Source organism: Hydrogenophaga sp. IBVHS1, assembly GCF_002127265.1.
GTDB lineage: Bacteria > Pseudomonadota > Gammaproteobacteria > Burkholderiales > Burkholderiaceae_C > Hydrogenophaga.
In genome coordinates this window covers 2,374,736-2,816,524 of record NZ_NFUU01000001.1, presented here as the reverse complement: position 1 = coordinate 2,816,524, position 441,789 = coordinate 2,374,736, and the positions used below count along the sequence as shown (strand labels likewise).

At 64.9% G+C, this 441,789-nt stretch carries 452 protein-coding genes, 1 tRNA gene, 1 other RNA gene, 3 pseudogenes and 2 riboswitches (2 of these 459 only partly in view); of the genes and pseudogenes, 219 read left to right on the top strand and 238 right to left on the bottom strand.

The genetic code is table 11. The annotated features are described in order from the left end of the window. The 4 genes in view from CAP37_RS13620 to CAP37_RS13605 are tightly spaced (at most 10 nt apart) and all read right to left on the bottom strand, a layout consistent with a single transcriptional unit that may run on beyond the window. Positions 1-1,053: the 5' portion of an ArgE/DapE family deacylase gene (locus tag CAP37_RS13620; RefSeq protein ID WP_086124660.1), read on the bottom strand. The gene continues 198 nt to the left of window position 1, outside the view; the window shows 1,053 of its 1,251 coding nt (coding positions 1-1,053); it begins with the start codon at positions 1,051-1,053; its stop codon lies beyond the left edge, outside the window. Further along, complete coding sequence (gene uraD, locus CAP37_RS13615; protein ID WP_086124659.1) at positions 1,050-2,846, bottom strand: 2-oxo-4-hydroxy-4-carboxy-5-ureidoimidazoline decarboxylase; 1,797 nt, start codon at positions 2,844-2,846, stop codon at positions 1,050-1,052. The genes CAP37_RS13620 and uraD overlap by 4 nt, the downstream gene beginning before the upstream one ends. A gap of 10 nt (positions 2,847-2,856) precedes the next feature. After that, positions 2,857-3,807, bottom strand: a complete 951-nt coding sequence (puuE, locus tag CAP37_RS13610) for an allantoinase PuuE (RefSeq protein WP_086124658.1) — start codon at positions 3,805-3,807, stop codon at positions 2,857-2,859. Continuing rightward, the gene (locus tag CAP37_RS13605) at positions 3,804-4,469 is read right to left on the bottom strand and encodes a GntR family transcriptional regulator (RefSeq protein WP_086124657.1); all 666 of its coding nucleotides are present in this window, start codon (positions 4,467-4,469) and stop codon (positions 3,804-3,806) included. Before CAP37_RS13605 ends, puuE begins: the two co-directional genes overlap by 4 nt. Positions 4,470-4,541: 72 nt before the next feature. Between CAP37_RS13605 and uraH the strand changes: the two genes are divergently transcribed. Next, positions 4,542-4,895, top strand: coding sequence for a hydroxyisourate hydrolase (uraH, locus tag CAP37_RS13600; RefSeq protein ID WP_086124656.1), 354 nt, complete (start codon positions 4,542-4,544; stop codon positions 4,893-4,895). Between the two features lie 63 nt (positions 4,896-4,958). Here the strand turns inward: uraH and CAP37_RS13595 are convergent, their stop codons facing one another. Then, positions 4,959-5,519 carry a hypothetical protein gene (locus tag CAP37_RS13595; protein WP_256926967.1) on the bottom strand — a complete coding sequence of 187 codons (561 nt, stop codon included), beginning with the start codon at positions 5,517-5,519 and terminating at the stop codon, positions 4,959-4,961. 176 nt (positions 5,520-5,695) lie between these two features. Here CAP37_RS13595 and xdhC point away from each other — a divergent pair, with 176 nt between their 5' ends. Then, positions 5,696-6,535, top strand: coding sequence for a xanthine dehydrogenase accessory protein XdhC (gene xdhC / locus CAP37_RS13590; RefSeq protein WP_086124655.1), 840 nt, complete (start codon positions 5,696-5,698; stop codon positions 6,533-6,535). Between the two features lie 151 nt (positions 6,536-6,686). Beyond that, complete coding sequence (locus CAP37_RS13585) at positions 6,687-7,883, top strand: urate hydroxylase PuuD (protein WP_086124654.1); 1,197 nt, start codon at positions 6,687-6,689, stop codon at positions 7,881-7,883. A 4-nt stretch (positions 7,884-7,887) separates the two neighbouring features. Here CAP37_RS13585 and CAP37_RS13580 read toward each other — a convergent pair whose 3' ends face one another. After that, positions 7,888-9,564, bottom strand: coding sequence for an FAD-dependent oxidoreductase (locus CAP37_RS13580; protein WP_256926966.1), 1,677 nt, complete (start codon positions 9,562-9,564; stop codon positions 7,888-7,890). A 110-nt stretch (positions 9,565-9,674) separates the two neighbouring features. On the opposite strand from CAP37_RS13580, the gene CAP37_RS13575 reads away from it, so the two are divergent. Genes CAP37_RS13575 through CAP37_RS13550 form a run of 6 tightly spaced genes read left to right on the top strand, consistent with a single transcriptional unit; the run spans position 9,675 to position 14,577 of the window. After that, positions 9,675-10,781, top strand: a complete 1,107-nt coding sequence (locus CAP37_RS13575) for an S-(hydroxymethyl)glutathione dehydrogenase/class III alcohol dehydrogenase (protein WP_086124995.1) — start codon at positions 9,675-9,677, stop codon at positions 10,779-10,781. Between the two features lie 8 nt (positions 10,782-10,789). After that, the gene (locus CAP37_RS13570; RefSeq protein WP_086124652.1) at positions 10,790-11,692 is read left to right on the top strand and encodes an alpha/beta fold hydrolase; all 903 of its coding nucleotides are present in this window, start codon (positions 10,790-10,792) and stop codon (positions 11,690-11,692) included. 9 nt (positions 11,693-11,701) lie between these two features. Further along, positions 11,702-12,544 carry an S-formylglutathione hydrolase gene (gene fghA, locus CAP37_RS13565; protein WP_086124651.1) on the top strand — a complete coding sequence of 281 codons (843 nt, stop codon included), beginning with the start codon at positions 11,702-11,704 and terminating at the stop codon, positions 12,542-12,544. A 4-nt stretch (positions 12,545-12,548) separates the two neighbouring features. After that, entirely contained in the window at positions 12,549-13,208 is a 660-nt protein-coding gene (locus CAP37_RS13560; protein WP_086124650.1) for an HAD family hydrolase, read from the top strand. Between the two features lie 7 nt (positions 13,209-13,215). Further along, positions 13,216-13,593: a Rieske 2Fe-2S domain-containing protein gene (locus tag CAP37_RS13555; protein ID WP_086124649.1), complete on the top strand. Its 378-nt coding sequence runs from the start codon at positions 13,216-13,218 to the stop codon at positions 13,591-13,593. Positions 13,594-13,605: 12 nt separating this feature from the next. Beyond that, a complete protein-coding gene (locus tag CAP37_RS13550) occupies positions 13,606-14,577 on the top strand; it encodes a S49 family peptidase (RefSeq protein ID WP_256926965.1) in 972 nt (323 codons plus the stop codon). 7 nt (positions 14,578-14,584) lie between these two features. Here CAP37_RS13550 and galE read toward each other — a convergent pair whose 3' ends face one another. Then, a complete protein-coding gene (gene galE / locus CAP37_RS13545) occupies positions 14,585-15,616 on the bottom strand; it encodes a UDP-glucose 4-epimerase GalE (protein ID WP_086124648.1) in 1,032 nt (343 codons plus the stop codon). A gap of 3 nt (positions 15,617-15,619) precedes the next feature. Continuing rightward, positions 15,620-17,062 carry a mannose-1-phosphate guanylyltransferase/mannose-6-phosphate isomerase gene (locus CAP37_RS13540; protein ID WP_086124647.1) on the bottom strand — a complete coding sequence of 481 codons (1,443 nt, stop codon included), beginning with the start codon at positions 17,060-17,062 and terminating at the stop codon, positions 15,620-15,622. Positions 17,063-17,218: 156 nt separating this feature from the next. On the opposite strand from CAP37_RS13540, the gene galU reads away from it, so the two are divergent. Continuing rightward, entirely contained in the window at positions 17,219-18,103 is an 885-nt protein-coding gene (galU, locus tag CAP37_RS13535) for a UTP--glucose-1-phosphate uridylyltransferase GalU (RefSeq protein WP_086124646.1), read from the top strand. Positions 18,104-18,106: 3 nt separating this feature from the next. Here the strand turns inward: galU and CAP37_RS13530 are convergent, their stop codons facing one another. After that, positions 18,107-18,844 carry an SAM-dependent methyltransferase gene (locus CAP37_RS13530; RefSeq protein WP_086124993.1) on the bottom strand — a complete coding sequence of 246 codons (738 nt, stop codon included), beginning with the start codon at positions 18,842-18,844 and terminating at the stop codon, positions 18,107-18,109. Positions 18,845-18,903: 59 nt separating this feature from the next. Then, on the bottom strand, positions 18,904-19,503 hold the full coding sequence (locus CAP37_RS13525; RefSeq protein WP_086124645.1) for a Maf family nucleotide pyrophosphatase: 600 nt from the start codon (positions 19,501-19,503) through the stop codon (positions 18,904-18,906). Between the two features lie 37 nt (positions 19,504-19,540). On the opposite strand from CAP37_RS13525, the gene CAP37_RS13520 reads away from it, so the two are divergent. From CAP37_RS13520 to nagZ, 23 genes are all read left to right on the top strand, one after another. Beyond that, the gene (locus CAP37_RS13520; protein WP_086124992.1) at positions 19,541-20,098 is read left to right on the top strand and encodes a DUF177 domain-containing protein; all 558 of its coding nucleotides are present in this window, start codon (positions 19,541-19,543) and stop codon (positions 20,096-20,098) included. 121 nt (positions 20,099-20,219) lie between these two features. Beyond that, positions 20,220-20,402 carry a 50S ribosomal protein L32 gene (gene rpmF / locus CAP37_RS13515; protein WP_019575026.1) on the top strand — a complete coding sequence of 61 codons (183 nt, stop codon included), beginning with the start codon at positions 20,220-20,222 and terminating at the stop codon, positions 20,400-20,402. A 113-nt stretch (positions 20,403-20,515) separates the two neighbouring features. Further along, positions 20,516-21,577 carry a phosphate acyltransferase PlsX gene (gene plsX / locus CAP37_RS13510; protein ID WP_086124644.1) on the top strand — a complete coding sequence of 354 codons (1,062 nt, stop codon included), beginning with the start codon at positions 20,516-20,518 and terminating at the stop codon, positions 21,575-21,577. Positions 21,578-21,596: 19 nt separating this feature from the next. Next, positions 21,597-22,574, top strand: coding sequence for a beta-ketoacyl-ACP synthase III (locus tag CAP37_RS13505; RefSeq protein ID WP_086124643.1), 978 nt, complete (start codon positions 21,597-21,599; stop codon positions 22,572-22,574). A gap of 36 nt (positions 22,575-22,610) precedes the next feature. After that, entirely contained in the window at positions 22,611-23,564 is a 954-nt protein-coding gene (gene fabD, locus CAP37_RS13500) for an ACP S-malonyltransferase (protein ID WP_086124642.1), read from the top strand. Positions 23,565-23,580: 16 nt separating this feature from the next. Next, positions 23,581-24,342 (top strand): 3-oxoacyl-ACP reductase FabG, encoded by a 762-nt coding sequence (gene fabG / locus CAP37_RS13495; protein WP_086124641.1) that lies wholly within the window; start codon positions 23,581-23,583, stop codon positions 24,340-24,342. A 118-nt stretch (positions 24,343-24,460) separates the two neighbouring features. Next, positions 24,461-24,700, top strand: a complete 240-nt coding sequence (gene acpP / locus CAP37_RS13490; RefSeq protein WP_068173947.1) for an acyl carrier protein — start codon at positions 24,461-24,463, stop codon at positions 24,698-24,700. Between the two features lie 93 nt (positions 24,701-24,793). Then, positions 24,794-26,038: a beta-ketoacyl-ACP synthase II gene (fabF, locus tag CAP37_RS13485; protein WP_086124640.1), complete on the top strand. Its 1,245-nt coding sequence runs from the start codon at positions 24,794-24,796 to the stop codon at positions 26,036-26,038. A gap of 33 nt (positions 26,039-26,071) precedes the next feature. Further along, positions 26,072-26,551 carry a hypothetical protein gene (locus CAP37_RS13480; RefSeq protein WP_143435940.1) on the top strand — a complete coding sequence of 160 codons (480 nt, stop codon included), beginning with the start codon at positions 26,072-26,074 and terminating at the stop codon, positions 26,549-26,551. A 55-nt stretch (positions 26,552-26,606) separates the two neighbouring features. Further along, the gene (rpoE, locus tag CAP37_RS13475) at positions 26,607-27,248 is read left to right on the top strand and encodes an RNA polymerase sigma factor RpoE (protein WP_086124991.1); all 642 of its coding nucleotides are present in this window, start codon (positions 26,607-26,609) and stop codon (positions 27,246-27,248) included. Between the two features lie 39 nt (positions 27,249-27,287). Then, positions 27,288-27,956 (top strand): sigma-E factor negative regulatory protein, encoded by a 669-nt coding sequence (locus CAP37_RS13470; protein WP_086124638.1) that lies wholly within the window; start codon positions 27,288-27,290, stop codon positions 27,954-27,956. Positions 27,957-27,962: 6 nt separating this feature from the next. Further along, positions 27,963-29,042: a MucB/RseB C-terminal domain-containing protein gene (locus CAP37_RS13465; RefSeq protein WP_086124637.1), complete on the top strand. Its 1,080-nt coding sequence runs from the start codon at positions 27,963-27,965 to the stop codon at positions 29,040-29,042. Positions 29,043-29,148: 106 nt separating this feature from the next. Next, positions 29,149-30,660, top strand: coding sequence for a DegQ family serine endoprotease (locus CAP37_RS13460; RefSeq protein WP_086124636.1), 1,512 nt, complete (start codon positions 29,149-29,151; stop codon positions 30,658-30,660). A 156-nt stretch (positions 30,661-30,816) separates the two neighbouring features. Further along, the gene (locus CAP37_RS21735; RefSeq protein WP_179190208.1) at positions 30,817-31,104 is read left to right on the top strand and encodes a hypothetical protein; all 288 of its coding nucleotides are present in this window, start codon (positions 30,817-30,819) and stop codon (positions 31,102-31,104) included. A gap of 72 nt (positions 31,105-31,176) precedes the next feature. Next, entirely contained in the window at positions 31,177-32,985 is a 1,809-nt protein-coding gene (lepA, locus tag CAP37_RS13455) for a translation elongation factor 4 (protein ID WP_086124635.1), read from the top strand. A gap of 11 nt (positions 32,986-32,996) precedes the next feature. Continuing rightward, positions 32,997-33,962 carry a signal peptidase I gene (gene lepB, locus CAP37_RS13450; RefSeq protein ID WP_256926964.1) on the top strand — a complete coding sequence of 322 codons (966 nt, stop codon included), beginning with the start codon at positions 32,997-32,999 and terminating at the stop codon, positions 33,960-33,962. Positions 33,963-33,987: 25 nt separating this feature from the next. Beyond that, a complete protein-coding gene (locus tag CAP37_RS13445; RefSeq protein WP_086124633.1) occupies positions 33,988-34,335 on the top strand; it encodes a DUF4845 domain-containing protein in 348 nt (115 codons plus the stop codon). Between the two features lie 43 nt (positions 34,336-34,378). Next, positions 34,379-35,119: a ribonuclease III gene (rnc, locus tag CAP37_RS13440; protein WP_086124632.1), complete on the top strand. Its 741-nt coding sequence runs from the start codon at positions 34,379-34,381 to the stop codon at positions 35,117-35,119. Positions 35,120-35,123: 4 nt separating this feature from the next. Continuing rightward, the gene (gene era, locus CAP37_RS13435; protein WP_086124631.1) at positions 35,124-36,137 is read left to right on the top strand and encodes a GTPase Era; all 1,014 of its coding nucleotides are present in this window, start codon (positions 35,124-35,126) and stop codon (positions 36,135-36,137) included. A gap of 33 nt (positions 36,138-36,170) precedes the next feature. Further along, the gene (recO, locus tag CAP37_RS13430) at positions 36,171-36,989 is read left to right on the top strand and encodes a DNA repair protein RecO (RefSeq protein ID WP_086124630.1); all 819 of its coding nucleotides are present in this window, start codon (positions 36,171-36,173) and stop codon (positions 36,987-36,989) included. Next, a complete protein-coding gene (locus tag CAP37_RS13425) occupies positions 36,986-37,759 on the top strand; it encodes a pyridoxine 5'-phosphate synthase (RefSeq protein WP_086124629.1) in 774 nt (257 codons plus the stop codon). Before recO ends, CAP37_RS13425 begins: the two co-directional genes overlap by 4 nt. Then, positions 37,756-38,148: a holo-ACP synthase gene (acpS, locus tag CAP37_RS13420; RefSeq protein ID WP_086124628.1), complete on the top strand. Its 393-nt coding sequence runs from the start codon at positions 37,756-37,758 to the stop codon at positions 38,146-38,148. The genes CAP37_RS13425 and acpS overlap by 4 nt, the downstream gene beginning before the upstream one ends. 22 nt (positions 38,149-38,170) lie before the next feature. After that, entirely contained in the window at positions 38,171-39,256 is a 1,086-nt protein-coding gene (gene nagZ / locus CAP37_RS13415; RefSeq protein ID WP_086124627.1) for a beta-N-acetylhexosaminidase, read from the top strand. An 18-nt stretch (positions 39,257-39,274) separates the two neighbouring features. Here the strand turns inward: nagZ and CAP37_RS13410 are convergent, their stop codons facing one another. The 20 genes from CAP37_RS13410 to CAP37_RS13315 all read right to left on the bottom strand — a co-directional run bounded on the left by CAP37_RS13410 (position 39,275) and on the right by CAP37_RS13315 (position 59,406). Continuing rightward, entirely contained in the window at positions 39,275-39,955 is a 681-nt protein-coding gene (locus CAP37_RS13410) for an LON peptidase substrate-binding domain-containing protein (RefSeq protein WP_086124626.1), read from the bottom strand. Further along, entirely contained in the window at positions 39,952-40,830 is an 879-nt protein-coding gene (gene accD, locus CAP37_RS13405; RefSeq protein WP_086124625.1) for an acetyl-CoA carboxylase, carboxyltransferase subunit beta, read from the bottom strand. Before accD ends, CAP37_RS13410 begins: the two co-directional genes overlap by 4 nt. Positions 40,831-40,975: 145 nt before the next feature. Further along, positions 40,976-41,785 carry a tryptophan synthase subunit alpha gene (gene trpA, locus CAP37_RS13400; protein WP_086124624.1) on the bottom strand — a complete coding sequence of 270 codons (810 nt, stop codon included), beginning with the start codon at positions 41,783-41,785 and terminating at the stop codon, positions 40,976-40,978. Further along, complete coding sequence (gene trpB, locus CAP37_RS13395; protein ID WP_086124623.1) at positions 41,782-43,050, bottom strand: tryptophan synthase subunit beta; 1,269 nt, start codon at positions 43,048-43,050, stop codon at positions 41,782-41,784. Before trpB ends, trpA begins: the two co-directional genes overlap by 4 nt. 43 nt (positions 43,051-43,093) lie before the next feature. Next, entirely contained in the window at positions 43,094-43,774 is a 681-nt protein-coding gene (locus CAP37_RS13390) for a phosphoribosylanthranilate isomerase (RefSeq protein WP_086124622.1), read from the bottom strand. Continuing rightward, positions 43,771-44,580, bottom strand: a complete 810-nt coding sequence (truA, locus tag CAP37_RS13385; protein WP_086124621.1) for a tRNA pseudouridine(38-40) synthase TruA — start codon at positions 44,578-44,580, stop codon at positions 43,771-43,773. Before truA ends, CAP37_RS13390 begins: the two co-directional genes overlap by 4 nt. A gap of 33 nt (positions 44,581-44,613) precedes the next feature. Continuing rightward, on the bottom strand, positions 44,614-47,352 hold the full coding sequence (locus CAP37_RS13380) for a FimV/HubP family polar landmark protein (RefSeq protein ID WP_086124620.1): 2,739 nt from the start codon (positions 47,350-47,352) through the stop codon (positions 44,614-44,616). 226 nt (positions 47,353-47,578) lie between these two features. Continuing rightward, positions 47,579-48,709, bottom strand: coding sequence for an aspartate-semialdehyde dehydrogenase (asd, locus tag CAP37_RS13375; RefSeq protein WP_086124619.1), 1,131 nt, complete (start codon positions 48,707-48,709; stop codon positions 47,579-47,581). A 210-nt stretch (positions 48,710-48,919) separates the two neighbouring features. Then, a complete protein-coding gene (gene leuB / locus CAP37_RS13370) occupies positions 48,920-49,987 on the bottom strand; it encodes a 3-isopropylmalate dehydrogenase (RefSeq protein WP_086124618.1) in 1,068 nt (355 codons plus the stop codon). A gap of 35 nt (positions 49,988-50,022) precedes the next feature. After that, complete coding sequence (leuD, locus tag CAP37_RS13365) at positions 50,023-50,673, bottom strand: 3-isopropylmalate dehydratase small subunit (protein ID WP_086124617.1); 651 nt, start codon at positions 50,671-50,673, stop codon at positions 50,023-50,025. A 13-nt stretch (positions 50,674-50,686) separates the two neighbouring features. After that, a complete protein-coding gene (locus tag CAP37_RS13360; protein WP_086124616.1) occupies positions 50,687-50,848 on the bottom strand; it encodes an entericidin EcnAB in 162 nt (53 codons plus the stop codon). A 34-nt stretch (positions 50,849-50,882) separates the two neighbouring features. After that, positions 50,883-52,304 (bottom strand): 3-isopropylmalate dehydratase large subunit, encoded by a 1,422-nt coding sequence (leuC, locus tag CAP37_RS13355; RefSeq protein ID WP_086124615.1) that lies wholly within the window; start codon positions 52,302-52,304, stop codon positions 50,883-50,885. A gap of 31 nt (positions 52,305-52,335) precedes the next feature. Further along, positions 52,336-53,262 carry a LysR family transcriptional regulator gene (locus CAP37_RS13350; protein WP_086124614.1) on the bottom strand — a complete coding sequence of 309 codons (927 nt, stop codon included), beginning with the start codon at positions 53,260-53,262 and terminating at the stop codon, positions 52,336-52,338. Between the two features lie 157 nt (positions 53,263-53,419). Continuing rightward, on the bottom strand, positions 53,420-54,730 hold the full coding sequence (locus CAP37_RS13345; RefSeq protein ID WP_086124613.1) for a citrate synthase: 1,311 nt from the start codon (positions 54,728-54,730) through the stop codon (positions 53,420-53,422). 22 nt (positions 54,731-54,752) lie between these two features. After that, the gene (locus tag CAP37_RS13340) at positions 54,753-55,043 is read right to left on the bottom strand and encodes a succinate dehydrogenase assembly factor 2 (protein ID WP_086124612.1); all 291 of its coding nucleotides are present in this window, start codon (positions 55,041-55,043) and stop codon (positions 54,753-54,755) included. A gap of 19 nt (positions 55,044-55,062) precedes the next feature. Continuing rightward, positions 55,063-55,767: a succinate dehydrogenase iron-sulfur subunit gene (locus tag CAP37_RS13335; protein WP_086124611.1), complete on the bottom strand. Its 705-nt coding sequence runs from the start codon at positions 55,765-55,767 to the stop codon at positions 55,063-55,065. A gap of 36 nt (positions 55,768-55,803) precedes the next feature. After that, positions 55,804-57,609 (bottom strand): succinate dehydrogenase flavoprotein subunit, encoded by a 1,806-nt coding sequence (gene sdhA, locus CAP37_RS13330; RefSeq protein WP_086124610.1) that lies wholly within the window; start codon positions 57,607-57,609, stop codon positions 55,804-55,806. Positions 57,610-57,613: 4 nt separating this feature from the next. Then, entirely contained in the window at positions 57,614-57,979 is a 366-nt protein-coding gene (gene sdhD, locus CAP37_RS13325; RefSeq protein WP_086124609.1) for a succinate dehydrogenase, hydrophobic membrane anchor protein, read from the bottom strand. A gap of 22 nt (positions 57,980-58,001) precedes the next feature. Beyond that, positions 58,002-58,433 (bottom strand): succinate dehydrogenase, cytochrome b556 subunit, encoded by a 432-nt coding sequence (sdhC, locus tag CAP37_RS13320; protein ID WP_086124608.1) that lies wholly within the window; start codon positions 58,431-58,433, stop codon positions 58,002-58,004. Positions 58,434-58,611: 178 nt separating this feature from the next. Beyond that, positions 58,612-59,406, bottom strand: a complete 795-nt coding sequence (locus CAP37_RS13315; protein ID WP_086124607.1) for a GntR family transcriptional regulator — start codon at positions 59,404-59,406, stop codon at positions 58,612-58,614. A 144-nt stretch (positions 59,407-59,550) separates the two neighbouring features. Between CAP37_RS13315 and CAP37_RS13310 the strand changes: the two genes are divergently transcribed. From CAP37_RS13310 to map, 5 genes are all read left to right on the top strand, one after another. Continuing rightward, entirely contained in the window at positions 59,551-60,537 is a 987-nt protein-coding gene (locus tag CAP37_RS13310; RefSeq protein ID WP_086124606.1) for a malate dehydrogenase, read from the top strand. 18 nt (positions 60,538-60,555) lie between these two features. Next, the gene (locus CAP37_RS13305; RefSeq protein WP_256926963.1) at positions 60,556-61,554 is read left to right on the top strand and encodes a CoA ester lyase; all 999 of its coding nucleotides are present in this window, start codon (positions 60,556-60,558) and stop codon (positions 61,552-61,554) included. Positions 61,555-61,613: 59 nt separating this feature from the next. Further along, the gene (gene acnB / locus CAP37_RS13300) at positions 61,614-64,217 is read left to right on the top strand and encodes a bifunctional aconitate hydratase 2/2-methylisocitrate dehydratase (protein ID WP_086124604.1); all 2,604 of its coding nucleotides are present in this window, start codon (positions 61,614-61,616) and stop codon (positions 64,215-64,217) included. Between the two features lie 162 nt (positions 64,218-64,379). After that, positions 64,380-64,634, top strand: coding sequence for a ParD-like family protein (locus CAP37_RS13295; RefSeq protein ID WP_086124603.1), 255 nt, complete (start codon positions 64,380-64,382; stop codon positions 64,632-64,634). After that, a complete protein-coding gene (gene map / locus CAP37_RS13290) occupies positions 64,634-65,425 on the top strand; it encodes a type I methionyl aminopeptidase (RefSeq protein WP_086124602.1) in 792 nt (263 codons plus the stop codon). Before CAP37_RS13295 ends, map begins: the two co-directional genes overlap by 1 nt. Before the next feature lie 44 nt (positions 65,426-65,469). Here the strand turns inward: map and CAP37_RS13285 are convergent, their stop codons facing one another. Continuing rightward, the gene (locus tag CAP37_RS13285; protein WP_373271080.1) at positions 65,470-66,297 is read right to left on the bottom strand and encodes a helix-turn-helix domain-containing protein; all 828 of its coding nucleotides are present in this window, start codon (positions 66,295-66,297) and stop codon (positions 65,470-65,472) included. A gap of 114 nt (positions 66,298-66,411) precedes the next feature. On the opposite strand from CAP37_RS13285, the gene CAP37_RS13280 reads away from it, so the two are divergent. Next, on the top strand, positions 66,412-66,825 hold the full coding sequence (locus tag CAP37_RS13280; protein ID WP_086124601.1) for a hypothetical protein: 414 nt from the start codon (positions 66,412-66,414) through the stop codon (positions 66,823-66,825). 63 nt (positions 66,826-66,888) lie between these two features. Here the strand turns inward: CAP37_RS13280 and CAP37_RS13275 are convergent, their stop codons facing one another. Both CAP37_RS13275 and CAP37_RS13270 read right to left on the bottom strand, forming a co-directional pair. After that, on the bottom strand, positions 66,889-68,046 hold the full coding sequence (locus CAP37_RS13275) for an outer membrane beta-barrel protein (RefSeq protein ID WP_086124600.1): 1,158 nt from the start codon (positions 68,044-68,046) through the stop codon (positions 66,889-66,891). 11 nt (positions 68,047-68,057) lie between these two features. After that, positions 68,058-68,999 carry an ice-binding family protein gene (locus CAP37_RS13270; RefSeq protein ID WP_086124599.1) on the bottom strand — a complete coding sequence of 314 codons (942 nt, stop codon included), beginning with the start codon at positions 68,997-68,999 and terminating at the stop codon, positions 68,058-68,060. Between the two features lie 423 nt (positions 69,000-69,422). Between CAP37_RS13270 and CAP37_RS13265 the strand changes: the two genes are divergently transcribed. The 8 genes from CAP37_RS13265 (at position 69,423) to CAP37_RS13230 (ending at position 79,043) form a co-directional block, all read left to right on the top strand. Beyond that, complete coding sequence (locus CAP37_RS13265; RefSeq protein ID WP_086124598.1) at positions 69,423-69,581, top strand: DUF3309 family protein; 159 nt, start codon at positions 69,423-69,425, stop codon at positions 69,579-69,581. A gap of 100 nt (positions 69,582-69,681) precedes the next feature. After that, complete coding sequence (locus CAP37_RS13260) at positions 69,682-72,603, top strand: aconitate hydratase (RefSeq protein WP_086124597.1); 2,922 nt, start codon at positions 69,682-69,684, stop codon at positions 72,601-72,603. 55 nt (positions 72,604-72,658) lie between these two features. Further along, a complete protein-coding gene (locus CAP37_RS13255; RefSeq protein ID WP_086124596.1) occupies positions 72,659-73,573 on the top strand; it encodes a S1C family serine protease in 915 nt (304 codons plus the stop codon). 26 nt (positions 73,574-73,599) lie between these two features. After that, the gene (locus CAP37_RS13250; RefSeq protein WP_086124595.1) at positions 73,600-74,601 is read left to right on the top strand and encodes a MoxR family ATPase; all 1,002 of its coding nucleotides are present in this window, start codon (positions 73,600-73,602) and stop codon (positions 74,599-74,601) included. A gap of 2 nt (positions 74,602-74,603) precedes the next feature. Further along, entirely contained in the window at positions 74,604-75,674 is a 1,071-nt protein-coding gene (locus tag CAP37_RS13245) for a DUF58 domain-containing protein (RefSeq protein ID WP_086124594.1), read from the top strand. Then, positions 75,671-76,738 (top strand): VWA domain-containing protein, encoded by a 1,068-nt coding sequence (locus CAP37_RS13240; RefSeq protein WP_086124593.1) that lies wholly within the window; start codon positions 75,671-75,673, stop codon positions 76,736-76,738. The genes CAP37_RS13245 and CAP37_RS13240 overlap by 4 nt, the downstream gene beginning before the upstream one ends. Before the next feature lie 68 nt (positions 76,739-76,806). Continuing rightward, a complete protein-coding gene (locus tag CAP37_RS13235; protein WP_086124592.1) occupies positions 76,807-78,054 on the top strand; it encodes an FAD-dependent monooxygenase in 1,248 nt (415 codons plus the stop codon). After that, positions 78,051-79,043: a tripartite tricarboxylate transporter substrate binding protein gene (locus CAP37_RS13230; protein WP_086124591.1), complete on the top strand. Its 993-nt coding sequence runs from the start codon at positions 78,051-78,053 to the stop codon at positions 79,041-79,043. The genes CAP37_RS13235 and CAP37_RS13230 overlap by 4 nt, the downstream gene beginning before the upstream one ends. A 28-nt stretch (positions 79,044-79,071) precedes the next feature. Here CAP37_RS13230 and pdeM read toward each other — a convergent pair whose 3' ends face one another. Both pdeM and CAP37_RS13220 read right to left on the bottom strand, forming a co-directional pair. Further along, positions 79,072-79,737, bottom strand: a complete 666-nt coding sequence (pdeM, locus tag CAP37_RS13225; RefSeq protein ID WP_086124590.1) for a ligase-associated DNA damage response endonuclease PdeM — start codon at positions 79,735-79,737, stop codon at positions 79,072-79,074. Beyond that, positions 79,730-82,216 (bottom strand): ligase-associated DNA damage response DEXH box helicase, encoded by a 2,487-nt coding sequence (locus CAP37_RS13220; protein ID WP_086124589.1) that lies wholly within the window; start codon positions 82,214-82,216, stop codon positions 79,730-79,732. The genes pdeM and CAP37_RS13220 overlap by 8 nt, the downstream gene beginning before the upstream one ends. A 24-nt stretch (positions 82,217-82,240) precedes the next feature. On the opposite strand from CAP37_RS13220, the gene CAP37_RS13215 reads away from it, so the two are divergent. After that, positions 82,241-82,753, top strand: coding sequence for a nuclear transport factor 2 family protein (locus tag CAP37_RS13215; RefSeq protein WP_086124588.1), 513 nt, complete (start codon positions 82,241-82,243; stop codon positions 82,751-82,753). A gap of 32 nt (positions 82,754-82,785) precedes the next feature. Here the strand turns inward: CAP37_RS13215 and CAP37_RS13210 are convergent, their stop codons facing one another. Further along, on the bottom strand, positions 82,786-83,697 hold the full coding sequence (locus CAP37_RS13210) for a glutaminase (protein WP_086124989.1): 912 nt from the start codon (positions 83,695-83,697) through the stop codon (positions 82,786-82,788). 170 nt (positions 83,698-83,867) lie between these two features. On the opposite strand from CAP37_RS13210, the gene CAP37_RS13205 reads away from it, so the two are divergent. Then, a complete protein-coding gene (locus CAP37_RS13205) occupies positions 83,868-84,548 on the top strand; it encodes a M23 family metallopeptidase (RefSeq protein WP_179190207.1) in 681 nt (226 codons plus the stop codon). A 106-nt stretch (positions 84,549-84,654) separates the two neighbouring features. Here the strand turns inward: CAP37_RS13205 and CAP37_RS13200 are convergent, their stop codons facing one another. From CAP37_RS13200 to CAP37_RS13185, 4 genes are read right to left on the bottom strand one after another with little or no spacing between them, the layout of a single operon-like run. Continuing rightward, positions 84,655-85,263 (bottom strand): AacA4 family aminoglycoside N(6')-acetyltransferase, encoded by a 609-nt coding sequence (locus CAP37_RS13200; protein ID WP_086124586.1) that lies wholly within the window; start codon positions 85,261-85,263, stop codon positions 84,655-84,657. Beyond that, positions 85,260-85,514, bottom strand: coding sequence for a GNAT family N-acetyltransferase (locus tag CAP37_RS13195; protein ID WP_086124585.1), 255 nt, complete (start codon positions 85,512-85,514; stop codon positions 85,260-85,262). The genes CAP37_RS13200 and CAP37_RS13195 overlap by 4 nt, the downstream gene beginning before the upstream one ends. Beyond that, positions 85,511-86,398: an SDR family oxidoreductase gene (locus tag CAP37_RS13190; RefSeq protein WP_086124584.1), complete on the bottom strand. Its 888-nt coding sequence runs from the start codon at positions 86,396-86,398 to the stop codon at positions 85,511-85,513. Before CAP37_RS13190 ends, CAP37_RS13195 begins: the two co-directional genes overlap by 4 nt. Before the next feature lie 37 nt (positions 86,399-86,435). Next, complete coding sequence (locus CAP37_RS13185; RefSeq protein ID WP_179190206.1) at positions 86,436-87,293, bottom strand: AraC family transcriptional regulator; 858 nt, start codon at positions 87,291-87,293, stop codon at positions 86,436-86,438. A 113-nt stretch (positions 87,294-87,406) separates the two neighbouring features. On the opposite strand from CAP37_RS13185, the gene CAP37_RS13180 reads away from it, so the two are divergent. Beyond that, positions 87,407-90,892 carry an amino acid adenylation domain-containing protein gene (locus CAP37_RS13180; RefSeq protein WP_086124582.1) on the top strand — a complete coding sequence of 1,162 codons (3,486 nt, stop codon included), beginning with the start codon at positions 87,407-87,409 and terminating at the stop codon, positions 90,890-90,892. On the opposite strand, the gene kynA is transcribed toward CAP37_RS13180, so the two are convergent. The 7 genes from kynA to CAP37_RS13145 form a co-directional block, all read right to left on the bottom strand. Further along, positions 90,826-91,683 carry a tryptophan 2,3-dioxygenase gene (kynA, locus tag CAP37_RS13175; protein WP_086124581.1) on the bottom strand — a complete coding sequence of 286 codons (858 nt, stop codon included), beginning with the start codon at positions 91,681-91,683 and terminating at the stop codon, positions 90,826-90,828. The genes CAP37_RS13180 and kynA overlap by 67 nt on opposite strands. 7 nt (positions 91,684-91,690) lie before the next feature. Further along, complete coding sequence (gene kynU, locus CAP37_RS13170; protein ID WP_086124580.1) at positions 91,691-92,971, bottom strand: kynureninase; 1,281 nt, start codon at positions 92,969-92,971, stop codon at positions 91,691-91,693. 5 nt (positions 92,972-92,976) lie between these two features. After that, complete coding sequence (gene kynB / locus CAP37_RS13165) at positions 92,977-93,603, bottom strand: arylformamidase (protein ID WP_086124579.1); 627 nt, start codon at positions 93,601-93,603, stop codon at positions 92,977-92,979. A 67-nt stretch (positions 93,604-93,670) separates the two neighbouring features. Then, on the bottom strand, positions 93,671-93,985 hold the full coding sequence (locus CAP37_RS13160; protein WP_086124578.1) for a YkgJ family cysteine cluster protein: 315 nt from the start codon (positions 93,983-93,985) through the stop codon (positions 93,671-93,673). Next, positions 93,982-94,911 carry a class I SAM-dependent methyltransferase gene (locus tag CAP37_RS13155; protein ID WP_086124577.1) on the bottom strand — a complete coding sequence of 310 codons (930 nt, stop codon included), beginning with the start codon at positions 94,909-94,911 and terminating at the stop codon, positions 93,982-93,984. The genes CAP37_RS13160 and CAP37_RS13155 overlap by 4 nt, the downstream gene beginning before the upstream one ends. Further along, the gene (gene argF / locus CAP37_RS13150; protein WP_086124576.1) at positions 94,911-95,837 is read right to left on the bottom strand and encodes an ornithine carbamoyltransferase; all 927 of its coding nucleotides are present in this window, start codon (positions 95,835-95,837) and stop codon (positions 94,911-94,913) included. Before argF ends, CAP37_RS13155 begins: the two co-directional genes overlap by 1 nt. Before the next feature lie 10 nt (positions 95,838-95,847). Beyond that, positions 95,848-97,047, bottom strand: a complete 1,200-nt coding sequence (locus CAP37_RS13145) for an aspartate aminotransferase family protein (RefSeq protein ID WP_086124575.1) — start codon at positions 97,045-97,047, stop codon at positions 95,848-95,850. A gap of 279 nt (positions 97,048-97,326) precedes the next feature. On the opposite strand from CAP37_RS13145, the gene CAP37_RS13140 reads away from it, so the two are divergent. Then, positions 97,327-97,647, top strand: a complete 321-nt coding sequence (locus CAP37_RS13140) for a DUF3579 domain-containing protein (protein WP_086124574.1) — start codon at positions 97,327-97,329, stop codon at positions 97,645-97,647. A 124-nt stretch (positions 97,648-97,771) separates the two neighbouring features. Here the strand turns inward: CAP37_RS13140 and rpsT are convergent, their stop codons facing one another. After that, positions 97,772-98,074: a 30S ribosomal protein S20 gene (gene rpsT, locus CAP37_RS13135; protein WP_086124573.1), complete on the bottom strand. Its 303-nt coding sequence runs from the start codon at positions 98,072-98,074 to the stop codon at positions 97,772-97,774. Between the two features lie 118 nt (positions 98,075-98,192). Here rpsT and murJ point away from each other — a divergent pair, with 118 nt between their 5' ends. The 7 genes from murJ (at position 98,193) to folK (ending at position 104,959) form a co-directional block, all read left to right on the top strand. Beyond that, positions 98,193-99,752, top strand: coding sequence for a murein biosynthesis integral membrane protein MurJ (gene murJ, locus CAP37_RS13130; RefSeq protein ID WP_086124988.1), 1,560 nt, complete (start codon positions 98,193-98,195; stop codon positions 99,750-99,752). A gap of 32 nt (positions 99,753-99,784) precedes the next feature. After that, positions 99,785-100,642, top strand: a complete 858-nt coding sequence (locus CAP37_RS13125; protein WP_086124572.1) for a SirB1 family protein — start codon at positions 99,785-99,787, stop codon at positions 100,640-100,642. 21 nt (positions 100,643-100,663) lie between these two features. Continuing rightward, on the top strand, positions 100,664-101,296 hold the full coding sequence (locus CAP37_RS13120; protein WP_086124571.1) for an NAD-dependent dehydratase: 633 nt from the start codon (positions 100,664-100,666) through the stop codon (positions 101,294-101,296). Between the two features lie 182 nt (positions 101,297-101,478). Further along, positions 101,479-102,171, top strand: a complete 693-nt coding sequence (hda, locus tag CAP37_RS13115; protein WP_086124570.1) for a DnaA regulatory inactivator Hda — start codon at positions 101,479-101,481, stop codon at positions 102,169-102,171. Next, the gene (locus CAP37_RS13110) at positions 102,168-102,836 is read left to right on the top strand and encodes an HAD family phosphatase (RefSeq protein WP_086124569.1); all 669 of its coding nucleotides are present in this window, start codon (positions 102,168-102,170) and stop codon (positions 102,834-102,836) included. Before hda ends, CAP37_RS13110 begins: the two co-directional genes overlap by 4 nt. Further along, the gene (gene pcnB, locus CAP37_RS13105; RefSeq protein WP_086124568.1) at positions 102,833-104,479 is read left to right on the top strand and encodes a polynucleotide adenylyltransferase PcnB; all 1,647 of its coding nucleotides are present in this window, start codon (positions 102,833-102,835) and stop codon (positions 104,477-104,479) included. Before CAP37_RS13110 ends, pcnB begins: the two co-directional genes overlap by 4 nt. A 9-nt stretch (positions 104,480-104,488) precedes the next feature. Continuing rightward, positions 104,489-104,959: a 2-amino-4-hydroxy-6-hydroxymethyldihydropteridine diphosphokinase gene (gene folK, locus CAP37_RS13100; RefSeq protein ID WP_218776869.1), complete on the top strand. Its 471-nt coding sequence runs from the start codon at positions 104,489-104,491 to the stop codon at positions 104,957-104,959. 6 nt (positions 104,960-104,965) lie between these two features. Here folK and CAP37_RS13095 read toward each other — a convergent pair whose 3' ends face one another. Further along, a complete protein-coding gene (locus CAP37_RS13095; protein WP_086124566.1) occupies positions 104,966-105,364 on the bottom strand; it encodes a 4-oxalocrotonate tautomerase family protein in 399 nt (132 codons plus the stop codon). 119 nt (positions 105,365-105,483) lie between these two features. On the opposite strand from CAP37_RS13095, the gene CAP37_RS13090 reads away from it, so the two are divergent. Continuing rightward, positions 105,484-106,386: a LysR family transcriptional regulator gene (locus CAP37_RS13090; RefSeq protein ID WP_256926962.1), complete on the top strand. Its 903-nt coding sequence runs from the start codon at positions 105,484-105,486 to the stop codon at positions 106,384-106,386. Here the strand turns inward: CAP37_RS13090 and pdxH are convergent. Both pdxH and CAP37_RS13080 read right to left on the bottom strand, forming a co-directional pair. Next, positions 106,383-107,018 carry a pyridoxamine 5'-phosphate oxidase gene (pdxH, locus tag CAP37_RS13085; RefSeq protein WP_086124564.1) on the bottom strand — a complete coding sequence of 212 codons (636 nt, stop codon included), beginning with the start codon at positions 107,016-107,018 and terminating at the stop codon, positions 106,383-106,385. The genes CAP37_RS13090 and pdxH overlap by 4 nt on opposite strands. Further along, positions 107,015-107,659, bottom strand: coding sequence for a gamma-glutamylcyclotransferase (locus tag CAP37_RS13080; RefSeq protein WP_086124563.1), 645 nt, complete (start codon positions 107,657-107,659; stop codon positions 107,015-107,017). Before CAP37_RS13080 ends, pdxH begins: the two co-directional genes overlap by 4 nt. Before the next feature lie 50 nt (positions 107,660-107,709). Between CAP37_RS13080 and CAP37_RS13075 the strand changes: the two genes are divergently transcribed. Further along, the gene (locus CAP37_RS13075) at positions 107,710-108,222 is read left to right on the top strand and encodes an OmpA family protein (protein ID WP_086124562.1); all 513 of its coding nucleotides are present in this window, start codon (positions 107,710-107,712) and stop codon (positions 108,220-108,222) included. A gap of 11 nt (positions 108,223-108,233) precedes the next feature. On the opposite strand, the gene CAP37_RS13070 is transcribed toward CAP37_RS13075, so the two are convergent. Genes CAP37_RS13070 through CAP37_RS13035 form a run of 8 tightly spaced genes read right to left on the bottom strand, consistent with a single transcriptional unit; the run spans position 108,234 to position 115,395 of the window. Further along, the gene (locus CAP37_RS13070; protein ID WP_086124561.1) at positions 108,234-108,638 is read right to left on the bottom strand and encodes a Na+/H+ antiporter subunit G; all 405 of its coding nucleotides are present in this window, start codon (positions 108,636-108,638) and stop codon (positions 108,234-108,236) included. Beyond that, positions 108,635-108,913, bottom strand: a complete 279-nt coding sequence (locus CAP37_RS13065) for a K+/H+ antiporter subunit F (protein WP_086124560.1) — start codon at positions 108,911-108,913, stop codon at positions 108,635-108,637. Before CAP37_RS13065 ends, CAP37_RS13070 begins: the two co-directional genes overlap by 4 nt. Continuing rightward, on the bottom strand, positions 108,910-109,401 hold the full coding sequence (locus tag CAP37_RS13060) for a Na+/H+ antiporter subunit E (protein ID WP_086124559.1): 492 nt from the start codon (positions 109,399-109,401) through the stop codon (positions 108,910-108,912). The genes CAP37_RS13065 and CAP37_RS13060 overlap by 4 nt, the downstream gene beginning before the upstream one ends. Continuing rightward, positions 109,398-111,098, bottom strand: a complete 1,701-nt coding sequence (locus CAP37_RS13055; protein ID WP_086124558.1) for a monovalent cation/H+ antiporter subunit D — start codon at positions 111,096-111,098, stop codon at positions 109,398-109,400. The genes CAP37_RS13060 and CAP37_RS13055 overlap by 4 nt, the downstream gene beginning before the upstream one ends. Beyond that, complete coding sequence (locus tag CAP37_RS13050) at positions 111,095-111,451, bottom strand: Na+/H+ antiporter subunit C (RefSeq protein WP_086124557.1); 357 nt, start codon at positions 111,449-111,451, stop codon at positions 111,095-111,097. The genes CAP37_RS13055 and CAP37_RS13050 overlap by 4 nt, the downstream gene beginning before the upstream one ends. Then, positions 111,451-114,399 carry a monovalent cation/H+ antiporter subunit A gene (locus CAP37_RS13045; protein ID WP_218776868.1) on the bottom strand — a complete coding sequence of 983 codons (2,949 nt, stop codon included), beginning with the start codon at positions 114,397-114,399 and terminating at the stop codon, positions 111,451-111,453. Before CAP37_RS13045 ends, CAP37_RS13050 begins: the two co-directional genes overlap by 1 nt. 37 nt (positions 114,400-114,436) lie before the next feature. Beyond that, positions 114,437-114,847 (bottom strand): lactoylglutathione lyase, encoded by a 411-nt coding sequence (gloA, locus tag CAP37_RS13040; RefSeq protein WP_086124555.1) that lies wholly within the window; start codon positions 114,845-114,847, stop codon positions 114,437-114,439. A 5-nt stretch (positions 114,848-114,852) separates the two neighbouring features. After that, positions 114,853-115,395, bottom strand: coding sequence for a PaaI family thioesterase (locus CAP37_RS13035; RefSeq protein WP_086124554.1), 543 nt, complete (start codon positions 115,393-115,395; stop codon positions 114,853-114,855). Between the two features lie 49 nt (positions 115,396-115,444). On the opposite strand from CAP37_RS13035, the gene CAP37_RS13030 reads away from it, so the two are divergent. Then, positions 115,445-115,909: a MarR family winged helix-turn-helix transcriptional regulator gene (locus CAP37_RS13030; RefSeq protein WP_086124553.1), complete on the top strand. Its 465-nt coding sequence runs from the start codon at positions 115,445-115,447 to the stop codon at positions 115,907-115,909. Beyond that, positions 115,899-117,131 (top strand): MFS transporter, encoded by a 1,233-nt coding sequence (locus CAP37_RS13025; protein WP_086124552.1) that lies wholly within the window; start codon positions 115,899-115,901, stop codon positions 117,129-117,131. Before CAP37_RS13030 ends, CAP37_RS13025 begins: the two co-directional genes overlap by 11 nt. A 7-nt stretch (positions 117,132-117,138) precedes the next feature. Here the strand turns inward: CAP37_RS13025 and CAP37_RS13020 are convergent, their stop codons facing one another. Together CAP37_RS13020 and CAP37_RS13015 are read right to left on the bottom strand one after the other, a co-directional pair. Further along, positions 117,139-117,933, bottom strand: a complete 795-nt coding sequence (locus CAP37_RS13020; protein ID WP_086124551.1) for a hypothetical protein — start codon at positions 117,931-117,933, stop codon at positions 117,139-117,141. A 1-nt stretch (position 117,934) separates the two neighbouring features. Continuing rightward, positions 117,935-118,435 (bottom strand): RNA polymerase sigma factor, encoded by a 501-nt coding sequence (locus tag CAP37_RS13015; protein WP_086124550.1) that lies wholly within the window; start codon positions 118,433-118,435, stop codon positions 117,935-117,937. A gap of 111 nt (positions 118,436-118,546) precedes the next feature. Here CAP37_RS13015 and CAP37_RS13010 point away from each other — a divergent pair, with 111 nt between their 5' ends. Beyond that, complete coding sequence (locus CAP37_RS13010; RefSeq protein WP_086124549.1) at positions 118,547-119,902, top strand: S8 family serine peptidase; 1,356 nt, start codon at positions 118,547-118,549, stop codon at positions 119,900-119,902. 4 nt (positions 119,903-119,906) lie between these two features. On the opposite strand, the gene CAP37_RS13005 is transcribed toward CAP37_RS13010, so the two are convergent. Beyond that, a complete protein-coding gene (locus CAP37_RS13005) occupies positions 119,907-120,659 on the bottom strand; it encodes a hypothetical protein (protein WP_143435939.1) in 753 nt (250 codons plus the stop codon). Continuing rightward, complete coding sequence (locus tag CAP37_RS13000; protein WP_086124547.1) at positions 120,656-121,360, bottom strand: DUF6065 family protein; 705 nt, start codon at positions 121,358-121,360, stop codon at positions 120,656-120,658. Before CAP37_RS13000 ends, CAP37_RS13005 begins: the two co-directional genes overlap by 4 nt. Before the next feature lie 15 nt (positions 121,361-121,375). Between CAP37_RS13000 and CAP37_RS21730 the strand changes: the two genes are divergently transcribed. Beyond that, positions 121,376-121,894, top strand: coding sequence for a hypothetical protein (locus tag CAP37_RS21730; RefSeq protein WP_179190204.1), 519 nt, complete (start codon positions 121,376-121,378; stop codon positions 121,892-121,894). Positions 121,895-122,091: 197 nt separating this feature from the next. Here the strand turns inward: CAP37_RS21730 and CAP37_RS12990 are convergent, their stop codons facing one another. From CAP37_RS12990 to CAP37_RS12970, 5 genes are all read right to left on the bottom strand, one after another. After that, on the bottom strand, positions 122,092-122,877 hold the full coding sequence (locus CAP37_RS12990; protein WP_086124987.1) for an SDR family NAD(P)-dependent oxidoreductase: 786 nt from the start codon (positions 122,875-122,877) through the stop codon (positions 122,092-122,094). 22 nt (positions 122,878-122,899) lie between these two features. Further along, the gene (locus CAP37_RS12985; protein WP_086124546.1) at positions 122,900-123,676 is read right to left on the bottom strand and encodes an ankyrin repeat domain-containing protein; all 777 of its coding nucleotides are present in this window, start codon (positions 123,674-123,676) and stop codon (positions 122,900-122,902) included. After that, complete coding sequence (locus tag CAP37_RS12980; RefSeq protein WP_086124545.1) at positions 123,676-124,239, bottom strand: RNA polymerase sigma factor; 564 nt, start codon at positions 124,237-124,239, stop codon at positions 123,676-123,678. The genes CAP37_RS12985 and CAP37_RS12980 overlap by 1 nt, the downstream gene beginning before the upstream one ends. Positions 124,240-124,266: 27 nt before the next feature. Beyond that, on the bottom strand, positions 124,267-125,058 hold the full coding sequence (locus tag CAP37_RS12975; protein ID WP_086124544.1) for a hypothetical protein: 792 nt from the start codon (positions 125,056-125,058) through the stop codon (positions 124,267-124,269). Positions 125,059-125,159: 101 nt separating this feature from the next. Further along, complete coding sequence (locus CAP37_RS12970) at positions 125,160-126,092, bottom strand: LysR family transcriptional regulator (RefSeq protein WP_086124543.1); 933 nt, start codon at positions 126,090-126,092, stop codon at positions 125,160-125,162. Positions 126,093-126,293: 201 nt separating this feature from the next. Between CAP37_RS12970 and CAP37_RS12965 the strand changes: the two genes are divergently transcribed. Next, positions 126,294-126,725 (top strand): DUF4148 domain-containing protein, encoded by a 432-nt coding sequence (locus tag CAP37_RS12965; protein ID WP_086124542.1) that lies wholly within the window; start codon positions 126,294-126,296, stop codon positions 126,723-126,725. Here the strand turns inward: CAP37_RS12965 and CAP37_RS12960 are convergent. Then, on the bottom strand, positions 126,710-128,053 hold the full coding sequence (locus tag CAP37_RS12960) for an ATP-binding protein (protein ID WP_086124541.1): 1,344 nt from the start codon (positions 128,051-128,053) through the stop codon (positions 126,710-126,712). The two genes, CAP37_RS12965 and CAP37_RS12960, sit on opposite strands and share 16 nt — an antisense overlap. Next, entirely contained in the window at positions 128,050-128,712 is a 663-nt protein-coding gene (locus CAP37_RS12955; protein WP_086124540.1) for a response regulator transcription factor, read from the bottom strand. Before CAP37_RS12955 ends, CAP37_RS12960 begins: the two co-directional genes overlap by 4 nt. Before the next feature lie 73 nt (positions 128,713-128,785). Between CAP37_RS12955 and CAP37_RS12950 the strand changes: the two genes are divergently transcribed. After that, a complete protein-coding gene (locus CAP37_RS12950; RefSeq protein ID WP_086124539.1) occupies positions 128,786-129,169 on the top strand; it encodes a hypothetical protein in 384 nt (127 codons plus the stop codon). Positions 129,170-129,179: 10 nt separating this feature from the next. Here CAP37_RS12950 and CAP37_RS12945 read toward each other — a convergent pair whose 3' ends face one another. Together CAP37_RS12945 and CAP37_RS12940 are read right to left on the bottom strand one after the other, a co-directional pair. Next, positions 129,180-129,662, bottom strand: a complete 483-nt coding sequence (locus CAP37_RS12945; protein ID WP_086124538.1) for a DUF1854 domain-containing protein — start codon at positions 129,660-129,662, stop codon at positions 129,180-129,182. Next, on the bottom strand, positions 129,659-131,938 hold the full coding sequence (locus CAP37_RS12940; protein WP_143435938.1) for an ABC transporter transmembrane domain-containing protein: 2,280 nt from the start codon (positions 131,936-131,938) through the stop codon (positions 129,659-129,661). The genes CAP37_RS12945 and CAP37_RS12940 overlap by 4 nt, the downstream gene beginning before the upstream one ends. A 163-nt stretch (positions 131,939-132,101) precedes the next feature. Here CAP37_RS12940 and cphA (CAP37_RS12935) point away from each other — a divergent pair, with 163 nt between their 5' ends. Both cphA (CAP37_RS12935) and cphA (CAP37_RS12930) read left to right on the top strand, forming a co-directional pair. Beyond that, positions 132,102-134,324 carry a cyanophycin synthetase gene (cphA, locus tag CAP37_RS12935; RefSeq protein ID WP_086124537.1) on the top strand — a complete coding sequence of 741 codons (2,223 nt, stop codon included), beginning with the start codon at positions 132,102-132,104 and terminating at the stop codon, positions 134,322-134,324. A 36-nt stretch (positions 134,325-134,360) separates the two neighbouring features. Beyond that, a complete protein-coding gene (cphA, locus tag CAP37_RS12930) occupies positions 134,361-136,961 on the top strand; it encodes a cyanophycin synthetase (RefSeq protein WP_086124536.1) in 2,601 nt (866 codons plus the stop codon). On the opposite strand, the gene CAP37_RS12925 is transcribed toward cphA (CAP37_RS12930), so the two are convergent. Together CAP37_RS12925 and CAP37_RS12920 are read right to left on the bottom strand one after the other, a co-directional pair. Continuing rightward, entirely contained in the window at positions 136,950-137,954 is a 1,005-nt protein-coding gene (locus CAP37_RS12925) for an endonuclease/exonuclease/phosphatase family protein (RefSeq protein WP_256927008.1), read from the bottom strand. The genes cphA (CAP37_RS12930) and CAP37_RS12925 overlap by 12 nt on opposite strands. A gap of 98 nt (positions 137,955-138,052) precedes the next feature. Continuing rightward, positions 138,053-139,864, bottom strand: a complete 1,812-nt coding sequence (locus tag CAP37_RS12920; protein ID WP_086124534.1) for a DEAD/DEAH box helicase — start codon at positions 139,862-139,864, stop codon at positions 138,053-138,055. A 253-nt stretch (positions 139,865-140,117) separates the two neighbouring features. On the opposite strand from CAP37_RS12920, the gene ettA reads away from it, so the two are divergent. From ettA to CAP37_RS12905, 3 genes are all read left to right on the top strand, one after another. Further along, positions 140,118-141,779: an energy-dependent translational throttle protein EttA gene (gene ettA / locus CAP37_RS12915; RefSeq protein WP_086124533.1), complete on the top strand. Its 1,662-nt coding sequence runs from the start codon at positions 140,118-140,120 to the stop codon at positions 141,777-141,779. Next, complete coding sequence (locus CAP37_RS12910; protein ID WP_086124532.1) at positions 141,779-142,318, top strand: DUF1415 domain-containing protein; 540 nt, start codon at positions 141,779-141,781, stop codon at positions 142,316-142,318. Before ettA ends, CAP37_RS12910 begins: the two co-directional genes overlap by 1 nt. 119 nt (positions 142,319-142,437) lie before the next feature. After that, complete coding sequence (locus CAP37_RS12905; RefSeq protein WP_179190203.1) at positions 142,438-144,564, top strand: DUF1631 family protein; 2,127 nt, start codon at positions 142,438-142,440, stop codon at positions 144,562-144,564. 99 nt (positions 144,565-144,663) lie between these two features. Here the strand turns inward: CAP37_RS12905 and CAP37_RS12900 are convergent, their stop codons facing one another. From CAP37_RS12900 to CAP37_RS12845, 13 genes and pseudogenes are all read right to left on the bottom strand, one after another. Then, on the bottom strand, positions 144,664-145,989 hold the full coding sequence (locus CAP37_RS12900; RefSeq protein WP_086124530.1) for a TAXI family TRAP transporter solute-binding subunit: 1,326 nt from the start codon (positions 145,987-145,989) through the stop codon (positions 144,664-144,666). A gap of 85 nt (positions 145,990-146,074) precedes the next feature. Beyond that, a pseudogene (locus CAP37_RS22175) lies at positions 146,075-146,272 on the bottom strand (copper-binding protein); the annotation flags it as partial. 90 nt (positions 146,273-146,362) lie between these two features. Next, positions 146,363-146,800: pseudogene (locus CAP37_RS22170) on the bottom strand (DUF411 domain-containing protein); the annotation flags it as partial. Positions 146,801-146,823: 23 nt separating this feature from the next. Beyond that, positions 146,824-147,339: a plastocyanin/azurin family copper-binding protein gene (locus CAP37_RS12890; RefSeq protein ID WP_086124985.1), complete on the bottom strand. Its 516-nt coding sequence runs from the start codon at positions 147,337-147,339 to the stop codon at positions 146,824-146,826. Between the two features lie 13 nt (positions 147,340-147,352). Continuing rightward, positions 147,353-148,741 (bottom strand): multicopper oxidase family protein, encoded by a 1,389-nt coding sequence (locus CAP37_RS12885; RefSeq protein WP_086124984.1) that lies wholly within the window; start codon positions 148,739-148,741, stop codon positions 147,353-147,355. Positions 148,742-148,754: 13 nt separating this feature from the next. Then, entirely contained in the window at positions 148,755-150,083 is a 1,329-nt protein-coding gene (locus CAP37_RS12880; RefSeq protein ID WP_179190202.1) for a TolC family protein, read from the bottom strand. A 118-nt stretch (positions 150,084-150,201) separates the two neighbouring features. Next, entirely contained in the window at positions 150,202-150,540 is a 339-nt protein-coding gene (locus tag CAP37_RS12875; RefSeq protein WP_086124527.1) for a hypothetical protein, read from the bottom strand. A gap of 48 nt (positions 150,541-150,588) precedes the next feature. Further along, positions 150,589-151,332 carry a thioredoxin family protein gene (locus tag CAP37_RS12870; RefSeq protein WP_086124526.1) on the bottom strand — a complete coding sequence of 248 codons (744 nt, stop codon included), beginning with the start codon at positions 151,330-151,332 and terminating at the stop codon, positions 150,589-150,591. Positions 151,333-151,391: 59 nt separating this feature from the next. Further along, the gene (locus CAP37_RS12865) at positions 151,392-152,480 is read right to left on the bottom strand and encodes a glycerophosphodiester phosphodiesterase (protein WP_086124525.1); all 1,089 of its coding nucleotides are present in this window, start codon (positions 152,478-152,480) and stop codon (positions 151,392-151,394) included. Between the two features lie 42 nt (positions 152,481-152,522). After that, the gene (locus CAP37_RS12860) at positions 152,523-153,266 is read right to left on the bottom strand and encodes an amino acid ABC transporter ATP-binding protein (protein ID WP_086124524.1); all 744 of its coding nucleotides are present in this window, start codon (positions 153,264-153,266) and stop codon (positions 152,523-152,525) included. 12 nt (positions 153,267-153,278) lie between these two features. Next, positions 153,279-154,385 carry an amino acid ABC transporter permease gene (locus CAP37_RS12855; RefSeq protein WP_086124523.1) on the bottom strand — a complete coding sequence of 369 codons (1,107 nt, stop codon included), beginning with the start codon at positions 154,383-154,385 and terminating at the stop codon, positions 153,279-153,281. Positions 154,386-154,387: 2 nt separating this feature from the next. Beyond that, positions 154,388-155,560, bottom strand: coding sequence for an amino acid ABC transporter permease (locus CAP37_RS12850; protein WP_256926961.1), 1,173 nt, complete (start codon positions 155,558-155,560; stop codon positions 154,388-154,390). A 132-nt stretch (positions 155,561-155,692) separates the two neighbouring features. After that, complete coding sequence (locus CAP37_RS12845) at positions 155,693-156,730, bottom strand: amino acid ABC transporter substrate-binding protein (RefSeq protein ID WP_086124522.1); 1,038 nt, start codon at positions 156,728-156,730, stop codon at positions 155,693-155,695. Between the two features lie 305 nt (positions 156,731-157,035). Between CAP37_RS12845 and CAP37_RS12840 the strand changes: the two genes are divergently transcribed. The 3 genes from CAP37_RS12840 to CAP37_RS12830 are packed head-to-tail and all read left to right on the top strand — an operon-like array spanning position 157,036 to position 160,025. After that, complete coding sequence (locus tag CAP37_RS12840; RefSeq protein ID WP_086124521.1) at positions 157,036-158,778, top strand: long-chain fatty acid--CoA ligase; 1,743 nt, start codon at positions 157,036-157,038, stop codon at positions 158,776-158,778. A 4-nt stretch (positions 158,779-158,782) separates the two neighbouring features. After that, entirely contained in the window at positions 158,783-159,016 is a 234-nt protein-coding gene (locus CAP37_RS12835) for a hypothetical protein (RefSeq protein ID WP_086124520.1), read from the top strand. Positions 159,017-159,026: 10 nt separating this feature from the next. After that, the gene (locus CAP37_RS12830) at positions 159,027-160,025 is read left to right on the top strand and encodes an MDR family oxidoreductase (RefSeq protein ID WP_086124519.1); all 999 of its coding nucleotides are present in this window, start codon (positions 159,027-159,029) and stop codon (positions 160,023-160,025) included. Between the two features lie 3 nt (positions 160,026-160,028). Here the strand turns inward: CAP37_RS12830 and CAP37_RS12825 are convergent, their stop codons facing one another. Continuing rightward, on the bottom strand, positions 160,029-160,817 hold the full coding sequence (locus CAP37_RS12825) for a DUF2189 domain-containing protein (protein ID WP_086124518.1): 789 nt from the start codon (positions 160,815-160,817) through the stop codon (positions 160,029-160,031). 94 nt (positions 160,818-160,911) lie between these two features. Between CAP37_RS12825 and CAP37_RS12820 the strand changes: the two genes are divergently transcribed. Then, positions 160,912-161,652 carry a 2OG-Fe dioxygenase family protein gene (locus CAP37_RS12820; RefSeq protein ID WP_086124517.1) on the top strand — a complete coding sequence of 247 codons (741 nt, stop codon included), beginning with the start codon at positions 160,912-160,914 and terminating at the stop codon, positions 161,650-161,652. On the opposite strand, the gene CAP37_RS12815 is transcribed toward CAP37_RS12820, so the two are convergent. Continuing rightward, positions 161,640-162,617, bottom strand: a complete 978-nt coding sequence (locus tag CAP37_RS12815) for a LysR family transcriptional regulator (RefSeq protein WP_086124516.1) — start codon at positions 162,615-162,617, stop codon at positions 161,640-161,642. The genes CAP37_RS12820 and CAP37_RS12815 overlap by 13 nt on opposite strands. 109 nt (positions 162,618-162,726) lie before the next feature. Here CAP37_RS12815 and CAP37_RS12810 point away from each other — a divergent pair, with 109 nt between their 5' ends. The 5 genes from CAP37_RS12810 to CAP37_RS12790 are packed head-to-tail and all read left to right on the top strand — an operon-like array spanning position 162,727 to position 168,699. Beyond that, positions 162,727-163,938 carry a CaiB/BaiF CoA-transferase family protein gene (locus tag CAP37_RS12810; protein WP_086124515.1) on the top strand — a complete coding sequence of 404 codons (1,212 nt, stop codon included), beginning with the start codon at positions 162,727-162,729 and terminating at the stop codon, positions 163,936-163,938. 2 nt (positions 163,939-163,940) lie between these two features. Beyond that, positions 163,941-165,191: a DUF1254 domain-containing protein gene (locus CAP37_RS12805; protein WP_086124514.1), complete on the top strand. Its 1,251-nt coding sequence runs from the start codon at positions 163,941-163,943 to the stop codon at positions 165,189-165,191. A gap of 40 nt (positions 165,192-165,231) precedes the next feature. Then, the gene (locus CAP37_RS12800; RefSeq protein ID WP_086124513.1) at positions 165,232-166,251 is read left to right on the top strand and encodes a tripartite tricarboxylate transporter substrate binding protein; all 1,020 of its coding nucleotides are present in this window, start codon (positions 165,232-165,234) and stop codon (positions 166,249-166,251) included. Positions 166,252-166,258: 7 nt separating this feature from the next. After that, entirely contained in the window at positions 166,259-168,001 is a 1,743-nt protein-coding gene (locus CAP37_RS12795; RefSeq protein ID WP_086124512.1) for a carboxylesterase/lipase family protein, read from the top strand. A 14-nt stretch (positions 168,002-168,015) separates the two neighbouring features. After that, the gene (locus CAP37_RS12790; RefSeq protein ID WP_143435937.1) at positions 168,016-168,699 is read left to right on the top strand and encodes a Crp/Fnr family transcriptional regulator; all 684 of its coding nucleotides are present in this window, start codon (positions 168,016-168,018) and stop codon (positions 168,697-168,699) included. A 35-nt stretch (positions 168,700-168,734) separates the two neighbouring features. Here the strand turns inward: CAP37_RS12790 and bktB are convergent, their stop codons facing one another. From bktB to CAP37_RS12765, 5 genes are all read right to left on the bottom strand, one after another. Then, on the bottom strand, positions 168,735-169,919 hold the full coding sequence (gene bktB / locus CAP37_RS12785) for a beta-ketothiolase BktB (protein WP_086124510.1): 1,185 nt from the start codon (positions 169,917-169,919) through the stop codon (positions 168,735-168,737). 77 nt (positions 169,920-169,996) lie between these two features. Continuing rightward, positions 169,997-170,572 (bottom strand): histidine phosphatase family protein, encoded by a 576-nt coding sequence (locus CAP37_RS12780; RefSeq protein WP_086124509.1) that lies wholly within the window; start codon positions 170,570-170,572, stop codon positions 169,997-169,999. Positions 170,573-170,585: 13 nt separating this feature from the next. Continuing rightward, positions 170,586-171,365 (bottom strand): SDR family NAD(P)-dependent oxidoreductase, encoded by a 780-nt coding sequence (locus CAP37_RS12775; protein ID WP_086124982.1) that lies wholly within the window; start codon positions 171,363-171,365, stop codon positions 170,586-170,588. Positions 171,366-171,374: 9 nt separating this feature from the next. Then, positions 171,375-172,031, bottom strand: a complete 657-nt coding sequence (locus CAP37_RS12770; protein WP_086124508.1) for an RluA family pseudouridine synthase — start codon at positions 172,029-172,031, stop codon at positions 171,375-171,377. Further along, a complete protein-coding gene (locus CAP37_RS12765) occupies positions 172,028-172,516 on the bottom strand; it encodes a HugZ family protein (RefSeq protein WP_086124507.1) in 489 nt (162 codons plus the stop codon). Before CAP37_RS12765 ends, CAP37_RS12770 begins: the two co-directional genes overlap by 4 nt. A 62-nt stretch (positions 172,517-172,578) precedes the next feature. Here CAP37_RS12765 and CAP37_RS12760 point away from each other — a divergent pair, with 62 nt between their 5' ends. Genes CAP37_RS12760 through CAP37_RS12750 form a run of 3 tightly spaced genes read left to right on the top strand, consistent with a single transcriptional unit; the run spans position 172,579 to position 176,148 of the window. Next, a complete protein-coding gene (locus CAP37_RS12760; protein ID WP_086124506.1) occupies positions 172,579-173,580 on the top strand; it encodes a tRNA-dihydrouridine synthase in 1,002 nt (333 codons plus the stop codon). Positions 173,581-173,613: 33 nt separating this feature from the next. Beyond that, the gene (gshA, locus tag CAP37_RS12755; RefSeq protein WP_086124505.1) at positions 173,614-175,197 is read left to right on the top strand and encodes a glutamate--cysteine ligase; all 1,584 of its coding nucleotides are present in this window, start codon (positions 173,614-173,616) and stop codon (positions 175,195-175,197) included. Positions 175,198-175,251: 54 nt separating this feature from the next. Next, positions 175,252-176,148, top strand: coding sequence for a dienelactone hydrolase family protein (locus CAP37_RS12750; RefSeq protein ID WP_086124504.1), 897 nt, complete (start codon positions 175,252-175,254; stop codon positions 176,146-176,148). A gap of 7 nt (positions 176,149-176,155) precedes the next feature. Here CAP37_RS12750 and CAP37_RS12745 read toward each other — a convergent pair whose 3' ends face one another. After that, positions 176,156-176,626: an SRPBCC family protein gene (locus CAP37_RS12745; protein WP_086124503.1), complete on the bottom strand. Its 471-nt coding sequence runs from the start codon at positions 176,624-176,626 to the stop codon at positions 176,156-176,158. Positions 176,627-176,718: 92 nt separating this feature from the next. On the opposite strand from CAP37_RS12745, the gene ylqF reads away from it, so the two are divergent. Together ylqF and CAP37_RS12735 are read left to right on the top strand one after the other, a co-directional pair. Beyond that, positions 176,719-177,660 carry a ribosome biogenesis GTPase YlqF gene (gene ylqF / locus CAP37_RS12740; protein ID WP_086124502.1) on the top strand — a complete coding sequence of 314 codons (942 nt, stop codon included), beginning with the start codon at positions 176,719-176,721 and terminating at the stop codon, positions 177,658-177,660. A gap of 74 nt (positions 177,661-177,734) precedes the next feature. Beyond that, positions 177,735-178,334, top strand: coding sequence for an NAD(P)H-dependent oxidoreductase (locus CAP37_RS12735; RefSeq protein WP_086124501.1), 600 nt, complete (start codon positions 177,735-177,737; stop codon positions 178,332-178,334). A gap of 19 nt (positions 178,335-178,353) precedes the next feature. Here CAP37_RS12735 and CAP37_RS12730 read toward each other — a convergent pair whose 3' ends face one another. From CAP37_RS12730 to CAP37_RS12715, 5 genes are all read right to left on the bottom strand, one after another. Beyond that, complete coding sequence (locus tag CAP37_RS12730; RefSeq protein ID WP_086124500.1) at positions 178,354-178,635, bottom strand: DUF427 domain-containing protein; 282 nt, start codon at positions 178,633-178,635, stop codon at positions 178,354-178,356. A 10-nt stretch (positions 178,636-178,645) separates the two neighbouring features. Next, positions 178,646-178,786, bottom strand: coding sequence for a hypothetical protein (locus CAP37_RS21725; protein ID WP_179190201.1), 141 nt, complete (start codon positions 178,784-178,786; stop codon positions 178,646-178,648). 86 nt (positions 178,787-178,872) lie between these two features. After that, on the bottom strand, positions 178,873-179,460 hold the full coding sequence (locus CAP37_RS12725; protein WP_086124499.1) for a thioredoxin fold domain-containing protein: 588 nt from the start codon (positions 179,458-179,460) through the stop codon (positions 178,873-178,875). 66 nt (positions 179,461-179,526) lie between these two features. Continuing rightward, on the bottom strand, positions 179,527-179,991 hold the full coding sequence (locus CAP37_RS12720; RefSeq protein ID WP_256926960.1) for an RcnB family protein: 465 nt from the start codon (positions 179,989-179,991) through the stop codon (positions 179,527-179,529). 112 nt (positions 179,992-180,103) lie between these two features. Continuing rightward, positions 180,104-180,595, bottom strand: coding sequence for a TerB family tellurite resistance protein (locus CAP37_RS12715; RefSeq protein ID WP_086124498.1), 492 nt, complete (start codon positions 180,593-180,595; stop codon positions 180,104-180,106). Between the two features lie 86 nt (positions 180,596-180,681). On the opposite strand from CAP37_RS12715, the gene CAP37_RS12710 reads away from it, so the two are divergent. Continuing rightward, positions 180,682-181,359 carry an SOS response-associated peptidase gene (locus CAP37_RS12710; RefSeq protein ID WP_086124497.1) on the top strand — a complete coding sequence of 226 codons (678 nt, stop codon included), beginning with the start codon at positions 180,682-180,684 and terminating at the stop codon, positions 181,357-181,359. Between the two features lie 15 nt (positions 181,360-181,374). Here the strand turns inward: CAP37_RS12710 and CAP37_RS12705 are convergent, their stop codons facing one another. Beyond that, complete coding sequence (locus CAP37_RS12705; RefSeq protein ID WP_086124496.1) at positions 181,375-182,595, bottom strand: diguanylate cyclase; 1,221 nt, start codon at positions 182,593-182,595, stop codon at positions 181,375-181,377. 124 nt (positions 182,596-182,719) lie between these two features. Next, the gene (locus CAP37_RS12700; RefSeq protein ID WP_086124495.1) at positions 182,720-183,136 is read right to left on the bottom strand and encodes a hypothetical protein; all 417 of its coding nucleotides are present in this window, start codon (positions 183,134-183,136) and stop codon (positions 182,720-182,722) included. Between the two features lie 142 nt (positions 183,137-183,278). On the opposite strand from CAP37_RS12700, the gene CAP37_RS12695 reads away from it, so the two are divergent. Beyond that, complete coding sequence (locus tag CAP37_RS12695; RefSeq protein WP_086124494.1) at positions 183,279-184,100, top strand: tRNA-uridine aminocarboxypropyltransferase; 822 nt, start codon at positions 183,279-183,281, stop codon at positions 184,098-184,100. Here CAP37_RS12695 and CAP37_RS12690 read toward each other — a convergent pair. Beyond that, the gene (locus CAP37_RS12690; protein WP_086124493.1) at positions 184,063-184,524 is read right to left on the bottom strand and encodes an SRPBCC family protein; all 462 of its coding nucleotides are present in this window, start codon (positions 184,522-184,524) and stop codon (positions 184,063-184,065) included. The genes CAP37_RS12695 and CAP37_RS12690 overlap by 38 nt on opposite strands. A 157-nt stretch (positions 184,525-184,681) precedes the next feature. Between CAP37_RS12690 and CAP37_RS12685 the strand changes: the two genes are divergently transcribed. From CAP37_RS12685 to CAP37_RS12675, 3 genes are read left to right on the top strand one after another with little or no spacing between them, the layout of a single operon-like run. Beyond that, complete coding sequence (locus CAP37_RS12685) at positions 184,682-185,542, top strand: DUF3014 domain-containing protein (RefSeq protein ID WP_086124492.1); 861 nt, start codon at positions 184,682-184,684, stop codon at positions 185,540-185,542. Between the two features lies 1 nt (position 185,543). Beyond that, positions 185,544-186,194 (top strand): pyroglutamyl-peptidase I, encoded by a 651-nt coding sequence (pcp, locus tag CAP37_RS12680; protein WP_086124491.1) that lies wholly within the window; start codon positions 185,544-185,546, stop codon positions 186,192-186,194. Positions 186,195-186,216: 22 nt separating this feature from the next. Further along, positions 186,217-187,005, top strand: coding sequence for an NYN domain-containing protein (locus tag CAP37_RS12675; RefSeq protein ID WP_086124490.1), 789 nt, complete (start codon positions 186,217-186,219; stop codon positions 187,003-187,005). Positions 187,006-187,014: 9 nt separating this feature from the next. Here the strand turns inward: CAP37_RS12675 and CAP37_RS12670 are convergent, their stop codons facing one another. Further along, positions 187,015-187,341: a hypothetical protein gene (locus tag CAP37_RS12670; RefSeq protein WP_086124980.1), complete on the bottom strand. Its 327-nt coding sequence runs from the start codon at positions 187,339-187,341 to the stop codon at positions 187,015-187,017. A 72-nt stretch (positions 187,342-187,413) separates the two neighbouring features. Between CAP37_RS12670 and CAP37_RS12665 the strand changes: the two genes are divergently transcribed. After that, entirely contained in the window at positions 187,414-188,457 is a 1,044-nt protein-coding gene (locus CAP37_RS12665) for a phosphotransferase enzyme family protein (protein ID WP_086124489.1), read from the top strand. On the opposite strand, the gene CAP37_RS12660 is transcribed toward CAP37_RS12665, so the two are convergent. The 6 genes from CAP37_RS12660 to CAP37_RS12640 are packed head-to-tail and all read right to left on the bottom strand — an operon-like array spanning position 188,449 to position 194,229. Then, the gene (locus CAP37_RS12660) at positions 188,449-189,165 is read right to left on the bottom strand and encodes a nucleotidyl transferase AbiEii/AbiGii toxin family protein (RefSeq protein WP_086124488.1); all 717 of its coding nucleotides are present in this window, start codon (positions 189,163-189,165) and stop codon (positions 188,449-188,451) included. The two genes, CAP37_RS12665 and CAP37_RS12660, sit on opposite strands and share 9 nt — an antisense overlap. Further along, entirely contained in the window at positions 189,155-189,667 is a 513-nt protein-coding gene (locus CAP37_RS12655) for a helix-turn-helix transcriptional regulator (protein ID WP_086124487.1), read from the bottom strand. The genes CAP37_RS12660 and CAP37_RS12655 overlap by 11 nt, the downstream gene beginning before the upstream one ends. A gap of 57 nt (positions 189,668-189,724) precedes the next feature. Then, positions 189,725-190,132, bottom strand: coding sequence for a phage holin family protein (locus CAP37_RS12650; RefSeq protein WP_086124486.1), 408 nt, complete (start codon positions 190,130-190,132; stop codon positions 189,725-189,727). Positions 190,133-190,171: 39 nt separating this feature from the next. Beyond that, complete coding sequence (locus CAP37_RS21550; RefSeq protein ID WP_143435935.1) at positions 190,172-191,188, bottom strand: HEPN domain-containing protein; 1,017 nt, start codon at positions 191,186-191,188, stop codon at positions 190,172-190,174. A gap of 6 nt (positions 191,189-191,194) precedes the next feature. Next, positions 191,195-192,397, bottom strand: coding sequence for a DUF262 domain-containing protein (locus CAP37_RS12645; RefSeq protein ID WP_218776853.1), 1,203 nt, complete (start codon positions 192,395-192,397; stop codon positions 191,195-191,197). Further along, positions 192,394-194,229 (bottom strand): glutamine--tRNA ligase/YqeY domain fusion protein, encoded by a 1,836-nt coding sequence (locus CAP37_RS12640; RefSeq protein WP_086124484.1) that lies wholly within the window; start codon positions 194,227-194,229, stop codon positions 192,394-192,396. The genes CAP37_RS12645 and CAP37_RS12640 overlap by 4 nt, the downstream gene beginning before the upstream one ends. A 74-nt stretch (positions 194,230-194,303) precedes the next feature. Here CAP37_RS12640 and CAP37_RS12635 point away from each other — a divergent pair, with 74 nt between their 5' ends. Further along, on the top strand, positions 194,304-195,536 hold the full coding sequence (locus CAP37_RS12635; protein ID WP_256926959.1) for a DUF2157 domain-containing protein: 1,233 nt from the start codon (positions 194,304-194,306) through the stop codon (positions 195,534-195,536). Between the two features lie 6 nt (positions 195,537-195,542). Here CAP37_RS12635 and CAP37_RS12630 read toward each other — a convergent pair whose 3' ends face one another. After that, positions 195,543-197,402, bottom strand: a complete 1,860-nt coding sequence (locus tag CAP37_RS12630; RefSeq protein ID WP_086124483.1) for a choice-of-anchor I family protein — start codon at positions 197,400-197,402, stop codon at positions 195,543-195,545. A 100-nt stretch (positions 197,403-197,502) separates the two neighbouring features. Then, entirely contained in the window at positions 197,503-198,138 is a 636-nt protein-coding gene (locus tag CAP37_RS12625) for a DUF924 family protein (RefSeq protein ID WP_086124482.1), read from the bottom strand. Positions 198,139-198,281: 143 nt separating this feature from the next. Between CAP37_RS12625 and CAP37_RS12620 the strand changes: the two genes are divergently transcribed. After that, positions 198,282-198,689 (top strand): hypothetical protein, encoded by a 408-nt coding sequence (locus CAP37_RS12620; protein WP_256926958.1) that lies wholly within the window; start codon positions 198,282-198,284, stop codon positions 198,687-198,689. 12 nt (positions 198,690-198,701) lie between these two features. Here CAP37_RS12620 and yjjJ read toward each other — a convergent pair whose 3' ends face one another. The 9 genes from yjjJ to mutS all read right to left on the bottom strand — a co-directional run bounded on the left by yjjJ (position 198,702) and on the right by mutS (position 209,119). Next, on the bottom strand, positions 198,702-200,003 hold the full coding sequence (gene yjjJ, locus CAP37_RS12615; protein WP_086124481.1) for a type II toxin-antitoxin system HipA family toxin YjjJ: 1,302 nt from the start codon (positions 200,001-200,003) through the stop codon (positions 198,702-198,704). An 86-nt stretch (positions 200,004-200,089) separates the two neighbouring features. Then, entirely contained in the window at positions 200,090-200,881 is a 792-nt protein-coding gene (locus CAP37_RS12610; RefSeq protein WP_086124480.1) for a LytTR family DNA-binding domain-containing protein, read from the bottom strand. Position 200,882: 1 nt separating this feature from the next. Next, positions 200,883-201,917: a sensor histidine kinase gene (locus CAP37_RS12605; protein ID WP_086124479.1), complete on the bottom strand. Its 1,035-nt coding sequence runs from the start codon at positions 201,915-201,917 to the stop codon at positions 200,883-200,885. A gap of 32 nt (positions 201,918-201,949) precedes the next feature. Further along, positions 201,950-202,249 (bottom strand): 2TM domain-containing protein, encoded by a 300-nt coding sequence (locus tag CAP37_RS12600; protein ID WP_086124478.1) that lies wholly within the window; start codon positions 202,247-202,249, stop codon positions 201,950-201,952. A gap of 30 nt (positions 202,250-202,279) precedes the next feature. Then, on the bottom strand, positions 202,280-202,696 hold the full coding sequence (locus CAP37_RS12595; protein ID WP_086124477.1) for a DUF2306 domain-containing protein: 417 nt from the start codon (positions 202,694-202,696) through the stop codon (positions 202,280-202,282). Positions 202,697-202,821: 125 nt separating this feature from the next. Continuing rightward, positions 202,822-204,729 carry a PAS domain S-box protein gene (locus CAP37_RS12590; RefSeq protein WP_086124476.1) on the bottom strand — a complete coding sequence of 636 codons (1,908 nt, stop codon included), beginning with the start codon at positions 204,727-204,729 and terminating at the stop codon, positions 202,822-202,824. Between the two features lie 41 nt (positions 204,730-204,770). Next, positions 204,771-205,631: an alpha/beta fold hydrolase gene (locus CAP37_RS12585; RefSeq protein ID WP_086124475.1), complete on the bottom strand. Its 861-nt coding sequence runs from the start codon at positions 205,629-205,631 to the stop codon at positions 204,771-204,773. 9 nt (positions 205,632-205,640) lie between these two features. Next, positions 205,641-206,468, bottom strand: a complete 828-nt coding sequence (locus CAP37_RS12580; protein ID WP_086124474.1) for a proteasome-type protease — start codon at positions 206,466-206,468, stop codon at positions 205,641-205,643. Further along, a complete protein-coding gene (mutS, locus tag CAP37_RS12575) occupies positions 206,465-209,119 on the bottom strand; it encodes a DNA mismatch repair protein MutS (protein WP_086124473.1) in 2,655 nt (884 codons plus the stop codon). Before mutS ends, CAP37_RS12580 begins: the two co-directional genes overlap by 4 nt. Positions 209,120-209,164: 45 nt before the next feature. On the opposite strand from mutS, the gene CAP37_RS12570 reads away from it, so the two are divergent. Then, positions 209,165-209,326: a DUF2256 domain-containing protein gene (locus tag CAP37_RS12570; protein ID WP_086124977.1), complete on the top strand. Its 162-nt coding sequence runs from the start codon at positions 209,165-209,167 to the stop codon at positions 209,324-209,326. After that, positions 209,323-210,849: a cryptochrome/photolyase family protein gene (locus tag CAP37_RS12565; protein ID WP_086124472.1), complete on the top strand. Its 1,527-nt coding sequence runs from the start codon at positions 209,323-209,325 to the stop codon at positions 210,847-210,849. Before CAP37_RS12570 ends, CAP37_RS12565 begins: the two co-directional genes overlap by 4 nt. 5 nt (positions 210,850-210,854) lie before the next feature. On the opposite strand, the gene CAP37_RS12560 is transcribed toward CAP37_RS12565, so the two are convergent. Next, positions 210,855-211,310: a GAF domain-containing protein gene (locus tag CAP37_RS12560; RefSeq protein ID WP_086124471.1), complete on the bottom strand. Its 456-nt coding sequence runs from the start codon at positions 211,308-211,310 to the stop codon at positions 210,855-210,857. Positions 211,311-211,467: 157 nt separating this feature from the next. Between CAP37_RS12560 and CAP37_RS12555 the strand changes: the two genes are divergently transcribed. Further along, positions 211,468-212,343 carry a DMT family transporter gene (locus CAP37_RS12555; RefSeq protein WP_256926957.1) on the top strand — a complete coding sequence of 292 codons (876 nt, stop codon included), beginning with the start codon at positions 211,468-211,470 and terminating at the stop codon, positions 212,341-212,343. A 9-nt stretch (positions 212,344-212,352) separates the two neighbouring features. Here CAP37_RS12555 and CAP37_RS12550 read toward each other — a convergent pair whose 3' ends face one another. After that, positions 212,353-212,889 (bottom strand): DUF4142 domain-containing protein, encoded by a 537-nt coding sequence (locus CAP37_RS12550; protein WP_086124470.1) that lies wholly within the window; start codon positions 212,887-212,889, stop codon positions 212,353-212,355. 287 nt (positions 212,890-213,176) lie between these two features. Continuing rightward, complete coding sequence (locus tag CAP37_RS12545) at positions 213,177-213,518, bottom strand: hypothetical protein (protein ID WP_086124469.1); 342 nt, start codon at positions 213,516-213,518, stop codon at positions 213,177-213,179. Between the two features lie 146 nt (positions 213,519-213,664). On the opposite strand from CAP37_RS12545, the gene CAP37_RS12540 reads away from it, so the two are divergent. The 3 genes from CAP37_RS12540 (at position 213,665) to CAP37_RS12530 (ending at position 215,849) form a co-directional block, all read left to right on the top strand. Further along, a complete protein-coding gene (locus CAP37_RS12540) occupies positions 213,665-213,874 on the top strand; it encodes a hypothetical protein (protein WP_086124468.1) in 210 nt (69 codons plus the stop codon). 126 nt (positions 213,875-214,000) lie between these two features. After that, positions 214,001-215,431, top strand: a complete 1,431-nt coding sequence (locus CAP37_RS12535; RefSeq protein WP_086124467.1) for a sigma-54 dependent transcriptional regulator — start codon at positions 214,001-214,003, stop codon at positions 215,429-215,431. 94 nt (positions 215,432-215,525) lie between these two features. After that, entirely contained in the window at positions 215,526-215,849 is a 324-nt protein-coding gene (locus tag CAP37_RS12530; protein WP_086124466.1) for a hypothetical protein, read from the top strand. Between the two features lie 186 nt (positions 215,850-216,035). Here the strand turns inward: CAP37_RS12530 and CAP37_RS12525 are convergent, their stop codons facing one another. Beyond that, the gene (locus CAP37_RS12525; RefSeq protein ID WP_086124465.1) at positions 216,036-216,491 is read right to left on the bottom strand and encodes a PA2169 family four-helix-bundle protein; all 456 of its coding nucleotides are present in this window, start codon (positions 216,489-216,491) and stop codon (positions 216,036-216,038) included. Positions 216,492-216,777: 286 nt separating this feature from the next. Here CAP37_RS12525 and CAP37_RS12520 point away from each other — a divergent pair, with 286 nt between their 5' ends. The 5 genes from CAP37_RS12520 (at position 216,778) to CAP37_RS12500 (ending at position 220,334) form a co-directional block, all read left to right on the top strand. Then, positions 216,778-217,473 carry an outer membrane beta-barrel protein gene (locus tag CAP37_RS12520; protein ID WP_256926956.1) on the top strand — a complete coding sequence of 232 codons (696 nt, stop codon included), beginning with the start codon at positions 216,778-216,780 and terminating at the stop codon, positions 217,471-217,473. A gap of 131 nt (positions 217,474-217,604) precedes the next feature. Further along, the gene (locus CAP37_RS12515) at positions 217,605-218,033 is read left to right on the top strand and encodes a response regulator (protein WP_179190200.1); all 429 of its coding nucleotides are present in this window, start codon (positions 217,605-217,607) and stop codon (positions 218,031-218,033) included. A gap of 4 nt (positions 218,034-218,037) precedes the next feature. Beyond that, complete coding sequence (locus CAP37_RS12510; RefSeq protein WP_086124463.1) at positions 218,038-218,553, top strand: MgtC/SapB family protein; 516 nt, start codon at positions 218,038-218,040, stop codon at positions 218,551-218,553. A 55-nt stretch (positions 218,554-218,608) separates the two neighbouring features. Further along, positions 218,609-219,892 carry a sensor histidine kinase gene (locus CAP37_RS12505; protein WP_086124462.1) on the top strand — a complete coding sequence of 428 codons (1,284 nt, stop codon included), beginning with the start codon at positions 218,609-218,611 and terminating at the stop codon, positions 219,890-219,892. A 112-nt stretch (positions 219,893-220,004) separates the two neighbouring features. Further along, on the top strand, positions 220,005-220,334 hold the full coding sequence (locus CAP37_RS12500; RefSeq protein WP_086124461.1) for a hypothetical protein: 330 nt from the start codon (positions 220,005-220,007) through the stop codon (positions 220,332-220,334). Positions 220,335-220,376: 42 nt separating this feature from the next. Here CAP37_RS12500 and CAP37_RS12495 read toward each other — a convergent pair whose 3' ends face one another. Further along, the gene (locus CAP37_RS12495) at positions 220,377-220,982 is read right to left on the bottom strand and encodes a L,D-transpeptidase (protein WP_086124460.1); all 606 of its coding nucleotides are present in this window, start codon (positions 220,980-220,982) and stop codon (positions 220,377-220,379) included. Next, the gene (locus CAP37_RS12490; RefSeq protein WP_086124459.1) at positions 220,979-222,136 is read right to left on the bottom strand and encodes a putative zinc-binding metallopeptidase; all 1,158 of its coding nucleotides are present in this window, start codon (positions 222,134-222,136) and stop codon (positions 220,979-220,981) included. The genes CAP37_RS12495 and CAP37_RS12490 overlap by 4 nt, the downstream gene beginning before the upstream one ends. A 173-nt stretch (positions 222,137-222,309) precedes the next feature. On the opposite strand from CAP37_RS12490, the gene CAP37_RS12485 reads away from it, so the two are divergent. The 4 genes from CAP37_RS12485 to rpoN all read left to right on the top strand — a co-directional run bounded on the left by CAP37_RS12485 (position 222,310) and on the right by rpoN (position 225,508). Continuing rightward, positions 222,310-222,582 carry a GlsB/YeaQ/YmgE family stress response membrane protein gene (locus tag CAP37_RS12485; RefSeq protein ID WP_256926955.1) on the top strand — a complete coding sequence of 91 codons (273 nt, stop codon included), beginning with the start codon at positions 222,310-222,312 and terminating at the stop codon, positions 222,580-222,582. Beyond that, positions 222,579-223,034 carry a phage holin family protein gene (locus tag CAP37_RS12480; protein WP_086124458.1) on the top strand — a complete coding sequence of 152 codons (456 nt, stop codon included), beginning with the start codon at positions 222,579-222,581 and terminating at the stop codon, positions 223,032-223,034. Before CAP37_RS12485 ends, CAP37_RS12480 begins: the two co-directional genes overlap by 4 nt. After that, the gene (locus CAP37_RS12475; protein ID WP_179190199.1) at positions 223,012-223,824 is read left to right on the top strand and encodes a lipocalin family protein; all 813 of its coding nucleotides are present in this window, start codon (positions 223,012-223,014) and stop codon (positions 223,822-223,824) included. Before CAP37_RS12480 ends, CAP37_RS12475 begins: the two co-directional genes overlap by 23 nt. 247 nt (positions 223,825-224,071) lie before the next feature. After that, positions 224,072-225,508 (top strand): RNA polymerase factor sigma-54, encoded by a 1,437-nt coding sequence (rpoN, locus tag CAP37_RS12470; protein ID WP_086124456.1) that lies wholly within the window; start codon positions 224,072-224,074, stop codon positions 225,506-225,508. A 6-nt stretch (positions 225,509-225,514) separates the two neighbouring features. Here rpoN and CAP37_RS12465 read toward each other — a convergent pair whose 3' ends face one another. Further along, on the bottom strand, positions 225,515-227,410 hold the full coding sequence (locus CAP37_RS12465) for an ATP-binding protein (RefSeq protein ID WP_086124455.1): 1,896 nt from the start codon (positions 227,408-227,410) through the stop codon (positions 225,515-225,517). A 356-nt stretch (positions 227,411-227,766) separates the two neighbouring features. Between CAP37_RS12465 and CAP37_RS12460 the strand changes: the two genes are divergently transcribed. Continuing rightward, positions 227,767-231,075, top strand: coding sequence for a PAS domain-containing protein (locus tag CAP37_RS12460; protein ID WP_086124454.1), 3,309 nt, complete (start codon positions 227,767-227,769; stop codon positions 231,073-231,075). Here the strand turns inward: CAP37_RS12460 and CAP37_RS12455 are convergent. Beyond that, complete coding sequence (locus CAP37_RS12455; protein WP_086124453.1) at positions 231,066-231,986, bottom strand: inositol monophosphatase family protein; 921 nt, start codon at positions 231,984-231,986, stop codon at positions 231,066-231,068. The two genes, CAP37_RS12460 and CAP37_RS12455, sit on opposite strands and share 10 nt — an antisense overlap. A 118-nt stretch (positions 231,987-232,104) precedes the next feature. On the opposite strand from CAP37_RS12455, the gene CAP37_RS12450 reads away from it, so the two are divergent. Together CAP37_RS12450 and cysE are read left to right on the top strand one after the other, a co-directional pair. Then, on the top strand, positions 232,105-232,839 hold the full coding sequence (locus tag CAP37_RS12450; RefSeq protein WP_086124452.1) for an RNA methyltransferase: 735 nt from the start codon (positions 232,105-232,107) through the stop codon (positions 232,837-232,839). Positions 232,840-232,849: 10 nt separating this feature from the next. Next, on the top strand, positions 232,850-233,614 hold the full coding sequence (gene cysE, locus CAP37_RS12445) for a serine O-acetyltransferase (RefSeq protein WP_086124451.1): 765 nt from the start codon (positions 232,850-232,852) through the stop codon (positions 233,612-233,614). Between the two features lie 6 nt (positions 233,615-233,620). On the opposite strand, the gene CAP37_RS12440 is transcribed toward cysE, so the two are convergent. From CAP37_RS12440 to yjgA, 3 genes are read right to left on the bottom strand one after another with little or no spacing between them, the layout of a single operon-like run. Then, positions 233,621-234,097 carry a peptidylprolyl isomerase gene (locus tag CAP37_RS12440; RefSeq protein ID WP_086124450.1) on the bottom strand — a complete coding sequence of 159 codons (477 nt, stop codon included), beginning with the start codon at positions 234,095-234,097 and terminating at the stop codon, positions 233,621-233,623. Positions 234,098-234,120: 23 nt separating this feature from the next. Beyond that, positions 234,121-234,726 carry a molybdopterin adenylyltransferase gene (gene mog / locus CAP37_RS12435; protein WP_086124449.1) on the bottom strand — a complete coding sequence of 202 codons (606 nt, stop codon included), beginning with the start codon at positions 234,724-234,726 and terminating at the stop codon, positions 234,121-234,123. Beyond that, the gene (yjgA, locus tag CAP37_RS12430; RefSeq protein ID WP_086124448.1) at positions 234,723-235,391 is read right to left on the bottom strand and encodes a ribosome biogenesis factor YjgA; all 669 of its coding nucleotides are present in this window, start codon (positions 235,389-235,391) and stop codon (positions 234,723-234,725) included. The genes mog and yjgA overlap by 4 nt, the downstream gene beginning before the upstream one ends. Positions 235,392-235,463: 72 nt before the next feature. On the opposite strand from yjgA, the gene pmbA reads away from it, so the two are divergent. After that, the gene (pmbA, locus tag CAP37_RS12425) at positions 235,464-236,891 is read left to right on the top strand and encodes a metalloprotease PmbA (RefSeq protein WP_086124447.1); all 1,428 of its coding nucleotides are present in this window, start codon (positions 235,464-235,466) and stop codon (positions 236,889-236,891) included. A gap of 5 nt (positions 236,892-236,896) precedes the next feature. Next, positions 236,897-237,784 (top strand): DMT family transporter, encoded by an 888-nt coding sequence (locus tag CAP37_RS12420; RefSeq protein ID WP_086124446.1) that lies wholly within the window; start codon positions 236,897-236,899, stop codon positions 237,782-237,784. On the opposite strand, the gene CAP37_RS12415 is transcribed toward CAP37_RS12420, so the two are convergent. The 3 genes from CAP37_RS12415 to CAP37_RS12405 form a co-directional block, all read right to left on the bottom strand. Continuing rightward, positions 237,781-238,227: a GatB/YqeY domain-containing protein gene (locus CAP37_RS12415; protein WP_086124445.1), complete on the bottom strand. Its 447-nt coding sequence runs from the start codon at positions 238,225-238,227 to the stop codon at positions 237,781-237,783. The two genes, CAP37_RS12420 and CAP37_RS12415, sit on opposite strands and share 4 nt — an antisense overlap. 99 nt (positions 238,228-238,326) lie before the next feature. After that, entirely contained in the window at positions 238,327-238,539 is a 213-nt protein-coding gene (gene rpsU / locus CAP37_RS12410; protein ID WP_056273869.1) for a 30S ribosomal protein S21, read from the bottom strand. A gap of 172 nt (positions 238,540-238,711) precedes the next feature. Beyond that, entirely contained in the window at positions 238,712-239,629 is a 918-nt protein-coding gene (locus tag CAP37_RS12405; protein WP_086124444.1) for a LysR family transcriptional regulator, read from the bottom strand. Positions 239,630-239,727: 98 nt separating this feature from the next. On the opposite strand from CAP37_RS12405, the gene CAP37_RS12400 reads away from it, so the two are divergent. The 3 genes from CAP37_RS12400 to CAP37_RS12390 are packed head-to-tail and all read left to right on the top strand — an operon-like array spanning position 239,728 to position 243,676. Then, the gene (locus CAP37_RS12400) at positions 239,728-240,696 is read left to right on the top strand and encodes a Bug family tripartite tricarboxylate transporter substrate binding protein (protein WP_179190198.1); all 969 of its coding nucleotides are present in this window, start codon (positions 239,728-239,730) and stop codon (positions 240,694-240,696) included. Beyond that, positions 240,696-242,981, top strand: coding sequence for a N,N-dimethylformamidase beta subunit family domain-containing protein (locus tag CAP37_RS12395; RefSeq protein WP_086124442.1), 2,286 nt, complete (start codon positions 240,696-240,698; stop codon positions 242,979-242,981). The genes CAP37_RS12400 and CAP37_RS12395 overlap by 1 nt, the downstream gene beginning before the upstream one ends. Beyond that, a complete protein-coding gene (locus CAP37_RS12390) occupies positions 242,978-243,676 on the top strand; it encodes an enoyl-CoA hydratase/isomerase family protein (RefSeq protein ID WP_086124441.1) in 699 nt (232 codons plus the stop codon). Before CAP37_RS12395 ends, CAP37_RS12390 begins: the two co-directional genes overlap by 4 nt. On the opposite strand, the gene CAP37_RS12385 is transcribed toward CAP37_RS12390, so the two are convergent. Then, positions 243,659-244,006, bottom strand: a complete 348-nt coding sequence (locus CAP37_RS12385; protein ID WP_086124440.1) for an NIPSNAP family protein — start codon at positions 244,004-244,006, stop codon at positions 243,659-243,661. The two genes, CAP37_RS12390 and CAP37_RS12385, sit on opposite strands and share 18 nt — an antisense overlap. 114 nt (positions 244,007-244,120) lie before the next feature. Here CAP37_RS12385 and CAP37_RS12380 point away from each other — a divergent pair, with 114 nt between their 5' ends. Beyond that, entirely contained in the window at positions 244,121-244,828 is a 708-nt protein-coding gene (locus CAP37_RS12380) for a helix-turn-helix transcriptional regulator (RefSeq protein ID WP_086124439.1), read from the top strand. Here CAP37_RS12380 and CAP37_RS12375 read toward each other — a convergent pair. From CAP37_RS12375 to nirB, 7 genes are all read right to left on the bottom strand, one after another. Continuing rightward, positions 244,825-246,036 carry an NAD(P)/FAD-dependent oxidoreductase gene (locus tag CAP37_RS12375; RefSeq protein ID WP_086124438.1) on the bottom strand — a complete coding sequence of 404 codons (1,212 nt, stop codon included), beginning with the start codon at positions 246,034-246,036 and terminating at the stop codon, positions 244,825-244,827. The two genes, CAP37_RS12380 and CAP37_RS12375, sit on opposite strands and share 4 nt — an antisense overlap. A 3-nt stretch (positions 246,037-246,039) precedes the next feature. After that, positions 246,040-247,167 carry a sterol desaturase family protein gene (locus tag CAP37_RS12370; RefSeq protein WP_086124437.1) on the bottom strand — a complete coding sequence of 376 codons (1,128 nt, stop codon included), beginning with the start codon at positions 247,165-247,167 and terminating at the stop codon, positions 246,040-246,042. A 67-nt stretch (positions 247,168-247,234) separates the two neighbouring features. Then, a complete protein-coding gene (cobA, locus tag CAP37_RS12365; protein WP_086124973.1) occupies positions 247,235-248,020 on the bottom strand; it encodes a uroporphyrinogen-III C-methyltransferase in 786 nt (261 codons plus the stop codon). Continuing rightward, the gene (gene ybiB / locus CAP37_RS12360; protein WP_086124436.1) at positions 248,004-248,933 is read right to left on the bottom strand and encodes a DNA-binding protein YbiB; all 930 of its coding nucleotides are present in this window, start codon (positions 248,931-248,933) and stop codon (positions 248,004-248,006) included. Before ybiB ends, cobA begins: the two co-directional genes overlap by 17 nt. 47 nt (positions 248,934-248,980) lie before the next feature. Next, a complete protein-coding gene (locus CAP37_RS12355) occupies positions 248,981-251,764 on the bottom strand; it encodes a nitrate reductase (protein WP_086124435.1) in 2,784 nt (927 codons plus the stop codon). Beyond that, positions 251,761-252,144 carry a nitrite reductase small subunit NirD gene (nirD, locus tag CAP37_RS12350; protein ID WP_086124434.1) on the bottom strand — a complete coding sequence of 128 codons (384 nt, stop codon included), beginning with the start codon at positions 252,142-252,144 and terminating at the stop codon, positions 251,761-251,763. Before nirD ends, CAP37_RS12355 begins: the two co-directional genes overlap by 4 nt. After that, the gene (gene nirB / locus CAP37_RS12345; RefSeq protein ID WP_086124433.1) at positions 252,141-254,609 is read right to left on the bottom strand and encodes a nitrite reductase large subunit NirB; all 2,469 of its coding nucleotides are present in this window, start codon (positions 254,607-254,609) and stop codon (positions 252,141-252,143) included. Before nirB ends, nirD begins: the two co-directional genes overlap by 4 nt. Positions 254,610-254,839: 230 nt before the next feature. Between nirB and CAP37_RS12340 the strand changes: the two genes are divergently transcribed. Beyond that, positions 254,840-255,421, top strand: a complete 582-nt coding sequence (locus CAP37_RS12340) for a serine O-acetyltransferase (RefSeq protein WP_086124432.1) — start codon at positions 254,840-254,842, stop codon at positions 255,419-255,421. An 18-nt stretch (positions 255,422-255,439) separates the two neighbouring features. On the opposite strand, the gene CAP37_RS12335 is transcribed toward CAP37_RS12340, so the two are convergent. The 4 genes from CAP37_RS12335 to CAP37_RS12320 form a co-directional block, all read right to left on the bottom strand. Continuing rightward, the gene (locus CAP37_RS12335) at positions 255,440-256,267 is read right to left on the bottom strand and encodes an ABC transporter ATP-binding protein (RefSeq protein ID WP_086124431.1); all 828 of its coding nucleotides are present in this window, start codon (positions 256,265-256,267) and stop codon (positions 255,440-255,442) included. Further along, a complete protein-coding gene (gene ntrB, locus CAP37_RS12330) occupies positions 256,264-257,187 on the bottom strand; it encodes a nitrate ABC transporter permease (RefSeq protein WP_086124430.1) in 924 nt (307 codons plus the stop codon). Before ntrB ends, CAP37_RS12335 begins: the two co-directional genes overlap by 4 nt. Positions 257,188-257,212: 25 nt before the next feature. Next, positions 257,213-258,499: a CmpA/NrtA family ABC transporter substrate-binding protein gene (locus CAP37_RS12325; protein WP_086124429.1), complete on the bottom strand. Its 1,287-nt coding sequence runs from the start codon at positions 258,497-258,499 to the stop codon at positions 257,213-257,215. A gap of 352 nt (positions 258,500-258,851) precedes the next feature. Beyond that, positions 258,852-260,114, bottom strand: a complete 1,263-nt coding sequence (locus CAP37_RS12320; protein WP_086124428.1) for a nitrate regulatory protein — start codon at positions 260,112-260,114, stop codon at positions 258,852-258,854. Between the two features lie 73 nt (positions 260,115-260,187). On the opposite strand from CAP37_RS12320, the gene tsaD reads away from it, so the two are divergent. The 26 genes from tsaD to CAP37_RS12190 all read left to right on the top strand — a co-directional run bounded on the left by tsaD (position 260,188) and on the right by CAP37_RS12190 (position 285,251). Further along, a complete protein-coding gene (tsaD, locus tag CAP37_RS12315) occupies positions 260,188-261,288 on the top strand; it encodes a tRNA (adenosine(37)-N6)-threonylcarbamoyltransferase complex transferase subunit TsaD (RefSeq protein WP_086124427.1) in 1,101 nt (366 codons plus the stop codon). Between the two features lie 102 nt (positions 261,289-261,390). Continuing rightward, positions 261,391-262,692: a branched-chain amino acid ABC transporter substrate-binding protein gene (locus tag CAP37_RS12310; protein WP_086124972.1), complete on the top strand. Its 1,302-nt coding sequence runs from the start codon at positions 261,391-261,393 to the stop codon at positions 262,690-262,692. Beyond that, positions 262,692-263,912 (top strand): pyridoxal phosphate-dependent aminotransferase, encoded by a 1,221-nt coding sequence (locus tag CAP37_RS12305; protein ID WP_086124426.1) that lies wholly within the window; start codon positions 262,692-262,694, stop codon positions 263,910-263,912. Before CAP37_RS12310 ends, CAP37_RS12305 begins: the two co-directional genes overlap by 1 nt. Positions 263,913-264,045: 133 nt before the next feature. Next, entirely contained in the window at positions 264,046-264,312 is a 267-nt protein-coding gene (rpsO, locus tag CAP37_RS12300) for a 30S ribosomal protein S15 (protein ID WP_086124425.1), read from the top strand. Positions 264,313-264,572: 260 nt separating this feature from the next. Further along, positions 264,573-266,705 carry a polyribonucleotide nucleotidyltransferase gene (gene pnp / locus CAP37_RS12295; RefSeq protein ID WP_086124424.1) on the top strand — a complete coding sequence of 711 codons (2,133 nt, stop codon included), beginning with the start codon at positions 264,573-264,575 and terminating at the stop codon, positions 266,703-266,705. Between the two features lie 20 nt (positions 266,706-266,725). Beyond that, a complete protein-coding gene (locus tag CAP37_RS12290; RefSeq protein WP_086124971.1) occupies positions 266,726-267,715 on the top strand; it encodes an NAD(P)H-quinone oxidoreductase in 990 nt (329 codons plus the stop codon). Positions 267,716-267,735: 20 nt separating this feature from the next. After that, entirely contained in the window at positions 267,736-268,482 is a 747-nt protein-coding gene (tpiA, locus tag CAP37_RS12285) for a triose-phosphate isomerase (RefSeq protein ID WP_086124423.1), read from the top strand. Positions 268,483-268,532: 50 nt separating this feature from the next. Then, positions 268,533-268,955, top strand: a complete 423-nt coding sequence (gene secG, locus CAP37_RS12280) for a preprotein translocase subunit SecG (protein ID WP_086124422.1) — start codon at positions 268,533-268,535, stop codon at positions 268,953-268,955. A 146-nt stretch (positions 268,956-269,101) separates the two neighbouring features. Further along, positions 269,102-269,186 (top strand) — tRNA-Leu (locus CAP37_RS12275). Positions 269,187-269,232: 46 nt separating this feature from the next. Continuing rightward, positions 269,233-269,592 (top strand): NADH-quinone oxidoreductase subunit A, encoded by a 360-nt coding sequence (locus tag CAP37_RS12270; protein WP_086124421.1) that lies wholly within the window; start codon positions 269,233-269,235, stop codon positions 269,590-269,592. A gap of 36 nt (positions 269,593-269,628) precedes the next feature. Beyond that, on the top strand, positions 269,629-270,108 hold the full coding sequence (locus tag CAP37_RS12265) for an NADH-quinone oxidoreductase subunit B family protein (protein WP_056273769.1): 480 nt from the start codon (positions 269,629-269,631) through the stop codon (positions 270,106-270,108). 49 nt (positions 270,109-270,157) lie between these two features. Next, positions 270,158-270,781: an NADH-quinone oxidoreductase subunit C gene (locus CAP37_RS12260; RefSeq protein ID WP_086124420.1), complete on the top strand. Its 624-nt coding sequence runs from the start codon at positions 270,158-270,160 to the stop codon at positions 270,779-270,781. Positions 270,782-270,789: 8 nt separating this feature from the next. Then, positions 270,790-272,043, top strand: a complete 1,254-nt coding sequence (locus CAP37_RS12255; protein WP_086124419.1) for an NADH-quinone oxidoreductase subunit D — start codon at positions 270,790-270,792, stop codon at positions 272,041-272,043. Beyond that, entirely contained in the window at positions 272,040-272,552 is a 513-nt protein-coding gene (gene nuoE / locus CAP37_RS12250; RefSeq protein ID WP_086124418.1) for an NADH-quinone oxidoreductase subunit NuoE, read from the top strand. The genes CAP37_RS12255 and nuoE overlap by 4 nt, the downstream gene beginning before the upstream one ends. Further along, the gene (gene nuoF, locus CAP37_RS12245) at positions 272,549-273,928 is read left to right on the top strand and encodes an NADH-quinone oxidoreductase subunit NuoF (protein ID WP_086124417.1); all 1,380 of its coding nucleotides are present in this window, start codon (positions 272,549-272,551) and stop codon (positions 273,926-273,928) included. Before nuoE ends, nuoF begins: the two co-directional genes overlap by 4 nt. A gap of 14 nt (positions 273,929-273,942) precedes the next feature. Continuing rightward, on the top strand, positions 273,943-276,075 hold the full coding sequence (gene nuoG / locus CAP37_RS12240) for an NADH-quinone oxidoreductase subunit NuoG (RefSeq protein ID WP_086124416.1): 2,133 nt from the start codon (positions 273,943-273,945) through the stop codon (positions 276,073-276,075). Continuing rightward, on the top strand, positions 276,072-277,154 hold the full coding sequence (gene nuoH / locus CAP37_RS12235) for an NADH-quinone oxidoreductase subunit NuoH (protein ID WP_086124415.1): 1,083 nt from the start codon (positions 276,072-276,074) through the stop codon (positions 277,152-277,154). Before nuoG ends, nuoH begins: the two co-directional genes overlap by 4 nt. A 14-nt stretch (positions 277,155-277,168) precedes the next feature. Further along, on the top strand, positions 277,169-277,705 hold the full coding sequence (nuoI, locus tag CAP37_RS12230) for an NADH-quinone oxidoreductase subunit NuoI (protein WP_086124414.1): 537 nt from the start codon (positions 277,169-277,171) through the stop codon (positions 277,703-277,705). A gap of 39 nt (positions 277,706-277,744) precedes the next feature. Next, complete coding sequence (locus CAP37_RS12225; protein ID WP_086124413.1) at positions 277,745-278,401, top strand: NADH-quinone oxidoreductase subunit J; 657 nt, start codon at positions 277,745-277,747, stop codon at positions 278,399-278,401. Continuing rightward, positions 278,398-278,715, top strand: a complete 318-nt coding sequence (nuoK, locus tag CAP37_RS12220; protein WP_086124412.1) for an NADH-quinone oxidoreductase subunit NuoK — start codon at positions 278,398-278,400, stop codon at positions 278,713-278,715. Before CAP37_RS12225 ends, nuoK begins: the two co-directional genes overlap by 4 nt. Positions 278,716-278,755: 40 nt before the next feature. Beyond that, positions 278,756-280,789 carry an NADH-quinone oxidoreductase subunit L gene (nuoL, locus tag CAP37_RS12215; protein WP_086124411.1) on the top strand — a complete coding sequence of 678 codons (2,034 nt, stop codon included), beginning with the start codon at positions 278,756-278,758 and terminating at the stop codon, positions 280,787-280,789. Between the two features lie 16 nt (positions 280,790-280,805). After that, positions 280,806-282,281 carry an NADH-quinone oxidoreductase subunit M gene (locus CAP37_RS12210; RefSeq protein ID WP_086124410.1) on the top strand — a complete coding sequence of 492 codons (1,476 nt, stop codon included), beginning with the start codon at positions 280,806-280,808 and terminating at the stop codon, positions 282,279-282,281. Between the two features lie 33 nt (positions 282,282-282,314). Next, positions 282,315-283,823: an NADH-quinone oxidoreductase subunit NuoN gene (gene nuoN, locus CAP37_RS12205; RefSeq protein ID WP_086124409.1), complete on the top strand. Its 1,509-nt coding sequence runs from the start codon at positions 282,315-282,317 to the stop codon at positions 283,821-283,823. A 53-nt stretch (positions 283,824-283,876) separates the two neighbouring features. Beyond that, on the top strand, positions 283,877-284,179 hold the full coding sequence (locus CAP37_RS12200) for a DUF2818 family protein (protein ID WP_086124408.1): 303 nt from the start codon (positions 283,877-283,879) through the stop codon (positions 284,177-284,179). Beyond that, positions 284,176-284,787 carry an NUDIX domain-containing protein gene (locus tag CAP37_RS12195; RefSeq protein ID WP_086124407.1) on the top strand — a complete coding sequence of 204 codons (612 nt, stop codon included), beginning with the start codon at positions 284,176-284,178 and terminating at the stop codon, positions 284,785-284,787. The genes CAP37_RS12200 and CAP37_RS12195 overlap by 4 nt, the downstream gene beginning before the upstream one ends. Next, the gene (locus CAP37_RS12190) at positions 284,784-285,251 is read left to right on the top strand and encodes a DUF1178 family protein (protein ID WP_086124406.1); all 468 of its coding nucleotides are present in this window, start codon (positions 284,784-284,786) and stop codon (positions 285,249-285,251) included. Before CAP37_RS12195 ends, CAP37_RS12190 begins: the two co-directional genes overlap by 4 nt. Positions 285,252-285,298: 47 nt before the next feature. On the opposite strand, the gene CAP37_RS12185 is transcribed toward CAP37_RS12190, so the two are convergent. From CAP37_RS12185 to CAP37_RS12175, 3 genes are all read right to left on the bottom strand, one after another. After that, complete coding sequence (locus CAP37_RS12185; RefSeq protein WP_086124970.1) at positions 285,299-286,630, bottom strand: Glu/Leu/Phe/Val dehydrogenase; 1,332 nt, start codon at positions 286,628-286,630, stop codon at positions 285,299-285,301. A 218-nt stretch (positions 286,631-286,848) separates the two neighbouring features. Further along, on the bottom strand, positions 286,849-288,636 hold the full coding sequence (locus tag CAP37_RS12180) for an ABC transporter transmembrane domain-containing protein (RefSeq protein ID WP_086124405.1): 1,788 nt from the start codon (positions 288,634-288,636) through the stop codon (positions 286,849-286,851). Positions 288,637-288,673: 37 nt separating this feature from the next. Continuing rightward, entirely contained in the window at positions 288,674-289,582 is a 909-nt protein-coding gene (locus CAP37_RS12175) for an AEC family transporter (protein WP_086124404.1), read from the bottom strand. A gap of 123 nt (positions 289,583-289,705) precedes the next feature. Here CAP37_RS12175 and CAP37_RS12170 point away from each other — a divergent pair, with 123 nt between their 5' ends. Further along, positions 289,706-290,683 carry a tripartite tricarboxylate transporter substrate binding protein BugE gene (locus tag CAP37_RS12170; RefSeq protein WP_086124403.1) on the top strand — a complete coding sequence of 326 codons (978 nt, stop codon included), beginning with the start codon at positions 289,706-289,708 and terminating at the stop codon, positions 290,681-290,683. Next, complete coding sequence (xerD, locus tag CAP37_RS12165; protein WP_086124402.1) at positions 290,680-291,603, top strand: site-specific tyrosine recombinase XerD; 924 nt, start codon at positions 290,680-290,682, stop codon at positions 291,601-291,603. Before CAP37_RS12170 ends, xerD begins: the two co-directional genes overlap by 4 nt. 4 nt (positions 291,604-291,607) lie before the next feature. Here the strand turns inward: xerD and msrA are convergent, their stop codons facing one another. From msrA to CAP37_RS12135, 6 genes are all read right to left on the bottom strand, one after another. Beyond that, positions 291,608-292,210 carry a peptide-methionine (S)-S-oxide reductase MsrA gene (msrA, locus tag CAP37_RS12160; protein WP_086124401.1) on the bottom strand — a complete coding sequence of 201 codons (603 nt, stop codon included), beginning with the start codon at positions 292,208-292,210 and terminating at the stop codon, positions 291,608-291,610. After that, positions 292,207-292,689: a peptide-methionine (R)-S-oxide reductase MsrB gene (gene msrB, locus CAP37_RS12155; protein ID WP_086124400.1), complete on the bottom strand. Its 483-nt coding sequence runs from the start codon at positions 292,687-292,689 to the stop codon at positions 292,207-292,209. Before msrB ends, msrA begins: the two co-directional genes overlap by 4 nt. A 47-nt stretch (positions 292,690-292,736) precedes the next feature. Then, the gene (locus CAP37_RS12150) at positions 292,737-293,324 is read right to left on the bottom strand and encodes a DUF1439 domain-containing protein (protein WP_086124399.1); all 588 of its coding nucleotides are present in this window, start codon (positions 293,322-293,324) and stop codon (positions 292,737-292,739) included. 47 nt (positions 293,325-293,371) lie between these two features. After that, positions 293,372-293,638 carry a DUF3297 family protein gene (locus CAP37_RS12145; protein WP_086124398.1) on the bottom strand — a complete coding sequence of 89 codons (267 nt, stop codon included), beginning with the start codon at positions 293,636-293,638 and terminating at the stop codon, positions 293,372-293,374. A gap of 31 nt (positions 293,639-293,669) precedes the next feature. Next, a complete protein-coding gene (locus CAP37_RS12140; protein ID WP_086124397.1) occupies positions 293,670-294,383 on the bottom strand; it encodes a YebC/PmpR family DNA-binding transcriptional regulator in 714 nt (237 codons plus the stop codon). A 152-nt stretch (positions 294,384-294,535) separates the two neighbouring features. Continuing rightward, entirely contained in the window at positions 294,536-294,904 is a 369-nt protein-coding gene (locus CAP37_RS12135; protein WP_086124396.1) for a YciI family protein, read from the bottom strand. 183 nt (positions 294,905-295,087) lie between these two features. Here CAP37_RS12135 and CAP37_RS12130 point away from each other — a divergent pair, with 183 nt between their 5' ends. The 3 genes from CAP37_RS12130 to CAP37_RS12120 are packed head-to-tail and all read left to right on the top strand — an operon-like array spanning position 295,088 to position 296,535. After that, positions 295,088-295,456: a DUF1428 domain-containing protein gene (locus tag CAP37_RS12130; RefSeq protein ID WP_086124395.1), complete on the top strand. Its 369-nt coding sequence runs from the start codon at positions 295,088-295,090 to the stop codon at positions 295,454-295,456. 13 nt (positions 295,457-295,469) lie between these two features. Continuing rightward, the gene (locus CAP37_RS12125) at positions 295,470-296,027 is read left to right on the top strand and encodes a dihydrofolate reductase family protein (protein WP_086124394.1); all 558 of its coding nucleotides are present in this window, start codon (positions 295,470-295,472) and stop codon (positions 296,025-296,027) included. Between the two features lie 7 nt (positions 296,028-296,034). Beyond that, on the top strand, positions 296,035-296,535 hold the full coding sequence (locus tag CAP37_RS12120) for a GNAT family N-acetyltransferase (RefSeq protein ID WP_086124393.1): 501 nt from the start codon (positions 296,035-296,037) through the stop codon (positions 296,533-296,535). Here the strand turns inward: CAP37_RS12120 and CAP37_RS12115 are convergent. After that, a complete protein-coding gene (locus tag CAP37_RS12115) occupies positions 296,522-297,460 on the bottom strand; it encodes a LysR family transcriptional regulator (protein WP_086124392.1) in 939 nt (312 codons plus the stop codon). The genes CAP37_RS12120 and CAP37_RS12115 overlap by 14 nt on opposite strands. A gap of 125 nt (positions 297,461-297,585) precedes the next feature. Between CAP37_RS12115 and CAP37_RS12110 the strand changes: the two genes are divergently transcribed. From CAP37_RS12110 to CAP37_RS12090, 5 genes are read left to right on the top strand one after another with little or no spacing between them, the layout of a single operon-like run. Then, entirely contained in the window at positions 297,586-298,140 is a 555-nt protein-coding gene (locus CAP37_RS12110; protein WP_086124391.1) for a flavodoxin family protein, read from the top strand. Positions 298,141-298,152: 12 nt separating this feature from the next. Continuing rightward, a complete protein-coding gene (locus CAP37_RS12105; protein WP_086124390.1) occupies positions 298,153-298,359 on the top strand; it encodes a 4-oxalocrotonate tautomerase family protein in 207 nt (68 codons plus the stop codon). Then, on the top strand, positions 298,356-298,748 hold the full coding sequence (locus CAP37_RS12100) for a nuclear transport factor 2 family protein (RefSeq protein WP_086124389.1): 393 nt from the start codon (positions 298,356-298,358) through the stop codon (positions 298,746-298,748). Before CAP37_RS12105 ends, CAP37_RS12100 begins: the two co-directional genes overlap by 4 nt. Positions 298,749-298,762: 14 nt before the next feature. Then, positions 298,763-299,731, top strand: coding sequence for a nitronate monooxygenase family protein (locus CAP37_RS12095; RefSeq protein ID WP_086124388.1), 969 nt, complete (start codon positions 298,763-298,765; stop codon positions 299,729-299,731). Further along, positions 299,709-300,149: a helix-turn-helix transcriptional regulator gene (locus tag CAP37_RS12090; protein WP_086124387.1), complete on the top strand. Its 441-nt coding sequence runs from the start codon at positions 299,709-299,711 to the stop codon at positions 300,147-300,149. Before CAP37_RS12095 ends, CAP37_RS12090 begins: the two co-directional genes overlap by 23 nt. Here the strand turns inward: CAP37_RS12090 and CAP37_RS12085 are convergent. Next, positions 300,136-301,020: a LysR family transcriptional regulator gene (locus CAP37_RS12085; protein ID WP_086124386.1), complete on the bottom strand. Its 885-nt coding sequence runs from the start codon at positions 301,018-301,020 to the stop codon at positions 300,136-300,138. The genes CAP37_RS12090 and CAP37_RS12085 overlap by 14 nt on opposite strands. A 72-nt stretch (positions 301,021-301,092) precedes the next feature. On the opposite strand from CAP37_RS12085, the gene CAP37_RS12080 reads away from it, so the two are divergent. The 4 genes from CAP37_RS12080 to CAP37_RS12065 all read left to right on the top strand — a co-directional run bounded on the left by CAP37_RS12080 (position 301,093) and on the right by CAP37_RS12065 (position 304,212). Continuing rightward, positions 301,093-301,797 (top strand): class I SAM-dependent methyltransferase, encoded by a 705-nt coding sequence (locus CAP37_RS12080; RefSeq protein ID WP_086124385.1) that lies wholly within the window; start codon positions 301,093-301,095, stop codon positions 301,795-301,797. Continuing rightward, positions 301,794-302,213, top strand: a complete 420-nt coding sequence (locus tag CAP37_RS12075) for a DUF2141 domain-containing protein (protein ID WP_256926954.1) — start codon at positions 301,794-301,796, stop codon at positions 302,211-302,213. Before CAP37_RS12080 ends, CAP37_RS12075 begins: the two co-directional genes overlap by 4 nt. 15 nt (positions 302,214-302,228) lie before the next feature. Beyond that, positions 302,229-303,728, top strand: a complete 1,500-nt coding sequence (locus CAP37_RS12070) for a carotenoid oxygenase family protein (protein ID WP_086124384.1) — start codon at positions 302,229-302,231, stop codon at positions 303,726-303,728. A 94-nt stretch (positions 303,729-303,822) separates the two neighbouring features. After that, positions 303,823-304,212: a cupin domain-containing protein gene (locus CAP37_RS12065; protein ID WP_086124383.1), complete on the top strand. Its 390-nt coding sequence runs from the start codon at positions 303,823-303,825 to the stop codon at positions 304,210-304,212. Between the two features lie 31 nt (positions 304,213-304,243). On the opposite strand, the gene CAP37_RS12060 is transcribed toward CAP37_RS12065, so the two are convergent. Then, complete coding sequence (locus CAP37_RS12060) at positions 304,244-306,058, bottom strand: DEAD/DEAH box helicase (protein WP_086124382.1); 1,815 nt, start codon at positions 306,056-306,058, stop codon at positions 304,244-304,246. Positions 306,059-306,235: 177 nt separating this feature from the next. On the opposite strand from CAP37_RS12060, the gene CAP37_RS12055 reads away from it, so the two are divergent. Continuing rightward, positions 306,236-307,330 (top strand): DUF4238 domain-containing protein, encoded by a 1,095-nt coding sequence (locus tag CAP37_RS12055; protein WP_086124381.1) that lies wholly within the window; start codon positions 306,236-306,238, stop codon positions 307,328-307,330. Between the two features lie 195 nt (positions 307,331-307,525). Here the strand turns inward: CAP37_RS12055 and CAP37_RS12050 are convergent, their stop codons facing one another. Together CAP37_RS12050 and CAP37_RS22130 are read right to left on the bottom strand one after the other, a co-directional pair. After that, on the bottom strand, positions 307,526-308,629 hold the full coding sequence (locus CAP37_RS12050; RefSeq protein ID WP_218776852.1) for a DUF4062 domain-containing protein: 1,104 nt from the start codon (positions 308,627-308,629) through the stop codon (positions 307,526-307,528). A 205-nt stretch (positions 308,630-308,834) separates the two neighbouring features. Beyond that, a complete protein-coding gene (locus CAP37_RS22130) occupies positions 308,835-309,860 on the bottom strand; it encodes an HNH endonuclease signature motif containing protein (RefSeq protein ID WP_086124380.1) in 1,026 nt (341 codons plus the stop codon). A 596-nt stretch (positions 309,861-310,456) separates the two neighbouring features. Here CAP37_RS22130 and CAP37_RS12040 point away from each other — a divergent pair. Then, positions 310,457-310,696, top strand: a pseudogene (locus CAP37_RS12040) (NYN domain-containing protein); the annotation flags it as partial. Between the two features lie 85 nt (positions 310,697-310,781). On the opposite strand, the gene CAP37_RS12035 reads toward CAP37_RS12040, so the two are convergent. Both CAP37_RS12035 and CAP37_RS12030 read right to left on the bottom strand, forming a co-directional pair. Continuing rightward, positions 310,782-311,330, bottom strand: coding sequence for a peroxiredoxin-like family protein (locus CAP37_RS12035; protein ID WP_086124379.1), 549 nt, complete (start codon positions 311,328-311,330; stop codon positions 310,782-310,784). 75 nt (positions 311,331-311,405) lie between these two features. Further along, the gene (locus tag CAP37_RS12030; protein ID WP_143435932.1) at positions 311,406-312,392 is read right to left on the bottom strand and encodes a VCBS repeat-containing protein; all 987 of its coding nucleotides are present in this window, start codon (positions 312,390-312,392) and stop codon (positions 311,406-311,408) included. A gap of 125 nt (positions 312,393-312,517) precedes the next feature. Between CAP37_RS12030 and CAP37_RS12025 the strand changes: the two genes are divergently transcribed. Then, on the top strand, positions 312,518-313,138 hold the full coding sequence (locus CAP37_RS12025) for a class I SAM-dependent methyltransferase (protein WP_086124377.1): 621 nt from the start codon (positions 312,518-312,520) through the stop codon (positions 313,136-313,138). On the opposite strand, the gene CAP37_RS12020 is transcribed toward CAP37_RS12025, so the two are convergent. Continuing rightward, positions 313,104-313,766: a cation transporter gene (locus CAP37_RS12020; RefSeq protein WP_086124376.1), complete on the bottom strand. Its 663-nt coding sequence runs from the start codon at positions 313,764-313,766 to the stop codon at positions 313,104-313,106. The genes CAP37_RS12025 and CAP37_RS12020 overlap by 35 nt on opposite strands. A gap of 78 nt (positions 313,767-313,844) precedes the next feature. After that, entirely contained in the window at positions 313,845-314,312 is a 468-nt protein-coding gene (locus CAP37_RS12015) for a hypothetical protein (RefSeq protein ID WP_086124375.1), read from the bottom strand. Positions 314,313-314,596: 284 nt separating this feature from the next. Between CAP37_RS12015 and CAP37_RS22020 the strand changes: the two genes are divergently transcribed. From CAP37_RS22020 to CAP37_RS12005, 3 genes are all read left to right on the top strand, one after another. Beyond that, positions 314,597-314,728 (top strand): hypothetical protein, encoded by a 132-nt coding sequence (locus tag CAP37_RS22020; protein ID WP_256926953.1) that lies wholly within the window; start codon positions 314,597-314,599, stop codon positions 314,726-314,728. Positions 314,729-314,848: 120 nt separating this feature from the next. Then, positions 314,849-315,250, top strand: a complete 402-nt coding sequence (locus tag CAP37_RS12010) for a GreA/GreB family elongation factor (protein WP_086124374.1) — start codon at positions 314,849-314,851, stop codon at positions 315,248-315,250. Positions 315,251-315,263: 13 nt separating this feature from the next. Then, on the top strand, positions 315,264-316,160 hold the full coding sequence (locus tag CAP37_RS12005) for a universal stress protein (protein ID WP_179190196.1): 897 nt from the start codon (positions 315,264-315,266) through the stop codon (positions 316,158-316,160). On the opposite strand, the gene dbpA is transcribed toward CAP37_RS12005, so the two are convergent. From dbpA to CAP37_RS11990, 3 genes are read right to left on the bottom strand one after another with little or no spacing between them, the layout of a single operon-like run. Next, positions 316,120-317,514, bottom strand: coding sequence for an ATP-dependent RNA helicase DbpA (gene dbpA / locus CAP37_RS12000; RefSeq protein ID WP_086124372.1), 1,395 nt, complete (start codon positions 317,512-317,514; stop codon positions 316,120-316,122). The genes CAP37_RS12005 and dbpA overlap by 41 nt on opposite strands. Then, entirely contained in the window at positions 317,511-319,004 is a 1,494-nt protein-coding gene (locus tag CAP37_RS11995; protein WP_086124371.1) for a hybrid sensor histidine kinase/response regulator, read from the bottom strand. Before CAP37_RS11995 ends, dbpA begins: the two co-directional genes overlap by 4 nt. Further along, positions 319,001-320,029 (bottom strand): sensor histidine kinase, encoded by a 1,029-nt coding sequence (locus tag CAP37_RS11990; protein ID WP_256926952.1) that lies wholly within the window; start codon positions 320,027-320,029, stop codon positions 319,001-319,003. Before CAP37_RS11990 ends, CAP37_RS11995 begins: the two co-directional genes overlap by 4 nt. Positions 320,030-320,184: 155 nt before the next feature. Here CAP37_RS11990 and CAP37_RS11985 point away from each other — a divergent pair, with 155 nt between their 5' ends. From CAP37_RS11985 to CAP37_RS11975, 3 genes are all read left to right on the top strand, one after another. Beyond that, on the top strand, positions 320,185-321,126 hold the full coding sequence (locus tag CAP37_RS11985; protein ID WP_086124369.1) for an NAD-dependent epimerase/dehydratase family protein: 942 nt from the start codon (positions 320,185-320,187) through the stop codon (positions 321,124-321,126). 63 nt (positions 321,127-321,189) lie between these two features. Then, a complete protein-coding gene (locus tag CAP37_RS11980; RefSeq protein ID WP_086124368.1) occupies positions 321,190-321,441 on the top strand; it encodes an AbrB/MazE/SpoVT family DNA-binding domain-containing protein in 252 nt (83 codons plus the stop codon). 53 nt (positions 321,442-321,494) lie between these two features. Next, positions 321,495-321,854, top strand: a complete 360-nt coding sequence (locus tag CAP37_RS11975; protein WP_256926951.1) for a type II toxin-antitoxin system PemK/MazF family toxin — start codon at positions 321,495-321,497, stop codon at positions 321,852-321,854. A gap of 15 nt (positions 321,855-321,869) precedes the next feature. Here CAP37_RS11975 and CAP37_RS11970 read toward each other — a convergent pair whose 3' ends face one another. Then, entirely contained in the window at positions 321,870-322,727 is an 858-nt protein-coding gene (locus CAP37_RS11970) for a ferritin-like domain-containing protein (RefSeq protein ID WP_086124366.1), read from the bottom strand. Between the two features lie 37 nt (positions 322,728-322,764). On the opposite strand from CAP37_RS11970, the gene CAP37_RS11965 reads away from it, so the two are divergent. After that, a complete protein-coding gene (locus CAP37_RS11965; protein ID WP_086124365.1) occupies positions 322,765-323,289 on the top strand; it encodes a gamma carbonic anhydrase family protein in 525 nt (174 codons plus the stop codon). Positions 323,290-323,328: 39 nt separating this feature from the next. Next, positions 323,329-324,306 (top strand): Hsp33 family molecular chaperone HslO, encoded by a 978-nt coding sequence (locus CAP37_RS11960; RefSeq protein ID WP_086124364.1) that lies wholly within the window; start codon positions 323,329-323,331, stop codon positions 324,304-324,306. 20 nt (positions 324,307-324,326) lie between these two features. Here CAP37_RS11960 and CAP37_RS11955 read toward each other — a convergent pair whose 3' ends face one another. Genes CAP37_RS11955 through CAP37_RS11935 form a run of 5 tightly spaced genes read right to left on the bottom strand, consistent with a single transcriptional unit; the run spans position 324,327 to position 328,978 of the window. Continuing rightward, positions 324,327-324,800 (bottom strand): hypothetical protein, encoded by a 474-nt coding sequence (locus CAP37_RS11955; protein WP_086124363.1) that lies wholly within the window; start codon positions 324,798-324,800, stop codon positions 324,327-324,329. Next, complete coding sequence (locus CAP37_RS11950; protein ID WP_086124362.1) at positions 324,800-325,084, bottom strand: septum formation initiator family protein; 285 nt, start codon at positions 325,082-325,084, stop codon at positions 324,800-324,802. The genes CAP37_RS11955 and CAP37_RS11950 overlap by 1 nt, the downstream gene beginning before the upstream one ends. An 11-nt stretch (positions 325,085-325,095) precedes the next feature. After that, a complete protein-coding gene (gene eno / locus CAP37_RS11945) occupies positions 325,096-326,382 on the bottom strand; it encodes a phosphopyruvate hydratase (protein WP_086124361.1) in 1,287 nt (428 codons plus the stop codon). 39 nt (positions 326,383-326,421) lie between these two features. After that, positions 326,422-327,279 carry a 3-deoxy-8-phosphooctulonate synthase gene (kdsA, locus tag CAP37_RS11940; RefSeq protein WP_086124360.1) on the bottom strand — a complete coding sequence of 286 codons (858 nt, stop codon included), beginning with the start codon at positions 327,277-327,279 and terminating at the stop codon, positions 326,422-326,424. A 28-nt stretch (positions 327,280-327,307) separates the two neighbouring features. Next, positions 327,308-328,978: a CTP synthase gene (locus CAP37_RS11935; RefSeq protein ID WP_086124359.1), complete on the bottom strand. Its 1,671-nt coding sequence runs from the start codon at positions 328,976-328,978 to the stop codon at positions 327,308-327,310. 102 nt (positions 328,979-329,080) lie between these two features. Between CAP37_RS11935 and coaBC the strand changes: the two genes are divergently transcribed. Next, complete coding sequence (coaBC, locus tag CAP37_RS11930; protein WP_086124358.1) at positions 329,081-330,319, top strand: bifunctional phosphopantothenoylcysteine decarboxylase/phosphopantothenate--cysteine ligase CoaBC; 1,239 nt, start codon at positions 329,081-329,083, stop codon at positions 330,317-330,319. Here the strand turns inward: coaBC and CAP37_RS11925 are convergent. After that, a complete protein-coding gene (locus CAP37_RS11925; RefSeq protein ID WP_086124357.1) occupies positions 330,296-331,429 on the bottom strand; it encodes a substrate-binding domain-containing protein in 1,134 nt (377 codons plus the stop codon). The genes coaBC and CAP37_RS11925 overlap by 24 nt on opposite strands. A 122-nt stretch (positions 331,430-331,551) precedes the next feature. Between CAP37_RS11925 and CAP37_RS11920 the strand changes: the two genes are divergently transcribed. The 7 genes from CAP37_RS11920 (at position 331,552) to CAP37_RS11890 (ending at position 336,762) form a co-directional block, all read left to right on the top strand. After that, positions 331,552-332,289, top strand: coding sequence for an ABC transporter permease (locus CAP37_RS11920; RefSeq protein ID WP_086124356.1), 738 nt, complete (start codon positions 331,552-331,554; stop codon positions 332,287-332,289). Beyond that, on the top strand, positions 332,286-333,068 hold the full coding sequence (locus tag CAP37_RS11915) for an ATP-binding cassette domain-containing protein (protein ID WP_086124355.1): 783 nt from the start codon (positions 332,286-332,288) through the stop codon (positions 333,066-333,068). The genes CAP37_RS11920 and CAP37_RS11915 overlap by 4 nt, the downstream gene beginning before the upstream one ends. A gap of 2 nt (positions 333,069-333,070) precedes the next feature. Next, the gene (locus CAP37_RS11910) at positions 333,071-333,883 is read left to right on the top strand and encodes an extracellular solute-binding protein (RefSeq protein ID WP_373271091.1); all 813 of its coding nucleotides are present in this window, start codon (positions 333,071-333,073) and stop codon (positions 333,881-333,883) included. Positions 333,884-333,971: 88 nt separating this feature from the next. After that, positions 333,972-335,411 carry a UDP-glucose/GDP-mannose dehydrogenase family protein gene (locus tag CAP37_RS11905; protein WP_086124353.1) on the top strand — a complete coding sequence of 480 codons (1,440 nt, stop codon included), beginning with the start codon at positions 333,972-333,974 and terminating at the stop codon, positions 335,409-335,411. 10 nt (positions 335,412-335,421) lie between these two features. Then, a complete protein-coding gene (locus CAP37_RS11900) occupies positions 335,422-335,829 on the top strand; it encodes a DUF3597 domain-containing protein (protein WP_086124352.1) in 408 nt (135 codons plus the stop codon). Positions 335,830-335,899: 70 nt separating this feature from the next. Beyond that, complete coding sequence (locus CAP37_RS11895) at positions 335,900-336,163, top strand: PsiF family protein (RefSeq protein ID WP_086124351.1); 264 nt, start codon at positions 335,900-335,902, stop codon at positions 336,161-336,163. A 104-nt stretch (positions 336,164-336,267) separates the two neighbouring features. Next, complete coding sequence (locus tag CAP37_RS11890; RefSeq protein WP_086124350.1) at positions 336,268-336,762, top strand: hypothetical protein; 495 nt, start codon at positions 336,268-336,270, stop codon at positions 336,760-336,762. Positions 336,763-336,775: 13 nt separating this feature from the next. Here CAP37_RS11890 and modC read toward each other — a convergent pair whose 3' ends face one another. From modC to modA, 3 genes are read right to left on the bottom strand one after another with little or no spacing between them, the layout of a single operon-like run. Further along, the gene (modC, locus tag CAP37_RS11885) at positions 336,776-337,876 is read right to left on the bottom strand and encodes a molybdenum ABC transporter ATP-binding protein (protein ID WP_086124349.1); all 1,101 of its coding nucleotides are present in this window, start codon (positions 337,874-337,876) and stop codon (positions 336,776-336,778) included. Continuing rightward, on the bottom strand, positions 337,873-338,556 hold the full coding sequence (gene modB / locus CAP37_RS11880) for a molybdate ABC transporter permease subunit (protein ID WP_086124348.1): 684 nt from the start codon (positions 338,554-338,556) through the stop codon (positions 337,873-337,875). The genes modC and modB overlap by 4 nt, the downstream gene beginning before the upstream one ends. A 4-nt stretch (positions 338,557-338,560) precedes the next feature. Continuing rightward, on the bottom strand, positions 338,561-339,319 hold the full coding sequence (gene modA / locus CAP37_RS11875) for a molybdate ABC transporter substrate-binding protein (RefSeq protein WP_179190195.1): 759 nt from the start codon (positions 339,317-339,319) through the stop codon (positions 338,561-338,563). Between the two features lie 76 nt (positions 339,320-339,395). On the opposite strand from modA, the gene CAP37_RS11870 reads away from it, so the two are divergent. Further along, positions 339,396-340,214, top strand: coding sequence for a TOBE domain-containing protein (locus CAP37_RS11870; RefSeq protein WP_086124347.1), 819 nt, complete (start codon positions 339,396-339,398; stop codon positions 340,212-340,214). 69 nt (positions 340,215-340,283) lie between these two features. Here the strand turns inward: CAP37_RS11870 and CAP37_RS11865 are convergent, their stop codons facing one another. From CAP37_RS11865 to CAP37_RS11855, 3 genes are all read right to left on the bottom strand, one after another. Beyond that, on the bottom strand, positions 340,284-342,035 hold the full coding sequence (locus CAP37_RS11865; protein WP_179190194.1) for a patatin-like phospholipase family protein: 1,752 nt from the start codon (positions 342,033-342,035) through the stop codon (positions 340,284-340,286). A 374-nt stretch (positions 342,036-342,409) separates the two neighbouring features. Beyond that, positions 342,410-343,633, bottom strand: coding sequence for a flavin-dependent oxidoreductase (locus CAP37_RS11860; RefSeq protein WP_086124966.1), 1,224 nt, complete (start codon positions 343,631-343,633; stop codon positions 342,410-342,412). Between the two features lie 14 nt (positions 343,634-343,647). Then, complete coding sequence (locus CAP37_RS11855; RefSeq protein WP_086124345.1) at positions 343,648-344,622, bottom strand: tripartite tricarboxylate transporter substrate binding protein; 975 nt, start codon at positions 344,620-344,622, stop codon at positions 343,648-343,650. Between CAP37_RS11855 and CAP37_RS11850 the strand changes: the two genes are divergently transcribed. Further along, positions 344,621-345,220, top strand: a complete 600-nt coding sequence (locus CAP37_RS11850) for a MarR family winged helix-turn-helix transcriptional regulator (RefSeq protein ID WP_256926949.1) — start codon at positions 344,621-344,623, stop codon at positions 345,218-345,220. The genes CAP37_RS11855 and CAP37_RS11850 overlap by 2 nt on opposite strands. 66 nt (positions 345,221-345,286) lie before the next feature. Beyond that, positions 345,287-345,658, top strand: a complete 372-nt coding sequence (locus CAP37_RS11845) for a TOBE domain-containing protein (RefSeq protein ID WP_086124343.1) — start codon at positions 345,287-345,289, stop codon at positions 345,656-345,658. Positions 345,659-345,931: 273 nt separating this feature from the next. Here the strand turns inward: CAP37_RS11845 and CAP37_RS11840 are convergent, their stop codons facing one another. The 4 genes from CAP37_RS11840 to CAP37_RS11825 are packed head-to-tail and all read right to left on the bottom strand — an operon-like array spanning position 345,932 to position 350,330. Next, complete coding sequence (locus tag CAP37_RS11840; protein ID WP_086124342.1) at positions 345,932-346,441, bottom strand: Mov34/MPN/PAD-1 family protein; 510 nt, start codon at positions 346,439-346,441, stop codon at positions 345,932-345,934. A gap of 5 nt (positions 346,442-346,446) precedes the next feature. Then, a complete protein-coding gene (locus CAP37_RS11835) occupies positions 346,447-348,126 on the bottom strand; it encodes a ThiF family adenylyltransferase (protein ID WP_143435931.1) in 1,680 nt (559 codons plus the stop codon). A 22-nt stretch (positions 348,127-348,148) separates the two neighbouring features. Next, positions 348,149-349,213: a cyclic GMP-AMP synthase DncV-like nucleotidyltransferase gene (locus tag CAP37_RS11830; RefSeq protein WP_086124340.1), complete on the bottom strand. Its 1,065-nt coding sequence runs from the start codon at positions 349,211-349,213 to the stop codon at positions 348,149-348,151. Beyond that, on the bottom strand, positions 349,206-350,330 hold the full coding sequence (locus CAP37_RS11825) for a patatin-like phospholipase family protein (RefSeq protein WP_086124339.1): 1,125 nt from the start codon (positions 350,328-350,330) through the stop codon (positions 349,206-349,208). Before CAP37_RS11825 ends, CAP37_RS11830 begins: the two co-directional genes overlap by 8 nt. A gap of 542 nt (positions 350,331-350,872) precedes the next feature. On the opposite strand from CAP37_RS11825, the gene CAP37_RS11820 reads away from it, so the two are divergent. The 5 genes from CAP37_RS11820 to CAP37_RS11800 all read left to right on the top strand — a co-directional run bounded on the left by CAP37_RS11820 (position 350,873) and on the right by CAP37_RS11800 (position 353,779). Next, positions 350,873-351,217, top strand: coding sequence for an NYN domain-containing protein (locus tag CAP37_RS11820; RefSeq protein ID WP_086124338.1), 345 nt, complete (start codon positions 350,873-350,875; stop codon positions 351,215-351,217). A gap of 146 nt (positions 351,218-351,363) precedes the next feature. Continuing rightward, positions 351,364-351,597 (top strand): hypothetical protein, encoded by a 234-nt coding sequence (locus CAP37_RS11815; RefSeq protein WP_086124337.1) that lies wholly within the window; start codon positions 351,364-351,366, stop codon positions 351,595-351,597. A gap of 41 nt (positions 351,598-351,638) precedes the next feature. Continuing rightward, positions 351,639-352,055: a CBS domain-containing protein gene (locus CAP37_RS11810; protein WP_086124965.1), complete on the top strand. Its 417-nt coding sequence runs from the start codon at positions 351,639-351,641 to the stop codon at positions 352,053-352,055. Between the two features lie 73 nt (positions 352,056-352,128). Next, positions 352,129-352,761 (top strand): phosphatidylcholine/phosphatidylserine synthase, encoded by a 633-nt coding sequence (locus CAP37_RS11805; RefSeq protein WP_086124336.1) that lies wholly within the window; start codon positions 352,129-352,131, stop codon positions 352,759-352,761. Between the two features lie 10 nt (positions 352,762-352,771). Beyond that, complete coding sequence (locus CAP37_RS11800; RefSeq protein ID WP_086124335.1) at positions 352,772-353,779, top strand: endonuclease/exonuclease/phosphatase family protein; 1,008 nt, start codon at positions 352,772-352,774, stop codon at positions 353,777-353,779. Here CAP37_RS11800 and CAP37_RS11795 read toward each other — a convergent pair. Next, positions 353,776-354,243: a hypothetical protein gene (locus CAP37_RS11795; RefSeq protein ID WP_086124334.1), complete on the bottom strand. Its 468-nt coding sequence runs from the start codon at positions 354,241-354,243 to the stop codon at positions 353,776-353,778. The genes CAP37_RS11800 and CAP37_RS11795 overlap by 4 nt on opposite strands. A 197-nt stretch (positions 354,244-354,440) precedes the next feature. On the opposite strand from CAP37_RS11795, the gene CAP37_RS11790 reads away from it, so the two are divergent. Then, the gene (locus tag CAP37_RS11790; protein WP_086124333.1) at positions 354,441-355,208 is read left to right on the top strand and encodes a cytochrome c oxidase assembly protein; all 768 of its coding nucleotides are present in this window, start codon (positions 354,441-354,443) and stop codon (positions 355,206-355,208) included. Continuing rightward, the gene (locus CAP37_RS11785) at positions 355,205-355,852 is read left to right on the top strand and encodes a cytochrome b (RefSeq protein WP_086124332.1); all 648 of its coding nucleotides are present in this window, start codon (positions 355,205-355,207) and stop codon (positions 355,850-355,852) included. Before CAP37_RS11790 ends, CAP37_RS11785 begins: the two co-directional genes overlap by 4 nt. Here the strand turns inward: CAP37_RS11785 and CAP37_RS11780 are convergent. Further along, a complete protein-coding gene (locus CAP37_RS11780) occupies positions 355,791-356,477 on the bottom strand; it encodes a c-type cytochrome (RefSeq protein ID WP_179190193.1) in 687 nt (228 codons plus the stop codon). The two genes, CAP37_RS11785 and CAP37_RS11780, sit on opposite strands and share 62 nt — an antisense overlap. On the opposite strand from CAP37_RS11780, the gene CAP37_RS11775 reads away from it, so the two are divergent. From CAP37_RS11775 to CAP37_RS11760, 4 genes are read left to right on the top strand one after another with little or no spacing between them, the layout of a single operon-like run. Further along, entirely contained in the window at positions 356,476-356,895 is a 420-nt protein-coding gene (locus CAP37_RS11775) for a c-type cytochrome (protein WP_256926948.1), read from the top strand. The two genes, CAP37_RS11780 and CAP37_RS11775, sit on opposite strands and share 2 nt — an antisense overlap. Continuing rightward, positions 356,858-357,874 (top strand): cytochrome c oxidase subunit II, encoded by a 1,017-nt coding sequence (locus CAP37_RS11770; protein ID WP_086124329.1) that lies wholly within the window; start codon positions 356,858-356,860, stop codon positions 357,872-357,874. The genes CAP37_RS11775 and CAP37_RS11770 overlap by 38 nt, the downstream gene beginning before the upstream one ends. Further along, complete coding sequence (locus tag CAP37_RS11765; protein WP_256926947.1) at positions 357,871-360,471, top strand: cbb3-type cytochrome c oxidase subunit I; 2,601 nt, start codon at positions 357,871-357,873, stop codon at positions 360,469-360,471. Before CAP37_RS11770 ends, CAP37_RS11765 begins: the two co-directional genes overlap by 4 nt. After that, positions 360,456-360,773, top strand: coding sequence for a hypothetical protein (locus CAP37_RS11760; protein WP_179190192.1), 318 nt, complete (start codon positions 360,456-360,458; stop codon positions 360,771-360,773). Before CAP37_RS11765 ends, CAP37_RS11760 begins: the two co-directional genes overlap by 16 nt. A gap of 8 nt (positions 360,774-360,781) precedes the next feature. On the opposite strand, the gene CAP37_RS11755 is transcribed toward CAP37_RS11760, so the two are convergent. From CAP37_RS11755 to CAP37_RS11695, 13 genes are all read right to left on the bottom strand, one after another. After that, the gene (locus CAP37_RS11755) at positions 360,782-361,900 is read right to left on the bottom strand and encodes a sigma-54-dependent Fis family transcriptional regulator (RefSeq protein WP_256926946.1); all 1,119 of its coding nucleotides are present in this window, start codon (positions 361,898-361,900) and stop codon (positions 360,782-360,784) included. Positions 361,901-361,991: 91 nt separating this feature from the next. After that, entirely contained in the window at positions 361,992-362,630 is a 639-nt protein-coding gene (locus CAP37_RS22015; protein WP_143435929.1) for an NTP transferase domain-containing protein, read from the bottom strand. Beyond that, on the bottom strand, positions 362,627-363,703 hold the full coding sequence (locus CAP37_RS11745; RefSeq protein WP_086124324.1) for an XdhC family protein: 1,077 nt from the start codon (positions 363,701-363,703) through the stop codon (positions 362,627-362,629). Before CAP37_RS11745 ends, CAP37_RS22015 begins: the two co-directional genes overlap by 4 nt. A 10-nt stretch (positions 363,704-363,713) precedes the next feature. After that, on the bottom strand, positions 363,714-364,286 hold the full coding sequence (locus tag CAP37_RS11740; protein ID WP_086124323.1) for a CoxG family protein: 573 nt from the start codon (positions 364,284-364,286) through the stop codon (positions 363,714-363,716). A 46-nt stretch (positions 364,287-364,332) separates the two neighbouring features. Continuing rightward, positions 364,333-365,508: a VWA domain-containing protein gene (locus tag CAP37_RS11735; RefSeq protein ID WP_086124322.1), complete on the bottom strand. Its 1,176-nt coding sequence runs from the start codon at positions 365,506-365,508 to the stop codon at positions 364,333-364,335. A gap of 9 nt (positions 365,509-365,517) precedes the next feature. Continuing rightward, positions 365,518-366,420 (bottom strand): MoxR family ATPase, encoded by a 903-nt coding sequence (locus CAP37_RS11730; RefSeq protein ID WP_086124321.1) that lies wholly within the window; start codon positions 366,418-366,420, stop codon positions 365,518-365,520. Then, positions 366,417-367,208: a xanthine dehydrogenase family protein subunit M gene (locus tag CAP37_RS11725; RefSeq protein ID WP_086124320.1), complete on the bottom strand. Its 792-nt coding sequence runs from the start codon at positions 367,206-367,208 to the stop codon at positions 366,417-366,419. The genes CAP37_RS11730 and CAP37_RS11725 overlap by 4 nt, the downstream gene beginning before the upstream one ends. 10 nt (positions 367,209-367,218) lie before the next feature. Next, on the bottom strand, positions 367,219-369,600 hold the full coding sequence (locus tag CAP37_RS11720) for a xanthine dehydrogenase family protein molybdopterin-binding subunit (RefSeq protein WP_086124319.1): 2,382 nt from the start codon (positions 369,598-369,600) through the stop codon (positions 367,219-367,221). A gap of 13 nt (positions 369,601-369,613) precedes the next feature. Beyond that, on the bottom strand, positions 369,614-370,081 hold the full coding sequence (locus CAP37_RS11715; RefSeq protein WP_086124318.1) for a (2Fe-2S)-binding protein: 468 nt from the start codon (positions 370,079-370,081) through the stop codon (positions 369,614-369,616). A gap of 139 nt (positions 370,082-370,220) precedes the next feature. After that, the gene (locus tag CAP37_RS11710) at positions 370,221-371,291 is read right to left on the bottom strand and encodes a flavodoxin family protein (protein WP_086124317.1); all 1,071 of its coding nucleotides are present in this window, start codon (positions 371,289-371,291) and stop codon (positions 370,221-370,223) included. Between the two features lie 75 nt (positions 371,292-371,366). Further along, complete coding sequence (locus tag CAP37_RS11705; RefSeq protein WP_086124316.1) at positions 371,367-371,843, bottom strand: hypothetical protein; 477 nt, start codon at positions 371,841-371,843, stop codon at positions 371,367-371,369. A 35-nt stretch (positions 371,844-371,878) separates the two neighbouring features. Then, entirely contained in the window at positions 371,879-372,376 is a 498-nt protein-coding gene (locus tag CAP37_RS11700) for a DUF1579 domain-containing protein (RefSeq protein ID WP_086124315.1), read from the bottom strand. A gap of 12 nt (positions 372,377-372,388) precedes the next feature. After that, entirely contained in the window at positions 372,389-373,114 is a 726-nt protein-coding gene (locus CAP37_RS11695; protein ID WP_086124314.1) for an NIPSNAP family protein, read from the bottom strand. A 79-nt stretch (positions 373,115-373,193) separates the two neighbouring features. Between CAP37_RS11695 and CAP37_RS11690 the strand changes: the two genes are divergently transcribed. After that, positions 373,194-374,147, top strand: a complete 954-nt coding sequence (locus tag CAP37_RS11690) for a YafY family protein (protein ID WP_086124313.1) — start codon at positions 373,194-373,196, stop codon at positions 374,145-374,147. Between the two features lie 122 nt (positions 374,148-374,269). Then, positions 374,270-374,662, top strand: a complete 393-nt coding sequence (locus CAP37_RS11685; RefSeq protein WP_086124312.1) for a VOC family protein — start codon at positions 374,270-374,272, stop codon at positions 374,660-374,662. On the opposite strand, the gene crcB is transcribed toward CAP37_RS11685, so the two are convergent. The 5 genes from crcB to CAP37_RS11660 form a co-directional block, all read right to left on the bottom strand. Further along, positions 374,659-375,042, bottom strand: coding sequence for a fluoride efflux transporter CrcB (gene crcB, locus CAP37_RS11680; RefSeq protein ID WP_086124311.1), 384 nt, complete (start codon positions 375,040-375,042; stop codon positions 374,659-374,661). The genes CAP37_RS11685 and crcB overlap by 4 nt on opposite strands. Positions 375,043-375,071: 29 nt before the next feature. After that, positions 375,072-376,067, bottom strand: a complete 996-nt coding sequence (locus CAP37_RS11675; protein WP_086124310.1) for a recombination-associated protein RdgC — start codon at positions 376,065-376,067, stop codon at positions 375,072-375,074. Positions 376,068-376,142: 75 nt separating this feature from the next. After that, positions 376,143-377,438: a TRAP transporter large permease gene (locus CAP37_RS11670; RefSeq protein WP_086124309.1), complete on the bottom strand. Its 1,296-nt coding sequence runs from the start codon at positions 377,436-377,438 to the stop codon at positions 376,143-376,145. Then, positions 377,431-377,934: a TRAP transporter small permease gene (locus tag CAP37_RS11665; RefSeq protein ID WP_086124308.1), complete on the bottom strand. Its 504-nt coding sequence runs from the start codon at positions 377,932-377,934 to the stop codon at positions 377,431-377,433. Before CAP37_RS11665 ends, CAP37_RS11670 begins: the two co-directional genes overlap by 8 nt. Beyond that, a complete protein-coding gene (locus CAP37_RS11660; protein ID WP_086124307.1) occupies positions 377,935-378,909 on the bottom strand; it encodes a TRAP transporter substrate-binding protein in 975 nt (324 codons plus the stop codon). It lies immediately after the preceding gene. Between the two features lie 177 nt (positions 378,910-379,086). Between CAP37_RS11660 and CAP37_RS11655 the strand changes: the two genes are divergently transcribed. Next, a complete protein-coding gene (locus CAP37_RS11655) occupies positions 379,087-379,626 on the top strand; it encodes a winged helix DNA-binding protein (protein WP_086124306.1) in 540 nt (179 codons plus the stop codon). A gap of 5 nt (positions 379,627-379,631) precedes the next feature. Beyond that, a complete protein-coding gene (locus tag CAP37_RS11650) occupies positions 379,632-383,255 on the top strand; it encodes a hydantoinase B/oxoprolinase family protein (RefSeq protein ID WP_086124305.1) in 3,624 nt (1,207 codons plus the stop codon). A gap of 13 nt (positions 383,256-383,268) precedes the next feature. Here CAP37_RS11650 and lapB read toward each other — a convergent pair whose 3' ends face one another. From lapB to gyrA, 9 genes are all read right to left on the bottom strand, one after another. Continuing rightward, positions 383,269-384,414, bottom strand: a complete 1,146-nt coding sequence (gene lapB / locus CAP37_RS11645; RefSeq protein ID WP_086124304.1) for a lipopolysaccharide assembly protein LapB — start codon at positions 384,412-384,414, stop codon at positions 383,269-383,271. Then, positions 384,404-384,712 carry a lipopolysaccharide assembly protein LapA domain-containing protein gene (locus CAP37_RS11640; RefSeq protein WP_086124303.1) on the bottom strand — a complete coding sequence of 103 codons (309 nt, stop codon included), beginning with the start codon at positions 384,710-384,712 and terminating at the stop codon, positions 384,404-384,406. Before CAP37_RS11640 ends, lapB begins: the two co-directional genes overlap by 11 nt. Before the next feature lie 58 nt (positions 384,713-384,770). After that, on the bottom strand, positions 384,771-385,091 hold the full coding sequence (locus CAP37_RS11635; RefSeq protein WP_086124302.1) for an integration host factor subunit beta: 321 nt from the start codon (positions 385,089-385,091) through the stop codon (positions 384,771-384,773). Positions 385,092-385,189: 98 nt separating this feature from the next. Further along, a complete protein-coding gene (gene rpsA, locus CAP37_RS11630) occupies positions 385,190-386,875 on the bottom strand; it encodes a 30S ribosomal protein S1 (protein ID WP_086124301.1) in 1,686 nt (561 codons plus the stop codon). A 198-nt stretch (positions 386,876-387,073) separates the two neighbouring features. Continuing rightward, positions 387,074-389,125 (bottom strand): bifunctional 3-phosphoshikimate 1-carboxyvinyltransferase/cytidylate kinase, encoded by a 2,052-nt coding sequence (locus tag CAP37_RS11625; RefSeq protein ID WP_086124300.1) that lies wholly within the window; start codon positions 389,123-389,125, stop codon positions 387,074-387,076. Between the two features lie 35 nt (positions 389,126-389,160). Continuing rightward, positions 389,161-390,039 (bottom strand): prephenate dehydrogenase/arogenate dehydrogenase family protein, encoded by an 879-nt coding sequence (locus CAP37_RS11620; protein WP_086124299.1) that lies wholly within the window; start codon positions 390,037-390,039, stop codon positions 389,161-389,163. After that, positions 390,039-391,136: a prephenate dehydratase gene (gene pheA, locus CAP37_RS11615; RefSeq protein WP_086124298.1), complete on the bottom strand. Its 1,098-nt coding sequence runs from the start codon at positions 391,134-391,136 to the stop codon at positions 390,039-390,041. The genes CAP37_RS11620 and pheA overlap by 1 nt, the downstream gene beginning before the upstream one ends. Positions 391,137-391,141: 5 nt before the next feature. Continuing rightward, positions 391,142-392,251, bottom strand: a complete 1,110-nt coding sequence (serC, locus tag CAP37_RS11610) for a 3-phosphoserine/phosphohydroxythreonine transaminase (RefSeq protein ID WP_256926945.1) — start codon at positions 392,249-392,251, stop codon at positions 391,142-391,144. After that, the gene (gene gyrA, locus CAP37_RS11605) at positions 392,248-394,905 is read right to left on the bottom strand and encodes a DNA gyrase subunit A (protein ID WP_086124296.1); all 2,658 of its coding nucleotides are present in this window, start codon (positions 394,903-394,905) and stop codon (positions 392,248-392,250) included. The genes serC and gyrA overlap by 4 nt, the downstream gene beginning before the upstream one ends. A gap of 261 nt (positions 394,906-395,166) precedes the next feature. Between gyrA and ompA the strand changes: the two genes are divergently transcribed. The 4 genes from ompA (at position 395,167) to ssrA (ending at position 397,655) form a co-directional block, all read left to right on the top strand. Further along, positions 395,167-395,814, top strand: coding sequence for an outer membrane protein OmpA (ompA, locus tag CAP37_RS11600; RefSeq protein WP_086124295.1), 648 nt, complete (start codon positions 395,167-395,169; stop codon positions 395,812-395,814). Positions 395,815-395,884: 70 nt separating this feature from the next. Then, positions 395,885-396,592, top strand: a complete 708-nt coding sequence (ubiG, locus tag CAP37_RS11595; RefSeq protein WP_086124294.1) for a bifunctional 2-polyprenyl-6-hydroxyphenol methylase/3-demethylubiquinol 3-O-methyltransferase UbiG — start codon at positions 395,885-395,887, stop codon at positions 396,590-396,592. A gap of 8 nt (positions 396,593-396,600) precedes the next feature. Continuing rightward, entirely contained in the window at positions 396,601-397,266 is a 666-nt protein-coding gene (locus tag CAP37_RS11590; protein WP_086124964.1) for an HAD-IA family hydrolase, read from the top strand. A gap of 12 nt (positions 397,267-397,278) precedes the next feature. Beyond that, positions 397,279-397,655: a transfer-messenger RNA gene (gene ssrA, locus CAP37_RS11585) on the top strand. A gap of 46 nt (positions 397,656-397,701) precedes the next feature. Here ssrA and CAP37_RS11580 read toward each other — a convergent pair. Continuing rightward, complete coding sequence (locus CAP37_RS11580; protein ID WP_256926944.1) at positions 397,702-398,295, bottom strand: DUF2062 domain-containing protein; 594 nt, start codon at positions 398,293-398,295, stop codon at positions 397,702-397,704. A 51-nt stretch (positions 398,296-398,346) separates the two neighbouring features. Here CAP37_RS11580 and CAP37_RS11575 point away from each other — a divergent pair, with 51 nt between their 5' ends. Beyond that, positions 398,347-399,090: a 16S rRNA pseudouridine(516) synthase gene (locus tag CAP37_RS11575; RefSeq protein WP_086124962.1), complete on the top strand. Its 744-nt coding sequence runs from the start codon at positions 398,347-398,349 to the stop codon at positions 399,088-399,090. Here the strand turns inward: CAP37_RS11575 and CAP37_RS11570 are convergent. Further along, positions 399,087-399,830, bottom strand: coding sequence for a DUF2726 domain-containing protein (locus CAP37_RS11570; RefSeq protein ID WP_086124293.1), 744 nt, complete (start codon positions 399,828-399,830; stop codon positions 399,087-399,089). The genes CAP37_RS11575 and CAP37_RS11570 overlap by 4 nt on opposite strands. 129 nt (positions 399,831-399,959) lie before the next feature. Continuing rightward, a complete protein-coding gene (locus CAP37_RS11565) occupies positions 399,960-400,784 on the bottom strand; it encodes an alpha/beta fold hydrolase (RefSeq protein ID WP_086124292.1) in 825 nt (274 codons plus the stop codon). 61 nt (positions 400,785-400,845) lie between these two features. On the opposite strand from CAP37_RS11565, the gene CAP37_RS11560 reads away from it, so the two are divergent. From CAP37_RS11560 to ntrC, 6 genes are all read left to right on the top strand, one after another. Further along, positions 400,846-401,739, top strand: coding sequence for an EI24 domain-containing protein (locus tag CAP37_RS11560; RefSeq protein ID WP_086124291.1), 894 nt, complete (start codon positions 400,846-400,848; stop codon positions 401,737-401,739). Continuing rightward, entirely contained in the window at positions 401,736-402,551 is an 816-nt protein-coding gene (locus CAP37_RS11555; RefSeq protein WP_086124290.1) for a molybdopterin-binding protein, read from the top strand. Before CAP37_RS11560 ends, CAP37_RS11555 begins: the two co-directional genes overlap by 4 nt. 256 nt (positions 402,552-402,807) lie before the next feature. After that, the gene (gene glnA, locus CAP37_RS11550; protein ID WP_086124289.1) at positions 402,808-404,223 is read left to right on the top strand and encodes a type I glutamate--ammonia ligase; all 1,416 of its coding nucleotides are present in this window, start codon (positions 402,808-402,810) and stop codon (positions 404,221-404,223) included. Positions 404,224-404,418: 195 nt separating this feature from the next. Beyond that, complete coding sequence (locus CAP37_RS11545) at positions 404,419-404,952, top strand: hypothetical protein (RefSeq protein ID WP_256926943.1); 534 nt, start codon at positions 404,419-404,421, stop codon at positions 404,950-404,952. Next, positions 404,949-406,097, top strand: a complete 1,149-nt coding sequence (gene glnL / locus CAP37_RS11540) for a nitrogen regulation protein NR(II) (protein WP_373271090.1) — start codon at positions 404,949-404,951, stop codon at positions 406,095-406,097. Before CAP37_RS11545 ends, glnL begins: the two co-directional genes overlap by 4 nt. A 58-nt stretch (positions 406,098-406,155) precedes the next feature. Further along, positions 406,156-407,694, top strand: coding sequence for a nitrogen regulation protein NR(I) (gene ntrC / locus CAP37_RS11535; RefSeq protein WP_086124288.1), 1,539 nt, complete (start codon positions 406,156-406,158; stop codon positions 407,692-407,694). Here the strand turns inward: ntrC and xth are convergent. From xth to CAP37_RS11505, 6 genes are read right to left on the bottom strand one after another with little or no spacing between them, the layout of a single operon-like run. After that, on the bottom strand, positions 407,681-408,457 hold the full coding sequence (xth, locus tag CAP37_RS11530; protein WP_086124287.1) for an exodeoxyribonuclease III: 777 nt from the start codon (positions 408,455-408,457) through the stop codon (positions 407,681-407,683). The two genes, ntrC and xth, sit on opposite strands and share 14 nt — an antisense overlap. 3 nt (positions 408,458-408,460) lie before the next feature. Continuing rightward, the gene (locus CAP37_RS11525; protein WP_086124286.1) at positions 408,461-408,961 is read right to left on the bottom strand and encodes a dihydrofolate reductase; all 501 of its coding nucleotides are present in this window, start codon (positions 408,959-408,961) and stop codon (positions 408,461-408,463) included. Then, positions 408,958-409,770, bottom strand: coding sequence for a thymidylate synthase (locus CAP37_RS11520; protein WP_086124285.1), 813 nt, complete (start codon positions 409,768-409,770; stop codon positions 408,958-408,960). The genes CAP37_RS11525 and CAP37_RS11520 overlap by 4 nt, the downstream gene beginning before the upstream one ends. Continuing rightward, positions 409,767-410,696, bottom strand: coding sequence for a lytic transglycosylase domain-containing protein (locus CAP37_RS11515; RefSeq protein ID WP_086124284.1), 930 nt, complete (start codon positions 410,694-410,696; stop codon positions 409,767-409,769). Before CAP37_RS11515 ends, CAP37_RS11520 begins: the two co-directional genes overlap by 4 nt. After that, positions 410,693-412,132 carry an FAD-binding oxidoreductase gene (locus CAP37_RS11510; RefSeq protein ID WP_086124283.1) on the bottom strand — a complete coding sequence of 480 codons (1,440 nt, stop codon included), beginning with the start codon at positions 412,130-412,132 and terminating at the stop codon, positions 410,693-410,695. Before CAP37_RS11510 ends, CAP37_RS11515 begins: the two co-directional genes overlap by 4 nt. After that, entirely contained in the window at positions 412,129-412,590 is a 462-nt protein-coding gene (locus CAP37_RS11505) for a DUF2069 domain-containing protein (RefSeq protein ID WP_256926942.1), read from the bottom strand. Before CAP37_RS11505 ends, CAP37_RS11510 begins: the two co-directional genes overlap by 4 nt. A 74-nt stretch (positions 412,591-412,664) precedes the next feature. On the opposite strand from CAP37_RS11505, the gene CAP37_RS11500 reads away from it, so the two are divergent. Beyond that, the gene (locus tag CAP37_RS11500; protein WP_086124281.1) at positions 412,665-413,894 is read left to right on the top strand and encodes a YihY family inner membrane protein; all 1,230 of its coding nucleotides are present in this window, start codon (positions 412,665-412,667) and stop codon (positions 413,892-413,894) included. On the opposite strand, the gene CAP37_RS11495 is transcribed toward CAP37_RS11500, so the two are convergent. The 3 genes from CAP37_RS11495 to CAP37_RS11485 are packed head-to-tail and all read right to left on the bottom strand — an operon-like array spanning position 413,883 to position 417,326. Next, a complete protein-coding gene (locus CAP37_RS11495) occupies positions 413,883-415,175 on the bottom strand; it encodes a cytochrome P450 (RefSeq protein ID WP_256926941.1) in 1,293 nt (430 codons plus the stop codon). The genes CAP37_RS11500 and CAP37_RS11495 overlap by 12 nt on opposite strands. Positions 415,176-415,194: 19 nt before the next feature. Continuing rightward, on the bottom strand, positions 415,195-416,013 hold the full coding sequence (locus CAP37_RS11490; RefSeq protein ID WP_086124280.1) for an alpha/beta fold hydrolase: 819 nt from the start codon (positions 416,011-416,013) through the stop codon (positions 415,195-415,197). 2 nt (positions 416,014-416,015) lie between these two features. Further along, complete coding sequence (locus CAP37_RS11485) at positions 416,016-417,326, bottom strand: O-acetylhomoserine aminocarboxypropyltransferase (RefSeq protein ID WP_086124279.1); 1,311 nt, start codon at positions 417,324-417,326, stop codon at positions 416,016-416,018. A gap of 138 nt (positions 417,327-417,464) precedes the next feature. Here CAP37_RS11485 and CAP37_RS11480 point away from each other — a divergent pair, with 138 nt between their 5' ends. Beyond that, a complete protein-coding gene (locus CAP37_RS11480) occupies positions 417,465-417,935 on the top strand; it encodes a CBS domain-containing protein (RefSeq protein ID WP_086124278.1) in 471 nt (156 codons plus the stop codon). Between the two features lie 47 nt (positions 417,936-417,982). Here the strand turns inward: CAP37_RS11480 and CAP37_RS11475 are convergent, their stop codons facing one another. After that, positions 417,983-419,194, bottom strand: a complete 1,212-nt coding sequence (locus CAP37_RS11475) for a polyhydroxyalkanoate depolymerase (RefSeq protein WP_086124958.1) — start codon at positions 419,192-419,194, stop codon at positions 417,983-417,985. A 135-nt stretch (positions 419,195-419,329) separates the two neighbouring features. On the opposite strand from CAP37_RS11475, the gene CAP37_RS11470 reads away from it, so the two are divergent. Continuing rightward, the gene (locus CAP37_RS11470; protein ID WP_086124277.1) at positions 419,330-419,986 is read left to right on the top strand and encodes a glutathione S-transferase; all 657 of its coding nucleotides are present in this window, start codon (positions 419,330-419,332) and stop codon (positions 419,984-419,986) included. A gap of 287 nt (positions 419,987-420,273) precedes the next feature. Here the strand turns inward: CAP37_RS11470 and CAP37_RS11465 are convergent, their stop codons facing one another. Beyond that, the gene (locus CAP37_RS11465; protein ID WP_086124276.1) at positions 420,274-420,696 is read right to left on the bottom strand and encodes a cupin domain-containing protein; all 423 of its coding nucleotides are present in this window, start codon (positions 420,694-420,696) and stop codon (positions 420,274-420,276) included. A gap of 165 nt (positions 420,697-420,861) precedes the next feature. Between CAP37_RS11465 and aroC the strand changes: the two genes are divergently transcribed. Further along, positions 420,862-421,965 carry a chorismate synthase gene (gene aroC, locus CAP37_RS11460; RefSeq protein ID WP_086124275.1) on the top strand — a complete coding sequence of 368 codons (1,104 nt, stop codon included), beginning with the start codon at positions 420,862-420,864 and terminating at the stop codon, positions 421,963-421,965. Continuing rightward, entirely contained in the window at positions 421,958-423,124 is a 1,167-nt protein-coding gene (locus CAP37_RS11455; protein ID WP_086124957.1) for an MFS transporter, read from the top strand. The genes aroC and CAP37_RS11455 overlap by 8 nt, the downstream gene beginning before the upstream one ends. On the opposite strand, the gene aroQ is transcribed toward CAP37_RS11455, so the two are convergent. Together aroQ and aroE are read right to left on the bottom strand one after the other, a co-directional pair. After that, complete coding sequence (gene aroQ / locus CAP37_RS11450; RefSeq protein ID WP_086124274.1) at positions 423,096-423,575, bottom strand: type II 3-dehydroquinate dehydratase; 480 nt, start codon at positions 423,573-423,575, stop codon at positions 423,096-423,098. The genes CAP37_RS11455 and aroQ overlap by 29 nt on opposite strands. 26 nt (positions 423,576-423,601) lie before the next feature. Then, a complete protein-coding gene (aroE, locus tag CAP37_RS11445; RefSeq protein WP_086124273.1) occupies positions 423,602-424,423 on the bottom strand; it encodes a shikimate dehydrogenase in 822 nt (273 codons plus the stop codon). Between the two features lie 67 nt (positions 424,424-424,490). Here aroE and CAP37_RS11440 point away from each other — a divergent pair, with 67 nt between their 5' ends. After that, positions 424,491-425,159 carry a DsbA family oxidoreductase gene (locus CAP37_RS11440; RefSeq protein ID WP_086124272.1) on the top strand — a complete coding sequence of 223 codons (669 nt, stop codon included), beginning with the start codon at positions 424,491-424,493 and terminating at the stop codon, positions 425,157-425,159. On the opposite strand, the gene CAP37_RS11435 is transcribed toward CAP37_RS11440, so the two are convergent. Continuing rightward, positions 425,160-427,130 (bottom strand): radical SAM protein, encoded by a 1,971-nt coding sequence (locus CAP37_RS11435; RefSeq protein ID WP_086124271.1) that lies wholly within the window; start codon positions 427,128-427,130, stop codon positions 425,160-425,162. A gap of 130 nt (positions 427,131-427,260) precedes the next feature. On the opposite strand from CAP37_RS11435, the gene CAP37_RS11430 reads away from it, so the two are divergent. Next, entirely contained in the window at positions 427,261-428,106 is an 846-nt protein-coding gene (locus CAP37_RS11430) for an Ivy family c-type lysozyme inhibitor (RefSeq protein WP_179190191.1), read from the top strand. 3 nt (positions 428,107-428,109) lie between these two features. Here the strand turns inward: CAP37_RS11430 and CAP37_RS11425 are convergent, their stop codons facing one another. The 5 genes from CAP37_RS11425 to CAP37_RS11405 form a co-directional block, all read right to left on the bottom strand. Beyond that, complete coding sequence (locus CAP37_RS11425; protein ID WP_086124269.1) at positions 428,110-429,498, bottom strand: L-serine ammonia-lyase; 1,389 nt, start codon at positions 429,496-429,498, stop codon at positions 428,110-428,112. A gap of 16 nt (positions 429,499-429,514) precedes the next feature. Further along, complete coding sequence (gene gcvP, locus CAP37_RS11420; RefSeq protein ID WP_086124268.1) at positions 429,515-432,418, bottom strand: aminomethyl-transferring glycine dehydrogenase; 2,904 nt, start codon at positions 432,416-432,418, stop codon at positions 429,515-429,517. 28 nt (positions 432,419-432,446) lie between these two features. Beyond that, positions 432,447-432,818 carry a glycine cleavage system protein GcvH gene (gene gcvH / locus CAP37_RS11415; RefSeq protein WP_086124267.1) on the bottom strand — a complete coding sequence of 124 codons (372 nt, stop codon included), beginning with the start codon at positions 432,816-432,818 and terminating at the stop codon, positions 432,447-432,449. A gap of 28 nt (positions 432,819-432,846) precedes the next feature. Continuing rightward, complete coding sequence (gcvT, locus tag CAP37_RS11410) at positions 432,847-433,971, bottom strand: glycine cleavage system aminomethyltransferase GcvT (RefSeq protein ID WP_373271079.1); 1,125 nt, start codon at positions 433,969-433,971, stop codon at positions 432,847-432,849. A 56-nt stretch (positions 433,972-434,027) separates the two neighbouring features. Next, a riboswitch (glycine riboswitch) is annotated at positions 434,028-434,131 on the bottom strand. A gap of 11 nt (positions 434,132-434,142) precedes the next feature. Then, positions 434,143-434,244: riboswitch (glycine riboswitch) on the bottom strand. 96 nt (positions 434,245-434,340) lie between these two features. Beyond that, positions 434,341-436,026, bottom strand: a complete 1,686-nt coding sequence (locus tag CAP37_RS11405) for an electron transfer flavoprotein-ubiquinone oxidoreductase (RefSeq protein ID WP_086124265.1) — start codon at positions 436,024-436,026, stop codon at positions 434,341-434,343. Between the two features lie 132 nt (positions 436,027-436,158). On the opposite strand from CAP37_RS11405, the gene CAP37_RS11400 reads away from it, so the two are divergent. The 4 genes from CAP37_RS11400 (at position 436,159) to CAP37_RS11385 (ending at position 439,613) form a co-directional block, all read left to right on the top strand. Further along, a complete protein-coding gene (locus CAP37_RS11400; RefSeq protein ID WP_086124264.1) occupies positions 436,159-436,941 on the top strand; it encodes an SDR family oxidoreductase in 783 nt (260 codons plus the stop codon). Further along, positions 436,942-437,901: a DMT family transporter gene (locus tag CAP37_RS11395; protein ID WP_256926940.1), complete on the top strand. Its 960-nt coding sequence runs from the start codon at positions 436,942-436,944 to the stop codon at positions 437,899-437,901. It begins immediately after the preceding gene. Continuing rightward, positions 437,898-438,317 carry a thioesterase family protein gene (locus tag CAP37_RS11390; protein ID WP_086124263.1) on the top strand — a complete coding sequence of 140 codons (420 nt, stop codon included), beginning with the start codon at positions 437,898-437,900 and terminating at the stop codon, positions 438,315-438,317. The genes CAP37_RS11395 and CAP37_RS11390 overlap by 4 nt, the downstream gene beginning before the upstream one ends. 63 nt (positions 438,318-438,380) lie before the next feature. After that, complete coding sequence (locus tag CAP37_RS11385; RefSeq protein WP_086124262.1) at positions 438,381-439,613, top strand: PQQ-dependent sugar dehydrogenase; 1,233 nt, start codon at positions 438,381-438,383, stop codon at positions 439,611-439,613. A gap of 10 nt (positions 439,614-439,623) precedes the next feature. Here the strand turns inward: CAP37_RS11385 and CAP37_RS11380 are convergent, their stop codons facing one another. Then, a complete protein-coding gene (locus CAP37_RS11380; protein WP_086124261.1) occupies positions 439,624-440,205 on the bottom strand; it encodes a peroxidase-related enzyme in 582 nt (193 codons plus the stop codon). Positions 440,206-440,274: 69 nt separating this feature from the next. Between CAP37_RS11380 and CAP37_RS11375 the strand changes: the two genes are divergently transcribed. Then, positions 440,275-440,664 (top strand): carboxymuconolactone decarboxylase family protein, encoded by a 390-nt coding sequence (locus CAP37_RS11375; RefSeq protein ID WP_086124260.1) that lies wholly within the window; start codon positions 440,275-440,277, stop codon positions 440,662-440,664. A 53-nt stretch (positions 440,665-440,717) separates the two neighbouring features. After that, positions 440,718-441,701, top strand: a complete 984-nt coding sequence (locus tag CAP37_RS11370) for a Bug family tripartite tricarboxylate transporter substrate binding protein (RefSeq protein ID WP_086124259.1) — start codon at positions 440,718-440,720, stop codon at positions 441,699-441,701. A 1-nt stretch (position 441,702) separates the two neighbouring features. On the opposite strand, the gene CAP37_RS11365 is transcribed toward CAP37_RS11370, so the two are convergent. Continuing rightward, positions 441,703-441,789, bottom strand: the 3' portion of a protein-coding gene (locus CAP37_RS11365; RefSeq protein WP_086124258.1) for a LuxR C-terminal-related transcriptional regulator. It continues 468 nt past the right edge of the window; the window shows 87 of its 555 coding nt (coding positions 469-555); the start codon falls outside the window, past its right edge — the gene reads right to left on this strand; it ends in the stop codon at positions 441,703-441,705.

The following is a 441,789-nucleotide window of genomic DNA, read 5'->3' as shown; positions in this document are numbered from 1 at the left end:
AGCGGGAATCTTTTCGCCGAACACGGCAAGGCCATGCTTCTGGATTGCCTGCACCAGCGGCTGGTTGCCGGGCAGCGGTTTCATGGCGCGAGCGAGCAGAATGCGGCGCACGTCGACCTTGAGCTCGCGGCCGCCCCGTGGGGGCTGGAAGCTGGCAGCGGCCTGCTCGATGGTGCGGCGCAACGAGGCTTCCACCTCGGCGGGATCTTCTTCAGGAATCATGCGGCGGTCGATGCGCAGCACGACCTTGCCGGGAATCACGTTGGTATTGGTACCGCCGCTGATCTGGCCCACGTTGAGGTACGGATGGTTGATGCCCTCCACACTGGACGACACCTTCAGGTAGTCGGCGTTGAGCGCGTACAGCGCGTTGAGGATGTGCGTGGCGCCCTGCAGCGCGTCGGTGCCGCTGTCGGGAATGGCGGCGTGTGCCATGTCTCCATGCACCGTCACCTCCAGCTGCAGGCAGCCGTTGTGCGCCACCACCACCTGGTAGCTGAAGCCCGCGGCGATCATCAGGTCGGGCTTGGTGAGACCCTTCTTCAGCAACCAGTCGGGGCCCACTTCACCGCCGTATTCCTCGTCGTAGGTCACGTGCAGTTCCACGCCGCCAGCGAGCTTGGCCCCGAGCGACTCGAGCGCGCGGATGGCAAAGGTGAAGCTGGCAATGTCGCACTTGCTGACCGCGGTGGCGCGGCCGTAGATCTTGCCGTCGGCGATCTCGCCACCGTAAGGATCGTGGGTCCAGCCTTCACCAGGCGGCACCACGTCGCCGTGTGCGTTCAGTGCAATCGTCTTGCCGGGGCCGTAGGGCCTGCGCACGATCAAGTTGGTGATGCTTTGCAGGCCGGCGGCCTGAACCTCGTCAGCCGGCACCGTGTGTTTCTCGGCATTGAGGCCCATGGCCGCGAGCAGATCGGCAGTGCGTTCGGCGTGAGGGGTGTTGTTGCCCGGCGGTGTGTCGGTCGGCACGCGCACGAGCTCCTGCAGGAAGCTCACCTCCTCGTCGAAGTGGGCGTCGATCCAGGCATCCAGTTGTTGTTCGGTGGTCATGAGGCTTTCTGATTGGCGTGTTCGTGGGCGAGTTGATCGAGCAGATGCGAGAAGGCGTTCACGCTCAGCTCGATGTCGTCGCAGGTGCTGGATTCGAGCGGGTTGTGGCTGATGCCGCTGTTGAGACCGCGCACGAACAGCATGGCCTGCGGCATGATTTCGTGCAGCTTCATGGCGTCGTGGCCGGCCCCGCTGGGCATGCGGTGCAGCGGCACACCCAGCGCCTGCACTGCGCGCTCCCAGCGCGCCTGCCATGCAGGGTCGCTCGGTGCGGCGGCGGCGCGCATGGTCTCTTCCACCTTCAGGCCAATGCCGCGCCGCTCGCAGATGGCGCGCAGCTGCGCCAGCACGTCGCGCTCCAGCGCGTCGCGCTGCGCGTCATTCGGGGCGCGCATGTCCAGCGAGAAGAGGCATCGACCCGGCACCACGTTGATCGAACCACCCGGCACCTGCAGCATGCCGATGGTGGCGACCGAGTCGCCGTCCGTCTGCGCGCGCTGCTCCATGTAGATCGCCAGCTCGGCCACGGCACTCGCCGCGTCGCGCCGTCGGTTCATGGGCGTGGTGCCGGCATGGCTGGCCATGCCGAGGGCCTCGCACTGAAAGCGCACACCGGCATTGATGGACGTGACCACGCCCAGGGGAAGGTCCATCTCGTTGAGCACCGGGCCTTGCTCGATGTGGACCTCGACGAATCCCAGGTACTTTGATGGGTCGCGCTTCAGCGCGTGAATGGCCTCCAGCGTGGCGGGCAGTCCGGCGTGTTGCATGGCGGCGCGCAGCGTGATCCCATCGGCGTCCTGCTGGTCGAGCCACGCCGGGTTGAAGTGGCCGGTGAGCGCGCCCGATCCGAGGAACGTGGCCTTGTAGCGCTGGCCTTCTTCTTCGGAAAACGCGACCATCTCGAAGGCGAACGGCAGGCGGCGGCCGGTGGCGTGAAGTTGCTGCACGCAGGCCATGGGCACAAAGATGCCAAGGCGCCCGTCGTACTTGCCGCCGTTGCGCACGGTGTCGTAGTGACTGCCAGTGAGCAGAGCGGGTGCATCGGCTTGCGCGCCGTGATAGCGCCCCACCACATTCCCCACTGCGTCAATGCCCACCTCATCGAACCCGCACTCCCGCATGCGTTCAGCAATATCTGCAGCGCAGGCCCGATGCGCATCGGTGAGGTAGGTCACGGTGAGCTGGCCCTGCTCGGCGAAGCCGGGGTCACTGTGGCGCGAGAGGTCTTCGTGCCAGTCCCATACGCGCTCGCCCACCACCGGCTCGAAGCCGAATTTATCGTTGAGGCGGATCTCCGCGATGCGGTGGATGTGGCGGATGCACTCGGCACTCTCGAAGTCCACCGGGTGGTTCAGGCGCCGTTCGAAGGTGGCGATGATTTCGCGTTTTGGCAACCCCGTGCCGCGTGGGCCGCGGACCGCCAGGATGAAGGGGAAGCCGAATTTCGCGTTGTATTGCGCATTGAGTTGCTGGATGTGGGCGAACTCCTCCGGCGTGCAGTTCGTGAGGCCCGCCTTCGTCTGCTCGTTCGTGGATTCGGCGGTGAGCGCCTGGCTCACCATGGCCTTGCCCGCCAGCTCCGGGTGGGCGCGGATCAATGCGAGCTGCGCGTCGATGCCAGCGTTCGACAGCACAGTCACCATCGCATGCTTGAGCGCGGCCAGCGAAGCGAAGGGGCGTTGCGCCAGCGCCTGCTGGGCGATCCACGGCGAATGTTCGTACAGACCGTCGAGCATCTGCGTGGCCTCGGTCAGCGGGGCTTGGTTCAGTTGTTCCAGTGTGATGGGCATGGTGGCGTGTTCAAGCGAGGGTCAGGGGATGGGTGGCCTTCCAGTGCCGGGCGATGTCCACGCGCCGAGCCACCCAGACCTTGTCGTGCTGCTGAATGTGATCGAGGAAACGCTGCAAAGCGGTGATGCGGCCCGGTCGGCCCAGCAGGCGGCAATGCATGCCGATGCTCATCATCTTCGGACGGTCCAGACCGTTGGGATCGCCCTCGGCGTACAGCGCATCAAACGTGTCCCGCATGTACTGGAAGAAAGGGTCGGCGTGTGAATAGCCCTGGGGCAGGGCGAAGCGCATGTCGTTGCAGTCCAGCGTGTAGGGCACGATGAGCTGGTGTGCGTCGCTGCCATCGGTCTTCCTCACCTTCATCCAGAAGGGCAGGTCGTCGCCGTAGTAGTCGCTGTCGTACTCGAAGCCGCCGAAGTCGGCCACCAGCCGGCGCGTGTTCGGGCTGTCGCGACCGGTGTACCAGCCCAGCGGCCGGCTGCCGGTGAGCTTTTCGATGATCTCCATGGCCTGCGCCATGTGTGCACGTTCAGTGGCTTCGTCCACATTCTGGTAGTGGATCCACTTCAACCCGTGGCATGCGATGTCGTGGCCGAGTTCCTGGAAGGCGGCGGTCACTTCAGGACTTCGCTGCATTGCGCTGGCAATGCCGAACACGGTGAGCGGCAAGCCACGCTGCTCGAACTCGCGCAGCAGCCGCCACACGCCGGCGCGCGAGCCATATTCGTAGATGCCTTCCATGCTGATGTGCCGCGCAGGGTAGGCCGCCGGGTTGAACATCTCGGACAGGAACTGCTCGGAGGCGTCGTCGCCGTGCAGCACGCTGTTCTCGCCACCTTCTTCGTAGTTCAGCACGAACTGCACGGCGATGCGCGCGCCATTGGGCCAGCGGGCATGGGGTGGGTTGCGGCCGTAGCCAGCGAGGTCGCGCGGGTACTCGCGTGTGGAGTCGTAGGTCATGACAAGGCCATGGAAATGTCGTTCGTCGGAACCTTGCGGTCGAAGGTCAGGTTCTCCTCCACATGGCGCAGGTGCTCGTCCATCAGACGCACTGCCAGTTCCTCGTCGCGCGCGGCCAGCGCCTTGACGATGTCGGCGTGCTCGTCGTTGGAGTGCTCGGCGGCCTGGTTGCTCTGGTACATCAGGGTGATCAAGGCGCAGCGCGAGATGAGGTCGCGCAGCAACTCGGCCAGCACCTGGTTGCCCATGAGCTCGGCCATGCGCACGTGAAAGTCGCCCAGCAACTCGGTGCGCCCGGCCACGTCCTCGTTGTTCACGGCCATCTTTTCCTGCGCCACATGTTCGCGCAGGGCCTTGATCTTGGCGGTGGTCACGCTCTTCACGAACGCCCGCGTCATTTCCACTTCGAGCATGCGCCGAACTGCAAAAACCTGCCGCGCTTCCTGCACGGAGGGCGCTGCCACAAAGGCGCCACGCGCGGGCTCCAGGCGAATCAGGCGGTTTTGGGAAAGCTGGAACAGCGCCTGTCGCACCAGCGTGCGCGAGACCCCGAAATGGTCCGCCAGTTTCTGTTCCGCCAGCTTGGTGCCAGGGTGCAACCGGTGCTCCACAATGGCCCGCGTGAGCGACTCGACGATGTGCAAGGTGCTGGAGATTTCCATGCGGGCATCATATCCAGAAAAACAAAAAGTGTATACACTTTCGGTCGACCATATTCACACCAAGGAAGCGCCATGGGAATGAGCACGCACGTTCTGGACACCATGCACGGTTGCCCCGCCGCCGGCATGAAAGTCGAGCTCTACACGACCGAAGGAGAGCGCGCGACGCTGGTGAAGAGCTTTCAACTGAACCAGGACGGCCGAAACCCCGATGGACCGCTCTACGACAACAGCAGCCTCAAGGTCGGCACGTACCGGCTGGTGTTCGATGTGAAAGGCTATTTCGCTGCGCGAGGCGTGCCCTTGCCCGAGCCGAACTTCCTTCACCGCGTAGCGCTCGACTTCGGTGTGGCGCACACGGACCAGCACTACCACGTGCCGTTGCTGGTCAGCCCCTGGAGCTATTCGACGTACCGGGGCAGCTGAACAGGGACGAAAAAAAGCCCGCCGAGTGGCGGGCTGTCTGGTCGGCGCGGTATGCACCGCTGTTCAGCGGTCGCGCTGGCCTTCTGTGAGCGTGTCGAGCTGGAACTGGCCGCTCTCGTGCCAGAGCCAGGTGTCGGTGTAGCTCACGCTGCCCATGCGCACCGGCGCCGGGAAGGGTGCGGCGGCGCGCACTGTGCGTTCGATTTCCACACGGCTGCCGGCATGGCTGGGCGGGCGCAGCCAGTCCAGCCGCCGGATGTTGCCGAGCTCGTCGATGTCCAGGCGCATGACACCCACACCTTGCAGCAGCGGGGGCATCTTGCCTTTGTAGATGCGGTGGCTGTTGCTGCCGTAGATATGGCGCGCACCATCCTTGCGGTAGTCCATCGGCGAGACGGCATGCGACACATGCTGGGGTGTGGGCCGCACACTGACAGGGGGCGGCGGTGCTGGCACAGGCGCCGGAGGTGGCGGGGGAGGCGGTGGTGGAGGAGGCGGCAAAGGCGCGGCGCAGGCGGCCAGCAATGCCGCCGTACCGATGGTGAGCCAGCCTCTGGCGAAACGCGGGCGTTGTCGGTTGTCCACGGGATTGGCGGGACGCGGTGCGGGATCGATGTCTCTCATGTTCACGGGCCTGTAAGTCGGATCGGGCGCCTTGCTCTGGACTTCGGATGGACCATATCGCTGGGCGGATGAAGTGTATGGGGGTTTTCAACAGGGCTTGCGTACAGTACGGCGGATACTGATCGGCCTTGATCGCCATTACGTATCCATACATATTTTTTGACGTCGAAGCCACAATGTCCGTGCCGCTTGAAGCCTTTCTACTGCGTCTGCAACGCGAGCCAGCGGTGCTCGTGACCGTTGAAAAAACGCGCGGTTCGGTGCCGCGTGAAGCGGGTGCATGGATGGCGGTTTTTTCAGCCACGACAGGCGGTGTGATTGGCACGATCGGCGGTGGCAATCTGGAGTGGGATGCGATGCGCCAGGCAAGCGAATCGCTAGCGCAGCCGGGGGCTGCGGGGACGGTGTGGGAGCAATCGATCACGCTCGGTCCGAGCCTCGGGCAGTGTTGCGGCGGTGCCCTGGTGCTGCGCTTCGAGCGGGTAGATGCATCGCACGTAATGGCCCTTCGTCAGCGGTTGACAGAGCACCACCAACCGCTTGCTTTGTTCGGTGGAGGGCATGTCGGTCGTGCCATCGTGCAGGCGCTCGCACCACTGCCATTCGATGTGACCTGGATCGACAGCCGTGACGAGGTGTTTCCCGCCGATATGCCCGCACAGGTGGTGGCCGAGCACTCCGACCCGGTGCACGCCGCCGTGCACGAACTGATGGCGGGCAGCGCTGTGCTGATCATGAGTTTCTCGCACGCGGAAGACCTCGACATCGTGGCCGCCTGCCTGCAACGGGAACGCGAGCACCGCGACCTGGGCTTCATCGGGCTGATCGGCAGTCGCACGAAATGGGCCACGTTCCGCCACCGGCTGGAGCAGCGCGGTTTCAACGCGAACGAGCTCGCTCGCATTACCTGCCCGATCGGACTGCCCGGCATTGGTGGCAAGGAGCCAGCGGTGATCGCGGCCTCGGTTGTGGCGCAGTTGTTGCTAGAACGCGCTGGTCCCCCGGGTGGTGTTTGACCGCTTGAATGTTCTCAAAAACTGTATACACTTTGCCAGTCCGGTCGCAGCGGAGCTGGGTGTGGATGCTTCCACGCCCATGCGCGGCCCTCAGCCGACTCAGAGCGCCCGCGGTGGTGAGTCGCAAGCATTGACCTTGCATTGAGGTGCCATGGAAACTTATCTGCTGGATTGGGCCAACCTGCTGCTGCGCTGGCTGCATGTGATTGTGGCCATCGCCTGGATCGGCTCTTCCTTCTACTTCGTCTTTCTCGACAGCAGCCTCACGCCACCTGAAGACGCGCAGTTGAAGAAGGACGGCGTGAGCGGCGAACTCTGGGCCGTGCACGGCGGCGGCTTCTATCACCCGGTGAAGTTCGCCGTGTCGCCGCCCAAGCTGCCCGAGCACCTGCACTGGTTCTACTGGGAGAGCTATTCCACCTGGCTCTCGGGCTTTGCGCTGTTCCTCATCTCCTACCTCTGGAGTCCGAGCGTCTATCTCATCGACCCAAAGGTGATGGACTGGAGCCCCGCCGCCGCGATTGCCGCGGCGCTGGCTTTCCTGGTGGTGTTCTGGCTGCTGTACGACGCCATCTGCCGCACGCTCGGGCAGAAGGAAAACGGCGACGCCAAGGTGGGTGCGCTGGTGCTGGTGCTGGTGTGTCTGGCGGCCTGGCTGGCCACACAACTTTTCGCCGGTCGCGCGGCTTTTCTGCTGATGGGCGCGATGATCGCCACCGCCATGAGTGCCAACGTGTTCTTCTGGATCATCCCCGGCCAGCGCACGGTGGTGGCAGATATCAAGGCCGGGCGGCCGGTGGACCCGGTCCACGGCCAGCGCGGCAAGCAGCGCAGCGTGCACAACACCTACTTCACGCTGCCGGTGCTGTTCGCCATGCTGAGCAACCACTACAGCTTCACCTACACACACAAGTACAACTGGCTGATCCTGATCGGCATGATGTTCGCCGGTGCGGCGATCCGGCAGTTCTTCGTGATGCGCCACGGCTACAAGCTGGGCCGCAATCCGCACCCCTGGAAATACGCGGCGGCCGGCGTGGTGGCGCTGACTGCATTGATCGTGTGGCTCCGTCCCGCACCCACGGTGGCGGTGGCCGTGCCAGAGAGCGTGAGTTACGCCCAGCTCAGGCCGGTGCTGGAGCAACGCTGCGTGATGTGCCACGGTGAAGCGCTGCAATCGAAGAACGTGCGGCTGGACTCGGCCGACGCGCTGAAAGCACACGCCCAGACGGTCTACCAGCAGGTGGTGGTCACCCGGCTCATGCCCATGAACAACGCCACCGGCATCACCGAAGAAGAACGCGCCATGGTGGCGCAGTGGTTCAAGGGCGGCGCGAAGGTCGACTGACGCTTCAAGGCATGGGTGGCGCCTGACCTCCTGCGCAGAGGCTCAGGATGTGTGATGCATGGCGCGCATCCTCGCCGCGCCAGGCCACGATCTGGTCGGGCCGGATCAACACCAGAGGCGCCTCGTAGAGAGCTCGCAGTGCCGGGTCGGCGTGATGGACCACCTGCAGATCCATGCCTGCTTGTTGCGCTGCGAGCTCGAACGCCTTACTGTCGGGAGCCTCTGGCCCCAGCGCCAGCAACGTCCATTCGAAGTGGAAGGTGTCGTACAGGGACCGCCCATCTGCAAGCCAGGCGTGAGGCGGACGGCCACCGGGGCAGGCTGTGGGCACGTAGTCGTTGGGTTGGTCGTCGGGTGGCGTGGTGCCATCGGGCACGACGATGGGAGACCCGTCGTACCGGCCGCCAAACGTGACACCCGGGATGTTGAATTCCAGCCGCACGTGCGCGTTCAGGTGCACGGCGGCGGCCTGGCGTGCCCGTTCGCCTTCGGGCGTGTCCCGTTCGAGTTCGGGCGTCACCTGAAAAAGGCCCACCGAGTCGGCAAAGCGCTTCGCATAGGCCGTGTTGCGCTCGGCCAGCGGCTTGCGCTCCATTTCATAGCTGGCCAGCAGCGACTCGGGCGCGCGCCCCTGCACGACATGCGCGAGCTTCCAGCCGAGGTTGACCGCGTCCTCCACCGCCGTGTTGTAGCCCAGCCCGCCGGTGGGCGTGAACAGGTGCGCCGCATCGCCGCCCAGAAACACGCGACCGCGCTGGAAATGTTCCGCCACCAGCGCATGGCCAGCCGTCCAGGTGAGCATGGACAAAATCTCGATCGGAGTTTCGCGGCCCATGGCCTGCGAAAAGATGCGTCGGGCGTCGTCCTCGGTCCAGGCGTCGGCGTCTTCGCCCTCGTGAATGGCCGCATGAAAGGCGAATTCGCTCTGGCCATCGACGGACGCCATGAACGCCCTGCGCTCGGCGTTCACCGACACGTACATCCAGGCCTTGTCGTGGGGCAGCGTGGCAAGGAAGGTGGGCGCACGAAGGTAAATGGCGAACATCTTTCCGCCCATGAAGTCGCGCTTGAAGCCGGTGGCGCCGCCGTATTCGATGCCCAGTTGCCGGCGGACGAGGCTGCGCGCACCGTCCACGCCCACCAGGTATTTTGCGGTGACCGACGCGGTCGAAGCGCCATCCACGGATTCGATCTGCGCCAGGACGTCCATTGACCGGTCGTTGAACGCGCGCAGCCGCCAGCCGTGCCGCACTTCAATGCTTGGCCAGGCGCGAGCGTGTTGCAGCAAGGTAGCTTCGACGAACTTCTGGGACACGCGGTGGGGCAGCTCTGCCGCACTCCACGAACCACCCAGGCGCTTGACCGTGGCGGCGGCCTGGCTGGCGGTGGGCAGCCGCAACCGGGCCAGTTCGTGCTGGTAGAACCGTGTGAAGTAGGCAATGTCGGTCGGGTGGTCCGCCGGCAGGCCTTGCGCGCGGATTTCGTCGGCGAAACCCAGACGCCGGAAGTGCTCCATGGTGCGCGCCTGTGTCGCGTTCGCCTGCGGGTTGAAGGCGGTGCCGTTCCTGGGCTCCAGCAGCAGCGTGCGCACGCCACGGCGCCCCAGTTCGTTGGCCAGCATGAGGCCGCAAGGGCCACCGCCTGCGATCAGCACATCCGTCTGCATGAATGCCTGGGGCAAGTTGCCCGGTTGGTTGAGGAGATGGCGTGCATGGTATCCCGCAGCGCCAGGGCGACCTGAGGCATTCTGCGGTAACCTCCCACACGATTTCATCCACCTCCGAAAACACCATGAAAACGCAAGCCGCCGTCGCCTGGAAAGCAGGCCAGCCACTCACCATCGAGACCGTGGACCTGCAGGGCCCGAAACTCGGCGAAGTGCTGGTGGAGATCAAAGCCACTGGCATCTGCCACACCGACTACTACACGCTTTCGGGCGCCGACCCAGAAGGCATTTTCCCGGCCATCCTGGGCCACGAAGGTGCGGGCATCGTGGTGGATGTGGGGCCGGGTGTGACCACGCTGAAAAAGGGTGATCACGTCATACCGCTCTACACGCCCGAGTGCCGACAGTGCAAGTTCTGCCTGAGTCGCAAGACGAACCTGTGCCAGCTCATTCGCGGCACACAGGGCAAAGGCCTGATGCCCGATGCCACCAGCCGCTTCAGCATCGACGGCAAGCCCATCTTTCACTACATGGGCACCAGCACCTTCAGCAACTACACCGTGGCGCCGGAGATTTCGCTGGCCAAGATCCGCGAGGACGCGCCTTTCGACAAGGTCTGCTACATCGGCTGCGGCGTCACCACCGGCATCGGCGCGGTGATCTTCACCGCCAAGGTGGAGGCGGGCGCCAACGTGGTGGTGTTCGGCCTGGGTGGCATTGGCCTGAACGTGATTCAGGGCGCAAAGATGGTGGGCGCCGACAAGATCATCGGAGTGGACATCAACCCCGCCCGGCAGGAGATGGCGCGCAAGTTCGGCATGACGCACTTCATCAATCCGAAGGAAGTGGAGAACGTGGTGGACGCCATCGTGCAGCTCACCGACGGCGGGGCCGACTACAGCTTTGAGTGCATTGGCAACACGCAGGTGATGCGCCAGGCGCTGGAGTGCACGCACAAGGGCTGGGGTCGCAGCATCATCATCGGCGTGGCCGAAGCCGGCGCCGAGATCAGCACACGCCCGTTTCAGCTGGTGACCGGCCGCAAGTGGGAAGGCTCTGCTTTCGGCGGCGCACGCGGCCGCACCGATGTGCCGAAGATCGTCGACTGGTACATGGAAGGCAAGATCAACATCGACGACCTGATCACCCACACCATGCCGCTGGCCGACATCAACAAGGGATTCGATCTGATGAAGCGCGGCGAATCGATCCGCGGCGTCGTGCTGTTCTGATTTCCTTCATGAGCGAGGCACTCACGCTCCATCGCGTCCACGCGGGTGTGCTCGACGTGGCGTTCGTGGAAGCGGGCCCGGCAGATGGTTCGCCCGTGGTGCTGCTCCACGGATTTCCCTACGACATCCACGCCTACGCCGAGGTCTGGCCGCAGCTGGCCGCGCAGGGTTGCCGCGTGGTCGTGCCTTACCTTCGCGGCTACGGCCAGACGCGCTTCCTGAGCTCGGCAACCCCGCGCTCCGGCGAGCAGGCAGCGCTGGGCGCCGATCTGTTGGCCTTGCTCGATGAACTTTCCATTCCCCAGGCTGTGCTGGCGGGTTACGACTGGGGTGGGCGCGCCGCTTGCGTGGTCGCCGCGCTCTGGCCGCAGCGTTGCAAGGGGCTCGTGTCACTGAACAGCTACAACATCCAGAACATCGCGCGCGCGCTGGAGCCCGAGGCGGCCGATCGCGAGCACATGCTCTGGTACCAGTACTTCTTTCACAGCGAGCGCGGGCGCGCCGCGCTCACCCGCGACCGCCGCGATGTTTGCCGCCTTCTCTGGAAGCAATGGTCGCCCACCTGGCGGTTTGACGACGCCACCTTCGAGCGGAGCGCTCAAGCGTTCGATAACCCGGACTTTGTGGACGTGGTGATCCATTCCTACCGGCACCGATTCGGCCTCGTCCCGGGCGACCCGGCTTATGCCGAGATTGAAAAGCGCCTCGCTGCGCAGCCACGCATCGCAGTTCCTTCCATCACTTTCGACGGCATCGATGACGGCGTGCGTCCGCCTGCGGAGGCCAGCGCCCACGCTGCGCAGTTCACCGGCCCGCGCTCGCACCGCCTGGTGCCTGGGGCAGGACACAACCTGCCCCAGGAAGCGCCGCAGACCTTTGCCAACGCGGTGCTGGAACTCGTGCGCCATTGAGTCCATGACATGAACACTGAAATCACGACCTTGTCCACCCATCGCTGTTTTGGCGGCGTTCAGGGCTTCTACCAGCACGCCTCAAGCTCGATTGGCCTGCCGATGAAGTTCGGCGTTTTTGTGCCGCCGCAGGCTGAGAAGGGCCCGGTGCCGGTGCTGTTCTTTCTTGCCGGCCTGACCTGCAACGAGGAAACATTCGCCATCAAAGCCGGTGCCCAGCGTGTAGCGGCCGAACTGGGCTTGATGCTGGTCACGCCCGACACCAGCCCGCGCGACACAGGCATTGACGGCGCGAGCGCCGCCTGGGATTTTGGCCATGGCGCAGGGTTCTATCTCGATGCCACCGAGGCACCCTGGTCCCGGCATTTCCGCATGGAAAGCTGGATCACCCAGGAGCTGCATGCGCTGATACCGAGCCATTTCCCTGCCCATGCAGGCCGGGTCGGCGTGTTGGGCCATTCGATGGGCGGCCACGGCGCGCTCACGCTGGCGCTGCGCCACCCCGGGCTGTACCGCAGCGTCTCGGCACTCGCGCCGATTGCCGCGCCGAGTCGGTGCCCGTGGGGTGAAAAAGCATTCACGGGTTATCTCGGTGCGGACCGCCGCGCCTGGGATGCGCACGACGCCACCGCACTGGTGTCCGCGGGTCACAAGGCACCGCCCCTGCTGATCGACCAGGGCATGGCCGACAAATTCCTCGCCGAGCAATTGCATCCTCATCTTTTCGAGGCCGCCTGCGTGCAGGCCGGGCAACCGCTCACGTTGCGACGCCACGACGGCTACGATCACGGTTACTGGTTCATCGCCAGCTTCATCGAGGACCACCTGCGCCACCACGCGCAGACGCTTTGACACCATGCGCCCCCGCCAATTCGACCTCATTGCCTTCGACTGGGACGGCACCCTGTTCGATTCCACCGCCGTCATCGCGCGCTGCATACAGAGCGCGGTGACCGACCTCGGCTATACACCGCCAACCCAGGAGGCCGCCAGCTACGTCATCGGCATGGGTCTGATGCAGGCGCTGGCCCATGCCGCCCCCGATGTGCCGCGCGAGCAATACGCCCGGCTGGGCGAACGTTTCCGCTTTCACTACATGGCGCATCAGAACGACCTCAGCCTGTTCGCGGGTGTGTTGCCGCTGCTCTCCGAGCTCAAAGGGCGGCAACATTTGCTGGCGGTGGCCACCGGCAAGAATCGCGCGGGGCTGGACGAAGTCTTGCACACGCAGGAACTGCATGGTGTGTTCGATGGTTCACGCACGGCCGACGAGACCGCCGGCAAGCCACATCCACGCATGTTGCACGAGCTCATGCGCGAATTCGGCGTGAAGCCCGAACGCACGCTGATGATCGGTGACACCACGCACGACCTGCAGATGGCGCTGAACGCCGGCTGCGCCAGCCTGGGTGTGAGCTACGGCGCGCACGAGCCCGCCGCCTTTGACGCTTTGAAGCCTTTGCACGTGGCGCATTCCGTGCGCGAGCTGCACGACTGGCTGGGTGCCAACGCCTGAGATCGCCATGGCCGCCGATCAAGATCCGATCCACCCGCTGTGCAACAGCCACGATCTGGTCGAGGGCGGGCGCGCGGTGTCGTTCGACGTGAACTACGCCGGCCAGACGTGCCGAGCGTTTGCCGTGCGTTTTGAAGGCCAGGCCCACGCCTACCTCAACCGGTGTTCGCACGTCGCCATGGAAATGGACTGGCAACCCGACCGGTTTTTCGATGACACCGGCCGCTGGCTGCTGTGCGCCACGCACGGCGCGGTCTACCAGCCCGATACCGGCGAGTGCCAGGGGGGACCCTGCCGCGGAGGCCTGTTCAAGATAGAGCTGGTGGAGCACGATGGCGTGGTCCACTGGCGGTCACAATACCACCTCAAACCCCTTGAATTCTGAGAGCGACCGACCATGAATGAAGACCCCATGAACCAGGGCGCGAGCCGTCCGGCCGGCGGTGGCTGGGAACGCGAGACGATCGAGAAACTCGTGTTGGCCACCATCCGGGAACAACAGGCCACGCGGCGCTGGAAGATATTCTTCCGTCTGCTCTGGCTGGTGTTGTTTGGCGCCGTGGTCTGGATGATCTACAGCGCCAACGCGAGCAGCACTTCGGTGAGCACGCCCCACACCGCCGTGGTGGAGATCAAGGGCGAGATTGGCGCGGGTGCCGAGGCCAGCGCGGAAAACGTGATTCCAGCCCTGCGTTCGGCCTTCGAGGATGAGGGCGCGCAGGCGGTGGTGTTGTTGATCAACTCGCCTGGCGGCAGCCCGGTGCAGGCCGGCATCATCAACGACGAGTTGAACCGCCTGAAGGGTCTGCACAAGAAAAAAGTGTATGCCGTGGTGGAGGAAACCTGTGCCTCGGCCGCTTACTACATTGCCGCCGCCGCCGACGACATCTATGTCGACAAGGCCAGCCTGGTGGGCAGCATTGGCGTGCTCATGGACGGTTTCGGCTTTACGGGTCTCATGGAAAAGCTGGGCGTCGAGCGTCGCCTCATGACCGCCGGCGCCAACAAAGCCCTGCTCGATCCTTTCAGCCCGCAGGACGAGGCGCAACGTGCTTACATCCAGCGCATGCTGGACGAGATCCACGCCCAGTTCATCGAAGTGGTGAAAAAGGGCCGTGGACCCCGCCTGAAGGAAAATGCCAACACCTTCAGCGGCCTCGTGTGGAGCGGCCAGCAGGCGGTGAATGAAGGCCTGGCGGACGGCTTGGGAAGCCTCGACTTCGTGGCGCGCGAGGTCGTCAAGGCCGAAGAAATCGTGGACTACACCCAGCGTGAAAACGTGGGCCTGCGCCTGGCCAAGCGCTTTGGCGCCAGCGTCGGCGAAGGCGTGTTCATGGCCGCGCGCGCAGCCGGTGTCCAGCTGAAGTAAGGTGCTTCTAGATGCGGTAGCCGGTGGGGTTGCCGCTCTGCCAGCGCCAGGTGTCGACGCACATCTCGTCGAGCGTATGTCTGGCACGCCAGCCGAGCAGGCGCAAGGCGAGGCCGGCGTCAGCCCAGCACTGCGCCACATCGCCGGGGCGGCGGGGCGCAATCCGGTAGGGCACGGCGCGTCCGCTGGCTTTCTCGAACGCACGCAACACTTCCAGAACACTGTGCCCGCGCCCGGTACCCAGGTTCACCGTGAAACTCTCGCCGCCTCCCAGCAAGGCCTTGATGGCGGCCACGTGCCCGGCGGCCAGGTCCTGCACATGGATGTAGTCGCGCACGCCGGTGCCATCCGGCGTGGGGTAATCGTTGCCGAACACATTGAGGTGTTCGCGCTGGCCCACCGCCACCTGGGCCACATACGGCATGAGGTTGTTGGGGATGCCGGTCGGGTCTTCGCCGATGAGCCCGCTGGGATGGGCGCCCACGGGGTTGAAGTACCGCAACACCCCCACGCGCCACGAAGGACGCGCCGCGTTCAGGGCGTAAAGCATGTCTTCGATCACGAGTTTGCTGTGACCATAGGGGTTGGTGTGGCCGCGCGGAAAGTCCTCGGTGATGGGCATGCGGGCCGGCTCCCCATACACCGTGGCACTGCTTGAAAACACCAGTGCAGGCGTTGCCTCGGGGTCTTCAGCGCGCACCGCCTCCATCGCGCGCAGCAGACTGACCGCACCGCCGATGTTGTTGTGAAAGTACTTCAGCGGCTGGGCCACGCTTTCGCCCACCGCCTTGTCGCCCGCGAAGTGCACCACACCGGCCGGTTTGTGCCGTTGCAGAACGCCTTGCAGCCAAGGGGTGTCGAGCACATCCCCGCGCTCCAGCGGCACCGTCTGGCCCGCGATGCTAGCCAGCCGATCGAGCACCACCGGGTGGCTGTTGGCGAAGTTGTCCACCACCACGGGTTCGAAGCCCGCTTCGACCAATGCAACTACGGTGTGGCTGCCGATGTACCCGGCGCCACCGGTGAGCAGGATTTTCATGGGTCACTTGTCCGTCTTGGCCGCGTCCGGCTGCCGGCCGTAAATGTCTTCCAGTCGAACGATGTCGTCCTCGCCCAGGTAGCTGCCCGACTGCACCTCGATCATCTCCAGCACCATCTTGCCGGGGTTGTGCAGACGGTGCACCTCGCCAATCGGAATGTAGGTCGACTGGTTTTCGGACAGCAGGTAGACCTCCTGTCCGCGCGTGACCTCTGCCGTGCCTTTGACGATGATCCAGTGCTCGGCCCGGTGGTGGTGCTTCTGCAGGCTGAGCGAGGCACCCGGCTTGACGCCAATCCGCTTGACCTGGAAACGCTCGCCCACGTCCACGCTGTCGTACCAGCCCCACGGCCGGGCAACGCGGCGGTGTGTGGCCGCTTGCGAGATGTTGCGCGCGCTCAGGTGCGCCACCACGTCCTTGACCTGTTCTGCGTGGTCGCGCTGCGCCACCAGCAGGGCATCGGGTGTGTCAATGATGAGCAGGTCCTGCGTGCCCAGCGCCACCACGGTGCGCCCTGGGGCGTGAATGAACGTGTTGCGAGCCTGCAAGGCATGTCCGTGACCCGTGACGCGGTTGCCGTCGCCGTCGGCGGTACTGAGCTCGGCCACCGCATTCCAGCTTCCGACGTCGCTCCACTGGCCCTGAAACGGGACCACCGCCACGTTGTCGTGCGGCTCCATCACAGCGTAGTCGATGCTCTGCGAGCGGCAGCCCAGGAAAGACGCCGCCTCGGGCCGCACAAAACTCACGCGGCCCACCGCTTCGGTGCGGGGTTGGGCCATGGCGTTTTCGCAGGACTGAAGGATGTCCGGGGCGTGCCTTGCCAGCGCTTCGATGAGGACGCTGGCGCGCACCAGAAAGATGCCAGCGTTCCACAGCACATTGCCTTGCAGCAGCAAAGCCTGAGCAGCAGCAGGCGCGGGCTTCTCGATGAATCGCGCCACGCTCCGGCTGCCGTCCGCGCGGTCGTCGCCTTGCTGGATGTAGCCGTATGCGCTGCTGGGGAAACTGGGGACCACGCCAAAGGTGACGATGGCACCGCCCTCGGCCGCTGCCACGCCTTGTTTTATGGTCCTGGCGAAGGCGCTCGCATCGGGAATGTGGTGGTCGGATGGACAGAAAAGCAGCAACGGATCTGCATTGCCCTGCGACCGAGCGAGCAACGCGGCCAGCGCCATGGCAGCGGCGGTGTTGCGGGCGGCGGGTTCCAGCAGCACCTGCCCGGCGGCATGCTGTGAATCCAGTGCATCGGCCACCAGAAAGCGGTGGTCCTCGCTTGCCACGCAGATGGCCGGCGCCGCGCACCAGGCCAGGCGTTCGAGCGTGAGCTGCAGCAGGTTTTTGTCGCCCAGCAGCGGTACAAACTGTTTCGGAAAACTCTGCCGGCTGAGGGGCCACAGGCGGGTGCCTGAGCCCCCGCAAAGAATGACGGGGGTGATGCTCATGGGCGCTGTATGTTGCGGTTGGGTCGAACTCCAGCCTGCCAGGCGGCAGTATTCAACGGTCGACCCGAGTCAGTGTAGTCTGTAGGCTGTGCGCTTAACACACGCCGTTAACATGGTGAGCCAAACTTCACGAACCCGCAGAAAAGGCGAATCTACATGACCATCCGGAAAGCAGTTTTTCCCGTAGGCGGCCTCGGTACCCGCTTCCTGCCCGCCACGAAGGCCATCCCCAAAGAGATGCTGCCGGTGGTGGACAAGCCCCTCATGCAGTACGCGGTGGAAGAGGCCTACGCAGCCGGCATTCGCGAGATGATTTTTGTTACCGGCCGTCACAAACGCGCGATCGAGGATCACTTCGACACCGCCTACGAACTCGAGGTCGAACTTGAGGCCGCTGGCAAGGGTGCCTTGCTGGAGCTGGTGCACTCCATCAAGCCCGCAGACATGGACTGCGTCTACGTGCGCCAGCCCCGCGCGCTCGGCCTGGGTCATGCCGTGTTGTGCGCCGAGAGGCTGGTGGGCAACGAGCCTTTCGCCGTGCTGCTGGCCGACGACCTGATGATGGGCCGCGACCAGGCCAAGGGTGGCCCTACGGTGTTGCAGCAGATGGTGCAGGCCTACGAGTCAAGTCCGGGTACCGTGCTGGCGGTGCAGGACGTGCCGCGGGCCGAGACCAAGCGCTATGGCGTGGTGGACGTGCACGGCAACCAGCAGCAACTGGCCGAGGTGTTCGGCATGGTGGAGAAGCCCGCGCCCGAGGTGGCTCCCTCCACGCTCGCAGTGGCCGGACGCTACATCCTGACCCCCGCGGTTTTCGAAAGCATCCGTCGCCAGCCGCGCGGCGCCGGCGGCGAAATTCAGCTCACCGATGGCATCGCAGCGCTGATCGGCGTTGAGAAGGTTCAGTCGTTCCGCTACGACGGCCAGCGCTACGACTGCGGCAGCAAGGAAGGCTTCCTGGAAGCCACGATCGATCTCGCGCTGGCCAACGCGGAACTCAGTGGTTCGGTGCGTGCGCACCTTCAGCGCATCATGCGCTGAAGCTCATCGGCCCAACAGGAAGACGCACGGCGCCTGCAATGGCAGGCCGCTCTGCAAATCCTTCGATTGCCGCCATTCGCTCACCAGCGCGCTGCGGCTCACCTGTTGATCCAGGGTCAGCGCGCCGCTCACCGCGAGACGCGTGTGTGGGTGCAGCGTCTGAAGCAGCGCCCGCAGCAAGGCGACATTGCGGTACGGCGTTTCGATGAGGATCTGCGTCTGCCCCGTTTTCAGTGCCAGCGCCTCCAGGTCACGTAGGCGCCTGGCGCGCTCGGCGGTTTCCTGGGGGACGTAACCCACAAACGCGAATTGCTGTCCGTTGAGCCCGCTGGCTGCCAGCGCCAGCATGAGTGAAATCGGTCCCGTCAAGGGCAGTACCCGCAGGCCCAGCGCGTGCGCCGCCCGAACAATCGAACTGCCCGGGTCGGCGATGGCCGGCATGCCCGCTTCGCTGACCAGGCCGATGTCGTGCCCTGCGAGTGCGGGCGCCAGCAGATCCCGCGCTGCTGGCTCGCCGTCGGCTTGAGGCGCATGGTCGCCCTTCTTATGCGCTGCGCGGGGCAACTCCGCGATGTGTTGATCCTGCAGCGGCGCGGCCAGGCCAGCAGCCGACTCCACCCGCTTGAGGAAGGCGCGCGTGCTCTTGGCGTTCTCCGTGATCCAGTGTGTCAGCCGGCTGGCGACGGCCAGGGTTTCGACGGGCAGGAAATGGCCGACGGGCGCGGTTTCTTCAAGGCCCATGCCGAAATCCAGCGGCGTAGGCACCAGGTAGAGCGCCCCTTGCTTGTTGAAGTGGGTGCTCACAATATCTTCACGCCTGCTGCCCGGATCATGCGGCAAGTGCGGATCAGGGGGAGTCCGACCAAAGCGGTGGGGTCGTCGTTGTCAATGCGCTCCAGCAGCGCGATGCCCAGTCCCTCGCTCTTCGCACTGCCAGCACAGTCGTAGGGCTGTTCGGTCCTCAAATAGTGTTCGATCTCATCCTCGCCCAGGGTGCGAAAAACCACGCGCACGGGCGCGATGTCAGATTGTTCAAATCCCGTGTCCACACACACCACCGCCAGCGCGGTCTGGAACACCACCGTCTTGCCGCTCATGCGCCTGAGCTGCTCGACCGCCCGTTCGTGTGTCCCGGGCTTGCCCAGAGGTTCACCGTCAAGGTCGGCCACCTGGTCACTGCCGATCACCACAGCCCCTGGATACCGCCGCGCGACGTCGCGTGCCTTGGCGAGTGCCAGGCGCAGTGCCAAGTCGGACGGACTTTCGCCTGGATCAGGGGTTTCGTCGACCTGGGGTGCAATGGCCTCGAACGGCACACCGAGCCGCGACAGGAGTTCGTGACGGTAGCGGGAGGTCGAGCCGAGTACCAGGCTGCGGGCGGTGTGGGGCGAGGATGTCATGGGCGGTATTCTCTCTGCATTCTTTTACACTGCCTCCATGAAGACCCCCCCGAAATCCGCGTGGAATCCAGATCGACTGGATGCACGTGCCTTTGCGCAGGCGCAGGGCCATCTGACGCTCGACACGCCTCTGTCGCGTCTGCCGAGGCTGCGTGACGAGGCAGATGGCGACGCACCCTCCCTGGGCTCGGTGCACTGGGAGACCGACGCTGAAATGAGACCGGGGGCAACCGGCGCTGCGCCGTCGCCCTGGCTGCACCTGACGGCCCGGGCCAGCTTGCCGCTGACCTGCCAGCGCTGCCTGGGTCCCGTGGACACGCCGCTCGAAGTGGACCGCTGGTTCCGTTTCGTGGCCGATGAAGCCACGGCTGAAGCACAGGACGACGATGCCGAAGAAGACCTGCTGGCGCTGGAGCCGCGGCCCAGTCTGTATGAAGTGCTGGAGGACGAGTTGCTCATGGCGCTGCCGCTGGTTCCCTTGCACGGCACGTGTCCGGTGGACCTGGTGCACAAGGCAGGAGATCCCGGTGTGGCCGATGACGATCCGCCTCAGCGAAAGAACCCGTTTGCCGCTCTGGAGCAGCTCAAGAAGTGAGCCTGTAGCATCTGGACGGGCTTCAAGCTATAATGCTTGGCTTTGCGCTGGCATCCAGAGGCACCTGAAGAACTCAGGCTGTGCGGGTGAGGCGCCAACCTACCGAATTCAGGAGCCCACCATGGCCGTCCAGCAAAACAAAAAGTCCCCGTCGAAGCGCGGCATGCACCGCTCGCACAATGCGTTGAACGTGCCCGGCATCGCCGTGGAACCCACCACGGGTGAAATCCACCTGCGTCACCACATCAGCCCCAACGGCTTCTACCGTGGACGCCAGGTGTTGAAAAACAAGTCCGAAGCCTGAATGACGGGCCGCCTCTGGCCTCGCCGCGGCATCGCGATCGGGGACCAGCTGGCGATTGAGGCAAGAGCCCGCATGTCGCATGCGGGCTTTTTTTACGCTTCCAGGATGTCTTCATGATCACCATCGCCGTGGATTGCATGGGAGGGGACGTCGGTCCGGCGGTAACGCTGCCGGCCTGCAGCGCCTTTCTGACCAGCCACCCTCAAGCCCAGTTGCTGCTGGTGGGCAGGGCCGAGGTCTTCCGCGCCTGGCCCCAAGTCCTCAACAACGTGCGCTGCCGCGTGGTGCCCGCCACCGAGGTGGTGAGCATGGATGACCCGGTGGAAGTGGCCCTGCGGCGCAAGAAGGACTCGTCCATGCGCGTTGCCATCAATCAGGTGAAAGAGGGTGCAGCCCAGGCGGCGGTGTCGGCCGGCAACACCGGTGCGCTGATGGCGATCGCTCGTTATGTGCTCAAGACGATGGATGGCATCGACCGTCCGGCCATCGCCACTCAGATGCCCAACGCCCGAGGTGGCGCCACCACCGTGCTGGACCTCGGTGCCAATGTGGACTGTTCGGCGGAGCACCTGCTGCAGTTTGCGGTGATGGGATCGGCCCTGGTGGCTGCCGCCACCGGCCGCAAGGAGCCCAGCGTCGGTTTGCTCAATGTGGGCGAAGAAGTCATAAAAGGCAGCGAAGTCATCAAAAAAGCGGGTGTTCTGCTTCGAAATGCGTCCAACACCGGCGATCTGAACTTTTTCGGCAACATCGAGGGCGATGACATCTTCAAGGGCACGACCGATATTGTCGTGTGCGATGGCTTCGTCGGCAATGTGGCGCTCAAGGCCAGCGAAGGCCTGGCCTCCATGATCAGCGGCTTCATTCGGGAAGAGTTCTCTCGCAACATCTTCCGCAAAATTGCGGCCATCGTTGCTTATCCCGTGCTTATGTCGTTCAAAAGCCGCGTAGATCACCGTCGCTACAACGGCGCCGCGCTGCTGGGGCTTCAAGGCCTGGTCTTCAAAAGCCACGGCTCGGCCGATGCCTTTGCCTTCGAGACGGCGTTGAGCCGGGCTTATGATGCAGCCCACAACCATCTGCTCGACAACGTCCGTGAACGCATTGCCCATGCCAAGCCGTTGATCTCGCCGGAGTCTCTGCCCAGCGAACTCAAGAGCATTCCGACCCTTTGAATTCCTCGATTTTCCCCGCATGACACGTTACGCCCGCATCACCGGTACCGGCAGTTGCCTGCCTCCTCGGCGTTTGAGCAACGCCGACATGGTGACGATGCTGGCTGAGCGCGGCGTCGAAACCAGCGACGACTGGATTGTGGAGCGCACCGGCATTCGCGCGCGTCATTTCGTGGCTGACGGTGTTTACGCCAGTGACATGGCTCTGCACGCGTGCCGTCAGGCGCTGGAGGCCAGCGGCCTTCCAGCCAGCGAGATCGACCTCATCATCGTGGCGACCTCCACGCCCGACATGGTTTTTCCCTCTACCGCGGCGATCCTGCAGCACAAACTGGGTCTGGCCGGATGCCCCGCCTTTGATGTGCAGGCGGTGTGCAGTGGTTTCATTTATGCGTTGACCGTGGCCGATGCCATGATCCGCACGGGTGGCGCCCGCAATGCGCTGGTGGTGGGCTCAGAAGTGTTCAGCCGCCTGCTGGATTTCAGTGACCGCACCACCTGCGTGCTGTTCGGTGACGGTGCGGGGGCTGTGGTGCTGCAGGCCTCCGACACGCCGGGCATTCTGGCCACTGATATCCATGCCGACGGCAAACACACCGGCATCCTTTGTGTGCCGGGCCATGTCTCGGGGGGCCAGATTCTGGGCGACCCGCTGCTGAAGATGGACGGGCAGGCGGTTTTCAAACTGGCGGTCGGCGTTCTTGAGGACACGGCGCGCACCGTGCTGGAAAAAGCAGGCAGAACCACGGCCGACATCGACTGGCTGATTCCCCATCAGGCCAACATCCGCATCATGCAGAGCACGGCGCGCAAGCTCAAGATGTCCATGGACAAGGTGGTGGTGACCGTGGATCAGCATGGCAATACGTCGGCCGCGTCAATTCCGCTGGCGCTGGACCACGCGGTGCGTCTGGGCCAGATCAAGAAGGGCGACACGCTCATGCTCGAAGGTGTGGGCGGTGGCTTCACCTGGGGCTCGGTGCTGCTGGATTTCTGAGCCGGCCCTCCCGTCCTTGTCTGAAGAGAAGATCCCATGAAGAAGAATTTTGCATTTGTGTTTCCCGGGCAGGGTTCCCAGGCCGTGGGCATGCTGGACGCCTGGGGTGATCACCCTGCGGTGCTCGAAACCTTGAAAGAAGCGTCTGACGCCATGGGCGAGGACGTGGGCAAACTCATACATGAAGGTCCGGCAGAGGTTCTGGCGCAAACGGTCAACACCCAACCGGTGATGCTGGTGGCCGGCGTGGCGGCCTGGCGCGTCTGGTGCGCCGAGGGAGGTCAACCGCCGGCTGTCGTGGCGGGGCATTCGCTCGGCGAATACTCGGCCCTCGTGGCCGCTGGCTCTTTGACGCTGGCGCAGGCGGCCCCTCTGGTTCGATTTCGCGCACAGGCTATGCAGGACGCTGTGCCACCGGGTGCCGGTGCCATGGCAGCCGTGTTGGGACTGAGCCCCGCCAGCGTGGAGGCCGGCTGTGCAGAAGCAATGGCCAGCTTCGGCCCTGGCAGCCTCGAGGTGGTGGAGGCGGTGAATTACAACGACCCTGTGCAGACCGTGATCGCAGGCAGCAAGGCCGCGGTGGACAAGGCGTGCGAAGTGCTCAAGGCGCTGGGTGCCAAACGCACGCTGCCCTTGCCGGTGTCTGCGCCCTTCCACTCCAGCCTGATGAAACCTGCAGCCGAGAAGCTGAAGGAAAAGCTCGCCGACACCGTCATCATGTCGCCGCAGATTCCCGTCATCAACAACATCGACGTGGCGGTGCAAACCGATCCTGATCGCATTCGCGACGCTCTGTACCGCCAGGCCTTCGGGCCGGTGCGTTGGGTCGAGTGCGTCCTCGCCATCAAGGCCCTGGGCATCGACACCGTGGTCGAATGTGGCCCCCGCAAGGTGCTGGCTGCCATGGTCAAGCGCGTGGATCCCGAGCTGACCGGTGCGGCCCTTTTCGATCCCGCCACCTTGACTGAGGTCAAGGCCCTGCTGGCCTGACGTCTGGAGATTCCCCATGTCTGACATCAAATTTGCCGGCCAGGTGGCCCTGGTCACTGGCGCTTCTCGTGGCATTGGCGCCGCCATCGCACAGGAACTGGCTTTGCGCGGCCTCACCGTGATTGGTACCGCCACCAGCGATGAGGGTGCCGCCCGCATAGGCGTGGCGCTCACCGCTTTGCCTGGCGCTGCCAGCGGTTGTCGAGGCGCGAAGCTGGACGTCAACGATGCCGTGGCGGCCGACGCGCTGATCGATGAGATCGTCAAGTCCCATGGCGGTTTGCAGGTCCTGGTGAACAACGCCGGTATCACGCGTGACATGCTCGCGATGCGCCTGAAGGATGACGACTGGGATGCGGTGCTCGACACCAACCTCAAGGCGGTGTTCCGCATGAGCCGTGCCGTGATTCGTCCCATGATGAAACAGCGTTACGGCCGCATCATCAGCATCACCAGTGTGGTGGGTGCGTCGGGCAATGCCGGTCAGGCCAACTACGCGGCCGCCAAGGCCGGTGTGGCTGGCATGACGCGAGCGCTGGCGCGCGAACTGGGCAGTCGAAACATCACCGTGAACTGCGTGGCGCCTGGTTTCATCGAGACCGACATGACCGCTGCGCTGCCCGAAGAGCAGCAAAAGGCGTTGCTGGGCCAGATTCCACTCGGACACCTTGGAAAACCCGCCGACATTGCTCACGCGGTCGCTTATCTGGCCAGCCCGCAAGCTTCTTATGTCACCGGCCAGGAGCTGCACGTCAACGGCGGCATGTTCATGGCTTGATGCCACAGGGCAAATTGCATTCCTTCGTCGCGTGAGCCGCCCGGCGGGCCATCTGGGGAGACCTCCCCGGGATGGCTAAAATGGCGGCCTTGTATTTCAACCACCCTCAGAGGGACTTATGAGCGATATCGAAGCACGTGTTAAGAAAATCATTGCCGAGCAGCTCGGCGTGGAAGAGGGGCAGGTCACCAACGAGAAAGCCTTCGTGGCCGACCTGGGTGCCGACTCGCTGGACACGGTTGAACTCGTGATGGCTCTGGAAGACGAATTCGGCATCGAGATCCCTGACGAGGACGCCGAGAAGATCACCACCGTTCAGAACGCCATCGATTACGCGATGGCCCATCAGAAGGCCTGATGGTCAACGCATGACCGCCGGGTTGCCTTGGAGTTTCCAGGCGCTCCGGGGTCGACGCGTTGGACATTCAACGCACCGTCCTGAGGAACAAGAATGAGTCGTCGTCGTGTGGTCGTCACCGGTCTGGGATGCATCAGTCCCGTGGGAAACACCGTGGAAGAAGCCTGGACCAACCTGCTGGCAGGCCAGTCGGGCATCGGCCCCATCACGAGATTTGACGCCACCAACTTCGCGTGCCGCATCGCGGGTGAGGTCAAAAACTTCGATCTGGCTTCGTACATCGGTACGAAAGAAGCGCGATCGATGGACGCCTTCATTCACTTTGGTATTGCCGCTGCCCATCAGGCGGTGATGGATTCAGGCCTGCCAGTGGGCGATGCGCTGGACGACGAGCTGGCCACGCGAATTGGCTGCATCATCGGTTCGGGCATCGGAGGCTTGCCGCAGATCGAGGAAACCCACACCGAGCTCATGAATAGGGGCCCGCGCCGGATCTCGCCGTTCTTCGTGCCTGCCTCCATCATCAACATGATCGCCGGCCATGTTTCCATCCGGTTTGGATTCAAGGGGCCCAACCTCGCCGTGGTCACTGCCTGCACCACCGGCTTGCACTGCATTGGTGAAGCGGCCCGAAAGATCGAGTACGGCGATGCCGATGTGATCGTGGCGGGCGGTTCGGAAGCCACGGTCTCGCCACTGGGTGTGGGTGGCTTCGCCTCCATGCGCGCTCTTTCTACACGCAACGACGACCCAGCCACGGCTTCCCGCCCTTGGGACCGTGACCGCGACGGTTTTGTGCTGGGCGAAGGTGCTGGCGTGATGGTGCTTGAAGAATACGAGCATGCGCGTGCGCGCGGCGCCCGCATTTACGCAGAACTCAGTGGCTATGGCATGAGCGCCGATGCCGGGCACATGACTGCGCCCAACATGGACGGCCCGCGCCGCGCCATGGTCAATGCCTTGCGCAATGCAGGCATTAACGCCGACGAAGTTCACTACCTCAATGCTCACGGCACTTCCACGCCGCTGGGCGATGTGAACGAGAGCAACGCGATCAAGGCGGCGCTGGGCGAGCATGCCCGCAAAGTGGTCGTCAATTCGACCAAGTCCATGACTGGTCATCTGCTGGGTGGCGCAGGCGGCATCGAAAGCGTGTTCACCGTGCTGGCCTTGCACCACCAGAAGAGCCCCCCCACCATCAACATCTTCAACCAGGATCCGGAATGTGACCTGGACTACTGCGCCAACACCGCGCGCGACATGAAGATCGATGTGGCGGTGAAGAACAACTTCGGTTTTGGCGGCACAAATGGCACCCTGGTTTTCCGGCGCGCCTGACCCCAACGATCGCGCCTATCTCCTTCTTCTCGCATGCACAACGCCCCATCGGTGATGTACCCGGTGGGGCGTTGCCGCTTTCTCGCTGCCTTCATGGCATTGCTCGCCCTGGCGGGGCTTGGCATGCTGCTGCTGTGGTGGACGGCGGTGAGACATGCTTCGCTCGCCCAGGCATGGACAGCGTCGGCGGGGGCGGTGCTCTGGTTGGTTTGGGCCACATGGGCAACCTGGGACTGGCGACGATCCCATCGAGGGCGGCTGGAATGGGATTCGCAAGCACCCTCCGTATCCTTGTCGCCGGCAGACGGGCAGGGCGCCTGGCGCTGGCGGGGCGGGGGCTGTGTGGAAGCGACTCGCCTGGACAGTGTCGCGCTCGCCATCGACCTGCAGATACTGGCTTTGCTGCGACTCCGGGGCGCGGGCTGCGATTCCCGCTGGATCTGGGTAGAGCAATGGCGCGAGCCGGCGCGCTGGAACGACCTGAGGCGCGCGCTGCATTCGACCGACGGTTGATGGCATGGCCCGCAAGCCCGGTGGCGCAGAGCGCTTGGGGTATATTTTCGCGCGCATGACACTCGAAGATCACACCGCTCCCCCGCCGCCGGACAGCGATGTCATGCTGGTGCAACGCACGCTTGCCGGCGAGCAGAAGGCGTTTGAAATGCTGGTCATCAAGTACCAGCGCCGCGTTGAGCGTCTGATTGGTCGCATGGTGCGAGACAGCGACCTGGTACAGGACATCGCCCAGGAGACGTTTATTCGGGCTTACCGGGCTCTGGCCCAGTTTCGCGGCGATGCCCAGTTCTATACCTGGCTCTACCGCATCGCGGTCAATACGGCCAAGAAACAACTCATGGAACTCAAGCGTGACCCGCTGGTTTTCCAGTCGCAGATGAAATCGGCGGACGATGATGAAACTTCCGCCCCGGAACGCGAACTAAATTCGGGAGTAGCCGACACCGAGACGCCCGAGGCGGTGCTGGCGAGCAAGGAAATCGCCCAGGCGGTCAACGCCGCCATGGACGCGCTGCCTGAAGAGCTGCGCATGGCGATCACCCTGCGTGAGATCGAGGGCATGAGCTATGAAGAAATCGCCACGGCGCTGGAATGCCCCATCGGAACGGTACGTTCCCGGATATTCAGAGCCCGTGAGGCGATTTCGGGGCGCATCAAGCCGATGCTGGAGCGCCAGTCGGGAAAACGCTGGTAGGGCAACCGCTTCTTGCCTCGAGAAATTGGGATATCCATCATGAATGCCGCAGATATGAATTTGAACCCGTCGCACTCCCAGGAGTCGATGTCCGCTCTCGTCGATGGTGAACTCAGCGCCGCCGCGTTGAGTGGTTTGTTCGCGGAGATCGAAGCGGACCCGCAGAGCCTCGGTCATTGGCATGCCTATCATTTGATTGGCGATGTGCTACGCAGCTCGAACACGGTGGTGAGCAGCCAGGCGCCCGCCGATTTTCTGGCTGGTGTTCGGGAGCGCCTGAAGTCCGAAAGCGCGGTCGATCCCGTTCAGCCTGCGGTAACCCGCGTGGAATCGGTGACCCAGGTGGCCGCGAACGATGCCGTTTTTCGCTGGAAGATGGTGGCTGGTGTGGCCTCTGTGGCGGCGGTGATGGCGGTCACCTGGAGCCTTGTTGGCGTTGCGCCTCAGGGCGCCGGTGGAGCCTCGGGCCCGCAACTGGCCGTCGTGTCCCCTGCGCCGGCCAGCCCATCGAGCGTGGTACCGGTGGCGGGCGTGGCGCCTGTTGCAGCAACCAGCCAAGTGGCGGTGAATACCGGTCAGGGCGTCGTGATCCGCGATGCCAGGCTGGAAGAGTTGCTGGCGGAGCACCGGCAGCATGGTGGCATGTCCGCGCTGCAGATGCCCACTGGCTTCATCCGTGGTGCCACTTACGACGCCACCGACCGCTGAACCGCCATGACGTTTGTCTTGCCCTTGTCCGTGCCTCCACTTGAGTTTTCCTCTTTTCTCGCTCAGCGCGAGCCTTCCTGGCCCTGCCTCCGTCGCTGGGGCGCGGTGGCGCTGCTGGCCCTGACCTCTGGTCTTGCGGTTCCGGCACATGCCCAGGGGGCTACTCCTGCCCAGACGGCAACGCGCAGCGTCAACGAGTGGCTCACACGCATGCACGAGGGATCCCGGCAGCGTGCCTACATCGGTACCCTGGTGGTTTCGGCCGGGTCGTCCATGTCGGCTTCCAAGATCTGGCATGTGTGCGATGGCAACCAGCAGATGGAGCGCATCGACACACTGACCGGCACGCCGCGCACCACCATCCGGCGCAACAACGACGTGATCACCTTCGTGCCCGAGGCCAAGACCGCGCTGGTGGAGAAGCGGGACTCGTTGGGTTTGTTCCCCGAATTGCTGCGCACACCCAACAACCTGATTCCCCAGTACTACCAGGCGCGCGAAGTTGGCGTTCAACGGGTCGCCGGACATCTGGCCGACATGGTCGAGATTCTTCCGCGCGATGAGTTGCGTTTTGGCTACCGCATCTGGTCCGAGCAACAGTCTGGCCTGGTGGTGAAGCTCCAGACGCTGGGGCAGCAGGGTGGGGTGCTTGAGCAGATGGCATTCTCCGAGTTGCAGCTGGATGCGCCAGTCAGCATGGATAAGCTCAAGAAGCTCATGAAGGACACGCGGGGCTACGAAGTGCACAAGCCCGCTCTGAAGAAAACCTCTGCCGAGGCTGAGGGCTGGCGCCTCAAGGAGCCGGTGCCGGGCTTCAGCGCCATGAGCTGCCACACCAGGGACAGCGGCACGGCGCAGGCTCCTGGGATGGCCCCCATGCAGTGGGTTTTTTCAGATGGACTCGCCTCGGTCTCCCTTTTCGTCGAGCCGTTTGATCCTCAACGCCACGTGCAGGAATCGTCTGCGGTGGTGGGTGCGACCCATTCGGTCAGTCGGCGGGTGGGCGAGCACTGGCTCACCGTACTAGGTGAAGTTCCGGAGCAGACCCTGCGCCGCTTTGCTTTGGCACTGGAGCGAACCCGCTGACCGGGCTCCGCGCTCTTGCGGTGCTCACCTGCACCACCAGAGCAGGTCATTCCATGTGTTCCGCCAGCGTTTCATTCATTTTGCGTTTGAGAATCAAAGGATCAACATGACGCGTTTTGCCTCTCACTCCTCGGTGTTGTCGCTGCTGGCCGGCACGGCGCTGGCCTTCGGTGGCGCCACGGCCTTCTTCACGCCCGTGCCTGCACTGGCGCAGTCGGCCGTGGTTCCCACCGTTCCTCCCGCTGGCAGCGTTCGTGGCCTGCCCGACTTTACCGACCTCGTTGACCTCGTGGGGCCCTCGGTGGTCAACATTCGCACCCTGGAGCGCGCCAGTGCCAGCAGCGGTCCCGGCACCGCTCCTGATGAACAGATGCTCGAGTTCTTTCGCCGCTTTGGTATCCCCATTCCTCCCGGGGTGACGCCGCGCGCCCCGCGGCCCGATCGTGGCGGACCCTCCGAGGAAGCGCAGCCGCGCGGCGTGGGTTCGGGCTTCATTCTGAGTCCCGACGGCTTGATCATGACCAATGCGCACGTGGTCGATGGCGCCGACGAACTCATCGTCACGCTGCCTGACAAGCGAGAATTCAAAGCCAAGCTGGTCGGTGCCGACAAGCGCACTGATGTGGCGGTGGTCAAGATCGAAACAACCGGACTGACCGCCGTGAAGATCGGCGACCTGAACCGTCTGCGTGTGGGCGAATGGGTGATGGCCATCGGTTCGCCCTTTGGCCTCGAGAACACCGTGACCGCTGGCATCGTCAGCGCCAAGCAGCGCGACACCGGTGATTTCCTGCCTTTCATCCAGACGGATGTCGCCATCAACCCCGGCAACTCGGGCGGGCCTCTGATCAACATGCGCGGCGAAGTCGTCGGCATCAACAGCCAGATCTACTCGCGTTCTGGCGGATTCCAGGGCATCTCGTTTGCGATCCCTATTGATGAAGCGGTGCGCGTTTCTGACCAGCTCAGGGCCACCGGGCGCGTGACGCGCGGGCGCATCGGGGTTCAGATTGACCAGGTCAGCAAGGAAGTGGCCGAGTCGATTGGCCTGGGTCAGCCCAAGGGGGCACTGGTGCGCGGGGTGGAGCCCAATTCTCCTGCGGCCAAGGCGGGTGTGGAGCCCGGAGACATCATTCTGAAGTTCGACGGCAAGGAGATCGACAAATCGGTGGACCTGCCGCGCCTGGTGGGCAACACCAAGCCGGGCAGCAAAAGCGCCATGACCGTGTTCAGGCGAGGCAGCCAGCGCGAGCTCTCCATCACCGTGGCCGAACTCGAGCCCGAAAAGCCCGAAGTTCGTGCCGCAGCACCCGAGCCGAGCAAGCCGCAGTCGAGCAATGCGCTGCAAGGCCTGGGTTTGAGCCTCGCCGATCTCACCGCGGCCGAGAAGAAAGAGCTCAACCTGAAGGCGGGTGTTCGCATCGCCTCGGCCGAAGGCTCGGCGGCTCGCGCTGGTTTGCGCGAAGGTGATGTGATCGTGGCCATCGCCAACACCGAGACGGCCACGGTGAAAGACCTGGAAGCTGCACTGGCAAAGGTCGACAGGTCCAAACCCATCAATGTGCTGTTCCGCCGCGGCGAGTGGGCCCAGTACGCCGTGATCCGCCCGCCGCGCTGAACGCATCCCTGATCAGGGCGCCAATAACCCCCGGACCCGATTGGGTTTTGGGGGTTTTCTTTGGCGGTGGTCGTTTTGCCACACCGGGTTTTCCTGAGCCGGTGGCGTACCCAGAAACACATAAGTTTGTGATCGCTAACAAACCTGGTTCGGCTCTTGACCGATTTCGATAAAATGGCGCCTGTTCTGAACAGATTCCTGTGTCCATGCGCTTTGCAGATCCACGATGTGGAAGTGTCATGGGAAGCCCCCAGGTCATCCACAGCCGTTGCACAGGAAGCACGCCTTTCGTGTGGATTAGCTGTGTATAAGTTTGATGTTGCTGCGCTGCAACAAGGGTTTCGCGCCGGTTCGGTGGTTTGCTTTCCGGGCTTTTTGCCTACAATGAAACCCCAACTATCGCAGTTGCCATTGATTGTTGGTTACGGGCGCGTCAGCAGCTGACGCGCCCGTTTTTTATGGCCGCTTGTTCCTGCTGGAGCACGCGGTTTATCTCGTGTCCGAGCCGTTTTTCTGATGAATCACATCCGCAATTTTTCGATCATCGCCCACATCGATCATGGCAAGTCGACGCTGGCCGATCGCATCATTTCCCTTTGCGGTGGCCTGTCTGACCGGGAGATGAGCGAGCAAGTGCTCGACTCGATGGACATCGAGAAAGAGCGCGGCATCACCATCAAGGCTCAGACTGCTTCGCTCAAGTACAAAGCGCGTGACGGGCAGGTCTACAACCTCAACCTCATCGACACCCCTGGCCACGTCGACTTCTCATATGAGGTCTCGCGCTCACTCTCGGCGTGCGAAGGTGCGCTGCTGGTGGTGGACGCCAGCCAGGGGGTGGAAGCGCAGACCGTGGCCAACTGCTACACCGCTCTCGAACTCGGTGTGGAGGTGGTCCCAGTGCTCAACAAGATGGATCTGCCCAATGCCGATCCCGAGAACGCCAAGAGCGAGATTGAGGATGTCATCGGCATCGATGCGAGCGAGGCGATCCCGTGTTCGGCCAAGACCGGCATGGGGGTCGAGGACATCCTGGAAGCGGTAGTGGCGCGCATTCCCGCACCCAAGGGCAAGCCTGACGCGCCGCTGCGCGCCATGATCGTCGACAGCTGGTACGACGCTTATGTGGGCGTGGTCATGCTGGTGCGTGTGGTCGACGGACGCCTGCTCAAGGGCGAGCGTTTCAAGATGATGGCCACCAACACCATCTACAACGCCGACAGCCTCGGCGTGTTCACGCCGGCCAACGAACCGCGGGAGCAACTCAACGCCGGCGAGGTGGGTTACATCATCGCCGGCATCAAGGAGCTCCAGGCGGCCAAGGTGGGCGACACCATCACGCTGGAGAAAAAGCTGCCCAACAACGCAGGCCCCGCAACCGAGGCCCTGCCCGGGTTCAAGGAAGTGCAGCCGCAGGTTTTTGCCGGTCTGTATCCCACCGAAGCCAACCAGTACGACGCTCTGCGAGATGCGCTGGAAAAACTCAAGCTCAACGACGCTTCGCTGCACTACGAACCCGAGGTGTCTCAGGCGCTGGGGTTCGGCTTTCGCTGCGGGTTCCTGGGCCTGTTGCACATGGAGATCGTGCAGGAACGCCTGGAGCGTGAGTTCGACCAGGACCTGATTACGACCGCGCCGAGCGTGGTTTACCAGGTGGTCAAGCCGGACGGCGAGGTCATCATGGTCGAGAACCCCTCGAAAATGCCGGACCAGGGCCGGATCGACGAAATCCGCGAGCCCATCGTGACGGTGCATCTGTACATGCCACAGGAATATGTGGGCGCGGTCATGACGCTGGCCAACCAGAAGCGCGGCATGCAGCTGAACATGGCCTACCACGGCAAGCAGGTCATGCTGACCTACGACATGCCCCTCGGCGAGATCGTCCTGGATTTCTTCGACAAGCTGAAGTCGGTCAGCCGCGGCTATGCATCGATGGACTATGAGTTCAAGGAGTACCGGCCGTCCGACGTCGTGAAGGTCGACATCCTGCTCAATGGCGAGAAGGTGGACGCCTTGTCCATCATCGTTCACCGCTCTCAATCCCAGTACCGCGGCCGGGCTGTGGCCGCCAAGATGCGTGAGATCATCAGCCGGCAGATGTTCGATGTGGCGATCCAGGCGGCCATTGGCGGTAACGTGATCGCGCGCGAGACCATCAAGGCGCTGCGCAAGAACGTGCTGGCAAAATGCTACGGCGGCGACATCACGCGAAAACGCAAACTCCTCGAAAAACAGAAAGCAGGCAAGAAGCGCATGAAACAGATCGGCTCGGTGGAAGTGCCCCAGGAAGCATTCCTCGCCATTTTGCAGGTGCAAGACTGATGCAGGCGCTCATGGGAACGGTCACCGCAGTGGTGCTGGCGGCGTTTGCTGCTTACGCGCTGGCCTGGTATTCCGGTGTGGTGGAGGGCAACTTTGCGGTGCTCCTGATGATGGCCACCGTGGTGACGGGTGTGTACTGGATTGCGGAGCGTGCGATCTTCCTGCCGAAGCGCCGCCGTGCGGCGATGCAGCTGATGGCAGAGCACAACACGCGCAAGGAGGCGCTTCTTCAGCAGGGATTCAGCCAGATCGAGGGCGACGTGGAGACCGCGCGTCAAAAGCTGCTGATGCAACCCTGGTGGCTGGACTGGACCGCCGGTTTGTTCCCCGTGATCCTGGCGGTCTTCGTGCTGCGCTCATTCCTGTTCGAGCCCTTCAAGATCCCTTCGGGCTCCATGATTCCGACGCTCCGAGTCGGAGACCTGATCCTGGTGAACAAATTCCACTATGGCGTTCGCCTGCCAGTGTTCAACATCAAGGTGCTCGCCAACAACGACCCCAAGCCGGGCGATGTGATGGTGTTTCGCTACCCGCCGCAGCCCAGCCTGGACTACATCAAGCGAGTCATTGGCGTGCCCGGGGACGAGGTGGCTTACATCAACAAGCAGCTCACGGTGAATGGTCAGGTGGTTCCGCGTGCGGCGCAGCCAGAGTTTTTCGACAGCGACAGCATGCGTTACTCGCGCCAGTTCCGTGAGACGCTGGGCCAGCGCCAGTACAACACGCTGAACGACGACGATCGGGCCGCCTTCATCAACCGGTCCACCGATTTTCCCTTTATGGATCAGTGCCGCTACAGCGTTGAAGGTGTGACCTGCAAGGTGCCGGCAGGCCACTATTTCATGATGGGCGACAATCGGGACAATTCACTCGACTCACGGTATTGGGGGTTTGTGCCCGAAGCGAATATCGTAGGCAAGGCCTTTTTCGTCTGGATGAATTTCGGTGATCTTGGCCGCATCGGGTCGTTCGAGTGACAGCAAGCCTCAGGAGAATGAAGTCATGGCATTGAAACGTCAACAGCAAGGACTGACCTTCGTCGGCCTGATCATCGTGGGTGTTCTGCTGGCCTACACGGGCGTTGTCCTGGCGCAGGTGGCGCCGACCTACATCGAGTACATGGCGGTTCAGAAGGCGGTCGACAAAGCCGCCGCCGGCACCACGGTGGCCGAAGTGCGCAGCACCTTCGACAAGGCTGCCCAGATCGATGACATTCGCACCATCTCGGGCAAGGACCTGACGGTGGGCAAGGAAGGCGATCGTGTGGTGGTGTCTTTCGCTTACCTGCGCGAGATTCACCTTGTGGGTCCGGCACACCTCGTCATGAAGTACGAGGGTCGATCCAAATGACCGTGGCTGCGGACTGGAAGCGTCCTGGCGGGCGCTCCGCTCTTTGAGCCCGGAGCTTGTGGCGCTGCAAAAGCGCCTGCAACACCAGTTTGTCAATCCGCGCCTGCTCGAGCGGGCGCTCACCCACAGAAGCTTTACCGCCGATCACAACGAACGCCTCGAATTCCTGGGCGACTCGGTGCTTAGTCTGGCCGTGTCCGGGCTGCTGTTCGAAAAACTCAACCAGCTGCCCGAAGGCGATCTGTCGCGGGTGCGGGCCAACCTCGTCAAACAGGACACGCTGGCGCAGATCGCTACGGGACTGGGCATTTCGGCCGGGCTTCGTCTTGGCGATGGCGAAAAGCGCTCGGGCGGTCACAAGCGGCCCTCCATCCTGGCCGATGCGCTGGAGGCGGTTATCGGTGCGGTCTACCTTGATGCCGGCTTTGAGGCCGCTGCTGCGGTGGTGCACCGGCTCTACGGCGGCATCGAGCTCAATGCCCAGATGAGCGCCATGGGCAAAGACCCCAAGACCGAATTGCAGGAGTGGCTGCAGGCGCGCAAAATGAAACTGCCGGTCTATCGCGTGGTGGCCACGCTGGGCGAGGCGCACCAACAGACCTTTGACGTGGAATGCACTGTGACCGAAACCGGTCATTGCGAGCGCGGCATCGGGGCATCGCGGCGCGCTGGCGAACAGGCTGCCGCGGCAGCCATGTTGCAACACCTCCTTCCCGCGTCGGCGCAGGCCAGTGCCCCCGCTTCCGAGCCCCCCGTGGTCACCCGCGCTGTCCAGTCTTCCTGAATCCATGTCCGCTGTCCCTGTACCCGTACCACCTCCTTCCAATCCCGAGCTCGATGCCATGCTGGCGCGTGCGCTGGGCAAGGAATCTGCCGCCCCTGCGCCTGTTGCCGAAGAAATGCCGGACCCGATCGATCCGGCCGCCCAGCGCTGCGGTTTTGTGGCCATCGTCGGCAAGCCCAATGTGGGCAAGTCCACCCTGCTCAACGCATTGGTGGGCCAGAAGGTCAGCATCACATCGCGCAAGGCCCAGACGACGCGGCACCGCATCACCGGCATGCGCACCTTGGGCCCCACGCAGTTTGTTTTTGTGGACACACCGGGCTTTCAGACCCGCCATGGCAATGCCCTGAACCGTGCCCTGAACAAGACCGTGATGGGTGCCGTGAGCGACGTGGACCTGATCCTGTTCGTGGTGGAAGCGGGGAGCTTCAACCAGGCCGACGCCAAGGTGCTCTCGTTGTTGCCGGCCAATGTGCCGGTGGTGCTGCTGGCCAACAAGTTCGATCTGGTGCACCGCCGCGCCGATCTGGCGCCTTGGCTGCGCTCCATGCAGGAACGCCACCCCTTCGCTGAATTCGTGCCCATGTCGGCAAAGACCGTAAAGGACATCCAGCGCCTTTTCACCATCTGCGAGAAGTACCTGCCGCTGCAGCCCTGGATGCACGACCCGGACGCGCTGACGGACCGAAGCGAACGCTTCATGGCCAGCGAGATGGTGCGAGAAAAGCTCTTTCGCCTGACGGGCGATGAACTGCCCTACACCTCCACCGTGGTGATCGACAAGTTCGAGGAAGAGGGCGCGCTCAAGCGCATCGCCGCCACCATCGTGGTGGAGCGCGAGGGACACAAGGGCATGGTCATTGGTGAGGGCGGCGAGAAACTCAAACGCATCGGCACCGAAGCCCGCCAGGAGCTGGAGAAGCTCTGGGATTGCAAGGTTTTCCTCGAGCTGTGGGTGAAGGTGCGGTCGGGCTGGGCGGACGACGATGCGCGGGTGCGGTCGTTCGGGTACGAATAAAGCCGGTCCGTTGGACGCACGAGGCCACGCCGCATGGCCCTGAAACGTTTTACCGACGAACCTGCTTTCGTCCTCCACCGCTACGACTGGAGCGAAACCAGTCTGGTGCTTGAAGTTTTCACCCGCCACCATGGCCGCATTGCCCTGGTGGCCAAGGGCGTGAAACGGCCCAGCTCCCAGTTTCGTCCGGTGCTGTTGCCCCTTCAACCGTTGCATGTGTCGTGGACGGGTGACGCCGAGGTTCGCACCCTCAAGGCGGCCCAGTGGCAGGGCGGGCACGTCATGCCCACTGGCGAGGCGCTGGTTTCGGGCAGCTACCTCAATGAGTTGCTCATGCGCCTGCTCGCGCGCGACGATGCCCACGAACGCCTGTTCGACCACTTCACCACCGCGGTGCAGTTGCTGGCCGAGAAAAGCGATGCGCAGCAGCTCATCTTGCGCGCGTTCGAATTGCTGCTGCTGCGGGACGTGGGTCTGTTGCCCGATCTCTCGCAGGATGGCAGCACCCTCGTCGGCCTTGATCCGCAACGCCGCTATGTGTTGTTGCCCGAGAGTGGGCTGAGTGCCGCGCGAGCTGGCGACGAGCAGGCGCTTATGGGCCAGCAGTGGCTGGAGCTGCAGGCGGCCATGGACGAACCCGCGCCGTTCGTGCCCACATTGCGCGCTTGCGCTTCTTGCCTGCAGGCCATCCGCCTGCCTTTGCGAAATTTGCTGCACTACCATTGCGGGGTGCGTGTGTTCAAGACCCGGCAGTTGATGCTCGACGTGCAGGCCATGACGCGGCGTGCCCCAGCGGCTGATCTGGACGCTGACGCCTCTTCCGATCCAACCTCCAGCGTGACCACCCCATGACCGTGGCTCCCCATCTCCCGCCGCACGCCACCGCTTTGTCGGTGAACCTCAACAAGGTGGCCCTGGTGCGCAACACGCGCAACCTGGGCATTCCCTCGGTCACGCGCGCGGCCACGCTGTGCCTGCAGGCGGGCGCGCACGGCATCACGGTGCATCCCCGACCCGATGAGCGCCACATCCGGGCGCACGATGTGCACGATCTGGCCGCTTTGCTCAAGGACTGGCCGGATCGCGAATTCAACATCGAGGGCAACCCCTTTCACAACCTGATGGGTTTCGTGAGCGCGGTGCGCCCCCACCAGGTGACCTTCGTGCCCGACAGCGAAGGCCAGTTCACCAGCGACCATGGCTGGAACTTTCCGGCCGATGCCGAGCGCCTGCGCCCACTCATCGCGGAGGCAAAAGCGCTGGGCGCGCGGGTGAGCCTGTTCATGGACGCCGAGCCGGCTCAGATGGCCGGTGCGAAAGCAGTTGGCGCTGACCGGGTCGAGCTCTACACCGAGCCCTACGCGGCAGCCTGGTCTACTCCACAACGCGCGGAGCAGCTCGAGCGCTTTCGCGCTGCGGCCCAGGCGGCGCTGGATGCCGGCTTGGGCGTCAATGCCGGCCACGACCTGAACCGCGACAACCTCACCGCCTTTCTGCGTGCAGTCCCGGGCGTGAGCGAAGTGTCGATTGGCCATGCGCTGATCGCAGACGCGCTGGAGCTGGGGTACGCCGCCACCATTGCCGACTACAACCGCTGCATTGCAGACGCCCGCGCCAGATGATCTACGGCATCGGCACCGATATTTGCGACATCCGCCGCATCGAGGCGACGCTGGGGCGCCAGGGCGAGCGCTTCGTGCACAAGGTGCTTTCCGAGGCCGAGATTGCGGTGTGGCGTCGGCGCAGCGAGCGCAACGCGCAGCGGGGTGTGCGTTTCCTGGCCACCCGCTTTTCCGCCAAGGAAGCCTTTTCCAAAGCCATCGGCCTGGGCATGCGCATGCCCATGACCTGGCGGAGCTGTGAAATCACCAATCTGCCTTCGGGCAAACCCGTCATCGTGTTGCACGGTGAGCTCAAGGCCTGGTTCGAAGCCCAGGGCTTGCGTGCGCATGTGACGGTGTCCGACGAGACCGACTACGCCGCCAGCTTCGTGGTGGTGGAGCGAGGCTGAGCCTTTCACCCAACAGACACCCATGACCTTTCACGCTCCCCTTGTCATCGACGTCGCAGGCCACAGCCTGACCACGGCCGACCGCCAGCGACTGGCGCACCCGCTGGTGGGCGGCGTCATTCTGTTTGGCCGCAACTGGAAGAGCCGCGCCCAGCTCACCACCTTGTGCCGCCAGATCAAGGCGGTGCGACCAGATCTGCTGATTGCGGTGGACCACGAAGGCGGCCGGGTTCAGCGCTTCCGCACCGATGGCTTCACGCACCTGCCGCCAATGGCCGCATTGGGCGAGCTCTGGATGCGCCCTGGCCCGCGCGAGGGTGCCTCGGCGATGGAGGCCATGAACGCTGGCGCTGCTGCGGGCTACGTGCTCGGTGCCGAATTGCGTGCCTGCGGCGTGGACCTGAGCTTTGCGCCGGTGCTCGATCTGGACTACGGCGAGAGCTCCGTGATCGGCGACCGCTCCTTCGGACGCGATCCGCGCATGGTTTCCTTGCTCGCGCAAAGCCTCATGCACGGGCTGCTGCAAAGCGGCATGGGCCACTGCGGCAAGCATTTCCCCGGTCATGGCTTTGTGCAGGCCGATTCACACCTCGCGATTCCCGTCGACCGCCGCAGTCTGCGCGCCATCCTCGCCGAGGATGCGGCGCCATACGGCTGGCTGTCGGCCAGCCTGCAGGCCGTGATGCCGGCGCATGTGATCTACCCCCGTGTGGACAAGCGCCCGGCGGGCTTTTCGGCGCGCTGGTTGCAGGACGTGCTTCGACGTCGATTGGGCTTTACCGGCGCCATCTTCAGCGACGACCTGAGCATGGCCGCAGCGCGGCAGATCGACGGTGAGGCCGTGAGCTTTACCACCGCAGCCCTGGCCGCGCTGCAGGCGGGTTGTGATCTGGTGTTGTTGTGCAACCAGTCGGTGGTGGACGGTGGCGCGCCGATCGACGAGGCCATCGATTCGTTGTCGCGCGCGGTGCTGGAAGGGCACTGGCAGCCCGATCCCGCGAGCGAGGAGCGCCGCGTGGCACTGCTGCCGATGGCACCGGCGCTGCCCTGGAATGCGCTGATGGTCAGCCCGCGTTACATGCAATCGCTCTCGCTGTTGCCGGCCTGAAGCGCCAGCAAGCCGGCCTCAGTTTTCCAGGCCGAGGCGGTCCAGCAGATCGGACACCAGTTCCAGTCGCAGCATCGGGTTGTCCAGCGCCATCAGGCGTTGCTTGAGTTCGGCCGGCGTGGGCAGCAGCTCGGCCCAGCGGTTGGCCACCCAGCCACTGTCGTCCCAGCGGTACGGCGGACGCAGCGGGAGTTGCTCCAGGCTTCTCGGATCGCGCTCCTGCAGGCTCTGCAGCAGGCGTTGCAGGGCATCTCGCGTGCTGACCAGATGCTCCGGCACTGGCACAGATACTTCTCGCTCATCCAGTTGTACATCGGCCACCCAAAGGCCGTGTGCCAGCTGGCTGCGGCGCGTCACCTGAAAGCGCTGCAGGCCCTGGCACTGAATCACCATCAGCCCCGGCTGGGGCCGCTCCAGGGATTCGATCCGGGCCAGCGTCCCCACAGGGTGGAAGACCTCCCTCGCGAACGCGTCGCCGCTGGGTGGTGCCGTCGGGTCGATGCGCCGCACCTCCGAGCCTTCGCTCAGGCACACCACGCCAAAGGGAGCACCGGCTTTGTGGCAGCGGCCAATCATGTCCAGGTAGCGCACCTCAAAGATGCGCAAGGGCAGCCAGCCGCCCGGAAACAGGACGGTCTGCAGCGGAAACAGGGGAAGCTGCTGGAGCGTCAGAGGCCCGCTGGCGGGCTCGGCACTCAATCGTTGACCACCGCGTCGGCGCTCTGGCGCTGCAGCATCGCCAGCAGGTTGGCGATGTGGGCACGCAGTTCCCGCCGGTCGCTGATGAAATCCACGGCGCCCTTGGTCTGCAGGAACTCGGCGCGCTGGAAGCCTTCAGGCAGCTTCACGCGCACGGTGTTTTCGATCACGCGCGGGCCGGCAAAACCGATCAGCGCCTTGGGCTCGGCAATCACCACGTCGCCCACGAAGGCGAAGCCCGCGCTCACACCGCCCATGGTGGGGTCGGTCAGCACGCTGATGTAGGGCAAGCCCTTCTTGGCCAGGCGCGTGAGCGAAGCGTTGGTCTTGGCCATCTGCATGAGGGAGAGCAACCCTTCCTGCATGCGCGCACCACCGGTGGCGGTGAAGCAAACGAACGGCACCTTCTGGGCGATGGCTTCTTCCACGCCTCGCACGAATCGCTCACCGACCACGGACCCCATGGAGCCGCCCATGAAGTCGAACTCGAAACAGGCGGTGACCAGGCTGATGCCGAGCACCGAGCCGCCCATGACCACCAGCGCATCGGTTTCGCCAGTGGTCTCCAGCGCATCTTTGAGGCGCTCGGGGTACTTTCGGCTGTCCTTGAACTTCAATGCATCCACCGGCAGCACTTCCTGCGCGATCTCGTAGCGGCCTTCGGCATCGAGAAACGCATTGAGGCGCGCGCGCGCACCGATGCGGTGGTGGTGGCTGCAGTGAGGGCAGACGTTCTGGTTCTTTTCCAGATCGTTTTTGTAAAGCACCGCCTCACAGTTGGGGCACTTGATCCACAGCCCCTCGGGCACGCTGCGGCGCTCGGTGGGGTCGGTGGGGGTGATCTTGGGGGGCAGTAGCTTTTCTAGCCAGGACATGTTTTCTCCTTGCGGACTGCAGACGAAGCGGAATTAAACCATGCAAGTGGTCGGAAACGGGCCAGCCGCCGGGCCGCCCCCAAGGCAGGCCCAGCCCCCTTGGGGGGCAGCGACCCGCGCAGCGGCGGAGCGTGGGGGCTTCGGGCTATGAGTCCAGAGCTTTTCGGATGGTGCGAAGAAATTGAGAGGCCACGACGACGACTTTCTCATGTGGCTCGTTCTCGATCAGCTGGATGATCTTGCTGCCGATCACCACCGCATCCGCCGTCTGACCGATGGCGCGGGCGGTCTCGGCGTCGCGAATGCCGAAGCCCACGCCCACCGGAATGTGGACGTGCTGGCGGATGCGCGGCAGCATGGCCTCGACCTGCGCCACATCCAGCGTGCCGGCTCCAGTGACGCCCTTCAGTGAAACGTAGTACACATAGCCGCTGGCCACCCGGGCCACCTGGGCCATGCGTTCGTCGGTGGAGGTGGGCGCCAGCAGGAAGATGAGGTCCATGCTGTGTGCTCGCAGCGAGGCGGCGAAGTCTTCGCACTCCTCGGGCGGGTAGTCCACCACCAGCACACCGTCCACCCCGGCCGCGCCGGCATCGCGCACGAAGGCGCCTGCGCCGTGTTTCTGGTCGTAGCGTTCCACCGGGTTGGCGTAGCCCATGAGCACCACCGGGGTCGTGCTGTTGCGCTCGCGAAAGGTGCGCACCATCGCCAGCACCTGGGTCATGCCGATACCCAGCGCCAGAGCGCGGTCGCCCGCCTTCTGGATCACCGGGCCATCGGCGGCGGGGTCGGAGAACGGCACGCCGAGCTCGATGACATCGGCACCGGCCTCGGCCATGCCGTGCATCAGATCGGGCGTGATGTCCGCGAAGGGAAACCCGGCGGTGACGTAGGGAATCAAGGCCTTCCGGTTTTTGGCCTTGAGCTGCGCGAAGGTCTGTTCGATGCGGCTCATTTTGTCTGGCCTCCCTTGACGGTGAGCCCCCGCATGGAAGGTCGGTCGTAAAAGTCCGCGCCCGAAAGGTCGGCCACCGTCCCGATGTCCTTGTCTCCGCGTCCGGACAGGTTGACCAGAATCGACTGGTCGGGCTTCATGGTCTTTGCCAGCTTCATGGCGTAGGCCACGGCATGGCTGGATTCCAGTGCCGGAATGATGCCCTCGGTGCGGCAAAGGTAGTGAAACGCTTCGAGTGCCTCGGTGTCGGTGATGCCCACGTACTCGGCGCGTCCGATGTCCTTGAGGTAGGCGTGTTCCGGCCCCACGCCCGGGTAGTCCAGGCCAGCGCTCACGCTGTGCGTCTCGGTCACCTGGCCGTTGTCGTCCTGCAGCACATAGGTGCGGTTGCCATGCAGCACGCCAGGGCTGCCTTTCTGCAGCGATGCCGAATGCTTGCCGCTCTCCAGCCCTTCGCCCGCCGCCTCCACGCCGATCAGGCGTGTGTGTGCATGACCGATGTACGGGTGGAAGATGCCCATGGCGTTGCTGCCGCCGCCCACGCAGGCGATCACCGCATCGGGTTGTTCACCTCGGCAACCGGCTGCTTTCAGCATGTCAGGCATCTGCACCAGGCATTCCTCGCCGATCACGCTCTGGAAGTCGCGCACCATCATGGGGTAAGGGTGCGGGCCCGCCACCGTGCCGATGATGTAGAACGTGTTGTCCACGTTGGCCACCCAGTCGCGCATGGCTTCGTTGAGCGCATCCTTCAGCGTCTTGCTGCCCGATTCCACAGGCACCACCGTGGCGCCGAGCAGCTTCATGCGGTACACGTTGGGGCTCTGCCGCTTCACGTCTTCGCTGCCCATGTAGACCACGCATTCCAGACCGTAGCGCGCACAGATGGTGGCGGTGGCCACGCCGTGTTGCCCGGCGCCGGTCTCGGCAATGATGCGCGGCTTGCCCATGCGGCGCGCCAGCATGGCCTGGCCGATGGTGTTGTTGACCTTGTGCGCTCCGGTGTGGTTGAGGTCTTCGCGTTTCAGAAAAATCTGTGCGCCACCGGCCTCCCGGCTCATGCGCGCAGCGTGGTAGACCGGACTGGGTCGGCCCACGAAATGGGCCAGTTCGCTTTTGAACTCGGCGAGGAACTCGGGGTCGTGCTGGTACTTCGCGTACGCGGCCTTGAGTTCGTTGATGGCGTGGGTGAGTGTTTCACTCACGAAGCTGCCGCCGTAAATGCCGAAATGGCCTCGGGCGTCGGGTTGCTGGTAGGTCTGCATGGGGTGTTTCCGGTTCGGCCGCCGCCCGGACCCCATGGGGTCTTCAAGGCAGGCGGGATGTCTGTGCGTCGGCCGCTCGCACGGCGGCCACGAATGCGAGCAATTTGGCGGGATCCTTGATGCCTTTGGACACCTCGACCCCGGAGCTCACGTCAACGGCCCAGGGCCGTACGCGCAAGATGCCATCGGTCACGTTTGCAGGCGTGAGTCCACCAGACAAAACGAGGCGAGAGCTGGCGTTTAGAAGCGGATGTGACCAAGGGAATGCCGTCCAGTCGAAAGATTGACCACCTCCGCCATAGCCCTCGACCAGCGCGTCGAGCAGGATGGCCTGGGCGGCCCGGTGATCTTCGGCATATTTTAGAAGATCGAAGCTGCCCCCGTTCGATCCTGTGGGAATGCGCGCCGCACGCAGATAGGGCCGCCCGGCAGCCTCACATTCAGCGGGCGATTCATCGCCATGGAACTGCAGCAGCGCTTGCGGCACGGCCTGGCAGCCGCGCGCAATGTGCTCCGGGCTGGCGTTGACGAACAGCAGCACCGGCATCACGAAGGGCGGCAGGCACCGCGCCAGCTCGCCAGCGCGTTCGGGCGTGACGTGGCGCGCGCTGCGCTCGTAGAGCACGAAACCCACGGCATCGGCGCCGGCGCGCACTGCAGCGTCCACGTCGGCTTCGCGCGTGAGGCCGCAAATCTTGATGCGCGTGCGGTGGTGGGTCTTCATGGCAACCAGTCGAAGGCGGGCGTGCGATCGGGCAGACCCAGAGCCGCATCGTAGACCGGTCCGAGAAAGTAGAGGCCGTCGGGGGAAAAGGTGGGGGCCGCGGCGTCGCGGCTGCGGGCCAGGAGCACTTCGGTCATCCATTCCGGCGGGCGACTGCCGATGCCGATGGCGATCAGACAGCCCATGATGTTGCGGATCATGTGGTGCAGGAAGGCAGTGGCCTCAAATTCAAAGCGCCAGTAGTTGCCGCGGCGTGAAACGTCGACGCGCAGCAAGTGTTTGACGGGCGAATGGGCCTGGCACTGGGCTGCACGAAACGAGGTGAAATCGTGTTCACCCACCAGTGCGTGCGCCGCCTCCACCATGGGCGCCATCGATAGCGGACGAAACACCCAGCCCACCTGGCCGGTGTCGACGCTGGGCCGCACGGGCGATTCGAGCAGTACGTAAGCGTATCGGCGTGCGCGAGCGTTGGCACGGGCGTGGAAGCTGTCTGGCACATGGCGCGCCCATTGAACGGCGATGTCCTTGGGCAGAAATCTGTTGGTGCCACGCACCCAGGCATTTTCCGGGCGGTTCACGGTCGTGTCGAAATGCACCACCTGCATGAGCCCGTGCACCCCGGCATCGGTGCGGCCAGCGCAAAGGGTCTTGACGGGTTCCTGGGCGGTGAACCGCGTCAGCGCATGTTCCAGATGATCCTGCACCGTGCGGCCATCCGCCTGGCTCTGCCAGCCGTCGTAAGCGCATCCGTTGTAGCTCAGCCCCAGCGCCACGCGCTGGCGCCCTTCAACGGCTGCCGCCACGGGGCTGTGTAAAGGGGGAATCAAGCCAGCGCGTCAGGCCAGGTCGGCGAGGAAAGTGCCGGCCTTGGTCTTGAGCGTGCCCGAGGCCTCGGCGAGCACTTCCTCGGCCAGCGATCGGGCACCTTCGAAGTCGCCAATGGCGCGGAACTCTTCGGCCAGCGAGAGCTTGGTCTCCAGCGGGTTCTCTTCCGTCAGGCGGCCCGAGCTGGTGTTGTCGTCTTGCGGCATTCTGGACGGCGCTGCGTCCAGATCAAGATTAATGTCGTTGAGGTTGAACGACATCATTTCAGGCATGGCGGCGGGCTGGCTGGGTGCCGCCACAGGCGCCGGTACATCGAGGTCCAGCGACATGGGTGCCGGCTGATCGAGCGAGCCCCGCAGCGAGGTGGTCTCGCTCGCGGCCGCTGCATCGCCATTGGGGCCGAGGGGTGCCGGGCCGGAGGGGAAGTCGAGGTCGAAGTCCATCGACATGGAGGGCGAAGCTTCTTTCTCGTCGACGCGCTGGCTCGTCAGGGCCTCTGTGGCATTGAGATCGTCCATGCCGGAAAGTGCGGCGTCGGATGTGGCGGCGCGGCCAGTGCTCGTGGCGCCCAGCGGCGCGGGCGCCGATGGCTCATCCAGCGAGAAGTCCAGATCGAGGTCAAGGTTCGCCAGGTCCGACGGTGTGCCGGCGTTGCCGGTTTCGGCCAGCGTGCTGCTGGCGAACGGCATGGTGTTCATGCCGGCGCCTGCCAGGCCCGCAACAGCGCCCGCCTTCACGGCAGGAACGCCGCCCGGCTGGTACAGGGGGTTGGAGGGATCGAGCTCACGGCCGATCTCGCAGGCATGCTCCCATTCGGGCCCCTGACCCTGCGTCAGGCCGTAAGCCTCGGTGGCCACCACCTCGAAGGCGCGCGCGTCGCGGCGCTTGGCGTAGATTTCCAGCAGTTTGTTGTGAATGGCCACACGCGTTGGCGTGCTGCGCATCGCTTCCTTGAGGATTTCCTCGGCTTGCAGATCGCGACCGTAAGCGAGGTACACGTCGGCTTCGGCCACCGGGTCCACGTCGCCAGCCGCATCGAGCTGACTGGGCGAATACACCATGGACGAACCGGACGCCACCGACTCTGCGGTGTCGATGCGCTGGCCGCCGCTGGATCCGAAGAAGGAATCGGGCTGGAGGCGGCTTTCAAGGAACGAGCTGTCCACGCTTGAACCGTGCTTGCGCTGACGCAGGCGGTAGAAGCCGAAAGCCGCCAGCAAGGCCAGCAGGCCACCGGCCAGAGGCAACACCAGCGGGTTGTCACGCAACTGGTCGATGAAGGAAGGCTCGTCGGGAAGCGGAACCGGCACTGGCCTCGGGGGCGCCACCTGTGCGGGCGTGGTGGAGGGGGCAGAGGCAGCGGGTTCTGCTGGCGCCGCTGCGGGTGGTGCAGCGGCTGGCTCGGACGCAGCCCCCACAGGCGGAGGTGTCGTGGGCAAGGTCACTGCCGGTGCGGCAGGTGGAGGTGCCTCGGCAGCGGGTGCTGTCGCGGGGGGCGTCATTGCAGGCGCTGTGGGTGCTGTGGGTGCTGCTGGTGCGGCAGGCGCAGCAGCAGGCGGCGTGGCGGCTGTGCCCGGCGCAGAGCCGCCGCCCAGCTTGGACAGTTCCTCGATGTTGCGCGAGAGTTCGGCCACCCGATTTGAAGCGTCCTTGGTCTGGCGCTCCTTGGCGATCTGGGCCTCGCGGCTGGCCTGGCTGGCGGCAGCCGCAGCGGCTTCCTTCGACAGCGTGAGCTTGTCGGCGGACGGGGCGGCGGGCTTGGCTTCCTTCACCTCGGTCTGGATCTGACCTGCAGCCTGACGGTCGGCGGCAGCGACGCCGGCATCGGGCACGCTGCCTGCAAGGCGGCGTCGGAACTCGTTGAAGTCGCGGCTCTGGGCGGCGATGGTCTGCCGCGCTTCACCCGGATTGATGGCTGCGGCTTCCTGCTGGGCCGGCAGATCGAGCACCGAACCCGCCTTGATGCGGTTGACATTGCCACCAATGAACGCGTTCGGGTTGGAGCGCAACATGGCGACCAGCATCTGGTCGAGCGAGACGTTGGCAGGGCGGTTCGCCGCTGCAATGCGGCCAGCCGTGTCGCCCGACTGCACGCGCACCTGACCGCCGCCGCCAGATGCAGCCGGTGCGGAGGTGGGGGCAGGGGCAGGGGCAGGACTTGCGACGGGTGCTGGTGCACTGGCCGCCGGGAGCGCGGGCTGAGGTGCGCGGGCGGCTGGTGCCGGCGCCATCGGCGGAATGGGCCTCGGAGCTTGAGTGCTGGAAGGCGCGGGGGCAGAGACGCCCGGTGCCACTGGTACAGGCTGGGGCGCCGGACGAAGGTTGGGTGGATCGAACAGGAGCGTGTAGTCGCGCACGATGCGGCCCGACGACCAGTTGGCTTCGACGATCAGGTCGACGAAGGGCTCGGTCATGGGGCGCGAGCTGGTCAGGCGCAGGAAAGCGCGGCCATCGGCACGTCGCTGCAGGCTGATCTGAACACTGCTCAACGCGGCACCGTAGTCCACGCCGGCGGCCCGGAAGGCGTCCGTTGAAGCCAGACCCACTCGGAGGCTGGAAGCTTCTTCGCTGTTGATGTCGGGCACGTCGATTTCGGCGCGCAGGGGCTCGCCCAGCGCTGACTGGACGACCACCCGGCCCAGCGCGAGCGCGTGGGCATCAGAGGGGTGCAGCAGGCTTGTGCAAAGCAGTGCCGCCGCGGCGACCGCATGCAACCGGGCAAGACCTCGAACTCCTACGCTTTGTTGCAAGGATCGGGTCTGTGGAGATGGGGTTTGGCGGGGGGTGGATGGCACTTGGACCTCGACGTAAAAAACCGAGAATTGACCTTAACATCAACAGATTACGGTGACAAGCTGAGAATCCGCTTGAGTTTCTCAGCCGGTCATCTACTGCGACGAGGCGTAGCGTTTGCGTTGCAGAGGCGCAACGTGATCGCCCGCCACCAGATACAAGGTCCGCTCTTCCCCCGGTGCCTCAGGACTCCAGCAGGATGCGCAGCATCCGCCGCAGCGGTTCGGCCGCGCCCCAGAGCAACTGGTCACCGATGGTGAATGCGCCCACATACTCCGGGCCCATCGCCAGCTTGCGCACGCGTCCCACAGGGATGGTCATGGTGCCGGTCACTGCCACTGGGGTCAGATCCCGAAGCGTGGCTTCCTTGGTGTTCGGCACCACCTTCACCCAGTCGTTGTCGGCGGCGATCATGGCCTCGATATCGGCCACGAGCACGTCCTTCTTGAGCTTGAAAGTGAGCGCCTGGCTGTGGCAGCGCATGGCACCCACGCGAACGCAGAAGCCGTCCACCGGAATGGCCGCCGAATCGAAGCCTTCGCCCATGCCGAGGATCTTGTTGGTCTCGGCCATGCCCTTCCACTCTTCCTTGGACATGCCGTTGCCCAGGTCCTTGTCGATCCAGGGGATCAGAGAGCCACCCAGCGGGACACCGAAATTGGCGGTTTCGGCTTCGCTCAGGGCACGCTGGCGCGCAATGACCTTGCGATCGATCTCCAGGATGGCACTCTTGGGATCGTCCAGAAGAGCCCGCACTTCGGCGTTGAGCGTGCCGTACTGCGTGAGCAACTCGCGCATGTGCTGTGCGCCGCCACCTGAGGCAGCCTGGTAGGTCTGGGTGCTCATCCACTCCACGAGGCCGGCCTTGTAGAGAGCGCCCACCCCCATGAGCATGCAGCTCACGGTGCAGTTGCCCCCGATCCAGTCTTTGCCGCCGTTGGCGAGGGCCTTCTGGATCACGGGCAGGTTGACCGGGTCGAGAATGATGACGGCGTCTTTTTCCATGCGCAGCGCAGACGCGGCGTCGATCCAGTGGCCCTTCCAGCCTGCAGCGCGCAGCTTGGGATAGACCTCGTTGGTGTAGTCGCCGCCTTGGGCGGTGATGACGATGTCGCAGCGCTCCAAGGCTGCAATGTCGTGCGCATCCTGCAGGGTGGTTTCGTTTTTCGCCATGGCCGGGGCCTTGCCGCCGGCATTCGAGGTGGAGAAGAACAGCGGTTCGATCAGGTCGAAATCGTTTTCCGCCGCCATGCGATCCATCAGCACGGAACCGACCATGCCGCGCCAGCCTACGAGGCCTACCAACTTGCTCATTTGAACGCCCTTTCAGTTAAAAACAGTGCAGACCAGACTGTTTGCCCCGGCTCGTCTGGCCAGGGAGGGCGCACGACGATTCCGGAGCTGGATCAGCCCTTAATGGTCGTGGTTTTGGTGGAGATTGCGCGCGCGGCCACACCCACCATGGCGGTGGATGCGAGGTTCAGGTCGAACAGGCGGGCGGCAAACATGGGTGGAGATTCTAGCTCAGAGCGCGCGCAACACGGCGTCACCCATTTCGATGGTGCCCACCTTCGTGGTGCCCTCGCTGTGGATGTCGGGCGTGCGCAGACCCTGGGCCAGCACCTTCTGCACCGCCGCCTCGATGCGCTGCGCGGCGGCTTCCTGGTTCAGGCTGAAGCGCAGCATCATGGCCGCACTCATGATGGTGGCGAGCGGGTTGGCAATGCCCTTGCCCGCGATGTCGGGGGCGCTGCCATGGCTGGGTTCGTAAAGGCCCTGGTTCTTCGTGTTCAGCGAAGCCGAGGGCAGCATGCCGATGGAGCCGGTGAGCATGGAGGCTTCGTCAGAGAGGATGTCGCCAAACATGTTGCCCGTGACGACGACGTCGAACTTCTTGGGTGCGCGCACCAGTTGCATCGCCGCGTTGTCCACATACATGTGATCGAGTTCGACATCCGGGTACTGCTGATGAACCTCGGTGACCACATCCTTCCAGAACTGGAAGGTCTCCAGCACGTTGGCCTTGTCCACGCTGGTGACCTTCTTGCTGCGTTTGCGCGCGGCCTGAAAAGCCACGTGGGCAATGCGCTCGATCTCCGGCTTGCTGTAGCGCATGGTGTCGAACGCCTCTTCGGCACCGGGGAAGTGACCATCGGTGGCGGTGCGCCGGCCGCGCGGCTGGCCGAAATAGATGTCGCCGGTGAGCTCGCGGATGATGAGGATGTCCAGCCCCGCAATGATCTCGGGCTTGAGGCTGGAGGCGCCGACCAGCTCGGGGTAGCAGATGGCGGGGCGGAAGTTGGCGAACAGGCCCATGTGTTTGCGCAAGCCCAATATGGCCTGCTCGGGGCGCAGGGGGCGGTCGAGCTTGTCGTACTTCCAGTCGCCCACGGCGCCAAACAGCACGGCGTCGGCGTCCATGGCCAGCTTCAAGGTGGACTCGGGCAGGGGGTGGCCGTAGGCCTCGTACGCCGCGCCGCCCACCAGTGCGGATTCCATCTCGAAGGGCAGGTCGAGTGCGTTGAGAACCCGGACCGCCTCGGCCACGATTTCGGTGCCGATGCCGTCACCCGGAAGAACTGCGATTTTCATGAATGGTTTTGAGTTGATTGAGCAGATAACGGGTTTCAGGCCGGCATGGTGTGGGCGAGCCACGGCTTGGTGGCCAGGCGCTCCGCTTCGAAGGCGGCGATCTTGTCCTTGTAGCGCAGTGTCAGGCCGATGTCGTCCAGCCCGTTGATCAGGCAGTATTTGCGGAAAGCCTGCACGTCGAACGGAAGTTCTCCCCCTTGTGGCTTGATCACCACCTGGCGTTCCAGGTCGATGGTGAGTTCGTAGCCGGGGAAAGCGAGCACCTCATCGAACAACTGGGCCACTTGGGCTTCGGGCAGCACGATCGGCAGCAGCCCGTTCTTGAAGCAGTTGTTGAAGAAGATGTCGGCGTAGCTGGGTGCGATCAGCGCGCGAAACCCGTACTGATCGATGGCCCAGGGTGCGTGCTCGCGCGACGAGCCGCAGCCGAAATTCTTGCGCGCCAGCAGCACCGAGGCTCCTGCGTAGCGCGGTTGGTTCAGCACGAAGTCCGGGTTGGGCTTTCGACTGGCCGGGTCCTGGCCGGGCTCACCCTTGTCAAGGTAGCGCCATTCGTCAAACAGGTTCTGGCCGAAGCCGGTCTTGCGGATCGACTTCAGGAACTGCTTGGGGATGATCGCGTCGGTGTCGACGTTCTCGCGGTCCATGGGAGCCACGAGACCCTTGTGGAGGGTGAATTTCTGCATGGTGTTGCGCGCGTTATTTCGCGACGTCCTGAATTTTTTCGCCCGCTTTTTCAACCCCTTTGCCAGCAGCCTGGCCGGCCTGTTTGGCGTCTTGTTTGACACCGCTCCAGGTGTTGCAGCCGCCGAGGGACAGCGACAGGATCAGGGCTGCGAAGATGCATGCGATGGTTTTCATGAGGGTCTCCAGTGGTGGGTTGCGGGGTGGGTGATCAGGCAAAGGTGCGAACGTCCACGAAGTGGCCGTGCACGGCGGCCGCGGCGGCCATGGCGGGGGAAACGAGGTGCGTGCGGCCACCGGCGCCCTGGCGGCCTTCAAAGTTGCGGTTGCTGGTGGAGGCGCAGCGCTCACCGGGCTCCAGGCGATCGGCGTTCATGGCCAGGCACATCGAGCAACCGGGCTCGCGCCATTCAAAGCCAGCGGCCTTGAAGATTTCGTGCAGGCCTTCGCGCTCCGCCTGCGCCTTCACCAGGCCCGAGCCAGGCACCACCATGGCGAGCTTGACGTTCCGGGCCACTTTCTGACCAAGCTTCTTGACCACCGCAGCGGCTTCACGCATGTCTTCGATGCGGCTGTTGGTGCAGGATCCGATGAACACCTTGTCGACAAAGATGTCGTTGAGCGCCTTGCCGGGCTGCAGGTCCATGTAGGCGAGCGCGCGTTCGATGGCGCCGCGCTTGCTGGCGTCCTTTTCGCGATCGGGGTCCGGCACGTGACCGTCAATGCCGAGCACCATTTCGGGCGAGGTACCCCAGGTCACCTGCGGCACGATCTTCGCGGCGTCGAGTTCGACCAGCGTATCGAACTTTGCATCGGCGTCGGAGCGCAGCGTCTTCCAGTACGCCACGGCCTGATCCCACTCGACGCCGGTGGGCGAGAGGGGGCGGCCCTTGACATATTCGATGGTTTTTTCGTCCACCGCCACCAGACCGGCGCGCGCGCCCGCCTCGATGGCCATGTTGCACACCGTCATGCGGCCTTCCATGCTGAGGGCGCGGATGGCAGCGCCACCGAATTCGATGGTGTAACCCGTGCCACCGGCGGTGCCGATGCGGCCGATGATGGCGAGCACGATGTCTTTGGCGGTGCAGCCTTTGGCGAGCTGGCCTTCCACACGCACCAGCATGTTCTTCGCCTTTTTGGCCAGCAGGGTCTGCGTGGCCAGCACATGTTCGACTTCGCTGGTGCCGATGCCGTGGGCCAGCGCGCCGAACGCGCCGTGGGTGGAGGTGTGGCTGTCGCCGCAGACCACCGTCATGCCAGGCAGGGTGGCGCCGTTTTCGGGACCGATCACGTGCACGATGCCCTGGCGTTTGGACATGAAGGGGAAGAACGCCGCCGCACCGAATTCGGCGATGTTGCTGTTCAGCGTGGTGATCTGTTCCTTGCTGATCGGGTCGGTGATGCCGTCGTAGCCGAGGTCCCAGCCAGTGGTGGGCGTGTTGTGGTCGGCCGTGGCCACCACCGAGCTTACGCGCCACACCTTGCGGCCAGCCTGGCGCAGGCCCTCGTAGGCCTGCGGGCTGGTGACTTCGTGCACCAGGTGGCGGTCGATATAGAGGACGGACGTGCCGTCTTCCTCGGTGTGGACAACGTGTTCGTCCCAGATCTTGTCGTAGAGCGTGCGTGGCATGGCGTGGGCTTGTCTCGTGGAGGGATGGATTTTAGGCGGCTTGCTGCAGGTCGTCGGCCTGAAGGTGATCCACCAGAAGGCGCGCCGAGGCGGGAAGGCTGGAGAAATCGCGCGCCACCAGCAGCAGCTGGCGCTGCGCCCAGGCGTCGGTCAGTGGCAGGGCCTGCAGCGCGTCGCCTGCGTGCAGCAGCTCGAAGGCGCGCTCGGGCATCACACCCACGCCAAGGCCGTTGGCGATCATGCGACACATCGCGTCGAGACCGGTCACGCGGATGCGCACGCGCACGGTGGCGCCCGCCTGGGTGGCTGCCTGGTGCGTGGCCAGGTGGATGGAGCTGTTGGCGTGCAGGCCCACGTGGTCGAATGGCAGCGAGGCCGCAAAAGACACAGGCCCTGAACTGGCGAGCGCGTGCCCGTGCGGCACCACCAGCACGAGCCGGTCGCGCCGGTAGGGAAGGGTCTGCAGGCCCATGGTGCCCATGGCGCCATTGCAGAGGCCCAGATCGGCAGCGCCTTCCTGCACGGCGCGCAACACCTCGGGGCTCAGGTGCTCTTCCAAGTCGATCTTGACCTCGGGATGCAGGCGGGCAAAGGCGCCCAGGTCTTCCGGCAGAAATTGCACGATGGCCGAAATGCTGGCGTGCACGCGCACGTGGCCACGGACACCGTCCGCGTACTCGGCCAGCTCAGCCTGCATCTTCTCCAACCCGAACAGCACCGCCCGCGCGTGGTGCAGCAGGCCTTCTCCCGCAGGCGTCAGGCGCACGCCGCGCGCATGGCGGTGAAAAAGAGTCGTGCCCAGCGCGGTTTCCAGGTCCGACAGGCGCTTGCTCACCGCCGATGCCGCAATGAATTCGCGCTCGGCTGCTCGACCAATGCTGCCCAGCTCGCACACGGCCACGAAGAGCTGCAGCGAGGTGAGGTCGATCTGGCGAGCGAAGTTGCGTTCGGAGAGCATGGGCTTTTGGCTTCTCGTTATGAGATGCCAGCGAATCATTTTCCTTCATGAATCGGAGGTGTGGCATCTCCAATGGCGATGGTTGCTTTGCTTCTGCGCGAAGGCATGGACGAAAAAAGGCCCGCTCGTTGGCGGGCCTTGTTCGAGGCTGAACGGCTCAGCGGCTGGTGATCGGCTTGATATCGCGTCGCTCCGAGCCGGTGAAGAGCTGGCGCGGGCGGCCGATCTTGTATTCCGGGTCGCTGATCATTTCGTTGAGCTGGGCGATCCAGCCCACCGTGCGGGCCAGCGCGAAGATGCCGGTGAACAGGTTGACCGGGATGCCGATGGCGCGCTGCACGATGCCGGAGTAGAAGTCCACGTTCGGGTACAGCTTGCGCGAGACGAAGTACTCGTCTTCCAGAGCGATCTTCTCCAGCTCCTTGGCCAGCTTGAAGAGGGGATCGTTTTCCAGGCCGAGTTCCTGCAGCACTTCGTTGCAGGTTTCCTGCATGAGCTTGGCGCGGGGGTCGTAGTTCTTGTAGACGCGGTGGCCAAAGCCCATCAGCTTGACGCCGGAGTTCTTGTCCTTGACCTTCTCCATGAATTCGCCGACCTTGGACACGCCGCCCTGGCGCTGGATGTCTTCCAGCATGTTCAGGCAGGCTTCGTTGGCGCCGCCGTGGGCGGGGCCCCAAAGGCAGGCCACGCCCGCTGCGATCGCGGCGAAGGGGTTGGTGCCCGACGAGCCACACAGGCGCACGGTGGAGGTGGAGGCGTTCTGCTCGTGGTCGGCGTGCAGGATGAAGATGCGGTCCAGCGCGCGTTCCAGCACCGGGTTGACCTGGTATTCCTCGCACGGCGTGCCGAACATCATGCGCAGGAAGTTGCCCGAATAGCTCAGGTCGTTCTTCGGGTACATGTAGGGCTGGCCAATGCCGTACTTGTAGGCCATGGCCACCAGCGTGGGCATCTTGGCAATCAGGCGAATGGCAGCGATCTCGCGGTGCTTCGGATTGTTGATGTCCGTGCTGTCGTGGTAGAAGGCCGACAGCCCGCCCACCAGGCCGGTCAGCACCGCCATCGGATGGGCGTCGCGACGGAAGCCGCGCAGGAAAAACTGCATCTGCTCGTTGACCATGGTGTGGTTGATCACGAGTTTGTGGAAGTCGCCACGCTCTTTCTCGTTCGGCAGTTCGCCGTTGAGCAGCAGATAGCAGGTGTCGAGGTAGTCGCACTGGGTGGCCAGCTGCTCGATGGGGTAGCCGCGGTACAGCAGTTCGCCTTTGTCACCGTCGATGTAGGTGATGGCCGACTGGCAGGCGGCAGTGGACAGGAAGCCCGGGTCGTAGGTGAACATGCCGGTCTGCGCGTAGAGCTTGCGGATGTCGATCACGTCCGGCCCGATGCTGCCGGCGTACACCGGCAGATCCACGCTGGGGCTGCCGTTGGAGAACGACAGGGTGGCTTTGTTGTCTACGAGTTTCATGCGGTTTCCTTTTAAGGCTGACTTAAACGGGTTGCCGGGCGGCGCGAAGCATGCCCAGCACTTGCGTGACATCGTCACGGACCAGATCACCCTCTGGAGGCTTGCGGCCCAGCAACAGATCGAGCAGATCGTTGTCGGACAGATCCATCAAGACCCCCAGGGCATCGGCCTGACCCACGGTCAAGCCAGATTCGTGCCTGGCAAAGAAGCGCTCGATGAACAGATCGTTCTCGAGCAGCCCGCGGCGGCACCTCCAGCGCAGTTTGCTCAGAGCGCGTTCGTCGAGCAGGGCTTCGGTGGTGGTGGCGTCCATGGGTGCGGTGGGCGTGTGCTCAGACCGAGCGCATCACCATCATTTCCTTGATCTTGCCGATCGCCTTTGTGGGATTCAGGCCCTTCGGGCAGACATCCACGCAGTTCATGATGGTGTGGCAGCGGAACAGGCGGTAAGGGTCTTCCAGGTTGTCCAGGCGTTCGCTCGTGGCTTCGTCGCGGCTGTCGGCGATGAAGCGGTAGGCCTGGAGCAGGCCGGCAGGGCCAACGAACTTGTCCGGGTTCCACCAGAAGCTCGGGCAGCTCGTGGAGCAGCTGGCGCACAGGATGCATTCGTAGAGGCCGTTGAGCTCGTCGCGCTCTTCAGGGCTTTGCAGGCGTTCCTTCTCGGGCGCTACCGACTCATTGATCAGGTAGGGCTTGATGCTGTTGTACTGCTTGAAGAACAGCGTCATGTCCACGATCAGGTCGCGCACCACGGGCAGACCAGGAAGCGGCTTCAAGGTAATCACGCCAGGCAGCGTGTTCATGTTGGTCAGGCAGGCCAGACCGTTCTTGCCATTGATGTTCATCGCGTCAGAGCCGCACACGCCTTCGCGGCAGGAACGGCGGAAGGAGATGGACGGGTCGACCGCCTTCAGCTTCATCAGCGCGTCCAGCAGCATGCGCTCATGTCCATCGAGCTCCACCTCGATGGTCTGCATGTACGGCTTCGCGTCCTTTTCGGGGTCGTAGCGGTAAATCTTGAATGTGCGTTTGGCCATGGTGTTTTTTCTCCGAGCGTCGTGGGAACGGTGGTGTCAGAAAGTGCGTACCTTGGGGGGCACCGACTCCACGGTCAGGGGCTTCAGGTTGACAGGCTTGTAGGTCAGGCTGTTGTCGGCGCTGTGCCACAGCGTGTGCTTCATCCACTCCGCGTCGTTGCGACCCAGCGGGAACTGCGCATCGTCGGCCGGTCGCTCGTAATCGTTGACGGTGTGGGCGCCGCGGCATTCGTGGCGGGCAGCGGCCGAGGTCATGGTGGCCTGCGCGCACTCGATCAGGTTCTCGACTTCGAGCGCCTCGATGCGCGCGGTGTTGAACACCTTGGACTTGTCCTTGAGTGCAATGGCGGCCACGCGTGCGCGCATCGCGTTGATCTTGACCACGCCTTCGTCCATGCTGGCCTGGGTGCGGAACACGCCGGCGTGCAGCTGCATCGCGGTGCGCAGGTCGTTGGCCACATCCTGCGAATACTCACCGTCGGTGGCGTTGTCCAGCCGAGCCAGGCGGGCCAGCGTCTTGTCGGCAGCGTCGGCCGGGAGCGGCTTCTGGGTCTTGTTCTTGTCGTTGTACTGCACGATGTGGTTGCCGGCCGCGCGGCCAAACACCAGCAGGTCGAGCAGCGAGTTGGTGCCCAGGCGGTTGGCGCCGTGCACGCTTACGCAGGAACATTCACCCACTGCGTACAGACCGTTGACCACCTTCTGGCTGCCCTGCCCATCGGGCGTGACGACCTGGCCATGGATGTTCGTCGGGATGCCACCCATCTGGTAGTGGATGGTCGGCACAACGGGGATCGGATCCTTGGTGATGTCGACGTTGGCAAAGTTGTGCCCGATCTCGTAGACCGAGGGCAGGCGCTTCATGATGTCGTTGACGCCGATGTGCGTCATGTCGAGGTGGATGTAGTCCTTGTTCGGACCACAACCACGCCCTTCCTTGATTTCCTGGTCCATGCAGCGGGAGACGAAGTCGCGGGGCGCCAGGTCTTTCAGCGTGGGCGCGTAGCGCTCCATGAAACGATCGCCATTGGCGTTGCGAAGAATCGCACCTTCACCGCGGCAGCCTTCGGTGAGCAGCACGCCCGCGCCGGCCACGCCGGTGGGGTGAAACTGCCAGAACTCCATGTCCTGCAGCGGGATGCCGGCGCGTGCCGCCATGCCCAGGCCGTCGCCGGTGTTGATGAAGGCGTTGGTGGAAGCCGCGAAGATGCGGCCGGCACCGCCGGTGGCCAGCAGCGTGGTCTTGGCCTCGAGGATGTAGGTTTCGCCGGTTTCCATTTCCAGCGCGGTCACGCCCACCACGTCGCCGCTGGCGTCGCGGATCAGATCGAGCGCCATCCACTCCACGAAGAAGGTGGTGCGCGCCTGCACGTTCTGCTGGTACAGCGTGTGCAGCATGGCATGGCCGGTGCGGTCGGCCGCGGCGCATGCGCGCTGCACCGGCTTTTCACCGTAGTTGGCGGTGTGGCCGCCGAAGGGGCGCTGGTAGATGGTGCCGTCGGGGTTGCGGTCGAACGGCATGCCGAAGTGCTCGAGCTCGTAAACCACCTTGGGTGCTTCACGGCACATGAACTCAATGGCGTCCTGGTCGCCCAGCCAGTCCGAACCCTTGATGGTGTCGTAGAAGTGGTAGTGCCAGTTGTCCTCGTTCATGTTGCCGAGCGAGGCGCCGATGCCGCCTTGCGCAGCCACCGTGTGCGAGCGGGTGGGGAACACTTTGGAAAGCACGGCCACCTTGAGGCCAGCGCGCGCCAGTTGCAGCGAGGCGCGCATGCCGGAGCCGCCGGCACCGACGATGACGACGTCAAACTGACGCTTGGGAAGGGATGCAGATGCGGACATGGCTTCAGAGCCTCCAGAGAACTTGAACAGCCCAGCCCAGGCAGGACAGGAGCCAGACGATGGTGAAGACGTGCAGCGCGAGGCGGATCCCCGCCGGCTTGACGTAGTCCATCCAGATGTCGCGCATGCCCACCCACACGTGGTAGGCCAGGGCCAGGAAGACGGCAAAAGTCAGCGCTTTCATCCACTGGCTGGAGAAGATGGCGGCCCAGCTTTCGTAGCCGATGGGGCCGCGTGTGAACACCACCCGCGCCAGCACGATCAGCGTGAAGATGGCCATGAGGGCGGCCGTGATGCGCTGGGCGAGCCAGTCGCGCAGGCCGTAGTGGGCGCCGGTGACGACGCGCTTGGAACCGTAATTGACAGACATGGTTTTGTTTTCCTGGTCGCGATCAATACAAGCCAAACAACTTGGCGCCCAGCACCACCGTGAGGCCAATGCTCGCCACCAGCGTGACCAGAGCCGAGCTCTTGCCGAATTCCTTGCTCACGGCGTGGAAGGCATCCATGTAGAGGTGGCGCATGCCGGCAATGAGGTGGTGCAGATAGGCCCAGATGAGAGCAAGCACCACCAGCTTGAAAAACCAGCCCGGCACGAAGCCGATGCCGCCGGCAAAGGCCGCGCTGAAGCGTTCGAAGGAAATTTCGGACGACACCGAGGTGTCGAACAGCCAGACAATCAGTGGCAGCAGAAGGAACATCAGGGCGCCGCTGACGCGGTGCAGGATCGACACCCAGGCAGCCGCAGGCATCCGGTAGGTGGTGAGGTCCTTGAATGCGTTGATGTTGCGGTACTCGGGCCGCTTTTTGGTCAACTCGGTCATGGTGGGGCTTTCATCCGGGGAGAGGGGGCGGGAGGAACAGTGGGGGAAAAGAGGCTGTAACTCGTTGGTAACTTCCGTCAACGGTTTTACCAGAGCCCGCAAATTCTATTGCAACGCACCATACCGCAGGCTGACGCGGGGCTGTTGCTGTCTGCGGTAGCCACCACCGGTGCCGCCATCAGCTCAATTCGTTGCGGTAGTGGCGCGCATCGGTGCGGTAGAGGCCGCGCCGAAGCTCCATGGGCTCGTCGTTGTAGGTGAAAGCCAGCCGCTCCACGCTCAGCAGCGGCGTACCCGCAGGCACACCCAGCAGGGGCGCGGACTCTGCGTCGGCACCCACCGCCTTGATTTTTTCCACGGCCCGCACCATGCGCACCCCGAACTGCGTCTCGAACAGGGCATACATCGGACCCTTGTCGTCTGCAAGCGTCTCTGCGGTCAGGCCCTTGAAGGGCACGCCCGGCAGCCAGAGTTCTTCCAGGATGGCCGGTACGCCGTCGAAGGCCAGCACGCGTTTGACCTGCAGCACCGCGTCGCCGGTGCGCAGGGCGAGCTGGCGCGCCACCTCGGCCGGCGCGCGCTGGCGCCTGCATTCGATGATGCGGCGTTCGGCCGGACCCTGGTCCTGCAACGTGCCCGTATCGGGCAGCAGGCGCAGGAAACGGTACTGCGTGTGCTGCTCGGCATGCGTGGCCACGAAGGTGCCCTTGCCTTGCCGGCGCACAAGCAGGTTGTCGGTGGCCAGTTCGTCGATGGCCTTGCGCACCGTGCCCTGGCTGACGCGAAAGCGCGCGGCCAGGTCGAATTCGCTGGGGATCATGTCGCCCGGTTTCCACTCGCCCGCCTGCAGACTGCGCAGGATCAGCGTCTTGATTTGCTGGTACAGCGGGCTGAAAGCCGGCGCGGTGTTGTCCGGCGCTTCGGCAGGCGAAGCGTCGGCAGATGCCGTGGAAATGTGGGACGGAGTGGCCATGCTTTTCAGGCGCCATGGAGGCGCTGGTGAGACGCAATCATATCTTATATAAGACATAAGACAAATTGACGTATCAGGGTTTCCGAGGGTACACTCGCCGGCTGCTTTGATCAATTTCCAACGTCCTTTTCCGGAGTTTTCACCATGAACAAGAAGCCCGTTCGCGTTGCCGTCACTGGCGCCGCTGGCCAGATCGGTTACGCCCTGCTGTTTCGCATCGCCTCCGGCGAAATGCTCGGCAAGGACCAGCCGGTGATCCTGCAACTCCTTGAAATTCCTGACGAAAAGGCCCAGAAGGCGCTCAAGGGCGTGATGATGGAACTCGACGACTGCGCCTTCCCGCTGCTGGTCGGGATGGAAGCCCACAGCGACCCGATGACCGCCTTCAAGGACACCGACTACGCCCTGCTGGTGGGTTCGCGGCCCCGTGGCCCCGGCATGGAGCGTGCCGAGCTGCTGGCCATCAACGGCGCCATCTTCATCGCCCAGGGCAAGGCACTCAATGCGGTGGCTTCGCGCAACGTCAAGGTGCTGGTGGTGGGCAACCCCGCCAACACCAATGCCTACATCGCCATGAAGAGCGCGCCCGATCTGAAGCCGGGCAACTTCACTGCCATGCTGCGCCTGGACCACAACCGCGCTGCCTCGCAGATCGCCACCAAGACCGGCAAGCCGGTGGCCAGCATCAAGAAGCTGGCCGTGTGGGGCAACCACTCGCCCACCATGTACGCCGACTACCGCTTCGCCACCATCGACGGCGCCTCGGTCAAGGACATGATCAACGACCAGGTCTGGAACAAGGACGTGTTCCTGCCCACCGTGGGCAAGCGCGGCGCGGCGATCATCGAGGCGCGTGGCCTGTCTTCCGCCGCCTCGGCCGCCAACGCGGCCATCGACCACATGCGCGACTGGGCGCTGGGCACGAACGGCGAGTGGGTCACCATGGGCATTCCTTCGCAAGGCTGGTATGGCATTCCCAAGGACGTGATGTTCGGTTTCCCCGTCACCTGCGAAAACGGCGAATACAAGGTTGTGGAAGGCCTGACCATCGACGCCTTCTCGCAAGAGTGCATCAACAAGACCCTGGCCGAGCTGCAAGGCGAGCAGGACGGCGTTAAGCACCTGCTGTAACCGGTTGGTAACCGCGAAGTGACCCATCCGCGTTCCATCCTTCTCGGGGCCCAGGCCGGCGCTTTTTCGCTGCCGGTCTGCGACCACTACAGCGGGGTGGAGACGCGAATGCGAAAAAGCCTGGCGCTGCAGGCCGAGATGGCCGAGGAATTTGGCGCCTGCGTGTTCGACGTGACGCTGGATTGCGAGGACGGCGCACCTGTGGGCGGTGAGGCCGAACACGCCCAGCTGGTGATCGAGCTCGCGCTGGCTGCTGCGCCGCAGGCCCGGGTGGCTGTGCGCGTGCACCCTGTGGATCACTCGGCTTTTGACGCCGACGTGGCCACGATAGCTGGCCGCGCGGGGCACCGCCTGTGCCACCTGATGGTGCCCAAGGTGGAATCGGTGGCCGACGTGCAACGCGCGGCGGCGGCGCTTGACGCGGCGGGTGCCACCGCCTTGCCGCTGCACGTGCTCATCGAATCCCCCGCTGCCATCCACCGCGCCTTCGACATTGCGGCCCATCCACGCGTCCAGAGCCTGAGCTTCGGGCTGATGGACTTTGTCTCTGCGCACGGTGGCGCCATTCCTGCGCATGGCATGAGCATCGAAGGCCAGTTTTCGCATCCGCTGGTGCTGCGCGCCAAGCTGGAAATGGCGTCCGCCTGCCATGCGCACGGCAAGGTGCCTGCGCACTGTGTCGTGACCGAGTTCAAGGATCTGGAGGCGCTGGGCGCCGCCGCGCGCAAGGCCGCCGCCGAGCTCGGTTACACCCGCATGTGGAGCATCCACCCCGACCAGATTCGCCCGATCCTGGCGGCGTTCGCTCCGCTGGCGCGCGAGGTGGATACCGCTGCCGCGCTCATCGAACGCGCCATGGCCGCCGACTGGGCGCCCGTGCAGTTCGAGGGCCGCCTGCACGACCGCGCCAGCTACCGCTATTTCTGGCAGGTGCTCGAACGCGCACACCAGACCGGCCTGGCACTGCCCGATGCGGTGCAGCGCCACTTCGCCGAACCCGCTGTGCTCGGGCACTGAGCTTGCTTTCGAGAACTTCATTTTTCTACCCCACGCTTTCCATCCCATCGGAGTACGACATGTCCACCACCTTTCTCACCGACTACCGCGCCCACACCGCCGAGCGCGCTGCGCTGGGTATTCCGCCGCTGCCGCTCGAAGCAAAGCAGGTGGCCGCGCTGATCGAACTGATCAAGTCGCCACCGGCCGGTGAAGAGGCCTTCCTGCTGGACCTGCTCACGCACCGCGTGCCGCCGGGCGTGGATGACGCCGCCAAGGTGAAGGCCAGCTTCCTCGCCGCCGTGGCGCACGGCGACGTGGCGGTAGGCTTGATCTCCAAAACCAAAGCCACCGAGCTGCTCGGCACCATGGTGGGTGGCTACAACGTGCACCCGTTGATCGAATTGCTCGATGACGAGGAAGTGGCGAGCGTGGCGGCCGAAGGCCTGAAGAAGACGCTGCTGATGTTCGACTTCTTCAACGACGTGGCCGAGAAGGCCAAGGCCGGCAACCTGAAGGCGCGCCAGGTCATCCAGAGCTGGGCCGATGCCGAGTGGTTCACCAGCCGCCCGGAAGTGGAAAAAAAGATCACCGTGACCGTGTTCAAGGTGCCCGGCGAAACCAACACCGACGACCTCTCGCCCGCGCCAGATGCCTGGAGCCGCCCGGACATCCCGCTGCACTACCTGGCGATGCTGAAGAACACCCGCGAAGGCGCGGCCTTCAAGCCCGAGGAAGACGGCAAGCGCGGCCCGATGCAGTTCATCGACGACCTGAAGAAGAAGGGTCATCTGGTCGCATACGTGGGCGACGTAGTGGGCACCGGTTCCAGCCGCAAGAGCGCCACCAACAGCGTCATCTGGGCCACCGGCGAGGACATTCCCTTTGTGCCCAACAAGCGCTTCGGCGGCGTCACGCTCGGCGGCAAGATCGCGCCCATCTTCTTCAACACGCAGGAAGACTCCGGCGCGCTGCCGATTGAGGTGGATGTGAGCAAGCTCGAAATGGGCGACGTGATCGACATCCATCCCTACGAAGGCAAGATCACCAAGGACGGCAAGCCGCTGGTCGAGTTCCAGTTGCGCAGCGACGTGCTGTTCGATGAAGTGCGCGCCGGCGGCCGCATCAACCTCATCATCGGCCGCTCGCTCACCGCCAAGGCGCGCGAGTTCCTGGGCCTGGCCGCCAGCACCGCGTTCCGCCTGCCGCAGCCGCCCGCCGCCACCAACGCCGGCTTCACGCTGGCGCAAAAAATGGTGGGGCGCGCCGTGGGCCTGCCCGAAGGTTTCGGCGTGCGCCCAGGCACCTACTGCGAACCCCGCATGACCACCGTGGGCTCGCAGGACACCACTGGCCCCATGACGCGCGACGAGCTGAAGGACCTGGCCTGCCTGGGCTTCAGCGCCGACATGGTGATGCAGTCGTTCTGCCACACGGCGGCGTACCCGAAACCGGTGGACGTGAAGACGCACCGCGAGCTGCCGGCTTTCATCAGCAACCGCGGCGGTGTGGCCCTGCGTCCCGGCGACGGCGTGATCCACTCGTGGCTCAACCGCCTGCTGTTGCCCGACACCGTGGGCACCGGTGGCGATTCGCACACCCGCTTCCCCATCGGCATCAGCTTCCCCGCCGGCTCCGGCCTGGTGGCCTTCGGTGCGGCCACCGGCGTGATGCCGCTGGACATGCCCGAGTCGGTGCTGGTGCGCTTCAAGGGCGAGATGCAGCCGGGCGTGACCCTGCGCGATCTGGTGCACGCGATCCCGCTGTACGCCATCAAGGCCGGCCTGCTGACGGTGGCCAAGGCCGGCAAGATCAACGCTTTCTCCGGCCGCATCCTGGAGATCGAAGGTCTGCCGAACCTCAAGGTTGAACAGGCGTTCGAGCTGAGCGATGCCTCCGCCGAGCGATCGGCCGCAGGCTGCACCATCAAGCTCAACCCCGAGCCGGTCAAGGAGTACCTCACCAGCAACGTGGTGCTGATGAAGAACATGATCGCCAACGGGTACGCCGACAAGCGCTCGCTGGAGCGCCGCATCGAGAAAGTAGAAGCCTGGCTGGCCAACCCGACCCTGCTCGAGGCCGACAAGAACGCCGAGTACGCCCACGTCATCGAGATTGACCTGGCCGACATCAAGGAGCCCATCCTCTGCTGCCCGAACGATCCGGACGATGCCAAGACCCTTTCAGAGGTGGCTGGCACCAAGATCGACGAAGCCTTCATTGGTTCGTGCATGACCAACATTGGCCACTTCCGCGCGGCGGCCAAGCTGCTGGGCGGCCAGCGCGACATCCCGGTCAAGCTGTGGGTGGCACCGCCCACCAAGATGGATGAGAGTGAGCTCATCAAGGAAGGCCACTACTCGGCCTTTGGCACCGCCGGTGCACGCACCGAAATGCCGGGTTGCTCGCTGTGCATGGGCAACCAGGCGCAGGTGCGCGAAGGCGCTACCGTGGTTTCCACATCCACCCGCAATTTCCCGAACCGCCTGGGCAAGAACACCAACGTGTTCCTCGCCTCCGCTGAACTCGCGGCCATCGCGTCCAAGCTGGGTCACCTCCCCACCGTGGCCGAGTACCACGAAGCCATGGGCGTGGTGAACCAGGACGGCGCGGCGATCTACAAGTACCTGAACTTCGACCAGATCGAGGAATATGCGGATGCTGCAAAGGGCGTGACTGCTTGACGGGTTCCCCTGCGCTGCCTTCAGCGTCCTGAGATGAAAAAAGCCGCTGCTTTTGCAGCGGTTTTTTTTTGTGATTCGCCAATGGAGGAGCGCGCCCGCCTGGCGTCAGGGTGGGCATATGAAATGTATATAATTCGCATACATTTCATATAAGGACTTCAGATGGGAATCGTCAAAATTTCGGACCTGATGCACGAGAACCTGCGGTTGGCGGGGACGGCGCTGAGCCGGTCCATCAATGCGCAAGCCGAGCACTGGATGCGCGTCGGCATGCTGACCGAGATGCACCCGGAGCTGGATCACCGCGAAATCTGCCAGCTGATGGTGCGCGCCGAGCTTGCGGGCGGGTTGGACATCGCCCTGGCCGTGGCGCCGCCTGTGGGCAAGCCGCGCACCGTCGCGGCCGGAAAGCACTAGTGGCGCGCAGCATCACCCTCAAATCGGAGGACGACATCCAGATGGCGCGCCAGGCTGGCCGTCTTGCTGCCGAGGTACTCGCGATGGTCGGACCGCATGTCGTGCCGGGAGTGAGCACGCTGGAGCTGGACCGCATCTGCCACGAGCACATCGTGAACGTGCAGGGCGCGATTCCGGCCAACCTGGGCTACCAGGGGTACCCAAAAACCATCCTGACCTCAGTGAACCAGGTGGTGTGCCATGGCATCCCTTCCGCGACCAGGATCCTGAAGAAGGGCGACATCGTCAACATCGATGTCGCCGTCATCCAGGATGGCTGGTTCGGCGACACCAGCCGCATGTACTTTGTGGGCGAGCCGAGCGCCATTGCACGGCGCTTGGTGGAAACCACCTACGAAGCCATGCGGGCGGGCATCCAGCAGGTGCGGCCAGGTGCCACGCTGGGCGACGTCGGCCATGCGATCCAGTCTGTCGCGCATCGCGAACATTTCAGCGTCGTGCGCGAGTACTGCGGGCACGGCATCGGACAGGTCTACCACGACGATCCGAACGTGCTGCACTACGGGCGGCGTGGCGAAGGCCTCAAGCTCGAAGTCGGGATGGTGTTCACCATCGAGCCCATGCTCAACGCCGGCAAGCGAGACATCCGGCAAATGTCCGATGGCTGGACTGTGGTGACGAAAGACCGCTCGCTGTCCGCCCAGTGGGAGCACATGGTGGCCGTCACACCCGCGGGCTACGAGGTGCTGACACCCTGGCCCGACGGCACCGGAACATACGCGCCGGTTTGAAGCCGACGCGGCGCAGGCGCCAGGCTGCCCCCCGCTGGCAGGGCCTACGCCATCGCGCGCAGCATCTCGGCGCTGGCCTCATCCGCCGGAAAGAACGTCTCCAGCGCCAGTTCCTGCAGCGTGATGTCCACCGGTGATCCGAACACCGTGGTGGTGCTCACCAGGTTGAGCACGCCATGGCCGGTGTCGAACTGGAACGGCATGAGCACGCCGTGGTGTTCGCCGGGCAGCGACACGGCTTCGGCGCCGAACGACTCGGGGTAGCCCTTGAGCTCGGCCAGCAGGGCGACAAGCGTCTCGTCGCCCGTGGCGTGGATCTGCTGGCGCAGGCGCTCGAAAAGGTGTTCGCGCCACTGTCGCAGGTTGGCGATGCGCGATGCCAGGCCTTCGGGGTGCAGGCTCAGGCGCAACACGTTGATGGTCCCTTGCAGCAGCGCAGGCGAAGCGCCGGCCATCAGCGGCGGCACCATGCGGTTGGCCATCACCAGGTTCCAGTGCCGGTCCATGGCGAGCGCGGGCCAGGGTTCGTGGCATTCCAGGATGCGCTGGACTGCGGTGCGCGCCGGGGCCATGTCGGGCGCTTCCAATGGCCGCTCGCGGTACATGGGCGCAAAGCCCGCCGCCTCCAGCAGCGCGTTGCGCTCGCGCAGGGGCACTTCGAGCCGGTCCACCAGGCGCAGCACCATGTCGCGGCTGGGGCTGGCGCGGCCGGTTTCCACATAGCTCAGGTGGCGGGTGGACACATCGGCCACATGCGCCAGGTCGAGCTGGCTCAGGCGGCGGCGCTGGCGCCAGTGGCGCAGGCGTTCCCCGAAGGGCGATGGGACGGCTGAAGCGCGGGAGGGGTGGGGCAGAGCGTTCATGGCCGGCATGGTAGGGCACTGCAGCGCAGCTCGGCCATGACCTGTGAGGTCATCGACGCACGGCGCGCCCGGCGTGACGATGGCCACCGGTTTCCCCCGATTTAACCTCTCAAGGAGCACACCATGTCTTTCATCGATTCACTCACCTCCCCAGCCGGTCTCCGCCGCGTGCTTGCGTTCGACGCACTGTCTGGTGCTGCCACCGGCGCCCTTCAACTGGGGTTGACCGCTCTGCTGGCTCAATGGCTGGGCCTGTCCGAAGCCTTGTTGCAAGTTTCGGGCGTGGCCATCTTTGCGTTCGTCGCGCTGGCGGGCTGGCTCGCCCTGCAGGCCGAGCCGCCCCGCGCCGCGCTGGCCGCCATCGTGGTCGGCAATCTGGCCTGGGTTCTGGGTTGCGTGGCGCTGGCCTTTGGCGGTGCGCCCGGTGTCACGGCGCTGGGCGTGGCCTATCTGTTGTTTCAGGCGGTGGTTGTGTTCATCCTCGCGGAACTGCAGTGGATGGGCCTGCGCCGCCAGCGCCTGGCCTTTGCAGCCTGAGGCAAGGCCGCCACAAAAAAAGAAAGCGGCCGAGGCCGCTTTCTTCATGGCCGAAAAGAAGACTCAGCGGGTGCCGGTCACTTCCACGTCGACGCGACGATCCGGCTGCAGGCAGGCCACCAGCGCGGGGGTGCGTTGCGTGCCTTTGCAGTCGCCCGGCCTGGTCACCGGCAGGGTCTCGCCCTTGCCCGCGGCGGAGATCTTTGACGCGTCCAGTCGGCCTGCCGTCACAAGGTAGTTCTTGACCGCCGCGGCGCGCTCTTCAGACAGGTTCTGGTTGTATTCGGCCGTGCCCAGACGGTCGGTGTGGCCCTCGACCGTGATGGTCTGGTACTCAGTGCTGGCCAGATTGCGAGAGAAACCATCGAGTGCGGCACGGCCTTCGGGCCGGATGTCAGAGGCGTCTAAACCAAACAGCGATTCGGCCGACAAGCTCACGCGCCTGGGCTGTACCACCGCTGGAACAACGGGCGAGCTCGGAACGATTTGTGGCGGTGGTGAAGGAGTTGGCACCACAGCGGCTACGGCCACGGGTTCCGGCGCTGCCGCACGGGGTGTCGGGCGAGGTGTCTTTCCGAAGCGATACACCAAGCCGACCGACAGCGTGTCGATATCGCCCTTGTTGCCAATGGCGTCGTTCACCCGGTAGCGCTCGAACTCCAGGCGCATGGAAAGCGCATCGTTGAACGCATAGTTCACGCCGACGCCGAATTTCGCGTTGGATTCGCTTTTGCTGGCGGTCGTGCGGGCCACGTTGACCGCGCCTGTTCCCGCGAATCGGTCATTGACCCGCGCGTGGTTCACACCCACACGGCCGAGCAACGAGAGCCGATCCGTGAGGGGCACCGTACCGACGAGGTCCAGGTTCAGACCCCTGACGCGCATGTCGCCTCTCAGCGAACCGAGCGGTGCGGTGTGGGCGGTGTAGCCGAACTTGCCCAGATCGAAATACCCGCCTTCCACCGCCAGGTGGGGCGTGAGCTGGTAGCCACCGTAGAGTTTGAACGCGGTGTCGCGGTCGCGGTGGTCGATCGACGTGGTGCCCAGGCCCTGCCCCAGCAACCCGCTGGTGATGCGGGGGTCATCGATGTTGGCAGCAGAGCGGCCCACATTGGCGCCTCCATACCAACCCGTGTCTTCGGCCAACGCCTGGGGACTGGCGAGCATCGCCAATGCCAGCAGACTCCACACACTGGCGCTGTAGTTGAGTGTCAGGTTCATAGGGTCTTCCTTCAGGGAGCCGGTACGTTGATCACGGTGTTGACCAGCGTGACCGACGCATCCAGCGACAGCACGCGACCATTGAGCGTCACAGGAGTGACGTTGCCCGTGGTGGAGAACGCGGCTCCGGTGTTGCTGATGATGGTGCCCACCATGGTGCCGCCGCCTCCGGCGTTGATGGTGGCGGCCGTCCCCACTTGCCAGAAAACGTTCTTGGCGAGTGCGCCACCCACCAGCACCACGCTCTGGGGAAACGCCGCGCCCGGACCACCCACTGTGAGGGTTTGCGCCATCTGGAACACCCAGACCGCATTTGCGTTGCCCTGGGCATCGAGGGTGAGATCACCGCCCTGAATCATGAACGTCCCACCTGCGGCGGTGTACACACCGGGCGTGAGCACGAGGTTCGCCAGGTTGCCCGCGCCGTCATCGGGCCCCGCCGGCAGACCCGCGAGCGTGTTGTAGGCCGCCAGAGCGTCGGCGCGCGCGTTGGTGGCGGCGTCAAACGTGGTGGCCGTGCCTTGTGTCGGGCACTGGATGGTGGGTGCCGGTGGCGCCGTGAAGATGGTTCCGGTCACCAGGCCCATGTTGTCGTTGGTCTCGGTGTAGGTGCAGCCCAGGCCGGGACTGTGAAATCCCGTGACCGCCGTCGAAACCGCGGTGGTGCCGATGTCGCCATTGATGACGGTCAGCGTGCCGTCGTTGGTCATACCCGCGCTGCCGCCGAAGGTGCCAAATGTGGATGCCGATCCCAGGACGATGAGCGTGCCGCCAATTTCGGGGACCACCGGTATGACAGGTGGTGGCGTCACGATGCCAGGCGTTGCTCCCCCCGCACCGCCAAAGCCCAGCACCGGATCCCCGCCCCCGCAGCCAGCCATAAAAGCGCTCAGCAGAACGAGAGCGAGCCATTTCCCGATGCGGGGCGTTTTGTTGTGGTTGGGCAGTTGCATGGGTCCTTCTTTTGTGTATGCCTGGAGTCAAGGCTCCGGGTTCATATCTGCCGAAGTCTCCGTGCGCCCAACAGCACCGTCAGTACGCTGGCACGCTTATGTACAAACGGGTGAAACCCATGTTTAAAACGGCGCAGAAGTGCCAGTTCGCGAAGCATTTCCTCTGGCGAAAGAGTGCCTATGTGAGTCATCGCACCGACAGGCTGGTGGTGTCAGCCTAGCCTGCGCTCAGCGTTTCAGATGCACGGTTTGACAGGTCAGGTCGGCTGACGCGATCTCATGCAGCTGCAGATGCTGCGCTTATTGATCTACCTCGGATTCCCATGAAACATTTCATCTCGCCGGCAGTCCCGCTGTCCTCCTCTTCCCTGGCCGCCTGCCTCGGCTCCAGCCAACCTACCTTCAACTGATCAGGAGAACGTCATGACCCTTGGAACCATTCTGTTGATTGTTCTGGTGTTGTTGTTGCTCGGTGTGATTCCGAGCTGGCCGCACAGCAAGTCCTGGGGCTACGGGCCCAGCGGTGTGCTGGGCGTCGTGCTTGTGGTGGTGCTGATCCTCCTCATCATGGGAAGAATCTGACCCTGCGCGCCGGCATGGGGCATTTCGGTGCCCCGTGCCGGCTTGCGCCCACTGCTGACAGAATGAGCCGGTGTTTCACCGTTTCCGTCAGGAGTTGACCATGGCTCAGCCGTCCCCCACCGCATCCCCAGCGAAGTTCACCCACCCCTTCGCCTCCACCGTCAAGACCTTCAAGACCGCCTCGGGCAAATCGGGGCGGTTCTACTCTCTGCCTGCACTGGCCAGAGAGTTCCCCGGCGTATCCCGCCTCCCCGTGTCGCTGCGCATCGTGCTCGAGAGCGTGCTGCGCCATTGCGATGGCGAGCGGGTGTTGCCCGAGCACGTGGCCGAGCTGGCCAACTGGCAACCGCAGGCCGAACGCACGCAAGAGATCCCTTTCACCGTGGCGCGCGTGGTGCTGCAGGATTTCACCGGCGTGCCCTTGCTGGCCGATCTGGCCGCCATGCGCAGCGTGGCCGAGCGGCTGGGCCAGGACCCCAAGAAAATCGAACCGCTGGTGCCGGTGGACCTGGTGGTGGACCACTCGGTGATGGTCGACTACTACGGCACGAAGAATGCGCTCGACCTGAACATGAAGCTGGAATTCCAGCGCAACAACGAGCGCTACCAGTTCATGAAGTGGGGCATGCAGGCCTTCGACACCTTCGGCGTGGTACCTCCCGGTTTCGGCATCGTGCACCAGGTCAATCTGGAATACTTGGCGCGTGGAGTTCACCTGAAGGGCGGCCTTTACTACCCCGACACGCTGGTGGGCACCGACAGCCACACCACCATGATCAACGGCATCGGCGTGGTGGCCTGGGGCGTGGGCGGCATCGAGGCCGAAGCGGCCATGCTGGGCCAGCCGGTGTACTTCCTCACGCCCGACGTGGTGGGCTTTGAGCTCACTGGCCGTCTGCGCGAAGGTTGCACCGCCACCGACCTGGTGCTTACCGTCACTGAAATCCTTCGGCAGCACAAGGTGGTGGGCAAGTTCGTGGAATTCTTTGGCGAAGGCACGGCCTCGCTCTCGCTGCCCGACCGCGCCACCATCGCCAACATGGCGCCCGAGTACGGTGCCACCATGGGCTTCTTTCCTGTTGACGGCAAGACACTGGACTATTTCCAGGGCACTGGCCGCAGCAAGGCGGAGATCGAGGCCTTTGAGGCTTACTTTCGTGCCCAGGGGCTCTTCGGCGTGCCGGGTGCACCGGGTGCATCGCAAAAGGCTGGCGACATCGAGTATTCGCAGGTGGTGCGGCTCGACCTGGGTCAGGTGACACCCAGCCTCGCTGGCCCCAAGCGCCCGCAGGACCGCATCGAACTCGGGCAAGTGGCGCGCCAGTTTGCCGAACTGTTCAGCAAGCCCGGTTCGCAGAACGGTTTCAACCAGCCGGCTGCGCTGCTGCACACCCGGCACCAGCCGGAGATGGGGCAAAGCGCGGAACCGCCCGCTTCCGAAAAGACGCAGGCCACGCCCGTGGGCGCGCCGCGCTTCGTGGCCGAGATGGAGGCCAACAAGCCAGCGCCGGAAATCGCGAAGGTGGATGCCGACCTCTCTCACCACGCCCAGAAGAAGCTCACCATCGGCAACGGCGATGTGCTCATTGCCGCCATCACCAGCTGCACCAACACCAGCAACCCGGGTGTGCTGCTGGCCGCTGGCCTGCTGGCCAAGAAGGCGGTGGAGGCAGGCCTCAAGGTGCAGCCACACATCAAGACCTCGCTGGCGCCCGGCTCGCGCATCGTCACCGAGTACCTCACGCAAACCGGGCTGCTGCCCTACCTGGAGAAGCTCGGCTTCTCGCTTGCCGGCTACGGTTGCACCACCTGCATCGGCAACGCTGGCGATCTCACGCCCGAACTCAACGCCGTGATCACGCAGAACGACCTGGTGTGCGCAGCGGTGCTTTCGGGCAACCGCAACTTCGAGGCCCGCATCCACCCGAACCTCAAGGCCAATTTCCTGGCCAGCCCTCCGCTGGTGGTGGCTTACGCCATTGCGGGCAATGTCATGAAGGACCTCATGACCGAGCCGCTGGGCAAAGGCAAGGGCGGCAAGCCGGTGTACCTGGGCGACGTGTGGCCCACCAGCGAAGAGATCCACAAGCTCATGAAGTTCGCCATGAACGGCAAGGCCTATCGCGAGAACTACGCCCGCGTGGCCAGCGAGCCGGGCAAGCTCTGGGAGCGCATCAAGGGCGTCACGGGCAATGCCTACACCTGGCCCAAGAGCTCCTACATCGCCGAGCCACCGTTTTTCGAGACGTTCGAGCTCGACCTGCCGGCCGCCACCCAGGCCCCGGGGGTGAAGGGCGCGCGCGTGATGGCGCTGTTTGGTGACTCCATCACCACCGACCACATCTCCCCGGCCGGCAACATCGCCGAGAAATCGCCGGCGGGTCAGTGGCTGCTGGCGCAGGGCGTGCTGAAGGCCGACTTCAACAGCTACGGTGCGCGCCGTGGCCACCACGAGGTGATGATGCGCGGCACCTTCGCCAACGTGCGCATCAAGAACCTCATGCTCCCAGCCAAACCCGACGGCTCGCGTGAGGAGGGCGGCTGGACGCTCTACCAGCAGGAAGGCCCACAGAAGGGTCAGAAGCTGAGCATTTTTGATGCCGCCATGCGCTACCAGAGCGCCGGCGTGCCCACTGTGGTGTTTGCCGGCGAGGAATACGGCACCGGTTCCAGCCGCGACTGGGCCGCCAAGGGCACGCAGTTGCTGGGCATCAAGGCCGTGGTGGCGCGCAGCTTCGAGCGCATTCACCGCTCCAACCTGGTCGGCATGGGCGTGCTGCCGCTGCAGTTCAAACCCGGCGATTCCTGGGAGGGCCTTGGCCTGACGGGCGAGGAAACCGTGGACGTGATCCCGCATTCGGAACTGCTGCCCCAGAGCGAGGCGCAGCTCGTGATCACCCGTCCGGATGGCGAGCGGCGCCAGCTGTCGGTGATTCTGCGAATCGACACGCCGGTGGAGGTGAACTATTACCGGGAGGGCGGAATCCTCCCTTACGTGCTCCGACAATTGTTGAGCGCTTGAGCCGGATGCCGCAACGCGGCATGATGTGTCGTCCCCCCTGTCATCAGGAGCCGCCATGCGAAAACCTGCCGTGTACAGCCCTTCCCGCCGAGGCTCGGGGGCGCAGGCGGATGCGCCTGCAGAGGTCAAACCGCCGGCGGTGCCGGCCGCTCCGCCGGGGCGCCTGAGGCGCTGGCGCCAGGGGGCGACGCTTGCGGCCGGTAGCCCGCGCACCCTGTGGGCCGGCATGGCCCTGCTGGCCGCGCTGCTGGCGGCCAGCGTCTGGCAGCAAACCGGGCCCCGGGCGCTGACGCAGAAAGACATCGACGCAGCGGTGCTGCGCACCCTCACCACCCAGAACATCCCCTCGGCCGCCTCGCGCGCGGCCGAAAAGGTCCGCCCCGCCGTGGTGCGCGTCATGTCCTACGGCAAGGACAAGAAGGGCGAAGAGGTCGAGCAGGGCGTGGGCACCGGCGTGGTGATTGTCGACAAGGGCATCATCCTGACCAACCTGCACGTGGTGCAGGGCGCACAGACGGTCAAGCTGGTGTTTGCAGACGGCAGCGAATCCGGCGCCACGGTGACCGGGGTGCAGGCCCACAACGACCTGGCCGTGCTGCAGGCCCACACCATCCCCGACGACCTGATCGCCGCCACCATGCGCTCCACCGGCGATCTCGTGCCGGGCGATCATGTGGTGGCCGTGGGTTTCCCGTTCGGCATCGGGCCTTCCGTCTCGCACGGCGTCATTTCGGGTTTTGGCCGCGCCTTCAAGTCGCCAGAGGGTGAGCAGGAAATCAGCAACCTGATCCAGTTCGACGCGGCCGCCAACCCGGGCAATTCCGGCGGACCTCTGATCACCATGGATGGCGAAGTGGTCGGCATCGTCACCGGTATCCTCAACCCCACCAGCCACCGCACCTTCGTTGGCATCGGTTTTGCTGTACCGATCGAGAGCGCCGCGAGCGCCGCCGGTCTGCCCCCGTTCTAGTCACGTCACCCACACAGGAGCGCTCCATGGATCAAAGCAACGCCCCCGACACCGCCCAGCTCATGGAGCAGATCCTGTACGAGGTGAAAAGGGTGGTGGTGGGGCAGGACCGGTTCCTCGAGCGCGTCATGGTGGCCATGCTCGCGCAGGGCCACCTGCTGGTGGAAGGGGTTCCGGGCCTGGCCAAGACGCTCACTGTCAAGACGCTGGCGAGCGTGGTGCAGGGCCGGTTCAAACGCATCCAGTTCACGCCCGACCTCGTGCCCGCCGACCTGGTGGGCACGCGCATCTACAACCAAAAGACCGGCGACTTCAGCACCTCGCTCGGCCCGGTGTTTGCCAACCTGCTGCTGGCCGACGAAATCAACCGCGCGCCCGCCAAGGTGCAGAGCGCGTTGCTGGAAGTGATGCAGGAACGCCAGGTGACGATTGCCGGCGAAACGCACAAGGTGCCCAACCCCTTCCTGGTGATGGCCACGCAGAACCCGATCGAGACCGAGGGCACCTACCCGCTGCCCGAGGCGCAGGTGGACCGCTTCATGATGAAGGTGATGGTGGACTACCCGACCGATGAAGAAGAGTTCGTCATCGTGGAGCGCGTCACCGGCCCGCAGGTGGACATCAACGCGGTGGCCACCACCGACCAGCTCGCCGTGCTGCAGGCGCAGTGCCGCCAGGTGTATGTCGATCCCTCGCTGGTGCAGTACGCCGTGAAGCTGGTGTCGGCCACCCGCACGCCCGAGAAGCACGGCATCAAGGACATGGCGAACCTCATCACCTTCGGCGCCAGCCCCCGCGCCACCATTGGCCTGGTGGAAGGTGCGCGCGCCCTGGCCATGCTGCGTGGCCGCAATTACGCGTTGCCCGAAGACATGACCGATCTCGTCCCCGACGTGCTGCGCCACCGTGTGGTGCTGTCTTATGAGGGCCTGTCCGAAGGCCTCACCAGCGAGGCGCTGGTGGCGCGCATCATGAAGCACATTCCTCCACCGGCACGCCCGCTGGAGCATGAGAAGAAAGTGGCCTGAACATGCTGGGTCGGCTCTTCGGCAAGAAAGGCGATAGCCAGGCTGCGGCGGTGGCGACCGCCACGCCGGTGGCGCGCCGTGCCGATGCGCTGCTGCGCCGGCTGGAGTGGACTGTGCTCAAGCGGCTCGATGGCTTGCTGCAGGGCGATTTCCGCACCCTCATGCGCGGCTCGGGGCTTGATCTGGCCGACCTGCGCGAATACCAGCACCACGACGACGTGCGCCACATCGACTGGAACGTCACGGCCCGGTTGCAAACGCCGCACGTGCGCGTGTTCACCGAAGACCGCGAGATGGCTGCCTGGTTTCTGCTCGACCTCAGCCCTTCGGTGGACTTCGGCTCGGGCGAACAGCGCAAGAGCCAGGTGCTGCTTGATTTCACCGCCGTGCTCGCGCGCCTGATCGGCCGCCACGGCAACCGCGTGGGTGCGGTGCTGTATGGCTCGCGAGGTCAGCCGGTGGTGGACGCCGTGCTGCCAGCGCGTGGCGGGCGCACGCAGGTGCTTCGCCTCATGCAGATGGTGCTGCAGCCACCGGTGAAGCCTGCGGGCGCCAGCAAGAACGGCGTCACACAACTCTCCGATCTGCTGAAGGCGGCGGTGCACACCGTGCGCCAGCGCGCCACCGTGTTCGTGGTGTCCGATTTCATCAGCGAGCCCGGCTGGGAAAAACCGCTGGGTGAACTCGCGCGCCGGCACGACGTGGTGGCCGTGCGCCTGCTCGACCCGCTTGAACTCGACCTGCCCGACCTCGGCCTGATTCCCATCCGCGACGCCGAGACCGGCCAGCAACTGCTGGTGGACACCCACGACGCCGGCTTTCGCCAGCGCTTCGCCCGCATTGCCGCGCAGCGCGAGGCGCAATTGCGCGAGAGCCTGGGCCGTGCCGGCGTGGACACGCTCGAACTCTCTACCGACGACGACCTCGCCGAGGCCGTGATGCGCTTCATCGAGCTGCGCAAACGCCGCCAGCGCCTGGGCCGGGAAGGCCTGGCTGGCCGCCCTGTGCCCACCCAGTTGCCTGCCCGCACGCGCCACGGTCTGGGTACCAGAACTCAAGGAGTTAGACCATGAACAGCTGGCCCGTCACCTTCATCTGGCCCCAGCTGCTCTGGCTGCTGGTGGCCTTGCCCGTGCTGGTGCTGCTGTATGTGTGGCTGCTGCGCCGGCGCAAGCAGGTCGCTTTGCAGTACGCCAGCCTGTCCATCGTGCGCGAAGCCCTGGGCCGGGGCATCGGCTGGCGCCGGCACGTGCCGCCGATGCTGCTGTTGCTGTCCATCGCCATCATGCTGCTGGCCTCATCGCGCCCCGTGGCCAGCATCGCGCTGCCCTCCACGCAGCAGACCATCATCCTCGCCATGGACGTCTCGGGCAGCATGCGCGCCGAAGACGTGCAGCCCAATCGCCTCGTGGCCTCGCAGAACGCCGCCAAGGCCTTTCTGGCCGAGTTGCCTCGCCATGTGAAGGTCGGCATCGTCGCCTTCGCCGGTTCGGCGCAGGTGGTGCAGCCCGTCACCCTCAGCCGCGAAGACCTGGTGGCCGCCATCGACAAGTTTCAGCTGCAGCGCGCCACCGCCATCGGCAGCGCCATCGTGGTTTCGCTCTCGGAGTTGTTTCCCGAGCAGCGCATCAACCTCGGCGACATGACCTACAGCCGCAACACCGACCCCTTTGCCCCCAAGGGCCGCGCGCTCGACCAGCCCAAGCCCGACGACAAGCCCTTCACGCCGGTGGCACCCGGTTCCTACTCCTCGGCCGCCATCATTCTGCTCACCGACGGCCAGCGCACCACCGGCGTGGACACCGCCGAAGCCGCCAAGATGGCGGCCGAGCGCGGCGTGCGCGTCTACACCGTGGGTGTGGGCACGGTCGATGGCGAGATCATCGGCTTCGAGGGCTGGTCCATGCGCGTGCGCCTGGACGAAGAGAGCCTGAAGGAAGTGGCCCGTGCCACGCAGGCCGAGTACTACTACGCCGGCACCGCAGAGAACCTGAAGAAGGTGTACGAAACATTGAGTTCGCGCCTGACGGTGGAGAAGAAGGAAACCGAGATCTCCGGCCTGCTGGCGCTGGCGGCTTCCATCCTGGCGCTGTTCTCGGCCGCCTTGTCGGTGCTGTGGTTCAACCGGATTCTCTGATCGCGACCGCACCTTTGCGGTGAGCCGGGCGGGCTGAACGCCGATCGCGGCCCCGGCACAATCGCCGCATGACACCCACCACCCTCATCGCCGGCGGCGGCATCGGCGGACTCGCTTGTGCCCTGGCTCTGGCGCGTGCGGGCGTGCGCTCGGTGGTGCTGGAACAGAGCAGCGCCCTGACCGAGGTGGGCGCCGGCTTGCAGCTGGGCCCCAACGCCGTGCGGGTGCTGGCCGACTGGGGCTTGATGGATGCGCTGCTGGCCTGCGCCGCGTTTCCCGAGGCCCTGCGCGTGCGCGATGCGCATGGCGGTCAACAGATCGGGCAGCTGCGTCTGGGTGCCATGGCGCTGGCGCGGCACGGGCAGGTGTATGCCACGCTGCACCGTGCCGATCTGCAGGGCCTGTTGTTGCAAGCGGTGCAGCGGATGCCCGACGAGGTGAGCCTGCGCCTGGGCGCGCGCGTGACCACGTTCGAGGAAACCACCGACGGTGTGCGGGCCACGCTGGAGCAAGGCGAGGCGATGCAGGGCGAGGCCCTCGTCGGCTGCGACGGACTCTGGAGCCGGGTGCGCACCCACTTGTTGGGAGACCACATGCCGCGCGCCACCGGGCACCTGGCCTACCGGGGCATGGTGCGCACGGCCGATCTGCCGCCGGCCTTGAAGGCCAACGTGGTCACGGCCTGGCTCGGCCCACGGCTGCACGTGGTGCACTACCCGGTGAAGCAGGGCGAGTGGATCAATGTGGTGGTGGTGTTGCACGGCACCCTTGAGGCGGGCGACGATCCGCAGGGCTGGACGCATGAAGCCCATGCCGCCGAACTGAAGCGCACGCTGGGCCCCGCGTTCGCCGAACTCCTGGCGATGCTGGAGGCGGTGACCGGGTGGCAGCGCTGGGCCTTGAACGACCGGGTACCCCTGCAGGGGCCGCAAGAGCAGGCGCAGGGCCGTGTGGCGCTGCTGGGCGATGCCGCGCACCCCATGCGGCCCTACCTGGCGCAGGGCGCGGCCATGGCGCTCGAGGACGCGTGGACGCTGGGACGCCTGGCGGCTGCCGAGCGCGGCAAACCCGACTGGCCCGACGTGTTCGCGCAGTACGCCAACCTCCGCTGGGCGCGCAACGCTCAGGTGCAGGCGCGCTCGCAGCGCAACGGCACCATCTTTCATGCCACCGGCCCGTTGCGCTGGGCGCGCAACAGGGCCATGGCGCTCCTGGGCGAGCGCTTGCTGGACAATGCGTGGCTCTACGATGGGCCACCGGAGCCTCCGCCCGCCACGCCCGAAATGCCACCCCCTCGAAAAAGGAAGACAACATGACGAACCCGCAAAAGCCGATCACCCGTCGCCAGGCGCTGGCTGCCGCTGCCTCCCTCACCGCCGCCACCGTGTTGCCCACGGCGCACGCGCAGGCCGCCTGGCCCAGCCGTCCGCTGAAGCTGGTGGTGGGCTTTCCCGGTGGCTCGTCGCCCGACCTCACCGCGCGCCTGCTGGCCGAGCCGCTGGCGCAGGCGCTGGGCCAGCCGGTGGTGGTGGAGAACCGGCCCGGCGCCGGGGGCAACATTGCCGCCGCCCAGGTGGCGCGTGCAGACGACGACCACACCATCGGCCTGATGATCAACGGCAACATGACGATCGCCAAGATCCTCAACCCCGACACCACCTACGACCCCATCAAGGACCTCACCCCTGTCTCGCTCATCGCCACCGCGCCGCTGGTGCTCAGCGTGCCCGCCACCGTGGCCGAGAGCGGCGCGGCCTACCTGGCGGCCGCCAAAGCCGCCGGCGACAAGTGGAACTACGGCACACCCGGCGTGGGCACCGTGGGTCATCTGGGCATGGAGCTGCTGAAGAGCCGCTCCGGCATCGCGCCGGTGCATGTGCCCTATCCTGGCAACCCTCAGGTCATCGCCGCCATCATTGGCGGGCAGATCCAGATGTCGCTGCTGCCACCGGGCCTGGCCATGGCGCAGGTGCGCGGCGGCAAGCTCAAGGCCATCGGCGTCACCTCGCTCGGCCGCAGCAGCCTGGTGCCCGATGTGCCGAGCCTGGCCGACGCGGGTGTGCGCGATTTCCAGCTCGAGATCTGGAATGCGGTGGCTGCCCCCAACAGCATGCCCAAGGCCAACGTGAACAAGCTCGCCGCGCTGCTGACCGAGATCGTGCGCCGTGAAGACATCCGCCAGAAGATCTTCGCCCAGGGCTGGCAAGTGGCCGGCACCGGCCCCGAAGGTCTGGCGCGCCGCATCAAGAGCGACACGGCCGCCATGACCGAGGTGATTCAGCGCAACAACATTCGGCCGGGTTGATCGAAGTCATCGGCCTGTGCGGCCCGCGTCAATGCGCGGTGCCCATGTCCAGCAGGTGCCCGTTCATGCACGCGTAGCGGGCCCGCGCCTCGTGCACCAGCCAGCCTCCGGTGAACAGGGAGAAGGCAGGCAACACGAGATGCTCGTTCGTCAAGGTGAAGGCCGGAAAACGCCCACGAAAGCCGGGCACTCGCACCACCGGGTGCAGGTGGCCGCAGACCACCAGGCGGCCATCGGCATCACTCGCGGGGGGCGGCGCGTGCGCGAACACCAGTCGGCTGCCTTCTTCTTCCACGCGATGGCTGCATTGCTGAATGTCCAGACCCGCGCGCAGGGCCGCGCGGTCGTGGTTGCCTTCCACCAGCCGCATTTCCAGCCCGGCGTGCCGGGCGCGAAACCGGGCCCAGTCGTCGCGCCAGCTCGTGTCCACCAAAGGGCCGTGCAGCAGATCGCCCAGAAACCACAACGACTGCGCACCGCTGCGCTCCACCAAAGCACTCAGGCGGTCCAGATCGTGCCGCGTGCCACCGGCAGGCAGCGCGATGCCGGCAGCGCGGAAGGTGTCGTCCTTGCCCAGGTGCAGGTCGGCCACCAGCAGCCGGCGCTGCGCGGGCCAGTAGAGGGCCCTGTCGGCGTACAGGCGCAGTGTTTCGCCGGCCGCCACCACGTCGATGGAATCCACGCCGTCAGCCATGGCGTTCCTGCAGTTGCTGCGCCGCGCGCCGCACGCGCGTGCTCCAGTCTTCGGTGCTGAGTTCGCCGCGCACGGTTTCTGCCCACAGCGGAAAACTGAGCGGCGTGAGCGTGCGCGGCTGGCGCAGCTCGATGCGGCGCGTGGCACAGCGAGCGAGCGTGTCGGCGAGCGCCTGCACGTCCATCTGTGCCTCGAACACCTCGCGCACGGCCTGCGCCAGCAGCAGGTGGTCGGGGTCGTAGCGCTTCAGCACATCGAACAGCAAGCCGCTGGACGCCTGCAACTGGCGCTGGCTGCGGCGTGCCGCGCCCGGCAGCGAAGGCGTGAGCATCCCGGCCACGCGTGCAATGTCGCGAAACTGGCGGCGCGCCATCTCGGTCAGGTTCAGGCCCTCGTGCAGATCGTCCATCAGCTCCTCGGGCGAGAGGATGCGGGCGATGGTTTGCACATCGACTTCGATGACCTGCTGCGAGTTCAGCACGAAGCCGTAGTCGTTCACCGCAAACACCACGGTGTGCGGTGCCAGTCGCCCCAGCCGCAAGGCAAACAACGCGGCCATGCCCTCGTGCACCGAGCGGCCAGCGAACGGATACACGAACAGCGAACTGCCTCGGCGCAGCTTGACCACTTCCACCAGCACCGTCTCGGGCGTGGGCAGGGCGGACACGCGCGCCTGCAGATCGAGCAAGGGCGAGAGCGCGCGCATTTCGGCGCTGTCCCGGTCGCCGCTGAGGGCGGCTTCCACCGCCGCGCCCAGCTCGGTGGACAGCGGCAGGCGCCCGCCCTGCCAGCGGGGTACAGCGGCGGTGAGGCCGCGGGCGGTTTTCACGTAAGCCGTCATCTGGTCCATCGCCACCAGCTCCAGCGTGCGGCCGGCAAACTGGAAGCGGTCGCGCGGCTTCAGGCGGCTGATGAAACTCTCTTCCACCGAGCCTAGCGAGGCACCACGCAGAAAGCGCACCTGCACCGCGCCATCGGCCGTGATGGTGCCGATGGAGAGCCTGTGGTTCAGCGCCACGCGCCGGTCCGTCACGCGGTACACGCCTTCTTCGTCCCGCACCACGCGGTGGAAATCCGGGTAGTTCTCCAGCGCCTGGCCGCCGCGCTCGATGAAGCGCAGCACGCCCTGCCACTGCACATCGCTCAAGGCAGCAAAGGCGTGCGTGCCGCGCACCTCGGCGAGCAGCGCATCGGCCTGGAAGCCACCACCCAGCGCCAGCGTCACGCAGTGTTGCGAGAGCACGTCCAGCGACAGACGCGGTGGCCGCCGCGATTCAATTTCGCCCGCTTCAATGGCTTTGCGCGCCGCCGCGAATTCGGCCAGCTCCAGCGCATGGGTGGGCACGCAGTGGATCACGCTCGACGCGCCGGGCCGGTGGCTGGCACGCCCCGCGCGCTGCAGCAGCCGCGCGATGCCTTTGGGACTACCCACCTGCAGCACCAGGTCCACGGTGGGAAAGTCCACGCCCAGGTCCAGGCTGGACGTGGCCACCACACAGCGCACGCTGCCGTCGCGCAATCCCTGTTCGGCGGCCGCGCGCAAACCTACATCCAGCGAACCGTGGTGCAGGGCCAGCGCCTCCGGGGGCTCCAGCCAGATGGAGGCGAGGGCGCGGTGCCACAGCTCGGCCTGTGCGCGCGTGTTGGCGAACAGGATCGCGCTGCGCGTGCCGGCGATGAGCTTCATCACGCCTTCCAGCTGCGACAGGCCCAGGTGCCCGGCCCATGCAAAGCGCTCGGGCCTGGCGGGCAGCAGCGTCTTCAGTGTGGTGGTGCGCTTGCGCGCGTGGCGCACCACCGGCGCATCGGGGCAGTGGGGCAGCAGCACGTCGCGCGCCTCGTCCAGGTTGCCCAGCGTCGCCGAGAGGCCCCACGTCACCGCCTGCGGTGCGATGACGCGGATGCGCGCCAGGCACAGCTGCAACAGCACGCCGCGCTTGTTGCCCATCAGCTCATGCCACTCGTCCACGATCACCCCGCGCAGGCCCGACATCAACCCCGCAGTTTCTGGGTAAGAGAGCAGCAGCGCGAGCGACTCTGGCGTGATCACCAGCACCTCGGCCTGGCCCTGGCGCGCCAGGCGCCGGTCGCGCGAGCTGGCATCCCCTGTGCGCTTGGCCACCGTCCAGCCCAGCCCCAGCGCGTCGATGGGCTGCTGCAGCGCGTGCGTGGTGTCGGTGGCCAATGCACGTAACGGGGTGATCCACAAGATGCGCAGGCGGGAAGGCTTCACGCGCGGGTGGGCCGGGTCGATGGGCGCTGCCTCCAGGCCACGCAGGCCCTCCAGCAAGGCGCCGCCGAAAGCGGCCAGCGTCTTGCCACTGCCGGTGGGCGTGACCAGCAGGCCCGACTCGCCGCGCAGCCAGTGGCGCCACACTGCGCGCTGAAACGGCGCAGGCGACCAGCCCCGCTGGGTGAAAAAGGCCAGCAGCGCGGCGTCGGGGTGGGTCCTGGCTGTAGCAGAATATGGTCTGACCATTCCTAATCTTTACCTGTCACTTTCATGATGCCATCCACGCCGCTTGAACGTCTGCTCGCCATCGAAGAACTCGGTCAGTTGAAGTCGCGCTACTGCCGCTTGCTCGACACCAAACGCTGGCAGGAATTCCGTGCACTGTTCGCCGATGACTGCGTGTTCGAGGGCATGGGCAACCTGCCTGTCAGCGCCAGTGTGGACACCTTCGTGAACCACGTGGCCAGACGCCACACCCACACCATCACCGCCCACCATTGCCACATGCCTGAGTTCCGGTTCCTCTCCGACACCGAAGCCCGAGGCATCTGGGCCATGGAAGATTTTGTGGAGTGGCAGGGAGTGGAACATGTGTCGCCCGACTGGACCGGCTACAAGGGCTTTCGCGCGTACGGCCACTACGAAGAGGCCTACCGGCGAGGCGACGACGGCCAGTGGCTTTTTTCTTTCATGAGGCTCACACGTTTGCGCATGGACGGCGTGCCCGCCGATGCGCCGGCGCCCCGGGCGGGCGCCATCAAGGCTTCAGCCGACTGGCTGTGATGCGGATCGCTGCCGCTGAGGGCGCGCCGAAATCAGAACACCGAGAGCCCGGTGCGCGCCGCGAAGATTTCCAGCGCGTGCATGCCGAGCAAGGAGTTGCCCGTGGCATCCAGCGCCGGTGACCACACGCACAGACTCAGACGGTCGGGCACCACCGCCACGATGCCGCCGCCTACGCCGCTCTTGCAGGGCAGGCCGATCCGGAAAGCGAACTCCCCGGCCGCGTCGTAAGTGCCGCAGGTCAACATCAACGAATTGATCCGCCGCGTCTGGCGTTCGGTCAGCAAGGACTCTGCGCTGAATGGGTGCCGACCATCGCGGCAGAGGAAGCCTGTGGCGCGCGCCAGTTGCAGGCAGCTCATGCGCACGGCGCAGTGGTGGAAATACGCGTCCAGCACCGAGTCGACGCTGTTGTCGATCTTGCCGAAGCTCTTCATGAAATTGCCGAGGGCGAAGTTGCGAAAGCCTGTGGCGGCCTCCGATGCAGCCACCTCCTCGTCGAATTGCACCGGCTCGCTGCACAGGCTCGACACCAGATCCAGCATGGCCCCCTTGGCATCGCCCTGGCTGACCAGACGGTCGGTGACGGCGATCGCGCCCGCGTTGATGAAAGGATTGCGTGGTGTGCCTTGCTCGGACTCGAGCTGGACCAGCGAGTTGAACGGGTTGCCGGAGGGTTCGCGTCCAATGCGTTCCCAGAGGCGCTCACCCATCGCCCGCATGCCCATGGTCAGGGCAAAAAGCTTGGAGATGCTCTGAATGGAAAACGGAGTGGTGCTGTCGCCCGCGTGCGCCTCTTCGCCTTCACACGTGCGAAGCGCAATACCGAACTGCGCCGCCGGTACACGCGCCAGCGCAGGGATGTAGTCAGCCACCTGGCCTTGCTCACCCAGCTTGGGCCGCAGGGTGGCAACGATGTCGTCGAGGATGGGTTGGAATTGCATGGCGCGATTGTCTGTCACCAAAACGCCACCGACTCCGCGCTCATGATCACCTGCGAGGGCTCATTCTGAGCGTGTGCAGGCAGGCGGTATCGGCCGTGCTCGTTGACGCCTCAAGATGGATCCGATTAAATTCGCTTCCCACTGAAATCATGTCTCTCAAGGAGGGGAACATGGACTTGGCTTTTGCTGCCACGCCTGATTCACTACAGGCCACGCGTCGATGGAGCAAGCTGCTTGTGCTGGCGGCCGGCGCAACACTTGTTTCGGGATGCGCGCACACCAACAAGACTTTTCCCGTGCTGATCGGTGCATCGTCCAAGTCCGATCTGCGGCCATGCTCTGACTACGGGTCTCCGTTCTCGTACACAGGCTCGCCCTACTATGTGTTCAACCCGGATACCCGGAAGGTTACAACCCGCCACCAAGGCATGGACTTTTGCACCTCGACAGGAACCGAAGTGATCGCCGCAGCCAATGGCAAGGTGGCGAATATCATTCAAAACGATCAATACAGGGGCGGTAGGGTCACAATCCAGACCGCCATCAAGTACAAGAACGCGAACGGGTTGCAGACGCTGTTTGTCGATGCACTGCACATCACGCCGATTGAAAGCCTGAAGTACGGTGATGAGGTCAAGGCAGGCCAGGTCATCGGCGTTACGCAACCACCCGGCAAAGTGGAGATCGGCCCGCGATCTCATGTGCATTTCTCCGTTGGACCAATTTTCCAGACCTGGCTGGAACACACGGATCCGAACCAGTTCTGGCAAAAAGGTGAGGGTATCGTCAGCTGCTACGACCCTAAAAATCCTCCAAACGACTCTCAGCTCGTCGCGCCGGTCCGCTGCTGAGCACCTGTCCTTGGGTCACAGCCTTTCTGTGCGCGCAGTTACCGGGGGTGCCACAAGAATGTCCGTTGCCATGAATCAGCTTCGTCAACCCGCTGCAATTCAGCAGCTAGCTCCTGGCTGAGGGGTCTCGGCAGGCGGCGCGGCGTGCCAGCTCGTAGGCGTCACGGGTCTGAACCATGTACACGGCGGGGCCATCCGGTGTGGTGATGGTGCCCTTCTGAACAAAGCCCGCCTTCTCGTAGCAACGTATCGCGCGGGGATTGTCCGGGGACGGGTCTGTCTGTACCTTGGTGACGGCGGGATCGGAGAACAGATGGCTGACCAGCGCCCGCACAAGTGCAGTCCCGAGCCCTTTGTTCAAGTTCGCGGCGTTTGCGAGAGATTGGTCAATGCCTCTCACACCGGGATCGGTCTCTTCTTCCCACCAACCATCCCCGCTGCCTATGGCGATGTAGGACTGCGCGTAGCCGATCGGTTCTGTGCCGACCATCGCGATGTACGGGGTGACGCCTTCGGCGGCGAGCGCGGTCGGGCGGTAGTGTTGCCGGACTTCCTCAAGATTCGGACGTGCTTCTTCTCCGCCCCACCACTCGACGATATGTGGCCGATTGAGCCACTCGTGGAGCATCCCCAGGTCTGCCTCGGTCATCAAGCGGAGCGTGACTACAGTGCCTGTGGCGCGCGGGGCGAGCCCGTCTTTCTGCGTATCGTTCATCGCTGGCGAGAGTAGAAGAAGACATCGGCCATCCGCGGCATGCCCACCTTCTCGTAGAAGGCCACCGCGTCCGGCATGGATGCCAGCACCAGCGTCACGCTGGGGCCGAGGCCGCCACGCACAGCCTGCAGTAGCTGCTGGCCCACCCCCCGGCCCTGCGCGCTTCTGCAAACCGCCAGTTCGGCCAGATAGGCCACCCATGCCCCGTACAACGGCAAGTCTGGTTCGCGTGCGCAGACAACGGCGCTCACGGCGTCTCCAGTTCGAAGGGCGGAACCACTCGGCCATCGATGTCGGTAAAACCGTAAATCCGCGCCAGATCGCCCACGCGGACCACCTGACCGCTGCGCTCCAGCACCCGGGGATCGCTGGCCAGAGCCACGACCGCACGTCCGATGTAGCGGGGCGACTCCGTCCGGGTCAGCGCCGGCCGCTCGCGCCAGTGTGCCTCGTCGGTCTGGTGGCCCGCCAGAACGAACTCGGTGCGCATCCAGCCGGGGGACAGGGCCACCGAGGTCACCCCATGTGGTCTCAGCTCCTGCGCCATGCCGAAGGCCAGTCGCGTCATCGCGGCCTTGGCGAGGTCGTAAAACAGGTTGCCCTGCATGAAGCGGTCGCGATCCCAGAACGTCGTGGTAACGATCAGTCCGCGGCCCTGGCGCACCAGCATCGGCGCGGCCAGCCTGCTGCAGAGGAGGTGGTTGCGAACGCCGCGATCGAACATCGCATCCCAATGCACCATCGGGCGTTCCCAGAACGGCGCCTGAAACACGCCATCGAAGGACTCGTGTCCGCCCCAGGCATTGTTGACGAGGAGATCCAGGCGCCCATGTTCGCCCTGGACGCGCTTGAAGAGCGCCTCGACCTGCCCTTCATCCGTATGGTCGCAGGCGACGGCAATGCCCCGTCCACCCGCGCGCGTCACTTCTTCGGCCGTCTCGTCGATGCTGCCGGGCACACGATCCAGATTCGACAACGATTTGATCTGCTCATAGCCCGGTGCAGGCTGTTCGCGCCGACTGCGTCCGGTAACGTACACGGTGGCGCCGGCTGCGCCCAGTTCGGTCGCGCATCCACGACCAGCGCCACGGCTGGCGCCCGTTACAACGGCGATGCAATTGGAGAGGCTCTTCATGGTGATCAGTAGACGTGGATTCTGGTGACACTTGACCTTAGGTGATGCCGCCGTGTGTTGTATTGGAAGAATCCGAAACGACGCGCTGAACGAGCTGTTGCGGCGTCAGGCCGGACAAGGCGCGAAACTCGTTGATCAGGTGCGACTGGTCGTAGTACCCGGCGCACAGCGCAATCTCAGCCCATTGGGGCGTCTCGGCCGTTCGCAACAAGCGAAGCGTTCCGTGAAGGCGTTGCAGGCGGCGCCAGACGCTGGGCGCCAGGCCGATGTGTGAGGCGAACAGCTGCTGCACGCGCCGTTCGCTGAGGTTCAGCTCGCCAGCAAGTTCCCGAACCGAAATGCCGCCCATCTTGGCGCCAAGGCGTCTCGCCGCGTGCTCCACCAGCTGCCGAGATGGATCCGGGGGGCGCTGCAATGCCTGCAGCGACTGCAGGACGTGCTGAACGCGAGTGATGTCGTCGGCTGCGGCCGCCAGTTGGTCGGGTACGTCGCGATGCGCCTTGGGAACGATGTCGTCCCATGGCACGGTGAGCGCCGTCAGCTCGTTTGCCGGTACGCCGAACAGTCCCCGTGTGGCCCCGGGGTGGAGCGTGATCGATAACCCGTGCATGTGGCCACTCATCGTGAGCAACACGGGATCGGCCCGTGCCCCTGCGACATGGATGGATGCCGCGCCCCCGTGCAGAACAATGAGGAGACGAGACGCTCCGTCGGGCAGCACACGCTCGACTGTCTCGCGACCGGGCGCGAACCGCTCCTCGTAGGCGGTGACATGGTCCACCGTCGATCGCAGGAGGGCCGGCACTGCGAACTCAGTCAGCGTGCTCGCCGGGACCGTGGTCTCGGGAGCGCATGACGGATCGTCTGGCAGTCGAATGAATAGACGTTCAGGCATCGGCAGCTCAGTCACCGCGCAAAGTATGTCAGATTGCGCGGCTGCCGGATTCGTTGACTCCGGCCTGAGCCACATGAACAGCGTCCGTGCGTTAGCGCACGTTGGGCTCGCAGATGAAAGGTCAACATGCCGCACCTCAGAATCCGAAAATCAAACACCTATCTCTCCAGCAGCACAAGGAGCAACACGATGGCCCGAAAAGCCCTGACATGAAAAGTCAACTGGCCTACTGGAAAAAGCAGCTCGATGGCGTGAGCGAGCTTGATCTGCCGACCGATTCTGTGCGGCCGGCTGTGAGGTCGTGGAGGCTCGATACCGCTTCCACGCTGCTGCCGCGGGAGTTCACGAATCGACTCCAGGCCATCGCCGCACAAAATGGCGCCACGCTCTTCCACCTGCAACTCGCTGCCTGCGCCATCCTGCTGCACCGCTACTCCGGCAGCACCAACGTCGCCGTGTGCACGCCGACAGCCGTGCGCAATTGGGTGATCGTTCGCAACGATCTGTCAGGCAACCCGTCATTCGGCAAATTTCTCGGCCAGGTGCGCGACACGGCTGTGGAAGCGCAGCAAAACCAGGACCTGCCTTTCGAAGTCCTGCTGCGCGAACTGGCACCGGAGCGGGATGCGAGCCGCAACTCGCTGTTCAAGGTCGGCTTCAGCCATCAACCGTCGCTCACACCCATTCCCTCGCATTCGCCGGGGCAGACGTTCGACCTGCATTTCTCCACGGTTGAGGATGCTGAAGGCTGGCGCGCTGCATGCCACTACAGCACCGATCTTTTCTCTCGCGACTCCGCAGACCGCATGCTCGGGCATTTCAAGCGATTGCTGGAAGACATCGCGGAGCATCCTTCTGCGCCCATTGATCAGCTGGAAATTCTCACGGCAGAGGAGCAGTCCAGGCTGCTCGGCGAATGGAAAGGCGTGACCACTGCGTACCCGCAGGAGGCGACCATCGGCGAGCTTTTCCAGGAGACCGCGCGCCTCTACCCGGAACACGTGGCGCTCCGTTGCGGCGACCACTCGCTTACGTATTTCCAGCTTCATGCAGAGGCGAGCCAGCTCGCGCTGCAATTGCTCGAAGCCGGAGTCGCACCCGGGGATTTCATCGCGATCAGCTCGCGGCCTTCGCCGGAAATGATCGTCGGCTTCCTCGGCACCCTGCTGGCCGGAGGCTGCTGCGTGCCGATCGATCCCGACTATCCGGCAGACCGCTTCGCGCTGCAGCTGGAAGATTGTGGTGCGGCCATCGGCCTCGCCACGGCGGGTTGTGAGGGGTGCTACCCGCCGGGCTGGAAGGGAACCCTCATCCCGATCCCCGCAACCTGCCAGGCAACCGCTCTTGCCGAGCTGCCGCAGATATCGGTGACCCCGGAACACCCTGCGCATCTGCTGTTCACTTCGGGTTCCACCGGTCGACCAAAGGGCGTGCTGCTTCGACATCGTGGCGTGGTGCGGCTGGTCAGAAATCAGAACTTCATGGTCATCACGCCAGACGACGTTTTTCTGCAAGCCGCGCCGGCGTCGTTTGACGCGTCGCTGCTCGAGATCTGGGGCCCGCTGCTCAACGGCGGTCGTTTGGTCCTGCCCACCGATGGCCCGGGCATCGGGGCCATTGCCACGGCGGTCCGCGAACACGGCGTCACCACCCTCTGGCTTACTTCCGGCTTGTTCCAGCTCGTGATGGACGAGAGCCCGGCGTCTCTCAAGGGGCTGCGCCATCTTCTGTCGGGAGGCGACGTGCTCTCTCCTCCCCATGTGCGGCGGGCGCTGGAAACGCTGCCCGACACGCGGTTGATCAATGGCTACGGGCCCACCGAAAACACAACCTTCACCACCTGCCACACCATCACCCTGGCGGATCTCGAGAAGCCTTCAATCCCCATTGGCAAACCGATCGCCAACACCACGGTTTATCTGCTGGACGGCCGGCTCAGACCGGTGCCGGTCGGCGTTGCGGGAGAGCTTTTCGCGGGTGGCGACGGCCTCGCCATCGGGTACCACGGGGCACCCGAGCTGACGGCGGAAAAATTCATCCACCACCCCGAGTTCGGCAGGCTCTACCGCACCGGCGATTTCTGCCGCCGCACCGCCGACGGCACCATCGCGTTTCTCGGCCGTGGTGACTACCAGGTCAAGGTGCGCGGCTTCCGGATCGAACTCGGGGAAATCGAAACCCTTCTCGCCAGCCACCCGCAGGTCCGCCAGGCCAAGGTCGCCGTGCGTGGAGAAAGTGCCGAGACCAAGCGCATCCTCGCCTGGGTGATTGCCCACCAGGCCGGCAGCGTTCAAGAGATCGATCTGATCAAATTTCTCGCGGCGCGCTTGCCCGCCTTCATGCGACCCGACGCCATCGCCATCGTCGAATCGTTCCCGCTCAATGCGAACGGCAAGATTCAAGTGGCTGCCCTCCCGGATCCCGTGAGAGGCAGGTTAGAGGCGGCGGCAATGTCTGCGGCACCGCCGCTCGGAGAAACAGAAGAGCAACTGGCCGGGATCTGGCGCGAGTTGCTCGGCATGGCAGAGATCAACCGCCACGACGACTTCTTCGCGCTTGGCGGCAACTCGCTGATGGCGCTGCGGATGTTTTTCCGGATCAACCGCGAGTTCGGCAAATCGCTGCCTCTGGCAACGTTGCTCCAGCACCCCACCATCGAAAGTCTCGCCGGGGTTCTGCGCTCATCGGTCCAGGAAAACGCGGTCGAAGCGCCGCCCATTCCGGGCAAGGGCAATGTCGTCACCCTCAAGCGCGGGGGCCATGACACCCCGCTGTTTTGCATACACGGCGGTGATGGCGGGGTTCTGTATTACCGCAGCCTTGGGGCATTGATGCCGCCGGAAATTCCGCTGCATGCCATCGAGTCGCTGGAGCTTGGCCACAGCGGATCGATCGAATCCTGCAGCATCGAAGAAACGGCGGCGGGCTACATCCGTGGTCTTCGTGCCGTCCAGCCGCACGGGCCTTACCGGCTCGCCGGCTACTCGTTCGGCGGCGTGGTGGCGCTCGAGATGGCCTTCCAGTTGAGCCGGGACGGGCAGGCTGTTGAATTCGTGGGCCTCTTCGATACCCACAACCCGGCCGTGCCGGCGCGGAACTACACCATGGCGGAGCGACTGTTTGTTTTCTGGCAGCAGAACTCGGGCGTGCCCGTGTGGCGCCGGCTGAAGCGGGTGTGTGCCCGGTTGAGCGAAGGGATTCGCACCAACCGCCGGGTGAAGGCCGAGATCAAGGCCGCGCAACGAAGCGGTCCCGCAGAGCCTTACAGCGATCTGCGCCGCGTGCAGGTGCGCCAGGACAACTGGCGAGCCATGCAGGTTTACCAACCCCCGGCGTACCAGGGCCGCATCACCCTCTTCAAGGCCTCGGGCATCAGCGACAAGCTGGAGCGCCCGGCCGACTATGGGTGGTCGGGTCTTGCGAGCGGCGGGCTGGATGTTGTTCTGGTGCCCGGAGAGCACCTCACCCTTTTTGCGCCGGAGAACATTGCCACTCTCGCCCAGGCGCTGACAGACTCCCTTGTCCAGGCCGATCAAAGCTCCGTCCGCAACCGCCAGATCTCCGGAAATAGCACCACATCCAGCATCTTGCGCAGGTAGCTCACACCGCCCGTGCCTCCGGTGCCGCGCTTGAAGCCGATCACGCGTTCCACGGTGGTGACGTGACGGAAGCGCCAGAGGCGGAAGGCGTCTTCGAGGTCGGTGAGTTCTTCGCCCAGCTGGTACAGGTCCCAGTGGTCCTTGGGGTGGCGGTACACCTGCAGCCAGGCCTGTTCCACTTCGTCGCTGGCTTCGTAGGCTTGGGTCCAGTCGCGCTGGGTGTGGCTCTGCGGCACGGCCAGGCCACGGCGGGCGAGCAGGCGCAGCGCTTCGTCGTAGAGGGAAGGCGCTTCATACGCGGCCCGCACCACGGCCAGCCGTTCGGCGTTGTGCTGGTGGGGCTTGAGCATGGCGGCGTTCTTGTTGCCCATGGCGAATTCGATGCAGCGGTACTGGTGGCTCTGGAAGCCGCTGCTCTGCGCCAGGTAGGGTCGGATGGCGCTGTACTCGGGTGGGGTCATGGTGGCGAGCACGTCCCACGCGTGCACCAGCTGCTCCATGATTTTTGATACGCGCGCGAGCATCTTGAAGGCGGGTTGCAGCTCGTCGGCCGCGATGAGGCGGATGGCTGCGTGCAGCTCGTGCAGCATGAGCTTCATCCAGAGTTCGCTGGTCTGGTGCTGCACGATGAACAGCAGCTCGTCGTGCGCGGGCGAGAGCGGCTTCTGCGCGTTGAGGATGGCGTCGAGATTCAAGTAGTCGCCATAGCTCATGTCGCGGCTGAAGTCGAGTTGCGCGCCTTCCTCGTGGACGATGTCTTCGGGCTTGCTGTTGTGGGGGCAGGTGCTCATGGTCAGGTCACGTCACGGCGTGCTTGGTGTTGAACTCGGGGCGCTGCCATTCGCCGCTTTCCAGCACCTGGCGCAGGTGTTCCACGGCGGTCCACACGTCTTCAAAGCCGATGTAGAGCGGCGTGAAGCCGAAGCGCAGGATGTCCTTGTGGCGGGTGCCGTCACCGGCGCGGAAGTCGCCCACCACGCCGCGTGCGATGAGCGCTTGCACGATGGCATACGCACCTTCGTCCCGCGTGAGGCAGACCTGCGAGCCGCGTTGCGCGTGGTTCAGCGGCGTGGCCAGACCCAGGCCATGGCCCTGGCAGCGTTCGTCCACCAGGCCAATGAAGAGATCGGTGAGCGCGAGCGATTTCTTTCGCAGTGCGGCCATGCCGCCGAGTTCTTCCGACGCCAGCAGCGTGTCCACGCCGCATTCAAGTGCGGCCAGGCTGATCATGGGCTGGGTGCCGCACTGGTAGCGCGTGATGCCGGGAGCGGGGCGGTAGTCGGGTGTGAAGTCGAACGGCGTGGCGTGGCCCCACCAGCCGGCGAGCGGCTGCCAGAAGCGTTCCGCGTGGCGCGGGTTCACCCACACGAAGGCGGGCGCGCCGGGGCCGCCGTTCAGGTACTTGTAGCCACAGCCCACGGCGTAGTCGGCGCCGGCACCGGTCAGGTCCACCGGCACGGCACCGGCGCTGTGCGCCAGGTCCCACAACATTAGCGCGCCAGCGGCATGGGCGGCGGCGGTCACGGCGGGCATGTCGTGCATGGCCCCGGTGCGGTAGTTCACGTGGGTGAGCATGAGCACGGCCACATCGGCGGTCAGTGCGGCGCTGATCTCTTCGGGCTCCACCAGCACCAGTTCAAAGCCGCGTTCCTTGCAGAGTGCTTCGGCAATGTAGAGGTCGGTGGGGAAGTTGCTGCGCTCGCTCACGATGCGTTTGCTTTGCGGGCTGTCGGCAGCGGTGAGGCTCATGGCGGCCGAGAGCACCTTGAAGAGGTTCACCGAGGTGCTGTCGGTGGCCACCACGGTGCCAGCGTCGGCACCAATGAGGCGCGCGATCTTGTCGCCCACTTTGCGTGGCTGCATGAACCAGCCGTTTTTGTTCCAGCTCTGGATGAGGTCTGCGCCCCATTCGCGGGTCACTACATCGGCCACGCGGGCGGGCGCGCTGCGTGGCATGGCGCCAAGCGAGTTGCCGTCGAGGTACAGGGTGCCTTCGGGAATCAGGAACAGATCGCGCAGTGGGCGCAAAGGGTCCTGTTCGTCGAGGGCCTGGCAGTCTTGTTGTGTGGTGTTCGTCATTTTTTTCAGAGTTCTCGCAGCACGGCGCGCACGGGGCTGGCGTCGGCGGTGGTGAGTTTCAGGGGCAGGGCGATGAGTTCGTAGTCGCCTTCGGGGATGTCGTCGAGCAGCAGGTTCTCCAGCACGCGCAGTACGCGGCGGCGGATGGTCTGGTGGCTGGGCAGGGCCTTGCTGTCGGCGGGGTCAATGCTGGCGCTGTCGATGCCGATGAGCTGCACGCCGAGGTCGGCGAGTTGCTCCACGGTGTCGGCGGCGAAGGCGGGCAGGGCGTGGTCGAACTGGTCTTGCGGTTGTTGTTGGTAAACGCGCACCAGCACACGCGGTGGCAAATCTTTCAAGGCGTGTGCAAGGTGCTCAGGCTGCACCAGAGGGCCGCAGCCGATGGCGTGGATCACGCGGCAGGGGCCGATGAAAGCATTGAGCGAGACGGCGCCGATGGCCGCGCCGTCGGGGTCGTAGTGCAATGGCGCATCGGCGTGCGCTCCCACGTGGGGCGAGAGCGTGATGGCGCTGACGTTGACCGGACAACCGGGTCCGATGGTGGCGGCCCAGGTTTGCGAGTAGGCCGTGTCACCCGGAAAAACCGGTGCGCCGGCATGCACGGCAGGAGAGATGTCCCAGAGTTTTTTCATGGAGCGGTGAAGGTAGCACCGCGAAAAAAACCGTGGTGTCGGTTAATCCCAACAGGGGGCAAAAACTTCAGAACGCGCTGACCACCGGCGGCATGCCGTGGCGCTGGCGCGCGCGGGTGCAGGCGTCGCTGCCTTCTTCGAACTCGCGGCACGGCGAGGGGCGCCATTCGTAAATGCCGCAGGTGGCCTTTTGTCCCACCTTGCCGCTGAGCGCCGCGCAGCGGGGTGGCGAATGGTCGGTGCCGCGCATCCGCGCGAGGGTGTCGTTCACCTCCACCGCCAGGCCGTCGGGCACGCTGCCCCCCATGGCCTGAGTCTCGTGCACGGAGAAGTCGACGCGAAAGCAGGCGCAGCAGGCGCCGCAGGTGGTGCACGCGCTCATGCTGGTTCCCGGTTCACAGGTGGTGCGCGAAACACCAGCACCTTCAAAGCGCGCTCGGGGGACACGTCTGCAAACACCTCGGGGTTGGGCAGGCGTTGCTCGAAGATGAGTTCCGGTGCGCACTCGCGCATCTGGTCCATCAGGAAGGCCGTGCCCAGCTCCGGCGCGTTCAGGCACAGCAGCAGGCGGCCATCGGGCCGCAGCAACTCGGGCAGACGGCGCATGAGGCGGGCGTAGTCTTTGGTGGCCACAAAGCTGCCCTTCTGGAAGCTCGGCGGGTCGACGATGACAATGCCATACGGCCCACCGCGCGTGATGCGGCCCCAGGTCTTGAAGATGTCGTGGTTCAGAAAACTCGCGCCGGCCGTGAGGCCGTTGAGCGGATGGTTCTGCTGGCCCAGCGCCATGGCGCCACCGCTCATGTCCACGTTCACCACCTGCTTCGCGCCACCCAGCAGCGCCACCACCGAAAACGCGCAGGTGTAGGCAAACAGGTTCAGCACCTTCTGGCCGTCGGCGTGCTCGCGCACCCACTGCCGCCCTTCGGCCATGTCGAGAAACAGGCCGTGGTTCTGGCCCTTCTGCAGGTGCACCAGGTAGCGCGCGCCGCGCTCGGTCACCACATGGGGCTCAGGCACAACGCCTGCCATCAGCCGCGTCGTGGGCTGGCTTTCGTGCCGGCACTGGAACACCCAGTTCAGCGGCTCGCCGGGTGCAATCTGCGCCCATCGCTCGGTCAGCGCGTGGTGAATGGTGGCGAGCGTGTCGTCGGCCACCGGCTGAAAACTGGTGAAAAGCCACACGGGCGGGAACGCGTCGAGCGACCACGCTTCGCAGCCTGGGTGGAGCCCACCCCGGCCGTGAAAGACGCGCCGGGCATCGCTCGACGGTTCGATGCGCGCGATGGCGTCGAGCAGGGCCTGCATCAAGCCAGACGGCCGAGCAGCAGGTATTCCATAAGCGCCTTCTGTGCGTGCATGCGGTTCTCGGCCTCGTCCCACACCACGGATTGCGGCCCGTCGATCACTTCGGCGCTCACCTCTTCGCCACGGTGCGCGGGCAGGCAATGCATGAAGAGCGCGTCAGCCTTGGCCGCACGCATCATGTTCTCGTCCACGCACCACTGGGCAAAGGCCTTGCGACGCGCTTCGTTCTCGGCCTCGAAGCCCATGCTGGTCCACACATCGGTGGTCACCAGGTCGGCGCCAGCGCAGGCTTCGCGCGGGTCCTTGAAGACCTTGTAGCAGCCACGGTCCTTCACGCCGGCGAGCACCGGGTCCACCTCGTAGCCGCCGGGTGTGCTCACGTGCACGGTGAAGCCCAGCAGCTCGGCGGCCTGCAGCCACGTGTTGGCCATGTTGTTGCCGTCACCCACCCAGGCCACCACTTTGCCTTTGATGGAGCCACGGTGCTCGATGAAGGTGAAGATGTCGGCCAGGATCTGGCAGGGATGAAACTCGTTGGTGAGGCCGTTGATGACCGGCACGCGCGAGTGCGCCGCAAACGATTCGATCTTGCTCTGCTCGTAGGTGCGGATCATCACCAGGTCGACCATGCGGCTGATCACGCGCGCGCTGTCTTCGATGGGCTCGGCACGGCCCAGCTGGCTGTCGCCGGTGGTGAGGTGCACCACCGAGCCGCCCATCTGGTACATGCCGGCTTCAAAGCTCACTCGGGTGCGCGTGCTGGCCTTCTCGAAGATCATGGCCAGCGTGCGGTCGGGGTCGGCGAAGGGCTGGTATTTCTCCACCGCCTTGAACTTGCGCTTGATGAAGGCGGCGCGCTCGAACACATAGGCGCATTCGCTGGCGTCGAGGTCCTTGAACTGCAGGTAGTGCTTGATCGAACTCATGGCGTGGGCGTCATTCGGCCAGGAAGGCGTGGATCAGCGGCATCAGGATGCCCGCCACCTCGTCGGCCTCGGACGTGGTCAGAATCAGTGGCGGCACGAGGCGGATCACACTGTCGGCCGTGACCGAGAGCAGCAGGCCGGCGTCTGCCGCTCGCTGCGTGAGCACGCCGCAGGGCTTGGTGAGCTCGATGCCGATCATCAGGCCCTGGCCGCGAATTTCTTTCACGCCTGCCTTGCCTGCCAGGCCTTTCTCGAGCGCGGCGCGCAGGTGCTCGCCCACGCGCGCGGCGTTCTCCAGCAGGCCGTCTTCTTCCATGATGCGGATGGTTTCCACCCCCGCGCGCATGGCCAGCGGATTGCCGCCAAAGGTGGTGCCGTGGTTGCCGGGCTGGAAGATGTTGGCGGCCTTGGGGCCGGCCACCACCGCGCCAATCGGCACGCCCGAGCCCAGGCCTTTGGCCAGGGGCATCACGTCGGGCACGATGCCGGCCCACTGGTGCGCGAACCACTTGCCGGTGCGACCCATGCCGCACTGCACTTCGTCGATCATCAGCAGCCAGTCGTTGGCGTCGCACAGGGCGCGCACGTCTTTCAGGTACTGCGAGCGCATCGGGTTGATGCCGCCTTCGCCCTGAATGGTCTCGAAGAACACAGCCACCACGTTGGGGTTGCCGGCGGTGGCCTTCTTGAGCGATTCCACATCGTTCAGCGGTACGCGGATGAAGCCTTCCACCAGCGGCCCGAAGCCGGCCTGCACCTTGGGGTTGCCGGTGGCCGACAGCGTGGCGATGGAGCGGCCGTGGAAGGCCTTTTCATACACCACGATTTCCGGGCGTTCGATGCCCTTGTCGTGCCCGTACTTGCGCGCCAGCTTCAGGGCAGCTTCGTTGGCCTCCAGGCCGGTGCTGCAGAAAAACACATTCGTCATGCCCGAGCGCTCCACCAGCATCTGGGCCAGCACTTCCTGGTTGGGCACGTGGTAATAGTTGCTGGAATGGATCAGCTTGGCGATCTGGTCCTGCAGGGCAGGCACCAGTTTGGGGTGGCCATGGCCCAGGGTGTTGACCGCAATGCCGCCCAGCGCGTCCAGGTATTCCTTGCCGTTCGTGTCCCAGAGGCGGCAGCCACGGCCATGCGACATCGCGATCGGCAGGCGGCCGTAGGTGTTCATCACGTGGGGCGAGGCGACGGGATTCAGGGCGGCGTTCATGCGGAGACTCCGGTGGGAAAACGGCTTGGTTGCCAGAAAAAGAAGCGGCCCAACGCAGGTTGAGCCGTCGAAGCGCGATTTTAGGGGCAGCGCCGGGCATCATCATTGCTTGTTGGGCATCGCTGCCATGCCGGCGGCTCGCCGTGCCAGGGGGCGGGTAATCCCTGAGCTTGAGTCTTATATAAGATAGAATACCTCCCGGCTACCGGCGCGCGAGCGATCCTCATTCGCTGGTGGTTTTCTCCCCTGCAGGCCCTCCATCCGAAGGCTTCTCCCCCGATGGTTTCACCCACAGCCAAACAAGTTTTCATTCAAGGCATCACCCAGGATGGACGCACGTTTCGCCCGAGCGACTGGGCCGAGCGCCTGGCTGGTGTGATGAGCCCGTTTCGCCCCGGCGGCGCCACGCCCGGCAGCCATCTGAGCTATTCCCCCTGGTGCGTGCCCAACACCATCAACGGCATCAAGTGCGTGGTGGTGCATGTGGACCTGAAGGAAGCCGAACCCATGGCGTGGGATTTCGTCATGCACTTCGCACGGGACAACCGCCTCCAGGTGGCAGAAGCCTGCCTCCTTCCCGATACCCCGCCCATGCCCTGAAGAAGGGCTGGACGCAAAAAAGCCGTCTTGCGACGGCTTTTTTGCTTTTGCTGGCAGCGCACCCGTTTCAAACGGCGGGCGTTTCGGCCCGGGCTGGTGGCCTGAACAAGTCAGGCCGGGGGTGTCAGGCGGCAGCGGCTGCTGCGATGCCCTTGACCTTGGCCGACAGGCGGCTCTTGTCGCGTGCGGCCTTGTTCTTGTGGAAGATGCCCTTGTCGGACACGATATCCACGACCTGCTGCATCTTGGCAAACAGTTCGGTGGCCTTGGCCTTGTCACCGGTCAGAACGGCTTTTTCAACGTTCTTGACGGCGGTGCGGTATTTGGAGCGCAGCGAGGTATTGGCTGCATTGAGCTTGACGTCCTGGCGGGCGCGTTTGCGGCCAGACGCCAGGCGGGGGTTCTTTTTCTTCGGCTTGGTTGCCATGGTGAAGTTCCTTCAGATGTTTGGGGATGATGCCAGCAAAGCCCGCGATTTTAGCACGGGCGCGGGTTCGGGCAATGCTGGCCGTCAGGGCACAGGGCCGGGTCGTTACACTCGCGCCGTGACCCTGTTCAAGTCCGCCTCCCTCGTCTCCCTGCTGACGCTCGCCTCGCGCATCACGGGCCTGGTGCGCGAACTGCTGATGGCGGCCACGTTTGGCGCCAGCGCGCTCACCGACGCCTTTAACGTCGCTTTCCGCATTCCCAATCTGCTGCGCCGGCTGTTCGCCGAGGGCGCTTTCAGCCAGGCTTTTGTGCCAGTGCTGGCCGGCGCGCGAGAAAAAGACGGCGATGAGGCCACACGCCACATGGTTAATCAGATCGCCACGGTGCTGGCCTGGGCGCTCATGGTCACCAGTGTGCTGGGTGTGCTGGGCGCGCCGGTGCTGGTTTGGGCCATGGCCAGCGGCCTGGACGACCAGGGCTTCGACGCCGCGGTGTTCATGACCCGCTGGATGTTCCCCTACATCGCGTTCATGTCATTCGTGGCGCTCTCGGCCGGCATTCTCAACACCTGGAAGCGCTTTGCCGTGCCCGCCGCCACACCGGTGCTGCTCAATGTGGCCATGATCGCCGCCGCCGCCTGGGGCGCGCCGTGGTTCGGATCGATCGGCATCGAACCCATCTTTGCCATGGCCGGCGGCGTGCTGCTCGGCGGCGCCCTGCAGCTCGGCGTCCAGATTCCGGCGCTGCGCAGTCTGGGCCTGCTGCCGCGCGTGAGCCTGCGCTGGTCGGGCCTGAAGGCGGCCTGGAGCCACCCCGGCACCCGGCGGGTGACCACCCTGATGCTGCCCGCCCTGCTGGGCGTGAGCGTGGCGCAGATTTCGCTGCTGATCAACACGCAGATTGCCTCGCACCTGGCGGTGGGGAGTGTGAGCTGGCTCACCTACGCCGACCGCCTCATGGAGTTCCCCACCGCCTTGCTGGGCGTGGCGCTGGGCGTGGTGCTGCTGCCGCAACTGGCGGCGGCCAAGGCGGCGGACGACACCGAGCGCTATAGCGGCCTGCTGGATTGGGGCCTGCGCCTGGTGGTGCTGCTGGCCGTGCCCTGCGCCGTAGCGCTGCTCACGTTTGCCCAACCGCTGGTGGCGGTGCTTTACGACTACGGCGCCTTCACCGACGCCGACGTACAGCGCACCGCCGCCGCGCTCATGGGCTACGGTGCCGGCCTCATCGGCCTGATTGCCATCAAGGTGCTGGCGCCCGGGTTCTATGCCCGGCAGGACATCCGAACGCCCGTGAAGATCGCCATCCTGGTGCTGGTGCTCACACAAATACTGAACGTGCTGCTGGTGCCTCGCCTGGCACACGCCGGGCTGGCCCTGGCCATCGGCATCGGAGCCATCGTCAACGCGTTGCTGCTGCTGGCGGGGCTCCTGCGGCGGGGCGCCTACAAACCATCGCCCGGATGGCCGCGTTTCGCCTTGCAGGTGGTGGCGGCCAGCGCCCTGCTTGCCGTGTTCCTGATGTGGGTGGCAACCAGCGTGAACTGGCTCGGTTTTGAAGGCCAGGCCCTGCGCCGGGTGAGCCTGCTGACGCTCAGCATCTTTGGCGCGGTGTTGGTCTATTTCCTCACCCTGCTGATGTCGGGTTTGAACTTGCGCCAGTTCCTCAGAAAATGACGTAACCTGCGGCTTTCGCGCGACCGCCCACCATGTCTTACCCCTACGACATTCCCGAGGCCAGCCCGCTTGGCTACTTCGCCGCTCTGGTAGGGGACGACGAAGCCTTGCCGTTGTTCGAGGCCGCCACCTCCATCGCGCAGGACGAGTACCCCGATCTGGACGTGCAGCAGGTGCTGGGCGATGTGGACCAGATGCTCGCGCGCATTCGCCGCCGCTGCGCTGCCGACGCCGGCCCTCTGCAGCGGTTGCGCAGCCTCAACCAGTTTTTCTTCCGGGACATGGGTTTTGGCGGCAACGTCAACAACTACTACGACCCCGACAACAGCTACCTGAACGCGGTGCTGCGCACTCGCCGGGGCATTCCGATCTCGCTGGCGGTGCTGTGGCTCGAACTGGCGCATGGCCTGGGCCTGAAGGCGCGGGGCGTCAACTTTCCTGGACACTTCATGGTCAAGGTCAACCTGCCCAACGGGCAGGTGGTGATCGACCCGTTCACCGGCCAGTCGCTCAGCCGCGAAGACCTGTCGGAACGGCTGGAGCCCTACAAGCGCCGCAACGGTCTGGTGGACGATTTTGATGTGCCGGTGGGTCTCTACCTTCAGGCCGCCACGCCGCGTGAGATCCTGGCGCGGCTGCTGCGCAACCTGAAGGAAATTCACCGCACGCAAGAAGACTGGCTGCGCCTGATTGCGGTGCTCGACCGCCTGGTCATCCTGCTGCCCGAAGCCTGGTCCGAGTACCGCGACCGGGGACTGGCCTGGGCCGAAATGGGCGAGCTCCGACTGGCTGTGACCGACCTCGAAACCTATGTGGCACACGCGGACGACACCCTGGACCGCGAGGCCACCGTGCAACGCCTGCAGGCGTTGCGCAAGGCCATGAACTGAGGCGTCCCCGTCTCACCCCCCATGAAACGAATCTTGCTGGTGGGCGCCACCGGACTGGTGGGCAGTCATGTCCTGCGACAGGCACTGGCCGACCCGGGGGTGGCACAGGTTGTGGCACCCACGCGCAAATCGCTGGTGCCGCACCCGAAGTTGCTCAATCCCGTCGTCGATTTCAACCAGCTGCCGCAGGACGCTGAATGGTGGCGGGCGGACGCGGTGGTGTGCACGCTGGGCACCACCATCCGCGTGGCCGGTTCGCAGGCCGCCTTCTACAAGGTGGACCACGACCACCCCCTGGAAGTGGCCTACCTGGCCCGCCGCCACGGCGCCCGCGCCTTCGCCCTCAATTCCGCCCTCGGCGCCGACACCGCGTCGCGGGTGTTCTATTCGCGCACCAAGGGCGAAACCGAGCGCGATCTGCAGGCGGTGGGCTACCCCTCGCTCACCCTGGTGCGCCCGGGCCTGATCGGTGGTGTTCGGCAGGAAAGCCGGCCGGCCGAGCAGCTGGCGGTTCGACTTTCCCAATGGGTGCAGCCCTTGCTGCCCCGGCGCTACCGTGTGGTGCCTGCCGACCGCATCGCTCACCACCTGCTGCAGGCAGCGCTGGCGGGCGCGCCGGGCGTGCATGTGCTGCCGTCGGAAGCCTTGCTCTGAACCCTGAGGGCTTTGGACTACCCTGGGGGGTGGCACCGATAGAATTCGACCCTGGCACCGCGGAAGTGCAATCCCCGTGCCGATGCACCACCCAGCCCCATGTCACCGACTTTTTCAACGACCTTTGACTTGCCACGAGCCACCTTTGCCATGGTGCTTTCATGAGCACCGGGCCGGCTCCCATGAAACAGATGGCGCTGGACATCGGGCTGACGTCCGTTCCCCTGCTGTCGAACTTTGTCCCGGCCGGCAACGAGGCCGCACTGGAGCACCTGCTGCTCTGGACCAGCAACCCCACCCGTTCCCCCGTGCCCACCTTTCTGTGGGGCGAGAGTGGTTGCGGCAAGACGCACCTGCTGCGCGCCACCCGTGAGGCGCTGCGCGAGCAGGGCGGTCGCGTGGGCTGGATGGACGCTGGCACGCTCGACCCGAGCGAGTTCGACGACCAGTGGGATGCGGTCCTGCTGGACGACTGCCATCTCTACACCGCCACCCAGCAGGCTGCCGCGTTCAACTGGTTCGTCAATGCCCAGAACCCGGCCATTGGGCCTTCGCGCTGGGTGCTGGCTGCCGCCTCCTGCCCGCCGGCCGACTTGCGGCTGCGTGAAGACCTGCGCACCCGCCTGGGCTGGGGCCACGTGTTCCAGGTGCACGCGCTCGGCGAGGCCGAGCGCCGGGCCGTGCTGCGGCGCGCCGCCGACGAGCGCGGCGTTTTTCTGGGCGACGACGTCATGGACTTCATGCTGAGCCGCTTTTCGCGCGACCTCTCCAGCCTCATGCAGCTGCTCGACCAGCTCGACGCCTACGCCCTGCGCACCCAGCGCGCCATCACCATCCCGCTGCTGCGCTCGATGCTGGAAAACGATCCCTCATGAGACTGGCGCTTTTCGACCTCGACCACACGCTGATTCCTCTCGATTCCGACCACGCCTGGGGCCAGTTCACCGTGGAACTCGGCTGGCGCGATGCCGTCAGCTTCTCCGAGGCCAACGACGGCTTCTACAACGACTACAAAGCCGGCACGCTCGACATCCACCGCTACGTGCGATTCGCCATCGAGGCCGTGCGTGAACATGGGCGCGCAGAGTCGGCCCGTGCCCACGAACGCTTCATGCAGCAGGTGATCCGACCGGCCATGACCGAGGCCGCCATCGAGCTGGTGCGAGGGCATCAGGCCGCCGGCGACCAGGTGGTCATCGTCACCGCCACCAACGAATTCGTCACCCGCCCGATCGCTCAGGCCTTCGGGGTGGACGAACTCATTGCCATCGAGCTGCAGACCGATGAACGCGGCGAGCCGACCGGTGAGATCCGGGGCGTGCCATCGTTTCGGGAGGGGAAGGTCGCGCGTGTGGAACAATGGCTGGCTGCGCGCGGGCTGGAATGGTCGGACGTGCAACACAGCACCTTCTACAGCGACTCCATGAACGACCTGCCGCTGCTGGAAAAAGTGCACGAGCCCGTGGTCACCCAACCGGATGCCCGGCTGCGCGCCTTGGCCCTGGAACGGGGCTGGCGCATATTGAACCTATTCGAATGATCAAAAAATTCATCAACAGGCTGCTGGGCAAGGGCGACGCCAGCAGCACAAGCCGTGCGAACCCGTTTGGCAAGCGTGAAGACGTGCCGGCCACCGTGCACGGCATCGACCGCTCCCTGGTCGACCAGCGTGCCCTCGATGTGGTGCACACACTCAAGCAGGCCGGCTTCGACGCCTACCTCGTGGGTGGCGCCGTGCGCGACCTGCTGCTTGGCCTGCGGCCGAAAGATTTCGATGTCGCCACCAGCGCCACGCCCGAGCAGGTCAAGGGCCTGTTCCGCCGGGCCTTCATCATCGGCCGGCGCTTCCGCATCGTGCACGTGGTCTACGGGCGCGGACGCGAACACGAGGTGATCGAGGTCTCCACCTTCCGCGCCTACATGGACAACGCCGCCGCCGAGCAGGTGGCTGGCAACGAGCGCACCAGCAAGGGCGAACTCGCCGGCATGAAGCACGCGGTGGACGCGAGCGGGCGCGTGCTGCGCGACAACGTCTGGGGTCCGATCGAGCAGGACGCGGCGCGTAGGGATTTCAGCATCAACGCCATGTACTACGACCCGGAAACCCAGACCGTGGTCGATTTTCACCATGGCATCCGCGACGCGAAGAAGCGCACGCTGCGCATGATCGGCGATGCCGCCACCCGTTACCGCGAAGACCCGGTGCGCATCATCCGCGCGGTGCGCTTCGGCGCCAAGCTCAGCCACCTGGGCTTCACCTTCGACCCCAAGACGCTGGCGCCACTGGCGTCTTCGCGCACGCTGCTGGCTGACGTGCCGCAGAGCCGCCTGTTCGATGAAATGCTCAAGCTGCTGCAGACCGGCCATGCGCTGGCCAGCATTGAACAGCTCAAGGCCGTGGGCCTGGGCACCGGCATCTACCCCCTGCTCGACGTGGTGGTGGAGCGCGCGGATGACGAATTCGTGAAGCTGGCACTGCAGGACACCGACCGCCGCGTGGGCGAAAGCAAGCCGGTGGCACCCAGTTTCCTGCTGGCCTGCGTGCTCTGGGCCGATGTGCGCAAGGGCTGGACCCAGCGCCTGCAGCCGCGCCCGGGCCAGCGTGCTCCTGCTCCCATTTCGGCCCTGCAGGACGCGGTGGACGACGCTTTCGACGCGCGCGTGGGCGATGTGTCGGGCCGGGGCAAGCTGGGCGCCGACATGCGCGAGATCTGGATGATGCAACCGCGCTTTGACAAGCGCGTGGGCACCTCACCCTTCAGCCTGGCCGACCAGCCACGGTTCCGGGCCGGCTTCGATTTCCTTCGCCTGCGCGCCCAGGTGGGTGAGGTGGAAGAAGAACTCTCCCACTGGTGGGAAACCTTCAGCACCGCCAGCGACGCCATGCGCGAAGACATGGTGGACGCGCAACGGCGTGAGAACCTGGCCAAGCCGGGCGCCAGCAAGGCGCGTCGCGTCAAGCGCACCGACGAGGATCACCCGTCCAACGAGCCAGCGGCCGATCCGCGATTTCGCACCGCCGACGACGAGGGCGACGAGCCCGAGTCGACGGGTGACGATGCTGCAGACGTCGTGCCCTCCGACGGTGCTGCGCCGGCGAAGAAGCGCCGCCGTCGCCGCCGCAAGCCTTCGGGCGCGGGGCGTGCCGAGGGTGGCACCGGCGAGGCCGGTCCCACCGACTGAAGCGTCGTGTTGCGAGCCGAGGTCACGGCCTTCATTGCCCTCGGCGCCAACCTCGGTGAGCCGGCGCAGACCTTGCGCGACGCACTGACATCGCTGGACGCCGCTCCCGGCGTTCGGGTGCTGAAAGCCTCCAGCCTCTACCGCACGGCACCCATCGATTCCAGCGGGCCCGACTACATCAACGCCGTGGCGGAGATCGCCACGACCCTCAGCGCACCCGCTCTGCTGGATACGTTGCAGGCCATCGAGCAGCGTGCCGGTCGTGAGCGACCCTACCGCAACGCTCCGCGCACGCTGGACCTCGATCTGCTGCGGTACGGAGCAGGGCGCATTCACTCACCGCGCCTGAGCGTGCCCCATCCACGAATGTGGGAGCGCGCCTTCGTGGTGGTGCCGCTGGCCGAGATCGCAAGCTCGCTGGTGAGCGCGGCGCAATTGCAGGCCGTGGCGGATCAGCGCGTGCTGCGAATTCCAGGGTGATGCCTCTCATTGGTCAGGATGCTGATGGCGGGACTCCTGGGTCCGCCCGCCGAAGCCGTAGGCGGTGGCCCGCACGTCCTGCACATAGACGTAGCTCTCGTGGTGCAGGTCGCCCAGCAGCTGGGCGAAGGCCGCGAACGCCTCCTTCACATAGGCCGCCTTCTCGGCCTTCGTGTTGGTCTCGTCCACCACCTTGACGTCGAAGTAGAAGCTCGCCTTCTTCAGCTCGTCGAGTGACTGGCCACCGACGAACCAGTCCCGGGGGTCGACATAGTCAATGGTCACGGCGGTCAGGTCGCGGCGTTTGCCCAGCACACGGCTGGTGAGTTCGAGCAGGGTTTCGGTGATGTGCGCGGACAATTCCGGCGTGCGTTGGGCCGAGACTTTGACGTTGAGAATGGGCATGGCTGATTTCCTTTCGTGGTTGAGTGCCTTCACTTTAGAAAATGCGTTGCGGCGGGGAAATCCTTGCGCGCCATAATTGGTTTTGCTTCAAGCGCAAAGGCGATCGAATGAAAAACTTCATGCCGGACCCTTCCGATCTGCGCTGGCTGGTTCGCTCGCTGGACCTGGGCTCGTTCTCTGCCGCCGCTCGTGAGCTGGACGTGGCGGTGTCGGTCGTGACGCGTGGCGTGGATCGTCTGGAAGCCGGCTATGGCGTCACGCTGATGCGCCGCTCGACGCATGGCTTGTCGGCCACCCCTGAAGGCGCCGAGCTGGCGCAGGAAGCGCGTGAGCTGCTGGAACGCTTCGACGACATTTCGTCTGCGCTGTCCCGGCAGAAGAACCGTGTCGCGGGTGTCGTTCGAATCGCCTCGAGCCAGGAAATCTGCGAACAGCTGATCGTGCCGGAGCTGACCCGGCTGCGCACCCTCCACCCTGCGTTGCGCGTCGAGCTGGTGGCTGAAGACCGCGTAGCCGATCTGGTGACGGATGGTATCGATGTGGCGCTTCGAACGACCGTGGGCAACAGCGAATCGGTGGTGGCCCGGGAGTTGGGCTCGTTCCAGCGCCGCCTGTACGCCGCGCCGGCGTACCTGCATCTGCACGGCATGCCCGAGAACCCTCAGGAGCTGCCTCTGCATCAGATCGTCACCCACACGTCCCAGGGGCCCGCGGTGACCTGGGCCTTTCGCAAGGCTGGACGGAAGATGGACGTGACCGTGCGGCCGTACCTTGCTGCCAGCACGTCGGCGCTGGTGCACCACGCGCTGGTGGCCGGAACTGGTATCGGCATGTTGTCGTGTCCGCTGGCGGCGGCAGACGTGGCCAGTGGGCGGCTCGTGGAGGTGCTGGCGCCGTTCGCTTCAGGCGTGCCTTACACGATGTACGCGGTCTCGCTGCCCGGAAGACGTGGCGCTGCGCGTGTGCGGGCCGTGGTTGATTTCCTGCGGGACACCGCTCGCAGGCAGTGGGGGTTGACTTAGGGCGCGAGCCGCTCGCGCAGCCAGCCGCCTTCTGCTTGTGCGGTGTAGCGCAGCCGGTCGTGCAGACGGCTTTTGCGACCCTGCCAGAACTGCCATTGCTCGGGCTTGAGGCGGTATCCGCCCCAGTGCGGGGGGCGTGGCGGGCGCAGCAGGAACTGCGCGCCGTATTTCGCGGCGTTGGCCACCAGCACCGAGCGCCCTTCGATCACTTCGCTCTGCGGGCTGGCCCAGGCGCCGATGCGGCTGTCGAGCGGGCGGCTGTGGAAGTAGGCGTCGCTTTCCTCGTCGCTCACCTTCTCCACCACCCCCTCGATGCGCACCACGCGTTCGAGCTCGACCCAGTGGAACTGCAACGCTGCAAACGGGTTGCCGGCAAGCTCCTGGCCTTTGCGGCTGTGGTAATTGGTGTACCAGACGATGCCGCGCTCATCCAGGCCCTTGATCAGCACCACGCGCGTGCTCGGTCGCAAGTCGGAACCCACGGTGGCCAGGGTCATGGCGTTGGGTTCGGGTACTTCGCTGCTGATGGCCTCCTGAAGCCATTGGTCGAATTGCTTCATCGGATCAGGGTGCGAAGCCGACTCGCTGAGTTCGGCTTTCTCGTAGCTCTTGCGCAGGTCGGCGATGTTCATGGGCTCAGTATAGGAGGGGCATCGGTGTCGGCAAGTCGCAGCAGCTTCTCCAGCGCGTGATCGTGGATGCCGTGGCGCAGCAGGCCCTCGAAGGTCTGGCGTGCGTAGTCGAGCGTGGTGCCGTAGCGGCCGCACGAAGTGGAAAAAATCTCGCGGTAGCGCTCGTCGCTCAGTGTGCCGGTGTGGCTGGGGCTGTGGCGCGAGAGCGTGAACGCCAGTGCACTCACCGGGCCCTGCGGGGTCTGGCACTTCAGCCAGCGCGGGTCGTAAACCGGGTTCGGCATCTCGCGCGCCCACAGCACCGGCATGAGCGCTTCCACCTGTTCGTGCGGCACACGAAGCGCCAGGCCGGCACAGCTGCCGCCCGCCATGAGCGCGAACACCAGGCCGGGGCACTCGTAGGTGCCGCGGTTGACGCGGCTCCACATTTCCAGGCAGCGGTGGTAGCCCTGCACGCGAGCCGGGCGCTGTTCGGCGGCTTCAAACTCGGGGCGCCACACCAGCGAGGCATAGGCGAACACCCACAGATCGGGGCGCGGCCCCTGCGCGCGCCATTGCGCCAGCGTATCGGCCATCATGAGCGCGCCGTCGCGCAGTGCGGGATCGCGTGGCGGTGTCTTCAAGGTGTCGCGAGGGGGCATTTACAATCGTCGGCTGTTTCCCGCCCATTATTCTTCACGGAGTGCTTCCCATGTCTTCTCAGGACGACGAACCCGAGTTTCGCGTTATGGCCTTCGTGCTGATGGTCGCCGTCGTGCTGGCCATTGGCCTTGCGGTGGCCTTCGGCATCCAGAAGTCTCGCGGGACCGGTTCGCCCAGCGTGGCAGCCATCGCGCCAGCCACTACAGCTGCCGTGGCCGCACCGGTGGGGGACGATGCGAGCGTGGTGGTGGAGAACGGCGTGGTCAAGTTCTACTTTGCTTCCGGCAAGGCCGATCTTGCGCCCGGCGCGCTGGACGCGCTGGCCGACGCCATTCGGGCGGCGAAGTCGGGCAAGCGTCTGACGCTGTCGGGCTTCCACGACGCCACTGGCGACCCGGCATTCAACGCCGAACTGGCCAAGCAGCGCGCCATGGTCGTGCGCGATGCCCTGGTGGGTGCGGGTGTGGCGGAAACCGCCATGGAACTGCGCAAGCCAGAGCAGACCACCGGCACAGGCGCCAACGCCGAGGCGCGCCGCGTCGAGGTGATGATCGCGCCCTGAACGGGGCTTTCTCAGGGCGTGCGGGCCTTCTGCTCCTGCTGCGCCTCCGGCGGCGCTGCCACATCGTGAATCAGCGAAGGCGGGATGTCGTCATGCCCTGTGTCTTGTGACGTGCGGCGCCGAAAAAGCTCGGTGCGCGCCAGCAAGATGGTGGTGACCGGCACCGTGAGTGCGAGAAAAATGATGATCAGCCAGGCGTGCAGCGCGAGCTTTTCGTCCTGCGCTGAAAAATAGACGATGGTGGCCAGCGTGACGCACCAGGCCGAAAAGCTGAAGGCGAGTGCCGGTGGATGCATGCGCTGGAAGAAGCTCTTGAACCGGATGACACCCACGGCCGCCGAGAGCGTGAACACCCCGCTGAGGGCGAGCAGCAGGGAGACCGACCATTCCACCCAGATGGAAAGTGGTGTGCTCATTCGATCACCTCACCACGCAGCAGGAATTTCGCCATCGCCGCCGAACTCACGAAGCCGAAGATGGAGATGAGCAGCGCGGCTTCGAAGTACACCGCGCTGCGGTAGCGAATGGCCAGCACCATCAGCATGAGCATGACGATGGTGCAGATCAGGTCCATGGCCAGCACGCGGTCTTGCGCCGAGGGCCCGCGAAACAGGCGCAGCAGCGTCAGGCCCATGGCCAGTGAATAGCAGGACAGCGTGAAGACGATGGCGGAAAACAGCACCGTGCTCATTCAAAGATCTCCATCAGGGGGCGTTCGTAGCGGCGCTTGATCAGCTCGATCTCTGCCTGCGCGTCTTTCATGTCGAACAGGTGCACCAGCAGGGCGCTGCGGTCCAGCGCCAGCTCGGACCAGATGGTGCCCGGGATCACACACATGATGGCCGCGAGCACGGCCAGGCCATTCGCGTCGCGCAGGTCCAGTGGCACAACGACAAAGCCGCCCTGTGGCACCCGGTTCGTGGGAGCGATGGTTCCGCGCAGCACGCGCAGGTTGGAGGCGATCACGTCTGCGCCGACGGCGATGAACAGGCGCAGCGCGGTCATGGGGTGGCTGAACCGCACCGGCGTGGGGCGCAGCGAATGGGTGAGGTAGGGCACCAGCCAGGCCAGCAGCACACCCATGATCCACTGCCCGAGACCGAAACTGCCGTTCAGCAGCATCCAGAGCGCCACCAGCGCAAGAGAAAGAATCGGCGACGGAAAGATGCGGCGGATCATCGGCTGATTCCCGGTGGCGGCACGCCCAGGCGTTCGGCGTTGGTGGGGGTGACCAGCGGGCGTGCGGAAAAAACCGCGTCGATGTAACCGCGCGGGTGGTACAGCGCGGCGGCGGTGGCGCTGGTGTAGCGCATCACCACCTCGGCGCGCACGGTGAAAAGCACGCACAGCGCCACCAGCAGCGCAATGGGCAGGAATTCGATGACGCGCAGGACCGGTGCAGGGCGATCCACGGGCGCCCAGAAGAAGCGGATGCCGGCGCGCGAAAGGGCCGTGAGCGCGAACAGGCCCGAGGCGATCAACAGCGACAGGAAGACCCAGTTCGAGGTGGGCAATGTGCTGGCGGGCGACTGCAGCAAGGTGGAGAGCATGGCGAACTTACCCACGAAGCCCGAGAGCGGCGGCAGACCTGCCAGCAGGAGCGTGCAGAAGACGAATGCCATGCCCAGCAACGCGGTGGAGGCCGGGATGGCGCGGCCAACCAGGGGTTCTTCGTCTTCGTCCAGGTTGGCGCCATGCAGTTCGAGCTCTGCCAGCGAGAAGGGCAGGTTGTCTTCTTCGTCTTCCGGCGCTCTCTCACGCTCGGGATCGTCCTGGCGTGAGCGGTCCAACAGTTCAATCAACAGGAAAAACGCGGCCACCGCGAAGGTGGAGACGGCCAGGTAGTAGAGCGCACTGGCGGTGACATCGGGCCGCGCCAGCCCCAGCACCGCCATGATCGTGCCGGACGACACGATGACCGCGAAGCCCCCCAGGCGGGCGGGGCGTTGCGTGGCCAGCATGCCGATGGCGCCAAACGCGAGGGTTGCCATGCCGCCCCACAGCAGCCAGTCGCTGCCGAAGCCTGCGGACTCGCCCGCGTCTTCCGAAAACAGCAGGGTGGACAGGCGCAGCAGCACGTAAATGCCGACTTTGGTGAGCAGGGCAAACACGGCGGCCGATGGCGCGCTTGCGCTCGCGTAAGCGGGTACGAGCCAGAAGTTGAGCGGCCACATGGCTGCTTTGGCGAGGAAGGCCGCGGCCAGGATGGCGCAGCCGGCGTGCAGGAGCACGCGGTCGCTGGCCGCCACCTCGGGGATGCGCAGGGCCAGGTCCGCCATGTTCAGCGTGCCCGTGACGCCATAGAGGAGCGCGGCGCCCACGAGGAACAGCGAAGACGCGACAAGGTTGATGGTGATGTAGTGCAGCCCGGCCTTGACGCGTGCCGGCCCGGAGCCGTGCAGCAGCAGGCCGTAGGACGCGGCGAGCATGACCTCGAAGAACACGAAGAGGTTGAACAGGTCGCCGGTGAGGAAGGCACCGTTCAGTCCCATGATCTGGATCTGGAAAAGCGGATGGAACTGGGCGCCCGCCTTGTGCCAGCGCGCCAGCGCAAACAGCAGGGCCATCAGCACCACCAGCGCGGCCACGAAGATCATCAGGGCGGAGAGGCGGTCGAGCACCAGCACGATGCCGAACGGCACATCCCAGTTGCCGGGCAGATAGACGCCGTAGTCGCTGGTCTGCACGTCGTCCTTGGCCCAGAACAGCAGCAGCACCGCCACCCCCAGGTTGGCGGCAGTGGCCAGCAGGCCGAAGGTCGCCTTGATGCGATGCCGGCGCTCGCTGAGGAGCATGAGCACACAGGCCGACAACAAGGGCAGCAGGATGGGCACCGCGATGAGGTGCGGCATGAGGGCGTCGGCCAGTTCGATCATGGGCCGCGTTCCTCGTCGTCGTCGCGCCCGTCCACGTGGTCGTTGCCCGAGAAGCCCCGCTGCGCCAGCATCACCACCAGAAACAGCGCGGTCATGGCGAAGCCGATGACGATGGCGGTGAGCACCAGTGCCTGGGGCATCGGGTCGGCGTAGTTCAGCAGATTGGGTGCCATGCCCGGCAACAGCACGGGTTCGCTGTCAACCGCCAGGCGCCCCATGCTGAAGATGAAGAGGTTCACGCCATAGCCCAGCAGGCACAGGCCCATGATGACCTGGTAAGTACGTGGCCGCAGCATGAGCCACACGCCGCAGGTGGTGAGCACGCCGATGGCAATGGCCAGCACGATCTCCATCAGGCTTCTCCCGGCACCTGGCCGCCAGCATCGCGGGTGTCGGACGTTACGCGGCGGTGGCCGCGCACCGACTGGTGGCCCAACGCCGTGAGGATGAGCAGGGTGGCGCCCACCACCAGGGTGAAGACGCCGATGTCGTAGAAGAGCGCGCTGGCCACGTGCATCTCGCCCAGCAGCGGCAGGGTGAAGTGCGCCGTGTGCGTGGTGAGGAACGGGTAGCCCATCACGATGGCGCCCAGGCCCGTGGCGGTGGCGATCAGCAGACCGGCGGAAATCCAGCGCACGGGGGGCAGGCGCATGTTGGCCTCAACCCACTGTGTGCCCGACACGATGTATTGCAGGATGAACGCGGTGGACACCACCAGACCGGCAACGAAGCCGCCGCCCGGTTCGTTGTGGCCACGCATGAAGAGGTAGACCCCGATCACCCCTGCGATCGGCAGGATGAGGCGCACCAGCACCGCCGGCACCAGCAGGTAGCCGTGCGCGGTGTCTGCCACGGTTTGCGCGTTCACGAGATCGGTTGCCAGGTCGGCCGGCAGGGCGCGTTGCTGGGAAGGCAGGTCCATGCTTTCGGGGGCGGGGCGGAAACGCCGCAGCAGCGCATACACCGTGAGCGCCACGATGCCGAGCACGGCGATCTCGCCCAGGGTGTCGAATCCCCGGAAATCCACCAGCATCACATTGACGACATTGGTGCCCCCGCCTTCGGGCAAGGAGCGGTCCAGGAAGAAAGGAGAAATGCTCTTGGGAAAGCTGCGCGTCATGACGGCGTAGGACAGCGCAGCCATGCCGAAACCGGCGGTCAGTGCCAGCAGCAGATCGCGGCCACGGCGCACGCGTGTCTGCACGCGCCTGCGCAGCGCCAGCCTGCGATCAACCGCCTCCGACCGCTTGGGCAACCAGCGCAGACCCAGCAGGATCAGCACTGTGGTGACAGCCTCCACGGACAGTTGTGTCAAGGCGAGATCTGGCGCGGAGAACCACGCAAAGGTGACGACCGTGACCAGGCCCGAGACGCTCAGCAGTGCCAGGGCGGTTAGCCGGTGGTACTTGGCCTGCCACGACGCCCCAATGGCGGCGCCCACGCCCACCATCCACAGCAGCGCGAACATGGGCGAGAAGGGCAGTGAAGGGCGGTTGCCGACCGCGAGCCATTCGGTGATGTGCACCATGCGCACGCTGGCCAGTGCGGCGAGCACGGTGACCCCCACCAAGAGCAGAACCTGCATCTGCAGCCGCCGCGTGGCGAGCAAGCGCATGGCCTGGCGGCTGGCGCCGGTCAGCAGTGCCAGCAGCCCTTCAAACACACGCTTGCCGCTGACCAGACCGAGCACCGGTGTGCGCGTGATGCGCCCGTCTTCCAGGGGCTTGCGCAACAACAGGAAGAGCGCAATGCCACCCGCCATGGCAAGCAGGCTCATCCACAGCGGCAGGTTGAAACCGTGCCACACCGCGAGATCGAACTCCGGCAGCATGCCGCCCACCACGGGTGTGGCGGCGGCCGCAAGAATGGCGTGGATGGACCACTGCGGCAGCACGCCCACCACCAGACAGACCAGCACCAGCAGCTCGATGGGCACGCGCATCCAGTGGGGCGGCTCGTGCGGCATGCGCGGCAGTTGTTTGCAGGTGTCCGGGCCGAAGAAGACATCGACAATGAAGCGCAGCGAATAGGCCACGCTGAGCGCGCCAGCGATCACGGCGGCGACCGGCAGCAGCTGCTCGAACCAGGGCGCCGCATTCACGAACACGGCTTCGGTGAAGAACATTTCCTTGGAGATGAACCCGTTGAGCAGCGGCACACCGGCCATGGCCGCCCCCGCCACCATGGTGAGCGTGGCGGTGATCGGCATGTAGCGCCGCAAGCCACTGAGCCGGCGGATGTCGCGCGTGCCGGTTTCGTGGTCGATGATGCCCACCGCCATGAACAGCGACGCCTTGAAGGTGGCGTGGTTGATGATGTGAAAGACGGCGGCCACAGCAGCCAGCGGGCTGTTGAGGCCGAGCAGTGTGGTGATGAGGCCCAGGTGCGAGATCGTCGAGTACGCGAGCAGGCTCTTGAGGTCGCGCTGGAAGGTCGCCGCGAACCCGCCGATGAGCAGCGTGATCAGGCCCGAGCAGGTCACGATCCAGAACCATTGATCCGTACCGGCCAGCACCGGCCACAGCCGCGCCAGCAGGAACACACCCGCCTTCACCATGGTGGCCGAGTGCAGGTAGGCGGACACCGGCGTGGGTGCAGCCATGGCGTGAGGCAACCAGAAGTGAAAAGGGAACTGAGCGCTCTTGGTGAGCGCGCCCAGCAGCACCAGCACCAGCGCCGTGCTGTAGAGCGGGTGTGCCCGCACCAGGTCGCCTGCGCCAAGCACCACGTCCAGGTCGTAACTGCCCACGATGCGTCCGAGCACCAGCACACCGGCCAGCAGGCACAGGCCGCCAGTGCCGGTCACGGTGAGGGCCATGCGCGCGCCGCGCCGCGCGTCCTTGCGGTGGTGCCAGTAACCGATCAGCAAGAAAGAAAACACGCTGGTGAGTTCCCAGAACACAACCAGCTGGATCAGGTTGCCCGAAAGCACCACGCCGCTCATGGAGCCCATGAAGGCGAGCAGCAGCGAGAAGAAGCGCGGCACCGGATCGGCGGGCGACATGTAGTAGCGCGCGTACAGCACCACCAGCGCGCCGATGCCCAGCACCAGCATGGAGAACATCCACGCGAACCCGTCCATGCGCAGCACGAGGTTCAGGCCCAGCGAGGGCAGCCACACGATCTCCTGCCGGATGACGACACCGGTGGACACCTCCGGAAACAGCATGGCCGCCTGCACGGCACAGAACAACGCAATGGCGCCGGCGAGGGTGGATTCGGTGTTGCGCGCGTTGGAAGGCAGCAGCGCTGCGATCAGGCTGCCTGCAAAAGGGAGAAGGACGAGGGTGAGAAGCGGCAGGTTCATCGCCGCTTGAGTTTACGTGTGGAGGAGCGCGTCAACGCAGGCCTGCGCCGCCCGCGCTTTCCGCGCGCTGGATCAACTCGATCTTGTAGCCATCGGGGTCGGTGACGAAAGCGATGACGGTGCTGCCGCCCTTCACCGGCCCGGCCTCGCGGGTCACGTTGCCACCGGCGGCCTTGATCTTTTCGCAGGCGGCGTAGGCATCGGGCACGCCCAGCGCGATGTGGCCGTAGGCCGTGCCCATGTCGTAGGACTCGGTGCCCCAGTTGAACGTGAGTTCGATCTCCGCCTGCGCCGGGTTGCCCTCGTAACCCACGAAGGCCAGCGAGTATTTGTAGTCGGGGTTCTCCGAGGTGCGCAGCAGTTGCATGCCGAGCACCTGCGTGTAGAAATCGATCGATCGCTGGAGGTTGCCGACGCGCAGCATGGTGTGGAGGATTCGCATGGGCGCTATTTTGCGGGCATCTCGAAAACCAGGCAGGTTGTCGTGGCATGCGCGTAGAGCTTGCCATCGGCGCCGACGATGCGGCCCTCGGCGGTGGCCAGCTGCCGCCCGGCGTGCACCACGGTGCCGATGGCGCGCAGCGGGCCGCTCTTGAAGGAAGCGGCGCGCACGATGTTCACGCTCAGTTCTGCCGTGGTGTAGGCGCGGCCTGCCGGCATCACGGTGTGAATCGCGCAGCCCACCGCCGAATCGAGCAGGGTGGCGTACCAGCCGCCGTGCACCGAGCCCAGTGGGTTGTAGTGCTTGAGCTGGGGCGTGCCCTGGAACACAGCCCGACCCTCGCCGATTTCCACCAGCGAAAAATCCATGGTGTCGGCGATGTGCGGGTAGGGCGACCTGCCCTCGAGCATGGCCTGCATCTGCTGCAGGCCATTCAGACCGGCAAAGTCGGCCGGGCTCGCCAGGCCGGGGCCAGCGCCGGCTTTCATGCGCTGCACCGTCTCTTCGTACGCGCGGTTCCAGAGCTCCAGGGTTTCTTCCGTCGTCATGGCATGTCCTCAGGTTTGCAGATGCAATCATTGTAGATACAATAATCTGATGGCCATCGACACCCAGGCGACAACGCCAACCCCATCGGGCTGCACCAACTTCAAGTTGCGCCAGCTCACCCGACGCGTCACGCAGCACTACGACCAGCACCTTGCGGGCGCGGGACTGAAGATCACACAGTATTCGTTGCTCGCCCACGTGGACCGGCTTGGCCCGCTGGCCCCTGGGGAGCTGGCGCGGCGCATGGACATGGGCGCCTCCACGCTCACGCGCAACCTGCAGCCTATGGTGGCCGCTGGCTGGCTGGAAATGGGGGCGGGGACCGACGCTCGCAGCCGCCTCGTGCACATCACCGAAGCCGGGCGCGAGATGCGACGGCAGGCACAGCGCCGCTGGAAGGCCGCGCAACTGGCGTTGAACGACAAGCTGGGCCTCGCCACGGTGGCCGCCCTTCACGATCTGCTGGACCAGGGTCTGGCCGCATTCCACGAAGAGGACACGCATGAAAGCTGAAACACCCCCCTCACACCAGCCGATGGTCTGGTGGCTCGTGCTGCTGGCCGCTGCCGGCGCCTTCGCGCTCACCATGGGCACGCGCCAGACCATGGGTTTCTTTCTCTCGCCGCTGAACACGGCCACTGGCCTCGGCGTGGGCAGCATCAGTCTGGCGTTTGCGTTCGGGCAACTGTGGTGGGGGCTCACGCAGCCTTTCGCCGGGGCCGTGGCCGACCGTGTGGGCGCCGGGCGCGTGCTGCTGGTGGGCATTGCGCTGGTGGCGCTGGGCACCTTCATCACGCCGTTCATGACCACCACCTGGGGCCTGATCCTGGCCATTGGCGTGCTGGCGGCGGGCGGTGCCGGCATGGCGGGGCCCTCGGTGCTGATGGCCGCCACCGCGCGGCTGATTCCCGCCGAGCGACGTGGCATGGCCACCGGCATCGTGAACGCGGGTGGTTCGTTCGGGCAGTTCGTCATGGCGCCGGTGGCCGCCGCGCTGACGCTCGGTCTGGGCTGGGCCAACGCCTTGCAGGTGCTGGGTCTGATCGTGCTGCTGGCGCTGCCGGCAGCCTGGGTGCTTCGCGGCCCGGGCCCGGCCGCCAAAGCCGGCGCTGCCCCGGCACCTGTGGCCTTGCCCGCGCGCGAGGCGATCGGCAAGGCCTTGAAGAATCCCAGCTACCTGCTGCTCTCGGCCGGCTTTTTCGTCTGCGGTTTTCACGTTGCTTTTCTCGCTACGCACCTGCCCGGCGTGGTGGCGGCCTGCGGTCTGCCCGCGCCGGTGGGCGCCTGGGCGCTCGGCATCATCGGCCTGTTCAACATCATCGGCAGCCTGGCCATGGGCTGGGCCGTGGGCCGCTGGCGCATGAAATCGCTGCTCTCGCTGGTGTACGCCACGCGCGCCCTTGCCGTGCTGGTGTTCCTGCTCGCGCCCAAGACCGAGGCGGTGATGCTGACCTTTGCGGCGGTGATGGGCCTGACCTTTCTTTCCACCGTCCCGCCCACCGTGGGCCTGGTGGCCAAGTTCTTCGGCACCGGCAACATGGCCATGCTGTTCGGCATCGTCATGCTCTCGCACCAGGTCGGCGGCTTCCTGGGGGCGTGGCTCGGTGGTCAGGTGTTCGAGTCCACCGGCAGCTACGACTGGATCTGGTACATCGACATCGTGCTCGCCGTGGGTGCGGCGCTGATCCACCTGCCGATCCGCGAGGCGCGCGTGGTGAGAGTGCAGCCGGCCTGAAGCCCGCTCAGGGCTGCCAGCCGCGCGCGATCTGCGCCATTTCCTCGGCCGGCTCCAGGGCCGGCTGCTGCACACGCTGGCGCAGGAAGGTGTCGGCCGCTTCGTGCTGGCGGTCGCTGGCAGTCTGGTAGGTCGACGCGCCGCCATCGGCCTCCCGCTCCTCGGCCAGCAGAAAGTCCAGTTGCCACTCACCCGCGGGCGTTCGGCAGGCAATGCCCAGCTCGTCGCGCGTGCCGCGTGGTGTGGTGCGGTTGAATTCGCGGCAGTGGCCACCACCGGTCTGCTCGAAGCTGGCCAGAATTTCCACCGCGCCGCTGGCGGTGCGCAGCACGCGCCCGCTCGGCGAGACCTCGAGCGCCAGCGCAAGCGAGGGATCGACCACGGGCTGGCCTTCGCGCAAGCTCCAGCGCACGTCTTCTGAAGTTTGCAGCACCTGCCAGCTCAGCACGGCGCCCACCGCCAGCAACACCACCGAAGCCAGCACCGGCCAGACGCGCGGCCTCGGGGATGCACCGAAGAACCGCCACAGCCACGGCGAGGCGGGTCGCGCCGCGCCGCCCGCCGGTGGCCGATGCGCACGCGGGTCGGGGGCGCGCCAGATGGCAGCGATCAGCGAAGGCGGTACCGGCTCCAGCAGCACCGCGTCGAAGCTGCGGCGGGCCATTTCGCCGCTGTCCACCAGCGCCTGCAGTCGCTCGCGCAACGCCTCGCTTTCGGCCAGGGCCTGTTCCACCGGGCCGTAGTCCGAATCAGGCAGCTGCCCGTCGAGGTAGGCGATCAGGGTTTGATCATCGATGTGCATGTCAGTCTCCTTTCCCGGAGAGCGCGTTGGCCAGTTTGATTCGTGCGCGCGCCAGCCGGCTCATCACCGTGCCGGCGGGAATGCCGAGCGCCTGCGCCGCTTCCTGGTAGGTGAGCCCATCCACGGTGACCAGCATCAGCACCTCGCGCTGGTCCTGGGGCAGGCGCTGCAGCGCGTCGCGCACGGCACGCAGTTCGCTGCGCCGCTCCACCACCTGGCGACCGTCTTCACCGGTCTGCTCGGGCAGCGCGTCGCTGTTGGCGTCGGTCTTGTGCCGCTGGCGCGCGCGGTACTCGTCGAGCCAGGTGGTCTGCACAATGCGGAACATCCAGCTCGCCAGGTTGGTGTCGGCCTGGTACTGGTGCCAGCGCTCCAGCGCTTTCAGGCAGGCCGACTGCACCAGGTCGTCGGCCTGCTGGCCGTCGCGCGTGAGCCCGTGGGCAAAGCGGCGCAGGCGCGGCAGCAGGCTGATGATCTGGGCGCGGGGGTCGGTGTCGGACATGGTGTTGCAAGGGACAACGCCTGGCGCATGGTTTTATTCCCTTGCAGCGGAATACCGGGAGCCGGGGTGCGTTGTACGCTATGCCGATGTTGCACCAACTGCCTTGACCCCTTGTCTGTCTGTCGAAACTCCTGGCGCCGCGCGCTGATCCTGCTGCTGGCCCTGCACGCTTTCGCGCCGGGTGCCTGGCCCTGGGCGGAGCACGGGCCTGGCGTGGCTTGGGCGCAGGCGGATGGCGGTGACGACGGGGATGATGGTGACGATGGGGACGACGGCGATGGTGGCGGCTCCAGTGGCGGAGCAAGTGCCGACGGGGGTGGCGTCGACGCCGGCGGTCAGGAGCTCGACCCCGGACCGCGCGAGCCCGCGTTGCCGGTGCTGGCGGGGCAATTCGTGGTGGACGAACTGATTGCGCTCAACCCGAGCCCGGCTGCCCTGCAGCGCGTCCGGCAGTGGGGAGCCCGTGTGGTGCAGAGCAGCGAGCAGACCAGCCTGGGCTTGCGTGTGGTGCGGCTCAAACTGCCGCCGGGCCTTGACGCACGCACCGCTCGCGACATCGCAAGCGAACGAGATCCTGGCGTGTTTGATCTTCACCACCAGTACCGGCTGGCGCAACCCGCACAAGAGACTTCAAAGGCTTGCGAGGGACCGAGCTGCGCGGCCATGGCAGGCCTGGACTGGCCGGCCGATGCGGCGCGCTGTGGGCGCGAGCAGGTCATCGGCATGGTGGACGCCGAGGTGGCGACCGACTTGCCCGCCTTGCGCGGCGCGGACCTTCGCACGCGGCGCTTCATCGAAGCCGGGCGCGAGCCCTCCGATGCCGGACACGGCACTGCCGTGGCGACCTTGCTGGTGGGGCAGCCCGGCGGGGGGCTACCGGGTCTGGTGCCGCGCGCACGGTTGCTGGCGGCGGTGCCCTTCTTCCGGCGGCCTTCGGGCGATGTCGCCGCCGATGCCCTAGGCCTGGTGCGCAGCCTCGACTGGCTGGTGGCCGAACGCGTGCAAGTGATCGGCATGAGCCTGACCGGTCCGCCCAATCTGGTGCTGGCTGGCGCCATTGCTCGCGCCCAGGCGCGCGGCGTGGTGGTGGTGGCGGCGGTGGGCAACGGCGGGCGCAACGCCGAACCCGCGCACCCCGCTGCGCTCGCGGGCGTGATCGGCGCAACGGCGGTGTCGTCCGATCGCCGCATCTACTGGCGCGCCCAGCAAGGGGATACGGTGGACTTCGCGCTGCCCGGCGTGGACTTGCCCACCGCCGATGCAGCGGGCGCCGTGCGTCCCCGCAGCGGCACGTCTTACGCCGTGCCTTTTCTGGTGGCGAAGCTGTCGCAATCGCTGCAAGAGGGCCGGCTCACTCGCGCCGACTGGCTCGCCGGCGGCACCGTGCCAGTGGCCGACCTCGGTGCACCCGGGCGCGACGCGGTGTTTGGATGGGGCATGCCCCGCGTGCCGCTGCGCTGCGGTTGAGGCTTCAGGGCGCGGCCGACTGCGCCAGCCGCTGCAGAGCGGCAGCAATGCGCGGTGGGGTGGCCAGCGCGGCGGGCAGGGCCGCTGCCAGCGTGGCCTGGCGTGCACGCCCGCCTTCAAACCAGGTGCGTCGCACGTAGTGCCCGAGGGACGGCGCGTAGTCCCAGGTCACTGTCTGCAACGGCAGAAAGAGGCCGGGCCGGTACGCCTTGCACACCACATGAAAGGTTTCAAAGTCGCCCGCGGGCACCGAGCTCAGGCGCGCGTCCTGCACCTCGCAGTCCCAGCGCAGCCGGGCGGTGATCTCGCGGTCCACGGTGGGCAACCACGTCACCCGCGTTTCCTCGAAGCTCACCTGCTTGCCCACACTCAGCGGCCACAGCGCACCAGGCTGGCCGTCGAGCGTGCTGCGGTGGCGCTGCTGGGCTCGCGTCTGTTCGAGCAGGGGTGCGAAGAAATCGCGGCTGGATCGAAAACGCTCGCCGTCGGTGGTGGACCAGGTCAGCGCGGTGGGCGTGACCGCCGCCACGCGCCGCACCGACGACGCGCCATACACATAGGTATCGCCCACCCGCACCGTGGGACGCGGGGCCGGCGGCAGTTCGATGGCCACCGCCTGCACGCCTGGCGTTGGGGTGAGGGAATCCAGCGCCTCCTGCAGACCACCGGCAGGCAGTTGCGCGCATCCACCCGCTGCCAGGGTGAGCGACGCAAGGAGCAAGCGAAGCGACAGCGTGGCCATGCGCAGTGTGCTCAACGCTTCTCGCGTGCTTCCTGTCGGTACCAGCCGTCGCCAGCACCCGTGGCACGCTGAATGCGGACGCGCTCCAGCGCTTCGGCTTCGGTCTCAGCGCGCACCTCGCCGGGCAGTTGCAGGTCGGCGCGGCGAAACGGAATCACCTGCACCAGCGGCGTGCCTTTCTCCAGCGAATAGAGGCCATCGGCCGCGATGGCGAAAAACGGGAAATGGATCAGCGAGGTGTATTCGTCGGTGTCGACCACGCCAGCGGCGATCTCGACCACCCCGTTGGGCTGGTTCATCGGGGGAATGAACAGGCAGCTCCAGCCCTTGGGCGTGCGGATGGTCCAGTGGTTGTGAAACTTGCACGGCGGGCGCGGCTGCATGGGGTGGCCGGCCACCTGGTAGGGGTGGTGGTTGCTCACCATGGCGCGATCAAAATCCCAGCCGGTGTTCACGGTCTGGCCGTTGTCGGTGATCTCGATGCGCACCGTGGCCGCCAGCGGCAGGATCCAGCCGGTCATGAGCGCATCGAGGAACGGCATGCAGCGTTTGACCGTGAGCGCGTTGTCGGTGGTGGACAGGCGCTGTTTGTCCACCGGCGCCAGCCGCTTGAACCAATCGGGCAGCGCCTCGCGCGCCGGCACCGGGGCAGCGATCACACCCAGGTCTTCCGGGGCGCAGAGGAATTCAATCTTCGGTTCGGGCTCGCCAGTCATGCGGTGGGGGCTTTCATGCGGTTGCCGCAGGATAGCGCGGCTCAGCGGCTGCTGTTGCTGCTGCTGTTGGAACTGGAGTTGGACGAGCTGTTGTTGCTGCTGTTGCTGTTGGACGAACGGCTCCTGGGCTGGCTAGGTGCCACGCCGACGGCTCGCGCAGCGCGGTTCACACCGTTTTCCCATCCGCGGAAGAACCCATGCACCGCAGAATCCGCGCGCCCACCGTTGGCGCTGCTGTTCGAGTTGCGGTTGCTCGATGAATTCGAGCTGCTGTTGTTGGAAGAGTTCGACGACGAATTGCTCGAAGAATTGTTTGAAGAGTTGTTCGAGGAGTTCGAGGACGAGTTGCTGGAGGAATTGCTGGACGAGTTCGACGAGGAATTGGAGGAAGAATTCGAGGATGAATTTCCCGACGAGTTGGAACTGCTGTTCGAGCTGCTGTTGCCCGCGCTGAATTTGAGCGGGGACACGCTTTTCAGCACGTCTTGCGCCGCTTCGGTGAGCGCGCGCGCCGACCCCAGGCTCTGGGCCTGAGCCGCGCCACCACCAACAAGACCGGCCACCGCCGTCACGATCACACCCAGTTGTTGTTTCATCAGCATCCTCTTTGCAGGTTGGTTGGGAACATCCCGGTGCACGTCGGTGAGACGGTCACCCGAGCCTGATCCGACAACGCAGCGAAGGTGCTGCGTATTCCCGCGTGCAAGGTAAGCAGGTGTAAGGCTGCCGGCTCAGACCGGCACGGTGTAGTTCAGCGTCATGCGCCCGCCATCGACCGTGACGATCTCGCCGGTCACGTAGCTGGCGGCATCGCTGGCGAGCCAGGCCACCACGTCGGCGATCTCACCCGGCTCGCCCAGGCGCTTCATGGGCGTGCGGCTGAGGATGCGGTTCTTGGCGTCCTCGCTGGTGAGCACGGCCCTGGCAGCGAGTTCGGTGGCAATGGTGCCCGGTGCCACCGCGTTGACGCGCACGCCCCGGTCGGCCAGCGCCAGTGCCATCACGCGCGTGAGCTGGTTGATGCCGCCCTTGCTCACGTTGTAGCTGGCGATGCTGGGGATGGCGAGCACGCCATTGACCGAGCTCATGTTGACGATGCTGCCGCCGCCCGTGTCCACCATGGCGCGCGCCACCGCCTGGCCCATGAGGAAAGCTCCCTTGAGGTTCACGCGCAGCACGGCGTCGAAGTCGGCCTCGGTGATGTCGAGAAAATCCGCCGCCTTGAAGATGCCGGCGTTGTTCACCAGCACGTCGATGCGGCCGTGCGTTTGAAGGGTGCGCGCCACGGCGGCGTCCACATCGGGTTTGTGGCCCACGTCGCCGTGCAGGTAGAGCGCGCCCATCTCGGCGGCCAGCGCCTCTCCGCGCGCATCGGCCAGGTCGACCAGCACCACCTTCGCGCCCTCACGGGCGAAGCGGCGCACGCAGGCTTCCCCAATGCCTTGCGCGCCGCCGGTGACGAGGACCACGCGGCCCTGGTGGCCGAAGTGCACGGGGGAGGGGGTAGCGGTGTTCATCTGCCGCATGGTAGCGGCAGCTTCAGCGCGGCGGCGCGGTGGCGGCTTCCAGCAGGGGCAGCAGCGCGAGGTGGCCCGCCTCGCGCGCCAGATCGGCGGCACTGCGGCCCTCGCGATCGCGGCGCAATGGGTCGGCGCCAGCGTCGAGCAGCCGCCGCACCTGCGCCGCGTCGCCTTGCAGCGCAGCGCGCATGAGCGCGGTGCGACCTTGCGCGTCGGCCGCGTTCACGTCGATCTCGCGCGCCAGCGCCGCTCGGGATTCCGATCGGGCCTGTGAGGTGGCCGCCGGCGCACGCTCGGGCAGGGCGTCGGCGCTGCGCTCCTGGGCCTGCGGGGCGGTGGCCGGAACGGATGGAGCAGGAGCGGGCGCCTGTGGGGGTGTGGGCGTGGCGGGTTCGGCGGCCCGCATGCGCGGTGGCGGTGGTGGTGGCGGAGGCTGTGCAGGGGCGGGCGGTGCAGCGGGTTTCGCGGTCACTGGTGGCGCTGCCTGTTGGGGCGCAGCAGAAGGAGCCGTGGCGGCGGGCGCGGCCGGGGCCAGCACCGCTTCGCGTTCTTCCGGTGTGCCGCGATCGAACTGCAGCACCACCAGCGTGGCCAGGCCCAGCACCGCCAGTCCACCCAGCGCACGCCAGCGCCAGAAAGCGTCGTTGGCCACCGGTGGACGGGCCTCGCCGGGCAATGAAGTCGCGGTGGCGCGCGCGCGCGCCAGCACGTTGTCGCGCACGCTGTCCGCGGGTCTTGCTGGATCCAGCGCGTTGGCCTCGCGGTAGCGTTCGAGCAAGGGATCTTTGGGTGTCATCACAGGGTCTCCAGCAATTGGCGCAGGCGCTCGCGCGCGTAGCGCAGGCGGCTTTTGGCCGTCTCGTGGGTCACACCGGTGGTTTCGGCGATCTCGGCCACGCTCATGCCGCCTTCGGCCTGCAGCAGAAAGGCCTCGCGCTGAAGCGGAGGCAGCTCGGCCAACGCGTCGAGCAGGGCCTGCGCCTGTTCGCGCGATTGCAGTTGCCGCACCGGGCCAAAGCCCGAATCCGCCGCCAGCGTGTCGGCGAGCGCGGCGCCTTCCTCCGTTTCGGCGTCCAGGCTGGTGTGGTGCTTTTGTGTGCGCCAGTGGTCCACCACGCGGTGGTGTGCCAGTGTGAAGAGCCAGGTTCTGAACTTCGCGCGCGGTGCGTATTGCGGTGCGTGGCGCAGCAAGGAAAACCACACGTCCTGCACCAGGTCGTCGGCCAAAGCGCTGTCGCGCACGCTGCGCTGCACGAAGCGCCACACCGGCAGGGCGTGGCGGTCGTACAGCGTTTCAAACGCACGCGCGTCGCCGCCAGCATAGGCCAGCATCAGCGCTTCGTCGGCGGGCTCAGTCATTCCCGCGATTATGGTTGCCGGGTCCTTTCAGTTCGGGTCCGGCGTGTAGCCAGGCGACACGCTTCCCGGGAAGGGATTCGGCCTCGGCGGCATGGCCTGCGTTGGAATGACACCCATCGCCACCAGGTTCTCCCGGCTGTCGTAGCGGATGCGAATGAGTTCATCGGGGCGCTGGCTGCGACGCTCGAACGTGGTGTGGCCGACCACCGAGGTCTCGCGCTCACCATGGCCGGTGCCCAGGCGCGGGCGGGCCGCCATGTCGGCGGCGCTGGCGGGCGCGGACGACCGGCTCTCCTGCGCCGCGCTCTGCTCGCGCTGCACCGGTGAGGGCGCGATGGGGGGGGGTGGTGGAGGCAAGGGCTTCTCGCGAAATACAGCCACGCCGATCACGCCCACATGCGCCGGCCGGCCGGTGCGCTCGGCGTAGGAATCGGTGGAGGCGGTGAAGTGAAACGCGGCCACCTCGCTGTCGCTCTTGCGCCAGCCGTTGATGGCGTGCTGCTGCCAGGGCGAGAGCACGTAGCCGGTCTGCTGCCAGGTGGCGGTCTCGCCCGAAACCACGTTGATGCCGTCGACCGACACCACACTGAGCACGCGGCCGGGTGTGGCGTTGCGCACCGAGACCGCGTAGCGCGCACCGGGCCGGCCCGCCACCCAGTGTTCGCCCCGGTGGCGGTAGACGGTGAGCGTCTCGCCGCTGTCGCGGTCGATGACCTGCACTTCGGCCTGGCTGCCCACGGCGTGGACAGGCAGGGCGGCCAGTGAGGCCAGTGCAACGAGCAAAGAGAGGGTGGCGCGGGCGGCAGGCAGGGGTTTCATGAAGGCTCCAGATAAAGAGGATGGAACCGGTTGAAACGAACCAGAGTGCCCGACGGGGTGGACCGCACCTCGCGAAGTTGTAACGGCCTGTGAGGCCCCTTTCAGCAGCTCTCGCAGGTGGCCAGCGCGCTGCCCACCCGAATCCGCGTCTGCTCGGTGAGGTAGTCGAGAAACACCTGGGTGCGCCGAGGCATGAACTTGCGGCTGGGCAGGGCCGCGTACATGGTGAGGCGGCCGGTGATCCAGGGGTTGAGCACACGAACCAGGTCGCCGTTCTGCAGCAGGGGCGCCGCCAGCTCCACCGTGGTCGAGGTGATGCCCGCGCCATCGAGCGCCGCGTGCATGAGGGTGTCGTTGTGGTTGGCCCACAGCACGGGCTGCACGTCGATGTCCACGTGGCGGTCCAGCTCCAGCGCGTGCAGCAGGCGCCAGTTGCGGCTGCGCCCGGTGGTGGGTTTCAGGCGCAGGCAGTCGTGCTGGCTCAGGTCCTCCGGCGTCTGTGGCGTGCCCTTGCGTTTCAGGTAGCTGGGTGAAGCCAGCAGAATGGCTTCAGTGGAAATCACCTTGCGGGCGATCACGTTGGCGTCAAAGCTGTCGCTCGCGCCCATGAGCGTGATGTCGTAATCCTCGATCGGCGGCTCGCGGTGCGACTCGACATCGATGTCGAGCAGGATCTTGGGGTAGGCCTGCCGGAAGCCGCTCACCAGTGGCGCGAGCACGTGCGTGGCCAGCACGGGCGGCGCCAGCAGGTGCAGCACCCCGGCCAGTTCGCTGGTGTGCGAGCTCACAAGTGCATGGGCCTCGTCCAGCTCCAGCAGGATCAGGCGCACGCGATCCAGGTAGGCGTCGCCTGCCTCGGTGAGCGAGACGCGCCGCGTGGTGCGATGCAGCAGCCGCGTGCCCAGGTGCTCCTCCAGGTCGGCCACCAGGCGCGTCACCACCGCGGGCGACATGTCCAGCGCGCGGGCCGCGGCCGCGAAGCCACCCTCGTCGATCACTTTCTGAAAGGCGCGCATCGAAGAAAGGCGGTCCATGGGGCATCTCGGGTGGTTTCGAATCGGCCCATTGTTGCTGAAACAGAAACATAGCAATGGCAATAGGGTTGTTTTTCTTCGGAATCAGAAACTTTAAAGTTCACCCATCGATGCAGACCCACCCGGTTCAGTGGCATCGAAGCCAGGCAGGTCACCACCAGTGACCGTCCGGCATGTTCAACCTACCCAAGGAAAAATGTCATGAAAAACACCCGTCTCTCCGTTGTGGCCATCGCGCTCTCTACCCTCGTTGCCGGCCACGCGCTGGCCGCCGAACCCACCGTGGGCAAAACCCGCGAGCAAGTCCGTGCCGAGCTGGCCCAGGCCCAGCGCAACGGCGACCTGATCGCCAATGGCGAATCCGGCCTGCGCTTCAACCAGCTCTATCCGCAGCAATACGCACAGCCTGCGGTGGTGTCCAAGAGCCGCTCGCAAGTGCAGGGCGAGCTGGAAGAAGCCCGCGACAACGGCACCCTGATTGCCGACGGCCAGACCGGCGCTACCGCCCGCGAACTGGCGCCCCAGCGCTATGTCGCCCAGCGCAAGACCCGCGAGGAAGTCCGCGCGGAAGTGCGCGAAGCCCTGCGCAACGGCAGCCTGCACCCCATCGGCAACGACTACCCGGTGAACTGATCGACGCGAGGTGTTCGGTGCACCGGCAGGTGCACCGACACCGACAGCCCGCCGCCCGGGCTGTCCGACAGCTCGATGGCCCCCCCGTTGTGCTCGGCGATCTGCGTGACGATCGCGAGCCCGAGACCACTGCCGGTGCTGTCTTGCGGATTGAGACGGACAAACCGGTGCATCGCGCGCTCTCTCTCGGCCTGGGCAATGCCTGGGCCGTTGTCGTTCACGGTGAGCGTGACACGTTCGCCGGCCTGCCGCACGCGAATGTCGACCCGGCTGCCCACGGGGGTGTGGCGCAGCGCGTTGTCCACCAGGTTGTTCAGCAGCACGCGGAAGTCTTCCGGGTCCATGCACACGGTGGCCGCGTCGCTCGCCTCCAGACCCAGATCGACGTCGCGTGCGTCGGCCCGTGCGGAGAACGCACCCACCACCTCGGCGGCCAGCTGGTCGCAGCGAAACGGCGTGGCGTGGCGTTGGTGCACATCGGGTTCGAGCCGGGCCATCTGCAGCAGTTGCGCCACCAGGTGCGTGCTGCGTTCAATGCCTTTGTCGAGTTCGTCCAGCGCGGCTTCGCGGTGCACATCGTCTGAACGGCGCGCCAGCTGAGCCTGCAGCTTCACCGCAGCGAGCGGCGTGTTGAGCTCGTGCGCGGCGTCGGCCAGCACCTGGCGCTGGCGCGCCAGCAGACCACCCAGCCGCTCCAGCAACTGGTTCAGCGCTCTGGCCAGGGGCGCCAGCTCTTTCGGAAGATCCTGCGTCGGCACGGGCTGCAGATCCTGTTCGTCGCGCCGGCGGATGTCGCGCCCCAACGTGTCCAGCGGCGCAAGCGCACGGCTCACTGCCGCGTGGATCAACGCGCTCAACACCAGCACCAGCAAACCAGTTGGCACCAGCAGCCAGGGCACCAGCGCGGCAAAACTGCTGGCTCGGTCGCTCGAGGTTTTGGCCACCTGAATCCGTTGCTCCCGATCGACCAGGGTGAAGACATGCCAGGATTCGCCCGACCAGGCCACTTCGTGGAAGCCGGCCTCTTGCAAAGGTGGGCCGGTGCCGTCCACCGAGCTGTAAAGAATCTCTCCCGTGGGAGACCAGATCTGGCTGATGAAGCCGCCCAGGTCGTTGGCGGTGTTGGATGCAGCGGGCGGATTCGTGGCCCAGGAGCCGGGCCGCACGCCATGGCGCACCACCGAGTGGGCAATCTGCTCCATGGCCAGATCGCGCTCCCGGTTGAACGCCTGCCAGGCCAGCTGGTAGGTCAGGGCGCTGACGAGGACGCAGGTGATGACCAGCGCGGTGATCTGCCAGAACAGCAATCGCTGGCGGATCGAGTTCATGCCACCTCGACCAGCTTGTAGCCCACCCCGCGCACGTTCTTGATCCACGCGCTGCCGAGCTTGCGGCGCAGGTGGTGCACGTGCACCTCGACGGCGTTGCTGGCCAGTTCATCCTGGCTGCCGTAGAGCCGGATCTCCAGCTGTTCCCGGGAAAGCACGTTGCCGGGCCGCTCCATCAGAGCGAGCAGCAGGTCGTATTCGCGCGTGGACAGGCTCACCGAGTGGTTGTCGAGCAGGGCTTCGCGCCGCGCCGGCCGCATGATCAGCCGCCCCAGCTGCAGCTCGGATGCCGCGCGGCCATTGACGCGCCGCCCCAGGGCGTGCATGCGTGCCACCAGTTCGTCGAGGTCGAACGGTTTGGTGAGGTAGTCGTCGGCGCCCAGGTTCAGGCCGGCCACCCGATCACCCACCGCGTCGCGGGCCGACACCACCAGCACGGGGACCGACAGGTGTTCCGCGCGCAGCCAGTGCAGCAGCTGCAGCCCGTCCTGCCCGGGCAGGCCGATGTCGAGCAGCAACAGATCGTAGGCCTGACTCTGCAGCGCAGCCTGCGCCTGCAGGCCATCCCGCACCCACGACACGGAAAATCCCGCCATGCGCAGTCCGCGGTCCATGCTGACGCCCAGCATCGTGTCGTCTTCAGCAAGCAGTACCTTCATGGGGCGCTAGTGTGAGCGAAAAGACCGCCGGCTTCTCTGGTACAACACCTGACCGTTTTTCCGGAGATCGACCTTGAGCACGTTTCTGCAAGTGGTTCTGTACACCGACGCCGATGGGCGAGCCCGGTTCCGGGAGGACGCGATCGCACTGGACGGGGGCACGCCCGCCGCCAGGCTTTCGGCCTTGCTGCCCGCCTCCGCGTGCCAGTTGCGCGAGAGCCCGGTGGGCTTTCGCAGCGAATTCCATTGCACCCCCGCGCCGCAGTGGCTGTTCGTGCTGCAAGGCTGCATGGAGATCGGCCTGCAGGATGGCAGCTGGCGCGCGTTCGGCGCTGGCCAGCATTTCTATTCGGCCGACACGCTGCCCGAAGGAGAAACCTTCAACCCGGCCTTGCACGGCCACCGCAGCCGGCAGGTGGGAGCCGAGCCACTGGTGACGCTGTTCGTGCGGGCTTGAAGCCTGCCGGTCAGAGAAACCGGTCGAGAAGGCGGCGTGAATGCGCGTCGAGCGCGAGCCGGTCGCGCACCGCGAAGCTGACGCCGTGGCTGGCCTGGATCAGCAAGGCCTGGCCTTCGAGGCGGCGGATGTCGTCTTCGCTGCGCAGCACAAAGCGCGTCGGGCCACGGTCGGTGGTCACCTGCCAGGTGCTGGGCGTGGAAAAGGTCGATACCGACTCGATGCGCTGGATCACCGGGGTGAATTCGCGCTGCGTCAGTTCCTCTTCGAGCAGGCTGCGCAACTCGGCCGGCAGCGCAGAGAGGCGCTCCACCCACACCAGTTCATGCCCGTCGCTGCCCAGCAGGGACATGCCCTCGTCGGGCGCTCCGATGGGGAAGGCGCGCACCGGCACTACGCCCAGGTGGTCCTGGCCGCTGGCGTCGGTGAGCACGAGGCGGCCGAAGGTGTTGCGCTGCACCCGCCATGGCGGCTGGGGGTTGTTCGCGCTCATCGGCTTTCCTCCGGCGTGTCTTCGTCAAGCAGGGCAGCAGCCTCCTGTTCCTTGCGGGCCTGCGCCTCGTAAAGGCGCCAGTAGTGGCCCTTCAAGGCCATGAGCTCATCGTGCGGCCCGATTTCCACCACTGCGCCACGGTCCATCACCACCAGGCGGTCGGCCTTGCGCAGTGTGGACAGGCGGTGCGCAATGGCAATGGTGGTGCGGCCCTGCACCAGGTTGTCCAGCGCCTTCTGAATTTCCTTTTCGGTTTCGGTGTCGACCGATGACGTGGCTTCGTCCAGGATCAGGATGCGGGGGTCGATGAGCAAGGCGCGCGCGATGCTGATGCGCTGGCGCTCACCGCCCGAGAGGCCCTGGCCGCGCTCGCCCACCAGCGAGTCGTAGCCCTGCGGCAGCCGCAGGATGAACTCGTGCGCGTGCGCCGCGCGCGCGGCGGCAACGATGTCTGTGCGCGTGGCGCCTGGTTTGCCGTAGGCAATGTTTTCGGCGATGGTGCCGAAGAACAGAAACGGCTCCTGCAGCACCAGGCCGATGTGGCGCCGGAAATCGGCCACGGCCACGCGGCGAATGTCGACGCCATCGATGCGGATGGCGCCTTCGCTCACGTCGTAGAAGCGGCAGAGCAGGTTCACCAGCGTGCTCTTGCCCGAGCCACTGTGGCCCACCAGCCCGATCATTTCGCCGGGATGAATCTGCAGGCTCAGGCGGCGGATCACCGTGCGGCTGCCATAGCGAAAGCTCACGTCTTCCATCTCCAGCCCGCCCTGCACCGAGGGAAGCGGCACCGGCTGCGTGGGCTCGGGCACGTTGGACACGTGGTCGAGGATGTCGAAAATGCGCTTCGCGCCCGAAGCCGCCTTCTGCGTCACCGAGACGATGCGGCTCATCGAATCGAGCCGGCCGTAGAAGCGCCCGATGTAGGCGATGAAGGCGGTGAGCACACCCACCGTGATCTGGCTCTGGCTGACCAGCCAGATGCCGAAGGCCCACACCACCAGCAGGCCGATTTCGGTCAGCAGCGTGACGGTGGGCGTGAACAGCGACCAGGTCTTGTTGATGCGGTCGTTCACAGCCAGGTTGTGCTCGTTGGCGCGTTTGAAGCGGCGCGCCTCACGGGCTTCCTGCGCGAACGCCTTGACCACACGGATGCCGGGAATGGTGTCGGCCAGCACGTTGGTGACCTCACCCCACACGCGGTCGATCTTCTCGAAACCCGTGCGCAGGCGATCGCGCACGAGGTGGATCATCCAGCCGATGAAGGGCAGCGGCAGCAGCGTGACGAGCGCCAGCCAGGGGTTGATGGAGAACAGGATCACTGCTGTCATGCTGATCATCAGCACGTCGGTGATGAAGTCGAGCGCGTGCAGCGACAGAAACACGCTGATGCGGTCGGTCTCGCTGCCGATGCGCGCCATCAGGTCGCCGGTGCGTTTGCTGCCGAAGTAGTCCAGCGAGAGCTCCAGCAGGTGGTCGAACGTGGTGGTGCGCAAATCGGAGCTGATGCGCTCCGACACCACCGCCAGCAGCCAGGTGCGCGCCCAGCCCAGGCCCCAGGCCAGCAGGGCCGAGCCGAGCAGACCGGCCAGCAGCAGGAGCACCAGGTCGGTATCGATGTCCTGCCCGTTCTGGAACGGAATCAGCACCCGGTCCATGAGCGGGATGGTGAGGTAGGGCGGCACCAGCGTGGCCGCGGTGGACGCCAGCGTCAGCGCAAACCCGGAGAACAGCGTCCAGCGGTAGGGGCGCGCAAACCGCCAAAGGCGCAGCAATACCCATGTCGAGGGCGGGGCCTGTGGGGCTTCCTGCGCGCAGTCGGGACATTCGTCGCTGTCCGGCGGCAGATTGGCCTGGCATTGCGGGCAGGTGCGGGCGGGCTCATCCAGCGCGGCGCCACTGGCGTGGAAGCGCTGGGCGATCAGGCGCTGGAAATGCTCCACCAGGCGCGCCGCGCCCGGCTGCGCGGCCAGCGTGAAGCGCCAGACCGCGAGGCGGCGCTGGTGATCCATCAACTCCAGCACACCCACGCCAGCGTGGTCGCTGAGGCGAAGTTCCATGTCCGGGGTAAGTGCCCAGGTCTGGTTTTCCAGCGTCAGGCTTTGGCGGCTTAACAACAGCGTGCGCGTGCGGAAATGTAAATGGTCGTCCAAGTCCAGCGCCAAACTGGCGACGGCGCTATCATCGCCCCCCAGCCGGGTCGACGCGGGCCACTGGGCGTTTCGCGCAGGATCGGCTCCTCGAGCTGAGGATTCAGCTGGATTTTGTGAAGGCATGGTGAAGATGGCTGCGTGGCGTAGACCGCGAGTTAGGGCATGCTCCCACTCGGGAACATGGCATTTTCACCGATGTCGGGTTCGGAATCGCTGAAGCATCGAACTTCCCTGAACCCAGGCCGGTGCACATCCGGTTGCCAGAAACACAAGTCCCGCTGGAGACATGAGCTCTCGATACGACATCACGCTGCTGCGCATCAACTACCTGCGCGGGCCCAACATCTGGACGTACCGCTCGGTGCTCGAGGTCTGGCTCGACCTTGGCGACCTCGAAGATCTGCCGTCCAACAAACTTCCCGGCCTCACCGATCGCCTGCTCGCCTGGCTGCCCGCGCTCGAAGAGCACCACTGCGGCGTGGGCGAGCGAGGCGGATTCATCGAGCGCCTGCGCGAAGGCACCTGGGCGGGCCACATCCTGGAACACGTGGTCATTGAACTGCTCAATCTGGCGGGTATGCCCACCGGTTTTGGTCAGACGCGTGAAACCACCCGCCGTGGCGTCTACCGCATGGTGTTCCGCGCGCGAGACGAAGCGGTGGCGCGCACGGCGCTGGCCGAAGCGCACACCCTGCTGCTGGCCGCCATCCAGCCTGAAGGATCGACCCGCTTTGACGTGCCGGGCGCCGTGGCTCGCATCGTGGAGCAGATCGACCGCAGCTACCTGGGGCCCAGCACCGCCGCCATCGTGGCCGCCGCCACCGATCGTGGCATTCCGCACCTGCGCCTGAACGATGGCAACCTCGTGCAGCTTGGCCACGGGAAACGCCAGCGCCGCATCTGGACGGCAGAGACCGATCGCACCAGTGCCATCGCCGGCAACATTGCTCACGACAAGGACCTCACCAAAAGCTTGCTCGCCTCCTGCGGCGTGCCGGTGCCTGAAGGCCAGGTGGTTGAAAGTCCGGCGGCCGCCTGGGAAGCCGCACAGGACATAGGCCTGCCGGTGGTCGTCAAGCCGTCGGACGCCAACCATGGCCGCGGTGTGAGCCTGGACCTATCTGATCGCGGTGATATCGAAAAGGCCTTTTCCGTGGCCGATGCGGAGGGCAGTGAAGTCATGGTGGAGCGCTACGTGCGCGGCGACGAGCACCGTCTGCTGGTCGTGGGTGGTCGCGTGGTCGCGGCCGCGCGCGGGGAGAGTCTGTCGGTGGTGGGCGACGGTCGTTCCACCGTGGCCCAGCTCATTGACAGCCAGCTCAACAACGACCCGCGGCGTGGCGAGGCCGAAGAATTTCCGCTGGAGACCATTCGCCTGGAGCGTGAGCCGGTGATGCGGCTGCTGCTGGAGCGTCAGGGCCTGTCGGGTGAAGCGGTTCCGGCGGCCGGCCGCCGCGTGCTGGTGCAGCGCAACGGCAACGTGGCGATCGACTGCACCGACGAGGTTCACCCCGAAGTCGCGTACGCCGTCTCGCTGGCTGCCCGCGTGGTGGGGCTGGACGTGGCGGGTGTCGACGTGGTCGCGCAGGACATCGCGCGTCCCTTGCAGGAGCAGGGGGGCGCGGTGGTGGAAGTGAATGCCGGCCCGGGTCTGCTGATGCACCTCAAGCCCGCCACCGGCATGTCGCGCCCGGTGGGCCGCGCCATCGTCGACCATCTGTTCGACGATGGTGGCAACGGCCGCGTGCCCATCGTGGGCGTGGCGGGCTCCCGGCATGGCGGCGCCATCGCCCGGCTCGTGGCCTGGCTGCTGCACCTGAGCGGGCACCAGGTGGGCCTGGCGTGCCGCGACGGCCTGTTCCTCGGCACCCGCAAGGTCGATGCCCGACCCAGTGCCCACTGGGACGCCGGCCAGCGCCTGCTGATGAACCGCGAAGTGGACGCTGTCGTGCTCGAGAACAGCGCCGCAGCCATTCTGGAAGATGGCCTGGCGTACGACCGTTGCGCCGTCGGCGTGGTGACCGACCTTGACGATGTGCAGGGCCTGGAGCGTTTCGATGTGCACGATATCGATCAGCTCTACCGTGTGCTGCGCACGCAGGTTGACGTGGTGCTGTCCGATGGGGTTGCCGTGCTCAATGCCGACGACGCACGCGTGGCGCAGATGGCCAGCCTGTGCGATGGCGATGTGATTTTTTACGGCCTGGATGGCGCCAGTTCGTTGCTGGAAAAGCACCGCGCACTCGGCTTGCGCACGGTTTCGGTGTCGGAAGGCGCGCTGGTGCTGCACGAAGGCACGCGCAAGTCCCATCGCGTGAAGCTCGATGCACCGGTGGTTCATCGCCTTGCCGAAACATTGGGCCTGCACACGCTGCTGGCCGTGGCCGCTGCCGCCTGGGCGCTGTCGGTTTCGCCCGAGCTGATCGCTGCCGGCATGGAGACCTGCGGCTTTGGCGCGGCCGTGGCCCCCGAACCGGCCGATGTGACCGTCCCCGCCTCGGTGTCCTGAAGCACCCAACCCCTTACAAACCACCCCTCCGCTTTCATGGACGTTTCCCGTATCCGGACCCTGCGTGGCCCCAACCTCTGGAGCCGCCACACCTGCATCGAGGCCATCGTCGCCTGCGAAGTGGGGGAGCTGAATCTCGAAGCGCTGCCCGGTTTTGAGCGGCGGCTGCGCGAACTCTTCCCCGCCGTGGGGCCGCTGCAGCCGAGCAACCCGCAAGACCACCTCTCGCTGGCGCATGTGCTGGCCGATGTGGCGCTGGCCCTGCAGGCCCAGGCCGGCTGCCCCGTGACCTTCCGCCGCGTCGCGGCCACGCTGGAGCCCGGCGTGTTCCAGGTGGTGGCGCAGTACAGCGAGGAAGTGGTGGGTCGGCTGGCTTTCGACCTCGCGCGCGAACTGCTCGATGCCGTGCGTGCCGGCGAGCCGCAGGGCTTTGATGTGGAAGCCGCCATTGCCCGCCTGCGCGCGCTGGATGAAGACGTGCGCCTGGGCCCGAGCACCGGCTGCATCGTGGACGCCGCCGTGGCCCGCAACATTCCGTACCGTCGACTCACCTCGGGCAGTCTGGTGCAACTCGGCTGGGGATCGCGGCAGCGCCGCATCTGGGCCGCCGAGGTCGACAGCACCAGCGCGGTGTCCGAGTCGATTGCTCAGGACAAGGACCTCACCAAGAAGCTGCTCGCCGCCGCGGGGGTTCCGGTGCCCGACGGTCGCCCGGTGTCCGATGTGGCCGACGCGTGGTCGGTCGCGCAGGAGATCGGTCTGCCCGTGGTCGTCAAGCCGCAGGACGGCAACCAGGGCAAGGGTGTCACCGTGAACATCGTCTCTCGCGAGCACCTGGAGGTGGCCTTCCGGGCCGCCGCCGAGTTTGGCGAGGTGATGGTCGAGAAGTACCTGCCGGGCAGCGATTTCCGCATGCTGGTGGTGGGCGACCGCGTGGTGGCTGCGTCGCGCCGCGATCCGCCGCATGTCATTGGCGACGGTGAGCACACCGTGAGCGAACTGGTCGACATCGTCAATGCCGATCCTCGACGCGGCGAAGGGCATGCGACCTCGCTCACGAAGATCCGTTTCGACGACATTGCGCGCGCGCGGCTGGGCGTGCAGGGCCTCACGCCCGAGTCGGTGCCTGAAATGGGCCGGCGCGTGGTGCTGCGCAACAACGCCAACCTGAGCACCGGTGGCACGGCCACCGACGTGACCGACGATCTGCATCCGGACGTGGCCGCCCGCTCGGTGGCCGCCGCGCAGACCGTGGGGCTGGACATCTGCGGTGTCGATGTGGTCTGCGAAAGCGTGCACGTGCCGCTGGAAAAACAGAGCGGTGGTGTGGTGGAAGTGAACGCCGCGCCCGGCCTGCGCATGCACCTCTCGCCTTCGTATGGCAAAGGCCGCCCGGTCGGTGAAGCGGTGGTGTCGCACATGTTTGAACCCGGTGATGACGGCCGCATCCCGCTGATTGCCGTCACCGGCACCAACGGCAAGACCACCACCACCCGCCTCATTGCGCACCTCATGGCCACCAGCGGCTTGCGCGTGGGCATGACCAACACCGATGGTGTGTATGTGGATGGCCGACAGATCGACAGCGGTGATTGTTCCGGCCCGAAGAGCGCGCGAAACGTGCTGATGCACCCCGATGTGGACGCCGCCGTGCTCGAAACCGCACGCGGCGGCATGCTGCGCGAGGGCCTGGGTTTTGACCAGTGCAGCGTGGCGGTGGTGACCAACGTGGGTTCCGGCGACCACCTGGGCTTGAACTACATCACCACTGTAGAAGACCTCGCGGTGCTCAAGCGCGTGATCGTGATGAACGTGGCACCCACGGGTTACGCCGTGCTCAACGCGGCCGATCCGATCGTCGCCGCCATGGCCGCCAAGTGCACAGGCGGCGTGGTCTTCTTTGCGCAGGACCACGACGATCCGGTGCTGGCCGCGCACCGCGTGCAGGGCCGGCGCACCATCTGCGTCGAGGGTGACCGCATCCTTGTTACGGAAGGGAGCTGGCGGGTGCAGATTCCCTTGCAGGGTGTGCCCATCACCCGCGGCGGCACCATCGGTTTCCAGAAGGACAACGTCATGGCCGCCATCGGTGCGGCCTGGTGCGCGGGGCTGGACTGGGACACGATCGCGCGTGGGCTGGCCACGTTCTCCAACGATGCCGACAACGCACCTGGCCGCTTCAATGTGATGGACTACCGTGGCGCCACCGTGATCGCCGACTACGGCCACAACCCGGACGCGATGCGGGCGCTGGTCGAGGCCGTCAAGGCCATGCCCGCGAACCGGCGCAGCGTGGTCATCAGCGGCGCGGGCGACCGGCGCGACGAAGACATCCGCGAGCAGACCGCGATTCTGGGCACCGCGTTCGACGACGTGCTGCTGTTCCAGGACGCCTGCCAGCGCGGCCGCGAAGATGGCGAGGTGCTCAGCCTGTTGCGCCAGGGCCTCAAGGGCGCGAGCCGCACCCGTGAGGTGCTCGAGATTCGTGGCGAGTTTGTGGCCATCGACACGGCACTGGAGCGCCTTCGCCCTGGCGACCTGTGCCTGATTCTGGTCGACCAGGTGGAAGAGGCGCTGGCGCACCTGGCTTCGCGCATTCGCGAAGGCGAAGCGCAGCAGGTCGCGTCAGACCACTGAAGTCACGGCGGCTTCGGGCAGGCGGATGCGCAGCAGCGCCCGCACGAAACCGTGGTCGCTGCGGCTGCGGTCCCGGCCCTCGAACAGGTGGTCGTTGAACACCTCCACGCGCCGCACGTCGCCGATGGTGCGGCGGCTCGTGGCCACGAATTCCTCACTCACCAGCACCTGGTCCAGCACTTCGGGATAGCCTTGGTGAATGTGGGAGTAGGCCACGTCGCGGCGCAACGCGGCCTCGCCCTGCACGTCCCACGCGCTGAACAGCGCGTGGTCGTTGGCGCCCTTGTCGTAGGCCACCTGCGAGGTCGCGGCGATGAGCTGCGTGGTCACGCTGTGCGGGCTATCGTTGAGGTCGCCCATCAGCACCAGCGGCATGCGCGTCTGGTGCAGCAACTCCACCACCTTCAGCCGCAACGCCAGCGCTTCACTGGCTCGCATGATCAACGATCTCAGCGAAGCCAGGGCCTGCACGGCCGGGTCGGTGGTGTCTTCATTGATCTTGCCGCTGGCATCTTCCAGGAACTTGGGTCGCTTGCTCTTGAGATGGGCCGTGATCACGCACAGCGGCTGCCCATGCTTGAGACGCAGTTGGGCGATCAGGGGCGGGCGCTCGAAACGCGTGTGCAGCCCCAGTCCGGGCACCTGCACCACGGCGGCGGCCGGGAAGTCGACGATGGATTGAATGGATTCGACCTTGAGCCGGGTGACGATGCCCACGCGTGGCGTGCCCTGCGCGCCATGCTGGCCCGGCCCGTTTTCTGCACCCGGCACCGAAACGAGGCCGTACTGCAGACCACTGCGCGTCACGGCCGCGCGAAGGGCGAGCTCGTCCCACACCTCCTGCACCGCGATCACGTCCGCATTGAGCGCCTTGAACCGGTTGCCCAGCCAGTCCACCTTGCGGTCGAATTCGTTCTCGGTGTAGGGGTCCTGTCCGTTGTAGAAATGGCGGCCGGGTTGCGCCAGGTTCAGCACGTTGCAGGTGGCCACCATGAGCGTGGCCCATCGTGGCAACGCCCCGTGGCCTGGAGGGGCCAGCGGGGCGCTGGATGGGGGAGGCGTGAGGTCAGTTTGCATGACCTCACTGTAGTTCAGCGGATTCGACCGTAGTTCGTGCGAAGCGGGTCGGCCGGGCCACCGGCGTTGCCGCGCTGACCACCGCCGCCACCGCCACCACCACCGCTTCTGCCCTTGCCACCCCGGTTGCCGGTGCGCATGGCGTCGATGCTGGTGCGCAGCGGATCGGGCTGGCCGCCCGGATTGGCGGCGCGGGGACGCGGCTCCTTGATGCGCAGGCTGCCCAGGTGGGCATTGGGTCCGGGCTGGCGCTCGGCACCCGGTTCGCGGTCTTCGCGCGGTCCTCGATCTTCACGTGGACCCCGGTCGTCGCGCGGCGGCCGGTCGGCACGGTCGGCGTGCTGACGCGGCGGGCGCTGACCTTGCGGGCCATTGCGGTTGCCGCCGTTGCGCTGCTGGCCACCGCCATTGCCACCACCGTTGCCACGGCGGCCTTCGCCGCGCGGGCCATCGGCCTGGGCACCGTCACCGGCCGGGCGCTGGCGCTGTTGACCACCACCGTTGCCACGACCCTGGCCCTGGCCCTGGCCAGGCTCACCGGCCTTCTTTTCGCGCACGCGCTGCAGCATTTCTGTGCGAGCGGCCTTGGCGGCAGCAGCCATCACCTCGCGGCTCGGCGGCTTGCCGGCGCCACCCCAGATGGTCTGGCGACCCATGGCGATGGGCTCGGCCCGCTCGCCGGGTTCGGGCATGAATTCGGGGAACATCTGCACCGGAATCTGCTGCTTGGTGAAGCGCTCGATGTCCATCATGAAACCTTCTTCGTCCAGGCTCACGAGGTTGATGGCTTCACCGCTGTTGCCGGCACGGCCAGTGCGGCCGATGCGGTGCACGTAGTCTTCGCAGACGTTCGGGATCTCGTAGTTCACCACGTGCGGCAGCTCGTCGATGTCGATGCCTCGCGCCGCGATGTCGGTGGCCACCAGCGCGCGAATGTCGCCGCTCTTGAAGCCGGCCAGCGCCTGGGTGCGGGCACCCTGGCTCTTGTTGCCGTGCAGCGCCATGGCGTGGATGCCGTTCTTGGTGAGGTATTCGGCGACATTGTTGGCGCCAAACTTCGTGCGCGTGAACACCAGAACCTGGCTCCAGTTGTGCTGGTTGATGATGTGCGCCAGCAGCGCTTTTTTCTTGCCGCGGCCCACGGGGTGGATGACCTGCGTGATGCGCTGCACCGTGGTGTTGCGCGGGGTCACCTGAATGTGCAGCGGATCCTTGAGCAGGGCGCTCGCGAGGTCGCGAATTTCATCGCTGAAGGTGGCCGAGAACAGCAGGCTCTGCTTGTCACGGGGCACCAGCGCCAGGATCTTCTTCACATCGTGAATGAAGCCCATGTCCAGCATGCGGTCGGCCTCGTCGAGCACCAGCATCTGCACGGTGGAGAGGTCCAGGAAACCTTGTTGCTGCAGGTCGAGCAGGCGGCCGGGCGTGGCCACCAGAATGTCGACGCCGCGCTTCATGGCGTTGATCTGCGGGTTCATGCCGACGCCGCCGAAGACCACCGTGGAGGTCAGCGAGAGGTGCTTGCCGTAAACCCGCACCGATTCTTCGACCTGGGCCGCGAGTTCGCGGGTGGGTGTGAGAACCAGTGCGCGGATGCCGACACCGCCAAAGCGGCTCTTGGCGCGTTCGGTGCTGGAGAGGCGCTGCAGCATGGGCAGCGTGAAGGCGGCGGTCTTGCCGGTCCCGGTCTGGGCGCCTCCGAGGAGGTCGCGTCCGGCCAGGACGGCCGGAATGGCCTCGACCTGGATGGGGGTGGGTGTTTCGTATCCGTGTTCGCGCACTGCTTGCACGATGGCCGGGGCCAGGTTCAGATCGTCAAAGGTCATGTTGTGATGAGGCGCCCGTCCAGGGCGCTGGGGGCATCGGCCACTCCGGTTGCCGTTGCCTGTGTGGCAGCGGCGCCCGGTCAGTCTGGGGCAGATGGATTCAGGAAGTTGGTGGTTGCAAGCGGTTTGCGCACACCCCAGCCAAGCGCTGGTGCCGGACCAACTGAAGTGCCCGACAGGCCGTATTGTCGCATGCGCGGATAATCATGGGTTTGGCGCCCGTTCGAGGCGCAGATTTCAGGCAGATATCGCAATGGCTCAGTACGTCTTTTCCATGAATCGGGTCGGCAAGATCGTGCCGCCCAAGCGCCAGATCCTCAAGGACATCTCGCTCTCGTTTTTCCCCGGCGCCAAGATCGGGGTGCTCGGCACCAACGGCTCGGGCAAATCCACGTTGCTCAAGATCATGGCCGGCATCGACAAGGAGATCGAAGGCGAAGCGATTCCCATGCCCGGCATCCGCATCGGTTACCTGCCGCAGGAGCCCAAGCTGGACCCCGAGCAGTCCGTGCGCGAAGCAGTTGAAAACAGCATGAGCGGCGTGCGCGCCGCGCAGAAGCGCCTGGACGAGGTGTATGCGGCCTATGCCGAGGAAGACGCCGACTTCGACGCGCTGGCCGCCGAACAGGCCCAGCTCGAAGCCATCATCTCGACCTCTGGCACCGATGGCGAACACCAGCTGGAAATTGCCGCCGACGCCCTGCGCCTGCCGCCCTGGGATGCCAAGGTGGGCGTGCTTTCCGGGGGTGAAAAGCGCCGCGTGGCGCTGTGCTGCATGCTGCTGTCCAAACCCGACATGCTGCTGCTCGACGAACCCACCAACCACCTGGACGCTGAGTCGGTGGACTGGCTGGAGCAGTTTCTCAAGCGCTTCCCGGGCACCGTGGTGGCCATCACCCACGATCGGTACTTCCTGGACAACGCGGCCGAGTGGATTCTTGAACTCGACCGCGGGCACGGCATTCCGTACAAGGGCAACTACTCGACCTGGCTGGAACAGAAGGAAGCCCGTCTGGAGCAGGAGAACCGCACCGAAGATGCGCGCGCCAAGGCCATGAAGAAGGAGCTGGAGTGGGTGCGCCAGAACCCCAAGGGTCGCCAGGCCAAGAGCAAGGCGCGCCTGGCGCGCTTTGAAGAACTGAGCGATGTCGAGTACCAGAAGCGCAACGAAACCAACGAAATCTTCATTCCCGTGGCCGAGCGCCTGGGCAACGAAGTGTTCGAGTTCAAGAACGTCAGCAAGTCTTTCGGCGACCGCCTGCTGATCGACAACCTGAGCTTCCAGATCCCGGCGGGTGCCATCGTCGGCATCATCGGCCCGAACGGCGCGGGCAAGTCCACGCTGTTCAAGCTGATCTCCGGCAAGGAACAGCCCGACAGCGGCGAAGTGAAGATCGGCCAGACCGTGCGGATGGCCGTGGTGGACCAGAGCCGCGACGATCTGCAGAACGAAAAGACGGTGTGGGAAGACATCTCGGGCGGTCTGGACATGATCACCGTCGGCAAATTCCAGATGGCCAGCCGCGCGTATTGCGGCCGCTTCAACTTCTCCGGCGGCGACCAGCAGAAGCGCGTGGGCAGCCTCTCGGGCGGTGAGCGCGGTCGTCTGCACCTGGCCAAGACGCTGGCCGAGGGCGGCAACGTGCTGCTGCTGGACGAGCCATCGAACGATCTGGATGTGGAAACCCTGCGTGCACTGGAAGACGCGCTGCTCGAATTCGCCGGTTGTGCGCTGGTCATCAGCCACGATCGCTGGTTCCTCGATCGCATCGCCACGCACATCCTGGCCGCCGAAGGAGACAGCCAGTGGGTGTTCTTCAACGGCAACTACCAGGAATACGAAGCCGACAAGAAGAAGCGCCTGGGCGAAGAGGGTGCCAAGCCCAAGCGCATGCGCTTCAAAGCCTTGAAGTGATGTCGAACGTCGAGACCGCGACGCGCGAGTGGATCGAGAAGGCCGTGATCGGCCTGAACCTGTGTCCGTTTGCGCGTGCGGTGTATGTGAAGGACCAGGTGCGTGTTGTGGTGAGCACAGCGCGCCACCTCGATGCTTTTCTGGACGATCTCGACCGAGAGCTCGACCTGCTGGTGAACACGCCGGCCGAGCAGATCGACACCACGCTGCTGGTGCACCCCACACTGTTTCCAGACTTCGAGGTGTTCAACGACTTCCTCAATGTGGTGGATGACGTGGTGGCCGAGCACGAGCTGGAAGGCGTGATCCAGGTGGCGCCGTTCCATCCGCAGTTCCAGTTTGAAGGCACCACGCCCGACGACGTCACCAACTGCACCAACCGGTCGCCTTTCCCCACGTTGCACCTGTTGCGTGAAGAGAGCGTGGAGCGGGCGGTGGCCACAGAGGGCGGCGATGCCGAGGCCATCGTGGACCGCAACCTGGCCACCTTGCGTCAGCTCGGCCTCGCCGGCTGGCAGGCCTTGTGGTCTAAAACCTGAACTGACAGGGTTTACAGGTTTCTTTTCCGGGTTTGCCGATGTACCCTGTTGGGCACAATGATCGGCAAGAGCTGCCCCCCGCTCTCATTTCGACCCTTGATTGGAAAGACCCCGTCTGCATGGACGCCCGCGATACCCAGGCCTTTGACAATTGCCTGAAAGAAGCCCTCGCTCAGACACGCGAGTGGATGCCGCGTTGGCTCACGCAATTGCAGACCGCGCTCAGGGACCGCGAGTCCCAGACCAACCAGATGAGCGAGAAGCACGGGCTGATGCAGGCCCGCAGCGACCTGGAAACCTACCGAGACCGCATCGCCACGGGCTTTCTCGCCTCCATGGCCGAGGCGGTTGAACAGGCCCTTCCACGGTCGGGCAGCGCCCCTCGTCGCCCGAAGTCGGTGAGCTTCGACGAGCTGGAACTCATGGGTGATGACCAGGTGCAGGAAACGGTCGAGCTGGCCCGCGTGCAGCAGGTCGTGCAGATGTCGGTGGACGAAGAGCAACTGGCGCTCACGGCGCTGCTGTCCACGGCGCAGGGCTACGAGCTGGTCAATGCCGATTCCAATCCGCTGCGCGCCGAGGTGATGGTCGCCGCCTTGATGAAGACCCTCAAAGGTCTTCACGTGCAGCCCGCCGTGCGTGCGCGCTGGCTTCAGGCCGGCGCGTTGTCGCTCGGCAGCGAGCTGCGCGACATGTACCTGCAACTGGGCATGATGCTGAGCCAGGCGGGCATCGAGCCTGCGGCCTACGCCTTGATCCAGGCGCCCGAGAGTCGCCCTGCACCAAATGCCAATGCCGCTGCAAATGCGGGTTCGGCTCCAGGGCGGGGTGGCGAAGCGGAGCCTGGGAACGAGGTGCTGGGCAGCGACGCGCTGCTCACGCTCGACCACCTGCACCAACTGCTGGTGGGCAACCTCGATCAGAGTGGCGACACGCCGAGCGATCAGGGCGCTTCGGGTTCAGGCAATGCCATGGTGCGCACATTGGCCAGCGAGGTGGTCTCACTCATGCTCAAGCGCATTGCGTCCGACGAGCGCCTGCTGCCGCCGGTTCGCGAAATGCTGCAGGAGATGAAACCCGCCTTGCTGCAGCTGGCGCGTACCGAGCCGCGTTTTTTTGCCGACCGCCAGAACCCGGCCAGGCGCATGCTCGATGCCATCACCGAGCGCAGTCTGGCATTCACCAGCGAGCAGGACCGCGGCTATGGCCCTTTCTCCGGCCAGGTTCGCAGCATCCTCAAGGCGCTGAAAACGCCCGGGCCCGACATCTCCGAACGCCTTGAGCAATTGCTGGAAGACCTGAATCGCTCGCAGGCCGAAGCCGTGGCACCTGCTCAGGTGCAGGCGCGCGGCCTCGCTGTGCAGACCCTTGTGCGGGTGGAGCAGCGCAACCTGCTGGCCGAGAGGGTGGCGGCCGAGATTCGCAGCCGCAACGATTTCGAGAAGTCGCCCGGCGTCGTGCGCCGTTTTCTCACCAGCGCGTGGTCGCAAGTGATTGCGCAGGCGCGGCTGGAGGTGTCGCAGACGCCTTCCATCAAGCCGGCAGATTCACCTGCCTTTCGCTACACCGAGCTGTTGGCCGACCTGTTGTGGTCGAGCCAGCTGGCCCTGGCCAGCCTGAACCGGCCCCGTCTGGTCAAGATCATTCCCAGCGTGCTGCGCACCCTGCGCGAGGGCCTGGATTCCATTGAGTACCCGCGTGAGCAGACCGAGTCGTTCTTCCAGGCGCTCATGGGGCTGCATGAAGCGGCCTACAAGACGCAGCGCAACGAACCTCCCGTGGTGGATGACCCGCCCAGCGTGCAACCGGACATGGACGACGAGCCCTGGATGCAGCGCACAGAAGCGCGCAACTCCTGCCTGATGGACGACGTGTTTCTGGACTCGCCCCTGACCTCCACCCAGCCGGCGTTTCTCGATACGCGACCGTTGCAACGCGACTGGGCCGATCTCAAAGTCGAGCTGGCGGGTCAGCAGGCTTCCAACCTGCCGGTGGGTACCTGGGTCGACATTTCGCAGGACGGTCAGGCCGTGCGCTGGCAGATCACCTGGGCCAGCCCGCACGGCACACTGTTCCTGTTTACGGGCGCCAACGGCCGCTCGCTGTCGATGACCAAGCGCGGTCTGGATCGGCTGCAGGAGCAGAACCGCCTGCGCGTGGTGGCCGACCACGGCGTGGTGGACGAAGCCCTCGACGAAGTGGCGCGGCAAGCCTGGCTGAACTCCGCCAAAGCCGACGGACTTTAAGTCCGTAGCCCCCACGCTCCGCCGCTGCGCGGGTCGCTGCCCCCCATGGGGGCTGTTTTGCCTTGGGGCGGCCCGGCGGCAAAACGTCTCCCGCCTGGTTCAAGCCTTCCTGAGGAGTTTCTTGCGCACCAGTTGAATGTTGTTGCGCAGGGCATAGAGCTCATCGGTGTAAGACAGCGGCACCACGATCTTCTCGACTTTGGATTCCATGGTGTCCAGCTGCTCCAGCAGCTCCTGCGCGCTGGCGTCGTTGCTTTCATGGCGCTGCTCTACATCCCGCAGCTCCGCATACCAGCGAAACACGCGCGAGCGGATGCGGAACGCGTAGAGCGGGGGCACGATGCGCGAGAGTGGCAGGGCCAGCACGATGATCAGGCCCATGGCCAGCCAGACGCGTTCGATCAGGTTTGCCAGCCAGAACGGCAGGTAGCGCTGCAGAAACGGTGGCCCATTCTTGATGGCACGTTGTGCCTCGGACGAGATCGGCACCTCGCTGTGCTCCAGGCTGGGGTACTCGCGCGCCCGGCTGAACCAGCTCGCGCCGCCATGCAGCTGGGTGGCCGTCTGCGCGAAGAGCTGCAGGATGGCCGGATGCGTGTTGCTGTGCGCGAGCAAGCTGGTGGTGGACGCCACCAGCCGCACGTTGCGCGCTGGAATGTTCTTGGCCAGATCCACCACGCCCTGTGGCATCGACACCGGCGTGAGGTAACCGAAGCGGCGCGAGTAGGCCTCGCTCTGCGCGAAATCCAGCAGCTTCACGCCCGGGGTCTGCAGCAGCATCTGCACCATCAGCGATTCGGGTGCCGAGGCGAACACCACGGCATCGAGTTCACCGTCGAGGAACGCCACGGTGGCGGGCGTCTGCTCCAGCCGGCTCAGTTTCAACTGGCCGGGCTCGATGCGGTTGACGTCGAGCAGCGTGTTGAAGAGGCGTGGCACGCCGCTGCCAGGCGTACCCACATTCACGCGCCAGCCCTGGAGCTCGGCGAGGCTCCTGACCACCGGCTCCTTGCGCAGACGGCGCGCCGCATCCTCCCGGTAAAACAGCCACAGCGGTTCCACAAACAGGCTGCCCAGCGAAGTGAGCGTGTCTTCCTCGTCGTAGCCGATATCGGCCGTGCCACCCTGCACGAAGCCCAGATCGGCCTGGCCAGTTCGCAGCTTCTCCAGGTTGTCCGAAGAGCCTTCGGTCGACAGCAGCTCGACCTCGATGCCGTAGCGCGCCAGCGACTCAGCATAGCGCTTGCCGAATTCTTCGTAGGCGCTCTGCGCCGGGCCGGTGGCCAGTACCACGCGCTTGGGCGGGTTGGGGTCGAGCCACCAGTAGGTGAGGGCCAGCAGGGCGATGGTGAGGATCGCAAAGGGCCCGGCGGACAGCAGCATCTCGCGCAGGGAGAGCAGGGTGTAGCGCAGGGTCTTGGGCATGGCGCGACATTAGCATGCCGCCCCGCGAATGCGCCGGACCACGGCCTTGGCAGACCGGGCCGGGTGTTTCAGACTGTGTCTGACATCAAGGCGCGGGCGCGATGCTCATCACGGTGTATGCACCCTTGATCTTGTCGGCGGTGAAGCGCACTTTGTCGCCCGCCTTCACATGGCCCAGCATGGCGGGATCGCTGACCTGGAACACCATCGTCATGGGAGGCATGTCCAGGTTGGGGATGTCCCCGTGCTTGAGCGTGATCTTGCCCGCGCGCGCATCGACCTTGCGCACCTCCGCCTCGGCAGAGGGCAAAGCGCTGCCCGCGTCGCCCGAGGTGGGCTTGAAGCCGCTGGCTTTGGTGCCGGCATGGTGATGAAATACGCGCGACCCGCCGTTGCGCAGCACCAGCAAGACGTCGTAAGCGTCGCGGCGGTTGCCGTACTCCGGGCCGTCCATGCCAGGGCTGCCCACCGGCATGCCCGGCACCGCCAGGCCAAGGGCTTCGGGCTTTTCGGCCAGCAAACGCCGTATTTCACCGGGCGCCACGTGGCCCTCAACCACATAGCCGCCGACGAGTGCGGTGTGGCACGAGCCGTAGCGGGCTGGCAGCCCCAGTCGCTGGCGAACCGCCGTGTTGCCGGTGTCGAACACCTCGACCCGGAAGCCGTCGGCGCGCAACAGCGCCACCCAGTCGTTGCAACAGCCGCAGTTGGGGTCCTTCCAGACCTGAAGGGGGGGCAGCGCGGGTTGAGCGAACGCTCCGGTGGTGACCAGGGACAGGCCGATGGCGTGAAGCAGATGTCGTCTTTGCATGTGTGTTCTCCTGAAAGTGGTGGTCAGGCCTTGGGTTTGACGCGGATCGTGCCGCGCATGCCGGCCTCGAAGTGGCCCGCGATCAGGCAGGCGAACTCGAACTCGCCCGGGCGGTTGAAGGTCCACACGATGTCGCCGCGGCGTCCTGGGGGCACATGAGCCATGTAGGGTTCGTCGTGTTCCATGCCCGGGTGCTTCTTCATCAGGTCGGCATGGGTCTTCAGCTCGTCGGTGGTGCCGATCACGATCTCGTGCATGAGCTTGCCCTTGTTCACAGCGCGAAGGCGCAGCGTCTCGCCCTCGCGCACTTCAAGGTGGTTGGGCGAGAGCTTCATGTCATCGGTCATGCGGATCTCTACCGTGCGTTTCGCCTCGCGCGGCTCGCCGGCAATGCCCCAGGGTTTTTGCTCTTTCACCACGGCTGCGCTGGCTTTGCCGTGTTGTTCGCCATGGGCGCGGACGCCGGTGGCCGCAAGCGCCAAGGGCAGGGCGATCAGGGTGAGCTGGAAATGGCGGCGGGTGGTGTTCGGGTAGGTCATGAAGGTGTCCTTGTCAGTGTGCATGGCCTGATGCGGAAGGTTTGCGCGCGTTGCCGCTGGCGGGCTGCGCGGGGGCGGTGGGTCGGGTGGGCGCGGGCGCGTTGCCGTTGTCCACCTCTCTTGCCTGTGTGCCCGGTGGCATCTCGTACCAGCCCGGGTCGCTGTAGTCGCCGGCCTTTTGCCCGGCGCGCACTTTCAGCAGCGTGAACATGCCGCCCATTTCGATCGGGCCATAGGGGCCGGTGCCGGTCATCATGGGGAAGGTGTTGGCGGGCAGCTCCATCTGCATCTCACCCATGTCGGCCATGCCGCGTTCACCCATCACCATGTAGTCGGGCGCGGCGCGCTGCAAGGGTTTCACCAGACCCCGGTGGTCCACGCCGATCATGGTGGGCACGCCATGGCCCATGGCGCCCATGGTGTGGTGGCTCTTGTGGCAGTGCATGGCCCAGTCGCCCGGTTCGTCGGCGATGAACTCGATCTGACGCATCTGGCCCACGGCCACATCGGTGGTCACCTCGGGCCAGCGCGAGCCCTTGGGCGTGGGGCCACCGTCGGTGCCCGTGACCTCGAACTCGATGCCATGGATGTGCACCGGGTGGTTGGTCATGGTGAGGTTGCCCACGCGCACGCGCACGCGCTCACCGAGCCGCGCCACCAGCGGCGAGATGGCCGGAAACACGCGGCTGTTGAAGCTCCAGATGTTCTGCTCGAGCATGGTGTTGACCTGCGGCGTCATGCTGCCGGGTTCGACGTCGAATGCCGCGAGAAGGAAAGCGTAATCGCGCTGAACGTCTTCGATCAAGGGGTGCTTCTGCTTCGGGTGCGTGATCCACAGACCCATCATGCCCATGGCCATCTGCACCATTTCGTCGGCGTGCGGGTGGTACATGAAAGTGCCGGGCCGGCGCGCCACGAATTCGTAGACGAAGGTCTTGCCCGGTGGAATCTGCGGCTGGTTCAGGCCGCCCACGCCGTCCATGCCGTTGGGCAGGCGCTGGCCGTGCCAGTGGATGGTGGTGTGTTCGGGCAGGCGGTTGGTGACGAAGATGCGCACGCGGTCGCCTTCCACCACTTCAATGGTGGGTCCCGGACTCTGCCCGTTGTAGCCCCACATGTTGACCAGAAAGCCCGGCGCCATCTCTCTCACCACCGGCTCGGCCACCAGGTGGAATTCCTTGGCGCCGTCCTTCATGCGCCAAGGTGCGGTCCAGCCATTGAGCGTGACCACCGGGTTGTAGGGCCGCCCGGCCCCGGTCACGCCGGGCGGCGTCCATGGGCCAGCGGTGTCGGCCGAGGTCTGTTGCACGGGCTCGGGAATGGCGGCGAGCGCCACGCGGCTCACGCTGGTGGCGGCCACCGCCGTGGCGGCCGCACCGGCAAAAAAGTGTCTTCGGGTCAGGGATGGGTTCATGTCAGTGTCCTGCGGGCACGGCCGTGGCGGCGCCGGATGAAAGGGAGGTGCCGGGGCTGGCGTAGCTGGCGCCGGCGAGCAAGGCCTGCCAGTCGGCCTGGGCGCGCCAGAAATCGCGCCGGGCCAGCAGGGCTTCGTCGAGGGCGAGCAGCCGCTCGCGCGCACTGGCCAGCAGCTCCCAGGTGCTTTGCAGCATGCCGTTGTAGCGCAGCAGGCTTTCCTGCGCCAGGCTGCTTTGCAGCTGCACGACGACGTCCTGAGTGTGGCTGGCCGTGGCGTGCGTCAGCTGCAGGCTGGCCCATGCCTCGCGGGCCATGGAGCGGCGCTCGGCGGCCTGTCGCAGCAAGTCGGATTCGGTTTGTGCCGCGCGCGCCAGCGAGTGGTCGCGCAGCAGGCTGAGGTCATCGATGCGGGGCGGTTCCAGCCTTCGGGTGGAGCCCGGCTCGGGCAGGGCCTGCAACGCGTGGTCGACAGCCTGATTCCAGGCTTGCCAGCGGTCGGGGTTCACTGCATCGAACTGGCGCTGCGCCAGTTGTCGATCGCGCGCAAGTGCGGGGTCACTGCGCAGGACGCTCGACTCCAGCCGGGTGGCGTCCAGCCCATCGCCTGGCGAGACGCTTTTCGGCACCGCAGGCAGGCTCTCCGGCAGGCTTTCACCGAGTCGCGCCACATCCTCCGCCTGCCACTGTCCCAGCAGGCGAGCGAGCCGCTCGCGCGCGATCAGCTCCTGGGCCTGGGCTTCCACCACGCTCGACCAGGCGCGGGCCTGCACCAGGCGCTCGCGGGTCAGACGCGCCTGGCTCCAGTTGCCGGCCTTCACCATGCGCTGCCCCAGCTCGCTGCCCGTGCGCGTGGCTTCCAGCACATCGCCCATGAGTCGCAGACGCTGGCGTGCCGTGGCGGCGTCGATCCAGGCGCGTTGCACGTCGCGTACATGGGCGGCGAATCGCACTCGAACCTCCGCCTGCTCGGGCGCATTCATGTCGGCGTGCAGGAACAGATCGGGGCGGCTTTGCAAGGAAAGCTGCAGAGCTTGTGACAGGCTCATGGGCTGCGAACCCTGCTTTGCTGGCAGGGCGCCTTTCTCCGCGGGTTGGCTCGCTTCCCATCGCAGCAGATCCACATGACCACGCGGAAACTCGGCCACGCTCTGGTTGGCACGTTGCCAGATGGCGCGCGCCTGGTCGGCATCTGCGGGCAGCTCGACGCTGGCCGTGTTGCCCATGTCCGGAAAACTCAGCGGAGGTGTCGCAGAGCGCTGCTCGGGATCGGCTGCGCGCAGCGCATTCGGGGGGCCGTCTGCCGCCTGCGCGGCGGTCAGGGTCAGCAAGGCGAGGCCTGTGGCTAGCCGCCTGAAAAAAACCATGGGAATCTCCTGAAAAAACACGGTCCAGCGGCTGGCTATGGACCCCATTGGGTCGACGCCAGACGCACCTGTGGCGTGGTTCTCAGGAAATGGGTGGCTTGTTGCCCGGCGGAGGCACCGAACTGTCGAAGCGTTCGGTGGGGGTTGCCAGCACACCATGCGTCGCCGAGGCGAGCAGATCAAACTGCAGGGCAAGCGCCATGGCCGGGCCGTTGCAGACGTCGCAGGTCTGGTGCTGATGATCGGCGGTGTCGGTGGCAGCGCCCATGGCGTGATCGGCGCAGGGCGCGCCCTCCACAGGCGCCATCACCATCGATTCATGGCTGGACGACGGTGCCAGCATCGTGATCGCCATGGCGTCGCCCACCCAGGCCCGCAAGGGGAGCAAGGCGATGAGGATGGCGAGCAACAGGTGGCGCATGGGAAGGAATGATACGTCGCGCCGGTTTTGGTTCCTTTGCCTGTCGGCTCAGGAAGGGCATTGCAGCACCAGCGCCTGCAGCGGCCGCGTGAGGTCGGGTGTGGTCACCACGAAGGCCACACGCGCCGTGCGCTCTGCGGGCAGCGTCAGGCGCGTGCTGTGGCCGGCTTTGCCCGCCCAGGGCTCCACCGGCTGGTACAGACTCACCACGTGATCGTGGCGCAGGGCCTCGCCGGCGTTTTCGCCGCGCGTGACCTTGCTGACGATGCCATCCTGCAGCACGGCCCAGTAGCCGGCCAGTTGCGCGTGGGCGGCACTGGCGGTGAACTGCGCAGTGACCTCGTTGCCCTCGCGGCGCAGGCGCAGCGCCGGTGCGCCGAGCGATGGCAATGGCGCAAGGTGGCTGGAAGTCTGGCCCGGCCATGCGCGGTGGTCGCGACCATTGAGCACCACCTGGGGCGTGTACACGTACTTGCCGCCCAGGGCTTCCTTGAGCCGGTATTGCCGGGCGGTGGTTTCGGTGGTGGCGAAAGGATCGCGCCAGCCGAGGTGGTTCCAGTAGTTCACATGGAACGACAGCGCGAGCACGCCATCCTGGTGCTTGAGCGTGGAGAGCCAGCGGTCGGCCGGAGGGCAGGAGCTGCAGCCCTCCGAGGTGTAGAGCTCCACCACGGCGGGCGGTCTGGCGCCGGAACTCACTTCGCAGGTTTGCGCTGCTGCTCCGGCTGCCAGGCCGAGGCAGACGCAGCCGCCGAACAGGGCGCGGGTGGCATGGCGAACGATGGGGGGCATGGGACACTCCTGGAACAGGTGGAGTGGGTTGGTCGGTGCGCCAGGCCCCTTCTTACACCTCAGCGCAGATCGGGCGCCACACCGAAAGGCACGCGCTCGGGCATGGGCGCGGCAGCGCTGGAGCGCTCCTGCTCCGTCGCAGGCGGCAGAACGATCCGTGGTGGCAGGGCCATGCCGCGCCGTCCCATGACGGTGCGCAAACGGTCGGGGTAGTCGGTGATGATGCCGTCCACGCCCCAGTCGATCAGGCGCGCCATGTCCTGGAGTTCGTTGACGGTCCAGGGCACCACGCGCAATTCGAGCTCGCGGGCACGCTGCAGCTGTCGCTGGTCGAGGTCACCGAAATGCGGCGACCAGAGCTTGCCGCCGGCCGCCGCCACCATGGCGGGTGCGTCCTCGAAATCGGCCAGCCGAAGCCCGGCCGTCCACTCACCGCTCGCGAGCGTATTGAAGCGGGGCAGTTGTGCAGACAGGTAAGCCAGCGGCATGCCGGGCGCGAGCTGGCGCGCCACTTTCTGAATGCGCCAGTCGAAGCTTTGCAGACCCACGCGGTGGGTCATGCCGTGGGCGGCAATCACATCGAGCACCGCGTGCACGAAAGTTTGCGGATCGGGCGACTCTTCGGGTCGTGCGGGGTTGAGTTTGAGTTCGATGTTGAAACGAACGTGGCGCGCGCCGAGCTGGCGCACACGCTCGAAGAGCGCGGCCAGCGTGGGAATGCCCTGGCCATCCCGTGCCACCTGCTGCGGGAAATCGCGCGCGTAGCGGCTCGCCGGGTTGATGCGCCCCACGTCCCAGGCCGCGATCTCGGTCAGGCGGAGCCGTCGGAAGGGCTGGCTGCGCGCCTGCAACCATTGCCCTCGGGCATCGCGGGTGATATCGGGGTTGGCAGTGGTGTCGTGGGAGATCACTGGCACGCCCTCGGCACTCAGCACCACGTCGAGTTCGAGCGTACTCACGCCGACGGCGAGGGCACGCTCGAAACCGGCGATGGTGTTTTCGGGTGCCAGGCCGCGAGCGCCGCGGTGGCCCTGCGCGTCAAAGGCGAGGGCTGCGCCCGCACACCACAGCGAGAGTCCCAGGGCGGTGGTGCAGCTCCAGCGAATCCAGGTCAGGCGCTGCACGCTTGGTGGGGAGGTATCGGTCATGGGGCGCAGTGTGACAGCGCCCCATGACCGACGCAAGACAGGTCAATGACCGAGGATTTTGGAGAGGAAATCCCGGCTGCGTTCGTTCTGCGGGTTGTTGAAGAACTCCATCGGCGTGTTCTGCTCGACGATCTGGCCCTGGTCCATGAAGATCACGCGGTCGGCCACTGCCTTGGCGAAACCCATCTCGTGCGTCACGCAGATCATGGTGATGCCCTGGTTCGCGAGCTCGATCATCACGTCCAGCACTTCCTTGATCATCTCGGGATCGAGCGCCGAGGTGGGCTCGTCGAACAGCATGATCTTGGGCGTGAGGCACAGCGCGCGCGCAATGGCCACGCGCTGCTGCTGACCGCCCGAGAGCTGCAAGGGGTACTTGCCCGCCTGCTCGGCAATGCGCACGCGCTTGAGCTGGATCATGGCCTTTTCCTCGGCCTCTTTCTTCGGCAGCTTGCCCACCCACATCGGCGAGAGCGTGAGGTTTTCAAGCACCGTGAGGTGCGGAAACAGGTTGAACTGCTGGAACACCATGCCCACTTCCTTGCGGACGCGGTCGATGGCCTTGATGTCGTCGGTGAGTTCGGTGCCGTCGACGATCAGGTGGCCCTGCTGGTGCTCTTCAAGCCGGTTGATGCAGCGGATCAGCGTGGACTTGCCGGAGCCCGACGGACCACAGACCACGATGCGCTCGCCTTTGGCCACGTCCAGGTCGATGTCGCGCAGGACATGAAAGTCGTTGCCGTACCACTTGTTGACTTTGTCGAATCGGATGATGGGATCGGACATGCTGGTTTTCCTTCAACGCGCCTTGCTGGCGCTGAGTTGTTTTTCGACCCACAGGCTGTAGCGCGACATCGAGAAACAGAATGTGAAGTACACGAGGGTGATGAAGATGTAGGCCTCGATCTTGAACGGGCGCCAGTCGACGTCGGAGTTCAGCGCCAGCGCCAGAGCGCCGGTGAGTTCGTAGAGCGAGACGATGGTGACCAGCGAGGTGTCCTTGAAGATCGAGATGAAGTTGTTCATCATGCTGGGCACCACCATGGCCAGGGCCTGCGGCAGCACGATCTTGCGCTGCGTCTGCCAGTACGACAGACCCAGCGTGTCGGCGGCTTCCAGCTGACCTTTGGGAATGGCCTGCAGGCCACCCCGAATGATCTCGGCCATGTAGGCGGCGGCAAACAGCGTGATGCCCACGATCACCCGCACCAGCACGTCGAGCGTGACGCCTTGGGGCATGAAGAGCGGGAACATGAACGAGGCCATGAACAGCACCGAGATCAGGGGCACGCCACGAATGAGCTCGATGTAGACGATGCACGCCGAGCGAATGGCCGGCAGACCGCTGCGCCGCCCGAGTGCCACCACGATGGCCAGCGGGAAGGCCATGAAGATGGACAGCGTGGCCAGCATCACCGTGAGGGGCAGGCCACCCCAGAGATCGGTGCGCACGACGCTCAGGCCCAGCACGCCACCACCCATGAGGGTGAAGAAGATCGCCAGCACAGCGATCCACATGAGCACCAGCCAAGGCTTCCAGAAGAAGCGGATGCAACTGAGCACCAGGCCGGTGAGCATGACCGAAGTTGCGATCAGCGGGCGCCATTGCTCTTCGTACGGGTAGCGGCCAAACAGGATGATGCGGTACTTCTCGGTGACCACGCCCCAGCAGGCGCCCAGGCCGCGCGCGGCCTGGCAGGCGTCGGCGTCCGCGCGGAAGATCGACTGGAAGAACGCCCAGTTGAGCAGGCCGGGCAGCACGTAGACGATGAGTGCGCCCACGAACAGCGTGGTGAGCGAACTGCGCCAGTCGGCAAACAGGTTTTGCCGAGCCCAAGGCACGAAGCCCGTGGTCTTGATGGGAGAGGGCCGGGCCGCGATGGGAACGAAGGTGTGATCGGCCATGCTCATCGCTCCTTGATGGCCATGCGCTGGTTGTACCAGTTCATGAAGCCCGAAGTGGACAGTGAAGTGGTGAGGTACACCAGCATGATGATGGCAATGCACTCCACCGCGCGTCCGCTCTGGTTGATGGTGGTGTTGGCAATCGACACGACGTCCGGGTAGCCGACCGCCACCGCCAGCGACGAGTTCTTGGTGAGGTTGAGGTACTGGTTGGTGAGCGGCGGAATGATCACGCGCATGGCCTGCGGCAGGATCACCTGGTTCATTTTCTGTTTCGGGTTCAGGCCCAGGGCGGCCGCGGCTTCGTCCTGCCCCCGGCTGACCGACTGGATGCCCCCACGCACCACCTCGGCGATGAACGCGGCGGTGTAGATGACGAGACCGATCAGGATGGCCATGAACTCGGGCGTGGCGCTCACGCCGCCATCGACCATGAAGGCCAGTTGCTCGGGCACATTCCACTGCATGGGCATGCCGGCCACCACCCAGCCCACCAGGGCGAACACCACGATGAGTGCGATCGGTCCCCAGATGCGGTCACTGTCCTTGCCGGTGAGTTCGAATTTCTTCTGAGCGCGTTGCCGCCACCACCAGCCGCCAATGAGTCCCACGCCGATGCCGGCGAGCACCTGGCCCACGCCCACGGAAGGGAAGGGGAAGGAAAAGCCGCCCTTGCTCAGATAGAACAGATCGGCCACGTTCCATGCTTCGTTGGAGGGTGGCAGAACCTCGATGAAGATGAGGTACCACATCAGCAGCTGCAGCAGGATGGGGACGTTGCGGAAGGTCTCGACATAGCCGTAGCACAGGCCGCGCACCAGCGCGTTGCGCGAGAAGCGGCCCACGCCGATCAGCACGCCCAGCAGGGTGGTCAGCACGATGCCGATCACAGCGACCTTGAGCGTGTTGAGCACGCCGACCCAGATGGCCTTGCCGTAGCTCTCGCTCGGGTTGTAGGGAATCAGCGTTTCGCCGATGTCGAAGCCTGCGGCGGCGCCGAGGAAGTCAAAGCCGCTCTGGATGCCCCGGATGCGCATGTTTTCCTGCGTGTTGTGCGCGAGGAACCAGATGCCGGCGGCAATGAAGAGGAGGGCGATAACCTGAAAGATCAATCCGCGCGTGGCGCGGCTGTTGAGCGACCAGTTTCGTTTTTTGGGGGGGAGTTGCGGTTTCAATGCGGCCTCGCAATCCTGTCTTGGGGAAGCTTTTGCGCCACAGGCCCTGGGTTTTCTGGACCCAGGGCCTGTGGAATGAAGGAAATCAGGGCCGCCGGCCCACGCGGACACGGCGGCGGGACAGGAGGGAGATCAGCGAACTGGCGGGGCGTACATCAGGCCGCCTTTGGTCCACAGGTTGTTGGTGCCGCGGGGCAGACCGATGGAGGTCTTCGGGCCGACATGGCGCTCGAACTGCTCACCGTAGTTACCCACGGCCTTGATCGCGCGCAGCGCCCATTCCTTGTCCAGACCGATCAGCTTGCCGGTGTCTTCGGTGCCTGCACCCACCAGACGCATGATGTTGGGGTTGGTGCTGGACTTCATGGAGTCGGCATTGGCCTGGGTGACGCCGTACTCTTCGGCTTCGATCAGCGCGTAGCCCACCCACTTCACGATGCCGAAGAACTCGTCGTCACCACGGCGCACGGCCGGGCCGAGGGGTTCTTTGGAAATCAGCTCAGGCAGGATGACGTGGTCTTCGGGCTTCGGCGTTTCCTTGGCGCGGATCGAGGCCAGGCCCGATGCGTCGGTGGTGTAGGCCTGGCAGCGGCCGGCCACGTAAGCGGCGGTGGCGGCTTCCACCTTCTCGAACACCACGGGCTTCAGCGCCAGGTTGTTGGTGCGGGAGAAGTCGGTCAGGTTCAGTTCGGTGGTGGTGCCGGACTGCACACAAACCGTAGCGCCCTTGAGCGATTTGGCGCTCTTCACATTGAGCTTCTTGGGGACCATGAATGCCTGGCCGTCGTAGAAGTTAACGCCAACGAAGTGCAGGCCGAGCGAGGTGTCGCGGGTCAGCGTCCAGGTGGTGTTGCGAGCCAGCATGTCGATCTCGCCGGATTGCAGGGCGGTAAAGCGCTGCTGGGCGGTCAGGGGCACATAGCGCACCTTGTCGGCGTTGGACAGCACGGCGGCGGCCACGGCGCGGCACACATCCACGTCCATGCCGCTCCACTTGCCCTGGCTGTCGGCGGCAGAGAAGCCCGCCAGGCCGGTGTTGACGCCACAGATCAGCTCGCCGCGTTTCTTGATCGCATCGAGGTCCTTGCCGGCATGAGCGGGCAAGGCCACCAGGGTGGCTGCGGCGGCGCTCAGGCCCAGGGCCGCCAGTTTCAGGGAAGTCATCTTCATCGGTTTACTCCGTGTTTGTGGTGAGAAAGGAATCCGCCGGGCTGGGCCCGCACCGTTTGGGTGCAAGTCCTGGACCGCAACTGAATGTATCGCCGCCCTATTGCACGGGGGATCGGGGTTTACGTGGGAAAGTCATGCAATATTCTTATGACGCCATGGTGAAACTCCCCGGTCGGGCTTCGAGGGCGGGAACTCGCAGGTTCCGTGCCATCGTGCAAATGCGCCAAGGTCCCTCGCGCGACAAACCGGTTTCCGCTGGATGGACGCGGCCCGTATGCTGTGCCGCAGAACACTGGAGACAAGCGATGAGCAGCAGCACCCACGCCGTGGACGCACCGACCGCGTCCTCCGTTTTTCCGCATCACCGTTTCTGGCCCACGCGCCTGCCGCACCGCATCACGCCGCCGGCCACCTCGCTCTGGCACAACCTGGCGGTGAGTGCATTGCGGTATCCGGACAAGGCCGCGCTGGTGTTCTTTGACCGTGTGTTCACCTACCGCGAACTGCACGAACAGGTGGAGCGCCTGGCAGCCCACCTGAGACAGGAAGGCGTGCAGGACGGCGACCGCGTGATCCTGCTCATGCAGAACTGCCCGCAATGGGTGGTGGCGCACTTCGCCATCCTGCGCGCCAACGCCGTGGTGGTGCCGGTCAATCCCATGAACCGGGCCGACGAGCTGCAGCACTACATTTCCGACCCGGACGCGCGCGTGGCCATCTGTGCCGCCGATCTCGCGGGCGAGCTGAGCAAGGCCAACGACGCGGTGCCCGAGGCGGAGCGTCTGCGCCACGTGGTGGTGTCGCACTGCAGCGATGGCTATGGCCCGGCGGCCGAGATCCCGCCCGCGTGGGCCCAGTGGCTGGGCACGCGCCACGCCGCGCCCGCGTTTGCCGGCGCCACCGTTTGCGATTGGGCAAAGGCACTGGCCTGTACCGGCACGGCACCTGCGCACAACCGCGGTCCGGACGACCTGGCCGTGTTGCCCTACACCAGTGGCACCACCGGCCTGCCCAAAGGCTGCATGCACCCGCACCGAACGCTCATGCACAACGCCGTGGCCGCAGGGCTCTGGTCCAACAGCACGTGCGAGAACATCGGCCTGCTGGTGGTGCCCATGTTCCACATCACCGGCATGGTGGCCGGCATGCACGCGGCCGCCTACATCGGCGCCACCATGGTGCTGATGCCGCGCTGGGACCGCGAACTCGCCGGCCGGCTCATCTCGCGCTGGCGCGTCACCCACTGGACCAACATCCCCACCATGGTGATCGACTTGCTGGCCAGTCCCAGCTTCGACCAGTACGACCTCTCCAGCCTGGTGCACATCGGCGGCGGCGGTGCGGCCATGCCGCAAGCTGTGGCGCAGCGCCTGCTCGAACAGTTCGGCCTTCGATATTCAGAAGGCTACGGGCTCACCGAAACCGCCGCGCCCTCGCACAACAACCCGCCTGACCGTCCGAAGCAGCAGTGCCTCGGCATTCCCTTCCTGAGCACCGAGGCACGCGTGGTGGATCCGATCACGCTGCAGGAAATGCCGCAGGGCGAGGCCGGCGAGATCATCATGCGGGGCCCCGAGGTATTCGATGGTTACTGGAAACGCCCCGAGGCCACCGAGGCCGCCTTCATCACTTTCGAGGGCAAGCGGTTTTTCCGTTCTGGCGACCTCGGGCGCGTGGACGAAGACGGCTACTTCTTCATCACCGACCGCCTGAAACGCATGATCAATGCCAGCGGCTTCAAGGTGTGGCCGGCGGAAGTGGAAATGCTGATGTTCAAGCACCCGGCGATCGCCGAGGCGTGTGTGATTGCGACGCGCGACGCCTACCGGGGCGAGAGCGTGAAAGCGGTGGTGGTGCTGCGCGAGGCGGCCCGCGGCATCACGAGCGAGCAGGACATCGTGGACTGGTGCCGTGAACACATGGCGGTCTACAAATGTCCGCGCACGGTCGAGTTTGTCAGCGCATTGCCCAAGAGTGGCAGTGGCAAGGTCATGTGGCGCCTGCTGCAGGAACAGGAAGAGTCGCGCACCAGCGCGGCCTCACAATGACGGCATGCCATCGATTCAAGAAGCCGTCCGCCGTTTGTGGCAACCCCGCAAGAGCCTGTTCTGGCTCGCGCTCGGGTTCAACGCCCTCTCGTCCTTCATGGTCGGGTTCATTCATGTCAACGATCCGCCCACCGGCATTCGCCTGGTGGTCAGCCTGTTCGCACTGACCAACTCCCTCATCGGCTGGTGGCTGACCGTGCGGCTCTGGCGCGAGAGTGGACCCAAGTCCTCAACTTAGGAAACGCCCGATGTTCAATGCCCTTGTGATCACGAAGCCCGAGTCCGGTTACCGGTGCGAAATGTCTGCCATCGACGAAGCGCAGTTGCCCAGCGCTGGCGATGTCACCGTGCGCGTGGCCTGGTCCACGATCAATTACAAGGACGGGCTGGCCATCACGGGAAAATCGCCCGTGGTGCGCAGTTTCCCCATGGTGCCCGGCATCGATTTCGCGGGCACCGTCACGCACAGCGACAACCCGCGCTGGAAGACGGGCGACCGCGTGCTGCTCAATGGGTACGGTGTGGGTGAAACGCACTGGGGTGGTCTGGCACAGATGGCCCGCGTCAAGGGCGAGTGGCTGGTGGCGCTGCCTGAATCCTTGAGCGAACGCGAGGCCATGGCCATTGGCACCGCCGGTTACACCGCCATGTTGTGCGTGCAGGCCTTGCAGCGGCATTGGGCCGATGCGGGCGTGGAACCCGGCACGGGAGAGGTGCTGGTCACCGGCGCCAACGGCGGCGTGGGCAGCGTCGCCATTTCGCTGCTCGCGGGCCTGGGACACACCGTGGTGGCGTCCACTGGCCGCCTGCAGGAAACTGAGTACCTGAAGTCGCTCGGGGCGGCGAGTGTGATCGACCGCAACGAATTGAGCGCGCCCGGCAAGCCGCTGCAAAAAGAGCGCTGGATCGGCGTGGTGGATTCCGTGGGCAGCCACACGCTGGCCAACGCCTGCGCCAGCGTGCGCTACGGCGGCGCGGTGGCCGCGTGTGGACTCGCGCAGGGCATGGACCTGCCCGCTAGTGTGGCCCCTTTCATCCTGCGCGGTGTCACGCTCTACGGCATCGACAGCGTGATGGCGCCCATGCCACGCCGCGTAGCGGCCTGGGACGCACTGGCGAAAACGCTCGACCGCCAGCAGCTGGCTGCTATCACTCGAGAGATTGGTTTGAACGACGCGGTGGGTGCGGCGAGTGAGATCCTCGCCGGCCAAGTGCGTGGGCGCCTGGTGGTGAATGTGAACGCGTAGTTTTCAGTCCGCGTTCGGCACGATCTGCCGGTAAGCATGCCAGGTGGCATGGCCCACCACCGGGCCCACCACAAACAGGCCCAGAAAAAAGGGAAGCATCGCCAGCACCGTCAGCGCCGTGATCAGCGCACCCCACCACAGCATCACCCCAGGGTTCTGCAGGCAGGCCCGAATGCTGGTGAGCCCGGCCGAAATCGCGTCCACCTGGCGGTCCAGGATCATGGGGATGGAGATCGCGCTGGTGACGAAGATGAGACCTGCGAAGACGCCGCCGACCACCGTGTAGGTGATGAGGAACTCGATGTTCTCCGGGTTCACCAGTTGCGTCAGCAGGTTTTCGGTGGAGGGCATGGTGTTGAAGGTGACGGCAAACACCACCAGCGACGCGCGGCCCCAGAGCATTTCAAGAACGAGCAACACCCCGGCGAAGATGGCCATGGTGCCCAGCGTGGGCCGCCAGGCCACCAGCGATCCGCGCAGCGAAGGCCGGCGACCCTGCTGCAGCGCACGGCTCGCGTCGTACAGGCCCAGACACAGGAACGGCCCCATCAACAGAAAGCCCGCGCTCAACGCCAGCACGTAGGCCGGCGCCGCCTTGAACACTGCCAGCAGCGCGTGCCCCATGAAGAAGAAGCACAGGCCGTAGAACAGGCCGATGCTTGGGCAGCGAATGAAGTCGGCCCAGCCGAGGCGAAGCCAGCGCAAGGGATCGCCGGCGCGCAGTTCGGCCAGCTTCAGGTCCAGCACGGACGAGCGGCGTTCTTCCTCTGGCCTCTGGTTCTCTGTGTCCATACAGTCAGCTTCGCAGTTTCTTGATGGAGGGTATTTGATCCAGCGCAGGAAAACGCCAGAGGCTCGGGTGGGTGTGTGGCTAAACTGCCCGTCCATGACCAGCGAATTCCAGCCACCTTACGTGCCCTTGCCCGTCCTCGACGAATCGTTGAAGACCTCCGGCTTTTCCCTTTTGAGCGCGGCCGATGTGGCCCAGTGGCTGGCCGCCACGTCTGCCGAACTGCAAGCCCTGCACAAGGGCTGGGACGCACTGCCGCCCGATGCCTACCTGAAAGACGGCGGACGCTACCGCAGCCGCCGCCACAGCTGCTTCGTGGTGGATGGAATGCAGGTGGAACAGGTGCCCCACCGCGCACACTGGCAACCCCTGGAATACAACGCGCTGCACGGCGGCATGCAGCGCTGGTTCGAACCCATGGAAAAAGACACCGTGGCCTTGCCGGTGTGGAGCCGGTTGCTGCACCGGCTGGGCGAGGCGGCCAGCGCACTGCGAGGCCCGCAACCCTGGTACACCGAGGCACACGTGTTCCGCATCGACACCACCGACGGCATCGGCCGCCCCACACCCGAAGGCGCGCACCGCGACGGGGTCGACCTGGTGGCCGTGTTCATGGTGGGGCGCCACGGCATCAAGGGCGGCGAGAGCCGCGTTTTCGAGGCCAATGGCCCGGCGGGCCAGCGCTTCACGCTGCGCGAGCCGTGGTCGCTGCTGCTGCTCGACGACTCACGCGTGATCCACGAGAGCACACCGATCCAGCCCCTGGAGGGCGATGCGCTGGGCTGGCGCGACACGCTGGTGGTGACGTGCCGGCGGGGCGGGTTTCAGGGCGACTGAGCCCCGTCCAGCACCTGAATCCTGGTGCGTGCGCTCACGCGCCTGATCGCATCGGCAAAGGCGGGCACCACGGGAGGCGGCCCTTCGGCAGCCCGCCGCGTGTACAGGCCGAGCGAAGGCAGGGCCACGGTGGGGGCAACGCGCAGGCGGGCAACGCCACCGCGTGCGAGTTCGTCGCGGGCCTGCTCGAAACGCACCGCCCCCAGCAAGGTCTTATCCAGACGCAGCACGCTGCCCACCGTCACGGAAGAGAGCACCTCAATGGCCGGCTCTGGTGGTTCCAGGCCCGCATTGAGGAAGGCGGTCATCAAGGCCTGTCGCACCAGCGTGTCCTTCGGGGGGGCGACCCAGGGTTGCGCGTGAAGGTCGGCCCAGCTCAACTGGCGGCTGCGGGAGAGGGCATGCCCTTCGGCGCAAAGCACGCAAAGCTCGTCCTTGAGCAGCACTTCCGGCTGCAGCAATGACAGCTGATCGCTGGTCAGCAGCTCGGGCGTGACGGCGCCGAACACGCAGTCAAGTTCACCGTCCAGCAAGCGCTGGATCATCTCCCGCACCCGTCCCTCCTGCACCTGCACGCGGGCGCCGGGCAACCGCTTTCGCAGCTGCACCACCGCCTGCGGCACGGTGGCCGTCACCGACAGCGTGCCCAGCCTTAGCAGGCCGACGGCGCCGGTGCGCAGCGCGTCCACTTCGTCCTTGCCACGGGAGAGTTCGCCCAGGATGACCCGCGCTCTGTAAACCGCCGCGTGGCCAGCGGCGTTTGCCACCAGCCCCTGCGGCGTGCGCTCGAACAGGCGCGCGTCGAAGCCGGCTTCGATTTCACCCAGCATCTTGCTCAGCGCGGGCTGGCTCAGGTTCAGCCGGGTGGCGGCGGCCCGCATGGTGCCGGCATCCGTCAGGGCAACCAGCAGTTCGAGGTGTCGCAGGCGCAGTCGCCTGACCAGGTAGTCGGATGAGGAGGGCATGGGGTCGCTCCGGCACTTTGGCATAGAAAGAGGGTGATCACTGTGGGTGATCAGGTCATCAGGATTATGGATTTTTCAGGAATCGATATCGCGCCTATCGTGGCGACCCATGTCCTCACCTTCATCGCAACATTCCCGGGCGGCGGCCACACCGCTGGCCGGTGTCAAGGTCATCGATTTCGGCCAGTACATTGCAGGCCCGGGCGCAGCCATGACGCTGGCCGAACTGGGTGCCACGGTGATCAAGGTGGAGCCCCTGGCCGGCGACCAGGCGCGCCATGTGGGCCGCTATGGCGAGTCCATGGTGCGGGCCTACAACCGGGGCAAGCGCTCCATCGCCCTGGACCTCAAGAGTGAGGCGGGCCGCGAGATCGCCTGGCGCCTCATTGCCGCCAGCGATGTGGTGATCCAGAACCTGCGGCCGGGCGCGGTGGAGAAACTGGGCCTCGGGCCTGCCGAGGTGCGTACCCGGCATCCGCGCGTGATTTACCTCTCCATATCCGGGTTTGGTGGTGCCGGGCCCTCCAGCGAACGCCCCGGGTACGACATCGCGGCGCAGGCAGAAAGCGGTCTGATGTTCGTCACAGGCGAAGCGGACCGACCGCCGCAAAAAGTGGGCGTGCCCATTGTCGATGCGGCCGCGGCCGACCTGGGCGCGCAAGCCATTCTGGCGGCGCTGTACGGGCGCGAGCGCAGCGGCATGGGCGAGACGCTGGAGGTGTCGCTGCTGGAAACTGCGCTGCATCTGCAGGCCGCGACCTGGTGCGAATATCTGGGCGGTGGCCCCGAGCCCACCCGCATCGGCCACGGGCAGCCGCACAACGCGCCCGCTGCCGAGGTGGTGGCCACGCTCGATGGCCACATCGTGCTCTCGGCCTATGCCGAAGACCACTGGAAGCGCTTCTGCGGTGCGATCGGTCGCGAAGAGCTGGTGGATAACCCCCGCTTTTCCAGCAACGAACGGCGTGTCGCCCACCGTGCCGAACTGCGCGAGGTGTTGAACCAATCCCTGTCGGGCTACACCAGCGAGGCCTGCGTGGCCCTCCTGAGCCAGCACCAGATCGTGGTGGGCGCGGTGCGCAGATACCGCGATGTATTGACGAACGCGGACGTCATCGCCAGCGGGATTCTGGTGGACGCCGCCTCTGCCGATGGCGGAAATTACCGCGCGCTGGGCTTGCCCTACCGCATGGGCGAAGGCCCGAGACCTGCGCCCTCGGCTGCGCCCGCCTGTGGAGCGGACGGTGCCGATCTGCTCGCCGAGTTCGGCTATTCGGCGGAAGACATCGCCGCCTTGCGCGAAGCGCGCGTGCTGGTCTGAACATGAATGCCACCCTGCCCGCGCGCGCCGCCGTGATCCAGACCTTGCCGCTGTTCGAGATGATGCGCATGCGCGCCGCCACCACGGCGCGGCGCCATCCGGTGCTCGGTTTCGCCAGCGAGGACCGCGCTTCCCGCCAGCGCTGGGTGAACCAGTTCACCCACACCCACCGCCGGATCGGCCCGGACGACCGCGAGGTGGTCAGCCCCAACAACGACACCGTCTTCAGCAACGCCTGGCTCGACCTCTCCGAAGGCCCTGTGGTGATCGACACGCCCGACATGGGCACGCGCTACTGGACTCTCGGCCTGCTCGACGCCTGGACCAACCCGTTTGCCTACGTGGGTCGCCGCACCACCGGCAACCGTCCCCAGCGCACCCTGGTGCACGGCCCGGCATGGAAAGGCAACGTGCCCGCAGACGTGGACAACGTGATCGCTTCGCCGGGGGACGACGTGTGGGTGATCGGCCGCATCCTGGTGGACGACACGCCGGGCAACCTGGAGCAGGCCGGTGCGTTGCAGCGCCGCATAGGGGCGCAGCGCGTGGACGGCGGCGACGCCGCGATGCGCGTGGACACGCGGCTGGACGGTCGCTCGGTGGCCACGCCCACCGCAGCACTCTACCGCGCCACGGTCGACGAGGCGCTGGCGCGCAATCCGGTGCCGAAGGGCGAGACCTTGTGCTGGCCTGTGGAAGAACACGCGCTGGCGGCCGCACTGCCCGCCGTGTTTGAAGAACTCCGCCAGAAGGTGCAGCCGCATGCGCTCGGCGGTGGCTGGGCGCTGCCGGTTGCAGTGCGGACGCATTGGGGTGCAGATACAGACACTCGTGCCCGCGTGGCACGCAATTTCATCGGCGCGCTCGGCATCGAAGAGGCCATGTACCCCACCGCAGAAGTGGACGCCGATGGTGAAACCCTGAACGGTTCGCACGCCTACGAACTGCGGTTCCCGCCCGGTGCCACACCCGAGGTGGACGCCTTCTGGTCGCTCACCCTGTACCGACGCAGCGATTGCTTGCTGGTGGCCAATCCCATTCACCGCTACTCGGTGGGCGACCGCCTGCCAGGTCTTCTGACCGGCGGCGATGGCAGCTTGTCGATCCGCATTCAGGCCCAGGACCCCGGTCCCTTGCACAACTGGCTGCCGGCCCCGCCGGGAGAAGACTTCTACGTGGTGCTTCGGCTCTATCAGCCCCGTCGGCGGCACCTTGAGTTCCAGTTCCCGTACCCGCCCTTGCGACGAGGGTGAATCGGGTCCGATCCAGCGACACTTCAAACAGGAGACATGCATGACAAACCATCGCCGACCTTCCCCGAAATTCCAAGCTGCAGGGCTCCAGCGCCGCACGGTGCTCGTCACGCTGGCGGCCGGTGTGGCTGCCGGTTCGGGCCTTCTGGCCCATGCACAGACCGACTGGCCGTCGCGGCCGGTGAAGCTGATCTCTCCCTACGGCGCCGGGGGTGCGAGTGACCTCTCGGCGCGCGTGCTGGGCGAATACCTCGCCAGGGAACTGGGCCAGCAGATCGTGGTGGAAAACAAGCCGGGCGCGGGCACGCGCGTGGCCATCGAAATGGTGGCGCGCGCACCGGCCGATGGCTACACCGTGCTGTACGTCGCCGCACCCTACGCCACCGCCGAGGCGCTGTACGGCAAGGGCCTGAGCTACCAGCGCGATCAGCTGCGGCCCATCGCCATGGCCATGCATGCGCCGTTGTTCCTGATCGTCAATGCGCAGAGTCCGGTGAAGACAGTGCGCGACCTCGTGGCGTACTCGAAGACGCGCCCGGGTGGTCTCAACTTCGGCTCGCCCGGGGCCGGCTCGCAGCCGCACCTGGCCGCCGAGCTGCTGTTGCGGGATGCGGGCATGCAGGGGGTGAACGTGCACATGCGGGGCGACGCCATGGCGTATTCCGAATTGCTGGGCGGACGCATCGATGCGACGCTGACCGCCATCAGCTCGGCGCTGCCGCACATCGAGGCGGGCAAGCTGCGCGTTGTCGGCGTGGCCTCTGAAGCGCGCAGTCCGCTGTACCCATCGGCACCCACCATCCGCGAGCAAGGTTTCCCCAGCGTGGTCGCTTCCGGCTGGTACGGGTTCATGGTGCCCGCCGCCACGCCGCCGGAGGTGGTGGCGCGCCTGCAGCCGGCCCTGCTGCGCGCGCTCGATGATCCCGCCATCAAGCAGAAGCTGCTCGACATTGGCCTCGAAGCCAGTGGCGCGCCAGGCCCGGAGTTCGCCCGGTTCATCGACGTCGAAACCCGCAAGTGGACTGACGTGATCCGCAAGGCCAACATCCAGATCGAGTGAGCCCCCCATGACAACCGCCTTCACCCGCCTTGCCCTTGTCATCGGCGCGCTGCTGATGCTCAATGCCTGCACGCACACGCTCGCCGAGCGCGCCGGCCTGCAGCGCCAGACCACGTTCGGCCCGGTGATCGGCGCCGACGACTCAGCCGCCAACGGCACCCTCAGCTGGAAGGGTGTTCCCTTTGCGGCCGCACCGGTGGGCGAACGCCGCTGGCAGGCGCCGGTGGATCCACCCGCGTGGACGACGCCGCGCGCGGCTACCGCGTTCGCGCCGGCCTGCGTGCAGACCGGTCGCCTGTATGGCCCGGGCCTGAACAACCGCTACGACGCCACCATCGGCAGCACGCTCGGCCAGACACTCGGCTCGGAGGACTGCCTCTACCTCAACATCTGGGCGCCTGCTGCGGCGTCTGCCAGCCCCAGACCGGTGATCGTCTGGGTGCACGGCGGCAGCAACATCACCGGCTACACCGCCGACCCGGTCTACGACGGCGCCGCGCTCGCCCGCAGCACCGGCTCGATCGTGGTGTCGGTTGCCTACCGGCTCGGCATCTTCGGTTTCCTCGATCTCACTCCCTTGAAAGCCGGCGCCGCCGCGCCCGACTCGGGCAACTTTGCGCTGCTGGACATCGTCAAATCGCTGGAGTTCGTGCAGGGCAACATCGCGCGCTTCGGTGGCGACCCGGGCAAGGTCACGCTGATGGGCGAATCGGCCGGGGCGGTCAATGTGTATGCGCTGCTGACCTCGCCCATGGTGGTGGCCAGGCCCGCGCCTTTGTTCCAGCGGCTGGTTGCGCTCAGCGGCGGCATTTCCTCGGCCGCCTCGCTGCCGCCGGGCTCGTTCGCCACCATCCTGCCGCGCAGCGTGTGGGCCACGCGCGGCAACGCGCTGCTGATCCATTCCCTGATTGCGGACGGCACAGTGGCCGACCGGGCGGCCGCCGAAGCCCACATCGCCGCGCGCACGCCACAGCAACTCGCCGCCTACCTGCGCAGCCAGTCGCCCGATGCCTTGTTGACGACGGTGCGCACGCGGCTGACACCGCTCGGCCTGGCCGCCGCCAACCCGATTCCCGATGGCCATGTGGTGCCGGCCGACCCCATTGCCGCCATTCGCCAAGGGCAGTACGTGAAGGTACCAGTGCTGTCGGGCAACACGCGCGACGAGAGCAAGCTGTTCCCCAGCCTGCTGGCACTGCGGCCTGCGCTCGGGGGCACCAGCGGCCGCCTGCTCGATGACGCCGCGGTGTTCAAGCTGGTGCACAACTACCAGCCGGACGCGGCGCCAACTACACGCATTGAAGACTGGATACCGCCCCAGTACCTGCCCGTCAGTGCGCCGACCACCGGCCTGAATGCGCGCATCGCCGAGCTCGACCGCATCTGGTTCTTCGCCTTCCGCGACGACGTGCTGAACGCGCTGAAGGCCCGCCAGCCCGAGGTGTGGCACTACCGCTTCGACTGGGACGAACTGCCGCCGCCGTTCGATGTGGTCTATGGCGCGGCCCACAGTTTTGATCTGCCGTTCATCTTCGGCAACTTCGGGTCTTCGCTCTACGCCAACATCTCCTTCAGCCGCGCCAACGAGCCCGGCCGACTGGCGTTGTCGCAACGCATGATGCAGAGCCTCGGTGCATTTGCCCGGGCAGGCGACCCCAACACCGCCATCCTCGGGACCCGCTGGCCGGCCTGGCCGGGACGGCTGGTGCTGGACGCCGACCGGCAATCGGCGAAGCTGGCGGTGGAGTGACAGGGCATTTCAACGTGCTGAATTACGCAACCCGCGTGGCCGTGCGGAGTCGCGGCTGGCTGTCGAACCTGCCGCCATCCATGTGCGATGAGCTGCTGCATGAAGCCGTGGCCATACGCCTTCCGGCAGGGCATCGGCTCTTTGAATCTGGCGACCGGGCTGAAGGCCTGTGGCTTTGTGCCAGCGGCTACGTGCGCCTCAGCCGGGCTTCGGGTGGGCGGCGGCGGACGCTGGCGTACGCGGCCGAAGGGGACTTGGTGGGCGCCTCCGGCTTCTTTCTGGGGACGCAGGAATGCGATGCCCATGTGCATCGCGCCGTCACGCTGCTGTTCCTGGGGCGAACAGAGCTGCAGCGCCGGTTGAATCAGTGGCCGCAACTGTCGCAGGCGATGCTGACCGTGCTGGCTCACCAGGTGAAGTGTCTGGGAGAAGAGGTCTGCGATGCCCGCTACCTGCCGCTGGACACCTTGATGGCCAAACGGCTCGCGGAGCTGGGGTCTCAACATGGCCAGCCGATGCATCCCGGAGGCACGGCCAACCGCATCAAGCTCGCCATGGCGCAGTCCGAGCTCGGCGAGCTCATCGGCTACTCACGCCAGCACGTCAACGCCTCGCTCAAGCGGCTGGAACGCCGCGGCCTGATTGCGGTCACCGCCTGCGGCATCGTCGTTCATGATCCTGAAGGCCTGCGCGCCTAGCCGGCCGGGTCGATGGCCATGGCGCGCGCTGGCGTTCAGATCCGCTCGAAGATCGCCGCAATGCCTTGGCCGCCACCGATGCACATGGTGACCAGCGCGTACTTGCCGCCAATGCGGTGCAATTCGTGGATGGCCTTGACGGTGATCAACGCGCCGGTGGCGCCGATGGGGTGCCCGAGCGAAATGCCCGAGCCGTTGGGGTTGACCTTGGCCGGATCCAGGCCGAGGTCGCGGGTGACGGCGCAGGCCTGGGCGGCGAAGGCTTCGTTGGCCTCGATCACGTCCAGATCGTTCACGGTAAGGCCGGCTTTCTGCAAGGCGATCTTCGTGGCCGGCACCGGGCCGATGCCCATGTACTTGGGGTCCACGCCCGCGTGGGCGTAGGCCACCAGTCGCGCCAGCGGCTTGGCGCCACGCGCCTTCGCGGCGCCGGCTTCCATCAGCACCACCGCAGCGGCGGCGTCGTTGATGCCCGAGGCGTTGCCGGCGGTCACGGTGCCGTTTTCCTTCAGGAACACGGGCTTCAGTTTGCCCAGATCTTCCAGCGTGGCGTTGGGTCGGAAGTGCTCGTCGGTGGCGTAGGCCACATCGCCCTTCTTGCTCTTCAGCATCACCGGCACGATCTGGTCCTTGAAGACACCGCTTTCGGTGGCCCGCTGCGCACGGTTGTGGCTTTCCACCGCGAGCTTGTCCTGATCTTCGCGGCTGATGCCCCACTTGGCGGCGATGTTCTCGGCCGTCACACCCATGTGGATGGCGTGGAAGGGGTCGTGCAGCGCGCCGGTCATCATGTCCACCATCTTGGTGTCGCCCATGCGCGCGCCCCAGCGCATGTTCAGGCTGGCAAAGGGCGCGCGGCTCATGTTCTCGGCACCGGCGCCAATGGCGATGTCGGTGTCGCCCAGCAGAATGCTTTGCGAGGCCGAGACGATGGCCTGCAGGCCCGAACCGCAGAGGCGGTTCACGTTGAACGCCGGCGTGCCTTCGGCGCAGCCGCCGTTGATGGCCGCCACGCGGGAGAGGTACATGTCTTTGGGTTCGGTGTTGACGACATGGCCGAACACCACGTGGCCGACGTCCTTGCCGTCCACGCCCGCGCGAGCGAGCGATTCACGCACCACGAGCGCGCCGAGTTCGGTGGGGGGCTGGTCCTTCAGGCTGCCGCCGAAGGTGCCGATGGCGGTGCGCACGGCGCTGACAACAACGACTTCTCTGCTCATGAGGTGTTCTCCATTTGTTGAAGGTAGGGGTTCGCCAGCCATCCTACCCGCAGCTTTCCGCGCCGGCTTGACCTGCGTCAGAAGGTCTGGCGAGACAGCAGACGCAGCCGGCCGGCATCTGGCCGGGTGACGAAAACCTCCCCCATGGCCAGGTACTCACCGGTGAGGGCGGTGATGTTGACCTGGTGCGTCACCAGCACCAGGTTGCGCGGCGCCTTCCAGCCCTGCACGGCGGCCAGCACCTCGCGGGTCTGGCTGTCGCGTCCTTCGCCGCCGAAGAAGGAATTGATCGGTGGCCAGACGGTGTTTTCCTTGAAGGCCAGCATGGCCGTGTCCACGCAGCGGCACCAGGCGCTGGAGCGCACCTGGTCCAGCTTGACGCGTTCGCGCATGAAGGCCGCGCCGACCCGGCGCGCCTGCTCGCGTCCGGCCTCGCTCAAGTTGCGCTGCGTGCCGCATTCGCCGAGCTTGAAATTCGGCGGGTCGCCCACGCCGGGTTCGGTCTGCGCATGGCGCATCAGCACCACGCAGCCACCCTCGCGCAGCAGGGTCCAGAAGCCTTCGCCCGCGCTCTGGGCTGGCGCAAGCCCGGTGGACAAAGCCAGCGCGCTGCCAGCGGTGAACCGGCGCCGGGTGATCAGGCTCGTGGTCATGTTGAGGTCTCCTTCAGTCGCGCACGTCGGCCACAGGCTTTTCGCCAAAGTCGGCCCGATCGAGCCAGCCCAGCACGCGCTGCGCGGCAGCGTCTGGCGACGCCAGCTGGCCCTGGCGTTGCAAGTCCACGAATCGACCGCGGTCGGGAAAAGCCGCCGGGTCGCCCGCGCGCAACTGCGACTGCATGTCGGTGTCGATCACGCCCGGTGCCAGCGAGACCAGGCGCGCGCCGTGCTCGCGTTGCGCTTCGTCGAGCGCGCTGCAGCGGGTGAAGTGGTCCATGCCGGCCTTGGCGGCGCAGTAGGGTGCCTGCGCGGCCATCGCGTTGCGGCCCAGGCCCGAAGAAATGTTGAGCACCTTGCGCGGCCCGCGCCAGCCACCATCCACCCACGCTCCGGTAGCGTGCAGAAAGGCGGCCGTGAGCTGCATGGGCGCCTCCAGGCCCACACGCAGGGCATTGGCCAGGTCTTCGGGCGGGCAGTCATCCAGCGGGCCGATGCGCGGGATCACGCCGGCGTTGTTGATCAGCGTGGCGCTCTGCAGCGTTTGGGGGTCCAGCCCTTCGAGCCAGGCCTGAAGGCGCTGGCGCGATCCGGTGGTGTCGGCCAGGTCCTGCGTCCATTGCGTGAGGCGCGCGCCCTTCTTGCTGGCCTGTTCGGCCAGTTCGTCGCTGGCGCGGCGCGAAATGCAGAGCAAATGCCGATCGGGCGCGAGCAATTGCATGGCCATGGCCAGGCCCATGCCGCGCGAGGCGCCGGTGAGGATGGTGAGGTGTCGGGTGGTCGTCGTCATGGGTGCCATTCAAAAGGGACAGGCGCTGTGGAATTCAATGCTTCGGCCATCGAGCGGGTGCGGCAATTGCAGCCAGTGTGCATGCAGCAGCAGGCGCTCGGCCAGGGCCTGCTGCTGTGCGTTTGCATACAGCGCATCGCCCAGCATCGGATGTCCGATGGCCTGCAGGTGCACGCGCAACTGGTGTGTGCGGCCCGTGACCGGTTCCAGTTCTACCCGGGTTGTGATGCCTGCGTGCGCGGCCGGTCTTTGTTCGGCTTCGAGCCGCCAGCGCGTGCGGCTGGGTTTGCCCAGCTCGTGGCTCACGATGCTGCGCGGCCGATTCGGCCAGTCCACGGTGATGGGCAGGTCAATCAGGTTCCAGCCGTTGTCGGGCAGGGGGTTGAGCAATGCCCCGGCCACCACGGCGGTGTAGCGCTTGTCCACCTGGCGCGTCTCGAAGGCGCGCGACAGCGTGCGCTGGTGCGCCAGCCCGCGCGCCATCACCATCAGGCCCGAGGTGGCCATGTCCAGCCGGTGCACCACCAGCGCGTCGGGCCAGCGTGCCTGGGCTCGGGCGCTCAGGCAGTCCTGCTTGTCGGGGCCGCGTCCGGGCACGGCCAGCAGGCCGGCGGGTTTGTCCAGCACGATCAGGGCGTCGTCTTCATGGACGACCTGCAGGGTCACGAAGGCGGCCCGAGCGCGCGCACCACTTCGTCCGCCTCCAGGCTGCGCGCGGCACCGAAGCCGGCCACCTGGCGCGCGCCCAGCGGCGTGAGGGCGACGAAGCTGAAGTCGCCCAGCGTGGTCATGTGCGTGGCTTCGGGAAATCGGAGCAGGTAGGCTGCGCAGGCACTCTTTTCGGCGTTGCCGCCGGCCTCCAGCGTTTGCGCCTGCAGCACCAGCATGACGCGGGGCAGGGCATGTACCGGCTCACCCGCCACCTCGGCCTGCGACACCAGCAAAGAAGCGCGCGGTTCACGCCGCAGGTTGGCGCTGTGCGAGGCGAGCGCGCTGACGTGAATCACGATCACCCGCAGGCTGGTGTCCACCGCAAAGGGCACCAGCGACACCCACGGCGCGCCGTCCATGCCCAAGGTGCCAAGCGACCCCACCCGCTGGCGCGCCAGCAGTTCGCGCAGGGCCTGGGTCAGGCGGGGTTCGTGGGGCATGAGGTGGCCATGGTAGCGCGGCTCGGCCCGGCTGTGGAGGCACCTCGTGGTGAAATACCCGCATGTTGCTGCTCGCGCCCATGGAAGGTCTGCTGGATGCCACCCTGCGCGATGTGCTCACGCGCACGGGCGGGGTCGACCGCTGCGTGAGCGAATTCATCCGCGTGACCAACACCTTGCTGCCCGAGCGGGCTTTTGTGCGCGTGGTGCCCGAGCTGCTCAATGGCGGACGCACCCGCGCGGGTGTGCCGGTACGCCCGCAGCTGCTGGGCTCCGACCCCGCGTGCCTGGCCGAGAATGCCGCCCGGCTGGCCGGGCTGAATCCCCCCGGAATCGACCTGAATTTCGGCTGCCCGGCCAAGACCGTGAACCAGAGCCGGGGCGGCGCGGTGCTGCTGGACGAACCCGAGCTGGTGGGCCGCATCGTGGCGGCGGTGAGGCGCGCGGTGCCGGCGGGCGTGCCGGTTTCAGCCAAGATGCGACTGGGCTTCAACGACGACCTGGTGGCCGAGGCCTGTGCGCAGGCCATTGCCGAGGCGGGGGCGGACGAACTGGTGATTCACGCCCGCACCAAGGCGCACGGTTACCGGCCGCCCGCCTACTGGGAACGCATTGCGCAGGTGCGCGAAGCCTTGCCCGCCGCTCAACGTATCCCGGTGATCGCCAATGGCGAGATCTGGAGCGTGGCCGATGCGCTGCGCTGCCGCGAAGTCAGCGGCTGCGACGCGCTCATGATCGGTCGCGGCATGGTGAGCGATCCCGGCCTTGCGCTGGCCATCCGGGGGCAGGGCGTTGTGGCCTGGTGGCAGATCGAGCCCCTGCTGACCGTGTTCTGGGAGCGGGTGAGCGTGCGGGTGGAGCGCCGGCACCGCGCCGGGCGCCTCAAGCAATGGCTGAACTTGCTGCGCCGCCGCCACCCCGAGGCCCAGGCCGCCTTCGATGAGCTGCGCCTGGTGAATGACCCCGCGGCCGTCGACGCCTGGCTGCTGCGCCCCCGCGCCGATGCGCCCCCTACCACAGAGCCGATCCAGGTGTTGCCAGCAGAATTGGGCCAGCCGTGTTAACTTCCGGCCCCGGACCCGATTCAAGACGCCTGTATGACCCCTTTTCAACAACGGCTGGACACGCTCACGGCTGAGCAATTGCGTGGCATGCGGCGCGGCCTTGAGAAGGAAAGCCTGCGTGCCCAGCCCGATGGCCGCCTGGCCCTCACCCCGCATCCCGCGGCCCTGGGCAGCGCGCTCACCCACCCGCACATCACCACCGACTACAGCGAGTCGCAGCTCGAGCTCATCACCGGCGTGCACGCCAGTGTCGAGTCCTGCCTGACCGAACTCACGGAAGTGCACCAGTACACCGTGCGCTCGCTGCGCATGGCCGGCGACGAGATGCTCTGGGCTTCCAGCATGCCGTGCGGCCTGCCCACCGACGAAACCATTCCGCTCGGCCGCTACGGATCGTCCAATGTCGGCCGCGCCAAGAGCGTCTACCGCATGGGCCTGGGTCACCGCTATGGCCGGCGCATGCAAACCATTTCGGGTATCCACTACAACTGGTCGCTGCCCGGCGTCGACAACGACGGCTATTTTTCGCTCATCCGCAACTTCCGCCGCCATGCCTTCCTGCTGCTCACGCTGTTCGGCGCCTCGCCAGCCGTGTGTTCCAGCTTCGTCGAAGGCCGCCAGCACGAGCTGCAGAAGCTCGGCAATGGCGGCACGCTCTACATGCCCCACGGCACCTCGCTGCGCATGGGCCGGCTGGGCTACCAGAGCGAGGCGCAGGCCACGCTGGCCGTGAGCTACAACGGCCTCGAAGGCTACGCCGCCTCGCTGCACGATGCGCTCACGCGGCCCTGGCCCGCCTACGAAGCGGTCGGCATTCGCAACCCGGGGGGCGACTACAACCAGCTCGCCACCACGCTGCTGCAGATCGAGAACGAGTTTTACGGCACCATCCGCCCCAAGCGCGTGATCTACCCCGGCGAACGCCCGCTGCATGCGCTGCGCGAACGCGGCGTGGAATACATCGAGGTGCGGCTGATGGACCTCAATCCATTCGAGCCCATCGGTATTGGCGCCACCACGCTGCGCTTCCTCGACGTGTTCCTGCTGCACTGCCTGCTCTCCGACAGCCCGCCCGATACGCCGGCCGAAATCCGCGAACTCGCCCACAACCAGCACCTCACCGCCGCCCGCGGCCGCGAGCCGGGGCTCGACCTGCTGCGCGAAGGCCAGGCGGTGCCGCTGGTGCAGTGGGGGCTGGAGATCATCGACCAGCTGGTGCCCATTGCGGCGGCGCTCGACCGCGCGCAAGGCGGCGTGGAGCATGCCGATGCGGTGGAGCAGGCGCGCGCCGCGCTGCACGACCCGCAGCGTCTGCCCTCGGCGCGCGTGCTTCAGGCCATGCAAAAAGACCATGGCGATTCATTCCTCGGGTTCGCCAGGGCGCAGTCGCTGGGCACGCACCAGCACCTGCTTTCGCTGGAGTGGAGCGCCAAGCAGCAGGGCCGGTTCGAGGCCATGGCCGCCAAGTCGGTCGAAGACCAGCGCGCCATCGAAGCGGCCGACTCCATGCCGTTCGAGATCTACCGCCAGGAATACACCTCGCCAGCGCGCCTGGGCCGGCCACAGGCTGCACCAGCAGCCCCTGCGGTGGCAGAAGCCCTCATCACCGCACGGTGAATCGGCCCTGAGCGGCCTGCGCGGCTATCCTGCGGCTTTTCGCCGGAGACGCTCATGCCCCGACTCACCGCGGCCGATTTCGACCAGGAACTGCTGATCCTTTTCGACGCCTACGTGCACGGCGACATCGACCGGCGGGCGTTTCTGGACCGGGCCTCGAAGTTTGCCGTGGGTGGCCTCACCGCCGCCGGCTTGCTGGCCGCACTCAGCCCCGACTTTGCCAATGCGCAGGTGATTCCGGCCGGCGATCCGCGTGTGAAGACCGAGACAGTCAACGTCGCCTCGCCGCAGGGCTACGGCACCATCAAGGTCTATGTGGCGCAACCGGCAGTGCCACCGCCTGGCGGGCGCCTGCCAGGCGTGCTGGTGGTGCACGAGAACCGGGGGTTGAACCCGCACATTGAAGACATTGCTCGCCGCCTCGCGCTGGAAGGTTACCTGGCCTTTGCGCCCGACGCGCTCACGCCGCTGGGCGGCTACCCGGGCGATGAAGACAAGGCGCGCGCCTTGTTCGCCCAGCTCGATCAGGCAAAGACAAGGCAGGATTTTCTGGCCACGGCCGCTGCCCTGAAGGCCCGGCCCGACGGTACCGGGCGCATCGGCGCGGTGGGCTTCTGCTATGGCGGTGGCATTGCCCACATGCTGGCGACCGAGCTGCCCGACCTGGCTGCCGCCGTGCCCTACTACGGCAACCACCCGCCGGTGGAAGCGGCGGCCAAAGTGAAGGCGCCGCTGCTGATTCACTTTGCGGCGGTCGATGAACGCATCAACGCCGCCTGGCCTGCCTACGAAGCCGCACTCAAGGCCGCTGGCGCGCGCTACACGGCTCACCTGTACGCGGGAACGCAGCACGGTTTCAACAACGACACCACGCCACGCTTCGATGCGGCGGCCGCCCGACTTTCATGGGATCGAACCCTGGCCTTCTTCAAGCAGCACCTCGCTGCCTGAGGAACGCTCAGGCTTCGCCGCCGAAGCGCTTGATGAGGTTGGCGATGTATTTTTCGAGCAGCTTCTCGAATTCGCTCTCCACCACAGGTGCCACCACCATCTTCATGAGGCCGGGCAAGGGCACCTCGATCTCGCCCTGAATGGCCAGTGTGAGCCCTGTGGACTTCTTGTTGTCCACGATCTTCCAGTTGCCGCCGACCAGGGCGTTGCCCACGCCCTTGACCGGCGTCCATTTCACGGTGCCACGGGCTTTGTCGCTCACGTACTTGCTGGCGTAGATGGTCTGAATATTGACCTGCGCCGTGCCCACCTTCTCCATTTCCCACTTGTAGACACCGTCCCCCATATCGGTGAGCTTGTCCACTTTGGGGAAGTGGCTGACCGACTCCGGCACGTTTGAAAGCACCTCGAACACCTCGGCCGCCTTGGCCTTGACGTCGAATTCGTAGCCCAGGTCGATCTTGACGGTGATGCTCATGAGGCGCCTCTGCGGGGTGTTGAAGTGGAAACGATTGTAGGGACGGGCACTGCGGCCAGACCCGGGAGTTACACCAAGGCACAATCGCCGCCATGAGTATTCAGTGGTTTCCCGGACACATGCACCTGACACGCAAGGCGATCACCGAGCGCGTGAAGGACATTGATGTCGTCATCGAAATGCTCGACGCGCGCCTGCCGGGCTCCAGCGCCAACCCGTTGCTGGCCGAGCTCACCAGCGGCAAGCCCACGCTGAAGGTGGTGAACAAGCAGGACATGGCCGATGCCGAACGCACCGCGCTCTGGCTGGCGCACTACAACTCGTTGCCCAACACCCGCGCCATCGCGCTGGATGCGAGCGTCACCGCCCCGGCGCGCGCCATCATCGCTGCCTGCTTCGAGCTAGCGCCCCTGCGCGGCGGCATGGTCAAACCCATGCGGGTGCTTATCTGCGGCATTCCCAACGTCGGCAAGTCCACGCTCATCAACACGCTCATGGGCAAGCGCTCGGCCAAAACCGGCGATGAAGCCGGCATCACCCGAAACGAACAGCGCATTGCCCTGGCCGACGATTTCTACCTCTTCGACACGCCCGGCATGCTCTGGCCGCGAATTGTGGTGCCCGAAAGCGGCTTCAACCTGGCCGCCAGTGGTGCCGTGGGCCGCAACGCCTACGACGACCAGGAGGTGGCGCTGGAACTGCTGGCCAAGCTCAAGCACGTGTATGCCCCCTTGCTGGAAGCGCGGTACCGCCTCGGTTTGAGCCCGGACGCCATTGGCGCCTTGCACGACGACGAGCTGCTTGATGCCATTGGCCGCAAGCGCGGCGCGCTGGCGGGCGGCGGGGCGGTGAACGCCCAGAAGGCGGCGGAGCTGCTGATCGCCGATTTCCGCAGCGGCACGCTGGGACGCATCACGCTGGAGACCCCCGAGGAATTCACCCGGTGGCTGGGCGCGGGCTTGAAAGCCGATGCCGCTCGGCAGGAGCGCAAAAAGGAGCGCGCACCTAAGGCGCGCAAGCCCGACCGGCGTTGATGCCGCTTTGATCCTCGTCAACGCCGGGCGCGGCACCGGATGCGAGCATGCGGGCATCTTCACAGGAGCCTGCCATGTCCTCCAACCCGGTCCGCCGCATCCTGCTCATTGAAGGCCATCCCGATGCCCAGGGGCCGCACCTCAACCGGACCCTGGCCGACGCCTACGCCGAAGGCACCAAAGAGGGTGGGCATGCGCTGCGGCGCGTGGTGGTGGGCGCCATTGAATTTCCCCTGCTGATGCGAGCCGCCGACTGGCTCCATGGCGAAGTGCCGCCCACGTTGAAAGCCTCGCAGGAAGACATTTCGTGGGCCGAGCATGTGGTGATCTTTTTTCCGCTGTGGCTGGGCGACATGCCCGCCCTGCTCAAAGGCTACCTGGAGCAGGTGGCACGCCCGGGCTTTGCGGTCGGGCCCGAGGGCGCCAAGCCGTTTGGTCACAAGCCGCTGTCGGGGCGCTCGGCGCGCGTGGTGGTGACCATGGGCATGCCCGCGCTGGCCTACCGCTGGTATTTCCGTGCGCACAGCCTGAAATCGCTGGAGCGCAACATTCTGGGATTCGTGGGATTCGGGCCGATCCACGAAACGCTCATCGGCATGGTGGACAAGCTCGGTGACGCTGGCGTGGCCCAGTGGCAGGCCCGCCTGCGCAAACTGGGGAGCGAAGGCGCCTGAAGCCGGACCGCGTCCTGCTTCAGGCCGCGACCTTCACGCCCTTCCAGAACGCCACGCGCCCGCGCACCATGTCGGCTTCGGGTTTCGGGTCCGGGTAGTACCAGGCGGCGTCGGTGTTGAGTTCACCATCGACCAGCAGCGAGTAGTAGCTGGCCTGACCCTTCCAGGGGCAGCTGGTGCGGTGGTTGCTGAAGGTGACGAATTCGCGCTTGAGCGCGCTTTCGGGGAAGTAATGGTTGCCTTCCACCACCACCGTGTCGTCGCTTTCTGCGACCACCACCCCGTTCCAGGTGGCCTTCATGCGGTGGCGCTCATTTGTTCTTCTCCTTGCCCCTCGGCAGGACGGAGGTTACCGGCGGCACGGGGCGGTCGGAGGTGGCCGGGCCCTTGGGCGCCGAGGTGTCCTTCTTGGGTTTCTTGCTCATTTTTTCGTTGCGCTGTTCTTTGCCCATGAGACCTCCAATGACAGCCGCGACGCGCGGCTCGATCCGGCGATGGTAAGCGACAAAACGGCCGTTTTATTCGAGCTCTTCGTGCTTCAAGGGCCGATGCCAAGGAACTGGGCGAGGGCCTGCGTGCTCATGGACCCGGCCTGGCTCACCACCTGCCCGCTGCCCTGATGTTTCCCCACCACGAAGGGCACCGAGGTGGCGCCCAGTCGATCGAGCAGGGCGGTGTTGTTCTTGATCGCGGCCTCCACCTCTGGCGGGATGCTGGCCGATGCCGAGATGCCGCCGCCGTTGGCCAGCAACTCGCGTTCGTGGGTGTTCATGGTTTCAGCCGGATTGGCCGCCGTCATGATCGCGGCGCCCTGCGGCAGGCTCTTGGCGTTCAGCAGCGACACCGGCAGCCAGGTGAATTTGACTTTGCCCTGCAGCGGAATCGACGATTGCCACAGGTGCGCGCAATGCGGGCACTGGGGGTCAAACAACACATACACCGTGTTGGCGCTCATCAGCGCGCCCACCGTGAAGCCCTTGCCCTCCCTGGCCAGGGCTTCCAGCGCCTGGCCCGGTGCAATGGGGGTGGCCGCAGGGGCGGCGGGGCTGGCGGTTTCCTGCTTCGAGCAGGCGGCCAGCACAGAGAGGGATGCGATCAGGGAAAGCGAAAAGTTACGGCGTTGCATGGCAGACGGGGACCGGGAGTTGCGCTGACCGAGATCATCGCAGAGAAGCCCGGACCCCGGCCATGGTCAACGGTTCAGGATCAGGTGCGCAATGATGCCCGTGGCGATCGCCACCAGCACATAGTCGCCACCCACCTGCACCCACTGCTGGCCACGCGGAGGCGCAGACAGGCGGTGCGCGCGGTAGTCCGTCACCACATACTGACGGCTGCGGTATTCGCGCGGGATGTAGTGGCCGCGACGGAATTCCGGACCGCGAGCGTTGTAGTAGCGCATGTTCTGCGAGTGCCGGAAATCGCGGCGGTCCTCGCGGCGTTCTTCCCGGAAGTCACGGCGGTCGTCGCGCCGATCCTCGCGAAAATCGCGACGGTCCTCACGGAAGTCACGCCGGTCGTCACGACGGTCGTCGACCTTGATGATTCTGGGGGCCTCGTGTCGCGGCCCATTGAAAGGCCCCTGTGCGAACGACAGGGTGCTCATGCCGAGGGTGGCGGCTGCAACAGCAATGACAACAAGGTTTCGGGATTTCATGGAGGTAACTCCTGGGGGTTGGTGAGCCTCCATCGTGTTCCCCGTCTGTGTCGCCTGCGTAAACCGCCCGCGCCAGTCGCGCAAAGTTGCGTACCCAATTGTGGGGCTGCGCTCAGTGGCCTTCGGCGCGCGGTTTCAGAGCTTCCTGAGCGTGCAGTTTGGCGGCGATGTACTCGCCATGCGTCACGTGCAGCAGCCCGGCCACCTTGCTGATCACGTGGTGCTCATTGGCGTCCAGGTGGTGATCGGCAAATGCGACTTCCCACATGGCCTCGACCACATCGATTTTCTGCTGCTGTGTGAAACGCTCGTTCATCAGTGCGGTGAAGCGCTGGTAGTCGTAGGCGGTGCGGGCCGTTTCGTGGGCGAGTTCCAGCAGACGCTTCAGCTCGTCGTCGCTCAGCGCAAATTTGCGACGCAGCGCGGTCAGCACCGCATCGCGTTCGCTGTCCTGCAGATTGGGCTCCGCACGCATCACCTCCACCAGCAGCACCGCCGTGGAGAGTTGCAGCGTGTGCATCTGCTCGGCGGGCGCCTGTGTGCCAGCCTGCGAGGTGAGGCTGGCGGTGAGGTGGTCGAACAGATCCTTGAGATTGGCAAGCATGGTGGTGGCAGTGGGTTGCGGCGATGAAAGGATGGAGCGTAAGCAGTTGCTCAGGGTTCCCGGCGGTGGTCGGCTAGCATGCCCTCATGAGCACCCACTATGAAAGTCTGGCCCCTGACACCCTTTACCGCGAAGCTTTTGATGTGGACAAGCCCGAAGTGGCCCCAGGGCGCGACGTGTGGCCTCGCCGTCCAGGCGTGTTCATTCGCCGAGTGGCGCAGGCGCCGACCCCGGAAGGCGCCGCACCCGAAGGACCACCGCAGCGCGAGCTTGTGGTGGGGCAGTTTGGCCTGGTGCCACCGTGGGTGAAGTCCGCTTCCGACGCCAAGCTTCGCTCGACCAAGCTGGTGAATGCCCGCTCGGAAACCGTGACCACGTCGAACAATTTTCGAGGCGCCTGGCTGGGCGCGCAGCGCTGCATCGTGCCCATGATGTCGTTTCGCGAGGACGACTTTCGCAGCGGCAAAGCGGTGCCCACGCGCATTGCCCGCGTGGACGGCAGGCCGATGGGCGTGGCGGGTCTGTGGGAAAGCTGGCGCGGTGCCGATGGGGATGTGATCGTGAGCTACTGCCTGCTCACAGTGAACGCCAACAGCCACGCGCTGATGCATCGGTATCAGCAACCGGGCAGCGAGAAGCGCATGGTGGCCATCTTGAACGATGGCTCTTTTGAAGCCTGGCTTGGCGCCCATCCCGGCAAAGCCGGCGAATTCATGCGAGCCTACCCGGCCAATGCCCTGACGGCCAACCCGGTGCAGAAATAATCGACCGCGCTTGCCTCAGCTCAACTGCATCGGCACCGTCTCGATGTCGTTTTCCATCAGACGGCTGGGCATCAGCACCTTGGCCAGGGCGTGGCGCTCGGCGTCGTTGAGCACGTCCATCGGGTTCACGCCTTCCGGGTCCAGCGTGACCACGCCCAGGCCCAGGCGCGGCCTGAACAACTGACGCGACTTCTTCTCGTCCATCACCGTGAGTGGGTGCGACACCGCGCCGCGCAGGTGGGTCAGCATCTCGGGCACCGGGGTCTGGTGCTTGTCGGCCGTGGTGACCACCACGAAGCACCGGGGGTGGTAGAGACCCACCACGCAGCGGAACCCGGCGGCGCGCCGGATGCGCGCGGCCAGCGTGACCAGAATCTGGCCTTCCACGCCCGGGCCTGCCGTTTCCGCCAGCTCGTACAGGTTGCTCACGTACAGACACACCACGGTGCACTCGCCATGCCGGCGGGCGGTGCGCCAGAAGGCGTGCTCCACCTGGGCCAGCAAGGCAGAGCCCGTGGGGAGGCCCGTAGCGGAATCGGCACCTTGCTGCAAGCGCGATAGGCGCGTGAGCTCGCGGTTGTGCCGGTTGCGCAGCAGGCCCGGCACCGAAGCCATGAGGAAATAAATCAGCGTGACCGATGCCGTGAGTGCCCAGGCACCGAGACCAAGACCGGGCACTTCCAGACCGCGCAGGTACAGACCCGTCGCCATCATCGCCAGGCAACCGATGGCCAGCAGCATCCATCGCGCCAGCGGGTCGCCCAGCTTGGTGGCCCGCATCACCGCCATGAAAGCCAGCAACACCGGAACCAGATTGACCGCCGCGGCCGCCAGCAGCAGCACGCGAAATTCAGCCAGCGGCGCTTGCGTGGCAATGGCGACCAGGCTCAAGGTGGCCAGCAGAACAACCGAAGCACCCCAGGCGGTGAGCCGGTGCATCAGCGCGTCTTCGCGCACGCCACCGAGCCAGTTGCCCAGGAAATACAACGCCATCGCACCCGCACTGGGGCCCAGGCCGACCTTGAGCACCATCATCAGCCGCTTGGGCAGGTTCGGAAAAAATGCCTCCGGCAAACCGGTAATGACCACACAGCTCGCGCCAGTGACCAGCACAAACAGCAGGTTGCGCACGGAGCCACGCGTGCGGCTGCCCACCACGTCGGCAAACGCCAGCGCCGCAAGGGTCAGCAACCCCCCCAGCATGGCCGACCAGACGGCGATCTCGGAAATTGACATGCGCGGATTATGGTGGCCGGGAGATGGGCTTCCCTGGACCTATTGCACACATTGACAGGGTTAGTGGCAGCACTCAGTGGAGCACGCCTGCACCGTGTGGAAAGGTGCGCGTCTTCGCCGCTTTTCAGCCTCTCCCAGCCAGCGATCCCTGCGATGACGATCGATGGCTTCTCGTTTGCTCCTTGGCTCGCGGCTTGAGCCTGGGCATGGGTTCGAGGAACGTGGAGTGCTGGCGCAGCAGCATGTCGGCCTCGGCCTGGGTGCGGCGTTTCTCCAGCATGTGCAGCACCAGCAGGGCAATGCCGATGCCGATGGCCATCCAGGCGGGTGCCAGCAGGGCCTTGGAGGCAACCGGCGGCAGGCCTCGCGCTTCCATCACCAGTGAAAGCAGCCACAGCGCCATGCCGGCGGCGGTGGCGCCCACGCCATTGGCCAGTAGGGGTGGGGTCCTGCGTCGGCTGGACCGGCGGCGGGCCGGCTTCTTCGTCTTGCTCATGTAGCGCGGAAATCGTTTGGTGCGTGTGTGATGGACGGGAATCATGCGTCAGCCTCGATGAGTGGCACCGCTCAGACCGACGAAGCGGGCGATTGACCGGCTGGCCGCAACCGTGGGTGATGCCTTGGTGTGAATTGGGCCCAGACAAGTAAGTAAAAGGCCTGCGCAAAGCACCTACATTTGCGGCATGACCCTGGTACCCCTTGCCCTGCCCACCGCTGCGCCCACCCACGCGGTCTCTCGCCAGCGCTCGGCCCGCCTCGCCGTGAGCGCAAAGCCTTATCTGGCGCGAGGCTCGGGGCTGGTGCGCTGTGCAGGCTGCCGGTTGATCGCGAGCCACTGCCTGTGTGCCTCGCGTCCCACCGTGCCCACGAGCGCCGGTATGTGTCTCATCATGGGCGACATCGAAGCGATCAAGCCCACCAACACCGGCTGGCTGGTGGCCGACGTGGTGGCCGACACCTGGGCCTTCGGCTGGTCTCGCACGTCGGCAGACCCCGGTTTGCTGGCCTTGCTGGCCGATCCCCAGTGGCAACCTTATGTGGTGTTTCCGGGCGAATTTGTTCAGCCGGAGCGGGTGGTCACGGCGCTGCTGCCTGCTTCAGACCTGCCGTTGTCCGCGCAGCCCGCGCGCAAGCCGCTTTTTGTGCTGCTCGATGGCACCTGGTCCGAGGCCCGCAAGATTTTCCGCAAGAGCCCGTTCCTGGAGCACCTGCCCGTGCTCAGCCTGCACCCGGAAGATGTGGTGTCCAGCTACCGACTGCGCCGTTCCGCGAACGCCGGCCATTTCTGCACGGCTGAAGTGGCCGCGCTGTGCCTGGCGCTCGCGGGCGAAACGCACGCTGCCGATGTGCTGGCCGCGTGGTTTGACCTGTTCAGTGAGCGGTATATGGGCATGCGGCTCAGTTCGCCGCTCAACCGCGACAGCGAGGCGCACCAGCGCTTGCAGGCGCTCGCCGGGGCGGGTGGTGTTACTCCGCCGGAATTTCTGCCGACACCAGCAGCGTGAGCAACTGCAGCGATTCCTGCCAGCCCAGGTAACACGCCTCCACGGGAATCACGGCGGGAATGCCGCTCTGTTCCACGCGCAGTTCGGTGCCCACCGACACCGCCTTGAAGGTGAGGGTGACGCGCATCTCGCCAGGCAGGTTGGGGTCGTCGAACTTGTCGGTGTGGACGATGCGCTCGTTCGGCACCAGCTCCAGGTATTCGCCGCCAAAAGCATGCGACTGGCCGTTGCTGAAGTTGGTGAACTGCATGCGGTAGCGCCCACCCACGCGAGCGTCCATCTCCAGCACGCGACCGGTAAAGCCATGTGGCGGCAACCACTTGGGCATGGCATCGGGATCGAGGAAAGCGCGGTACACGCGCTCGGGCGGTGCTGGAAACACGCGGTGGAGCGTGACGGTGCCCGTGGTGGGGGTTGCACTCATGTTGAACTCCTTTGAAGATGGTGGCATGGTCCACATCTTCACGACGAAGCACCAGGACCCGATTCGACAAGACCACAGAATAGCCTTGCCCGCGGGTGCGACAAAAGCGGCCGCGTAGCATGGGAAGCCCCCAACCCTATCGAAAGGTGAAGCGGCCATGCAAGACCGACCCACATCCCGAACGCCCATCGTGATTGCCGCCGTGGTGGCGCTTGCCGTGGCCGCCTGGTTTGGCTGGCGGCACTTCGAGAGCTCGAAGGTCTTGCCCACACCACCCGTGGCCACCACCGCACCGGCAGATCCCGCGCCACCGCCAGCGCCTGCCCCAACCACAGCGCCCACCATTCAGCACCCGGTGGATCCCCCCGGAACCGAGACCGCCGTGCAGCCTGCGCCCTTGCCCGCGCTGGCCGAAGCCGATGCGCTGGTGCGCGAACTGGTGGCGGGTGTGGTGACCAGCAAGGACGTGGTGAGATTTCTTCAAATGGACGGTTTCATCCGCCGCGTGGTGGCCACGGTGGACAACCTGCCTCGTGAACAGGCGCCGCTGATGGTGTGGCCCGTGTACCCCACGCCGCAGCGCTTCACCACGCAGCGAACCGACACCGGCGTGGAGAACATCCACCCCGACAACAGCCAGCGCTACACGCCCTTCGTGCAACTGATTGAATCTGTGGACAGCGCCAAAGCTGTGGCGGTGTACCGGCGCCTCTACCCGCTGTTTCAGCAGGCGTACGAAGAGCTGGGTTTCCCTGGCCGCTATTTCAACGACCGCCTGGTGCAAGTGCTCGACCATCTGATCGCCACGCCGGTGCAGACTGGCCCGCTCGCCGTGACCCTGGTGGAAGTGAAAGGCGAGGTTCCCTCCACCCGCCCCTGGGTGCGCTACGAATTCGCCGACCCCGCACTGCAGTCGATGTCGGCCGGGCACAAGATGCTGATGCGCACCGGCGCAGAAAACCACCAGCGTCTGCGTGCCAGGCTCATCGACATCCGTGCCCGCGTGGCCAGTCGCTGACATGTCCAAAGCAATGAAGAAAATCCTGCTCACCGGCTTCGAGCCTTTCGGCGGCGAAACCATCAACCCGAGCTGGCTCGCGGTGAGTGCGCTGCACGGTCAACAGATGCAGGGGCGCACCGTGGTGGCCGCGCAGTTGCCCACCGTGTTCGACGCATCGCTGCGTGAATTGAAGCGGCTGCTGCGTCTGCACCAACCCGAACTCGTCATCTGCGTGGGCCAGGCTGGCGGGCGCCATGCGCTGTCACTGGAACGCGTGGCCATCAACGTGAACGACGCTCCCATTCCCGACAACGCGGGCGCCACACCCATCGACACCCCGGTGGTGCGCGGCGCGCCCGCCGCCTACTTCAGCACCCTGCCCATCAAGGCCATGCTGGCCGCGCTGCAACAGGAGAACATCCGCGCCGAGGTGTCGCAAACCGCAGGCACCTTCGTCTGCAACCACGTGTTCTACGGTCTCATGCGCGCCCTGGCCAAATCCCGCTCCCTTCAGCAGACGCGCGGCGGATTCGTGCACGTGCCCTGGTTGCCGGAGCAGGGCGCGCCCCACATGACGCTGGACGACATGGTGCGCGGGCTCAGCGTGGCGGTGCGGTGTGCGCTGACGGTGCAGGAGGATCGTTTGATGGGGGCTGGGGCGACGGATTGAGCTGTAAAACAGGGAGGAAACAATGGCGACCAGACAAGGCAATGACAGACTGGCGGTAATGATTGACGCCGACAACGCGCAGGCATCGCTGGTGCAGGAACTCCTGGCTGAGGTGTCGCGATATGGCACAGCCACCATCAAGCGCGCCTATGGCGACTGGACCACGCCGAACCTCACCCAATGGAAGTCTGTGTTGCATGCCAACGCCGTGCAACCTGTTCAGCAGTTCCGCTACACCACCGGCAAGAACGCCACAGATTCCGCACTCATCATCGATGCGATGGATGTGTTGCACTCAGGGCATGTGGACGGCTTCTGCCTCGTGTCCTCGGACAGCGATTTCACTCGCCTTGCAACTCGCATACGGGAAGCCGGTCTTGCGGTCTACGGTTTTGGTGAACGCAAAACCCCCGCTCCTTTCGTGACTGCATGCGATAAGTTCATCTACACCGAAATCTTGGGCGGAAAATCGGAAGACCTTCTAAAGTCGGACGCGACCCTCGCCGGTGAACCTTTGAACAGGCCGGAGCGTGTGCCCGAGCTTCCGGAACTCGAACCGATGGTTCTGAGTGCATTGGAGGTTACAGGGCGTGAGGACGGTTGGTCCACGCTGGCCGCCCTTGGTGGTCAACTCAGCCGCAACAATCCTTCCTTTGATCCCCGCAACTATGGCGTGACGAAGCTGGGAGATCTGATGCGCAAACAGTCCTATCTGGAAACCAAAGAGGTGCCGACGGGAGAGGCCAGCGCGCACATCCACATGCATGTGCGAAAGAAGATTTTGCCGGCGGCCAACAAAAAGCAGGTTTGAGCTTCCGCCTCAAGCCTGCCACACCCCAAACCCCGCCGACCGCAGATCAATCCCCACCTCGATCTCCTTGTCCACCGCGTCCTCGTAGCGCATCGGGTTGAAGCCCTCGTACAAATCCGGCAGCAGGCGCAAACCGTATTTGAAGACGTACGAGCTCGCCTGAATGCCCGCCTTGTGCTTGTCGAAGCGCACGTCCGGGTCCAGGCCGGTCATGCCCACGTACACGCAGGGCTTGCCGTCCACGTAGCCTGGGTTGCACTGGCGAAACTTGTGATCGAGAAGCACGTCCTTGTGCAGCTCGATCACATAGACGTGGTGGTGGGGGCGACGGCTCATGGCGGGTTGTGGGGCGGCGGCCATTATGGGTCGCTCTCTATAATCGCGCCCTTTTTCCCAACGGGGTCGGTCATGCATCTGGAGATTGCGCAGTCCACACCCACCGCCGCCGCCATGGCGCGCGTGGTGCAGGCCCACTACCCGCTGGGAGACGTGGTGGCCGCCGAGTTTTTGCGGCGCAGCTTCAACCAGGTGTATGGCCTGACGCTGGCGGACGGCCGCCGCGTGGTGGCCCGGCTGTGTGCCGAACGCCCGCGCGGCGAGCCCCGGCTGCAGTTCGAAGCCGATGTGTTGCAGCACCTGCGCGCACGCGGCTGCCCGGTGGCCGCAAGCCTGCCCACCACCACGGGCGACGTGGCCGTGCGCATCACGCTGCCCGAAGGCGAACGCGAAGTGATGCTGTTCGAACACCTGGACGGCGAAGCCACCACCGACCTGCCCGCCAACATCGAGGCCTTTGGCCGGGGCCTGGCGCAACTGCACGCGGCGGGCGAGGGCCTGCAAAGCAGCGCGCCCCACTACACGCTGAATCTGGATCACCTGCTGCTGCGCCCGCTGCAACACCTGCTGCGCGCACCCACCATGACGGCCGAACTGCGCCCGCAGTTTGAAGCCCTCGGCCGGCGCCTGCACGATCGCATCGCCGCGCTCGGTGAACTCACGCAGGTGCTCTGCCACGGCGACGCGCACAGCGACAACAACTTCATCACCGTGAGCGCGGGCGAGAACGGCGCAGACCAACGCCAGGCCGTGTTCTTCGACTTCGACGACACCGGCCCCGGCCACCTCGCCTACGAACTCGCCGTGTACCCGTGGTGGCTGCACCCGCGCAGCGTGGATGGTGTGTGGAGCGAGAAGGCCCTGACGCGCTGGAACCACTTCATCACGGCCTATCAGGCGGTGCGCCGTTTGAGCGAAGCCGATGTGGCTGCATTGCCGATGTTCGTGGCGGTGCGTCAGTTCTGGCTGCTGGGCGAATACGCCGGGCGCGTGCCCGTGTGGGGATCGCAGGCCATGCCGCTGGATTATTTGCAACGGCAGGTGAAGGTGTTGACGCAGTGGGAGGGGTTGGAGCTGGCGATGCCTGGGATCACTGCTGCGGACGCTTCAGACTGAAGTCTTGTTCAACCGGCGCAAAGCCCGCACTTTTTGCCACAGCAACGCCTTGGGCATCTGCATGTCCATCGCCTGCATGCAGCGCTCCAGCCAGCCTTTTCGGTTCTGCAAGCGGTCGATCGCTTTTCCGAGATCGCGCCCGATGGCAGGGCCATACGCCTGCTCGGCCTTAGCGCTTGCGGCGCGCAGTGAGCGCAGCGGCAAGGCCATCATGGCCAGATCGATCACGTCGCGGTTGAACACGCCATCGTCTGCCTGCCGGTCTGAATTAGCGAGCAGCTTGGAGGCCGCCAAGTCCAGCGCAGTGAGAGTACTCACGCCGCAAATGTTGTCGCCCATCTGCGGTGATTCCAGTTCAATGCGAGCTTCCCGAACCACCTCGAACTTGATCGCGTGCCCGTCCATCTGCACCTGGGTCCGAATGCCGTACTGGTCCGCTCGGATCTCGCGCACCACCACCAGTGGCTGCGCGCCGCCCCGCGTGATCGCGCCCAAGGCCGTGGGGCCAGTGAGCAATTGCCGCAGCTCGCGGTAGCCCACTGCGTCCGATACAAGAAAGTCGATGTCCACAGATTCACGGTATTCGCCATGCCGCAGGGCGATGCAGGTACCACCACCAAACAGGCAGGCGTACTGGCGCAGTTTTTCGCCGTCGAGTGCGGCCAGCACATGCGCAATGCGCTGGTGATGAGGCCGCTCAAACTCCATCGGGCGTTTCCAATGCAGGCCGCTGGTCTTGCAGGCCGAGCCGAAGCGCGTCGAGCAAGTCTTGCTCGTCGGCCGACATGGCCTGCGTGTTCAGGTGACGCGCGTTGCGTTCGTAAATGACCAGTGCCTCCCTCGGCGTGAGCGACTCGGTGCCATGCACCTGCCAGGCCAGCGAGCGAAGCTGCGGATAATCGGCCAGCCGCACGCGTGCGGGAATCCAACCCTTGCGGTCTTGGCGCTCCGATTCCACATCCGCCAGTTGCCCAGTGGGGCGCGCCTGCCACACCATGCCCAACGCCGCCAGGACATTGCCCCAGGCCCCGGCGGCCACCGAGGGCTCGCCCTTTTCCACACGGTGCAAGGTCACCCGCGAAACTCCAGCCGACTCGGCCGCCGCCGTGGCACTCACGCCCAGTGCTTTGCGCCGAGCACGAATCTGCAAGCCCATCGACTGGAGCTGGACGACGCTGGCTTCGGTGACGAGCGGGATGGTGGCTGGCATTTGTTTCTCATTTTGATCAAATCTGCCATTTTGTCAATTATAAGAAACAAAAAAACATCACAACCAGACCCGCCCATCCCCAGGCCCGGTGTCAATCGTGAACTCCGGCGACCCACCCAGCACGAAGGCGCCCAGCACAAAGCTCAGCACGGCGATGAACAGGCTGGCCCAGAACGCCGTCCAGAACCCATCCACCTTGAAGCCGTCCACGATCTTCGCCACCAGCAACAGCATCAGCGCGTTGATGACCAGCAGGAACAGGCCGAAGGTGAGCACGGTCAACGGCAGTGTGAGGAAGACCAGCAGGGGCCGCACGATGGCATTGGCCAGGCCCAGCAGCAGGGCCGATACCACGAGCGCCGAGGTGCTCCCGAACCGGATGCCCTTGAACAGATGGCTCGCCACCCAAAGGGAGAGGGCCGTGATGGCCCAGTGGAGGAAGAAGGGGGTGAGGTTGGTGAGCATATCTATGGCATTTACAGAGCTCATCAATGAGCCATGAGTTCAAAGAAAGCTTTGCATAGGAGACAAAATTCGAAATACTTTGCCGCTTGCCGGGGGGATATGCTTTATTTGAACCCCCATGGGATCTAGATTGCCAGGGGTCGTAGCCCCGAGGATGGAACTTTCCGCCTCGAGACTCTCGATTTGACTGACAAGAATTTCTCGATCTGATTGAATAATTATTCGATCCGAATTGGAGAGATACTCGCCGTTTGAAACCAAGATCAGTACGCGTTTAGTTTTATACCGTTTTTGAAATGTGCCAATTGGCACGCATTTTTGACTTCTAAGTAGGTTGCTTAAAAGAAAATCTCTAAGGGCTTGCCCTAATAGTTCCAGAAAATCAGCAATTTCTACAAGTGACGAAAGCCCAAGCAGTTCTCCGCCGCCATTGCCATGCGCCACATCATTTCGTCGTTGAACGAAGCCGGAAAGATATGAATCTAGGGTATTCCCGGTGCCCTCTAAAAAATCCTGAAGATAGGGCCTACTATTTAAAAAGTTAGATGCATCAAGTAGTTTGACGTCCGAAAAAAGTCCATGCAAATCATTCAGTCGAAGATTATTTAGATTTGAATAAAACACTTCTGGAACTAGGATTTGATTCTTGCGGCCTCTGTTGCTTTTCAGTGCTGATATCAGCAGGTTCTCTAAACCTATATTTTCGAATCGTTTCTGGCTTAAATGCTGAATACAGAAGCCCGTATGGCGTCGATAGCTCTCTCGAAGTTCGATCAAATCCTTCTCTGACAAAACAGTATAGTTCGATGCCCCTATGATGCGTAGCCACGCCGTTACTATTGCGAAAACGTATGCCTCATATGTTGCGTACAAGCTGGTAAGTGCACCTGAGTAATCGAAGTATCTTGAATACTCATTGCGCTCAAAAATTGCGATTCCAAGTGCTTCATCCGATGGAAGAGAAATTGTCCTATTTCGCACCCATTCGTTTAAATGAAATAAGGATTTGGCTTGCCGGAGCCTCTTGCGAAAATCCTGAAACTCATTCTCGATCATCTTGAGTTAAACGCAGGAGATGAAAATGTTCCGCAGCAGTTCGATTCGTGCTTCAACATCGGACTTGGTGTTTCCTCTTCCCGTCAGGATGCCCTTATCCTGATCATTTACAAACGCTTCAATTACTAGCTTGAGGATTTGATCGCGGTTTATGAGTAACCTATTCTTCTGTTCTCTAAATTCCGTCAATGCCACAAGTATTGCATCGGAAAATGCCTTCTGTTTTACCTTTTTCCATGTGTTTGTCTTGGGATCAAAAGGACGAAAAAGTTTATCTTCAAATATTTCACTCGCCAATGCAAGTGTACTCAAATAATACTCGCCCAGGGCAGTTAGCTCGTTGCGCTCAAATCTTCTTGCGCGGTACATATACGAATCAAGAAAGCTACGCATGCCACCGCGATATTGCTGAACATGACGGAGTGCAAAGTATCTCAATATCACTTCTACATCGCCCATTTCGCTATAGAGGCGATCTTTCAAGAGATAGTCCGGTGTTTCTTCTTCCTCTACTTTTTCAAAGTTCGGCAACCCCCAAGCCTCTCGATGAAGTTTTTCTCGGGAAAGATCGAGCAAGAGTTCATTGAATGGGCTTGCATATAATGCATTTCTAATCTCCTGTGCGCTCAACTTCACACCTCCGGTGTTGAGTCGTTCGAAGACCAGCTGCTTCAATTGAAATGCCTCCTCTTCATCTCTTGATGATTCGTTTAATACTGTAACCCAAGAGATTGATCTCCGATCAATCCCTGCTTTGATGGTGTCTGGCAACTTCGAATATGTTCGGCCATTCAGTTCTGGCCAACGTTGCAGTCCCTTAAGCACAAGCTCGTTGCTATAAAATGACCGGATTGCAGTAATTCTCTGCTGTCCATCCATGACTTCGTACCGATCAGGCTCTGTTTCATATACGAACAATGGCGGTATTGGAATATTGATCAGTATTGATTCGATAAGTTGAGATTGTCTACGTGCATCCCATCTATTCCGCCGCTGGTAAAATGGACGCGTGTCCATGTAGCCAGGGCGACGAAGCGCATCTGCAAAATTGCGCAATTTCTCTCGATTCGTTTCAGTAACGATTCGATCGGCTCTGGAGGCATACTTTTCTTCTATATCTGAGTCAAATAAAGAAGGCATCTCAACACGTGGCGCATTTGCCCACATTGATTCCTCAGAGTAGATTGATGGCCCATATATATAAGTCATTTGTTTCCCCAGGAGTCCTTCAACCCCGTCACCCGGTTGAAAACCGGCTCCCCCGTCACATGATCGACCCGATCTGCCACAAAGTACCCGTGCCGTTCAAACTGGAACTTCTCGTCCGGCTTGGCCGCCGCCAGTGATGGCTCCACGTAAGCGGTGACGACTTTCAGGCTGTCCGGGTTCAGCGCCTCGATGAAGTCCTTCCCGCCCGCATCCGGGTGGGGGTCGCTGAACAGGCGGTCGTAGAGGCGCACTTCGGCTTGCACGCCGTCGGCCACGCTCACCCAGGTGATCGCGGCTTTGGCTTTTACGCTGTCGGCGCCGGGGGTGCCGCTCTTGGTGTCGGGGATCACCTTGGCGTGCACTTCGGTCACGTTGCCGGCTGCGTCCTTCGCGCCCACGCCGGTGCATTCGATGATGTAGCCGCCTTTCAGGCGCACCACGTTGCCGGGGAACAGGCGCTTGTAGCCCTTGGGTGGCACTTCTTCAAAGTCTTCGCGTTCGATCCACACCTCTTTGCCGATCTTGAAGGTGCGATCGGGTGGCGGGGTCTGGCCTTCGGGAATGGCGCTGTGGGGCAGGGCGGGCTGGGTGCAGTCTTCGGTGTAGCCATCAGAGCCAAACACCTCGCCCCAGTTGGTGAGCACCAACTTGACGGGGTCGAGCACGGCCATGCCGCGGTGGGCCTTGTTTTCCAGGTCTTCGCGCAGGCAGCCTTCGAGCGTGCCGTAGTCAATCCAACTGTCGCTTTTGGTCACGCCGATGCGGTCGGCAAACATCTGGATGCTTTCGGGCGTGTAGCCGCGGCGGCGCAGGCCGACTATTGTTGGCATGCGCGGGTCGTCCCAGCCGCTCACTTTGTGGTCGTACACCAGTTGCGCCAGCTTGCGTTTGCTGGTGATGACGTACGTGAGGTTCAGGCGCGCAAATTCGTATTGCCTTGGCGGCGGGCTTTTCAGCAAACCCCCTTCGCAAAGGCGCTCCAGCAGCCAGTCGTAAAACGGGCGCTGGTCTTCGAATTCCAGCGTGCAGAAAGAATGGGTGATCTGTTCCAGCGCGTCCTCGATGGGGTGCGCGTAGGTGTACATGGGGTAAATGCACCACGTGTCGCCGGTGTGGTGGTGCGTGGCGCGGCGGATGCGGTAGATGGCCGGATCGCGCAGGTTGATGTTGGGGCTGGCCATGTCGATCTTGGCGCGCAGCACCATGCTGCCGTCTTCGTGCTGGCCATCGCGCATTTCGCGAAAACGCGCCAGGTTCTCGGCCGGTGTGCGGCTGCGAAATGGGCTGTCCACGCCGGGCTTGCCGAAATCGCCGCGGTTCACGCGCATCTGTTCCACGGTCTGTTCGTCCACGTAGGCGTGGCCGGCTTCCACCAGGTATTCCGCTGCGCGGTACATGAAAACGAAGTAGTCGCTGGCCTGGTACAGGTGGGTCTCGCCGTGGGCCTTCCAGTCGAAGCCGAGCCATTTCACAGCATCGATGATGCTGTTGACGTACTCGGTGTCTTCCTTCTCGGGGTTGGTGTCGTCGAAGCGCAGGTGGCACACGCCGCCGTAGTCGCGTGCCAGGCCGAAATTCAGGCAGATGCTTTTGGCGTGGCCCACGTGCAGGTAGCCGTTGGGCTCGGGCGGGAAGCGGGTGCGAATTTTTGCCGGGTCTGGCTGGCCCTTGGCATGGTGCGCGGCATCGCCGGGGCTGCCAGCCCATTGCCGGCTGGTGTAGGTGCCGGCGGCCAGGTCGTGCTCGATGATCTGGCGCAGGAAATTGCTGACCTTGTGTTCGCCGTCTTCGGCGGGTGTGTGGGGCGTGTTGGCGGGGGTGGTGGAGCTCATGCCGCATTCTATTGATGTGGTTTGCCGGGGCCTGGGTTTCCGCTATCGTTCGGCCACAGGAAGAGGAAATACCAATGAACAAAGACAATCCCGACACCATGCCCGGCGAAGATCCCCCGCGCTGGGAGGCCACGAAGGCGGAGGACGTGTTTTTGCCGAGCGTGCGCGTGCAGCTCAGCTGGCGCGATGTGGAGGCCGCTGTGGAGCAGGGCGCCATCTTGCCCGCCGAGGCGCATGCGCTCTGGGCTTCGTGGGCCACGCCGGGCAGCCCGCTGCGCGTAGCGGCACCGCCTGCGGTGGACACGCAGCCCCAGCCGCTGGAAGCCCTGCCGCCGGCTGCTGCACCCGCGCCGGTGCACGCCAGCCCGGTGTTTTCGTTCACCAACACGCTCTATTACTTCGGCGGCATGCTGGCCATTGGCGCCATGACGATGTTCATGAACCTGGGCTGGGCGTTGTTTGGCGCCTGGGGCGTGTTTGCGCTCTCGGTGGGTTACCTCGTGGGTGCGCTGGCGGTGGCCGGCAACCTGCTGCAGAAGGGTCTGCGCACGCCGGCCGGCATTCTGGCCACGCTGGCGGTGTGCCTGGTGCCGTTGGCGGTGTGGGCGCTCCAGTCGGGCATCGGCCTCTGGCCAGAGGGCGGGCCCGACAGCTACCGCGATTACCACCGCTTCATCGACTGGCGCTGGCTCACGCTGGAGCTGGCCACGCTGGCCGCTGCCGTGGTGCTGCTGTGGCGCTACAAGCTCCCCTTCATGGTGATGCCGGTGGCCGTGACCATCTGGTACCTCAGCATGGACGTGGCGCACATGCTGATGCAGAAGGAAGGCTTTGACTGGGAGTTCACGCGTGATGTGTCGCTGGTGTTTGGCCTGGCCACCTGCGCGCTGGCGGTGTGGGTCGATCTGCGCAGCCGCACCGCCACGGCGGCAGAAGACCGGCAGGACTTCGCGTTCTGGCTCTACTTGTTCGGCGCCATCATGTTCTGGTGTGGTCTGAGCCTGCGCGAAAGCGAATCCGAACTCAACAAGTTTCTCTACGCGCTGATCAACGTGTTCATGGTGTTCCTGGGCGCTGCCATCGGCCGGCGCGTGTTCACCGTGCTGGGTGGATTTGGTGTGGCGGGTTACCTGGGTTACCTCGCCTACCGCGTGTTTGAAAACAGCCTGCTGTTCCCGTTCGCGCTCACGCTGCTCGGCTTGGCGGTGGTGGCGCTGGGCATCTGGTGGCAGCGCAACGAACCTGCCATCCACGCGCGGCTGGCAAGCTGGCTGCCAGCGGCCTTGAAGCCGCTGGCGTCCGGCTGAGCTGGCTCAGTAAGTGAGGTTGAGCTGCAGCACGGCGGTGGTGCCGCTCACCTCATTGCCCACCACCAGCAGCGGCTTGCCGTTGGGTGAATCTTTCGCGGCGATGAACACCAGGCCTTCGGGGCCGAGGTCGCCGGCGGTGGCCAGATCGGGTGGGTCGGTCAGCCATTCGTCGCGGGTGTTCAGGTAGTCCACGCGGGTGGGTGCCAGCGGGTTGGTGATGTCGTACACCAGCACGCCGCCCATGCGCTCCAGGCCAATAAAGGCAAAGGTCTTGTTGCCGATCTTGCCCAGCGCCAGGCCTTCGGGCTCAGGGCCCTTGGCGTCGCTGCGGCTGTCGCGGGCATTGCCTTCGTCGTGGCCAGAGTTGAAATACGTGGCGCAGGGGATGCTGCGAGTCCTGCCGAGGCGGCAGTCCGGGCTCTCCAGGAATTTCTCGATCGCCGAGCCCGAATCCCACACCAGCGTGCCGTTGGCGTTCCAGATGCTGAACGAGCGCGCGCCGTAGCTGTAGAGGTTGTCGTACATGAGGCGGGTGCCGGCCGGGTCGGCCACGCCGGCGGCCGAAAACATCATGGGCGAGCCATCGGGGTTGGTGCGGTAGCCCATGGTCCAGCTGATGTTCAGGCGACCCAGCGCGGCGTCGGCACGGCAGCCTGCCGGGTCGCCGGCGATGGCGCCGCAGTAGCTGAAGGTGGCGGGGTCGAGCAGGCCGCCAGCGGCCAGTGCGCTCAGCTGCGGCGGCAGGTCGTCGCCCGCGCGCGTGGCCCAGCCGTTGCGGTTCACCAGGTGCTTCACGCGGAACTCCTCCACGAAGCCTTTGGTGGCGTCGCCGTTCCAGTAGTCGGCGTTGTCTTCGCCCCAGGCGCGCGCGTCGCCTTCGTTGGCCGTCACCAGGTAGGTCTGGCCGCCTGCGGTGTAAGAGGCCATGGCGTCGGGCAAATACATCCCGCGCACGCCGGGCCAGGTGCGGATGTTGATGGTGGAGCCGTCGGTGTCGGAAGCATCGAGCTCGTTGCCGGCCACGCCATGGTTCTTGAAACCCAGCGGCAGCACGCTGGTGACCGTGGCGGTGGCAATGTTGACGCGGGCCAGCGCGTTGTTCTCCTGCAGCGTCACCCAGGCCGTGGTGCCATCGGCCGAGACAGCGATGTACTCGGGCTCCAGATCTTTCGCGGCGGTGGCGCCCGGGCCGTAGATGCGCACGCCTTGTGCGCGCAGCGTGGCTTCCTGGCCGTTGAAGGCGGTGAAGCTGGCGGTGCGCACCACCGGGTTGGCCCTGTCGCGCACGTCGATCACGCTCACGCTGCCTTCCGGGTCGGTCTGGTAGTCGTCGCTGGGCTCGCCTTCGTTGGCCACCAGCACGGTGTTGCCGTCGGGCGTGAAGGTCACCATGTCGGGCTGGGCGCCAATGGCCACCGAGCTGATGAGGCTCAGGTCTGCCGCGCGGTAGAGCGCCATGCGACCCGGATCTGTTTTCACGGGGGCCTGAATGGCCACGGCCACGATGCCGTTGTTTGCTGCCACGCTGTTGATCTCGGCGCCAGCCAGAATGGCTGTGGCATCGAGCACGTTGATCTTGATCGGGTTGGCGGGGTTGCTGAGGTCCAGCACATCCACCGCGCCGAGCTGCGCGTTCACCACGAAGAGCCGCTTGCTGGCGGCATCAAACGCCGGAATTTCTGCCGCGCTCACGCCAAACTGACCGGTGCTGTAGCCGCCGATCTTCTCCAGCGTGAGGCCTGCGGGCGTGGCCTCGGGCACGGGGCCGGGAGCGGGTGTGTCGTCGCTGCCACCACCACAGGCGGCGAGGGCGGCGGTCATGACGAGCGAGGTGGTGAACAAGCGGATGTTGGGTTGTCTCATGGCGGGTTTTGACGGTCAGGGTGGAAACCCCCCGTTGTATGGACCCACCGTGACTTTGGCGTGACGAAACCGTGTCGGCGTGATGACGTCTTGCGCAGACCTACTGCCCGAAGCGCGGACCGTCTTTGAGGAACGCGAGTTCTTCCGCTGTGCTGGTGCGGCCCAGGGCCGCGTTGCGGTGCGGAAAGCGGCCGAAACGCAGCACGATGTCGCGGTGCAGTTTCGCGAAGTGCAGGTTGCGATCCAGCTTTTCACGCAGCTCCGGCGCGCTGGTGTCCCGCAGTTGTTGAAAGCGCGCCACTGCTTCGTCTTGCAGGGCCAGGTTTTCGGCATGCACGAGTGGCATGTATAGAAACACCCGGCCTACAGTTGCCAGGTCACGATCGAGCCCGCTCGCCAGCGCCTGCTGCACCAGCTGCTGGGCGCGGGCATCGCCGGCGAACGCACGGGGCTTGCCGCGATGGATGTTGCGTGGGAACTGGTCGAGCAGCAGCACCAGCGACAGGCGGGTTTCCATTTGCGCTTCCCAGTCGCCCAGCGCACCATCGATGGCCCGTTCCACCAGCGGGCCGAAGCGTTGTCGGATGTCAGCGTCCAGCTTCGGGCCGCCAGCGAACCAGAGATCGTCGCGGTTGTCCGAACACCAGCCGCGCTCGAGGCCGTCGCCGAGCCAGAAATGGAGCACGTCCTGGGCGTTCGGTGCGTCGGATTCGGTGTACGAGGGGGGAGTATTCATGGTTTTCCCTAGGAAAGTGGATACCTTTACCGGTGTCGTTACTTCTGGCTACGACTTTGACCGTGCATGTGGAAGAGCGAAGCATGGAAAATCCTGTAATACGTTCACAGGGTGCCATCCAGCCCTGACCAAAGGAGCCCCACATGAAAGCCTTGTCGTTCAATACCGCCTGGAGCCGCAGCTCGGGCTGGGCACGCGGTCTCACCATCGCCACCCTGGCCGCCGGCGCCTGGGCCCTGTCTGGCATCGGCACGCAGGCGCAGGCCCGAGGCGGTGACGTGTACTGGTCCATCGGCGTGAATTCTCCCGGCGTTGCCGTGGGCGTGTCCAATGCGCCCCCCGTGTACTACGCGCCGCGCCCGGTTTACCACGCACCGCGCCCCATCTACTACGCTCCGCCGCCCGTGTACTACGTGCCGCCGCCAGCCTACTACGCGCCGCGCCCCATCTACCGCTCGCAGTGGGGCCACCACCCACGCTGGGACGACCGCCGCCACGGCTACGGCCACCGCGACCGTGGGCATCGCGGTCACCGCCACGGGCATCGCTGATCTTGCTTGAAGCTACAGCCGGGCAACGATGTCCCGGTTGTGGCGAGCGATCTGGCGGAATGCCGCGCTGATGCGTTCGTCGTCTGCCACGCTGGACCAGAAGACCTGGGCCAGCTCTCGCGCCTTTGGCCATTCCTTCAAGGTGTGCACGGTGGGCAGCAACGGGCGAGACTGAAAATCCCGTTCCACAAGTTCACCATTCACCGGCGCATACAGCATGGGCAGCATGTCGTAGGTCGGCGACAGCCGCCAGTCGTCGCCCACGAGCAGCAGAGAGATGTTGCCGTAGTGGCGATCCGTGTTGCCGATCAATGCGCCGAAGGCGTCGAGCAGACGCAGATGTGCGGCATCTTCTTCAATCAGCAACTCGCGCTGGGCCATGCGTTCAGACGTTGCCGCCCACTCGTCCATCTGGCCCACGTACTGCCCGTCGTACACCAGCAGCGACACCATGCCGATGCGGCCTTGTGCGGTCCGGTCGAAGCGGCGGGCCTCCAGAAACACTCGCCCGCCCGCGATGACGATGCGGGTTTCTGCAGCTGGCACGCCGCTCTGGGCCAGCGTGTGCAGGGCCAGGTGTTCACAGATCAGCAGATCGCGCCAGCGCTGCTCAAAAGCGCCCTCTCCTGCGGGAGAGAATTTCACGATGACGGACTGGCCTTTCAGCGTGGTGCAGAACTTCGGTTGTTCTCCACCGGCGGATGAGCCCGGCAATGTCCCCTGCATGGCCTGCTCGGCGAGCCGGGGGTAATCATGTTCGGGGTTGTCGATGCGCGAGATGCGTTGCGGCAAAGAGTGAAATCGCTCGAAGGCCGGTTGGCCAACGATCAAGTTGCCGGGAAGGTCGTCACCCGCCTGTACCAGCGCCTTCAGCACATCGTCGTCGCTCCAGTGGCGCAGGTCACCAGGCAGTCGAAGTTCAGGGTGCGCATTCGCAAACGTGCGGCCCATGAAGCCCTGAGGCCGCATGTCCTGCAGGAACCAGGGCAGGCCATCGTGGAGTTCGCTCAGGCCGTCGGCCTCGTCTACCCAGAATCGGCCTCCGGGCAACGGCACCATGCGGCCAAAAACGGTGGCCCGACCCTCGGCGTCCACTCGCATCATGGGCACCACCGAACCCACGCCTTCCACGGGCCGAGGCAACAGATAGCGTTGCGAACGCGCGGCGCCAGCCTTTAGCACTTGACCCGAACGCAGCAGCGGGACCAGCCCCCTTGACACCGTCGGCTGGCTCACCCCCAGGCGTTGCTGCAGCTCGGCGCTGGTGGCCAAGCCTCCCATGGCGCGCAAGGCTTGCAACAAATCGTCGTTCATCTTGAATGGTTTTGTGAATAGATATCTGAATACTATATTCCAATCTTGTCTTTGATGGGAAATAGGGGCATTCTGAATAGATACTTTCACATCGCCCGAAACCGCTCCGCATAGATCCGGCTCACGGCCAGCGCCTCTGGCCGGCCGCGCAGCCGCAGGCTCAGGCGCCCGGCTTCGTTGCGGTGGACGCTGTCGATGGCGTCGGCGCGCACCACGGTGCCACGGTGTATCTGCCAGAACACGGCCGGGTCCAGTTGTGGCAGCAGGTCTTTCAGCGGGGTGCGGATCAGCACCTCGCTGTCTTTGGTGAGCACCCGCACATATTTGTCGGCCGCTTCGAACACCAGCACTTCGCCGATCGGCACCATGCGGATGCCCTGGCCCACGCTGGCTGGAATCACCTGCAGACGGGGCGCTGCGGGCGCTCCACCACCAGCCAGCAGGGCGCGCAGTTGCGCCAGTGAGGCATCGAGGCCCGCTGGTGCGGCCTGACGGGCCGCCAGCTGGGCCTGAATGCGCTGCACCGCGCGCGCCAGCCGCTCGGGCTGCACGGGTTTGAGCAGGTAGTCCACGGCCTGAGCCTCGAAGGCCTGCACCGCATAGGCGTCGTACGCGGTGACAAACACGATGGCGGGAAACGGCGAACCTTCAGGCCATTCGTCCGCCAGCTCGGCGGCGGCCTCCAGCCCACTCAGGCCGGGCATGCGGATGTCGAGAAACAGCACGTCGGGCTTGTGGATGAGCGCCTGGGCCACGGCCGATTCGCCATCGCCCACCACGGCGGCGATGCGCAGCGCCGGCCACGCCTGGGCCAGCTCGGCTTGCAGGGCGCTGGCCAGCAGGGGTTCGTCTTCGGCGATGAGCGCAGTGGCGTTCATATCAGGCAGCCTTCAATGGGAGTGTGAGCAGGGCGCGGGTGCCGCCGCCGGGGCGGCTGTGCCAATCGAGCCGGGCCACGCCTGGGTAGGCGGTGTCGAGCCGTTCGCGCACCTGAGCAAGACCGAAGCCGGGTTTGGGTTCGGGCTCGCAGCCTACGCCGGTGTCGCTCACTTCCAGTTCCAGCCCACCGGTTCCCTGGCGCGCACTCACGCGCAATTCGCCGCCTTCCCGGCTGGGTTCGAGCCCGTGGCGGATGCAGTTTTCCACCAGGGGTTGCAGCAGCAGCGGAGGCACGTGGTGCGCAGCCAGGGTGTCGGGCAGGTCGAGCGTGTAGCGCAGGCGCGGGCCCATGCGCACCGCCATGAGCTCCAAGTAGTCGCGCAGCCGCGCGAATTCTTCGGCCAGCGTGTGGCGTCCGGCCGTGGCCTCGGTGCGCGAGGCGGTGAGCGTGGCGCGCAGGTAGCCATTGAGCCGGTCGAGCATGGCCGTGGCGCGCTCGGGGTCGGTGCCGATCAGGGCGCGCAGGTTGGCCAGCGTGTTGAACAGCATGTGCGGTTCGAGCTGCGATTCGAGAAGCTTCAGCCTCGCCTCGCTCGCCTGGCGCTGCGCCTCTTCTTGCGCCAGCCGCGCGCGCGCCAGCATTTCGCGGCTGGTGAAGAAGTAGGCGCCAAAGCCGCCCGCCGAAAGCGACATGAGCACAAAGCCGAGCGTGGCGCGCGGAAAATTGTTCAGCCCCAGCAGCAGCTCGCGGCCGAGCAGGAAGTTGGCCGAGACGCTGCCCATGAGGTAAGACGCCAGCACCGACACCACCACCAGCGCCGCCATGGCCGGCGCGCCGGGCCAGCCGCCCGAATTGAGCACGTAGCGCCCACCGTCGATGAACACCCAGATGAACGTGCCGATGAACTGCGAATACACCATGTTCACCGCAAAGCTCTCGCCCCCGACCACCGTGATGGCCAGCGCGATCACGGTGTTGAACACCACGGCGGCGAGGGCGCGGCGGGCAATGGTGGCGGGCTTGAGCGGCGGCATGGCCGCAGTATCCCGCACGGCGGGCGTCGCTATCACAAACCGCTGCGTTCGCGCACCAGGCGCTCGCGTTCCTGCGCCACCAGGCGGTCCTGCAGGCCACCGCCGCCCAGCACGATCCACACGACCACGCCGTGGATGAGCAGCCCCAGCCCCCAGCCCAGCGCGGGGTAGATGGCCCAGTGCCGGCCGCTGGCGAGCGAGAGGGAGGCCAGCACAGTGTTGACGGCCAGGAAAACGATGGCGTGGGCGTACCAGCCCATGCGGGCACCGGCGCGCTGGCGCGCGCGGCGCTCGAGTGCTTCGTCGGACAGGGGGCGCGATGTTGAGGTCATGGTGATCTCCAGAAGGTTGAGGAAGGAAATTCAGGCCAGGCCCAGCCACTGGCCCCAGACCAGCTGGCCGAGCGTGCGGTGAGGCAGCAGGGTGAATGCGCCCGCGCCCACGCAGCCGGCGAAGTAGAGCGAGAGCATGGTGATGCGGTGGCCGCGCACGTTGCCGTGCAGCAGAAAGCGGAAGGCGAAGAACAGGGCGCCCAGCACCACCGGCACCAGCAGGTGCACCGCCGAAAACCCGGCGATGTTGGGCATGTGGGGGTCGCTGATGAAGATGGCCGAGATGGCCGTGATCAGCATGAGCGTGACCCAGGCGTAGCCGGCCGCGCGGTGCAAACGGGGGCGCTGGCCTGCCGGCTGGCGGCGGGCCCAGAGGGCGAGCGGGCCGATGAGCAGGGCGGCCAGGGCGGCCGCCATGTGGATGGCAATGACGGGGGTGAGCTGCATGGCGAACTCCTTGGAGGTGGGCAGGTGGGGCGGACTGTGCCGGCGCCCTGCTGCCTTTGCCATGCGTTTGCGACGGATTCACCGCCTTCGTTCGCGAAACGCCGCCTGGCGGCGCGAACGGTTGCTCAGATCAAGGTGAATCGGAAGGTGGCGCCTTTGCCGGGCTCCGCTTCGGCTTGCATCTCGCCGCCGTGGCGCTGCACAATGCGCCGCGCCGTGGCCAGGCCAATACCCAGGCCGCTGAATTCGTTGGGCATGTGCAGGCGCTGGAACGGCTGGAACAGCTTGGCGGCGCGCGCCATGTCGAAGCCCGCGCCGTTGTCGCTGACGCAGAACCAGGTTTTTCCGTCTCGCCGCTGCGCGTACACGCGCACCGAAGCCAGCGGCGTCTGCTCGGTGTATTTCCAGGCGTTGTGCAGCAGGTTCTGCATCAGCGCGTCGATCAGTGGCGGGTCGCCCATGGCCTGCAGGCCCGGGTCCACACGCCACTGCACCCGACGCTGTGGATCGGTGGCCGCAAACTCTTCCAGCAGGCGCGTGGCGAGGGCGCTGATGTCGACCGGTTCGCGCCGCAGCTCACCGCGCGCGAACTGCGAGAGGGTGAGCAGGCCGTCGATGAGCTCGCCCATTTTCTTGCTCGCGCCCATGATGCGTTCCAGGTGCGCCTGGCTCTCGGCGTCCATGGCCGGGTTGTCCTCGCGCAACGCCTGCGCGAAGCCGTTGATGATGCGCAGCGGTGAGCGCAGGTCGTGCGCAACCGCGTAGGAGTAGCTCTCCAGCTCCTCGTAGGCGGCCTCCAGCGCCTGCGTGCGCAGGCGAATGCGCTGTTCCAGCGAGGCGTTGAGCCGCTGGATTTCCATTTCGCTGCGTTTGCGCTCGGTCACGTCCTGCGTCACGCCCAGCGCGCGCACCGCGCGGCCTTGTGCGTTGCGCTCGAACTCCGCCTGCACGGAGAACCAGCGGTCCTCGCCGTCGAAGTTCATGCGGTACTCGATGTCGTACTTGAACGCGCCCTTGACGGCCTCGTACCACCGCTGCAGCACCAGCGGCCGATCTTCGGGGTGTGTGCGCGCTAGCAGTTCCTCATCGGTGAACTCCGGGGAGGGCAGGTGCAGCACGCCGTGCGATTGCGCCAGCGTGGTGAAACGGCGCGTGGACACGTCGGCCTGCCAGCTCGCAAGGCCCGCCATCTTGTGCGCCTGACGCAGCAGTTGCTCGCTGGTGCGCAGGGCTTCTTCGGTGGCCTTGCGCGTGGTGATGTCCTGCACCACGGCAATCAGATAGTCGGGCTCGCCCGCTTCGGTGCGCACCAGCGAGAGCGTGAGGTAAACCCACACCACATGGCCCAGCTTGTGCATGTAGCGCTTCTCGAAGCTGTAGTGCGTGATCTCGCCATCGAGCGTGCGCTGGAGCTGCGCCATGTCGATCGCGAGATCTTGCGGGTGCGTGAAATCGCGGAAATGCATGTTCAGCATTTCTTCCTTGGTGTAGCCCACAAGGTCGCAATAGGTCTGGTTCACGCGAATCCAGCGGCCATCGATGTGGCTGTGCGCCATGCCGGTGGCACCCTGCTCGAAGGTGTCCTCCAGCTTGCGCTTGCTTTCTTCAAGCTGCGCGGTGGCCGCGCGCAGGTCGCGGTTGCGGCGCTGCATCAGCGCAATGGCGCCGACCACCACGATCTGGGTGATGAAGTGCCACAGGTTGAGCCAGAAAGCTTCGACCGGGTTGTCGATGGCGAAGCTGAGATAGGGCTTGACCAGAAAAAAGTTGATCAGCAGCATGCCGATCACGGTGCTGAACATGCCGACGCGAAAGCCGCCGTAGAGCGCGGAGACGGCAGCGGCCAGCGAGAGCGTGATGAAGCGCCCACCCGATTCGGCGGGCGCCAGTTCCATGCGCAGCCAGCCGGCCAGCAAGGTGACCAGCAACGCCACCGTGTAGCGGTTCCACACACTGCGCCGCTCCGGTTGCCAGTCCACCAGCTTCTGCCAGTACCTGAGCGCCAGGGTCCCCGTGGGAGCAGAGGTGGTCATGGGCGTGGGCTGGGTGGTGGGGCAGGTGGGGGTTGAGAGCGTTATACCGGATGAGCTTGTTTCTGCGCCAGTGAGTGCAGCATCGCGTCGATGGCGTTGGCCGTTTCCTGTGGTTTTTCCATTGGAAACAGGTGGCTGCCCTCCACCATGGTCAGCCGTTCAGGATGGTTGTTGCCCACCAGCCGCAACGTCATGGCCATGCCCACCTGCTTCATTTCGAGCGAGCGCGTGCCGCCGATGAATCCCACGGGGCAGCCCAGTGGGTGGCGCCGCAGCAAACGGTCCAGGTTGTGGGGCAAGGTGTTGTAGATCGAAGTCTCGATGTCGCGATCGAAGGCGAGCACTCGCTGCGGCCGCCCCTGCGCATCGGTGTGGTCGTGGGTGCCGTGGTGGATGTAGTCGCGCAGCACCTGCGGGTCCCATTGGGCGAAGGCCTGCTTGGAGAGAAAGTGAGCGTGCGCAGCGTCGCTGTCGGGCCAGACCTTGCGGCGGCCCCGACTGACCTTGCCCGGCGTGATCGATCCCACCAGCTGCGTGTGTTTGACGAGCTCCAGCGCGCGCGCCCGCCATCCGCCCAGCAAGGGCGAATCGATCAGCACCACGCCGCGCACCGCGTGACCGCCCAGGCGCGGATGGCGCGCGGCGCACATGAGGCTGAGAAAACCGCCCAGCGAATGCCCCACCAGCCAGGCACCCTGGCCGTGGCGCTGGATTTCGGGCGCGGCGAAATCGGCCAGCTGTTGCACGAGGAACGGCCAGTTGCTGGTGACGGGGTAGCGCGGGTCGTGGCCGAATCGGTCCACCGCGCGCACCGCATGTCCGCGCGCGCGCAGCGATTTGAACAGCACGCCGTAGGTGCTGGCGGGAAAGCTGTTGGCGTGGGAGAAGATGATCAGCGACAACGCGAGACCTCAGATGAGTTTCTCGCGCGCGTTGGTGATCTTCTTCAGCGGCTGGCTGCGCGGCGTGCTGCACAGCAAAGGCACTTCGGTGTGGGCACCGTCCCAGGTCGGGTCCTCGATGCTGTCGAACACCTCGCGCAGCTTCTGGCCCCAGGTGTTGTGCACCATGCGGAAGTAGGGGTTGTTGTCGTCGATGCAGGTGATCTTGTCGGACTGCAGCCGGTCGGCCTCGTACACCGCCATGTCCAGTGGCAGGCCCACCGACAGGTTGGATTTCAGCGTCGAGTCCATCGAAACCAGCACGCACTTGGCGGCCTCGTCCAGCGGGGTTTCGGGCGTGATCACGCGGTCGAGCACCGGCTTGCCGTATTTGGACTCGCCAATCTGGAAGAACGGCGTTTCCGATGTGGCCTCGATGAAGTTGCCGGCCGAATACACCTGGAACAGGCGCATGCCCTCACCCTGCACCTGGCCACCAAAGATCATCGACACGTTGAACTCCACGCCCGAGCGCTGCAGCGAATCGCCATCGCGCTCATACACATGGCGCACTGCGGAACCCAGCACGCGCGCGGCGTCGAACATGCTCTTGGCGTTCCAGATGGTGATGGGCTCGCCTCCGTCGATGTCTTCGAGTTGTTCGATCTGAAGGATCTCGCGCACCGATTGCGACACGCTCAGGTTGCCAGCGGAAAGCAGGCACATGAAGCGGTCGCCCGGCTTCTCGTAGACGATCATTTTCCGGAAGGTGCTGATCTGGTCGAGTCCGGCGTTGGTGCGGGAGTCCGACAGGAAAACCATGCCGGCATTGAGTTTCACGGCGACGCAATAGGTCATGATGGTTTGCTCAGTTTCTTGAGTGTGTAGAGCTGTTCCAGCGCCTCGCGCGGGGTCAGGGAATCGGGGTCGATCGCCTGCAGGGCGGCCTGCAGCGGGTGTGTCTCGGGTTCGAGTGTGGCAGGTGGCGGCGCGAACAGGTCCACCTGGCTGCGACTTTCCTCGCTTTGCGCTTCCAGCGCCGCCAGGGCGTGTCGCGCATGCTGCACCACACCGGCCGGCACGCCAGCCAGCCGCGCCACCTGAATGCCGTAGCTGCGGCTGGCCGGGCCGGGCTCGATCTGGTGCAGGAAAACGATCCCGCCCGACTTGCCGCCCGCTTCGGCCGCACTCACATGCACATTGACCGCCGCATGGTGCTTTGCCGGAAATTCGGTGAGCTCGAAGTAGTGCGTGGCGAACAGCGTGAAGGCGCGCGATTTGTCGTGCAGGTGCGTGGCGATGGCACCCGCCAGCGCCAGACCGTCAAAGGTGGATGTGCCGCGCCCGATCTCGTCCATGAGCACCAGGCTCTCGGGGGTGGCGGCGTGCAGAATTTGCGCCGCTTCGGTCATCTCCACCATGAAGGTCGACTGCGCATTGGCCAGGTCGTCGGCCGCGCCGATGCGGGTGTGAATGGCGTCGATAGGGCCGAGCCGGCACTCGGTGGCGGGCACACAACTGCCCATGCTGGCCAGCAGCACGATCACCGCCACCTGCCGCATGTAGGTGCTCTTGCCGCCCATGTTGGGGCCGGTGATCACCTGCATGCGCTGCTTCGGGCCGAGCACCGTGTCGTTGGCGATGAAGCTGCCGCCGCTGGTTTCGTTCAGGCGCGCTTCCACCACCGGGTGGCGCCCACCGCGAATGTGGATGCACGGCTCGGGCACAAACTGCGGCTCACACCAGTTGAGCGTGAGCGCGCGTTCGGTGAGGGCGCACAGCGCGTCCAGCGCGGCCATGGCGCGGGCCAGTTGCGTGAGCGGAGCGATGAAGTTCTGCAGCTGATCGAGCAGTTGTTCGTACAACCACTTCTCGCGCGCCAGCGCGCGGTCTTGTGCCGATAGCGCCTTGTCTTCAAAGGCCTTGAGTTCGGGCGTGATGAAACGCTCGGCGTTTTTCAGTGTCTGGCGGCGGCGGTAGTCGTCGGGCACCTTCGACGCCTGACCTTGCGTGACCTCGATGTAGAAGCCGTGCACCTTGTTGAACTGCACGCGCAGGTTGGTGATGCCGGTGCGGGTCCGCTCGCGCTGCTCCAGGTCCACCAGGAAGTCGTCGCAGTTCGTCTGGATGCCACGCAGCTCATCGAGTTCGGCGTCGAAGCCATCGGCGATCACGCCGCCGTCGCGCACCAGCGCGGCCGGTTCGGGCAGCAGCGCGGCGCGCAGCAGATCGGCGCAGCCCGATGGTGGGGTCAGATGCTGGGCGATGCCTTGCAGCAGCGCACTGCCGGGTTGATGGCCGAGCTGGCGAGCGAGCTGCTGTGCGCGCTCCAGCGTCTGGGCCAGGCCCACGAGTTCGCGCGGTTTCACCTGCCGCAGCGCGGTGCGTGCGGTGATGCGTTCCACGTCGCTCGAACCTTTGAGCGACTGGCGCAGGCCCTGCCAAAGGCCACCACGCAGCACGCCGATGGCGGCCAGGCGATCGCGCGCCTGGGTGCGGTCGCGCCGAGGTTCCAGCAGCCACTGGCGCAGCGCGCGGCTGCCCATGCCGGTGCCACAGACATCCAGCAGCGAAAACAGCGTGGGGCTGGTCTCGCCGCGCAGCGTCTGCGTGAGTTCGAGGTTGCGCCGCGTGTTGGCGGGCAGGTCGATGCGCTCGCCGCTGCGCGCCACCTGCAGGCTGCGCACATGGGTGAGCGCGCGGCCCTGCGTGTGTTCGGCGTACTGCAGCAGCGCGGCGGCAGCGGCATGGGCGTCGGGCAGATCCTGCGCATCCCAGCCGGCCAGGCTGGCGGCCTGCAGTTGTTCCAGCAGCTTGCGCTGGCCCAGCCCCGCGTCGAAAGCCCAGGCGGGCCGCAGCACCGCGACCAGCCGCGCGCCGTTGCTGCTGCTCTGGCTGGCCAGGGTCTGCACCGAGCGCTCGAAAGCGGGCGTGGCCTCGGCGCTGTAAAGCAGTTCGCCCGGGCCGATGCGGGCCACCCAGTCGGCCAGTTCGTCGCTCGCGCATTGGGCCAGGAACACGATGCCCTGTGTGACCGACATCCACGCCAGGCCGCAGCCGGTGCGCGCGCCGGGATGCACGGCCATCAGCAGCGCCTCGGTCTTGTCGGAGAGCAGCTCGCTGTCGGTCAGCGTGCCGGGCGTGACCACGCGCACCACCTTGCGCTCCACCGGCCCCTTGGCCGTGGCCACGTCGCCCACCTGTTCGCAGATCGCGACCGATTCACCCAGCTTGATCAGCCGCGCCAGGTAGGTGTCGACCGAGTGAAACGGCACGCCCGCCATCACCACGGGCTGGCCAGCCGACTGGCCGCGTTGCGTGAGCGTGATGTCGAGCAACCGAGCGGCTTTCTCGGCATCTGCAAAGAACAACTCGTAAAAGTCGCCCATGCGGTAGAACAGCAGCGTGTCGGGGTGCCCGGCCTTCAGCGCCAGGTACTGCTGCATCATGGGCGTGTGCTGGGACAGGCCTGCGGCGGCGGTGTCGCTGTCTGAAAAATCGTGTTTCATCAATGACTTGGGTGAAGCGCGATATCTTAGGTGAAGGAAGTTCAGGTGAGCGACGACAAGCAATTCAAGGGCAACAAGCGCTCGCTGCCCAGCAAGCCGTGCGCTGTGTGCGGCCGACCCATGAGCTGGCGCCGTGCATGGGCGAAAAATTGGGATGAGGTGCGCTACTGCTCCGACGCCTGCCGCCGCCGCAAGGGCGACGCATGACGGCGCATTGCCGCCATCTGCTGGTGGTGCTGGGTGACCAGCTCAACCGCGACGCCAGTGTTTTCGACGGCTTCGATCCGGCGCGGGACCGGGTCTGGATGTGCGAGGCCAGCGAGGAAAGCACGCATGTGTGGAGCAGCCAGCAGCGCATCGTTCAGTTCCTGGCGGCCATGCGCCATTTCGCTGCCGCGCTGCGCGACGAAGGTGTGCCCCTGGACTACGAGGAATTGCGCGAGGGCGGGCTGGGCGATGCGCTCGGTGAAGCGCTGGCAAGGTGGCAGCCGCAGCGGGTGCGGCTCACGCAGCCCGGCGACTGGCGTGTGCTGCAGGCGCTGCGTGCCGCCGTTGGCAACACGCCGCTGGACGTGCTGGAGGACCGCCACTTCCTGTGCAGCAACGAGCAGTTCGCTGCCCACGTGCGTGGCAGGCGGCAATTGCGCATGGAGTACTTCTACCGGGAGATGCGGCGCGAGCACGGCATTCTGATGGAGGGCACGCTGCCGTGCGGTGGTGAATGGAACTTCGACTCCGACAACCGCGAGGCATTCGGACCCAACGGACCGGGCTTTCTGCCACCACCCACGCGTTTCGAGCCCGACGAAATGACGCAACAGGTGATCGACCTGGTGGGCTCGCGGTTCAAGGACCACCCGGGCCAGGCCGCGCCGTTTGGCTGGCCCGTCACTCGGCAGCAGGCCCTGAAGGTCCTGCAGGTGTTTATTGACGAACGTCTGGAGCATTTCGGCCGCTGGCAGGACGCCATGTGGACCGGTGAACCCTGGCTGTACCACGCCCACCTGGCATCAGCCCTGAACCTGAAGCTGCTCGATCCCCGCGAGGTGATCGCTGCCGCCGAATCGGCCTGGCGCAAGGGCCATGTGCCGCTGCCTTCAGCCGAGGGCTTCATTCGCCAGATTCTGGGCTGGCGCGAGTACGTTCGCGGCATCTACTGGCTGAAGATGCCGGAGTACGCCGCGGTGAATGCGCTGGACGCCCACCACGACCTGCCGGCGTGGTACTGGACCGGCGATACCCCCATGCGGTGTCTCGCCGACGCGATCGGGCAGACGCTGCAACACGGTTATGCGCACCACATCCAGCGCCTCATGGTGACGGGGCTTTTTGTCCTGCTCTATGGTGTGCAACCCCAGCAGGTGCACGGCTGGTACCTCAGCGTGTATGTGGACGCGGTGGAGTGGGTGGAGTTGCCCAACACGCTGGGCATGAGCCAGTACGCCGATGGCGGCTTGCTGGCCAGCAAGCCTTACATCGCCACCGGTCGGTACATCGATCGCATGAGCGACCACTGCCATGGGTGCCGCTTCAACCCTGCGTTGCGCACCGGTGAACGCGCCTGCCCGTTTACCACGCTGTACTGGGATTTCCTGATGCGGCAGGAGGCGCGTTTCACCGCCCATCCACGGTTGGCACTGCAGGTGAAAAACCTTGCCCGCATCGCGCCAGCCGAACGCAGCGCGATCACCGCGCGCGCCGCGGACATTCGGGCTGACCGGTTGGGGTGACCCGCTCAGTCGGTCGCCAGGAAGTCCCTGAGGACGACGCCGGCTTGCTGGAGCAGCTGGTAGTTGTCGTCCGACAGGTTTCGCTCCACCAGATCAAAATGGCACAAGGTGCCCACGAGCTGCCCGCGCTGATCGCTCACCGGCACGCCGTGGTAGGCCATCATCACGCCCTTGTAGGGATGCCCGTCGAGGCGTTCATCCCGAGCGGAATCGCTGGTGAGAAATTTTCCGTCGCGCAGCACGAACTGGCAGAAGCTCACATCCAGCGGCACTTCGGCGAGGTACTCGGGCTTCACCTCGCCGGCCTTGTCGTACAGCGCAAGGTTCTTCAACACGGAGTCGTGCAACCGGTACACGGCGGTGTAGCGGTGGTCCGTGAGTTCGTTGAGAAACTTCAAACCTTCGTCGATGCCGGATTCACGCAAGATGGCGCGCAGTTGATCAAGCTTCTGGGTGTTCATGACGTTTCCATTGACGTGGGCGAGCGGACAACCCCGCGAGAATACCCGTTGGCGTCGAGGCTCGCTGGCGACGGGCCGGCCGGCTTGCCCGACAATCGGGGCCCCAACCCTCCCTGCCGCCCCTGTTCATGCCGCGCAGCTCTCTGGAACCCGACCCTTGCTGACCCTGACCTGGCCCGTGATGGCCGCTGTGCTGGTGGGCGCCTTGCTGCACGCCGCCTGGAACGCGCTGGTGAAGAGCAGCGGCGACAAATCGCTCGACACCGCTCTGCTCCATCTGGTCGGCTCCCTGATGGCTCTGCCGCTGCTGCTGATCGTCGGGCTGCCGGGACCTGCGGGCCTGCCCTTCATCACCGCATCGGTGGTCCTCCACATTGGCTACTTCGTTGCGCTGGCAGGCGCCTACCAGCATGGCGAGCTGGGCCTTACCTATCCCATCATGCGCGGCTTCGCGCCGCTGCTCGTGGCACTGGGCAGTGGCAGCCTGATCGGGGAAACGCCGAGTCTGGCCGCGTGGGCCGGGGTGATCGGCATCACCACTGGTGTGGCGCTGGTGGGGCTGGCCCACCCCGGCGAGGCGCTGCACCACCGCAAAGCGCTGCTGTATGCGTTTGCCAACGCCGGCATCATCGCCCTGTACACGGTGGTGGATGGCCTGGGCGTGCGCGCCGAGGTTGCCACGGGTGGCAACGCACTGCGCTATGTGTTGATGCTGTTCGTGCTCAATGGGATCGCCTACCCGCTGCTGGTGTGGTCGCGCCGCGACCGTGCAAGCCGTCGCCAGATCGTGGCCTACGCCCGGCAGCGCTGGCCCATGGCGGCGCTGGGTGGCATCGCGTCCATTGGCTCCTACGCCATTGCGCTGTGGGCCATGACGCGCGCGCCCGTGGCGAGCATTGCTGCCTTGCGCGAAACCTCGGTGCTTTTCGCGGCCATCCTGGGCACGCTGCTGCTGAAGGAAAAATTCGGTTTGCAGCGCGCGATTGGCACGGCGGTGATCGTCGCAGGCGCAATGGCCCTGCGACTGGGGTAACGCCACCCCTCAGCGCCTGGGTGGTGGTGCCGTCGGCTCCACCTTGACCTTGAGCTCCCGCGCATCCTGCAGATGCTGGCGCAGGCGTGGCAGGTGCTTCGTGGCGAATGCCTTGACCTCCGGATCGCGCGCCTCGTTGGCAGCCTTCTCGAACAGGCGGATGGTGTCCTGATGCGCCTCCACGCCCATTTGAATCACGTACCGGCGGTCGAAGGTTTCGTCGGCCATGCCACCGATCACCATTTCCTTGCCCTTCTGCAGCATCGATGGCTCCGTAGGTGGTTTGTAGTTGCGTGCGGTGGCGATCGTCACCAGCTCTTCACCGATGCGGGTGTGATCTTCAATCATGCGCTGGGCAAAAGCCTGCACCTGCGGGTTGCGGGCCTTGATGAGCGCCAGGCGCCCAGCCGAGAGTTCGGCGTGGCCGTTGTGCGCAGCCTGCTCAAGAAAAGTCTGGTCCTGTTGGGCAAGGGTATCTGCTGAAGCGTTGCCGCCGAGCAGGAGGGCCACCACGATGGAGGCTTGTTGAAGGGTTCTGCGGGTCATGGGTTCTCCTGCGGCGCGTTGGCGTCCATCGCCGATGCGTCCGTGCCACAGCTGCAGGCAATCGCGGTGCCTGCCGCCCCGATCGCCATGGCGGGAATGGCATTTGCCCCACTGGCCGAGGAGGTATCCCCATGAGATCACGGTTTCTTTTTCCGCTGTTGGGGTTGATGGCAATGTGGGCGTTCATCCAGCGGCGCCGACCGGTGCCTGCTCGGCAGCCTCGCACACACATCAACAACTCGCTGGTGTCTGTGGCCGGCGAGGAAGATCCGGGCGCGGCGGTGGATTCACCGGCGCCGCCCCGTCCGGTCGGGCGGGCCTGAGGCTGGAGCGGGCTCGGGTTTTTGCCCTCCCGCACCGGGCACATAGCGCTTGCGCTGCTCCGCGTCCAGCCCTGGGGAAGCCCGCATGTCGGTATCCACCTGACCTTCCGCCAGGTCTTTGCTGGCCTGTTTCATTTCCGCGTCCGGCTCGGCGGCGGTGTTCTGTGTCGACTGGTCGCGCTCGTGCGGCAATTCCATGTGCTCGTCATCCCCTTGCGGCGGGGTGGAGCCGGGTGCCCTCGGCGAGCGGTCGACGGGGTCGCGTGGCGCGTGGTGGTCGGCCCCATCGGGGCGTTTTTGCTTCATGCAGTCTCCTGGTGGATGTTTCACCTGAAAGCACACAGGGCAAAGCGCGTGCCCGTGGTGCACAACGACGGTGAAACCAGCGGGCACATGGCTTGCCGCAGATTCAACCTGGCCCTTACCGGCCCATCAGCAACCAGGAGGCTCCCATGAATGACCAGACTTTGCTGCGCATCAGCGGCCATGCACCGGAAGTGCCACAACCCGCACCGCCCGTTCCGCCGCCGTATCCCGATTCACCACCCGGGCGCCCGACCGAAGTCCCTCCGGACATTGAAGAACCGGGCACCCCCGGCCCGGACACGCCGCCCGAAGGCGATCCACCCGGCAAACCCAATCCTTTTGTCGTTGTGCACTGAGCGGCCGACAAGCCGCCATTCCACTGGGAGAGCACCTCTCGGGATCGTCAGTGTTCAGAAAAATGGCATCATGGGCGCCGCCGCGCGCTGCCGCGGAAACCGTGCGCCCCCAGGAAAAATACCTCGATGACCCATGCCTTGATCGTGGACGACGACGTCGACTCCGCAGCGATGCTCAGCGAGCTCATCGCGCTGCAGGGTTTGACCGTGGCCACCGCGAATTCCCTGCGCGATGCGCGCAAACAACTCGCCCTGCAGACACCCGATCTGGTGCTGCTGGATCTTCGCCTGCCCGATGGCAGCGGCATGGACCTGTTTGCCGATCCCGAGCTGCTCGCCGACTCAGAGGTGGTTCTCATGACGGGCCATGCGAGCCTGGAAACGTCCATCCTCGCGCTGCGCCTGGGCGCGGTGGATTACCTCGTCAAGCCCGTCACGCTGAAGCACCTGCAGGGACTGCTCTCGCGGGTCACCAAACCCGCGTTGCTCAAGGCGGAGGTGGCGGGCCTCACCGCCAACCTCGCGAGCACCGGCAACTTCGGGCAACTGTGGGGGCGCTCGCCCTGCATGCTGCGCGTCTACGAGCAGATCAGCCGCGTGGCGGGTTCCGGTGTCACGGTGTTCATTACCGGCGAGAGCGGCACCGGCAAAGAGGTGGTGGCGCAGACCATTCATGAACTCAGCCGCCGGCGCAAGATGCCGTTTCTCGGCGTCAACTGCGGCGCCATCTCGCCCAACCTGATCGAGAGCGAAATCTTTGGCCACGAGAAGGGCAGCTTCACGGGCGCGGATCGACAGCACCAGGGTTTCTTCGAGCGCGCAGCCGGCGGCACGCTGTTCCTGGATGAGATCACCGAAATGCCGATGGACCTGCAGGTGAAACTGCTGCGGGTGCTGGAAACGGGCCGCTTCATGCGCGTGGGCGCCACGCAAAGCCAGGAAACCGATGTGCGCATCATCGCGGCGACCAACCGCTCGCCGATGCAGGCCGTCGCTGAGGGGCACTTGCGTGTGGACCTGATGTACCGGCTGAACGTGTTTCCCATCGAAGTGCCGCCGCTGCGCGAGCGGCTGTCCGATGTGCCGCTGCTGGCGGGCCGTTTCCTGCGCCTCATCGGCGAACAGGAGGGCAAGGAAAAAAACTTCTCGCCCGAGGCACTGGCGCAGCTGAGTGCTTACCACTGGCCTGGCAACGTGCGCGAACTGCGCAACGCCGTTCAGCGCGCCTACGTCATGGCGCCCGGCGGCACCATCGACACGCAATGGCTGCCGCACCCTTCTGGCTGGCCGCAGGCCCAGCCCGTCGTCAGCACCGAAACCGCAGCACCGGTGTTGCGCAGCCCGGAGCCCGCTTCAGCCGCAACAGTTCCCGATGCGCTGGGCGACGCAGTGGTGCTCCCGGTGGGCATTTCGCTGGCGGACGCAGAGCAGAAGCTCATTCTGGCCACGCTGGAACACTATGGGCGACAGAAGGAGCGCACCGCCGCTGCGCTGGGCATCAGCCTGAAGACGCTCTACAACCGCCTGAAGCAATACGCCGCTGACGACAAAAGCTAGGCAGGCACGCGGATTGCCCTGATGTGCAAGACGGGTTCGCATCGTGTCCTTGACGCGATGGGCCCTTCGCTCAACACCCTTCAGGAGATTCTTCATGACCAACGCCAGCCTGTATCCCACTTCCAACGCCGCTCCTGGTGCCACCAGCGCTGCCGACAGCAATGAAAGGGTTGCGCGTGTGGCCCAAGGCGCGCATGAAACCGTCGACCGTCTGGCTGAGAAGGCGGCACCTGCTGTGCAGAAACTCGAGTCGACGGTGGCCCACGCCAACGAGGCCCTGCATGCCCAGATGAACCGGGCACGCGAAGTCGGCGACGAATGGACCGACAACCTGCGCGGCACGGTGCGTGAACACCCGCTGGCTTCGGTGGCTGTGGCGCTGGCCGCCGGCATGGTGCTGGCCCGCCTGACACGCTGATGCCAGGCCCCAGGGATACCTCAGGGCGGCCCGCCCCACCGGCACCGCCTGAAGACGAGAGCGCGGACCCGGTGGGTGACGGTCACAGCGACGCCGAATGGGCGGAGCGCCATCCGGCGCCTTCTGACCACAAGCCCGAAAAAAAGCCCGCTGAGTGAAGCGGGCTTTTTAACGCGGCGATCGCATTCAGGTTGCGGTGGCCCTGTACTTGTTGCGCAAGTTGCGGATCTGGTCGTGGTTGCGCTTGACGCCTTGCAACTGGGCTTCGACCACGCTGCGAATTTCCAGCGGCAGTTCTTCCTTCAGCGCTTCGCGATAACGGTCCATCGCCGTGTCTTCACCGCGCTCGGTTTCCTCCAGCATGGCCAGGTCGGTGTAGCCCGAGAGGGTGCCCTTCACCGCGACCCAGCCCCGATGCACCGTGCCACTTGCCGTGCCACTGTCTTCAGGTTTGCCGCCGAGCTGGACGACCAGGCTCTGCAACTCCGCGGCCGCCTGGCGGCAGTCCTGCGAGCGGGTCATGAACAACGATTTGATCTGTGGCTCCTGCGCGTGCTCCGAGCTGGTCTTGAACCCGTACTCACCGTCCTTGCAGGTTTCGATGAGGTTGTTGAGGGTGTTGATGGTGGTCTTGTCTTTCATGGCGTTCCTTCTTGAAAGTGGATGGGACGCCGGGCCCGACGGGGGTGTAGCGCCCGCCGCATCCGACCCAGGGGATGTGGCACGTGGCGTACCCGGTGAAGAGGGGCACGTCGATCCCTCTGTTTCAGTCGATCGAAGGGGGTGCGGCAATTTTTGCCGCAAGGGGAGGGTGGCGCCGCGCAGCCCTCCAGCTTCAGCTTCAAGTGCCGGGCATCCCGATTGCCAGCAACTTGCGCTGCATTCCACTTCTGGCGCAGTTTTTCTCAACTCCAACCAGGACTTGCCCATGAACCGCTCCCTTTCCTCCTACAAGACGTGGCCACTGGCCGCCGTAGCCATGGCCGTTGCGTGCTCGGTCTCTGCCCAAACGTCGGCGCCCGCCAACAACGGGTCCACCACCGTTCTCGCCCAGGCCGCAGGTGGCTCCACCTCAGGTGCCGTCCCCACGACCGGGCCTCGCATGCCTGGTGAAGGCGGTTATTCGATCATTCCCTATTCCACCCAGGGCTATGTCGGCATCAACGTCGGTCGGCCCGACTACGACCTGGGTTGCGGCGCAGGTGGCTTCAGCTGCTCGGACAGCTCGACTTCGTTCAATCTGTACACCGGTGGCATGTTCACGCAGTACCTGGGCGCCGAACTCGGTTACGTGAACCTGGGCAAGATGCGACGCGGTGGGGGCGCCAGCAAGGCGCACGGTATCAATTTGAGCCTGGTCGGCCGCGTGCCACTGGGTGCGTTCAATGTGTTTGGCAAGCTGGGAACCACGTACAGCCGCACAGAAGTCTCTGCCAGTCCTCTCTCCGGCATCGCCACGGGCAGGGAAAGTGGATGGGCCCCAACGTACGGTGCTGGCGTCGGCTACGACCTGACACCGCGCTCCTCGATCGTGCTGGAATGGAACCGCTACGACATGCGCTTCGCCGGCGTGGGCAAGCAGGAAGTCACCACCACCAGCCTCGGCTACGTGCACCGCTTCTGAGTCAGGGCGCCTGCCTCACAACGGGAAAGGGATGTTGAATGCTCAACATCCCTTTTTTATGGTCTGAGTTGCTGAAGGCCCTGGCTGCGTGGAGAATGGGCCGTCGCTTTCCCCGCCCGCCTGGAACCCCCATGAACGACGCTTCGCCCCCATCTCCAGGCCCTGGTCTGTGCATCCTCATCGCCGACGACGACCACGATGGCGCCGAATCCCTGGCCCTGCTCTTGCAGATCGAAGGCCACACCGTCCACATGGCCCACGATGGCAACGAGGCGCTGGTCGTGGCGCAGCGCATCCGGCCGCAAGTGTCGATTCTCGATATCGGCATGCCCGCCATGGACGGCAATTCGGTGGCGAGTCGCCTGCGCGCATCGATGCCCGGCACCCGCATGCTCATTGTGGCGCTGACCGGGCGCGAGCGGCCCGAAGACCGGCAGCGCTCTGCTGCCGCCGGCTTCGACCACCACTTCATCAAACCCGTGGTGCTCAGCGAACTGCACCGCTGCATCGCGCGCTGGCGCGAGGGCGAGGCGGTAACCACTCTCGACACGAAAGCCTGAACCCATGTCGGTGCTCCAGACCATTCTGACCACGCTGCAGGCCGAGTTTGCAGACCTGACCGAGGTGGAGCGAATCACCCGCGCGACCTGGCGCATGGGCGAGGCCTTGCTGCTGGGCGCGGCCATTGGCTGGGACCGCGAACGCCGCGATGCGGAAGCCGGCCTGCGCACACACATGCTGGTGTCGCTGGGGGCGGCGCTGTTCGTGCTGATCTGTCTGGAAACCGGCATGGACGATGACCAGCTCAGCCGTGTGGTGCAGGGACTTGTTTCTGGCATTGGTTTTCTGGGCGCCGGTGCGGTGCTCAAGGATCAGGAAGAGGGTCGCATCCATGGCCTGACCACCGCCGCAGGCATCTGGGCCACCGCCGCCGTGGGCATGGCCGCCGGTATGGGCCACACGGGCATTGCCCTGCTGGCGACGATTTTCATTCTGGTGGTGCTGGTGTGGCTTCGCCGGATCGGCCGGTCCATCCAACGCGAGCAGGAGTCGGGGCCGAACTCGTCGCGCGACCGCTGAGTTCGCCGCCGCGTTCCAGTGCAGAATTGGCGGCCCACCCGTTCGAAGGTACCCGATGCCTGCCCCTGAAAATCCATTCAACGCACTGGCCGACCAGCTCGCCGCCCGTCGCGACGCCATCCTGAAGGCATGGCGAGCTTCGGTGGCGGCCGATGCCACGCTGACCAGCGGCGATTCCCTGCCGCACTCCCAGCTCAATGACCACATTCCTGCTGTCCTGGAGGGATTTGAGGAGCACCTGCGCTCGCAATCGAGCGAAGCCGAGCGGCTCGGCGATGCAGCGGCGCACGGGCTGCACCGGTGGCAGCAGGGGTTCGGGCTGGCCGAAGTGGTTCGCGAGCTGGGGCGCCTGAACGAGTGCGTGGTCAGCGAACTCGAACGGCTCGCCGAAGGGCCGCCAGCTCAGTCCCCCAAGGTCATGGCGCGCGCGCGCCTGCTCTGGGCGCAGATTTACAGCGTGGCCGTGGGGGCCAGCACCACGCAATACTTCAAGCTGCAACAGATCGAGGCCACCGCCTACACCCGCAGCCTCGAGCACGGGCTGGAAACCCTTCGCCGCATGGAGCAGCAAAGGGCGCAGCTCTGGCAGGAGGCCGCGCACGACCTGCGTGGCAATCTGGGCGTGGTCAGCAACGCCACGGCGGGGCTTGGGGCGCGCCATGCAGACCCCGAGGTGCAGGAGACTTTTCTGCGTCTGCTGGGCAAGAACGTGCAGGCGCTGCACCGTCTGCTCGACGACGTGACGGTGCTGGCGCGTCTGCAAAGCGGGCAGGAGGAACGCAATGTGGACGCGGTGGACGTGGCGCCGTTGTTTCGCGAATTGTGGGAATCGCTGGAAGGACATGCGCAACAAAAGGGCTTGAGTTTCAAGCTCAACGGACCCGCGTCTTTCGAGGTGCGCTCCGATGCCGTCAAGCTGCACCGCATCGCCCAGAACCTGGTGCTCAACGCGATTCGTTACACGCACAAAGGTGGACTTGAACTCTCCTGGGGGGATTGTGGTCCGGAAGATCGCGACCGCTGGATGCTGGTCGTTGCAGACACCGGTCCTGGCATTGGCCACGACGGCGCTTCCGAACTGAAGAACGCGCTGGAAGTGGCTACGCAGCATTCGGATCAGGTGGCCTTTGATACCAAGGAAGACAAGGTCACCCACATCGATGAAGAGGACGCGGGTGTACCGGAAGCTGGCTCCACGCAGCAGAGCGACAAGCATGGGGAGGGCATCGGTCTGTCGATCGTCAAGCGGCTGTGCGAGTTGCTCGATGCCACCGTGGCGGTGGACTCCGACGCATCTGGCACCCGGTTCGAGATCCTTCTGCCTCGCGATTACGACTGACTGACGGTCGGGACTGGGCACACCCCTTGCCAATGAAGGTTGGCGTCAGCCGCAAACCGAATCTACGGTGAGCGCAACTGACGTTGAACATTCTTTGACATCAGGAGCCAACATGTCCCACAACACCATCATTCGCACCGCCACCGCTTCTGCCTGCGGTCTTGCTCTTGCCCTGGCCAGCGGCCTGGCCTTCGCGCAAGCTGCGCCCGGCACAGCAGGCCCTGGCACCACTGGCTCGGGCACCACTGGCCCCGGCACGATGACGCCTTCGACGACGCCGGCTACCACGCCGCCGGCCACGGGCTCCAGCTCCGGCACCATGCCTTCGACCACCCAGTCAACCACGCCCTCGACCACGCCATCGACCAGCCCTTCGACGATGCCCAGCTCCGGCAGCGCCAGCGGCACCACGATGCGCGAGCCGCGTGCCGACCGCAACTGATGTAACTATCGGCAATTCCAGCGGGGCTTCGGCCCCGCTGGCTCATTTCAGCAGGGTAGAGATCGGGCGCGTCTCGGGCAGGATGTAGATCGAGCCCTTGCCAGAGGCAAACAGCCCATCGATGACTTCGTTATAGAAAGCTTCCGGCACATTGATGCAACCGTACGAAATGCGGTTGTCCGCCACGTCGCTGGTGGCAAGCCGGTCCAGTCTTCTCTCACTGGCGTTGGCCGACCGCACGCGGTGCATCGATACAGCGGCGTCGTAGTCCACCCAGTAGATTCGCTCACCCTTGGCGTTTTTTCCGGGCTCCAGATGGAACCGCCCGGCAGGCGTGGTGCGTTCGTGTGGAAGGATGGCTGCAATGGGTTTCTCCCCTATGCCCGGCACCGAATCGTCCCCTTTGGCCGAGCCCAACAACACCGGCGTGGCGCCCGCCAGGCGCGCATTCGCATCGAACACCCAAGCATGTGCAAGCTGTTTGTCGAGCACGACGAAGGGTTGTCCCAGCAGATCGCGCTGGCCCTTCACCCAGGCCACCGTCTGCCGCGCGCCGTCGGACAAAGGCTGGGTCTGGGCGTTGAGCGAGCCGCTGGCGGTTATGAGAACCGCCGCCAGCAGTGCGGTGTTCAGGCCGGTGAGTGTCATGACGTGGCTTCCAGCGACTCAGGCACGGGCGCGGGTACGGCACTGCGGCGCCGGCCTCCGCGCGGCGCCTTGTGGGCAATGATCCGGTGAACCAGGTGCAGTTTGCGCACCGCCGGCTGTGACAGCACGAAGGGATAGATGTCCATCACGCCCATGCTGCGCGAGATCTCGTTGAGTGCCACCGTGAGCTTCATCCAGTGATTGAGCCAGCTCAGGAAGCGCGCGTTGGTGTGCTCGTCGCCTTCGCCTTCCTCCAGCACCGACGGGCCATACGGTTCGCCCGCCAGTTCCACCCGGTTTCCCCGAATGCCGAACCCACGAGCGGTGCCCAGCGTGTCGCGCATGTGCAGGTAGTGAGCCCAGGTCTCGGCCCAGTCTTCCCATGGGTGGCAGCTGGCATAGGCGCTCACATGGCGCGTGCTCCAGTCGGCCGGTGCCCCTCGGTTGTAGTGCTCCTGCAGCGCGTGCTGGTAGTCGATGCGCTCGTCGCCGAACACAGTGCGAAACGACTCCAGCCACGGCGAGTTTTCGACCAGGCGCTGCCAGTAGTAGTGGCCCGATTCGTGGCGCAGATGGCCCAACAGCGTGCGGTAGGGCTCCCGCAGCAGCGCGCGGCGCTGCTCGCGCGTGGCGTCGTCGGCTTCGTGCGCGTCCAGCGTGATCACGCCATCCTCGTGCCCCGTCACCACCGGTGGCCCACCAGGCAGGCTGACCAGAATGTCAAAGGCCAGTCCGCGCGCCGGATCTTCAGACTTGGGCACCAGCGGCAGGCGCAGGGCCAGCAGCGAAGAGGCCATGCGGCGCTTGGCCAGTTCGATCCGGCCCCACCATTCGGCGTGTTCGGGCGTGCCGAGATCGGGCAGTGTGCGCGTGAGCCGGCAGCACAGGCAGAGCTCGGGTGCCACCTCTTCGGCCGAGTCCACAGGCGTCAGCCAGTTGCAGGCGGCCGCAGTGGCCAGGTTCACGCAGCGCCTGTACAGGCGCTCTCGCGTGCCGGTTTCCACGCTGCGCCACAAACCCGGGGTATCGGTCGGCTCCAGGGGCAGCAGCTTGCCGCGCAAGGCGTCGTAGCCCAGCGGCTTCATGCAGGCCAGGCAAACGCTGTTGCGAAAAAAAATGGGGTGTTTGCAGACGCAAGTGAAGGCGCGGTTCATGGGCGGGATTTTCCTCCGTTCGGGCTTTTTACTGGGGGTGCGGGTCTCTGCTGGGCATGCGCTGTGCCTGCAGCGGCTTTCGCGGCGTCCTGCAACGCCTCGGGCATGTGGATTGCCATTGCACTGCCGCAGCCGGCGGACGACGGCTGTTCAACCCTTTGAGGAGCATTCCCATGATCAATTTCCTTCTGTGGCTGGTGGCCGGTGGGGTGCTGGGCATGGTGGCCAGCGTGGTCTTGCTGAGCGATGGTGAGCGGGGCCTTCTGCCGAATTTGATGGTGGGCGTCTTCGGTGCCGCACTCGGGGGCTGGTTGCTGTCGCCCATGGTCGGTCTGGCTGAAGCCGCTCCGCATGAATTCAGCCTGGGTGCGCTGCTGGTCGCCATGGTGGGAGCCATTGTTCTTCTGTCCATCTTCAACGTGTTTCGTCCGGGCCCCGTGCGATGAACCAATTCCAGGACGACACCTCTTCGTCACCCGACGGTGACCGCCGCCCGGCATCGCTCAGCGCGTTGCTGGGCGGGCTGCTCAGCGATCTGCCAGGTCTGGTCAGTGACCGGGTGGAATTGCTGTCGCTGGAGTTGCAACGCGCGGGGCTTGCCTTGCTGCACATGGCTTGCCTGGGCATGGCACTCACGGTGCTGGGCATGACCGGGTGGCTGATTGTGTGGGCATTGCTGCTGGTGGGTCTTGTGGCCGCCGGCCTGACCTGGGCGATGGCCCTGGGGGTGGCGCTGGTAGCCCACGTGCTGCTGGGCTGGTGGGCGGTGAACCGCATCCGCCGCTTGATCCCCACGCTGGGGCTGCCCGCCACTCGCCGCCAGTTGATGTTCAGGGCACCAATGCCCATCGATGAAGCACTTGATGAAGAAGCCCATGTCCCCCGCACCGCACACTGAATCGATCCCTTCCGAGGCCAGCGGCCTGCCGCGCGGCATGGATGCGCTGGCCTATGAGATTGCCAGGGTGGAGCGCCGCCTGATCGCGCGTGAAATCGGCATTCAGAACCGTTGGCAGGATGTCAGGCAAGGTGCGCGGTCTGCCATCAGGCCACGGCGGTCCATGGTGCCCTGGGCTGGTGTGTTGCTCATGCTGTGGCCGCTGTTGCCGCGTTTTCTTCGGCCCCGTTTGAGTCCCGCTTCCACGATCACCGTGCTCGGCATGGCTGCACCGGTGGTGAAACGCCTCTTGACGAACCGACCCGCAGGCCCTGCGACGGTGCCGCACCTCGATCTGCCGCGCTACATGGGGCAGTGGCATGAAGTGGCTCGTTTCTCCTGCCGTCGCGAGTCTGCGGGTTTGAGCCTGGCCACCACCCACCTGGCGTTGACCCGGGAACCGGACGGAACACCTGGCGTCACGGTGCGCCGCCAGGTGCCGTCGCGCAGCGGCCGTGTGCACGAATCCAGTGGCGCGATGCGGGTAGTGCCTGGCAGCGGAGGCGCGCGCCTGAAGGTGAGTTTTCTCGCGAGCTGGACGCGCTGGTGGCCAGGTGCCTGGGACGATCACTGGGTCATGCACGTGGATGCCGACTGCACGGAGGCGCTGGTGGGTGAGCCGGGGCGTCGACATCTGCGCGTCATGTCACGCAACGTGGTGATGGACCCTTCGCGAATTGAAGCATTGCTGGCGTTGGCCCGGGCCCAGGGCTACGACATCGACGGCATGCACACAACCGCTGTCCGGTAGAGCTGAATTTCGGCAGCATTTGCGGTAAATCTTGCAGATTTGGCCTTCTGCAGGCAGGCAGACCGATGGGTGTGACGTTTCTCGCCGCTCGCGCACCCATCGGCAGCACCGCTTTGCCCCGTAAGCGAGGGGCAAGTGTTTGAATTTGTTTCGACATCGACGGCGCGGCACGACCTGTGCATTGAAGAGGGGATGAGGCAGCCGTGATGTGCGGTCAAACCTCTTCAATGACCCGGAGGAGATCGTCATGATGCAGATGGAAGCGCGTGCAGAACAGCGCCAGAATCAAACCCTTTCGCCCCGACTTCAGCACGCCGTGCGCTTGCTGCAGATGTCTTCGCTGGACTTCGGCACCGTGGTGCGCGACGTGCTGGGCCGCAATCCTTTTCTCGAAACGGAAGACGGCGCCGAAGACGAGATCGACATCGCGGAGGGGGGTGACGAGATCGCCGAGCGGGCCGACGACCGCGACGGTGAATATGACGATGACAGCATGGAGCTCGCGCACGAATCCGATCGTGAACTCTGGCTGGGTGACGGCTTCGCACCCTCCGGGTCCTCGCACGACGGTGATGTGTCCGCGCTGGATTTCATGGTGGCAGAGACCTCACTGAACGCGCATCTGCATGTGCAGCTCAGCACCTTGCCCCTGAGCCCACGCGATGCTGCGCTCGCCCGTGCCGTGGTGGAGTCGCTCGACGACGACGGTTATCTGCGCACGCCTTTGTGCGAGCTGCTGGAATGGGGCGGCCTGGAGCCGGCGGCGTCGCTGGACGAAATGCAGATTGCCTTGAAGCTGGTGCAATCGCTGGAGCCGGCGGGCGTGGGCGCGCGCGATGTTGCCGAGTGCCTGGCGTTGCAACTCGCGAGCATCGCGTGCCCGAAGCAGCGGTCGATGGCCAGCACCATCGTGTCCACGCACCTGGATGCGCTTGCCGCGCGCGATGTGCCTGCGATTGCACGTTTGCTCGGCGAGCCGGCTACCGATGTGGAAGCGGTCTGCGATCGCATTCGCCGGCTCGATCCTCGTCCCGGCTGGCGTCTCTCCCCCTCCAGAGTGAGCTACATCGTGCCCGACGTGATCGTGAGGAAAGATCGGGGCGCCTGGAGCGCCAGGCTCAACTCCACCATCGTTCCGAAGGTGCGAATCAACGAGGACTACGCCCGCCTGTTTCAGCAGCACCGTTGCGCCGAACATGCCGAAATGGGCGCGCACCTGCAGGAAGCGCGCTGGACGATGCGCAATGTCGAGCAGCGCTTCTCCACCATCCTGGACGTGGCTCAGGCCATCGTGCGGCGCCAGCGTCACTTCTTCGAGTACGGCGCGATGGCGATGAAGCCGTTGGGCCTGAAGGAGATCGCCGACGAAGTGGGCGTTCACGAGTCCACGGTGTCCCGCGTCACCAACAACAAATACATGGCCACACCGAGCGGGGTGTACGAGCTCAAGCACTTCTTCTCTCGCGCCATGGTCAGCGCAAACGGCAAGGCCTGTTCCGGCACCGCCATTCGTGGCCTGATCCAGGACATCATCGAGGCGGAGTCGGCAGAGAGTCCGCTGTCCGATGCGCAGATCACGCGCCAGCTGGCCCAGCAAGGGCTGACCGTGGCGCGTCGCACCGTCACCAAGTACCGCCAGATGCTTCGCATCGAAGCGGTGGACCGGCGCCGACGCCACGACTGAGGTGGTTCAGCGCAGCTCGCCAGGCCGGGACGCCTGAAATTCATCGTAGGACTCGCCGATGAGCCGCACCAGGTCTTCCGGGTCCACCGGCTTGAGCAGGTGCTGATCGAAACCGGCCGCCCACGCCGCCTCCCGGTCGGAGGCCTGCCCCCAGCCCGTGATGGCCACCAGGTGAATGCCCTGCGTGGTGATGCCCGCGCGAAGCTGGCGGGCCACCTCGTAGCCATCGAGCTTGGGCATGCCGATGTCAAGCAGCGCGATGTCAGGCACCTGCTCACGGGCCTTCTGAACCGCCGCTTCTCCGTCGTGGACCACATCGACCCGGTGACCGTTGGCACTGAGTATCTCGGCGAAGCTTTCAGTGAGGTCGAGGTTGTCGTCTGCAATGAGAATGTGCAGTGAGCGTGTCGATGGCCGCCGGGTGATGAGCGGGGGCGGGCTGGCAGCCAGCACTGCGCCGTCCTTTTGAAGCAGTGGCAGGCGCACCGTGAAGCAAGATCCCCGGTTCAGCCCCTCGCTGCTCATGGTCAGCACGCCGTGGTGCAACTGGATGATCTGCCGCGCCAGCGTAAGGCCCACGCCGAGTCCTGCGTTGCCGCGTTGCAGTGTTTTGTCGGCCTGCTCGAACAGGTCGAAGATGCGCTCCTGCATCTCGGGTTCAACGCCAATCCCGGTGTCGTTGATGGACACCTCCACCCACGGGCCACGTTCGGCCAGGGCAATGTCCACCCGGCCGCCTCGCAAGGTGTAGCGACAGGCATTGCTCAGCAGGTTGGAGAACACCTGCGTGAGCCGTATGGCATCGCCATCGACATGCAGAGGCCTGGGGGGCAGTTGCAATGAAAGCGTCAGGCCCTGCTGGGTGGCCAGTGCCTGTGCACCATCAACGATGGTATTCAGCAGCTCACCCACGTTGACCGTTTCGTTGTCCAGCGAGAGCTTGCCCGTCGTCACGCGCGAGGCATCGAGCAGGTCGTTGACCAGGCGCACGATGTGGCGGAGCTGGCGCTCCAGCACCACCAGCGCCTTGTCGCGCGTCTGCGCGGAGGCTTCTGGCATCTGCAGCAACGCGACCGCGCTCGTCATGGGCGAGAGCGGATTGCGCAATTCGTGGGCGAGCGTGGCCAGGAACTCGTCTTTCTGCCGATCGGCCTGGCGCAGCTCCTGCTCCACACCCTGGCGCGTCACCATCTCGCGTTCCAGCTCCGAGGTGCGGGTCTCGCACTCGGACAACATGCGGTTGAACGCATCGACCAGCACCCCCACGTCCTTGTAGTCGGTGGCGGGTGCGCGCAACGACCAGTTGTGGCTGCCGATCACGTCACGCGCTACGTCGGTCATGCGCTCCAGCGGGGCCGTGATGCGGCGCTGCAGGTGCACGAACAGGTAAAACGCGGCCGTCAGGCTGATCGCACCCACCGCCAGAACGATGAGGGCGAACGCCGCGAGCCGTCGCCACACGTCGTGCTCCGCCTTGAGGTACAGCATGCCGAGCCGCACGCCGTCGCGTTCGATGGCCTGCGTCGTCTCCAGTGTGGAGCCGCTGAAGCGCGGTCCCCAGGTCTGCGCATTCAGTGGTACGCGCGCCAGCAGCGCGCCGCCTTCCGGGGTGTGCGAAGCAATGAGGGTGCCGTCGAGCCCATAGACCGCTGCTGCAAGAATTCGCGGCTGGTTTCTGAGCAGGGCGAGGTTCTCGCGCGCGACCTTGGTATCGCGGGATTCCACTGCCGCGGCGGTGGAACGGGCGATCAATTCGGCCTGGGCACGCAGATCGGCAATGCCCGCGCTGCGGTACACCGAGAGTTCGTAGCTGATCAGGGCACCTGCGCTGAGCAGGATCGCCAGCAACGTCGTGAGCATTGCAGCGCGCGTGAGTTGCTGGCGCAGCGAGGTGGGTTTCACGGCTGCTCTCCCGCGACCACGCCGCCCAAATCAATCTGGCCGATGAACCTCTGCAAGTGAAGTGCCTCCTGTTCCTCGGCGATGGGTGCGGCGACCTGCCGCCACGCGGGTCCAGGAAAACAGGGCAAACGGCGTGCCAGCCACATGTTCGATGTCTCCCGAGACGGTTCGTGCGGTTCGACGATGTAGACTAAAAGAATGCAGGTAGCGTGGCCGGGGGCGGTGAGCGGCCAGCGTTCCGCTGCTGGATCAGAACAAGCGGGCACTTTAGCAGCCATATTGCCCGCTATCGGTTGGATCTGTCCGGCACAATTTGCAGGTTCGCCTTTCCAACATTCCATACACCGAGCGCGCGCATGGCCGAAGCTGTTCCCGCCACTCAGCCAGACGAAGCGGGTGCCAAGACATCCATGCCCCCAGACCCGGCCCTGCCTTACGAGGCCCTGTTCATGGCCTCGCCGATGGCGGCTTCTGTCTCACGCCTGAGCGATGGACGCCTGCTGGCAGTCAACGACGCGTGGGTCGCGTTGACCGGGCTGAATCGCGAAGACGCCATTGGCCGAACCACAGTGGAACTGGGCCATTGGCCCAGCGTGGACGAGCGTGACCGATACGTGAACGGGTTGCCCTCGGCGAGCCCTTTGAACTACCTCTGCCTGCGGGATGGCGTGAGGCACCGGGTGCGGCTGCACACCACCGTTCTGCAAGTCTCGCCCGAGCCGCTGGCGCTGGTGTACCTGACCGAGGCCACGCGCGAGTACGAGGCTGAAGAGGCCCGCGTCCAGGGCGAGGCCGCCTTGCGCCAGGCCAACGTGGCGTTGCAGCAGCAGGTGGAGCTGCACGCCGCCATCGAGAAGATGGCGGGTGTCGGGCACTGGACCAACGCCGAGAACAACGACGACGTGGTCTGGTCGCTGGGGCTTTTTGAGATCGCCGGTCTGGAGCCGCAGAACAGAATTCGCCGTGGTGACGGGCGCGGTGGCATTCACCCCGACGACAAGCCAGCCTGGCTTGCCGCGCGCGCCGCGATGGATGGCCGTGAGGTGGAGTTCCGCTGGACGCGGCCCGATGGCCAGCTGCGCTGGTTTAGAACCCGCATCGGTCAGACCACCGTGGCGGGCAACCCGCAGACCGATTTTGGCGTGGTGCAGGACATCACCGCCGAACGCGAGGCGATCGTGCGCCTGGCCGAGCAGTTCAAGTTGTTGCAGAACATCGCGGCGCGGGTACCCGGCATGATGTACCAGGCGCGCCTGTTGCCAGGTGGCCGCAGTGTGATCACCTACGTGAACGACGCCGCGCGCGAAATGCTGGAAGTGGAGCCAGCGGCGCTGCAGAGCGACGCGCGCATTTTGTTCGAGCGTGTGCACCCGGACGACCGTGCCGCCGTCATCGAGTCGCTGAACGAGTCGGCGCGACAGCTCACCACCTGGCGGCAAACCTACCGGGTGCGCCTGCCCAGCGGCAGCACGCGCTGGTACAGCGTGGAGTCGGTGCCGCAGGCCGAGCCCGATGGCTCGGTGGTCTGGCACGGCTTCACCACCGACGTCACGCAGGCCCGCATTGCCGCCCAGAAGCTGGAGCGTCAGCACCGCATGCTGGAAGCCGTGCGCCTGGCCCAGGCGGTGTACATCGAGGCCGACGACAAGCGCCGCGCTTTCGAGGGCTTGCTGACGGCTTTCCTGAGCGTGACCGGCAGCACCTATGGTTTTGTTGGCGAAGTGCTGTACGACGGGCACGACAAGCCTTACCTCAGGACGCATGCGATCACCAACATTGCGTGGGACGAGGCGTCGCGCCGCATGTACGAGGATCAGATGGACGCCGGCATGGCGTTTCGCAACCTGCGCTCGCTGTTCGGCCACGCCTTGGTGACCGGCGAGCCCGTGATCGCCAACGACCCGCGCCACGATGCGCGCGCCGCCGGGCTGCCCGAAGGCCACCCGGCCATGGACGCGTTTCTCGGCATCCCGCTCGCGGTGGGCGATCGACTGGTCGCGATGGTGGGCCTGGCCAACCAGCCCGAGGGCTACACCAGCGAAGACATCGAGTTTCTGCAGCCCCTGCTGGGCGCGGTGCGGCAGCTGGTGCTGGCGTGGCGCGGCCATGCCGAGCGCCGGCGCACACGCCAGGACCTGGAGGCCACCAGCCGGTTGCTGGCCGAGAAAAGCATGGCTCTGCAGGTCACGCTGGACAGCATCAGCCAGGGCTTGACCAAGGTCGATGCCAGTGGTCGCATCCTGATCTACAACCAGCGCGTGCTTGAGTTGCTGGACCTGCCCGAGGAGCTGCTTCGCGGCCGGCCTTCAAACGAGGACATCGTGAAGTTTCAGCGCGAGCGCGGCGACTTCGGCGATGGCATGCGGCTGGTGGAGTCCGAAGCCCACAGCTACCTCAACCAGCCGGGTGACGTGGAGGCGCCAGGCAACTACTGGCGCAAGACGCGCGATGGCCGCACGCTCGACATTCGCTCGCGTCGCCTGCCCGATGGCGGGCTGGTGCGCACCTTTACCGACGTGAGTTCCTACTTCGAGGCGCAGGAGGCCCTGCGCGAGCAGCGCCAGCGCCTGGCCTGGGTGCTGGAGGGCACGCGCCCTGGCATCTGGGAAACCAACGTGGCGCAGAACACGCTCACCGTGAACGAACGCTGGGCCGAGATGCTGGGCTACACCCTGGCGGAACTGCAACCCATTCGCTCCGAAACCTGGCAGGCACTGGTGCACCCGGACGACCTTCGGCGCGCAGACGAAATCCGCGACCGGCACCTGGAAGGAAGCCTGCCTTACTACGAGTGCGACATCCGCATGCGCCACAAGCTGGGCCACTGGGTCTGGATCAACACGCGTGGGCGCGTGCACCAGCGTGACGACCAGGACCGGGCGCTGTTCATGTCGGGCACACACATCGACATCTCCGAGCGCGTGGCCGCGCAGGAGCAGGTGCGCGCGCTCAACGCCAGCCTGGAACAGCGCGTGGGCGAGCGCACCGCCGCGCTCGAGCGCTCCATGCGCGACATGGAGGCCATCTCGTACTCGATCGCACACGACCTGCGCGCGCCGCTGCGCTCGGTCAATGGCTTCGCGGCCATCGTGCTGGAAGAAGAAGCCGAGCGCCTGAGCCCCAGCGGCCGAGCGATGTTCGAGCGCATCGTGCGCTCGGCGCGCAACATGGGGCAGATGCTCACCGACATGCTGGAGCTGCTGCGCGTGGTGCGCGTAGAGCTCGATGCCGTGCCGGTGGACATGCGGGAGCTGGCGCATTCGGTGGCCGAAGCGCTGTCGCCGCAGGTGCCGCAAGCGCGCATCGATGTGGCGCCGCTGCCGCACGCGCTGGGCGACGCCACGTTGTTGCGCCAGGTGTTTTCCAACCTGATGGACAACGCGCTGAAATACTCACGCCACCAGCCGATCCCCCATCTGGTGGCGGGTTTCGATGGCACGCAGCGCGCTTACTTCGTGCGGGACAACGGCATGGGTTTCGACATGGCGCACGCCGAAAAGCTGTTCGGCCTGTTCCAGCGACTGCACCCGGGCAGCGACGTGCCGGGCATGGGCGTGGGGCTGGCCATTGTGGCGCGCATCATCGAGCGCCACGACGGCCGCATCTGGGCCGAGTCGGCGCCAGGCAAGGGCGCCACCTTCTTCTTCAAACTGCCTCAGGCCTGAGATTCGGCGCCGCCCTCGGGCGTGTCGGTGGTGTCAGACGCTGCGGCTTCCCGTGCGGCGTCTTTCCGCGCTTGCCGAACGGCAGCCTTGTCGCCCGCGCTGGCGAACTTGCTGTACTTGCCAGTGATGCCCACGAGCTGGCCATAGATCTTGGGGTTGGCGGCCAGGCATTCCTTCTGCTCCAGGAAGTCCGACTCGCCCGTGAAGTTGCCGACCAGGCCGCCGGCCTCGGTGACCAGCAGCGCGCCCGCAGCCACATCCCAGGGCGAGAGGCCCATTTCAAAGAAACCGTCGGTGAAGCCGGCCGCCACGTAGGCCAGATCCAGCGCGGCCGAACCCGGACGTCGCACGCCGGCCACGCGCGGCATCACGTCGCCAAACATCTGCAGGTAGGTCTGGAACGAGTCGCCCGGGCGGAAGGGGAAACCGGTGGAGAGCAGGCAGTCGCGCAGTGTGGTGCGCTTGGCCACGCGCAGGCGGCGATCGTTCATGTAGGCGCCCCGCCCACGTGTGGCGGAAAACAGGTCGTTGCGCGAAGGATCGTAGATGACGGATTGTTCGAGCCGGTTGCCCACCATGAGCGCGATGCTCACGCAGTAGACCGGAAAGCCGTGAATGAAATTGGTGGTGCCGTCCAGCGGGTCGATGATCCAGACATGGTCTGCGCCGCCGTGTTTGCCCGGCCGCTTGCCCGATTCTTCGGCCCAGATGGCGTGGTCGGGATAGGCGGTGAGCAGGGTGTCGATGATCGCGGCCTCAGCGGCCTGATCGACCTCGGTCACGAAGTCGTTGGTCTGTTTGACCGAGACCCGGACCGACTCCACGTCCAGCGCGGCGCGGTTGATGAGAGTGCCTGCGGTGCGAGCGGCCTTGATGGCCACGTTGAGCATGGGGTGGAGTGTGGACGACATGAATTGTGTACCTCGGCGCACCGCGAAGGCGGGCGCAACAGGGGATGAGCGGGAGGGAAGCCCCGGCGATGCGGGCGGTGACAATAGGCGGCATTTTACCGTCCCAGGCCCCTGCAGCATGCGCACCCGCTTTGTTCTCATTCAGACCAGTCACGCCGGCAACGTGGGTGGTGTGGCCCGCGCCATGAAGGTCATGGGCTTCCACGACCTGGTGCTGGTGCAGCCGCGATGGGCCAATGTGTTGCGCCGCGAGGAAACCATTCAGCGGGCGAGCGGCGCCAACGATGTGCTGTCGCAGGCCCGCATCGTGGAGACACTGGACGAGGCGCTGGACGGCATGAGCCACCTTTGCGCCACCGCCATGACCCCGCGCGACTTCGGCCCGCCCACGCGCGCTCCGCGCGAGCATTTCACCGATCTGATGGGCGCCGGCGATCCCCCCGATGGCGTGGCTTTCCTGTTCGGCTCCGAGCGCTTCGGCATGCGAAATGAAGATGTTTACCGCTGCCATGTGGCGCTCTCCATTCCCACTGCGCCCGATTTCGGCTCGCTCAACCTGGCGGCGGCGGTGCAACTGATCGCCTACGACTGGCGCCAGGCGCTGGGCGGTTTTGCGGCGCCGGTGGCGGTGCCCGAGCGACCGCAGGCGGATGCCAGGGCACTTGCCGGCATGCTCGAACACCTGGAGCGGGCGCTGGTGGCGGTGGATTTTCTGGACCCCGACGCACCCAAAAAGCTCATGCCGCGCCTCAACCAGCTTTTCAACCGCGCCGCACCCAGCGAAGAGGAAATCCACATTCTCCGAGGTGTCGCCAAGGCCATGCTGCAAGCCGCCGCGCGCGGCAAGGACTAGACTCTGCGCCATGTTTGCCCGCCTCCGATCCGACATCCAGTGCATTCTTGACCGCGACCCGGCCGCGCGCGGCATGTGGGAGGTCATCACCTGCTATCCCGGATTGCACGCGGTGTGGTTGCACCGTCCCGCTCACTGGTGCTGGACGCATGGCTTCAAGTGGCCGGGGCGCTTCATTTCACATCTCGCGCGCTGGTTCACCGGCATCGAGATTCACCCTGGCGCCAAGCTCGGTGAGCGCGTGTTCTTCGACCACGCCATGGGTGTGGTCGTGGGCGAAACGGCCGAAATTGGCGACGGCTGCACCATTTACCAGGGCGTCACGCTCGGCGGCACCTCGCTCTATAAGGGCACCAAGCGCCACCCCACGCTGGGCAAGGACGTGGTGGTGAGTGCCGGGGCCAAGGTGCTCGGTGGCTTTCTGGTGGGCGATGGCGCCAAGATCGGCAGCAACGCGGTGGTGATCAAGCCGGTGCCGGCCGGCGCCACGGCGGTGGGTATTCCGGCGCGCATCATCCCCAGCAAGACCGGCGAGAGTGCCGATGTGACCGACCCGAAGTTCCAGGCCTACGGCATCACCCAGGAAGACGACCCGCTGTCACAAGCCATGCGCGGCCTGATCGACAGCACCGCCAGCCAGGAACACCAGATCGCGCTGCTCTGGCAGGCGATCGAAAAGCTCGCCGAGTCGCGGGACCGTGACTGCGTGCCAAGCGATGCGGCGCGCGAAGAGTGCTTCGAGGCCGACAAGCTCAATCAGCTGGTCGGCAAGTAAGTCGGCTCAGTGGTGGTGGCCATGCGCGCCGTGGGCGTGACCATGGGAAATTTCCTCGGCTGATGCCGCCTTCACATCGACCACTTTCAAGGTGAACGTGAGTTCTTCTCCGGCCAGCGGATGGTTGCCGTCAAGGTACACCGTGTCGCCCTTGATCTTGGTCACCGTAAACACCTGGCGCTGGCCCTTGTCGTCGCTGCCTTCGAGCTGACCACCGACCTTCACGCCGGGCGGAAAGTTCTTTTTGGAAATGGTGGTCACCAGGCTTTCGTCGCGGTCGCCGAAGGCGAGCGAGGGCAGCAGCTTCACGGTGGTCTCGAACCCCGCTTCCTGACCCTCCAGCGCCAGCTCCACGCCTGGCAAGGTGTTGCCGTAGCCGCCATGCAGGTAGGCACGCGGTTCCTTGCCGTCTTCAAGCACCTTGCCTTTGGCATCGACGGCGCGGAAGGTGAGGGTGACGATGGTGTCCTTGGTGATCTTCATGGTGGTTCTCTACAAAGCAGGGTTCAGCGCGCGGGGCGCACGGCGGATTTGGGGCGGAAGGCCTTGCACACTTCGTCGTTGGTCTCGAGGTAGGGCCCGCCAATGAGGTCGATGCAATAGGGCACGGCGGCAAAGATGCCATTGATCTTCTGTGTGCCGTCGGCATTTTTCAGGCCTTCCAGCGTTTCGGCGATGGCTTTGGGCTGACCGGGCAGGTTGATGATGAGACTCTGGTCGCGCACCACCGCGACCTGGCGGGAGAGGATGGCAGTGGGCACGAAGGCCAGGCTGATCTGCCGCATCTGCTCGCCGAATCCAGGCATCTCCTTGTGCGCCACGGCCAGCGTGGCCTCGGGCGTCACGTCGCGCAGGGCGGGCCCGGTGCCGCCGGTGGTGAGCACCAGCGAGCAGCCGGCTTCCACCAGCTCGACCAGCGTGGCACTGATGCGCTCGGCCTCATCGGGAATCAGGCGTGGCTCGAAGGTGATGGCATTCTTCAGTGCGCGCGTGAGCCAGTCCTGCAGCGCGGGCAAGCCCTTGTCTTCGTAGACACCGCTGCTGGCGCGGTCGCTGATGGAGACGATGCCGATGCGCACGGGATCGGCGGCGCTTGATGGGACGTCGGTCATGGGTGCTCTTCGTCGTCGTCGGGGTCTTTGGCGGCGTGGGCTTCTTCGGCGCTGTCCTGGTTCAGCGCGGCCTTTACCGTCTGGAAGATTTCGCGGTAGGCCTTGCCGTGGCGCACGGCTTCTCCCGGCCGTTCCTGGGCCTGCGTGGCCAGCGCGTCCTTGCGGGCTTGCCGGATCAGTGCGCGGAGCTGCTGCACATCGGCGCTGGCGTCGAGCTGCAGCCAGTGCGTGAGCGCTTCGTCGTCGGCAATCAAGCGGTCGCGCCATTGCTCGGCCAGATGCAGCGACAGCGTCCCCTTGGCCGAACCCTTGTTCTGCTCGTCGAGCGCGGCTTCCACTTCAGCCAGCGTTGCCTCGCTCACGCCGCGCATGAGTTTGCCGATGTACTGCATCTGACGGCGGCGGCCTTCGAAGTTGGTGATCTTTTTGGCTTCGTTGATCGCGTCCACCAGCTTCTCCGACAGATCAAGCCGTTTCATCAGGTCGGCGCGCAAGTCCAGCAGGCTCTCGCCGAGCTGCTGCAGCCGGTCGCTGTACTTCTTGAGGTCGGTCTTGCTCATGTCGTCCGAACCTTTGAGCTCGCGCTTGAGCTCCAGGTCGAGCTCGCTGCCGAGGGCGACGAACTGGCCACGGACGAAATAGCCTTTGGTGGGTTTGCGGGACATGAGTAGGGTGAAGTGGGCATCTGCATCGAGCGCAGCGGCCAGGGAGGGGCGGCAAGTATCATAGCCGTCGACATGAAAAAACTCTCCCAAGCCCCCGGTTCCGGCCCCGCAGCCGATTCCCGCACCCCCCTCACCGGTTTCCAGTACGCCCGCGGCCAGTTCGAGGAACTCGTCGATCTGGCCCTCTCCCACGCAAAGAAGCTCGGGGCGGTCGACGCTGCTGCAGAAGTGTCTGAAGGCGCTGGGCTCAGCGTCTCGGTGCGCAAGGGCGAGCTGGAGAACGTGGAGCGTAACCGCGACAAATCGCTTGGCGTTACGGTGTACCTGGGCCAGAAGCGCGGCAATGCGTCCACCTCCGATTTCTCCGCCGCCGCCATTCGCCAGACGGTGCAGGCCGCCTTCGACATCGCCCGCTTCACCGCCGAAGACCCCATGGCCGGCCTGCCCGATGCACAGGACGTGGCCGACACCTATTCCGACCTCGACCTGTTCCATCCGTGGTCCCTCAATTCGGAAGAGGCAGCGCGCATCGCGCTGGCCTGCGAGGCCGCCGCGTTTGCCACCAGCAAGAAAATCAACAACAGCGAAGGCGCCGGTGTGTCGGCACAGCAGTCGCACTTTTTCGCGGCACACCTGCGCGGTGGTGAGCGCGGCAAGCCCGGCGTGTTCAGCGGCGGCTACGCGAGTTCACGCCACAGCCTCTCGGTGGCGCCCATTGCCGGCAAGGGCGCCAACATGCAGCGCGACTATTGGTACAGCTCCCAGCGTGCCCCGCAGGACCTCGCCACCCCCGAAGCCGTGGGCCGCTACGCGGCAGAGCGCACGCTGGCGCGCCTGAATGGTCGCAAGATCGCCACCACCGAATGCCCGGTGCTGTTCGAATCGCCATTGGCCGCTGGCCTGCTGGGCAGCTACGTGCAGGCCACCAGCGGCGGCGCGCTCTACCGCAACACCACCTTCCTGCACGACAGCCTGGGCAAACGGGTGCTGGCGAAACACCTCGACATCGCGGAAGACCCGCACGTGCGCAACGGCAAGGGCAGCTCACCGTTCGACGACGAAGGCGTGCGCACCTTGAAGCGCAAGGTGGTGTCGGCCGGCCGCGTGCAGGGTTACTTTCTTTCGACCTATTCGGCACGCAAGCTCGGCATGCGCACCACCGGCAATGCGGGTGGCTCGCACAACCTCACGCTCACCAGCCGTCTCACCCAACCCGGCGACGACCTTCGCGCCATGTTCAAAAAGCTCGGGCGCGGCCTGTTCGTCACCGAGCTCATGGGCCAGGGCGTGAACTACGTGACCGGGGACTACTCGCGGGGTGCATCCGGTTTCTGGGTGGAAAACGGCGAGATTGCCTACCCGGTGCACGAGATCACGATTGCAGGCAACTTGAAGGACATGCTCCTGGGCATTGAGGCGGTGGGGGCCGATGCGTACAACTACGGCGCCAAAACCACCGGGTCCATCCTGATCAACCGGATGAAGGTGGCAGGGAGCTGATTCACTTGCGCCCCGAAGCCCTGGCCCTGTTGGCGGCAGCGTGCTGGGCGGTGGCGGCGCTGTTTTCGGCTCCTGCTTCACAACGGCTGGGCGCTTTTGCCTTCAGCCGCTGGCGCATGCTGTTCGCCAGCCTCATCCTCTGGAGCATTGCGCTGGCCACCGGCGGCTGGCGCACCCTGGATGCGTCGGCCTTCGGTCTGCTCGCGGTCTCCGGGGTGATCGGCATCTTCATCGGCGACACCGCGCTTTTTGCCTGCATGAACCGTCTGGGGCCGCGCCGCTCCGGGGTGTTGTTCGCCACACACGCGCTGTTCTCGGGCGTGCTGGCCTGGCTGTTTCTGGGTGAGAGCCTGTGGGGCTGGGCGCTGGTGGGCAGCGGCCTGCTGGTGGGCGGCGTGATGCTGGCGATTGTGTGGGGCCGGCGCGGTGACGAGCTGCACGGATGGGAGCAAACCCGCGGCCGTCTGGCGGTGGGTGTGGCCCTGGGACTGGTCGCGGCGCTGTGCCAGTCGGTCGCCACGCTCATGCTCAAACCGCTCATGACCACCGGCATTGACGCGGTGGCGGGTTCGGCCATGCGCATGAGCATGGCGCTGCTGGCCCATGGCGTGCTGTTTGCCACCGGCTGGGCCGGGGCGCGTTCGCTCGCACCCCTGCGCTGGAAGGACGCCGCCCTGATCTTTGGCAGCGCGGCCGTGGCCATGGCGCTGGGGATGACGCTCATTCTGCAGGCCATGAAGCACGGCCAGGCCGGGCTGGTGGCGGTGCTGTCGTCGGTGACCCCGATCCTGATCCTGCCGGTGTTGTGGCTGGTGTACCGGCGGCGCCCGGCGGTGGGTGCCTGGCTGGGGGCCGTGCTCGCAGTGGCGGGCACGGCGCTGATCCTGGCTTAGGAGGCCAGCGCGGCCTTGACGGCGGCAGACACCTGACCCATGTCGGCCTTGCCAGCCAGGCGCGATTTCACCGCACCCATCACTTTGCCCATGTCGCCGGGGCCCTTGGCGCCCAGTTCGACCACAATGGCCTTCACTTCCGCCGCCACCTCGTCGGCCGACAGGCGCGCCGGCAGGTAGCCCTGCAGCACCGCCATCTCGGCCGTTTCCTTGTCCACCAGGTCCTGGCGTGCGGCCTTGGTGAAGGCCTCGATGCTGTCCTTGCGCTGCTTGACCAGCTTGTCCACGATGGCGATGACCATGGCGTCGTCCAGCTCCACGCGCTCGTCAACTTCTTTCTGCTTCATGGCCGCCGTCAGCAAGCGGATGGTGCCCAGGCGCTCGCTGTCCCTGGCGCGCATGGCGGCCTTCATGTCTTCGGTGATCTGTTCCTTGAGACTCATGGGAAGCTCCTGATAAGAAAATGGCGTCAACAAAAAAGCCCGCTCGAGCGTCCTCCAGCGGGCTTTGGGCGGCCGGGCAAAAGGCCCGGCGGCGCTGGTTCAGTACAGCTTTTTGGGCAACTGCATGGAGCGCACACGCTTGTAGTGGCGCTTGACGGCTGCCGCCTTCTTGCGCTTGCGCTCGGCGGTGGGCTTTTCGTAGAACTCGCGGGCGCGCAGATCGGTCAGCAGGCCGAGTTTTTCGATGGTGCGCTTGAAACGGCGCAGGGCGACGTCAAAGGGTTCGTTGTCTTTTACACGGATGGTCGTCATGGGCGAGAAATGTCCAGAATGCGCGGAAAGAGGATGTTCGGGAAGATCGGGCCCAAGCGTCGTATCCGCAAAATGTCCCGTCTTGAACTAGTATTGGCCGACGGGTATTTGCCAGCAAAGCCAAGGATTATAGCCATTTCCGCACCTCGGGCAAGTTGAGACCGGTCCGCACTCAAGCGGGCTCGAAGCCGTCCAGCCGGGCCATCTCTTCGCAAAGGATGTCCACGAAGGCATTGATGCGCGCTGGGCGGAAGCGGCCGGCGACCGAAACCGCTTCGATGGCGATGGGCTCGAGTTCCCAGCCCGGCAGAATCTGCCTCACCTTGCCGCTGGCGAGGTCCGGGCCGCAGAGCCAGTGCGCGCTCGCCGCGACGCCCAGACCTTCGCGCATCGCCCGGTAGCTGGCCAGAAGCCCGTCGGTCGTGATCGGTGTGTGGATCGTCACTGTGCGCCGTTCGCCCAGCTCCTGCGAATGCAGCACAAGCCGGTCCGGGACGTGGGGAATGAGCCCGATCATGGGGATGTTCCTCAGGTCATCGGGCGACTCGATGGGGTGGGGCAGTTCAAGCTCGGTCGAAGCCACCAGAAAGCGCCGCATGCGCCCCAACGGTCGCACGTGAAGCGACTGGTCCCGCGAGCCGCCCACGCGGATCCAGCAATCGGCCGCCTGCCCGATCAGATCGACCTGGCGGTCGGTCAGGCGCAATTCCACCTCCACTTGCGGATGGCGCAAGCGGAATACTTTCACCGCATCCATGAGAAACGCGTGTCCGTACCCGTGCGGAGCGATCAGGCTCAGCTTGCCTCGCGGCAGCGCCACGGTGGATTTCAGCCCGTCTTCCCACTCGGTCCAGACGTCTGCCCAGGCGGCTGCACGGCGCTGAAGCTCCTCGCCTTCGGCGGTGAGGTCGAAGCGGTGCGTGGAGCGGGTGGCCAGGCGGGCACCCAGCAGTTGCTCCAGATCGCGCAGTCGGCGGCTGACCGTGGGCTGGCTGGTGCCGAGCATGCGTGCCGCCGCTGAGAGGCTGCGCACCTCGGCCACCGCCAGAAAAGTGGTGATCAGCTGAAGGCGGTCGAGCTTGTTGGTCATTCGTGTGGCGTATGGCCGTTATCGGCGCCAGCATACTACTCGCCGGCGCCGGTTTGCCGAACACTGCGCTCACCCCGCTTGTTCCTTCAGGAGATTTCATGAAACTGCGCCCGAGCGCCCTGCTCATCCTGTGTTCCGTGGCCTTGCTGCCGCTCTCGGCCCAGGCCCAGTCGGCAAAGCCCCCTGTCCGCCTGGTCGTTGGTTACCCGGCAGGGGGATCCTCGGACGCGCTGGCGCGCATGGTCGCAGAGAAACTCAAGGACGAACTGGGCGCGGCGATCATCGTGGACAACCGCCCGGGCGCCGGCGGCCAGATTGCGGCGGACCACGTGCGTGCTTCGGCGGCAGATGGCAACACCATCCTCGTGGCCAACAGCCACATGATGGTGATGCTGCCGCTCACCACCAAAGCCGTGAAATACAACCCGGCGAAGGACTTCGCGCCGGTGGTCCGGTTGACGAGCTTCTACGAGGCGGTGACGGTCGCGTCCTCCCTGCCCGCCACCTCGGTGGCCCAATGGCTGGAGCTCGCGCGCAAGGACAACCAGGTGGCGAACTTCGGTGTGCCCGCTCCGGGGAGCGTGTCCCACTTCCTGGGCTACCGCCTGGGCCAGGACAACAAGGTCAACCTGCAGGCCATTCCGTACAAAGGCGCGGCGCCTGCGGTGCAGGACTTGCTAGGGGGCCAGCTCAAGGCCGGCATCGTGCCGATTCTGGATGTGGCGCCGCACCACCAGGCGGGAAAGGTGAAGGTACTGGCCGTCAACGGAAGCCAGCGCGCGCAACTGCTACCCAGCGTGCCCACCTTGAAGGAGCTCGGCATTGCGGGTTTCGACACGCTGGAATGGACCGCGCTGCTGGCGCCGGCCGGCACGCCGAAAGCGGTGGTCGATCAGCTCAACGCCGCCACACGCAAGGTGCTCGCCTCGCCAGACATCCAGGAACGCTTGCTCAAGCTGGGTATGGAAAGCAATCCCAGCACGCCGGAAGAACTGGGCCAGTTGATGGCGGGTGATCTGGCCAGCTGGGCGCCCGTGGTGAAGGCATCCGGTTTTACCGCCGACTGATGCCGGGGTTGCCGCACCCGCTGCCTCCCCATCGCGCCATCGAGCTCCCCGGCCTCCATGCCTATGCCGGCGCAGTGAGCGTCGCTGCGGGAGAAACCATCGGTTTTCACGTCAGCAGCAGCGTGCCCTACCGCTTCTCGGTTTGCCGGCTCGGACCGGATGCTGATGATGCGCCTCTGGACCCGGTTCTCCATGCCGCCGAAGGTTGGCAGCCCGAAGGATTGCAGGCCATTCACCCGGGCTCTTATGTCCGGATCGATCGCGGGCTCCAGGGGCCGCTGGAATCGTTCACGCTGGAGTGCTGGATCTCGCCGTGGGATTTCGGTGACCTGCAGGCCATCGTCTCGCAGTTCGACGATGCATCGGCGCGCCACGGTTTCGGGCTGTTCATTGAAGAAGACGGATCGCTGGCGTTCCGATGCCACGGCCCCGACCTCTGCGCCTGCCTGATCGGGCCCAGACTTGCGGACCGCACATGGACTCACATCGCCGCCGTGTTTGAAGCCGGTGCGATGAGCCTCTGGATGAATGGCGGGTGCGTTGCTCGTGGTTCAGGGCCGGCGCTTTGCGACCCGGGCTTTGCACCCTTGCGACTCGGCGCCATGGCTGCACAAGGTGTGGCCTGCGGGTTTCTAGATGCCGACATGACCATGCCCGTGATCCACGCACAGGCGCTGGACGCCACGGCGATGGCGGCCCGGTTCTCTGAGCGATCCCTGCCCGCCGATGGCGAGGGGTTGCTCGCGTGCTGGCCGTTGAAGGAAGGCCGGGGCGAGCACGTGGCCGATGTAAGCGGTCACGGGCGCCACGGCAAGATCGTCAACCACGCCACCTGGATGATCGCCGGGCCGGCTTTCGACGCCGCCCGCGTGCCGCGCTTCTCCCGACGGGAGGGCGAGCACGACCTGGCTGCAGACACCACGCGCGCCGGGCTGCGCTTCGCCAGCGACGATCTGGTCGATTGCCGCTGGACCGAAACGCACCGGGTGCACATTCCCGCCGAGGTGCAACCCGGCCTGCATGTGGGCCGCTTCCAATTCGATCTGGAAGGCCGCGCTTGCCGGTACGACGTCACCTTCGTCGTTCGACGCGCACCCACCGCCCATCCTGCGCCGCTGCTGGTGCTGTGCGCCACCAACTCCTGGCGCGCTTACGCTTCCTCGCCGTTTGCCCGCAATGTGGCGGGCGCCGCGCAGTGGCCGAGGCGGGCCGCGCCAATGCCCAACAGCCATCCCCAAGCGCCCAGCTACAACCACTACACGCCACACCGCAAAGGGCAGCCCACCTACTTTGCTGGCTTGCGCATGCCATGGCCCAGTGCCGCGCCCGATGCCTTGTATGCACCCGAAGGCAGTGGCTTCTGCCACGGTCCCCGGCTGGAGCGTTGCCTGCACGCCTGGCTGGAGCGGCACGGCTATGCCTATGACCTGGTCTCGGATCTGGACCTGCACCGCGATCCCGCGCTGCTTGGGCGCTACCGCAGCGTGGTGATCAATGGTCACAGCGAATACTGGTCGGCACCCGCGTTTGAAGGCCTGGATGGGTACCTGCGCGACGGGGGCACGGCTGTGGTGCTGTCGGGCAACACCATGTACTGGCGTGTGAGCTTCAACGAAGAGGGCACGGTCATGGAGCAGCGCAAGACGCTCACGCCACCCGACACGCACGACGGTGCGCTGCCCAAGCACGCCGCACCGGGCGGAGCGCACGGCGAGCAGTACCACAGTCAGGACGGTCAGCGTGGTGGGCTCTGGCGCTTCAACGACCGATCCTGCAGCGATGTGATCGGACTGGAAACGGCGGGCTGGGCCTTTGCCGATGCGGACGATTTCGGCGTGTACCACGTGCACGATGCCGATCACTTTCTGTACCACCAGCCGCATCAGACGGGCCTGGGGCAGGGCGATACCTTCGGCCACGCGCCGGGTGGCGCACTGCCGCGCGCCATCGGCCATGAATGGGACCTGAGCATCGCCACCTTGCGGCGCATGACGCACCATGTGCCTGAAGGCGCGGTGCTGCCTGCCGCGCACGAGGGCATCCAGGTGCTGGCTCAGGGCATTCGCCGTGTGCCGGGTGCGATGGACGCTTACCTCGACTACTTCGAGGGAGCGACCGAGTCCCTGGATGGACTTTCGGCCGAGATGATCTACTGGGAGCGTCCGCAAGGCGGCCGTGTGTTTCACGCGGGCGCGGTGGGCGCAGGCTGGGTGCTGGGCGTCGACCCTGCCTTTGGCCTGCTGCTGCGCAACGTGCTTCACCACTTTGGAGTGAAACCAACATGAACCATCCCGATCTTCTGATCAGCCGTACGGGCGCCACCCTGAGCGTCACGCTCAACCGGCCGGACAAGCTGAATGCGATTCACAACGACATGGCAATCGGTCTGCTGCAGGCGATCGACGCCGCCGCAGGGGATGACAACGTTCGCGTGCTGCTGTTGCGCGGCGCCGGTCGCGCTTTCTGTGCGGGTCGCGATGTGAGTGCGCCGCCGACCGAAGACGACCTGGTGCTGGTGCAGGGCGTGGCGCAGGCGCTGGTGTCTTGCCCCAAGCCGGTGGTGGCTGCCGTGCACGGCTGGACGCTGGGCGCCGGTCTTGAATGGATGCTCGACTGCGATGTGGTGATCGCGGCGAACACCACCCGCTTCCGTTTGCCCGAGGCCTCGCTCGGGGTCTTCGTCACCGGCGGCCTCAGTGCCACGCTCGCGGCCAGCGTGGGCCTCATGCGGGCCAAGTCGCTGATGCTGCTGGGCGACGAATTCAGCGCAGCCCAGGCGCAAGCCTGGGGCCTGGTTGCCGAGGTGGTGGAGGCGGACGCGCTGGAGGCTGCGGCATGGCGCACCTGCGAACGCCTGGCCTCCCTCGCACCGGCGGTTGCCGGGCAGTTCAAGAAGGTGCTCAACGAGGTGGGCCTGGGCGCATTTGCGCAGGCGATCACGCTGGAAAACGCAGCGCAGCGTTCACTGGGTGCTGGCTGACAGCGTGGACGTCTGGTTGTAAGTGCCGTCCACCAGCTCGGTGAAGGTGCGTTGCTCCCGCAGGATGAAGCGCTGGCGACGCGCCAGCTCGAAGTTGGCCTGCCCTTCTTCGTCGGCACGCAGCCGCGCACGGTACGCCTCGTAGGCCGCGAGGCTGTCGAACGCGATCAGGCCCCAGGCCTCGTCGTTGGTGCCCTCGCAAGGCAGAAAGTAGCCCACCAGATGACCGCCACAGCGCGGGATGATGCGGCCCCAGTTTTCGGCGTAGGCCCGGAAGGCATCGATCTGGAACGGATCGAGCTGGTAGCGGATGAAGCAGGTGAGTGTCATGCGAGTCTTCGACAATGCAGGTTGGAGGAGGCCTGATCGTCCCGCGTCTGCCGGAGCAGATGCTTCGCTGTGGAACGAAGCATCGCCGCCGCAGTTTGACGCACACTGGCGGCCATGAACACCAACCGCATTGCGCACGTGGCCAGTCTGGTGGGCGAACCTGCACGCACGGCCATGCTGATGGCGCTGATGGACGGCCGTGCACTCACCGCGCGCGAGCTGGCCAATGCAGCGCGCATCACGCCCGCCACCGCCAGCCGCCACCTCGGCCTGCTGGTGGAAGCCTCTCTGCTGAGCGTGGCGCAACAGGGGCGACATCGCTACCACCGTCTGGCCTCGCCCGAGGTGGCTCGAGTGCTTGAAGGGCTCATGCAGTTGTCGACGGTGGCGCCAGTGCCGGCCGGCCCGCGCAACGCATCGCTGCGCACCGCCCGCACCTGCTACGACCATCTGGCGGGACGGCTGGGCGTGGCCATTGCCGGCCATTTGCTGGAGGCGGACGCGGTGGTGTTCGATGACGAGGCCGCCACGGCGCACATCACCGACGGCTTGCCCAACGCCTTGAGTGGCATGGGCCTTGATGTCGACATGGCAATGGCTGCAGGCTCCGGCAGGCGCCCTCCCTGCCGACCTTGCCTCGACTGGAGCGAGCGCCGCATGCACCTGGCAGGCCGTCTGGGCGCGCTGATCTGCCACCACTGCCTGGAGCGGGGCTGGTTGCAGCGCGGGCAGGGCACGCGCGCACTCACCATCACGCCGCCGGGAGCGCTCGCCCTGCGCGACTGGATGGGCACCGAGCGCTGGCGCAGCGTGGTCGACTAAGCCAGCGCCTGTGCGCAGGCATGCGCGCTGGCCCAGGCCCACTGGAAGTTGTAGCCGCCGAGCCAGCCAGTGACATCCACCACTTCGCCAATGAAGTACAGCCCGGGCTGTTTCGATTCCATCGTTTGTGACGACAGGTCGCGCGTGTCCACGCCACCCAGCGTGACCTCGGCCTTTTTGTAGCCTTCGGTGCCGGTGGGCGTGATTTCCCAGCGCGACAGGCGCTCGGCGAGCCGGGCCAGTGCCTTGTCGGTCGCTTCTGCCACGGGACGCTGCCAGTCGGCGTCTTGCTGCACCCAGACTTCGGCCAGGCGGCTGGGTACCAGAGTGGCCAGTTCGTTGGCCAGCAACTTGCGCGACGTGGACTTGGCGCGCGCCAGTGCGGTGGGCAGTTCAACGTCGGCGGCGAGGTTCAGGCGGATCGCCGAGCCTTCGCGCCAGTAGCTGGAAATCTGCAGCACCGCTGGCCCGGAGAGGCCGCGGTGCGTGAACAGCAGGTCCTCCAGGAAGCTCATGCGGGACTTCTTCTCACCGGTTTCAATGTGCACGGGTAGCGAGAGCCCGGCCAGCCCCGCGTAGGGCGCCCAGCCCTCGCCGTCGAAGGTCATGGGCACCAGGCCAGGGCGCGTGTCCACCAGCCGCAGGCCGAACTGCTTCGCGATGCGGTAGCCGAAATCGGTGGCACCGATCTTGGGGATGGACAGGCCGCCGGTGGCCACCACCACGGTGCGGCTGCGCACCTCTCCGCGGTCGGTGTCGAGCTCGTAGGTGCCGTCGCCCGCCAACCGCACCGCCTTCACGCCGCAGGGCTGCCAGCGTTGCACGCCGCCGGCCTCGCACTCGCGCAGCAGCATCTGGATCAGGTCTTCGGCCGAGCGGTCGCAGAACAGCTGGCCCTTGTGCTTTTCGTGGAAGGGGATGCCGTGGCGCTGCACCAGCGCGATGAAGTCGGCCGGTGAGTAGCGCGAAAGCGCGGAGCGGCAAAAATGCGGGTTGGCGCTGATGAAATGTTTGTGCGGCGCCAGTGGGTCCAGCTCGCGGTTGGTGAAGTTGGCGCGCCCGCCGCCCGAGATGCGCACCTTTTCTGCCACCTTCTCGCTGTGGTCGAGCACCAGCACGCGCAGGCCGCGCTGGCCCGCGATGCCGGCGCAGAACAGGCCTGCCGCACCCGCGCCGATGACCACGGCGTCCCAGGTGGCTTCGCTCACCGGTCAGCCCTTCCAGGTGAAGGGAAAGGCGAGCTGCCTCAGAAAGCCCTTGGGCACGTAGTCGCCCAGCACGCCGTAGCGTTCGGGCCAGACGCGGGGGCTGTTCACGGCGGTGCCGAAGAGGTGGTCCAGAAAGGCATAGTGCGCGGCGTAGTTCTTGTCCAGCGCTTCCTGGTCCTGGCTGTGGTGCCAGTGGTGGAAATTGGGGGTGACGATGAGGTAGCGCAGCGGGCCCAGGCGCACGCTCACGTTGGCGTGGTTGAACACGGCCTGGAAGCCCACCACGATGATGTAGGCATCGATCACTTCCTTCGAGAAACCCAGCAGGTAGATCGGCCCGAGCACCAGCGTGCGGGTGATGATGGTCTCCAGGATGTGCTGACGGGAGCCGGCCATCCAGTCCATGTGCTTGGTGCTGTGGTGCACCGCGTGCAGGCGCCAGAGCAGCGGCACCTCGTGGTAGGCGCGGTGAGTCCAGTACTGCGCCAGGTCGGCCACCAGAATGATGAGTGGCAGCGCCGCCCAGAACGGCAGTGCCGCGATCCAGCCTCGTACGCCATCCACCGGTACCCAGCCAAACAGGTTGTGCACCAGCAGGTTGGTGGCCAGCAGCATGAAACCGATCACCATGTGGTTGACGATGAAGTGGTGAAAGTCGGTCTGCCACTCGGGGCGGAACACCGGCTGGTCCTTGCGCAAGGCAAAGAGTTTTTCTATGAAGATGAAGATGAGCGCCGACCCCAGCAGATCCAGGATGAACCAGTCCATGCCGATGTAGGGCGTGTGGTCGGGGAAATTCGGGTCCACCTCGACCTGGTGCCCGCCCAGCAGCGCGCTGAGCACCACGAGCGCGAAGGCGAAGGCCGAGAGCCAGCGCGCGCGGTTGAACAACACGTTGACCAGACTCAGCCCGCCCGCCACCACCATGGCGCCGAACAGCAACTGGCGCATCAGTCCCACGTCGTACTGCTTGCGCAGCTCGGGCGTGGTGAGGTACTGCGGAAAGTGAAAGGCCATCACGCCCAGAAAACACAGGATGGCCAGCGTGAGCGCGACGACGCCGGTGACCAGTCCCTGGCCCGGACGCAGCGCGCCGTGGCTCTCGGTGAATTCGTTCAGTTTCTTGAGCATGCCGCTCGCTCCCCCCTGGCGCCGAAGGGCGCGGGTGCCGCAGTGTAGCGGGCTGCGAACGTTGGGTTCAGGCGGTGCGGACGACAGGCAGAGGTGCCTGAAGTGCGGCGATGCCGCTGACCACATCACCCACCACGATCACCGCCGGGCTGCCCAGTCCTTCGCGCTCGATGGTGGCGCGCAGTTGCCCCAGGCTGGTGACGGCGTGTCTTTGTTGGGGCAGCGTCGCGTGCTGGATCACGGCGAGTGGTGTGTCCACCGGCAGGCCGGTGAGCAGTTCCTGCTGGATCTGCGCGGCGCTGGACACGCCCATGTAGATCACCAGCGTGAGCTTGGCGTCGCGCGCGGTGGCGGCCAGGGCCTGCCAGTCGGTGCCCTTGTCGCCGGGTTTGGCGTGGCCGGTGACGAACACTACGCCGTGCGCGTGCTCGCGGTGCGTGAGCGGCACACCCAGCGAAGAGAGGCCCGCCAGGCCCGCCGTGATGCCGTTGACCACCTGCACCTCGATGCCAGCTTCGCGCAGGTGCTCCACCTCTTCGCCACCGCGCCCGAAGATGAATGGGTCGCCGCCCTTGAGCCGCACCACCACCTCGCCTTCGCGCGCGGCCATCACCATGAGCTTCTCGATGAAGGCCTGCGGCGTGCTCTTGCAGCCGCCACGCTTGCCCACGTGAACGATGCGTGCGCTCGGGCGGGCATGCGCCAGCACGCCATCGCTCACGAGGTCGTCCACCAGCAGCACCGTGGCTGCGGCTATGGCCTTGACGGCCTTGAGCGTGAGCAACTCGGGATCGCCCGGGCCGGCGCCGACGAGCGAGACGGTGCCGGGCAGGAATTCAGAGGGCGATGGCATGGGCTGCGGGTTCATGGTGATGAAGCTCTTGCAAGATGTGTTCCACCTGCAGGGCGATGGGTGTGGGCACAGGCTGTTGGCCATCGAGCACAGCGCGGATGTAAGCAGCGGTTTGGGCGGCGTCGGTGGACGGCAGAGACGGCAGTTGCGCCAGCGGCCCGTCCTGCGCTGCCTGCACCTCGGTGCGCTGGCCATCGCGGAACACTTCCATGCGGGGTGTGCGGCGCGCATCGGCCACGGGCTCGCCTTCGGTGCCGCGCAGCAGCAGGGCATGCGCGCCGGTCAGCGTCCAGGTCTGGGCCATGGAGGTGGCGTATTCGGGGTGCGTGTAGCTGCCGACAATGAAGGCTCGGCCAGCGCAAGGGTTCATGAGCTTGACGAGGCTGTGCGCCGGGTTGCGCAGGCCCACTGCGCGGCGCACATCGAGCAGCCGCTTGAGGCTGGCCAGGTGCACCTCGGTGGGCACGAAGGCGAGTTCACCCGCGGACAGCGCAGCCAGGTGCAGGGAGGGCGCGATGCCGAGTTCGGCGAACACCGCTTCGGCGGGTACCCGCTTGTCTTCGGTGGCGGTACCGTGCACCAGCACCGCCGCGCCATGGCGCGCGAGCAGCAGGGCGAGCAGAGGCGTGAGCACCGGCAGTTTGCGCGCTCCGTTGTAGCTGGGCAGAACGACGGTGGGGTGACCCGAGTCGGGCAGGCGCAGCAGGCGCGCATGGGCCGCATCCAGAAAGCCCGCCATTTCCTCGGGTGTCTCGCCCTTGATGCGCATGGCCAGGCAAAAGCCGCCCACCTCCAGGTCGCTCACCACGCCGTCCAGCACCTGGCCCAGCAGGTCGGCGGCCTGCTCGCGGGTGAGCGAGCGGGCGCCTTCCTTGCCGCGGCCGATGTCCTTGATGTAGTGGCTGATTCCCATGGAAGACGATGTTTCGCGGATTGTCCGGGAAGTTTGATGACTTCGCGTTATATGGCGATTGCGAGCCTGGGCGTGGTGTCGCGCACGAGGCGCTTGAGTTCAGGCACACAGGAACCGCAGTTGGTGCCGCAGTGCAGACTTTGCTGCAGGGCAGACAGCCGTTCGGCCTCGTTGCCCTCGCAAGATTGCAGGCGGCCCTGGATGGCATCCTCGCTCACATTGAAGCAGGTGCAGATCTGCCTGCCCCTGGCCACCACCGCCACCGGCGCTTTGGCGCCTGGCATCAGCAGCAGGCGGCCGTAGGCGGCGGCGGGCAGCTCGTCCTGCAGCAGCGGTTTGATCCAGACCTCGGCGCGCGTGTCGCCGGCCAGCACAAAGCCTTCGAGCCGCGTGGCATCGCCCTGGCGCACCAGGCGCGCGGTGCGCCGCTGGCCCAGGCGCCGGTCTGCGTAGCGCAACGCATCGGCGGTGTTCAGTCCCAGCAGTGCTTCGATGCGCTCGATCAGCGCGGCTTCGGGTGCCTCGTGCGCGGCGGCGCGGAACAGCACACCGGCGCGCTCTCGTCCAAAAGGCACACAGGAGGCAAAGGGAAAACGAGCCATCAGCTGGCGCAAGCCTTCACGCGTTTCCAGCGCTTGCCCTTCTGGCAACCAGGCCACGGCCAGCAGCGCCCACGGTAGTTCCGCTTTGAGCACCTTCACCGCCGCGTGCTTGAGCTCAGGCTGTTTCGATGTGGGGCAATATGCCGACGTGGTGAGCGCGTTCACGCCAGCGAGCACCTCGCCCGTGCTGCTCATGCCGCTCAAGAACTCGGAGCCCCAGTGCATGGCGATGTGGGCCTGCGACAGGCCGATTTCGGTTGACGACTGCGCCGGCACCAGGATGGAGCCGCGTTTGCTGGTGACGTGCACCAGGTCGCCGTCCTTCAGGCCACGGCGCTCCATGTCCTGCGGGTTCAGCTGCACGGCGGGCTCGGCCACATGCCCGAACAGTCGGCCCAACGTGCCGGTGCGCGACATGCCATGCCACTGGTCACGCAGCCGGCCGGTGGTGAGCGAAAACGGGTAGCGAGATTCGCGCGGTTCGGCCAGTGGCACGAAGGGCAGGGCGGCGAAGCGGGCTCGACCATCGGGCGTGGGAAAGACGCCGTCTTCGTACAGGCGTTCCTTGCCCGTGGCCTCGCCGGCCTTGATGGGCCATTGTTGTGGACCGCTGTGCTCCAGCATGGCGTAGGACAGGCCGGTGATGTCGAGATCGCGCCCGCGCGTGGATTCGCGGTGTTCGAGCCAGAGACTTTCTGCATCGAGGTAAGGGAACAGGGTGGGCCTGCCAGGATGCACGCGCGCCTCCATGCGTCGCGCGAAGTCAACCACGATGCGCCAGTCGTGACGTGCCTGCCCCGGCGCTGGCACGGCCGGGCGCACGCGGCTGATGCGGCGTTCGCTGTTGGTCACGGTGCCATCCTTCTCGCCCCAGGTGGTGGCGGGCAGCAGCAGATCGGCGTAGTCGCAGGTGGCGGCGGTGGCGTAGGCCTCCTGCACCACCACGAACTCGGCACGTTGCAGAGCGCGGCGCACGGTGGCCTGGTCGGGCATGGACTGGGCCGGGTTGGTGCAGGCGATCCACAGCGCCTTGATCTCGCCGTCGGCCGCGGCCTGGAACATCTCCACGGCGGTCTTGCCCGGTTTGTCGGGTACGTCTGGCACGCCCCACAGCGCGGCCACTTCGGCGCGGTGTTGCGGGTTGGCCAGGTCGCGGTGAGCGCTCAGCAGGTTGGCCAGGCCGCCGACCTCGCGCCCGCCCATGGCGTTGGGCTGGCCGGTCAGGCTGAAGGGCCCGGCGCCGGGTTTGCCGATCTGGCCGGTGGCCAGGTGCAGGTTGATCAACGTGGCATTTTTTGCCGTGCCGCTGCTGCTCTGGTTCAGGCCCTGGCAATACAGGCTGAGCGTGGCGGGCGATGTGGCGAACCACTTTGCGGCAGTGAACAGGTCTTCCTTCTTGAGACCGCAGGCCTGTGCCACGCGTTCGGGGGTGTACTCGCGCACCAGGGTCTTGAGCGTTTCGAAGCCGCTGGTGTGCGCAGCGATATAGGCCGCATCCAGCCAGCCTTCCCACAGCATGATGTGCAGCAGGCCGTGGAACAGCATCACATCGCTGCCAGGCTGCAGGGGCAGGAACAGGTCGGCGAATCCGGCGGTGTCGGTGCGGCGCGGGTCGGCCACGATCACCTTCATGCCGGGGTTGTTCGCCTTCGCTTCCTCGATGCGCCGGAACAGCACGGGGTGGGCAAACGCCGCGTTGCTGCCGACGATGAAAAGGCACTGCGCGTGGTTCACGTCGTCGTAGCAGGCCGGTGGCGCATCGGCGCCCAGCGTGAGCTTGTAGCCCGCCACCGCGCTGCTCATGCACAGGCGGGAGTTGGTGTCCACATTGTTGGTGCCGATCATGCCCTTGGCGAGCTTGTTGAACGCGTAGTAGTCCTCGGTGAGCAACTGACCGCTGATGTAGAAGCCGACCGCGTCGGGACCATTGTTTTCAATGATGGAAGCGAAGCGGTCGGTGGCGAGGTCGAGCGCCGCGTCCCAGTGGACGGCCTGCGCGGGCGCGCCGCGCTGCACGCGTTGCATCGGTTGCAGCAGGCGCGTCTGCTGCGCGATCGCGGGTGAAGCGGTCAGGTGCAGGGTCTGGCCCTTGGTGCACAGCTTGCCAAAGTTGGCTGGGTGATCGGGGTCACCGCGCACGCCGGTGATCTGGCTGCCCGTGCTTTCAATCAGCACCCCGCAACCCACGCCGCAGTAGGGGCAGGTCGAGCGGGTGGTCGCCGGGTTCATGCTGACACGGTGCGTCGCGCCGGACCGGCGACGGGGCGCGCGAGATCGGTCGCGTGATGCTCCAGCTCTTCGGCGTCGAGATGCACCACCCCGTCTTCCACCTTCACCAGAAACCGGGGCGTGCACCCCTCGTCCGGCTCCCTGGCACAACCGCTGTCCAACCCGATCGTCCAGTTGTGCAACGGGCAGGCCACGTGCGTGCCGAAGACAATGCCCTGGCTCAGCGGACCTCCTTTGTGCGGGCAGCGGTCGAGCAGGGCGAACACCTCGTTCTCGGCGTTGCGGAACACCGCCACGTCCAGCCCGTGTTCACGTTTCACGCAGCGTGAACCGAGCACGGGGATGTCGTCCACTCGAGCGATGGGAATCCACGTTTTCATACCGAACTCCCTTCCAGGACCACTGGCTGGATTGGGATGAACTGGCGCGTGTCCACTGAAGCCTTCTGGTGTTCGAACCAGGGGTCGGGTTCGCCGTCGAGGGCGAACTGCAACTGCTCCCACAGCGCCTTGCGGCCTTCGTGGTCGTCCAGAATTTTCTTCTTCACATGGTCCATGCCCACCCGGTTCACATAGTGCACGGTGCGCTCCAGGTACCAGCCTTCCAGGCGGTAGAGCTGCATGAAGGCGCCGGTGTATTCCAGCACTTCCTCCGCGGTCTTGAGCTTGGTGAAGAACTCGGCCACCTCGGTCTTGATGCCGCCGTTGCCGGCCACATACATCTCCCAGCCACTGTCCACGCCAATGATGCCGACGTCCTTGATGCCCGCCTCGGCACAGTTGCGCGGGCAGCCGCTCACCGCGAACTTCACTTTGTGTGGCGCGTACATGCGCCACATCGCGCGCTCCAGGTCCTTGCCCATCTGCGTGCTGTCCTGCGTGCCCATGCGGCACCACTCGCTGCCCACGCAGGTCTTCACCGTGCGCAAGGCTTTGGCGTAGGCATGGCCGCTGGGCATGCCGATGTCTTTCCATACCGCCTGCAGGTCTTCCTTCTTCACGCCCAGCAAATCGATGCGCTGCCCACCCGTCACCTTCACGGTCGGGATCTTGTACTTGTCGACCGCGTCGGCAATGCGGCGCAATTCATCCGCCGTGGTCTCGCCGCCCCACATGCGGGGGATCACGCTGTAGGTGCCGTCCTTCTGGATGTTGGCGTGCGCGCGCTCGTTGATGAAGCGGCTCTGCGGATCGTCCTTCGCCTCCTTGGGCCAAGTGCTGATGAGGTAGTAATTGACGGCGGGACGGCAGGTCGCGCAGCCGTTGGGCGTGCGCCAGCCCAGCCCCTGGAAAACCGCACCAATGCTCAGGAGCTTGCTCTCGCGGATCGCATCGCGCACGGCCTGGTGGCCGTGGTCGGTACAGCCGCACATGGCCTTCAGTTTGGGCGTGGCGGAGTAGTCGCCGCCAGCGGTGAACATCAGAATCTGTTCGACCAGACCGGTGCAGGAGCCACACGAGGCGCTGGCCTTGGTTTGCTTGCGCACCTCTTCCAGCGTGAACAGGCCCTTGTCCTTGATGGCTTTGCAGATGCTGCCCTTGGTGACGCCATTGCAGCCGCAGACTTCATCGGTGTCGGCCATGGCGGCGGCCTTGCTGTGGCCCTGGTGACCCACGTCACCGATGTTGGATTCGCCAAACATCAGGCGGTCGCGGATATCGGCCACGCTGCGGCCATCGCGCAGCAGCTTGAAGTACCACGAGCCATCGACCGTATCACCGTACAGGCAGGCCCCCACCAGCTTGTCGTCCTGGATCACCAGCTTCTTGTAGACGCCTCCCGATGGATCGCTCATCACGATCTCTTCGGTGTTGGCGCCACCCATGAAATTGCCGGCACTGAAAAGATCGATGCCAGTGACCTTGAGCTTGGTCGACGTCAGCGAGCCGCTGTAGCGGCCGATGCCGAACTCGGCCAGGTGCGTGGCGAGCACCTTGCCCTGCTCGAACAGCGGCGCCACCAGGCCGTAGGCAATGCCGCGGTGCGCCGCGCATTCGCCCACCGCGTAGATGCGCGGGTCGGTCACAGTCTGCAGTGTGTCGCTCACCACGATGCCCTTGTTCACGTGCAGGTTCATCGACTCGGCGAGTGCGGTATTGGGGCGAATGCCCACGGCCATCACCACCAGGTCGGCCGGCAGTTCGGTGCCATCCTTGAAGCGGATGGCTTTCACCCGCCCATCGTCGCCGCCGACGAGCTCCTGGGTTTGCCCCCCGATGAGGAATTTCATGCCGCGCTGCTCGAGCGACTGCTGCAACAACTTGCCCGCCACGTCGTCGAGCTGGCGCTCCATGAGCCAGGGCGCCACATGCACCACGCTGACCGTCATGCCGCGTTTCATCAGGCCGTTGGCCGCTTCCAGGCCGAGCAGGCCGCCGCCAATGACGACCGCGTGCTTGTATTGCTTGGCCGCATCGATCATGGCCTGCGTGTCGGCGATGTCGCGGTAGGCCAGCACGCCCTGCAGGTCCTTGCCCGGAATGGGGAGCATGAAGGGGTTGGAGCCCGTGGCCATGATGAGGCGGTCGTACGGGGCCTCGATCACGCCGCCGGTGCCGTCGCTGGCGCGAACGATGCGGTTGACGCGATCCACTTCGGTCACGGTCTTGCCCGCGTGCAGGGTGATGCCGTGCTCGGTGTACCAGGCCCAGTCGTTGAGCACGATCTCCTCCAGTGTCTGTTCCCCGGCCAGCACCGGCGAGAGCAGGATCCGGTTGTAGTTCGGGTGCGGCTCTGCGCCGAACACGGTGATGTCATACAGGTCGGGTGCAATCTTGAGCAGCTCCTCGAGCGTGCGCACGCCAGCCATGCCGTTGCCGACCATTACAAGTTGGGCTTTTTTCATCGCGGCAACTCCATCGCTTGAATTGCAAAGTGACCTACCCAGCCTGTGCTGTGTGCCCTACCGCACAGATGCAACTTCTTGCAGCGTGCAAGGTCCATGGGTGGCCGGTCGGCGATCACGCTTGTTACAACAAGAAGAGCGCGCTTTCTTTCACGCACGTCGCATCTGGAATGGTCAGGCCATGGCCGACGCTTCCTGTTCATTTCTTCCTGTGGATCTGCAGACTCTCCATGTTCGACAATATTCGCGCCGATTTCCGCGCTCATGGGAGCGATTGGGGTGCGCAAGGCTTCTGGGCCATGGCGGTGTATCGGCTGGGTCGCTGGCGTTACGGCATTCGTCCACCGGTGCTGCGCAAAGCCTTTTCGCTCCTGTACAAGGTGCTCTTCAAGTTCGTGCAGGTGATTGCCGGCATCGAGTTGCCCTGCGAAGTCCGGGTGGGGAAAAATTTCATCATCGATCACTCGGGTGGCGTTGTGGTGAGCGGCTATGCGCAGTTTGGCGACAACTGCCGTATCCGCACCGGGGTGGTGGTGGGTCTGGCCCGTGTTGAAGATCCTTGCGCGCCCGTGATCGGCAACAACGTCGACATTGGCGCAGGGGCCAAATTGCTGGGTCGCATCGTCATTGGTGACAACGTGAACATCGGCGCCAATGCGGTGGTGACCCGCGATGTGCCGTCCAATTCGATTGCGGTGGGTGTGCCTGCCAGAGTGAAGCCCCGCAAGCCGCGAGGTACGGCCTCTCGCGACTGGGTGGAAGAAGACCCGGTCATCCTGGATGGACTCGAGCCGGAAACTGAACGGGCCTGAGGACGGGCGCAAGTTCATTCAAGCCACCTTTTCTACATGCGCCTGGCGCGTGTAGAGAAAATCGATGACGGCCTTTCTTGCCTGCTGGTAGTGCGGGTCGTCGGCCAGTGCCACGCGGTTGCGCGGGCGAGGCAGATCCACCGTGAGCACCTCACCAATCGTGGCGGCCGGACCGTTGGTCAGCATCACGATGCGGTCTGAAAGCAGCACCGCTTCATCCACGTCGTGCGTCACCATCACCACCGTGCTGTGCGTGCGCGCCACGATCTCCAGCAGCTCGTCCTGGAGCTTGGCGCGGGTGAGGGCATCGAGTGCGCCGAACGGTTCGTCCATCAACAACACCTTGGGTTCCATGGACAGCGCCCGCGCGATACCCACGCGCTGCTTCATGCCGCCCGAGATTTCGCCCGGGCGTTTCTGTGCGGCCGGGGTCAGGCCCACCAGCGCCAGCGCGGCTTCGGTGCGAGCCTTGAGCTGCGGCTTGTTCTCGGTGGCGCCAAAGACGCGCTCCACCGCCAGGTACACGTTTTCAAAGCACGTCAACCAGGGCAGCAGCGAGTGGTTCTGAAACACCACCGCGCGCTCGGGGCCCGGGCCTGCGATCTCCCTGTCGGCGCACAGCAGCACGCCGCTGGTGGGCGTGGTAAGGCCGGCAATCAGGTTGAGCAGCGTGGACTTGCCGCAGCCCGAGTGGCCGATGAGGGTGACGAACTCGCCTTTGGCCACGGTCAGGTTGATGTCGCGCAGCGCGGGGAAGTTGCCCTTCTTCGTCTTGAAGGTCTGCTCGACGCCCTGGATCTCGATGTACTTCATGGACCGATCGTCCTGAGCTTGTCGAAGGGTCATGACTTCACCTCTTCGTAGGTGAACAGCGTGGCCAGTTTGATGAGGCCGAATTCGAGCACCAGGCCCACGATGCCGATGACGAAGATCGCGATGATGATGCTGGCAACGTTGAGGTTGTTCCACTCGTCCCAGATCCAGAAGCCAATGCCCACACCACCGGTCAGCATCTCGGCAGCAACGATCACCAGCCAGGCTGTGCCCACGGCCAGGCGCACGCCAGTGAGTAGATAAGGCAGCACGGCCGGGAACAGGATCTTGGTGAAGATCTTCCACTCGCTCAGGTTGAGCACACGAGCCACGTTCATGTAGTCCTGTGGCACGCGTTGCACGCCCACGGCGGTGTTGATGATCATGGGCCAGATGGAGCAGATGAAGATGGTCCAGATGGCAGCCGGGTTGGCGCCTTTGAACACCAGCAGACCGATCGGCAGCCAGGCCAATGGCGAGACCGGGCGCAGCAGGCTGATGAGCGGGTTGAACATGCGACTCAGGAATTCGAAGCGCCCGATGGCGAAGCCGGCCGGAATGCCCACAAGCGCGGCCAGACCGAAGCCGATGGCCACGCGCTGCAGCGACATCAGCACATTCCAGCCCACACCCTGGTCGTTCGGACCGACCTGGTAGAACGGATCGGAGAACACCTCCACCGCCTGCGTCCACGTCTGCATGGGCGTGGGGATGCCACTGTTGCTGGTGCTGGCCACGATGGACCACACCACCACCAGGAACACCAGCCCCAGCACCGGTGGCAGCACGCCCGCCCAGAGAAACCGCAAATCCCAGCCCCCCGTGGACGCGGGAGACGTGGGCGGGACTTGGGCGACGGGGGGCTGGATGATCGACATGCTGGAGGTGGTGCTGGCCGGCGCCGCAGACGCAGACAACCCCTCCAGCGGCGAATGGAAAACGGCACTGACCATGGTGTTTCTCCGGTGCTTTGGCCTGTCAGGCCGCGTTGATCTTGAAGCTGTCGGCGTACTTCGCCGGGTCTTTGCCGTCCCACACCACACCGTCCATCAGCTTCGCACTGCGCATCTCGGACTTCGGCAGCGAGGTTTTGCTGGCCGTGGCCGCCTGTTTGAAGATGTCGATGCGGTTGACCTGTCTGGCGACGGCCAGGTAGTCGGGGTGCGACTTGAGCAAGCCCCAGCGCTTGTGCTGCGTGAGGAACCACATGCCGTCGCTCAGGTAGGGGAAGTTGGCCGATCCGTCGCTGTAGAACTTCATGTGGTTGGGATCGTCCCAGGTCTTCCCCATGCCGTTCTGGTAGCGGCCCAGGATGCGCTGGTTGATGGCGTCCACGCTGGTGTTCACGTAAGAACGCTGCGCAATGGTTTCGGCCATCTTGTTCTTGTTCTGCAGGCCGGCGTCGATCCACTTGCCCGCTTCCAGAATGGCGGCCGTCACGGCGCGCGCGGTGTTCGGGTTCTTCTGCACGAACTCGGCCGAAGTGCCCAGCACCTTCTCGGGGTGGTCCTTCCAGATGTCCTGCGTGGTGTTGGCGGTGACGCCGATGCCGTCCATGATGGCGCGGTGGTTCCACGGCTCACCCACGCAGAAGCCGTCCATGTTGCCTACGCGCATGTTGGCCACCATCTGCGGCGGTGGCACCACGATGGCGCGCGCGTCCTTCATGGGGTCGATGCCGGCAGCGGCGAGCCAGTAATAGAGCCACATGGCGTGCGTGCCGGTCGGGAAGGTCTGCGCGAAGGTGTATTCCCGCTTTTCGGTGGCCATCAGCTTGGCGAGCGATGGGCCGTCCACGGCGCCTTTGTCGGCCAGCTTCTTCGAGAGCGTGATGGCCTGGCCGTTCTGGTTCAGGTTCATCAGGACCGCCATGTCCTTTTTCGGGCCAGCGGTGCCCAGCTGCAGCCCGTAGATCAGACCGTAGAGCACGTGGGCCATGTCCAGCTCGCCGTTGACCAGCTTGTCGCGAACACCCGCCCAGCTCGCTTCCTTGGTGGGAATGATCTTCACGCCGTATTTTTTGTCGATGCCGAGTTCGGCGGCCATCACCACGCTGGCGCAGTCGGTCAGCGGAATGAACCCGATCTTCACTTCGGTTTTCTCCGGTGCATCCGAGCCCGCCGCCCACACGCCGTGGTGCCCGAGTGTGGAGAAGAGGGCCGCGCCACCGATGGCCGTGCCTTTCTTGATGAACTCGCGGCGCGAGGCGGCCTGGACTTCGCTTTCGGCGGCGGCCGGGCTCGTGGTCGTGGTGTCTGCGTTCATGTCCAACTCCTTGCTGATAAAAAAAGCGGTACCCAAAGCAAAACGGCGCCCATCTCCTGGCTCGCGTTGCGCAAGCCGGAAATGGACGCCGTTGTCCTGTGTCTGGGAAGACGGTGAAAAGTCATGCCGCCATTGGCTCAACTTCTCCTGCCTTGTTCAAAGCAGGTTGCGTGCCATCCCTGATGGGTTATCCCGGGTGGCCGCATAGAGCCATGATTTTTAAAGGAAATTCTTTTCCAGACCGGTAGGACCCTTTGACTTGAGCCTTTCCGGATGGCCGAGAACGGCTTCAATGTGGTGCAAAGGAACGTGCCGGCACGCTATTTGTGCACTGCAACACCTGCACGCGCCATCAAGGTCGGCGGTGGGGCAGCACGTCGGCCATGGCCAGCACCGCCTCGGCCACCTCGATCAGCCGTCGGTTCTGGTTCATCGCCATCTGGCGCATGGTCTTGTGCGCTTCTTCTTCTGTGAGCTGGCGGTGCGCCATCAGCAGGCCCTTGGCGCGTTCGATCAGCTTGCGTTCGTTCAGGCTGGCCCGCACGGTGTCGAGCTCTTCCCCCATGGTCTGCAGTCGCCGGGCCTGTTCCTGCACCAGATCGAGGATTGAACGCTCCAGCTGGAGCCCGTAGCCCGAGGTGGCCGGCGCCGGTGGTATTTCCACGCGGGTGTCGCGAAAGAAGGAGAGGGCGTCTGTCTCCGGCGAGGGCTGGGGGTTCAGCGCGTGAAAAGACTCGAGTTCGCGCGTGGCGGCCAGAATCTTGTCCTCGCACGCGCGCAACAGGTCGAGCGTCAACCGGTCTTCCACCGATTTCATGCGGTCGATGCGGCGCGTGCAGCAGTCGAACCAGGCCTGGCTGAGCTGGGCGTTCAGCGGCGCCCCGTCGCTGGCGGTGCACAGCACCCGGCGCAGGCGCTCCAGCTCGGCCAGCATGGCGCTGGCCTGGCTGCTGATCCAGAGATCGGCGGCCTGCGGGTTGGCGAATTCGCTGAAAACCTGCAGACAGCGCTCTTGCGATTCGATGAAATGCAGCAGGCGCTGCTGTTCAGCCACTTCCGCCCGGCCGGAAGCAAACAGCGCCGAGCCCGCAGCGCGCTCCTGCCCTGCGAATTCCTTGCCCTGCATGAAATTGAACAGGGCCACCAGCAAGCGCGAGATCTCGGGGTCGCTGGCGCTGTCCGCCGCCTCGAAGACCACCGCCAGCAAACCCGCGATGAGCCGCACGTAGGCGTCGGTGGACTGGCGCGTGTTCCAGGTCAGGGTCTCGACCTGCTCGCGCAAGCCACCCAGCGCGTCCAGGCCGTGCAGCACATAGGCGATTCGGCTGAAGAGACGCGCGCCGTGGCCCAGGCGGGCTGTTTCGGTGTCCAGGCTATCGAAACAGGCGCGCAACTCGGCTTCGATCTGCTGGCTTTGCTGGATTTGCTGGGCGCGCATCGTCGTGAACAGCGTGCCCTGCGAACCGAGGTACAGATTGGAGAGGCCGCGCTCGCGCTGCAGCGCGTGCACCAGACGCCCGGTCACATTCACCAGCGCGCTGGTGAGCGCGAGCTGCCTCAGCTCGGCGATTTCGCACCGCTTGGCGGCAACGAGGAAGTTCAGGCCCGTTTTCATCGTTCGTGGGGATTGGATCCGAGTACTGAAGCACTACTGAGCAACAAGCATGCCGCCTCGTACACTTGCCCGCATGCTCATCCTGGGAATCGAATCGTCTTGCGACGAAACCGGCGTGGCGCTGGTCGATGCCAGCGGCAGTGGCACGCCACGCCTGCTCGGCCACGCGCTGCACAGCCAGATCGAGATGCACCAGGCCTATGGCGGTGTGGTGCCCGAACTCGCCAGCCGCGATCACATCCGCCGCGTGTTGCCGCTGACCGACGCCGTGCTCGCGCAGGCCGGCCTGCCGCTTTCTGTGGTGGACGCCGTCGCCTACACCCGGGGCCCGGGCCTGGCCGGCGCCTTGCTCGTCGGATCCGGTGTGGCGTGCGCGCTGGGCTTTGCGCTGGACAAGCCGGTGCTCGGCGTGCACCACCTCGAAGGCCACCTGCTCTCGCCGTTCCTGAGCGCCGATCCACCTGAGTTCCCGTTCGTGGCGCTGCTGGTTTCGGGTGGCCACAGCCAGCTCATGCAGGTCCACGGCGTGGGCCACTACGAGCTGCTGGGGGAAACCATCGACGACGCCGCCGGCGAGGCTTTCGACAAGTCGGCCAAGCTGCTTGGGCTGGGCTACCCCGGTGGACCCGCGCTCGCGAAACTCGCCTTACAGGGCGATCCGCTGGCTTACAAACTACCGCGGCCCCTGCTGCACAGCGGCGATCTGGACTTTTCCTTCGCCGGCCTCAAGACCGCCGTGCTCACCCAGGTGAAGAGGCTGGCCCATGCCCGGCCCGAGGGGCCCGCCACCACCCACCTGGCCGATCCACTGACCCTGCAGCAGAAGGCCGACGTGGCCGCGAGCGTGCAGGCCGCCATCGTCGAGGTGCTGGTGAAGAAGTCGATGTCGGCGGTGCGGCAGAGTGGCCTGCGCCGGTTGGTGGTGGCGGGTGGTGTGGGTGCCAATGCGCTGCTGCGCGAAACCTTGAATGCCGCCTGTCAGAAGGCCGGTGTGCGCGTGCACTATCCCGAGTTGCACCTTTGCACCGACAACGGCGCCATGATCGCGTTGGCTGCTGGCATGCGCGTGCAGGCAGGGCTGGCCTGGGAAGAGGGCGCCACGGCAGCCGGCTACCAATTTGACGTGAAGCCGCGCTGGCCGCTGGCCGAACTCGGGTCGGGAAGTGCTCTGTAATTATGAATTAGAATCCGGCTTCTGTCGCCTGCGCGACTCCATTGAGGGGTTGCAGGCATCTCGAATCAGACGCTCACCGGATCAATATCCCGAATGAAATCACTGTCATCCCTTCGCCGCCGCCTTCTTGCGGCCCTGCTCCTCAGCGCCTTCGGTGCCCCGTTGGCCATGGCGCAGGCTCCTGCGCCCGCCACAGGCGCGCCGATCCGCATCGCCATGATCGAGGGCCTCTCGGGGCCCTTCGCCAACACGGGCGAAGCGGTGTTTCGCAACCTCGTGTGGGCCACCGAACGCGTCAACGCACGCGGTGGGGTCAAGCTGCCGGCCGCGCAAGGCGGCAACCGGCCACTGGTCATTGAGCGCTTTGACAGCAAAGGCCAGGCCGAAGAGGCGCTCTCTTCCCTGCGCGCCGCGTCCGACAAAGGCATCAGCATCGTCACGCAAGGCAACTCGTCGGCGGCGGCCAGCGCGCTGATCGAGGCCATTGCCAAGCACAACGAGCGCGAACCGGCGCGCCAGATGCTGTTTCTGAACTACTCGGCGGTGGACCCGGTTCTCACCAACGAGAAGTGCAGCTACTGGCACTTCCGCTTCGACGCCCATGCCGACATGCGCGTGAGCGCACTCATGAGCGTGTTGCGCGAGGACAAGGCGCTCAAGAGCATCTACCTGATCGGCCAGGACTACAGCTTCGGACAGACCGTGCTGCGCGAAGCGCGCACCCAGCTCGCTTCCCAGCGGCCTGACGTGAAGATCGTTGGCGACGAACTTCACCCCATGGCGCGGGTGAAGGACTTCCTGCCGTACGCCTCCAAGATCAAGGCCAGCGGTGCCCAGGCCGTACTCACCGGCAACTGGGGCAACGACCTCACCCTTCTGGTGAAGGCCGCGCGTGAAGTGGGCTTTGAAGGCAGCTTCTACACGTTTTACGGCAACGCGCTGGGCGCGCCCGCCGCCATGGGCGATGCCGGCATTGGCAAGGTGATCGCCGTGGCCGACTGGTTCCCCAACGTGCCCACGCCCGAGTCCGATGCGTTCTACCAGTCGTTCCGCCAGCGTTTCCCCAGTCCTGCAGACGACTACGTGCACATGCGCATGCAACTCATGATCGAATCGCTGGCTCAGGCCATCGAACGCGCGGGTGCGGCCGGCGCGGAAATCAACGCCGCGAACATCGCCGCCCAGCTGGAAAAGGCAGAAGTGACGCTGGCCGGGCAGACCGCGCGCATGCGCGCCAGCGACCACCAGTTCCAGCAGCGCCTGGCCGTGGCGGTGATGGACCGCCAGGGTGCGCCAGGTGTGAAATTCGACGTTGAAGGCTCCGGTTATGGTTTCCGCGTGATCCGCAACCTCACGCCGCAGCAGGCCGAGCAACCCCATCGATGCAACATGACCCGACCCTGATGAATCGCCCATTGCACGCTCCCCAGCCGCGCCAGATCGTTGCCGATCTGGAGGCCTCGCGCATCCGGGAAGTGGCCAACGAGGGCCTGGGCCGGGATGACGTGCTGAAGTTCTGGTTTGGCGAGAGTGACGAGGTCACGCCGGGATTCATCCGCGAAGCCGCCATCGCGTCGCTGCAGGCCGGTGAGACGTTCTACGCGCACAACCTGGGCCTGCCGGAGTTGCGTGAGGCGCTGGCCGTGTACACCGATGGCCTGCACCCGGGGCGTGGCGCAGCGCACTGGCGGGATCGTCTGGCGGTCACGTCCGGCGGTGTCAATGGCTTGATGCTGGCTTCGCAGGCGATCGTGGAGGCGGGCGACGAAGTGGTGGTGGTCACACCGGCCTGGCCCAATCTGGTGGCGCAGCCGCTCATCATGGGCGCGCGTGTGAAATCGGTGCCCTTGAAGGTGCTCGCCACCGGCCCGCGCGCCGGTGCCTGGGTGCTGGACATGGACGCGCTGCTGGCGGCCATCACCCCAGCCACCCGCATGCTGATCGTCAACGCGCCCAACAACCCCACGGGCTGGACGCTGACCGCCGGCGAGCAGCAAGCGATTCTTGCGCATTGCCGACGCACCGGCACCTGGATCCTGGCCGACGAGGTCTACGAGCGCCTGTATTACGCGGGCGACACGCCCAATGGTGCGGCCAGCAGCTTCCTCGACGTCGCCGAGCCGCAAGACCGGGTGATCGTCGCCCACAGCTTTTCCAAAAGTTTCCTCATGACCGGCTGGCGCCTGGGCTGGCTGGTGCTGCCTGCCGAACTCACCGCCGCCATGGGCAAGCTGATCGAATACAACACCTCGTGTGCGCCGGTGTTCGTGCAGCGCGCGGCCACCCAGGCGCTCCTGCGCGGGGATGAGGTCACGCCGGCCTTGGTCGCCCACCTCAAGGCCTGTCGCGACACCCTGGTGCCCTTGCTGCGCGGCCTTCCCGGCGTCACTCTGGCCGAGCCGCTGGGGGGCATGTACGCCTTTTTCCGGCTGGAAGGGCAGGCCGACTGTCTGGACACCGCCAAGCGGCTGGTCCGCGAGGCCGGCCTGGGCCTGGCGCCGGGCAGCGCCTTCAGCCCGGAAGCGGCTGGCTGGCTGCGCTGGTGTTTCGCCAGCCGAGACAAGGAGCGGCTGGTGGAGGGCGTACGGCGCCTTCGTCACTGGATCGACGTCCAGGCTCGTTGAATCCGTCTGGACTATAATCGCCGGTTGCTGTCTTTACGGACGGCAATTCACGCCCGCTGCGGCCCATGGTTCCGGACACCTTCCGGAAAGCCTGCCAGCTGCGACGGGACGCAAGTCAAAACCAAGGATTTTCATGATCGCCCAATCCATCAAGGCTGAGGTCGTATCGGCCAACGCACGCGCTGCCAACGACACCGGCAGCCCTGAAGTGCAGGTTGCCCTGCTCACCGCTCGCATCAACGAGCTGACCCCCCATTTCAAGACCCATGCCAAGGATCACCACGGTCGCCGTGGCCTGCTTCGCATGGTGAGCCGCCGTCGCAAGCTGCTCGACTACCTGAAGTCCAAAGACGCCGATCGTTACCTGGCCCTGATCCAGAAACTGGGCCTGCGCAAGTAATTGGGCCGGCTGTGACACGCAAAACGCCTGAGTTGGTTCGCCGGCTTGGGCGTTTTTTGCTTGTCATCGGCCATTTTTGATTCCGGAAGCATCGACAACAGAGCGAAGCTGTGTCATTCCAGGCGGTTTGTGCGTGCAGCAGGGCGCCCACAGTCCAACTGGAATGGCATCGTGTTCTGGGTTGTGTTTCCGGGTTTTGTGCAGCCACGCTGCACGTTGAGCCTTCCGCCACACGCGGGAGCATTTAACGGAGAGACAACATGAGCATGTTCAACAAAGTCACCAAGACCTTCCAGTGGGGCCCCCACACGGTCACCATGGAAACCGGCGAAATCGCCCGCCAGTCCACCGGCGCCGTGCTGGTCAACATCGATGACACCGTGGTGCTCGCCACCGTGGTCGCCAAGACCGAAGCCAAGGCCGGCCAGGACTTCTTCCCCCTGACCGTGGACTACACCGAGAAGTCGTATGCCGCTGGCAAGATCCCCGGCAGCTTCTTCAAGCGCGAAGGCCGCCCCAGCGAACTCGAAACGCTGACCTGCCGCCTGATCGACCGTCCGATCCGCCCGCTGTTCCCTGAAGGCTTCTACAACGAAGTTCAGGTGATCGTGCATGTGGTCAGCCTGAACCCCGAAGTGCAGGCCGACATCGCCGCCATGATCGCCACCTCGGCCGCCCTGTCCGTGAGCGGCATCCCGTTCAACGGCCCCATTGGCGCCGCTCGCGTGGGCTACATCAACGGCCAGTACGTGCTCAACCCGGGCCAGACCCAGTTGAAGGGCAGCCAGCTCGACCTCGTGGTGGCCGGTACTGAAGCCGCCGTGCTCATGGTGGAGTCCGAAGCCGATCAGCTGTCTGAAGAAATCATGCTCGGCGCCGTGGTGTTCGGCCACGAGCAGGGCAACATTGCCATTGCCGCCATCAACGACCTGGTGCGCGACGCCGGCAAGCCGGCCTGGGACTGGCAGCCGCCGGCCAAGGACGAACCGCTGATCGCGAAAATCGACGGTCTGGCCAAGGCCAAGCTCGAGGCCGCTTACCAGATTCGCAACAAGCAGGCCCGCACGCAGGCCTGCCGCGCCGCCTACGCCGATGTGTTTGCTGCCCTGAAATCCGAAGGCGTGGCGTTCGACAACGTGGCCATTGAAGCCCTGCTGTTCGAGATCGAAGCCAAGATCGTTCGGGGCCAGATTCTGGCCGGCGAGCCGCGCATCGACGGCCGCGACACGCGCACCGTTCGCGCCATTGAAATCCGCAACGGCCTGCTGCCGCGCACCCACGGTTCGGCCTTGTTCACCCGGGGTGAAACCCAGGCGCTGGTGGTGGCCACGCTCGGCACCGATCGCGACGCTCAGCGCATCGACGCGCTGGCCGGCGAGTTTGAAGACCGCTTCATGCTCCACTACAACATGCCTCCCTTCGCCACCGGTGAAGCTGGCCGCTTCGGCACGCCCAAGCGCCGCGAAATCGGCCACGGCCGTCTGGCCAAGCGCGCGCTGATCGCCGCCCTGCCCAGCAAGGAAGACTTCCCCTACACGATGCGTGTGGTGTCCGAAATCACCGAATCCAACGGCTCTTCGTCGATGGCATCGGTGTGCGGCGGCTGCCTGGCACTGATGGACGCTGGCGTGCCGATGAAAGCCCACGTGGCCGGCATCGCCATGGGCCTGATCAAGGACGGCAACCGCTTCGCCGTGCTGACCGACATCCTGGGTGACGAAGATCATCTGGGCGACATGGACTTCAAGGTTGCCGGCACCACCAACGGCATCTCGGCGCTGCAGATGGACATCAAGATCCAGGGCATCACCAAGGAAATCATGCAGGTCGCACTGGCACAGGCCAAGGAAGCGCGCATGCACATCTTGGGCAAGATGCAGGAAGCCATGGGCGAAGCCAAGACCGAAGTGTCCAACTTCGCGCCCAAGCTCTTCACCATGAAGATCAACCCCGAGAAAATTCGCGACGTGATCGGCAAGGGCGGTTCCGTCATCCGCGCGCTGACCGAAGAGACCGGCACGCAGATCAACATCGACGAAGACGGCACCATCACCATCGCGTCCACCGACTCGGCCAAGGCCGACGAAGCCAAGCGCCGCATCGAGCAGATCACCGCCGAAGTCGAAGTGGGCAAGGTCTACGAAGGCCCGGTCACCAAGATCCTCGACTTCGGTGCCCTGATCAACCTGCTGCCGGGCAAGGACGGCCTGCTGCACATCAGCCAGATCGCGCACGAACGCGTTGAAAAGGTCACCGACTACCTGACCGAAGGCCAGGTGGTGCGCGTTAAGGTGCTCGAGACCGACGAAAAGGGCCGCGTGAAGTTGTCCATGAAGGCACTGGCCGAGCGCAACACCGGCGAGCAGTCGCAGCCTGCGCAACCCCAGGTCTGATGTCGCCAGTGGTGCCGGTCATGCAGGCCGTTGAAATCAGCGCCTATGGCGCACCCGAGGTGCTGCGCCTGGCCGAACGGCCAGTGCCGGTGGCGGGTGCGGGCGAGCTGCTGATTCGCGTCAGCGCATCGGGCGTGAACCGCCCCGATGTGCTGCAGCGCACCGGCAACTACCCGGTGCCACCAGGCGCCTCTGACATTCCTGGTCTTGAGGTGGCGGGGGTCATCGAATCGGGTGATGCGGCAGCCATGGCCGAAGCGGGCCTTAAAGTCGGCGACCGCGTTTGCGCGTTGGTCGCTGGCGGTGGTTACGCGCAGTGGTGTGTGGCGCCGGTGGGCCAGTGCCTCCCCGTGCCGCAGGGGCTCGACGACGTGGCTGCGGCTTCTTTGCCCGAGACCTTCTTCACCGTCTGGAGCAACGTGTTCGACCGGGGCCGCCTGCAAGCGGGTGAGACCCTGCTCATTCAGGGCGGCACCAGCGGCATCGGCGTCACCGCGATCCAGATGGCCAAGGCCCTGGGCGCGCGCGTGATCGCCACGGCGGGCAGCGACGAAAAATGCGCCGCCTGCCTGCAACTGGGTGCCGATCACGCGATCAACTACCGGACGCAGGACTTCGTGGAAGAGGTGGCGCGGCTCACCGACAAAAAGGGCGTCGATGTCATCCTCGACATGGTCGCTGGCGCCTACGTGGCCCGCGAGATCGAGTGTCTGGCCGAGGACGGCCGCCTCGTGATCATCGCGGTCCAGGGCGGCGTGAAGGCCGAGATCAACGCCGGGCTTGTGCTGCGCCGACGGCTCACGGTCACAGGGTCCACATTGCGGCCGCGTTCGGTGGCGTTCAAGACGGCGATTGCGCAGTCTCTTCGCCAGAACGTGTGGCCGTTGTTGTCCGATGGCCGTATCCGTCCCGTTATTCACGAAGTGTTCAAGGCCGGCGACGCCGCTGCCGCGCACACGCTGATGGAATCCAATCAGCACGTGGGCAAGCTGGTGCTGAACTGGTCCTGAAAGCAGAGAGACGAACGAGCATGAGAAAACTGATCGCTGGCAACTGGAAGATGAACGGCTCGCTGGCCGCCAACGAAGCGCTGGTCAAGGCCATGCTCGATGGACTCGGCGCTGCCTCACCGGCTGCCGACATGGCTCTGTGCGTGAGCGCGCCTTACCTCGCGCAGGTGCAGGGTCTGCTCCAGGGCTCACCGATCGGCTGGGGCGCGCAGGATGTATCTGCCCATGAGCAGGGCGCCTACACCGGCGAAGTGTCGGCCGCGATGCTGCGCGACTTCGGTTGCCGCTATGTGATCGTGGGTCATTCCGAGCGTCGGCAGTACCACGCGGAGAGCGATGTGACCGTGGCCAACAAGGCACAACGCGCACTGGCGGCGGGCATCACGCCGATCGTGTGCGTGGGCGAAACATTGTCCGAGCGGGAGGCGGGTCAGACCGAACTCGTGGTCAAACGCCAGCTTGCCGCTGTGATCCATGTGGTGGCGCATTGCACCAGTGAAATCGTGGTGGCCTACGAACCCGTGTGGGCCATTGGCACCGGCAAGACCGCCACGCCCGAGCAAGCGCAGCAGGTTCATGCCGTGCTGCGCGCGCAGATTGCGGCTGCCACTCAGCACCCGGAACGCGTACACATCCTTTATGGCGGCAGCATGAACGCGGCCAACGCCGCCAGTCTGCTGGCGCAACCCGATATCGACGGCGGCCTGATCGGCGGCGCTTCATTGAAAGTGGCTGACTTCCTCCAGATCGTGGGCGCAGCCCGTTAACCTTTTTCGTGTCCCTTGGACACGGCACTCAAAGTTTCCCGGAGTAACCAATGAACATCGTATTGACCCTTTTGCTGGCGGTGCAGATTCTGTCGGCCCTGGCCATGATCGGCCTCATCCTCATGCAGCACGGAAAAGGTGCCGATGCGGGCGCTGCATTCGGTGGTGGCGGCGCTGGATCGGCCAGTCTGTTCGGCGCTTCGGGTGGAGCCAACTTTCTTTCACGCACCACGGCCGTGCTCGCCGCCGTGTTCCTGAGCTGCACGCTGGGCCTGGCCTACTTCGGTAACCTGCGCACTGCACCCAGTTCGGGCAGCGTGCTCGAAGGTGTGGCCGCACCCGCCCAGCCGGCCGGCGCAGCCCAGCAGATTCCAGGCAGCACGCCGGGCATGGCTCCAGCACCTGCACCGGCTGCTTCCGGTGCGGCACCCCAGCCTGCGGCCGAAGGCGCGGGGCAGATTCCCTCGAAGTAATCTGATTTGCGATGTGTCCGCCGTCCATGGCGGGCACCTCAGAAAATCCTCTGCTGCGCTGCAAAAACAGGGGGGGTTTCAGGGTAAACTCCATAGCTTGTCAGCAAGGCCCGCACTGTTCCTCGCGGGCCGACAAATGCAGACCAGCCGACGTGGTGAAATTGGTAGACACGCTATCTTGAGGGGGTAGTGGCGAAAGCTGTGCGAGTTCGAGTCTCGCCGTCGGCACCAATCTTTGGCAACACGGTCCCACACCGTGTCAGCGGAATCGACCAAGATGAGTCTCGAACAATACCTTCCCGTTCTTCTGTTCATCTTGGTGGGTATTGCCGTCGGGATCATCCCGCAGGTGCTCGGCTGCATCCTCGGCCCCAACCTGCCGGACGCCGAGAAAAACTCCCCTTACGAATGCGGCTTCGAGGCCTTCGAAGACGCGCGCATGAAGTTCGATGTGCGCTATTACCTCGTGGCCATTCTCTTCATCTTGTTCGATCTCGAGATCGCTTTTCTCATTCCCTGGGCCGTGGCTTTTTCCGACATCGGAGTTACCGGGTTTCTCGCGGGCGTGGTCTTCCTTGCCATCCTCACCGTGGGCTTCGCTTACGAGTGGAAGAAGGGCGCGCTGGACTGGGAATGAACTTCAAGAACACACACGAATGCACCGGAGCGTTTCATGATTGAAGGCGTATTCAAGGAAGGTTTCGTCACCACCAGCTACGACTCGGTGGTGAACTGGGCCAAGACGGGCTCGCTGTGGCCCATGACCTTCGGTCTGGCGTGCTGCGCGGTCGAGATGATGCACGCGGCTGCGGCGCGCTACGACATCGGCCGCTTCGGCTCGGAGGTGTTTCGCGCCAGTCCCCGTCAGTCCGATCTGATGATCGTGGCGGGCACGCTTTGCAACAAGATGGCGCCGGCTCTGCGCAAGGTCTACGACCAGATGGCCGAGCCGCGCTGGGTGCTTTCCATGGGCTCTTGCGCCAACGGCGGCGGCTACTACCACTACAGCTACTCCGTGGTGCGGGGTTGCGACCGCATCGTGCCGGTGGATGTATACGTGCCCGGTTGCCCGCCCACCGCCGAAGCCCTGCTTTACGGAATCATCCAGCTGCAGCAGAAGATCCGCCGCACACAAACCATCGCCCGGGCCTGAGCGCGCCGTCTTTGCATTCGTTGTACGCCAGGGCATTGAAAGAACCTTCATGACCGACTCCGTCGTCACCCCCCACGCCGTCGAACCCGAGGCGCTGCAGAGCGCCCTGGGCAAACTGCTTGGCGATCGTGCCGTGTCGCTCACCGTGGCGCGGGGCGAGCTCACCCTGACGGTGAGTGCTGCCGACTACCTGGCGGTCATGCAGATGCTGCGTGATGCGCCGGAAGCGCGCTTCGAACAGCTCATCGACCTCTGCGGCATGGACTACCAGACCTACGGTGATGGTCGCTGGGAAGGCCAGCGCTTCGCCGCTGTGGTGCACCTGCTTTCGGTCGAGCACAACCACCGTGTGCGTGTGCGCGTGTTCTGCCCGGAAGACGACTTCCCGGTGCTCGACTCGGTCACATCCCTGTGGGCCGCCGCCAACTGGTACGAGCGAGAGGCTTTCGATCTCTACGGTATCGTGTTCGATGGCCACGACGATCTGCGCCGCATCCTCACCGACTACGGCTTCATCGGCCATCCGTTCCGCAAGGACTTCCCGTTGTCGGGCCACGTCGAGATGCGCTACGACGCCGAGCGCCAGCGCGTGATCTACGAGCCGGTGACCATCGAGCCACGCGAAATCACGCCACGCATCATTCGCGAAGACAACTACGGCGGTCTGCACTGAACACACCCATGGCAGAAATCAAGAACTACACCCTGAACTTCGGCCCGCAGCACCCGGCCGCGCACGGCGTGCTGCGTCTGGTGCTGGAGCTCGATGGCGAGGTCGTGCAGCGCGCCGACCCGCACATCGGCCTGCTGCACCGCGCCACCGAAAAGCTGGCCGAGCACAAGACCTACATCCAGTCGTTGCCCTACATGGACCGCCTGGACTACGTGTCCATGATGTGCAACGAGCATGCCTACTGCCTGGCCATCGAAAAGTTGCTCGGCATCGACGTGCCGGTGCGCGCGCAGTACATCCGCGTGATGTTTTCCGAGATCACGCGCATGCTCAACCACCTCATGTGGCTGGGCTCGCATGGCAACGATTGCGGCAGTTCCACCATCCTCATCTACGCCTTCCGCGAGCGCGAGGATCTGTTCGACATGTACGAGGCGGTGTCGGGCGCCCGCATGCATGCAGCCTACTTCCGTCCCGGTGGCGTGTACCGCGATCTGCCCGAAACCATGCCGCAGTACCGCGCCAGCAAGGTGCGCAATGCGCGCGGTGTGGCTCGGCTCAACGAGAACCGCCAGGGCTCGCTGCTGGACTTCATCGACGATTTCACCCAGCGCTTCCCCACCTACCTGGCCGAGTACCACACGCTGCTCACGGACAACCGCATCTGGAAACAGCGCACTGTGGGCATCGGCGTGGTCACGCCTGAACGAGCACTGAACCTGGGCATGACCGGCCCGATGTTGCGCGGCTCCGGCATTGCCTGGGACCTGCGCAAGAAGCAGCCCTACGACGTTTACGACCAGATGTCGTTCGACATCCCTGTGGGCAAGACCGGCGATTGTTACGACCGCTACCTCGTCCGCATGGAGGAGATGAAGCAGTCCAACCTGATCATCCAGCAGTGCGTGAAATGGCTGCGCGCCAACCCGGGCCCGGTGATCACCGACAACCACAAGGTGGCGGCTCCTGCGCGTGAGGCCATGAAGGCCAACATGGAAGAGTTGATTCACCACTTCAAGCTCTTTACCGAAGGTTTCCATGTGCCCGAGGGCGAGGCCTATGCCGCCGTGGAACACCCCAAGGGCGAGTTCGGCATCTACCTCGTGAGCGACGGTGCCAACAAGCCTTACCGCCTGAAGATTCGCGCGCCGGGTTTCGCTCACCTGGCCACCATGGACGAGATGGCGCGTGGCCACATGCTGGCCGACGCGGTGGCCATCATCGGCACCATGGACATCGTTTTCGGAGAGATCGACCGATGAGCACCGATACGACCGCATCCTTTGCGGAATCCACGATCCAGCGTTTCGATCGCGAGGTCGCCAAGTACCCGGGCGAGCAACGCCAGTCGGCCGTGATGGCATGTCTTGCCGTCATCCAGCAGGAGCGGGGCCACGTGAGCCTGGCCGACGAGGCCGCGCTGGCGGCCTACCTGCGCATGGAAACCATCGCCGTGCACGAGGTCACCACCTTCTACAACATGTACAACCAGCAGCCGGTGGGCAAGTTCAAGCTCAACGTCTGCACCAATCTGCCGTGCCAGTTGCGCGACGGCGCGCATGCCTTGCACCATCTCGAGCGCAAGCTCGGTATCACCATGGGCGAGACCACGGCCGACGGCATGTTCACCCTGCAGCAGAGCGAGTGCCTGGGCGCCTGCGCCGATTCGCCGGTGATGCTGGTCAACGATCGCCACATGTGCAGCTTCATGAGCAACGACAAACTCGATCAATTGATCGATGGTTTGCGGGCATCGGAAGGACAGTCATGAACGCCGAGCAGATCCTCTCCCAGTTCCGCGCAACCGGCCTGCAGACCTGTTTCCACGGTCGGCACATCAATCCGCAGATCTACGCCGACCTCGACGGCGCCAACTGGTCGCTGAAGGACTACGTGGCACGGGGTGGTTACCAGGCGCTGCGCAAGGTGCTCGGCCAGGATGGCTCGCCGCCTGCGGGCGATCCGCCCGTGGTCGGGATGACGCAGGATCAGGTGATTGCCACCTTGAAGGAGTCGGCGCTGCGTGGACGTGGCGGTGCAGGCTTTCCCACCGGTCTGAAGTGGAGCTTCATGCCGCGCCAGTTCCCCGGCCAGAAGTACCTGGTGTGCAACTCGGATGAAGGCGAACCGGGCACCTGCAAGGACCGCGACATCCTGATGTACAACCCGCACATCGTGATCGAAGGCATGGCAATCGCCGCCTACGCCATGGGCATCAGCGTTGGGTACAACTACATCCACGGCGAAATCTTCGAAGCGTACGACCGATTCGAAGCCGCGCTGGAGGAGGCTCGCGCCGAAGGCTATCTGGGCGACGGCATCATGGGCAGCGGGTTCAACTTCCAGTTGCACGCTGCTCACGGTTTCGGCGCCTACATCTGCGGTGAAGAAACTGCGCTGCTCGAGTCGCTCGAAGGCAAGAAGGGACAGCCCCGCTTCAAGCCACCATTCCCCGCCAGCTTCGGCCTGTACGGCAAGCCCACCACCATCAACAACACCGAGACGTTTGCTGCGGTGCCGTGGATCATCCGAAATGGTGGCGCGGCTTACCTCGCCTGCGGCAAGCCCAACAACGGCGGCACCAAGATCTACTCCGTCAGTGGCGATGTAGAACTGCCCGGCAACTATGAAGTGCCGCTGGGCACGCCCTTCAGCAAGCTGCTCGAACTCGCTGGCGGTGTGCGCAAGGGCCGCACTCTCAAAGCCGTGATTCCCGGTGGATCGTCGGCGCCCGTGCTGCCCGCGAACATCATGATGGAGTGCACGATGGACTACGACTCCATCGCCAAGGCCGGCTCCATGCTGGGCTCGGGTGCCGTTATCGTGATGGACGATTCGCGCTGCATGGTCGAGTCGCTCAAGCGCCTGTCGTACTTCTACATGCACGAATCCTGCGGGCAGTGCACACCGTGTCGCGAGGGCACAGGCTGGCTGTGGCGCGTGGTCGACCGCATCGACCGTGGCCTGGGCAAGCCGGCCGACATGGCGCTGCTCGACAACGTGGCCGAGAACATCATGGGTCGCACCATCTGCGCGCTGGGCGATGCAGCGGCCATGCCGGTGCGCGCCATGATCAAACACTTCCGGCATGAGTTCGAGGCCAAGATCAATGCTGCCACCGCCCACATCCCGGCCAAGGTTGCCTGAACACACGAAACACCATGGTTGAAATCGAACTCGACGGCAAGAAGGTGGAAGTGCCCCCGGGCAGCATGGTCATGCATGCGGCCGAAAAGGCCGGCACCTACATCCCGCATTTCTGCTACCACAAGAAATTGTCCATCGCGGCCAACTGCCGCATGTGTCTGGTGGACGTGGAGAAGGCGCCCAAGCCCATGCCGGCCTGTGCCACGCCAGTCACGCAGGGCATGATCGTCCGCACCAAGAGCGACAAGGCCATCAAGGCCCAGCAGTCGGTGATGGAGTTCCTGCTCATCAACCATCCGCTGGACTGCCCCATCTGCGACCAGGGCGGCGAATGCCAGTTGCAGGACTTGGCCGTAGGCTATGGTGGTTCGGGTTCGCGCTACGAAGAAGAAAAGCGCGTGGTCTTCCACAAGGACGTGGGCCCGCTCATCTCCATGGAGGAAATGAGCCGCTGCATCCATTGCACCCGCTGTGTGCGCTTCGGCCAGGAAGTGGCCGGCGTCATGGAGCTCGGCATGATCCACCGCGGCGAGCATTCGGAAATCACCACCGTGCTCGGCGAAACAGTGGATTCCGAGCTCTCGGGCAACATGATTGACATCTGCCCGGTGGGTGCGCTCACCAGCAAGCCATTTCGCTACAGCGCCCGCACCTGGGAACTCTCTCGCCGCAAGAGCGTGAGCCCGCACGACTCCACCGGCGCCAACCTGATCGTGCAGGTCAAGAACCACCGGGTCATGCGCGTGCTGCCGCTGGAGAATGAGGCCGTCAACGAATGCTGGATCGCTGACCGCGACCGCTTCTCGTACGAAGCGCTCAATACCGAGGATCGGCTCACCGCGCCCATGCTCAAGCAGGGAGGCGAGTGGAAGACGGTGGACTGGCAGACCGCGCTGGAATACGTGGCCAACGGTCTGAAGCAGGTGAAAGCCGAGCACGGCGCCGGCGTCATCGGCTTGTTGGCGAGCCCGCACAGCACGCTGGAAGAGCTGGCCCTCGCTGGTGCATTCATGCGCGGTCTGGGTAGCCAGAACATCGATGCGCGCCTGCGCCACGCTGACTTCGCCAACGCTGCACCCGCCGGCTCGGCCCGCTGGCTGGGCATGCCCATCGCCTCGTTGTCCACGCTGCAGCGCGTGCTGGTGGTGGGCTCGAACCTTCGCAAGGACCACCCGCTGTTCGCTCAGCGCATTCGCCAGGCGCAGCGCAAGGGTGCACAGGTGAATGTGCTGAATGCGACGGCGCAAGACTGGGCCATGCCGCTGAAGAACACCGTGCTCGCTGGCGCCGCCGGCTGGGTGTCGGCGCTGGCTGGCATCGCATCGGCCGTGGCCGCCGAAACTGGCGCCTCTGCCCCCGTGAGCGCCGAGGTGTCCGACCTGCACCGTGCGGTGGCGAAGTCGCTGCTCGGCGGTGAGCGGAAAGCCATCCTGCTGGGCAATGCCGCAGCTCACCATGAAAAGGCGTCGAGCCTGCTGATGCTGGCGAACTGGATCGCGCAGCAGACCGGTGCCACCGTGGGTTACCTCACCGAAGCCGCCAACACCGTGGGCGCCCAACTGGTGGGCGCGCTCCCCGGACAAGGCGGCCTGAACGCCGGCCGTATGTTGACCGGTGGCCTCAAGGCCGCCATCCTGCTCAACACCGAGCCTGACCAGGATTCGGCTGCAGGCGTCGAGGGCCTCTACAGGGCTGGCATGGTGGTCACGCTGAGCCCGTTCAAGACCAACCTGGATGTGAGCGATGTGCTGCTGCCCATCGCGCCGTTCACCGAAACCTCGGGCTCCTTCGTCAACGCCGAAGGCCGCCTGCAAAGTTTCCACGCCGTGGTGCGTCCCCTGGGCGAAACGCGTCCGGCCTGGAAGGTGTTGCGCGTGCTGGGCAATCTGCTTGATCTGCCCGGTTTCGATGCCGATTCCTCGCAAGCCGTGCTGGCCAGCGCGTTGCCTGGCGTGGCCTCCGGCGCGCTGGTCGATGCCGCACGCCTCAGCAACGCCAGCAGCGCCGCCATTGACACTGCGCACGCCTCCTCAGAGCCCTGCGTGGCCTCGATCTACCAGCTCGACGGTCTGGTGCGCCGCGCCACTTCCTTGCAACTCACCGCCGATGCGCGGGCCGTCCTTGCCGTGGAAGGAGCCACCGCGTGATCGATGCCTTTTACAACGGCGGCCTGGGCCTGATTGCCGCCCCGTGGTGGACCACGGCTGCGTGGCCCTTGATCTGGAACCTGATCAAGATCGTGGCCGTGCTCGCGCCGCTCATGGGCGCGGTGGCCTACCTCACGCTGTGGGAGCGCAAGCTGCTCGGCTGGATCCAGGTGCGCCATGGCCCCAACCGCGTGGGCCCCATGGGGCTGCTGCAGCCGATTGCCGACGCGCTCAAGCTGCTCACCAAGGAACTGATCCGCCCGAGTGCCGCCAGCAATGGCCTGTTCCGCCTCGGCCCGGTGATGGCCATCATGCCGGCGCTCGCGGCCTGGGTGGCGATTCCCTTCGGTCCCGAAGCGATCATTGCGAACGTGAACGCCGGCCTGCTGGTGATCCTGGCCATCACCTCCATCGAGGTGTATGGCGTGATCATTGCGGGCTGGGCATCCAACTCCAAGTACGCCTTCCTGGGCGCGCTGCGCGCCTCGGCGCAGATGGTGAGCTACGAAATCGCCATCGGCTTCTGTTTCCTGGTCGTGGTCATGACCGCTGGCAGCCTGCATCTCGGTGAGATTGTGGCTTCGCAGTCGCGCGGCATGGCCGCCGACGTCGGCCTGAACTTTCTCTCGTGGAACTGGCTGCCGCTGCTGCCGATCTTCCTTGTCTATCTGATCTCCGGCGTGGCCGAAACCAACCGCCACCCGTTCGACGTGGTGGAAGGCGAGGCCGAGATCGTGGCTGGCCACATGGTCGAGTACTCCGGCATGGGCTTTGCCATTTTCTTCCTGGCCGAATACGCCAGCATGTGGCTGGTGTCCGTGCTCGCCGTGCTCATGTTCCTCGGCGGCTGGCTCTCGCCGATCGACCACGCGTTGTTCAACTGGGTGCCAGGCTGGATCTGGCTGGGCATCAAGACGTGCGTCGTGGTTTCCATGTTCATCTGGATCCGCGCCACCTTTCCGCGCTTCCGCTATGACCAGATCATGCGTCTGGGCTGGAAGATCTTCATTCCCGTCACGCTCATCTACCTGCTGCTGGTCGGCGCGTTGATGCAGACCTCGTGGAACCTCTGGAAATAAGAGGGCGAAAGACCATGTCCACCACCACCGCACATTCCGTTGCAGCGCCTGCTGTCGTGGCGCCATTCTCGTTTCGCGACTTCCTCAACAGCTTCCTGCTCGTGGAACTGTTCAAAGGCATGGCGCTGACGGGCCGCTATGCGTTCAAGCGCAAGATCACGGTGCAGTTCCCTGAAGAAAAGACGCCGCTGTCCCCGCGCTTTCGCGGCTTGCACGCGCTGCGCCGCTACGAAAACGGCGAAGAGCGCTGCATTGCCTGCAAGCTTTGCGAAGCGGTGTGCCCGGCCATGGCCATCACCATCGAATCCGATGTTCGAGACGACGGCTCGCGCCGCACCACGCGCTACGACATCGACCTCACCAAGTGCATCTTCTGCGGATTCTGCGAAGAGAGCTGCCCGGTCGATTCGATTGTGGAGACACACATCTTCGAATACCACGGCGAGAAACGCGGCGACTTGTACTTCACCAAGGAAATGCTCCTTGCCGTGGGCGACCGCTACGAGACCGAAATTGCCGCCGCACGCACCGCCGATGCGCCTTACCGCTGATCTCCGCTGACCCTCGGCACACGATTCAAGAACCTCGCCATGGATTACCAGACCGGCTTTTTTTACCTCTTCGCGGCAGTGTTGCTGTTTGCAGCCTACCGCGTGGTCACCGCGCGCAACCCGGTTCATGCCGTGCTCTTTCTCATGCTCGCGTTCTCGCAAGCAGCGGCTCTGTGGCTCCTGCTTAAGGCCGAGTTTCTGGGCATCACGCTGGTGCTGGTCTACCTGGGCGCGGTGATGGTGCTGTTCCTCTTCGTCGTGATGATGCTCGACATCAACATCGATTCGGTTCGCAAGGGCTTCTGGAAAAACTTCCCGCTGGCCGCAATCCTCGGTGGTCTGGTGGCGGCAGAGCTCATGGTGGTGCTGTGGGCCGGTTTCCCCACGCTCGCGGCCAGCCCTGATGCGGCGGATGTCGGCGTGAACGCAGCAAACTACTCGAACACGCGCGAACTCGGTTTGTTGCTCTACACCGAGTACCTCTATCCGGTGGAAGTGGCCGCTGTGATCCTGCTGGTGGCCATGATTGCCGCCATTGCGCTCACGCTTCGCCAGCGCAAGGACAGCAAGGCCATCAACCCGGCGCTGCAGGTGCACGTGCGGGCGCGCGATCGGCTGGTGATCGTGCCGATGGCGGCCACCCAGAAGGCGCCACCCCCTACCGACAATACCGCTGCCGAGGAGGGCAAGGCATGACACTCACCAGCCTGACCCTGGGTCATTTCCTTTCCGTCGGCGCGATCCTGTTTGCGCTGTCGGTCGTGGGCATCTTTCTCAACCGCAAGAACCTCATCGTCCTGCTCATGGCCATCGAGCTCATGCTGCTGGCCGTCAACATGAACTTCGTGGCCTTCTCCCACTATCTGGGGGACATGCACGGCCAGGTGTTCGTGTTCTTCATCCTGACCGTGGCCGCCGCCGAGTCGGCCATCGGCCTGGCCATTCTGGTGCTGCTGTTCCGCAACAAGTCGTCGATCAGCGTCGAAGAACTCAACACCCTCAAGGGTTGAGGCCAGGGCCAATCCATACGAGAACTCAGGCAAGAAACCCATGAGCACCACCCTCTCCGCAAGCACCCTGCTCGCCGTTCCGCTGGCCCCGCTGGTGGGCGCCGCACTGGCCGGCATTCTGGGCACCACCTTTGGTGGCAACGTCATCGGTCGCCGTGCCTCGCACACGCTCACCATCCTGGGCGTCCTGATCGCGTTCATCCTGTCTGCTTCCACGCTCAAGAGCGTGGCGATCGACGGTGCCCGCTTCAACGAGACGCTGTACACGTGGATGGTAGTGGGCGACCTGAAGATGGAAATCGGCTTTCTGGTCGATGGCCTCACCGCCATGATGATGGTGGTGGTCACCTTCGTCTCGCTCATGGTGCACCTCTACACCATCGGCTACATGGAAGAAGACGAAGGCTACAACCGCTTTTTCGCCTACATCTCGCTGTTCACCTTCTCCATGCTCATGCTCGTCATGAGCAACAACCTGCTGCAGCTGTTCTTCGGCTGGGAAGCGGTGGGCCTGGTGTCGTATTTGCTCATCGGCTTCTGGTTCAACAAGCCCACGGCGATCTTCGCCAACATGAAGGCCTTTCTGGTCAACCGCGTGGGCGACTTCGGTTTCATTCTCGGCATCGGCCTCATCGTGGCATATGCCGGCACCATGAACTACACCGAGGTGTTCGCCAAGGCACCCGAACTCGGCCAGCTGGGTTTCCCGGGTACCGACTGGCTGCTGATCACCGTCATCTGCATCTGCCTGTTCATTGGTGCCATGGGCAAGAGCGCGCAGTTTCCCCTGCATGTATGGCTGCCCGATTCCATGGAAGGTCCCACGCCGATCTCGGCGCTGATCCACGCCGCCACCATGGTCACGGCCGGTATCTTCATGGTGGCGCGCATGTCGCCGCTGTTCGAGCTTTCCGACACCGCGCTCAACTTCATCATGGTCATCGGCGCCATCACCGCGCTGTTCATGGGATTCCTCGGCATCATCCAGAACGACATCAAGCGCGTGGTCGCGTATTCCACGCTCTCGCAGCTGGGCTACATGACGGTCGCGCTCGGCGCTTCGGCCTATTCGGTGGCGGTGTTCCACCTCATGACGCACGCATTCTTCAAGGCGCTGCTGTTCCTCGCCGCTGGCTCGGTGATCATGGGTCTGCACCACAACCAGGACATCCGCTGGATGGGCGGCCTGCGCAAGTACATGCCCATCACCTGGGTAACTTCACTGCTGGGCACGCTGGCGCTGATCGGCACTCCCCTGTTCGCGGGCTTCTACTCGAAGGACAGCATCATCGAGGCGGTGCACTTCAGCAACCTGCCGGCGTCTGGCTTTGCTTACTTTGCCGTGCTGGCCGGTGTGTTCGTCACGTCCTTCTATTCGTTCCGCCTTTACTTCCTGGTGTTCCACGGTGTCGAGCGCTACGACCAGAACCCTGATGCCCACCACGATGACCACGGACATCACGACGACCATGATCACGGGCATGGTGATGGCAAACCCCACGAGTCGCCCTGGGTGGTCACCGTGCCTTTGCTGCTGCTGGCCATTCCTTCGGTCGTGATCGGCTTCATGACGATCCAGCCCATGCTGTTCGGCGATTTCCTGAAGGATGCGATCTTCATCAATCTGGATGCTCATCCGGCCATGAAGACTTTTGCCGAGGAATTCCATGGCGCGCTGGCGATGGCTGCGCATTCTTTCTTCACCCCGCCCCTGTACCTGGCTCTGGCCGGTGCCGTGAGTGCCTGGTACATGTACCTCGTCAATCCGAAGGTGCCGGCCGCTATCGGCCGAGCCTTGCGCCCCATCGTGGTGGTGCTGGAAAACAAGTACTACATGGACTGGTTCAACGAAAACGTGCTGGCCAAGGCGGCGCGTGGACTCGGCATTGGTTTGTGGAAGGGCGGTGACCGGGGTGTGATCGAAGGCGGGGTGGTGAACGCGAGCTGGAAGATCGTGGGAGCGGTGTCTGCGGTGGTGCGCCGCGCGCAGACCGGCTACCTCTACCACTACGCGCTCATGATGATCGTGGGCGTGCTGCTGTTCATGACGTATTTCGTGTGGCTCGCCAAATAAGAACAGGAAGAAAAAGATGGGTTTGCTGAGCCTTGCAATCTGGACGCCGATTTTCTTCGGCGTCGTGCTGCTGGCGCTGGGCCGCGACGAACAGGCCCCCATGGTGCGCTGGATCGCGCTGGTCGGCGCCATCGCCGGTCTGGTCGTCACGGTGCCGCTCTACACCGGGTTCAAGCTCGGCACGGCCGCCATGCAGTTTGTGGAAAACGGTGCGTGGATCGACCGCTTCAACGTGAACTACCACCTCGGTGTGGACGGCATCTCGTTGTGGCTGGTGCTGCTCACCGCCTTCATCAACGTGGTCGTGATCGTGGCCAGCTGGGAATCGATCACCTCGCGCGTGAACCAGTACATGGGCGCGTTCCTGATTCTCTCGGGCCTCATGATCGGCGTGTTCAGCGCGCAGGACGCCATGCTGTTCTACGTGTTCTTCGAAGCCACGTTGATTCCGATGTACCTCATCATTGGCATCTGGGGTGGCCCGAACAAGATCTACGCGGCGTTCAAGTTCTTCCTCTACACGCTGCTGGGCTCGCTTCTCATGCTGGTGGCGCTGATCTACCTGTACACCCAGGCCAATGGCAGTTTCGCACTGGCAGACTGGTACAAGTTGCCGCTCGGCGGGACCGAGCAGACCTTGCTGTTTTTCGCCTTCTTCGCGGCCTTTGCGGTCAAGGTGCCCATGTGGCCAGTGCACACCTGGCTGCCCGATGTGCACGTAGAGGCACCTACCGGTGGCTCGGCCGTGCTGGCCGCCATCATGCTGAAGCTGGGCGCTTACGGCTTTCTGCGTTTTTCCATGCCCATCCTTCCCGATGCATCGCATGAATGGGCCTGGCTCATGATCGCGCTCTCGCTGGTGGCGGTGATCTATGTGGGCCTGGTGGCCATGGTGCAGCAGGACATGAAGAAGCTGGTGGCGTATTCGTCGGTGGCCCACATGGGCTTTGTCACGCTCGGTTTCTTCGTCTTCAGCGATCTCGGTGTGTCGGGCGCCATTGTGCAGATGATCGCGCACGGTTTCGTGTCGGCCGCCATGTTCCTTGGCATCGGTGTGCTGTACGACCGCGTGCATTCGCGCGAAATCGCCGACTACGGTGGCGTGGTCAACACCATGCCCAACTTCGCCGCCTTCGCGTTGCTCTTCACCATGGCCAATTGCGGCCTGCCCGGCACGGCCGGCTTTGTGGGCGAGTGGATGGTGATCCTGGCGGCGGTGAAAGCCAATTTCTGGATCGGCCTGATGGCCGCCTCGGCGCTCATCTTCGGTGCGGCTTACTCGTTGTGGATGTACAAGCGCGTTTACCTCGGTGCCGTAGGCAACGACAACGTGAAGGCGCTGACCGATATCAACAAGCGCGAGTTCCTCGTGCTGGCGGTGCTGGCCATCGCCGTGCTCTACATGGGCGTGTACCCCAAACCCTTCACCGATGTGATGGATGCCTCCGTGGCAGAACTGTTGCGCCACGTGGCTATTTCCAAACTGAACTGAGCCTCCGGCCAAGCCATACAAGAGAACGCTCACATGATTGACAAGCTCAGCTGGGTTGCGGCCTACCCTGAAATTCTTCTGGTGACCATGGCCTGCGTGATTGCGCTGGTCGATCTGGCGGTGAAGACGCCGCTGCGTGGCGTCACCTACGTCCTTACGCTGCTCACGCTCGCGGTCGTCGCTTTGTTGCTGGGCATGAGTGCCAGCTCGGGCGACACCATCTACGGCTTCGGCGGCATGATCGTCAGCGACCCCATGGGCAACTGGCTCAAGTGTTTCGCCACCATCGCCGTGATGGTCACCCTGGTGTATGGCCGCGGTTACTCGGGCCAGCGCGACATGCTGCGCGGTGGCGAGCTGTTCACGCTGGGCATGCTGGCGCTGCTGGGCATGTTCGTCATGATCTCCGGCCACAACTTCCTGGTGATCTACCTCGGGCTGGAACTGCTCACGCTGTCCAGCTACGCCCTGGTTGCCCTGCGCCGCGACGACGTGCAGGCCACCGAAGCAGCCATGAAGTATTTCGTGCTGGGCGCGCTGGCCAGCGGATTCCTGCTCTATGGCCTCTCCATGGTTTATGGCGCTACCGGCTCGCTGAACCTGACCGAGGTGATGCTGACCATCGCCGGCGGTGACGACACGCTCAAAGGCTCTCCGCAGGTGCTCACGCTTGGCCTCGTGTTCGTGGTGGCGGGCCTGGCGTTCAAGCTCGGCGTGGTGCCCTTTCACATGTGGGTGCCCGACGTTTACCACGGTGCCCCCACCGCGATCACGCTCATGATCGGTGGCGCGCCCAAGCTGGCGGCATTCGCCATCGTGATCCGTTTGCTGGTGGAAGGTTTGCAACCGCTCGCGGTGGACTGGCAGCAGATGCTGGGGGTGCTGGCGGTCATGTCGCTGCTGATCGGCAACCTTGCAGCCATCGCGCAGACCAACCTCAAGCGCATGCTTGCCTTCTCCACCATCGCGCAGATGGGCTTCATGTTGCTCGGCCTGCTGGCCGGCGTGGTGCAGGGCAGTGCGGGTCTGGACACCGGCAACATGGCCAATGCCTACGCGTCGTCGATGTTCTACGTCATCACCTACGTCCTTACCACCCTGGGCACCTTCGGCGTGATCCTGCTGCTCTCGCGCAGCGGCTTCGAGTCGGAGAACGTGAGCGACCTGGCAGGCCTCAACCAGCGCAGCCCGCTCTACGCAGGTGTCATGGCCATCTGCATGTTCTCGCTGGCTGGCGTGCCACCGCTGGTGGGCTTCTACGCCAAGCTGTCGGTGCTGCAGGCGCTGCTGGCTTCGTCAGGCGCTTTCTATGTGGGTCTGGCGGTGTTCGCGGTGATCATGTCGCTGATTGGCGCGTTCTATTACCTGCGACTGGTCAAGGTGATGTATTTCGACGCCCCCACCCAGACCGCCGACATCGAGGGCGGCGCCGATGCGCGCTCGGTGCTCTCGCTCAACGGCGCCTTGGTGCTGCTGCTCGGCATTCTGCCCGGCGGCCTCATGACACTCTGCGCCCAGGCGGTGAGCAAGCTCCTCGGTTGAGTCAGGCGCGAGCGCGGCGTTGAACTCGCCGCTGCGCGCCAGCTCACACGTTCATGACTCACACCATTTCCGTCTGGCTGGTTCTGCTCGCTGCCTTTGTGGCAGCCAACCTGCCTTTTATCAACGATCGCTGGCTTGCCGTGTGGCCGCGGCGCGATGCCAAAACCCTGTGGATGCGCTTGGCCGAGCTCGTGCTGCTCTACTTTCTGGTGGGCGCGCTGGGGCTCGCACTGGAACAACGAGCGGGCCAGATCGCGCCACAGGGCTGGGAGTTTTACGCCACCACCGGCGCACTGTTCCTCACGCTGGCCTTTCCAGGTTTTGTGTACCGGTACCTTTATCGGCGACGCGGATGAGCCACGACGATGCGCACCTTCGCGAGACGCCCGTGTCTCGCACCGAGCTCCTGAAGGGCAATTTCCTGCATGTGGTGCGCGACACAGTTCGCTTGCCCAACGGTGCAGAAGCCACGCGTGAATATGTGCTGCACCCCGGTGCGGTGATGATCATCGGGCTGCTTGACGACGGGCGCGTGGTGATGGAGCGCCAGTTCCGCCATCCCATGCAGGCGGTGATGATCGAGTTCCCCGCCGGGAAAGTCGATCCCGGCGAAGACAGACTGGTCTGCGCGAAGCGCGAATTGCTCGAGGAAACCGGATACCGCGCCCGCGAGTGGGCCTTCGCGTGCCGACTCGCTCCCACCGTTGCGTATTCCGATGAGGTCATCGACATCTGGTTCGCGCGCGGGCTCACGCTCGGCGAGCGCGAGCTTGACGATGGCGAGTTTCTGGACGTCATTGCGGCCACGCCCGACGAATTGAAGCAATGGTGCTTCACCGGCGAGGTGATCGATTGCAAGACGCTGATCGGATCCATGTGGTTGCAGAACGTACTGCGCGGCGAATGGGCTTTGTCATGGCAAGGCAGCGATGCCGCACCGCATGCCGCAGAATCCGGCGCATGAAGGTTCTCAATCTCCAGTGCGCGCACCAGCACGATTTTGAAGGCTGGTTTGGGTCTGAAGACGATTTCACGTCTCAGCTCGCCCGTGGTCTGGTGACGTGCCCGCTGTGCGGTGATGCCCGCATCGAGAAGAAGCTCTCGGCTCCGCGCCTGAACCTGCGCACGGTGCGCGGCGAAGACAGCACCGCGCCCAGCAGTGCCGTTGCCCTCAGCAACCACAGCGCGAGTCCTGAGCTCGCTGAGCTGCAGTCGCGCATGCTGAAGGCCTTGCGCGAGGTGGTGGCCAACACCGAGGACGTGGGTGAGCGATTTGCCGAAGAGGCACGCGCCATGCATCACGGCGAAAAAGAGCACCGCCAGATCCGGGGTCAGGCCAGCGCGCAACAGGCGCTGGAGCTGATCGAAGAGGGCATCGAGGTACTGCCCTTGCCGATGCTGCCTGGCATCAAGGACACGCTCCAGTAAAAAAGCCCCGCACTGCGGGGCTTTTTGCTTTCGGGCTTCGAGCGTTTTCAGGGATACAGACCACGCAAGTCGCGCGCATGCAGGATGCGCTTGCAGGCCACGATGAAGGTGGCCGTGCGCAGGCTCACCTTGTTCTCGTCGGCCACCTGCCAGACGGCAGCGAACGCGTCCTTCATGATCTTCACCAGGCGCGCGTTGATCTCGTCTTCGCTCCAGAAGAAGCTGGAGAAATCCTGCACCCACTCGAAGTAGCTCACCGTCACGCCGCCCGCGTTGGCGATCACGTCTGGCAGCACCAGCACATTGCGCTCGTGCAGGATGTCGTCGGCCTGCGGCGTGGTCGGGCCGTTGGCGCCTTCGATCACCATGCGCGCCTGAATCTGGCCGGCGTTGGCTTCGGTGATCTGCGATTCCAGTGCGGCAGGAATCAGGATGTCGCACGGCACGCCCCAGAAGGCTTCGCTGGCGATCACTTCGGCGTTGGCGAAGCCGGCCACCGAGCCCACCTGCGCCACGTGGGCGAGCAGGGCGGGCACATCGAGGCCCGCTTCGCGGTAGATGGTGCCGCCGTGGTCCTGCACCGCCACCACCCGGGCACCTGCCTCGGAGAACAGTTTGCCGGCCACGCCGCCCACGTTGCCGAAGCCCTGCACCGCCACGCGCGCGGTGGACACGTCCATCCCGATGCGCCGCGCTGCTTCCACGCCCACGGTGAACACGCCGCGCCCGGTGGCCTCACGCCGGCCGAGCGAGCCGCCGAGATCCACCGGCTTGCCCGTGACCACGCCGGTGGCGGTGGAGCCTTCGTTCATGGAATACGTGTCCATCATCCACGCCATGATCTGTTCGTTGGTGTTCACGTCCGGCGCCGGAATGTCCTTGGTCGGGCCGATGATGATGCCGATCTCGCTGGTGTAGCGTCGCGTGACACGCTCGAGCTCGCCGATGGTGAGCTGGCGCGGATCGACGCGGATGCCGCCCTTGGCGCCGCCGTAGGGCACGTTCACCGCTGCGTTCTTGATGGACATCCATGCCGACAGTGCCATCACTTCGGAGAGTGTCACGTCCTGATGGAAACGCACGCCGCCCTTGCCCGGGCCGCGCGAGGTGTTGTGCTGCACGCGGTAGCCCTCGAAGTGCGCCACTGAACCGTTGTCCAGGTGAATGGGCACGTCCACGATCAGCGTGCGCTTGGGTCGCTTCAAGGTGTCGACCCAGCGGGCCAGCGAACCCAGGTAGGGCGTGACGCGGTCAACCTGCTGCAGGTAGACGCCCCAGGGGCCAAGGTGCTTCGGATCGAGGTACGAGGGCAGGGCCTGCGTAAAAACGGCCGGGGCGCTGGTGGCGCCACCAGCCTGAGGATGCGGTGCTTGTGACATGTTGCGGGATTCCTTGTGGGTGTGCTGGCCCATGCAATGAGCCAGCCCGCAAGCTTACGCAGCCGCGCCTGAGCTGTCCAAGGCCGGTATGCCATTCGGTCATGCCTTTAGCGCATGACTCTGTCTGGTGAGGGCCAGGCGCCGGGCCGCTCCCAAGCCAGGCCCAGCCGCTCGGGGGGCAGCGACCCGCGCAGCGGCGAAGCGTGGGGGTGCCAGTTTTAGGCCTTGAATTGGAGCGCGGCCAATCCAGCGTACACGCCACCTTGGGCAACGAGCTCGGCGTGCGTGCCCTGTTCCACCAGCTTTCCGTGGTCCAGCACCACAATGTGATCCGCCTGCTGCACCGTGGCCAGCCGGTGCGCAATCACCAGCGTGGTGCGGTCCTTCATGGCGGACTCCAGCGCCGCCTGCACCATGCGCTCGCTCTGCGCGTCGAGCGCGCTGGTGGCTTCGTCCAGCAACAGCAGCGGCGGGTTCTTCAGCATGGCGCGCGCAATGGCAATGCGCTGGCGCTGCCCGCCCGAGAGGCGCACACCGCGCTCCCCCAGGAAGGTGTCGTAGCCCTCCGGCAGCTGGTCGATGAACTCGTCAGCGAACGCGGCTTTCGCGGCAGCGCGCACCTCTTCGTCGCTGGCGCCGGGGCGGCCATACCGGATGTTTTCCAGGGCACTGCTGGAGAAAATCACCGGGTCCTGCGGCACGATGCCGACGCGTGCGCGCAGGTCGTGCAGGCTCATCTGATCAATCGCCACGCCGTCCAGGCGGATGCTGCCGCGTGCCGGATCGTAGTAGCGCAGCAGCAGGCCGAACACCGTGCTCTTGCCCGCACCGCTCGGGCCCACCAGTGCCACAGTCTGGCCCGGGTGCACCGCCAGGTTGAAGTCGGCCAGCGCAGGTTGTGCCGGTCGCGACGGATAGTGGAAGTTGACGCCCTCGAATACGAGCGAGCTGCCGCCGGCCGGCTGCGGCGCCTGCAGCGGGTGCGAGGGCGACTGCACGGGTGACTCCATGGCGAGCAGTTCCATCAACCGCTCACTCGCGCCCGCCGCGCGCAGCAGGTCGCCATACACCTCTCCCAGCACGGCCACCGCACTGGCCAGGATGATCACGTAAAGCACTGTCTGGCCCAGGTGCCCCGGGCTGATGGTGCCGGCCAGCACCGCCTGTGTGCCCTGGTACAGGCCCCACAGCAGCAGCCCTGCCGTGCTGATGATGATGAACGCCACCAGCACCGAGCGCGCCCGCGTGCGGCGAATGGCGGTGTCGAACGCGAACTGCGTGGACGCCGCGAAGCGGGTGGCCTCGCGGTCTTCGGCCGTGTAGCTCTGCACGATGGGAATCGCGTTGAGCACCTCGGCCGCGATGGCGCTGGAATCGGCCACGCGGTCCTGGCTGGCGCGCGAGAGCTTGCGCACCCGCCGCCCGAACCACATGCTCGGCAGCACCACCAGCACCAGGATCAGCAGCACCTGCGTCATCACATACGGGTTGGTCCACACCAGCATTACCAGCGCGCCGATGCCCATCACGCCGTTGCGCAAGCCCATGGAGAGCGACGAACCCACCACCGTCTGCACGAGCGTGGTGTCGGTGGTCAGGCGCGAGAGCACTTCACCGGTCTGCGTGGTCTCGAAGAACTGCGGGCTCTGCCGCAGCACATGGCTGTACACCGCGTTGCGCAGGTCCGCCGTGACCCGCTCGCCCAGCCAGCTCACCAGGTAAAAGCGCACCGCCGAGAAGATGCCGAGCGCCACCGCCACGCCAAACAGCGCGGCGAAATGCCCTCGCAATGCCATTGCCTGCTCGCCGCGCCCGGCAGGCGCTAGGCCGCTGTCGATGAGGAAGCGCAGCGCCAGCGGAAAGGCCAGCGTGGCCACCGCCGCGAGCACGAGGAAGAGCAGGGCGAGGCCGATCTGCAGGCGGTAGGGGCGTATGAAAGGCCGCAGGCCGCCCAGTGAGGTGGGAGAGGTGGCTTTGGGGCGGTCGGCAATGGGCGTGGCAGGCATGGTGAGGAGTGTGCCGGGTTTTCGCGACGCTGCGCCTTCAGCCGCCCAGCACGCCGAGCGCGAAGGGAAGGCTCACCACCCCCAGCAGTGTCGACAGCGTGACCAGCCCCGCCACATACGGGCCGTTGTAGCCCATGCGCGCCGCCAGCACATAACAGCTCGACGCGGTGGGCACAGCGGAGAACATGAGCAGGATGGTGGTTTGCGTGGCGTCCAGCCGGAACAGCTTCGCCAGGCCGAAGGCCATGAGCGGCATGCCCAGGTGTTTCACCGCCAGCACCAGGCCACCCAGCAGCTTGGCGCTGGCCAGCATGCCGAACTGCATGCCCGCGCCTGCCGCCATGAGGCCCAGCGCCAGCGACGCCTGGCCGATGCGGTTGACCGTAGGCTCCAGCCACACCGGCATCTGAAAGCCCAGCAGGTTGGCCACCAGCCCGGACAGCGTGCCGATGATCAACGGGTTGCGGGCCAGCTCGCGCACGAAGCCCTTGTTGGCATGGCGCGCCATGGGCCAGACCGCGCCCACGTTGAACAGCGGCACGCACACGCCAATGAGCACGGCGATCATCAGAAGACCGGGGGCGCCGGCCACTTTTTCGGCCAGTGCCAGCGCAATGAAGGAGTTGAACCGAAAGCCCACCTGCGCGCTCGCGGCGTGCAGGCGCACGTCGATGCGCTTGCCGATGAAGGGCCAGTGCGGCAGCGAGTAAGAGAGGGCAATGCCGCACAAGCCGAGCGCGATGCCCGCACCCATGAGGCTGGATGCCTGGCCGAGATCGAGCGGGCTCTTCACGATGCTGTGGAACAGCAGCACCGGGAACAAAAAGTAGTAGACGAGGCTCTCGACCTGCTCCCACACCTTGCGGTTGAGGGCGGTGAAGCGGCACACCAGGTAGCCGCAGAGGATGAGCGAGAAGTCGGGGAAGAGGAGTTGGGCAAAATTCACGGTGCGAGCATAGCGCGCCGGGCACGGCTCTTGCGGGTAATTACTTATGTAGTCACCCCATGGTCATGCCCCTTCATGCCGACTACAGTGCAGGTCAGTTTTCAACACCCAGGAGTACACGTCATGGTTTCTCGTCGTCAGTTGGTATCCATCGGTCTGGCCGCCGCTTCGGTGGCCGCAATGGGCACTGCCCTGGCCCAGGCCTACCCCAACAAGGTCATTCGCCTGCAGGTGCCGTTCGCACCCGGCGGCACCACCGACATCGTTGCTCGCGTCATGTCCGAGCCGCTGGCCAAGAGCCTGGGTCAGAGCGTGGTGGTGGAGAACAAGGCCGGTGGCGGTGGTGTGGTGGGTGCCCTCGAACTCGCGCGTGCCGCGCCCGATGGCTACATCCTTGGCATGGCCACGGTTTCCACCACCGCGGCCAACCCCGCCATCAACGAAAAGATTCCGTACAACACGCTCACGGATTTCACGCCCATCACCAACATCGCCGCCACGCCCAACGTGATCGCGGTGCACCCAAGCTTCCCCGCCAAGGACTTCAAGGCCTTCGTGGCCGAACTCAAGAAGAACCCTGGCAAATACAGCTACGCGAGTTCGGGCACTGGCGGCATCGGCCATTTGCAGACCGAGCTGTTCAAGAGCCTGACCAAAACCTACATCACGCACATTCCCTACCGTGGCGCAGGTCCCGCGTTGAACGACACCGTCGGTGGCCAGGTTCCGATCATTTTCGACAACCTGCCCTCGGCCCTGCCGCACATCAAGGCCGGCCGCCTGATCGCGCTGGTGGTTGCTGCGCCCCAGCGCCTTGCGGTGCTGCCCGACGTGCCCACCTTCAAGGAAATGGGCCTGGAGCCGGTAAACCGCATGGCCTACTACGGCCTCATCGGTCCCAAGGGCATGCCGCAGGACGTGGTGGACAAGATCTTCAACGCCACCAAGCAGGCTCTGGCCGACCCTGCCGTGCGCAAGCGCGTGGAAGACACCGGCTCGTTGATCGTGGGCAACACGCCGGCTGAGTTCACGGCCCAGATCAAGGCCGAGTTCGACGTCTACAAGGAAGTTGTCGTCAAGCAGAAGCTCAAGCTGGAATGACCAACCGGGAGGCCCTGGCAGCGGCCAGCGAAGGTCTGGCCGGGGCTTTCGTCGACGGCCTCTGGCTCGAAGAGGGCCTCTCGCGCAACACGCTGGACGCCTACCGCCGCGATCTGGTGCTGCTCGGCCAGTGGCTGGCCGAGCAGGGCAAGCAACTGCCCGAGACCACCGAGGCCGACCTCAACGCCTACTTCAGCGCGCGCCACAGCCAGACCCGCGCCACCACGGCCAACCGGCGGCTCACGGTGTTCAAGCGCTACTTCCGCTGGGCGCTGCGCGAACGCCACATCACTTCAGACCCCACCTTGCGGCTCTCGCCCGCGCGCCAGCCGTTGCGCGTACCCAAGACGCTCTCGGAAGCGCAAGTGGAAGCCCTGCTGAACGCGCCCGACACCGGCACGCCGCTGGGCCTGCGCGATCGCTGCATGCTCGAACTCATTTATGCCAGCGGCCTGCGTGTGAGCGAACTCGTGACGCTCAAGACCTGGCATGTGGGCATGAACGAACACGTGCTGCGCATCACCGGCAAGGGCAACAAGGAACGGCTGGTGCCCTTTGGCCAGGTGGCCGGCCAGTGGCTGCATCGCTACCTGGCACAGGGCCGTGGCGAGATTCTGGGTGGCTTGCAGAGCGAAGACCTGTTCGTCACCGCCCGCGGCTCGCGCGCCGGCGAGGCCATGACGCGCGCGATGTTCTGGCAACTGGTGAAGAAATACGCCGCGCTGGCCGGCATCACCTCGCCGCTGTCACCCCACACGCTGCGCCACGCGTTTGCCACGCACCTGCTCAACCATGGTGCCGATCTGCGCGCGGTGCAGATGCTGCTGGGCCACGCCGACATTTCCACCACCACGATCTACACGCACGTGGCGCGCGAACGGCTCAAGTCCATCGTGGCGCAGCACCACCCCAGGGGCTAACCCGTCACTTTTTGCCTGGGCCCCAGAGCTGCTCCAGCCTTGCATCGCGCCCGCAGCTCGTCCGGTAGTACTTGTAGCGAATCGGATTCTTCAGGTAGTAGTCTTGGTGGTAGTCCTCGGCCGCATAAAACGGCCCGGCCGCCACGATCTCGGTGACGATCGGTTCCTTGAATGGCTTGGACTTTTCCAGCGCGGCCAGTGACTTTCTTGCTGCGGCAAGTTGCGCCGCGTCGTGCGTGAAGATCGCCGTGCGGTACGGATTGCCGGTATCGCAGAACTGGCGATCCTTCGTGGTGGGGTCGATGGTGCGCCAGAACTTTTCAACCAAGGCTTCGTAGCTCACCTTGGCCGGGTCGAACACGATCTCCACCGCTTCCGCGTGGCCCGTGTTGCTGTTCGACACCTGCTGGTAGGTGGGGTTGGCCACCGTGCCCCCGATGTAGCCCGAGGTGGTGGACACCACACCGGGCACCTTGTCGAAATCGGCCTCCACGCACCAGAAGCAGCCACCCGCGAAGGTGGCCTTGGCGGTGGCGGCATGGGCCGGCGAAGCAAACAGCCACACCATGGGCAGCAAGGCGGCTGCGAGCCAGCGATGCGCCTTCATGCCGCGGCCGGCGCAAAACGCAGCGCCACTCCGTTGTTGCAGTAGCGCTTGCCGCTGGGCTTGGGGCCGTCGTTGAACACGTGGCCCTGATGGCCGTCGCAGCGCACGCAGTGGTATTCGGTGCGCGGCAGGATCATCTTGTAGTCCGTGCTGGTGCCCAGCGCGCCGGGCAGCGGGGTGTGGAAACTCGGCCAGCCGGTGCCGCTCTCGTACTTGGTGTCTGAAGCGAACAGCGGCAGATCGCAACCCGCGCAGTGGTACGTGCCCTTGCGCTTCTCGGCGTTCAGCGGGCTGGTGCCGGGGCGCTCCGTGCCTTCCTCGCGCAACACGTCGAACTGCGCCGGGGTCAGGCGCTTTTTCCATTCGGCGGCAGAGAGTTTCCACGGGTCGGCCGCAGCCAGCGCGCTGGCCACTGGGGCGGCGGCCTGGGAACCCAGGCCGAGGAGCGAGAGCAGTTTCATGGTGTGGCGGCGGTTCATGGTGGTGGGGTGTCTCATGCAGGTGAGTCGGACCGGGAGCAGATTTCTTACAGCGGCTTGAGCACCATGGCCACCACCAGCCCGCCGGGCGTGACGGTAATGGCGCCGGGCTGCATGCCCATCTTGTCCAGCGGGGCCAGGTCTTTGGGCTCCAGGCGGTGCAGCACCACCTCTTTCAGCAATTCGTCGCCCAGCGTGGGTGCGTAGGTGTTGAGCAGCGCGACCACGCTCGGTTGCAGGCTCGGGAAATTCAGCTTCGACAGGCGCAACTGGTGAGCGCGCAAGGTCCGGTCGCTGGCCTCGTAGCGCAGGCCAAAGTCCACTTCGAGGCTGCCCTGGTGGCTGCGGTTCAGCGCCGGGCCGGCCGCTTCCACCGGCATCTCGGCCCGCAAGCGGTTTTCTTCCGGCAGCATCTTCAATCTGGGCGTCTGCACATCCAGATTCAGCAGCCCCTGCACCGGGTACCGCCGGGGAAACCGCTGGACCAGGGCTTCCTGCATTTGCGCGGAGGAAACGCGGTAGCCAGCGGGCTGTGCATTGGGCGGATCGGCTTCCGCCGCCAGCAGCAGGCCGGGTGCCAGGGTGAGCACGGCCCCGAAACCCAGGGTGTGAATGAGGAGAATTCTGCGTTGCATGGCCGGTTGGACGGGATTTTGCGCCGCAGGTTCTGCCCCAGGCGTCTCTATTTGTAGAACGCTTCCACCGTGCCCTTGAGCTTGATGGTGAGCGGGTTGCCCTTGCGGTCCAGCGTCTTGCCGGCGGGCACCTTTACCCAGCCTTCACTCACGCAGTACTCCGTCACGTCGAAACGCTCCTTGCCGTTGAAGCGGATGCCGATGTCGTGCTCGAACACCTCGGCCACATGGTGGGGGCTGCGCGGGTCGATGGCCAGGTGGTCGGGCAGGGGCGGGCGGCTGGATGGGGTGGTGGATGTGGTGGTGTCGCTCATGGCCGGCATTGTCCTTCAGTTGAACAAGGACTCAGCCACCCAGGCCGGCAAACACGTTCTGCACGTCCTCGTTGGCGTCCAGCGCCGCCAGAAAGGCTTCCACTTCTTCCAGATCCACCGCACTCAGGCTGCCCGGGTCGATAGGGTTCTTCGGCTTGTAGCCCAGCTTGGTCGACAACACGGTAAAGCCCTGCGCCGGCAGCGCACGGCTCACCAGGTCCAGGTCCGTCGGGTCCGTCAAAAACACCGTGGTGCCTTCTTCGTCGCCGGGGTGGAAGTCCTGCGCGCCGGCTTCGATGGCCGCCACTTCCGCATCGGCACCCTTGCCCGCTGGCTCGGCCTCGATCATGCCCACATGGTCAAAGTCCCACGACACCGAACCCGAGGTGCCCAGCTGCCCTTTGCGGAACAGCACCCGCATGTCGGATGCCGCGCGGTTCACGTTGTCCGTGAGGCATTCCACCATCACCGGCACGCGGTGCGGCGCGAAGCCTTCGTAGATCACGTGCTCGAAATGCACGGTTTCGCCCGTGAGCCCTGCGCCCTTCTTGATGGCGCGGTCCAGCGTTTCCTTGGGCATGGACACCTTGCGCGCCTGCTCCACCACCAGCCTCAGGCGCGAATTGGCGGCGGGGTCTGCCCCGTGACGCGCCGCAATCATGATGTCTTTGGCCAGCTTGCCGAACAGCCGGCCTTTGGCGTTTGCGGCGAGGTCCTTGTGCTTGGCTTTCCATTGCGCGCCCATGGTGTGTTCCTTTGTTATCTGCTCTTTCGGGGCCGCAAGCATAGCGCTAGCATGCGGCTTTCTACCGGAAACACATCTGCGGGCCGTGTTCCACGGCGAGGCGAAGCGGAGCGCGGAGTCGGTGGTGGTGTCGTTCTGAAGACGTGCTGGCCTCACCCCAGAAAGAAATCCATGGGGATCAACTCAACCGCCCATCCGCCTGCTTCACCCAGCAATGCGGCGGGGTGCATGGCCGCGAGCTTCAGGGCTTCTTCACGGCTGTCCGCTTCGATGATGAACAACCCGCCCACCATTTCCTTCGACTCGGTGTAGGGCCCATCCGATATCTGCGTCTTGCCGCCGCGCGGGCGCAGCGTCATCCAGTCCTTCGGCTCGGTGAGCGACGCCGCCACCAGCACCTTGCCGGTGGCGCGCATCTTCTCGTCCAGCGGCGGGCATTGGCTCACCAGCGCCTGCACGTCGGCTGGCGCCATGGCGGCGAACTTTTCGGGGTTGTAGTAGGCAAGACCGAGGTACTTCATGGCGAACTCCGTTTTTTGTGGATGATGCCTGCACGACGAAGCCTTGACTCAGGAATCGACAGAGGCAAAAGAAATGCGGCTGCTGCCCCCGGCCATGTCGATCTGGGGTGTCGTGGTTCGTCGTTGGGGTAGGTAGCGTCCAAACGCGGGCGCACCGATCATTAACCCAACAGGAGAGACAACATGTCCTACATCGATGGTTTCGTGATTGCAGTCCCCACTGCCAACAAGCAGAAGTTCATCGAGCATGCTCGCCAGCTCGACCCGATATTCCTTGATCTGGGCGCCATTCGAGTGATCGAGGGTTGGGGCGACGACGTTCCCGATGGCAAGGTCACGGATTTCCGCCGCGCCGTGCAGGCCACGGCCGAGGAAACGGTGGCCTTCTCGTGGGTTGAATGGCCGGACAAAGCCACGCGCGACGCTGGCATGAAAAAGATGATGGAAGACCCCCGCATGGACCCGTCCAACCCCGCCAACCCGCCCATGCCTTTCGACGGCAAACGCATGATCTTCGGCGGCTTCCAACAGGTGGTTGAAGTCAAGGCTTGAGGGACGGGACACCATGGGACTTCTGACCTTCAGCATCAACGTCACCCTGGACGGTTGCGTCGACCACCAGGAAGGCATCGCCGACGACGAAACGCACGCCTTTTTCACCCGCCTCATGGAGGAGGGTGGGGCGATGCTGTGGGGCCGCGTCACCTACGAGATGATGGAGGCCCATTGGCCGGCGGTCGCCCGCGGTGACGTGCAAGCGCCCGCGGCGCTGCGGGATTGGGCGGTCAAGCTGGAGGCCAAACCGAAGTACGTGGTGTCCTCGACGCGAAAGGACTTCCCCTGGAACAACAGCCACCACATCGCTGGCGACCTGCGCACGGGCATCCAGAGGCTGAAGGACGCGACCCCGGCCGGCGTGCTCCTCGGTAGCTGCAAGCTCGCCACCGAGCTGGACCGGCTGGATCTGATCGACGAGTATCAGTTTCTCGTCCACGCCAGGATCGCCGGCCACGGCCCCACCCTGTACCAGAGCGGGCTGCCCAGTACGCGACGGCTCGAATTGATTTCTGCAAAGCCACTCCGTTGCGGCGCAGTGGCCATGCACTACCGGCGCGCGCGCTGACCCTCAGATGCCCATCCGACGCCTGACCCCCGACGACGCGCCCGTCTACCGCGCCTTGCGCTTGCGTGCGCTGCGCGAACACCCGGACGCGTTCACCTCCGACTGGGAAGACGCGAACGCGCGCCCACTCGAAGAATCGCGCCAGCGTCTGGCTTCGGCACTGGTGCCTTTCTGGGGCGCTTTCGACGAACACGGCACGCTGGTCGGCATGGTGGGGCTTGAATGCGCGGCGCGCGCCAAGCAGCGGCACAAGGGCTTGGTGGTGGCGATGTATGTGGCGCGGGAAGCGGCAGGGCGCGGCTTCGGGCGTGAACTGCTGCGGGCGCTGACGCTGCATGCGCCCACCATGGGCCTCACCGACCTCGTGCTCACCGTGACCGAAGGCAACGCATCGGCCATTCGGCTCTATCAAGAGGCGGGCTTCGTTGCCTTCGGCACCGAGCCGCGCGCCATCCTGGTCGACGGGCACCTGCATGGCAAGGTGCACATGCACTTCACGCTGGGCTGAACTGCTGCGTGCTGCTCCGATGCAGGCTGGAAGCCAGAAAGTCGGCCAGCGCCCGAACCCGCAGCGACATGTGCCGACTCCCAGGGTAGATCAGCGAAAACGGACGCGATGCACCCCCGAAAGGCTTCAGCACTTCCACCAGCCTGCCTTCGGCAATGTCCTCCTCGACGATGAAGCGATAGGTCTGCGCCAGTCCGGCCCCTGCGCGGGCCAGCGTGGCACAACCCAGGATGTCTTCAGAACAGGTAAGGCTGCCTGCTGTCTGCGCATCGCGCTCTTCCCCGTCGAAGCGCAGTCGCCATGGCACGCGCTGCCCGGTGCGTGGAAGGACGAACTGGATGCATTCGTGGCTTGCCAGATCCGCCGGTGATGCTGGGGGAGGGCAGCGGGCCAGGTATTGGGGTGCACCCACCACCGTGAGCTCCGCGTCCATCAACTTGCGCGCAATCAGCCCCGAGTCGACCTGCTCGCGGGCGCGCACAGCCAGGTCGAAGCCGTCGGCAGTGAAGTCGATGTTGCGGTTGCTCAGGTGCACTTCCACGTCCACCTTGGGGTGGAGCGCGCGAAATGCCGGTAGCAGGGGAAGAAGTCGATGGTGGCCGAAGCTGGTGGGTGCGCTGATGCGAACAAGGCCCGCCGGCGCCGCCTGGTGCCCAGTGAGCTGCCGCTCCGCATCCACCAATTGAGCTAGCGCCTGCCTGCATTGCGTGTGGTACTCCCGCCCGCCGTCGGTCAGGCGCACCCTTCGAGTGGAGCGCACAAACAGCCGCACGCCCAGCCGTTCTTCCAGCCGGCCAATGGCTCGGCTCACCGCAGCCGGCGTGATGCCCGCCTGCTGAGCCGCAGCGGTGAAGCTTTCCTGGTCGGCCGCAAGACAGAACAACTCGATGCTGCCCAAAGACGCTTCACCAAACTCGCGGCTCATTGATTACCTCATGTAAGTCAAGTTTTGCAATCAAGGGAGTTTATCAATCTACGGGGCTTGAATACGATCCTTCACAGCCAATTGGCCCTCAGCAAATCCACCCATCAATCACAGGAAGGTTCCTCGTGTCCCACTCGATCAGCATCGTTTTTCATAGCGGCTACGGCCACACCCGACGGATCGCGCAGGCCGTTGCCGAAGGCGGCGACGCCCGCCTGCACGAAGTCGACCAGGACGGCGTTCTCGCCGCCGCAGACTGGGAGGCGCTTCAAGCCGCAGATGCTGTGGTGTTGGGCTCGCCGACCTACATGGGCAGCGTGAGCTGGCAGTTCAAGCGCTTCATGGACACCAGCTCCAGCGTCTGGACGCAGCAGCAATGGAAGAACAAGCTCGCCGCCGGGTTCACGAACTCCGCAGGCATCAACGGCGACAAGCTGGCCACGCTGAACGCGCTTTTCACTTTCTCCCAGCAGCACGGCATGCTCTGGGTCGGGACGGGTCTCATGCCGGCCAACGCAAAGGCTTCGACCCGAAACGACCTGAACTATCTGGCGTCTTTCAGTGGCCTCATGGCCGCCACCCCCGCGGATGCGACACCCGAAGAAATGGCCACGGGTGATCTCCAGACTGCCCGCGCTTTCGGCGAGCGCATCCGCCAGACCCTGCATCGCCTCCAGTGAAGGAGTCCTGAAATGCCCTATGTAAACATCAAAGTGACGCGCGAAGGTGTGACCCCTGGCCAGAAGGCCGAACTGATCGCCGGAGTCTCGGCCCTGTTGCAGCGTGTGCTGAACAAGGACCCGTCACTCACGCACGTGGTGATTGACGAAGTCGACCTGGAGAACTGGGGCGTGGGCGGCTTGCCGGTGCCGCAATACCGCCAGCGGAGTCAGACATGAGTGCAGCGACGGAATTCGCTTCAGAAGCGGCTGTCGTTGCCGCCACCATGGAGCGCTACTTTGACGGACTGCACCACAGCGACACGGCCCTGCTCGCCACCGTCTTTCACCCGCAGGCCCACTACTTCTGCGCCACGGATGGCAGCCTCCTGCACCTGGAGATGGCGCAGTACTTCCCCGTGGTGGCCAAGCGGCCGTCCCCCGCCAGCATGGGCCATCTGCGGACCGACCGCATCTTGTCCGTGGAGTTCGCAGGACCCGTCACTGCATTCGTAAAAGCCGAATGCGCCATCCCGCCAAAGGCTTTCATCGACCTTCTTACGCTGGTGAAACTGGCGGGCGAATGGCGCATTGTCAGCAAGGTGTTTCATTACACGGTCTCGGCATGAAGGCGGCGTCTGAAATGGAAGCGTCTTCGCAGTTGCACGGGCTTCTTCAACTTCGGCACCCGGTGTTGCTGGCGCCTATGGCTGGCATCGCTGGAGGCCGCCTGGCGCGTGCGGTCAGTGAAGCTGGCGGCTTCGGATTCATCGGCGGTGGGTACGGCGACGAGCAGTGGTTGCATGAGCAGCTTCAACTCGTCGACGGTGTGGCCTTCGGCGTGGGGTTCATCACCTGGGCCCTGCACGAACGGCCCCATCTGCTCGCTCAGGCCATGGATGCAGGGGCGTCCGCCATCCTGCTTTCATTCGGCGACATCCGTCCGTTTGCAAAAAGCGTGCATGCGGCCGGCCGAGTGCTGGTTGCACAGGTGCAGACTGTTTTGCAGGCGCGCGAGGCCGAGGCCGAAGGGGCGCACATCCTCGTGGCCCAGGGGGGTGAAGGCGGTGGCCACAGCGGCGTTCGGGGCACGATGGCGCTGGTGCCTGCCGTCGTGGACGCCGTGGATGTTCCTGTGGTCGCTGCGGGAGGCATCGCAGACGGACGCGGCCTGGCTGCCTCCCTGGCACTTGGCGCGCAGGGTGTGATGTGCGGCACCGCGTTCTATGCCGCCGAAGAATCCCTGGCACACCCCGACGCCAGGCGATTGCTCACGTTGGCGTCGGGCGACGACACCACGAAGAGCGACCTGTTCGACGTGGCACGAGGGCTGAACTGGCCAGCAGGTCCCTGGGGGTTGCGAACCTTGCAGAACGCGCTGACCGAGCAATGGGCCGGCGCTTCCCCAGAGATGCTGCATGCCCACAAGGAAGAGCTGCAAGCGACACTCACGCTGGCGCGGCAGTCATCGGATCATCGACAGGCGCCGATCATTGCCGGTGAAGCCGCAGATCTGGTGCGACATGTTCTACCCGCCGAGGTCATCGTGAAGCAGATGCTGGCCACAGCGAGGGAAGCGCTCGCACGCCTTGCACCAAAGCCTGGTGGCTGAGGTCGCAGGTGCGGCTGCCAGCGCCCCCGAGCCCACGCGACTGGCGAGACGCCGCGCCCTGCTGCAGCAGGTGATGCGGGATGTGGAGCTGCGCTGTTCCGACATGGCGCTCACACCCGAACGGGTGGCCATCGAATTCGGCATGTCAGTGCGCGCGCTGCACCAGTTGTTCGAACTCTCGGATCACAGCTTTCACGAATTCCTGACCCGCACCCGCCTGGCATGCGCGCACGCGATGCTGCGCGATCCCGGTTCGCGCCACGTGGGCACGGCAGAAATCGGCTTTGCGGTGGGGTTCAGGGAAACCTCCACCTTCTACCGGCGCTTCAGGCAGCAATATGGAGACGCGCCAGGCGCCGTGCGCAGTGCTGCCCAAGGGGGGCCGCCTCCCCCACCAGCGGCTGTCACGCTGCGCTGACCGCTAACCCCTGCGCGAGCGCCTCGAACACCACTCGAATCCGTCGCGAAGTGCGCAGTTCGCGGTGCGTCACCAGCCAGATCGGAAAGCGCACCGGCGCCACGTCGTCAAGCACACGGACGATGCCAGGGGTGTCGCGCGCGATGTCGTCCATCATGGCGCCGATGCCCAAGCCGTGGCGCACCAGCGACCAGCTCGCCATCGAGTGCTCGGCGTAACAACTGAAGTTGGCCTCGCTCAGGGGCAGGCCATGTTGACGCAGGTAAGCCAGGTACTGGCCTGAGCGGTCCGCGCCCACGAAAGCGTGCTGCGCCGCTTCTTCCGCGCTGCGCGGATGGCCGTGGGTCTTCACCCAGTCTTTTGACGCAAAGAAGCTGGCCGTGGCCTCGCGGATCAGGCGCGCGATCAGCTCCGGTTGCTCTGGCTTCACGTGGCGGATGGCAATGTCTGCTTCACGGCGGAGCAGGTCGCTGATGGCGTTGGACGAGATCACTTCGATGGCAATGCCCGGTTCCTGTTCGCGCAACTGGCGCAGCAGCGGAGGCAGCAGATGCGCGGCCACCGCGTCGGTGGCCGAGACCGAGACCACACCGCCCACGGCTTCGGAGCGGCCGGTGGCGGCCAGCCGCAGCGCCTCGGCCGCGGCGCCCATGGCGCGGGCGTGTTCCAGCAGATCGAGCCCGGTGGGCGTGAGTGCCATGGACTTGCCCACGCGCTCGAACAGCGTCACGCCCATGTGTTGCTCGATGGCGGCCACCTGGCGACTCAACGTGGGCTGCGTCAGGCCCAGCTTGCGCGCAGCGGCCGACAACGATCCGGTTTCAGCCGTTTCGAGAAACGCCTTCAGTTGGTTCCAGTCGAGGTTATCCATGCAGAAATGTATATAGCCGCTGCAATTTACCGCAATTCCCTGCGGAGTCTTGCATGGATAGCATCCTCCCCCATGCCTTCTTCCACCATCTCCCCCCTCGCCGATGCCCCGCCTGCCGTTCACGCCAGCGCATCGCACGCCCGCAAAGCCCGCTTCTGGGACCGCGTGGCGGTGAAGTACGCCGCCGACCCGATTGTTGACCCGGCGGGTTACGAGTCCACGTTGTGGCGCGTGCAGGGGCTGCTGACAACAGACATGGACGTGCTGGAGATCGGCTGTGGCACCGGCACCACCGCCTTGCGCCTGGCACGCCACACCCGGCGCCTGCTGGCCACCGACTTCTCGCCCGCCATGATCGCCATCGCCCGCCAGAAGCTGACCGACCAGCCGATGCAACAGTTGAGTTTTGCCGTTGCCGACGCCGACGAGCCAATGGCCGGGCAGGGCGAGTACGACGCGGTGCTGGCCTTCAACCTGCTGCACCTGGTCGACGATCTCGACCGAGCGCTCCAGCTCGCCGTGCGCGCCTTGCGTCCGGGTGGCCTGCTGATCTCCAAAACGGCGTGCATCTCCGAAATGAATCCACTCATCCCCTGGCTCGCCATTCCCCTGATGCGCGCCATCGGCAAGGCGCCCCATGTGCTGTGCTTCGACGCCAAAGCCTTGAAGGCGGCCATCGTCCGCCAGGGAATGGTCATCGAATCGGTTGAGCGCCATGGCACTCGGGGCAAGGACTTCCGCGTCTTCATCGTCGCTCGCAAGGGAGATGCAGCGTGAAGTTCATCCACACTTTCCTCTCGCTCGCCACCTTGACGATGCCATGCGCCGTGAGCGCGGCAGATCTGCAGGTGACCGTGGTGGATGGCCCGCCCGTGCCGGCGGTGCTCTACCTGGCGCTGTTCAACAGCGCCGAGGCCATGGCCAGCAACCAGGCGCTCGCTTCGCAGAAAGTGGAGCTGCGCGATGGAGCGGCTCAGGTGGTGTTCACAGGCCTGCCGGCAGGGCGCTATGCAGTCAAGTCGTTTGCCGACGAAAACGGCAACGCCAGGCTCGACACCAACATCGTCGGCCTGCCCACCGAAAGGTACGGCTTCTCCAACAACGCCCGAGGCAGGATGGGCCCACCGACCTTCGACGCCGCCGCCGTGCCACTGGATGCCGACAACGCCAGCATCAGCTTCCGGCTGCGCTGAAGGCAGAGCCCTTTCATGCATCGTCGAGATGTTTTGCTGCGGCTCATGGCTGCCGCCGCAGGCGCGCCTGTGCTGGCGCCGTCGGCCGTACACGCCAGCCCCGGTTGGCAGCCGGCCTTTGCCACGCCACCCGCCGACCTCCCTTTGACGCGGGCCAGGGTGCGCGGGCGCTTCCCCGATGCGCTGGCCGGCACGCTCTACCGCAACGGTCCGGCAGGACACGACCTGGGTGGCGAGCGCTACCGTCACTGGTTCGATGGTGACGGCATGGTGCACCGCTTCCTGATCGCCGGTAGCGAAGTGCACCACCAGGGGCGCTACGTGGCCACACCCAAGCGCGTGGCCGAGACCACGGCCGGCCGCCGCCTCACCGAAGGCTTTGGCACCGTGTTCAAAGATCGCGAATCGGCCGCATCGCCCGACAGCATGAACGCCGCCAACATCAGCGTGCTGCCGCTGGGCGACGACTTGCTGGCGCTGTGGGAGGGCGGCTCCGCCACCAGGCTGGACCCACTCACGCTGCAAACACACGGCATAAAGACCTGGCGGGCCGACCTGGAAGGCGCACCCTTCTCGGCGCACCCCCGCGTGGAGGCGGACGGCACAGTGTGGAACTTCGGCGTCAGCGCCCACCACGGCCTGCTGTTGCTGTACGAGATCGGGCCCGACGGGGCATTGAAGCGCGCCGACGCCTTGCCCGTGAGTGACCTGCCGATGGTCCACGACTTTGCCGTCACGGCCCGTCACCTGGTGTTTTTGCTGGCGCCTCTGGTGTACGACGCAACGCGCCGCGAAGCGGGAGCGAGCTTCCTGGACTCTCACGTGTGGCGGCCGGAGCAAGGCATGCGCGCGCTCGTCATCGACAAGCACGACTGGAAGCAGCAACGCCAGTTTGAATTGCCCACCGGTTTCCTCTTTCACATCGGCAACGCATGGGAAGAAGACACGCCCGCCGGCACCGTGATCCACCTGGACTACGCGCGCTCTGCCGACGCGCGCGCCCTGCTGGTGGATGCTCGCGAGGTGATGCAAGGCCGCCTCGCCGGCACACCGGGGCCGCGCCTCACGGTGCTGAAGCTCCACCTGCGCAGCGGCCAGGTCTTGCAGACGGACCTGGGCATCGAAGCCGAGTTTCCCTGCATCGACCACCGCCTCGTCGGCGGGCGGCATCGCCATGTGTTCCACGCCACCTCCACCGTGGGCGGGCTACCCATGTGGAACGCCATCGCCTGCACCCACGTGGAAACGGGTGCTTCGCAACGCTTCCGTTTTGCACCGGGCGCCATCGTGGAAGAGCATGTGTTCGTGCCCGACGCATCGTCGGGCTCATCACCAGGCTGGGTGCTCGGCACCGTGCTGGACCAGGCCAGCCAGCGCACCGTGTTGTCCTGCTTCGCGGCAGACGCTTTGGCCGACGGCCCCGTGGCGCAGGCCACGCTGCCGTACGCGCTGCCGCTGGGGCTGCATGGGGCGTTTGTCTCAGGCGCCGCCGTCGTTTCGGAGAAGCCAACGTGAGTCCCGCCTGTCTCAATCAGAATTGAGCATTGCAGAGCTCATCTGCTCCCCTCGCAAGGCCTGCGAACAGTCCAAACCTCAACACCGACCTGCAATGATTACAAAGAAGTCCATCTCCGAGACGCTGTCTGGAGTCAAGTACCTTCCCAATCGAACGCCGGCCTCTGGTTTCAACGGGGAAACCTCTGGCGTGTTCGCGCTCGTGTCGACATGTCGGGATGGCGCAATCTACATGGGCCACTACTCTGGCAGCAGTGAGTGGGAGCGTCACCAGAATGGCGACGAACTGGTTCTCGCCATCGAAGGTAGCACCACAGTCGTTCTTCTCGTTCAGGGTGCTGAACAGCGCGTGCATCTGGTCACGGGAGAATTCGTCGTCGTTCCAGCTGGAACGTGGCACCGCTTTGAAGAGTCGATTTCACTCAAGGTGATGTCTGTGACGCCAACCCCAACGGATCATTCTCTTGACCGCCCCGACGCATAACCGTTGGGCTGCACTCACTGAGCGCTTGTAGCTACGCAGGCAACCGCCGCCCCAACTCCCCATCTCCACTGATCGTGATCAGCAGCTTCTGCGTGGCACGTGTGGCTGCCACATACAGAATGCGCGCTTCCTCTTTCTCGTCCTGTCCTGCCGCCGGCATGTGCCCCACGCCCGGCAAGGCCACCACCGGGAATTCAAGCCCTTTGCTCACCTTCATCGTCATCACCTGAATCAGGTCGGCACCGGGCTGGTAGTCGCCTGAGCGTTTGCGCACCTGGTGGGGCAGGCCGCGTTGCCTCAGCGCCATGGCGCACAAGTCCATGCTGTCCCAGTCTCGGCAGAGGATGGCCATGTCGCCCCAGGCAAAGCCTTCCTTGTGCGCGGCCTTCAGGTGGTCGGCTACTGCAAAGGCTTCGTCGCGCGGGCGGGGCAGGCGGATGATGACGGGCGCTGCGCCGTCTCGGCCGCAGCTCACGGGTTTGACGAGTGGAATGCCGTCGTCGTCCTTGTCGTCCGCCGTCAGCAAGTCCGCCGCGATGAGGCTGGCGGTTTGCAGAATCTGCCGCGTGTTGCGGTAGTTGATTTTCAGGATGGTGGTGCGGCCCTGCGCCTGCACGCCCACGCTCTTGAAGCTGAACTGCCTGGAGCGCGCTCGCTCGTAAATGCTTTGCGCATCGTCATACAGCAGCAGCAGGCTGTTGGTGGTCTGGTCCACCATCTGCGTCACGAGCTTCAGCCACTCGGGCGCGAAATCGTGGCCCTCGTCGATGAGCACGGCCTGGTATTGGCCGCCCGGAATCTGCTGCCGCTCCACACCGCGAATCACGTTGTCCACCATGCGGTCGAACATGTGTTGCGAGCCTTGGGGCGGAATGGGCTGGCCGAAAGCCACCAGTTGCTGGCGGCACCACTTGTGGAAGTTGCGGGCGTGCACGCGGTCGGCCAGGCCCTTGGCTTCCATCACGCTGGCCAGCTTCACCGCCAGCGGCTCGTTGTAGCAAAGGATGAGGACCGGTTTGCTCGTGGGCGTGCTCGCCCTGGCCAGGTATTCGGCGCGGTAGCCGAGGATCATCGTCTTGCCCGAACCCGCCACACCATGAATAACGCGATGCCCATCGCCCAGCGAGCGGGCCAACTGCTCCTGCTGCAGGTCCATCACCCGCATGATGGTGGGCAGGTCGGCCTCCGCGTCCTGGTCGTCAAACAGCGAACCCTGCGGCTCCACCCGCACCTGCGGAAACATGATCCAGCGCACGCGGTCCAGCTGCGGCAATGAAATGGCGCCGCCAAACGAGTGCGCAAACATGCCCCACAGCCGCTGCTGAAAGCGCTCGGCATCCACCGACTCTTCCATCTCGTCCTTGCAGATCACGTAGTGCGGTTCGATGGCCTCGGCCAGCCCCGCCGCATCGAACTGCTTGCGCGTAATGCGCGTTAACACCACGCCGTGCCCCCAGGGGAACGCCAGCTTGCCCTGGTGCGGGCCAGAGGCCTGCACCAACTGCGGGTCCCGCTCCAGCGCATTCACCACCTGTATCGCACAGTGCCGCGCCTGCGCCAGGGGATTCATCAACACCTTGGGCGTGTTGCCGTTGCCCAGGATCGTCCAGTACTGCCTGGTCGCGTTCTGAATCGTTTCCAGGTGCCAGTCCTTCGTCTCCAGCACCAGCAAGCCACGGCGCGGGTGCAGCACCACAAAGTCCGGGTACGTCTGCTTGGGGCCAATCGGCACGTTGTGCCAGAGCAGGTAATCGTCGTCCAGCTTCTGTTCCAGGCGCTCGGCGAGTCGGCGTTCGCCGGTGGAGTCGAATGACGTGGTGCCTATGGATGGGATCAGTGTCGCCATGCGTGGTGGTCTCCTTCCCTGATGCGGTGGTCAGTGGGCATCATTGCGCATTGAGCCTGGAAGTACGAGGAGTGGGCGCGATTTTCTTATCGAGTATCTCCGCAAAGGGCGATAGGTCGTCGATGCAGGTAGCACCGATTGCTCGCCGGACTGAGATGGATTCGATATGCTCAACTCATGGCAAACAATAAGAACCAACATTTTGTTCCTCGTTGCTACTTGAGAGCCTTCACCCAGGATGGTGAGAGCCTCGCCATCAATCTTTTAAATCTGAGGCTAGAGCGCGCAATTGCTTCGGCGCCAGTCAAGAATCAATGCTCGGGGGATTATTTCTATGGACAGGATGATCGCCTTGAAGCAGCGATTCGAGCCGTCGAAGGAAGTTATGCCAGCGTGGTAGCAAAGATTTTGACGCCCCGATATGAATTGAACGGCGATGACAAAAGTGCGCTTCGCATCTTCATGCTCTTTCAGCACATGAGGACTGAGGCGGCGTCTAGGCGCTTGGTAGAGATGTTTGCGGGGATGGAACAGAAGTTTGGTGTGCCATTGCCAGACGTCAGGCCGTCAGTCAAAGAAGCGGTTCAAATGGCGATGAGAGCCTTTGGAGAACAAATGGACCTTTTCAGCGATTTGAAGATCTGTTTGATACGCAACAGGACGAAAAAGCCATTCTTGACTTCTGATGATCCAGCAGTAGTCGCGAACCGTTGGCATAAAGAAGATCTTCGGACTCGCAATCTGTCTCCAGGGTTGATGTCCTGTGGAACGACAGTCTTCCTCCCTTTAAACCCTCGCATTCTGTGTATTGCGTATGACGGTGACGTCTACAGCATTCCGCACGAGAGAGGGTGGACCGAAATGAGGGATGAGGCGGACGTAGCAGCGTGCAACGAGCAGCAGTTTTTGAACGCGTGGGCAAATGTCTATTTCCAAGATTGGAATGACCATCAATGGGTTCGGGGTTCGTACCAAGCAGTGCAAAGTCGCAGGCTCGGTAGCCGACACCGTGTGACCTACGCAGTGCTCGATAAGTCTGATGAAAGACACAAGCGATACAGAGTAGTGGAACGTCCTGAGGCTCACGCGCACGACGAAGCGCTTCTACATACCCAGTCCCTTTCGCCCACTCCTTCACGTTGGCCAAACCTGCTGCGGTGGCGGGCGAAGGGTCACGTGTTCACAAACGGATCAGGTGCCGGATACATCCGAGCGGCCAAGACAGCATTTCGGCGCTCTGCTGATTTTTGGCGCGAGCCTTCTAGGCGGTGAAAGCATCCGGTTTGAACCGAAAACCAGCGGCATCTCCACTAAGTCACCATCGCGCCTGTCTACCAACGAGCCAATAAGAAGTTCTGCCCACGCCGGCGGCGCATTCGATTCGGTGCAACACATTCTCCGGAGGTCTAGCCTGTGAGCTGTGAGCTGTGAGCCGTTTGCCGTTTGGCGCAGCCTGCATTCAGTGGGCTACTCCGCCCTCCGAATAGCGCGAAGCTGAACTAGCTTGTGATCTCCATATGGAGTGAGGGCCCAGTACTTGCCAGTGTCGGTGACGCTTCGCTTTTTTTGACTTTCAACGATTAAGCCTAAAGCTCGGAACTGGACGATACAGGTATCGATCTCGGACCCGGGCACCGTTGCGCTCACTCCGAACGTTTTTTGGTTTTTCGGGATATCCGCGTCATCTTTGAAAATCCTAACGGCGTCAGCTGCCACATATGACGAGATCGCGCTGCGAAGTCTGCCATCCGAGGCTTCGTTCAAGAGCGCTGGCGCGACGTGAGCGAACAGGTCGTCCCATGAATACAGGATGGGATATGGGTTCCATTCATGAGAGCTGGTTTCAACCTTCACTTGAATTTCGTGCGCGTCGTTTCCTTGCGCAAGTCCCGCTGTTTCAGGAGATGGAAGCGTCCGACTCGCAGATAACTCAACCTCCAGTTCAGCGACACGCTCCTTGAGCAAAAGTACGTCTTCTATGCGTGCCCCAGTAGGAACAGAATCTGCGCGCACCCAGCCGACTGCTGGGTGCCTCTTGATCATCGCAGTCAAGCTGACGATCACGCTCGCCTTGAGGTCATGTGCGCTCGTCCAGAACTGACATGTGTGGCGGCTGCGCACCTTCTCGCGGAATTTCTCCAGACGCTTCCACTGGGCTTCGTCTATATCGGTCTTGTCACGGGGTATCAGTCCGGGATCGCTGTGTAGGAGTGCAATCACCGGCTTCTTCTGCTCGTACGCATAGTCGTATTCCTTCTCGGTGTAGCCCAAGCCATCTGCGTGCAGGCTGCCGTACTTCCTGCCCACGATGAGCACGTAGTAGTCGGATTCGTCAATAACACTCTTGATGAGGATCCAGGCCGAGTCGTCCGTAGCCGGAAACAGTTCCATTCCGGCCGGCATGTGGTCGAGTTCAAGTATGGCCTTCAAAACCGCCTGCCGCTCCTCAACTAGATCGAGATATGTTGAAGAAACGAAAATCTGAAATCGCTTGTTGTTGGTCATTTGCGCGTCTAAGAAATGCACATTCGGCGGCAGCATTATGGAGGCGCCGATTAGCGGCGTCAGCATCCGCTTTGAATCCATCCCGACGTGTCGTACGAGTGAGCCTCAACAGGCCGCTGAAGCAGCAGCCACGAAACTTCTCTGACCTAGCGCGCAACAGCGGTCATACGTGCTTGCTATGTCGACCGACAGTACTCCGCCCTAAGCCGACCCCCACGCAGCATTGGGACCTACGCAGGACGGCCCACTGCAAACACATGTGATCCGAACTTCACCTCTGAAGTATCACGGCAGCTGGCTTCGCCTCGCTGCTGTCACGTTGCGCCAATTTCACATACGACGGCTCGAACTGCTTTGCGTACTCATACAGTGCCGCGTTGATGCGATCAGCTTCAGGCGAGTAGTGCGCCTCCCTGTGGCAGTTGGGGCAGAGGGCGACGCAGTTCCAGACGCGGTCGCTTTTGCCCGCCCCCAGGATGTGATGGACGTCCAGAAATCCTGGGTATGTACGCGTGTCCTCGCATCCCTGTCGCTCACAACCCTCAGTTGCTCTTCTGACGACCGCGCGTCGTACTCGAGGGTCCCGCTTTACGCCTGAGGATTGCGTCTTGACTCGCGGCGCCTTGTCGCTGCCGTACATCGAGTAATCGACGGGCATGTCGTCTACTGAGTCATCCGCCGGCGCTACTGTGACCTGCATCCGCATTAGGTCGATGACGCCGGGCCAATCCCAGAGGACGTCTGTGACCTCCTTAGCTGCCGCACGTCGCAGGTCCATCAGATACAGGGTCGGACTGCCGCCATTCTCCGCGTGATTCTTTTTCTGTCCTTTGAGCTTCCCCGCGTCAATCAAGCGCTGGCTTACCTCACGTTGCTGTTCCCAGATCGGTCGCACGGCTGCAATCGGGATCAGTGCGCCAAGCTGGATGCTAGTGTCATCCCCTTGCACGATCAGGTAGTGAGTGATACCTGCCTTCTTCTGGCGTTCCATCAGGCTGTCAAAGCCTGTGACCCAATCCCCATGCATGCGGGCAGCAAGCTGGCTGGCGGAGTAGTTCCGCTTCGGAGCTCTGTTGTTTGCCCACGTCCAGCAAATCTTCACTCGGATGCAAATCGGGTGACCGTCGAAATCCGTGGCCTTGATGATCTGTGACTGGCCGTCCTTCCCTACTCGGTCACGGTGGTCGTCTAAGTCGCTTAACCCGCGAGCTTCCAAAAAGGGCGAGATCAAGTCACGCGTCAGTGCTTCCGCTTCAAAGCTCTCAACACCACGGAAGGCGCGCTTACCATCTGCCATCACGGAACCTCCATAGCTGTATCCTGAATTGATTGGTCTGATAGTAGGGGTCTGCGAGACGCACTATTTAAGGGTCTTGAGCACGGCGGCCACTGCTAGCAGGATCACTTGCGTAAGGATAAGGGCCAGTGCAACTGGTTTCACTGAGGCGTTTTCCCTATAAAAGTTGAAACCCGACATGGGTTCTCCAACGCATGCCGGAATCGTGCGCGATGCCCAGTCCTTTGCCTCGCCTATACCTGCTTCCGTCGTACAAAACCAGTGCGACCGGGATTGGCGTCCCGCTAGCCTTCTACCGTTGAGATAGCTGCAACGCGCATGCGTTGTGGCTATCTTCTTTCTCGTCTGTGCCTGCCTTTATGGTGGCCCGGATGGGGAGACGCAAGTCTCGCCGGCTTTGGTAAATGGCTCCGGTACGCCAACCTGTTCGGGCCACCGCCACCTCTCACAAAGAGATGGCGCTGGTGACCTCCAACAAGACAGGAAGGCACATGCAGTCACAACAACTCCACTAACCCAACCCTTTCGCAGCCCGCCCCCGCCTGGCCGTGCTGATCGACGCCGAAAACGCGCGCGCCGCGCAGGCCGCTCAGCTCATGGCGATGGTGGCGAATTTCGGCAAGGCCACGGCGTGGCGGGCGTATGGCGACTGGACCACCACGCAACTCGCGCCGTGGAAGAAGCTGTTGCACACGCTCTCCATCCGGCCTTGCCAGCAGTTCCGCTTCACCAAGGGCAAGAACGCCACCGACTCGGCTTTGATCATGGATGCGATGGAGCTGCTGCATGCGCGCAGCGTGGAAGGCTTCTGCATCGTGTCTTCGGACCGCGATTACACGGGGCTGGCTTCGCGCATTCAGGACACGGGGTTGGCGGTGTATGGCTTTGGCCAACACGGGCGGGCCCTGCAGCGTATCGCCGTCAGACCGGGCCCACGTATTCGCCGCGTGCCGGGTAGTCCTTGGCAATCGCGAAGTCGATGGCGCCGAGCAGGTCCTGGAACGCGGGCCTTGCAAAAGGCATGGTCTGTACCGCGCCGTAGTAAAGGGTGCCGTCGGGCTTCACCAGGAACACGCCCGGCTCGCTGAAGACGGCGGGCTCTTCGATCCCGATGGAGGTTGTGCCGCGCGAGGTGCTGAGGTACAGGCCCCACTGGCGGGCGTTGGCCAGTCCCAGCCCGTAGCCAAATTTCACCGTCTGCGCGTTCACCTTGGTCGCCATGGCCTGGGCGCGCTCCGCATCGTCGCTGCTGGCCGCCAGCATGGCCACGCCGCGCTTGGTGAATTCGGGTGCCAACCGCTCGAGCTCCATCAGGTACTTGGCGCAGATGGGGCAATGCAGCCCGCGGTAGAACACGATCAGGTCGAAGCGCTCGGGTGGCGCGGCGCCGAGCACGAACCGCCCGCCACCCACGAGGGGCAGGGCAAGAGCGGGAACTGGTTGGCGTGGCACAAGAGCAGTGGCGGTCATGGGGAGGTCCTTGGGCGGTTGGTGAAAGATATCGGGTTGGGTATCGGTTTCGCGTCGGTGGCTGCCTCGCGTCAGTCAGGGCGCCAGCATCACGCGCAGCGAACTGCCGTTGGCCAGTGTGGCGCAGGCGCCGCCCTGCAGGGGAGAAAGGCGCTCGATGCGGTCGGGCAGCGGCATTGCATCGCCGAGCTCGGTCCAGCGGCCCGGCGCGTCCCAGCGCAGCGCGTGCAGCGCGCGCAGGGTCATGTCGGGCACCACCACGGTAGGGCGCTGCCCTTGCCCCTGCACGATCACCGCAAGCGCCTGTTCGATGTCACCCATGCGGTGGTTCGACACATCGAGTGCACGCGCGTAAGGCACCAGGGCCGGTGGCCGGTAGTGCAGCAGTTGCAGCTCCCCGCCAATGTGGGGGGTGAGCACCATGGCCAGGTCGGGCCGCCCATCGGCGTCGAAATCGTCCACGCCAACCGGGTTAAGCCAGCGAAATGTGCTGCCGGCAAAGGCGCTGCGCGCACGCTCCACCATTGCTGGGCCGTTGGCCGAGTGCTCGATGCCCAGCACCACGAGCGATGCGCCCTTGAGCGCGTCGGCCTCCACCAGCACGATCTCCTCGCTGCCATCGCGGTCGATGTCGACGATGCGAGGCACGCGGTCTTCGTACACCCGGTGCAGCGGCAGGCGCAACTCAACCACCTGCCAGGAACCAGAACGCGAGCGCACCAGCGCGTGCACGCTGGCGGCGTGGGTGGGCGAACCCAGCGCGCGGTGCGGGTAGCGCAGCGTGGGCGAGCCGAGCCAGGCCCAGGCCACGTCGTGCCGACCCGCCGCAGTCTGGCTGTCGGCAATGCGTTGTGCCGCTTGCTCGGGCAGTGGCCGCAGCGCAGGTGCGGCAATCGCCTCGCGGGGGCAAGTCTGGGCCTGGGGCGAGATCGTCAGGCCCATGGCGCTCGCGGCCAGCGGCTGGACGATGGCCAACAGGAACACCCAGACCCATGGCGCAAAGGCGGGTGGTCTGCGTTCGCGTTGTCGCGGGCTGGGATGCGGGTGGGTTGCAGCGGGCATGGACGTTCGTCGTTTCTGGGCGCTCAACCTTACGCGACGGCAACGGCAATATAGACCGAGCGCAGGGCAAGCGAAATCGCTATATTGCTCTGACCGCGCACGCGGAGCCACGCACAGGAGATGCCATGCAGTCCAAAGATCACTGGGAGCAGGTTTACACCACCAAGGCCTCTTCGGGCGTGAGCTGGTTTCAGGACCACGCCCGGCAGTCGATGCAGCTCATTCACCAGACCGGCGTGGACAAGGACGCCGGCATCATTGATGTGGGCGGTGGTGCTTCTACGCTGGTCGACGATCTGCTGGAAGAGGGCTATGCAAAGGTCACAGTGCTGGACCTTTCCGAGGCGGCCTTGTCGGCCTCGAAGTCCCGCCTGGGCCCGCGCGCTGAAAATGTCTCGTGGCTGGTGGGCGACATCACCCGCGTGGAGCTGCCACGCCATGCGTATGACGTCTGGCATGACAGGGCCGTTTTTCATTTCCTCACTGCGCCTGCCGAACGGGAAGCCTACGTTCAGGCGGTGTTGCGCGCCGTCAAGCCCGGCGGCCACGTGATCGTGGCCACATTTGCAGAGGACGGGCCGGACAAGTGCAGCGGCCTGCCGGTGATGCGCTACAGCGCCGATGGCCTGCATGCCGAGTTCGGCGCGCCGTTCACCTTGCTGCAGCAGGAGCGCGAAGAACACCACACGCCGTTCGGCACGGTGCAGAAGTTCATCTACTGTTTGTGCCGGAAGGAGCCGAATTGAGGGTGCCGTTCGCAGCCAGCTCACCCCGAGCCTGCCGCAGCACGGTCCAGCCACCGTGCAGGGCCAATGCCGCCATCAGGCTCGCCACCAACAGATCGGGCCAGGCGGAGCCGGTGCCGAACACGCCGAGTGCGGCCATGAACACGGCCACGTTGCCGATGGCATCGTTGCGCGAGCACAGCCACACGCTGCGCATGTTGGCGTCGCCCTCGCGAAAGGCGTACAGCATCCACGCCACGGCCACGTTGGCCGCCAGCGCCATCAGCGCCACCACACCCATGGTCATGGCCTGCGGCACGCCGCCGTGCCACACCGACCACACCGCAGCGCCCAGCACATACAGGCCAAAGCCCATCATGCTCACGGCTTTCAGGATGGCCGCGCGCGCACGCCATGCCAGCGCCGAGGCGAGCACCGCGAGCGATACCGCGTAGTTCATCGCATCGCCAGCGAAGTCCACCGCGTCGGCCAGCAGCGAGAGGGAACCCGCCTGCACGCCCGCGCCGATCTCCACCAGGAACATGGCGGCGTTGACGATCAGCGCGATCCAGAGGATCTTGCGGTAGCGCGGCAGGTTGACGATGGCTTCGGTTTTCGGGGTTTCGTGGTCACAGCAATGAGCAGACATGTTTTTCCTTTCAATGCCTGCATTGGAAACCCTGGAGCCGCTACGGTGTCAAGCGGTTCTTTCCGCACTTGATCCCTGTCACTTGCCGGCAGGCGGCATGGTGCCGCCCGGCATCCGCTGCATCATCATTTCCATCATGGTCTGCATCATGTCCATGCGCTGCTCCATCATCTGGTGGTGCCTGGGCATGTCCATGGGCATGTCTTTCATTCCAGACATCCCTGGCATGCCCGGCTTGCCGTGCACTCCCTTCATGCCTTTCATCATCGCCATGCCTTCGTGCATGGATTTCATGTGCTCATCCATCAAGGCCTGTCGCTCGGCTGGCGTCTTGGCATTCATCATCTTGTCGCGCATGGCCTGCATGTCTCTCATGTGGTCATGCATGCCCTCCGGCGACCCGGACGGTGACGCAGCCGCTTGATGCGCAGCGTGTCTTTCGGCGTGAGCGGATGACATGGGTCCCGCTCCAGGTGCGTTCGGGTTCGCACAGGCGGTCAGCAGGAGCGCGGTGGAAAGCGTGAGGATGGTGTAAGTGGTTTTCATGATGGTGCTCCGTGTGCAGCGAGTGTCGATAGAGGCATGTATGAGTCAGCAAGCGGCGGAAACGTTTCAAGCCTAGACCTGGGCGATGGAGCTACCTTGACGCAGATCAAGAAAGCCGACCACCAGAGCTTTCCGAACTGAGCGGGCGGCTGTGGAAGCAGCCGCTGGTCATGTCAGAGAGCTTCATGGTGCAATTCGGCTTCTGCTGGGGTTGGTGCTTAGTCAGCGCGCTCGCAATACCGCACTTTCCTTGCCAGTATTACCCTCGGCCTAGAATCGCCGACATGGCTTCCCGGTCCACCCTCATGCTTCACCCCCTGCTCGCGCAGCACCTGCCTTCCCTGGCCGGTGCCGCCGTGGTGGCTCGCAAGCAAATGGGCACGGCCGGTGCGCGCCAGCCGCTCGCACATTCCTGAGCCCGGCGATACCTCTTCTTCCCCTTTTGCGCTAACCATCCATCGCCGGGCCCACAGCCAGGCGCGATGGCGGCCGCTGCATTTCCCTGGCAGTGCGGCCGCACCCGATGGAGTGCATTCATGCCTAAGACTTTGACCCGTGATCGACTGATCACCGACCTTGACCATGCGCGGCTGACGAACCTGCGCGATGCCGGCTTGCCGCCCGAGCTGGCGGACTCGCTGGACACGCTGGACGTGGTGCCGTCGCGCGAGGTGCCGCCCGATGTGGTCACCATGTATTCGCAGGTGCTCATCGAAGAAGCGAATGGCCACAAACGCCAGAAGCTCACGCTGTGCTACCCGAACGAAGCGGAGCCGCACAACGGCTTCATTTCGGTGTTCTCGCCGGTGGGTGCGAGCCTGCTGGGCCAGCGCGTGGGCGATGTGGCCCGCTGGCGCACACCGAATGGCGATGTGTGCGAAGCCGAGATTGCTTCCCTGCTGTTCCAGCCGGAAGCCAGCGGCGACTACACCACGTAGCGAAGGATGTCCCATGGCCTTCATCGATTCCATTCTCGCCATCACCGATTTCTCGGCACCTTCCGAATGCGCTCTGGATCGCGCCGCGCTGCTGGCCAGCCAGCATGGCGCGCCACTGCGGCTGATGTACTTTGCTGAGGAACCGCACCACTACTTGACAGACCCGGTGGCCCGGCTGGCCCAGCGCGCTCGCCAGCTCGCGCGGCGTCATGGCATTCGGGTGCACGCGCTACATCGACACCCGGTGGAGGTAGGCCACATCCTCGAAGAAAGCCGCTCTTCCGGTCTGCTCGTGGTTGGACCGCAGTGGCGGAGAAACTGGAAGTGGTTTTTTCTGGGCACAAGGCTGGATCAGCTGGTTCGAGAAAGCCGGTGCCCGGTGCTCGTGGTGAGGCAGGCGGCGTCTCGCGATTACGCCGATGTGCTGGTGGCGGTGGATCTCTCGCCACGCTCGCGCGAACTGATCGGCTTCGCCAGCCAGTTCGCCCAGGCATCCAGCGTGAAGCTCTTCCACGCCATCAACTCCGTGGCAGATTCCCGCCTGCGCCTGGCAGATGTGACGCCGGAGGCGCGGCAGGCCTGGCGTGTCGACTCGCGACTGCGGGCGAGGGAACGCCTGCTGCAGCTCACGCGCACGCTGCGCTCGCCAGGCAGCGGGGTAGAGGTGCAGGTGGGCAACGGCGACCCGGCCTATCAGGCTGCGGTGGAGCAGCAGGCCAGCCGGGCCGAGCTGGTGGTGGTGGGCATGCGCCAGGCTTCCACGCTGGCGCGGCTGTTGGTGGGCAGCGTGGCCCAGCGGCTGGCCCGTTGGGCAGAGGGCGATGTGCTGGTGGTGCCGCTGTCTCGCAACGCAGAGTCGGCGAGCGCGCTCAGTCCTCCAGCACGCGCACCTTCACGCTCTTGCCCTTGATGCGCCCATCGTTCAGCCGGCTTGCCACCTGCTGGGCGATGTCGCGGTCCACCGCCACGTAGGTGGACCATTCGTTCACGTTGATCTTGCCCACCTGTTCGCGGGTGTAGCCCAGGTCGGCGGTGAGCGCACCCAGCACGTCGCCGGGGCGAATCTTTTCCTTGCGCCCGCCCTGGATGTGCAGGGTCACCATCGGCGGCACCAGCGGCTCATTGCTCGCGGCCTTCAGCTCGCTCACCGAGTGCCAGGTGGATTCGCGGCCTTGCAGTTGTTCGATCCTGCCCACACTGCCCATCTCGTTCAGGCTGGCCAGGTTCAGCGCCAGGCCGCTTTCACCCGCGCGGCCGGTGCGGCCAATGCGGTGGATGTGCACCTCGGGGTCGGGCGTCACGTCCACGTTGATCACGGCGGCGAGGTTTGCAATGTCCAGCCCGCGCGCGGCCACGTCCGTGGCCACCAGCACGGAGCAGCTTCGGTTGGAAAAGCGCACCAGCACCTGGTCGCGCTCGCGCTGCTCCAGTTCACCAAACAGCGCCAGCGCGCTGATGCCCTGCGCCTGCAACACGGCCACGAGGTCGCGGCACTGCGCCTTGGTGTTGCAGAAGGCCAGTGTGCTGGCCGGGCGAAAGTGCGCCAGCAGTTTGCTCACGGTGTCCAGTCGCTGGTTCTCGGTGATCTCGTACCAGCGCTGTTCAATCTGCGCGCCCGCATGCTGCGCCTCCACCTTCACCGTGAGCGGGTCGCGCATGAACTGCGCGCTGAGCTTGGCGATGCCTTCCGGGTAGGTGGCGGAGAACAGCAGGGTCTGTCGGTCTTTGGGGCACTGCTTAGCCACGGTCACGATGTCGTCGAAGAAACCCATGTCGAGCATGCGGTCGGCCTCGTCGAGCACCAGAGTGTTCAGCGCGTCCAGCTTCAGGCTGGCGCGTTCCAGGTGGTCCATGATGCGGCCGGGCGTGCCCACCACGATGTGCGCGCCGTGCTCCAGCGTGGCGAGCTGCCCACGCAGCGGCACGCCACCGCAGAGTGTGACGACCTTGATGTTGTCTTCCGCACGCGCGAGGCGCCGGATTTCGGTGGTTACCTGGTCGGCCAGCTCGCGCGTGGGGCACAGCACCAGCGTCTGCACGGCAAAACGCCGGGGGTTCAGGTTGGCCAGCAGGGTGAGCGCAAAGGCAGCGGTCTTGCCGCTGCCGGTCTTTGCCTGGGCAATGATGTCCTTGCCCAGCAACGCGGGCGGCAGCGCAGCCGCCTGGATCGGCGTCATTTCGCTGTAGCCGAGCTGCTGCAGGTTGGCCAGGGTGGCGGGGGAGAGGGGGAGGGACGCGAAGTCGGTCGGGGAAGCGGTGGTCATCCCCGATTATCGAGGGTGAAGAAGAACGTGGCGCCCTGGTCCACCTCGGCCTGCACCCACACGCGGCCACCATGGCGCGCCGCGATGCGCTGCACGATGCTCAGGCCAATGCCGGTGCCCTTGAATTCGGCTTCGCTGTGCAGGCGGCGAAACGGGCTGAAAAGCTGGTCGGCAAAGGCCATGTCGAAGCCCGGGCCGTTGTCGCGCACGAAGAACACGCGCTGGCCGTCCTGTAGTTCTTGCCCCACTTCGATGCGCGTCACTTCGCGTTTGGCGCAGAACTTCCAGGCGTTGCGCAGCAGGTTGTCGAGCACGCTGCGCACCAGCACCGGGTCGCCATGTGCAGTGAGCCCGGCGGCAATCTTCACGTCGGCCAGGCGTTCGTGGTCGGTCTCCATCTGCTGCGAAAGAATATCCGTGGCCATCTCGCTCAGGTCCACCTCGCTCAGTTGCGGCGTCACCGTAGAGAGTTTCGACAGGCTCAGCAGCGCGTCGATCAGGTTGCCCATCTGCGTGCTCTTGTCCGAAATGCGCGCCAGCAGCTTTGCGCCGTCGTCGCCCAGGGCGTTGCGGTGTTCCTCGAGCAGCACATGGCTCAGGCCCGAAATGGACCGGATGGGCGAGCGCAAATCGTGCGCCACCGAGTAGCTGAAGGTCTCCAGCTCCTTCAGGCTCTCGCGCAGTTCGGTGGTGCGCTCGTTCACCATCTGCTCCAGGCCTTCGTTGAGCCGCTTCAGGCGAATCTCGGCGTGCTTGCGCCCGGAAATGTCCTGCACCACGCCGCTGATGCGCTCGTCCGACATGGGCGTGGCGTCCACCTTGATCCAGCGCTTGGGCCCCTCGGTGCCGAGCAGCCTAAATTCCTCGCTGAACTGCTTGAGCGGCTCCAGCACTTCGCGGAACTTCGCTTCCACATGCGCCCGGTCTTTTTCGTCCACGCCGGCCAGGAAATCTGCCAGCGTCAGTGGCATGTGGGGTTCGCGGCCCAGCAGGCGGGCGGTCTGCTGACTGATGGACATGGCGGTGGTCACGGTGTCGAGCTCCAGCACCCCCATGCTGGCTGCGTCCAGCGCCTGCTGCAGCAGCCGCTTGTTCTCAATCAGTGCTTCTTCCACCGTGTGGCGCTCCAGCGCCATCTGAATGGTGGCGTGCAGTTCGCGTTCCGAGAAAGGTTTGATCAGGTAGCCGTAGGGGCTGGTCTTTCGCGCGCGCTCGAGCGTGGAATCTTCTGAATACGCGGTGAGGTAGATCACCGGAACCGGGTTGTTTTTCTTGAGCAGCGCGGCCACCTCGATGCCGTCCATGTCGCCCTCGATGTGGATGTCCATCAGCACCAGGTCCGGCCGGGTCTGGCCGATCAGTTCCAGGCTTTCCTGGCCCGACACCGCCACGGCGGGCACGTCGTAGCCGAGTTGCGTCAGGCGCTGCTGCAGGTTGAACGCGACGATCGTTTCGTCCTCCACGATGAGGATGCGCGCCGGTGACCTCATTTTTCTTCCCCCAGTTGAAAGCTCAAGGTGAAGCGGGTCGGTTGCCCGCGCTGGATCTCGAGTGCGCCGTGCAGTTGCCGCGTGAGCAGGTGCACCAGTTGAAGGCCGAGGGACCCGGTTTTGAGAAGGTCCAGGTCGTCGGGAATCGGGGCGCCGTCGTTGCTGATGGAAAGCTCCACCCGGTTGTTGCCATCTTGTGCGATGGCCACATCGATGGTGCCGTTCTGCTGGTCCGGAAAGCCGTGCTTGAGCGCATTGCTCACGAGTTCGTTGACGATGAGTCCGCAGGGGATGGCCTCGTTGATGGGCAGACTCACATCCGGTGCGTGAATGTGAATGCGAACCTGGTTAGAGAGGTGTCCATAGGCCTCAGTGAGGCGTGGCAGGAGTTCGTCCAGGAAGCGCTGGAAGTTCACCCGTGCGAAGTTTTGTGACTGGTAGAGCGTCTGGTGGATCAGCGCCATCGATCGGATGCGGTTCTGGCTGTCGCGCAGCATGCCCGCCACGGCCTTGTCTTCGCTTCGCAAGGCCTGCAGGTCGAGCAGGCTGTGAATCACCTGCAGGTTGTTCTTCACGCGGTGATGCACCTCGCGCAGCAGCAGGTCTTTTTGCTGCAGGGCGTCCTGTATGCGCTTCTCGCTCTGTTTGCGTTCGCTCAGGTCCAGGATCACCGACAGCACCATCGGCCCCTCGCCGGTCTGCACCGGGTTGATGCCGATCTCCACCGGGAATTCACTGCCGTCTTTTCGCAGGCCGCTCAGGTCTCTGCCAGCACCCATGGGCCGTGCGTTGGTCTCGGCGAGGAAGCCGCTGCGGTAGGCCGGATGCCGCCCGTGATAGCGCGCAGGAATGAGCTTCTCCACCGTGTGCCCGATCAGCTCGTCGCTGCTGTAGCCGAACGTGGTCTCGGCCAACTGATTCAGGCGCGTGATTTCGCCACGCTGGTTGACGACGATCATGGCCACCGGGATGCGGTCGAACGCCTGTCCCAGATATTCATCCAGCTGGATCCGCTTTTCCGTCATGGCGGGCATCCTAGTCTTCTGCTGCTCAGTTGCCTTGCTCCAAAACCCGCGTGGCCGTCACTCAGGCGTCCCACAGGAACATCCGTGCATCCACGTCACCTGTTTCATCCCCCACCTAGAATCCCGCCACTCAAACCAAAGACCACGGTTTTTCAATGTCGCTCCTGAATCCCGAACCCTTGCCTTTGCATGTGCTGTTGTTGGGCGCCACCGGCTTTATTGGCAGACATGTGCATGCAGCGCTGCAAACGCGGGGCGTGCAGGTGCTTCGCGTGCGCAGGCCGCGAGGCGGGCAGGGCGATTCGGCCGGCGCATGGAAGCCGATGCTGCTGCACACGATGCGCGAGCCAGCCGCATGGCAAGCCCACCTGCAAGACATCGACCTCGTCATCAACTGCGTGGGCATCCTGCGCCAGCGCTGGGGTGAGAGCTACGAAGACGTGCACCACCGCATGCCTGCAGCGCTGGCCCGGGCCTGTGCCCTGGCGGGCGTGCGGCTCATTCACACCTCTGCGCTGGGATTGTACGAAGGCGCGAAGAGCCGGTTTCTTTCCAGCAAGCTGCGGGGCGAACAGGCCATCCAGGCGAGCGGGGCAGACCATTGCATCGTGCGCCCGTCGCTCATCGATGGGCTGGGCGGTTTCGGCGCAAGCTGGCTGCGCATGCTGGCAAGCTGGCCGGTGCACTTTGTGCCACGCGGCGCCACCGGCCGCATCGCCGCGCTGCAGGCTGCCGACCTGGGCGACGCCTTTGCGGTGCTGGCGCACATGCCCAGCTTTTCTTCGCAACGCGAAGCCAACCTCGGCGGCGACCGGCTGTTCGCTTACCGGCACTACCTTCAGGTGTTACGAGGGGTGGAGCACACGGAATCGCCGGTGAAGCCTGCCGTGCAGGTACTTCTGCCCGACTGGGTCAGCCGCGCGGGCGCCCACCTGTGCGACCTGTTCCGCTTCAGCCCCTTCAGCTACGGCCACTGGATCCTGCTGCAGCGCGACAACATGCCGATGCCCAATGCGCTGCCACAGTTGCTGGGACGAGCGCCCTTGCCGGTGACGCACAGACGCACGGGATTGCGGGAAGACTTTCGACTGTCTTGATCACATATTGTCAATGGCATCGACCATGTTTATACTTCGTTTAAACATTTTGAAGGAACCTCCATGGCCGAAGCCATTCTTGATATCAAGCATTGGGGCAACAACCTGGGCGTGCGCTTGCCCGCGGCGGTGGCCAAGGCCGCACATCTGCACGCTGATCAGCGCGTTCAGGTTTCCGTGGAAGAGGGACGGGTGATCATCACGCCGCTGAACGATGCCGAGCGGACGTTGGCGCAGCGCCTGGCGCGCTTTGATCCGGTGCGCCACGGCGGCGAAGCCATGCCGGTGGGCCGCGTTGGGGCAGAACGTTGGTAACGCGCGCAGCCGCGCCCCGCGCGGCCCTACCCAAAACCCGGCGAGTCGACTGGGTGCCGGCGCGGCAAGAGATCATCTGGATCAACTGCAACCCGCAGGCAGGCCGCGAGATGCGTGATATGCATCCGTTCCTGGTGCTTTCTCCCGTTGAATTCAACGCGGCAACATCGCTGGTGATTGGCCTGCCCATGACCACTGCGGCCTACAACGCAGACAACCCGTTTGCGATTGCGGTGGGCGCTGCTACCGGCAAGAAGGCCGGCAAGACGAGCTACGTGTTGTGCCACCAGCCAAAATCATTTGATTGGCGACATCGCGATGCCTCGCCCCACCCGATGGGCAAGCTGCCAAACGCTCCTTTCGCCCAAGCTTGCGTCGTGCTCAATCAGATCGTGCAGGTCGCCCCTGATTGAGGAGGTGGGTGCCGTTCATTCGGCGCTGTGCAAAGCCGCCATCTCCTGATCACTGAACCCCGCCGCCCGCCGCGCCGCCTCGTTGAACGGCGGCTTCAGCCTTGGCGCTGAATGCTCGCGCGCCAGCCGCCGGTAGTGAGACAGGGGCTCGATGCCTTGTTGCGCACACAGCCAGCCGTACCAGCGGTTGCCCACGGCCACGTGGCCGATCTCGTCGCGCAGGATCACGTCGAGAATCTCCACCGCTCGATCCGCCTCGGGCGTGCCCACCTTGCGCAGCCGCGCCTGCATGGGGGGCGTGGCGTCCAGGCCGCGGGCCTCCAGCGTGCGCGGCACCAGCGCCATTCGGGCCACCACGTCGTGCTGCGTCCTCACGCACATCTCCCACAGGCTGTTGTGGGCGGCGAAGTCACCGTAGTCGTGGCCCATGCTTTGCAGGTGGTTGCGCAGCAGCGTGAAGTGAATGGCTTCCTCGTGGGCCACGAGCAGCCAGTCGGTGTAGAAGTCGTCCGGCATGTCGGAGAAGCGCCAGACGGCGTCGAGCGCGAGGTTGATCGCGTTGAACTCGATGTGCGTGACCGCGTGCAGCAGCATGGCCAGGCCACCGGGTGTGAAGGGCGAGCGCTGCGGCACGTCTTTGGGTGGCAGCAGTTCGGGGCGGGCAGGTCTGCCAGGGAGGGCGACATTCGCGTCGGGCTCCAGCGGCTCGGCGGCGTCGAGCCGGGCATGGCCTGCCTGCTGGGCCTGAAAGAGGGCGTGGGTGGCGGCCACCTTCAGGCCCGGTTCGGTGATGCACAGGGCGCGCAAGGCTTCGCCACGCAGGGAAACGGCAGGCACGGCAGACAGGGGAGACAGAGGCAGAACAGCTTGCATCCCTACAATTCTAGGTTTCGCGAACGGAGACTCACACATGGCGATCTACGAACTCGACGGTACGGCCCCGCAACTGGCCGATTCGGCCTGGGTGGCCGACAGCGCGCAGGTGATGGGCAACGTGGTGCTGGCCGAAGACAGCAGCGTGTGGTTTGGCGCCGTGCTGCGCGGCGACACGGAAACCATCACGGTGGGCAAGGGCAGCAACATTCAGGACGGCAGCGTGCTGCACGCCGATGTGGGCTTTCCGCTGACGCTGGGCGAGCACGTGACGGTGGGACACCAGGTGATGCTGCACGGCTGCACCATTGGCGATGAAACACTCATCGGCATTGGCGCCACTGTGCTCAACGGCGCGAAGATCGGCAAGAACTGCCTGGTCGGGGCGCGTGCGCTGGTGACCGAGGGCAAGGAGTTCCCCGACGGCAGCATGATCTTTGGCAGCCCGGCCAAGGTGGTGCGAAGCCTCACGCCCGAGCAGATCGAAGGCTTGCGCCGCAGCGCGCAGCACTACACCGAGAACGCCGAGCGCTACCGCAAGGGCTTGAAAAAGATCGGCTGACCCCGATGTGCAACGATTCGATTTTTCTGAAAGAAGCGCTTGTCCGAACTCCACAAATTTGTCTTTGAAGGCCTGCCGGTGCGCGGCATGCTGGTGCGCCTGACCGACGCGTGGCAGGAGATTCTGCAGCGCCACCGCGATGGCGGCGGCTACCCCACGGCCGTGACGGAACTGCTGGGCGAAATGACGGCGGCGGCCACGCTGATGCAGGCCAACATCAAGTTCAACGGCGCGCTGATCATGCAGATCATGGGCGACGGCCCTGTGAAGCTGGCCGTGGCCGAAGTGCAGCCCGACCTGAGCCTGCGCGCCACCGCCACCGTGGTAGGCGAAGTGGCGGCGAATGCGCCGCTCTCTCACATGGTCAACGTGACCAACCAGGGCCGCTGCGCCATCACGCTCGACCCCAAAGACCGCCTGCCCGGCCAGCAGCCCTACCAGGGCGTGGTGCCGCTGTATGGCGACAAGCGCGAGAAGCTGGAGAAAATCAGCGAAGTGATCGAGCACTACATGCTGCAAAGCGAGCAGCTCGACACGCGCCTGGTGCTCGCCGCCAATGAGCACATGGCCGCTGGCCTGCTGATTCAGCGCATGCCACTGCAGGGCGCCACCAACCTGGCGGGCGTTTCCCAGCAGCGCGATGAAGACCAGATTGGCCAGAACGAGGACTACAACCGCATCGCCATCCTCGCCGCCAGCCTCAAGCGCGAGGAACTGCTGAGCCTGGACGCCGACACCATCCTGCACCGCCTGTTCTGGGAAGAAACCGTGCGGCGCTTCGAGCCGCTCACCGGCGCCGAAGGTCCCCGCTTCGCCTGCACCTGCTCGCGCGAACGCGTGGGCAACATGCTGCGCAGCCTGGGGCGCGATGAGGTGGAGTCCATTCTGGAAGAACAAGGGCAGGTGGAAGTGGGCTGCGAGTTCTGCGGTGCGCAGTACCGGTTTGACCCGGTGGATGCGGCGCAGGTGTTTCTGCAGCCCGAGCTGCAGCCGCCATCCACCGACCAGAAGCAGTGATCTGGTAGAGGGAGAGGGGCTTACTCCCTCTCCCTCTGGGAGAGGGTTGGGGTGAGGGCTCCCCGCGCCAGCAGCCCCGTGAACAGCCGGTGTTCACACTCAGGATCGCTGCAGTTCTCACAACTCCACCGACCACGGCCCAGCGTCAACGCGGGATCGTCCACCACCAGTGATTGCCCGATCACGTGGCCGATGGCGCGCAGCGCCTGCTGCACACGCACAGCGCCGTGGCCATGCACGATCTGGAATGCGGTGCCGGCACGTTGCAAGGCTTCGCGAAGCAGCGCATCGGCGGCTTCGCCACGCTGGCCGTCGGCGGGGTCCGGCGCGAGGAGCAGGGTCAGGCCGTACCGGCCTGGTTCGGCGAGTGCCGGGATATCGTCGATCACCACGTCCAGACCGGGGGCCTGCAACGCCAGTTCCTGCCGCAGCGCGGCGGCCAGCATGGCCTTGCCGCTGGCCTCGCCCCCGAGCAACGCCACTCTGGTGGCCATCAGCGCTTGTTTTGCGCGATCTGCACGAAGATTTCGTTGGGCTTGACCATGCCCAGTTCCTGGCGCGCGAGTTCTTCGACCATCTCCGTGCCTTCCTGCAGGTCGCGCACCTCGCTGGCCAACTGGTCGTTGCGCAGTTGCGCATCGCGGTTGGCCTGGTCCAGAGTGGCCAGTTGCTGCTTCATGCTGGCCACCTGCGGCACGCTGCCGCGCCCAAACCACAGCTGCAGGTGCACGGCCAGCAGCAGTGCAATCAGCAGGGCGGGGATGAAGCGGCGGGCCATGGGGGCGGAGGTTACCTGAGGTTGTAGAAGGCGTCACGGCCTGGATAGACCGCCACCTCGCCCAGGTCTTCCTCGATGCGCAGCAGCTGGTTGTACTTGGCCATGCGGTCCGAGCGCGAGAGCGAACCGGTCTTGATCTGGCCGGCGTTGGTGCCCACCGCAATGTCGGAAATGGTGCTGTCTTCGGTTTCGCCCGAGCGGTGCGAAATGACGGCGGTGTAGCCGGCGCGCTTGGCCATTTCGATGGCGGCGAAGGTCTCGGTGAGGGTGCCGATCTGATTGATCTTGATCAGGATCGAGTTGCCGATGCCCTTGTCGATGCCTTCCTTGAGGATCTTGGTGTTGGTGACGAACAGGTCGTCGCCCACCAGCTGCACCTTCTTGCCCAGTCGGTCCGTGAGCACCTTCCAGCCATCCCAGTCGCCCTCGGCCATGCCGTCCTCGATGCTGATGATGGGGTACTTGTCGACCCAGCTGGCGAGCATGTCGGTCCACTCCTCTGCGCTCAGGGAGATGCCGCCTTCACCCTCGAGCACGTACTTGCCGTCCTTGAAGAATTCGCTGGCCGCGCAGTCCAGTCCCAGGGCGATCTGGTCGCCAGCGGTGTAGCCGGCCTTTTCGATGGCCTGCAGGATCATCTGCAGCGCGGCTTCGTGGTTTTCGACCGACGGGGCAAAGCCACCTTCGTCGCCCACGGCGGTGCTGATGTGCTGGTCGTGCAGGATGGCCTTGAGCGCGTGGAACACCTCGGCACCCCAGCGCAGCGCTTCGCGGAAGCTCGGTGCGCCCACGGGGATGATCATCAGTTCCTGCAGGTCCAGCGAGTTGTTGGCGTGCGCGCCGCCGTTGATGATGTTCATCATGGGCACCGGCATCTGCACCGCGCTCATGCCGCCGAAGTAGCGGTACAGCGGCAGGCCGGCTTCTTCAGCCGCAGCGCGGGCCACGGCCATGGAAACGGCGAGCATGGCGTTGGCGCCCAGGCGGCCCTTGTTGTCGGTGCCGTCGAGGTCGATCAGGGTCTTGTCGAGAAAAGCCTGCTCGGAAGCATCGAGGCCCAGCACGGCTTCGGAAATCTCGGTGTTGATGTTCTCCACCGCCTTGAGCACGCCCTTGCCCAGGTAACGAGCCTTGTCGCCGTCGCGCAGCTCGATGGCTTCGCGCGAACCAGTGGACGCGCCCGAAGGCACGGCCGCACGGCCCATCACGCCGCTCTCCAGCAACACGTCGCATTCGACGGTGGGATTGCCGCGGCTGTCCAGGATTTCGCGGCCAACGATGTCAACAATTGCACTCATGGATTCAATACCTTTGGATCAAAAACAGAACAAGGGAAATCAGACGCTGAAACGGTCTTCGAGGAAGCCATTCTTTTTGGTCACCGCATCGAGTGCGAGCAGGGTTTCCAGCAGCGCCTTCATGTGCTGGAGCGGCACGGCATTGGGGCCGTCGGACAAGGCCTTGGCCGGGTCGGGGTGGGTTTCCATGAAGAGGCCGGCCACGCCCACGGCCACGGCCGCGCGGGCCAGCACGGGCACCATTTCACGCTGGCCACCGCTGCTGGTGCCTTGGCCGCCTGGCAACTGCACGCTGTGCGTGGCGTCGAACACCACCGGCGCACCGGTCTCGCGCATGATCGCCAGGCTGCGCATGTCGCTCACCAGGTTGTTGTAGCCGAAGCTGGCACCGCGTTCGCAAGCCATGAAGCGGTCTTCGCTCAGGCCGGCTTCCTTCGCGGCGGCGCGCGCCTTGTCGATCACGTTCTTCATGTCGTGCGGCGCGAGGAACTGGCCCTTCTTGATGTTCACCGGCTTGCCGCTCTGCGCCACGGCACGGATGAAGTCGGTCTGGCGGCACAGGAAGGCCGGGGTCTGCAGCACGTCGCAGACTTTTGCGGCGTCCGCAATGTCTTCTTCGCTGTGCACGTCGGTGAGCACTGGCACGCCGAGTTCGCGCCTGACCTTGGCCAGAATCTCAAGGCCCTTTTCGCGGCCTGGGCCCCGGTAGCTGGTGCCGCTGCTGCGGTTGGCCTTGTCAAAGCTGCTCTTGAAGATGAAGGGAATGCCCAGGCTGGCGGTGATTTCCTTCAGCTGGCCCGCCACGTCCATCTGCAACTGCTCGGACTCGATCACGCAGGGGCCTGCGATGAGGAAGATCCGTTGATCGAGGCCGATGTCGAAGTCGCAGAGTTTCATGCGGGGGTGCCGGTGCTTTTGGGTGGGTTCAGGCTGTGGCGAGCGCTTCAGCGCCCTGCGCCTGGTGCGTCAGCGCCGCCTTCACATAGGCGTTGAACAGCGGGTGCCCGGCCCAGGGGGTGGACTTGAACTCGGGGTGAAACTGCACGCCCACGTACCAGGGGTGCACGGTCTGCGGCAGCTCGATGATTTCGGTGAGCTGCTCGCGCTGCGTGAGCGCAGAAATAACCAGGCCGGCACTGCGCAACTGGTCGAGGTAGTTCACGTTGGCCTCGTAGCGGTGGCGGTGCCGTTCGGTCACCACGTCGCCGTAGATGCTGTGGGCCAGCGAGCCCTTGGAAACATCGGAACTCTGCGCGCCCAGGCGCATGGTGCCGCCCAGATCGGAACTGGCGGTGCGCTGCTGAATGCTGCCATCGGCGTCTTTCCACTCGGTGATGAGGGCGATCACCGGGTGCGGGGTGTCGGGCTCGAACTCGGTGCTGTTGGCGTCCTTGAGCCCAGCCACATGGCGCGCGTATTCGATGGTGGCCACCTGCATGCCGAGGCAGATACCGAGGTAAGGCACCTTTTTCTCGCGCGCGAAACGGGCTGCGCAGATCTTGCCTTCAATGCCGCGCTTGCCGAAGCCGCCGGGCACCAGGATGGCGTCGAAGCGGCTGAGCGTGGTGGACACGTTGTCGGGGTGGATCGTCTCGGAGTCGATGTACTCGATCTGCACCTTGGCGTGGTTCTTCATGCCGGCGTGGCGCAGCGCTTCGTTGAGCGATTTGTAGCTGTCCGAGAGGTCCACGTATTTGCCGACCATGGCGATCTTCACCGTGGACTTCGGGTGCTCGACCTCGTACACCAGATCGTCCCAGCGCTGGAGCTTGGCCGGCGGCGTGTTGATGCGCAGCTTGTCGCAGATGAGGCCGTCCAGGCCCTGCTCGTGCAGCATGCGCGGCACCTTGTAGATGGTGTCCACGTCCCACATGGAGATCACGCCCCACTCGGGCACGTTGGAGAACAGCGAGATCTTGGCGCGCTCGTCTTCAGGAATGGGGCGATCGGCGCGGCAGATCAGCGCGTCGGCCTGAATGCCGATGGCGCGCAGTTCCTTGGCGGTGTGCTGGGTGGGCTTGGTCTTCAGCTCGCCAGCGGCGGCGATCCACGGCACATAGCTCAGGTGCACGAAAGCGGAGTTGTTGGGCCCCATGCGCAGGCTCATCTGGCGCACGGCCTCCAGGAAGGGCAGGGATTCGATGTCGCCCACGGTGCCGCCGATCTCGACGATGGCCACATCGACCGCATCGGTGGTGCCGATGCCCGCGCCGCGCTTGATGAACTCCTGGATCTCGTTGGTGACGTGCGGAATAACCTGCACGGTCTTGCCCAGGTAATCGCCCCGGCGCTCTTTCTCCAGCACCGACTGGTAGATCTTGCCCGTGGTGAAGTTGTTGGTCTTCTTCATGCGCGTTTCAATGAAACGCTCGTAGTGCCCGAGGTCCAGGTCGGTTTCGGCGCCGTCGTCGGTGACGAACACTTCGCCGTGCTGGAAGGGCGACATGGTGCCCGGATCCACGTTGATGTACGGGTCGAGCTTGATGAGGGTGACTTTGAGGCCGCGGGATTCGAGAATCGCGGCCAGGGATGCGGAGGCTATGCCTTTGCCCAGGGAGGACACCACACCGCCGGTGACGAACACAAATTTGGTCATGTCTCGGGCGAGCCGATCGCTCGCAGGAGGTGGAAATGGCGATTATAAATGCCCCCCTCCATACCCCCAGGCTGGGCATTCCCGAACTGCTACATTGCGCCCATGAACGACCTCGCCGGAAAACACATCGTCCTTGGCCTCTCCGGCGGCATTGCCTGCTACAAATCGGCCGAGTTGTGCCGCGCACTCATCAAGGAAGGCGCCACCGTTCAGGTGGTGATGACCGAAGCTGCCGAGCAGTTCGCCACTGCGGTCACCCTGCAGGCGCTCTCCGGGCGACCGGTTTTCACCTCGCAGTGGGATTCACGCACCTCGGGCGGGGTCGACAACAACATGGCCCACATCAACCTGAGCCGCGAGGCCCACGCCATTGTGGTGGCGCCGGCCAGCGCCGATTTCATGGCCAAGCTGGTGCATGGCCGGGCCGACGACCTGCTGAGCCTGATGTGCCTGGCGCGCCCCATCGACCGGGTGCCGCTGATTCTGGCGCCGGCCATGAACCGCGAAATGTGGGCTCACCCCGCCACGCAGCGCAACGTGCAGCAGCTGCGAGCCGACGGCGCCACGGTGCTGGATGTGGGCGCGGGCGAGCAGGCCTGCGGAGAAACCGGCGACGGCCGCATGCTGGAGCCCGACGAATTGCTGTACGACCTGGTGCGCTTCTTCAGCCCCAAGCCACTGGCGGGCCAGCACCTGCTGGTGAGCGCTGGCCCCACCTTCGAGGCGATCGACCCGGTGCGCGGCCTCACCAACCTCTCCAGCGGCAAGATGGGCTTTGCCATCGCACGGGCCGCGCACGAGGCCGGCGCACAGGTCACGCTGGTGGCTGGCCCGGTAGGGCTGCCTACGCCGCGCGGCGTGGGTCGGGTCAATGTGAAATCGGCGCTGAACATGCAGAAGAGCCTCGATCTGCTCGTGCAGAGCGCCACTGTGTTCGTTTCAGCCGCCGCCGTGGCCGACTGGCGACCGGTGCAGGCGGCCGAGCACAAGATCAAGAAGGACGGCTCGGGCGAGGTGCCCACCTTGTCCTTTGTGGAGAACCCGGACATCCTGGCCGGCATCGCGGCCTCACCGCGCGCCCAGAGCGGTGCGCTGTATTGCGTGGGCTTTGCCGCCGAAAGCCACGACCTCGAAGAACACGCGCAGGCCAAGCGCCTGCGCAAAGGCGTGCCCCTGCTGGTGGGCAACATCGGCCCGGCCACCTTCGGCCAGGACGACAACGCGTTGTTGTTGGTGGACGACAAGGGCATGACGGAATTGCCCCGCGCTTCCAAGCTCGTGCTGGCACGGCAACTCGTGGGTGAGATCGCGCGGCGGCTAAGCCAGCCCCCACCAAGGTAGCAAGCGCTTCATGGCGGCCACCTCGCCGCAATGGTCGGCCGCGTAGCCCGGCAGACCTTCGAGTCTTTGATGCCAGGCGGGGCTGCGAAGGTGCTGCAGCAGGCGTTGCAGGGCAGGTTGTTCCAGCGCGGTCTTGAGGCACACCAGCAGGTAACGCTCTTCGGTGAGCGGCACAAAGCCCAGGCCTTCCTGCCGGGCGGCGTACTCGGTGCCCAGGCCCACGTCGGCGCTGCCGCTCAGCACCGCCTGCGCCACCGCCGCGTGCGAAGCCTCCACGTGCGAAAAACCAGCGATGTCCTCGGCCACCAGGCCGGACTGCGAGAGCAGTTCTTCGAGGAGCAGCCGGGTGCCGGTGCCGATGGCGCGGTTGACGAAACGCGCCTGCAGCCGCGCCACATCGGCCATGGTCTGAAGCCTCAGGGGATTGCCGGGCGCCACCATCAAGCCCTGCGCGCGGCGCGCAAAACCGATGATCTTGTGCAGGCCCGGCCGCAACAGCGGCCGGTAAGTGCGCGCGCTCAGGCTGCCGGCTGCCGCAAAAGGTTGTGTGTGAAAGCCTGCGAGAGTGCAGCGCCCTTCATTGAGTGCGCGAATGGCGTCCACGCTGCCACTGAAGCGGATGTCCAGGTGCAGCGGTCCGGCGGTGCCGTCGTTGGCGATGGGCGTTGCAGTGAACTGCTGCAGCTCGGTCAGCGCATGGTCGTGGCTGGCGTAGAGCGTGATCACGTCGCTGGCACCGGCGCTCGTGGTGTCGTCGAACGCCATCGAGAACGCGCGCTCCAGCTCGGCACGCAGGCCTTCCATCTGCGGTCCCAGCCGGGCCTGCGCCAGCCGTTCGGCCATCAGCAGGCGCTCGCCAAAGGGCGTTAGCCGCGCGGCCTGGCCGCGTTCCCAGAAGATCAGCCCCTGCCCCAGCTGGGTTTCCCAGTCCTTCAGTTGCCCCCACACGTGGCGGTACGAAAGGTCCAGCTCGCGCGCCGCGCCGGAAATCGAGCCACTGCTGCGCAGGGCGTGCAGCACATCCATCATCGGGTTGCGCAGCAGGGCGGAGCGTTGCGAAGCCCCGGGCCGCGACGGGGTCAGGGTGTAGGAGAGCTCGATCTTTCGCATGGTGGCGAAGTGTGCCCCAAACCCGGTTCAAGGCCGCCGAAGCAGGCGTATGTCCGTTGTTTCATACCGCGTCATTACGTACTCCCAATTCGAGAGCACGCCCGTAAGCTCGGTCGCAACTTATGAACACCTTCTCAGACAGCCTGGTCACGGCGATGCAGCTCGTGTTTTCAGGCGACCCCGGCCTCTGGGCGGTGGTGATGCGTTCGCTCGGGGTGAGCGCCACGGCCTGCCTGCTGGCCTGTGGGCTGGGGCTGATGCTGGGCTCCTGGCTCGCGGCTGCGCGTTTCCCCGGGCGTGGCCTGGTGCTCACCGTGCTCAACACGTTCCTGGCCATTCCCTCGGTGGTGGTCGGGCTCGTCATCTACCTTTTGCTCTCGCGCTCCGGCCCCCTGGGTTTCCTGGGCTGGTTGTTCAGTTTTCAGGCCATGGTGCTGGCGCAGACCGTGCTGGTGTTGCCGCTGGTGACCGCGCTCACGCGCCAGGTGGTGGAAGACGCCGACCGAAGCCATGGTGAACAACTGTCTTCGCTGGGTGCCGGCGCCACGCTGCGCAGCCTGCTGCTGGCCTGGGACGAGCGCTACGCCCTGCTCACCGTGCTGCTCACGGCGTTTGGCCGCGCGGTGTCGGAAGTGGGCGCCGTAATGATCGTGGGCGGCAACATCGAAGGTTTCACGCGCGTGATGACCACCGCCATTGCGCTGGAGACCAGCAAGGGCGACCTGCCGCTGGCGCTCGGCCTCGGTGTGGTGCTGCTGGCCGTGGTGCTGCTGCTCAACGCCATGGTGTCGTTGCTGCGCCGCTGGCGCGAGCGGGCCGATGGCAAGGCCAGCGTGGCCACGGCGATGGTGGCTGCATGACCGGTGTTCCGTTGACACACCACGCTGTGGTGAATCCACCCTGTTTCGAACTCCGCGGCGTGCAGGTGCGCCTGGGCGCAGCCGCTCACATCCAGGCGCTGACCGACATCTACCTGCGCATCGAAGAAGGCGAACGCGTGGCGCTGGTGGGCGCCAACGGCAGCGGCAAGAGCACGCTCCTGCGCACACTGCACGGCCTGCAGCGCACCAGCGCGGGCGAACTTCACACCCCGGCGCATCAACGTGTGGCCATGTTGTTCCAGCGGCCACACATGCTGCGCATCAGCGCACGGCGCAACATCCAGCTCGGCCTGTGGCTGCAGGGCATGCCGTGGCGGCAGACCGACGCGCTGGCACTGGCCGCGCTCGAGCGCGTGGAGATGGGCGCACTGGCCGACCGCAATGCGCGTGCGCTTTCGGGCGGCCAGCAGCAGCGCCTGGCGCTGGCGCGGGCGTGGGCGCTGCGCCCGGCCGTGTGGCTGCTCGACGAGCCCACCGCCAGCCTGGACCCGCACGCCAAGCGCGAGGTGGAAGCGCTCATCAGCGAATTCACGGCGGTGGGCCAGCGCGACGCCGAAGGCCAGCCCAACGGGCGGCCCACCACGCTGGTCTTCAGCAGCCACAACCTTGGCCAGGTCAAGCGCCTGGCCAACCGCGTCATCTATCTGGAGGGCGGCCGCCTGCTGGCCGATCTGCCGGTGCACGAATTTTTCAACCGCGACCTGCTGCGTTCCCTGTGTCCGCAGGCCCATTTGTTTGTTCAAGGAGAAAGCTTGTGAAGATCACCTTCCGCCACCTTACCCTCACCGCCGTGCTCGGCACCGCCGGCCTGCTGGCCAGTGCGGGCGCCTTCGCGCAAAGCATCGTGGTGGCCTCCACCACCTCCACCGAACAATCGGGCCTGTTCTCCTACCTGCTGCCGGAATTCAAGAAGGCCAGCGGCATCGACGTGAAGGTGGTCGCGCTGGGCACCGGCCAGGCCATCGACATGGCGCGCCGGGGCGATGCCGACGTGCTGTTCGTGCACGACAAGGTGGCTGAAGACAAGTTCGTGGCCGATGGCTTCTCGGCCAAGCGCCAGGAGGTCATGTACAACGACTTCGTGCTGATCGGCCCCAAGGCCGACCCGGTGAAGGCCAAGGGCAACGACATCGTGGCCGCCATGAAGAAGGTGGCCGCCGCCAATGCCGAGTTCATCTCGCGCGGCGACAAGAGCGGCACGCACGCGGCAGAGCTGCGCTTCTGGAAGATGACCGACACCGACGCCAACAAGGGCACCGGCTACAAGGAGTGCGGCTGTGGCATGGGCCCGGCGCTCAACATCGCGGCCAGCAGCGGCGGTTATGTGCTGGCCGATCGCGGCACCTGGCTCAACTTCAAGAACCGCGCCGATCTGGCGGTGCTGGTCGAAGGCGACAAGCGCCTCTTCAACCAGTACGGCGTGATGCTGGTGAGCGCCGCCAAGCACCCGCAGGTGAAGACCGCCGAAGGCCAGAAGTTCGTGGACTGGGTGACCGGCCCGGCCGGGCAGGCGGCGATTGCGGGCTACAAGATCGGTGGCGAGCAGCTCTTTTTCCCGAACGCGCTGAAGTGAAGTCGCTGTTTCACACAACTGTCATCGCTTTGCCAACGTAAGGTCATCCTCGCCGCGCAGCATGTTCTCCAACCAATGGAGAACAGCCATGAAGATCGCAGTGGTGGGTGCTGGGTATGTGGGGCTGGTCACCGCGACCTGCTTGGCGGAACTGGGCAACGACGTGGTGTGTGTGGACCGCGACCACGGGCGCATTGCGGTGCTGCAGGCCGGCGGTGTGCCGATCTTCGAGCCGGGGCTTGAAGACCTGCTGCAGCGCAACCGCCACGCCGAACGGCTGCGCTTCACCACCACCATGGCCATGGCGGTGCGACATGCCGAGGTGATCTTCATCGCCGTGGGCACGCCACCCCATGAAGACGGATCGGCCGATCTGCAGCATGTGCTGGCGGTTGCCGCACAGATCGGGCAGCACATGACCGACTTCAAGGTGGTGGTCAACAAATCGACCGTGCCGGTGGGCACCGCCCGACGCGTGGAGCAGGTGCTGCGCCAGGCGCTGGCGGACAGGGCGCTCGATGCGCTGGATTTCGCTGTGGTGTCCAACCCCGAATTCCTGAAGGAGGGCGCCGCCATCGACGACTTCATGCACCCGGACCGCATCGTCATCGGCCTGCCGCCAGGCAGCGCCGGCGAGGCAGCGCGGCGGCTGATGACGCGGCTGTATGCGCCGTTCAACCGGCACCACGAGCGCAGCCTGTGGATGGACGTGGCCAGCGCGGAAATGACCAAGTACGCGGCCAACGCCATGCTGGCCACGCGCATTTCTTTCATGAACGAAATGGCGCACCTGGCCGACGCGCTGGGCGCCGACATCGACGCCGTGCGAAGGGGCATTGGTTCGGACAGCCGGATCGGCCATGGCTTTCTCTACGCCGGCACCGGCTACGGCGGCAGTTGTTTTCCCAAGGACACCCGCGCGCTGATCCACGAAGCCACGGCGCACGGCCTGCGCATGCGCATCGTGGAGGCCACCGAGTTGGTGAACCGAACGCAGAAACATGTGCTGGTGGAACGGGTCTGCGCGCATTTCGGCGCCGACCTGCGCGGCCTGCGCCTGGGTGTGTGGGGACTGGCCTTCAAGCCCAACACCGACGACATGCGCGATGCACCCAGCCGCATCGTGATCCCGGAACTGCTGAGGCGTGGTGCGGAAGTGCTGGTGCACGACCCGGTGGCCTTGAACGAAGCCGAGCGCGCACTGAGCGCGGACCTGGGCTGCCCGGTGAGCGATGTGCGGGCCTTGACCTTTGTGGATTCCCCGCTCGATGCACTGGCCGGTGTGGATGCCCTGCTGGTGCTCACTGAGTGGAAGTGCTTCCACAACCCCGACTTCGACGCCATGGCCCGCAGCATGCGCGGGCGCGTGATCTTCGATGGCCGCAACCTCTACGATCCCGCCCTCATGGACACCCTCGGTTTTGTGTACCAGGGCATTGGACGGCGGGGTGGCTTGCGCGAACCGATATGGCCTATGCTTGTCCCGCACGCTGCCGCTCCGGAACACAGCGTGCCTGTTCATTCATAAGGAGAACACCATGGGAATCTTCAGCAACATCCTCGAAAAACTCGGCATGGGTTCGCCCAAGGTCGTTCCTCAGCCACCGGTGGCCAGCGCCCCGGTGCCGCAGGCGCCCATGGACGCACCCGCCGCCGCCGCGCCGCCGCCCGTGGCTTCCATCACCATGGTGGACGTGATGGCGCTGATGGAGAAGAAAGCCGCCGCCAACCCGCAGAAACTCAACTGGAAAACCTCCATCGTCGACCTGCTCAAGCTGCTCGAACTCGACAGCAGCCTCGACGCGCGCAAGCAACTGGCCAAAGAGTTGTATTGCCCCGATGACCTCATGGGCGACTCCGCGAAGATGAACATGTGGCTGCACAAGAACGTGCTGGCTCACATTGCCGCCAACGGCGGCAACATCCCCAAGGACATGCTCGACTGATACTTTCGGCTGCCTTGACGCCGCATGGGGCGTCGCCTTCAATGATCGGGTTCATTGATGGAGACTCCCCATGCGAAAACTGGTCCTTTCTTCGTTTGTTCTTGCCGTGTTGCTGCCCGTGGCGTCGTTCGCCGAGCCCACCAGCAGCTGCACTGCCTCCGCCACCGAGAAAAAGCTGGCCGGTGCCGCGAAGACATCGTTCATGAAAAAGTGCGAGAAGGACGCGGCAGCCTTCTGCGACACCGCAGCGGCGGAGAAGAAGATTTATGGCGCCGCCAAGAACAGCTTCACCAAGAAGTGTGTGAAGGACGCCGTGGGTGCCGCGGCCAGCTGAGGCGGTAGTAGCGCTTTAAATTAGTACCTTAGAACTACAATTCCTGAGGCGCTTCCACTGCGGGCAGTGGAAGCGCTTTTTTTCAATCAGGTCTCAGGAGTTGTATGAAGCGTTCTACGTTTGCGTTTTTTGGCGGGCTGTCGATGCTGGCAGTTCTTTCAGCCGGGTGTTCTTCACCTGTGAAGCAGGTTGAGGCAGAGAGTGTCCCTGCAAAGAGCGTGCAGGCGCCAGCAAAGGCCCCATCGGCTGCACCTGTGGTGGCAGCTGGTGCACCACGCACCGTCAAGTCCACAGACGGCAGCTACGAAGGCGAGATAGTGGGAACAGCGCTGCCCAAGAGCAAGTTTGCAAAGCTGCGCATCGGCATGAGCATGGGTGAGGTGCAGGACGTCATGGACCGCGCTCCCGATCGCACCCATACCCACGAAACCGGCAAACGCTGGATCCCGTTTTATTTCGGTCCGGACGCGCGCCGCCTGCAGGTTTTGTACAAGGGCGAGGGCTGTCTCACTTTCACTGACGGCAACGTCTGGGGTGCAGCTGGTGGAGATCTCATGCAAATCCACAACGACACATCGGGCGCCTGCTACCAGCCCTGAGCGCAACGGGCAGTCAGCGAACCATGGCCACGCCCTTGATCTGGGCGTAGACCTGCAGCCCGGGTGCAATGCCCAGGCGGCGCGCGGACAGCGCGCTGATGCGGGAGAGCAGGCGCACCACTTGGTCGCCTTCTCCCAGCTTCAAGCCCACCAGCACCTGCCCCGGCATGTCGTCGGCCACGTCCACCACAGTGGCCGGCAGGATGTTGAGCACGCTGGTTTGCTCGGGCATCTGCAATGACAAGCTCACGTCGCGCGCCTGAATGCGCACCCGCACTCGTGTGCCTGGCGGCAGCGCAGCGCCCGAGGGCTGCGGCATCAGCAGCCGTCCGCCATCAAAGTCCAGCTCACTCAAGCAGTCGGCCTGCAAATGGCCGACCGCGCGCGCGTCGATCAGTGAGGCCGCTGCGTCGCCATGCGCCAGTGGCAGATCGAGACGTGTCATGAGCGATTCCACCGGGCCTTGCGCCCGCACTTGGCCTGCTTCCAGCAACACCAGGTGATCGGCCAGGCGCGCCATCTCGTCGGGCGAATGAGTCACGTAAACCACCGGAATCTCGAGCCGCTCGTGCAGCCGCTCCAGCCACGGCAAGATTTCCGACTTGCGCGCCGCATCGAGCGAGGCCAGCGGCTCGTCCATCAACAAAACGCGCGGGCTGGTGGCCAGCGCCCGCGCCATCGCCACGCGCTGGCGTTCCCCGCCCGAGAGTTCATGCGGCATGCGCTGCAGCAGGTGCGTGATGCCCAGCAGCTCCAGCCCATGGTCCCAGCCGTGCCGGCGTTCGGCGGCAGGCGTGCGCGTAAAGCCGAACATCAGATTGCGCTGCACGTTCAGGTGTTCGAACAGACTGGCTTCCTGAAACACATAGCCCAGCGCGCGCTGATTCACCGGGCGCTGCACGCCACGCACGCTGTCTTGCCACACATCCGCGCCCACGCGCACCGTGCCGATGGCCTTGGGCTCCAGCCCGGCGAGCACGCGCAGGCAGGTGGTCTTGCCCGAGCCTGAAGGGCCGTAGAGCACGCTCACGCCTTTGCCCGGCAGGTGCAGATCCACATCGAGCAGGAAGCCGCTGCGTTGCAAGCGAGCGGTGAGCTGAAGGCCTTCGATCATGGGTGGCTCGCGCGCTGGCGCCGCTGGTAGAGCTGCAGCGTGAGCAGCACCACGAAAGAGAAACCGAGCATCACCGCCGCGAGGCGGTGCGCGTCGCCATACTCCAGCGCTTCTACGTGGTCGAAGATCTGCACCGAGACCACTCGTGTGACGCCAGGAATGTTGCCGCCCACCATGAGCACCACGCCGAATTCACCCACCGTGTGCGCAAACGCCATGATCGTGCCGGTGATGAGCCCCGGCTTGCACAGCGGCAGCACCACGTGAAAAAACGTGTCGACCGGCGAGGCCCGCAGGCTGGCCGCCGCTTCCAGCGGGCGCGTGCCCAGCGCCTGCATGGCGTTTTGTACCGGCTGCACCATGAAGGGCAGCGAATAGAACACCGAGGCAATCACCAGTCCGGTGAAGCTGAAAGTGAGCACCCCCAGCCCCAGCCATTGCGTGAACTGGCCCACCGGGCCGTTCGGCCCCATCAGCACCAGCAAGTAGAACCCCAGCACCGAAGGCGGCAACACCAGCGGCATCGACACCAGCGCACCTACGGGCCGGCTCCAGGCCGAGGTGCTGCGCGCCAGCCACCACGCCAGCGGCACCCCCAGCACCAGCAGGATCAGCGTGGTGAGGGTGGCCACCTGCAGCGTGAGGCCAATGGCCTGGAGGTCGGACGGGGTGAGCAACATGGGACTAGATGTCGTAGCCGTAGGAGCGGATCAGATCCTTGATGTTGGGGCTCTTGAGCAGGTTCATCAGCGCCACCGCAGCCTCGTTGTTCGCGCCGCGCTTGAGCAGCACCGCGCCTTGCTCGATCGGCGTATACAGGGTCTGCGGCACCACCCACATCGAACCACTCTTGAGCCGCCCGCCTTCCAGCACCTGCGACATCGCCACAAAGGCAATCTCCGCATTGCCGGTGAAGGCGAAGTTGTAGGTCTGGCCGATGCTCTCGCCCTGCACCAGCTTCGGGGTGAGCGCGGCCGTCAACCCCAGCTTCTCCATCGTCTGCACGGCGGCCGCGCCATACGGCGCCGTCTTGGGGTTGGCCAGCGCCAACTTGCGAAACGCGCCGCCCTTCAGCACCGCGCCCTGCGCATCCACCTTCGCCGCATCGGCAGACCACAGCACCAGCTTGCCCGTGGCGTAGGTGAAGCGGCAGCCCGGCTGCGCCAGGCCGTCGGCTTCCAGCTGCGCGGGCGTCTTCGTGTCGGCAGCCAGCATCACGTCGAACGGTGCACCGTTCCTGATCTGCGCATACAGCCCGCCCGTGGCACCCACGCTGATCTTCAGCGTGTGGCCGGTGGTCTTTTGCAGCACCGAGGCAATGGCCTTGATGGGCTCCGCAAAGTTGGCTGCCACGGCAATCTGCGCTTCGGCCGCGTGCACGGTGGTGCCGGCCAAGGCTGCGAGCGCCAACAGGGGCCAACGCAGAAGAGAACGTGCGAACATCGGGCCGCTCCTTGTCAAGAGATTTCGCTATTCCAATCCGGAATAGCGGTGCGAGTATAGGCCCTTGAGAAAACCCATGGCTTCCACACGAAAACCTTCCACCCGAAGTGCAGCCAAAAATGCCCTGACCACGCTGCCGCAGGCCCTGGCCGACACCAGCGCCGACAAGCGCCTGGACGTGCTGCGTCAGATCGCCGCCGGCCACTCCATCTCTCAGGCCGCGCGCGAAGTGGGCATCAGCTACAAGGCCGCGTGGCAGGCCATCGACACCTTGTCCAACCTCAGCGGCCAGCCATTGGTGGAACGCACCGTGGGCGGCGTGGGAGGCGGCGGCGCACAGATCACCCCGCACGGCGAACAACTGCTGTCACTCGCCGACGCACTGGCCGAGGCACGCCAACAGGTGCTGTCGCGCTTCTCGCAAGGCATGCAACTCGCCAGCGGCTTCGGCCTGCGCACCAGCATGCGCAACCAGTTGCCCTGCCGCGTGCTGCAATGCGAGCCCGCCTCGCCCGACGACCCCATGGTGTGGGTGCAGCTGCGCACCCCCGGCGGCGCCGGCCTCACGGCCAGCGTCACCCGCGAAAGCGCCGATCTGCTGGGCCTGGTGCCGGGGCTGGAGGTGTTGGCGCTGTGCAAGGCCACGGCGGTGACCGTGCTCAGTGCGGCGCGCGCCGCGACCGCTGCAAAAGGAGATGCCGCAGCGCAGCAGTGTTCACTGGAAGGCCGGGTGGAGCGCGTGGCCAAAGGTGCCGACCGTGATGAGGTGGTGCTGGCGCTTGAAGGCGGAGGGCATTGGGTGGGCTTCGCGCTGCATCCGTTCACGGCCCGTGTGGGTGCGCGGGCGGTGGCGACCATGCCCTATGCGGCGTTGGTGGTGGGATTGGCAGATTGAAAAACTCCAGGCACCACTGAGTCAAGTGGCCTGTGCACCTTGAACCATTGGCTGAAGGTGAGCGTGCTCTCAGTTCGGAGTGCCAGGCTCCATCTGCGAAGAAGGCTTCTGCTCTGGAATGCGGGTGCATGACGTATACGGTATGTCTCTTCGCCGGTCTGAACGCAGGAGCAAGGTGCTCCAGGTGCCAGGTGGCAGCCGCCGGATTGAGGGAGATGGGTCTCCACAACGGACCGGGAGCCCCATCTCCCGATACCAGCCGCAAACTTCGTTGAGCGACTGCCGGTCTTCTTCGACAAGGATCTGAGCTACCGAACGCAGCACATTTTGAAGAAAGTCTGCGGAGCAGTTCCCAGGTCCTGCGAGACGGTAGTTCGTATCGAGGGTGGTTGCCAAAGCCCAAAGGCTGTTGCGTGCCGTACCGATGTCATCCAGTTCAGCGACGAGCTCTGCTGGCAAATCGGGAAAGCTCGGAGTTGTCAATGCAACGCCGTCTTGCTGCAGATTTTCTGACCTACCCCCTGACCGACTCAACACGAACGGGGAAGGCTCGAAGGTGTGCACTTTCGAGTCTTTCAGGATGTAGTCGCTCATGGCCCTCATGCGGTCGAACGAAAGATGCCAGATCAGGCACTGCGGAGCACTGCTTTCGAGGGCATCGGAGGTTCTCAGTGGATCGGAGTCAGGAATCACTCGGTCGGTCGGTAGATTTCGCCACGGACGGCTGCGTTCGGCCGGCAGCACCGGGGCAAAGAGTTTCACGCGCGTCACCGGACTCAGAGAGCGCCGCCATTCGTCGAAGCCGCGTCTTTCGCGTGTGGCATAAGTCAACCCACTGTAGAAAGCTGGTACCACTTTCGTGTTTTCGTTTGTCACGCCGTCTTCGTATTCCATGCCAAAGGCCTGCAGCGTCTTGAGCCTGTGTGAAGCCAGCAGAGAGTCGATGCTGTCCCAGGCGGTCGTCTTGACCAGGAGGTCGAGCAGTTTGTGGTCGGTGTCCGTCTTGAAGGCCTTAGATTGCCCTTCGTAGTTGGGTGCATAGGCATCCACGACGAAAAGCATGCAACCCCGCATTGGGCGTCCCTTCCTGGCCGACTCGAGGTAGGCCGTCCTGGCTTTTTCCAGCAAAGTCCAAAGCCCCAGGTTGTCGAACACGCCGCCGTCGTACACGCGCTCGAACGATTGGATCGGCTTCATCTGGTCGCTTTCGGGGTCATAGACACGCTCTCCGTAAACATTGAGCGTGATGTTCCCGAAGACGCCTGGAAACGCACCCGACGCCATCACGGCATGTGAGATCGGGTAGGTGTCGAGCCGGGAGCCAAGGCGCCACGTGAATGCTTCTTCACTGAAGGCGAATCCTTCGCTACCCAACTGTGAAGTCGAACTGGTGGTGTTCAGAAAAAGGCGAGGCCGCCCCGGTCCAAAGTTCCCGAGATCCTGAAAAGTCGCCTTCCCGAAAAGCGTGTCTTCGAAGACGCCCGCCATGATGTGGGTGCGTTCGACGTCCGAGGTCGCCATCCGGAACCAGTTGGTGGGGTTCAGCGTCAGGCGGCGAATCCAGTCTCCCAGGAAGTCGCGTTTCAGGCTGGATCCCAGTTGCTGCCAATGCTCAGGCTCGCTTAAACGATCTGCGTTGAGTGCGTAGAGCGCTCCAGCCAGTGATCCGCCCGAGACAGAAGAAATCGAATCCAGGTTTTGCAGCATGCCCAAGGCATGCAGTCTCTCCATGACCGACCAGGAGAGGTTCGCCGCTCGGCTGCCCCCGCCAGAGAGCGCGAGCCCAATAAAGGGTTGGTCAGATGCTGACGAGGCAAGCATGGAGGCCCGGGGAACGGGCGCTGGAAAGCTCGACGGGCTAGGCTTGTCGTACTCAGGCAGTGGCTGATTCAGTGCGGTGGTTACTTTGGTCACTGCACACCCAGCCAGACTTCCCACAGCGAAAACCACAAGCAGTCCACGGCGAAGAGTCTTGAGCATAGTTACCTTGCATGGTGGGTAAATTGCATTTCGACTCAGTGATCCAACTCAGTTGGATTTCCAGAGTCACCCTCTGGGCGCGATTATGAGCAGATCATGCGATCTGAGAATGGGAGCACCAGCCGCAGCAGCAGGGCGGCGCGCCGCGTGGCGAACGGCCCATCGCTGACGTGGATCGCAAGGATCGCGGCGGCGACGCCTGATCACGGCTCGCGCTAGGGCTTCAAGGCAAAGCCAGCGATCTGTTTGTAGTTGTCCGAAATCGCTCGCAGCTCGTCCTGGCTGATGAGATCGTCGATGTGGTTGAACGGCTGGCCCCCGCTGAGTTCATCGGCCTTCATGATGATGAAGTCCGGCGGCAGTGTGCGGTTGGTCTCCACGACTTTGGCCGTGGGTCCCAGTCGCAGCGCTTCGTACCGGCTGAGCGCCGCTGCAGGATCGTCCGGCGAGCCCGCCATTTCGTCGGCGAGCGTGCGGGCATCGAGCAAGGCCTGCGCAGAACCATTGGAGCCGCGCGGATACATCGGATGGGCTGCGTCCCCCATGAGCGTCACGCGGTCGAACGACCATTGCTGCAAGGGGTTCTTGTCGACCATCGGGTACTCGAACACCTGCTGGGCAGACCCGATCAAGGCGGGCACGTCCAGCCAGTCGTAGCGCCAGGACTCGAACACCGGGAGAAAGTCCTCGAGGCGGCCGGGTCGGTTCCAGTCGTTCATGGCGGCATTCGGGTCGCGAATTTCTGCCACCCAGTTGATCAGCTGGTTTCCCTTGCCATCGACGTTGTCGACGATCGGGTAGATCACCATCTTGCCGGTGTCGATGGAGCCGATGCGGATGTAGCTTTTTCCCGTGAGGATGGGCTTGTGCACGCTCACGCCCCGCCACGTGTTGATGCCTGCGTAGCAGATGCGATCGTCTGGATAAAAATGCCGCCGTATCGTGGAGTTCACGCCGTCGCACGCCACCACCACGCCGGCGTTCACCTGCACAGGCGCTCCCTGTGCACCTGCTTCGAAGCGCAGCGTCGCGCCGCCCTCCGCAGGATCGATGCCGATGCACCGGTGCCCCACATGCAGGCGCTCCGCCCCTAGCCGTTGCACGGCCGCGTTCCACAGCACGCGGTGAAGCTTGCCACGGTGGATGCCGAGTTCGGGCAGTGCGTACCCCGCGTGGCGTCCGCGCGGTTCGGCGTAAACGAACTGCCCCCACCGGTTGTAGAACACGCTCTCAAGGTTTTCAATGGCCTCGGCTTCCAGTTCCGCCGTGAGCCCCAGCGCATCGAGTTCGCGCATGGCGTGTGGCAGCAGCGTGATGCCGACGCCGATTTCTTTCACCTCAGGTGCCGCTTCGAACACGTCGCAGACCTGTCCGCGCTGGTGCATGGCCAGCGCAAAGGCCAGCCCGCCGATGCCGCCGCCCACCACGGCGACCGGGATGTCTTTCTCGCGTGTCATTCGGCCTTGATGCCCTGAGATTTGATGAGTGCGGCCCACCGATCCGCATCCTTGGCCACCAGACGCCCGAACGCGTCGGGCGTGTTGCTCGCCGGGTCCATGCCCTGGCCGGCAAACGCCTTCTGCACGTCTTCGCTGCGAAGGATGTCGTTGATCTCACGGTTGAGCGTGGCGATCTGCGCTGCCGGCATGCCCTTGGGCGCGAAGATCCCGTACCACATGTCCACGTTCACATCGCCGGCCTTGGCTTCGCTGAGCGTGGGCACATCGGGCAGCAATGGATGGCGTTTTTCGCTGCCGATGCCCAGCGCCACCAGGCGGCCCGAACGCACCTGCGGCAGGGCCACATGGATCGGCAGGAACATGGCGTCGACCTGACCCCCGAGCATGTCTGTGACGGCAGGGCCGGTGCCACGGTAGGGAATGTGCGTGAGGAACACCTTTGCCGTGCTTTTGAACAGCTCCATCGACAGGTGGTGCGGTGTGCCCACCCCCGGCGAGGCGTAGTTGAGCTTGCCGGGGGCATTGCGCGCCGCCGTCACCAGATCGGTTGCCGTCTTGAAGCCAGAGCGGGGATGGGTGACCAGAATGAGTTGCCCCCAGCTCGTGAGGCTCACAGGCTCCAGGTCGCGCACCGGGTCGAAGCCCAGCTGCGGATACAGGCTGCGGTTCATCACCAGTGTGTTCACGCTCACAAGCAGCGTGCTGCCGTCCGGCGCGGCCCGCACCACGGCTTCCGTGCCGATGTTGCCGGACGCGCCGGCCCGGTTCTCCACCACCACCGGCCGCTTGAGTCTTTCCGACAGCTTGGGACCCACCGTCCGTGCGATCAGGTCGATGCCGGTTCCCGGTGTGAAGGGCACGATCAGCCGAATCGGCCCTTCGGCCGGCTGCGCGGCCGCCAGGCCCGCTGCCATCACGAGCCCAAGGGTCACCACGGCGCGTCGAATCTTCGATTTCAGGATGGTCATGGAAACGACTCCTACTGTTAGCATGCTTCCTATTGTCCTGGGTCGAAGGACGGTGCACATCCGTAAAATCCCGAAGCCTGCCCTCCAAGCCATGCCTCATTTCGACATCTACCAGCGCCCAGGTTTCCTGCTTCGCCGAACCCACCAGATTTCAGCGGCGGTGTTCGAAAACGCGTGCGCCGAAGTGGCACTCACGCCCGCCCAGTACGGCGTGTTGACCGTGCTGGCCGCTGAACCAGGCATCGATCAGACCCGCCTCTCGCGCGCCTTGGCGTTCGACAAGGTCACCGTGATGCGCGTGGTCAAGGGCCTTGAGGACCGAGCGCTGGTCAGGCGCGAACGGTCCACCGTCAGCAGGCGTCAGATGAACCTCAACCTGACGGAGGAGGGGCGCAGATTGATCGAAGCGGCGCGCGAGCCGGCGGAGCGGGCGTATCAGAAACTGCTGTCTCCCCTGAACGCCGCGCAGCGCCGCCAACTCATCGAACTGCTGAGCGCGATCACTGAAGGGCTGAGCGATGAAGCGCGTGCTCCATTTGTGCCGCTTGAACTGAAGGCAGATCCCGCTCGACCAGGTCGGGCCAAGCGGTCACGCTAGATGACCGCCGCGCAGAGCCACAGATCGTGGATACATGGATGAGAACCCGCCTCGCCCGACGACCCCATGGTGTGGGTGCAACTGCGCACACCCGGCGGCGCCAGCCTCACGGCCAGCGTCACCCGCGAAAGCGCCGACCTGCTGGGCCTGGCGCCGGGGCTGGAGGTGTTGGCGCTGTGCAAGGCCACGGCGGTGACCGTGCTTAGCGCGGCCCGTGTTGCGACGGCTGTGAAAGGGGATGCCGCTGCGCAGCGGTGTTCGCTGGAAGGGCGCGTGGAGCGTGTGGCCAAGGGTGCCGACCGCGATGAGGTGGTGCTCGCGCTAGAAGTAGGAGGGCATTGGGTGGGGTTTGCGCCGCATCCGTCTACTGCACGAGTTGGTTCGCGTGCGGTTGCGACTATGCCTTATGCGGCGTTTGTGGTGGGCTTGGTGGGTTGACACGCCACCCGCCGAAAACAGTGCTACGCCTAATTACCGACACCCTTGCCGCCGAGTACGAGGTCGGACAGGCGACTTTGACGAATTCTTGATTTCCCAGCGCGGTCTGGTTGTCTGATTGAGCACGCCCTAAACAGGTACCCGCTTTAAACCAACAGTCACGCGATCGAGGAACGGATGGCGCCGTCTGCCCACACCGGGCCTGGCGCCCGCTGCTTTCACTTGCTCGTATTGATCTGTGTCACCGGGCCGCGTTAATACCTTTTGACTTGGTCAATCAGCCGACGAAAGTGTCCATTGTTCTGTGCCATTGCTTGTAGTGGTGAAAAGAGCCTTTCCCATGATATTTTTCTCTAGACCGACTATCAGCATCAGCAGCGCACTGCTGTTGAGGCGGGAGTTTGCAATTAGTCGCTTCATGGCGTCAACATCCAGGCTAGAGGCGCTTGGGTGGTCTTCGGCGTGGGTGTGCCATTCGCCAAGATAAAGGAGGCCCTTTTTTGCCTGTTGTTCGATCGCCGCTTGAGCAGCCTTTGGATTTGAGCGATACCTATATCTGGAGCGTTCGTCACCAGGGTAGGGCCCGGTCGCGATTTCGACATTTACGGCATCTAAAGAAATGGTTCCAAATAACTGACCTCCTGCCTCCGAAGCGAACATCCAAGTTTGGCGGTAGCGCTGCACGTGAGTCACCACCGGCGGCCGAATCACGATTCGTTGGGCGGTCGAGTCGCAGGTGGCCATGATGGCCTTGCAGGATGGCATCCATTTCAGGGCGTACATGTGACTTACCACGGCACTGCCCTCATTACTCCGCTTTCATCGAAATCTGGTCGCGGCGTCCCGCCGCTTTCAATCACTTTGGCTCGATCGCCAAGCCAGTACCTGCGACAAGATTCCATCACTTTGCCGGTGAGGGCGTCGACTACCAATCCCGCAGCCATTCCCACCGTCGGATGAAGGTCGATGACCCCATGCGGTTGAAAGACGTTGCCACAGCCGGCCTCCACGATCAAGGCGCCGGCATCTTCAGGCCAGTCCGTCAACTGAAACGTCGGGCGTTCAGCCTCGTCAAAGGCAGGGCGGATGGCTTGCTTTCCGTAAAGAAGAACAGCATGCCCTGCGGCTGCAAAAGCCTCGACCCACGTGCTGACCAACGCGGGTGGTCGAGGCAACCCTACCCGCCAGGCGTCTAGCGCGACCTCTCCGTCGAAATCTATGCCGGCGGTCACAATCAAATCGGTGCCTGCAAGCTTTTCGCGGTCGGAACGAGTCAGATCCTCGAATCGGGTCTGAAAAGCCGATTCAAAGCAGAGATGAGGGTAACGCCTACGCAAGACCAACGATAGCGCGCTGGCCTTGTTCGTCCCAACATGGTCGAGCCCAAGCGGGTGGCGTCCTACGTTTGCCGTCGTGAGACTGTCCGAGTCGACCAAAAGAAGCTCACCCACTCCGGCTTGAGCAAGCAGTAGTGCGACCGCTGCACCAACTGCTCCACAACCGACGAGTGCCACCTTTTTGGTTGTTAGCTCCAAGTAATTGCAATTGTGGTCACGTCCGTGTATCCAAGCCCCGTCGGCACGCGCTACAGGGATGCGCTGAACCGGTCGCGCCGCGAAGGATTTCACTATGTGTTGATACGGTACTCGCGCAATATGACGAAAACCGTTCGACAGGTCCTTTGCCTTTGCACCGTCTAGAACTACGGCAGCAAATCCCGGGCCAGTTGCGGTGGCCACCTCGATCAGCAAGGGAGCAGGTCGCCCGGCTGTGAATACGCAGGGAAGAACTTCTTTTGGTAGCAGCTTGATCAGATCGTGTCCGACCTCGGGATATGCCTCCGGAATCCAAGGGCGAGACAGTCGTAACAAATGGCTCGGAATAACTTCCCTGTCCGAGGGGTTTCGTCCCCGGTTGTGGAGCCATTGCTTGAGACTCTCTTTGTCCTCTCCAAAGACAATCCGGCCCTCTGCGTCAAAGTTGCACACGATCTGTCGGCTCAGCCCATTTGGTTTCAAGATGCTGATGCAGTGTCTTTTCTCCTCCCTGATCGTTGCTCGCTGTTTCCAGTACGCCAAGAACTCCCTTTGGAATTCGTCGACGCACTTTTCCTCCGAAAATGCAAGCAGTTCCTTTGCCGCAACTAGATGGTCCAGCACGCGCTCACCTGGCTCTGTAGCGCATCTAGTCGCGATCAAACAAAGCTTGGTATTGCCTTCGACATGGGGCCAGCGAAAATTGGTGCCAGCCTGAGGCGCGAACACCGTCGGCTGTGAGTTCGGAAAGTGAGAATCTATCGTCACCACAAGATGATCGACGCCGCCAATGCGAAGGGTCTGCGGATCAACTTCGATTCGCCACCCAGCAGCGTTGCCCTTAAAGGGGCGGCTTTCCATATGCGTTTGAGTTAGCCGGCGCCAGCGCCCCGGATATTGGGCCTGGAGGTGCTGTTCGATGTTATCGATCAAGGCAGAACCGTCTGTCTAGCACTCAGCCGAAGCGGCCGCCACCATCGTTGCGGCGAGCCGTCTCTCCGGTGGTCACGGAGATCGCAGGGCCTTGGCCTTTCGGGCCATCACCACTGCTGCCACCATCGCCGCCGTCGTCATCAGGGCGATCGGAAAAAAACTCAGTATCAAAGATCTCGTCCCACGCTTGCCGCACCTCTTTGCGTGTGACGTCGGCCTTATCGAGTTCATCGAGCGTCTTTAGTGCCCCGCTCAGGCAGTCGCGAAAGAAGGTGAGTTTCTTGTCTCCCTCTTCGGCCAAGTTTGAAGTGTTGACTGGATGCTCCAAAGCGGTGGACGACTGCAGCTTCGTATCGATAGCTTTCCACGTGCTCCGCAACGCCAGATCGTCTCTGTTCTCGCTGGATACGAAGTGATCGACGACAAGCTTGGTGATGCAAATGCCGCTGGTCGTCTTCTCCTTCCAATCACTGCGGCGCGCAAACTTCTTGCTCAGCTTCGTCACTCGGCGCATCTGGCTTCCATCGCTCTCGCCTTGGTTGAGCTCGCCGACTTTGGTGTTGAACCAGCGCGTCACTCCACGGGCGTCTGAATTGACCCAGTCGTCGCCACTGGCGAGTTCGAAGTGTTCCGTCTCACCGCCGTTGGCAGCGACGGTCGTAACGACTCTGTACACCGGTACATCGATGTGGTAGCCCGCAGAGTACTCTTGGCGAACGCAGTTCGATCTGACTTCAGCCTCCCGTTTGAAGCGGCCGTCCCACTTTAGCGCGTTGCACACCCTCTGTCGCGCATCCAAGGGTGTCAGAGGTGCGCCGGTCGCGTCTTGAAGATCATCTCTTTGAAAGTACGCCCCGTCGTCAATGTCGTAGTCGTTCTCTGGATCTTGCACCATCGTGCGCATCTGATAAGAGCCTTGCGAAGCTACCTCACGGGGTTGCGGATGGTCGGCCTCGTCCAAGCCGTTCGCCAAGCGTGTGCGGCCATTGTTGCGCCGCTCGCGCATGTCCTTCTGCTGCGCCGATGAAAGCGTAACTTCTTCCTTGTGGAATGCGCTCATTTCGCTGTGGCAATCAATGTCAGTCATGTTGTTCCTTGAAGTGGTTGTCGCTTGAGGGATCGCGTGAAGCGGTGAGGGCGGTGTGAAATGCGGCCATACCCGCGTCGTTCTTGATGGATGCCCAGGCATAGTCAACGTCTGAGATTGCTTGGCGCGCAAGTGCGTTTAGCACTTTGGGACGCGCGTCGTCCATGTTCACCAAGTAGTGGCGAAGATCGTTCGATGGGCACTGAGCTGGAAGACGATACGCAAAGCTTTGACTGCCGCGCAGTTCGGCCATTTTTTTGGAGAGATAGTCATAGCCAACCGCCTGCGCATTTAAGCTGGCGGAGATCGCCTTGAGGCCAACCCCCCATCCCAAGGCTCCACGGTGTGCGCTTGCCGCACTTCCCTCCTCTCCACCTTGAGAGGGCAATGTGCCAAGCATGAAGAGATGGATCGGCCGTTGCTTCTGATTTCGGTCATGGAGAATCTCAATGGCTTCCATCATGCCAATGAGGCCTGGATTGTTCGCCCAGAGTCCCCCGTCGACATAAGTCGCAGAGGCTCCAGCACCGCCAGGTTCCTGCAACCGAGCCATGGAGCGCAGGATTGGCGCGGCGCTCGTTGCCATGCAGATATCAACGAGCAGGCGGTCATTGTCCCGACCGTTGAGGCGCTGAAGGTGCTTTGTCTTGAACACGACTGCTGCATGCCGATTCAGATCAACCGAGGGAACAGCCAGCGCAATGCCTCGTCTTTTGTAGACACTGCCCATCGTTTCGCTTTTGAGGAACGCAGAGAGCGTCGCCCTTAGAGCCTCATTGCCTTGTTTCAGGCCCATGCCAAAGAACGGGACGATCAGGCCTAAATATGGGATTCGCCGCAGACGTTGGTACGGGAAGATCTTTTCACCGAATTCGGCGTACAGCTGTCGAACAAGATTCAGCGGCACACCCGCAGCCAGTGCACACGCGACGATTCCCCCGGTACTCGTTCCGACGATGAGGTCGAACGCGCGGCCCACATCGACTTCTCTTGTCCCGCCATTTGCCGCTTGTATGCGATCAGCAAAGGTTCCTAGATAGGCCGCTTGGTAAGCGCCTCGCATACCTCCACCATCGAGACAAAGCACCCGAAATGGCTCGGATTGAATCTGTTCCATTGCTCATCCCCCTCGATATTTCTTGTTAACTTGCGAATTGGCTTAAGTCGCTTTGGCTGAATGCTCTAACCATTTTTGGATGGCACGCAGTCTTTGTAGCGTCTGGCTCAGAATGCATTGAAAATGGGCTGGGCGGCAGCCTTTGCTGCGGCCCGATTATGAAGTTGTTCTCACTTCGGCTGTAAGTGGCCAAATTCAACGTTGCGCAAGGGTTGAGTTCGGAACTCTCGAAGGTTCCTGCGGATTTTTCATCCGCAAGCCGTGAATGCTTTCGTCGTATTGAGTTAAAGGCTCCCCCGCTCACGAAAAAGGTGAGTCGGGCTTGAGAACCTGGGGACTCTTTGCGGCTGAGGCCGCTGTGCACCGCTAGGACAGCGGCCTTTGTCGTTCATGCTCGCTTTTTTGGCAGCCTGAGCGGGAGGTCGCGAGACCTGCCGGTTCTTCGCAAGGGGTCCCCGGTTCTCAACCCGTTCGGGCTGCCGCCACTCTCAGGTGCGGCAGCTCTTCACAAAACGAACAGGAAAGAAGAGGGGAGTGGCCGCATGATGACCAAGCAACAGAAGCTCGCCGTGTTGATCGACGCCGAGAACGTTTCCCACACGCTGATCCGTTCCATCCTGCTGCGCGCGGCCTGTTATGGCTCGCTCATCGTCAAGCGCGCGTTTGCCGATTGGTCGCGGCCCGGCATGCGGCGCTTCAAGACCGTGCTGCACCACCACGCCATCGAGCCGGTGCATCTCTTCTCCTACACCCCTGGCCTGAACGCGATGGACCTGGTGAACACGGGGCAGTTCGATGGTGTGTGCCTGGTGTCGTCCGACAGCGATCTCACGCCGCTGGCGTTCTGCCTGCGGCGCGAGGGGGTGCGGGTGTATGGCTTTGGATGATTTCATGGCAGCAGCGTGCGAGGCTTCTTTGTTTCATCTCATTGCGATGGAAACAGCTGCTATTGGTCCTGTGTGACACAGCGAACAGAGTTGTCGCACACAAGCGCGCAGGATGGAGTCGTCCCGTTCACTTTCAGGAGACCACCATGGCGAAATGTGAAGCCTGCGGCAACGACTACGACAAGTCGTTCGAAGTTGTCATGCAGGGAAGAACCCATACCTTCGACAGTTTTGAATGCGCGATCTTCGCGCTGGCGCCCGCCTGCACCCGCTGCGGTGTGCGCATCGTCGGCCATGGGTTGGAAAAGGACGGTCAGATGTTCTGTTGCAACCACTGCGCCGAACATATGGGGATCGAGGAGCTGCGCGACCGCGCTTGAGCGGCTTGCAGCACATTTTCATCATCGTCCAGGAGAGAACCATGCAGCTATTGAAAGAAGTGATGAGCCGCGATGTAAAGGTCATCAGCCCCGACACGTCCATCAGAGAGGCCGCGAAGCTGATGCTGGATCAAGGTTTCGGCATGATGCCGGTGGGCGAGAACGATCGCATGATTGGCGCGGTCTCGGATCGCGACATCGTCATTCGTGCCGTGGCCGAAGGCAAGGACTGCGACACCAAAGTTCGCGATGTCATGTCCGAAGGCATTGCCTGGGCGTATGAGAACGACACCGTAGCCAGGGGCGCAAGCATCATGAGTGAGAACCAGATCCGGCGTCTTCCAGTGGTGGATCGAGACAAGAGACTGGTAGGCATCGTTTCGCTGGGTGACTTTGCCGTGGAAGCCGACGACATTGAACCTGCGGCTGACGCACTGGTTGATATTTCCCGCTCCTGAAGCGGATCGGTCAAAGCCGGCGAAGTACGGAGCCTCGTCCGTTTTAATCACGGACAACAACGGAGACTCTGACATGACGCCCACCAATCCCCCGCCACGCCGCTTCTCGATGATTCGCGGCTTTCATCTGGCCGACTTCATCACACTGGGCAATGCCGCCTGCGGCGTGTTGTCGGTTTTCCTGGCAATGATGTACATGGCCAGCGGCTCGCTCACGCACTTTCTGCTGTCGGCCGCCATGACGCCGCTGGCCTTCGTCTTCGACGTCTTCGACGGCAAGGTGGCGCGCTGGCGCCACCAGCATTCGCCGCTGGGCCGCGAGCTCGATTCACTGGCCGACGTCATCTCCTTTGGGGTCGGCCCGGCGGCGCTGGGCTTTGCCGCGGGGCTTCAGGGTGGTTGGGACGTCGCCATCCTTTGCTACTTCGTCTGCTGCGGCGTCAGCCGGTTGGCGCGCTTCAACGTCACCGCCGAACAACTGACCACCGACGCGGGCAAGGTGGCTTACTTTGAAGGCACGCCGATCCCCACCAGCGTGGTCCTCACTGCGGTGCTTTCATGGGCCGCCTGGCAGGGTGCGCTGGGTGCGCAACTGTGGGGCGGAGTGTGGCAACTCGGGCCCTGGCAGCTGCATCCCATGAGCCTGCTGTTCGCGTTGTCGGGCACGGCCATGATCAGCAAGACCCTGCGCATCCCCAAGTTTTGAAGCAGGAAGGATGAACCCCTACACCGCCTGTGCAACGGGCGTCGTCCTGCTGTTGACCCTGATCCCACTGTCGCACAGCAAGGTCTGGTGGGTGCGCACGCTGGACTTTCCGCGTCTGCAGCTGTGTGCGATGACGGCCGCGTTGCTGGTGGTGGATCTGCTCGTGGCGTTCGGCGGGGGGTGGCAGGCCTGGCTGGTGCCTGTGGCCGCGGCGGGATGTCTCGCGTATCACGCGTGGTGGATCATCCCTTACACCCGCTGGTTTCCGCAGGAGGTGAAATCCGCTGCGGCGGCAGACGGTGGCGAAACGCTTCAGGTGCTTGTTTCCAACGTCCTCATGTCCAACCGCAACACCCAGGCTCTGCTGGATCTGGTTCTGAAGCACCGCCCGCATGTGCTGGTAACGCTGGAATCGGACCACCGGTGGCAAGCGCAACTGGACACCCTGAAGGCCGACTACCCCCACACCATCCAGTGCCCACTGGACAACCGTTACGGCATGCATGTGTATGCCCGGTTGCCGCTGGAAGACAGCCACGTGGAATTTCTGTTGGAGCACGACATTCCGTCGATGCGGACCCGCATCCGCATGACCAACGGCCAGGTCGTGCAGGCGCACTTCGTACACCCCGAGCCGCCGGCGCCAACCGAAAAAGACAGCTCAAGACCGCGTGACGCCGAACTGATGACGGTGGCACGGCGCGTGGCTGGCGTGACCGAACCGGTGCTGGTCACCGGGGATCTCAACGACGTGGCGTGGTCGCGCACCACACGCCAGTTTCGCAAGCTGAGCCATTTGCTGGACCCGCGTGTCGGACGCGGGATGTTCAACACGTTCCATGCGGGGCACTGGTTCCTGCGCTGGCCGCTGGACCACATCTTCCACAGCAACCACTTCACGCTGCGCAGCATCAGGCGCTTGCCGTCCATCGGATCGGACCATTTCCCGCTGCTGACCGAACTGGTGCTGCACCCGCGACCGCAGAGCGACCAGGAGGCGCTGGGCGAACACGCCTAGGTGGCTGGCTTACGGTCTTCGCCGTCATCAGCCTCGCCGGATTCTCCCGTCTCGTCGGCTTGATCCTCCAGCGGGTCGCCGGCCTCGGCTTCGTCCACGAACGCCAGGTCAGGGTCTTCTTCGGCATCTGCGTCTGCATCCGCCACACCGGGCGTGAACACGCGATCCACGCCGATGTCCCAGCCGTCCTGCTTGCCGCTGTCGCCGCCCGCGCTGCGGCTTTCGCCGGTGCCGGTGGCATCGCTGGTGGACGTCAGGGCGTCGGGCGGCAACAGGCTGGCGCCGCCCAGTTCGTCGCGGGCCGCCACGTCGGTCGCCAGGCCGGGGTCGCCGCCTTCGCTGTCCTCGATGCCCATCATGTCGCTGCCGCTGTCGGAGGTGTCGCCGGGGCCGAGGGACGCTGTGTCTCGGCCGGCGGGTTCGGCGGGTGCTGGGCTCACGCCCTGAATGCTGCTCTTGGCCATGGTGATTCCTTCCTTGTGTGTGGGTGGGTGCCAGGGTGGGGCAGTTGGCGTGCCCGGTCGCCAGGCACGTGGGCATGACGGCGGTTTTGATGGCTTCTGTTCTCTATCGAACAGTGCGCGCGGCTGCTTCATGTTTTGATACACGAGATAGAGCAACCGTCTTTAAACTACGCCGACGCTGAACGGGAGGACCCACGGTGGACGATGCAACAAGGTGGATCCCTTACTGCGGCGCAGCGCCAGGACCCGAGGTCTGGCTGAGCCGCTGGAATCTTGATCCGGTGCTCGGCGCTGTGTTGCTGCTGCTGGCGCTGGCACTCTGGCGCGCGCCATTGAGTGCCGATCTCACGCCTCAGCGGCGCCAGAGCCTGCGTGGCGCGTGGGTGCTGGCGTTCGTGCTCTTTGTCTCACCGCTGTGCGCGCTGAGTTCGGCTTTCTTCACGGTGCGGGTGGTGCACCACATCGCGCTCGTGCTGGCGGTGGCGCCGATGCTGGCGTTCGGGCTGGAACCCTGGCTCAAACGGTTGCCGGCACGGCTGTGGAGCTGCACGGCCATCGCCGCAGTGGTGTTCTGGGTCTGGCACGCGCCGGCGCCCTACGCGGCCGCGCTGTCGTCGGACTCGATCTACTGGCTGATGCAGTTCACGCTGCTGGCCAGCGCCATGGTTTTCTGGATCGCGGTTCGCAGGAGCGGCCCGGCGGCGGCGATGGGCGCGATTCTGGTCACCACCGTGTTGATGGGCCTGCTGGGCGCTTTGATCACGTTCGCCGGACGGCCGCTGTATCCGCCGCACTTCGCGTCCGCCATCAGCTGGGGCATGGCGCCGCTGGAAGACCAGCAACTCGCCGGCATCATCATGTGGGCTCCGGGCAGCATCGCCTACCTGGCGGTGGCCATGTGGATCGGCTGGCGCTGGCTCGATGCCGAGCGCGCGCGCGCCGCCTTGCGCGCCGACCCGGCATGAACCTGATTGCCGCCATCGAGTGGGCCGAGGGTTACCACCGGCGCGGCCTGTACTCGCCGATTGGCGTCACTTTTCATTGGGTGATGGCGGCGCTGATGATTTTCCAGCTGGCGCATGGGTGGTATCTGGGATGGCAACCGGTGGGTGGCGACAAGTACGTCGGCTACCAGACCCACACGCAGATCGGGCTCACCATCATGCTGCTGGGCACGCTGCGCTTTTTGTGGCACAGCCAGATCACCGGACCCGCGAACGTCGATGAGTCGTCGTTGGCGGGCAAGGCCAGCCGCCTGCTGCAAAACTGGTTCTATTTCAGTTTCTTCGCCTTGCCCATCAGCGGCTGGGTGATGTGGTCCACCTTGCCGAGCGATCTGCCGCTGTCGATTGCCGGTGTGATCCCGTTTCCCAACCTGCCATTCGACCAGTTGTCCGAAGGCCTGCAGTGGCGCCTGATGCAGTGGGCCGCCACGGTCCACTTCTACATTGTGTGGATCACGATGCTCATCATTCCAGGCCATGCCGGGGCCGCCGTGCTGCACTACGTGATCAAGCGAGACCGCGTGTTGCCTTCGATGCTCGACCTCAACGGTCCGGAAGAACCGGGCGTGGTGGGATCCCCGCCAGATAAAGGCTCAGCTGGGTGATCTCCCCACCACTCAGTTCCTGCGCCACCTTCACCATCTCATGATTGCCATCGGTGCGCCGCTTCGACACCTGCCAGTCCTGCAATTGCTGGGCGAGGTAGAGGGCTGGCTGCGCGTTCAGCGGCGGCCCGCTGGCGGTGCCCATGCCTTCCACGCCGTGGCACTGCTGGCATCTGGCGGCGTACAGCGCCGGCGTGGCCGCGCTGATGGCTTGCTCGGTGGCGAGCATCAAAGCCTGCGGCGGCAGGGCGGCGTAGTGGTTGGCCACGCGCACGCGTTCGTTGCTGTCGAGAAAGCGCGCCACGTCGCGCATCACCTCGTGCGGCCGCAAGCCCGTGGCGTAGTCCTGCATCTGCTTTTGCAGGTAGCCCGCCGGCAGGCCGGCCAGGCGCGGCGCGTCGAACCCGTTGCCCTCGCCGCGCACGCCGTGGCAGGTGGCGCAGGCGTAGCGCGCGCCACCTTCGCCGCCACTCATGGCAATGAGCTCGCCGCTGCGGCCAAAGCGGTCGTCGCTGGGGGCCATGCGATCAGTGCATGCCGTCGTCAGGAAGAGGGCGCACACGGTCAGCCACAGGCCGCCGAAGTTCGCGCGCCGGGGTGTGTGGGGCGAAGGGAGTTTGCGCATGGAAACTAGATCATCGCGCATGCCGCGCACCCCAAGTTCACCCAGGGGCAACACCGGCCTCTGGCTGGTGCTGGCCTGCTTCAGCCTGATGGGCTGCGATGGCCCGCCGGACCGCACGCCCACGCTGGGCGACGCCAGCGTCGAAGTCGGTCTGCGGCTCGTCACCGAGAAGGGCTGCGTGGCCTGCCACACCTTTCCCGACGTGAAGTGGCCGCGCGGCGGGCTCGGGCCTTCGCTGCAAGACTTTGCCCGGCAGGGCCTGATCGCCGGGCAGTTGCCGAACCAGCCCGGCGTGTTGATGCAGTTTGTCAGAAACGCCCCCGGGCTCAAGCCCGGGACGGCCATGCCGGCCATCCCCATGACGGACCAGGAAGCCCGCGATGTCACAGCCTACCTCCTCACGCTCCAATCTCGCTGAAGCCCTCAGCGGCTGGCCTCCACCCGTGCTCGATCCGCATGGCCCGTTCTCGAACTCGGTCACCTCGCTCGCCTGGGTGCTCATCGCACTCGTCATGCTGATCTTCGTGCTGGTGTGCGTGGCCATGTGGGTGGCGCTGTACGGCAGCGACGAACTGCGCGCCCGGCTCGGTGGCGTGGGCGTCGTCAAATGGTTCGGGCTGATCGTCCCGGCTGGCGTGCTCTTCCTGTTGCTGGTCGGGGGTCTCACACTGGTCGCCGGCATGACCACCATCAAGGGCGACGAGCTGCGCATGCGTGTGTCCGGCAACATCTACTGGTGGCGCGTTTCCTACCTGGATGCAGCGGGCAAGGAGATGCATGCCGATGCCAACGAACTGCACATTCCGGTGGGCCGCCCGGTGGTGGTCGACATGGTGTCGGAAGACGTGATCCACAGCTTCTGGGTGCCCAAGCTGGGCGGCAAGATGGACATGATTCCCGGCCGCACCAACCGGCTCAAGCTGCAGGCCGACAAGGCCGGCGTGTACGGCGGGCAGTGTGCCGAATTCTGCGGTGGGGCGCATTCTCTGATGGGCTTCATGGTGGTGGCGCATGAGCCCGCCGACTGGCAGCGCTGGAACGAAGCGCGGCTTGCGCGTCAGCGGCCGCAGCCTGCCGCGGCCCCGGCGGCGGTTGCGCTTGCGTCACCCGCCAACGACGAAATAGCGCGCGGCAGAAAACTCTTCGGCGATGCCGGCTGCGCGGCCTGCCACCGCATCGCCGGCACGCCCGCGCAAGGGCTGTCGGGCCCCGACCTCACGCACATCGGTTCGCGGCAGTCGCTCGGCGCGGGCATCCTGCCCAACACCCGTGGCACGCTGATCGGATGGATCGGCGACAGCCAGTCGATCAAGCCCAACAACCGCATGCCCGCCTACCGCTCGCTGGAGGCCGCCGAGCTCAACGCCCTGGCCGCGTACATGGAGTCGTTGAAGTGACGGACCGCGTTGCGCCAGGGGTGGCGGGTGCCGTGGCCGACGCAGCGACCGCACCGTCGGAGACCGGCTTCGACGCGAAACTCTACGAACGTTTTCCGACGAAGGGAAGAAGACCGAAGGGCGAACTCGAGGCCCTGAAGAAGGTCTGGGAAACACCCACAGGTTGGCGAGCGTTCAGCGCCGTCAACAACAACTTCATCGGGTTCCTGTTCATCGTCACGGCCTTCGGCTTCTTTGTCGCCGCCGGTGTGCTGTCGCTGGTGATGCGTGTGCAGCTGGCCGCGCCGCTCGCGGACTTCGTGCCGCAGGAGACCTACAACCAGCTGTTCACCATGCACGGCTCGGTGATGATGTTCCTGTTCGCCGTGCCCGCCGTCGAGGCCATCGCCGTGATGCTGCTGCCGCAGATGATTGCCGCGCGCGACCTGCCGTTCCCTCGGCTCTCGGCGTACTCGTACTGGGCCTACCTCATCGGCGGTGTCGTCTTCTTCTGCTCGATCTTCTTCAGCCTGGCGCCAAACGGCGGGTGGTTCATGTACCCGCCGTTGAGCGACGGGGTCTACTCCAAGGGCATCAACGCCGACTTCTGGCTGCTGGGCATCGGCTTCATCGAGATCAGCGCGATCGCCGGCGCCATCGAGCTCATCGTGGGTGTGCTGCGCACGCGTGCTCCCGGCATGACGCTGCCGAAAATGCCGGTCTACGCCTGGGCGGTGTTGATCTTCGGCGTGATGATCATCCTGGCCTTCCCGGCCATGATCATGGTGACCTTCCTGCTCGAACTCGAGCGCGCCTTCAACTGGCCGCTGTTCGACGCCACGCGCGGTGGCGACCCGCTGCTCTACCAGCACCTGTTCTGGTTCTTCGGCCACCCCGACGTCTACATCATCTTCATCCCGGCCTCGGCCATGGTGTCGGCCATGATCGTCACGGTGGCGCAGAAGCCGCTGGTGGGCCACGAGATCGTGGTGCTGGCCTTGATCGCCACCGGTTTCATCAGCTTCGGGGTGTGGGCTCACCACATGTTCACGGTGGGCCTGCCCGGGTTGTCGGCCGGCTACTTCTCGGCCGCGTCGATGGCGGTGGCCATTCCAGCGGGGGCGCAGGTGTTCGCGTGGATCGCCACGCTCGCCTCGGGCAAGGTGCAGCGCAACGTGCCTTCGCTTTTTCTCGTCGGCGGCATCCTCATCTTCGTCATGGGTGGGCTCACCGGCGTGATGGTCGGCATGGTCGCCTTCGACGGCCAGGCCCATGACACCTACTTCGTCGTCGCGCACTTTCATTACGTGCTGATCGGCAGCATGGTGTTTCCGCTGTTCGCCGGTTTCTACTACTGGATGCCGATGCTCAACGGCCGCCAGTTTTCCGAGCGCTGGGGGCGCTGGGTGTTCTGGCTCAGCTTCGTCGGCGTGCACGTGTGCTTTCTGCCGATGCACCTCACCGGGCTGATGGGCATGCCCCGGCGTGTGGACACCTACCTGCCAGGCCGATCGTTCGACGTGCCCAACCTCATCTCGACCATTGGCGCCTTCATCATGGCGGCCGGGGTGCTGCTGTTTCTGATCGACGCCATTCGCTGCTTCAGCCGCAAGGGCAATGACGACGGCAATGCCCGCAACGTCTACAACGGCGGCACGCTGGAGTGGCTGTCCACCGGCAACTACGCGGTGCGTTCGATCCCGGTCGTCAGTTCCCTCGAGCCCTTGTGGGCCGACGCAAAGCTGCGCCAGGATGTGGAGGCCGGGCGCTACTTCCTGCCAGGCACCGCCACCGGCGAGCGCGAGACGCTGATCACGAGCAGCTCGCGCGCGGAGCCGCAATACGTGCAGATCATGCCGGGGCCTTCCTGGTGGCCGCTGCTGGCGGCTCTCTTCACCGCGGGTTGTTTCCTGCTGCTGACGGTGAAGGCCCTGACACTCAGCGCGGTCTGTGGCGTGCTGGCCGTGGTCTGCATCATGCGTTGGGTCTGGAGCAACGACCGGCACATTCCGCAGAAGCAGGTGGATGCGGGCGGCGGCATCATGCTGCCGACCTATGTGACCGGCCCGCAATCGCACGGCTGGTGGGCCGCGGTGCTGCTGGTCGTGGTGCTGGGGATGATCTACCTCATGGCGCTGTTTGCGTACCTCTACCTGTTTGGGTCGCATCCCGACTGGTGGAAGGTGGCCGCGCCGCGCGGCACGCTGTTGCCAGGCCTGCTGCTGCTCGGTGCATCGGCCGGGCTGGCCTGGGCGGCCCGGCCGTTAATGGCGAGGTACCAGCGCGGCAGCGGGATCAGCGCCGTGGCGATGACGCTGAGCATGGTGTGCCTGGTGGCTGCGCTGGTGTTGGATGGCCTCGACTGGTGGAACGCCGGGCTGCGTGGCGATGCCAGCGGGCAGGGCGCGGCGATCTATGCCATGTTGGCCTGGCACGGCAGCGTCGTGATGGCGGTGGTGCTGGCGGCTTTCTACTACCTCGCGCGCTGGATGCGCGGCCTGGCGCCAGCCCCAGCCAACAAGACCCTGGAGGCGCTGCGCATTCTTTTCATGTTTGCCGCGATCGAAGGCGCCGTCGGCCTGGTGCTGCCGCGCCTGTTGCCGTGGGGTGGACTGTGAAGTCGCGCAAGCAACTGAGCTGGTGGCCGATCGTCGCGGCCTTCGTGATCTGGTTCGTGCACTTCATGGTGATCTGGGCCGCGGTCGAGATCTGGCCGCACCAGAAATTGGCCAACGCCGTGGCCTGGGGCGCCACGGTCATCGCCTTGCTCGCGGTGGGTGCGCACTGGGTGCGGGTCAAGGCCCGGCACGCGGCGGGCGCACTGTCCGACTGGAACTACCAGTTCGCCCTGGGCGCGGTGGCCATTGCCACGGTGGCGATGTTGTTCAGCGTCGTGCCTTCGCTGGTCTTCCTGCCCTGAAGGCAGCGTCAGCGCTGCCGCGAGCCCAGCTTGCGGTACACCGTGGCGCGGCTGATGCCGAGCGCGCGCGCCGCTTCCTTCACATTCCCGCGCGCATCGTCCACCGCCTTGCGGATCAGCGCGGTTTCCATGTCCTTCAGCGGTATGCCATGCGCAGCGCCGTGTGCGGGCACGCCGCCGCGTTCACCGTGGCGGTTCAGTTGCGCCAGCACGCACAGCCGCAGGCCAGACCACAGCGGCACTTCAAACGGTCCACGCTGGGCGCGGGCGGCATCAAACAGCGCTTCCATCGGCACGGCGAAGAGGTCGCTGCAATGGCCGGGCACCATGCCAGGGCCGATGCCCAGCATCTCGGCCGCCGAGCGGTTGAGCGCAGTCACCTGGCCGTCGGCATCCAGGCCCACAAGGCCGTCGCTGTCGTCGCCAATCACGCGGCCGGGCCAGTTCAGGCACAGAAGCAGGCGGTGCGGCCGGCCGAGGGTGAGGGCGTTTTCAATGCTGCGCGCCGATTGCGTCACCAGGTGCTTGAGCGCGGGCTGTTCGATCACGTTCACGCCGGTGAGGTCGAGCATGCCCACGCACTGGCCGTCCGGCCCCCAGATGGGTGCGCCGGCGCAGCTGTACACACTGGTGTCGTCGTAGAAGTGTTCGCCCCGGTGCAGCCACACGGGTTGCAGTTCGGCCAGCGTGGTGCCGATGGCGGTGGTGCCCACGGCGCGTTCAGACAGGTCCACGCCCACGCGGGCAATGTTGGCGGCCAGCGGGTTCTGCCGGTCGACCGGGCCGTTCACGTCGATGACCGTGCCGCGCGCGTCGGTGAGGATGGCGAAGTAGCGCGTGTGCGCCATGGCCCGTGTGAGCGACTGGATGACCGGCGCGGCGGCGCGCAGCAGCGGCTGGTTGGCCTCGATGGCGTGCCGCATGGCGGCGGCGGTCACGGGGTCGAAGGCGATGTGCTGCTGCGGCTGGAAGCCCAGGTCCAGACAACGGCGCCAGGAGCGGTCAACCCAGGGTGCGAGCTGCGGCGCCGGGAACGGCGCACGAGACTCCAGCACCGCCTTGCGCGCCTGCTCAATAAGCGCAAGCCGCTGCTGGTGGGGAACCGTGGGATGGGACTGTGGGGTCACGATCGGCGGTGGGGTGGGGCGAACGCCATTAAAGCAGCGTTTGTGCGCCAGCGCACACGCCTGAGCGGTCTGCTCGGGTAAGGGTTCATCCCTAGCCCGGCCAGCGCCACGACCAGCGGGTTTCTCTTGCCAGGGCGTCCAGATCCTGTGGCGTGTCCAGATCGCGGGTGTAGTGCGGGTTGTCCACGTCCCACAGGTGCACAGACTCGGGGTGCGCGGCGCGCCACTGGCGCAGGCTGGGTTGCAGGGGGTCGATGAGGGCGGCGCGCACATGCGCATCAAACACCACAGGGTGGCCCGGCTGGCCGTGCACGCGCGGCACCTGCACGCGCGCACCGGCGGGGCGCGCATCGAACGCCTCCAGCGCGGCCTGCACGTCGGCGGTGTCAATCAAAGGCTGGTCGGCGAGCAGCACCACCACGCGCTCCACGTCGTGCGCCAGCGCCCGCAAACCGGCGCGCAGCGACGAAGACGTGTCGTCTTCCGGGCGCGGGTTGATGACGCAAAGGGGCGCGAGCGCATCGGGCAGCCGCGCCACATGGGCTTGCACGTCGTGCGCGTGGTGGCCCAGCACCAGCACCAGGTCGTGCCGGGCCTTGCCGCGCAGCGGCTGCACATGCGTGAGCAGCCGCTCCAGCAGCGTTTTGCCGTTGAGCTCGAGCAGGCATTTGGCGATGCCACCCATTCGGCGGCCGGCGCCAGCTGCAAGGATGACGAAGCCGGTTTTCACGGGGTGACGAAACAGGTGGGCGCAGACGGCACGCTGGCTTCCTGCGAGTTCTTGGCACTGGCCACGTCCATGTCGCGGGGCAGCGGTACGCCGTTCTTCACCGCCAGCACCTCGGCCATGATGCTCACCGCAATCTCCGGCGGCGTCTTGCTGCCGATGTAGATGCCGATGGGGCCGCGCAGGCGCGCCAGGCTCTCGGGTGTCTGGTCGAAGTGCTCGATCATGCGGGCGTGGCGCGCTTCGTTGTTGCGGCGTGAGCCGATGGCGCCCACATAGAAAGCTTCGGTCTCCAGCGCTTCCAGCAGCGCCAGGTCGTCCAGCTTGGGATCGTGCGTGAGCGCAATCACGCAGCTGCGGCGGTCCACATGGAATTCGCGCACCACGTCGTCGGGCATCTCGGTGGCCAGTGCCACACCGGGCACCGACCACGCGGTGCGGTATTCCTCGCGCGGGTCGCACACGGTCACGGCGAAACCGCTGAACAGCGCCATGGTCGCCAGATACTCCGTGAGCTGGCCGGCGCCGATCAGCAGCATGCGGTATTCGGGGCCAAAGGTGTTGCTGAGCACCTGGTCATCGTCGATGAGCGAAGCGGGTGCCTGCGCCGCACGCAGCGTCACGCGGCCGGTGGTCAGCTCGGTGCGCCGCTCCATCATCTGCCCGCCCGCCAGTGCCTGCACCAGTGCGGCGAGCGAAGCGGCATCGGGGTTGAATTCCAGCACCAGTTCCAGCGTGCCGCCGCAGGGCAGGCCGAAGCGGTGGGCTTCGTCTGCGCTCACGCCGTACTTCACGCGCTCGGGCGTGCCGTCGGGGATTTCGTGCGTGATGCCGGCGGGCGCTTCACTGCCCTGCACTGCGCCGTGGGCGCGGCTGTAGCGGTAGATCAGGTCGTCTTCAATGCAGCCGCCAGACACCGAGCCCACCACGGCGCCGGTTTCGCACAGCGCCATGATGGAACCGACCGGCCGGGGAGAAGAACCCCACGTGCGCACCACGGTGGCGAGCAACGCGCGGTGGCCCTGTTCGCGCCAGCCCTGAAGGGTGCGCAGCACGGTGACGTCAAGGTTTTCCACGTGACTTTCCTCAGGCCTTGGTGGCCAGGTAGATGACACCGGCAATCACCACCGCAATCGCAGCCCAGGCCCAGGTGGGAATGCCGCCCGAGGCCGGCTGCGCTGGCGCTGGCGCCACCACTGCGCCGGGGGTGGCGGGGTAGCGGCGCTGCAGCTCTTCGTCGAAGCGGCGGAAGAAATCTTCAGCCAGTGATTTTGCCGCACCATCAATCAGGCGCTGCCCGAGCTGGGCGATCTTGCCGCCCACCGACGAATGCACGGTGTAGCTCAGCTCGCAGCCGCCCTCGGTGGGCTTGAGCAGCACGGCAGACTCGCCTTTGCCGAAGCCAGCCACACCGCCCTGGGCGTCGAAACTGAGCTTGTAAGACTCGGGCGGCTTGATGTCGGAGAGCACCACGCGCCCATTGAATCGCGCCGAGACGGGGCCGATCTTGATGGCGGTGGTGACGGCGTAGGTGTTGGCTTCGGTGAGCTCGAATTTCTCGCAACCCGGTATGCAGGTCTTGAGGATTTCCGGGTCGTTGAGGGCTTCCCAGGCCTGTTGTTGGGTAACGCCGAGCGGCCGGCTGCCTTGCATGTCCACGATGAATTCTCCAGTGCGATCGAGATGATGAACGAAATTGGGGGCGTCAGCCGCGCTGCATCAGCGCAGCCATGGACCGGGCGAGGTCTTCGAGGCGGCTCAGGTTGTGCACGGCCAGCATGCCGTGCGCATGGCGGTGCAGCACGCTCGCGCCGCTGGCCAGCGGCGCGTAGCCGTCGAAACGCAACAGCGGGTTCAGCCAGAGCAGTTGCCGCGTGTGGCGGCCCAGCCATTGCAGTTCCTGCTCCAGCACCTCGGGCGCGCCGGTGTCCAGGCCATCGGTGATGAGCAGCACCACGGTGCGCCGGCCCACCAGGCAGCGCGGGTGCCGCTCGCGCAGCTGCGAAAGCGAGGTGCCCAGGCGCGTGCCACCGGCAAAGTCGTCGATGGCGGCGTTGGCCAGTGCCAGCATCTCGTCGGTGTCGCGATGGCGGAAGGCTGAGCGCAGATCAGTGAGGTCGGTGCCGAAGGCGAAGGCCGCGCGCGGCGTGCCGCGCGTGGCCTGGTGCAGAAAGGCCAGCAGCAGGCGGGCGTAGCGCTCCATTGAACCCGAGATGTCGACCAGGATCAGCAGCGGCAGCGGTTGGCGGCGCCGGCTCAGGAGCGGGAGTTCGAGCAGCTCGCCATCGTGGCGGCGGGCCTGCTGCATCGCGCGCGGCCAGTTGGGGCGGTGGCCGCGCGTGCCGGCGCGCTCGCGGCGGGAACGGAACGGCGGCAAGGGCAGGGGGATCTGCCGCACCAGTTGTTCGACCAGGCGAAATTCGCTGGCAGAGAGCTCGGCAAAGTCGGCGTGGCGCAGGCGCTGCTGGTCGCTCGCGGTCATGGCGGCATCGAACTTGATCTCGGTTTCGCCCTGGTTGGGTGTGCGCGCCTTCAGGCCCGCCACGCTCAGCGCTTCCTGCACACGCGCCTTGCGCCGCACGGGATGGGCCTTGGCGGCTTTGGGCAGCATTTGCGAGAGCAGTTGCTGCGCGAGTTCGGGGTTGCGAAAAAACGCTTCGAACATTTCGCCGAACACACCGATGTCCTGCTGGCGGCTGACCAGCACGGCTTCGAGTGCGGCGCGCAGATCGTCCTTGCGTTCCACACCCACGGCCTGCGCCGCGGTAATGGCCAGCGCCATGCGGCTGCTGTCCACCGGCACACCCGCGCGGCGCAGGGCGCGGCCGAAGGCGGTGATGTGGTCGGGGAGTTTGCCGCTTCTAGCGTCACCCAGGATCACGGCACCACCTCAGATCGGTTCAGGTTCGAGCAGCTTGTCGAGCATCGGCAACAACGCAGCCACATCCTCGCGCTGCTTGAACAGAATACCGGCCGTGTCCTGGATCACCTCAGGATCAAGCGTGAGCGTGTCCAGCGCCACCAGGGCTTTCGCCCACTCCACGCTTTCGGCAATGCCGGGGCTGCGCTGGAAAGCGTTGGCAAACGGCTGGCCGCGCAGGCGTGACACGAAGCGTGTGACCTGTTCGGTGAGTTGGGCGCTGGCCTCCGGCACCTGGCTTCGCACAATGGCCAGCTCGCGCTCGCGCTCCGGGTAGTCGAGCCACTGGTAGAGGCAACGGCGCTTCACAGCGTCGTTCAGGTCGCGCGTGCGGTTGCTGGTGAGAATGGTGAGCGGCGCCGCCACGGCTTTGATGGTGCCGAGCTCGGGAATGCTCACCTGGTATTCGCCCAGGTACTCCAGCAGGAAAGCTTCAAAGGGTTCGTCCGCGCGGTCCACTTCGTCGATCAGCAACACCGCGCCGGGTGCTGGCGTTTGCAGCGCCTGCAGCAGCGGGCGGCGGATCAGGTAACGCGCCTGGTACACCTCGCGTTCGATTTCATCGGGCGTGGCCGTGGCCTGCGCGGCGCGCATGTGCAGCAGTTGGGCCGTGTGGTTCCACTCGTAGAGTGCTTCACGCTGTTCCATGCCGTCGTAGCACTGCAGGCGCAGCAGCGGGCGGCCGAGCACTTTGGCCAATGCCTTGGCCAGCTCGGTCTTGCCCACGCCGGGCTCTCCTTCGAGCAGCAGCGGGCGTTGCAGGCGCATGGCGAGAAACACGGCGGTGGCCAGCCGCCGGGGGGCGTGGTAGCCCACGCCTTGCAGGGCATGGGTGAGGCCATCGATGGAGTCGGTTTCGGGCAAACCGCTCATCCGTTCGCCTGCCGCACGGCGGCCTGCGTCTGCACCGTGACCAGGTGCGCGCGGTAGGCGGCGCTGGCGTGCAGGTCGCCGTTCATCTCGCTGGCGTCCACCTTCACATCGGCCACGGCCTCGGGGGTGAAGCTCTTGGCCAAAGCTGCTTCCAGCCCCTTGTGGCGGAACACGCCGTTGCCGGTGCCGGTGACGGCCACGCGCGGGCCACCCGGGGTGAGGGCCACGAAAACGCCCACCAGCGCGAAGCGCGAAGCCGGCTGGCGGAACTTGGCATACGCCGCCTTGGTGGGCACCGGGAAACGGAACGCGGTGATCAGCTCGCCGGGTTCGAGCGCCGTGGTGTACAGGCCCTGGAAAAAATCATCAGCCGCGATCTGGCGCCGGTCGGTCACCACCGTGGCGCCCAGGCCCAGCACCGCGCTGGGGTAGCAGGCGGCGGGATCGTCATTGGCCACCGAGCCGCCGATGGTGCCGCGCGCGCGCACCTGCCGGTCGCCAATGCCATTGGCCAGAGCGGCCAGGCCGGGAATCAGCCGCTTCACATCGGCGTTGTCGGCCACGTCCTGGTGGCAGGTCATGGCACCGATCACCAGCGTCTGGCCCTCGACCTTGACGCCGCGCAGTTCGGCCACACCGCCCAGGTCCACCAGGTTTTCAGGGCGCATGAGGCGCTGCTTCATGGAAGCGATCAGCGTCTGGCCACCGGCCAGGGCCTGCGCGCCACCAGCCGCCAGGCGTTTGGCATCGGCGAGGGTCTTGGGTTGTTCGAGCGTGAATGCGTACATGGTGTGCTCCTTACTTCTTGGCGGCGCGGATGGCTTCCCACACACGGCTCGGGCTGGCGGGCATGTCGAGGTCCTTCACGCCCAGCGGCGCCAGTGCGTCGAGCACCGCATTGATCACGGCGGGCGGTGAGCCAATGGCGCCGGCCTCGCCGCAGCCCTTGGTGCCCAGCGGGTTGGTGGTGCAGGGCGTGCACACCGTACCGAGCCGGAAGTCCGGCACATCGTCGGCGCGCGGCATGGCGTAGTCCATGAACGAGCCGGTGACGAGCTGACCCGTTTCGCGGTCGTACACGCAGTTCTCCAGCAGCGCCTGGCCGATGCCCTGCGTGAGGCCGCCGTGCACCTGGCCCTCCACGATCATCGGGTTGATGATGGTGCCGAAGTCGTCCACCGCGGTGAAGCGGTCGATGCGCACCACGCCGGTGTTCGGGTCCACCTCCACTTCGCAGATGTGGGTGCCGGCGGGGAAGGTGAAGTTGGTCGGGTCGTAGAACGCGGTTTCGTTCAGGCCCGGCTCCAGTTTGTCCAGCGGGTAGTTGTGCGGCACGTAGGCGGTGAGCGCGACCTGGCCGAAGGTGACCTTCTTGTCGGTGCCCTTCACCGTGAACTCGCCGTTGGCGAAGTCCACGTCGGCGTCGCCGGTTTCCATGAGGTGGGCCGCGATCTTCTTGGCCTTGGCTTCGATCTTGTCGAGCGCGCGCATGATGGCCGCGCCGCCCACCGAGATGGAGCGCGAGCCGTACGTGCCCATGCCGAAGGGCACGCGGCCGGTGTCGCCGTGCACGATGTCCACTTGAGACGGGTCAAGCCCCAGGCGCGAAGCCACCACCTGCGCAAACGTGGTTTCGTGCCCCTGGCCGTGGCTGTGCGAACCGGTGAACACGGTCACACTGCCGGTGGGATGCACGCGAACTTCGCCGCATTCGAACAGACCGGCGCGCGCACCGAGCGCGCCCGCCACGTTCGATGGTGCGAGACCACAGGCCTCGATGTAGCTGCTGTAGCCCACGCCGCGCAGCAGGCCCTTGGCCTTGGAGGCCGACTTGCGCTGCTCGAAGGTGGCCATTTCAGCCAGTTCGTTGGCCTTGGCCATACAGGCCGGGAAATCGCCCGTGTCGTACTGCAGCGCCACCGGCGTCTGGTACGGGAACTCGGTGATGAAGTTGCGGCGGCGGATCTCGTCCTGCGAGAGCCCCGTTTCCCACGCGGCGCGGCTCACGATGCGCTCGAGCAGGTAGGTGGCCTCAGGCCGTCCGGCACCCCGGTAGGCGTCCACCGGCGAGGTGTTGGTGAACCAGGCGTCCACCTCCACATACACCTGCGGGGTCTTGTACTGGCCGGCGAGCAGCGTGGCGTACAGGATGGTGGGCACGGCGGTGGAGAAGGTGGAGAGGTAGGCGCCGAGGTTGGCGTCGGTGTGCACCTTGAAGGCGAGGAAGTGGCCGTCCTTGTCGAGCGCCATCTCGGCGTGCGTCACGTGGTCGCGGCCATGGGCGTCGCACAGGAAGGCTTCCGAGCGGTCGCAGTTCCACTTGATCGCGCAGTTGAGCTTCTTGGACGCCCAGGTGAGGCACACGTCTTCGGCATACAGGAAGATCTTGGCGCCGAAGCCGCCACCCACGTCGGGCGCGATCACGCGCACCTTGTGCTCGGGCAGGCCGAGCACAAAAGCCGTCATCAGCAGACGTTCCACGTGCGGATTCTGGTTGGCCACATACAGCGTGTAGTCGTCGCCAGCGCGGTTGTAGGTGGCAATCGCCGCGCGCGGCTCCATCGGGTTGGGCGCGAGCCGGTTGTTGATCAGGTCGATCTTCGTCACATGCGCGGCACCAGCGAACGCGGCGTCCACCTGCCCCTGGTCGCCAATCGCCCACTTGTAGCAGTGGTTATCGGCAGCGGCTTCATGCAGTGCGGGCGCACCCGCCTTTTTGGCGTCGCGCACATCGACCACGGCGGCCAGCGGCTCGTAGTCCACGTCCACCAGCTCGGCGGCGTTCTTCGCGTTTTCCAGCGTGTCGGCCACCACCATGGCCACGTGGTCACCCACGTAGCGCACCTTCTGGAAAGCCAGGATCGGGTGCGGTGGCTCCTTCATCGGCTGGCCGGCGGTGTCGGTGATCAGCCAGCCGCAGGGCAGGCCGGCAATCTTGTCGGCCGCGACGTCGCTGCCGTCGAAGATGCCGATGACACCCGGCGCCTTCAGCGCGGCAGCCTTGTCGATCTTGCGAATGTTGGCGTGGGCGTGCGGCGAGCGCACGAAGATCGCGTGGTGCATGTTGGGCAGCACGATGTCGTCGGTGTACTGGCCCGCGCCGGTGAGGAAGCGGTAGTCTTCCTTGCGCAGCAAGGATTCGCCGATGTGGGGGAGTTTGGAGAAGTCGGATGCACCCATGATGTTTTCTCCTTCAGGCCTTCATGGCGGCAGCACCTTGCTGCACGGCCTTGACGATGTTCTGGTATCCGGTGCAGCGGCACATGTTGCCTTCGAGCTGCTCGCGCACCTCGGTTGCGCTCGCGCCCGGGTTGGACTTGCAAAGGCTCACCGCGCTCATGACCATGCCGGGGGTGCAGAAGCCGCACTGCAGGCCGTGGCACTCCTTGAACGCGTTCTGCATCGGGTGCATGGTGCCGTCGGCACTGGCCAGGCCCTCGATGGTGGTGACCTCGGTGCCGGCCACCTGGGCCAGCAGCACATTGCACGACTTGACCGCTCGGCCGTCGACCATCACGGTGCAGGCGCCGCACTGCGCGGTGTCGCAGCCCACATGGGTGCCGGTGAGCTTGAGTTGTTCTCGAAGGGTCTGCACCAGCAACGTGTGCGGCGCCGCATCGACGGTCACGGCTTTGCCGTTGACCCTGAGTTGAACCTGCATGCTTGTCTCCTGTTTTGAGTGGGGGCGCGACAAGTTGAGCACGCAGGCAAGAGCCCGGATTCCGGGTTAACCCTCAAAACACCCGGCCGGCCGCAATCATTCTCAAATTGAGACTTGACCGCCGCGCGACAGACCCCGGCTACTTCGGCCTGGGGCGCTGCAGGCGGGCTTGCACGGCCTGCAGCCGGCCGGCGCGCAGTTCGGCCACGGCGTGCGCCACGGCCAGCGCCACGTTGCGCGTCTCTTGCTGCATGGCAGCATCCGCGTCCAGTGTGTCGTGGCTGGTGGCGTAGGGCTCGTAGTAGCCGATGTAGCGGTCCAGCCGCGCCTGGTCCCCGGCGTCGATGAAGCCCATCCAGTCCAGCCAGTCAGAAAGCGATCGGCGGGAACCTTCGATGCCGGCCACGTCGCCGTGCACCACCAGGCCATAGGCGCGCCCTTCGAGGTGCTTGGGGTAGTCCCAGCCGGCCATCTCCAGCGCCTTGGCTTTCTCGGGCTTCTTGCCGCCCGTGGAGGTGGGATCGGGGTTGCCGCCGTCGGCGCACACCAGGCGGTCGATCATGAGCTTGAGCGGGCTGGGGCTCTGGTACCAGTACACCGGGGTGACGATGATCACCGCGTGCGCGGCGGTCCAGCGTTCGTAGATTTCCGCCATCCAGTCGTGCGTCTGGTTCAGGGCGTGGTTGGGGTAACAGCTGCAGGGCCAGTGGCACAGCGGCATGGCGGTGGACACGCAGCCTTTGCAGGGGTGAATATGCAGGGCGTATTCGGAAGTGAGCAGGCTCAGATCCAGCACGTCGGGCTCGATCTGCTGCTGCGCCAGCGCTTCGCGGGCGATCTCGGTGAGGCGGAACGATTTGGACACTTCGCCCGGGCAGGTGCCGTCGTTGCGAGCAGAGCCGCACACCAGCAGCACGCGCGAAGTTGTGTCCGGCAGCGCCCAGCGGGTCTGCGCCGCATCGATGCGCTGCCTGGTGGTCACCCATTCCGACGACAGGTCGTAGTCGGGGTCGGCATACCCTGCGCCGGCCTTCTGCGTCACCGGCGCCTTGCGGCCCTCGGTGTAGGCCTCCCAGGCGATGGCTTCAAGCCGCTCGATGCTGGCGTCTTCGGCGCGGAAGGCCGGGTCCATGAACGACGCGCGAAAGCGTTCGGCAAATCGCTGTCGCGACAAAGTTTCTGGCGCCTGGCCTTTTCGTATGCGGATCATCCGGGCTCCGGTGCAGTGGCTGGAGCCACCACTGTGGAATCTGCGCGGGGCGTACGTCTGTTCGCTGACGCACCCTCAGAGCTGGCTGGCGCTGCGCGTGGCCTCGGCCTGGTAGTGAAGGCGAACCACGCTGCCCTCGACAACCTGCAGATGGATGCTGGATTTTCGGGACGACCACTTGCGGTCGATGCCGGGGATCACGTCGTCCTGCCGGCTCTTGGTGCTGATCTCCAGGCCGTAGCGCGAACGCAGCGAAGCGGTGAGACGCTGGGCCAGGGCACGCGCCTCATTGGCGGTGGCCGCCTGCGAACGCAGCGTGATGCCTTTCAACTTGTCCTGCTCGAACTCGAATGCCACCGAAAACGTGGCGTCCAGCAGTTCGTGGCGTGGAATTTCCAGCAGCACCGGGCCACGCGATACGGGGCGGGCTTCCGGAATCAACGCCAACACCTCGGCAGGCGACGCGCCGGCTGGCACGTCGCGCCACAGCGATTGGGCCGACGCGGTGGCGGCCAGGAAGAAGAGGGTGGTGGAAAGCAGGAACTTGAGCATGTGGGGCGTTGGAGCAAACCAGCGCCACAAAGGTTTCAGTGAGCGCCATCCGCAGGGGGCATTGTGCGTTCAAAGTGCATGGTCCAGTTGATCTCCCACGTGTCGCCACCATCTGATGAGAACGCCTGTTCCCAAAGGGGAGTGGGTGTGTCGGTACCGCTCCAGCGGAACCGCACGCGGATGGGCCGGCCATCCAGCACATCGTCCGCGTGAAAGGTGCCCACGCCGTCTTCGAAACTGCCGACCACGGGCACGTCGAGCCGGCCCGGATGCCGGCCATCGAGCCACCAGATGGACCACAGGCCTGTGCTCGCGTCGTGCGTGCGCAGCGTGACGGCGCGGTAGCTGCCGGCTGGCAGGTGCAGCAGGTTGTCGTCCACGATGCCGGCGCCGCCCAGCACCGGCCACGCGCTGCACTGGCCATCGAAGGTCTCCCAGTCGTCGTTGCCGCACAGACGTTCCTTCAAACGCCGGTGGTTGACTTGCCAGTGTCCGTGGAGGAAATCGAAATCGTGGGTGCTGGAATGGGTCATGGCTTGGTCCTTTCAGATGTCGACGCGCAGCGCCGAGCGAGGGGTGGGCACGAGGCGGTGACTTTGGGCGGGTTGAGCCAGCCAGGGGGCGAGGGCGGGCCGTGCCTGGTGCGCCCAGGCGCCACTGCGCGCAAAGGCGTCCAAGGCGTCTGAGCTGTCGAACAGGGCCAGGCCCACCAGCACCGGCTGGCCTTCGTGCACCGGCAGACGGGGAAAGTTGTTCGGGATCTGCTCGGTGACATACCAGGCGACGCGACGTGCGCCGCCTTGCTGCAGCACAGGCGACAGCACCTCGCGGCAGAGCGCCAGCAGATCGCTGCTGGCCGGTGCGTGCAGTGGAAACACAGTGACGTCCAGCAAACCTTGCGAAGGCGCTGTGCTACCTGGTTCGGCGCCCCGCTGCTCCCCGCCGTCGATGCCCGCGCCCGGCCAGGCGGGCTTCAGCAGATGCACGTCGTCCGAGTCGACCATGGTCGCGTTGGCCGCATCGCGGTGGGCCTGCCACACCGGTCCTCCGTAGAACGCGTTCAGGCCCGCAGCGCGCTGGGTCATGCCGGCAAAGCCGCGCAGCCAGATGAAGCGGTTCGCATCGTCGAGATCGCTGAACTGGCCGATCACGCGCATACCCTCGGCCTCCTGGGACTCGATGAATTCGCGCTCGAACAGCGCGATGAGTGCTTCACGCTGCCCGGGGTGGAGTGTGTAGCGGCGCAGTTCGACGATCGGGGATTCGGTCATGCGGGAGTCTCCTGAAAAAAGTGATGCGCCGATGATGCGCGGAATAACCTGACAAGGCATGTCATGTTTAAATCAACTCATGCAAGCCAGCCGTCTGCTGTCCATCCTCATGCTGTTGCAGGCGCGCGGCCGCATGACGGCGGGTGCGCTGGCTAAGGCCATAGAGGTGTCGGAGCGCACCATCCTTCGAGACATCGACCAGCTGTCGGCCGCGGGCGTGCCGCTGTGGGGTGCTCGCGGACGGCAGGGGGGCTTTCAGTTGCGCGAAGGCTGGAGCACGCAGCTCACCGGCATGACCGAGCCCGAGGCGCACGCGCTCCTGCTCGCGGGTCTGCCAGGGCCGGCCACCGAGCTGGGTCTGGGCGCGGCGGCGGCTTCAGCACGGCTCAAGATGGTGGCCAGCCTGCCCAGCGGCTGGCGCGAGCAGGCCGATCGCGTGGGGCAGCGCCTGCACATCGACCCGGTGGACTGGTACCGCGCACAAGATGCACCAAAGTTCTTGCGCGAAGTGGCCGACGCGGTCTGGCGCGCGCGCCGCATCGAGGTGCGCTACGAGAGCTGGAAGGGCGAAGTGCTGCGCGTGCTGGAGCCGCTGGGGCTGGTGTTGAAAGCCGGTGCCTGGTACCTGGTGGCCCGCCCTGCTGGCGGCGTCACGCCTGCGAAGGAGTTTCGCAACTACCGCCTCGCCAGCCTGCTCGCGCTGCGCGATCTGGGCCAGACATTCAAGCGACCAAGAAGCTTCGAACTGTCGCGCACCTGGCAGGCGTCAGCGATGCGCTTCGAAACGGAGTTGCGGCAGTTGAAGGTGCGCGCGCGGGTCTCGGCGCGCTGCCTGAAATGGCTGGCGAACGCGCGCATTCCTTATGTGGAAGGTGCTGAGGGGGAAGTGGTGTTCCAGGTGGAGTCGGTGGAACAGGGTGCGCGGCAGTTGCTGGGCTTCGGGCCCGAGATCGAAGTGCTCGCGCCGCCCGCGCTGCGATTGCGCCTGGCCCGGCAGGCTGAGGCGGTGCGGTCGCTCTACGCCGTGGGCTAGCAGTCCGACCGCCCAGCGGCGCTGGATCGACATCGCTGCCAGTCCTATACTGATCTGCTGGCTTGCCGAGGCCAGGCGGCGCCTTCGATGCCAGTCATTCCTGTGCCGAGAAAGGACTGCATATGCTGACCCACGCTACGGTTACCACCATGCTCCCGGTCATCGACATGGCTCGGGCACGCGGATTCTACGAAGGACCCCTGGGGCTTGTTCCCGGAGGTTTGCGACCGGACGGCAAGTTCGTCTATCGGGTCGGCGGTAGCACCCTGGCGCTGTTCCCCAAGCCGGAAGGAACCAAAGCAGACCACACGGCGATCAGCTTCCAGGTCGCCGACATCGTGGCGGCCATTGGCGCGTTGAAGCAGGCGGGCGTTGTGTTCGAAGACTACGATTTCCCGGACTTCAAGACCGTCAACCATGTGTGCGTTCTTGGCTCGGAAAAAGCCGCCTGGTTCAAGGACCCGGAGGGCAACTACCTGTGCCTGCACGAGGACATCGAGCAGGACGCCAACTAACCCGGTGTGAACCAGATGGCTGCGGTGCGCATGCCGAGCCAGGTGAGCAACAGCGAGCCGAACAGATGCAGGGCGGCAGTGCCCATGGCCAGCATCACCCGACCGTGTTGCAACATCGACATGACCTCCACCGAGAAGGTGGAGAACGTGGTGAGTGCGCCCAGAAAGCCGGTGATGATGGCCAGCCGCCAGGCAGGGTCGATCTGCGTCTGGCTCTGGAAGAACACCACGGCTACCCCGATGGCGTAGGCGCCCACCCAGTTGGCGGCCAGCGTGCCCCAGGGAAGCACTGCTGCGCCATGGTTGAGCCACAGGCTGAGGCGCCAACGCGCCAGGGCGCCGAGCACGGCACCGAGGGAGATGGCGATGACGCTGTGCATGGCGGTGGCTTTTCAGCGGATGTGTGAAATCAGAAGGGTGGGCCTTCGTCGTCTGCGTCGGCTGTGACCGCTTCCCGTTCCACCGGAGCTGCCGCAGCGGATGCGTCCCCTTGGGCCGCAGCGCCAAACGCCATCTCGCCGCCCAGCGCTTCCATCAGCTCGGGCAGCAGCTTCTGCAGCTCGCCGGTGGACAGCGCCACATCGGCATCGAAGCCGTTCTCGTCCTCGCTGCCCCGGTCTTCAAACACGCCTTCCAGGAAAGCGATTTTCTTGAGCTGCAAGGATTCGGTGAGCATGAAGCCGATGCGGCCTTCCCAGCTCATGGCCAGGCGCGTGGGCAACTTGCCTTCCGTGATGTGCTGGCGCACCTCGTCGGTGGCGAGGTTGTGGCGGGTGAATTTCACGGCAGACTTTTCTTCGTCACCCGACTTGAGTTCGCATTCGCGTTCCACCGCGAAGCCACCCGGCCACTCATCGGGCGTGGTGGCCGAAAGCCACTGCGTCATGGCGGTCTGCGGCGTCACGGCCGTTTGCAGCAGGGTGATGGCCAGGCCGTCGAAAGCGCGCACCAGCGCTGTGACCACTTCATCCAGTTTGCCCTGGCTGCTGGCGTCGGTCACCAGCCAGCCGTTCTCCAGATCGATCCACACCCAGGCAGACGACTGGCGCTCGAAAGCTTGCGGCAGCAGGGCGAGCAAGGCGTCTTCCCGCAGGGCTTTGGTTTCCTTCTTGCCGGGCTTGCGGCCGGTGGTGGCCTCGATGTGGTCGGCCGCTTCCTGCGCCTTCTTTTTCACCACCGAACCGGGCACGCCTTTGGTCTCGATCATCAGCTTCAGGATGCGCTGCCCGGCGACCGATTCCACCAACGGGCCGTGCGCCTCGCCGCGCGGCTCCACCCAGCCGACCGACTTGTCCTGCGTGGCGCCGCAGGGCACAAAACGCGCCGCATCGAGTGCGGCTTCCATCGATTCCAGCGTCGCGGCCCAGCCGGGCGCAATGCGGTAGATCGTCACATTCTTGAACACGGAAATACTTTCAAAAAACAAGCCCTGCACCCGGAATGGGTGCAGGGCCCGCCTATCTTAGAGGATGGCCTGTGCCTACATCCTGGAGGGCAGCCAGCTCACGATCTGCGGGAACCACCACAGCAGCAGCACCGCCAGCACCATGATGAAAAAGTAGGGCATGCAGACCCGTGCAATCCAGGTGATCTCGCGCTTGGTCATGCCTTGCAGCACGAACAGGTTGAAGCCCACGGGCGGCGTGATCTGCGCCATCTCCACCACGATCACGACAAAGATGCCGAACCAGATGAGGTCGATGCCAGCGGCCGTGACCGTGGGCAGGATCACGCCCATGGTGAGCACGATCATGGAGATGCCGTCGAGGAAACAGCCGAGCACGATGTAGAACAGCGCGAGCGCCAGCAGCAGCACGCCGGGCGTGAGATTCAGGCCGGTGACGAACTCGGCCAGGTGACGCGGCAACCCGATGTAGCCCATGGCCAGGGTCAGAAAAGCGGCGCCCGCCAGAATGAGCGCGATCATGCAATAGAGGCGCGTGGCACCCATCAGCGAGTCTCGGAAGGTGGTCCAGTTCAGCGACCCCTGTGCGGCAGAAAGAACGAGCGCGCCCACAACACCCACGGCGGCCGCCTCGGTGGCGGTGGCGATGCCGGTGTAGATCGTGCCAATGACGCCGCCAATCAGCAGGATCACCGGAATCAGGTGGCGCGATTCGTTGAGCTTTTCCATGAAGCTCATGCGCGTATCGCTCAACGGCACCTTGTCCGGGTTGAGCAGGGCCCAGATCATCAGGTGACCGCTGAACAGCGAGGCCAGCAGCAGGCCGGGCAGCACGCCCGCCACAAAGAGCTTGGCGATCGACACCTCTGCAGCAACCCCGTAAACGATCATGATGATCGAAGGCGGAATCAGCAGGCCCAGCGTGCTGGCGCCACCGAGCGAGCCCACGATCTTGTCGGGCGGGTAGCCACGTTTCGTGAGCTCCGGAATGCTCATCTTGCCGATGGTGGCGCAGGTGGCGGCCGACGAGCCCGACACCGCCGCAAAGATGGTGCTGCCCAGAATGTTGGTGTGCAGTAGCCGGCCGGGCAGGGCGTTCACCCACGGCGCCAGGCCGCGAAACATGCTCTCCGACAGCTTGGTGCGGAACAGGATCTCCCCCATCCACACGAACAACGGCAGCGCGGTCAGCGTCCAGCTGCTGGCCGAGCCCCAGATGGTGATGGCCATGGCGTCGCCAGCGGGGCGCGAAGAAAAGAGCTCCATGCCGATCCAGGCCACGCCCGCCAGCGTGAGCCCGATCCACACGCCGCTGCCCAGCAGCACGAACAGCGAGACGATCAGCAAGGTGGTGACGACCACTTCATTCATGGCGCGTCTCCACGCTTTCGTGCGAACGTTTGCGCCGCAGCTCCAGCACCCATTCGTCCACGAGTGCGACCAGCAGCACGGTGGTGCCCACGCCCATGAGGATCTGCGGGATCCAAAGCGGCGTGGCATCGGCCGAGGTGGAGATGTCGTGGAACTGGTGCGACTGCCAGGCCAGTCGCCACGCGTAGACGGCGAGCAGTCCGGCGAGCACCGCGGCGACCGACAGCGACCACAGCTCAAGTCCGCGACGCGCGCCACCGGTGAGCTTGCCGATGATCAGCGTGACGCGAATGTGTTCGCCGCTCTTGAGCGTGTGCGCCAGCGCCAGGAAACCGGCGCCCGCCATGGCGTAGCCGGCATAGGCGTCGGTGCCGGGCACATAGAACTGCAGCGCGCGCCCCAGCATGGAGAGCAGCACCATGACCAGCACACCGATCATGAACAGCGCGGCCAGCCAGGCCGCGCCGGTGTAGAGCGCGTCGAGGGATCGGCGCATTTACTTCCTGTACGCGTCGAGCATGGCCTGGCCTTCAGGACCGGCTTTTTCCACCCATTCCTTGACCATCGTCTCGCCGACTTTCTGCATATCGGCCTTCAGCGCAGCCGAAGGCGGCTCCACGGCCATGCCGTTGGTTTTGAGGATGGCCAGCGTGTCGGTGTTGACCTTCTGCGAGGCGGCCCAGCCACGCGTCTCGGCTTCGGCAGCGGCTTTCAGCAGCGCGTCCTGCGTCGGCTTGTCGAGGGCGTCGAAAGCTTTCTTGTTGACGATCACGGCGTTCTTCGGCAGCCAGGCCTGCACGTCGTAGTAGAACTTCAGGTGTTCGTAGAGCTTGCTGTCCACACCGGTGGCGCCCGAAGTCATGTTGGCTTCCACCGCACCGGTGGCCAGCGCCTGCGAGAGCTCGGCGGCCTGCACCGTGACGGGTTGTGCGCCCACCAGTTCAGCGATGCGCGAAGTGGCCGGGCTGTAGGCGCGCCACTTGCTGCCCTTGAGGTCGGCCGCGCTGGTCACGGGCTTCTTGCTGTAGATGCCCTGGGGTGGCCAGGCCACGGTGTAGAGCAACTGCATGCCCTGCTCGGCGAGCTTCTTCTCCAGGATCGGCTTCTGTGCCTTGTAGAGCTTCATCGACTGGTCGTAGCTGGTGGCGAGGAATGGCAGGCCATCGGCGCCGAACATCTGCCACTCGTTCTGGTAGGCCGCCAGCAGGATCTCGCCCGCTTGCGCCTGGCCACCTTGCACCGCGCGCTTGATTTCGGGCGCCTTGAAGAGGGACGCGCCCGGGTGCACCGTGATCTGCAGCTTGCCACCGGTGGCCTTGTTCACGTCGGCCGCGAAGGTGGCGAGGTTGACGGAATGGAAGTTGGTGGCGGGATAGGCCGCGGGCAGGTCCCATTTGGTCTGGGCGTGTGCGGAGAGGCTCAAGGCAGCGGCCGCGGCGGCCACGGAAAGGCTGAACAGACGACGTTTCATGGGAGGGCTCCAGGTGGGTGTGGACTCGGATCGTGCAGCGGTTTGCGGCAGGGTTGGACTCTATCGGCGAGTGGGCGAAGTGTGATCGGTACTTTCCCTTGATGTCAACAAATTGTTGGTAAATCGTCGGCATAACGCCTAAACTGCCGTGCACCGAAACGACGCAGAATTTTTGACATGGCCCGTTCCAAAGCAAGTGCCAAGCCAACCCCGACACAGGCGCCCATCGTGTCCTCCGCGCACCTGGTGTCGCCTCGCAGCGCCGAGATGAGCGAGTTCGAATTCGGGCTCATCGTGTCCGGCAATGCGTTTCATCGCTGGGTGATTCACTGCATGAGCGCCGCTGGTCTGAAGGACCTCACGGCGCTCGATGTGCTGGTGCTGCACCACGTCACGCACCGTGCGCGCAACAAGCGGCTGGCCGACATCGCGTTCATCATGAACGTCGAGGACACCCACCTCATCAACTACTCGCTCAAGAAGCTGCAGGGTCTGGGGGTGGTGGAGTCCAGCAAGAACGGCAAGGAAGTGACCTACGCCTCCACCGACCTCGGCAAGGGCTATGTCACGCGGTACCGGGAGATCCGAGAGAGTTGCCTGATCGACGCGCTCAAGGCGGACGACGCCCTCAACCACGACATCGGTCAGCTCGCCCGCTTGCTTCGCGTGCTCTCCGGCATCTACGACCAGGCCGCCCGTTCGGCCGCATCCCTCTGAACCACATGACTCCGACAAAAGACCCGCGCTGGCAGTTCTGGATCGACCGCGGCGGCACCTTCACCGACATCGTGGCCAAGCGCCCCGACGGCTCGCTGGTCACCCACAAGCTGCTCTCGGAGAACCCCGAGCAATACCGCGATGCGGCGGTCGCCGGCATCCGCCACCTGCTGGGGCTCAAGCCCGGTGAGCCGGTTACTCCCGAGCAGGTGGAATGCGTGAAGATGGGGACCACCGTGGCCACCAACGCCCTGCTCGAACGCAAGGGCGAACGCACGCTGCTGGTGACGACGCGGGGATTCCGCGACGCTCTGCGCATCGCCTACCAGAACCGCCCGCGCCTGTTCGATCGCCGCATCGTGCTGCCCGAGCTGCTCTACAGCGATGTGATCGAGGCGCAGGAGCGCTTCAGTGCGAAGGGCGACGTGCTGCTGCCCCTGGACGAGGCAGCACTTCGCGCCGACCTTCAGGCTGCGCACGGCACCGGCCTGCGCAGCGTGGCCATTGTCTTCATGCACGGCTACCGTTTCACCACGCACGAAGCAGCGGCCGCCCGCATCGCTCGCGAAGTCGGCTTCACCCAGGTGAGCACCTCGCACGAAACCAGCCCGATGATGAAGTTCGTGAGCCGGGGCGACACCACGGTGGTCGATGCCTATCTCTCGCCCATCCTGCGGCGCTACGTGGAGCAGGTGGCCGGCGAAATGCCCGGTGTGAAATTGTTCTTCATGCAGTCCTCCGGCGGCCTGACCGATGCCCATGCTTTTCAGGGCAAGGACGCGATTCTTTCCGGCCCGGCGGGTGGCATTGTGGGCATGGCGCGCACGGCGCAGCTGGCGTTTGCCGACAGCCAGGGATCGAAGGGAGGCGGTGTCAAGGTGATCGGTTTCGACATGGGGGGCACGTCCACCGATGTGTCGCACTTTGCGGGCGAATTCGAGCGCGAGTTCGAGACGCAGGTGGCCGGTGTGCGCATGCGTGCGCCCATGATGAGCATTCACACCGTCGCGGCGGGCGGTGGCTCCATCCTCTCGTTCGACGGTGCGCGGTTTCGCGTCGGCCCCGAGAGTGCGGGCGCGAACCCAGGGCCGGCGAGTTACCGGCGCGGCGGCCCGCTGGCGGTGACCGATGCCAACGTGATGACCGGCAAGATTCAGCCGCGCCACTTTCCGAAGGTGTTCGGGCCGCAGGCCAACGAAGCGCTCAGCCTGGAGGCGGTGCAGTCGAAGTTTGACGAGCTGGCGCAGCAGACCGGCCGCCTGCCCGAGGAAGTGGCCGAGGGCTTCATCAACATTGCCGTGCAGCAGATGGCCAACGCGATCAAGAAGATCTCGGTGGCGCGCGGCTACGACGTGACGCGCTACACGCTGCAATGCTTCGGCGGTGCGGGTGGCCAGCATGCTTGCCTGGTGGCGGATGCGCTGGGCATGACGCGTGTGTTCGTGCACCCGCTAGCCGGCGTACTCAGTGCCTATGGCATGGGCCTGGCCGATCAGAACGTGATCCGCGAGCAGGCGGTGGAGTTGCCCTTGGCGGCTGCCTCGCTGGCCACGGTGGTGGACAAGCTCGATGCGCTGGCCGCCACGGCCCAGGCCGAGCTGGGCAGCCAGCAGGTGAATGCCGGTGCGGTGCAGGTGCATCGGCGCGTGCATGTGCGCTATGAGGGCAGCGACGCCGCGCTGGTGGTGCCGTTCGGCGACCTCAGCACCATCCAGGCCGGCTTCGAAGCGGCGTACCGGCAGCGCTTCGCCTTTCTCATGCAGGGCAAGCGCCTCGTGGTGGAAGCGGTCTCAGTGGAAGCGGTGGTGGCGGGCGATGCACCGCACGAACCACGCCATGAAACCCACGAGCCGCGCGAGGTTCCCCGGCGCGAGACCGTGCGCATGTACTCGGGCGGCCAGTGGTTCGACGCCGCGCTGGTGGTGCGCGAAGACCTGCGGCCGGGCGACGTGATCCCCGGTCCGGCCATCGTGGCCGAAAAGAACGCCACCACGGTGGTGGAGCCTGGCTGGGAGGCTGTGCTCACCGCGCTCGATCATCTGGTGCTGGATCGGCGCGTTCCGCGCAACACGGCCTACGCGCTGGGCACCACGGTGGATCCGGTGCTGCTCGAAGTGTTCAACAACCTCTTCATGAACATCGCCGAGCAGATGGGGCTGCAACTGCAGAACACCGCCTATTCGGTCAACATCAAGGAGCGGCTCGATTTCTCATGCGCGCTGTTCGACGCCGAGGGCAACCTGATTGCCAACGCGCCGCACATGCCGGTGCACCTGGGTTCCATGGGCGAGAGCATCAAGACCGTGATCCGCGAGAACTCAGGTCGCATGCATCCGGGCGATGTGTATGTGCTCAACGACCCCTACCACGGTGGCACCCACCTGCCCGACGTGACGGTGATCACGCCGGTCTACCTGGGCTCCGCTGGACAAGACAAGCCGTTGTTTTATGTGGGCAGCCGGGGCCACCATGCCGACATCGGTGGCGCCACGCCGGGCTCCATGCCCCCGTTCTCCACGCGCATCGAGGAAGAGGGCGTGCAGATCAACAACGTGAAGCTGGTCGACCGGGGCGTGCTGCGCGAAGCCGAGATGGTGGCGCTGCTGCAGAGCGGCGAATACCCCTCGCGAAACCCGCAGCAGAACATGGCCGACTTGAAGGCGCAGATCGCGGCAAACGAGAAAGGCGTGCAGGAGCTGCGCAAGATGGTCGAGCAGTTTGGGCTGGATGTGGTGCAGGCCTACATGCGCCACGTGCAGGACAACGCCGAGGAATCGGTGCGCCGCGTCATCACCCGTTTGAAAGATGGGCAGTACACGCTGCCGCTGGACAACGGCGCACAGATTCAGGTGGCGGTGCGCGTGAACACGGCGCAGCGCAGTGCCGAGATCGATTTCACCGGCACCTCGGCGCAGCAGCTCAACAACTTCAACGCCCCCACGGCGGTGTGCATGGCGGCGGTGCTCTATGTGTTTCGCACGCTGGTGAACGACGACATCCCGCTCAACGCAGGCTGTCTCAAACCGCTCAAGGTGATCATCCCGACTGGCTCCATGCTCAACCCCAACCCACCCGCTTCCGTGGTGGCGGGCAACGTGGAGACTTCAAGCTGCATCACGAATGCGCTCTACGGTGCGCTCGGCGTGATGGCCGCAAGCCAGTGCACCATGAACAACTTCACCTTCGGCAACGCCTCGCACCAGTACTACGAAACCATCTCCGGTGGCAGCGGCGCGGGTGAGGGTTTCGATGGAACCAGCGTGGTGCAGACCCACATGACCAATTCCCGCCTCACCGACCCGGAGGTGCTGGAGTTCCGCTTTCCGGTGCGGCTGGAAAGCTACGAGATCCGGCACGACTCTGGTGGCGTGGGTCGCTGGAAAGGCGGCAACGGTGGCGTGCGCCGCGTGCGCTTTCTTGAAGACATGACGGCCAGCATTTTGTCCAATGGCCGCATTCACGGCGCCTTCGGCATGGCCGGTGGCCAGCCTGGGCAGGTGGGCATCAACCGCGTGGTGCGGGCGGATGGCTCGGTGGAGGAGCTGGCCCACATCGGACAGGCCGAAATGAAACCCGGCGACATCTTCGAGATCCACACACCCGGTGGGGGTGGCTACGGCGAGGTCTGAGTCGCTGAGGGCGTCAAAGCTCTTCGACTCGCCTTGCCGGGTAGCTGTCCCAGGCCTGGCAGCCCGGGCACTGCCAGAAGTGCTGGCGGGCTTCGAAACCGCAGGCGGCACAACGGTAACGCCGCAGCGGTGCGCTGGCCTGCTCCAGCGAGAGCTTCACACGCTCTTGCGCCTCAGGGTTCGAGAGTGTTTCACCCGCCAGCCACTGGGCGGTGATCACCAGCGAGGGCTCGCGCTCCAGGTGCTGCAGGTAGTGCGCTCGCACTTCGGCAGATCCATCGCTGAGACTGGCCAGGGCTTCCGTGATGTCGATAGATGGCGCGCGCGATTGGGCCTCTTGAAGCAGCAGCACCGCTTCGGCCTGGCGTGCGGTCTGGCGCGCCAGGTCAGCCAGCATGCCGGCGGCCAGCGGCAGACCTTGCGGTGCATGCTTGTGCAGCTTGCGCAGCGCTTCAAAGGCTCCCTGTGCATCGCCCGCGAGCGATTTTTGAGTCGAGAGCGCCATCCAGCCGCGCGCGAGCTGCGGCGCCCGCTGCACCGCTTCCTCCAGCAAGCTCATGGCCTTGCCCTGATCGCCACTGCGCTGGGCCAGCTCGGCTTCTTCGCAAAGGTAGTGGGCCAGACGACCGGAGAAACTGCCTTGCTCGGCGTCTTCCAGTTTCTGCGCAATCTCCTTGGCTCGCGGCCAATCGCGTGACCGTTCGTAAATGCCAAGCAGCGCGAGCAAGGCTTCGCCTTCGAAGGCTGAACCCTGCAGCTTGTGCAGTGCCGCTTCGGCGCGGTCGAGCAAGCCCGCCTTGAGGAAATCCAGCGCGAGCGCATGCTGCGCTCGGTCGCGGTCTTTGCGGCTGATGTCGGCTCGCGAGAGCAGGTGCTCGTGCACGCGCACGGCCCGGTCGTAGTCGCCGCGGCGTCGAAAAAGATTGCCCAGCGCGAAGTGCAGTTCGGCGGTGTCGGGGTCGCCCTGCACCGCTTCAATGAAAGCGTCGATGGCCTGGTCTTGCTGCTCGTTGAGCAGGTGATTCAGTCCGCGGAAATAGGCCTTGGGCGCCTGGCGGCTTTCCATGCGCCACTGGCGCAGGTCGAGCCGGGAGGCCGCCCAGCCCATGGCAAAGGCCAGCGGCAGGCCCCACAGCAGCCAGGTGAAATCAAAGTCCATGCCGGCGGTCGTTCGGGTCGGGGAGCAGGGTGGAGTCTGCGTCGAAGGCGGTACTGGCCAGCATGGAGTTGGTGGCGGCCTGTCGCCGGGCCTTCTTGGCGCGAAGCCACAGCGGCAGCATCACGGCCACACCGAGGGCGACCCCGACCACGAGCGCGACCAGGATCACCAGCACCAGGGGTGCCTGCCAGCTGGCCCCGAAAAACAGGTGCAGCGTCACGCTGTCCTGGTTGTTCAGCGCGAAGGCGAACAGCACAAAAAAAATGGCTGCGTTGAGCAGCCACATCAGGTATTTCACGTCGTCCCCTTTGTGGTGGGGCGATTGTAGCGATCAGGTTGCCGCTCGATAGTGTCCGTCACTCCGGCTTGGCCGGGTCCCGCCCGAGGATCTCGGCGGTCTTGGCGTCCACCTGCTCGCGCAAGGCTTTGCCTGGCTTGAAGTGAGGCACGCGTTTCTCCGGGATCATCACGCTTTCGCCCGAACGCGGGTTGCGCCCGATGCGGGGTGAGCGGCGATTGACCGAGAAGCTGCCAAAGCCACGGATCTCGATCCGGTGTCCCTTGACCAGGGCATCGCCCATGGCATCCAGGATGGCCTTGACGGCAAATTCGGCGTCACGGTGAGTGAGCTGGCCGAAGCGGCTGGCAAGGGCCTCAACGAGGTCGGAGCGTGTCATGTCAGGGTTTCAGCGTGGAGGCGCCGGGCACCTTTCGATGGAGCGCCAAGCAGGGATGAACCCGCTCGGCGCCCACCTCCGGGCGCCCGATCGACCGATCAGCCGTTGTTGTTGTCCAGCTTTGCGCGCAGCAGGGCGCCCAGGCTGGTGGTGCCGGCGTTTTCGCGGGAAGACTGCTGGCTCAGGCTGGCCATGGCTTCCTGCTGGTCGGCGGCGTCCTTGGCCTTGATGGACAACTGGATGTTGCGCGTCTTGCGGTCGATGTTCACCACCACGGTGGTGACTTCGTCGCCTTCCTTCAGCATGTTGCGCGCGTCTTCCACGCGGTCGCGGCTGATTTCGCTGGCGCGCAGATAGCCCATCACTTCTTCGCCCAGATCGATCTCGGCACCCTTGGCGTCCACGGTCTTGACCTTGCCGGTCACGATGGAACCCTTGTCGTTCACCGACACGAAGGTGGTGAACGGGTCGCCGTCGAGCTGCTTGATGCCCAGGGAGATGCGCTCGCGCTCCACGTCGATGGCCAGCACGATGGCTTCGACTTCCTGGCCCTTCTTGTAGTTGCGAACGGCGGCTTCGCCGGTTTCGTTCCAGGACAGGTCGGACAGGTGCACCAGGCCATCGATGCCAGCGGCCAGACCGACGAACACGCCGAAGTCGGTGATCGACTTGATGGGGCCCTTGACGCGGTCACCGCGCTTGGTGGCTTCTGCGAACTCGTGCCAGGGGTTGGCGCGGCACTGCTTCATGCCCAGCGAGATGCGGCGCTTGTCTTCGTCGATGTCGAGCACCATGACTTCGACTTCGTCGCCCAGCGACACCAGCTTGGACGGGGCCACGTTCTTGTTGGTCCAGTCCATTTCAGACACGTGCACCAGGCCTTCAATGCCCGGCTCGAGTTCCACGAACGCGCCGTAGTCGGCGATGTTGGTGATCTTGCCGAACATGCGCGTGCCTTGCGGGTAGCGGCGCGAAACGCCCATCCACGGGTCATCGCCCATTTGCTTGAGGCCCAGCGAGACGCGGTGCTTCTCGGTGTCGAACTTGAGGATCTTGGCGGTGATTTCCTGACCAGCCGTGACCACTTCGCTCGGGTGGCGAACACGGCGCCATGCCATGTCGGTGATGTGCAGCAGGCCGTCGATGCCGCCGAGGTCCACGAACGCACCGTATTCGGTGATGTTCTTGACCACGCCGTGCACGATGGCGCCTTCCTTCAGGGTGTCCATCAGCTTGGCGCGCTCTTCGCCCATGGAGGCTTCCACCACGGCGCGGCGGCTCAGCACCACGTTGTTGCGCTTGCGGTCCAGCTTGATGACCTTGAATTCCAGGGTCTTGTTTTCGTAAGGCGTGAGGTCCTTGGTGGGACGGCTGTCGACCAGCGAGCCCGGCAGGAAGGCGCTGATGCCGTTGACCATGACCTTGAGGCCGCCCTTGACCTTGCTGGAGGTGGTGCCGGTGACGAATTCGCCGGACTCCAGCGCCTTCTCCAGGGACATCCAGGACGCGAGGCGCTTGGCCTTGTCGCGCGAGAGCAGCGTGTCGCCGAAGCCGTTTTCAACGGAGTCGATGGCAACCGCCACGAAGTCGCCCACCTGCACTTCGAGTTCACCCAGATCGTTCTTGAATTCGGCCAGCGGCACATAGGCTTCCGACTTCAGACCGGCGTTGACCACCACGTGGCTGTGTTCGATGCGAACGACCTCAGCGGTGATGACTTCGCCCGAGCGCATTTCGGCGCGTTTGAGGGACTCTTCGAACAGGGCGGCAAAAGATTCAGACATTGAATTTCCTAAAACCATTGGGCGACGGTGCAACAACCACAGGGATGCGGCTGGAACGGATGCGGCGCTTGCGTGGTGTTGACATGCGGCGTGAAACGCCGCGGGGGTTAAGTGGAACAACCATCTGGCATGCGGGCAGTGAAAGCCCGGCGGTGCCGTCTGGACCATTGGCCTGATTGGCCATCTCTTCAGGTGCCTTCAGGGATCTGAAAACACCGTCCTGCCTTGCCACCAATCCAGCACCTGCTGGACCGATTGCTCGATGTCCAGCCCGGAGTTGTCCAGCTGCAAGGCATCTTCAGCAGGCTTCAGGGGTGCGTGCAATCGGGAAGCATCCCGTTGATCGCGCGCCTTGAGGTCAGCCAAAAGACTGGCGATATTAGCAGCATTTCCCTTTGAAATCAACTGCTTATGACGCCGTTCGGCGCGTTGCTCGGCGGAAGCCGTGAGAAACACTTTGAGCGCGGCGTCAGGAAAAATCACCGTGCCCATGTCGCGCCCGTCGGCCACCAGCCCGGGAAGGCGCCTGAAACCGTGTTGCAGCCCCAGCAGGGCGTCGCGCACGGCCTGAACGGTCGAAACGCGCGAGGCGGCCATGCCGGCGGCTTCAGAGCGCACGGCGTCGGTCACATCCTGACCGTCCAGCAAGGTGCGCTGGCTCTCAAAGCGCACATTCAAACCAGCCGCCAGCTGGCCCAGTCGACGTGCCAGGGTGGCGTCCTTGAGGTCTTCGTCCGCGGTGGATAAACCGGCTTTGGCGGCGGCGAGACCCACCAGCCTGTAGAGCACGCCCGAGTCCAGCAGGTGGTAGCCCAGTCGGTCAGCCAATTCTGCTGACAGCGTGCCTTTGCCCGACGCAGAGGGCCCGTCCACGCAGATCACGGGGATGTGCCGTGGTTCGGCCTGGCAGACCTCGAACAGATTCTCGAAATAGTCAGGGAAAGTTTTGCCCACGCACTTGGGGTCTTCAATGCGGATGGGCAGCTCGGCGGGGTTGAAGGCGGCCAGCGAAAAGCACATGGCCACGCGGTGGTCGTCGTAGGTGTGGATGGCCTGGGTGAGCCACTGTGACGGGCCGACCGGCGGTGTGATGCGAATGAAATCGGCGCCTTCTTCCACCGTGGCGCCGAGCTTGCGGCACTCGTTGGCCATGGCGGCAATGCGGTCGGTTTCTTTCACGCGCCAGCTGGCAATGTTGCGCAGCGTGGTGGTGCCCTCGGCGTAGAGCGCCATCACGGCCAGCGTCATGGCGGCGTCGGGGATGTGGTTGCAGTCCAGGTCGATGGCCTTCAGGGGCCAGGCGCCGCGACGGATGTGCAGGCGATTGGATTCGCCCGAAATGTCTGCGCCCATCAGCCGCGCTGCTTCGACAAACCGGATGTCGCCCTGGATGGAGGACAGGCCCACGCCCTCGATGGTGATGCCTTTCGTGCCTGGCGAGGCAGGCGCGATGGCGCCCAGGGCGATGAAGTAGCTGGCGGACGACGCATCGCCTTCTACAGCGATCTGCCCGGGCGACTGGTAACGACTTCCCGCCGGGATGGTGAAGCGTTCCCAGCCTTCGCGCTGCACGGCCACGCCAAAACGCTCCAGCAGGTTCAGGGTGATCTCGATGTAGGGACGCGAGATGAGTTCGCCCACGACCTCGATGACCACGTCTTGCGCTTGCGCGACCAGGGGCAGGGCGAGCAGCAGCGCCGTGAGGAACTGGCTGGACACATCGCCACGCACGCGGATGGCGTTGTCCAGTTTCAGGGCGTGTACTTTCCCATCCCCCAGCCGCAGGGGCGGGTAGCCTTCGTGGGCGAGGCATTGCACCGGGCAGCCGAGTTGGCGCAGCGCATCGACCAGGTCGCCAATGGGGCGTTCGTGCATGCGGGCAATGCCGCTGAGTTCAAAGGCGCCGCCATGGCGTGCGGCCAGAAGGGCCAGCGAGGCCGTGAGGGGCCGCATGGCCGTGCCGGCGTTGCCAAGGAACAGGCTCGCCGCATGCACCGGCAGTTCACCGCCAAGGCCGTGCACGCGCAGCGCACCGCCTGGCTGCGGCTCGATGCGGCAGCCCAGTTGTGCCAGGGCCTCAAGCATCACGCGGGTGTCGTCGGAGTCGAGCAGGTCCAGCACATCGGTGTGGCTCGTGCTCAATGCAGCAAGCAGCAGCACGCGGTTGGAAATGCTCTTGGAGCCCGGCAGGCGCACGAGCCCACCGGCACTGCAAAGCGGCGGAATGTCGAGGTGATCGATGGAGTACATGCGCGAAAGGATGCGGCTGGCGCCAGAGGCGGCGCTCAGCTTCGAGGCTTGATGGCGGTCATGCGCCAGCGCGCTCGGGCGCCACTGGCTTGTTCGATCAGGGCCTCAAGGGCGTCGGGGTTGTCGGCGTTGATGGCGGTCTCCAGCGCATGCAGCGCGCGCTGGAAATGCCGCGACTGCGCCAGCAGTTCTTCCCGGTTGGACATCAGGATGTCGCGCCACACAGCGGGATCGCTGGCGGCGATGCGCGTGAAATCGCGGAACCCCGGACCCGCCAGGGTCAGGAAATCGGGGCCCGACGCTTGCCCCTGGATGGCGTTCATCAGCGCAAATGCCACCAGGTGCGGCAAGTGGCTCACGGCGGCATAGGCCGCGTCGTGCGCTTCGGGCGTCATCTGCTTGACCTGGCAGCCGAGTGCGGTCCAGAGCTGCTGGGCTTTTTCCAGTTGCGCTGGCAAGGTGCGCTCGATCGGCGTGAGGATGACCTGGCGGCCGTGATAGAGGTCTGCGTCGGCGTGCTCCACGCCCGCCACTTCCTTGCCGGCAATCGGGTGGGTCGGCACGAACACGCCGACCTGGTCTTTCAGCACGCGGCGCGCGGCGTCGATCACCTCTCGCTTGGTCGAACCCACGTCCATGATCAGCACTTCGCCGCGAACCAGATGGCGAATGGCCTTGAAGGTGGCTTCGGTGGCCGACACCGGTACCGCAAGCAGCACCAGGTCTGCCCCCGAGACGGCGAGCAGCGCAGACGGCGCCTCGACGTCGATCACGCCCAGCTGGCGCGCGCGCTCGGTGGTGGACGGTGACTTGCTGTAACCCACCACGCGTTTCACGAGGCCTGCACGCTTGAGGGCCAGCGCGAAGGAGCCGCCCATCATGCCGCAGCCAATCAATCCCAATTGTTCAAACATCATTCGTTCACCGGGTATGCGCCCAGCACCTTGTAGAAAGCGCACAGACCCTGAAGTTCTTGTAGAGCGGCAGCCACGTGCGGTTGCGATGGGTGGCCGGCAATATCGATGTAGAAGTAGTACTCCCACTGCCCGGATTTGGCCGGGCGCGATTCAAAGCGCGTCATGGACACGCCATTGTTCTTCAGCGGCACGAGAAGATCGTGCACGGCACCAGGACGGTTGGGCACCGATACCACCAGGCTGGTGCAGTCGCGTCCGGAGGCGGGGGGCATGGCCAGCGTCTGGGGCAGGCTGATCACCGCGAACCGCGTGCGGTTGTAGGCTTCGTCCTGGATCGCGTGCGCGACGATGTGCAGGCCAAACTGCGCGGCGGCGCGCTCACTGGCCAGGCCCGCCCAGGTCGGGTTGGTGGCCGCGAGGCGAGCTCCTTCAGCGTTGCTGGACACTGCGCGCCGCTCTGCATTGGGCAGGTGCTGTGAGAGCCAGTTCTGGCATTGGGCCAGCGCCTGCGGGTGCGCCATCACCACTTCGATGCCGTCAAGCTCGTTGACCTGGCGCAACAGGTTGTGGCGCACCAGCAGGCTGACTTCGCCGACCACATGCACAGGTGAACGCAGGAACAGATCGAGCGACCTCGCCACCACGCCTTCGGTGGAGTTTTCCATACCCACCACACCGAACTGCGCCGTGCCTGCTGCCGTGGCATGGAACACCTCGTCAAAGTTGGCGCAGTAGATCAGGTTGGCGGCGCTGCCGAAAAATTCGATGGCAGCCTGTTCGCAAAAGGTGCCTTGCGGGCCCAGCACGGCCACGCGTTGCGGCGCTTCCAGTGCGAGGCAGGCCGACATGATTTCGCGCCAGATGGAGGCCACGTGCTGGTTGAGCAGCGGGCCCTGGTTGGCACCCTGAATTTTCTCGATGACCTGGGCCACGCGGTCGGGGCGAAAGAACGGCGAACCCTCCTGGCGCTTGATGTCCCCGACCTGCTCGGCCACGCGCGCGCGCTGGTTGAGCAGGCTGAGCAGTTGCTGATCCAGCGCATCGATCTGCACGCGAAGGCCTGCCAGGGCATTGGACTGTGTGGGTTGGGTCATCGTGTTCAGGCCTGTGTCTTTTCAAACTGCCGCATGTAGCTCACCAGCGCCTGCACACCTTCCAGCGGCATCGCGTTGTAGAGACTGGCACGCATGCCGCCAACCGATTTGTGACCCTTGAGCTGCAGGAGCCCAGCGGCCTTGGCACCCGAGAGAAATGCCTCATTGCGCGACTCGTCGCGCAGGAAGAAAGGCACGTTCATGCGCGAGCGGCAGTTGCGAGCGACCTTGTTCTCGTAGAACGGCGATTCGTCGATGGTGTCGTAGAGCAGGGCGGCTTTTGCGATGTTGCGCGCCTCCATGGCCGCCACGCCTTTTTTTTCGCCCTCGGTCTGACGCTTGAGCCACTGAAAGGTGAGGCCGGCCATGTAAATGGCGAACGTGGGCGGCGTGTTGTACATCGACCGGTTGTCGGCCACGGTCTTGTAGTCAAAAGCGGTTGGGCAGATGTCCAGCGCATGACCCATCAGATCTTCCCGCACCACCACCAGCGTGAGACCCGCGGGCCCGAGGTTCTTCTGGGCGCCGCCAAACGCCAGACCCACGCGCGCCCAATCGACCGGGCGAGATGCGACATGAGAAGAAAAATCGATCACCAGAGGTGCGTCGGAACCGAGCGTTACCAGGTCGGGCAGCTCGTGCACTTCGATGCCGTTGATGGTTTCATTGCTGCACAGGTGCACGTAGCTGGCGCCCTTGCTGAGCTGCCAGCTGGCCGGGTCGGGCAGGCTGGTGTGTCCATCGGCTTCGTTGCTGGCCGCCAGGTGCGGTTGGGCGTACCGCCGCGCTTCCTTCAGCGACTTCTGGCTCCAGCTTCCAGTGACCACGAAGTCCACCGCTTTGCCGCGCGAGAGGTTCATGGGCACGATGGCGTTCTCGGCCAGCCCGCCACCCTGCATGAACAGGATCCGGAAGTTCGCGGGCACCGCAAGCAGTTCGCGCAAGTCGGCTTCAGCGGCTTCGAGAACCTTCCCGAATTCCTGCCCCCGGTGGCTCATTTCCATCACGCTCATGCCGCTGCCTTGCCAGTCCAGCATTTCGCTGGCGGCATGTTGCAACACTTCGGCTGGCATGGCCGCCGGCCCGGCTGAGAAGTTGTACGGCCGTGGGGTCACGGCTCGCTGCCTGGCTCGTCCAGCTCGCCGGCGTCTGCGACATCCGGCGCGTCTGGTGCGTCCGGCACGTTGGCGTCGTTCTCCACAATGCGCTGCAGACCCGAGAGTTCGGAGCCGTCATCCAGCGCAATGAGCGTCACGCCTTGGGTGGCCCGGCCCATTTCCCGAATCTCGGAGACGCGCGTGCGCACCAGCACGCCCTTGTCGGTGATGAGCATGATCTCGTCATCGGTGTGCACCAAAGTGGCTGCCACCACCTTGCCGTTGCGCTCACTTTGCTGAATCGCGATCATGCCCTTGGTGCCTCGACCATGGCGGGTGTACTCGGTGATCGGCGTGCGCTTCCCGTAACCATTAACAGTGGCGGTGAGCACACTCTGCTGCTCGTCTTCGGCCACCAGCATGGCGATCACGCTCTGCGTGTCCTCGATCAACATGCCGCGAACGCCGCGAGCGTTGCGGCCCATCGGGCGAACGTCGTTCTCGTCGAAGCGGACCGCCTTGCCCCCATCGCTGAACAGCATCACATCGTGCTGGCCATCGGTGAGCGCTGCGCCAATCAGGAAATCACCTTCGTCAAGATCCACGGCGATGATGCCGGCCTTGCGCGGGTTGCTGAATTCGTCGAGCGCGGTCTTCTTCACCGTCCCCATGGACGTGGCCATGAACACATAGCGGTCCGATGGGAAGCTGCGCATCTCGCCCGTGAGCGGCAGCACCACGTTGATCTTCTCGCCCTCCTGCAAGGGGAACATGTTGACGATGGGGCGACCACGCGATCCGCGCGAACCCGCCGGCACTTCCCACACCTTCAGCCAGTACAGTCGACCCCGGTTGGAGAAGCACAGGATGTAGTCGTGCGTGTTGCCGATGAAGAGCTGGTCGATCCAGTCATCTTCCTTGGTCGCTGTAGCCTGCTTGCCACGCCCGCCACGCTTCTGCGCGCGGTATTCCGAGAGCGGCTGGCTCTTGATATAGCCGCTGTGGCTGAGCGTGACGACCATGTCGGTCGGGGTGATCAGGTCTTCCGTGGCCAGATCCTGTGCGTTGTGCTCGATCTCGCTGCGACGGGCGCCCAGCTTGGTCTGGCCGAACTCCTGCTTCACCACGGTGAGTTCGTCGCCGATGATGGTGGAGACTCGCTCGGGTCTGGACAGGATGTCGAGCAGATCGTCGATCTCACCCATGACTTCCTTGTACTCGGCCACGATCTTGTCCTGCTCCAGGCCGGTGAGGCGCTGCAGGCGCATCTGCAGGATCTCTTGCGCCTGGGTTTCCGAGAGGCGGTACAGACCATCACCCCCCATGCCAAATTCCCGCTCCAGGCCTTCAGGTCGGTAGTCATCGGCGTTGATGACGCCCCCATCGGCGCGCGTGCGGGTCAGCATTTCGCGCACCAGCTGGCTATCCCATGGGCGCGCCATCAATTCGGCCTTGGCCACCGGTGGCGTGGGCGACTCGCGGATGATGCGAATGAAGTCGTCGATGTTGGCCAGCGCCACCGCCAGGCCTTCGAGCACGTGGCCGCGCTCGCGCGCCTTGCGCAGGTTGAACACTGTGCGCCGCGTAACCACTTCGCGCCGGTGTTCCAGAAAGACCTGGATCAGGTCCTTCAGGTTGCACAGCCGGGGCTGGCCATCGACCAGCGCCACCATGTTGATACCGAAGGTGTCCTGCAACTGGGTTTGCTTGTACAGGTTGTTGAGCACCACCTCGGGCACTTCACCGCGCTTGAGCTCGATCACCAGGCGCATGCCCGATTTGTCGGACTCGTCCTGGATGTGGCTGATGCCCTCGATCTTCTTTTCGTGCACCAGCTCGGCGATCCGTTCCTGCAGCGTCTTCTTGTTGACCTGGTACGGCAGCTCGTCAACGATGATCGCCTGGCGTTGGCCACGATCGATGTCCTCGAAGTGGCACTTGGCGCGCATCACGACGCGGCCACGCCCGGTGCGGTAGCCATCTTTCACGCCATTGATGCCGTAGATGATGCCCGCGGTGGGGAAATCGGGCGCTGGAATGATCTCCATCAGTTCGTCGATGGACGCCTGCGGGTTCTTCAGCAGGTGCAGGCACGCATCCACCACCTCGTTGAGGTTGTGCGGCGGAATGTTGGTGGCCATGCCCACCGCGATACCCGCTGAACCGTTGACCAGCAGGTTGGGCAGGCGCGAAGGCAGCACGAGCGGCTCTTTTTCCGAGCCGTCGTAGTTGGGCCCGAAGTTGACCGTTTCCTTGTCGATGTCGGCCAGCATCTCGTGCGAAATCTTCGACAGGCGGATCTCGGTGTAGCGCATGGCAGCCGCGTTGTCGCCATCGACCGAGCCAAAGTTCCCCTGGCCGTCCACCAACATGTGACGCAGGGAAAAATCCTGCGCCATGCGCACGATGGTGTCGTACACCGCGCTGTCGCCGTGAGGGTGGTATTTGCCAATGACGTCGCCCACAATACGGGCCGACTTCTTGTAAGGCCGGTTCCAGTCGTTGTTGAGCTCGTGCATGGCAAACAGAACGCGGCGGTGCACTGGCTTCAGGCCGTCGCGCGCATCCGGCAATGCACGGCCCACAATCACACTCATCGCGTAGTCGAGGTAACTGCGCCGCATCTCCTCTTCAAGACTGATGGGCAATGTCTCTTTGGCGAACTGTGTCATGTGCGGTGGCTTGAGTGCGGTGGAGGGCCGAAGGGCAACTCATGATTTTAAGGTGCACCTCCGCACACGCCTGACGTGACATTTTGTTGTGTATGGACAACGAATGACGCAACGCGGGTGTTCGTCCTACAGAGCCGCACCGGGCGTCCCGGTTGGTGCATCCGGGCTTGTGGCACAATAAATTCCAACGTTTTTAGTGGTGGTCACTACAAGCGTCGTTCTTGTTACGCAGTCTGTCTGCGGCTTATATAGAGGAAAACCATGAAAAAACTCAACAAAGTGGCAATGCTGTTGGCAACCGCCGCCATGGCAACCGCCGCCGGCGCTCAAACCATCGACAACTGGCGCAATGGCACCAGCGAACTGGTCTGGAAAAACGGTACCAACGAACTCTGCTGGCGTGATGCCAGCTGGACGCCTGCCACGGCCGCTCAAGGCTGCGATGGCGCGATTGTCCCAATGGCTGCACCTGCTCCTGCACCCGCTCCCGCACCGGCACCTGCCGCTGCACCGCGTCCCGCACCGGCTCCCGCACCCGCACCGGCTCCCGTCGCCTCCAAGGTGACCTACGCCGCCGATGCATTCTTCGACTTCGACAAGGCCGTGCTCAAGCCTGAAGGCAAGGCCAAGCTGGACGATCTGGCTGGCAAGGTCTCCGGCATCGCCCTGGAAGTGGTGATCGCCGTGGGTCACACCGATTCCACCGGTGCCGCTGGTTACAACCAGGCCCTGTCCAACCGCCGTGCTGAAGCCGTCAAGGCCTATCTGGTGAGCAAGGGCATTGAAAGCAACCGTATCTACACCGAAGGCAAGGGCCTGACCCAGCCAGTGGCCGACAACGCCACCCGCGAAGGCCGCGCCAAGAACCGCCGCGTGGAAGTGGAAGTGGTCGGTACCCGCAAGAACTGATTCACCTCAGCTTCGACCCTGAAAACCGCGCTTCGGCGCGGTTTTTTCTTGTGCTGACGATAATCGAGTCATGAATCCACACATCAACGCCGACCCCGCTGAACTGGCCAAGTTCTCCGACCTTGCCCATCGCTGGTGGGATCCAGAAAGCGAGTTTCGCCCTCTGCATCAGATCAACCCGCTGCGGCTGGGCTGGATCGAAGGACTGGTGCCCTTGGCGGGAAAGCAGGTGGTCGACATTGGTTGTGGTGGTGGCATCCTTTCGGATTCCATGGCTCGCAAGGGCGCCAACGTGCTCGGCATCGACCTTTCGGCAAAGGCCTTGCGCGTCGCGCAGTTGCACGCGCTGGAGGCGTCTACCGCCAACGTGCGCTACCAGGAAATCAGCGCCGAAGCGCTGGCACTGGAGCACGCCGGCGAGTTCGATGTGGTGACCTGCATGGAGATGCTGGAGCATGTGCCTGATCCCTCTTCAGTGGTGAGGGCCTGCAGGGCGCTGGTCAAGCCAGGTGGCTGGGTCTTTTTTTCTACCATCAACCGCAATCCAAAGTCTTTTCTGTTTGCCATCCTGGGGGCGGAATACGTTCTGCAGTTGTTGCCCAAAGGTACGCACGAGTTTTCCAAGTTCATTCGTCCCAGCGAGCTGGCTGCACATTGCCGCGGTGCCGGCCTGGAACTCTCGCAGACCCGCGGGATGGAATACAACCCGCTGACACGACGCTACTGGCTCAGCGCTGATACCAGCGTGAATTACCTGTTGGCCACACGCCGACCATGACGGGGCGAATTTTCTCCGGGTTGCGGGCGGTCTTGTTTGATCTGGACGGCACCTTGATCGACAGCGCGCCGGATCTGGGCGCAGCGGCCGACAGCATGCGGTTGCGCAGAGGCATGGCCTCTTTGCCCCAGGACCGCTATCGCCCGTTGGCTGGGTCGGGTGCAAGGGGCATGCTGCACGCGGCTTTCGGCATTGCGCCGGAGCATGCTGATTACAACGCGTTGAAAGAAGAGTTCTTCGTCATCTATTCGCAGTGCCTGCTACAGCGCACGCAGCCTTTTCATGAGGTGCAGGAAATGCTCTTGAGGCTGCAGGAGCGAGGCCTGTCCTGGGGCGTGGTGACCAACAAGTCGCAGCGATTTACTGGTCCTATCACGCAGGCTATGCCACTCTTCGCCACGGCATCTGCCATCATCAGCGGCGATACCACGCCCCACGCCAAGCCGCACCCTGCGCCTCTGCTGGAGGCCGCGCGGCGCATGTCTTTGTCGCCCTCCGACTGCATCTATGTGGGCGATGACGAGCGTGACATACAGGCCGGTCGAGCGGCGGGGATGCGCACAGTTGCGGCGCGATACGGTTATCTGGGTGCAGGAGCCGATGTGGCGGCCTGGGGTGCCCATGCGGAAGTAAGTTCTCCGCTCGACCTCTTGAATTTGCTGGAAGTGCCTTAAACTCAAGGCCTTGGGGCTGCACCGGTTTCGACGTGGGTTCGGACGCGCAGCAGGGCATGTCGAGGTTCTGTCACCTCGTAAATCCGCAGAAAAAAACCAACTGCAAACGACGAACGTTTCGCACTCGCCGCTTAATCAGCGGTGAGCCTTGCAACAGCAGGCCGATGGGCTGGGCAAGGGGGTCGCAAGACCTCCCGGCTGCAAGGATAATTTCATCGGCTGGCTTTGCGTCGGGCACCTTGACGCAGGGTGAGATTCAAGGATGCTGGCTTCCCATCTAGCGTGCCACTGCGCGATTCGGGCGGCGAGACTCAAATCAGACGGCTACACATGTAGAACTGCTCGAAGAAGGCTTGCGGACGGGGGTTCAAATCCCCCCAGCTCCACCATTCATTTCCGCCACCGCACTGCCGGTGGCGGTCACTGGCACAGGTATCACGGCTCGTGATCTGATCTGTCCAACCTCCCGCGCAGCCGTTTGCGTCTGGTCCAGCGGGTGTGCAGGATCCATATTCCGCTGATCAGGAAATACACCGTCAGGCCGCTCACGCTGGCGATGAGCGCGAGCCCGATGGCCAGGGGCTTTCCCACCGTGCGAAGGCGCTCGAGCCAGTACGCCATTCGTTCGCGCACGCCTTTGCGCTGCACCTCCGGTGGTTCTTCGTGCGCACCGGCCAGCTTTTGCTCGGCTTCGATTTCTGTGACAGGTCTTTCGCCTGTCACCACCTTTCCCAGACGGTAGGCGCCGTAGTAGACCGGCCCGAACGTCACCGGGTTCGAGACCAGCGTGCTGGCAACCGCCATGGGCAGATTCGCCCGCAGGATCACGGCCAGTGCGGCCGAGGCTGGAATCTGCGCCACAGGAATCAGCAGCCCGAAGAAGATGCCCAAGGCCACGCCAAGAGCGATGCCTTTGCGGCTGAAGCGCCACAGGCTCGGGTGTTGCAGCACAGGCCCCATCCAGCGCAGCCAGCGGCTGTTGCGCAGCGAGTCCGGCGTGGGCAGCCATTTCCTGAATCGTTCTCTCATCCTTGGCGCAGAGTGGGTCGTGTTTCGAGCAGCGACAATTGCATGATCATGATGCAGTTGCAGGACATTCTTTTTTCACAGGGTTTTGGCACCCGCCGTGTTTGCAGCGGCCTGGTGCAGCAAGGCATGGTGATCGTGGGGGACGCCACCGCGCCCTGTCTCGATCCCGGAGCCGCTTTTGAAGAAGAGGGCCTCGTGTTTCGAGTGCAGGGCGAGGTCTGGCAGTACCACGCGGTCGCGTATTTGATGCTGAACAAGCCCGCGGGTTACGAGTGTTCCCAAAAACCCAGCACCTACCCCAGTGTGTACACCTTGTTGCCGGGCCCTTTGCGCATGCGAGGCGGGGGTGCGGCGGCAGGCGTGCAGGCCGTGGGGCGGCTGGACCAGGACACTACCGGCATGTTGCTGCTGTCGGACGACGGCAAGTTCATCCACCGCATGACATCGCCGCGCCACCATGTGCCCAAGGTGTACGAAGCGCAGGTGAAGCACCCTCTGGACGATAAGCAGCTGCGCCGGTTGCTCGAAGGCGTGGTGCTGGACGACGACCCCCAGCCGGTGCGTGCACAGGCCTGTTCAGCGGTGAGCGAACACCACTTGCGCATGACCCTGACCGAAGGCAAATACCACCAGGTCAAGCGCATGGTGGCTGCGGTGGGCAATAGGGTGGAATCGCTTCACCGATCCGAGATGGGAGATCTCGTGCTGACGCCTGAGTTGCCAGAAGGCCGTTGGCGTTGGTTGACCCGCGACGAGGTTTTGGGGCTCACCCAGAAGAGGGTGGCGAAGGCCTAGAGCAGGTCGCCCTTGCGGCTGTCCAGCGGCATGAGAAACGAGTTCTCCTGCCATTGGGAATTGAAGTCGCTGCGAGGGAAATCGCTGCGCGGCTCGCCTGTGGTGCTGTTGGGCCAGTTCGACAATGGGCCGAAATCGCTGTTGCGGTTGCTGCGCTGGCGCGTGAGCACGGTGCGAAGATTGGCTTGCGCCGCCACGATGGCGCGCTCTTCCATTTCGCGCTCCCGCATCGTCTGGCTGAGCGTGGATTCGCCGAGGAACTCAGCGCGGATCTCGGCCACTGTGGGCAGACTGTTGGAGCGCACGACCCAGTAGGGCAGGCCGCACTGGGTCAGCAGTGAGTGCTTGAGGGTGCGGGTGCTGCGCGGCAAGCCGGCGCTCCCCGGCACGTCCAGACAACCCAGCACGCGGCCGTCGGAGCGGCACACGGTAAAGGTGCAGTACACGCCGCCCAGCAGCTTGTACCACTCCATGCCCTGTTCCTTGTCGCGCGGCAACGTGAAGCGCGTGACCGGCAGCTTGATCATCACGTGGTGGTCGTAGAAGGCGCGCGACAACCAATGCCAGACACGGGCTTCTTCACTGTTGGCCAGGGCGCGCGTGCTCAGCGGCCAATGTTTGGGAATTCGCCTGCGTTCACGCGCCTGCCGTTCCGTCCACCAGCGATGCAGCAGCGCGCCCAGAGCCAGCAGAGCGGGCGCGAGCACGGCGAGCAGCCATGGATTGGTCCAGTTATTCATGTGGTTAGGTCAGGTCGATCAATTTGTATCAAAGTGTAGGGGCTGGCCGGAAAAAGGGGGCGTTCTGTCGCTTGTCCGCACGAGATTGGCGTGAATTCCTTGGTGTTTGACCGTCCTTTTGCGTTCGATTCAGGATGTAACCTCCAGAAACGACAGCACCGCAGCCAGCGCGGCATCAGGCTGATCTCGATGCGGGCTGTGGCCGCAACCGTCAATCTCCACACTGCGCGCCTGTGGCGCGGCGGCTTCAATGGCCCGCAGTTGGGCCAGCGTGCCGTACTCGTCGCCCATGCCCTGGATCAGCAAAAGGGGCGCCTGGATCTGCCGGCACTCGGGGCGGATGTCGAACGCCGCGAAATCCGGGCTGAGCCAGACGTCGTTCCACTGCCAGAAGGCATTGTCGACATCGGCGTGGTAGCGAGCCAGGCGCTGGCGAAGCCCGCTTTCTTTGGTCGGATCGCTCTCGTAAAGCCGCCGCGCCTCTGCGATCGCCCGCAGGGCGACTTCTTCCACCACCACGTGCGGCGCCATGACCACGCAGGCCGCCACCGGATGCCGGCTTGCATGCAGCAACGCGATGGAGGCGCCGTCGGAGTGGCCGATCAACACCGGAGGTTGCGACAAACCGAGCCCCTTTACCAATAGGGGCAGGACGTTCCAGGCTTCCCTGTGCATGTAGTCGGGGCGGTGACGTCCACGGGTCCAGAAGCCATCCTGGCCTGGCGCGCCCCGCACATCGGGTATGGGATCCGATCGCCCGTAGCCGCGACGGGAATAAATCCAGCCTGCCCGCCCGCTGGCGGCGCAAAGCTCCGCAGGCCAGTCGCGCCCCTTCTGGCGCCACATGCTCACGCTGCCCAGGCCCTCGTGCAGGAACACCAGGGCCGGTCGTTCGGATGGTCCGGGGATGTGCGCCAGCTCCAGGCCGACGCCTTCAATCTCGATGCGGTTCATGAGCAGATCGTACCGACCAGGGAGCGCAGCAACCCAGCGGAATCCATGTATTCTTGCCGCCATGTCCCTGCTCTTCGATTCTTTCTGGCGCGCCGTGGCGTACTGCGTTCACCCGCGTGTGATCGCGCTGTCGATCCTGCCGCTCATCTTGTTGGTGGCGTTGTCGTTTGGCCTGGGCTACTTTTTCTGGGAGGGCGCTGTGGCATCGGTGGCCGCCTGGCTCGAAGCCTTCGGCATGGTGCAGACCTTTCTCTCCTGGCTTGAACAGGTCGGAGCCGGTTCTCTGCGCATGGTGTTCGCACCCCTGCTGGTGCTGGTGCTGGCCACCCCGCTCATTGTTTTGCTGTGCCTGTTGCTGGTCGCCATGTTCATGACGCCGGCCATGGTCGAACTGGTGGCGCAGCGGCGCTTTGCAGGGCTGGAGCGCAAGCACGGCGGGTCGCTGGTGGTCAGTGTGTTGTGGTCGCTGGGCTCCACCTTGCTGGCCGTGGTGGTGCTGGTGCTGTCCATGCCCTTGTGGCTGGTGCCGCCCCTGGTGTTGATTCTGCCGCCGCTCATCTGGGGTTGGCTCACCTACCGCGTGTTCGCCTTCGATGCGCTGGCCACCCACGCCAGCAGCGACGAGCGAAAGCTCATCATGCGCGAGCACCGGGGCACGCTGCTGCTCATGGGCGTGCTCAGTGGCTACCTCGGTGCCGCACCGAGCCTTCTGTGGGCCTCGGGCGCAATGTTCATTGCGATGGCGCCGGTGCTCGTGCCTGTGGCCATCTGGATCTACACGCTGGTGTTTGCCTTTGCCTCGCTGTGGTTTGCGCACTTCTCGCTCGCCGCATTGCAGCGCCTGCGTGCTCAGGTGCCGGCGGCTGTGCAGCCTGCCGATCGGCTGGACCCGCCGTTCACGTCGCCCTCCCTTGACGCACCCACTCCGCCTGCCCAGTTCCCCACACACCCATGACGAGCGCATTCGGCCTGATCATCGTTGGCGATGAAATCCTTTCCGGAAAACGCAGCGACAAGCACCTGCCCAAGGTGGTCGAACTGCTTTCGCAACGAGGGCTGTCGCTGACTTGGGCGCGGCTGGTGGGGGACGAACGTGTTCGCATCACTGAGACGCTGCGCGATGCATTCGCCGGGCCGGACGTGGTGTTCTGCTGCGGTGGCATCGGCGCCACGCCGGACGATCACACTCGGCAATGCGCTGCGGCCGCGCTCGGGGTGGAGCTGGCCTTGCACCCGGAAGCGAAGGTCCTCATTGAGTCGCGCATGCGCGACATGGCGGCAGAGCGGGGCGAAACCTTCGATCCCACGCGGGCCGACAACGTGCACCGCTACAACATGGGCGTCTTCCCGGTGGGCTCGCGCATCATTCAGAACCCCTACAACAAGATTCCCGGGTTCAGCTGCGATGGGCCGGGCGGCGGCACGGTGCATTTCCTGCCGGGATTTCCGGTCATGGCCTGGCCGATGATCGAATGGGTGCTCGACCACCACTACCTGCACCTCCAGCGTCAAGGTGTCTGGCTGGAACAATCGGTGATCGTGTTTGGTGCCATGGAGGCCACGCTCACCCCACTCATGGAACACATCGAGCAGGTGCATGCGGTGAAGGTGTTCAGTTTGCCGAGTGTGGACCACCCGGAGTTTGGTCGGCATATCGAGCTGGGCGTCAAAGGGTCGGCGGCGGCGGTGGCGGCTGCCTATCAGGATTTGCTCGTCGGGTTGCAGGAACACGGCGCCAGCACCGGCCCCGAAATGGTGCGTCGCTGACGCGCACCCTTCTGGATCACGAGCAATTTGTGCACTGAAATGGGGCGATCGGAGCGAAAGAGAATTGGCTTGGTGCAGTTCTTCCCTGGCGCCGCTGGTGTGTGCCCGTTGAACGACCCTTTATGGCGCATGGCCTGCGCCATAATCCTCGGCGGCAGGCGAAGCAGGGCCGGCGCCGCGTCGGCTGGTGGCACAAATACTGCTTGAATACAGCGTCGTTTCCAATTCCCAACTCACCCAGCTACAGGAGTATTTGATGGCCAAGACCGTCGCAGACGTGATGCAAATGGTGAAAGACAACGAGGTCAAGTTTGTTGACTTCCGTTTCACCGACACCCGAGGCAAAGAGCAGCACGTGACCGTGCCTGTGTCTCACTTCGACGAAGACAAGTTCACCTCGGGCCACGCGTTCGACGGCTCTTCGGTTGCTGGCTGGAAGGGCATTGAAGCCTCGGACATGCAGCTCATGCCCGACTCCAACACGGCCAACATTGATCCCTTCTTTGAAGAAACCACGCTGTTTCTGCAGTGCGATGTGATCGAGCCCGGCGACGGCAAGGCCTACGACCGCGACCCTCGCTCCATTGCCAAGCGCGCCGAGGCGTACCTGAAGGCATCCGGTCTGGGCGATACCGCCTACTTCGGGCCAGAGCCCGAGTTCTTCATTTTCGACGGTGTTCGCTGGAGCAACGAACCCGGTCGCGTGATGTGCGAGATCGAGGAATACGAAGCGCCCTGGAACAGTGGCGCCAAGCTGGAAGGTGGCAACCGTGGCCACCGTCCCACCGTCAAGGGCGGCTATTTCCCTGTTCCTCCGGTCGACAGCACGCAGGACATGCGCGCAGAAATGTCGCTGATCCTCGAATCGCTGGGCATCCCGGTTGAAGTGTTCCACCACGAAGTGGCGGGCGCCGGGCAGAACGAAATCGGCACCAAGTTCAGCACCCTCGTGGAGCGCGCCGACTGGACCCAGGTGCTCAAGTACGTGGTGTGGAACGTGGCCAACGCCTATGGCAAGACCGCGACCTTCATGCCCAAGCCTTACGCTGGCGACAACGGCAGCGGCATGCACGTGCACCAGTCGATCTGGAAAGACGGCAAAAACCTGTTCGCTGGCGACGGCTATGCCGGCCTGAGCGACTTCGCGCTGTATTACGTCGGCGGCATCATCAAGCATGCCCGCGCGCTCAATGCCATCACCAATCCCGGTACTAACTCGTACAAGCGCCTGGTGCCTGGTTTTGAAGCCCCGGTCAAGCTGGCCTATTCGGCCCGCAACCGCTCGGCTTCCATCCGCATTCCGTATGTGGCCAACCCCAAGGGCCGCCGCATTGAAGCGCGCTTCCCCGATCCTTCGGCCAACCCCTACCTGGCTTTCTCGGCACTGATGATGGCCGGCCTGGATGGCGTGGAAAACAAGATTCACCCGGGCGAAGCCGCCACCAAGGATCTCTACCACCTGCCGCCAGAAGAAGACAAGTTGGTGCCCACCGTGTGCCACAGCCTCGATCAGGCGCTGGAGTACCTCGACAAGGGCCGCGGGTTCCTGACGAAGGGCGGTGTGTTCACCGATTCGATGCTCGATGCCTACATCGAGCTCAAGATGGCTGAAGTCACGCGCTTCCGCATGGCACCTCACCCGGTCGAGTTCGACATGTACTACAGCCTCTGATCGGCCATGCCCGGCTGGCCGGGCTGGCCTCAGGCAATTTGACGAGGGACCGCACTTGCGGTCCCTTTTTCGTGGTCCTGGCGGCTCGTGGCCACCGTTCGGTCGCGGGGGCACTTTTTTGCGGCTTTTTCAGTCATACTGATTTGCGCATATTGCTCGTGCGTGTCAGCCCTCACCGTTCCCGCCGGAGTTGCCGTGTTACTGAATTCGCCTTTTCACACCATTCGCCTGCTGGCGCTCGCTGCGCTGGCGTCGGGTTCTGTCCAGGTTCAGGCCCAGGGCAGCATCTACCGCTGCGGCAACGAATACACCAACGATGCTCAGGTCGCCAAATCCAAGGGATGCACCTTGATGCAGGGCGGCAACATCACCATCGTGGAGGGCACCAAGGTTGCGCCCGCTGCACGCGCGACACCCGCTGCGTCCAGCCGCAACGGGGGTGAACGGGTGGATTCTTCCGCCCAGCGCGCTCGCGACAGCGATGCCCGCGCCATTCTGCAAGCGGAACTCCGCAAGGCAGAGGAACGCCTTGCCCAGGCGCGCAAGGAGTACGCCAACGGGGAGCCCGAGAAGCAGGGCATCGAGTCGCGCAACTACCAGCGCTACCTGGATCGCGTGGCCGAACTCAAGGCCGCAGTGGCTCGTGCCGAGAGCGACGTGGCCAGCATCCAGCGCGAGCTTTCCCGCGTCGGCGTTTCCCCCAATGCCTCGGGTTCTGCCGCAAAATAGGCGGCTTGAAAAAGACCACGCCACCCCCCCGTCTCTCTGCGGATACCCTCCGCGCCAGCTCCAAAGCCGCCAGCCAGCGCAAGCCGCTGGCAGCTTCTTCCAGGTTCCAGTCGCTCGATCTGCTGGCCACCCTCGTGGCGGTGGTCGACTCGCAAGGCGCAGTGGAGTTTGCCAATGCGGCTCTCGAAGACGCCCTCGGCATGTCAAGACGCAGCATTGCCGGTACGCGGCTGCAGGACTGTTTCACCGAGCCCCCTTTGCTGGAGAGTGCGCTGCAGGGCGCCAGTGGCAACCAATTCGCCGCATTGCGATACGACGCCTGGCTCAAACGCCTGAACCACGATGCCTTGCCCGTGCATGTGGTGGTGGCGCAAACCGACAATCCGGGCGAGGTGGTGGTGGAGTTGCTGCCGCTGGAACAGCAGGCGCGGCAGGAGCGAGAGGAGCGCCTGATCGACCAGGCGCAGGCCAACAAGGAGCTGATCCGCAACCTGGCGCACGAGATCAAGAACCCGCTCGGGGGCATTCGCGGGGCGGCACAGTTGCTGCAGATGGAGCTGGATTCGCGCGAGCTCATCGAATACACCCAGGTCATCATCCACGAGGCCGACCGCCTCCAGTCGCTCGTGGACCGCCTGCTGGCGCCGCATCGCAGGCCGCACGTGGTGGGCGACGTGAACATCCACGAGGTCTGCGAGCGGGTGCGCTCCCTCATCCTGGCCGAGTTCCCCAAGGGCCTTCGTGTGGTGCGCGACTACGACACCTCCATTCCCGAATTCCGGGGCGACCGCGAGCAGCTCATTCAGGCGGTGCTCAACATTGCCCACAACGCCGCGCAAGCGCTCGGTGACCGCATTGCAGCGGGAGACGCCCGCATCGTGTTTCGCACACGGGTGGGTCGACAGGTGACGTTTGGTAAGCAGCGCTATCGGCTGGCACTGGAATTGCATGTGATTGACAACGGGCCTGGTGTTCCAGACTCGATCAAGGACCGCATTTTCTACCCCCTGGTGTCGGGGCGCGATGGCGGATCCGGCCTGGGGCTTACGCTGGCGCAGACGTTTGTGCAGCAGCACCATGGCTTGATCGAGTGCGAGAGCGTGCCAGGGGAGACGGACTTCAAACTTCTGATCCCTTTGCCCTAGACCGATCATCGCTACACGACAGCCGAGCGCCGCGCCACAAGAAAGGGAAGACATCTACATGAAGCCGATCTGGATAGTGGACGACGATCAATCGATTCGCTTCGTGCTCGAGAAGGCGCTGTTGCGCGAGAACCTGCCCACGCGCAGTTTCACCAACCCGCAGGACGTGCTCAAGGCCTTGATGGACACGCCCGAGAGCGAAGGCCCGCAGATTCTGGTGAGCGACATCCGAATGCCGGGCGGTTCCGGCCTGGAGCTGCTGGAGCGCGTGAAGGAAAAACTGCCCGGTCTGCCCGTGATCATCATGACCGCGTTCTCCGACCTGGACAGCGCCGTGTCCGCATTTCAGGGCGGTGCGTTCGAGTACCTGCCCAAACCCTTCGACCTGCCCAAGGCGGTGGAACTCATCCACCGGGCCGTGGAGGAAAGTCAGCGCGAGGAAGTGGCCGAAGAGCGCATGACCGCCGCACCCGAAATGCTCGGCCAGGCGCCCGCCATGCAGGACGTTTTCCGAGCCATCGGCCGCCTCAGCCAGAGCCAGGTCACTGTGCTCATCACCGGCGAATCGGGCTCGGGCAAAGAGCTGGTGGCGCGTGCGCTGCACAAGCATTCGCCGCGCTCTGGCGGGCCTTTCGTGGCCATCAACACCGCGGCCATTCCCAAGGACCTGCTGGAGTCCGAGCTGTTTGGCCATGAGCGCGGCGCGTTCACCGGCGCGCAGACGATGCGGCGTGGCCGGTTCGAGCAGGCAGATGGCGGCACGCTGTTCCTCGACGAGATCGGCGACATGCCGTTCGATCTGCAGACGCGGCTGTTGCGGGTGCTGTCCGATGGGCATTTCTACCGGGTGGGAGGTCACAGTGCGGTGCGCGCCAATGTGCGTGTGATCGCTGCCACCCATCAGAATCTGGAGCAGCGCGTCAAGGAAGGTGTGTTCCGCGAAGACTTGTTCCACCGGCTCAACGTGATCCGGCTGCGCCTGCCGGCACTGCGCGAGCGGCGCGAAGACGTGCCCATGCTCACGCGCTTTTTCCTGCAGCAGAGCGCGCGCCAGCTGGGCGTGGAGCCCAAGCGCATTTCGGAGGCCGCGCTCAGGCTGCTGGGCACGTTCGATTTTCCCGGCAATGTGCGCCAGCTGGAAAACGTTTGCCATTGGCTCACGGTGATGGCTCCCGCCCAGATGGTCGAGGTCAAGGATCTGCCGCCCGAGGTATTGAGCATGGCGGGCAGCGTGGCGGCGCCCAGTGCACCTGTGCCGGCCCCTGTTGCGCCTGTGGCGCCGGTTCTTCAAACTTCGGTACCGTTACCGGAGTCGGAAATCGTGGCCGAAGCGGGCTTGGGTGCGAGCGATGTGCCTGCGGCGCTGATTTCTTCTGGAACAACGCTGACCTGGGAGACCGGGCTTCAGGCCGAGGCGCTTTCGCTGCTGGAAGAAGGTCGCACCGATGTGTGGGACGTGCTCACCCGACGTTTCGAGACGCGTCTGATTCAGACCGCGTTGACCAACACCAGAGGACGCCGCATCGAGGCGGCGCACAAGCTCGGGATCGGCCGCAACACGATCACCCGAAAAATCCAGGAGCTCAATCTAGAGTGACCACCACCGGCGCGTGGTCGCTGGGCTGAGGGTTCTTGCGCGGCGCGCGGTCGATGCTGCAGGCAGTGACTCGCTCGCGCAGAGCCTCGCTCACGAGAATGTGGTCGATGCGCAGACCTCGGTTTTTCTGAAAACCGAGCATGCGGTAGTCCCACCACGAGTAGCTTTTCTCGGGCTGCTCAAACAGGCGGTAGGCGTCCGTCAGGCCCAGCTTCAGCAGATCCTGGAAATGCTGTCGCTCTTCCACCGTGTGGTGGATCGTGTCCTTCAACCCCACCGGGTCGAAAGAGTCCCGGTCTTCCGGCGCCACGTTGAAATCGCCCAACAGCACCAGGCGCGGGTGCGCCTTCATTTCTTCTGCCAGCCAGCGGTGCAGGGCTTCGAGCCACAGCATCTTGTAGGCGAACTTCTCGGTGCCCGGGGCCTGGCCATTGACGAAGTAGCAGTTCACCAGGCGCAGCGGGCCTTCCGGCATTTCCAGCGTTGCGGCAATCACGCGCGACTGTGGATCTTCGTGGCTCGGGATGTTGCGCACCACATCGACGATCGGCGTGCGGCTGAGGATGGCCACACCGTTGTAGGTTTTCTGGCCAAAGACAGCGGCGTGGTAGCCGGCCTCCTTCAACGCATCGTGTGGAAACTTTTCATCCACCAGTTTCAGTTCCTGCAACCCCAGCGCGTCCACCGGGTTGGCCGCCAGCCAGTCCAGCACTTGCGGAAGGCGGATGGTGAGCGAATTGATGTTCCACGTCGCGAGTTTCATGCTTCAGCGTTCACGGGTGTAGGTGACGAAGGCGAATGGCAGGCCGTTGGCCGAAGTGTGTTCCTCGCGAGCGCTTTCAAGCCACTCAGGCCCGAATGTGGGCGCATGCGCGTCGCCTTCGAACGCCTGCGCAATTTCGGTGACCACGGCACTGTGCGCCAGCGGCAGCGCGGCGGCATAGATCTGCGCGCCGCCGATCACCCAGGCATCGGAGGCTTCAGCAGGGCACAGCGACAGCGCCTCTTGCAGCGAGCTCGCGCGCAAGGCGCCTTCAGCAAGCCAGGCAGGGTTGCGCGTGACGACGATGTTGGTGCGGCCAGGCAACGGACGAAATCGCGCGGGCAGCGAGTCCCAGGTCTTTCGGCCCATGATCACCGGGCAGCCCATCGTGGTCCGCTTGAAATGCGCCAGGTCTTCGGGCAGGTGCCAGGGCAACTGGTTGTCGCGGCCGATCACGCCGTTCGAGGCGCGGGCGAATATGAGGTGCAGCCGTGGAAAGCTCACACCGCCACCGGCGCCTTGATGGCAGGGTGATGCTGGTAATCCACGATCTCGAAGTCGTCGAGCTCGTAGTCGAAGATCGACGCCGGGCGGCGCTTGATGCGCAGCGTGGGGTAGGGATGCGGCGCGCGCGAGAGCTGCAGCGCCACCTGTTCCTGGTGGTTGCTGTAGATGTGGCAGTCGCCACCGGTCCAGATGAACTCGCCCACCTCCAGGTCGCACTGCTGCGCCAGCATGTGCGTGAGCAGCGCGTAGCTGGCGATGTTGAACGGTACGCCCAGAAAAATATCGGCGCTGCGCTGGTACAGCTGGCAACTGAGCTTGCCATCGGCCACGTAGAACTGGAAGAACGCGTGGCAGGGCATCAGGGCCATCTTGCCCAGATCGGCCACGTTCCAGGCGCTCACGATGATGCGGCGCGAGTCGGGGTTGGTCTTGAGCTGTTTCACCACCTCGGCGATCTGGTCGATGTGCCCACCGTCGGGTGTGGGCCAGCTGCGCCATTGCACGCCGTACACGGGGCCGAGGTCGCCGTCGTCGCGCGCCCATTCGTCCCATATCGTGCAGCCGCGCTCCTGCAGCCACTTCACGTTGGAGTCGCCGCGCAGGAACCACAGCAGCTCCACGATGATGGCTTTGGTGAACACCTTCTTGGTGGTCACCAGTGGGAAACCTTCGTTCAGGTTGAAGCGCATCTGGTGGCCGAACACGCTGGTGGTGCCGGTGCCGGTGCGGTCGGTTTTTTCCACGCCGTGCGTGAACACGTGGCGCATGAAGTCTTCGTACTGGGATCGGATGGGACGCTGGCTCATGGGGTCAGGCTGGTCTGGATGCCGGGGAAATAGGGCGAGGGCGCGGTGATGCGCTGGTCAAACGGGTGCTGCTGCATCGCAAACACTTCCTGGATGCGGCGGATGTAGCCCTGCGTTTCCGGGTAGGGCGGCACACCACGAAAACGCTCCACCGTGCCTTCGCCCGCGTTGTAGGCGGCGAGCACCAGCGGCACGTTGCCCTGGAAGTACGCCAGCAGCCATTGCAGGTAAGACAGACCGCCGCGGATGTTCTGCTCGGGGTCGAAAGGCTTGTTCACCCGGAAGCGAGCGGCGGTCTCGGGGATGAGCTGCATCAGGCCCTGGGCGTTCTTGTCGGACAGCGCGTTGACGTTGAAATTGGATTCGGCCCGAATCACGGCGAAGGCCAGACCCGGCTGGATGCCGAAGCGGGGCGCGAGCTTGTACACAATTTTCATGATGCGCTGCTCTTCGGGCGTGTTCACCAGCTCCCGATAGCGAATGGCCAGGGCCTGGGCTTCCACAGCCTCTTTTTCCTTTTGGGCCGCCTGGTCGGTGCGTCGCAGTTCGTCGCGTTCGGCCTGCACCACGCAATCGGGCTTGTCGGCCGGCACGTTCAGGCGCTTGAACATGTTCTCTGCGTGCGCGTCCCCCAGCAGCGCCGCACGGGCGTACCAGTGCGCTGCGTAACCATCGTGGCGGGGAATGCCACGACCGCTTGAGTAAAGCCAGCCCAGCTTGAAGGCGGAGTAGACGTCGCCGGCCAGCGCCGCCCGACAGTACAGCTGGACGGCGGCGTTGATGTCGCGCGCCACGCCTTCCCCTTGCTCGAGGGCCCGCGCCTGATCTTGCCAGGCCTGGCGCTCGCTCGCGTCTGCCGCGTGCACCGAAGCGGTGGCAAGGAACATCCACGCAAACATGAGGCTAATGAGGAAGCGGATTTTCATGGGCTGGCGAGAACGCGACCGGGGTTCATGAGTTGGTGCGGGTCCAGCGCCTGCTTGATGGCCCGCATGAGACCCAGCGCGACCGGGTCTTTGTAGTGCGGCAGGTGCCCCGCCTTGAGGCTGCCCACCCCGTGCTCGGCGCTGATCGAGCCATGGTAGCGCGCGACCGAGTCGAAAACCAGCGTGTTGACGCGCGTTTCCTGCTCAGCCAGGAATTTTTTGGCATCTTCGCCCTCTGGCGCCTGCACGTTGTAGTGAAGGTTGCCGTCGCCCAGATGGCCGAAGTTCACCAGACGCACGCCGGGCACTTCACGCTGCAGCAGGGCGTCGGTCTCGGCGCAGAAGGCCGGGATGGTGGAGACGGGGATGCTGATGTCGTGCTTGATGTTCAGGCCTTCCTCGGCCTGCGCCAGCGGAATGCTCTCCCGGATGTGCCAGAGGCCACGCGCCTGCGACAGGCTCTCGGCCACCACCGCATCGCTCACCAGCCCCTGGTTGAAGGCGGTTTCCAGCAGGCGCTCGAACTGATCGCGTGCGTGCGTTTCCGACTCGCTGTCGCTGTTCTCCAGCAGCACGCAGTAGGGGTTGTCGCGCCAGAGCGGCGTGCGCAGGGCGGGGAAGTGCTTGTCCACCAGGCTCAGGGCAAACTGGCCCATCACCTCGAATCCGGTGAGCCCGGCGCCCAGGTGTTTGTGGGCCAGACCCAGCAACGAGACAGCGGCGTCCAGGCTCGGCAGCGCAGCCCATGCCGTGAGCTGGGCGGCGGGCAGCGGGTAGAGCTTGAGCGTGGCGGCGGTGATCACGCCCAGTGTTCCCTCGCTGCCGATGAAAAGGTCGCGCAGGTCGTAGCCCGTGTTGTCCTTGCGAAGGCCGCTCAGGCCGTTCCACACCTCTCCTTGGGCGGTGACCACTTCCAGTCCCAGGCACAGTTCGCGCGCATTGCCGTAGCGCACCACCTGTGTGCCGCCCGCATTGGTGGCGAGGTTGCCGCCGATGGTGCAACTGCCCTCGGCGGCCAGGCTGAGGGGCAACAGGAAGCCAGCTTGCCGCGCATGCTCCTGCAAGTTTTGCAGCACACAACCTGCCTCCACCGTCAGTGTGAGATTGGCGGCGTCCAGACCGCGCACGGCGTTCAGGCGCGTGAGGCTGAGCACCACCTGCGTCCCCGTGTCGTCGGGTACCGAGCCCACCACAAGGCCGGTGTTGCCACCCTGCGGCACGATGGAAACACACGCGGCAGCGCAAGCCCGCACCACCTCGGCCACTTCGGTGGTGCTGCCAGGCCGCACCACGGCAAGCGCCCGGCCGTGGGCGCGCTTGCGCCAGTCCTGCTCCCAGGCGCTGAGGTCGGTGCCGGGGTCATTGTGGGTGAGCACCTGCGCCGGCCCCACCGCCTCCCGCAGGGCGGCCAGCAGCGCGGGCAGGTGGTCGGTCATGGTGACGCGGGAGAAGACGATGCGCTGGCGGCGTTCTGGGCAGCTGCGGTTGCGCTGGCCACATCGGCCGCCACGGCTTCCTTGCCCGCTGCGCGCAGGCGCATGCGCACATGCAGCGCACAGGCGGTGAACAGCAACACGCACAGCAGCACCTGCAGCAATGCCAGCAGGGCCGACAGGCCACTTTCGCTGCTCGCGCGCACCGCGCCTTCGGTGAAGTAGAGCCACACCAGCAGGCTCACCCAGCGGTAGGTGTACATGCGGTTCTTGAGCAGGCCGGCCAGTGGAACCGCGAGCGGCAGCACCTTCAAGGCCCACCACGATCCGCCATCGCGCAAAGGCGCCAGCCAGAGCTCCCAGGCCAGACCCAGGACGATGAGCCCGAGCAGGCTGCCGACCGCCAGCCAGCGCGTGAGGTGAACCGCCGGAGCAGTGCCAGACGATTCGGTACTGGGCATGGGGGAGGGGGAGGAAGTGGGCAGGGGCATGACAAGGCGAGCGGAAGGCGGAAGGCAGGTGGCATGATACCGGGATGACCCTGACCGAGCGCCTCCGGGCCGTCGAGACCCTGGCCCGCGCGCTGTGGCGCGACGCCCTCAATTTCCCGTGGGCGAACACGGCCATTACGCTGCGCGAGCGCTTTCGCGAAGACCGCCTGGGCATCACCGCCAGCAGCCTGACCTTCACCACCACCATCTCGCTGGTGCCGCTGTTCACCGTGGCGCTGGCGATCTTCAGCGCTTTCCCGATGTTCGACCGGTTGCAGGTCACGCTTCAGCGCTGGCTGGTGCAAAGCCTGGTGCCACCCGACATTGCCAAGCAGGTGCTGAGCTACCTCAACCAGTTCGCCGGCAAGGCTGGGCAGATGGGCTGGGCCGGTGCGCTGGTGCTGCTGGTGACCGCTCTGGCGCTCATCCTCACCATCGACCGCAAACTCAACGACATCTGGCGCGTGCGGCAACCGCGTCCGCTCACCCAGCGCATCCTGGTGTACTGGGCGGTGCTCACGCTCGGGCCGCTGCTGCTGGCGGGCAGCCTGACCGTGACTTCGGTGATCGTGAGCGCCTCCAGTGGCGTGGTCTCAGCGTTGCCGGGGGGCGTGCGTCTGTTGCTGGAGTCGGTGCAACTGGCGCTGCTCACCTTCGGCATTGCTGCCCTCTACCGTTATGTGCCCAACACGCGCGTGCGCTGGAGCCATGCGCTGCTGGGGGCCTTGTTCGTGGCTGCGGGGCTCGAGGTGGCCAAGAAGCTGCTCGCCTGGTACCTGGCGCAGGTGCCCACCTATTCCGTGGTCTATGGCACCTTTGCAACGGTGCCCATCTTGCTGGTGTGGTTCTACGTGGCCTGGGTCATCGTGCTGCTGGGCGCGGTGGTGGCTGCCTACCTGCCCAGCCTGCTGTCAGGCATTGCACGGCGCGGCGATTCCCCGGGCTGGAGCTTTCAGCTCGCGCTGGAACTGCTGTACCAGTTGTACGCGGCGCGCGATGCCGAGCCCAAGGGGCTGAGTCTGCAGGCGCTGTCTCAGGTGTTGAGGGTGGACCCTCTGCAACTCGAAGAACCGGTGGCTGCACTGGTTGCGCTGGACTGGCTGGGTCGCCTGGACGAGGACGCCGAGCGCTATGTGCTTCTGGTCGATCCCCTGGTCACCCCGATGGCGGCGCTGGTGGAGCGGCTGCTGCTCCCGCAGCAGCCGCACACCGAACGCTTCTGGTACGAAAGCCACTGGGCACGCATGACCCTGGCTCAAGCGCTAGCGCGGTGAATCCACGCTGAAAGGCGCCTGCAGGAAACCGCGAAAGCGCGCCCTTCCGCCACGCACGGGGGGCTGGGTCAGGCGGTAGTTCGGAAAGCGCAGCAGGAAACGCCCAATGGCGATGCGCCCTTCGAGCCGTGCCAGGCTCAAGCCTGCGCATTGGTGGATGCCGAATCCGAACGCCAGGTGTTTGTTGCCCTCGCGCGCGAGGTCCAGCGTTTCGGGGTCGACGAACTGTGCCGGGTCGCGGTTGGCCGCGCCGATGCACAGCGTGACCAGCGTGCCGGCGGGAAGGCTCACGCCACCCACCTGCGTGTCGCGCAGCACGCGGCGGTTGCCGAGTTGGTTAGAAGACTCGAAACGAAGAAATTCATCCACCGCACGGCTGAGCACCACTTCTTGCACGGCCTCGTCGCCTTGGGTCTGCGCCAGCGCCTGCAACAGCCAGGCTTTGGCCTTCGGGTGTTCCTGCAGCGAAATCAGGCCATTGCCGATCAGGTTGGTGGTGGTTTCATGCCCGGCGTTGAGCAGGAAGATGCAGTTCTGCAGCAGCTCCACTTCGCTCAATTGCTCGCCTCCGGCCTCTCCCTGAATCAGCCGGGTGAGCACGTCGCGATCCGGGTCCCCGGGCCTTTTTCTTCGAGCCGCCACCAACGTGCGCAGGTAGGCCAGCATGTCGGTCACGCTCTGGTTGCCCAAGGCCTGCTGCTCGGGTTTGAGGGTCGGTTCCAGCGCACCCAGAATTGCGAGCGACCAGGCCCGCAGGGGGCCTCGGTCGGCGTGTGGGATGTCCAGCAGGTTGCCGATGATCTCGACGGGAATGGCTGAGGCAAAGTCCTCGATCAGGTCGCCGCCGCCACGCGCCTGCAGCTCATCAAGCAGGCTGTCGACGAGTGCGACGAGCCCGGGTTCCATTTCAGCAATGGCGCGCCGTGTGAGCGCGCCCATGATCAGGCGGCGCACCCTTGTGTGCAGCGGCGGGTCGTTGAAGACGAGGCTGGTGGTGTGGTGCTCGAACAGCGGCGAGCCGGTACCGTATTTGGGTGCGAATTCGACCTGCTTGTCCGAACTGAACGAAGACGCATCGCGGTACACCGCCATGAGATCGGCGCAACGGGTCAGGAAGACCGAGCCGTCGGGCATGCGACGCAGGGGCTCGGTCTCGCGCAGCGCGGCGTAAACCGGATACGGGTTGGCGAGAAAATCGGGCGTCAGGGCGCGCAAGTCGAATTGCTGCGCGATGGCAAGCGCGCGCTCGCGGCTCATGGCGGGGGTGATGGACTCGATCATGGAACCGGCTGCGTGCGTGTCAGCGGCGCAGGAAATCGTGGATGGCCTTCAGCGTGGCTTCTGGGGTTTCCGTCATCTGGTAGTGGCCCACGGGCAGGTTCAGGGTGGTAACGGCCTTGCCCGCTTCGCGTCCGGCCAGCACCAGGGCCTGCGCGGCCTTCGGTTGCGTCATCTGATCTTGCGCTCCCAGCAGGAACAACACCGGGCAGGTGATGGCGCGGATGGCCGCGTCGCCGCCCGCGTAGCTGTCGCAGGCCACGAAACCGCGGTGGAAAACGTTCACTTTCGCATTGCTTCGGATCACTCGGCGGTTCAACGCCAGGCTGGAGCCGTACACCCAGGTGCCAGGACCGTGCGCGGAGGGTGGCGCCGCCAGCGTGCTGCGCGAAAACACGTTGATCAACTTCAAGCCCTTCTCAGTGTCGTTGAGCGCGGCATCGATCAGCGCGGGGGAAACTTTCATGGGGAATGCCGTGCCCACCAGAGCCAGGTGGCTCACACGCTCGCGCAGCCGAGCTGCGGCCTCCAGCGCAATGAGCGATCCCCAGCTGTGGCCCACCAGGGCTGCTTTCTGAACCTTGACCGCGTCAAGCAACGCGACGATGAATTCCGCACCCGCCTCGACCGTTGCCGGGGCTTCGCCTTCACTCCTGCAATGACCGGGCAGATCCACCGCAAGGACGTTCCAGCCGTGGTGAGCCAGGTAGCGGCTTTGCAGAGTCCACACGCTGTGGTCGTACACCACGCCGTGGATGAACACGACGGTAGGCTTGGCGGCATCGAAGGGCTTTCCGCCGGTGTAGCAGTAGGTGGAGGCGCCGTTGACCATGAGTTCCATGTTCAGGCCCCCGCTTTCTCGGCTGCCTTGAGCGCGCGTTTCAAATCGTCGATCAGGTCGTCCGGGTCTTCCAGCCCGATCGAAAGGCGGATCGTGCCCGGGCCGATGCCGCCGGCGGCCAGTGCCTCGTCGCTCATGCGGAAGTGCGTGGTGCTGGCGGGGTGGATCACCAAAGAGCGGCAGTCGCCCACATTGGCCAGGTGGCTGAAGAGCTTGAGCGCTTCAATGAACGCCTTGCCTTGCTCGCGCGAACCTTTGATGTCGAAGCTGAACACCGAACCCGCGCCCCTGGCGCCGAAGCGCAGCAGCTTTTCCGCCAAAGCGTGGCTGGGGTGGGATTCGAGCAACGGGTGGCCCACGCGGCTCACCAGTGGGTGGCTGGCGAGAAACTGCACCACCTTTTCGGTGTTGGACATGTGGCGGTCCATGCGCAGCGAGAGCGTTTCGATTCCCTGCAGGATCAGCCACGCGCTGTGCGGGCTCATGCAGGCGCCGAAATCTCGCAGGCCTTCGCGGCGCGCGCGCAGCAGGAAAGCGCCCACCGTGCTTTCTTCGCTGAAGACCATGTTGTGGAAACCTTCGTAGGGCTCGGTGAGTTCCGGAAACCGGCCTGACTTTTCCCAGTCGAAACTGCCCGCGTCCACCACCACACCACCGATCACCGTGCCATGGCCACTCAGAAACTTGGTGGCCGAGTGGTAGACGATGTCTGCGCCCAGCCCGAACGGTTTGATGAGGTAGGGCGTGGTGAGGGTCGAATCCACCAGCAGCGGAACGCCGGCCTCGTGCGCCATCTGCGAAATGGTGGGAATGTCCAGCACGTCCAGCCCGGGGTTACCCACGGTTTCGCCGAAAAACAGCTTGGTGTTAGGTCGCACGGCGGCGCGCCAGCCGTCGATGTCCCCGGGCTTCACGAACGTCGTCTCGATGCCAAAGCGGCGCATGGTGTAGTGCAGCAGGTTCTGGCTGCCGCCGTACAGGGCGGTGCTCGCCACGATGTGTGAGCCCGCGCCCATGAGTGTGGCCACGGCGAGATGCAGCGCGGCCTGGCCGCTGGCGGTGGCGATGGCGCCTATGCCGCCTTCGAGTGCGGCCATGCGCTGTTCGAACACCGCGTTGGTCGGGTTGCTGATGCGGCTGTACACGTGGCCGGCACGTTCCAGGTTGAAAAGCGCGGCGGCGTGGTCGCTGGATTCGAAGACAAAGGAGGTGGTCAGGTGGATCGGCACCGCACGAGCGCCGGTGGTGGGGTCGGGCGCGGCGCCGGCGTGCAGCGCCAAGGTATCGAAGCCGGGGTCTGAGTATCCGGGCATGGGTGTCTCCTGAGGGTTGTCTGTGTGCCTGCTCTGGGGCGGCACGCAGTGGTTTTGCCCGGTATTGTGGGCTATATTGCAAGCACGCCGGCCCGACTGGCGCCAACTACAGACAGCGTTTAGCCGAGGAACAATGCCATGAAAGTCAGCGACATCCTGCGCCTGAAAGGCGGCACGCTCTACACCATCCAGCCCGAAGAATCCCTGGAGCGAGCGGTGGACACCATGTCCCAGTTCGACATCGGCTCTCTGGCCGTGATGGACCACGGTGACCTGGTGGGCATGCTCACCTTTCGGGAAGTGATCCACACGCTGGCGAAGAGCGGCGGGACGCTGGGCGGCAGGACCGTGCGCACGGTGATGGACGACCACCCGATGAGCTGCACCCCCGAAACCGAGCTGGACCAGGTGCGCCCCATGATGCTGGAGCGACACACGCGATACATGCCGGTGATGGACGCCAAGATGCTCATGGGCGTGATCAGCTTCTACGATGTGGCCAAGGCGGTGGTGGACAGCCAGAACTTCGAAAACCAGATGCTCAAGGCCTACATCCGCGACTGGCCGCAGGAAGAACAAGGCAGCAAGAACGAGCCGAACTTTCCCTGAATTCGGTTCAACCGGTCACGAAAAACGCCCCGCTGTCGGGGCGTTTTTCATGCGGTGCTCGCGTGGATCATGTCCCTGACACGCGGATAGATCTGCTGGTTCCAGCGCCGGCCGCTGAACACACCGTAGTGGCCCACCCCAGTCTGTACGTGGTGGGTCTTCATGTAGGGGCGCACGCTGCTGCACAGGTCCTGCGCCGCCACGGTCTGGCCGATCGAGCAGATGTCGTCCCGCTCGCCTTCCACGGTCATGAGGGCGGTGCGGCGGATGGCGGCCGGGTTCACCGTGCGGCCATTCCACGTGAGCACACCGCGCGGCAGGTCGTAGGTCTGGAACACTTTCTCCACTGTCTCCAGGTAGAACTCGGCCGGCAAGTCGTTGACCGCAAGGTATTCCTCGTAAAACTCCTGGATCACGCCGGCTTCTTCGGTTCGTCCAGCCAGCAGGTGGTCGTAAATGTTGCGGAAAGATTGCTTGTGCCGGTCCGGGTTCATGCTCATGAAGGCCGTCAGCTGAACGAAGCCGGGATACACGCGGCGCATGACGCCGGCGTGCGGAAACGGGACATGGCTGATGAGGTTTTTCTCGAACCACTCAATGGGCTTGCTCGTGGCGAGCAGGTTGACTCCGCTGGGGTTCACCCGGCAATCCACCGGGCCGGCCATCAGGGTGAGGCTGCGTGGCTGAGCGGGGTTGTCGTCTTCGGCCATGATGGCCGTGGCGGCCAGTGCGGCCACGCAAGGCTGGCACACCGCCACCATGTGGCTGCCCGGGCCCACGGCCTCGGTGAAGCGGATCATGTAGGTGATGTAGTCGTCGAGCGAAAAGCCGCCGTGGCGCAACGACACGTCGCGCGCGTTGTGCCAGTCGGTGATGTAGACATCGTGGTCCTGCAGCAGCGTGCGCGCCGTCTCGCGGAGCAGCGTGGCGAAGTGGCCAGACAGCGGGGCCACCAGAATCACCTTGGGCTGCGGCTCGCAGCCTTCCTTGCGAAAGCGCAGCAGGGTGCCGAAGGGCAGAGTGAGCACGGCTTCCTCGGTCACCGCGTAGTCGCGCTCGCCCACCGTGATCTGGTCAATTTTGTACGGTGGTCGCGAGTGCGTGAGGCGCATGCGCGAGATCACGTCGCAGGCGGCAGCCACCTTGCGCATCAGTGAGCCTTCGGTCTCCTTCAGCCAGAGCGACGCGCTGAAATGCTGAGCCATGAGGCGCAGTGGCGAGATCAGGTCGGACTGGAGTTGATAGGCCTGATACATCATGTTGCTTTCCTGGGGGGAACGTGCGCGTTGTGCAGGCAAGTTGTGGGCCACCTTGTATCGCACCGCGCCGGTGCGCACCGAAGGCACCGAGGTGGCACAGCCCTTGCTCTGTTTGGTGCCCAAGAGGAGCGTTCCATGGCCAAAGCGGTACTTACGATCAGCAGCAAGAACTACGGTGCCTGGGCCTTGCGAGGCTGGCTCATGGCCCGTCTGGCCAAGCTGGAATTCACCGAAAAGGTGATTTCTCCGGACGATCCCGCGATGAAGGCGGAGATGCTCCTGCTTTCTGCCTCCATGCGCGTGCCGGCGCTGGAGCACGACGGCATCCACGTTTGGGACACGCTGGCGATTGGTGAGTACCTCAATGAAATCAAGCCCAAGGCCGGCTTGCTGCCGGCTGATCGGGCTGCGCGGGCCCATTGCCGCGCGATCTGTGGCGAGATGCACTCGGGCTTTTCGTCCATGCGCTCCTCGCTGCCGATGAACATCAAGGCATCGTTTCCAGGCTTCAAGCTGTGGTCTCGAGCGCGCACCGACATCGACCGCGTCGAAGCGATCTGGACCGAATGCCTGGCCACCTATGGCGGGCCGTATCTGTTTGGCGCAAAGCCCTGCATTGCAGACGCGATGTTCGCGCCGGTGGTGACGCGATTCATCACCTACGAAGTGGAAATCTCAGAGGCCTGCGTGGCTTACTGCGACACCATCATGGCCTTGCCGGCGATGAAAGAGTGGGTGGCGGCAGCCGAGCTGGAGCCTGACGATATTGATGAACTGGACGCTGAGTTCTAGTTCCAGTTCACCGGGCTGCACCTCGCGGGATTGGGCACCAGGGCGCTCTGCTCCGCGAATGTCCTCCGGCGGCTGGAGGCCGCCTCCCCCTTTATTTCGCTGCGCAGAACGCCCTGGTGCCCAATCCGAAGCAGTGAATGGGTGAACCTCCGTTTGCGTGCCCACGCGCTGGCAGGAATGGGAGTTCGGGTACTCGACGCAGCGAAATAAAGGGGGAGGACGGCGAAGCCGGCCGGAGGACATTCGCGAAGTCGAGTACCCGAACTCCCATTCCCCCTACAAAAAACCTAAACCCAGGGAGTCGGTTTCGGAATCTCGCAAACCGGCTCGACCGGCACCGACTTGAAATCCGCTGGCGAAACGATTTCCAGATATTCCATGTCGGACGAATAGTCGAACAGGTAGTGGCGGATGCCAGGGCGCTGGTGCACCACGTCGCCGGCCTCGACGAGCGTGACTTGTTCTTCGTACATGAACTTGGCCCAGCCCTTGATCATGATGACGATCTGGAAGTCGGCCTCATGGATGTGCCAGCCGGTGCCGCCGTCGGGTGGCTCGTTGGCTTTCACCAGGTGTGCGATCACCTTGCCGTGGGTGGCTGCGGCGATGCCCAGGTCGCGGTAGAGGAAGAAGTCGCGAAGGCCGCCGCGCACAAACTCGGTATCGCCGGGCTTGACATGGGAGAACAGCGTGGAGGTTCTGTCGAGCATGGGAGCGCCCCTTTCTGGTGTTTCACAGCGATGATCTGCTGCGCCGCAGCATGAAGCACGAAGTGTTCCTGTTCCGTTCGCGCCTGTCCGGATCCAGAACAGGTCCGGTCACGCACCAGACTGGCTCAAGGGCGCACCAGCCTGCCTCGGGGATAATCGGGCCGCATGAGCGGCAACACCTTCGGCACCCTGTTTTGCGTCACCAACTTTGGTGAGTCCCACGGCCCCGCCATTGGCTGCGTCATCGATGGCTGCCCACCTGGCATGGAGCTGAGCGAGGCCGACATCCAGACCGACCTCGACCGTAGGCGCCCCGGCACCAGCAAGTTCGTCACCCAGCGCAACGAACCCGACACCGTGGAAATTCTCAGTGGCGTGTACGAAGGCAAGACCACCGGCACGCCCATCGCCTTGTTGATTCGCAACACCGACCAGCGCAGCAAGGATTACGGCAACATCCTGCAGACTTTCCGCCCCGGTCACGCCGATTACACCTACTGGCAGAAATTCGGCATCCGCGACCCGCGCGGTGGCGGGCGCAGCTCCGCGCGCCTCACCGCGCCCACCGTGGCCGCCGGCGCTGTGGCAAAGAAGTGGCTCAAGGAGCGCTACGGCACCACCTTTCGCGGCTGCATGGCGCAGATCGGCGAGATCACCATTCCGTTTGAGGCTTGGGAGCATGTACCGCACAACCCGTTCTTCGCCCCGGTGGCCGATGTCTCGGCGCTGGAGGCTTACATGAACGAGCTGCGCAAGAGCGGGGACTCGTGCGGCGCGCGCATTCGCGTCACGGCACAGGGCATGCCCGTGGGCCTTGGCCAGCCGCTCTACGACCGGCTCGACGCCGACATCGCCTACGCCATGCTGGGCCTCAACGCCGTCAAGGGCGTGGAGATCGGGGCTGGTTTCGCGAGCGTGGCGCAGCGCGGCAGCACGCATGGCGACAGCCTTTCGCCCGATGGTTTCAAGGGCAACAACGCGGGTGGTGTGCTCGGCGGTATCAGCACCGGGCAGGACCTGGAAGTGGCGATCGCCATCAAGCCCACCAGCTCCATTCTGGTGCCGCGCGAAACCATCGACACCGCTGGCCAGTCCACCGAAATCATCACCAAAGGCCGTCACGATCCGTGCGTGGGCATCCGCGCCACGCCGATTGCCGAGGCCCTGCTGGCGCTGGTGGTGATGGACCACGCGCTGCACCACCGCGCGCAATGTGGCGACGTGCAGTTGCCCACGCCCGATATCGCGGCGCGTTCGCGTGGTGACTGACCGCCGGCACCTGTTCGCGTTTTCCTGGCTCAGCGCGAGCTACTTTGCGCACATCGGATTCTTCAATCCGTACCTGCCGCTCTGGCTCAAGGAACTGGGGTTCAGCCTCATCGCCATCAGCGTGCTGACTTCGGTGCAGTCGGCCACGCGACTGTTCGCGCCCTACCTCTGGGGCTCGATGAGCGACCGCAGCGGCGAGCGCGTGCGCCTGCTGCGCTACGGCGCCACGGCCGCCATGCTGCTCTCGCTGGGCTTGTGGTTCGACGGGGGTGGCGTGTTGCTCTTCGTGGTGCTGCTGCTCATGTTCAGCCACACCAGCGGCATGATGCCCATGAGCGAGGCCGCGCTGGCGCACCTCGTCAGTCAGGGTGGCGCGTTCGATGCGAAGCGCTATGGCCGCGTGCGGCTGTGGGGTTCACTCGGATTTCTGGTCACGGTGGTGGCCGCCGGCTTCTGGTTCGAGCAATTTGGCCTACGGCACTTTCCGGCGTGGACGCTGGGCACGCTGGCGGCGGTCGCGCTCAGTGCCTGGCTGCTGCCCGACTTTCGGGAGCCACCCCATGCCGAACACGAGCAACAGCCTGCGGTGTGGCCGGTGTTGCGCGAACCTGCTGTGCGCTGGTTCTTCGCTTCGGTGTTCTTCCACGTGCTCGCGCACATTGCCATCTACATCTTTTTTTCGCTCTACCTGGATTCGCTGGGTTACAGCAAGACCACCATCGGCCTGCTGTGGGCGGTGTCGGTGGTGATCGAGATCGGCTGGTTTTTCACGCAGGGTCGCTGGTTGCCCTGGCTGTCGCTGCCGGCCTGGCTGGTGCTGGCGGCGGTCGTCATGGTGCTGCGCATGGGCCTCACGGCCGGCTTGCCCCTGGTGTGGCCGGTGCTGCTGCTCGCGCAGGCACTGCACGCCATCACCTTTGCCGCACACCACACGGTGTGCATCGCCATGATCTCGCACCATTTCCCGGGCCGCCTGCGTGGGCGCGGGCAGGCACTGTACACCGTGCTCGGCTACGGCTTGCCCGGTGTGGTGGGTGGTCTGCTGGGCGGGGGGATCAGCTCCGCGTTGGGCCTGACCAGCGTGTTCTGGCTCGCTGGCGGGTGCGCGGTGGCGGCGGCGTTGTGTGCGTTCAGGGCTTGGGCGCTGCAGCCGCGCTAGCCCGCGCTTTGCGCGCCAAGCCTTCAATGCCCAGCAGGTATCCGTCGGTGCCGAAACCCACCACGATGCCGGCGGCCACCGGCGAGATATAGGAGTGATGGCGGAAGGCCTCGCGGGCGTGCACGTTGGAAATGTGCACCTCGATCACAGGCAGGGGTTTGACGCCGGCGATCGCGTCGTGCAGGGCGACCGAGGTGTGGGTGAACGCCCCCGCGTTGAACAGCACGCCCGTGAGCTCACCCGCCTTGAAGCGCCGGCCGGCTTCGTGAATCTTGTCGAGCAGCGCGCCTTCGTGGTTGCTCTGGAAGGCTTCAAGCTCGAAGCCCAGGCTTTGTGCGTGAGCACGGCTTTCGTTTTCCACATCGGCCAGCGTGGTATGCCCGTAGGTGGCGGGTTCGCGCGTGCCCAGCAGGTTGAGGTTGGGGCCGTTGAGCAGGAGGATGGTGGGCATGGGTCTTGTCCTGTATGAGAAGGCGATTAAACCAGTGGCACGGTAAGCCGTTCGATCACGGCGCGGGTGTCAGGGCGCACGCCGCGCCAGATCGTGAAGGATTCCGCCGCCTGTTCCACCAGCATGCCCACGCCGTCCGCCAGGGTGGACACGCCCGCGGCGCGGGCCTGGCGCAAGAAGGGCGTGAGCCCCTTGCCGTACACCATGTCGTAGGCCAGAGCGCCGGGGGCAAAGATGCTGTCGGGCAGGGGCAGGGCTGACTGGGTGAGGCCTGCAGAGGTGGCGTTAATGATCACGTCGAAGCTTTCACCTTGAAGCTCGTCAAGACCACCGGTCTGCAGCACCGTGTGCGCGGCGAAAGCGCTGCGCAAGGCATGTGCCCGAGCGGCGGTGCGGTTGGCCACGGCGAACAAGGCGGGGTGTTCAGCGGCAATGGGCAGGATGGCACCGCGCGTGGCGCCTCCGGCACCCAGCAGCAGCACGCGCTTGCCCGCCAAGCGATGGCCGAGGTTGCGTTGCAGGTCGTTGACCAGGCCGACACCGTCGGTGTTGTCGGCGTGGATGCGGTCGTCCACAAACTTCAGCGTGTTGGCCGCACCCGCGAGCCGCGCGGTCTCGCTCGGATCGGTGGACAACTCGAAGGCCTGCAGCTTGAAGGGCACCGTCACGTTGGTGCCGCGCCCGCCACTGGCGCGAAAGCTCGCCAGGGTGTCGGCAAAGCCGTCCAGCGGGGCTTCGATGGCGGTGTAGGTCAGGTCCTGCGCGGTGGCTTGGGCAAAAAGTCCGTGGATCAGGGGCGATTTGCTGTGGCCCACAGGGTGGCCGATGAGGGCGTAACGGTCTGTCATGGAGGGCGATTGTCGCGCAAGGCCCTGGCCCGACTGCGGACTTCTTCTCCGGCCTACCATGGCGTCCATGAACAAGACCCCCACGTCCCTCAAGATCGATTTCGTGTCCGACGTCTCCTGCCCTTGGTGCGCCGTGGGCCTGGGTGCACTTGAAGAAGCGCTGGAAGGCATGAAGGATGAGGTTTCCGCCGAGCTGCATTTCCAGCCCTTTGAGCTCAATCCCCGCATGGCGCCCGAAGGTCAGGACATTGGCGAACACCTGGCTGAGAAGTACGGCTCCACCGCCGAGCAGCAGGCGCAGATCCGCAACACCATCCGCGCTCGTGGTGCCGAAGTAGGTTTCGCTTTCAACCCGGAAGGCAGAGGCCGCATCTGGAACACTTTCGACGCCCACCGGTTGCTGCACTGGGCCGGCGAAGAAGGCCCTGCGGGCGGACAACATGCCCTGAAGAAGGCGCTGCTTGCGGCCTGCCACACCCGCTCGGAGGCCATGAGCCACCACGACGTGTTGCTGGCCAGTGTGCGGGAGGTGGGCCTGGACGAAAAGCGCGCCAGGGCCATCCTGGCCAGCGACGAGCTTGCGCAGGCCGTGCGGGAGCGCGAGGACTTCTACACCAGCCACGGCGTGCGCTCCGTGCCCGCGGTGATCATCAACGACCGGCATCTGATTTCGGGTGGCCAGCCGGCGGCGGTGTTTGCGCAGGCGCTGCGGCAGATCGCGTCCGAAGCCGCCTGATCAGGCGGGTTGTGCGAGCGCCTTGGCAATGCGGTGCCTACCCACTGTGGCCTTGGGTACCTTGCCCGGCAGGTGGCTGAACCACACCCGCACATCTTCGTCCAGCCCGATGCCGTGCATGTAGTTGTAGATCGCCTTCCGCAGGCCGATGCCCAGTGCGTCGTGGTCCACGCCCGTGGGGTCGATGAAGCCGATGTCGTTCTTCGCGAACGTGACTTCGGGCAGGGGAATCAGTTCGATGCCGTAGGCGGCCGGGTCCAGCCCCACGGGTGAGTGCACGGTGCAGGCGAAGCGGTGGAAGAAACCGCTCTGGATGCAGCCGTTCTCGAACAACTGGCGCACATACTCCAGTGCGTCCACCGTGTCCTGCACGGTCTGCGTGGGAAAGCCGTACATGAGGTAGGCGTGCACCAGAATGCCGGCGTCGGCAAAGCCTTTGGTGACGCGCGCTACCTGTTCCACCGAAACACCCTTCTTCATGAGCGTGAGCAGGCGATCAGAAGCCACCTCGAGCCCGCCGGACATGGCGATGCAGCCGCTGTCGGCGAGCAACTGGCAGAGCTCGGGGGTGAAGGTTTTCTCAAAACGGATGTTGCCCCACCAGGAGATCGGCAACTGGCGCTGCAGCAGCTCCTGCGCCAGCGCCTTCAGGGCCTTGGGCGGCGCGGCTTCGTCCACGAAATGAAATCCGGTCTGGCCGGTCTCGCTCACGATCGCTTCGATGCGGTCGGCCAGCGTGCCGGCGGAGGCGGTCTCGTAGCGGCTGATGTAGTCCAGGCTCACGTCGCAGAAGCTGCACTTCTTCCAGTAGCAGCCGTGCGCCACGGTGAGCTTGTTCCAGCGCCCGTCGCTCCAGAGCCGGTGCATGGGGTTGAGCATGTCGAGCAGGCTCAGGTACCGGTCCAGCGGCAGGCCGTCCCAGGTGGGCGTGCCCACGTCCTCGAAGGGCACGTCGGGCTCAACGAAGTTGATGTACCGCACGGTTCCCGCATTGGCTCCCTCTGCCTCCGGGATAGGGTTGGGGTGAGGGCTCTCCCGCACAAAGGTTCTGACCAGCCGCTGCTTCGAGCGTTTGCCCTGCAAGTGTTCCAGCAGCGCCAGCAGCGGGCGCTCACCTGCGTCCAGCGTCACGAAGTCAACAAAATCGAACAGCCGGGGTTCGGCCAGTTCGCGCAGCTCGGTGTTGGCGAAGCCGCCGCCCAGGGCGATGGCGATGTGCGGGTTCTGTGCCTTGATGCTTTGAGCGATGCGCAAGGCGGCGTACAGCGCACCCGGGAACGGCACCGAGAGCAGCACCACATCGGGCGTGTGGCGCGCCAGCGTGGCCAAGGTAAGTGTGTGCAGCAGTTCGTCGATCAGCGTGGGGGGCGCTGCCAGCGCGGCCGCCAGGGGATCGAAGCTGGGCTGGCTGCTGGCCAGCGATTCGGCGTAGCGCACGAAAGCGAAACGTTCGTCCACCGCATCGCGCAGCACATCGGCCAGGTCGTTCAGGTAGAGCGTGGCGAGGTGGCGCGCCTTGTCCTGCACACCCAGCGCACCGAACGCCCAGGCCAGCGGATCGCCGCCTTCTTCGCCGAGCGCCGCATCCACGTACACCTCCAGCGCCGCGAAGCGAGGGCCTTCGGGGAGCAGCTCGCGGGCGGCGATGCGGTGGGCCAGGGTGGAGTCACGGCCTTGCAAAAAGGCAATCACGGGGCCGATGGTGTGGCGGTATCGATCAAACTGGTCGAGAAACGCGTGGACGCTTGCCGTGCGTCCTGCTTCGGGCAGGGCGAGCGCTCGCAACTGCACGGCCTGCAGGCCGGTGGGCGTGAAGAGCTGGAGCACCAGGGCCAGCGCCAGGTCGACCTGCACCGCGTCCACGCCGCGTGAGCGCAGGAAGCCGGTGAGGTAGGCGGTGGACGGGTAGGGCGTGTTGAGCTGCGTCATCGGTGGAATGACGCTGAGCACACGCAGGGAAGGAGCGTTCATGGGGCGTGGTCGGGTAGCTTCGATCTTACGGCGTGGTTCCTGCTGCCGCTGGGCGGCAAGCTCCCAAATGAGGGTGGACGCTGTGCGGCCACGGTTCTAGCATGGCCTCATGTTCTTTCAGGAGACGGCCATGGGTGTCTGGAAACGTGGGTTGGTCATCGTCCTGGGGGGCGTGGGGCTGACCGCTGCCACAGCGTGGGGCCAGGGTCGGCTCGATGCCGACATTCTCAAGTACTACGGCGGGCGCTACGCGCTGGACTGCGCCAACCCGCAGTCCCCGCGTGTGCTCGTGCAGGCGGCAGCAGTGGCCGTGGAGCAAGGCAACCAGCGCCTCACCGCGCAGGGTTTGCAGGCTGCGCATTCGTACTTCGGTCAGTCGCCCCCACCCGGGTTTTTCGTCGCGCTGCTGGGTCAGGTCAAGGGTCGCCACGAGGTGTTGTTCCTGGTGCAGGGAGACGCGCTCGGCCAGTACATCCAGATCGACGGCGACAAGACGGTGATGGCCAACCTCGGCGCGCTGGGAAAAGCCAGGTTTCGCAGTTGCGACGCAGCGCAGAACCAGCGCGCAGCGGGGCACCTCAGGGAGGACAAAAAGGCAAAGGTAGCAGCCGCCGCGCCGGTGGCGAGTGGCACGGCGAAGTACCCGTCCGAACTGATCCGGGATTCGCGCTTCAAGGCGGTGTACCGGCGCACACTCGGACCACTGGCCAGTCAACCCTGGCTGGCGCGCATGGACGGTCCTGGCGTGGAGCTGGCGCAGGAAAAAGTGGCTGGGCAGGTCGTCCAGATGGTCGCTTTCTGCAAGGTGCACGACTGCGGCGACAACAACGCGGTGCTGCTTTACGACGCGCCCGGGAGTCGGATCTACGGTCTTGTGCACATGGCGGGGCGCAACCAGTTCATCGGTGCACCACCCCAGCCCGTGGCCGCCGAACTCAACCGCCTCTGGCGCCGAGAGTGGCGGCAAGGACGCTGATGTTTAGCATTCGACAATGTTCACGGCCAGGCCGCCGCGCGAAGTTTCCTTGTACTGAGTCTTCATATCCGCACCGGTCTCACGCATCGTCTTGATGACCTTGTCCAGGCTGACATGGTGTACGCCGTCTCCGCGCAAGGCCATGCGCGCGGCGTTGATGGCCTTCACGGATGCAATGGCGTTGCGCTCGATGCAGGGAATCTGCACCAGGCCGCCCACTGGGTCGCAGGTCAGGCCCAGGTGGTGTTCCATGCCGATCTCGGCGGCGTTCTCCACCTGCTCGGGTGTGCCACCCATCACGGCGCACAGCGCGGCCGCTGCCATCGAGCAGGCCACGCCTACCTCGCCCTGACAGCCCACCTCGGCGCCGCTGATGCTGGCGTTTTCCTTGTAGAGAATGCCCACGGCCGATGCCGTGAGCAGGAAGTCGACCACGCCCTGATCGGTGGCGCCGGGCACAAAGCGCCGGTAGTAGTGCAGCACGGCCGGAACGATGCCCGCTGCGCCGTTGGTCGGTGCCGTGACGACCCTGCCGCCTGCGGCGTTTTCTTCATTGACCGCCAATGCGTAGAGGTTGACCCAGTCAAGCACCTGCAAGGGGTCTTTCAGTGCGGCCTCGGGGTTGCTGGTGAGGTCTCGCAAGAGTTGCTTGGCACGCCGGCGCACCTTGAAGCCACCGGGCAGCACGCCTTCGGTCTCGCAGCCCCGCCGCACGCACGCCTGCATCACGTCCCAGATGCGCATCAGGCCCGCATGCACTTCGTCGTCGGTGCGCCAGTGGCGCTCGTTGGCGCGCATCACGCCGGCGATTGAGAGGCCATGCGTTGCGCATTGGCGCAGCAACTCGTCGCCGCTGCGAAACGGGATCGGCAACACCGTGGCATCGGGCGCGATCACCTTGTGGCGTGAACCATCTGCGGCCGCCTCCTCGCTGACCACGAAGCCCCCGCCCACGGAATAGAACGTGCGCTCGGCCAGCAGCGTGCCCTGCGCATCCCACGCAGACAGGCGCATGCCGTTGGCGTGGAAAGGCAAGGGCTTGCGGTAGAACAGCAGGTCGTCGGCCTCGTTCCACTCCACCGGGTGCTGGCCCAGCAAGGGCAGCTCACGCTCGGCGCGGATGCGCGCAATGCCGGCCGCGATGCCCTCGATGTCCACCGATTCGGGCTCGTGCCCGCACAGGCCGAGGATCACGGCCTTGTCGCTGCCGTGGCCCTTACCGGTGGCGCCGAGCGAGCCATGGAGCGCGCATTGCACCCGCGTGGTGACGCCCAGAACGCCGGCCGTTTGAAGACCGGCGGCAAACATGCGCGCGGCCCGCATGGGCCCTACGGTGTGTGAGCTGCTGGGGCCGATGCCGATCTTGAAAAGGTCGAAAGTGGATACGGCCATGCAGTGCTCAGTGGGTTCAGGTCAGTTCGCTCAGCGGCACGCAGCTGCAGAACAGGTTGCGGTCGCCATACACGTTGTCCACGCGCCCCACGGGCGGCCAGTATTTGGCATGTGCTCGGGTGGAGGTGCTGGCGGCGCCGACCTCACGAGAGTAGGGGTGAGACCAGTCGCCGGTCATCAGGCTGGCTGCGGTGTGCGGCGCATTCTTCAGCGGGTTGTCGTCCTGCGGCCAGGCGCCTTGTTCGACTTGCCGGATCTCGTCGCGGATGGCGATCATGGCGTCGATGAAGCGGTCCAGCTCTTCCAGTGTCTCGCTCTCGGTGGGTTCCACCATGAGTGTGTTGGCCACGGGGAAAGACAGGGTGGGCGCGTGGAAGCCATAGTCCATCAGGCGCTTGGCCACGTCCTCGGCCATCACGCCGCTGGTGTCCTTGAAGTGGCGCAGGTCCAGGATGCACTCGTGTGCCACGTGCCCGTTGGCGCTCGCGTACAGCGTTGGGTAGTGCGGCGCCAGGCGCTTGCTGATGTAGTTGGCCGCGAGAATGGCCGCCTCGGTGGCGTGCTTCAGGCCATCGGCGCCCATCATGCGGATGTACATCCAGCTGATCGGCAGCACAGCCGCGTTGCCCAGCGGCGCAGCGCTGATGGCGCCGACGCCATTGACGGGCAGGCCACCGGCCGCATGTCCGGGCAGGAACGGCACCAGGTCTTCCACCACACACACCGGACCCACGCCGGGGCCGCCGCCGCCGTGCGGGATGCAGAAGGTCTTGTGCAGGTTGAGGTGGCTCACATCGCCGCCGAACTCGCCCGGTGCCGCCACGCCCACCAGCGCGTTCATGTTCGCGCCATCCACGTACACACGCCCGCCGTGCTGGTGCACCAGCGCGCAGAGTTCCTTGACCGTGGTCTCGAACACGCCGTGGGTGCTGGGGTAGGTGATCATCACGGCGGCCAGGTTGGCGCTGTGCTGTTCGCACTTGGCCTTGAGGTCGGCCATGTCGACGTTGCCGTTGTCATCGCATTTCGTCACCACCACCTGCATGCCCACCATCTGCGCCGAAGCCGGGTTGGTGCCGTGCGCGCTGCTGGGGATGAGGCAGATGTTGCGGTGGCTCTCGCCGCGTGAAGCGTGCCAGGCCTGAATGACGAGCAGGCCGGCATATTCGCCTTGCGATCCGGCATTGGGCTGAAGGCTGATGCCCGCATAGCCGGTTGCCTGGCAGAGCCAGGCGCGCAATTGTTCGTCCAGCAGCTTGTAGCCCTGTAGCTGCTCGGCCGGCGCGAACGGGTGCACGTTCGCGAACTCGGGCCAGGTGATGGGGATCATCTCGCTGGTGGCGTTGAGCTTCATGGTGCAGGAGCCCAGCGGAATCATGCTGCGGTCCAGCGCGAGGTCCTTGTCCGACAGGGCGCGGATGTAGCGCAACATGCCGGTTTCACTGTGGTAGCTGTTGAACACCGGGTGGGTGAGGAAAGGGCTGGTGCGGCGGAGTTCGGTCGGGATGAGCGGCTCGATGCCTTTCTCGAAGCCCGCCCACACATCGGCACGCGTTGAATCAGCGGCAGCGAAGACGTTCAGAAGTCGATCGATGTCCTCGCGCGTGGTGGTCTCATCGAGCGCGATGCCCACATACTGGCCCCACGAGAGGCGCAGATTCATGCCGGCATCTGCGGCAAGTTTCACCCAGGCCTGGGCTTGTGCGGCATCGCGTGCCTTCAGGGTCACGGTGTCGAACAGGTGCTTGCTGGTGAGTTCGCAGCCAAGTTGCTCCAATCCCTTCGCCAGAATGGCCGCATACGCGGACACGCGCTGCGCAATGCGCTTCAGGCCCTGCGGCCCGTGGTACACGGCGTACATGCTGGCGACCACCGCAGGCAGCACCTGTGCGGTACAGATGTTGGAGGTGGCTTTCTCACGGCGGATGTGCTGTTCGCGCGTTTGAAGCGCGAGACGGTAGGTGGGGTGACCATGGGCATCCACGCTCACGCCGACCAGCCGGCCGGGCAGCGAGCGCTTGAACGCATCGCGACAGGCCATGAAAGCCGCGTGCGGGCCTCCAGCGCCCATGGGCATGCCAAAGCGCTGCGTGCTGCCGACCACGATGTCCGCGCCCCATTCGCCCGGCGGTGTGATGAGCGTGAGCGCCAGCAGATCGGCTGCGGCGATGAAGGCCGCGCCTTTGGCCTGCACCTTCTGCACATCGGCAGCCAGGTTTTCGATGCGGCCGCTCGTGCTGGGGTATTGCGCGAGCACGGCGAAATAGTCGTCGGCCGCGAGCGCGGCGTCCCACTCCGCCGCCGAGCCGGCCACCTTCACCTCGAAGCCCAGCGGCTTCGCGCGCGTCTGCACCACTTCGATGGTTTGCGGGTGGCAGTCGCCACCCACCACGATGGTGTTGCCCTTGCTCTTGACCGAGCGTTTGGCCAGCGTCATGGCCTCTGCGGCGGCCGTGGCTTCGTCAAGCATGGAGGCGTTGGCAATCGGCATGCCGGTGAGATCGCACACCATGGTCTGGAAGTTGATGAGCGCTTCCATGCGGCCTTGCGAAATCTCGGCCTGGTAGGGCGTGTAGGCCGTGTACCAGGCGGGGTTCTCCAGCACGTTGCGCAGGATGACGCCCGGCGTGTGGGTGCCGTGGTAACCCTGACCGATGAAGCTCCTGAGCACGCGATTTTTCTGCGCGAGTGCCTTGAGTTCGGCGAGTGCCGCTGCCTCGGTGATGGCCGGTGGCAATTGCATGCCCTGGCTGCGCGCGATGCTGCGCGGCACGATGCCGTCGATCAGTGCGCGGCGCGAGGCCTCGCCGATCACTGAGAGCATGTGGGCCTCATCGGCCTCGCCGATGCCGATGTGGCGCGCCACGAATTCGGAAGGGTTCTCGAGCTCACGGAGAGGTTTGACGGACGGCATCAGCATGGCGGGCCTCAAAAAATGGATGAAAAGGTCAGTGGCTTGCAGAGAACGCGTTGTAGGCAGTCTCATCCAGCAGAGCGTCGACCTGCTGCGGCTCGGACAGCTTCACCTTGAAGAACCAGCCGCTGGCCAGCGGGTCACTGTTGGCCAGCGAGGGGTCGGCTCGCAAGGCTTCGTTGACTTCGATCACTTCGCCACTGATGGGCATGTAGACGTCGGCGGCGGCTTTCACCGACTCGACCACTCCGGCCACTTCTTTCTGCTCAAACGTTTTGCCCACTTCAGGCAGGTCGACAAACACCACATCGCCCAGCGCATCCTGTGCGTGGACGGTGATGCCCACGGTGGCGATGTCGCCCTCGACGCGGATCCATTCGTGGTCTTCGGTGTACTTGGTGGTCATGTGGGAACTCCTGAATAAAACAAAAAAATCAGCCTCGGAAATAGCGGTTGGGCACGAAAGGCATGGCGCTGACTTCCATGGGCACGGCCTTGCCTCGAACCATGGCCTGCACGCGCGTGCCAATGGCGGCATGCGCCGGACTCACGTAGCCGATGGCCACCGGCTTGTCTGCGCTGGGCCCAAGCAAGCCGCTGGTGACTTCGCCGATGGTGTGGCCATCGATGCTCTGCAATTCGGTGTGCTCACGCACGGGGATGCGTTCCTGCGCGATCAGGCCCACGCGCTTTCTCGTCAGCGGCTCGGTGCCATCCAGTTGCGCCAGCACGCGCTCTGCGCCAGGAAAGCCACCCGCGCGCGCGCCGCCGGTACGGCGCACCTTCTGCATGGCCCAGTTCAGTGCGGCCTCCACCGGTGTGGTGGTGGTGTCGATGTCGTTGCCGTAAAGGCACAGGCCCGCTTCCAGGCGCAGAGAATTGCGCGCCCCCAGGCCCACGGGCTTCACCTCAGGCTCCTCCAGCAGGGCACGGGCGAAGGCCTCGGCGCGGTCGCCCGGTACAGAGATCTCGAAACCGTCTTCCCCGGTGTAGCCGCTGCGGGTGATGAACAGGTCGGCACCTCGCCAGTTGAAAGCGCCGCCGGTCATGAACACCAGCTTCTCGACACCCGGCAGGACCCGCTGCAGGGCTGTCACCGCTTGCGGGCCTTGCAGCGCCAGAAGGCCACGATCGGGCAGCGGGATGACCTGGCAACGCGTGCCGATGCGGACCTGCATGTGCGCGATGTCGCCGACCTTGCAGGCGCCGTTGACGATTACGAAGAGATCGTCGCCGCGGTTGACAAACATGAGGTCGTCGATGATGCCGCCATCGTCGTTGAGCAGCAGGCCGTAGCGTTGCTTGCCCACGGCGAGGTCGATCACGTCAACCGGCATGAGCGATTCAAAAGCGGCGGCGGCGTCCGGGCCGACCAGGCGCAACTGCCCCATGTGCGAAACGTCGAACAGGCCGGCGGCGGCGCGTGTGTGGTGGTGTTCGGCCAGGAGGCCGGCGGGGTACTGCACGGGCATGGCGTAGCCAGCGAAGGGCACCATGCGGGCGCCGAGTTCGGTGTGCAGGGCGTGCAGCGGGGTCTTGAGGAGATCGTTGTCGGACACGAGGGGCTCGCAGGCAAAGGGGCAGGCCCGGAAGGGCGGAACACGGTTCATCCGTGCGCTGCCCCACTGTCCGCTTTACCTGAGAGATTCACGCGGGCGATGCCGCGCTTGCTCCTTCGGTGGATGACCTCGGGGGCCACCTCTCTCCAGGGGGGACGCCAGCCTTGCGGCCAGCGTTTGCCAGTCCTTTTGCCTGAGCGTTCAGGGCTGTTTGACCAGCCTCCTGCGCCTTCGGCGGCCTCCTCGGGGGAAGCGCTCTCCTGACAGGGAAGGATTCTAGTGCACGCGATCCGGCGCCGGGCCGCCCCAAGCCGGATCAGCCCCTGGGGGGCAGCGACCCGCGCAGCGGTGGAGCGTGGGGGCTTGGTCCTACATACCCGCGTAGTTGGGCCCGCCGCCACCTTCCGGGGTGACCCACACGATATTTTGTGTTGGGTCCTTGATGTCGCAGGTCTTGCAGTGCACGCAGTTCTGGGCGTTGATCTGCAGTCGGTCGCCGCCGTCGTTGTTCTTCACGAATTCGTACACGCCCGCCGGGCAGTAGCGGCTCTCTGGCCCCGCGTATTTCGCCAGGTTGATCTGCACCGGCACGCTGTTGTCCTTGAGCGTGAGGTGAGCGGGCTGGTTCTCTTCGTGGTTGGTGTTGGAAACGAACACGCTGGAGAGCTTGTCGAAGGTGATCTGGCCGTCGGGCTTGGGGTAGCTGATCTTTGGCATTTCGGCAGCCGGGCGCAGCTTCGCGTGATCGGGCGTGCTGTTGCGCAGCGTCCAGGGCGGGGAGGCGATACCGATCTTGGGCAGCAGCCACTGCTCGATGCCGGTCATGAGCTTGCCCATCAGCGGGCTCTTCTTGAACCACAGCTTGAAATTGCGCGTTTGCTGCAGTTCTTCGTTGAGCCAGCTCGCCTCGAATGCCTTCGGGTAGGCGCTGAGCTCGTCGCCGCTGCGCCCTGCGGCCAACGCCTCGAAGGCGGCTTCGGCCACCAGCATGCCGCTCTTGATGGCGGCATGGCTGCCCTTGATGCGGGCGGCATTCATGTAACCCGCGTCGCAGCCCACCAGGGCGCCACCCGGGAACACAGTCTTGGGCAATGCCTGCGGGCTGCCGTTGTTGATGGCGCGGGCGCCGTAGCCGAGGCGCTTGCCACCTTCCAGGTGCGCGCGGATCGCGGGGTGGGTTTTCCAGCGTTGCATTTCATCAAACGGCGACATCCAGGGATTCTGGTAGTCCAGGCCGATGACGAAACCCAGGGTGACCTTGTTGTCTTCGAGGTGGTAGAGAAAGCCGCCGCCGAAAGTGTCGTCGGTCATGGGCCAGCCGGCGGTGTGCACGACCAGACCCGGCCTGGCCTTGGCCGGATCGATTTCCCAGAGTTCCTTCACGCCGATGGCGTAGGTCTGCGGGTCTTTGCCTTCGGTGAGCTTGAACTTCGCCAGCAACTGCTTGCCCAGGTTGCCTCGCGCGCCTTCGGCGAAAACGGTGTACTTCGCATGCAGCTCCATGCCGATCTGGAAATGGTCTGTCGGCTCGCCGTCCTTGCCCAGGCCGAGGTTGCCGGTGGCCACACCTTTGACCGAACCGTCGTCGTTGTAGAGCACCTCGGCGGCAGCGAACCCGGGAAAAATTTCAACGCCCAGCGCTTCGGCCTGTTCGCCCAGCCATTTCACCACCGAGCCCAGGCGCACCACGTAGCAGCCGTGGTTGTGAAAATTGCGCGGCACCAGCCAGTCGGGCGTGCGGCTGGAGCCGGTTTCGCTGAGCACCAGCAGATCGTCGCCGTTCACCTCCTGGTTCAGCGGCGCGCCGCGTTCCTTCCAGTCCGGGAACAGCTCGTTCATGGCTCGAGGGTCCATCACGGCGCCACTGAGAATGTGCGCACCAGGCTCTGAACCTTTTTCCAGCACGCACACACTCACTTCGCCGCCCTTTTCGGCTGCCAGCTGCTTCAGGCGGATTGCGGTGGCCAGGCCACTGGGGCCGCCGCCCACCACGACCACGTCGTACTCCATGGCTTCACGCGGGCCGTAGGTGCTCAAGATCTCTTGGGGTGTCATGTCGTGGTCTCGCTCTTGTGGGAGAAATGATTTTAGTGGGCCGAGGTGCGTCTTAACGCGCCACAGTCGCGCGCGGGGCGGACAAGTCCGCCCGAACACGCCAGAATGAACGACTTTAGAGGAGGCTCTCTCATGGCATACAGCCTGGATCTTTCGGGCCGCGTGGCCCTCATCACCGGTGCTTCGGGCGGCTTGGGCGAACAGTTCGCCAAGACGCTTTCGCGGGCCGGCGCGGCGGTGGTGCTGGCCGGGCGCCGCACGGACCGGCTCATGACGTTGCGCGCGCACATCGAAGCTGGTGGCGGCGACGCGCATGTGGTGGCCATGGACGTGACCGACCATGCCTCCATCAAGGCGGGCGTGGCCCATGCGGAAACCGAAGTCGGTGCAATCGACATCCTCATCAACAACTCGGGCGTGAGCACCACGCAGCGCCTGCAGGACGTGACCGAGGAAGATTACGACTACATCTTCAACACCAACACCCGGGGCGCGTTTTTCGTGGCGCAGGAGGTGGGCCGGCGCATGCTGGCGCGCGCCAAGGGCGCAGCGCCGGGCACCTATGTGGGGGGGCGCATTGTCAACATTGCCTCCATGGCCGGGCTCAAGGTGCTGCCGCAGATCGGCGTGTACTGCATGAGCAAGGCGGCGGTGGTTCAGATGACGAAGGCCATGGCGGTGGAGTGGGGCCGCTTCGGCATCAACGTGAACGCGATCTGCCCGGGTTACATCGACACCGAGATCAACCACCACCACTGGCAGACCGAACAAGGGCAGAAGCTGGTCAACATGCTGCCACGCAAGCGCGTGGGTCAGCCGGCCGATCTGGATGCGGTGCTGGTCATGCTTTGCTCCAACGAAAGCCATTTCATCAACGGCGCGGTGATCGCGGCCGACGACGGTTTCGGGGCCTGAATGAACGAAGCGGTTCTTGTGCGGCCTTCGGGCTGGCCGCCCGGCATGGCCATCGGCGTGCTCGCCGGCCTGGGCGCGGGTGCTTTCTGGGGCATGACATTCGTCGCGCCGCTGCTGGTGCCGGGTTTTTCGTCGGTGGACTACACCGTGGGCCGTTTCCTGGCTTGTGGATTGTTCTCATTGCTGTGGCTGGCGGTGGGTCGCTTGCGCGGCGCCATGGGCGGTGCGGTGCCGCTGAGTCCCACGCTGCGTCAGGCGGGTGCGGCGCTGGCCCTGAGCCTGTTGGGATACACGGGCTACTACCTGCTGCTGGTGCTCGCCATCAACGATGCGGGTGCGGCCTTGCCGGTGCTCATCATCGGCACCATTCCCTTGTGGATCATGCTGCTCGGCAAACCGCATGGCCTGCGCTGGGTCGCGCTGCTGCCGGGCCTGGTGCTCACGGTGCTGGGCATGTTGCTCATGATGCAGGCCACGGCCAGCGACCACGATCCCACCACGGGCGCACAGCTGTGGCGAGGGCTCGCCTATGCCGTGGCCGCCATGGCGAGCTGGACCGCTTTCGGGCTGCTCAATGCGCGCTGGTTGCGCCACCACCCGGACGTGAATTCCACCGTCTGGGCCAACTGGCTCGGCGTGGCCGCCGGGCTGGGTGCGATGGCGCTCTGGGCCTTGTGGGGTTCGAGCGCGTCCGACATGGTGGCGCGGCCGGGGTTCGGCACCTTCGTGGTGGTGTGCGCCGTTACCGGCATCGGCTCGGCCTGGGTGGCCTCCGTGCTCTGGAACATGGCCAGCCGCCGCCTGAGCCCCAGCCTGGCTGGCCAGCTCATCGTGAGCGAGACCGTTTTCGGTCTTCTCTACTCTTTCGCCTGGGACGGCCATTGGCCCGCCGCACTGCAATGGGCTGCCTGCGTACTGTTTGTCCTCGGCATCCTCGCTTCCATCAAGGCCCACCGATGAAATTTGAACTGCCCGAAAAGAAGAAACAGGTTTTTCGCATGACCATTCCCATTCGCTGGGGCGACATGGACGCGATGGGCCATGTGAACAACACGACCTACTTCCGTTACCTCGAAACCATCCGCATCGAATGGATGCGCTCCATCGATTGCCAGCCCGATCCACTGGGGGAGGGGCCGGTGATCGTCAACGCGTTCTGCACCTTCCACAAGCAGCTGGAGTACCCGGGCGACGTGGTGGCCACGATGTTCGTGAGCGATGTGGGCCGCAGCAGTTTCGAGACCTGGTGCACGCTCGAACGCGCCGACGTCCCTGGTGTGGTTTATGCCTCGGGCGGTGCCACGACCGTGTGGGTGGATTTCCCGAAACAGCGATCCGCCGCGTTGCCGACGACCATGATCGACCAGCTGAACTGACGGCTGTTGCGGCTGCATACATTTGCTTGCACCCAGCTTCACGGGCTGACCTAGCATGGTCCGATGTCCAGACTCTCACCACGCTTCGCCAGCATCGGCTTGTTCCTCGGCTTGTTGACCGCTTGCGGCGGTGGGGGTGGCGATGCGGACGGTGGTGCACCTGGCGCTCCTTCCCCCCCGACGCCGAACGACCCCGCATTCGTGCCCACCACGGGCGCGGTGGCGGTGACCGAGCTGGCCACGGGCCTGCCCAACCCCTGGAGTCTGGCATTCCTGCCCGACGGGCGCATGCTGATCACCGGGCGCACCGGCAGCCTGCGCCTGTACGCTGCCAATGGTCAGTCGTTCAGCAACATCAGCGGTTTGCCCGCGCTCGCCACGGCGGGGCAGGGTGGCCTGCTCGACGTGGTGATCGATCCCGACTTCGCCAACAACCGTCGCATCTACTTCAGCTTCTCCGAAGCCGACAGCTTCAATGCATCGATCAACGGCACTGCGGTGGCCCGTGCCGAACTCGACACCGCGTCGCTGAGCCTGCTCAACCTGCAGGTGATCTACCGGCAACTGCCGAAAGTGGCCAGCAGCGGCCACTTCGGGTCGCGCCTGGTGTTCGATCGCAACGGGCACCTTTTCGTCACCATGGGCGATCGGCAGAACAGTGACCAGCAGGCGTACGCGCAAGACCTATCGCGGGGCAACGGCAAAGTGGTGCGCATCACCACGTCAGGCGCCGCTGCACCGGGCAACCCGGTGCTGGCTGGCGCGCAGAGTGGCATCTGGAGCTACGGGCATCGCAACCCTCAGGGTGCCGCACTGCATCCTGTGAGCGGCGAACTCTGGACCAGCGAGCACGGCCCGCAGGGGGGCGACGAAGTGAACCAGACGCTGGCCGGGCGCAACTATGGCTGGCCTGTGATCAGCTATGGCCAGGAGTACGGCACGACGACACAGGTGGGTTCGGGCACGGCGATGGCCGGCATGGAGCAGCCGGTGTCGTATTGGGAGACCATCACCGGCGCTGCGTGGACCGGCGGCCAGAAGTCTTCGATTGCGCCGAGCGGCATGGCGTTCTTCACCGGCAGCCAGCCAGCCAACTGGACAGGCAGCCTTTTCGTGGGCGCACTTGCCGGGAGTGCCTTGTGGCGCCTGCAGCTGGATGGAACCCGGGTGGTGGGCCGCGAACGGTTGCTCGCCAACCGCAACGAGCGCATTCGCGATGTGCGCCAGGGTCCCGACGGCCGTCTCTACCTGCTCACCGACGGCGGCAGCGGCAAGCTGCTGCGCATCGGCAGCTGATGCAATCGGATCAGGCGGAGGGCTTTGCTTTGGGCACTCGGCCCATCAGGTAGAACTCGGCGTTGGGCATCATGTTGCTGAAGCTGGCCATGCGGTTGGACAGGCCGAAGAACGCGGTGATGGCTGCGATGTCCCAGATGTCTTCGTCCGAGAACCCATGTGCATGCAGCGGCGGGAAATCTTCTTCGTTGATCTCGTGTGAACGCAGGCACACCTTCATGGCGAAATCCAGCATCGCCCGCTGGCGCGGCGGAATGTCTGCCTTCCGGTAGTTCACCGCCACCTGGTCGGCCACCAGCGGCTTCTTCTCGTAGATGCGCAGGATCGCGCCGTGCGCCACCACGCAATAGAGGCATTGGTTGGCCGCGCTGGTGGTGGTCACGATCATCTCGCGCTCGCCCTTGGTCAGCGAACCTTCTTCCTTCAGCATCAGCGCATCGTGGTACGCGAAGAACGCGCGCCATTCGGCGGGGCGGCGCGCCAGCGCCAGGAACACGTTGGGAACGAAACCGGCTTTCTCCTGCACCTCCAGCACCTTGGCCTTGATGTCTTCGGGGAGGTCGTTGATGTCGGGTGCGGGGTAGCGGTTCATGGGGGTCTCCTGTGGAGCTGCCATGGTAGCGGCAGCGGCTATGCTGGTGGTTTTTCAGGAGCCGAGCGCATGAGCCAGCAGCCCCCCGACAAGGACTTTGACAAGGGTCTCGCCACCCGCAGGCAGGTGATGGGCGAAGACTTCGTGGCGCAAGCTTTCGAGAACGCCACGCCGTTTTCGCTGCCGATGCAGCACTACATCACACGCAACGCCTGGGGCGACGTGTGGCAGCGTCCCGGCCTGGACCTGAAGACGCGCAGCCTCATCACCGTGGCGATGCTCACGGCACTGGGCAAGCAGCACGAGCTGAAGGGGCACGTGCGCGGTGCACTCAACAACGGTGCAACGCCCGAAGAAATTCAGGAAGTGCTGCTTCACGCTAGCATCTACTGCGGCGTGCCGACGGCGGTGGAGGCGTTTCGCACGGCGGCCAGCGTAGTGGACGCGCCAGTGGCCTGAACCTTGCTCGCTTTCACTTCATTCTTCAACCCAATTTTCAGGAGCCTTGTGCCATGAGCATTTCTGTTTCTCTGCTGAGTCGCCGCATGGTGGTTGCGTTCGGTGCCACTGTGTTCCTCGGCCTCGGCCTCGCCCAAGCCCAGAGCGCACCCACCACACGGGTGCTGGTGGGCTTCCCGCCCGGCGGTGGCACCGATGCCATCGCACGCATTCTGGCCGAGCGGCTCAAGGAAGAGCTGGGCCATGCGGTGGTGGTGGACAACAAACCCGGTGCCGGTGGGCAGATCGCGGCGCAGGCGCTGAAAGCGTCGGCTCCCGATGGCAACACCGTTTTCCTCAGCCACGACCACAGCATCACCATCCTGCCGATGGTGACAAAAAACCCGGGCTATGAACCGGCGAAGGATTTCGTGCCGGTGGCCGGCTTCGCGACCTTCGTCAACGCCTTCGCGGTCTCCAGCGGCACGCCCGCGCAATCGTTCAAGGCCTATGTGGATGGCGTGAAATCCGGTGGCGGCAAGGGGACGGTGGGCATTCCCGCTCCGGCCTCCGTGCCGCAGTTTCTGGTGCAGGTGATCGCGAAGCAGAATGGCCTGGATCTGGTGGCCGCACCGTACCGGGGCAGCGCGCCCATGATGGCCGACATGCTGGGCAACCAGATCCCGGCGGGGGTGGCCTCCATTCCCGATTTCATCGAGAACCACAAGGCCGGCAAGCTGCGCGTGGTGGCGGTCATGGGCAGCCAGCGCCAGGCTGCCATGCCCGAAGTGCCTACCTTCGCCGAGCTCGGACTGAAAGGCTTCGAGGACGTTCCGTACTACGGCCTGTTCGCCCCGGCCGGCACGCCCAAGCCCGTGCTGGACAAGCTGGCTCAGGCGGTGCAGAAAGCCATCAACCAGCCCGACGTGCGCGAAAAGCTGACCGCCATGGGACTCACGGTGGGCTTCATGAGCGGCGACCAGCTGGGCGCTCGCGAACAGGCTTACGGGAAGGTCTGGGCCAAGATCATCCAGGACTCTGGATTTCAACCTCAATAAGCTACCCCGCGAGCAGGCGGTGCACCAGATCGGGCGTGCTGTGCGCCTGGTACTTGCGCATCAGCCTGGCCCGGTAAATCTCCACCGT

What these genes read in the sequence shown, in the direction of transcription:
- uraD (WP_086124659.1), bottom strand. Translation starts at nt 2,846, where the DNA reads ATGCCCATCACACTGGAACAACTGAACCAAGCCCCGCTGACCGAGGCC.
- puuE (WP_086124658.1), bottom strand. Translation starts at nt 3,807, where the DNA reads ATGACCTACGACTCCACACGCGAGTACCCGCGCGACCTCGCTGGCTAC.
- CAP37_RS13605 (WP_086124657.1), bottom strand. Translation starts at nt 4,469, where the DNA reads ATGGAAATCTCCAGCACCTTGCACATCGTCGAGTCGCTCACGCGGGCC.
- uraH (WP_086124656.1), top strand. Translation starts at nt 4,542, where the DNA reads ATGGGAATGAGCACGCACGTTCTGGACACCATGCACGGTTGCCCCGCC.
- CAP37_RS13595 (WP_256926967.1), bottom strand. Translation starts at nt 5,519, where the DNA reads ATGAGAGACATCGATCCCGCACCGCGTCCCGCCAATCCCGTGGACAAC.
- xdhC (WP_086124655.1), top strand. Translation starts at nt 5,696, where the DNA reads ATGTCCGTGCCGCTTGAAGCCTTTCTACTGCGTCTGCAACGCGAGCCA.
- CAP37_RS13585 (WP_086124654.1), top strand. Translation starts at nt 6,687, where the DNA reads ATGGAAACTTATCTGCTGGATTGGGCCAACCTGCTGCTGCGCTGGCTG.
- CAP37_RS13575 (WP_086124995.1), top strand. Translation starts at nt 9,675, where the DNA reads ATGAAAACGCAAGCCGCCGTCGCCTGGAAAGCAGGCCAGCCACTCACC.
- CAP37_RS13570 (WP_086124652.1), top strand. Translation starts at nt 10,790, where the DNA reads ATGAGCGAGGCACTCACGCTCCATCGCGTCCACGCGGGTGTGCTCGAC.
- fghA (WP_086124651.1), top strand. Translation starts at nt 11,702, where the DNA reads ATGAACACTGAAATCACGACCTTGTCCACCCATCGCTGTTTTGGCGGC.
- CAP37_RS13560 (WP_086124650.1), top strand. Translation starts at nt 12,549, where the DNA reads ATGCGCCCCCGCCAATTCGACCTCATTGCCTTCGACTGGGACGGCACC.
- CAP37_RS13555 (WP_086124649.1), top strand. Translation starts at nt 13,216, where the DNA reads ATGGCCGCCGATCAAGATCCGATCCACCCGCTGTGCAACAGCCACGAT.
- CAP37_RS13550 (WP_256926965.1), top strand. Translation starts at nt 13,606, where the DNA reads ATGAATGAAGACCCCATGAACCAGGGCGCGAGCCGTCCGGCCGGCGGT.
- galE (WP_086124648.1), bottom strand. Translation starts at nt 15,616, where the DNA reads ATGAAAATCCTGCTCACCGGTGGCGCCGGGTACATCGGCAGCCACACC.
- CAP37_RS13540 (WP_086124647.1), bottom strand. Translation starts at nt 17,062, where the DNA reads ATGAGCATCACCCCCGTCATTCTTTGCGGGGGCTCAGGCACCCGCCTG.
- galU (WP_086124646.1), top strand. Translation starts at nt 17,219, where the DNA reads ATGACCATCCGGAAAGCAGTTTTTCCCGTAGGCGGCCTCGGTACCCGC.
- CAP37_RS13530 (WP_086124993.1), bottom strand. Translation starts at nt 18,844, where the DNA reads ATGGGCCTTGAAGAAACCGCGCCCGTCGGCCATTTCCTGCCCGTCGAA.
- CAP37_RS13525 (WP_086124645.1), bottom strand. Translation starts at nt 19,503, where the DNA reads ATGACATCCTCGCCCCACACCGCCCGCAGCCTGGTACTCGGCTCGACC.
- CAP37_RS13520 (WP_086124992.1), top strand. Translation starts at nt 19,541, where the DNA reads ATGAAGACCCCCCCGAAATCCGCGTGGAATCCAGATCGACTGGATGCA.
- rpmF (WP_019575026.1), top strand. Translation starts at nt 20,220, where the DNA reads ATGGCCGTCCAGCAAAACAAAAAGTCCCCGTCGAAGCGCGGCATGCAC.
- plsX (WP_086124644.1), top strand. Translation starts at nt 20,516, where the DNA reads ATGATCACCATCGCCGTGGATTGCATGGGAGGGGACGTCGGTCCGGCG.
- CAP37_RS13505 (WP_086124643.1), top strand. Translation starts at nt 21,597, where the DNA reads ATGACACGTTACGCCCGCATCACCGGTACCGGCAGTTGCCTGCCTCCT.
- fabD (WP_086124642.1), top strand. Translation starts at nt 22,611, where the DNA reads ATGAAGAAGAATTTTGCATTTGTGTTTCCCGGGCAGGGTTCCCAGGCC.
- fabG (WP_086124641.1), top strand. Translation starts at nt 23,581, where the DNA reads ATGTCTGACATCAAATTTGCCGGCCAGGTGGCCCTGGTCACTGGCGCT.
- acpP (WP_068173947.1), top strand. Translation starts at nt 24,461, where the DNA reads ATGAGCGATATCGAAGCACGTGTTAAGAAAATCATTGCCGAGCAGCTC.
- fabF (WP_086124640.1), top strand. Translation starts at nt 24,794, where the DNA reads ATGAGTCGTCGTCGTGTGGTCGTCACCGGTCTGGGATGCATCAGTCCC.
- CAP37_RS13480 (WP_143435940.1), top strand. Translation starts at nt 26,072, where the DNA reads ATGCACAACGCCCCATCGGTGATGTACCCGGTGGGGCGTTGCCGCTTT.
- rpoE (WP_086124991.1), top strand. Translation starts at nt 26,607, where the DNA reads ATGACACTCGAAGATCACACCGCTCCCCCGCCGCCGGACAGCGATGTC.
- CAP37_RS13470 (WP_086124638.1), top strand. Translation starts at nt 27,288, where the DNA reads ATGAATGCCGCAGATATGAATTTGAACCCGTCGCACTCCCAGGAGTCG.
- CAP37_RS13465 (WP_086124637.1), top strand. Translation starts at nt 27,963, where the DNA reads ATGACGTTTGTCTTGCCCTTGTCCGTGCCTCCACTTGAGTTTTCCTCT.
- CAP37_RS13460 (WP_086124636.1), top strand. Translation starts at nt 29,149, where the DNA reads ATGACGCGTTTTGCCTCTCACTCCTCGGTGTTGTCGCTGCTGGCCGGC.
- lepA (WP_086124635.1), top strand. Translation starts at nt 31,177, where the DNA reads ATGAATCACATCCGCAATTTTTCGATCATCGCCCACATCGATCATGGC.
- lepB (WP_256926964.1), top strand. Translation starts at nt 32,997, where the DNA reads ATGGGAACGGTCACCGCAGTGGTGCTGGCGGCGTTTGCTGCTTACGCG.
- CAP37_RS13445 (WP_086124633.1), top strand. Translation starts at nt 33,988, where the DNA reads ATGGCATTGAAACGTCAACAGCAAGGACTGACCTTCGTCGGCCTGATC.
- era (WP_086124631.1), top strand. Translation starts at nt 35,124, where the DNA reads ATGTCCGCTGTCCCTGTACCCGTACCACCTCCTTCCAATCCCGAGCTC.
- recO (WP_086124630.1), top strand. Translation starts at nt 36,171, where the DNA reads ATGGCCCTGAAACGTTTTACCGACGAACCTGCTTTCGTCCTCCACCGC.
- CAP37_RS13425 (WP_086124629.1), top strand. Translation starts at nt 36,986, where the DNA reads ATGACCGTGGCTCCCCATCTCCCGCCGCACGCCACCGCTTTGTCGGTG.
- acpS (WP_086124628.1), top strand. Translation starts at nt 37,756, where the DNA reads ATGATCTACGGCATCGGCACCGATATTTGCGACATCCGCCGCATCGAG.
- nagZ (WP_086124627.1), top strand. Translation starts at nt 38,171, where the DNA reads ATGACCTTTCACGCTCCCCTTGTCATCGACGTCGCAGGCCACAGCCTG.
- accD (WP_086124625.1), bottom strand. Translation starts at nt 40,830, where the DNA reads ATGTCCTGGCTAGAAAAGCTACTGCCCCCCAAGATCACCCCCACCGAC.
- trpA (WP_086124624.1), bottom strand. Translation starts at nt 41,785, where the DNA reads ATGAGCCGCATCGAACAGACCTTCGCGCAGCTCAAGGCCAAAAACCGG.
- trpB (WP_086124623.1), bottom strand. Translation starts at nt 43,050, where the DNA reads ATGCAGACCTACCAGCAACCCGACGCCCGAGGCCATTTCGGCATTTAC.
- CAP37_RS13390 (WP_086124622.1), bottom strand. Translation starts at nt 43,774, where the DNA reads ATGAAGACCCACCACCGCACGCGCATCAAGATTTGCGGCCTCACGCGC.
- asd (WP_086124619.1), bottom strand. Translation starts at nt 48,709, where the DNA reads ATGAGCAAGTTGGTAGGCCTCGTAGGCTGGCGCGGCATGGTCGGTTCC.
- leuB (WP_086124618.1), bottom strand. Translation starts at nt 49,987, where the DNA reads ATGAAAATCGCAGTTCTTCCGGGTGACGGCATCGGCACCGAAATCGTG.
- leuD (WP_086124617.1), bottom strand. Translation starts at nt 50,673, where the DNA reads ATGCAGAAATTCACCCTCCACAAGGGTCTCGTGGCTCCCATGGACCGC.
- CAP37_RS13360 (WP_086124616.1), bottom strand. Translation starts at nt 50,848, where the DNA reads ATGAAAACCATCGCATGCATCTTCGCAGCCCTGATCCTGTCGCTGTCC.
- leuC (WP_086124615.1), bottom strand. Translation starts at nt 52,304, where the DNA reads ATGCCACGCACGCTCTACGACAAGATCTGGGACGAACACGTTGTCCAC.
- CAP37_RS13350 (WP_086124614.1), bottom strand. Translation starts at nt 53,262, where the DNA reads ATGCTCTCCGAACGCAACTTCGCTCGCCAGATCGACCTCACCTCGCTG.
- CAP37_RS13345 (WP_086124613.1), bottom strand. Translation starts at nt 54,730, where the DNA reads ATGAAACTCGTAGACAACAAAGCCACCCTGTCGTTCTCCAACGGCAGC.
- CAP37_RS13340 (WP_086124612.1), bottom strand. Translation starts at nt 55,043, where the DNA reads ATGGACGCCACCACCACCGAAGCCCTGCTCGACGAACGCGCTCTGAGC.
- CAP37_RS13335 (WP_086124611.1), bottom strand. Translation starts at nt 55,767, where the DNA reads ATGGCCAAACGCACATTCAAGATTTACCGCTACGACCCCGAAAAGGAC.
- sdhA (WP_086124610.1), bottom strand. Translation starts at nt 57,609, where the DNA reads ATGTCCGCATCTGCATCCCTTCCCAAGCGTCAGTTTGACGTCGTCATC.
- sdhD (WP_086124609.1), bottom strand. Translation starts at nt 57,979, where the DNA reads ATGTCTGTCAATTACGGTTCCAAGCGCGTCGTCACCGGCGCCCACTAC.
- sdhC (WP_086124608.1), bottom strand. Translation starts at nt 58,433, where the DNA reads ATGACCGAGTTGACCAAAAAGCGGCCCGAGTACCGCAACATCAACGCA.
- CAP37_RS13315 (WP_086124607.1), bottom strand. Translation starts at nt 59,406, where the DNA reads ATGGCCACTCCGTCCCACATTTCCACGGCATCTGCCGACGCTTCGCCT.
- CAP37_RS13310 (WP_086124606.1), top strand. Translation starts at nt 59,551, where the DNA reads ATGAACAAGAAGCCCGTTCGCGTTGCCGTCACTGGCGCCGCTGGCCAG.
- acnB (WP_086124604.1), top strand. Translation starts at nt 61,614, where the DNA reads ATGTCCACCACCTTTCTCACCGACTACCGCGCCCACACCGCCGAGCGC.
- CAP37_RS13295 (WP_086124603.1), top strand. Translation starts at nt 64,380, where the DNA reads ATGGGAATCGTCAAAATTTCGGACCTGATGCACGAGAACCTGCGGTTG.
- CAP37_RS13285 (WP_373271080.1), bottom strand. Translation starts at nt 66,297, where the DNA reads ATGCCGGCCATGAACGCTCTGCCCCACCCCTCCCGCGCTTCAGCCGTC.
- CAP37_RS13280 (WP_086124601.1), top strand. Translation starts at nt 66,412, where the DNA reads ATGTCTTTCATCGATTCACTCACCTCCCCAGCCGGTCTCCGCCGCGTG.
- CAP37_RS13275 (WP_086124600.1), bottom strand. Translation starts at nt 68,046, where the DNA reads ATGAACCTGACACTCAACTACAGCGCCAGTGTGTGGAGTCTGCTGGCA.
- CAP37_RS13270 (WP_086124599.1), bottom strand. Translation starts at nt 68,999, where the DNA reads ATGCAACTGCCCAACCACAACAAAACGCCCCGCATCGGGAAATGGCTC.
- CAP37_RS13265 (WP_086124598.1), top strand. Translation starts at nt 69,423, where the DNA reads ATGACCCTTGGAACCATTCTGTTGATTGTTCTGGTGTTGTTGTTGCTC.
- CAP37_RS13260 (WP_086124597.1), top strand. Translation starts at nt 69,682, where the DNA reads ATGGCTCAGCCGTCCCCCACCGCATCCCCAGCGAAGTTCACCCACCCC.
- CAP37_RS13255 (WP_086124596.1), top strand. Translation starts at nt 72,659, where the DNA reads ATGCGAAAACCTGCCGTGTACAGCCCTTCCCGCCGAGGCTCGGGGGCG.
- CAP37_RS13250 (WP_086124595.1), top strand. Translation starts at nt 73,600, where the DNA reads ATGGATCAAAGCAACGCCCCCGACACCGCCCAGCTCATGGAGCAGATC.
- CAP37_RS13245 (WP_086124594.1), top strand. Translation starts at nt 74,604, where the DNA reads ATGCTGGGTCGGCTCTTCGGCAAGAAAGGCGATAGCCAGGCTGCGGCG.
- CAP37_RS13240 (WP_086124593.1), top strand. Translation starts at nt 75,671, where the DNA reads ATGAACAGCTGGCCCGTCACCTTCATCTGGCCCCAGCTGCTCTGGCTG.
- CAP37_RS13235 (WP_086124592.1), top strand. Translation starts at nt 76,807, where the DNA reads ATGACACCCACCACCCTCATCGCCGGCGGCGGCATCGGCGGACTCGCT.
- CAP37_RS13230 (WP_086124591.1), top strand. Translation starts at nt 78,051, where the DNA reads ATGACGAACCCGCAAAAGCCGATCACCCGTCGCCAGGCGCTGGCTGCC.
- pdeM (WP_086124590.1), bottom strand. Translation starts at nt 79,737, where the DNA reads ATGGCTGACGGCGTGGATTCCATCGACGTGGTGGCGGCCGGCGAAACA.
- CAP37_RS13220 (WP_086124589.1), bottom strand. Translation starts at nt 82,216, where the DNA reads ATGGTCAGACCATATTCTGCTACAGCCAGGACCCACCCCGACGCCGCG.
- CAP37_RS13215 (WP_086124588.1), top strand. Translation starts at nt 82,241, where the DNA reads ATGATGCCATCCACGCCGCTTGAACGTCTGCTCGCCATCGAAGAACTC.
- CAP37_RS13210 (WP_086124989.1), bottom strand. Translation starts at nt 83,697, where the DNA reads ATGCAATTCCAACCCATCCTCGACGACATCGTTGCCACCCTGCGGCCC.
- CAP37_RS13205 (WP_179190207.1), top strand. Translation starts at nt 83,868, where the DNA reads ATGGACTTGGCTTTTGCTGCCACGCCTGATTCACTACAGGCCACGCGT.
- CAP37_RS13200 (WP_086124586.1), bottom strand. Translation starts at nt 85,263, where the DNA reads ATGAACGATACGCAGAAAGACGGGCTCGCCCCGCGCGCCACAGGCACT.
- CAP37_RS13190 (WP_086124584.1), bottom strand. Translation starts at nt 86,398, where the DNA reads ATGAAGAGCCTCTCCAATTGCATCGCCGTTGTAACGGGCGCCAGCCGT.
- CAP37_RS13185 (WP_179190206.1), bottom strand. Translation starts at nt 87,293, where the DNA reads ATGCCTGAACGTCTATTCATTCGACTGCCAGACGATCCGTCATGCGCT.
- CAP37_RS13180 (WP_086124582.1), top strand. Translation starts at nt 87,407, where the DNA reads ATGAAAGGTCAACATGCCGCACCTCAGAATCCGAAAATCAAACACCTA.
- kynA (WP_086124581.1), bottom strand. Translation starts at nt 91,683, where the DNA reads ATGAGCACCTGCCCCCACAACAGCAAGCCCGAAGACATCGTCCACGAG.
- kynU (WP_086124580.1), bottom strand. Translation starts at nt 92,971, where the DNA reads ATGACGAACACCACACAACAAGACTGCCAGGCCCTCGACGAACAGGAC.
- kynB (WP_086124579.1), bottom strand. Translation starts at nt 93,603, where the DNA reads ATGAAAAAACTCTGGGACATCTCTCCTGCCGTGCATGCCGGCGCACCG.
- CAP37_RS13160 (WP_086124578.1), bottom strand. Translation starts at nt 93,985, where the DNA reads ATGAGCGCGTGCACCACCTGCGGCGCCTGCTGCGCCTGCTTTCGCGTC.
- CAP37_RS13155 (WP_086124577.1), bottom strand. Translation starts at nt 94,911, where the DNA reads ATGCAGGCCCTGCTCGACGCCATCGCGCGCATCGAACCGTCGAGCGAT.
- argF (WP_086124576.1), bottom strand. Translation starts at nt 95,837, where the DNA reads ATGAGTTCGATCAAGCACTACCTGCAGTTCAAGGACCTCGACGCCAGC.
- CAP37_RS13145 (WP_086124575.1), bottom strand. Translation starts at nt 97,047, where the DNA reads ATGAACGCCGCCCTGAATCCCGTCGCCTCGCCCCACGTGATGAACACC.
- CAP37_RS13140 (WP_086124574.1), top strand. Translation starts at nt 97,327, where the DNA reads ATGGTTTCACCCACAGCCAAACAAGTTTTCATTCAAGGCATCACCCAG.
- rpsT (WP_086124573.1), bottom strand. Translation starts at nt 98,074, where the DNA reads ATGGCAACCAAGCCGAAGAAAAAGAACCCCCGCCTGGCGTCTGGCCGC.
- CAP37_RS13125 (WP_086124572.1), top strand. Translation starts at nt 99,785, where the DNA reads ATGTCTTACCCCTACGACATTCCCGAGGCCAGCCCGCTTGGCTACTTC.
- CAP37_RS13120 (WP_086124571.1), top strand. Translation starts at nt 100,664, where the DNA reads ATGAAACGAATCTTGCTGGTGGGCGCCACCGGACTGGTGGGCAGTCAT.
- hda (WP_086124570.1), top strand. Translation starts at nt 101,479, where the DNA reads ATGAAACAGATGGCGCTGGACATCGGGCTGACGTCCGTTCCCCTGCTG.
- CAP37_RS13110 (WP_086124569.1), top strand. Translation starts at nt 102,168, where the DNA reads ATGAGACTGGCGCTTTTCGACCTCGACCACACGCTGATTCCTCTCGAT.
- pcnB (WP_086124568.1), top strand. Translation starts at nt 102,833, where the DNA reads ATGATCAAAAAATTCATCAACAGGCTGCTGGGCAAGGGCGACGCCAGC.
- CAP37_RS13095 (WP_086124566.1), bottom strand. Translation starts at nt 105,364, where the DNA reads ATGCCCATTCTCAACGTCAAAGTCTCGGCCCAACGCACGCCGGAATTG.
- CAP37_RS13090 (WP_256926962.1), top strand. Translation starts at nt 105,484, where the DNA reads ATGCCGGACCCTTCCGATCTGCGCTGGCTGGTTCGCTCGCTGGACCTG.
- pdxH (WP_086124564.1), bottom strand. Translation starts at nt 107,018, where the DNA reads ATGAACATCGCCGACCTGCGCAAGAGCTACGAGAAAGCCGAACTCAGC.
- CAP37_RS13080 (WP_086124563.1), bottom strand. Translation starts at nt 107,659, where the DNA reads ATGCCCCCTCGCGACACCTTGAAGACACCGCCACGCGATCCCGCACTG.
- CAP37_RS13075 (WP_086124562.1), top strand. Translation starts at nt 107,710, where the DNA reads ATGTCTTCTCAGGACGACGAACCCGAGTTTCGCGTTATGGCCTTCGTG.
- CAP37_RS13070 (WP_086124561.1), bottom strand. Translation starts at nt 108,638, where the DNA reads ATGAGCACACCACTTTCCATCTGGGTGGAATGGTCGGTCTCCCTGCTG.
- CAP37_RS13065 (WP_086124560.1), bottom strand. Translation starts at nt 108,913, where the DNA reads ATGAGCACGGTGCTGTTTTCCGCCATCGTCTTCACGCTGTCCTGCTAT.
- CAP37_RS13060 (WP_086124559.1), bottom strand. Translation starts at nt 109,401, where the DNA reads ATGATCCGCCGCATCTTTCCGTCGCCGATTCTTTCTCTTGCGCTGGTG.
- CAP37_RS13055 (WP_086124558.1), bottom strand. Translation starts at nt 111,098, where the DNA reads ATGATCGAACTGGCCGACGCCCTCATGCCGCACCTCATCGCGGTGCCC.
- CAP37_RS13050 (WP_086124557.1), bottom strand. Translation starts at nt 111,451, where the DNA reads ATGGAGATCGTGCTGGCCATTGCCATCGGCGTGCTCACCACCTGCGGC.
- gloA (WP_086124555.1), bottom strand. Translation starts at nt 114,847, where the DNA reads ATGCGAATCCTCCACACCATGCTGCGCGTCGGCAACCTCCAGCGATCG.
- CAP37_RS13035 (WP_086124554.1), bottom strand. Translation starts at nt 115,395, where the DNA reads ATGACGACGGAAGAAACCCTGGAGCTCTGGAACCGCGCGTACGAAGAG.
- CAP37_RS13030 (WP_086124553.1), top strand. Translation starts at nt 115,445, where the DNA reads ATGGCCATCGACACCCAGGCGACAACGCCAACCCCATCGGGCTGCACC.
- CAP37_RS13025 (WP_086124552.1), top strand. Translation starts at nt 115,899, where the DNA reads ATGAAAGCTGAAACACCCCCCTCACACCAGCCGATGGTCTGGTGGCTC.
- CAP37_RS13020 (WP_086124551.1), bottom strand. Translation starts at nt 117,933, where the DNA reads ATGCACATCGATGATCAAACCCTGATCGCCTACCTCGACGGGCAGCTG.
- CAP37_RS13015 (WP_086124550.1), bottom strand. Translation starts at nt 118,435, where the DNA reads ATGTCCGACACCGACCCCCGCGCCCAGATCATCAGCCTGCTGCCGCGC.
- CAP37_RS13000 (WP_086124547.1), bottom strand. Translation starts at nt 121,360, where the DNA reads ATGACTGGCGAGCCCGAACCGAAGATTGAATTCCTCTGCGCCCCGGAA.
- CAP37_RS21730 (WP_179190204.1), top strand. Translation starts at nt 121,376, where the DNA reads ATGCGGTTGCCGCAGGATAGCGCGGCTCAGCGGCTGCTGTTGCTGCTG.
- CAP37_RS12990 (WP_086124987.1), bottom strand. Translation starts at nt 122,877, where the DNA reads ATGAACACCGCTACCCCCTCCCCCGTGCACTTCGGCCACCAGGGCCGC.
- CAP37_RS12985 (WP_086124546.1), bottom strand. Translation starts at nt 123,676, where the DNA reads ATGACACCCAAAGATCCCTTGCTCGAACGCTACCGCGAGGCCAACGCG.
- CAP37_RS12980 (WP_086124545.1), bottom strand. Translation starts at nt 124,239, where the DNA reads ATGACTGAGCCCGCCGACGAAGCGCTGATGCTGGCCTATGCTGGCGGC.
- CAP37_RS12975 (WP_086124544.1), bottom strand. Translation starts at nt 125,058, where the DNA reads ATGAAACCCCTGCCTGCCGCCCGCGCCACCCTCTCTTTGCTCGTTGCA.
- CAP37_RS12970 (WP_086124543.1), bottom strand. Translation starts at nt 126,092, where the DNA reads ATGGACCGCCTTTCTTCGATGCGCGCCTTTCAGAAAGTGATCGACGAG.
- CAP37_RS12965 (WP_086124542.1), top strand. Translation starts at nt 126,294, where the DNA reads ATGAAAAACACCCGTCTCTCCGTTGTGGCCATCGCGCTCTCTACCCTC.
- CAP37_RS12960 (WP_086124541.1), bottom strand. Translation starts at nt 128,053, where the DNA reads ATGAACTCGATCCGCCAGCGATTGCTGTTCTGGCAGATCACCGCGCTG.
- CAP37_RS12955 (WP_086124540.1), bottom strand. Translation starts at nt 128,712, where the DNA reads ATGAAGGTACTGCTTGCTGAAGACGACACGATGCTGGGCGTCAGCATG.
- CAP37_RS12945 (WP_086124538.1), bottom strand. Translation starts at nt 129,662, where the DNA reads ATGAGCGCGAACAACCCCCAGCCGCCATGGCGGGTGCAGCGCAACACC.
- CAP37_RS12940 (WP_143435938.1), bottom strand. Translation starts at nt 131,938, where the DNA reads ATGCCTTCACAAAATCCAGCTGAATCCTCAGCTCGAGGAGCCGATCCT.
- cphA (WP_086124537.1), top strand. Translation starts at nt 132,102, where the DNA reads ATGAGCTCTCGATACGACATCACGCTGCTGCGCATCAACTACCTGCGC.
- cphA (WP_086124536.1), top strand. Translation starts at nt 134,361, where the DNA reads ATGGACGTTTCCCGTATCCGGACCCTGCGTGGCCCCAACCTCTGGAGC.
- CAP37_RS12925 (WP_256927008.1), bottom strand. Translation starts at nt 137,954, where the DNA reads ATGGTGGCCACCTGCAACGTGCTGAACCTGGCGCAACCCGGCCGCCAT.
- CAP37_RS12920 (WP_086124534.1), bottom strand. Translation starts at nt 139,864, where the DNA reads ATGACCTTTGACGATCTGAACCTGGCCCCGGCCATCGTGCAAGCAGTG.
- ettA (WP_086124533.1), top strand. Translation starts at nt 140,118, where the DNA reads ATGGCTCAGTACGTCTTTTCCATGAATCGGGTCGGCAAGATCGTGCCG.
- CAP37_RS12910 (WP_086124532.1), top strand. Translation starts at nt 141,779, where the DNA reads ATGTCGAACGTCGAGACCGCGACGCGCGAGTGGATCGAGAAGGCCGTG.
- CAP37_RS12905 (WP_179190203.1), top strand. Translation starts at nt 142,438, where the DNA reads ATGGACGCCCGCGATACCCAGGCCTTTGACAATTGCCTGAAAGAAGCC.
- CAP37_RS12900 (WP_086124530.1), bottom strand. Translation starts at nt 145,989, where the DNA reads ATGCCCAAGACCCTGCGCTACACCCTGCTCTCCCTGCGCGAGATGCTG.
- CAP37_RS12890 (WP_086124985.1), bottom strand. Translation starts at nt 147,339, where the DNA reads ATGACCTACCCGAACACCACCCGCCGCCATTTCCAGCTCACCCTGATC.
- CAP37_RS12875 (WP_086124527.1), bottom strand. Translation starts at nt 150,540, where the DNA reads ATGCGCCACCTGTTGCTCGCCATCCTCATCGCCTTGCTCCCCTTGCGG.
- CAP37_RS12870 (WP_086124526.1), bottom strand. Translation starts at nt 151,332, where the DNA reads ATGCCCCCCATCGTTCGCCATGCCACCCGCGCCCTGTTCGGCGGCTGC.
- CAP37_RS12865 (WP_086124525.1), bottom strand. Translation starts at nt 152,480, where the DNA reads ATGACCGATACCTCCCCACCAAGCGTGCAGCGCCTGACCTGGATTCGC.
- CAP37_RS12860 (WP_086124524.1), bottom strand. Translation starts at nt 153,266, where the DNA reads ATGTCCGATCCCATCATCCGATTCGACAAAGTCAACAAGTGGTACGGC.
- CAP37_RS12855 (WP_086124523.1), bottom strand. Translation starts at nt 154,385, where the DNA reads ATGGCCGATCACACCTTCGTTCCCATCGCGGCCCGGCCCTCTCCCATC.
- CAP37_RS12845 (WP_086124522.1), bottom strand. Translation starts at nt 156,730, where the DNA reads ATGAAGATGACTTCCCTGAAACTGGCGGCCCTGGGCCTGAGCGCCGCC.
- CAP37_RS12840 (WP_086124521.1), top strand. Translation starts at nt 157,036, where the DNA reads ATGAGCAGCAGCACCCACGCCGTGGACGCACCGACCGCGTCCTCCGTT.
- CAP37_RS12835 (WP_086124520.1), top strand. Translation starts at nt 158,783, where the DNA reads ATGCCATCGATTCAAGAAGCCGTCCGCCGTTTGTGGCAACCCCGCAAG.
- CAP37_RS12830 (WP_086124519.1), top strand. Translation starts at nt 159,027, where the DNA reads ATGTTCAATGCCCTTGTGATCACGAAGCCCGAGTCCGGTTACCGGTGC.
- CAP37_RS12825 (WP_086124518.1), bottom strand. Translation starts at nt 160,817, where the DNA reads ATGGACACAGAGAACCAGAGGCCAGAGGAAGAACGCCGCTCGTCCGTG.
- CAP37_RS12820 (WP_086124517.1), top strand. Translation starts at nt 160,912, where the DNA reads ATGACCAGCGAATTCCAGCCACCTTACGTGCCCTTGCCCGTCCTCGAC.
- CAP37_RS12815 (WP_086124516.1), bottom strand. Translation starts at nt 162,617, where the DNA reads ATGCCCTCCTCATCCGACTACCTGGTCAGGCGACTGCGCCTGCGACAC.
- CAP37_RS12810 (WP_086124515.1), top strand. Translation starts at nt 162,727, where the DNA reads ATGTCCTCACCTTCATCGCAACATTCCCGGGCGGCGGCCACACCGCTG.
- CAP37_RS12805 (WP_086124514.1), top strand. Translation starts at nt 163,941, where the DNA reads ATGAATGCCACCCTGCCCGCGCGCGCCGCCGTGATCCAGACCTTGCCG.
- CAP37_RS12800 (WP_086124513.1), top strand. Translation starts at nt 165,232, where the DNA reads ATGACAAACCATCGCCGACCTTCCCCGAAATTCCAAGCTGCAGGGCTC.
- CAP37_RS12795 (WP_086124512.1), top strand. Translation starts at nt 166,259, where the DNA reads ATGACAACCGCCTTCACCCGCCTTGCCCTTGTCATCGGCGCGCTGCTG.
- bktB (WP_086124510.1), bottom strand. Translation starts at nt 169,919, where the DNA reads ATGAGCAGAGAAGTCGTTGTTGTCAGCGCCGTGCGCACCGCCATCGGC.
- CAP37_RS12780 (WP_086124509.1), bottom strand. Translation starts at nt 170,572, where the DNA reads ATGACCACGAGCCTGATCACCCGGCGCCGGTTCACCGCTGGCAGCGCG.
- CAP37_RS12775 (WP_086124982.1), bottom strand. Translation starts at nt 171,365, where the DNA reads ATGACGACGACCACCCGACACCTCACCATCCTCACCGGCGCCTCGCGC.
- CAP37_RS12765 (WP_086124507.1), bottom strand. Translation starts at nt 172,516, where the DNA reads ATGCCCCACGAACCCCGCCTGACCCAGGCCCTGCGCGAACTGCTGGCG.
- CAP37_RS12760 (WP_086124506.1), top strand. Translation starts at nt 172,579, where the DNA reads ATGTTGCTGCTCGCGCCCATGGAAGGTCTGCTGGATGCCACCCTGCGC.
- gshA (WP_086124505.1), top strand. Translation starts at nt 173,614, where the DNA reads ATGACCCCTTTTCAACAACGGCTGGACACGCTCACGGCTGAGCAATTG.
- CAP37_RS12750 (WP_086124504.1), top strand. Translation starts at nt 175,252, where the DNA reads ATGCCCCGACTCACCGCGGCCGATTTCGACCAGGAACTGCTGATCCTT.
- CAP37_RS12745 (WP_086124503.1), bottom strand. Translation starts at nt 176,626, where the DNA reads ATGAGCATCACCGTCAAGATCGACCTGGGCTACGAATTCGACGTCAAG.
- ylqF (WP_086124502.1), top strand. Translation starts at nt 176,719, where the DNA reads ATGAGTATTCAGTGGTTTCCCGGACACATGCACCTGACACGCAAGGCG.
- CAP37_RS12735 (WP_086124501.1), top strand. Translation starts at nt 177,735, where the DNA reads ATGTCCTCCAACCCGGTCCGCCGCATCCTGCTCATTGAAGGCCATCCC.
- CAP37_RS12730 (WP_086124500.1), bottom strand. Translation starts at nt 178,635, where the DNA reads ATGAAGGCCACCTGGAACGGGGTGGTGGTCGCAGAAAGCGACGACACG.
- CAP37_RS21725 (WP_179190201.1), bottom strand. Translation starts at nt 178,786, where the DNA reads ATGGGCAAAGAACAGCGCAACGAAAAAATGAGCAAGAAACCCAAGAAG.
- CAP37_RS12725 (WP_086124499.1), bottom strand. Translation starts at nt 179,460, where the DNA reads ATGCAACGCCGTAACTTTTCGCTTTCCCTGATCGCATCCCTCTCTGTG.
- CAP37_RS12720 (WP_256926960.1), bottom strand. Translation starts at nt 179,991, where the DNA reads ATGAAATCCCGAAACCTTGTTGTCATTGCTGTTGCAGCCGCCACCCTC.
- CAP37_RS12715 (WP_086124498.1), bottom strand. Translation starts at nt 180,595, where the DNA reads ATGCTTGCCAATCTCAAGGATCTGTTCGACCACCTCACCGCCAGCCTC.
- CAP37_RS12710 (WP_086124497.1), top strand. Translation starts at nt 180,682, where the DNA reads ATGAGCACCCACTATGAAAGTCTGGCCCCTGACACCCTTTACCGCGAA.
- CAP37_RS12705 (WP_086124496.1), bottom strand. Translation starts at nt 182,595, where the DNA reads ATGTCAATTTCCGAGATCGCCGTCTGGTCGGCCATGCTGGGGGGGTTG.
- CAP37_RS12700 (WP_086124495.1), bottom strand. Translation starts at nt 183,136, where the DNA reads ATGATTCCCGTCCATCACACACGCACCAAACGATTTCCGCGCTACATG.
- CAP37_RS12695 (WP_086124494.1), top strand. Translation starts at nt 183,279, where the DNA reads ATGACCCTGGTACCCCTTGCCCTGCCCACCGCTGCGCCCACCCACGCG.
- CAP37_RS12690 (WP_086124493.1), bottom strand. Translation starts at nt 184,524, where the DNA reads ATGAGTGCAACCCCCACCACGGGCACCGTCACGCTCCACCGCGTGTTT.
- CAP37_RS12685 (WP_086124492.1), top strand. Translation starts at nt 184,682, where the DNA reads ATGCAAGACCGACCCACATCCCGAACGCCCATCGTGATTGCCGCCGTG.
- pcp (WP_086124491.1), top strand. Translation starts at nt 185,544, where the DNA reads ATGTCCAAAGCAATGAAGAAAATCCTGCTCACCGGCTTCGAGCCTTTC.
- CAP37_RS12675 (WP_086124490.1), top strand. Translation starts at nt 186,217, where the DNA reads ATGGCGACCAGACAAGGCAATGACAGACTGGCGGTAATGATTGACGCC.
- CAP37_RS12670 (WP_086124980.1), bottom strand. Translation starts at nt 187,341, where the DNA reads ATGAGCCGTCGCCCCCACCACCACGTCTATGTGATCGAGCTGCACAAG.
- CAP37_RS12665 (WP_086124489.1), top strand. Translation starts at nt 187,414, where the DNA reads ATGCATCTGGAGATTGCGCAGTCCACACCCACCGCCGCCGCCATGGCG.
- CAP37_RS12660 (WP_086124488.1), bottom strand. Translation starts at nt 189,165, where the DNA reads ATGGAGTTTGAGCGGCCTCATCACCAGCGCATTGCGCATGTGCTGGCC.
- CAP37_RS12655 (WP_086124487.1), bottom strand. Translation starts at nt 189,667, where the DNA reads ATGCCAGCCACCATCCCGCTCGTCACCGAAGCCAGCGTCGTCCAGCTC.
- CAP37_RS12650 (WP_086124486.1), bottom strand. Translation starts at nt 190,132, where the DNA reads ATGCTCACCAACCTCACCCCCTTCTTCCTCCACTGGGCCATCACGGCC.
- CAP37_RS21550 (WP_143435935.1), bottom strand. Translation starts at nt 191,188, where the DNA reads ATGATCGAGAATGAGTTTCAGGATTTTCGCAAGAGGCTCCGGCAAGCC.
- CAP37_RS12645 (WP_218776853.1), bottom strand. Translation starts at nt 192,397, where the DNA reads ATGACTTATATATATGGGCCATCAATCTACTCTGAGGAATCAATGTGG.
- CAP37_RS12640 (WP_086124484.1), bottom strand. Translation starts at nt 194,229, where the DNA reads ATGAGCTCCACCACCCCCGCCAACACGCCCCACACACCCGCCGAAGAC.
- CAP37_RS12635 (WP_256926959.1), top strand. Translation starts at nt 194,304, where the DNA reads ATGAACAAAGACAATCCCGACACCATGCCCGGCGAAGATCCCCCGCGC.
- CAP37_RS12630 (WP_086124483.1), bottom strand. Translation starts at nt 197,402, where the DNA reads ATGAGACAACCCAACATCCGCTTGTTCACCACCTCGCTCGTCATGACC.
- CAP37_RS12625 (WP_086124482.1), bottom strand. Translation starts at nt 198,138, where the DNA reads ATGAATACTCCCCCCTCGTACACCGAATCCGACGCACCGAACGCCCAG.
- CAP37_RS12620 (WP_256926958.1), top strand. Translation starts at nt 198,282, where the DNA reads ATGAAAGCCTTGTCGTTCAATACCGCCTGGAGCCGCAGCTCGGGCTGG.
- yjjJ (WP_086124481.1), bottom strand. Translation starts at nt 200,003, where the DNA reads ATGAACGACGATTTGTTGCAAGCCTTGCGCGCCATGGGAGGCTTGGCC.
- CAP37_RS12610 (WP_086124480.1), bottom strand. Translation starts at nt 200,881, where the DNA reads ATGAACGCCACTGCGCTCATCGCCGAAGACGAACCCCTGCTGGCCAGC.
- CAP37_RS12605 (WP_086124479.1), bottom strand. Translation starts at nt 201,917, where the DNA reads ATGCCGCCGCTCAAGCCCGCCACCATTGCCCGCCGCGCCCTCGCCGCC.
- CAP37_RS12600 (WP_086124478.1), bottom strand. Translation starts at nt 202,249, where the DNA reads ATGACCTCAACATCGCGCCCCCTGTCCGACGAAGCACTCGAGCGCCGC.
- CAP37_RS12595 (WP_086124477.1), bottom strand. Translation starts at nt 202,696, where the DNA reads ATGCAGCTCACCCCCGTCATTGCCATCCACATGGCGGCCGCCCTGGCC.
- CAP37_RS12590 (WP_086124476.1), bottom strand. Translation starts at nt 204,729, where the DNA reads ATGACCACCTCTGCTCCCACGGGGACCCTGGCGCTCAGGTACTGGCAG.
- CAP37_RS12580 (WP_086124474.1), bottom strand. Translation starts at nt 206,468, where the DNA reads ATGACCTATTGCGTCGCCGTGAAACTCAATGCCGGCATGGTTTTCCTG.
- mutS (WP_086124473.1), bottom strand. Translation starts at nt 209,119, where the DNA reads ATGAAACACGATTTTTCAGACAGCGACACCGCCGCCGCAGGCCTGTCC.
- CAP37_RS12565 (WP_086124472.1), top strand. Translation starts at nt 209,323, where the DNA reads ATGACGGCGCATTGCCGCCATCTGCTGGTGGTGCTGGGTGACCAGCTC.
- CAP37_RS12560 (WP_086124471.1), bottom strand. Translation starts at nt 211,310, where the DNA reads ATGAACACCCAGAAGCTTGATCAACTGCGCGCCATCTTGCGTGAATCC.
- CAP37_RS12550 (WP_086124470.1), bottom strand. Translation starts at nt 212,889, where the DNA reads ATGACCCGCAGAACCCTTCAACAAGCCTCCATCGTGGTGGCCCTCCTG.
- CAP37_RS12545 (WP_086124469.1), bottom strand. Translation starts at nt 213,518, where the DNA reads ATGAAGCAAAAACGCCCCGATGGGGCCGACCACCACGCGCCACGCGAC.
- CAP37_RS12540 (WP_086124468.1), top strand. Translation starts at nt 213,665, where the DNA reads ATGAATGACCAGACTTTGCTGCGCATCAGCGGCCATGCACCGGAAGTG.
- CAP37_RS12535 (WP_086124467.1), top strand. Translation starts at nt 214,001, where the DNA reads ATGACCCATGCCTTGATCGTGGACGACGACGTCGACTCCGCAGCGATG.
- CAP37_RS12530 (WP_086124466.1), top strand. Translation starts at nt 215,526, where the DNA reads ATGACCAACGCCAGCCTGTATCCCACTTCCAACGCCGCTCCTGGTGCC.
- CAP37_RS12525 (WP_086124465.1), bottom strand. Translation starts at nt 216,491, where the DNA reads ATGAAAGACAAGACCACCATCAACACCCTCAACAACCTCATCGAAACC.
- CAP37_RS12520 (WP_256926956.1), top strand. Translation starts at nt 216,778, where the DNA reads ATGAACCGCTCCCTTTCCTCCTACAAGACGTGGCCACTGGCCGCCGTA.
- CAP37_RS12515 (WP_179190200.1), top strand. Translation starts at nt 217,605, where the DNA reads ATGAACGACGCTTCGCCCCCATCTCCAGGCCCTGGTCTGTGCATCCTC.
- CAP37_RS12510 (WP_086124463.1), top strand. Translation starts at nt 218,038, where the DNA reads ATGTCGGTGCTCCAGACCATTCTGACCACGCTGCAGGCCGAGTTTGCA.
- CAP37_RS12505 (WP_086124462.1), top strand. Translation starts at nt 218,609, where the DNA reads ATGCCTGCCCCTGAAAATCCATTCAACGCACTGGCCGACCAGCTCGCC.
- CAP37_RS12500 (WP_086124461.1), top strand. Translation starts at nt 220,005, where the DNA reads ATGTCCCACAACACCATCATTCGCACCGCCACCGCTTCTGCCTGCGGT.
- CAP37_RS12495 (WP_086124460.1), bottom strand. Translation starts at nt 220,982, where the DNA reads ATGACACTCACCGGCCTGAACACCGCACTGCTGGCGGCGGTTCTCATA.
- CAP37_RS12490 (WP_086124459.1), bottom strand. Translation starts at nt 222,136, where the DNA reads ATGAACCGCGCCTTCACTTGCGTCTGCAAACACCCCATTTTTTTTCGC.
- CAP37_RS12485 (WP_256926955.1), top strand. Translation starts at nt 222,310, where the DNA reads ATGATCAATTTCCTTCTGTGGCTGGTGGCCGGTGGGGTGCTGGGCATG.
- CAP37_RS12480 (WP_086124458.1), top strand. Translation starts at nt 222,579, where the DNA reads ATGAACCAATTCCAGGACGACACCTCTTCGTCACCCGACGGTGACCGC.
- CAP37_RS12475 (WP_179190199.1), top strand. Translation starts at nt 223,012, where the DNA reads ATGTCCCCCGCACCGCACACTGAATCGATCCCTTCCGAGGCCAGCGGC.
- rpoN (WP_086124456.1), top strand. Translation starts at nt 224,072, where the DNA reads ATGATGCAGATGGAAGCGCGTGCAGAACAGCGCCAGAATCAAACCCTT.
- CAP37_RS12460 (WP_086124454.1), top strand. Translation starts at nt 227,767, where the DNA reads ATGGCCGAAGCTGTTCCCGCCACTCAGCCAGACGAAGCGGGTGCCAAG.
- CAP37_RS12455 (WP_086124453.1), bottom strand. Translation starts at nt 231,986, where the DNA reads ATGTCGTCCACACTCCACCCCATGCTCAACGTGGCCATCAAGGCCGCT.
- CAP37_RS12450 (WP_086124452.1), top strand. Translation starts at nt 232,105, where the DNA reads ATGCGCACCCGCTTTGTTCTCATTCAGACCAGTCACGCCGGCAACGTG.
- cysE (WP_086124451.1), top strand. Translation starts at nt 232,850, where the DNA reads ATGTTTGCCCGCCTCCGATCCGACATCCAGTGCATTCTTGACCGCGAC.
- CAP37_RS12440 (WP_086124450.1), bottom strand. Translation starts at nt 234,097, where the DNA reads ATGAAGATCACCAAGGACACCATCGTCACCCTCACCTTCCGCGCCGTC.
- mog (WP_086124449.1), bottom strand. Translation starts at nt 234,726, where the DNA reads ATGACCGACGTCCCATCAAGCGCCGCCGATCCCGTGCGCATCGGCATC.
- yjgA (WP_086124448.1), bottom strand. Translation starts at nt 235,391, where the DNA reads ATGTCCCGCAAACCCACCAAAGGCTATTTCGTCCGTGGCCAGTTCGTC.
- pmbA (WP_086124447.1), top strand. Translation starts at nt 235,464, where the DNA reads ATGAAAAAACTCTCCCAAGCCCCCGGTTCCGGCCCCGCAGCCGATTCC.
- CAP37_RS12415 (WP_086124445.1), bottom strand. Translation starts at nt 238,227, where the DNA reads ATGAGTCTCAAGGAACAGATCACCGAAGACATGAAGGCCGCCATGCGC.
- rpsU (WP_056273869.1), bottom strand. Translation starts at nt 238,539, where the DNA reads ATGACGACCATCCGTGTAAAAGACAACGAACCCTTTGACGTCGCCCTG.
- CAP37_RS12405 (WP_086124444.1), bottom strand. Translation starts at nt 239,629, where the DNA reads ATGACCAACAAGCTCGACCGCCTTCAGCTGATCACCACTTTTCTGGCG.
- CAP37_RS12400 (WP_179190198.1), top strand. Translation starts at nt 239,728, where the DNA reads ATGAAACTGCGCCCGAGCGCCCTGCTCATCCTGTGTTCCGTGGCCTTG.
- CAP37_RS12395 (WP_086124442.1), top strand. Translation starts at nt 240,696, where the DNA reads ATGCCGGGGTTGCCGCACCCGCTGCCTCCCCATCGCGCCATCGAGCTC.
- CAP37_RS12390 (WP_086124441.1), top strand. Translation starts at nt 242,978, where the DNA reads ATGAACCATCCCGATCTTCTGATCAGCCGTACGGGCGCCACCCTGAGC.
- CAP37_RS12385 (WP_086124440.1), bottom strand. Translation starts at nt 244,006, where the DNA reads ATGACACTCACCTGCTTCATCCGCTACCAGCTCGATCCGTTCCAGATC.
- CAP37_RS12380 (WP_086124439.1), top strand. Translation starts at nt 244,121, where the DNA reads ATGAACACCAACCGCATTGCGCACGTGGCCAGTCTGGTGGGCGAACCT.
- CAP37_RS12370 (WP_086124437.1), bottom strand. Translation starts at nt 247,167, where the DNA reads ATGCTCAAGAAACTGAACGAATTCACCGAGAGCCACGGCGCGCTGCGT.
- cobA (WP_086124973.1), bottom strand. Translation starts at nt 248,020, where the DNA reads ATGCCATCGCCCTCTGAATTCCTGCCCGGCACCGTCTCGCTCGTCGGC.
- ybiB (WP_086124436.1), bottom strand. Translation starts at nt 248,933, where the DNA reads ATGGGAATCAGCCACTACATCAAGGACATCGGCCGCGGCAAGGAAGGC.
- CAP37_RS12355 (WP_086124435.1), bottom strand. Translation starts at nt 251,764, where the DNA reads ATGAACCCGGCGACCACCCGCTCGACCTGCCCCTACTGCGGCGTGGGT.
- nirD (WP_086124434.1), bottom strand. Translation starts at nt 252,144, where the DNA reads ATGAAAACGTGGATTCCCATCGCTCGAGTGGACGACATCCCCGTGCTC.
- nirB (WP_086124433.1), bottom strand. Translation starts at nt 254,609, where the DNA reads ATGAAAAAAGCCCAACTTGTAATGGTCGGCAACGGCATGGCTGGCGTG.
- CAP37_RS12340 (WP_086124432.1), top strand. Translation starts at nt 254,840, where the DNA reads ATGTTCGACAATATTCGCGCCGATTTCCGCGCTCATGGGAGCGATTGG.
- CAP37_RS12335 (WP_086124431.1), bottom strand. Translation starts at nt 256,267, where the DNA reads ATGACCCTTCGACAAGCTCAGGACGATCGGTCCATGAAGTACATCGAG.
- ntrB (WP_086124430.1), bottom strand. Translation starts at nt 257,187, where the DNA reads ATGGTCAGTGCCGTTTTCCATTCGCCGCTGGAGGGGTTGTCTGCGTCT.
- CAP37_RS12325 (WP_086124429.1), bottom strand. Translation starts at nt 258,499, where the DNA reads ATGAACGCAGACACCACGACCACGAGCCCGGCCGCCGCCGAAAGCGAA.
- CAP37_RS12320 (WP_086124428.1), bottom strand. Translation starts at nt 260,114, where the DNA reads ATGAAAACGGGCCTGAACTTCCTCGTTGCCGCCAAGCGGTGCGAAATC.
- tsaD (WP_086124427.1), top strand. Translation starts at nt 260,188, where the DNA reads ATGCTCATCCTGGGAATCGAATCGTCTTGCGACGAAACCGGCGTGGCG.
- CAP37_RS12305 (WP_086124426.1), top strand. Translation starts at nt 262,692, where the DNA reads ATGAATCGCCCATTGCACGCTCCCCAGCCGCGCCAGATCGTTGCCGAT.
- rpsO (WP_086124425.1), top strand. Translation starts at nt 264,046, where the DNA reads ATGATCGCCCAATCCATCAAGGCTGAGGTCGTATCGGCCAACGCACGC.
- pnp (WP_086124424.1), top strand. Translation starts at nt 264,573, where the DNA reads ATGAGCATGTTCAACAAAGTCACCAAGACCTTCCAGTGGGGCCCCCAC.
- CAP37_RS12290 (WP_086124971.1), top strand. Translation starts at nt 266,726, where the DNA reads ATGCAGGCCGTTGAAATCAGCGCCTATGGCGCACCCGAGGTGCTGCGC.
- tpiA (WP_086124423.1), top strand. Translation starts at nt 267,736, where the DNA reads ATGAGAAAACTGATCGCTGGCAACTGGAAGATGAACGGCTCGCTGGCC.
- secG (WP_086124422.1), top strand. Translation starts at nt 268,533, where the DNA reads ATGAACATCGTATTGACCCTTTTGCTGGCGGTGCAGATTCTGTCGGCC.
- CAP37_RS12270 (WP_086124421.1), top strand. Translation starts at nt 269,233, where the DNA reads ATGAGTCTCGAACAATACCTTCCCGTTCTTCTGTTCATCTTGGTGGGT.
- CAP37_RS12265 (WP_056273769.1), top strand. Translation starts at nt 269,629, where the DNA reads ATGATTGAAGGCGTATTCAAGGAAGGTTTCGTCACCACCAGCTACGAC.
- CAP37_RS12260 (WP_086124420.1), top strand. Translation starts at nt 270,158, where the DNA reads ATGACCGACTCCGTCGTCACCCCCCACGCCGTCGAACCCGAGGCGCTG.
- CAP37_RS12255 (WP_086124419.1), top strand. Translation starts at nt 270,790, where the DNA reads ATGGCAGAAATCAAGAACTACACCCTGAACTTCGGCCCGCAGCACCCG.
- nuoE (WP_086124418.1), top strand. Translation starts at nt 272,040, where the DNA reads ATGAGCACCGATACGACCGCATCCTTTGCGGAATCCACGATCCAGCGT.
- nuoF (WP_086124417.1), top strand. Translation starts at nt 272,549, where the DNA reads ATGAACGCCGAGCAGATCCTCTCCCAGTTCCGCGCAACCGGCCTGCAG.
- nuoG (WP_086124416.1), top strand. Translation starts at nt 273,943, where the DNA reads ATGGTTGAAATCGAACTCGACGGCAAGAAGGTGGAAGTGCCCCCGGGC.
- nuoI (WP_086124414.1), top strand. Translation starts at nt 277,169, where the DNA reads ATGTCCACCACCACCGCACATTCCGTTGCAGCGCCTGCTGTCGTGGCG.
- CAP37_RS12225 (WP_086124413.1), top strand. Translation starts at nt 277,745, where the DNA reads ATGGATTACCAGACCGGCTTTTTTTACCTCTTCGCGGCAGTGTTGCTG.
- nuoK (WP_086124412.1), top strand. Translation starts at nt 278,398, where the DNA reads ATGACACTCACCAGCCTGACCCTGGGTCATTTCCTTTCCGTCGGCGCG.
- nuoL (WP_086124411.1), top strand. Translation starts at nt 278,756, where the DNA reads ATGAGCACCACCCTCTCCGCAAGCACCCTGCTCGCCGTTCCGCTGGCC.
- CAP37_RS12210 (WP_086124410.1), top strand. Translation starts at nt 280,806, where the DNA reads ATGGGTTTGCTGAGCCTTGCAATCTGGACGCCGATTTTCTTCGGCGTC.
- nuoN (WP_086124409.1), top strand. Translation starts at nt 282,315, where the DNA reads ATGATTGACAAGCTCAGCTGGGTTGCGGCCTACCCTGAAATTCTTCTG.
- CAP37_RS12200 (WP_086124408.1), top strand. Translation starts at nt 283,877, where the DNA reads ATGACTCACACCATTTCCGTCTGGCTGGTTCTGCTCGCTGCCTTTGTG.
- CAP37_RS12195 (WP_086124407.1), top strand. Translation starts at nt 284,176, where the DNA reads ATGAGCCACGACGATGCGCACCTTCGCGAGACGCCCGTGTCTCGCACC.
- CAP37_RS12190 (WP_086124406.1), top strand. Translation starts at nt 284,784, where the DNA reads ATGAAGGTTCTCAATCTCCAGTGCGCGCACCAGCACGATTTTGAAGGC.
- CAP37_RS12185 (WP_086124970.1), bottom strand. Translation starts at nt 286,630, where the DNA reads ATGTCACAAGCACCGCATCCTCAGGCTGGTGGCGCCACCAGCGCCCCG.
- CAP37_RS12180 (WP_086124405.1), bottom strand. Translation starts at nt 288,636, where the DNA reads ATGCCTGCCACGCCCATTGCCGACCGCCCCAAAGCCACCTCTCCCACC.
- CAP37_RS12170 (WP_086124403.1), top strand. Translation starts at nt 289,706, where the DNA reads ATGGTTTCTCGTCGTCAGTTGGTATCCATCGGTCTGGCCGCCGCTTCG.
- xerD (WP_086124402.1), top strand. Translation starts at nt 290,680, where the DNA reads ATGACCAACCGGGAGGCCCTGGCAGCGGCCAGCGAAGGTCTGGCCGGG.
- msrA (WP_086124401.1), bottom strand. Translation starts at nt 292,210, where the DNA reads ATGAAGGCGCATCGCTGGCTCGCAGCCGCCTTGCTGCCCATGGTGTGG.
- msrB (WP_086124400.1), bottom strand. Translation starts at nt 292,689, where the DNA reads ATGAACCGCCGCCACACCATGAAACTGCTCTCGCTCCTCGGCCTGGGT.
- CAP37_RS12150 (WP_086124399.1), bottom strand. Translation starts at nt 293,324, where the DNA reads ATGCAACGCAGAATTCTCCTCATTCACACCCTGGGTTTCGGGGCCGTG.
- CAP37_RS12145 (WP_086124398.1), bottom strand. Translation starts at nt 293,638, where the DNA reads ATGAGCGACACCACCACATCCACCACCCCATCCAGCCGCCCGCCCCTG.
- CAP37_RS12140 (WP_086124397.1), bottom strand. Translation starts at nt 294,383, where the DNA reads ATGGGCGCGCAATGGAAAGCCAAGCACAAGGACCTCGCCGCAAACGCC.
- CAP37_RS12135 (WP_086124396.1), bottom strand. Translation starts at nt 294,904, where the DNA reads ATGAAGTACCTCGGTCTTGCCTACTACAACCCCGAAAAGTTCGCCGCC.
- CAP37_RS12130 (WP_086124395.1), top strand. Translation starts at nt 295,088, where the DNA reads ATGTCCTACATCGATGGTTTCGTGATTGCAGTCCCCACTGCCAACAAG.
- CAP37_RS12125 (WP_086124394.1), top strand. Translation starts at nt 295,470, where the DNA reads ATGGGACTTCTGACCTTCAGCATCAACGTCACCCTGGACGGTTGCGTC.
- CAP37_RS12120 (WP_086124393.1), top strand. Translation starts at nt 296,035, where the DNA reads ATGCCCATCCGACGCCTGACCCCCGACGACGCGCCCGTCTACCGCGCC.
- CAP37_RS12115 (WP_086124392.1), bottom strand. Translation starts at nt 297,460, where the DNA reads ATGAGCCGCGAGTTTGGTGAAGCGTCTTTGGGCAGCATCGAGTTGTTC.
- CAP37_RS12105 (WP_086124390.1), top strand. Translation starts at nt 298,153, where the DNA reads ATGCCCTATGTAAACATCAAAGTGACGCGCGAAGGTGTGACCCCTGGC.
- CAP37_RS12100 (WP_086124389.1), top strand. Translation starts at nt 298,356, where the DNA reads ATGAGTGCAGCGACGGAATTCGCTTCAGAAGCGGCTGTCGTTGCCGCC.
- CAP37_RS12095 (WP_086124388.1), top strand. Translation starts at nt 298,763, where the DNA reads ATGGAAGCGTCTTCGCAGTTGCACGGGCTTCTTCAACTTCGGCACCCG.
- CAP37_RS12085 (WP_086124386.1), bottom strand. Translation starts at nt 301,020, where the DNA reads ATGGATAACCTCGACTGGAACCAACTGAAGGCGTTTCTCGAAACGGCT.
- CAP37_RS12080 (WP_086124385.1), top strand. Translation starts at nt 301,093, where the DNA reads ATGCCTTCTTCCACCATCTCCCCCCTCGCCGATGCCCCGCCTGCCGTT.
- CAP37_RS12070 (WP_086124384.1), top strand. Translation starts at nt 302,229, where the DNA reads ATGCATCGTCGAGATGTTTTGCTGCGGCTCATGGCTGCCGCCGCAGGC.
- CAP37_RS12065 (WP_086124383.1), top strand. Translation starts at nt 303,823, where the DNA reads ATGATTACAAAGAAGTCCATCTCCGAGACGCTGTCTGGAGTCAAGTAC.
- CAP37_RS12060 (WP_086124382.1), bottom strand. Translation starts at nt 306,058, where the DNA reads ATGGCGACACTGATCCCATCCATAGGCACCACGTCATTCGACTCCACC.
- CAP37_RS12055 (WP_086124381.1), top strand. Translation starts at nt 306,236, where the DNA reads ATGGCAAACAATAAGAACCAACATTTTGTTCCTCGTTGCTACTTGAGA.
- CAP37_RS12050 (WP_218776852.1), bottom strand. Translation starts at nt 308,629, where the DNA reads ATGCTGACGCCGCTAATCGGCGCCTCCATAATGCTGCCGCCGAATGTG.
- CAP37_RS22130 (WP_086124380.1), bottom strand. Translation starts at nt 309,860, where the DNA reads ATGGCAGATGGTAAGCGCGCCTTCCGTGGTGTTGAGAGCTTTGAAGCG.
- CAP37_RS12035 (WP_086124379.1), bottom strand. Translation starts at nt 311,330, where the DNA reads ATGACCGCCACTGCTCTTGTGCCACGCCAACCAGTTCCCGCTCTTGCC.
- CAP37_RS12030 (WP_143435932.1), bottom strand. Translation starts at nt 312,392, where the DNA reads ATGCCCGCTGCAACCCACCCGCATCCCAGCCCGCGACAACGCGAACGC.
- CAP37_RS12025 (WP_086124377.1), top strand. Translation starts at nt 312,518, where the DNA reads ATGCAGTCCAAAGATCACTGGGAGCAGGTTTACACCACCAAGGCCTCT.
- CAP37_RS12020 (WP_086124376.1), bottom strand. Translation starts at nt 313,766, where the DNA reads ATGTCTGCTCATTGCTGTGACCACGAAACCCCGAAAACCGAAGCCATC.
- CAP37_RS12015 (WP_086124375.1), bottom strand. Translation starts at nt 314,312, where the DNA reads ATGAAAACCACTTACACCATCCTCACGCTTTCCACCGCGCTCCTGCTG.
- CAP37_RS22020 (WP_256926953.1), top strand. Translation starts at nt 314,597, where the DNA reads ATGGCTTCCCGGTCCACCCTCATGCTTCACCCCCTGCTCGCGCAGCAC.
- CAP37_RS12010 (WP_086124374.1), top strand. Translation starts at nt 314,849, where the DNA reads ATGCCTAAGACTTTGACCCGTGATCGACTGATCACCGACCTTGACCAT.
- CAP37_RS12005 (WP_179190196.1), top strand. Translation starts at nt 315,264, where the DNA reads ATGGCCTTCATCGATTCCATTCTCGCCATCACCGATTTCTCGGCACCT.
- dbpA (WP_086124372.1), bottom strand. Translation starts at nt 317,514, where the DNA reads ATGACCACCGCTTCCCCGACCGACTTCGCGTCCCTCCCCCTCTCCCCC.
- CAP37_RS11995 (WP_086124371.1), bottom strand. Translation starts at nt 319,004, where the DNA reads ATGAGGTCACCGGCGCGCATCCTCATCGTGGAGGACGAAACGATCGTC.
- CAP37_RS11990 (WP_256926952.1), bottom strand. Translation starts at nt 320,029, where the DNA reads ATGACGGAAAAGCGGATCCAGCTGGATGAATATCTGGGACAGGCGTTC.
- CAP37_RS11985 (WP_086124369.1), top strand. Translation starts at nt 320,185, where the DNA reads ATGTCGCTCCTGAATCCCGAACCCTTGCCTTTGCATGTGCTGTTGTTG.
- CAP37_RS11980 (WP_086124368.1), top strand. Translation starts at nt 321,190, where the DNA reads ATGGCCGAAGCCATTCTTGATATCAAGCATTGGGGCAACAACCTGGGC.
- CAP37_RS11970 (WP_086124366.1), bottom strand. Translation starts at nt 322,727, where the DNA reads ATGCAAGCTGTTCTGCCTCTGTCTCCCCTGTCTGCCGTGCCTGCCGTT.
- CAP37_RS11965 (WP_086124365.1), top strand. Translation starts at nt 322,765, where the DNA reads ATGGCGATCTACGAACTCGACGGTACGGCCCCGCAACTGGCCGATTCG.
- CAP37_RS11955 (WP_086124363.1), bottom strand. Translation starts at nt 324,800, where the DNA reads ATGGCCACCAGAGTGGCGTTGCTCGGGGGCGAGGCCAGCGGCAAGGCC.
- CAP37_RS11950 (WP_086124362.1), bottom strand. Translation starts at nt 325,084, where the DNA reads ATGGCCCGCCGCTTCATCCCCGCCCTGCTGATTGCACTGCTGCTGGCC.
- eno (WP_086124361.1), bottom strand. Translation starts at nt 326,382, where the DNA reads ATGAGTGCAATTGTTGACATCGTTGGCCGCGAAATCCTGGACAGCCGC.
- kdsA (WP_086124360.1), bottom strand. Translation starts at nt 327,279, where the DNA reads ATGAAACTCTGCGACTTCGACATCGGCCTCGATCAACGGATCTTCCTC.
- CAP37_RS11935 (WP_086124359.1), bottom strand. Translation starts at nt 328,978, where the DNA reads ATGACCAAATTTGTGTTCGTCACCGGCGGTGTGGTGTCCTCCCTGGGC.
- coaBC (WP_086124358.1), top strand. Translation starts at nt 329,081, where the DNA reads ATGAACGACCTCGCCGGAAAACACATCGTCCTTGGCCTCTCCGGCGGC.
- CAP37_RS11925 (WP_086124357.1), bottom strand. Translation starts at nt 331,429, where the DNA reads ATGCGAAAGATCGAGCTCTCCTACACCCTGACCCCGTCGCGGCCCGGG.
- CAP37_RS11920 (WP_086124356.1), top strand. Translation starts at nt 331,552, where the DNA reads ATGAACACCTTCTCAGACAGCCTGGTCACGGCGATGCAGCTCGTGTTT.
- CAP37_RS11915 (WP_086124355.1), top strand. Translation starts at nt 332,286, where the DNA reads ATGACCGGTGTTCCGTTGACACACCACGCTGTGGTGAATCCACCCTGT.
- CAP37_RS11905 (WP_086124353.1), top strand. Translation starts at nt 333,972, where the DNA reads ATGAAGATCGCAGTGGTGGGTGCTGGGTATGTGGGGCTGGTCACCGCG.
- CAP37_RS11900 (WP_086124352.1), top strand. Translation starts at nt 335,422, where the DNA reads ATGGGAATCTTCAGCAACATCCTCGAAAAACTCGGCATGGGTTCGCCC.
- CAP37_RS11895 (WP_086124351.1), top strand. Translation starts at nt 335,900, where the DNA reads ATGCGAAAACTGGTCCTTTCTTCGTTTGTTCTTGCCGTGTTGCTGCCC.
- CAP37_RS11890 (WP_086124350.1), top strand. Translation starts at nt 336,268, where the DNA reads ATGAAGCGTTCTACGTTTGCGTTTTTTGGCGGGCTGTCGATGCTGGCA.
- modC (WP_086124349.1), bottom strand. Translation starts at nt 337,876, where the DNA reads ATGATCGAAGGCCTTCAGCTCACCGCTCGCTTGCAACGCAGCGGCTTC.
- modB (WP_086124348.1), bottom strand. Translation starts at nt 338,556, where the DNA reads ATGTTGCTCACCCCGTCCGACCTCCAGGCCATTGGCCTCACGCTGCAG.
- modA (WP_179190195.1), bottom strand. Translation starts at nt 339,319, where the DNA reads ATGTTCGCACGTTCTCTTCTGCGTTGGCCCCTGTTGGCGCTCGCAGCC.
- CAP37_RS11870 (WP_086124347.1), top strand. Translation starts at nt 339,396, where the DNA reads ATGGCTTCCACACGAAAACCTTCCACCCGAAGTGCAGCCAAAAATGCC.
- CAP37_RS11865 (WP_179190194.1), bottom strand. Translation starts at nt 342,035, where the DNA reads ATGCTTGCCTCGTCAGCATCTGACCAACCCTTTATTGGGCTCGCGCTC.
- CAP37_RS11850 (WP_256926949.1), top strand. Translation starts at nt 344,621, where the DNA reads ATGGAAACGACTCCTACTGTTAGCATGCTTCCTATTGTCCTGGGTCGA.
- CAP37_RS11855 (WP_086124345.1), bottom strand. Translation starts at nt 344,622, where the DNA reads ATGACCATCCTGAAATCGAAGATTCGACGCGCCGTGGTGACCCTTGGG.
- CAP37_RS11845 (WP_086124343.1), top strand. Translation starts at nt 345,287, where the DNA reads ATGGTGTGGGTGCAACTGCGCACACCCGGCGGCGCCAGCCTCACGGCC.
- CAP37_RS11840 (WP_086124342.1), bottom strand. Translation starts at nt 346,441, where the DNA reads ATGTACGCCCTGAAATGGATGCCATCCTGCAAGGCCATCATGGCCACC.
- CAP37_RS11830 (WP_086124340.1), bottom strand. Translation starts at nt 349,213, where the DNA reads ATGACTGACATTGATTGCCACAGCGAAATGAGCGCATTCCACAAGGAA.
- CAP37_RS11825 (WP_086124339.1), bottom strand. Translation starts at nt 350,330, where the DNA reads ATGGAACAGATTCAATCCGAGCCATTTCGGGTGCTTTGTCTCGATGGT.
- CAP37_RS11820 (WP_086124338.1), top strand. Translation starts at nt 350,873, where the DNA reads ATGATGACCAAGCAACAGAAGCTCGCCGTGTTGATCGACGCCGAGAAC.
- CAP37_RS11815 (WP_086124337.1), top strand. Translation starts at nt 351,364, where the DNA reads ATGGCGAAATGTGAAGCCTGCGGCAACGACTACGACAAGTCGTTCGAA.
- CAP37_RS11810 (WP_086124965.1), top strand. Translation starts at nt 351,639, where the DNA reads ATGCAGCTATTGAAAGAAGTGATGAGCCGCGATGTAAAGGTCATCAGC.
- CAP37_RS11805 (WP_086124336.1), top strand. Translation starts at nt 352,129, where the DNA reads ATGACGCCCACCAATCCCCCGCCACGCCGCTTCTCGATGATTCGCGGC.
- CAP37_RS11800 (WP_086124335.1), top strand. Translation starts at nt 352,772, where the DNA reads ATGAACCCCTACACCGCCTGTGCAACGGGCGTCGTCCTGCTGTTGACC.
- CAP37_RS11795 (WP_086124334.1), bottom strand. Translation starts at nt 354,243, where the DNA reads ATGGCCAAGAGCAGCATTCAGGGCGTGAGCCCAGCACCCGCCGAACCC.
- CAP37_RS11785 (WP_086124332.1), top strand. Translation starts at nt 355,205, where the DNA reads ATGAACCTGATTGCCGCCATCGAGTGGGCCGAGGGTTACCACCGGCGC.
- CAP37_RS11775 (WP_256926948.1), top strand. Translation starts at nt 356,476, where the DNA reads ATGGAAACTAGATCATCGCGCATGCCGCGCACCCCAAGTTCACCCAGG.
- CAP37_RS11780 (WP_179190193.1), bottom strand. Translation starts at nt 356,477, where the DNA reads ATGCGCAAACTCCCTTCGCCCCACACACCCCGGCGCGCGAACTTCGGC.
- CAP37_RS11770 (WP_086124329.1), top strand. Translation starts at nt 356,858, where the DNA reads ATGTCACAGCCTACCTCCTCACGCTCCAATCTCGCTGAAGCCCTCAGC.
- CAP37_RS11730 (WP_086124321.1), bottom strand. Translation starts at nt 366,420, where the DNA reads ATGAGCGGTTTGCCCGAAACCGACTCCATCGATGGCCTCACCCATGCC.
- CAP37_RS11725 (WP_086124320.1), bottom strand. Translation starts at nt 367,208, where the DNA reads ATGTACGCATTCACGCTCGAACAACCCAAGACCCTCGCCGATGCCAAA.
- CAP37_RS11720 (WP_086124319.1), bottom strand. Translation starts at nt 369,600, where the DNA reads ATGGGTGCATCCGACTTCTCCAAACTCCCCCACATCGGCGAATCCTTG.
- CAP37_RS11715 (WP_086124318.1), bottom strand. Translation starts at nt 370,081, where the DNA reads ATGCAGGTTCAACTCAGGGTCAACGGCAAAGCCGTGACCGTCGATGCG.
- CAP37_RS11710 (WP_086124317.1), bottom strand. Translation starts at nt 371,291, where the DNA reads ATGATCCGCATACGAAAAGGCCAGGCGCCAGAAACTTTGTCGCGACAG.
- CAP37_RS11705 (WP_086124316.1), bottom strand. Translation starts at nt 371,843, where the DNA reads ATGCTCAAGTTCCTGCTTTCCACCACCCTCTTCTTCCTGGCCGCCACC.
- CAP37_RS11700 (WP_086124315.1), bottom strand. Translation starts at nt 372,376, where the DNA reads ATGACCCATTCCAGCACCCACGATTTCGATTTCCTCCACGGACACTGG.
- CAP37_RS11695 (WP_086124314.1), bottom strand. Translation starts at nt 373,114, where the DNA reads ATGACCGAATCCCCGATCGTCGAACTGCGCCGCTACACACTCCACCCC.
- CAP37_RS11690 (WP_086124313.1), top strand. Translation starts at nt 373,194, where the DNA reads ATGCAAGCCAGCCGTCTGCTGTCCATCCTCATGCTGTTGCAGGCGCGC.
- CAP37_RS11685 (WP_086124312.1), top strand. Translation starts at nt 374,270, where the DNA reads ATGCTGACCCACGCTACGGTTACCACCATGCTCCCGGTCATCGACATG.
- crcB (WP_086124311.1), bottom strand. Translation starts at nt 375,042, where the DNA reads ATGCACAGCGTCATCGCCATCTCCCTCGGTGCCGTGCTCGGCGCCCTG.
- CAP37_RS11670 (WP_086124309.1), bottom strand. Translation starts at nt 377,438, where the DNA reads ATGAATGAAGTGGTCGTCACCACCTTGCTGATCGTCTCGCTGTTCGTG.
- CAP37_RS11665 (WP_086124308.1), bottom strand. Translation starts at nt 377,934, where the DNA reads ATGCGCCGATCCCTCGACGCGCTCTACACCGGCGCGGCCTGGCTGGCC.
- CAP37_RS11660 (WP_086124307.1), bottom strand. Translation starts at nt 378,909, where the DNA reads ATGAAACGTCGTCTGTTCAGCCTTTCCGTGGCCGCCGCGGCCGCTGCC.
- CAP37_RS11655 (WP_086124306.1), top strand. Translation starts at nt 379,087, where the DNA reads ATGGCCCGTTCCAAAGCAAGTGCCAAGCCAACCCCGACACAGGCGCCC.
- CAP37_RS11650 (WP_086124305.1), top strand. Translation starts at nt 379,632, where the DNA reads ATGACTCCGACAAAAGACCCGCGCTGGCAGTTCTGGATCGACCGCGGC.
- lapB (WP_086124304.1), bottom strand. Translation starts at nt 384,414, where the DNA reads ATGGACTTTGATTTCACCTGGCTGCTGTGGGGCCTGCCGCTGGCCTTT.
- CAP37_RS11635 (WP_086124302.1), bottom strand. Translation starts at nt 385,091, where the DNA reads ATGACACGCTCCGACCTCGTTGAGGCCCTTGCCAGCCGCTTCGGCCAG.
- rpsA (WP_086124301.1), bottom strand. Translation starts at nt 386,875, where the DNA reads ATGTCTGAATCTTTTGCCGCCCTGTTCGAAGAGTCCCTCAAACGCGCC.
- CAP37_RS11625 (WP_086124300.1), bottom strand. Translation starts at nt 389,125, where the DNA reads ATGTACTCCATCGATCACCTCGACATTCCGCCGCTTTGCAGTGCCGGT.
- CAP37_RS11620 (WP_086124299.1), bottom strand. Translation starts at nt 390,039, where the DNA reads ATGTTTGAACAATTGGGATTGATTGGCTGCGGCATGATGGGCGGCTCC.
- pheA (WP_086124298.1), bottom strand. Translation starts at nt 391,136, where the DNA reads ATGACCCAACCCACACAGTCCAATGCCCTGGCAGGCCTTCGCGTGCAG.
- gyrA (WP_086124296.1), bottom strand. Translation starts at nt 394,905, where the DNA reads ATGACACAGTTCGCCAAAGAGACATTGCCCATCAGTCTTGAAGAGGAG.
- ompA (WP_086124295.1), top strand. Translation starts at nt 395,167, where the DNA reads ATGAAAAAACTCAACAAAGTGGCAATGCTGTTGGCAACCGCCGCCATG.
- ubiG (WP_086124294.1), top strand. Translation starts at nt 395,885, where the DNA reads ATGAATCCACACATCAACGCCGACCCCGCTGAACTGGCCAAGTTCTCC.
- CAP37_RS11580 (WP_256926944.1), bottom strand. Translation starts at nt 398,295, where the DNA reads ATGAGAGAACGATTCAGGAAATGGCTGCCCACGCCGGACTCGCTGCGC.
- CAP37_RS11575 (WP_086124962.1), top strand. Translation starts at nt 398,347, where the DNA reads ATGCAGTTGCAGGACATTCTTTTTTCACAGGGTTTTGGCACCCGCCGT.
- CAP37_RS11570 (WP_086124293.1), bottom strand. Translation starts at nt 399,830, where the DNA reads ATGAATAACTGGACCAATCCATGGCTGCTCGCCGTGCTCGCGCCCGCT.
- CAP37_RS11565 (WP_086124292.1), bottom strand. Translation starts at nt 400,784, where the DNA reads ATGAACCGCATCGAGATTGAAGGCGTCGGCCTGGAGCTGGCGCACATC.
- CAP37_RS11560 (WP_086124291.1), top strand. Translation starts at nt 400,846, where the DNA reads ATGTCCCTGCTCTTCGATTCTTTCTGGCGCGCCGTGGCGTACTGCGTT.
- CAP37_RS11555 (WP_086124290.1), top strand. Translation starts at nt 401,736, where the DNA reads ATGACGAGCGCATTCGGCCTGATCATCGTTGGCGATGAAATCCTTTCC.
- glnA (WP_086124289.1), top strand. Translation starts at nt 402,808, where the DNA reads ATGGCCAAGACCGTCGCAGACGTGATGCAAATGGTGAAAGACAACGAG.
- ntrC (WP_086124288.1), top strand. Translation starts at nt 406,156, where the DNA reads ATGAAGCCGATCTGGATAGTGGACGACGATCAATCGATTCGCTTCGTG.
- xth (WP_086124287.1), bottom strand. Translation starts at nt 408,457, where the DNA reads ATGAAACTCGCGACGTGGAACATCAATTCGCTCACCATCCGCCTTCCG.
- CAP37_RS11520 (WP_086124285.1), bottom strand. Translation starts at nt 409,770, where the DNA reads ATGAGCCAGCGTCCCATCCGATCCCAGTACGAAGACTTCATGCGCCAC.
- CAP37_RS11515 (WP_086124284.1), bottom strand. Translation starts at nt 410,696, where the DNA reads ATGAAAATCCGCTTCCTCATTAGCCTCATGTTTGCGTGGATGTTCCTT.
- CAP37_RS11510 (WP_086124283.1), bottom strand. Translation starts at nt 412,132, where the DNA reads ATGACCGACCACCTGCCCGCGCTGCTGGCCGCCCTGCGGGAGGCGGTG.
- CAP37_RS11505 (WP_256926942.1), bottom strand. Translation starts at nt 412,590, where the DNA reads ATGCCCAGTACCGAATCGTCTGGCACTGCTCCGGCGGTTCACCTCACG.
- CAP37_RS11500 (WP_086124281.1), top strand. Translation starts at nt 412,665, where the DNA reads ATGACCCTGACCGAGCGCCTCCGGGCCGTCGAGACCCTGGCCCGCGCG.
- CAP37_RS11495 (WP_256926941.1), bottom strand. Translation starts at nt 415,175, where the DNA reads ATGATCGAGTCCATCACCCCCGCCATGAGCCGCGAGCGCGCGCTTGCC.
- CAP37_RS11490 (WP_086124280.1), bottom strand. Translation starts at nt 416,013, where the DNA reads ATGGAACTCATGGTCAACGGCGCCTCCACCTACTGCTACACCGGCGGA.
- CAP37_RS11485 (WP_086124279.1), bottom strand. Translation starts at nt 417,326, where the DNA reads ATGCCCGGATACTCAGACCCCGGCTTCGATACCTTGGCGCTGCACGCC.
- CAP37_RS11480 (WP_086124278.1), top strand. Translation starts at nt 417,465, where the DNA reads ATGAAAGTCAGCGACATCCTGCGCCTGAAAGGCGGCACGCTCTACACC.
- CAP37_RS11475 (WP_086124958.1), bottom strand. Translation starts at nt 419,194, where the DNA reads ATGATGTATCAGGCCTATCAACTCCAGTCCGACCTGATCTCGCCACTG.
- CAP37_RS11470 (WP_086124277.1), top strand. Translation starts at nt 419,330, where the DNA reads ATGGCCAAAGCGGTACTTACGATCAGCAGCAAGAACTACGGTGCCTGG.
- CAP37_RS11465 (WP_086124276.1), bottom strand. Translation starts at nt 420,696, where the DNA reads ATGCTCGACAGAACCTCCACGCTGTTCTCCCATGTCAAGCCCGGCGAT.
- aroC (WP_086124275.1), top strand. Translation starts at nt 420,862, where the DNA reads ATGAGCGGCAACACCTTCGGCACCCTGTTTTGCGTCACCAACTTTGGT.
- aroQ (WP_086124274.1), bottom strand. Translation starts at nt 423,575, where the DNA reads ATGCCCACCATCCTCCTGCTCAACGGCCCCAACCTCAACCTGCTGGGC.
- aroE (WP_086124273.1), bottom strand. Translation starts at nt 424,423, where the DNA reads ATGACAGACCGTTACGCCCTCATCGGCCACCCTGTGGGCCACAGCAAA.
- CAP37_RS11440 (WP_086124272.1), top strand. Translation starts at nt 424,491, where the DNA reads ATGAACAAGACCCCCACGTCCCTCAAGATCGATTTCGTGTCCGACGTC.
- CAP37_RS11435 (WP_086124271.1), bottom strand. Translation starts at nt 427,130, where the DNA reads ATGAACGCTCCTTCCCTGCGTGTGCTCAGCGTCATTCCACCGATGACG.
- CAP37_RS11430 (WP_179190191.1), top strand. Translation starts at nt 427,261, where the DNA reads ATGGGTGTCTGGAAACGTGGGTTGGTCATCGTCCTGGGGGGCGTGGGG.
- CAP37_RS11425 (WP_086124269.1), bottom strand. Translation starts at nt 429,498, where the DNA reads ATGGCCGTATCCACTTTCGACCTTTTCAAGATCGGCATCGGCCCCAGC.
- gcvP (WP_086124268.1), bottom strand. Translation starts at nt 432,418, where the DNA reads ATGCTGATGCCGTCCGTCAAACCTCTCCGTGAGCTCGAGAACCCTTCC.
- gcvH (WP_086124267.1), bottom strand. Translation starts at nt 432,818, where the DNA reads ATGACCACCAAGTACACCGAAGACCACGAATGGATCCGCGTCGAGGGC.
- CAP37_RS11405 (WP_086124265.1), bottom strand. Translation starts at nt 436,026, where the DNA reads ATGACACCCCAAGAGATCTTGAGCACCTACGGCCCGCGTGAAGCCATG.
- CAP37_RS11400 (WP_086124264.1), top strand. Translation starts at nt 436,159, where the DNA reads ATGGCATACAGCCTGGATCTTTCGGGCCGCGTGGCCCTCATCACCGGT.
- CAP37_RS11395 (WP_256926940.1), top strand. Translation starts at nt 436,942, where the DNA reads ATGAACGAAGCGGTTCTTGTGCGGCCTTCGGGCTGGCCGCCCGGCATG.
- CAP37_RS11390 (WP_086124263.1), top strand. Translation starts at nt 437,898, where the DNA reads ATGAAATTTGAACTGCCCGAAAAGAAGAAACAGGTTTTTCGCATGACC.
- CAP37_RS11385 (WP_086124262.1), top strand. Translation starts at nt 438,381, where the DNA reads ATGTCCAGACTCTCACCACGCTTCGCCAGCATCGGCTTGTTCCTCGGC.
- CAP37_RS11380 (WP_086124261.1), bottom strand. Translation starts at nt 440,205, where the DNA reads ATGAACCGCTACCCCGCACCCGACATCAACGACCTCCCCGAAGACATC.
- CAP37_RS11375 (WP_086124260.1), top strand. Translation starts at nt 440,275, where the DNA reads ATGAGCCAGCAGCCCCCCGACAAGGACTTTGACAAGGGTCTCGCCACC.
- CAP37_RS11370 (WP_086124259.1), top strand. Translation starts at nt 440,718, where the DNA reads ATGAGCATTTCTGTTTCTCTGCTGAGTCGCCGCATGGTGGTTGCGTTC.